Raw genomic sequence first — 362612 nt, 5'->3', positions numbered from 1 at the left:
CACTCTTCGACGGACATAACGGTTGATCGTTCCTGATTGATTTGTTCTTGGATCGATAGGCTTTCTACGTTTATCCCGTCGACACTGAATGACAACAGTATGCTCATTATCAAGTGTTATTGATTCAATACACTGTCCTGGAAGTTGAAAAAGTGTTGAAGAGATAGTTGGCATGACTTGATCATTATTCAATTGGGTGAAAAAATAATATTAAATCAATATGATAGATTAGCCAGAAGATACAATTATTTGCATCAAAGCGGAGAAGAGCCTATTTTCTAATGAGTCATTCCTCTGATGTTACTGAGACGTCTTAGTAACACACCTCAACCAGTATGGTGTTTATATAACTACTTGAAATTATTTTAATTATTATATTTTTACGTTAGCTTATTACTGCGACGTCTTAGTAACATCCAGCTACTTATAAAAAAGTTACTGTTTACGGTTTCTAATATATTGATATTATGGGATATTAATATAAATTATTTAATCTTTATGGTGCGGACATTACTGAGACGTATCCATAATAAACTGTTAGGCTTTAATTGGAGAATGCATGTTTTCATTAATTGATTGGTTTCCTTCCATCGCAATAACTTCAGTAGTTGGAGTACTGGGATATTTATGCAGGAATTTGATCTCGACTAGACTCACAAATGCAGTAAGACATGAATAGGATCAAAAATTAGAAAAAATTAAGGCTGATATTCAAATAAAGCAACAAGAGTTTGATGCTTTAAAAAGCTCTGGTATTAATGGTTTAAACCATCGCCAAAGCATATTGTTTGAAAAACGAATTATAGCTTCAGAAATGCTTTGGAAAGCTACGATACTAGTTTCTGGTGGAAGACGTGTATCAGAAATGATGTTTCGAGTAAAAGCAGAGATCGTAGATAAAAATGTAGATAAAGATGAAAAACTGCAATTATTTTTTAAGTTTATTGCAGGGCAAGCAGACACTGAAAAAATGTCAGAAGTAAATGCTGAGTTAATTAGGCCTTTCGTAACTAAATCTGCTTGGTCTTATTATGAGGCATATCAAACAATCATTTGGCACTTCATAGCCCAAGCAACTTTATATGAGAAAGGCTTAGGTAATAAATTTTTGAATACCGAACAAATGATTCAGGTTGTAAAAAACAGTACTCCCGCATCAGGCAGATTATATTAACGAATACGGTGCTAGTGTAGCTGCACTATTGCTAGATGAATTAAAAGATAAAATATTAGTTGAGATAGACAATATGTTGTCAGGTGTAACTGAAGACTCTGAGTCCGTTATTAAGGCTGCTAAAATATTGGAAAATGTTCACAAACTTAAAGCCTAACAAGGCACTTAAACGGAACTAAAATAGTTGGTTAGGTTCCGCTTCGCTCCACAATATAGCCAACAATCTTTGTCCGCTTAATGTGGGCGTTATATTTTAAGGAGGTTACCTTGAACCTTGTCTTTAGATTAAGTCCCAAAGGAGGTTTTTCTTCTTTTAACGATGTGACTAAATATTTTTCAGATACACTCATAAATGAAAATGAATTTTGCTTTTTTGATACCGGCGAAAGAAGAGAATTAAATGCAGGGGATAGCATTTACTATTTATTTAAAAGCGTTCTAATTGCTAAAGCTATATTTAATGGAGACATTAAACATGACAAGAAAAGGAATAAAAAATTTACTGTAGGTCATAAGTTAAGTGAAATTAAAACTTACCAGTCATCAGAAAAAATAGATCATTTTATCTTCAGTAATAGAACTTGCTATGTTAGAACCCAAAAAATGCAAAGCGAGATTGATCGCCTATTAAATCTTTCAAAGTTAAAAGGCAATGTTAGTGATAAAAAGGATGGGGATTTATACCCTGAAGGTAAAGAAAAATATAAAATACATAAAAGTAAAGAGCGTAATGGTTCTGCTCCTATAGATGCAAAAAAAGAACGACTAGCTAAAACAGGTAAATTAGAGTGTGAAGTATGCTCTACTGATTTTAAGGCGGTTTACGGCGATTTGGGTTTTGGTTTTATCGAGGCTCACCATACGATACCTGTTTCTAAAATGCCGCCTAACCATAAAACAAAGATTTCTGAACTTGCTCTTGTTTGTTCAAATTGCCACAAAATGTTGCATCGAGGAGAAAGTCTGCTGTCTATAGATGCACTTAAAGATATCATAAAAATATAAGTCGTTTAAAAGGACAAAATACAGTTGGCTTTTGCTCATTCGTCGCTTATTTTAGCCAACTTTATTTTGCCGCTTAAGGTGGCGTTGACAGACTCGGAGAATAGATGAATAAGTCGGTGGCAAAAATAATTGGTGTAATAGCCTCTTTAAGTTGTTTTATCGTGATTCCTGAGATTGTAAGTGCAAGAGCTAATGCGGATGGCGATACTCAGCTTTTTATTTCTATGTTAATCACTTCATTAATAGCAATGTGTTTAGGTCTTTATATAGAGTCTAAAAGAGAAAAACCTAACATTCAGGTTATCGGGATTTTAGCTTTTCTAAGTTTTATTGGTGTCGGAATGGCAGTTTATAGTCTGTTGATAGATGACCCCGAATAGAGTCCGCTGTATAACAAGAAAATAAACAGGGACACGTAACGCTTGCTCGGTTCCACTCCGTTTCACATTTTAGCAACCATTACTTAGCCTATTATTTAGGCGTTAGCTCTCAAGATGGATCGATGATGACTACAATATTTTTTCCTGAACGATTTGATAGAGATACTCTTGCACCATTTTTTGATCAATTAGAACTTCACCAAGATACACCAGATGTCTGTATTGATTGCTCGACATTAAGGTACTCATTTCCTACGGCTATGCTTGTTGCTGGTTCTAAACTAAGGAAGTGGATAATTAATCGTCAAAAAAAAAGACTAAATACAACAAAGTCAGGTCACAATAGCTCGAATAATGTGCATTCGTATCTTATGCATTTAGGCTTTTTTGATTTCATAATGATGGGTGGAGGAAATCAAGTAGGTCAAGCTAGAGGTTCCTCTGCTTATTTACCTATCACTAGAATCGTAAAGCCAGCGTATGATGCTAATTCACAAGAACTCCAAATTTGGTACGACAAAATAATGTCTAGTGTAAGAGGTCTCGCTAGAGTTGTTTCAGGTACAGTGGAAGATACTGAAGAAAATAGACTTTATAATTATGCACTTCGTGAAATTATTCGTAATGTATTTGAACACTCTGAAGCAACAGAATGTTATGTCTGTGGTCAACGTTGGTGGAATGGTAAAGTTGAAATTGCAGTTATAGATGAAGGTGTCGGTATAGCTAATTCTTTAAAAAGATCTCACCGTATACCTAGCGATAATGAAGCACTATCTATGGCTATAAAACAGGGTGTTTCAAGTACGAGTAATATAGATCAGGCTCAAAACATTTACGATAATTCAGGATTTGGGTTATATGTATTAAGTCAACTAGCTTCTAGCTTTGGCTGGTATGTTTTAGGAAGTGGCACCGCTAGATTAGTCGGACATGGTAAGAATGTTAGTCAAGCAACTCTAAATTTTAGTGGTACTTATTTTGGAATGCAATTACAGCGACCACCTCAACAGTTTAGCCAGCTTCTAGATGACATTATAAGTTCAGGTGAGGAAGAAGCAGAAGCAAGTGGAATTTCTAAAAAAGCCTCAGGTATGTCAAAGTTGTACTAAATTAGAGCTAACAATGCAATAAAGCAGGACAAAATCTAATCCGAAGCATTGATTAGCGCTTATTAGCTAATGTCTTCAATGTGGTATTAAGTGACAGCTAATCATTCTTGAAATGATATTTTTAACCGTTTAATTTTCAAAGGTCTATTCTGTTATGTAGTGCGGGGGGGGAATCTACTTATGCCTTGTGTGACATATCGGCACTGTTTACTACATTGGTTACTACATAACACCTGAGCTAGAGAAATATCTAATCGTCATTAAGTGGTATGTATAGCGGGTGACCATCAGTGTATTAACGTGAGTTATTCGTCAGTTGATATGATTTACTGCTGATACTAATCACCGAGGGTATTCGCGGTTTAATTACAGTTACGACCGTCTCTTTAAGTCATAAAGTACAACCACCTAATTTCCTTTAGGTAATAAAAAACCCACTGATTAAGTGGGCTTAATATGTTAAAGGTTTGCTGTGCTTAGTGAATGAAGGTTAATTCATTACTTGTAAAACTGAATGTGGTCTTGCATTGCATCTATCGCGTCAACTCTAAGCTGTAACATGTGGTCATTAGCTTCAATGTTACGAGGGTCAGTCATATCAATATCATGATACATAGTAGTTTTGCCGTTTACGTATGCTGCAATATAGCTTGGTGACCCATCCTTGAGAAAGTACCAATTGTAGGTATCCCAACCAATTATGTCAGTACGGTCATTACGCTCTGAATATTTATATATATCACGTGAATCACTGAACGCTGCATAGCTCTGCTTGTTGCCAACAGCCTCTGTATGTACTGATAAAATGATGTTGTTATTAGTGCCAATCTCATCCACTTCATTACAAAGGTTGGTAGCTAGTGTGTGCACCTCTAGGTCAGGGTGAACAGTAACTGTGTAATCCGTGTGGTATGAGCAGTGTAGTTCTGCCTCTTCTGAACTACTGCCACAACCAACTAAACCAAATGCTAATACTAAACTTACTATTACTGCTCTCATAATTATCTCTGCACTATTTGAATATTGTTATCTACTAAGTAATTCATATAACAAATGTCATACTGCTCAGCTGCTACATATTTAGGTTCACGGTCTACATCTATGATACCTTGCGACTTACCATCTTCATCCACAAATAAGTTTGCCCATCCGTCTTTTTCAGTTACCTTGTATGCTTGCCATTCAGTAGAACAAGCATCATGTTTAATTTTATGCTCAAGTACAGATAACTCTTTTGAACCATAGATAATGTATTCTGGCTCACCACATGCTGTTAAAGTTAAAGCTAATAATATTACTGCTAACGCTTTCATTATTTACACCCCATTTGACTTACTTTAAGTTTAACTTCGGCAAGGTGTGCTGCTGCTTTACTACTTTCAGGAATCAACTCTAATAAATCTTTAGCAGTTTTCAGTGTTATTTTTGCACCAATACAGCGTGCTTTGTTAGCATGTTCTGTGTGCATTACTTGGGTCTTCATATCCAAGAGTAGCTGTTTCTTTTGTTGGTAATTAGTGTGTAACTGCATACCACCAAATACACCGACAGCAATAACTAAACCTAATCCTATAACTTTTAATGCTTTCATTACTTTTCCTATAGCCATGTAGGGCTTGGTGTTAAATTAAATTACAGGTACAACTCAGCTTTTATGTATGACCATACAATGAATGCGAAATCGTCTTTTATATTGGCTGGTTCGGGTATTGCATCGAACTGCTCTACTGTTAACCAATGGCGCTGATTACCAACGTCACAATATGCAGAAGTCCTACTTGATAATATACATTCCGTATATGTGGATGTTGTTTGGTATGTCACCATCTTCGCACTACCGTTCTTTATTACATACGCCACGGAGTAGTCATCATTATCAGTCCACAATGTACTCTTAAAAGTATAAAAATTGCTTTGCATTACGTTATTCATACGCTGCTTAAGAGCATAACCATCTACCGCGTCTTCCCCATATATGAACGCATTCATATGAGATTGGGTCGATGATGATAGTTCAGCGTTAAATGCTGTTGCCATAGACCAATCAAATGCAGCTCCTAACTCAAGCGAAACAGGAACCACCCAAAAGTCATTAGTGCATGAGTTGATTAGGTCTACAGCTAAATCATGTGCGACCAGCGTAACTACTTTAGCCACAGGCATACATTCTTCCGGTAGTGGCTCAACTACCACGTCACATATCCCTAAATCATCACAATAGTCTATTGGTGTGCCATCTATAGGCTCTACAATAACTTCAATTGGGTTTACGTACACATCACAATCAGTTGTACAGTCAACAGGTGGCTCCACCATAATAGGTTCAATGATTGGTGCTGACTATTCAGATGAACCACCACATGCAGTTAGAGTCAATGCTATGACTATGGATAACAGATATTTCATTATTTATTCCTTATTTAATTTCACGCTTATCTATGACGGGGATTTTACAGAGAGGTAATAATTAATACTGTGCATATAGCGTCTATTTAGTGTGCAATTTACGCCAAGTTTACTTTTGTTTTTATTTGATTTATGAAAAGGAAATTAGATAGTGAGGTGGTGTAGAAGCCAAGAGCTATATAAAGAAATAAAGACTAAGAAAATCATGACCTACTAGCAAGTGACAGCTCTAAAAGTTACTGGAAAGCTATTCTAGGCACTAAAAAGCGCACTAAAAAGCGCACTAGAATTAGACGATATTTGTTTAGGTGTTTGCCTGACTAACGCATAACTACGGGTAAGGTACACCTACTAGTTGTTGCTTTCTTCTGCTTTAAACCTGTCGTTAATCCAGTACGCTATTGGTTCAAATAGCCTCACATCTGTAGTGTTAGTTTCTCCAATGAACTCGAAAAAGTAATCCTTACCTGCTTGTGTGTTTGATACAAGTTACTATGCCAAGCTTTTGTATTTTAGTTATATTTATTCTTCACTGTATTATGGGGTCGATTTGACGATGTTTTTCTGTGTTGTTTTCTTGTGATTTCAATTTGCTCGAAAAGTTTTCAAAGTGACTCTAGTGCAGGCGAAAGTGATATTTTAAGAGGGCTGTCGAGAGGAGACTATTACTTGCTGTTGGACAAATCGTAGATATCTATCTATTACAAGGTTTTTTAAAGTATATGTTGATTTTTTACGATAATTTGTTGGCAAAGCAAGTGGTCAAATAATTTTTAAACAGACTTACCCATAGCGACACTATTTGACGATTAAGGTGCTATAGTGATTTTTTGTTAGGTGAAGGAACATCATGAATAAGAGTACTATTTTAAGACAAATCACCATGCTTAAAATTATCCCTAAGCATCCCGCTTTTGTTCTGACTAAGGATTTATATCAGCGGTTAATAGATGATGGTTTTAAAACATCTACTCGCACTGTCGAGCGAGATTTACATAAGCTTGCTGATGTTATGGGGTTAATTAATTATGATAGTCCTGAGGGGTATAAGTGGTCTTATATAAACCATGCCCGCGAGTTGTTGCCTGCACTTTCCCCAAGCGAATCTTTATTACTACTGCAAGCTAAAGAGCATTTGAAAAATATTATGCCATTTAAAGCCTTGCAGTCCTTAGAGCCACGATTTGATAAAGCTGAGGCTACTTTGTCACAGAATACGGTTATGGCAAACTGGCAAGATAAAATAAAGGTTGTTCAAGGTATGGTGCCCTTGATTGTTGCTGAGGTTAATGAACAGATTAGGGAAGATGTTTATGAGGCAGTTGCACAAGCTCAGCAAATAAAGATCAATTACCGAAAAAACAATGGCGATGTTGCCGATTATGCATTAAGTGCTCATGGTTTGATTATAAAAGACTATGTTCAGTATTTAGTGGCGAGCAAGCTTAGCTCACCAGATACCTTTCAATTATTCAAATTATCACAAATACAATCAGTAGAGCGCCAATTTTTAGATAATTTGCCGAGTGCTGATGATGTTTCAGTATTTATACGCTCGGATGTAACTGGCTTCATGATAAGTGAAGAACCAATATTGCTAAAAATGAACATTTCTGGCCCAGCCTTAAATCTACTAGAAAATTCAAAACTTAGTGATGATCAACATCTTAAATTTTTTACGGGCAGTACTGGACGACAGTGCGCGTTGTTAACAGCGACGGTAGATTTTACCTATACTCTTGTTCACTTTTTATTAGGTTACGGTAAATTGGTGCAGGTATTGGAGCCAGAAAATTTAGTTGATGCTCTAGAAGAGCGTAAAACAGGTGAAGTGTTTTGAATAATTGAATGTTTATGGGAATAAAATGGAAAGTAAAGTTAGAGCTATTAGCAAAGTTATAGTTGAATCAATAAAAAACACTCTGATTATGCAGAACAAGAACAGTTAAGAGCCTAAATGTTTAACCTGAATTTTTTGTCAGTATTAACGCCTAAACGCTAAGGGAAATATTGATGATAATAAATCAAAGCCCCTTAGGTGTAAATCAATAAAATTAGCCAGTAGGATAGAGCATGAATCCAAAAGAAATGAATAAAAAAATGTACGGAGAACTTGGCGATTTATTTGAATCCTATTGGGACCCGGGACATCAACTTTATAAAAAACACTTTAAATTACGAAGTACAGTTTTAACTAAAATTTACCAAGATCATCTTGACGATAATACAGTTGAAGTTAAATTTTGGATCAACACTGATAGCAAACCAGACAAGTTAGATTTCGAGCTAAGAAGCAAGTCTTCTCAAAAATAATTATTCTAAAAATAAAATTGTTAAATTTCTTCGTAAACATTTTGTAGGTGGAGAGCAACCTCGTTTAGAAGTCTCATCTGGTGAAAACTCAAAAATCGTTCATATGATTTTACCACCTGATTTTACTGATAGAGTGGATACTTTTAGGTCTTTGCTCAAATATTTCAATCGGAAAATTAACGAAATTAGTAAAGACTTCCAAGATGGAAGTTTCCCTGACGCTTATGTGGGTCCTACAGATGAAAGTGATAGTGATGATTCGGGCAACTCAAATAAAGAAGAGGTATCAGGGGATGGGTTAGGCCTTGAAGAACGAATTATGAAGGGAGGGAAGATCTATGCAAATAAGAATGAAAAAAAATTGACTCAAAACTTTGTTAAGTGGATTAAAACCAAATCTGAATATTCACTTGAAAGTCTTGAGCAAAGAGCTAATGCTCGTGATCGTATAGATGTTGTTTTGTCAAAAAACAAAGAATTGTTAAAAGAGAAAGAAACGATTTACGCTGAACTAAAAAGTGTTTCAAGCTACTCAGGGATGTCTAAAAGAGCTATAAGGGCAGCTTTTAGATTATCAATATTATGATGGAGACCCTAAAGCAAAAGAGCTTTGGATTGTCTTGGATTCTTGCGAAATAATAGATTCAGAAATGTTATTTATTAATACACTTAATGAAGTTCTTCCCAAGATCAACCTAAAACTTGTTGTTGAAGATGAAAAATTAGGTTTTGAAATCCTTGACTCTAGGAGGTAAATAACCACAGACGCCGACACCAGCTGTCGGTGGCACAAATACAATAGTCATAGTTCCTTTATTTAAGTACTAAAAGAGACAACTATGGCTATTAGAAAAAAAACTCCCGCATTAGAAATAGAAGCTAAACCTTATGCATTAACTATTCATGAGCAACCACTAGTGCTTTGTTGCATTTATAAATTACTTCAGCAAATTCAAACTCATTGTTTAACCTTAGATGATTTGATTGATGAGTCTCTCATAGTTCGTAGCTTGGCAGCGTTAGGTATGCCAAGACGTTTTGTAAGTGGCCTACAAAAAATTGATATCCCAAAATTCTTACGTAAAACAAAAAATACTAAACAAGATCATCAACTGAAATGGCTGAGCAATATCATTGATGAAACGTCATTGTCCACATTGAAAGCTGCAAAGTTTTACCAAAACATTCGCACATTAACGAAAAAGACAAAACATCCTCGCTTATATTTCAGGTTGTATCTATTTTGTTACCTTAAACAGGTTTCAGATCCTTTTCGTCAATTGGTTGATGAGCTTAATTCTGACTACGGTAATAATGAAGATTCTAAATTTCTACTGTTAAATATTATTGGTATCAGTGAAAGTGATATTAATAAGGCACTTATAGGGCATGAACTACTCGAACAAGGCTGTGATAGTTTATTAGTGAATCAAGATGAAGAAAGTATTCACCTTCAAAGCTATTCATGTATTGATATAAGGATAATGCTGGCGAATATCGAGCTTCCTCAGAAGTTTATTCCTGTTATCAGTAGCCATCCAGAACTGACTTCTGTAGAGCACTTAATTAGACAGTGTTATCAATTAAACTATAAAGCCTCATTGACACCATTAGACTTTTCCTCCGATCAGTTTATACCCATGTACCAATATTTAGAGACCGCAATAGCACTTAAACAAAGAGGAGTGAATATTTTATTGCATGGTGAGCCAGGTGTGGGTAAAACCGAATTAGTTAAAACGATTGCCAATGCTCTTGGCTGTGATTTATTTGATATTAGTAAAAACTCAAATAATGATGGGCGCGGTAATCTTTCCGAAAATATGGCAAGTGAGTTATTACGGACTCAAGTACTATGTGAACAGCTAGGCAATATTATTTTGTTAGTCGATGAATGTGATGATTTCTTTTATGAGAGTACTTCAAGTGGTAGGAATATAAGAAAACATCAGGTAAACAAAATTTTAGAATGTTCTATTAAGCCAACAATTTGGATAACTAATACCCCATCAAGCCTTGATGATGCTTATGTACGTCGTTTTGATATGGTGATGGAGATCACATCACCAGAGCCAGAAAATTATGAAAATAAAATTAGGAAATTAAGTAAGGGATTACGCTTATCAAGCGATTTCATTGAACATATTTGCCATCACAAAAACCTTTCAATTGCGCATATAGAAAAAACGATTAACGTAACAAAAACGTTTGGCCTGACGGCAACTAAAGCAGAAGAGCAAATGACTATGTTGTTAAATGGGTATCTCGTTGCAGGTAGTTACCCAAAATTAAAAGATATACAAAAGTCTTCACATTTAGACTATGACTTATCACTGACCAATTGTATTGGGCATGACTTGAAAGTTGTGCAAAAAGGTATCAGCCGTTTAGGTGAGTCTCGCATACTTCTTTATGGGCCTCCAGGGACAGGGAAATCGGCTTATGCTAAGTATTTAGCAGAAGAGGTTGATATGCCATTAATCACTAAAAGCGCTTCTGATCTACTAGGTGCATATGTTGGGGAAACTGAAAAAAATATAGCTGCAGCCTTCGATGAGGCAAAAGAAAGAGGGGCGATATTATTGTTGGATGAAGTCGACAGTTTCTTAAACTCTCGTGAGGGTAGCAGTCAGAACTGGGAATCAACTATGGTGAATGAAATGCTGACTCAAATGGAAAACTTTGATGGTGTCTTTATAGCAACAACAAACTTTAATAAAAAGCTAGATCATGCTGTTGCTAGGCGTTTTGATTTTAAAATAAAGTTGGATTATTTAAAACATGAGCAATCGATAAAAATGTTTAAACAATTAACGCCTCAAATAACCCAAAAAACGAAAGGTAAACTTGAAAAACTAGTTAATTTAACTCCAGGTGATTTCTTAGTAGTAGCCAGAAAATGTACATTACTAGGTAAGTTAGATGAACACTTCGTTTTGAATTACTTACAGCAAGAGTCTACTTATAAAAGTCCTAATACAAGCTCTATTGGTTTCTTATGATATTTAAAAAAAAACACTGGTTTAGAACAATAAATAAGCTTTATTCAACGATTTATATAAATTAAAAAACTATATACGTTTAAAACATGTACATTATAACTACATCAAATAAAGGGAATTATATGAGATTTGTACTAGTTACCGACTCACTATCTGCATCAGTAGTGAGAAAAAAGTTGGCTTCGACAGGCGCTGTTAATACAAAAGTAGGAACGTTTACTTCTCTAATTGAGCTTTTGTCTGAACTTTGGTTAATTCCCAATATTGAAGATGACTTTAAGCAAAACCTATCAGATAAAGCATTAGAAGCAAATGATGCTTTCTGGTCTGAAAGTATCATGGTTGATCGAATTGCTAGCTTGGCTTCTGTCGAGTCAAGTCTGAGATTAATCCTATCTGCATTACCTCTCAATGAACCTCTAGAGTTATTGAAAGATAGCTCAACTAGAATGGCTCGATATTATAATGATTTAGTCATACTCTTTGATTCTTTGGAACATTGCAGGCCGCGTATTCAATTGTTATCAGCAGCTTGGTTAAAGGTGGCAGATTTACAGTCAATCGAGTCATTAGAATTAATATGTTCCCCTGAGCTTCTAGATTTAGAACTCTGGCAAACACAGGTAGTTGATAAACTCTTGAGTTTAAGAACAGAGCAAGAAGACTCTGCTTTGATTACTTCTGCATTAACTGAAGTATATCAAGCACACCCTGATATAAGTGGGGAACTTTGCTTCTTAAGTAAACAACTTTTTAATGCATCTGATTTACATCACTCATCAGCACCTAACAATATTCATTGGTTATCCTGTCGAGACAGCTTACAAGAGTCGGAAGTAACTGTTGGTATGTTAAAAAGTGCAATAGATTCAGGTACAAATCCAAATGAGATTGCAGTAATTGTCCCTAGTCATTCAGAAATGGAGTCAACACTACCAGATTTGATGAATTATGCTGGTATTTTAAGCTCCAATAAACAAGCCGTTAGCAGTGCTTATCAATGGGAGTTACAGTTAATAAAGGATTGTTTGATATATTTCCAAGAGCTGACAGATTATAGGGATGCATATGCACCAATGAGTTTGGCTGCAATTATAACTAATCCATTAATGCCTTGGTCAAAGTATACTAGTCAAAAGTACGCTGATCTGTGTTTTAAGGGCAGCTTCAGAAACACTCGAGCTAACATAGAGTTTCCTGAACCAGATAACGCTCTATTAGAGGTACTATGTTGTGACTCTGTTTCTAATTGGGCTGTTTGGTTAGAGCAAATAATAGAGCATTTGAGATTTCCTAAAGACGCTAGATATGCTTCTAAAAAAGTGTGTTTGGAGGTTATTGATGAATTAAAAATTTATCAAACACAGATGCAGCAAGTCGATCTGAAGCAACAGCTAAACCTGCTAATTAATCAAATTCAACCCAAAAATTTCTCTAATGATAATACTTCTCCTGGTGAGCTTCAAAATGGGATCTTGGTTCTGGAGGAGTCAGAAGTTTTATTATCGCATGTAAAACACCTTTTTATTCTTGGTTTTAACCAAGGCTCTTATGAGGCTACACCGGCGATTAAAGGTGTTTTTACTAAAAATAATTTGAAATATTTATCCATGCAGACGGGGCTAGAATTTGATCGTACATCAGCTAAACAGAATTACCTTCAAGCACTTTTAAGAAATAACCTATCTAAAGCTAGTCATTCGATTACATTACTCTTGTCAGAGCAAAGCTATGATGGCTCTACAATTCAACCCAGCGCAACATTACTAGATATGGCTCTTTGCTTTCAACCTATGGAAGGAGTTAAGCCTGAGTTATTAATCGAAAGAGTTCATAGCAGTGAGATTAAATTACCATTTATTTCGCATGAAATGGAAACAGCCAAAGTTAAGCCTAAAACTGTTATCGAGTTGAGTGATATTGAGCTGGGAATAGATTTGATTGAAATTAATCAGGATATAAATGGAAACCAACGAACGGAATCACCAAGTAGCCTTAATGATATGTTGGTTTCACCTTTAGCATGGTTTCTGAACCGCCAAGGCTTGACCAGTAAAGGTTGGGATGTTCAAGAGCTTAGTATATCCCTACAAGGAACTATTGCTCATAAAGTGTTTGAATTGCAATTTGATACGGAAAGTAAGTTAAGTATTGAAGAGTATGTCACTTTATTTAATGAAGCTATTTCCATAGAAGCTCCATTCTTACTTACCCCTTTTTGGCGTATAGAGCGCTTACAATTACAAAACGAAATTCAGAAGTCGCTTATCCCCTTTGTTGAGTGGTGCCAAAAGCAAAAGTGGAACATTAAGGAAACTGAACTAGAAATGTTTGGCTCTTTATGGGGGCTCCCACTACGGGGTTTTGCTGATTCAATTTTTGAACAGGATAATGAAACATTAATTCTCGACTATAAGAAATCTAAGTCAGATAAACGATTAAAGATGTTAAATGAAGGTTTCGATCTTCAGACATATATTTACAGAGAGTTATATCAACAAATGACAAAAGTTAGTGTGAGTAATGTTAATAGTGGCTATTACACACTGAATGATAAAAAACTGTTAGTTGATGGAATTCCACATTCGAATAATGCTGATATTGAACAGGTAAGGCCCAGAGTAAGTCTAGAGGAACAATCATCATTAGCTATTGAAAAAGTAGAAGAAAGAATTAGTGAGTTACGAAAAGGACAGATTAAATTAAATAGCGATGAGGACAATCAAAAATGGAACGAGCTTGGCATAGCTGCTGAATATATATTTGAAAGACACCCATTAGTTAAACTATTTATGAAACCTGAAGGAGAACAATAACATGGCATTAAATGAACTTATAACTCCTTATCAGCCTTTAAATTTAATTAAAGCAGGAGCTGGAGCCGGTAAAACATATCATATTCAAAAAACGTTAACTGACTGGATTTGTCAGGGCAATGTTAAAGCGGATCGTATATTGGCAGTTACCTTCACAAATGCAGCAGCAAATGAAATGCAAGAACGTATTAGGTTAGCTTTAATACAAAAAGGCTTGCACGAGGAATCTAAATTACTTCAACAGTCATCTATATCAACAATTCATGGTTTTGGATTGTCTTTAATTGAGCGTTTTGCATTTGAAAAAGGAAGCTCTCCTGAGCCTAAACAACTAACAGAAGCAGAGCAACGCATTCTAATTAGTCGAGCACTGAGCGATGTTGAAGATATTGACCCTATCCTCAGTCGATTGCCTTACTGGGATTATAAGCTGAAAAAAGGTAAGGACTTTATAAGTGCCTCTGAACAACTTAAAAATGATTTACTAGCTACAATATCGTCGTTATTAAATTTGGGAGGGAAAATTCATAGTAATAACTTTAACGGCTTAGTTGAACAGGCTTTAGAGTCTGTTCGTATTACTTATGGTAAGGGCTTATCAAAAGAAAGCACACTAAATGACTCCTTAATGAAAGCAGTACAAGTTATCCAGAACAAATACACCTTCGAAGAGCTTATTGATGAGTGGGGAAGTAATACCGCTACACGAAGTTTCGTTACAACAATTTTTGATGTTACTCCGGATAACATAAAAGATGACTGGAAGTTATGGACAAAATTACAAAGTATAGAAACAGCCCCCAAAATTTTTAATAAAAAAACAGGTGATTCAAAACATGAAGATTCATCACTAGCATTTGCTTTATGGGCAGCAGCCGATAAGTTAAAAGTTCACCCTGGGCCATTGAACAAATCTTTAGCTAAAATAGCTATGCTTTTAAATAGTGCCAAACTTGCTCTTGGAGAATATCAAGCAGGTAAAAACTCATCAGGTTTAATAGATTTCAACGACATGGTTACTCTTTCAGAGAAGTTAATGAAAGAAGAGCAATACTTGTCTGAAATGAAATATCAGTATGACTGTTTAATCATTGATGAATTTCAAGATACTAACCCGTTACAATTTGCTTTACTTTGGGCTTTTCAAAAAGTAGGGATTCCTACATTGATTGTGGGAGATGTTAAGCAGTCAATTATGGGTTTTCAAGGAGCTGATAAGCGTTTGTTTGAAAGCTTGCTTAAGCAAAACCCAGACTGCTCTCGTGAGTTAACTAGTAACTGGCGTAGTACAAATGAAGTTATGGAATTTGTAAATAAGCTAGGCCCAAAACTATTTAAGGAGCAATATCAGAAGTTAACACCACGAGCACAGATTGCTAGTGAGCTAGATCCTGTTGTAGTTATTAATTTTTCCCCTGAGCTATGGGGAAGTAAAGCAAGTAAAAACAAGCGAGGTTACAGCAGCGAAGGAGCTTTTGCTATTGTGCCTGAAATAAAAGTATTGCTTGATTCAGATAAGGAAATAACGGATAAAGTAACTGGTTTAAAAAGAAAAATCAGACCGAATGATATTGCTGTTTTAGGAAAAACTCATAACGATTTAAATCGTTTTGCCTTTGCATTACGTCAGGCAGGTATTCAACCACAAATTAAAAGAAGCGGGTGGTTTGAGTCAGACTCAATAAAGGAATTGTTTTATGCATTAAGCTACATTGCTGACCCAAGAGATCAACATGCATTACTTTATTTGAAAGTGCTCCGTGACCCGAGTGTTCATCTGCAAGATGTTTTTAGTGAGTATTTAAAACAAGATAAACCTAGAAGGTTTGAATTCATAGAGGTTGAAGTTCTAAATGAATTATCAAGACAATCAAAATTCAGCTCTATAAAACACTTAGTGCAGCGGTGTATTGATGATTTAGGTTTGTGGGATAAATTTGCAGCTATAAACGAATCTCAGAGTAATCAACAACAACGTACTAACTTACTAAAACTAATTCACCTCGTAGGTGTATTTGAAAAGTCAGAATATTCTTCACTTAAAGCCCAAGGTATTTACGGAAAAGGTTTATCAAGTTTTTTGATATGGCTAAAGGTGAATCGAGATGATTTTGGTAAACAACCTGATGTAAATGGTGACAATCAAAATGCCGTAGTGCTAAGTACTTGGTATGCTTCTAAAGGACTAGAATGGCCGATTGTTATTGTCTTAGGGTTAGAGAAGGAAGTTAATGTAAGACTTCCGCATATTTCTGTTCAGTACAATTCAGATAATGATGTTGATGAAATGTTAGAGAATGCATTTACTCAAATCGTTACTAGTTTTGATGACTCTGAAACAAAACAAAAGTTTATTGATATGTTGATGCCATTTGAGCAAGAGACATTGAAAAATTTAACATATGTTGTCATGACAAGAGCAAGAGAGCAGTTAATACTTCCTTGGTTTGAAACCGATAAGCCAAATACAATGCAGAGTTATGTCAATCGTATAAACCTTGATAAATACTCCCACAAAGCAGCACACTATTCAGATGAATTAAATAAAAAAATTGCCAATAAAGAGCCAACTAAGCAATTAGGTAGAATAAATTTAACTGCACAAAAAACACCTGAGTGTGTTCAGGCTAATATTTCCCCTACAAGTTTAGCAAATAATATTATTCAAAATGGTTTAGTAGATAATATTAGTGAATTGGTCTCATTAGAGTATGGATTACCAGTTAACTTAGGATGTCTTGATAATTATCAAGCTAATGACGTTGGCACCTGGATACATCAATGCTACCAAGTACTCATAACCAGACCCGAAATTAGAGAACGCTTATTTGTTAAGTTACCTGTGATCAACGGAAATCAAGAGCTTAAAGAGCAGCTTATTGTGCAAGTTGATAACCTTAAAACTTGGCTCAATAAAAACTGGAGCGCATCTTCGTATAGAACAGAGTTACCAATGTTATCGATAGTAGAAAATGGAGCAACGCTGAGCGGAATACTTGATTTACTGGTTGAAACAAATGATGGCTATTGGATAGTTGATCACAAAACGGACTGTAAAACCGATGACAAACAGTTTAAACATCATCTACCCCAATTGCTTACTTATGCAAAACATATAACGTTGAACAAGCCGATTATTGGGGTTGCCATAAACTGGGTGAGAGAGGGACGGTTAACAACAGCAAGAGTGGTATAGCAATGTGATGGATAATAGCATTAAAGTTTTGGGTTAACAGGAAGTATTACTAACAGGAAAATCTAAGTTAATAGCACTATTAAACAACTATGGGCCTGCTTTTTTATTTGGTCTTTTAAGCATACATTTAGAGGTTAAGTTATGAATGAAAACCCTTTTTTCAGTGATAAAGATAGTGATCTGCTAAAGCAGGGAAGTGTGCGAGACTATTTAGGGCTTGTGCCTGTTTGGAGTAAAATAGCCAGGAAACTGGAACCTAATCTATCTGGTGCCATCCAGTCTTACCTAGGATTAGAGGCCGTCCTATTTATATATTACCTTGAACAGGAACATGTACCGGAGTCATTGAAACAGAACAATAATTTCAGAGAGCTCTTTCGATATATGGAAGGGCTTATTGAGTATCATTTATATCATAACCTAAATGTAGAACCATGCTATGGCTCACGTCTATTAAAAGGGAATGGTCCTGATGTCGAGGTTAAGTTTTCAAGTGTAACGGCAGTTAACGGGCTCTATCAGTTTTATCGAGGTACTTGTCGTCGAGCTGGAATGTTATCTAAAAATTGGGTGTTAGATGAAAAAGCATTATCAACGATTAAAACATTATGTGCACCTCACTCAGGGGCTGTTAACAAGCTAATACAATTGATTGAAAAAATGACATTAAGCGGGGTGAAGGTAATTAAACCGTCAGAAGTCTTCGCAAATGAGCAGATAGTTGTTTTATTTAATGTCCTGTTTAAATCAAAAAAGTTGAAGGAATATATAAGAAACTGTCTCTATATTGATAAGGAACTTGAATATTATGCAAGTGCCTGTTCCTCTGTTAAATCGCAACCAAAAGTGCTGGGGGTCGGTTCTGAACTAAACCCAGTACAACACTTGAAAGCATATATTGATTCTAATAATAAGCAATGGAGTCACTTTTCTGAGCTCGAGCTCATACAAGATTGTGAACCATTTTTGGCGTTATTAGATGATTGCTTTCAATTTTTACATCTACATGACGGTCGAAAATTATCTGTTCTGGAATCATTGTTGACTGAGCCTGATGTGAAACAGGCAATGAGAGATAAATCTGTTTCTTTCATACGATCATTATCAATTAACAGTGGTATTGAATCTGATCGAATTAAATTGCTACTAGAGATCGCTGGTTTGCTAGTTAAAGAGGATGTGAAAGCGTTTTTATTGGGCTTATTAGAATACCATCGAAAAATAATGAAGTCGCGAGGAGCTGGCAGCATGATTCATCTTGATGGTTGTGAACTACGTGTATCCTCTGAAATACATAATGCTGACCAAAATCAATTACTAAAATCAATTTGCAATGAAAGCCCTTGGAAAAATGGATATTACATAAATACCACAGCTCGTATTTACAACCAACTACATGGTGAAAGATGAAAAATAACTCATTAATACGCAATACTTATCAACAGCTATTAGACACTTTTGATGGGGGAAAGATAGAATCTCTTTTGTTTACTAGTTTCAATTTCTCAGCCTGTTTCTTTGAAAATAATATCCTTCCATTAACTGCTGGTTGTTCTATAAAAGAAGTCGGAAGTCTACAAGCCGCGCAAGTTAATAAGGTATTAGCAAAGACGAAAATAACAGTTGTATGTGATCGCTCAACTTCACCTGAACCAAAAAACAATTACCGTTATGGTCAGTTGGCTGTTGGTTTAAAGGATGCCTTTTTTCATCCCAAAATTATATTAGCAACAGGAACTTTGGAAAATGGGATGCCAGTAGCTGAGTTAATAGTGGGTAGTTGTAATTTGACACTCAGTGGATGGGGCTTGAACCGTGAGGTTGCTGGGATCTGTAAGGTGGGTAAACAGCAAGCTGATAATCTATTGCCTCTGATTCACTGGATATCAAATATTGCAAAAAAGCAGATAGATAGTATTAAAAAAGATGATGGTGAGGTTGAAGAGGAAGGTAACGTTAGGAAAAACCTCGTGGCAATAGAAAGTTTTTTAACCAATAATTGCAAAGAGGAAATTAGTGCAAGCCCCAATTTTATACTGCGCTTACCTAATAAAAATAGGGATGAAAACTACCTGGATTTATTAACATCCGGTATAAGCCAGCCTATTAATAGCTGTAGAATAGTTTCCCCTTTCTGGTCAAATAGCGAACACCTCAGTCCTTTACTTGAGCAACTAAACAGTAAACATATAGATTTTGTACCCTCAATTAATCATGCGGGAATGCATTGTTTCCCATCAACTATGCGTGATTATGTTAAAGACTCCAGCTTTTCTGCTGCTTATCAGGGATTTAAGAATAACGATCGTTATACTCATGCCAAATCTGTCAGTTTGAATACTAAAGATGCTACACACTGGTTTATTGGATCTGCAAATTTTACTAAAGCGGCAATGGGAAATATGAAGAGGGGGAATATTGAAGCGATGCTACATTACTCTCTTGAAAATAAAGCGACGCTTAATGCCGACTTTGAAGACCTCGATGAACTAAAAATCAATTGGGCTGAAGACTCAGAAGTTGAAGATGGAGCACCAGAAGTCTCTTCTTACATAACCCATGCGGCATATAATTGGAAAACACAATCTTTTGTCTGTGTCCTTGAGTGTAGTGACGTAGCATTTAAAAAAATTAACAACTCTCATTTTAATCAACAGTCTTTAACCTTTAACAAGCAGGATGATGGGACTTATTTAGCTAAGTTAAACTATGGTGTTAAAAAGCCCATTTACACCATTGAACTATTATACTTAGATAATGATGAAACCATGGTTTATCAAGGGTTGGTTTCACAGTGGAATGCTCAAGATGATGAGCTCACTTACAATCCTAAACCTAAATTATCAAATATAATGAATGACCTAAGGGCCCTAGATCCTGTAAAGGGACCAAAAGGTGGCGGTGGCAGCAAAGGTTCGTCTACTGAAACAGGTGAAGAGGAAGATGAAGAAAATAGGGTGTTCGATTTCTTCTCTATATATCAGGCTTTTTATAAACAGCGGAAGTATTTTTCTGAACATCAGGACAAAGACCCATTTAATAGCGGTGAAGTATTTTCCCTGTCACTGATGTTTCGGGCTATCAGTCTTGAAGTTGACGATAGAAAGTCTAGTTCTGGTGATATGAATAAAGAAGACGTGATTTATTATTTTATTTTCCTTAGTGAATTTGCCTCGACAGCTAAAATATTGGCGGCTAATTTTACTCCTGAGAAGAGTAATGATTTGATCGACAAAATTGACATAGCTTTAGCGGAGTTAGAGACTCCATTTAAAAAATTGGTTGGTGAATCCCAAGTATTGAAACAGTTCCTACATACGGACTCTGTTGATCAAAAAACTGTTGAGTCAATGTTGGGATGGTTTAAGGAACAAGTGGATTTCACACATGAATAATATTATTAAAGACAAGTTAGAATCTGAAGCATCCTATATTCGCCAAGATATAATAGCATTCGATGGGAAAGGTGGAAACGACCAAAGTGATCAAGCTAAACTACAAAGTTTGGGTGTAGCAGCGTTGTGGCACCGGATTCAGGAAGATAATTTTGCATACTTAGCTGATGAAGTCGGTATGGGGAAAACTCGTCAAGCAATGGGGGTTATTGCCACCCAATTTTTAAAAAAACCGGATTCACGTATTGTCATTATTTGTCCTGGTAGACCTTTACAAGAGCAATGGAAATCAGAATGGGATACATTTGTATCGGGTTGTTTATTGATTAATGACGGTATATTGAAATCTGCTTTAGATAATAGCGTTAATCAGCCATTAGCTTTACATAACCGGTTATCAGAGTTTGCTAGTTCCCTTTTGTTGGATGAAGACCGTCTACACCTTTTACGTTATTCTTCGTTTAGTCGCCCGATTGGTTTCAATGGAAAGGACACAAAAGAAGAAATCAAGACACTGTACAAGAGTAAACTTAAGGATATTGGCATTGCAGCTCTCAATAAAGAAGAGGAAGACAAGATTGAATCCTGTACTGCTACAGATGATAACTGGAAAAAGGAATTAACGCGTTATTTAAATACCCAATATGCAGAACGAATTAAGATCTTATTTCATGAAGATAGACGACCGATTGATCTTATTATTTGTGATGAGGCGCAATATCTACGTCATACAGGTAATTCTAGAAATGAACATATTAATTTATCATTAGCATCTAGACCAAATAAATGGTTATTTTTAAGTGCTACCCCATTACATAGCGGACAGAGTGATATTAAATGTCTTGACCATTATATTTGTACTCATCTTCGAGATGAAGAAACTGACGAGTGTGCAAACGAATCATGCGTTAATATTAGTGCGAAGATGAAAGGACTCTTCAAAGGTGAAAAGAAGGCAGATGTTATTGATATTTTGGATGACTTCTTAGTCAGGCGACCTAGGCACTATAGCGATGCTAACAAAGAAGATTATAACAAGGTCAGTTATCGTAATTATACAACGGATGCAGCGGTTGCAACCAATGACGCATTTTCAAGCATGGTTACAGCATTGGTTCAAAAACGCTTGGTGAAGTCTTTAAGTGGTAATAATAACAGATTCAGGCAGGGGGAGTGTTCGTCTTTTGAGTCTCTGGCTAGTTCAGTAAAGAGTATTGTTCGTAAAAATGTTGATGGAATCCCGTATACAAAACCTGAAATTGAGCCTTCAGGAGGTAATCCTGAATCAGACGTACCGCCTGACCGTGGTGATATAGATCAGTTGAATAAATCACTAAGGCAAGTACTGGTTGATAACAAACTTACTACTGAATCTGATGCAGAGTTAAAGAATATTCCACATCCAAAACTGTACCATGTTGTAGATCAGTTGGTGGAAAACTGTCTTAAAAATGCACCAAACCATAAAACTCTTGTGTTTGTAAGGCGTCTGGCAACAGTGGAAGAGTTAATTGATTTATTGAAAAAACGCTTCCAAAAGTTAATTGATAAGCGAATAGATGATTGGCCAGCCAGTATTGATAAAATGCAGATAATTGGTGGCAATAAGCAGACCTTTTCAGGATTTAGTGATTTCTGGAACATTAACGATTCGGATGAGGATACTGATTATAACCAAGTAGGTCTGGAAGACGATGACTCTAATTTTACAGAGCCAGATCTGTCCTACTATAAAGCAATAAGCCAGAAAAGTGATAAGCAAGAACGGAATGGTATGCTGTTTTCATTTTTAACGCGTTTATTACAGCCGACAAGTAGTGATGGTAAAGGAAAAAGTCCTTTAGCATTTCTGGTTCCCAACGAGGGAGAACAAGTTAATCACTGGCAATCACCTCTATGGAACAACCTATTGGATGTCATCTTTGATGAAGGTGAAAAACAGCCTGCTTGGCTGACTCAACAAAAATATACTGAGGATATATTGAAGCTTAAGCGCTGTATTTTGCAGACTATGCGTCGTTCTGACTTCCTCGTAGATTTATATATTATTAATAAGTTCACCAAAATTAAAGGAGCTGACAATTTAAGTGAAAAACTTATCTGGATTCTGAGAAAGAGCAAAGAAGGCCAACTTAAATCTATATCCATTGATCTAAATGAATATTTAAATAATTGGCGAAAGCGACTTAAAAATTGGTGTATGCATTTTAATCTAATCAAAGAAAAATGCTTCAATCGTGATGATCATGATATTAATGCTGAATTTAGTCGAATGGGACCTGTTGTAGGCCGATCTGGAAACATTCAAAATAAGTATGCTGTAACTCAGTTCAAAATGCCTTGTTATCCAAATATCCTGATATGTACTGATGTGCTTAAAGAAGGCGTGGATATGCACCTTTTTTGCGATGAGGTTATTCATTACGGTGTAGCTTGGACATCTGGTGATCTAGAACAGCGTATCGGTCGTGTAGACAGAGTTAATAGCTTAATAAATCGTCGAATTAACAAGCATGCAGACGGCAGAGATTCTGCTCCCAAACTAAAGGTTGGCTTTCCTTACCTAGCAGGAACCTTGGATCAATATCAGGTGACACGGGTTGTGAATGAAAAAATGTTAAGTGATCTTCGTATGGATTTTGGTAAACGCGAAGATGAGATTAAAGATATATCAGTTGATGATGTTTTTAATAACACGGGCTCAAAAGAAGTGTTACCACTAGCACTTAAAACACGAACATTTATCCCCAAGTCACTATTACTAGAAAACGGGTTGCTTAAAGATAATGATTTTCCTTATAGTGATTGCAATGTACATGAGCAGATGAGGCAGCATGTACCTAAACAACAAACCAATATCAATATAAAAGATATTTATCCGCTGCCAGTATTGGTTGTTGAGCATGAATGCTCAAAAATCCAATCCTCATACAGTAAGACTCTGGGTGACAACCTCAAAACAAAATGGGAATACACGAAAATAAATAGAAAGATGCAGTGGACAGAAAACTATGAGGTAATTGTCCCTCTATCTGTGTCCGAGCAAGAAATGGAAGCTGTAATCTTAGGTCTTAGAAGTTCAAACAAAATGTTGGAACCTACACCAGTATTTTCATTACCTGAGGCAAAAAACTTTGAATTTGATAAAGCGTTAAATACTCTTGCTATGACTGTTACGCATGAAGCGCCTTATAAGCAGACAACAGATAGAAAGCAAATGGTTATGCTTGAGCGCATCGGAAGCTTGTTGTTAGTCCGTTCACCTATTGTGTCTATTGAAGATCTGGATCTTGATGGTAAAGATTTAGCTATATGGATAGGTAAGCAAAATAATAAACGTAAGTGGGGTTATATAAATGACCATGAAAATGTTATTTGGTATTGCTGTTTAATCGCTTATCCAGAAAAGTTGGGTGCTACTTTTGATAAGTTGACACATCGTATTTCTGAAACAGCTGATCGCCTTCAGCAACTGTATACCGCACAAGATAAAGAAAGTTGGACCTATAAGGCAAAAAGTTCCTTTAATGTTATAACTGGGGCTGCTGTTACTAATGACAAAATCATTCAGAAAGTCAGAGAGGATAATAGCTTCCGTTCAGGTATTAGTCGCTGGCATAAAGGGGTTTTTGAACAGGTTGTTACCCGGCTTGCTGATGAAAAACCTGTTTATGAAGTCCTGAATAATACTCTCAAAAGTGAGAAGTTATTACGGGAAAGAACAATTAATTTATCCATGCCAACAAAATCATCACTGCGATTCCGTTTACAGTCGTTTCTTGATATGAGTGAAAAGCCTGTAAATGGAATCAACTCAGCTGAACCAATAATGATTTGGGAGTTGGGCATTAGTACTGCAACAAAAGGAAGGCCCTCAAAATTAATTATGGATGATTACCAAGAACTTCCCCATTTGAAAGAAGATAGTTATTGGTCAGAGGTTGAAACTTTTAACAGTGTTAAAGTCTACACTTGTCAGAATGATGAAAAGCAGATGCGTTGGTTTGTCATATACCACCCAGCGTCAATGTTGGATGGAAGGAATGAGACGTTTCTAAATTCTTGGGCTAATGTTATTAACCGTATGAGGAACAATACTTCTAAGTTCATGAAGCAAGCCTGTGCTAATGATTTTAAAAGTTTTTCAATAACGAATTGATTATTTTTAAATGAATACGCATTAATGAATATTGAAATATATTATAAATCAGTTGGTTAATCGGTCTAGGTGTTACGCAATAGCTGCTTAATATCTAGTCCAACTCAGTTTTTGAAAATGATAAAACAAAGTGGCGTCTTATTTACCCATAATCGTACCATTACATAGGGTGTTTTATACCCTATCACTGCCCATTATGACATTAAAAAGACACCTAATCATTAGAATGAATCATGCAAAAATCCACTGGTCTGACTTGCACGCGTGTTGCACGCGGAAAACAAGAAGTTAGCTATAATAGGGGTTGTAGGGTAAAAGAATGAGAGTTCGAATCTCTCGCTCACCGCCATATAAAGCAAAACGGGTGCCCATCAGAGGTGCCCGTTTTCGTATCTGCAGTAAAATTTTGTTAAAGCAAGCGGTTGACGTTATTACTATCGATTACTTCCCTTCTACTAGCCCTTGTTTTCCAAGTTATAGCTCAACTTTTTCCTTATTAAATATCGACCCGCAGCCTTCTTTTCGTGTTTCCTTTACTCCTAAATGTTCACTTTCAGCAAGAGCTAATATTCTTATAGAAGATTAGCTCTTGCTGTTTTCATTTTATCCTTCTACTGAGGGGAATACCCTTGCTTTTTTGTCTCGCTATCACCGAATACTATTGCTATAAGCTTTTACAGTTTAATATTACTTATAATACAGGTGAGACAGCGTTGTTACGTGGTGAAAAAGACGGTGAAATGGTTAGCTTTTATATGAACGATGAATTCGTCACTAAAGTATCTATGGCTGACTTAAATGCTTACGTAGAAAATAAGGCTTAATTAGTTTTAACTATTTAAGACCAATAAAAAGCCGCTAACGTTTGTTAGCGGCTTTTTTGTTTAATCAAAGCGTGTTGTAGGTACACAACAAAGAGTCAAAGGCGTTACTTTATCTCGTTGGGGATCTGATGAACATGAACATCGCGCTGTGGAAATGGAATTGATACGCCTTGCTTATCAAACGCTTCTTTAACTTGGCGAGTAATATCCCAATAAACATCTAAATAATTTTCTGTTTTCACCCAAGGGCGACAAACAAAGTTAACTGAAGAGTCCGCTAATTCATTCACTTTAATAACCGGGGCAGGATTCTTTAACACCAACTCATGGTTGCTGACCACCTCATGCATTATTTGTTCTGCTTTAGCCATATCATCGCCATAACCGATACCAAAGACAAGATCGACTCGGCGAGTTTTACTGCCAGTTACGTTAACAATAGTGGTACCCCAAATATTATTATTAGGCACAACTAAGTGTTGATTATCGAATGTTTTAATCGATGTCGATAATAAGGTCATTGAATGAACTGTGCCGGTGACGCCGTCTATTTTAATAATATCGCCGACATCAAAAGGGCGGTAAATTAAAATCAACATGCCACTAGCAAAGTTACTTAAGGTACTTTGCAGCGCTAAACCAACCACTAAACCAGCAGCACCAATGAGCGCTAATACGGGGCCGACATTTATTTCTATGAGGGTAAGTGAAACAATAAAGCCGATGACTAAAATTACGCGACGCACCGATACTTGAATGAAAAGTTTTAATAGGGTCGATAAGTTACGGTTGCGGCTAAGTGCTGCATCGGTGATCTTGCCCGCGGTTCTAGAGACCAGATAAACAAACATTAATGCCACAAAAAACTTAATAATATTAGCTAACCAGCGTAAGCCACCATCTTGTGATAATAACCAACCTTTAATCGTTAACCAAGCTGCGTTACTGTCAGTTAGATCTACGGTTGTTCCCGATAACGCATTGGCATAAAGGTGTAGTTCAGCACCGTCACCGCCTTTACTTTCCCAGTTACTAAGCACTAGACGAAAACGCGCTAAAGCGTCGTTTTTATCGGCACGTAATTCGGTTAGACTGTTGATTAAATGCTCACGCCGTTCTTGTAACTTATCACTGTATTGCTCTGCTTTTACTGAGAGTTCGTTCAGGGACTCAGCTGTTTTACTCATTGTCTTTAATGCTGTCTCGGCCTTTTTATACTGCAAGTCTTTTGCAAGCAGGTTAATCTCATCAAGTTCTTCTTTTAACTCAGTGGCGGCAACTTTATCCTCTTTTCCCTTGCTTACTAACTCTGCACTGTCAGCACTAAGGCTAGATATTTCTTGAGCAGCTAATATTTTTTTTTGCTTTTGGCTAACAAGTATTTCGGCTTCACTGACTATGGTGGCTCTTTCTTTAAGAACAACTAACCAGGCATCAACCTCTACCGTTAATTCGTTTTTTGTTAACGGAGTCAGGGCGAACTCTAACTCGCCAAGATCAATGTTGATATTTTCAGCGGTGGTGGCTTGATAGGGTTTTTCACTGTTACTCGCCAAGGCACTAGATACATTGACGCTAAATGAAAAAAGGATAATGCTAGATAAGACAAAAACAACCGAGCTTAATGTTTTTGAGTAGGTGAGTAATGTCATGATATAAACCTGATTATATTCTTAAGTGTTAAGCGGTGAGGCTAATTTACTGTGAGTGCAATAAGAAGCTGAATATAACAATAAATAACAGTTTTGTTAAGGTTAGTTGCTGTGCTTCTTCTCAAAGGGGTTGTTTTGCTTGTCTAGTCGATTGCTTAGTTGATTACTTAGCCCATTATTTAGTCAATTGATGATTGAGTAAGTTCTTAATGACTTTCCGGCAAAACTCGCCTTGTTTGCCAGTAATGTTTACGCCAATAAATATTGTTAAGTTCAGATATGATCACGCCTTTACTGGTTGATGCATGCAAAAACTGATTATTGTTTATATATATGCCGACATGACGAGTTCTGGCGTTTGTTCTAAAAAAGATTAAGTCGCCAATAACGCCATGCTGTTTAACCGCTTGGCCGAATGAAGATTGAGATTTTGTCGTTCTTGGTAGCTTTATGTCAAAACCCGCTAGATAGACTTGTTGAACGAACGCCGAGCAATCAATGCCTTTAGTTGAGTTGCCCCCTAAGCGATATGGCGTGCCTTGCCACTGCTTGTACAATACCAATAACTTAGCATTCCTAGCTTGCAGGTTAGAGTTTAATACGGGTTGTGGGTGGTTAGTGACTGGCTTATGTGTCACTTTTGGGGTGGCACAGCCCTGAAGAAGACTTAAAACAATAAGCACTAACAGGGAAGGTACTATGGTGATAATTCTAAAATTATACCATTGATATTTCGGTAAAAGCTGGGTGTGGCAGCTGTGCATGTGTCTGTTTAACCCGGTAATAAATAGACTGTAGAGATTATCATTAGTTTTTTATTGCTGTCACTTGGTTTTTAGCTTAGCGAAAATAAAATGGAATTTATTATCATAATCAACGTTCTCTACAGCCTAATTTTAGTCCTTCAATTCATTATCAAACCAAGCGACTATAGTTTGGGTTAATTGTTTATCACTATCCAATAATGGGTAGCCATGCATATCACCTTTATAAGAGAGCATCTTACTCTTTGGGTGCTTGGTGGTGCTAAATAGCTGTTGAGCACTAGTAAACGTTCTGCCATCATCTTCTGATGCAATGATTAAGCTCGGCTTATCTGCTAATACTTTTTCGTAGCGGCTAATATTTTTATCAGACTGTGATGAAGAGAAAAAGCTGATAGCGCTAATGCTTTCTTTCTCAGCTAAGGTGATGGCTTGGCTGCCACCACAACTTGCCCCAATGATACCTATATTACTTTTTTTACCCGCTTTTTCTTTTAAATAATCAAATGCTAACTGAACATCAGTTGGCCAATGGGCTGACATTTTAGTCCATGCTTTTCTTCGTTCTGCTTGTGGTAGTTTACCAAAAGTTTCGACATTAAATTTGTTACTAATACTTTCACCAAAACCTCTAAAATCTAGACTTAAAGCATGGATGCCGTGTTCGGCTAATTGCTCACCAATATTGTTATACATGCTGCGGTTGTAATTACACTGATGTAACATCAACACCGCTCGGTTGTTTGAGTTTTCTATTGTTGTTTTCGCGGGGTAATAATCAGCTTTTAAAGCGAATTTATCTGAAGAAGTTAAGGTTAATTCTGTGGCAAGGCTGCTAAGAGAAATGAACAAGCTGCCTAGTGAGAGTGTCGTTAATATCAGGGGTAGTATACGTGGCATAATAATTCCTATTGTTTTTTTATATTTTAGTTCTTCAACCTAGCTAGATTATGTTGATTTTAGCTAGGTTGAATGTGCGTCATTGTTAGGCGAGTTAATGATAAGCTTAATCAGACTCAGAATCAGACTTTAGGGCAGGGCTTGGCTCTGTTGCTAAATTACTGTAGAAATTCATCACCTGTATGCCTTGCTCATTTTTATCAATGGTAAAATATGACAAGCTGCCTTCGTAGTAGAAGCTGTTATCAGACATAGGTCTAATTACCCATTTACGTCCATCGTCACGTTGTGAGTAAACTTCACCATTTTCAAAACTTAAGGTACGTTGTGAATCAGGGGTTACTTGATAAATACCCATCATAGCGTTGATTTTTTTATCGGTCAGCGCTACTTCGGTAAACTCTGGCACATCGATATTTAATGCTCTTGCGGTAAGCAGCAGGGCAATATCTCGTGGCGAGCTTTCAGAGTCACTGTTTATTAATACGGCAACATATAAGTCTTCTTCTGGTAGATAAAAGGCTTGCGTAGAAAAACCATTAATGCCACCGCCGTGACCAATAGCATCATACTTACTCACTTCGAATGTGCCTAAGCCATAACCATAATCAGAAGTGCTGTTGTCATTTAATGTAAAGGGTGAAATCATCTTTTTGTAGCTAGCTTTTGAGATCAAGCCACCATCACGAAGTGCTTGGTACCAAATGTTTAAATCATCAACGGTGGATAACAAAGAGCCTGCGGCATGTGGCCACATCATATTAATAGGGTCTGCATTAACAACGCCTTGCTCGGTTCTAGAATATCCATAAGCTCGATTAGCAATAAGTTGAGTACCGCCAAAGTAACTATGGTTCATGGCTAATTTTGCAAAAATATCCTGCTCAATAAAGTCCGCGTAAGACTTCTTACTGGCCACTTCAATAATTTTTCCCAATAAGACATAACCGGTATTAGAGTAACGCATTGCTTCACCGGTTTTTAATGGCATGGGGTGCTTAGCAAACTCGCTTAACATGTCATCTAACGTTGTTTGTGTTGGGGTAAGCTTCTCCATAACAACTTTATCTTCGGTATAGTTTGCTATGCCTGAGGTATGACTTAATAGGTTTGCAATAGTGACTACTTGGCCTTCGGTAGGGAAATCAGGCACATATTTATGAATATCATCATCAACGGATAATTTACCTTGCTCTGCAAGCATCATAATGGCGGCGGCAGTAAATTGCTTAGTTATTGATCCTAGGCGAAAGACACTCTCTGTATTTAAGGGGACTTTCAGTTCGATATTTGCCATACCCAAAGCACCTTTATACAGGACTTTGCCATGCTGACTAATAATAGCCGTTGCGCCAGGGCCATTGGCATCAACAAATAAAGCTAAAACTTTGTCATAGTCTGCTTTATTAATCGATCTTTCCTGCTGAGTTGCAGAGGCGGTATTTATACAGAGTAGGAGTACAGTACACAGTGTTATTATTTTTTTCATATAGCCTGCCATGTTGTCATATTGAAGTTATTTCAAAACGATCTAATACCAATCGGACTAATTTATTGATCACTTAGCGAGAATTAAAAGGCTTAGAGGCAAGGCAATGATTGCAGAGAATGGTTATTCCCTTGTCAAAATCAATAACGCTGCATATAAGCCTTTTAAACTCGCCCTTTGGGAGCTCAATATCAATCTAATAACGGCGCAAAATGTACCAAATATAGAATAACTATGTTTACTACATTTTGCTTGTTCTAAGCTCGTTATTGAAACTCTAAGTTGGTCAATACAATAATCCGTTTGGTATAACATGTCACAACTTGATACATTTGTTCAATATGAGTTTTGTCGCTAAATGTTTCAGGCAGTTGCTGTTTTAACTTATCAGAGGCACCCCTCAATAAGCCGGCTGAGTTATTTTCAGCAAGTCATCATTGACTAGGATGAAACTGCTTAGGGGCAACTGAGTTAAATGGGTAATGTTATGGTGACAATTAAACCACTAGGATTTCTGTTTTGTGCTGTGATTTCACCCTGGTGTAAATGAACGGCCTGTTGAGCAATAGCTAATCCTAAGCCAGTACCACCACTGCTTCTTTCTCGACCATCGGCAACACGAAAAAAAGGCGTAAATAGTTTTTCTGTCATTTCATCGGGTACCCCAGGGCCTCTATCAATTACGTTTAGCACAATTTTATGATCTAACTCGCTTAACTCGACGCTAACTTCTTGATTGTTTGGCGAGTACTTGACCGCATTATTAATAACGTTACTAAAAGCACTGGTAAGCATTTTAGTATCGGCAAAAATAGTTTGCTTAATCTCACCCTGTAAGACGATGGCAACATTTTTACTATTGGCAAAATATTGACAGTCATTTATAACTTGTAAAACCAAATGGTCTAATTTTACCTCAACACTCGCGAGCGAGTTTTGGCTATGCTCTAGTCTTGAAAGAGTCAGTACATCGGCAATCATTTCATCTAAGCGGTCTACTTCTGTTTCACAGCGGGTCAAATGCTTTTGTTGTTCAGCGTCATTGCCAATATTCTTTTCTGCTAAGGCGACAGCGAGCTGTAGACGGGTTAGTGGTGATCTTAATTCATGGGATACATCACCGAGTAAGCGTTGATGCGCGCTAATGTTGTTTTCTAACTCACTTGCCATTTGGTTAAAGCTACGCGCTAGATCGCCAAACTCATCGGAGCGTTGGTCAAATATTGTTATACGGGTTGCCAACTTACCTTCACCTAACTCTTTACTGGCTTTTTGAATCGCTATTAAAGGCTTAGTAAAGCTTTTAGCCAAAAACCAGCAACATAAAACGCTGATGGTGAGCAGCATTAAAATACGTAAGGCTAAAGGCCATTGATTTACCAAGCCGACCAAGTGCTTATGCTCAATTTTACTAGCGATAAATAATTGCAATTGCTCGCCATTTATTATTATTGGTTGAGACGTTGTGACTTGGGTAAAGGCAAAATCAATGGTAACCGGATTATTTAATGGATGTCTTCTTAAATAGTATTTTATTTCCCCCCAAATGCGCTTTCTTGGCGCATAAACTTGCTTCGTGGTGAGATTCTTTATTAATAAATGTTGGTGATGTTTTTGGTAAAATTGTTGCTGAATAGCCTTAAGCTTTACTTTTTTTTTATCTGCAAGCCTTTGTATGTACTTACTTAATAGTTCTAACTGTTGTGGATCAACTTGTTCCTGACTTGGCGTATGTCTAAATTGCATAGTAACTAGGTAGCTGATCAGCACGGAGGTGAGAATCACTAACCAAAAAGCCAGAAACAGCTTTAAGCTAATGCCTAAAGAGAATTTTTTTAGCCCCGCAGGACCTTGCTTAGCCATAATTACTGCTCACCTTGTAAAAAGACATAACCCGCACCACGTACTGTTTTAAATTTATCTATAGGGTCAATGGCAAGCAGCTTTCGGCGAACATTTCCGATATGGACATCCACGGTTCTATCAAAAGGGCTTAGTTTTCTTTGTAATACTTGCTCAGATATTTCAGCTTTGCTGATGATTTTACTGTGATGCTCTAGCATGTAAGCCAATACTAAATATTCAGTGCCGGTTAATATCAGTAAGGTATTTTGACAATAAATTTCACGGGTAGCCTGGTTAATTCTTACTTGATTAATAACAAGTTGTTCAGTAGCTTCATTTGCAACAACAGGATTTTGACTTTTTACAATGGCTATCCGTCTAAAGATGGCATTAATGCGGGCTAACAACTCGCGATGTTTAAATGGTTTAGCCAAGTAGTCATCAGCGCCTAATTCAAGGCCCAAAATCCTATCATTATCATCACCCCTTGCTGTTAGCATTAATATGGGGGTTTTATGATTGCCGCCTAATGCTTTAAGTACTTCAAAACCATTAAGTACAGGCATCATGACATCCAGTAAAATTAAATCAAAAGTATCATCAAACGCCCTCGCCAAGCCACTGGCACCATCTAAACACGAAGTTACCTTAATATTTTCACTGGCGAGGTACTCGGTCAGTAATTCGGCAAATTCATCATCATCGTCAATTAATAAAATATGTTTCTGATTTAGGGGCATTTTTTTGGCTGCTTAATTAAAGGTTGTGGGCGAGTTGCCGACGCTAAAAATTGTATTTTGGAGCTATCTACTCTTAGTTTACGTGATCTAAGTCAAGCAGAAAATAACTTTACATAGCTTTACACTGCCTTGCACTGCTTTGCAATTAAGCTAGATATACTGAGGTTGGATTTAATTAACGCACTTAACGCACTTATCGCTTTATCAATAGACAAGAGCAGCGACATTAGCTAACAGGGAATATTTATATGAATAATACACTTAAACAAATTGCACTGGCGACATCACTTTGTTCGGTACTGGTTTTATCAACAACTAGCTTTGCTAGTGAAGATAACAATAAACACCACGCTAGCCATGAAATAAACCACCAACACATGAGTGAGAAAAAATTTGCCAAGCTAAGCCGTAAATTAGGTTTGTCTGAAAGCCAACAAGCAGATATAAAAGCACTAAAGAGTGAAGCTAAGCTGGAGATGGCAGCATTTATGCCGGCGATGGAAGCATTTCGACAACAAGTAAAAGTCTTAATGTCGGCAGAGAGTTTCGACGAACAAGCCTTTAATGCCTTATATCAGAGTAATCAAGATGTTTTCACGGCAATGGCGCTAGTTAAAGCTAAAAGTAAGTTTGCCATGAAGAGTGTGTTAACCGAAGAGCAGCAAGAAAAATTCAGTACCATGAAGCATAAACGTTCACATCGTTAAGGTTATATAGCCATTATCAATCAAGATGCAGTTTTGCTTATAAAAATCCGGCCTGAGGTCGGATTTTTATTAAACACTTTTTATTTAATATGTTTTATTAAATATATTGGTAATTTTTATTTATTCAGTTGGAATAACTTTACCAATATAAGGTAGGTGACGATATTTTTGTGCGTAATCAATGCCGACACCAACAACAAACTCATCAGGAATTTCGAAACCTATCCATTTTACTTCGACATTTTTTTCGCGGCGACTTGGTTTGTCTAATAAAGTACAAATTTCAATTGAATTAGGCGCACGTAAACTTAAAATCTCGACAACTTTACTTAAAGTATTACCGGTATCAATAATATCTTCTACCAGCAAAACATCTTTGCCTTCAATATTATCATCAAGATCTTTCAGTATATGAACATCACGAGAGCTTTCCATGCTATTGCCATAACTTGATGCAGTCATAAAATCAACGCTATGATTAACGGTGATTTTTCTTGCTAAATCGGCCATAAAAACAAAAGAGCCACGAAGTAAACCGACCATGACCAAGTTATCACTGTCTTGATAATGCTCACTGATTTTCTGTCCCAGTATGGCAACACGTTTTCTGATTTCTTCTTCTGAGATCATAACCTCAATAGTATGTTTCATCATATTTTATTTCTTGTTAATTAATACGTACAGTGGTTAGCTGTTTTGTCGGCTATCGAATATATTTGAATAAAAGGCAATAGGTGTCGATTTTATTTAACTATAGTTCATGCAATAAAAAGCCTTTACGAACAAAGGCTTTTTTATGTTAGGGAAATACTGGCTTTAGTTTAAGAAGATAAACTTAGCAATAAATAAAACAGTTAACGCCCAAACACCGTTAGATACTTGGTCTGATTTACCCGTACCTACTTTTAATACTGTGTAGGTGATAAAACCAAAAGCGATACCATTAGCAATTGAGAAGGTAAACGCCATCATAATCGTAGTACACACAGCTGGTGCGTATTCCGTTAAGTCATCCCAATCTAAACCTTTTAGTGAACTCATCATCAGCATAGCTACATAGATAAGCGCGCCATCTACGGCAAAGGCAGGTAGCATTTTTGCCAGTGGCAAGAAGAACATACCAACAGCAAATAATAAGCCGATAGTTACCGCGGTGAGACCAGTACGGCCACCAGCAGCAACACCTGCAGCAGATTCAACATAAGAAGTTACCGGAGGACAACCAAAACCTGTACCGATAACAGAAGCGATTGAGTCAGCTTTTAAAGACTTGCTTAAGCCTTCAATCTTGCCATTTTTGTCTTGCAAACCAGCACGCTCAGCAACCCCCATTAAGGTGCCTGCGGTATCGAAAATGTTAACGAATAAGAAAGTTACAATAACAGGAATTAACGCGACTTGAAAAGCGCCAGCAATATCGGCTTTCCATAAAATAGGTTCAAGAGCAGAAAACTCAGGAATAGCGAGTATGCCACTATAAGAAACAAAACCAGATGCAGGAGCAAAAGATTTAGCGGCTTCAGAAATAACGAAGAAATCAGCAGGTAACACCCAAGTCATAACAAAAGCAAGTAAGGTTACTGTGGCAATACCAATGATTACCGCACCAAATACTTTACGATAGCTAAGCACAGCAATAAGTAAGAAACTTAAGAAACCTAGTGCCGGTGCTTCTGGACCAAATTGACCAAAGCCAAAGTGAGTCATGTCGCCAAGAGCAACTACGTTATCAGGACTAGCAACAATAATGCCGGTGAAGCGTAAGCCGATGAAACCTAAGAAAAGGCCAACACCTGCGGTCATGGCAAGTCGTAAGCTCATCGGAATACTATCAAGCATCCATTCCCTTAGTCGGGTAACACTCATGATTACAAAGAGAACACCAGAAAGGAATACCGCACCTAGGGCTATTTCCCAACTGTAACCCATGCCGCCGACGACGGAGAAGGTGAAAAAGGCATTTAAGCCCATGCCTGGGGCAAGACCAACAGGCCAGTTAGCGTACATACCCATTATGATAGTGGCAATAGCAGCACCTAAACAGGTGGCTAAGAATAAGCCATCAAATGGCATGCCGGTATTTGACATAATAACCGGGTTTAAAAACATAATATATGACATGGTCACGAAGGTGGTAAGACCGGCCATGAGCTCAGTTTTTATCGAAGTATTATGCTTTGATAGTTTAAAAAAACGTTCTAACAGACTGACGTCATTAGTTTTATCTTTTTTATCTTCTTGGTTTTCGTAAGATTTACTAACCTGTTCCATAACTACAGTTCTCTCATTGGTTGAAATTTAAGGTCGTTTATTTGTATTTTTTATTTTGACCTGCTGGTAATAATTTTTAAAATTTGACCTTTTTGTCGCGGTGCTACCGGTAAAGCAAGTAATGCCAGCGTTTGCTATTATACCAATTCCAATAAGTTTCTTCCCACTCAGCGAGAGTTAAAAGCCTTAGAGGCAAGGCATTGATTGTAGATAATGGTTATTCAGGAGAATAAGCTCCTGCATTCTCAAATAAGCTACATCCATGTAGCGTCCTTCTCAAAATCAATAACGCTGCTTGTAAGCCTTTTAAATTCGCCCTACGGGAGCTTTCCAGTGATTCGATAACCGCACAGAATTTCTTTCATATAGAGTGACTATATGCAAAAAAATTCTATTTGTTCTCAAACCACTGGCAAGCTCTGAGTGGGAACTAACTTAATGGACTTGGTATTATTAGAAAGAGGCTGTGTTGGACCCGATTTCCGTTTAGCTGTCTCATTAGTACACAAATAAAAGTTAAAGTTAATAAGTATAACAGTTTGTTAATTCCATATGGTGAAACCCATCAAAACTACAGGGTGTTCGCTATAATTTATAAAATTAAAGCGGACTAGAGCGTACAATAGAAGTTAAAGCTTAAAATTTCACCTAGTAAAATCGAGTCGAATTTAATTCTATAGTTTCAAGGTTTCAGCATAGCTCCCAGAATTTTATTATTGCTAATATCGTTATTAGACTTTGACTTTTTATCTGATAATGAACACTTCATCCTATCCTTAATATAGAAAACTTGTCAATAGTGTCAAGAAATGCTTTTTTAGTGTACAATTTGCCTTAGGGTCTAATTCGGTCTATAGCAATAATGTTGTAGATCATTTAGTAACCGTGTTTTTTATGGCATTACGCAAGAAAAAAGTACGTGATATCAGATTTGTGATAATACGTTCAAGATAAATAAATGCCACTAACCAAAAAATTAAATTAGGTAGCCATGCTTTCTCTAGCACATTTTAATCGACGAACCATTAAAGGTGATATTTTTGGTGCATTAACATCAACTATCGTCGCTTTGCCTTTTGCTTTAGCTTTCGGCGTTACCTCGGGGGCGGGTGCTAGTGCCGGTATTTATTGTGCGATTATAACCGGTTTATTTGCCTCTTTATTTGGTGGCACCAATCAACAGATCTCTGGTCCCAATACGGGTTTAACTGTGGCTATGGTTGCCATATTAACTAGCTTTGTCGCGCAATCACCCGAGAATGGTATTGCCGCTGCATTTACTGTGGTAACACTGGCAGGCTTGTTTCAAATGTTATTTGGTTTTTTTAAGCTAGGTAAGTACTTTATTTTAGTTTCATATCCGGTTATTTCAGGTTTTACCTCGGGTATTGGCGTATTGATCATACTCTCGCAAATTGAGCCCTTGTTTGGCCACTCATTACCGGAATTAGAGCTGTCGTTAACTACTTTAACTAGCACTAATACCTTATTAGGACTAGCTTTTTTATCAATACTCTTTATCTGGCCGCAAAAATTTAGCCGGGTAGTACCTGCCAGTATTATCGCGGTCGCGGGTGCAACATGTTTTTATATTTTTTCTGGCGCTGAAATGCCCGTTGTTGGCGCTATTGCTAGCGAATTACCAGATTTTAATATGCCAGTGTGGGAGAGCTCTTTAGCCAGTGAAATGATTAAATCGGCACTATTAATTGCCACCTTAAGTACTTTAGACTCGTTAATGACTTCATTAACAGTGGATAGTATTACCAACGAATTACATGACTCGGACCAAGAGCTGGTCGGCCAAGGCATAGGTAATATGGTTGCCGGATTATTTGGCGCATTACCGGGTGGTGGCGCAACTATGCGTACCGTAACCAATTTAAGGGCTGGTGGTACCACACCTTTGTCGGGCATTCTTCATGCGCTGTTTATTTTAGCCATAGTTTTATGGGCAGGGGAATACACAGCCTATATTCCAGTGGCAGTGTTAGCCGCAATTTTAACCCACGTTGGCATTAGCATCATTGATTGGAACTTCCTTAAACGTATCCATCAAGTACCTTTATTCAGTGTTGCTTTAATGATCTCTACCATGGTGATGTCGGTAGCCTTTGATTTAGTCACTGCGGTACTAGTGGGTGTATTTATAGCAAATCTAGTGACCATTCGCCGCTTATCAGTAATCCAACTTGATAATATAAAGCTATGTACTGCCAAAGAGGCCGAGCATCTATCAAACCCAGAGAGACAATTATTAGAATCTATGGACGATAGCGTGTTATTACTTAATATTTCAGGGCCAATTGGCTTTGGCGTGGCGCGCGGCTTAAAGCAAAGTGTTTCAGAGACAGATCAAAATAAAACCTTATTAATTGATTTAACTGATGCCCGCTTTGTTGGCATTACCAGTACTATTGCCATTGAGGAGATTATTGTCAGTTATCGAAATCAAGGCAGAGATATTTTACTATCCAATGTCTGTGAGCGAGTACGAGAAGATTTTAATAAATTAAAGTTACTTGAAAAAATACCCGCAGAGCATGTTTTTGCCACACGATTAGATGCACTGACATACCTTAAGGAAAGAGCTTAAAGAAAGGACTTAAAGAAAAGGATTAAGCATAGAGCTTAAATAAGGAACCTAAAGAAAACGTTTCGTTACCATAAGTTGTTTAGTAAAGTCTGGTAATGAAACGCTAGTTACGTTTACTGAGAGAGTTTTGACTGAGTGAATTTTAAACAAGTGGGTGTTACCTGCGAACACTTGCTATTAAAGCCCTTTGGTAAAAGAGCACAGTGCCCCGCTTCAAGGTGATTCAGAGACGAAAATCTTACCGGCCATTTTTGTCGCTGCTGCTTTCGTTATAGATTGTTAAGTAAGCTTCTGTAGTTGATGGAGTGCTTTGATTGTCTAGATTTACTTGGCTGCGTCGTAATAGCGCTTCTGTTCTGACAACGAGCACATGCGGGCGTAAAGGTATTACCAAATAATCATCGGCGCCCATTTTTAGTAAATTGACTTCACTAATGTCGTCATCACAGGCAGTGAGAATTAAAATAGGCTGTTGGTAAAATTCTCTGGCAAGTTTGCATCTTTCAATGCCGCTCATGCTGGGTAACATCAAATCAAGAATAATCATCTCGGGCTGGGCATCCTTTATCGCCTCTAAGGCCAGTGCGCCATCGTCAATAACGGTAACTTGTTAACCTTCAACTTCTAAATACATGGCGGTTAAGCGTGATGTTTCAGCGTCATCTTCAATAAGTAATATTCTAGTTTTACTCATTAATTTTCTCGGTATTATTCAGTCACCATGAAAATTTAACGTAAAAACCCCGGTTATAAAAGTCTTGCTTACATACATTAGTTATTACTTACACCGGCTTACTTTGTAAGGGGGAAGAACAACCGTGCTGCTCAGCCATAGTGCCCAAGAATTTATTTAGCCTTAAGCCTTACCTTTTAGCTAGGCGGGTAACTAAAAACTCTTTCTATCTGCTGACTTAGCAATCCTTTCTTATGCTAACATTACTACCATTAATTGATGCATGGCCTTATGGAGAAGATTCTTTGCATAATCAAATTTATCAGCAACTAATTGATAGCTGGAATAAAACCCTTGCGGTAGTCGCTAAACTTGCCGAGGTACCCGTTGCCTTAGTGATGCGAGTTGAACAGGATAAAATTAGCGTTTTTAGCAAAAATGACCATAGTGAAAATCCCTATAATATTGGCGATTCTGACATCCTCAATAGCTCAGGGCTTTATTGTGAACACGTTATTAAGTCTCAGCAGCAACTCCATATTCCAAATGCCCTCATTGATGAAAAGTGGCAGAATAATCCGGATATAAAACTTAACATGGTGGCCTATTTAGGCTTACCCATAGTTGATGGTGACGGTTGTCCCTTTGGTACTATCTGTATTTTAGATAACAAAGAGCATGTTTTTTCAGAAACAATCATGGAGTTATTGGCAGCTATCAAGCACAGTTTTGAGCTGCAATTACGGCAATTACATTTTCAACGTATTGAAGATGAAAAGCAGCAGCTTGAAGATCTTGCTATGTTGATCCGAGGCATTTCTCATGAAATTAATACGCCATTAGGAGTCGGAATTACTACCACGAGTGTTATCGAGTCAAACATAGAAAAAATTCAGCAAAAATTAAAGGAAAAATCACTCAGTCAAAAAAACTTAACTAACTGTCTCAATACCATGCAAGAAGGTGTCAAAATCCTCAGTAAGAGTCTAGAAACTTCTGCCGAGAAAGTGACTATCTTACGGGAGTTATTAGCCAATGATTTTGAAACTACTAGTCAGTCAATAGCCTTATATCCGTTAGTAATAGCGGCGCAGGATAAATATAAAAAGGAGCTGAATAGTCTTCAGGTAAAGTATAACATTGAGCATAATGAACACCTTGATACCCAGGCATTTATTTCAGCTGAATTATTCCTGCAAGTTTTACTGATTCTCTGTAAAAACTCCCTTGAACATGGTTTAGTTGGTATTGATAACCCGGAAATAGAAGTTAAATTTAAAAATTACCCTAATGTTATCAAGCTACATTATTTAGATAATGGCAAAGGTATTGATAAGTCAGACCATAAGAAGATTTTTTCCCCCTTCTATAGCACAAATCGAATTTCAGGCTGTAGTGGTCTAGGGCTTAGTATTGCCAAAAGCATCATCACACAGCAGTTACATGGCGAAATATCAATAGAGGAGTCAGCTATAGGGGTACACTTTGTTATTAGCCTACCCAAAGCGGCTGCTCCAACAGCAAGTTAACCATGTTACGACAGTTGTTATCAGCAAAGTAGCCATAGAAAAGCATCATGCCAAGGCGGGTATCAACTGTGATTGTATCGATGAAGTAATATCAATGAGTTTGGTATTAAAGCAATTTCATTAAATAATTGCTCACTTGTGCTGGTTAAAATACGCCATCTCAGCGTTGCTCTCAAACACGCACAATACCTTAAAGATGACACTTTGACAGGTAACAAAGATAGCAATGTGGTGGCGAACCAGTTTGATAACAATATTAACGGCAATACAGGTTTTAATACGGTGATCTTTGCTGGTCAAGCTGCGCAATATCAAATTACCAATGAAAATGGTGCAGTTAAGGTGCAAGACTTACAAGATGATCGCGATGGCATGAATACCTTAGTAGATATTGAAAAGCTACAGTTTTCAGATAGTACTATTGAGGTAGCTTCTCTTTAGTAAAGGTCTCTTTAAAAACTTAGCCTAAATAAGTCTGAGGAAGTAAGCGCTATTTCATCGAGAAATAGCGCTTTATGCATTTTATTTCATTATTGCTTAATTAATCCAAGACTAATGGCGCAAAAAATCCGATAATTAGCGCCATTAGAACCAATCTATTGATTGGCTGCATACAACTTCGGAAATATATCAATGGAAATCAAAGTTAACTTTCTCGACAACCTTAGACTTGAAGCCAAGTTTGACGATTTTAGTGTCATCGCTGATCAACCTATTCGTTATAAAGGTGACGGCTCAGCACCAGGTCCTTTTGATTATTTCTTAGCATCTTCGGCTATGTGTGCAGCGTACTTTGTTAAGGTCTATTGTAATTCTCGTGATATTCCAACGGATAATATTCGTTTATCACAAAATAATATTGTTGACCCGGAAGACAGATATAACCAAATTTTTCAAATTCAGGTCGAACTACCTGACAGTATTTCTGAAAAAGACAAAAAAGGTATTTTAAGGTCAATAGACCGCTGTACCGTGAAAAAAGTCGTGCAGAAAGGGCCAGAATTTAAAGTTGAAGCCGTTACTAGCCTTGAAGAAGATGCTCAAGCTATGTTGATGTTACAACCTGAAGATGGCGCTAGCACTTTTATTTTAGGTAAAGATTTACCTTTAGAAGAAACCATTGCCAATATGTCAGGCCTGTTAGCCGACCTTGGCATGAAAATCGAAATCTCTTCGTGGCGCAATATAGTACCTAATGTATGGTCACTGCATATTCGTGATGCCGCATCTCCTATGTGTTTCACTAACGGTAAAGGCGCAACAAAAGAAAGTGCACTTGCCTCTGCCTTAGGTGAGTTTATTGAACGCCTTAACTGTAATTTCTTTTATAACGATCAATTTTTCGGTACTGATATTGCCACCAGTGATTTTGTTCATTATCCCAATGAAAAGTGGTTTAAACCAGGCGTAGATGATGCACTGCCAAGCGATATTTTAGATGACTATTGTTTAGCTATATACAACCCTGAAGACGAGTTGCGTGGTTCAAACCTGATTGATACTAACTCAGGTATGGCGGAACGTGGTATTTGTTCAATTCCTTATGTACGCCAGTCTGATGGTGAAACGGTTTATTTTCCATCAAACTTAATTGAAAATTTATTTTTAAGTAATGGTATGAGTGCAGGTAACAACTTAGCTGAAGCGAAAGTACAATGCTTGTCTGAGATTTTTGAACGCGCGGTTAAAAAGCAAATTATTGCCGAAGAAATTGTTTTACCTGATGTACCTAAAGACGTTATTGCTAAATACCCCGCTATATTAGCGGGCATTGAAGGCTTAGAAAAACAGGGTTTTCCTGTGGTAGTAAAAGATGCCTCATTAGGCGGTAAGTTCCCCGTAATGTGTGTCACTTTGATGAACCCTAAAAATGGTGGTGTATTTGCCTCATTTGGTGCTCATCCAAGCTTTGAAGTGGCGTTAGAGCGTAGCTTAACTGAATTATTACAAGGTCGTAGTTTTGAAGGTTTAAATGACGTACCTAAGCCTACTTTTAATAGCATGGCGGTGACTGAGCCGGAAAACTTTGTTGATCACTTTATTGATTCAACCGGTGTTATCTCATGGCGCTTCTTTAGTGCCAAGCACGATTATGATTTTGTTGAATGGGATTTCTCTGGCAGCAATGAAGAAGAAAATACCGGCTTAATGGACATTTTAAAAGACCTAGGTAAAGAAGTGTATATTGCTGAGTTTAATCAACTTGGTGCTACGGCTTGTCGTATTCTAGTACCTGATTATTCAGAAATTTATCCAGTAGAAGACTTGATTTGGGATAATACTAATAAGTCACTTGCTTATCGCGAAGATATCTTAAATCTGCATAGTTTAGATGAAGAGCAATTAACCAGTTTGTTTGACCGTTTAGAAGAAAGCCAACAAGATAATTACATTGATATCAAAACCTTAATTGGTATTGAGTTTGATGAAAATACCGTTTGGGGCCAATTAACTATCCTTGAGTTGAAAATTCTTATCTGTCTAGCGTTAGGTGCGCTTGAAGATGCCATTGAGTTAGTGGGAGAATTTTTACAATACAATGATAATACCGTAGAGCGCGGTTTATTCTATCAAGCCGTTCATGCTGTGCTTGAAGTTACTATCGATGAAGAAATGGAACTGGAAGACTTTATCGGTAACTTCAATAGAATGTTCGGCGAAGAAAACATGACCAATGTTGTTGGTTCAGTGTTTGGCGAAGTAAGGTTCTTTGGTTTAACGCCAACCAGTATGAAGCTTGAAGGATTAGATAAACATCAACGATTGATTGAAAGCTACAAGAAATTGCATCAAGCGCGCAAGCTAGCTGCAGCAAAATAGCAAAAATTAGCTAGTTGTTGAAATGATATATAAAAGACAGTGTTTGCTGACAAACACTGTCTTTTTTTTGATTTATCAAAGTGTTATGCCGATCAAAGATACACGATTTTTCCTAAATATTGATTTCACTTTTCTGTGATTGCAATTATGCCATGCGCAAGCACACCCCTCGAACCTTCTATCAAGGTAAAACTCGCTAATATTCCTTGTTGATATGCTCGGTAGATTTTCTCGGTAGATTTTCTCGGTAGATAATACGGGCGGATATGGATCTAGCTAAGCACTTGTTATTGTTTCATCAATAATATCGCTGCTTACATTTAAAGACGAATAAACGACCAATAATACAATTTACCCCCTATTTGTTTACAATTTAACGCAAAGATTTCATTGGATATTTTTTATACTCCGCGCATATGAATTTTAGGGTTTTGATGTGGAAAATAATATTAGAAAGTTATTCGGTTTGAATGTTCTAGTTGTTGAGGATGATAGTTTTCAACGACATGCTTTAACTCAAATTTTAAAGCGTGTTGGCGTGATAACTATTATGTCAGCAACAGACGGTGAAGAAGCACTTGAATTAATAAAAAGTCATGCTTTTGATGTCGTAATTTGTGATCTTTCTATGCCAAATATGGATGGCCTCGCTTTAATTAGACGCCTCAGCGAGTGTGACTATAAGGGCAGTATTTTGTTGTTAAGCGCGATGGAAGAAAGCTTACTGCGTAGCGCAGCCAAAATGGTAGACATTTTTAACCTTAATATGTTGGCCGCACTATCAAAGCCAGTAAAACCTGCAGAGTTAACCAAGGCCTTATTAAAGCACTTTGAGCAAAGCCAACATAGTCAAAATACCAAACCTACTATTGAATTAAGTGCACAAGAGCTGGATATCGCTTTGGCTCAACAGAAAATCATGCCTTATTTTCAACCGCAAGTAAGTCTTCACGATGGTACTTTACTGGGCTTTGAATCGTTGGCTCGTTGGCAACACCCAAGTTACGGACTTGTTGCACCTGATTATTTTATTGAGTTAGCGGAAAAAACAGATCAAATACACCAATTAACCGAATTAATGTTCAGAGAAAGTATTTGTCAATTAAATACCCTCTCAGATATGCCTTCGCCAGTAAAGCTAGCCATTAATGTCTCCCACAAAAATTTAGAAAGTAATGCGATTCAAACCTTGTTAATTAACTTGGATAAAAACCTCAATAATAAAAATCATAAGATAACAATCGAAATAACAGAGCAAACTACCACTAAAAATCCTGCTATGGCTTTAGAAGTGATCTCACGTTTTAGAATGCATGGCTTTAACATGTCTATTGATGATTTTGGTACCGGTTATTCAAGTATGGAGCAATTGAGCGAGCTGCCTTTTAACGAACTGAAAATTGATAGGCAATTTGTTGGTAAAATGGACACAGATAAGAATGCCTTGATCATTGTTGAGTCATGTATCAGGTTAGCGAAAAGGCTGAAACTTAAAACTATTGCTGAAGGTGTCGAAAATGCTACGCAGTGGCGACTATTAAAGCGTTTAGGCTGTGACTATTGTCAAGGCTATCTTATAAGTAAGCCAGTACCGGTAGAGCAAATATCTGAAAAAATGAATGCTTGGTATAAAACATATACAACTATTACGGATGAAGCCTTTGCTAAAGCTCAATTGTAGCTATAACAATCCTCGGTAAAAACCCGCGTTTAAACGATAAAGATAGTAATTTCAGCACAACAGTTTTGAGTATCTCAGCATGACCACAATAAGTAAGATGAACTTTTTCAAAGCCAAAACGGTGTTACTCATCGATGATTGTCAGATGATCCTCAATGCCACGCGTTCTATGCTGATAACAAATGGCTGTGCTAACGACAATATTTACTTGGCCAAGGATGCAAAAATAGCCCTGTCTGCTTGTGCAACCAGGGCATACGACTTCATTATTTGTGATTATAACTTAGGTCACGGCAGTGATGGTTTGCAGTTAATCGAGCAAATGCATAGCAAGCATCTTATCCCCGAACAAACGGTGATTTTTGTCGTCACAGGAGAGATGAGTAAAAGCGTATTTTATGGCTTTGCAGAGTATGAGCCCGATGGTTACTTAATTAAACCTATTAATATTGGCGCTATAACCAGCCGTTTGATCAGCTGCTATAGACAAAAAAGCATCATCCACAACATCAAAAAATCCTACCGTGTTAGCGGTGCAAAAGCGGCTTTAGATCTATGTGATAAATATGATGAGGTAACCACTATTTCCTTTGCAAGAGCTGATATTTATCTTAGTGAGGACCGGAGTGACTTAGCCCAAAAAATATATGTAAAGCTTATAAAAAACCAAGTGAATAAAGCAAGGATTAAACTTGGTCACTTACTTATCGAGCAGAAAAAATTTGAACTGGCTGCCAAGTTAGTTAATGCGGTCATTAATGATAAAAAATTAAGATTTAATGCCTTACAGATTCAAGCGTTATGTTATCTGCAACAAGGTCAGGTGAGAAAAGCGGTAGAGTCTTTTAAAGAAATTTCAGCAATATCTCCTAATAACGTCGGTCGCTTACTGACCCAATATAATTTAAGTTTACATCTTAATGACATCGACGCTTCATTGAGTTTTGCCAATAAAATAAAGGCCAGAATTAAAAACTCTATTTGGCATAGTGTTGATCACTGTTTGATTAGCGCACGTTGCCTATTATTAAAAGCGGAAAGAGAACGGGAAATACCCAATAAAAGCTCTATATTAATTGAGTTTAAAAATCAGTTAAAAACCATTGAAAAGAAGTTTCGCCTACCACAATATCAGTGGCACAGAGAACTTATTATTTGCCGTTACTTATTGTTAACTGGAGATATAAAGGCAGCAAAAACAATATGGCTAGCTTATAAAACAGCGGAGCCGATAGCAGACTTTTATCTGCAACTAGATGCGCTATTTATCGCTTCTTTATTAGGTGAAAACCATGCTGTTAATACGCTAGCACTTGCTCAAACTCCGTTGCAATTATCGCAACAGTTGCTAATTAGCACTCTCCAAAAAAATGATATGAAAAAGAAAGCTAACATAGCGGACCTTAAAAAATTAGCCTTGCAATCAAGTTTACAAAAGGATCCTATGCAGAGTATCAATCAGTGGCTTGACGTTTGGCAGGCACAACCGTTTGAGTTTGACACTGCTTTAGCGGTAATTAAAGGTTTCTCTGTAGCGATACCAATGAATATCTCAATGAGTCAGTTAAAAATCACTTACCAGCAAGCTGTTGAGACTATTGATGATAATGAACTAAATAGCCAAGTTCCCTCATGGTTTAAAGCAAAAAACACCGAAGTGAAAGTCGCTTTTCAAGCGCTGGAGCAACACGCATGATGACACCTTTTAAAACGGCTATTTTTATCACGCTTATCTTGGTAAATATTATGGCAAGTCAGTTCGTTTTTGCGAACACTGCAACGGCCAAAAAGCTAACTGATAATGAGAAACAATGGCTAGCTGACAAAGTCACCTTAAATATAGGTACGCCAAGTTTTGAGTTTCCACCCTATATCATTCATACCAACGACGGAAAAGTACTGGGTATTTATAACGATTATATTGAATTAGTCGCAGCTGAGCTTGGTTTAAAGATCAATGTTAATGTGTTTAAAGATATTGCTGAATTAGAAGCTGCCTTTAAACGCGGTGAAATAGATCTTATCGTTGGCTTTATGGCAACATCTAAGCGTAAAAAATTTATGGCATTTAGTGATATTTTTATGACAGTGCCACGTTCTATTCTGGTTAAAAAATCCAATGAATGGCAAGAACAACATAATATCAATGATTTTGAAGGTTTAACTTTTGCCATTGAAAAAGGTTTTGCTAGCCGAAACGAGCTAAGTTCATATTTACCCGAGGTTAAGTTTTTCGATGTTGATGGCACCAATGAAGCCATTTCGGCGATAAAATTTAACCTAGCGCAAGCTTATTATGGCGACTGGATTACCAATAATTATATACTCGATAAAAATACCAATAAACAATTACAAATCATTGCGTTATCCGATGTGAAAGCTGATAGCTCTAGAATAGGTTTACAACCGACTGATCCTTTATTGTTATCAGCGATTAATAAAACACTCGCTACCATTGATAATGCAACACACGCTTATATAGCGGCAAGATGGAATAGTTCAAATCTGAGCGAACAACGGGGGAGAACGCCTTTTGTTTTATCTACCGCTGAACACGAGTGGCTTGCATTGCATCCAGAGATTAAGTTTGCTAGTAGTAAATATTGGTACCCTTATTCATTTGTTAATAGTGAGGGGGTAACGCAAGGCTTATCAGCAGAGGTTCTTTTTTTGATTGCTCAAAGGTTAGGCATCAAAGCAACAGCTGTTATTGTTGATACCTTGTCTGAGTCACTTAATAAATTAGCCAACAATGAAATAGATCTGCTACCTTGGATATCTACCTTGCGTAGTGATTCAGCGGAGTTAAATTACTCTAGTCATTATCATTCCTCGCCTTGGGTAGCCATAATCAAGTCGAATAGACAGTTGACTATGTCTCAGATTCGTACGGAACACATTAAAGTGACTAACGCCAAGGGCGCGGGCTCTGGGTCATTTGTAAGTAAGTTCTTACCTAACGCTACTGTTATCCAAACACAAAACCTTAAGCAAAGCTTTGATTTAATAGCAGAAGGAAAAGCAGATGTTGTTTTTTGTTTGTTATCTTCAGCGACACCTTGGCTACAAGGTAATATGTTAGGGAAATATAAAATAGTCAGTGATATCAGTGCTGAAAAAAACGTTAATCTCCACTTTGCTGCCAGTAAAGATGAGGTGATGCTAATCACCCTCATTAATAAAGCACTCAACGATATTGGTGATCAAAAATTACAACAGCTGGGTACTAAATGGTCCCGAATTGATATTAAGCAAGGTATTGATACCAAAGAATTACTGATCACGGTACTGATAGTTACGGCTATTGTCTTATTAATTTTGAGTGCTATTTTACGTTGGAATCGAAAACTCAAAAGAGAAGTCCAGTACCGAACTGATGCAGAAAAACGAGCCAAAGACGCTGAATTTGAGCTAAATTCACTCGCTGATGCCATTCCCGGCGCAGTAATACAGTTTCATATTAATGAGCATGGGAAATTTGTCTTCAGTTATATCAGTCAAGGCATTGAAGGATTAGCCCCTTATAAACAAAGTGAAATTATCGCAGAGCCTGAATTGTTTTTTGGCGCCATTCCACAAGGTGATTTAAAACAGCTTATAACCGCTAAAAAGCAATCAGCTAAAAATAGTCGTGCCTTTGAGGCTGAATTTCGCATTAGTTTTGAGCAGGACAAGTTTACCTGGTTGCAGATTACCGCTTTTCCACAGCAAATGCTGAAGCAAAAAGTGTGGAATGGTGTTTTACTGGATATCAATGAGCGCAAAGAGCAGGAATTTGCACTTTCTGCGGCTAAGTTAGCAGCAGAGCAGGCGGCTAAAAGTAAGTCACAATTTTTAGCGATGATGAGTCATGAGATTCGAACGCCCATTAGCGGCATTATTGGTTTGCTTGAACTGCACAGCCACACTTCTTTGAATAAATCTCAATTGACTGATGTTAAAACCATAGGCAATTCGGCGAATAATTTATTGCATATACTCAATGATGTACTCGACCATTCAAAAATGGAAGCTGGACAGTTATCGGTTGAAAATATTGAAACAGATCTACTGCAGTTAGTTGAAGCGGCAATGCAAAACCATGCTAATGTGGCGCAAAATAAAATGATTACCCTAAATCTTGATTTTGATTGTAATTTACGCCATCAAGTCACTACTGATCCGGTGCGTTTACAGCAAGTATTATCAAACTTGATCAGTAATGCCATTAAGTTTACCTCAAAAGGTGAAGTTTTGGTCAAGGTTAGTCAAGAAAAATCCTATAAAGATCAGCAGGAAATCAAGTTTTTGGTCAAAGATACCGGTATCGGTATATCACCAAGTAACCAGTCCAAATTATTCACGCCTTTTACCCAAGCCGAAAGCTCCACATCACGTAAATATGGCGGTACAGGTTTAGGTTTAACCATTTGTAAAATGCTGGTTGAAAGGTTAGGAGGCGAGATAGAGCTAAGCAGTGAAGTGGGTGAAGGCACTAGCTTTAGTTTTGTTTTAACGCTTGATTCAGACAGAACACTATTCAGTCCTGATTTAATCAACACTAAACCGGTAATTTTAATTGATGACGGCGAGTTTTATTGTAAAAAGATTAAAGAGTATTTGCTGCATTGGCACTACCCGTTAATCGTTTTACCTTGTCTCCACAAAAAAATTGAAAAAATTATGGCCTCTCTTCCTCGGGGCGAGTGTGTGTTTATTTGTCATGAGCAGTTGATTAGTAAATATAAGTTGAGTGAGGAGTTTCCAAGCTCAATCTGGATTGAGTTAAGTGAACGTAACTTTTCTCCAGCGCCTCAACACCTGTTCCTTTCAAGTGCGCCATTATTAATCACCCAATTACTGGAAGTAGTCGTGCAGACTCAAACGCCAGAAGACAGCGACTTACTTGATATTATTGCTAATGATAGCTTGCAGGATACTTTCGTTACTAAAGAGCAAGCCGCTGAAAATGGTCAACTGATCCTGGTGGCAGAAGATCACCCTACCAATCAGATGGTGATTAAACGACAATTAGAACGGTTGCACTTTCATGCCGATTTTGTTGATGATGGAGAACAAGCATTATCAGCGATTATGCAGCAAAACTATGGTTTACTGTTAACAGATTGCCATATGCCAAACATGGATGGTTATCAATTAACGCGAACGCTGCGTGAGCAAGGTAATATTATCCCGATTATTGCGTTGACCGCGAATGCTTTAACGGGTGAGGCTGAGCGTTGTCATAACTTAGGTATGAATGATTATTTAACCAAACCTATTTCTCTGGACATGTTAAAGCAAACCATTGATAAACATTTACAACCCGACCATGACCATTCTTTATCAAGTATCGAGTATCAACAAGCTCAACAAGCTCAACAAAGTCAGCAAGTCAACTTGCTTGAGCAGTTACTTGATGACACAGAGGAAAGTGTTCAAAACGAGCTAGTTACCGAAATGGCTACTCTACAAGAAGGGGCATCCGCGACACCAACGGATTCTTTGTTAAATAATGATTTCTTAGATTTTGAACAGTTGATTGATATGTTCGGTGATATGGCAATAGTTAAAGAGTTATTAGCAGAATTCATTAGCACCACTGACAGCACTATTGAACAATTACGACTTTGTGTATTGAGTGATGACTTTGCTGAGGTTGGTTTACTGACTCACAAGATTAAAGGCTCTGCTGCCATGATTTCAGCAGAATCACTGAAAAATACCTGCATCAAGTTAGAAGAAAGTGCCAAAGAGTTACAGCGCGATGAAACCCAACAGAAATTCGAGCAATTAACCGTTGAATTTAGTTTGTTTCGTCAATTCAGTGATGAAAATGTTTTCATTGAAGCCATGTGATTTTAGTGAATGCGCTTTCTGCAAACTAATGTATTTATCTATTAAAAATAAAGAAATGTCAGCTGATTTTTTACTGTTCAGCTGAATGAATTATAATGTTCTCATCAGATATAAAATTGAATTTATCAACATGTTCTGCCGCTTTTATTGCCGTATTGATAGCGGTTATGTGCTTGAACTAAAACTCGGTTAATTATCAGTAACTTTACATTTATAGTTTTTTTTTTATTAATTCTAAGCTAAGTATTGAATATATAGTCATATAAAACAGGTGACTATAGGATTTTAAAGTGATAGATATTTATAGGTCTAGCTGATAACCTAGCACTAATCATTTTAAATATTTTACGCTATGTCTAATACTCAACTAACTTTTCGAGCTATTGCCCCTATATATTCTCCGTTAAGTTTACGCCTTGGCGTAGACCAATTTAATTCACCCTTTATAAAATCACTCAAAGCGGTAAACCTGCAATTCTCTACCGATCAAGATGGTAAGCAAAGCAAATTTCATTGGCTAGGTAAACTTATTCACTTGGGTGGGCAACAAGATGAAAATCGCCAATATCAATCTACTGAATCAAACTCAAAAGATATTCGCTTAATGTGTTGGACACCCGCAGCTAATGACAGTAGCAAGGTGATGTTTCATGTATTTACTAATCATATTGCCATTGCTGAGGTTGAATTAACGATAGACATTACCGAGTTGGCTGCAACAACCGACTCAACAGATGGGTTGGTTAAATTACTTGAGGAAAAAGTTCAGAGCTTAGCGCAGCAGCAAGTTAATCTTCACTTTAACGACTTCTGTCAAGATATGAATCAGCTCAAAGTAAATCTCTCATCAGACTTTGTTTTTTCTGCCACCAGCTCAGTGCCAAGTGGTACTTGGGTATCTCGAACCTTGCTCACTAACAGCGAGCAACTAGCTCAAAATGACTGCCAGCGTATATTGACCTGCTGGTTGAAAAGTACAAGTAGACCTGAAGATGCGGCAGACATTATTGCCGGTCTAAAAAACTATTCCATGACCTGGCTAAATTATGTGGTTAAAGACGCTAGAGCTGTAGGTGAAGACCCTTACATACAGATCATGGTGTTAGCACAGTACTATTACCGCTCCCAAGAAAACTATAATAGTGCTTTACGTGGTGCTATTGAAGTAGCCTATGCAGGTAATAAAAAGCAACGCATAGATAAAGTGCTTGCAAATACTCGAACGGGTTGCCGCCTTAATCAAATCGCATTTTTTGAAAATATTAAGTTTTTAAATCGGCCTAATCGCGCTTTATTAGAAAACATTCTTAATGGCTGGAACTTTGATCAGCTTGTTGAAAACTCAGAGCGAATGATTGAAATATGTAATGCTCGGCTGCAAGAAGAAGATAATAAGAAACGTGAACGCAGTACGGTAATGACAGATTTTCTACTGGTAACCTTGAGTTTCTTTGCTGTTTTCGAATTATCCCTCTACTTAACAGAATTCAGTCGAGAGATGATGAGTCGGCCAGCACTCGATTATAACGATAACAAGAGATCATTTTTCTTAAGTATAATCGCTGAAATTGATGCAGATATTATGTTTTCTTTTGGTTTTGGCTTAACCCTGTTACTCGTTATTGTCTACCGTTACCTAAAACGAAATTAATCATGAAAAATATAATAGCTTTATCTTTACTCTTAACGTCAGTGCTTATGCCGGTAGTTTCTTGGGCTAAACAACTTTCAGTGGCAACCAATCAATGGTCGCCGTATATCAATACTGAGCAGCAAGCCTTAGGCACCGCTGCCGATCTACTCAGGCAAGTATTGGCGCAAGAGCAACAAACTATAGCGTGGCGTTATCAAAATTATGACTTAGCGTTTGAGTTGGTCGCTAAAGCCAAGCAACAAGCGGCGTTCCCATACTTTAAAACCGCCGAGCGGGAAAAGAGAGTATTGTATTCTAAAGCAGTTTTTAGTGTCACTAGTCGTCTTTATTACAACCGACAGCGCGAGACTACACTCGAATTTTCGCAACTCAATAGCCATAAATTTGGCCGAGTTGCGGGCTATAGTTATGGTCAAGTTATTGATAGTTATCTTAGCAATGCCGTGATCTACTCAACAGAAAAATCTGCTTTGGAAAGCTTGTTTAACAATGACATTGATTTTCTACCGATGACAGAAAGTGTGATGAATTATATGTTAAATAAAATCTACCAGGATCAAGCTTTACTGATTAAGCAAATTGATAAGATAGTGGGTCATGATTCTCTTCACCTCATCGCGCCCAACACCGATGAAGGTAAGGTGTTAATTGCTAAAGTTAATCAATTGCTACAACAAGTTAAGGGCATTGAAAGCTTGCAGCTAAAGCCTGTAGAGCGCTTCAAGCCGAAAGATATTGCCAAGTTAATAACCGCGGAAGGTTATCCTGCCATTGTGGGCCAAGTAGCCATTGATAAGGTGACCGATTACTACACGCTTCCTCAAGGCACCCGGGTACTTATCTTAAACTGGAGCAATAAAATCATTAAAGCTTCGAGCACAGATCGCATTTACAAAAGCATGATCGACCTTAGTCATGTGGTAGTCCTAAACGGTCCTCATGTAGGTAAAGAGCTTTATATTAAAAACATGCATTTAGAGATTCAATGATGACGGTCATTTTAGGTTGGCTTGGCTCTGTTTTATATCTGATGAATCATGGTTATATTTCAGTAGTTAAAAACTGGCGCCCTAAAGTTTACTATGGTGTTAATCTCCTTGCCGCATTGTCTTTGGTGGCAAGCTCACTGATGATTTATTCATATCAGGCTGTTGTTATTAACAGCTTTTGGGCAATTATTTCTATATTGCTGCTGATAAAGTTTGATGTGGCAAAGGTCCCTTTATCGAGAAGATTTTTTTATCTCGGTTTTGTACTAATCATTGCTTGGTTAATTTTTTCTGGTCTTAAATACAGTTGGAATTCTTCGACTTTTCACGGCTACTTAGGTTGGTCGTCAAGTTACGTGTTTTGCTTATCTTACTTGCTGTTTTGCAGTAAAAAACTCAGCCATATAAATTATTTGGTGTTCAACATCTATGCTGGCAGTGCGCTGTTACCGATATTATGGGCTCAACAGAATTGGCCTGTATTTACCCTGCAAATTTGCTGGGCTTTAATTTCGGCTTATGGCGTATATACACGGTCTGAACAGGCTCATTTAATTGATTAAGCCATTCAAATTAATTGAGCATTATTACTAGCGAGATTACCTCTTAAGCCACAACTGTCATTTTATTCAGGGGTTTTATACAGTAAAGCTGTTCCTGCTGAGGAAATAGTGCCGAATATTGAATTGCAAGCCATTGAAATAATATCGCATAGTGAAACTATACCTCTGCATGAACGTCAAATTCTATAGCCATAGTTCTAGGTGAAATTTTAGTGCTGACGGTTATTATAAATCATTTCTTCTATAACTTTACATAAATAGCCATACTGTATACTTGTGGCTATATTAGCGTTAATTATGGATCGTGTAAAATAGTCTATAATACTTTCACCTTAGGCCATTAAATATTCGATATGAAGCTCAACCTGTTTACCCATCTAATCCGTGAAGTCCCTAAATTAACCAACAATCAGAAGCATTTACTTCAGCATCGCTTAAATGATGAGATCAATCGTGGCGGAACTAGCCTTCAGATAGATAAATGTAAAGGCGATGACATCCAGTGCCCTCATTGTGATTGCGACCAAGTACAACGATATGGCAGCGCTTCTGGGCTACAGCGATACAAGTGTAAGGCGTGTAGTAAAACATTCAATGCTCTCACCAAAACCCCACTAGCAAGATTAAGAAAGAGAAGCCTATGGGAAAAAAACCTAGAATGCATGTTCGATGCACTACCATTGTGGCGAGTAGCTGAAAGGCTTAATGTGGCTGTTAGTACCGCATTTAGGTGGCGGCATCGATTTTTAGCAGGGCCAACACACGACAAAACAAGCGAAGTGGCGGGGATCGTTGAGTGTGATGAGACTTTTTTCCTTGAATCGTTCAAGGGTAATCAAACAATTAATGACAGGCCAGCCAGAAAGCGTGGAGGTATTGGGAATAAAAAACTTAAGGGCGATCAAGTCCCTGTTTTAATTGTGCGTGATAGAAACGGAGGGCTTACTGACTTTGTACTTGATGCTCCAAACAATAAAGAAATTCACGGGGCTTTAGAGCCGATTATCACTGACCAATCCATATTATGCACAGACGGCAGCCAGGTATATAAATCATTCGCTAAAGGCCATGGGATCAAGCATTACCGTAATATAACCTCACAAGGAACTCGCGTCATTAAGCGGGTTTACCACATTCAAAATGTGAACAACTATATGAGTCGATTAAAGACATGGATGGCAAGATTTCATGGAGTAGGCACTGCTTACCTGCACCAATATTTAGGATGGATGCGAGCACTTGAACATGCTCCAGCATGCAGTGATTTCACACTTGAAATGCTATTCAATTCCGCATTCAAGCATGAGTACGTGCCAATAAACAATAAGAAGAGCGCGGATGATGTTGACTTAGAAATGCCATTCTAAAGGGGTCTATGTCTCTTTTGTGCCAACTGCGGTCATTCGCGGATAAATTATTTAGTGCTTGGTGAGACAATATATTTCATCACAAAGTGAGGATTTAGCACTATTCATCTTATCGGTGTATTCATTAAGTTTATCTCTATCATTCAAATATGAACGATTATACAAATATCGTATTTCTCGATAGACATCAGTAAAATCTTTCGATGCTGCTTTTCTAAAATACTGAAGCGATAAGTCATATTGCTTTTCTTCTTTGTAATTTATAGCCAATAACAAACAAGGCTCAACATATTCGTGACACATTAAGCTTAATGTCTTTATTGAATTCTCTGTTTCTTTAGGCAAGTTATCGCCTTTCAAACTTTCTGAGGCTTTAGCAAATAGGGCTTCATTGCTTCCATCATCAATCAAACTATTCATTAATTTAACTGCTTCATCAGGCTTTCCCCTTTTGAAGTTATATAGAATTGCCGACACAGATGTAGGTGATTCAGCAATCAAGCCATCATAAAATTTGTTCCTTGAAATTTCAGATGCTAGAACAGATTCAGAATGTTCATCAATACTATTATACGAATAAAGCATGTAGTAGCCAGTCATAGTAGAGCTAATTAAAAAAAAGATGCTACCAATAACCGTTAATAATGCTGGTGCTATCGCTTTATTTCCATAATTAACTTCAGTATCAAAACAGGATTTATACCCTTCTGGTGGGTAACTCTTTTCAATGAATGCTTGCTTGCTTGTAATTAATGCACAGTAAGTAAAATATACTGCGACCAAAAAGATCAAAGCGCAAAAGAGCATAGAGTAAATGAGTCCTTGTTTAATGGCTTCATTAGACTGAATTATATCCATACCTGTAGTATCGATACTAAATAAGCTAGAGACATAATCTGTTTGAAAAAGTATAGCTAGTACAGCCATTACAAAAAAAAGTATATAGGCGTTTTTACGCTTTTTAGGGTCGGCTTTTATTACTTTCGTCATGAATAATCTTATATCAAGGGGTCAAGGTTTAACTTATATTAAGTGGCTGCTTATCGCTCTTTGCCGCCAGTGAGTATTCTCACCTAGCAACAACCTTACTTAGATAATAATGATTGACATCTAAATGTCAAACGTCAATATAGATATATTTGCATTTATTTATCAGATACTTAAGTCGGTGGGGTTTTTACTGTGGCGAATGCCACTAATTAACGCTAATATAGCCATACTTGTACAGTACCTCTTGGTGTTTTATGAAAGTGCTACCCATTTATGTTGAAGCAGGGATATCAGGGTTTGAATCGCCTGCTGCTGAATATAAAGAACTAAACTTATCTTTAGAAGAGTTATTACTTCAACATCCTAATGCCACGTTTTTTGGTTTAGCGAATGGACGCTCAATGTAAGGGCGAGGAATATTTAATGGTGATGTTCTGGTTGTTGATAGAGTTGAAAAGGTTATTAATGGCTCGATAATTGTTGCCAATTTTAACGGCTGTTTTGTCTGTAAGATTATTGATACTGACAAGGCGATATTGTTATCTGCTTCTGATAAACATAAAGCTATCCCTATAACCGAAGCCGACAGCTTTCAAATTGAAGGGGTAGTAAACGTGTCTTTTAGATTACATAAAAACCTACCAAAATTATTATCATGTTTGGTTTAATTGATGCTGTTGAAGGGGTGGTCAATGTCTCCTTTAGATTACATAAAAACCTATCAATATTATTATTGTCATGTTTGCTTTAATTGATGCGGTTTCTTTTTATGCACGTGTTGAAAAGGTTTTTGACCCCTCGATACGAAATAAACCAGTGGTTGTTTTAACCAACAATGACGGTTGTATCTGTGCGGTATGCCCCATGGCTCGTGAACTGGGTGTACCTAAGTTCATTCCTTATTTTAAGATAAAATCTTTTCTAGCAAAGCACAATGTCGTTGTTCGCTCTTCTAATTATGAATTGTACGCTGACCTAAGTGAAAGAATGATGAATGTTATCACGCGGTATTCAGATAGGCATTACGTTTACTCTATAGATGAATCCTTTTTACATTTTAGAAACTTTGCTTGTATTGATGATTGGCATGAATATGGCCATGTCATAAGAAAAGCGGTTTGACGTGAAACACGGTTACCGGTGGGAGTTGGCTTTGGTGCTACCTTAACGCTAGCAAAAGCGGCTAATCACGCTGCTAAAAAGTTATCTGGCTTTGATGGGGTTGCCGTAATCAGTGACAACAATTCTCGTCAAGAAATACTGTCTCGCATGTTACTTACCGATGTCTGGGGAATTGGCACTAAGCTTGGTAAACGCTTAAGTATACTCGGTCTTAAAAACGCTTGGGATTTAGCCAATCAGTCACCTAAATCGATGAAAAGTCAGTTTTGGGTTGTTGTTGAGCGTACGGTTAACGAACTTAATGGCATACCGTGTTTAAACTGGGATGATATAGGGCAAGATAAAAAAGAGCTATTTTCTACACGTAGTTTTGGACAACGTGTAACAGATAAACATAGCCTCCAAGCTGCCTTATCAAGTCATGCCAGTATTGTTGCTAAAAATGCCAGACGACAAGGCTCTTTAATTAAACGTTTAGTTATTTTTGCATCAAGCTCTCCCCATGATGACAATTATTATAAACAATCGCTTATCTATGAATTCCCCGTCGCAACAGATAACACCTTAAAGGTCGTTGCCGCGGTTAGTTATGTTTTTGAAAAAATTTACACTGCTGGCGTTATGTTCTATCGTTGTGGCGTTGGTGCGGTTGAATTAAAAAACAGTACTTTTGTACAACAAGAACTGTTTAATGTCAGTGTAAACAACCCACAACTAATGCAATGTTATGATTATGTAAATCATCGCTATGGCTCCGGCACTATTGAAGTGGCGGCTGCTGAAAAAAATGAAAAGTGGGCAATGAAACGGAATTTCTTATCACCAAGTTATACCAGTAAATGGTCAGAGATCCCTAAGATTCTTTGTTAAAGGAATTTTTTAAAGGAATAGTTGAGGTAAATATGTGCGGTCGATTTAGTATCAATAAAGCCATTACACCGATAGTAAGTGAGTTATTTAATACCCATTTTAGCGTGGATAGCAATAATAACCTAAGCCCTAGCCAATCAGTTGCTACCTTAGTTAAAGGCAACTCAAGCTACTCTCAAGTTAATGCATTGTGGGGGATAAAACCGAATTGGTCTAAGAAACTGATTATTAACGCGCAAGCTGAAACGGTAGCGATGAAGCCGACCTTTAGACAAGCGTTCCAAAGCCAAAGGTGCTTAGTGCCATGTAATGGCTGGTTTGAATGGAGAACTGAAGACGGTAAAAAAGTTAAGTATTTATTTGAACATGCCAATAAAATGCCTTTGTATATGGCGGGCATATTATTTCAACATGAACATACCGAGCTGGTAACCTTAACCACCCAACCTAATAACAAGTGCGGTCAATACCATAAACGCATGCCCGCTTTAGTCTTAGCAAAAGATAAGGACTATTGGTTTGACTCTTCACCTCAAGCGCTTGAGCCATTACTGCAAGCTGTGGAAGATAGAGTTATTCATGTAAAGCGTGCCGATTGAGTTGTGAGTTAACAACTGGTGGGGCAGGCCTATTAAATGCAGCAAAGGGAATGATTTTTCAATATCACCGGGGCCTTAAATGATTTATTTAGTCTGAGCCCTTTAGTTTATCCTTTCAAGTTTAGCGGAATAAGTGTAAAGTTTTTATGAGTCTCTTAGACTGTCGATGACCTTTTGTGATTCCAAGGAACGGGTATGTCAAATACGATACAAGTTAAAAACAATTATTTGAAAATTAATTTAGCAGGAAGTATTCAGTTAGCGGAGCGATTATCTCAATTAAGTAAAATAATTTCTGTGGTTTCAAAAACAAGAAGTAAATATTTGTTGATAAAAATATTGCCCGAATCCAGTTTAAATTCGAAGGAAGACATCGATAAACTGCTCAGTAAAGTGCATCAAGAAGACTGGGCGCTTAGAAATAAAAACATATTCATTAAGATAGCCATATACTCTCCCACGCTTGATAATTTTAATCTACATAAGAAAATTCTGCAGGCGAAAGACCTCACCAATATACAGTTTTTTGATGATTTAAAGGCTGCTATTACTTGGCTTGATGTGCAAAGTTCTCTTGAAGATATTACCGCTTATTTCCAACCTATTATTCGTCTTAATGATAGTAAAGTAATAGGATATGAAGCACTGGCCAGAAAAGTATTAAAAAATAAAATTATCCCCATTCCTCAATGGTTACCTCAGTTATTCAATGAAAGGCAGGGAAGTTATCGTCTTGCCGAAAAAATGCTCTTATTGGCAGAGAAAAAATCAAAGCAACTTTCAGAGAAGCAATATATCTCAGTAAACTTTGAAGTAGATGAAATTAACTCTAATAAAATAGAGCAACTTTTAGCACCATTTAAGAAAACAAAATTCCTTGAAAAGCTTGTGATCGAAGTGTGCGAACGTGGTGATGTTAACATTAATCACATTGAACTGATTGAAAATATTAAAAAACTGAATACCCGTATTGCACTAGATGATATTGGTTCCGGTAATGATAGGCTTCTACAGCTACTTGATTTTTCACCTGAAATTTTAAAATTAGATAAAAAAGTCACCGATAGAATGCTTGAAATTAAGGTAGCTTCATTTATTTCCTTTTTTAGTTCTTGGTGCGAGAGTAATAAAATATCTTTACTCGCCGAGGGGATAGAAACACGGGAGATTGCCATAGCTTGTAAACGAGCGGGCATTAAATTTGGCCAAGGTTATTTATTTGGTAAACCACAAGCAGAACTGTTGACTATAAATACCAAGACAGTAACTGAAACGGCCTGACAAATGAAACGACAACCTCGACTATTACAAAAAGGGGAGGTTTAATTGAAGGGTTTCGACTTTTCTATAGAGAGAAAATCATAAACGATGAGTAAAACCCTGCTAGTAAAAATAAATAAAAAGTAAACAGCTCTTAAAACCGAAGAGAAAAATAAACCCTCTATTTCTCGCTCTTAGCGAGCAGTTTTGATAATACTGAAAAGTCTATTACCACATTACGGAAGCTAGAATAAGCAAATATTTTGGATGATTACTGTTCGTTTTTTAGCAACCAAAGACATAAATAATAATATTTCATCTAAATACCTGCAAAATTAATTGTTTAGTGAGCAGGGGTATTAAGGTTGATATTAAGGGTGATTAGCTGCAAAAATTTTTAAAAGATACCGTTATGCATAGAGATAATATTTAAACTACACTCATGGAGAATTGGTTTTTAGAACATGAAGGTAATGATATATTTTCTCCATGAGTATAAAAATTTAAAAATAAATGGAATTTATGAATGGTAAAAAATATAACTATCGATGATATTGCTTGGCCGTGTGAACTAAGTTTAACGTTAAAAAAAAGCTTACTTTCTATAGCCAGTTTTAAAGATGGAATTACATCTTTAGGCGGGTCACCTAAACACCCCTTTAGTAGCGGTATTTGTTATCTTTTTGAGGGCATTGTAATACTTAGTACCTCTACACTTGATACTTCGGCGACTGTAGGTGGTGTTATAGGACCTCAAGACTGGATTGGTGCTGGTGTAATGGATGAATCATATCGTCCCATTTATACTTCCGAGGAGGTTGTTCCTGTCGTGTTAATGGCATTCCCTAAAAAATTATTATTAAAGCTAGCTGAACAAGACAGTGAAGTGTTTAAGTTTTTATTTTACATTGCTCAAAAATCATTAAAAAAATGGACGCAAGCAGCAGCAACAGTGATACACGATAAAGAAATGCGTATTGTTTTTTCTCTACTGGAACTGCTTGTGCTACACCCTAAAAAAGATGATGAAATACCCCCCATCAAAATTTCTCAACAACAACTAGCTTTCTTGTCAGGCATTTCTCGACCTCGGGTTAATGAAGTACTAAAAGCGTTGGAAATTGCCGAAGAAATTGAAATAACGCGTGGGAGCTTACGCATTATTAACTTGCCTAAGCTAGCTGCTCGCTTAAACAATCTCAATGTTAGTTTACGGGATCCTCGACAATTCATTAGTGAATATCAATCATGCTAATATTTTTAATATCAATTTATTCAAAGGCTTCAACTATTTTTTGCTCTAATTGATTGATGGTGAATGGCTTTCTTAAATAATTTACAAAACCTACTTCTAGACATTTTTCTTTTATGCCACTTACTGAATCAGCGGTAATTGCAATAATTAATGGTTTTTCTTTCATGTTACTATTCATTATTTTTGTAACAAATTCAAAGCCATCCATGTTAGGCATATGACAATCCGACAGGACAATATCATAGCTTTTTTGCTGACATTTTTCATAAGCAATCAGTCCGTCACTGGCCACATCGGCGGTAATACCTAGTTGTTTCAATTGTCCAACAATAACTTTTTGGTTTACCGGGTGATCTTCTGCTACTAATACTTTTAAGGCTAAGCCATTAAGTGAAGTCAATTTCTTTTCTTTTAGTTCACTACTTTTTAAGGGGTCAGAAAAAACAGTGCTGGTCGGCTTTGTTAAGGGTAAAGTTAACGTCATAACAAATGTTGAACCTAAGCCTAACTCTGACTGCACTGATATTTTTCCTGACATCAAATTTACTAATTCGTAACAAATACTCAATCCTAAGCCTGAACCATCGTATGACCTTGTACTGTTATTTTCTGCTTGAATGAAAGGTTGAAATAACCCTGCCTTTTTCTCTTTGCTAATACCGAGTCCGGTATCACTTACACGAATTTCAATTTTTTGGACATTGTTTTGAACATTGTTTTTAGTACTAGTATGACTATCGTTTGAAATTTCATTATGCTGATTAATAAGTGCTTTTATTGTGAAGGTAATTTTCCCTTGTGAGGTGAATTTTACCGCATTTGTCATTAAATTCCCTATTGCTTGAGTTAACCTTGAAGAGTCTGCCAACACATAAGGGGCAATAGACTTGTCGTAGTAAGTAGAAAAAAAGATGTTTTTGTCTGTTATTTGTTGTTGATATTCTTTGACTATATCGTCAAAAATATCGTGCAGTTGTGTTGGCGTTTCTTTTAGCGTTAACTGTTGTTTGTCTAGTTGAGAAAAATCAAGTAGGTCATTAAATAACCTCAATAAGTGTTTGGAAGATGAATTGAGTGTTGCTAATAAATCTTTTTGTTCTTCACTTGTTTGGGTAAATCCTAACGCTTCTATCATACCTAATATACCATTGAACGGTGTTCGGATTTCATGACTCATTTTTGCAAGGAAATCGCCTTTAGCTATTACGGCCACTTTTGCTGCTTTGGTACGCTCGACGACTTTATCTTCTAAATTAACATTAGAATCTTTAAGTTTATCATTCAACGCATTTACTTTGCGCTTATGATTAATTAAGCGATTACCATACACGGCGATTAAACTATAAATGTAGATGAGTAGGCAGATAAAAACAGCCGAAAATAGTCGGATAAAATTGACTCCATCTTCACTACTCGATATTGCCTCACTTAAATCAATTTCGGTTACTAAACCAAACTCTAGTTCGGATAACCAAAGCCAACTCCCGATAACCTCTATGCCACGATAATCTAGATAAGCCTCTAACTGTTGCCCTAAATTGTTCGCATTCAGCTGTGAAGCGATCAAAGCGTAATTATTATTTGACGAGGCGCCCTTGTCGAATTTACTACTTATAAAACGACTTGGATTGAGCATCTCACCCGATTTGTTAATAAGGTAAGTTTCACCTGAAGTCCCTGTTTGTGCTTGCTTTAGCAAAGGCATCAAGGTAGATGAAGGATCGTAAGTTAACACCATAGCGGCAACAATATTATTATCGTCATCATAAATAGGGGAGCTTACTAACAAAGTGGTGTTTTTTGTAACTTGGTCGTTTTGGTTTATAAGGCCGTTATATTTGTAGGGAGGAAAGTGAAACTGCGGTTGACCTTTAAAGGTCAAAGAAAGCAGGTTTACTTTTTTTTCTAGGTCAATAGTCCAATGGTTTTTCTTGTTATAGTTTGATGATAATATTTTCATTTGAGGTGAAATAATAGAAAACCCGACGTATTCTCTATGTGCTATGGCATTAGAAAACAGTTCTTTTAAATTGTTTTGCGCAGTTAAAAACTGTTGTTGCTCTTTATCTTTATCGGCTTTAATTAATTGTAGTGTTTGCTGACGAACGCTCGTATCATTTGCAGCAAGAAATACATCAGTTTTTACCATTTTACTCCAGGAAATAAGTGCTTGCTCTGTTGTTTTTAATAAAGAGTATATGTCTCGACCTGTGGATATTTTTGCCTGAAGTTCCATTTTATATTGAAAATAAAATTGCAGCGCAATAATGAGCACCAGTGGTATAGCCATCATCAATGCTACTTTAGGTTTAAATATCGAAGCCATTACTTTATTGCCTCTTTGTGTCTTATTTCATCACACCAATGATTTACTTCTTCCGTTAAGCGTTCTAATCCTTTTCCTAACGTCTCAATGAGTTCATTTAACTGATTGGACTTTTCATTCGCTGAATATTCTTCAATTGTTTCAGCTATATTGGCTAATTCATTAGCGCCAAGGTATCTAATAGCACTTTTTATTTTATGGCCGATATCTTTAACCTTGGATAATTGAGATTGCTGATGTGCATCAATTAAGTCATTGAAATCATCGTTGTTAGTTAAATAGGCCTCTAGAATGTCTAGCGTTAATTCAATATCTTCACCAGTAAGCTCTAAAGTAGTTTCACGGTTAAGGTGTTGTGTGGTCGGTATAGCGGTGTTTGTTTTTGTTGAGTTAGCTTTTAGTATTACTGAAGCACTCGTTAAATCGTTTTCTTGCAGGATAGTCTCTTCCTTAAAGCCTTTTGGTTGCTCTAATAACAATGCCGAAGTTGCTATTTCAAGTTTTGCTTTTAAACTACTTATCGGGCAAGGTTTAGCTAAATAATCATCAAAGCCTGAATCCATACAACTTTGTACTGCGCCTTCAAGGGCATCAGCGGTAATGGCAATTAACCAGGGTTTATTGTTTTTACGCTCTGTTGATACCATGCTTGCTAAGGTAAAACCATCCATTTCAGGCATATGACAGTCAGACAAAATAATATCGTAGTCACTCTTCTGATACATTTGGTAAGCGATTAAGCCGTTTTCGGCAATATCACACTGAATATCTAACTGCTTTAACTGGCCGGCTATAACTTTACGGTTAACCGGGTTGTCTTCCGCTAACAAAACCTTTAATGGCGGTAATGTATTGTTTCTAATTTCACTTAATGATGCAGGTCTGAACATATTAAGCGCCGTTTTTGGTTGCTCTAGGCAAGGAGCTAATGGCACATTTATGGTAAATAAACTACCCACATTGATAATTGACGAGACAGATATAGTGCCTGCCATTGTGTCAATTATCTCTTTGCAAATACTCAAACCTAGGCCAGTGCCGCCGAACTTGCGGGTAGTATCTTGTTCTGCTTGTACAAAAGGGGTAAATAAAGAGCCGGTTTTTTCTTGGGCAATACCTATGCCGCTGTCTTTTATTTCAAAAACAATATCGTGCCATTTATCATTATTTGGCAACGATTGAGGTAATTGTCGTATAGAAAGTTGTATGAAGCCATGCTCAGTGAACTTGATTGAATTGGAAATTAAATTATTCAGCACTTGCAATAGCCGAGTAGGATCACTTAAATAATTGTATTTAATGGTATCGTCAATGTTGATGTTAAGCTGTAAACCACGAGATTCAGCTTTATATCGGAAATTGTTCATTGCTGCATTTGCTAGCTCTTCTAGATTTATTGGTGTCGACTCTAAGGTTAGTTTACCGGCATCCATTTTTGAGAAATCAAGGATGTCGTTGAGTAAAGTCATTAGACTTTTTGCAGAACTATTTAAGGTGTCAAGTAATTCACTTTGATCCGGCTTGAGTCGCGTAAAGCTCATTGCTTCAGCCATACCAAGTACGCCATTCATCGGGGTGCGGATTTCATGGCTCATACGCGCTAAAAAATCTGTTTTAGCGCTCGCCGACTGTTCCGCTTCATCTCTCGCCTTTCTTGCTTCTTCTAATGCTCGCTCGATATGTTGCTTGTATTTAACATCAATTAATTTCTGTCGGTAGCGATAGAGCATATAAAGTACCAGGGTAATGATAATTAATGCTGTAATCATTAGTATTATATCAATCAGCTCTTGATAACGATGATCATCAGCTTGTACCACTAGCGTAGTATTTATCCATTTATTCTTGATTTCTCTAGCCTCTACATCATTGATTAAACTCAAACCTAAATTCAAAATATCTTTTAAAATGGCATTTGAATGTGTGGTTGCCATTCTAAAAAAGGAAATTGTATTGAAGTCTTCACTCATGTGAAAATATAAAGCATTTAGTTTTAGGTTGTTAGCTAAATATATAGCGTTCGATAGCTCACCAATATACGCATCTGCTTGATTATTATTGATTGCTAATAAAGCGTCTTCTGGTCTATCAAAATAAATAAACTGGCCGCTAGGTACTTTATTCTCCATTATTTTTGAGTGTAAATGGCCTTTTATTACCGCTATTCTTGTATTAGCGAGTGCGTTCAATGAATTTATTTTGTCATCATGCCTGCTTATTATCGCTAGCTGTGATTCGCCAATGGCCGTGGTAAAGGAGTAATATTTTCTGCGCTGCTCAGTTTTATAAACAAGGGGTAAAAAATCAATTTTTTGCTCTTTAATAGCTGTTTGGGCTTGGTCAAATGAAGTGAAAAATACTGGCTCAAAAGTGATGCCAATTCGTTTACTAATCAATACTTGTTTATCCCCTGTTAATCCAGTTAATACGCCATCTTCAAAAACTTGATAAGGTGGATAACCAATGCCAACAATACCGTAAGTAACTACCGGGTTATCAATAAGGAATTCTTGTTGTTCAATCGATATCTGAGATAAATAGTGACCTAATAGCATTTCAAAAGAGGCTTCTTTCCCTTCGCTATATAAATTTAATCTTCCCTGTGCAAAGGAACGATCAAATTTCCTGATGCCTTCATTATAAGCGAGGGCTTGTTGGCGTTTATTCTTAGCAAACACGGCTCGTATCAATGTAGGATTAAAATGTTTTTTAACACGTTGGTAGTCTTGATATCTTTTGGTTTTTTCGAATTCATTAGGGTGAGTAGAATAAATATAATCATAGGTTGTTTGTTGAGCAAGAATGTAACTAAGGTCAGTATTAAAGGTTACTTGCATACTTTTTTGGTCAGTAAAAATATCATTTATATAAAAAGGACCATGTATGGCTAAAGAGGTAGGTTGTGTGGCTTTTACTTTACTTTGAGTGCTCTTAAGCTGATAGAGAACCCCTTGTTCCTTAATTAGGGGTAAAGAAAAGTAGTATTTGTTTTTATATTGTTTTTCATACTGACCGATAGCTATGACATCTATATCGCCATTATCTAATGCTAAAAGTGCTTCTTCATAGTTAAGTTCAATAAAGTGTGGCTGAATGTTGAGTTGCATTGCCCATTCTTGCCATAACTTAACCAAAGCACTGTGAATGCGTTTGTTTTTTGTTGATAACATTTTTGGCAGAGCAATATTTAATGACTCTAACTCATGTGTTATAGCTGGCTTTATATCTGCTTTTATTTCGTTCGCGATAATTTGAGCTGAAAAGCTCAATACGCTAACCAAAAAAAATATAAAGGTAGCACTTGTTTTGATTTTAAATTTACCCTTTTTTAAACACTTAATTAAATTCAATTATTTTAACCCCGCTTTGAAATTGGAAATATATTACGGTTAAAAAATAATCACGTCTGTTCTTTAGGGAACAGACAGTTTTAGAGTAACTGGTTAAAATACACGCTATTAAATCTATAACACTTTATTTAGATGGTAAAAATAGGAGGTGTTGTTTGTGATGGAGGATAAATAGTATGAATGACGTTTCTAGTATGTTTGACCGCTCAAGGCCTATTTTAATTATTGATGATTGTACAATGTACCGTACTGCGACGAGAGGTATGTTATTAAAGTTAGGTTTTAGTCCAGAGCAAATTTTATTAGCGAAAGATGCGGTTGCTGCGCTAGAAATTGTAAAGCATAAAGCAGTGCAGTTAATTTTGTGTGATTACAATTTAGGTGAGAGAAAAAATGGTCATCAGCTTTTAGATGAAATGGTCAATTGCCAAATGTTATCAGCAGACTGCGTAATTATCATTATTACCGGTGATTCATCAGCAAGCGTAGTACGTGGGTTTTATGAACTAAGGTCAGATGGATATCTTGTTAAACCACTTAATTATGTGACCTTTAAAGAGCGTTTGCCTAAGTTTTCTAGAAAAAAACGTGTCTTAGCAGATATGCTAACAACTTTCTCCAATGGAGATTTTACTGACACGATAGCAAAAGCTGAAGAGAGTATTTTTAATGCTGAACAGCATTCATATGGTGCTCAATTTTTAAAAGCTAAGGCGTTAATACAGCTCAATAAATGTGATGAAGCAAAAAACATTTTAATTCATCTTCAAGGAAAACCAATACGTGCTGAGGTACAAATTGAATTTGCTCGTTTAGAATTGAAACAAAAGCAATATAAATCATGCTTGGCGACATTGTCACCCTTTGAAAAAGATCCTATTCATTGCACTAAAGTATTGTTGCTTTCTGCCCAGTGTTACTTAGCACAGCAGCAGCTTTCCTTAGCGCTCGAGAAAATGACTGAAAGTGTGAAACATTCTCCCAGAAATATAGAAAACACTATATTTTGTTCACATATTGCGATGGCGATGTTTGATGTTAAGCCTGCTTATGACACCTTAGATATGGCATTAAGTCAATCTCGTCACTCTTATCGAGAAACCTTGCTGTTACACCAAATGGTTGCTCAATTAAATTTAAATGTCATTCAATTTACTCAGGATGTAAATAAAGGTGAATTGTTTGCACGATTTATTGAGCGATATAAACATTGGCGCAGTTATTATTCCAGAAAAGATTACAAACCATTCGAACTACTACTTAAAGCGAGAGCGCATGGTTTACAAGGTAACATTAGCCAATGTAAAACGTTGTTGAATGAATACTTGCAATGGCAAGACGATGAATATATTTCTTCTGTATATGAATTGATAGAACTTGCTAACGTTTATTCGATACTGCATGACACGGAAAAATACCAAGAAAGTATCAGTAGAGTAAAGGTTTGTTTAGCGCAAGTAGATATATACAAACAACAAACATTAACGCTCTATTTAAACCGTTGGCAAAGTAAGTTAGCGCAGGTAAAGGCTGAAGTGAGCCGAGCAAAGAAACGTTGTCTTTCATATATTAAAATTAAAGAATTTGAAAAAGCGGTTAAATTAATTATTACTGCTTTAGACCTTGATAGCACAGACACAGACCTAGGCCAATTGACTATTATTTGCTTGTCTAGAGCATGGCCTATGGGCTGGAGTAAAAAATCGGTCATTAAGTTGGTGATGCGTTGCCGTGAGTTATTGAAAAACACGCCGGTCGTGTTAACACCTGAATATCGGGTTGCTAGCAAGTTACTTGCCAAGCAATTACAAGTAAAAGAAGTCTCTTACGAATTAGATAATGTGATTTAGCAATGATCTATTTGTTATGCACTGCAAATTTAAAAGATACTAAGGACAGTTTACATGCTGAATAATATACTTATTGTTGAAGATGATCTTTTTCAACAGAAACTGATTGCAAAAATGTTGTCAACATTAACATTAGCCAAAATCACGACAGCCTCTAATGGTCAAGAAGCCCTGAGTAAACTAGATAAAATAGATGAACCTGAGCTTATTTTATGCGATTTAAATATGCCCGGTATGGACGGTATTGAGTTTTTGAGAATTATTGCCAAGCGTAATTTAGATGCTAATGTAGTACTGACAAGTTCTGTGTCTAAGGATGTGATTTCATCGGTTAAAGAAATGGTACTAGCTTGTGGTATGCCGGACATTTTAAGCCTAACTAAGCCAATTAGTAAAAAGCAACTAGAACTGGTTTTATTGCAGTTAATTGAAAAAAAACAGGTAAGAAAACCAACAGAAAACTCTCAATCTCAACTTGTAGATGATGAAATCATTACTGGATTTAACCTGGAACAGTTCAATGTGCTTTTTCAGCCACATATTGACGTGGAAACGGACACTGTTTCCGGCGCTGAAGCGCTTGTTCGATGGAATCATCCGACAAGAGGCGTGTTAACACCTTATTTCTTTTTAGAACAAATATATAAACTAGGTTTGTCTCATTTATTAACCTTACAAGTCTTAGACTATTCAATTGCTGCGTGCTCTCGTTGGCATCAACAAGGCATGAACTTTAATATTTCTGTGAATATTTCGCCTTTAGATCTAGTCGAATCAGACTTTTTAGAGAGTGTTATGGATATATTAGCGCAACATCAATTACCAGCGAAATTCTTAACACTTGAAATAACAGAAAGTGCTATAAGTCCCAATATGGCCAAAGAACTTGAAGTTATGTGTAGATTACGTCTTCATGGTATTAATCTTTCTATTGATGATTTTGGCACCGGTTTTTCTTCGTTGTCACAACTTATTTCTAGCCCTTTTACCGAGCTAAAAGTTGACATGTCATTTGTTCAAAAAATGCTGACAGACAGTAAAAACTATGCGGCGGTTAAAGCATCACTGCAACTAGCTAGAGATTTAAAATTAAAAACTGTTGTTGAAGGTGTTGAAACTCAGGCAGAAGCAAATGCAATAAAAGCGCTAGGTTGTGATGTTTTTCAAGGTTGGCTTTATGCTCCTGCTTTAGTGGAAAGTGAATTTTTAAGTTGGAGTCAAAACCATAATAAAAAATCTATTGATGAAATAGCAAAACGATGTTCATAAGTTAATATCGGCAATCATTGGTAGTGCCATGGTTAATTTTCCACTTAATTAGAAATGTAAGCATACATCTCTTCAAAAACCGGTTGAGTGGTCGGTTTGAGCAATCTACAAATACTGTTACAAATTGATAACAGACTTCTTGGTTACACTTGATTACAATGCGCGGCGTGTTTTTGATGGTAAGTATTAACGAAAATTAATAAGCGAAAAACGACCAGCCCCAAATACTTGAGTAGGTCAAATGCTAGTGCTTTAACTGTGACAGTAGCAACGGCCTCATACGGCATTATCTACTGTTGCTTATTAAACATGGTAATAAACAAATAAGGTTAAAAGTAAATGTTAAAACGTAAATGCAGCATTAATGGACCCGTATTTAAGCGGCTCTTGAGAGTAAACCATATTCAACCATCAGTTTTTGCATTTCAAACTAAAATCGAACTTACCAAAGTTCAACAAACATTTGAGTCAAAAAATCCAGTTCCTAAAGTTTACATTGATAAACTAGAAGTAATTTTTAATGTCACCGCACTTAAAAAAGGCCCTAAAAACTAACTATTCAACACTCTTAACATTAGCTATATAATGCTGGCCATAAATGCTCGGTAAAATGACTAAGATTCTTAAAAAATACACTATGTCCGCAGAACAATAGGGCCTGTTGGATTAACAAATCATATTCCGGCCACTCTCTTTAGCTTTATACAGAGCTGTATCGGCACGACTAATCCATGACTCTGGTGTGTCATGTGCTTTGTATTCAGCAACGCCTATTGAGAGTGTTAGTTTGATGTTATTCGTGAACTCGTGTAGCTCAATGATGCTTCGTATCTTTTCAGCAAGTATTTTAGCGGTTTTAATATTCATGTTTAATGGCATAATGATAAATTCATCGCCTCCGTATCTATAAAGCGAATCTAAAACGCGGGTATGTTTAGTTATCAACTCACATATCCTCACCAGTATTTGGTCACCAACAGCATGGCCATGGTCATCATTCACTTCTTTAAAATAATCTAAGTCAACGAGTATCAGACACATGGAGTATTCTTCTCTGTGCTGGCTTGCTATGACCTCTGCGAGCTTTAAGTCTAGAGCTCTTCGGTTGCCTGAGGATGTTAGCGAGTCAATTAACGCGAGTAATGATAATTCATTTTGTTTATCGGTATATGAGCGGAATATTACAAATGACAAGGATGCAGTTAAACCTGTGGTTGCGATAAAGGTAAACAAATACGTTAAATCAACCCGCGGGTATATAATCATTAGTATTGCTAACGCGAGTGTTACACTTGTTATTCTGGCGAGATTTAACGGCATCAAATAATGAATAGCAATGATAGTTGGTGCAAGCCATAAAATCTGAGGTTCACCTTTGATGAATACAGTAACCAGTACAGCAAACGCTAAGAATATTGCCAATAATGTATTTGCGGCACTAATTTTTCGCGTGATAAATATAAACAAAAAAAACATAAATGCAGTGAGTGATATTATTGCATCAATGATAGCTAAAGTGGTTTCTCCATCAAACCATCGAAGAAACGCAAAGGGGGATATTGTGATTGTAGCTAGCAAACTAAGTGAGAGTAATACCTTTTCTGATGTCGTTCTATTTGTCATGTCGTTTTATTTGTCATGTAGGCTTTGCACTTATGTGCTCTAAGATAATTAATATGACAATTTTTCAAAGATGAATCAAGTAGTCGTTCTAATTACTTTGATTCATTTTATGCTAGTGCTCAAAGCAACAAATAAATTCAAGCCGACCATGCCTTTAAAGAACAAATAAAATCTATTTATTTTTATTATCTCGCCACAATACTTCCTAAATTACATAGTAAACACCAGTCTAAGCAACGACCCTATCAAGGGTTCTGCCCCCTTGATTCTAGGGGGCGATGTGATGAGTTTAGCTAAAAAAAACTAGCGTATACCCCCTTTATCTCTGGGTCTATTACTAAAATATGATGAAGCAATACTCGGGTCTGTTGAACTTTCGAGATTACTTTTACAGCAACATGTTTGATATTTAGGCAAGGCAGAGCATGTGAAGTGGTGTGGCTACATGAACTTGCGATAACGCCGTATAAATTTCAAACAAGTGCTGCCCTTTGGGTTCATTTAAAACGAACTTACTCCTTGTTGCTCGCTTATTTAATAGAATAACTATGATACAAAGCTCGCGCCGCGATTAAGCCCGTTTTAAATTGAATGAATTTTAACCCTGAAAGATCAACAGACCCTAGTTAACCGCTTGTAATAAAACCAGTTGTGATGTTTTTGATTCTAGGTGGTCATAAATAACGAAATCACTTTCATGTCTTCCTAAGTCAGTGACATAATCATTGGCTGATAGGCTAAAGAGCTCTTTGGGACTCTCGTTGACCGCATTGCTAAGTAGGGTGGACATCACTTTTATACGGGGTGCATCTTGTTGAACATAATAAAGAACATCGTTGTTATTATTTAGCTTAATACTGTGAGGTCTAAATAGTAAAGCAAGCCCTTTGAAGTTTTTGATAATGGTTGTAGCACCATCCACTTTTTTTAGCATTAATTGTTGGCTGTTAATATCACCGAAAATAAAACTACCATCCGCTTTCTCCTTTAAGATGAGCCCCGCAGCAAGTAATACTATTTTGGATTGTTGACTAATCATATCAAACTGCCAAATATCGTAGATATTATCACTGGCAATACTCATATAAATAGAATCACCTCCACTTGACCAAGATAATAAGTGCGCTTCTTTCGCTAAATTTTGACTTACAATGAGCTGTTGTTTCTTTATGTCATATACCATTAGTTTGAGTTGATTATTTTGAGAAGCAACAAAAGCAATCTGGCTTTGCTTTTCGTTTAAAATAGGTCGCCTGATGTTATCCGCTTGAATATTGGTAAGCTTATTATTCTTATTGTCTTTGTGATTCCAAACTTCATAACTACCGGTGCGTTGTGATACAAAATAGAGTGTTTTTGTTGGCACTGACCACGTGCCATAAAAGTCATTTGCATGGCTATTGACTTGATTTAGATTGATATACTTAGTTAAACCTTGTGCGGAAATATCATAGTTTGAACTTGTTTTAAGATAAAATAATTGTTTTTCCGCTTTGTTCGACACTAATTCATAGGCATAACTTCCTGCTGAGATAGGCAGGGCTTGTGAGATTTCTTTGCTTTTAATATTGAAGCGCCAAACTGAATACAGGCTGTTAACTTGACCGGCAATAAGTAAATTCCCGTCATCTTCTAACTGTAAGCTAGTGACTTTTGAAAATTTAGTCGAGATCTCTTTACTGACTTTATTGGCAAAGTTGTAGTCATTAATAGTTGCTTGCGAGCTACTTTGTTGAACATAAAAGATACCTGAACCACTGTTCTTGAATGTTGCAGCATAGTTGCTTGTTTTTTTGTTAATGCTTAAGGGGGATTCTTGTTGAGATTCTAGCGATAAAAGTGAAATGGAAAGTCGGCCATTATTCATCGTTGTTAAGGCTAATTGTTTGCCATTTGGAGAAAGCTTGATGCTTTTTAATTTTGACTTTGTGCTATATATCTCTTGTATGGTGCCATTATCAGTAAAAAGCTTATTTACTTTGCATTCTGTACTCTCGCATTGAATAAAGAAGCTGGCATTATTGTGCTTAGCCCAAATAACAGAGCGGAGTAAATCACTACTTCTTAGTAAGATTGAATATTGGTGGCTGGTGACATCTTTTAATATCAATACCGACTCTTTAGCATTGGCATCAGTTTGTATATACAGTATTTTTGACCAATCAGAAGAAGGCGAAGCCGACTGGATTTCACCTATACCATCAGATAAAATAGTCGATTGGTAATTCGAGGGCTTTACCGTGCTCTCTGGTGAATCTTTAACAGATCTGATGGGAGCATTGACTAGAAATAAAATAATAATAGAAATCAGCAAAGCAGTAATAATTACAGCTTTATAGCTGACTTTGGCCAGAAAAGAATCAGGTAATAAGCGTTGACTCTTAATCTCTTCAATGGGCTCTATCTTGCCAATAAAGCAGTAACCTTTTCGAGCGATGGTCTCTATATATTTCGGTTGCTTTGCATCATCCTTTAGCACCTTTCTTAATTCGAAAATTGCCCGTGTTATCACTTCTAAACCGACAATACTACCAGGCCAAAGGTTATCTGCAATTTGTTGTCTACTGAGCACTTCACCTTGGTGCTCAACCATAAAACAAAGTACTTGCATGATTTTCGGTTCAAGAATTATCGCCTTATTTCCAGTGGTAATTTTATTATGCTTGGGGTAAACCGTATTGTGTTCTAGGTAAAAGTTAACATCCATGAAGTTATAAGCTTTTGATTTTATGGGTGAATAAAAAAATAATAACAACATTATAACACCCTAATTTCACTTGTTTATAAAATAGATTAGAAATTAACTTCCTTATTTAAAAGACACTGAAAATATGAAAATAATAAGAGTAAAAGTGATAACTTTAATTTGCCTTGCCACTACTCATTTCACCGCTCTGGCGTTTAACATAGATTTAACCATTGAAGGTCAAGGCCAAGTTGAAGCAACGAGTAAAACTTGTACCAGTAGCTGTGATATTGCAACGGCTGAATCATCTCAAACCTTAGTGACTAAGGCATCTCCTGGTTGGTACTTTACCGGTTGGCAAGGTCAGAAATGTGATATGGGTAATGGCGTGATAATCCCAACAGAAAATCAGGATGTTCGCGAGATTGGCAGCGCAGCAGGAGGGGCTAAATCATTAGAGACAATAGACATTAATAATGATGGTATCGATGATTTGATTGGCATCAGCTTATTTAATGGCAAAGTGAACAGTTATGAAAATTTAGGAGACGGCACTTTTATTAGTAAGACCATTATATCTGATCTCGCTTACCCATCCTCCTTAGATAGTTATGATTGGAATAATGACGGTTATAAAGACTTGTTTGTTACTCAATTTAATTCAGATGGTCGAGGCATTAAAATGTACTTAAACGATGGTAATGGTGGTTTTGTTTATGAAAAAACCTTCACCTTTGAAAATACCCGTCCTTACTCTTTTTCTGTTATTGATTATGATTTAGATAGTCGTCCTGACTTTGTTATTTCTTCATTTGATGCAAATACTAATGGTGATCTCTTTACACTAGTGGAGAGTATTGAAAATGAAAAAATCTCTTGGTTTAAAAATACTGACCAAGGGTTTAAAGAGCAGCAAATTATTGCTGAAAAAGCAGCTATAACACTCGATACTTATCAAGCGCATGAAAATGCTATACCACAGATTTTAACCGCAGAAATACAATTAGGAGAGATTGCTGTTTACTCAAATGAAAATGGTAAGGACCGAAAGCTTGTTTCATCTAAGTGGGCAAGTTACGGCGCCGCCTTTGGAGATATTGATGAAAATGGCCATGTTGATATTTTAACGGCTCATTATAAACCCTCAATACTGAGTTTGTTTTATGGGCTAGGAGAGGGAGAATATTCCAAATCTGTCAATGTGGCTAGACCGGAAGAAGGAGTAACTGCCACCGCTTTTGGTGATTTTAATAATGATTCTTATATTGATGTCGCAACAGGGGAATTTAATAACAAGAAATTCTACTATTATGCAACTGCAGGTTTCGACCAGTGCATTGTAATAAAATCATCTAGTTTAGCGCTAACTGCTATTTTCAAAAAAGATGAAAGTGCATCGAGTGATAGTGAAAAAAAATCGGGCGGCAGTCTAACCTGGCTTTTATTTGTCTTAGTTCCTTTGCTGTTTAGACAAGGCTTGGGTAAGGGGGCCCTCTCTAAAAAAAATAACTAAGAAAATGTCGCTACAGCAAAAGATACTGTGCTGTAGCGAGCAAGAAACCAAGGGGGCAGTTCACTTGATTTAAACTTATTTATCCACCCCTTGATAAAAGTCACTTGATAAAAATAATTACATAATGCCAAGAGCAGCAAGGTTGAATATTCCCCATATACCCCAACATGTCATTCAATGAGGTAACAACAGGCAAGCCTGTTTGCTCGGGAAAAAGACCGTTATTGCTATTTGGATAAACTAAAAAAATACAGTAATAAATATTTAGCCCGTATTCATTGGTATGCTTTGATGACTAATCATGTTCCTTTATTAGTTTGTTCTGAATGACCGAATAGGATAAGTTTGATGTTAAAATGACAGTTTATAGGCGTGTTAATAATAATTAAATACAACAAGTTGAGAGCAGTATGAAATCAAAAGTAGCCTTGTTAGCAGGTGCTAGTGGCTTAATAGGGCAGGAGTTGCTGACCTTATTACTTGCATCACCTATTTATTCTAAGGTTGTAGTGCTTGTTAGGCGACCTCTTGATATAAACCATGAAAAATTAGAGCAAAAAGTCGTTGATTTTGAAAAAATCGATCTAGATGACTTATTGATTGACCATGTCTTTTGTACCTTAGGTACCACGATAAAACGTGCGGGTTCCAAAGCAGCCTTTCGTCAAGTAGATCAACAATATGTCATTAATGTCGCTAAAATAGCGAAGCAGAGAGGTGCTGAGCTATTTACTATTGTCACAGCGATGGGGGCAAATAGTGACTCATTATTATTCTATAACCAAGTGAAAGGGGATGTAGAGGCTGAGTTACGACAAATGGCTTATAAATACCTTGGTATTTTTCGGCCATCAATGTTAGTTGGCGATAGAGTGGAAAAACGCTTTGCTGAGCAATTAGGCACATTTTTCATGAAAGCATTCAATTCATTAATCCCACAAAACTATAAAATTATCCAAGTAACAAAAGTGGCTACAGCCATGTTTCATTATGCTACAAATCCTACCAAGGGTGTTTTTGTTTGTTCCTCAGCAGCAATGCTTAAAGATAAAGTCACTTTAAAAAGCTAGGAGCAAACGGGGTCGATGACAAATCAGACTTCTTCTTATTTGAATTTTTAAATTGAAGCTAGAATCAAGGGTTCTGACCTAAAGCCAAAGGTCAAACCAACCGGTAGACTTTACACCGAAGGCACCTCTAAGATTGGAATACTCAATTTATCTTCTAAAATTATCTATAATGCTTTTAACTATAAAGAGCTTTATATCCCAATATCCAACTACTTTCTCAGAATTTAGAGCCTTAGAAAATAACATTCTTGTATTACAACGATTCTTTGCCGATAATTAATATTGACATTTAAAAGTTTTACAGGGGCTGTTAAATAGAATATATACCTGATCAGCACCGTTCATAATATAATTAACAACGGAGATAAAATCTCATTTACTTACCAATAACTAAAAGCAGTTTCTAGATGTATCAACCTAATACTCTTGTCGACCATATAGCAAATTTCACCTCTCAGCGTGATGCTGAATTATTGGCTTTCAGTCTGTTAAAAAGCGTTAATGGGATGATGAGTTGCTCGAAAACAAAAATAATTTCAATTAATAAGACGGGAGATATTATATTTCACATATCTTTTGAAAAAAATCATTGTGTTGTTAATGACAACACTGTTTTGATAGATGATGCATTAAAAAATTCGTTTGAGTACATGAATGAATCTTCTCTGGAAGAGTACAACCTAAAAACTAAATTAGGTTATTCATTAATTCGCTTACTTCATCACGATAGAAAAAGTGAACAGTTCTTAGTGATTAATTTACCAGAAAAAATAGAGAAAGTTCAGTCTTATGTTCTTTCTGGTATTCTTAGTATATATAACAATTTTATTACATTGTTATATGAATCACAAACCGATGAATTAACCGGACTTTCCAACAGAAAAACATTTGATTCTGCTATTTCATCAGTCTTTAACGCTTTTCCTCAGGAGTACGAAAAAGTAGGAAATGAAAGAAGGACAAAGAGTCAACAAATAGCTAAAAGAAAAAAAACTTTTTGGCTAGCGATTATCGATATTGATAACTTTAAACTCGTAAACGATGAGTTTGGACACCTTTATGGAGATGAAATATTAATCCATTTAGCGCAAATTATTCGTTCCAGCTTCAGATCCGAAGATTTGCAATTCCGCTTTGGAGGAGAAGAATTTGTTATTCTATTGAGTGCTGATATCCAAACAGAGTGTATTCAAATACTGGAGCGTTTCAGGCGTAGGGTGGAGGACTATAGTTTTCCAAGCGTAGATAAGGTAACTGTTAGTATTGGCGTAGTTGAATTTAGGCGAGAAACATTCCATATAACTTCTATAGATTATGCAGACCAAGCCTTATATGAAAGTAAAAAGCAGGGTAAAAATAAAATTACTTTTTTTGAAGATATGTTGAGCCAAGGAGTAGCTAAAAAACCTGTGATTAAAGGTGGAGATGTAGATTTGTTTTAACTTAATATTTGAACATGAAGAAAATACGGTTTTAACTTAACCAGATACGCCTCTACAACATACAATACAACCTTAGAAAAGTAGGTTTGTTTAATTATAGAACTCAGTAAGTATTAGTAAAAAACGTAAGAGAATAAAATGGCTTAATTATGAAATGGTAGCAATCTTCTTAATTGGACACCGAGTCTTAAATGTTCATCCCCAATTGAAACATCTTTCCTGTATAATGCTGTCCATTAAACAACAGCCTTAGCAAATACCCTAGGTTTGCAATAAAGACAGTTAAACAACCACTTATGACGCTGTAACCATCCAGTGCAAACACTAAAGACATCTCCGTCAGTTTCCTGTATAATCTGCGCACTAAAATTCACCTGAATCATTTACATTAGTAAAGGCGCCCTATGACAGTTACTCAATTTGACCCGAAACAAACTACCACACTAGAAACACCTAAAAAGGTCATTGAAGAGCAGTCAGTTATTTTCACATCTAAAGCTACACAAGGTGAAAAAAGTCCAGAACGTCCGGCAAAGATAGGTTTCGTCTCTCTCGGCTGTCCAAAGAATTTAGTTGATAGTGAGCGCATCCTTACTCAGTTACGTACTGAAGGTTACGATGTCACTAATTCTTACGATGATGCAGAATTAGTTATTGTAAATACCTGTGGTTTTATTGATTCGGCAGTACAAGAATCCCTTGATACTATCGGTGAAGCATTAGCCGCCAATGGCAAGGTTTTGGTTACCGGTTGTTTAGGTGTTAAGAAAGACGAAATTATCGAACTTCATCCTAATGTTCTAGGTGTTACAGGCCCCCATGCTTATGATGAAGTTTTAAAGCAAGTGCATGAACATGTCGCCAAACCTGAGCATAATCCGTTTATTGATTTGGTGCCAGAGCAGGGCGTTAAGCTTACGCCTAAGCATTATGCTTATTTAAAAATATCTGAAGGTTGTGATCATCGTTGTACTTTCTGCATTATCCCGTCAATGCGTGGTGATTTAGACTCCCGCCCAATTGGTGATGTCTTAGGTGAAGCGCAGCGATTAAAAAATGCTGGCGTGAAAGAGTTATTAGTTATTTCTCAAGATACCTCGGCTTATGGTGTAGATGTTAGGAATAAAACTGATTTCTGGGATGGTATGCCGGTAAAAACAAGCATGCTAGCTTTGTGTGAACAACTGGGTAAACTGGGGATTTGGGTGCGTTTGCATTATGTTTATCCCTACCCAAGTGTTGATAAAGTTATTCCGTTAATGGCTGAGGGTAAAATCCTTCCTTATCTAGATATTCCATTGCAACATGCTAGTAAACGTATTTTGAAGTTGATGAAACGCCCTGGTAGTTCAGATAGAACGTTAGAGCGGATAAAAAAATGGCGTGAAATTTGCCCAGAATTAGTCATTCGTTCTACCTTTATTGTTGGCTTTCCAGGTGAAACTGAAGACGAATTTCAAGAGTTATTAGATTTTCTAGAAGAAGCACAGTTAGACCGCGTTGGTTGTTTTGCTTACTCTGATGTTGACGGCGCTACCGCCAATAATTTACCTGATCATGTAGATGAAGACGTTAAGCAAGAACGTCTACAAAAATTCATGGAAGTTCAGGCTAAAATTAGTGCAGATAAATTACAAGCACGCATTGGCCAAGAGTATTTAATTCTCATTGATGAAGTCAACTCTCTTGGCGCAGTAGGGCGCTCTTATATGGATGCACCGGAAGTTGATGGTAAAGTTTATTTGTCGGATGACTTTGATGCTAAACCCGGCGATATGTTTTGGGTCAAAATTATTCATGCGGATGAGCATGATGTGTGGGGTGTGCGCGTAGAAGATTAATAACCAAGTAGTTAGGCTTAACTATTCAGCTTAAGTCTAACTATTGAACTTATTAAGGCTATAAATTTAATTGTTGTGCCAATGTAATTTACTAACAATTTCATTAAGGAAGATGACGGATGATTAGGGTAAAGTTAAGTTTGTATTTACATAGAGACTCACTTTAATGATTTACTGATGCCTACGTGGCATAGTTAATTAAAAACATTCACAGAAAATAAATTTAAGTAGCAAGGTATTGATAAGGCTAGTATATGAAAGTTATTGCATTTATTAGAGAAAAAAGAAGAAATTTACAACACCAAAATGATCAGTTTATTGCCAAATTAGAGCCTAAGTTTAAAAATTTGTCTGATTTGTTCAATAATAAAATCACCATGCCTTTTAGAAATACGCTAAATAACCCTTGGTTTTCTCAGTTTAGTCCTGTCGATGCAGAAGAGACTAAGACCGAAGAGGTATTGATACAGGTACCTAAGGCCGAAAAAACCTATAAGAGCCTGCTTGAAAAAATAGATACCGTCACCTTTATCGGTGAATGGCACTCGGTAGAGCAAGAGTGTATTGATCAATTTGCAGAGGTCACCGGTGATAAACAGTGGATTCACACAGACCCTGTCCGTGCGGCGAAAGAGTCGCCCTTTAAAGCGACAATAGCACACGGGTTTTTAACCTTATCATTAATCCCCAAATTAACTAATTCAGTTGATTTGGATAATAACCCTTATCCTGAAGCCAAGATGGTTATTAACTTTGGCTTGAACCAAGTACGCTTTCCTTACCCTGTTAAAGCGGGTACTCGTGTTAGGGCCAGCATTAAACTAATCAAATTAGTGCCAATGAAGCGTAGTATCGAAGTGGTTAATGAAGTCAGTATCGAAGTTGAAAACAGTAAACGTTTGGCTTGTGTGGCTGAAACGGTATTACGTATATATTTTTAGTTTTATTCGCTAAATAAAAGTAATAAAGCTGTTAATCGAGTCAGTTAGTTTACATGCCAAGCATATGGCCAAATTTAAAGACAAATTATTTGTGCTGAAAATACGAATTTTTGGGCGTTTGCTATATTGTTTAAATCTTACTTTCACATAATAAGCAATAGTATTTCAGTTACTGTTGAATCATTCAAAGCTTTGTGGTTTTAACTTAACTGGTATTATAAATATTGAAGTAGAGTATTATCTATAAATAGGTAACCACTACAGCAAGGATGAAGATGCTAATTTGTATTTTAAGTTTACGTACTTGAAGTATATAAATGTTACAAGGTAACAAAGGTATTGAATAACATCACATTTCATTACAATTGCTTGATTGTTAATAAAGTGTAGAGTAAGATCATCTCGGAAAGATTAACGTAATACCATTCAATGTACACCAACTTGATGTTGTTCTTAAATCAAGCTGAATGTTTAACGTTATTATTTAACAAAAGATTTATGGATGATCTGATGAACTATAAAAAACAGTGGAAAGTTAACTTTTTTTTCCTATCTGCAACTTTTCTTGTTGCATGTGCTTCCCCAAAATATTTGCCGAAACAAAAGGTAGAAGCAAACTATGAAGTTGGGATTTCTTACATCTACCAGACACTTTCACAGGCTTATCATAGTCGTGGTTTCAAATTCGAAGGGTCGGAGTTGACCTTGATAGAAACAGTGAATCATTCACCGTTGTCCATTGATGAACTTCAAACTTTATTAAAAGATAAAAAACTTTCCACAATTGAACTGATACTGGCTCTTCCTAATAATGCAGACTTTTCTAATTTAACAAAACAAAAAAAACTATGGACGACAGGGTTATATTTAACTGAAAAGGGTAAAAAGCAACAGGTTAAGTTTGATGAGTATAAACAAAAACCATGCAAGTCCTGTCTTAATACCGACCCCGAGGTTAGGACAAAAAAGAAACTGACGATAGAATCAAAAAAAGTAGTTATCAATACCTAAATAAACAAGGAAGTCATACTCAGTGGTTAATCAAAATGAAGAAACAGGAAGTCTTCCTGTTGATCTTCCAATAAAACCTGTGGTGAAGAAAAATAAACTAGCTCTCATCACTTCGTTACTGGTGGCAGTGATTTACCTGATCCTTGAAATAAACCTCAATCTTGCTTTGGTTGAAACTTATAGCCAGTCCTCACAGACTCTGCTAACTAGTAACGAATGGCTTGAGCAGGGCAAACGTCTGGAATTGATTGGGCGGATTATTACCGGGTTTGGTTTAAGTTTTGTATTTTGTGGTTTTGTTTACAATGTACTTTGTCATTTTTTTCACAAATTATTCTTTTTAGAAGTTAAATCACGTTTTCTCAAGGGTTTGCTCAAAGCTGTAGTGTTTTTGTTCTTATGGGCTTTGATCGCAATCTCGTTGCGAGTTTTGGTTGATGTGATTGCCTATTCAGCTGATCCCGAGACTAAATTTAGTTCGGTGCGAGCGATAATGTTTAAAGAATTGTATATCGCTGACATGCTTGAAGTGAGCAATCTAGGAATTCTTAACCAAGCGAAAAAAGATGAGCAACATTTTAAAATCGTATCGGCTTTGATCCCTTCATTGGCACTTGTTTCGAAATCTATCAACCAGAAAATTGCCGAACAGTCCGACACTATCGCTGCAACCTTGATTGATACAAAAGAAAAAAAAGATTATCAGCGTATAACTGAGCCTATGTTTTTAAGCTCGAAGTCATTTGCTGATGGTGAGTTTGATTTTTTTGCCATAGCTCACAAAACTTACCAAGAGAAAAAGCAACAACTTGATGACCCGCTTGCAGTTAAAAAACTGGTTAATGCTGAGATAAGAGAAGTTGAAAATATCACTGAAGATTTATGGACTTCTTATTACAACGATATATCAGGAATTGATGAATACAGTCTGTACTTTTGGAGCAATCAAAAGAAAATCCTTGGTGCACATAAATCTTATTACAGTAAAAAAAAATGTATAAAGCAAAAGGGTTGTAGGGAGAATGTCTACCAACAACTTTTACCTATTCTGGCAAAAAATAAAATGGCCCCGATGGATGAGGATTTCTGGTTAGGTACAAGCTTTTATAAGTTAGCTAAAGCTCTTATATTATTTGGCCCTGCACTTATTGAAGGGCTGGCCTGTGATATTGCAACAGACCAAAATCATGAAGAATGTTCTCGGCTTTATAAGGAAGCATTTTTAATTGATGATGATGATATAAAAGATGCACATGTAGCTTATCTTGAGTCCAAATATCCTTTTAGCTTGGAGCTGACAAGGAAGCAGTTTACCAGATTGGCTAAGGTACAAAAAACAAGGGTGAAGCATCTTAGAAACAAGGGTTTTCAAGTTCCTGATGACTGGACTCTGCATGATCGGACCATCATAGAAAACTACTTTCGCAATAACATTCGTAAGTTGCTGGCAAAGGCTGAAAAATCTTATTTCAATGCCAGTAAAGTTGATGTATCTCTTGCGGATACCCAAGTGACAAATCGTAAAGAATTCTATCAATTATCGAAGATCCAACAATATTTTAAAAAGCGTTTAGGGGAATATTACTATGTTGGTTATATGCCAACAGATAGTGAAGAACATTCTTATTTACAGTGGAAGAATGCCCAACCAAGAGATGGCTTGGACTTTGTTCAAATCTTAAATTCTCGTGCAGAAGAAGGATTTAAAAAAGGTGGGCTTTTTTATGAACTTGGAAATGACGCAATAAAGTTTACCCTTGTACCGACAATTGCTATCGGCCTTAGCGTGCTTTCTGTAATGATGATGCTCGCAAAGATTATTATTATTCCTTTGTATCATCGGTATCATGGCAAGGAACATCAACTTGCAGGCTTCATCCCAATATGGATCGTTGTAATTCCCATTTTTTCCATTCCTATTTTTGCATCACCCTTGTTCAATGGTCTGTTTACAAAGGCCATGCATGACTTTGTCAATCAAACCGAAGCTAAGGAGACTCAGCTAGAGTTAGCTGGCTCGTATTCTTTGGGTTATATACTTGATTCCGAGGTGTTATTAACTTCAATCGCTGGTTCTATCCAAGTTGACATTAACAGGTTGTTGCCGCCTGCCTTGCTTCCTAAACTTACTACTGCGGATGATGAAGTCTATCAATTTGTTAAGTCGATTCCAGGCCTCTACGATAGTAATTTAATGGTAGAGAGCGATGACGTTAATATCGTTTTATATAGAAAACAGTATGATGTACTTTTTGCTATGGGCATTAAGTTTAATGATGGAAAAGTGTCTAAGGTCACTGTTCCTAATATTATGGGACACAAGGACTTTGACCTACTTCTGGATTCAAAAATATTTTTTAATCCTAACTATAAAGAGATGTTTAAAATATCATTGCTCGATGATCTCCGCTCAACAGATTTTCTTGTCGCTCTTCCCACTTCTGACTCTCTTAAGCAGTCCATGAGGCAGCGTCTTGAAGATAAGTTGACCAAAATGTTAAATAACAATATGGGTAATCGTTACGCAGTTACTAACTTATTACCTAAGGGGGTAACTAAGGGCAATGTCATTATGTTTAAGGATAAAAAAGACCGGTATTATACCTGTTACTATCTTGAGGGCTTGGATTTTAAATTTATTCCCAAGATGCTTAGTGGCGATAACAAAGGGGTGCAATCTTATCCATGTCGGTGGGTCATATAATGGCTATAGGAGCATCAGAAGTGTCAACGCCTTCGAACAATAGAATGAGTGGGATAAAAGGCTTCTTTAAAAAAATTATATTCGAAGTCTTTTTAATTACCTGTGTCATTGCAAATATGTTTCTCATCGAACAAAGTTTTGCAGACTCATATACGGACTTGTATAAGTCAATTGATAGAGTTAAAACTAAAATTATATTAATCACAAAATAGCTTAGGTTACCAATATGTCCACTGAAAAAAGTAATAGTTCAATTTTGGAAAAAACGCTGCAAGTCGGAGGGTTTCTTGTCATATTAGGCTCTACTTGGATGTTGCATGCCGATAATAAAAAACAAATCGAAAAGATGTCCACACTTGTTAAAAAATATGAAACCCAACTTGATGTGGCTATTGCTCAAGACCCGGATGTCCATAAACGTTACGCTAAAAACCTACGTAAGGCATTAAATGACCTCACTCCACAAGAACGACAGGTCTTATTGGCTATCTATCAGATTGATAAGGAGTAATGTAAGAATTTGAATTAATGAAGATTAAGTTCAAATGTCAAGTGTAAAACTGTTCTGTTTATTAAGCCTATGTTTTCACTTGTAGGTTAAAATTTCACTAAAATAAAGGAATTATAATATGAAATTTGAAATGTTTGTAGATACAGGAATGCTGTTATCAAACGATAAACACGCCGAAACACATATACACTCGTCAGGCGGAGGAAGTAACAACAGAGGAAGAGTAGAGGCATAGGTAATACATTCTGAAGTCTTGACTAATCAAGAGTTCTGGCTCAAAAAAAACGATAATACTGAAAAGTTAATTTCACTTCGAGAACAGTCAGTTGAGGCTAGGGTCAGCCATAATATATCAATAGTCTCAATATCATTAACAAAGTATTTAAGAGTAAAACGCCTCTGTGGTATTGGTGTAAACATGGACTACCGGGAAAAACAACTCAAATATGAGCGTGTTCTTACGTAATTACTCACTGAAAATTACGATGTAACTAACTCGTATAAAGGTGCAGAAATGGTGATTTAGATTCTCGTCCAATTTGCGATGTTTTAAGTGAAGCACAGTTAGACCGTGTAGGGTGTTTTAAATATTCACTGGTTGGAGATGCTAACAGTGTGAGATGCGCTAACTATGAAGTGAGCATGCTATTTGGCGGTTAAAGTAAAGGCGAGCAGTAGAGTAACTTAACTGCTCGCCTTTATAATCATATCGGTCATCACTAGTTCCCTCTGTATTTATAAGGGACTATGTTTGACTTGATTAGCCGTTATTAACAGCGTCTTTTAATGCTTTACCTGCTTTAAAAGCGGGTACTTTAGCAGCAGCGATTTGAATTTCCGCACCTGTTTGAGGATTACGACCAATACGAGCAGCACGGTCATTGACTTTGTAAGTTCCAAAACCCACTAATGCCACATCACCGCCATTTGCCAGTTCAGTGGTTATCGAGCTAATCAAACTATCCAATGCACGACCTGCAGCCGCTTTTGTGATGTCTGCGCCTTCAGCAATTTTTGCTACCAATTCACTTTTATTCATTATTATTATTCCTTGTTTATTGTTGTCAGTAACATACTAAGAAATAACAGTGAATTGAGCAATAGAAATAATCATCTAAGTGCGAAAAGATGCTATTAAGTCAAGAGAATAAGCTTGCAGACCATTCATTTATCGATTTAGCACCACAGTAGCGGGGTAAATCCCCCTAAACACCAAGCTTATTTGAAAACAACTGAAAGTTTTCAACACCCTGGCACCCTCGGTATTATCCCATCGAAAAGTAAATTAACCCGGCCAACACAGCTCAGCAACACGCAATTATTTTACTGCTGTCTTAAGAAACCTAGCGTTCTTGCATATAATATAACTTGTAGGTTTTAATGCTTATAGGAGTATCCCGACTAAAATAGTCACTTATTAGCTATTTTTTACCTTTTGCTAGCCTTTTTGAAGGAGAGTTAAGTTATGAAAAAATTCATCCAGTCATTACCCAAGGTTGAACTTCACCTACATATTGAAGGTAGCCTTGAACCCGAGCTAATGTTCGAGTTAGCGAAGAGAAATAAAATTGCCATCCCTTTTAATTCTCATGAAGAGGTCCGCGCGGCTTATAATTTCCACAACTTACAATCATTCCTCGATATTTATTATCAAGGCGCGAATGTGCTTATTCATGAACAAGACTTCTTTGATTTAACCTGGGCCTATTTATTACGCTGTAAAGCAGATCATGTCATGCATACTGAAATATTCTTTGACCCGCAAACGCATACCGCGAGAGGAATTGCGTTTGACACGGTCGTCAAGGGTATTGACCGTGCATTAACGAGGGGTCACGAAGAGTTAGCTATCAGCAGTAAACTGATCATGTGCTTTTTACGTCATCTAGATGAGGAGTCGGCATTTATCACCTTAAATCAAGCTCTGGCTCATAAAGATAAAATTATAGCGGTTGGCCTAGATTCTTCGGAGATCGGCAATCCGGTGCAGAAATTTGAGCGAGTTTTTAAAAAAGCCATTGACCATGGTTTTAAATCAGTTGCTCATGCGGGGGAAGAGGGGCCTGCTAGTAATATTCGTGATGCACTTGAGTTATTGAAAGTTGACCGAGTTGACCATGGCGTACGTTGCACAGAGGATCCTGCTTTATTAGCGCAACTGATAGCACAAAAAATACCACTTACCGTTTGTCCATTATCGAATACTAAATTGAAAGTATATAAGAACATGACCGAGCACAATATTGTCGAGTTACTGCGCCATGGTGTGTGTGTGACAATAAACTCAGATGATCCTGCCTATTTTGGTGGTTACATGACTGACAACTTTATCGCTGTAGCAGATGCACACCCCTTGAGCAAAGCGGAATTGGCGCAATTTACCGTTAATGCTATTCATGCCAGTTTTATTAGCGAGCAAGAGAAACAGCCACTTTTACAGCGAACATTGGATTATTTAGAGCAGAACTAGCAAGGTTACCTTTAACTATGACAGCCAGGTATTTGAGTTATATCAAACTCATCAAGCTGACTTTTTTCTAGATATTCTTCAGCAAACTTAAGGTACACCTGCTTTTTGATAAAAACATCAAATAAATCAGGGTCGAGGTGGTCGCCTAACTTCATTCTCCCCATTATGGTCAGCGTTTCAGATAATGTTTTCGGGTCTTTATACGGACGATCATTTGCTGTTAACGCTTCAAATACATCGGCAATTCCCATTATTCGGGCGGGAATTGACATTTCATCGCGTTTTAAGCCTTTAGGATAGCCAGTACCATCCATTTTTTCATGGTGGCCACAGGCATACTCGGGTACACGTTTTAAGTGCTTGGGAAAAGGCATAGACTCAAGCATCTCAACGGTTACATCCATGTGGCCATTAATTATTCGTCTCTCTTCAGGATTTAAAGTGCCACGTTTGGTAATTAAATTGTACACTTCATCTGCAGTTAATATGTCTTGTTTTACTCCTTTTATCGTTACCTGATAATTTTTAGCTATTTTATAAACCCTATCTATTTTAGCGTCATCAAAAAACTCGCCGCCAGTATTAGCAAGACAGATGAAATCACGATCAGACTCAAGGGCTTGTAGTAACAAAGCCTTTTGATTTTGATCATATTTATCAGACGAATAAATGTCTCTAGCCGCTATTTCAAAGCGAGCACTCACTAACTCAATACGATCAAATACTGTTTCAAGCTTTTTTGCTTTGTCCATCACATATTCAGGCGTAGCGACCTTGCCACAATCATGTAGCCAAGCCGCAACACCTAATTCATGAAAGTCTTCCTTACTCATAGAAAAGCTATCGAGAGGGCCATCACTAATTTCGTCACAAGCCTCAGCTAACATCATGGTGATTAACGGTACGCGGCGGCAATGACCACCAGTATAAGGAGATTTTTTATCAATGGCTGAAGCAATAAGCTTAGAGAATGATGAAAACAAATTTTCCATTTCATCAATGAGCTGTTTATTGGTAATAATTACACCGGCTAAAGAGGATAGCGCGAGAGTCATTTTTTCAGCCTCTTTACTAAAAGCAATGATATGCCCTTGCTCATTGCTGGCATTGATGAGTTGAATAACGCCGTTAAGATCACCCTGGTGGTTTTTCATTGGCAAGGTCAAGACAGACTGGGTCCTATAACCTGTCTTTTTATCCATTGCTTGAGCTGCACTTAAGTCGTAATTTTTGCAGTGATAAGCATCCTCAATATTAATTACTTGCCCCGTCCTCGCGGCAATAGCGACAAGTGCAGTGTCATTTACTTCACCATATTTTGATATGGGGATAGCAGGGAAATTGATTTCATTCTCGGTGGTGCCACCTAAATGAAGTGATAAGGTATTATTAATGATGGTTTCAAAAATCAATTCATTGTTGTTAGAAATAGAATATATAGTCCCGCCGTCTGCATTGGCTAGTACCATAGCACTCTTAATTATTTTCTCTAATAGTATCCGATGATCTTTCTCGGACGATAAAGCTATGCCTATTTCAATAAAATGTTCAATGCGGTTCATCTTATCCCCTCTGCAAAATTAACGACAATGAGTTATTTAAAAGTATAGGCTCGCGCGAAAGAAATTGTAAAAGTTATCAATAAAAACATAGCAACACTGAATAATGTGGTTGTTCAGGACAATGTGCTCCTGAATTGTCTAATAGGCAACATCCATGTAGCCTCACAAAAAAAGTTGATACGGCGTAAAAAGCACTAAAAGCAATGGCAGAACAAAAGTTAACCGCGAAAGTTCAACACACCCCAAAATTTGATGGGTGTACTTATGAACAATTTACTTACCGCTGTTTCTACATGCTTACTAATATCAGCGCCAGTTTCTGCTGACACAGGTGAGTAGGTTGAATGGCTAGCGGATGCACAAATAACTTATACCGACATTGAAAACCTTAACCTCTCTGCTTTTGAAGATTCCCATCATGATCAACGCTTAGCCATCGATACAATCTTTGGCCGCTTCTATCAGCTTGATGGTTTTACCCGCATGCATATCGCAGTTGAGTTTGACGCGAAAAAACATCAAGACTTCGACAAAATGGACAATATTTACTTAGGGACAAACCTTGGTGTCCGGCATAAATTTTGTCTAGGTTTTTATCAACCCTGTGTGCGAGTCAATGCCAGTTACGGCCATAAAGAAGTGGACTAAAACATTAATTCAAGGGACATTTTTCACCAGTATTGAGCTAGGGCAACATATAAATAATAAATTTTCCCTAGCGGCAAGTCTCGATTTCACCTCTTATGATGGTGAAGCAGGACCGAATGTGGTGTAGGAATTATCAAGTGATGTCTTTACTCAATCGTTTTTCAAAGCCTCCATTTTTGCTGATTACATAATGGCTCAAGATTGGTTGCTATCGGCGAATTATACCCGCAGGGATGGCGAATTTCATCTTGCTTGTGCTAAGGAAAATGTTGCGAAAGTATTAGCGGTTGAAGAAGTGAAATCCATCACCCAGGACAAAATATTTGTGAATTGTGTCTATAAATTTGACGGTAGCAGTAATATCTATTCAGCAGCTCTAAGCTATAGCCTGACTAAACATTTAGCTATCAATTTATTCATCGAACGTTATCAAGATCAGGTAGATGTATTGGAGTGTCAAAATACATCTTACTCACTAAGTTACAACTATCGTTATTGGGAGGATAAGATGAAATTAGTTCAATGTGCTATTTTTGCTCTTGGTAGTTTTTTACTGCCATGTTGTTGGCAAGGCTATACTCAAAACCTACAAGTGACTGTACTTGATAGCAAGAAAAACCCAATAGAATACGCCGTTGTTTATATTAATGAAGTGTTGTCACAAGTTATTTCAAGAAATAGATACGGAGAGAATCAAAGGAAAGCAGCAGGGCTTAACCATATATCAACAGTTGGGATTATTAAGCGATTTTAGTCAAGCAGAGCTGGCACAAGTTCAACAATTTGAGCAAGTATTACAGCATTATAAGCAGCAAAATTGGTAAACGGCCTTGGCACTGCTAACTTCATTAATGGCGCATTCTCCAGTTACTGTTTATCAACAAATTTATCTTGATCGACTAAGTGCTCAACAAGGGGACGTTTTTGATGAAGACTGGGATGGTATATTTACCCACAGTCAAAAATAAATTAGATAATCTTATTTTATTTTAGCAATTAGCAATGAACGATAAAGCTAGCTGTCCTTAATCTTAAGATTATGACTTTAACTCAGGTACAGAGCTTATGATATTATCCAGGGTAAAAATATCATCATTACTTATCGTTGTTTTCTTAATCATCTCCTACCTTGTTGCTCAGCAAAGTAAGCTTTTTAAAACTGCAGATTTTGCTGTTTTTGATCGCCAATCACGATATTTGGCTGCTCAGTTGGAAGTTGATGACGATATCGTCGTTATTGCTATTGATGATCACAGTTTAAAGCAAATGAATACTGTGGCAGGGCGCTGGGTATGGCCTAGAACAGTACATGGACAAGTTATTGAAGCGCTACAGCCATTTGCTTTATCTGCCATAGTGTTTGATATTTTATTCGCTGAGCAGGATATTTATCGACCTGATGCGGATACCTATTTTAATGAAGTGTTGGCAAACTCAACGGGAATATATTTTGCGACCTTAGAGCAAAATCTTGTTGCTGGCGGTGGTATCTTACTTAAAGATCTGCCCAAGGAATTGGGCTTAATTAAAACACCTTTAGCGAATGAAATAGCGAAAGGAAATTTCATCTTACCCTTGGCTATAAATCGACAATATTGGCAGCTAGGTAGTATAAATTTTAATGCTAGTTTTGACGGCGTTGGCCGCAGCTATGATGTATATAGAAATCTCTCGGGTTGGCATTTACCTTCTTTACCGGCAAAGTTAATTAGTGCACTGGCATTGCCATTGCCAGAGCGTCCGAGAATTTTATTACAATGGCGCGGCGCTGCTGAGCAACCTTACCCGACATTAAGCTATGTTGATGTTTATCGGGCTGTTATTAACAATGAACAAGCCTTTTTACAGCAACTATCAGGCAAGATTGTTTTAATTGGTGCTACCGCATCAGGCTTATATGATGTCAGGTCGACCCCGTTAAGCGACAATCTCCCCGGCGTTTATATATTAGCAACTGCGATAGACAACCTTAAAAATGAACAATATTTAATACCCCTAAGTGATTTAAGCCAAGCCGTTATCGGTGTCATTGTGATTACCCTTACTTGCGCTGTTTTTATTTTAGTCAGTGGCTATGTAAGGCAAGTCGGTTATACCTTGTTATTGATGGCCACAATAAGCTTAATACTCACTAAGATTAGTACTGAGTTATTAATGCAGCAACAACTATTGTTTGTTGGTGCAATCTTGCTGGTTATGCTAATTAGCTTCCTCACTTTTTCTTTTTTTTATGGCTACTTAGAATACCGACGCCGCCAACAAGCGTTAGCCATGTTTGGCCGGTTCTTAGACCCGCAAGTGGTTTATAAACTGCTTGAGGAGGGGGCTTTATCACCTGAAAAGCTAAATAAAAAACAAACACTGACAGTATTGTTTTCTGATATTCGAAATTTCACTCAATTGGCCGAAAATAGTGATGCCGAAGATGTGGTTAAGCTACTCAATCAATATTTTAATCAACAGGTGGCTATTATTTTTCAACATGAAGGCACCCTAGATAAGTTTATTGGTGATTGTGTAATGGCCTTCTGGGGCGCACCTAGGCAAAGTGAAGTTGCACAAGATGCCGTGGCGGCTATTAATGCCGCACTAGCTATGGAACAAGAGTTATTACGCTTTCGCCAAAGCCTACCTGCAGGCTTAAAAAGTTTTGATATTGGTATAGGGATTCATACCGGTGAATGTATTGTTGGCATGATCGGCGCTGACTTAAGGCTCGACTATACTGTTATTGGCGACACGGTAAACTTGGCAAGTCGAATAGAAGGACTGACTAAAAATAACGCCCGAATATTAGTTTCCGAGCAAACTAAAAAGTTAACCAGTCATGCTTTTGATTTTAGTTATCAAGGTGAGCACCAAGTCAAAGGCAGGCAGAGCAAGGTTCAATTGTATCAACCCCGAAGGAGAGATAAATAATGTCCAAATTTTTGTGTGCTTACCTTGCAATAATGGTTACTAGCCTATTCACGCCGACAACTGTATTTTTTGTCCTGACAAGTTTAAATACGAGTTTTGCCCTTGCAGGAAACCTAGCTCCACAACAGCCTAACAATGTTCGTGCTGGCCAGGTAATAAAAAAGGTTAATTTGTTAAAGTTGCCTCATTATTATAGTGATATTACTGGCTCTGTTGCTGCCAAAGAACATATTAATATTCAAACAAGAAAAAGTGCTTGGTACTTTATTTCAACAGCAAGCCTCCCACCAGCCGGTCAGCTTTCTGGCTGGGTCAATATGTTAAATGTCAGGTTTATCTCTGCGGTTAAACGACAAGGAGAATTGGGCGTTAAGTCGCTTTTTTCAAGTGTTAACAATGATAGTTTACCGACAGTCTCAACCGGTGTACGTGGTTTTGATGTTGATGATTTACAAAAAGCAAAAGCAGATTTAAAGCAGGTCGCTTTACTTAATTCTTATACTGTTTCAGCCGGCGCAGCAGCGAGGTTTGCCAAGCAGGGTAAACTTAAAGCAAGTCATATCAAAGTAAAAGAGGACTAGAGAAATGAAATATTTAGCTCATTTAACTTGTTCAAGCCCGACCAGTCACACAACAAGTTATGCCACTTACCTAGCCCTAGTTCTTGTCTTTAGCTGTTCACTCCTTGCTTGTAAAAGTACCGGCTTGAAAATTGGTAACTTTGAACTCGGCCAGTTAATAGACCAAGGCGTAAATGTTTTTAATGCCCATAATATTGATCAAGTTCAAGAAATTCAATTTGGTGAGAATATGTCGGCAGTCTTACTGGGCACTCGACCTTTGTATGAAAATAAAACCATTAATCTTTATGTTAATAAGGTTGGTATGTGGTTAGCCGCTAATAGCTCAAGACCCGAATTACCTTGGCAATTTGGCGTGATTAATAGCACTGCAATTAATGCTTTTGCCGCACCTGGCGGTTTTGTTTTCATTACTTCAGGCATGTTAATGCAGCTGGAAAATGAAGCGCAATTAGCGGCTGTGTTAGCCCATGAAATTGTCCATATAACGCAAAAACATCATTTAAACGCGATTAAAGATGATGCCAATAGAAGTGCCGTTACCGAGACCCTATTTATTTCAGCACAAGCGTATCAAGACAATACCGCAGCAAGTAATGAAGATAACGATTATCGAGTTTGGGCAAAAAAAGTGACGGGTATGGCGCAACACCTATATACCAAGGGGCTTGACCGAGATGATGAGTTTCAGGCTGATCAATATGGTATACGTCTTTTGGCTAAATCTGGCTATGATGCTTTTGCTTATATAGATAATTTACAAGTATTAGCATCATTTTCCGCCGATGATAGTGCTTTAGCCTTGTTATATAAAACCCATCCAACCCCTTCACAACGACTAGAGGCCTTAGCTGATCAGCTAGATAAACTGGCGGTGAATGAAGGGCTGTTACTTACTAAGCGTTTTGCTCAAGCAATGAACTAAGCAATTAAACAGGTAGAAATAGGTGTATTACCTTTGTGCTTTAAAGTCATTAGTTAAAACATTTAGTTAAAGTAAGTTGGTTAACGCAATGCCTATACCAAAGCGATTTTGATTAACATTATAATCAATTAAACTTTCGCCATAACCGCTACTCATTTGCGCATAGCCCTTTAGTTTTCCCCATAAAGGAAAGGTTAGCCCAAACTCAACAAAGCCTTTATGGGTAGCAAAATTATTGCGACCTTTAAAGGATAGCTCATAGTCTGAATCATATTTATATAACAAACCTAATTCAAAGTGACCCATGTAGTCGATAATATCGGGGTTGTCATCACCTTGACTGTCTGATGGTGTTTCTTTTTCACTTTCAGGAATCCGATACCAAGGTCGCAATGATAAGGCAAAGTTACGCTTTTCATAAAGGTAATTGACGTAAATACGATTCCAACTTCTTGATAGTAATTGTGAACGACCGTTCGATTGATGCTCAGCACCAACAACTAGGGCTGAATTTCCGCCAAAAGGGTGAATGTTGATGGGGGTAAAATAGAAAAATTCGGGTTGGTAATTCGTTTCCCTAAAAGGTTTAGATATTTCCTCCGAGTAAATTTGCCACCAAGACTTTAGGGTAAAGCCAAAGAATAGTTGATCGCCCGCCCTAAGTAAGCTGTTGGTGAGTAAGGGTACTTTTAAGCTAATTTGAAATTTGGCCTCGGTATCTTTTAAGTCATCAGCCCAATCTTCGAAACCAGCATAAGCGCCGTGGTTAATTTCATCAACAACCGACAGCGGTAAAATATAATTCATTTTGTGTGGCGTCAGCACATAAGGGTCAGCCGCTGTTCTTTTCTCTCGGATCACTCGGTTAGCTAAAACACCCAATTCAAGGTGTTCACCATTATTTTTGTTGAGAATGCTTCGCGCAATTTGTTGTTCACAAAAGTTTTCTATTTCAGCAAGGGTCGCTTGTTTATCAGCAGCCTTAATCGCTTTAAATAGGCAGGTTTCAAAGGCAGTTTTATAAGGTTTTGCAGGCGTTTGCTTCTTCTCATTGTTCAGGCCATTGTTCTGGGCATCGTCCTGGGTATTGTCCTGAGCATTGGCGGGTAACATTAGTGCAGACCAAAGTACCAGCAGGAAAAGCTGCTTTGAAAGTATTGATATCATAAAGATAAATCTATCTGTTGAAATTTTCCGCGATTATAGCCTATCGCCTTCTTAATCCATAGTCAGATCATGTTTGCGTCAGTGGTTATTTAGCTTTGGATACTTATTACAAAATTATGGCCAGATTGTGACTAAGTTATACCCAAACAACCTCAAGATGCAGGATTCAGCTGGAATTAGAAACGTCTTTAGGCAAGGCATTGATTGAAGAGAATGGTTACTCCCTTGTCGAAATCAATAACGATGGATAAAACGTTTCTAAACCAGCCCTACAGGGACAATGAGCAAATCATATTCATCGTTGCGTAGATAATTAAGGAGGCAGCATGGATGCAGCTTAATAGAGAATGCAGGAGCATATTTTCCTGAATAACCATTAATAAAATACGCGCCTTGATTATGAATCGCTCAGCCGTCCTGAAACGAGCACCTTGAAGTAGCTTGGGTATATAAGTAAATATGTCGAATTATGTCAGGTAATTTCAAAGCATTTCTCAATGGTGATTGGTCGTGTTTTTATCCCGATTAACCGCAAGTTCACTTACTTTATTATTTAAGCCTTGTATCTTAATTGTTAATTAATGTAATCAATGTAATTGATATTTGGAATCGACATGAAACTTACCCAGAGCGCTTTAACTAGTCCCGCAGCTGTCGCTGTCGTTGTTGCCCTAACTTTACTCGTCGGCATGCTCAGCTTATTTAAACTTCCGGTACAACTTTTCCCTGACATAGAACGTCCTCAAATTGGTATACAAACCACTTGGCGAGCAGCATCTCCAAAAGAGGTTGAGTCTGAAATTATCGAACCACAAGAACAAGTATTGCGTGGTATTCCCGGTTTAAAGTCAATGAGGGCCTTTGCCAACCGTGGTGGAGCTTATATTAATTTATCTTTTGGTGTTGGTACTAATATGGACCAAACCTTAATTGAAGTCATTAGCCGCATGACACGAGTCGCTAATTTACCCCAAGATGCACGGCCGCCACGGGTTATGCTTGGTGGTGGTAGAGGCAATACCCCAGCACTGACGTTTTTCTTCTTGCAAGCTTTACCAGGCAATGGCCAAGATATTAGTCAATACATGGACTTTACCAATGATGTTATCAGGCCGCGCCTTGAGGCTATCGAAGGTGTCGCGAGTGTTGAAACTTTTTCGGAGCGTAACCGAGAAGAATTACAGATTCGCTACGATCCCGTTAAAGCGGCTGAGTACGGAATTGAAATACCACGGTTAATCTCTTTAGTTTCGGCCAGTGATGATGTTTCAGGCGGTTTTATCGATGTGGGGAGACGTCAATACACCTTACGTTATAGCGGTAAATACAGTGTTGATGAGCTAGCTGATTTAATGCTGGAATCTCGCGGCGGGCGAAATATTCGTTTAAGTGACATTGCTACAGTGAAAGTGGGCAATACCGATAGACAAGGTATGGCGGTGCAAAATGGTAACCCGGCATTTTCAATGCGTATTAATCGAGCCAATGGCGCCAATGTTTTAGAAACCTTAAACAGGGTAAAAGCCGAAGTCGCCTTACTTAATACTGAGTTACTCGCTGACAAGAAGTTAGTGATGGTGCAATCATTTGATGCTTCGGTCTTTATTTACCGCGCTATCAATCTAGTGACCAGTAACTTATTTGCCGGTATTGTTTTATCACTTTCAGTTTTATGGTTTTTTATACGCCGTGTCCGCGCTACGTTAATTATTGCAACGGCGATTCCGGTCAGTTTGTTAAGTACCTTTATTGTCCTAGAAATAACTGGCCGTTCACTCAATGTTATCTCGCTGGCAGGCTTAGCGTTCGCTGTGGGCATGGTGCTTGATGCCGCTATTGTAGTATTAGAAAATATTTTACGCATGCGTGACAAAGGGCTTAATGAACATGACAGCGCAGAGCAAGGGGCAGACCAAGTGTGGGGCGCTTTACTGGCATCAACAGCAACAACCGTTGCTATCTTTTTACCGGTGTTTTTCTTAAAAGATATTGAAGGACAACTTTTTGGCGATTTAGCCTTAACCATCGCGATTGCGGTGTCGGTATCGCTTATTGTTGCGGTAGCGCTGTTACCTGTTTTAGCGAAATACTTTTTGAAGCAACAAGAAGTTAAAGATCCTAATCAAAAGCTTTGGCTAAAAATTACTGCCTTTGTTATGACCATTACTAATAGCCGTTTAAAGCGCCTTTCTTTAGCAAGCTGTTTATTAATATTACCGGTTATCATAACCATTGTCGCTATGCCTAAGCTTGATTACTTACCGCCAGTGAAGCGTGATGCTATTGATGCCAACTTACAATTCCCACCGGGCTCAAATATTAACACCATCGAAAAAGAAATTTTCCAACCTATTATTGAACGCTTAAAGCCATATATGGACGGCACTAAAGAGCCGGCGTTGAAAAACTATTATATTTTTGGTGGTCCATGGGGTGGCAATTTAGGTGTTCGAGTAAAAGACCAAGACCGAGTTGATGAGTTACTTAAAATTGTGCGCGAGGAAATACTGATAGATTTACCCGATACCCGTGTCTTTGCTAGGCAGGGCAACTTATTTGGTGGCTTTGGTGGCGGTAGACAAGTACAAATACATTTACAATCTAAAGATACTCAAGCATTACAGACCGTAGCACGCCAAGGTATGGATTGGATAAAGGAGGCTATAGAAGGTGCAAACGTTAATGCCAGTCCTGGCCTTTCGATGTCTGAGCCAGAAATTAATCTCACTCCAAATGATCGCAATATTTTAGAGCAAGGCTGGAATCGCCGTGACGTTGGTCGAGTGGTAAGAACCTTAGGCGATGGGCTTTATGTCGGTGAGTATTTTAATGGCAGCAAACGTTTGAATATGATTTTACGTGCTGATGGTTGGGATGATCCGGATAACCTTGGCGATGTGCCAATTGTAACGGGCAATGGCAATGTTACGCAATTATCAAACCTGGTCGATATCAAGCGCACCGTTGGCCCAAGTCGCTTAATCCGTATCGACGGACAGCGTACAATTACTTTAAATATAAACCCACCTAAAGGTTGGTCATTGGAAGAAACTATTGCGGTTTTAAAGGCTCAAGTTGAACCTAAGTTACGCGATATCATGCCTGAAGGCGGTAATATTCAATATGGCGGTAGTGCTGACCAATTAGAAAAAGCCATCGGTGTGATGGCCGAAAACTTTGCTTTTGCTTTAGTGATTTTATTTTTATTAATGGCGGCTTTATTTAAATCGATTAAAGACAGTCTATTAGTGGTTATCACCATACCGTTAGCAACGGTTGGCGGCATCTTGGCATTGCAGTTACTTAACCTCACTGTATTCCAACCACTTGATTTATTGACCATGATTGGTTTTATTATTTTACTGGGCTTAGTGGTTAATAACGCTATTTTACTTGTTCATCAAACTCGATTAGGTCAAGAAGACGGCCTTGAACGTTCACAAGCGATTGAACAAGCACTGAAGTTACGTTTAAGACCAATATTTATGAGTACAGCAACGAGCTTCTTTGGCATGTTACCACTACTCCTTATGCCTGGCGCTGGCAGTGTTATCTACCGCGGCTTAGCCGCAGTTATTGTCGGCGGTTTAGCCTTTAGTACCCTATTCACTATCGTGTTATTACCTTGTTTATTGAGGTTATCTAAAGTCGATTTTCGCGTCGGCAAGAAGAGGCAAGATGCAGTGCCTGAATTACCAATAAAAGAACAATCTATAAAAGAACTACCAAGCGCTTAACTTAAAGTTAACCAGATAAAATTAACTAAATTAAAGCGCCTAAATTTAATAAAAGTGACAAATTTGATTAAGGAAAAAATCATGAATAACTTAATGCTAATAACAGTAACGCCACCCAAAATGACAACTTCAAAGAAGACCTCCGATAATTTAGGGACTTACAGCGCCGCAGTGGTAACTCTTGCTTTTATTTCTGCCATAGGTTTACTGGGTTTTAGCCAAGAGGCCAAGGCGGAAACGCCAGAAAAACCAGCACACCTAGTTAGTGTTGAAATGGTAAAGAAAGAACAAGTTAGCCCAAGTATTTGGCTACCAGGTAATGTGATTAGCTTAAAAAACGCACCAATATCTGCCGAGCAAACCGGGCAGTTATTGTGGATTGAAGAGGTAGGTAGCCAAGTTAACAAAGGCCAGGTTTTAGCTAAAATCGATGACCGTCATCTGAAATTTCAATTAGCTCGTCAACAAAGCCAAGTAAAACAATCTCAAGCCAATGTTGATTACCTCACCGGACAAAAAGCGCGATTTTTAAAGTTACGTGAACAAAATAATTCAGCGCTGAGTGAATTTGATCGGGTCAATAAAGACCTAACCATCGCGATTAATGAAGTGGCGGCTTTGAATATTTCGGTAGAGCAAACACTACTGGCATTAGACAAAACCACGATCATTGCGCCGTTTTCGGGCAATATTAGCAAACGATTTGCCCATGTCGGTGAATTAATCACCATTGGTCGCTCGTTAGTACAGCTAGTTGATACCAAAAATCTTGATATTAAAATCGCTGCGCCTTTATCCATAGCGCCATTTTTAAAGCGTGGCAGTAAAGTGATGGTTAAATGGAATGAAACCTTACTTGAATTACCTATTCGTACCTGGAGTCAGGCGGGCGAACAAGCTTCACGTACCTTTGATGTCAGGATTGCGGCTGATGGCTTAGCTTTGTTCGCTGGGACTGCGGTGACAGTTTCTTTACCAAAACAAGCACCCACAGAAGCTATTTTAGTACCGCGCGATGCCTTAATTCTTAGAGAAAAAGAAACCTATGTACTGACGATTGATGATGAGAACACAGCGAAAAAAGTATCGGTACTTGTTGGTCAAGGTGTTGATAGTTGGATTTCAGTAACCGGCGCTTTATCGGTAAACGATAGTGTTGTTGTTCGTGGTGGTGAGCGCTTACAAAGCGGCGAAAAAGTTCGTTTTATTGATGATACCAAAGAAGCGCTAATTGCCCAGGTAAAATCATTATAAGCTTCTTTTGGAAGCAGCTTAGCAGTTTTGATTATTAGTGACTGTCAACGTTGTTAGTCACTAATAATCTCAGCCGACTCGTGTGGCCACTTGTCGGCTTTTTTATAACTTGATATGCGCTTTGACTGGTAGGTTTAGCTAGTCATTTTCCCTTTGAGTTTATTCTTTACCAAGTAAAGTAAATATCTTTTTAGCAATATCGGTATTATCTATTTTACCGTGAAACATCTCACTACGTTTGCCAAAAGCAAATACCGGCACATCAATGGCAGTATGACCACCTGAGGTCCAACCGCTATTGGTACGTTGATCAATAAGCTTTTTAACCGCAAGGTAAATGATAGTGTCAACGTTAGGTTTAGTTTGCTTTTGTTGCTGTGCTTTTTCTAAATCATTAAATTTAACTAGCGATTTACTGGCATTACTTTTTGCCTGAGTTAATGAATCGACCTCTGCTTGAGTCACTTCAAAGTTAAGTAATTCACTCGCCGTGCTTATGGAGATGTCTTTTTTAGCCAACTGCTTAGCAATGGCTTGTGGTGACTGTTGCATTGTTCTTAGCACTTCAGGGTTCCATTCATATTTACCGTTTGCGGCAATGGTAAAGCCACCGGTACTGTGATCGGCGGTGAGGACAACTAAGGTGTCAGGGTTGTTTTTTACATATTGCTCGAGGTATAACATTGTTTTGGCAAGATCTGTCATCTCTGCCATTGCTGAGGCAATATCGTTACTATGACCAGCCCAATCAACTTGGCTAGCCTCTACCAACAGAAAATAGCCATTACTGTTTTCCAATTGTTTAGTGGCAGCTTTGGTCATGGTTAAAAGACGAAGCTTGTCAGTGTCATCAAGCGCCCAGGGTAGGGCAACATCGCCGAACAAACCTAATACCGGAGTATTAGCGGGGAGTTTGCTTAATCCTTGAAAATCATCAAGGTAATGAAAGCCTGCTGACTTGAACTCATCCACTATGTTTCGATCATCTCGAATATAATATTGCCAACCGCCACCAAAATATAAGTCGGCTTTAATACCATCATCTATGTAGCTATCAGCAATGGCGTTATAGTTTCTTCTACTTTCATTATGTGCAAGGTAAGAAGCAGGTGTTGCATGGTTAATTTGAGAGGTCACTACCACACCGGTTTTCTTTCCTTGCTTCTTAGCCCACTCAAGCACGGTTTCAACGGGGTTTTTATCAACATCTACCCCAATAGCGCCATTATAACTTTTAACGCCTGTAGCTAAGGCTGTTGCTGCGGCTGCCGAGTCCGTGACATAACCTGATACCCTCGCCGGATAGGTACTTGCCATACCAACAAGGTGGCGGTCAAAGACAGTTTCTTCAATGATTTTTGTTTCAGGGTTGTCATTAAAGTAGCGGTAAGCTGTAGTGTAAGCGGGTCCCATACCATCGCCAACAACCATGATAATATTTTTAGGACTGTTACTTGAGGGGGTTGTTAAGGAGGCGTCTGCTGTAATAGCCGCGGTATTTTCATAGCTAGTACAAGCACCTAGCGCTAAACTGATTAAAACGGTAGAAAGTAATTTTTTCATGAGGTAAGCTTTTTTTAAATGTTAAATGTTGGTTTCTTTGGTGCAATTGTTTCGGTAGTTCTTCTTTGGTATCAAGCCATTGACATTAGTACTAATGTCAATGCGACAAGTTACTACTTAGTGGTTAGCTCTAGCCAAACCAAACGGTGATCGGATGAAGCACTTCTATCTTTTATTAACCGGTAGCTTTCATCGTCTTTTAAAGGCCAAAAAATACCTGAATCATTGACCGTAAAGCCAAAAGAAGAGGGGAGTACATAATCAACTCTCATACCCCAATTCGAAGTATGGTGCTTTGCATTGATATTATCAGGCTTATGTAATTTACCCGCTTGACTCTGTGGCATCACATCTTGAATTTTATCATTGTTTAATAGTGAAGCAATGCCAGCTTTAATCGCATTGCCATCAACAGTAGTGGCATTAAAGTCACCTAACATAACAAAAGCTTGTTCGGCTTTAATACCACCTTTCTGGCCATTATCATCATAAATGTAGCCCGCTAACTCAGGGGTAATATAGTCATGCCAAAATCGAATTTCATCGTGATTACGTTTACCGTTTCTATCTTCAGGGCCATCAAAAACCGGTGGAGTTGGGTGGCTTGCTAGTACATGAATAGCTTTACCGTCGACTATAACAGGGATATCCCAATGAGACTTTGATGATAACCTCAACGCTTGCCATGCTTCTTTACTGAACCAAGGTTTGTTTGTCACGGGATCTATTGGCTTAAGTGCATTTGGCATATCTCGCCATTTGAAGTATTGAAAACTGCGAATGTTGTCAAAGTCTATTGGGTATTTCGATAATAACGCCATACCAAAATGACCAGGGAAATGGCCATAACCAAAACCATCGCCAGGCAATTTACCTTTTTCACCATTACCATCAAGATCGAAACCTGAATTGACACCGGTGTTAACAGGCCCTTGGTAAAAATAAGGGTACTCAACCGCCTTTTGATCCTGTTGGCCTTTATTTAGATAGTCAGTAATAAAGCTTTTTAACGCATGATTGTTATCGTTGAGGTAATCAAATTCATTGAGCAGAATAATATCAGGATTCACTCTTTGTATTATTTCGGCAATATTTTTTATCTGTTGATGATCACTCGACAAAGCGTTGGCCAACGTATTGGTCGAAACATTGGCGGTTTCACCCCGTTTATGTTCACTGTAATTTAATGCTTCCATACTAACATTGAAAGTGGCAATTTTTAATGTTGTTGCTTGTACGTTAGTCATACCGAGAAGCCCGTAAAATAGTAAGGCAAAAGTTGAGTGTTTTATCATCATTATTTCTTAAGATTGTTTTTTGAGTTGATTAAATTAAGCCGCAGCCTCGTAGAATAATATCGCTGAGAAAAGCGATAACTTTCTCTACATCTTCCTCTTCGAAGTCGGCACGATTCATTATCGTTAGAATTTGTGTTTCAAAATCAGCATAGTGTTGCGTGGCAGACCAAATAAGAAAAATAAGATGCACAGGGTCAACATTGGCCATTTCACCATTATCTATCCAATGTTGAAATAATTTCGCTTTTTCTCTTACCCATTGACGTTGATAAGTACGCGCATAATCTTTTAAATGTTGTGCGCCTTGGATTATCTCCATAGCGTAAATCTTTGAGGCTTCAGGGTGTCTAAATGACATCCTTACTTTTGCTTCAATAATTTTCTCTATGGCGACCTTTGGCCCTTGATTTGGGTCAATATCACCAATGCCTTCATCCCACATCTCAAGGGTATGCTCAAGCACCGCTTGATAAATGTTATCTTTGTTTTTGAAGTAATAAAGAATATTAGCTTTTGGCAGCTCAGCGCGGTCGGCTATAGATTGCACTGTCGCACCTCTATATCCCTGTAAAACAAACTCGGTTCTAGCGGCTATTAAGATCTTCATTTGGCTTTTAGCTCGAATATTGCCGGTTTTCTTAACTTGATTTGCGCTGGTCATATTCTCTACTCAGTGTTGTTATTGTCTTTATTATTTTTTTTGGTGGCATTTTGCATTGGACGTTTTACCAGTCGAATAAACATATGTCACACATTTTCTCAATTAATTGTTAACCAGTTAGTCAGAAACTTAATAATTAAGCTTCATATATCCGTTAATTATATTGGTTATAAATGTAAGTTATTAAAAAGGAAAAGTACATCATATCCTCGTTTGATTGCATTTTTGTTACGAGCATTCTAAAACCGGTAGTTTCAGCTGAACCAGTAATTATTTTTACCGAAAAATTTAAAATACCATCCTCAGAGTCAAGGTTTTACAGTGATGCATAAGCTTTCATTATCAGCTTTAAAGGTAAATTAGGTTAAATTGTTGACCGTTTGGAAGGTTTCTTATATTAAAAAGTGATTAAAACGATACCTTTCGATAACTATATTTTATATATAAATTTTTACAGTGAAAAATCGTAAGGTAAAAATAAAATATTTTATTTTAAGTGGTTGATATTTAAAGTTAAATACTGACTTTGTTGCTTTTCATTTCAACTGGTCTGATGTTTTTGTTTTTGCTGTTTGTACCAAGTTGTGAATAAATGTAATGAAACTGCAATAAAATTCTGTTTTAATTTCAATCGAAATGTAAAAGGAGCAATCGATTAACTTTTATTTTGCTCATAAATAATAATAAAAATGTCATTTTAAACAAAAAAAACAAATCAAAACATAGGAATAACTGATGAAAACTTATCGTCTATCACAAATAACCAGTGCGTTAGTGCTTGCGCTTGGACTTTCAACTTCAGCTTTGGCAAATACTACTACATCGGCTATTAAAGGTAATATTAGTGGCCCTAATGGTAATGCCGCAGTTGGCACTCAAATTACTATTATTCATGTACCGTCAGGAACAACTAAAACCGCCACAGTGAATGCTTCAGGTCTTTTCACTGCCAAAGGACTTAGGGTAGGCGGTCCTTATAAGATTATTGTTGATTCAGACCGTTTTCAGGACACTGAATTAAATAACGTTTTCCTCACCTTAGGTCAAACATTTCCAATAACGGTAGCACTAGAAAGTAAAGATCATACAGAAGTCATCGAAGTTACTGGCAGTAGGATAAGTAAATTTGCAGCAGGCTCTAGCCCAGGAGCTCACTTTAATGCTGAAGATTTAGCGAATTTACCGGCAATTAATCGTGATCTTAAAGATATTGTTCGTGTTGACCCACGTATCTATATTGATGAAAGTCGCGATGATGCCATTCAATGTGGTGGTGGTAGCCCGCGCTTTAATAGCTTAACGCTAGATGGCGCTCGCATGAATGATAATTTTGGTTTGAATGGCAATGGTTACCCAACGGTACGTGTTCCTTTCTCTTATGATTCAATTGATCAAGTCTCCGTTGAATTAGCACCTTTTGATGTAAAATACGGTAGTTTCTCAGCCTGTAATATCAACGCGGTAACCAAATCAGGTGGCAATGAAGTGCACGGTGGTGTGTTCTTTGATTACACTAATGATTCAATGCAGGGTGATACTATTGATGGTGAGCCAGCACCTTCAGGTGACTTCAGTGAAAAACGTTATGGCTTCAATGTAGGTTTCCCGATTCTTAAAGACAAACTATTTGCTTTTGTTGCTTATGAAAAACTAGATGGTGCAGAGATTTTTGAATACCCGGGTTTTGTTGCGCAACCTGCCGGTGATGATATCGGTAACGTAGTCTCTCAAGCCGATATCGATCGCATTACACAGATTGCTGCAGATAAATATAAATATGATGTTGGCAGTATGCCGGGAAGTATGCCGGTAGAAGATGAAAAATTATTAATAAAGCTTGATTGGAACATCAATGATGATCACCGTGCTAGTTTGGTTTATAACTACAATGATGGTTTTAAATTATCTCAGTCTGATGACTGGGCAGTAACGCTTGATAGCCATTTTTATGAACGAGGAGCTAAACTCCAATCGTTTGTTGGTGCTTTGCATTCTGATTGGTCGGATAATTTTTCAACCAGCATCACGGTTGGTAAAATGGATTTAGATAATCGTGCTAACTCACTCGATGCTGCCAGTAGTTTTGGTGAAGTTCAAATTAGGCATAATGGTAAAACTATTTTCCTAGGTCCAGATGATTCTCGTCAATCAAATGAGATGTACTGGGACAACATGACCTTCAAATTTGGTGCCAACTACTACCTTGATGATCACACGCTTACCTTTGGTTATGAGTATGAATCGCTGACTGCCTTTAACTTATTTATGCAGCACACCGATGGCGAATATCGCTTTGACTCTATTGATGATTTTGAAGCAGGTGATATTTACAAGGCTTATTACAACAACTCAGCCGGTACCAATATCCCCGAGGATGCCAGCCAAGAGTTTACTTATGATGTACATACGTTCTACTTACAGGATGAGTACACTTTCACCGATATTGATGCGAGTTTAACCTTTGGTTTCCGCTACGATATGTATACGAGTTCAGATAAGCCGCGTTATAATGCCCAATTTGAAGAGCGTTATGGCTTTGCTAACAATCACACATTTGATGGCGTAAGCTTATTTCAACCACGAGTTGGCTTCCAATGGACTGTTGATGATAACTTATCTGTTAGAGCCGGTTTTGGCCTTTATTCAGGTGGTAACCCGAACGTATGGTTATCAAACTCATATTCTAATGATGGTTTAGTGCAAATTGCTACTTCACAAAAAGGCGTAAACTTATTTGATGAAGATTTGACCGGTGATGGTCGACCTGGCTATGACAATTTACAAAGTTTGTATGATAAAGTTGGCGGTTACGCACCAGAAGGTGGTGATGGTAAAGTCAATGCGGTAGACCCTGATTTTGAAATGCCGTCTGAGTGGAAATACTCAATTGGTGCTACTTATATGACCGATAATGGCTATAACTTTACGGCTGACTTATTGCTTAATAAGAAGGTTAATTCAGCGACTATTAAAGACGTAGGTATCCAGTACTCTGAGAAAACTGCACCTGATGGTCGCCCAATGTATGAAGAGAAGGATGGTCGCAGTGGCGAGTACTTATTGACCAACAGTGGTAAGGATGGTCAATCAACCGTATTCTCAATTGGTATGAATAAGTCATTTGATTTTGGTTTAGATGTAACCTTTGGTTATGCTTTTACCGCTTCAGAAGATGCTAACGCAATGACTAGTTCAGTGGCGGGCTCAAACTACGGTAACGTAGCAGCAACAGATGCAATTAACCCTGGCATGGCTACTTCTGATTATGAGATCCCACATCGCTTCACTTTAGTACTTAACTATAATATTGAGTTAATTGAAAACTTAAATACTCGTGTAAGCTTATTTGGTCAAGCAAGTACAGGCCGTCCATATTCTTACACCTTCGATAGCTCAGATAGTGTTGCTAACTGGCCTAATTATGAAGAGGAAAGTTTTGGTGATTCAAACTGGAACGGTTCACGTCAATTATTGTACGTACCTGCTGAAAATGATCCAAATGTTATATACGCAGAGGGCTTTGATACAGAAGCATTTAATTCTTTTATCGCTAATGAAGGTTTAACCCGCGGTAAAATTCAAGAGCGTAATGAACACAATGCAGATTGGTGGACTACTTTTGACGTGAAACTTACTCAAGAAATCCCAGGTTTCTCAGCAGATCATAAAGGCAGTGTTTTCCTTGTTATCAAAAACATCGGTAACATGATGAATGATAGCTGGGGTGTCATGAACAAAGGTGGATTCGTTGGTAACCGTATGGTTGAAGCAACCATCAATGATTCAGGTCAATATGTATATCATGAATTTAACCAAGGTAACGAAAAGCAAGAAGTTCAAAATAGAGCGTCGTTATGGCAAGTTCGTGTCGGTGTAAACTACAAGTTCTAAATTGAAAATAAATTAGCTTCTGTATGGAAGTCTAAGGGAAAAAGGCTGCATTTTTGCAGCCTTTTTTATTGGCGAATTTTCATTGATTGTTATTAAAGCTATTTGTTAACGCAACGGTTCAAATAACTTGACCACATGGTCAGCAATGTTATGCTCAAGGTATAAATATAGCTCATCATTTTGGAACATTATGATTGAAATAAAAAAAGAATTACTAGATGAAGTAATCGCAGCGGCTAAGGCCGCTTACCAAGTGGCTTATGCGCCCTATAGTAACTTTCATGTTGGCGCTGCGGCGTTAACCGCCAATGGCAATATAGTCAAAGGTTGTAATGTTGAGAATGCTTCATACGGCTTAACAGTATGTGCTGAGCGTAACTGTATTAGTCAGGCGGTAATTAATGGCGAACAGCAGTTTAAAGTGATTGTTGTTTACACCGAGCAAGATAAATTAACACCACCTTGTGGGGCTTGTAGGCAAGTGATCGCCGAGTTTTTTGAACAATCTGCACCAGTACTTTCCGTTAACCATAAAAATGAACAAAAAATATGGACCGTGCAGGAGTTATTACCCGATGCCTTCACTCCGAAAGATTTATTAGACTTATAAGGATTTAATTGATGTCAGAAACTAATAAGATTATCCCACAAGAAATTATTCGCCTGAAACGAAATGGCCAAGTCTTAAATGAGCAAGCGATAAAAGGCTTCGTTTGTGGCCTTGTTGATGGCACTTTTTCAGATAGCCAAGTCGGCGCGATGGCAATGGCCATTTATCAAAATGGTATGTCGGTCGATGAACGGGTTAACTTTACCAAAGCGATGATGCATTCAGGTGATGTGATTAGTTGGCAAGGCTTTGATGGCCCTATCGTTGATAAACATTCAACCGGCGGTGTCGGTGATAAAGTTAGCTTTATGTTAGCCGCAATTGTTGCAGCTTGTGGCGGTTATGTACCGATGATCTCTGGTCGCGGTTTAGGTCACACCGGTGGCACGGCAGATAAACTAGAAAGCATCGCTGGCTTTAATGTTCAACCCAGTATCAGTGAATTTAAGCGTATCGTTAAAGACGTCGGTGTAGCCATTATTTCTCAAACCGATAACTTAGCCCCTGCGGATAAGCGTTTATATTCAATTAGAGACGTTACCGCAACCGTTGAATCTATCCCTTTGATTACCGCGTCTATTCTATCTAAAAAACTTGCTGCGGGCTTAGATGCCTTAGTGATGGATGTGAAGGTAGGTAATGGCGCAATGATGGATAACTTAACTGACGCTAGGGCTTTAGCTGATAGTATCGTTAATGTTGCCAATGGTGCGGGTGTTAAGACACAGGCTATTATTACCGATATGAATCAAGTGTTAGGTACTAGTGCCGGTAACGCCATTGAAATGGCTGAAACGGTTAAATACTTAACCGGTAAACAACGTGAGCCACGCTTACATAAAGTTGTTCAAGCGCTAGCTACCGCAATGCTTGTTAATACTAATTTGGCTAGCGGTGAAAAAGAAGCCCATGAAAAAATAGATAAAGTGTTAAGGTCGGGCTTAGCGGCCGAAGTCTTTGACCGCATGATTGCGGCATTAGGTGGACCGAAAAACTTTATTGAAAAGCCTTGGGACTCTATGGTCAAAGCGAATGTTATTATGGAGGTAAGAGCATCTCAGCATGGTTATCTCGCGCAAATGGACACTCGCGCTGTTGGTATGTCGGTCGTTGGCTTAGGTGGCGGTAGAACAGCGCCGACACAACAGGTAGACCATACCGTTGGTTTTGACAGAATATTACCATTGGGTGTACAAGTGAATCGTGGTGAAGTGATTGCCCGTGTTCATGCCAGAGATGAAGACTCAGCCAACAGAGCCATTGAGCAATTTAATAATGCCCTTAGTTATTCAGAAGAGTACCCTGAGTTGCCACCAGTGATATATAAATAGTTAAAGCCAATTACACCTCACCATGCCATATCAGTAAGGTGGCTGAGAGGAGAAATGTGTCGAAGGATACGAACGGACCTTAATGGAAATTTTATTTTGGTACTTTATTTTTCTGATGGCATGAATAATTAGATGCAACGAGGAGTGGTTTTCTGATCATAGAGCAGACCTAAATTTTATATTCCTATGGCGCAATGGCGCACAAACCGCCATAGGTTTAATGGCAACTTGGTGTGCTTTGCGGAAGTTAGAGCCTGCCTCACTAACGGCAGGTCCAAGACTTAAAGCGGTCGTTAGCATCAATGATTCTCTTATGACTTCTGATTAGTCTTACCCTCCCGCATGCACGCCTCGACGGACAGCACCATTTCGGTGCAAAGAAGACCCCTTCAACCCAGTAACCGCTATACATTACCAGACAGTGGTTATTCTTTTTTGTTGTATAAAAATATAACTATCTGTAATTAAACAGTTAATTTTAATATGAAATAAATGGCACGGCTGTTGCTTTCTATCATTCGACAACAAATAACAAATAACAAATAACAATCAACAATACCCAAACGAGCGACCCATCGCTTCAGGAGCCTAACATGCAGACCATCACCGCTGAAACCATCATGGACAGTTCACCGTTATCATTTCGCCCCGATAGCGGAGTGATCGTCGCCCTGCGCCAACTGCTAACCGCCAGTATGTCAGGTGCACCTGTGGTTGATGCCGATAACAATCTAATCGGCTTTCTGTCCGAAGCTGACTGTATGCGCGGCGCACTGATGGGAGGCTACTTCTCGACCATCGGCGAGTTAGTTCGCGATCGGATGACAACCGAAGTCGAATCGATCGGTGCCAATACCAACCTGGTCGATGTCGCGGAGAAATTCCTGCACAACAATCGCCGGGTACTGCCGGTGGTTGAGGAAGGCAAAGTGGTCGGGCTGGTGCAGCGCCGATGCGTACTGGAGAAACTACTGGAGCAAATCGACAACAAGTGTAGTGGCTAAGTAATTATAGCCTAAAATTTATAGTTTTTAACTCGCAATGGGGGCGTTAGCGCCATAGAGTATATATGCTAATGTCAGCTATCTTTGCCGATAGCTGACATTAGCAATAGTGTAGTTCTTGCAAGAAAAAGTTAACAATTAAAATCACACATCAATGTGTTCTTTTAGCGAGAATCAGACTTAAAGAGCGAGCAATATATAATATTTTAATGTACTCAGAGCTTGAATTACTAGCAATAATAAATTACAGGAGTAACTACTTTGCCCTATTGCCAGACAAGTTGCTTAAAGTGGGCACGACACAGGGGCTCATAGCGCTCATTACCGCCTACTTCTACTTGCTTACCTGCTTGCACAGCTTTACCGTTTTCGTCATGTCTGATAACAAAGTTAGCTTTTCGACCACAGTGACAGATAGTTTTTAATTCAACTAATTTGTCAGCCCAAGCGAGTAGAGCTGCACTACCAGAGAAGGTCTCTCCTAAAAAGTCAGTGCGTATGCCATAAGCCAAGACAGGAATATGCAGTAAGTCGACAATATCGGTTAGCTGTTTAACTTGCTCGGTAGACAAAAATTGCGCTTCATCTATGAGTACGCAATCAAGCTTTTCAACTTGATTTTTATGCTCGACATCTTTGAATAGGTTGATTTCATCATCAAATAAAAAAGCGTCTGCATCAATGCCAAGTCGTGATGTTACTTTGCCTTTGGCAAATCTATCATCAATTTTTGCGGTATAGATAGCCGTGGCTAAACCACGTTCTTGGTAGTTATAAGAAGACTGTAACAGGTGGGTAGATTTCCCTGCATTCATCGATGAATAATAAAAATAAAGTTGCGCCATTTATCTGATTTCTTTATAAAAGTTTTATTATTGAATGTATTGCTATAGCTTCACTGATCTATCAGCGACTTTCAATTACTAGTCGCTATATTAATAGTGAGTTAATAGCTACTTGAACTATCAGTGTTACTTTGATGACCTAGGGTTTTTAATAAGCTGGTAAGTAAGCTGCTAGCACCAAAGCGAAAGTGATTTTCATCTGCCCATTCACTACCCAAAATACTATCGGCTAAATCAAGATATACCGCGGCATCTTCGGCGTTTCTAACGCCACCTGCAGGTTTAAAACCAACCGCAGTGTTCTTTTGCTTGATTACTTCCAACATTATTTTTGCGGCTGTTGGCGTCGCATTTACCGCTACTTTACCTGTTGATGTCTTAATAAAGTCAGCGCCGGCGCTAATGGCTATTTCACTGGCTTTTTGTATTAATGCTGCGGACTTAAGTTCACCCGTTTCTATAATGACTTTCAGCTTTGCTGAATTTTCGCAGGCCTGCTTACACACTTTAACCATATCAAAGCCAATGGTTTCGTTACCTTGCATTAATGCGCGGTAAGGGAAGACTAAATCCACCTCATCTGCGCCATACGCTACCGCCGCTTTAGTTTCTGCGAGCGCAATGTCTATATCATCATTACCGTGCGGGAAGTTAGTCACCGTAGCTATTTTTACCTGGGGTGTTTGCTGCGCTTTAAGGGCCTTTTTAGCGATGGGTATAAAGCGTGGAAAAATACAAATAGCCGCCGTTTCACCCGCAGGGGATTTTGCTTGTTGGCACAAAGCAATAATTTCCTGCTCAGTTTCCGTGTTGGTAAGGCTAGTTAAGTCCATTAGTGACAGCGCACGTAGGGCAACTTTTTTAATGTCAGGCATGATTTATATTCCTGTTAATTGTGCTTGTTGATTCTTATTTCTATAAAGAAATAAAGATACCGGCAATTGCCGCACTCATTAAGTTTGCTAACGTGGCGGCAAGCATTGCTCGTACACCTAGTTGGGCAATATCATGGCGGCGACCCGGGGCCATAGAGCCAATACCACCTAATAAAATAGCAATGGATGATAAATTGGCAAAGCCACATAAAGCAAAGGTAACAATTGCTTGCGTTGCCGGGCTTAAGGTATCTTTGATTTCCATGAAGTTAACATAAGCAAAGAATTCATTAACGACGATTTTCTGGCCGATAAAACTACCGGCTTGCAACATTTCATTAGCCGGAACGCCGATAATATAAGCGAAAGGGGCAAAGATGTAGCCTAAGAAAAATTCAATGGTGATATCTTCATAACCAAACAAACCAAAGAAGCCACCAACAATAGTATTTAACAATGCTATTAGGGCAATGAACGCAAGTAACATTGCGCCGACGTTAACGGCAAGTTTAAGGCCTGATGCCGCGCCAGAGGCAGCAGCGTCAATAACATTGGTCGGTTTTTCGTTATCATCATCATAACCGATAGGCTCTTTCACTATTTTGTCATGTTCAGTTTCAGGGCAAATGATTTTGGCCATTAAGAGACCACCAGGAGCCGCCATAAAAGAAGCGGCGATAAGGTACTTCAATTCGATACCAAGCCCGGCATAACCTGCAAGAATAGAGCCGGCAACAGAGGCTAAACCACCCACCATGATGGCAAATAGTTCTGATTTCGTCATCTTGGCGATATAAGGCCGTATTATAAGAGGGGCTTCGGTTTGACCAACAAAAATATTAGCCGTTGCTGATAGTGCTTCTGGTTTACTGGTTTGTAACAGTTTTTGTAAGCCACCACCAATGATCTTAATAACCCATTGCATTACGCCAAGGTAATACAGCACGGCTATTAACGATGAAAAGAAAATTATATTCGGTAATACTCGGATTGCGAAGACAAAACCTACCCCATTTTCATACATAGCATCGGTGCCTAAACCACCAAAAAGAAAATTAATACCTACTTTGGCACTGTCTATAACGCTTTGTACACCGTTGGTCATTGACAGTAAAAAATCTTTACCAAAAGGCACATACAGTACAAATGCACCAAGCAGTATTTGCAGGGTAAACGCTAAGCCTACGGTACGTAAGTTAATGGATTTTTTTCCACTTGATAAGGCGTAAGCAATTCCTAGCAATACGACTATGCCTATAACACCTCTTAGTGCACCTAATTCCATGAATACCTCTTTTTATTATTATATTACGATGGTTATTGTGGGGATAATTGTGAAAGTTGACGAATTTTTGCTTTGAGTACTTCAATGGCCATTCTGTTTTTACCACCTCGGGTGATAACAATATCAGCCCAGGCTTTTGAAGGCTCAATAAACTGGTGATACATAGGTCTAACCGTTGCTAAATATTGGTTAGTAACCGACTCAATGCTGCGACTTCTTTCAACTAAATCTCGTTGTATTCTTCTGATCAAGCAAATATCTAACGGCGTATCCATGTAGACTTTAATATCAAAACGCTCTCTTAGTTCACTATTAGACAGCAGTAATATACCTTCAACGAGAATGATTTTTGTCGGGGAGAAGGTTTTTGTCTCATCGATACGGGTATGGGTTTTGTAACAGTAAACCGGGCTATGGATGGTTTTATTTTCAGTGAGCTCTTTTAAGTGCTGTGACAACAACTCATGTTCAAAGGCATTGGGGTGATCATAATTGGTTTGCTCTCGTTCGGTCATCGATAAATGAGATTGATCACGGTAATAAGCATCTTCATAAATAATTGAAATGCCATTTTCACCAAGCTCTGTGACAAGTTCATCATGAATTGTTTGGGCAAAAAGCGTTTTACCTGACGCGGATGGGCCAGCGATAGCGATAATAGTTGGTTTCAATGTTAAGCCTATTGTCAAAGTATATATTAATAATAAATACGACTATTCTATCTTGAGCTAATGCCTATAACTAGCAGGTATTAGCTATTATTAAGTTGTAGTATCGTAAAGTTAATAAATTATACTTGTGGGCGAATAATTAGCGAGAAGAAAATGCTTTATTTACCCTTATTTAGAAAAGTGATAAATTAACACAACTTGACCAGTTGGTCATATTTTTTATCAGATTTCTTCAGTTTTTGTTATCATTTGTAATTTAAATATTTAAAAAGGAAAGGTTATGGCTCGTGCAATCATTTTAGTTATTGATAGTTTTGGTATTGGTTACTCCCCTGATGCAGTAGATTTTGGCGATGTTGGGGCAAATACCTTTGCCAATTTATCTCGTGCCTATTTTGAAGAAACAGGTAAAAAAATTGCCTTGCCAAATTTATCTGCAATGGGATTAATAAAAGCTTGTCAAGAGGCGTCAGGTCAAGATTTTCCTTATCAAGGGCAAGAGCCAAGTAAAGGCGCTTATGGCTTTGCACAAGAAATTAGTACCGGTAAAGATACCCCCAGTGGTCACTGGGAAATGGCGGGTGTGCCCGTACTTTTTGATTGGGGCTATTTTACCGATAAAGAAAATAGCTTTCCAACTTCATTAACCGACAGTATTAATCAAGCAACGGGTTTTGCCGGCATGTTAGGTAATTGTCATGCCTCGGGCACAGAAATTCTTAAGCGTTTAGGGCAAGAGCATATTAAAACGGGCTTACCTATTTGTTATACCTCTGCAGATAGTGTTTTTCAAATTGCTGCCCATGAAGAGCACTTTGGTCTAGATAACCTTTATCAGTATTGTGAAACGGTACGTGAATTACTCGGTGATTTAAATATTGGTCGCGTTATAGCCAGACCTTTTGTCGGTGATAGTGCAGATAATTTTGCCAGAACCGGCAACCGCAGAGATTATTCAGTATTACCACCAGCACCGACCGTGCTTGATAAAATATCGACAGCAGGTACTCATGTTATCAGTGTTGGTAAAATTGCCGATATTTTTGCCCATCAAGGCATTGATGAAAAAACCAAAGCAACGGGCTTAGATGCGCTTTTTGATGCCACACTTAGCCATATCAAGAGCGCTCAAGACAATTCTCTTATTTTTACTAACTTGGTTAATTTCGACCAAGATTTTGGTCACAGGCGTGATGCGGTCGGTTATGCACGAGAGCTTGAGGCGCTAGATTTACGTATGCCAGAGCTGCTTGAAGCACTGTCAGAAGATGATGTACTTTTCATAACGGCCGATCATGGCTGTGATCCAACTTGGCCAGGAACTGAACATACCCGAGAATATGTTCCTATTTTAGCTTACCATCAGCAGATCGGATCTGTTAATATAGGTAACCGTAAAACCTTTGCTGATTTAGGGCAAACCATCGCTGAACTATTTAAGGTTGAGGCAATGGATTACGGTACTAGCTTTTTATCAGATTTAAATTTTAAATTTTAAATTTAAATCATTAATTTATAAAGGAAATTATTAATTAACAAGGAAGGTTTAAAAATTTAAACTACACTGGAATAGTTCATCAATCGCCATTTAGAGCGAGTTAGAACTAATTTGATTAATATCTGGGGAATAACAACTATGCACACTTTTAAAAAGAAATCGCTATCGCTATGCATTAGCGCAGGAATCCTCGCCACTGGTGGCGGAATGACTTCAATGGCGCAAGCTGAAGAAGCGGGTAAAAATAAACTTGAAGTAATTGAAGTTACTGCACGTAAACGTGTAGAAAATGTTCAGGAAGTACCGGTTGCCGTATCTTCTTTACAAGGCGAGAACCTTGATGCTTATAGTTCTGCGGGTATGGATATTCGTTTTATGAGCGGTCGTATCCCAAGTCTTGCTGTTGAATCTTCATATGGTCGAAGTTTTCCTCGCTTTTATATCCGTGGCTTAGGCAATACCGATTTTGATTTAAATGCCTCGCAACCTGTTTCTTATATTGTTGATGATGTTGTACAAGAAAACCCAATTCTAAAGGGCTTCCCTGTTTTTGATGTTGAACGTGTCGAAGTACTTCGAGGCCCTCAGGGCACCTTGTTTGGTCGTAATACACCGGCGGGTTTAGTGAAATTTGACTCAATGAAACCATCTCAGTCTTTTGATGGTTTTGCGGCAATTTCTTACGGTACACGTGGTGCTATCAATACATCTGCAGCGGTTGGTGGTGGTTTGACTGATAATTTATCGGTTCGTATTTCAGGCCTACATCAATCAAAGGATGACTATATTGATAATAAAGCGGTTGGTTTTGAACAAACTAATCAGTTAGGTGGTTATGAGGATAATGCAGCCCGTATTCAATTTTTATATGAAGGCAATTCTTTTAGTGCCTTATTTAATTATCACTTTAGAGATCTCGATGGCTCACCAATAGTTTTTAATCCAAATATTGCTACGCCAGGCACTAATAATATTCGCCCTGATTTTAAAGCAGATGTCGTTTATCAAGATGCGGGTCAGTTTGCTACTCAACAAGTTAGTACCCAAGGTAGTAGTTTAAAACTTGAATGGGAAGTTGAAGATTACACGCTTACCTCGATAACGGCTTGGGAAAGTGCTGAAATATACTCTAGAGCCGATGTTGATGGCGGTTATAATGGTTTTCCTCCTGCCGGTGATGCTAATGCCGTATGGTGGGGTGCCCAAACAGCGGATGAAATCCCTGATCATCACCAATACACTCAAGAGCTGAGATTAGCTTCAAATTTTGTTGGTCAGTTAAACTATCAAGTGGGTCTTTTCTACTTTTACGAAGACTTAACGATTAATACTTTTGATTTTTATACTCGTGATGCTAACTCAACACCATCGGACCCTGAACATGGTGCGCAGAACGGTGAGTCAACGCAATACCAAGAAACAACCGCATGGGCTGTTTTTGGCTCTGTTGATTATGATTTTACCGATGACTTCTCATTAACGGTAGGTCTTCGCTACTCTGACGATGAAAAAGACTTTACGGCTGAACTATTAGACCATCCATTCATTCCTGGTGCTGATGGTGGTAATTATTCTAAGTCGGTAAACCCAAGTGATAGTCACGTCAGTTGGGATATTAGTGGTACTTATAAAATTAACCCAGACGTTAATTGGTATGCCCGAGTAGCAAATAGTTTTAGAGCACCGAGTATTCAAGGTCGCGTGCTTTACGATCAAAATGTCAGTGTTGCCGATTCAGAAACGATTACCTCGTATGAAACCGGTATAAAATCTGATGTTTTAGACGGGCAAGGTCGAATTAATGTCTCAGTTTATTATTTTGATATGGATAATCAGCAGCTAACTGCAGTGGGTGGTACTTCAAATTCAAATACACTATTAAATGCAGACGGCACTACGGGTTATGGTATCGAGCTTGATTCTGAGTGGATTTTAACTGATAACATTATTGCTACTTTTAATCTCAGTTACAACAAAACTGAAATTGATGATAAAGGTCTTGCTGTTGCAGCTTGTGGCTCTGGTACATGTACAGTAACCGATCCTACCTTCCAAGTTCCAGGCGGTTTTGGCCCGATTACCATGGCGTATATTGATGGTAATAGTTTACCTAACGCGCCAGAGTGGATATCTAACTTAACCTTAAGTTATGTAAAAGAAATTGGTGATGGTGAGTTCTTTGCTCATACTGATTTAACTTACCGTGGTGAAGTTGACTTCTTTTTATATAGAGCAAAAGAATTTAAAGGTGACGCCCTAGTAGAGATAGGCGCTCGTACTGGTTATAACTGGATATCGGGAGATAATGAATATGAAGTTTCAGCTTTTGTTCGTAATCTGACCGATGAGCAAGTAATTATTGGCGGTGTTGATTTTAATAACAACTCTGGCATGGTTAACGAAGAGCGGTTTATTGGCGCAGCGTTTAAAGTGTCTTTCTTTTAAAACAAGTCGTTATCAATAAAATTGATAGATGAACAATAAAAAGGGTTAGCAATATGCTAACCCTTTTCTTTTGCTTTCTATTGCAATATAAGCCGTTAAAAAGCCTTTAAAGTATGCTTTCTAACGTTATCTCCATCATATCTTTGAACGTTGTTTGTCGCTCTTCTGCGGTCGTTTGCTCGCCGGTTTTAATATGATCACTTACCGTTAATACCGTCAGGGCTTTTTTACCATATTCAGCAGCAACACCATAAAGACCAGCGGCTTCCATTTCTACCGCTAAAACACCGTATTTTTCTAGGGTGGCAAATATTTCTGGTTGCGGAGTATAAAATAAGTCAGCAGTAAAGATATTGCCTACATGTACAGCTTTACCCAACCTCTCTGCGGTATCTACGACACTTTTTAATAGCGAAAAATCAGCACAAGCAGCAAAATCTATATTATTGATTCTTTGCCTATTGACGTTTGAGTCTGTGCTAGCGGCCATACCAATAACAATGTCACGAATTTTGATGTCATCACGAATGGCCCCACAAGAGCCAATGCGGATGATTTTTTCAACGCCATATTCTTTATAAAGTTCTGTCGCATAAATAGATATGCTTGGTATACCCATGCCTGAGCCCATAACAGAGATGCGTTTACCTTTATAAGTACCGGTGTAACCAAACATGTTACGTACTTGAGTGACACACTTGGCATTATCGAGAAAATTATCGGCAATAAACTTGGCTCTAAGTGGGTCGCCAGGCATTAATACTGTTTCTGCGAAATCGCCTGGTTGAGCTTCAATATGAGGGGTTGGCATAAGAGTTATCCTTTTAATGTTTAAGTTTAATACCCATTCCAATAAGTTCTTGTTCACTTGTACTGGTTAAAATTTATCAAAGCGGCGTTGCTCTCAATCTCAATAGCCAGCTATTGCTCAATCGAACGCCTTGCCTTGATTTATTTTCCCTTCGTACAACCTGCTCATAAACTAAATGAAATTGGTATAACTCAGTAAGTTTCTAGCCAGAACAGAATCATTCATGCTGCTATCAAGGATTTTTTACTGATAAAGTTGATATTGATTTACTTTTTAAATACTTTGTTAAGTACTTTTTTACTGATTGAACACTAGCTAAAGTGCTTATTTATCAATAAACAAGGTGCCGATTAATAATGCTAAGTTAACAATCGTTCAAGTAGACAATATTATTTTAGTCTGATTTTACTCTGACTTCAGTACTACTTTAGTGAGTTTTGCTTAATATTAAGCAACGTTTTCTTTTCTGCAACAGACAAGAAGCTCATTTGTACTGCATTGCGTTGCAGTTTACTTATTTGTTCGCTATTAAGCCCAAGTACTGTACGGGCTAGGTCAAATTCACCGGCAAGTTCAATATTTTCGACCGCAGGATCATCTGTATTTAAGCAAACCATCAGCTCATTTTCTAAAAAGGTTTTCACTGGGTGTGTCGCTAAGTCTTTGATTGTACCGGTTTGATAATTTGAAGTAAGACAAGACTCAAGGCTAATTTGATGATCGCGCATATAATCCATTAACTTTTGATCGTTAGCACAAGCAACGCCATGGCCAATACGTGTCGCGCCTAATTTTTTAATGGCATGCCATACACTTTCAGGACCGGCTGCTTCACCCGCATGTACACTAACATTCAAGCCGGCATCTCTTACTTGCTTGAAGTGGTTTTCAAAAAGGCTGCCGGGGAAGTTGTACTCATCTCCGGCTAAATCTACTGCAACTAAGCTGTCTTTATAGGTAAGTAGGGCATTAAGTTCATTTTGACAGTGCTCGATACCAAAGGTACGGCTTAAAATGCCTATTAAATTTATTTTAGTAGGGAATTTATCTCTGCCCTGGTTAACCCCTTCAATGATCGCTTCAACCACTCCCTCTATCGGCAGGTTGTGCGTCATGGCAATGTAATAAGGAGAAAATCTTAATTCTGCATAATCAATATTAGCGTTGTAAGCATCTTCGACATTCTCAAAACCAATGCGAACCACATCATCAAGAGAGGTTAACACACCAACGCCCCAATCAAGCTTTTTCAAAAAGGCAAGCAGGTCGGCTTCACTGTCGGTAATTTGTACGTGCGGGATAAACGATGCAAAGTTATCAGTCGGTAATTTTATATTGTTTTTTTGTGCGAGTTGCCAAATGGTTTCTGGGCGAATATTACCATCTAAATGACGATGTAAATCCACGAGGGGAAGTTGCTTATTAAACATGATGAAAAGATCCTAGTAATGAAACGTAGTTAGCCAAATTATTCACCTTACTGATAAGTATTAGTGATAAATATTACCAACTTGTAATGCTTTTTTATTATAGACTCCATTGGAGCAAGATAAAACTTAGTGCTTATCTTTATAAGCTAAGCACTTAGAGCTTAAGCTTTACTGAAATAGGGCAGTGGTCACTTAAGTTTTGAGATAGCTTTTTAGTGTACTTAGGTTTGAAAACCAGTTGTTCGAATGACGATTCAATATATGACTGCTTCGCTTTTGGGCTCATAAGGATATGATCTATATAGTCTTTGTAATAACCACCCCAACAGTCTGAGTTTATAGTCGTGGTTGGTGTCCAAAGCGCAGCTTGGCCTTCATCATCTAATGCTTGCCATAAGCCCTTACTCTCAGAATATTTTAAGGCAATATCTTGGCTGAAACGGCGGTTAAAATCACCTAATACGATATAGGCAGCCCCTTGTTCAGCATGTAAATCAATCCATTGCTCTAACGGTTTTATTTGTTTATTGAGCTTGTCACACGCTTCTTTACGCCTTACTTCTTTATCGGTTGAACTTGGCATGGCAGCAATACTGTTATTATCTAAGGGGTCAGTAAAGCAGCCCGATTTTAAATGTACGGCTAACAAGTGTAAGGTTTTATTGTTTCTTGTTAAGGTGATATCCATACCATGGCGTACTCTGCCAATATCTAAGGCTTTATATTCTTTGGCCTTTACAGTAAAACCTTGAGATTTTTTAACCGCAACACCAACACGTTGTACCCAGTCTTTGGTTGAAAAGTAATAATCATAGTCATCACCAAAAACTTTACGTGCCCAATATTCACTTTCAACTTCTTGCAAAGCGATAACATCAGCATTTAATTGCTTGGCGTACAAGGCTAGTTGTTGATAATCAGCCTCGCTGCGCTGGTTATATTCATGAGAGCCTAACCAGGCGATGTTCCATGAGGCAAGTTTTAGCTCATTGGCTTGAGCCATAAAGCTGCTAAATAGCAATACTGTTAGGGTAAACATTGAATTTTTCATGAAGGTTTTCATTAACATATCTCTTTTTAACTGGATTTTTTTATTTTATTACTTAGCTTGAACATAAACTGGCGGTAACAGAGTGAGTGATAATGCTCTGTTTATTCTTAACCATTCGGTCAGGAACTGTGTTGATTTGCCACATTACACTAGTTTCATGTTAACAACATCTAAATAGCATTGAAATCAGGATTAATTATTACAACCAATGTGAGGTAAGTTAGGGTAGATCAGACCGTTAATAATAAATGGTTTTTCAGCTGAGTCTTTATTGAAGGTGACTTTAGTTGCATCAAGGTAACGAAAATCACCGGCAGCATTTAAATGCCATAGATTTTTGTCTAGTTGCTCAAAACAGAAATCCCCGGTATCGCCATGGCTAACCAGTACAGGCTTATTAATGCGTTTAGCTAAGTCTTGAAATGCTTGTCGATAAGTAGCAAAGGCATCACATGTTTTTAGGGATAAGTCACCACAAGCGCTACTTTGTAATACGCGTTGCTGATAAATATCCGCTTGAAAGCCGATAATTAGGGCATCAAAATGTTGGACATTTTCTTCAATATTTTTTAACCAAGCAATATTTAGTTTATCTCTATTATCAGCCGCCTTGATGGCATCGTCGGTATTAGATTTATCAATGTTTACCCGACCATTACTGGTGCCAACGATGTGTAGCGTACTGATAGCTAATCGTTCATTAATCCATAACTTATTTTCTACTTGGGCTTGCTGTGATCTGATTGAGGCTAGGTCTTTGCTTAATAGCGGTGGTGTTTGGTACATTAATTTAATTAAAAACTCGAGTCGCTCTAATTCATCAAAGCTAGAACTTAGCGAGCTTCTATCACAATCAGTCCAATCGTTGTCTCCAGGGGTGTAGATCATTTTACCCGGATAGATTTGCGCTAGTAATTTTTTGTGCTCATTCAATAAGTCGTTAGTACATGACTTACCGCCACTTTTAAAATCACCAAGGTGCATCACGGCGCTAGGATTCACGGCATTGATTAAGCGATATAAGCTGCCATTAGGTCCCTGCAACATCTTTTTCTCGTTATCACTGTAAGGGGTATCAGCTAAGACAACAACGGTTTGCGCCCAGAGAGTTGAGCTAAAGGCGCTAAGCAATAAAAATACTACTTGCTGGCAAGGCTTTTGCCATGAATTGATGCTGGAAATCATAACGAGTCATTTTATCTATACTAAAGAAAGCTAAATTAACGAATGACATGCCATTATGCAAGTTAGTTCTACCTTGGTTTTAGTTAAATTTGATACTTTTAAAGTGAAACACCATAAAAGTAGACCGTTTGGTCAGGTTATTAATTTGAATTGTTGAACAAAATCGATAAAAGAGTAAAATCTACTCATTGTCGTTAAAGAAAAATTAAAGAGAAATAAATTATGCAAGTACAAGTTGTCGATTACACTGCAGAAGATGCGGCAGAAAAGTTTGTTAACAGTCTACGTGAAACAGGTTTCGGTGTACTGATTAATCATCCAATCCAACAAAGCTTAGTGGAGTCAATTTATAAGAATTGGCAGGAGTTTTTCTTAAACGAAGACAAGCATAATTTTGCTTTTGATGTCGAGAAACAAGATGGCTATTTCTCTGCTGAGATATCTGAAACGGCGAAAGGTCATAGTAAGAAAGATATTAAAGAGTATTATCATGTTTATCCTTGGGGGCGTATACCGGCACAACTGGAAGCTGAAATTCTTGAGTATTATCGCTTAACATCACAACTTGCCGCTGAGTTACTTGACTGGGTAGAAGCCCACAGTCCGAGTGACGTTGCCGAGAAGTATTCTGAAGCACTATCTAATATGATTAAAGACACGCCAAATACCTTATTGCGCATTTTACATTACCCGCCGCTGACCGGTGATGAAGAAGCCGGCGCCGTGAGAGCTGCAGCCCATGAAGATATTAACTTATTGACTATTTTGCCCGCAGCCAATGAGCCCGGTTTACAAGTGCAAGGTCAAGATGGCGAATGGATGGATGTACCGTCTGATTTTGGTAACCTTATTATTAATATCGGTGACATGTTACAAGAAGCGTCAGGTGGTTACTTCCCTTCGACTAGTCATCGAGTTATCAACCCAACAGGTAAGGGCAGTGATAAATCTCGTATATCGCTGCCGTTGTTTTTACATCCTCGTAGTGAAGTAGTGTTATCTGAAAAACATACCCAAGCCAGTTACTTACTCGAACGCCTTCGTGAGTTAGGGGTAAAAGTTTAACCCTATAGTGTTTTGACAGGTATATATATTTAGCCGATAAGTAGAAATACTTATCGGCTTTTTTATTCTTTAATTAATAGCCCAAATAAGTTACTGTTTTAACAACTAACTTTGGGTATATAATCGACCATAGTAACGGGTATAACCATCGTTTTGATTGATTAATCCATGAGTCGAAAGACTCTGTTAGGCGAGAATAAAAATGAAATTAAACTGCGATTTAGGGGAAAGTTTCGGCGCTTGGAACATGGGATGTGATAGTGAAGTTATGCCTCATATTGATCAAGCAAGTATTGCTTGTGGCTTTCATGGCGGTGATCCGCTAGTGATGCAAAAAACACTCGCACTTGCTAAGCAACATCAAGTAGCGGTTGGTGCTCATCCAAGTTATCCTGATCTAGTGGGTTTTGGACGTCGTTCAATGACTTGCTCTGCAGCAGAGATTATCGCGCTTATCCACTATCAAGTGTCAGCGCTAATAGGCATGGCAAGTGTTCAAGGCGTTTCGGTAGGTTATGTTAAACCGCACGGTGCTCTGTATAACGATATGATGTCAAAACCAGAAGTTTATAGCGCTATTTTAACCGCACTTGCTCAATATCCCCAAAAGCTCACCCTGATGATACAAGCAACAGCTGACTTGGTTGGCTTTAAAGAACAAGCTAAAAAAATGGCTGTTTCCCTCTACGCAGAAGCCTTTGCTGATCGCTGCTATGGTGATGATGGTCAGTTATTAGCGCGTAGCCAAGCCGGCGCAGTACTGACTAAAGAGGCTATGTTGGCGCAAGTTAAACAATTAGTTGAGCATGGCACTGTCACCACGATTTCAGGTAAGATACTTAAGCTTGAGGTAGATAGTTTATGCGTGCACGGTGATAATATTGCCAGCGTACAGGCGATTGGTGAAATCAAAGATTTACTGAGCTAATGTCAACGATTATAAATGAGAGTATTCGCCTTGAAATTGCCGGTGAAAATGCTTTAATGCTTTATTTCTCTGATAAAACCCAAGCAAGTATTACCTTAGAATCAGTGATCAGCGCGGAGATTAATAGCAACGTTCACCAAGCCGTTCAACTCATACGTACTCACCTGTCAGTGGAAGTCATCGACCTTATTCCCTCCTATGCGTCTATTTTAGTGGTGTTTAATTTACTTGAAATCGACCATCAGCATTTAAGTAACCGACTAAAATATTTATTAAAAACATGTGGTAGCGGGGGTAACAAACCAGGGAAGTTAATTGAACTGCCGGTTTATTATTCTCTTGCCTCAGGCATTGATTTGACACGTATAGCCAAGCAGGCAAAAATCAGTGTCGAGCAAGTAATTGCTTTGCATCAAAAGCCGGAGTATCGCGTGTATGCGATTGGCTTTGCCCCAGGCTTTGCCTATTTAGGGGAAGTTGATCAGCGAATTGCCATGCCAAGGCTTACCAGCCCAAGATTAAAAGTACCTAAGGGCGCTGTTGCTATTGCCGATAGACAAACTGCGGTTTACCCCGCTGAATCTCCAGGCGGTTGGAATATCATTGGTTTGTGTCCAGTTGATATGTTTAACGCCCAAACAGACCCGGTTATGCGGCTTTCAGTAGGAGATAGGGTGACTTTTGTTGCCATTGAAAAGTCTGAATTCTTAACGTTGGGCGGTGTTTTACCTTGTCTGTAAGGCTAAGAGGAAAAATTTAAAATGGTAAGTAAACAGGTAAATACGATGGTTATATGGAAAAATTAGTCGCCAATAACAGTGCTACTACCCTAGGCCTTGTCGTTAACAGTGCTGGTGTTTTAAGTCTTATTCAAGATGCAGGCCGTTTTGGTGCTTTTAACTTAGGGCTGACCAATGGCGGTCCGGCTGACTCGTTAGCTTTTTATTGGGCGAATAAGTTATGTGGCAATGACTTAAATGCTACAGCCATTGAAATTTGTCTAGGTGGTTTACAGTTAACGGCCCAACTTGATTGCGTTGTTGCGGTGACAGGCGCCCCAATGCCGCTGACCATTAACGGTAAAGCAAAATCGCTTTGGCGCAGTTATCTGCTTAAAGCCGGCGATACTATTAGTTTAGGGTTTGCCCCCGTTGGTGTTAGATGTTATTTAGCTGTGGTCGGTGGCTTTGCCATTAAGCCAAGCTTTGGTAGTACAGCGACAGTCTGTCGAGAATCTATAGGCGGGTTAACGGGTGATAAACTCGTGCTTAATGATGTATTACCCTGCATAGCCATATTAAAGTCAGCGCTGAAGCAAGAGCTGCGCATGCTAGCTACGCATCAACAGCCGCAATATTCGAATGAAGTAGTATTACATACCGTGCTAAGTTATCAGCAACAACATTTTTCAGCGATAGTTAAAAAGTTGTTTTTTTCAAGTGAATACCGGGTGAGTAAACATTGGGATCGAATGGGCTACCGATTACAAGGACCCGCGATACAGTCCGATCTAGGGGGGATTTTATCGGAAGGTATTTGTTATGGCGCGGTGCAATTGCCTGCGGATGGCCAGCCTATTGTATTATTAAATGATAGGCAAACTATCGGTGGTTACTCTAAAATTGGCGCGGTTATTTCTCAAGATTGTGCCAAGCTTGCGCAATTACGCCAAGGCGATAAAGTACGTTTTGAGCCTATTTCGATGTCTCAAGCCGGTAATTTGTTTCACCTTAATTTGAGTCGTTTGCAGCAAACTAAGCTTATTGACTGTGACGGATAAAAGGTAAACTGATGAAGTTACTAGAAGGTGTCGTTAAAAGGTGGTCGCTAAAAGGTGGCGACAAAAAGCAAAACGGCGAGTTTTGCTTTTTATTTTAAGCCAGACTATTAGCGAACTATTCTTGGGCTAATAGCCCTTCAGCCAGTGGTGATATAAATCCATCAGGTTTTAAGGCTAAAACATCACAGTTCAATTGGTCAATAACATGTTCTGCAGTATTGCCAATAAGGGCCGCTGAAATACCCGTTCGACCAACGGTGCCTAAAATCACCAATTCAGCATCAATTTTCAATGCGGTTTGTTCAATCACCGTTTCCGGTAAGCCTTCCTCAACAAAAGTATGACTTAATTCAATGCCAAAATTAGTGGCATGCTTGTTCATCGCTTCTTTGTGATGAGCTTGCATAGCATTATTGTATTCGCTGGCGTCAAACTCTGGGATTTCTATGGCAATATTTACTGGTGTTCCTGGGTAGGAATTCACTAAGTGTAGGTTTGCGGTGATTAATTGCGCGATATTCTTTGCCTGCTTAGTAATGGTGTTGTTCAAGGATAAATGCTCCTCCTCATCACTACCAACATGCAGTGCAGCAAGGATATTACCTTGCTCAGGCCATTCATGATCTTTAACGAGCAATACCGGACAAGGACATTTTCTCAAAATATGCCAATCAGTAGGGGTAAATATTACCGATTTAAATTTATCATGCTGATGAGTGCCTTTGATGACTAAATCATGATTTTTTTCTATAACTTGTCTAATAATGGCTTCAAAAGGACGGTTATGCCAAACCACTTTACTGTGAATATTTACCTGGCTGTTAGTCGCTGAAATAATATCATCTAACCATGATTCATTTTCATTGATGACCATTTTGCGCATGCTGCCACGCTCGCCACTCGATAAAAAAGTGGTCATTTCATAAGAGAAATCAAAAACACTAAAAAAGGCGGTGATATTTACTTGTTGCTCAGGTCGAGCCGTATTAATTTTTTCGGCGAGCTCAATGGCTCGTTTAAGTGCTTTTTGATCTTCTGTGGTGGGGTCAATCACAACGAGGATATTTTGATACATGTCCATGGCAACCTCTAGCAAACTAAAAATAACGATACATTATTTATAGCAAAGTTGATAAATTAAAGCTTGTTTTAAATCAAGATTATTTCGTTATGACTTGATGTTTTTTTTTAATCATGCAATAACGAATTGGGCTATAGTGCGGCCGTATCACAGAGTTTATCGATATCTAAGATAGCAATTAATTTACCCTCAACTTTAATTAAGCCACTCTTGTGGAAGCGATTTAATAATCGACTAATAGTTTCAACGGTTAAGCCAATATAATTACCAATTTCACTTCGCGTCATGGTTAAGCGAAATTCGCTCGATGATAAACCACGGGCATGGTAACGCTCACTTAAGCTGACAATGAAAGTCGCCACACGCTGTTCGGCATTCTTCCTATTAAGTAGCGTTAACATTGCTTGATCGCTTTTAATTTCGTTACTCATTAGCCGTAATATCTGCTTTTTGAGCTTCGGCATAGTATTTGAGAGTTCATCTAAATTTTTATAAGGGATTTCGCAAACCATCGACGTTTCAAGTGCTTGGGCGAAACTAGGATGAGAGTCTTCAGCAATAGCATCAAAACCAAGTAAATCTCCTGCTAAATGAAAGCCGGTAATTTGTTCTTCGCCTTGCTCATTAACGGTAAAGGTTTTAAAGGTACCAGAGCGAATGGCGAATAATGCCTGTAAGTCTTGACCGTCATGGAATATTTTGTCGCCCTTATGGATAGGGCGTTTCCGGTCAATGATTTCATCAAGAGAATCAAGTTCTTTATCATTTAAAGAGAAAGGTAAACATAACTCACTGATACTACAGTTCTGACAATTGATATGTTGCTTCGTAGGACAACTTTTATTTTGCATGATATTACTCTAAGACATAGTGTTACATATAGGAAGGCAAGTACATGTTATTAGAACGTTTGCTGATATGCAACTATAAAGGTATATATGCCATAGCCAATAAGGGAGATAGCCATCGCTTTGCGAAAGACTTGGTTAACGAGTAGCTTTTTTATGCTGCTTATACCCAGTGATAAGGTGATTAATGCCGGTAAAGTACCCAGTCCGAAAAAGAGCATAATAGTGGCTCCCGTTAAGCTACTGCCGCTAGCAAGTGCCCAAGTGAGCGTTGAATACACTAAGCCGCAGGGCAACCAGCCCCATAAACCGCCTAAACCAAGGGCTTTTCTTCGATTATCTACAGGGATGACATGCTTAGCCAGAGGTGATAAATATGCCCATAAGCCTTTCCCTAACGCTTCTATTTTATTTAACCATAACAGCCATTGACCTATATATAAGCCTAATAAAATAAGAAAAATAGCAGCAACTAAACGCAATCCTGTAAGGGGTAAACCAATGTTTCTAGCGGCGATAGAGCCGGTAAAACCGACGATTGCTCCGATTAAGCAATAACTACCAATACGACCTAGATGGTAAAAAAGTACCAAGTTTAAACGTGATGTTTGTGGTGCACAGCGCTGTGGTGATGAGATATCTTTAACCGGTATTTCGCCGAGTGAATTATTGTTATTCTTTGGTAGGTTAGCAGGCTTATCGATGGCTGAAGTGAGCATAGTCGTAATACCTCCGCACATAGCTAAGCAATGACCAGAGCCTAGTAAGCCGATAATAAATGCAGAAAATATATCTAAGCTCATTAGTTTTTAGGCGCTTGCTCGGTGTTCTGTGTTTCGCCTGTTTGTTGAACTGCCTTTGGTGGTGTTACTTGCTCTGATTTATCGGCAGAGTGATTTTGTTCATCATCAAAAAGAATACTCATGCCTTGCTTTTCAAGGTCGTCAAACTGCTCTGTTCTCACGGCCCAAAAGAACAGGTAAATGCCCAGAGAAGTTAACAAAACGGCGACAGGGATTAAAATATAAATGATGCTCATAATTCACCTCTTTGGTTGGCTCTTTGATTTGCTAATTTGCTTACGGCTTAAGTAAACGTAATGAGTTTGTAATAACTAATATCGAGCTGGCCGACATACCAATAACAGCCATGTAAGGTGTTATATAACCAGCCACGGCTAATGGTAATACAATAGCATTATAACCAAAAGCCCATAAGTAATTTTGTAAAATTATTCGGCGGGTTCGATGTGACACTTTTATTAAGGTGTTGATGCTGCTTAATTTATTATTAAGCAAAATAACATCAGCGCCACTTTTGGTAATGTCAGCACCACAACCCATAGCGATAGATATATGCGCAGCGCCAAACACGGGTGAGTCGTTAACGCCGTCGCCGGTCATTGCTACTTTATAACCTTGCGCTTGCAGCTCTTTTATCCGCTGCATTTTGTCTTGGGCACTGAGTCCGCCAAATGCGTTATTCACCGGTAGTATTTGTGTTAGTGTTTCACAAGCTAGTTGACTATCACCGGATAACAATAAGGTTTTGTATTCTTTATTGAGAGTAGCTATCGTCGCAAAGGCCTCATCGCGAATTTTATCTTCCAGGTAAAATGCTGCAATAATTTGTTTATTGGCCATTAACAGGCAGCTTGCACCCTTAAGTAACTGTTGTTGAGCATTATCAAGCTCAGCGTCACTGTCTAGCCAAGAGTACTTACCGATAGCATATTTCATCGAGTTTATTGTGCCAGTAATGCCTTGACCCGAAAATACTTTAACGTGCTCGGCAGTAATGCTGTGATCTCTGTGCTCGGCAAATGGTTTAGCAATCGGGTGTTCAGAGTGCGCTTCTAATGTCGCCGCAATGGCGAGTACCTGTTCTTGGCTGTATTTTTCGGCGCTATTGCTTGTTCCGGTGATATTGGAGTCATTGTTGAAAAGCTCTACCTTGTTAATGGCAAATTCACCGGTGGTTAATGTGCCCGTTTTGTCAAAAGCAAAACAGCTGATTTGTGGCAATGTTTCCATAACATGACCACCTTTGATCATGATACCCGCCTTATTCAATCGGGTGGTTGCACAGGTTAAGCCCGTTGGCGTTGCTAATGAAAGTGCACAAGGGCAGGTCGCGACTAAAACAGAAAGGGTGATCCAAAAAGCTTCTTCTGGCATATGTTGGTGCCAATATATTGCCGTGGCAATGGATGTTAAGAGAATAACCGCAACAAAATACTGAGCTATTTTATCTGATAACTGCGCTATTTTAGGTTTGTGCGCTTGAGATTGCTCGCTTAAGCGAATCAATTGGCTTAAGAACGACTGACTACTGGCTTTTTTTACCTGCACAGTAAGATTGCCATCACCATTAATGGTGCCAGCAAAGACATTGTCATTGACTATTTTATTGATAGGTAATTGTTCACCCGAAAGCATTGCTTCATTTAATTGGCTATTACCGCTGATAATAACACCATCAGCAGGTACAACTTCGCCGGGTTTGATCAGTACGGTATCACCTTTGATGAGTTGTTTAGCCGCAACGAGTATTTCTTTGCTTGAACCGGAGTTGTCACTGCACGAAACTACTTTAGTTGCTGTCATAGGCATCAACTTTAATAAGTTAGCTGAAACCTGAGCAGCACGAGATCGTGCCCTAAACTCTAGAAACTTACCAATAAGCAGTAAAAAGGTGAACATGGAGACTGATTCAAAATAGACCTCTCCTTGCTGGGTAATGGTTGCCCATGCACTCGCGGTAAATGCTAATAATATGGCAATAGACACGGGAACGTCCATGGATAAACGCTTTGCTTTAAGGGCTGTTATCGCTCCGGTATAGAAGGGCAAGGCACCATAACAAATAATAGGGGTGGCCAGAATAAAGCTAACCCAACGCAGGTATACTTTATTGTGCTCAGACATATCAGTAAAGGCGCCAAAATAAAGGCCAACCGCTATCATCATAATTTGCATCATTAAGATACCGCTAATACCAAGGCGTTTGATAAAAGCTTTGCTTTGTTCTTTATTTCTTAATTCAGCTTCATTGGCTTTAAAGGGCAGCGCTTGATAACCAATGTTTTCGATAGCGAGTAAAATATCACTCAACTTTATCGCATCATCTAGCCACTTCACTGTTGCTCGTTGGCTAGTGGCATTTACGTTGATATTAACTAAACCTTCGAGCTTCTCTAATTGCATTTCGATAAGCCAAGCACAAGCTGCGCAACTTATGCCATCAATGGTTAATATCGCCTCTATACAGTGACCGTCTTCACTATCACTTTTAAATACAAATTCGCTTTGTAACACCGCTTCATCAAGCAGTTTGTTTTTTTGTAATTGTTCGGGGACTAGGGCTTGTCCTTTATAAGCGGGCTCAGTTCTTACGGTATAATATTGTGTTAAACCATTATCAACGATGGTTTTCGCGACCGCTTGACAGCCAATACAGCACATAACTTGGCTAGAATTATTGATGGTTACAAAGAGGTTAATACCGACAGGTACAACTTCACTACAATGAAAACAATTACTGGTCATGGCTTACTTGCTAATAAAAGCAGACGTTAGCTTAGCGTCTGCTTATAGGGTTGAGAGGAAAGGGGATATTTGCCTGAGAAGCTTAGGCATCCATGGTCGTTATTGAGCTCTAGTTGGGTCGGGCAAGATATCAATAAAATCAGTTTGCGGTAAGTAAATGGTATTTTGAATCTTCCACTTGCCTTCAAAAGAGCTTATCGTTAGCTTCCATTTACCCGCAACTGAGTGATCGAATTGGTGTCTGAAATGTCCGTTACCATCAGCGGTTAACGCTAATGAAAAATCTCTGCCTTCCAAAGTTGGATGGAAAAAATTCACATTGAGTACCGGGAATATTTTATCAATGCCCGTTGGTTTGATAATCAACTCGTTGCCAGTCATTTTAAGGGCGAACTTCATGCCTAACTTTTGCGCCAATTTAACCTTAGAGACTTCTAAGTTAATATATTTACCCTTTTTGTAGTAATCGCCAATGACGAGGGGATCTGGATTGGTATTGGCAATTATATAATAAGGTATACCGACGACAATCGCCTTTAAAGGTAAAAGGAATACTACCCAAGCCCAAGGTTCACGATACCAATAAGAGATTTGCTCAGGTTCAGATGTTTTCATAAGGTTAGATGAAGCCATAATAAATAATAGTAGGTTTGATGTATGGTAATAAAAGTGATGAGATTATAACTTTATTCTTAGCCAGCAGCTAGTTTTCAGTGCAGTATTAGCCAGAAAAAAAACCCTTGATTACAAAGTGTAACAAGGGCTTTTGTAGGCGGGGTTTCAACCGCGCAGTACTCGTGGTAGAAACAGCCCAGTACTATAAGTTAATCTTGAGAAAGACTATAAACATAAGCACTGATCAAGTGAACTTTCTCTTCACCAAGTATGTCTTTCCATGGCGGCATAACACCAGCACGACCGTAACGAATTGACTCTTCAATTGCACGTTTTGAACCACCATACAACCAGATGTTATCGGTTAAGTTTGGTGCGCCCATTGGTAAACCTAAGGCTAAGCTGCCTTGACCTTCAGAGCCATGACAACCAGCACATAAGGCAAATTTACCTTTACCTGCTTTCGCTAAATCAGGGTCAACAGAGCGACCACTTAGGCTGATAACGTAAGCAGCAACTTCTTTAACACCTTGTTCGCCGCCTAATGCGCCTTCCCAAGCCATCATGCCAGATGCTTTACGACCATTCATAATAGTCTCTTTAATGGTTTCAGGACTGCCGCCATATAACCAGTCTTTATCAGCTAGGTTAGGGAAGCCGGTAGTACCGTGCGCATCAGAGCCATGACATTGAGAACAATTTTGAATAAACAAACGTTGACCAACTTTAAGCGCTTCGCCATCAGTGGCTAAATCTTCAATGCTACGCGCAGCGTAAGCATCGAAAATCGGACCATATTTAGCATCGGCAGCAGCAACTTCTCGGTCATATTGTACCAATACGCCAGAGTCTTTGTTTAAATACTCTAATGTTTTAGCCCTTGATTCGGCGAGATTTAATATGCCTTGGTTTGAGCTTTTCCAGCCTAAAAGACCAGTCCAACTACCTAAACCATAAAGTGCGATATAACCAAATGCCCAAACGATAGTGAGTAAGAAAAACGTACTCCACCATTTAGGTAAGGGGTTGTTTAACTCTTCAATGCCGTCAAACGAATGACCCATTGATTCGCCTTCTTTAACGCCTGCAAAGTTCTTTGAGCACCAACGCAGTAGTAAAAAACAACCTATCAGTGTGCCCAGGGAAAGAACCCAAATCCATATGTTCCAGAAGCTAGACATTATTATTCGTCTCCTGTTTGTTATCTTTATCAGTAGGGCGCTTTTTATTTACAGTATTTACTTCATCATCGTCAAAAATAGAGTTTGCGACATCATCAAATGAGTCTTTACGCTTTTTTGAATATGACCATACAACAATGATAATAAACAACGCCAATATAAGGAGGGCAACAAGCCCTCTAAGTGTTCCGTAATCCATGATTACTCCAAAGTGTGGCTACTTCAACGCATGGCCAAGTGATTGCAAGTAAGCAATCAAGGCACTCATTTCAGTTTTACCTTTAACCGCATCTTTAGCGCCATCAATTTCTGCTTGAGTATAAAGCGGAATTGCCTTGCCATTTTCGTCTTTATGAGTACGGTTACGGGTTAAAAAGTTAAATGTATCAAGCTTTTTACCCGTTAACTCACCATCAAGAGTATTGGTGTTTAACCAATTATAAGCGGGCATGTTTGACTCAGGTACCACTGAACGAGGATCCGTTAAATGGGCAATGTGCCAATCATCACTGTAACGTCCGCCAACACGGGCTAAATCAGGGCCAGTACGTTTTGAACCCCATAAAAATGGATGTTCCCAAACGTGCTCACCAGCAACACTATAGTGACCATAACGTTCTGTTTCCGCTCTAAAAGGGCGGATCATTTGGCTATGACAGTTATTACAACCTTCACGGATATAAATATCACGACCTTCCATTTGCAGGGCAGTATAAGGTTTTAAATTATCAACCGGTGTTGACAATTCCTTTTGGAAAAACAGCGGCGTAATCTCTACTAAACCACCGATGCTGATTGCAAAGACTGTAAAGAGAAAGAACAGGCCAACATTTTTTTCGACTATTTCATGTGAATTTTTCATGTCTATTCTCCTTATTCTGCTTCAATAGGCTTAAGACTTCCGTCTTTAGCATAAATAGTTTTAAACATGTTGTAGGCCATTAATAAGAAGCCAGAAACCACTAATATACCGCCGACGAAACGCATAAAATAGAAGGGGTAAGATGCAGTTAAACTTTCAACAAAACTGTACGTTAACGTACCGTCACTGTTTACAGCTCTCCACATTAACCCTTGCATGACACCTGAAATCCACATCGCGACGATATACAGTACTACGCCTGAAGTGTGTAACCAGAAATGTACGTTAATCAGACGAATACTGAACATACGACCCTGATTGAATAATACGGGGATTAAATGGTACATAGCACCAATTGAAATCATCGCAACCCAACCTAGCGCGCCTGAGTGTACGTGACCAATAGTCCAGTCAGTGTAATGAGATAAAGCATTTACCGATTTAATTGCCATCATTGGGCCTTCGAAGGTAGACATACCATAGAAAGATAATGAAACAATTAAGAAGCGTAAAATAGGATCAGTGCGAAGTTTATGCCAGGCACCTGATAAAGTCATAATACCATTGATCATACCACCCCATGAAGGCAGGAATAATACGATAGACATTACCATACCAACAGACTGTGCCCAATCAGGCAGTGCTGTGTAATGTAAGTGATGAGGGCCAGCCCAGATATAAAGAGAAACTAATGCCCAGAAATGAACAATAGATAAACGGTAAGAGTAAACTGGACGTTCCGCTTGTTTAGGTACGAAGTAATACATCATACCTAAGAAACCAGCAGTTAATAAGAAACCAACGGCGTTATGACCATACCACCACTGCATCATGGCATCGATAGCACCAGAGTAAATTGAGTATGACTTCATCGCCGAAATAGGGATTACCATTGAGTTACCAATGTGTAACACCATAACGGTAATAATAAAACCACCAAAGAACCAGTTAGCAACGTAAATATGTGAAGTTTTACGTTTAATTAGGGTACCAAAGAAAACAATGGCGTAGGAAATCCATACCACGGCAATGAGAATGTCAATAGGCCATTCTAGCTCTGCATACTCTTTTGATGAGGTATAACCTAAAGGTAAAGTAATCACCGCGGCTACGATAACTGCTTGCCAACCCCAAAAGGTGAAGGCAGCTAATTTACCGCCAAATAGTCGGGTTTGACAGGTACGTTGCACAACGTAATAAGATGTAGCAAATAAAGCACTTGTACCAAAAGCAAAAATTACAGCATTAGTATGAAGTGGACGAAGACGGGAGTAGGTTAACCAAGGTGTATCAAAGTTTAACGCAGGCCAAATTAATTGTCCCGCGATAAGTACACCTACTAGTGTACCAACGATTCCCCAGATTACAGTCATTACAGTAAACTGACGTACAACATCGAAGTTGTAGTCTACTGCTGACGTATTACTTGTGGTCATGTTAAAAATTCCGCAGTGTTATTATTAATCAGAAAGTATTTCTTGCTGTAATACCTAAACGTGAAAAGCCTTAGATATAGGACACAATTTATACTAATTCTATGTATTTGCTCATTGAGCCATGAGATATGTCACATCGCTGTAAGCAGATATGTCAAAATCCTCGCAATTTTACCCTTTGGGGAGGTTATAAATCAACAACTATGCGCGTTTAAATTTGATGTGGATCAACAAAAGATAATTGCCCTTTAACGCTTATGGATATTAATTGTTCAATAAAAAGACAAAAGTAACTCAATGAGTTAGCAAATATTCCATGCGAATTACTTTTTATCAATTAACAAACATTTCCATGCAAAGCAGTAATCTTATTTATAGACGTATTTTTTAAAAATAAAAAGGCCACAAGTACTATTGATCGTTAAGGGGGTGTCATTCACTCTCGTACAATCGCTAAGGTTAGGTGGGCTATAGTGTAGATAACTAATGGTAGCTAGTTTATTGACCTTGATAGATAATAACGACTTCATATAAGAAACTAGGTAGAACAGTGTTAAAACATCTTTCATGGCTAGCGTTACTCTTCAGTATCAGCGCCTGTACCCCTGCAAACGAGCAGAGCTCTGCAGCTGAGGCCGTAAAGCTAGTTCCGCAATGTATTGGCAGTCAAAGCCAATGTGAAATTAACACGGTACTCGCTAATTTTAGCGTGAAGTTTTCTCAAGTTCAGTTATCAGATAAAATTAAAACAGAGCTACCTTTCGTTATTCAGTTGTCTACCTTGCCTCACCAAGGCGGTAAAAATAAGATAACCAAGATATCGGCTCACTTGGAAGGCAAAGACATGTTTATGGGCAAGGTGCCGGTATTTTTCAATAAAAAAGAGGGCTCGGATGTTTATTCCGCTCAAAGCTTATTAGCAAGCTGTCATGAGGAGTTGATGGATTGGCGTTTATGGGTAACCGCAAATATTGATGGCAAAAGCCAAAGCTTTTTTGTCGACTTTACCAGTCAGCGCTTATAAATCACGGTTTACTTATATTGCTGACATTTCACAGCAATATAAGTAAAAAAGCGAGCCGGTTAGCTTAATGCTAGTCAGCTCGCTTTTTTATATAAATTAATCAGTTCTAAATAAAGTTGAAACTTACGGCTAGATGTTATTAGTTACATCAACAGAAAGCTTTAATCGTTGACCTGGTTGTAAGTATTTCTTCCTATCGAGATTGTTCCACCGCTCAATATCACTTATGCGAACATTAAACTTATCAGCAATACGGGCAAAAGAGTCACCACTGCGAACTTTATAAGTAATATTACGTATTATGGCATTTTCTATATTGTTACCCATGACAGTATTGGCATAACGTGATTTTTTAGCTCTATTGGCATCCTTTTGCCAAACCACTAATTTTTGACCAACTTTTAAGGAGTCTCTCGGGGCAAAGCCATTCCATTTAGCAATACTCTTGCCCGTAACTTTATATTTACGGCCTAGATCCCATAAATTATCGCCTGATTTGACGGTATGAATTAGCTTATGACCATTTTGTTTTCTGTTTTGTTTTTTAGCAATACGTTGCTCTTGTGAAAAAACATAACTGTCGAGCGATTTGGCGGCAACAGGAATGAGTAAATGTTTGCCGGCACGAATTTGATTGCCTTGAATATTGTTCGCTTGCTGTATTAAGTCAACACGGGTATTAAATTTATTGGCGATAACACCCAAATTGTCGCCATCTTTAATTTTATAACGTTGCCAAGCAAGACGATCCTTTTTACTTAACTTGTTCAGTCCTAGCTCAAATTTTTCTACGCTATGAGAGGGTAATAATAAACGATGAGGACCGTCAGGATCGGTGGCCCAACGATTAAAACCGGGATTTAAACGCTGTAATTCAGCTAAAGATAAACCCGCTAATGTCGCCGCTTTTGCTAGGTCAAGCTGAGATTTAATATCAACCTGACTCAAAACACTTTTATTTTCGATAGGATAAAGCGTTAAACCGAAATGTTCAGGACGTTTTATAATATCAGCCAAGGCAAGTAGTTTTGGTACATAAGCACGGGTTTCTTTGGGTAGGTCAAGGGACCAAAAATCGGTAGGTTTACCTAAGCGTTTATTTTTTCGAACCGCTCGTCTAACTCGGCCTTCACCTGAGTTATAAGCCGCTAGCGCTAACATCCAGTCGCCATCGAAAAATCGATGTAAGTACTTAAGGTATTTAATCGCACCTTCAGTGGAGGCGACAATATCTCGTCTGCCGTCATACCACCAGTTTTGCTTCATGCCAAAACGTTCGCCGGTAGCCGGAACAAATTGCCACATACCAGAAGCGCGACCGTGTGAATAGGCAAAAGGGTCAAAGGCACTTTCTACTACCGGTAAAAGGGCTAGTTCAATAGGCATGTCATTTTTTTCTAATTCTTCAACAATATAAAAAAGAAATGGCTCAGCACGTTTGGCAACACGCTTTAGGTAATTTGGATGTTTTACATACCAATTTCGCTGTGAAATCAGACGCTTTTGCTCGGGGATATCAAAGGTTATTTGGCTACGAATACGCGGCCAAATACCATTTTTTTCAACGAGTTTCGGATCTTTTAAAGTATTATTTAATGAAAAGTCAACATCAGCAACCGGGTGGATAACATCGATACTTTCATCGGCTAACAAAGCTTGATTGATTTCAGTTGGCTCGGCAATGTCAGCATTAGGCTTAGCAATGTGGCTATCGGTAATGGCATCACCATCACTGCTTGGGAGGCTTTGACAGCCGGCTAAAAGAACAATAACAGGTAATAATAAATACTTCATGAACAACCAGTAAGCTTAGCGGGAATAAAAATGATTGGGGAGATTAGCATATTAAACCATTACTTTAAAATAAAACCCGCGATAACCCCTTGGTTAACTTAGCCACTAGAAGTTATCTTTCCACGCTCTAATCACGGTAAAAACATCACTATCAGTCTGTTGGTTTTTATTGGTATAAGCTTGCGCTGCTTGCTTAATGCTTGGCTCGTGACAGCGAAGAAAAGGATTTATTTTTAGCTCAAGGGCAATGTTGCTTGGAATGGTGGCTTGGTTTTTTTTGCGCTTTACCTTTACCAGCTCTGAATAATTATTCAGGTCGCAGTTCTCAGGTTCAACCGCTAGGGCAAAGGCTAAATTGGCTTGAGTATATTCATGGGCGCAATACACTAATGTTTGTGCCGGTAAGTTAGCTAACTTTGTTAGGGACTGATGCATCTGCTCAGGAGAACCTTCAAATAAGCGCCCACAGCCTCCGGAAAATAGGGTGTCACCACAGAAAAGCATCACTGCATTATAATAGGCAATATGACCATTGGTGTGCCCTGGAAGATCGACCACACTGAATTGGCAATTGAGTGTGGTTAAGTTGACAGTATCATTCTCAACCAGTGTCACATCGAGCTGAGCAATTCCTTCAGACGCGGGGCCATATACCGTCACTGGCCAATCGTTAGCTTTAGCATACTCAAGTAGCTTATTGATGCCGCCAACATGATCTGGATGATGATGAGTAATTAAAATAGCCGATAAAGTCAACTCATTGGCTTGTAAATATTCGATACACACAGCAGCATCGCCAGGGTCAACGAGCGCTGTGTTCTTGTTGCTTGGATTCGTCAGCGCCCAAATATAATTATCGTTAAAAGCCTTTATAGCGGTCACTTGCGGATGAGAGTTAGACATATAAGATTTTACCTTTAGTTCGTTATATACTTAGTTTTGATATCGTTAATTTACGGGTGGTGAATGAGTTATAAGTCGAATCGTTAGACTATAACCATCTCCCCCATTATACGCCTAAAAGAAGACTCTATGAAACCTGCGTTAGCTTTTCGACAACCACATTATCCAAATTCCTGGCAGGCTTTACCTAATGGTGATGTGATTAAAAAGGCCATCGAAGAGGAACTAGCTCCTTGGTGGCAAAAATTCTTTGGTTATCATCTTATTAAGCTAGGCGCGTTAAGCTGTGAAATAGAAATAACGGGTTGCACAATCAAACATCAAATTAATGTCAGTGGCAAAAATTCTTTAACGGATGTCGTTGGTGATATTGATGATTTACCGATGCAGGAGCACAGTGTTGATGTTTGCTTATTAAGTCATGCCTTAGAATTTTCACTTGACCCTCATCATGTTGTGCGCGAAGCAAATAGAGTATTGATCCCCAATGGCTACCTTGTAATCACCGGGTTTAACCCGTTAAGCCTGGCGGGTTTAAACCGATTATTACCTTACCGGCGTAGTAACCACCCTTGGAGTGAACATTTTTTTTCACCAATGCGTGTTAAAGATTGGCTACATTTAATGGGTTTTGAGATCCTGGCCGATCAGCGTTGTTTACACACCGGTTTAACCGGTAAAATAACGGCTGAAAGCTTGCAGAGCCCATGGCATAACTTTGCTAAAAACTACTTACCGGCATTGGGATCTATTTACGTCATTGTAGCGAAAAAGCGTGTCTTGCCGCTAACGCCTATTAAGCCTAAATGGCACTTAAGACCAGAGTTTCAATCCGTAAAGGTTACTAGCCTACGCTCACATCAACCTAAAGCCAGTAAATAGCGCTTGGCAATAACGGCTATCAGCAATGACAGTAGTGTCAAAAAATCAGTTAATAACGTATGATAATTAAAACTTATTCTTGAGCTAATCCCCTATGCACAGAGCTGATCTAGAACACTATTTAACTGGGCTTTTAAAACCAGAAAAAATCAAAGACTTCACCGTAAATGGCCTACAAGTTCAAGGCAGTGAACAAATTAATAAAGTGATCACAGGGGTCACTGCGTCTAAAGCATTGATTGACCGTGCAATCAGTGAAAAGGCCGATGCCATATTGGTGCACCATGGCTACTTTTGGAAAAATGAATCCTATGCGATTCGAGGCATGAAACACGACCGTATTAAAGCGCTATTGGTTAATGACATTAACTTATTTGCTTATCACCTGCCTTTAGATATCCATCCAAAGCTTGGTAATAACGCCCAACTTGCTAAGTTATTTAACATTGAAAATGTCGAGCCGCTAGAAGTGGGTAATCCATTAAGTGTTGCTATGCAAGGCTGCTTTGCTACGCCTTGGAGCGCTGACGAGTTAGCGAAATTAATTGATAGTACGCTTGAAAGGCAATGTTTGCATATTGCCGCGCCAAGTAATAAACCGATAAAAACCATTGCATGGTGCACTGGTGGCGGTCAAGGGTATATCGAGCTTGCTGCAGAGCAAGGTATTGATGCGTTTTTAACAGGAGAGGTTTCCGAGCAGACCACGCATATTGCCCATGAAATGGATATTCACTTCTTTGCCGCAGGCCATCACGCTACTGAGCGTTACGGTATAAAGGCTTTAGGTGAGCATTTAGCGAAAGAGCATGGACTTGAGGTAGTATTTGTTGATATTGATAACCCGGTGTAGTTACCCTGGTAACTATCCAAAGTAACTATCCAAAGTAACTACATAAAGAAACTACCGAGTTACTCTTAAATATCACCGACGTAAAACACTAACTAACTAACGACTTAAACCATTGCACTATCAGTCCTAAACTTTCATACCAGGCAATAGTGCTTTGTTGTAATTTCTTACTATCGGGCAGATAGTATGCCCAGCTTTTATTACCGGCTAGATCTTTTACCCAATAGCCAGTTGGCGCGGCAATAGGGTAAATTCCTTGGGCTTGGAAATAATTTATAGCCCTACGCATATGATCGGCATTAGTCACCAGTACCATATGGGTACCTTGTACCCTTGGCGCAATAAGCTCAGCTTCCTCTTCGGTATCCTGAGGGAAATTCTCGGTAATGATTTTTTGCGCAGGCACACCCAAAAGTATCAACGATTGTTTGACCGTTTCAGCATTTGATATTGGATTATGGCCGCCATAACCTGAGGTAATTATTCTTGCTTCAGGGTGTAGCTGGTATATACGAAGTGCTTCAATCATGCGTTGTAAAGAGCAGGTTGCTAATTGACTGGTGACGGGCAATGCGTCATTAGTATTATGATCGCAACCTAACACCACAATATAATCAACAGCTTCATCGGTTTGAACATAGGGTGGATAATCATTTTCAATGGCTGTCATCACGGTATCAGAAAAAGGCGGGAAGGCACTAATAAAAAGAATGACGATAGCGGTAACTAAGCATTTAAAACTCTGCTTTGGTTTTTTACTATGCACAATGAGGGCAAAAATAAGCAATAACAGCACTATATTAATAGGCATGATCAATACTGTGATAATTTTCTTAAGGAGGAATAAATCCATAGCTTTTCTTAAGTTACCGATAATATTACGAGTTATCCACTATACCAAGTATTTCTATAAAGTGCTTGCTCGAAATAAAATGTCTATTGACGGCCATAAATGCTATTGCATTACCGGCTGAGATCGGGTCTAATAATTCCGCATTATGGTTTAGGGCGAATACTCTAAATCAAATGTACCAGAAGAGGCGCGAAACTGAGGTATAAAACGAGAGGAACCACATTCCTATAACCGTTTTTGAGGGGAGTTATCGCCGAGAGTATTTAAGAGTGGGCTTAAATACTCGGTTATTAAGGTTGAATCCTTATAGCTGTCACCTGACGTATTTGTGAAAAGGTGCTTACTTTAATAAGCACCTTTAGCATTCAAAAAAAGGTGGAGAGCTTCTGGCTGAAAAAGTTTCGTTTTTTTTGCTCTTCACTTGCGCTTTGCTCTTAAGGGTAAAATACTCCATTCGCTAACTACTCAGTCATGCTCTTCCAATAGCGCAGTTACCTAGTGAACAATAACTCAGTAACTCGCTAGTGTTTTTATGGGAGAAATTTGTGAAATCAGTACAATCTACAGCCTCATTAACCGTAGCTAAATTTGGTGGCACCAGTGTTGCCGACTTTCAAGCCATGTTACGGTGTGCAAATATTATTAAAAGCAATGCTAGCAACCGCTTAATTGTTGTTTCTGCGAGTGCAGGCGTCACTAATTATTTAGTACGATTAAGTCATAAAAATGTTCTCGTTACAGAGCAAAAGCTTATTGTTGATAACATTCGCGCCATTCAGCTCAATATCACTCAGCATTTATCAATAGATGTTGAAGTAGAACTAAATAAAGAAATAAATAGCTTACTTGATGAACTTCTTCAGCATGCGTTAACACAATCACTGCAATATAGTACTAAAACCACGGATGCAATTCTTGCCTTTGGTGAGCAATTAAGTTCACGTATTTTTGCTGAAGTTTTGCAGTCCATTGATGTTGCTGGTGAATACTTTAACGTTAAACAAGTAATGAAAACGAATAGTTTACACGGTAAAGCCGTGGTCGATATTAAACAGCTAAGTAAGCAATGCGAGCACCTGTTAGTGCCTAAGTTAAAAGATAAGGTGATTGTCACTCAAGGGTTTATTGGTCAAGATAGCCTAGGTAACACGACAACGCTTGGACGAGGCGGTTCAGATTATTCAGCAGCGTTGCTTGCTGAAGCGGTACATGGCGATAATTTATCTATTTGGACCGATGTCGTCGGCATTTTTACTACCGATCCAAGAATTACTGAGCAAGCTCGCGCCATTAAAGAAATTAGTTTTGGTGAAGCGGCTGAGATGGCAACGTTTGGCGCCAAAATATTACATCCAGCAACGCTTATTCCGGCAATGCGTTGTAATATTCCCGTGTTTGTTGGCTCAAGTAAAGAGCCTGAGATGGGCGGTACACAAATCAAACAAAAAGTTGCTTCAAATCCAACGTATCGCTCAATCGCTTTAAGACGTGAGCAAACGTTAGTGACGGTAAAAAGCCCAGCGATGCTTCATGCCAGCGGCTTTTTAGCGAAAGTATTTTCAATCCTGGCTAAACATGAACTGAGTGTCGATTTGATCACCACCAGTGAAATAAGTGTCGCGTTAACGTTTGATAACCCAAGCGGCTCCACTCAGTCATTAATTACTAATACGGTGGTCGCTGAACTAGAACAATTATGTGATGTCAGTGTTGAACATGGCTTATCGTTAGTCGCTGTTATTGGTAATGGCTTAACCTGTACGAAGGGCATAGGTCAGAGCATATTTGAAACCATTAATGATGTTAATATCCGCTTGATTTGTCATGGCGCTAGTGCCAATAACATATGTTTTTTAGTTAATGAAAGTGATGCAAATCTTGTTGTTGAAAAGTTACATAATAGCCTTTTTTCATAACTTTTAGATTTCTGATTAATTTTGCATTCACCTCAGAGAACAGATGCTCTCTGAGGTGAATATATCACTTATGTCCAACAAAACTCATAAACCACTTTCGCTGGCCAGAGCGACTAGCCACTCCCGAAATTTCTAGTTGGACGAGGCATGAATGCAACTTATAGACAATACAGACGGTACAGGACGTACCTGATTAGAGAATGCAGGATGCACATTCTCCTGAGCCTATTGTCAGGAAGCCATCCTGTTTAGCTGATTTTTTTTATCTTTCGATCAAAATCATGCCGCTAATCACTAATATTTTCTATAAGTCGGTCAAGCTCAACATTCAAACTTTGTAATTTTTCTGGTGAAAAGCCAGTTACCGCAAACATTTTCGCAGGGATATGCTCAGCAGCTTGCCTTAAATCAATTCCCTTTTGAGTTAACTTAATGATCACCACCCGTTCATCTTTCTTTTGGCGCTCACGTTTGAGTAACTGTTGCGTCTCCATACGCTTTAGTAACGGTGATAATGTGCCTGAGTCTAAATCAAGCTTGATACCTAAGTTTTTCACCGATATTCCGGCTTTATATTGCCATAACACCATCATGACTAAATACTGCGGGTAAGTTAAGGCTAACTCCTTTAATACTGGCGCATAAAGGCGGCACATGAGTTTATTCAAGCTATAAAGGCGAAAGCACAATTGCTTATCAAGTAGTAAATTATCACTCATCAGCTAGACTAATAATTTTTCTATATCAGCCGTTATAGCTTCTGGTTTCGTTGTTGGCGCGTAGCGTTTGATTACTTCACCTTGGCGATTAATTAAAAACTTGGTGAAGTTCCACTTGATCGATTTAGAGCCAAGTATTCCAGGCGCTTGTTGTTTTAAAAAGGAAAACAATGGCTCAGCATTATCGCCGTTGACATCAATTTTATTGAACAAAGGAAATTTTATATTGAATTGTAGATCGCAGAATTGCTGTATCTCTTCATTACTGCCACTTTCTTGCTGCTTGAACTGGTTACATGGAAAAGCTAATACTTCAAAGCCTTTTGCTTGGAAAGTATCATGTAAGGTTTGCAGACCTTGATATTGAGGGGTAAAACCACACTTACTGGCAGTATTAACCACAAGTAATACCTTATCTGAAAACTGAGTTAGCTCAACGCTTTCTTGCTTATTGTTTAAAACGGTAAATTGATAAATATTAGTCATGTAAATTATTCCTCGGGGTTAAATGGTCACCAAATTAAGTGGCAAGGCTTTTTAGTCTAGGCTTTAAAATTACGGACGTTTAGTTACTTAAAGGTAAATAGCTTAAAGTTTGGTTGTGCGCAATCTAATTTACATTGTAGTGCTAATTTAAGTTGTGTGCAACCTAGTTTGTATCATAATCCAAAATTGATACATTACAAAGTTGCTAGAGCAAAATAAAAAACTCAAGTAAACTAAGCGTATTGAATATAAGTTAAAGGGTAAAATATGAAAGTTGCATTTATTGGTCTAGGCGTTATGGGATATCCGATGGCAGGGCACTTGAAAACAGCCGGTCATCAAGTTTGTGTGTATAACCGCAATAACGAAAAGGCCTTAGCTTGGCAAAAAGAATTTAACGGTGATGTTGCTACCACACCAGCCCTTGCTGCATCGGGCTGTGACATTGTTTTTGCTTGTGTGGGTAATGATGATGATGTCCGTCAAATAGCGTTAGGTGATAATGGTATTTTTGCCGGACTTGCTAAAGGCAGTATTTTTGTTGACCACACCACAGCATCGTCGGAACTTGCTATCGAGCTAGGGGCCATTGCCGATAAAAACGGACAATACTTCTTAGATGCACCCGTTTCAGGTGGTCAAGCAGGCGCGGAAAATGGTGTGCTGACGGTTATGGTGGGCGGTGATGAAGCCGTTTTTGAAAAAACTGAACCGGTGATGGCTGCCTTCGCTCGCTTTAGTCAACTCATGGGTAAAGTGGGCTCAGGGCAATTGGCTAAAATGGTTAATCAAATTTGTTTTGTTAATACCGTACAAGGTTTGGCTGAAGGATTAAACTTCGCACAAAAAGCAGGGCTAGATACCGATAAATTATTAGATACCATAGGTAAGGGCGCCGCAGGCTCTTGGCAAATGGACAACCGTGGTAAAACCATGTGTGCTCAAGAGTTTGATTTTGGTTTTGCCGTTGATTGGGTTAGAAAAGATCTTGCTATTGCTTTTGCAGAAGCGGAAAAGTTAGGTGCTGATTTAACGATAACTAAACAGCTTGATGGTTATTATCAAGAGATCCAAGAAAATGGTGGCAGTCGTTGGGATACTTCTAGTTTGATTTCGCGGTTGAAAAAGCAGAGCTAAAATATATTCAAGGTAATACTCCTTCGATAATCTAAAGTTTATGGCAATTAAATCTGTTCTTAAATGTTCATTGTTTACATGGTGTTAACTTGATGTTAAGTTTGTGTGGTTAATTTTAATCTCAGTGAAGAACAGCTTCATTGTGTATAACCAATCAAGGAGTGAGCTATGAAGTTATTACCTATGGTAATGGTATCTACTTGTCTAATGTTATTGTCGGCCTGTTCGACACAGTCAGCATCAGAGGGAAGTAATGTAGCCAGTACAGTTAAAGAAGAAAAAATTTGTACTAAGGAAAAGGTAAGAACAGGTTCAAGTATTCGCCGCAAAACATGTAAACCATCAAAGACTTCAGCTAAAACCGAATAATGATGTAAATAGATATAACTTCAAATATAAGTGTATATCTAGACACTGAAATTATGTTTGATTACAAAAACTTCTTCATCATTGATGAAAAAGTTTTTTTGTTTATTTTATCCTGAAATGTATTTTTATGAATACTCAAGAAGCTGATGACATACATGTAACCATAGTAAAGATGAATTTTAGTTGTGTTGCCTCCGTAGGACTGAGTTGGGCAACAAGCTTCCCAGACTAAAGCGTAAAATATAGCCGTAATTTTGCTCCGGAATTCACGATTATGTTTTACTAAACTGCTCTAACTGTTTACTAATGGCTGCGACACCGTGATTAATCTCTTCAGCCATGGCAAGTAGTTCTTGGCTGCTTTCACTTGCCGTTGCAGAAACGCCTTTTATGGTCTCAATGTTATGATTGATCTCATTGCTTACCGCTGCTTGTTGCTCTGCCGCGGCCGCTAACTGTAAATTTTGTGCTTGGATATTATTAATGATTTCACTCATTTCGTTAATAATATCATTGGTTTCTTTCGCTTTAGCATTGCTTTCAATAATACTGCCATCGCCTTGTTTTATCGTCTCAACTGCTGATTTTGCACCTGTTTGCAGTTGCATGATCATTTTATTAATTTCTTCTGTTGATTGTTGAGTTCTACTCGCTAGTGTCCGCACTTCATCAGCTACTACCGCGAATCCTCGACCTTGTTCACCCGCTCGGGCAGCTTCAATGGCAGCATTAAGCGCTAACAGGTTGGTTTGGTCAGCAATGCCTCGAATAACATCAAGTACACCACCAATATTTTGGCTGTCTGACTCAAGTTGGCCAACAACCTGAGAAGCTTGCTGCATCATAGATGATAGCTCTTCAACAGAGTGCATACTCTGCTTAATGATGGTCTGGCTTTGCTCTGACTGTTGTTGAGCTTGTTGTGAATTTTCCGCAGTGCTGGTCGCTATTTCAGCCATCTCTTGGGTAGAAGCTTTCATATCATTCATGGCACTGGCAACTTGATCGGCGAGGGTTTGCTGGTTTAATGACCCTTGCTGGGTATTATGAGTAATGCTTTGCATTGCTTGGGTATTTTCACTTAACTGATGAATTTGCTTATTAATACCTGTGATGGTCTGCTCTAACTTGTAAATAAAACGATTAAATGCCGAAGCAATAAGACCTATTTCATCTACAGGTGTTTCTTCTAAGCGCTGACTTAAATCACCATCCCCTGTGGCAATATCATCGAGTGCGCTATAAACATCACGTAAACGGTTAGAGATGAGCTGCCTAAACATGAAAAAGAGCAAAGCGACGGTGGCAATTAATGCCACGCAAAAAATGCTGGCGATAATAAAATTAAGCCGGTTCGCATTGGCAAGATCTTTTTCTATCGGCACTTGAACTTCCAGTACGCCACGAACATCATTAAGTAGCCAATCATTTTTAGGGGTATCGGGGTGAGAATTATGGCAATCAACACAGCCTTGCTGACTCATAGTGTCTGCTAGAGCAACACGCACTACCTGGATATTGTTTATCGTTTCGGTGACCGAGAAGCTTTTGTTAGGGTTAGCATTTAAGGCTTGCCAAGCTTTTTTAGCGAAGTCATCTAGTTGACGTGATTGTCGGTTAGGAAAAGGAAATGGACTGTACAGCTTTAACGTCATTATGCCTTTTTTAGTAAATTCTTCACTTAAATCATGGATAAAGGTAGCAGGTAAAGGGATAACACCAGCCTTACCTTTATGTTGGTAGTGGGGTCTAATATTTTCAATAGGAAGAATTTTTTTGATTATATTTTTGGTGTAATAACCGCGAATAGTTTTATACTGTTTTACGGTGGCTTCAGCTGAGTCGATGGCTGATATAATGGCATTGTTTTTGGTGATGTTTGGCACATAAAAAGCGAGCAAGGCAAAGATAATTATAAAAATTATCACCAAGGGTGTAAATAAACGAGTGCTAAGCTTGTTCTTATACGCAATAGCCATGACCCACCTCAAAATGTAGTTAGACTAATTTCAAGTATAGGTCGTCTAGGTTATTCTTTCCTGCTTTTAGACACAGTTAACTTTGTTGATATTAACCTTGAACATATTCATACAAGGCTTTGAGTACCGACATTTTAGCTTTATCTTTTTCATGCTCGTGCGCTAAGTTTTCAATCTTCATCATAAACTCATCTAAAGACAATATTCCCTTACCACCATATTGTAATTTATTTTGACTGTATTGCTGCCACTTCTGCTGTTCTTCGGTTGATAAGGTGTATGGGTAATTCCTGGCACGATAGCGAAATAACAAAACGCTTAAACGCTCATCTTGAAATTGAAAGGGATGATTAGCTAATTGCTCTGGCGATAAGCCGCGTAAAATTTCCATCTGCGCTTTGTCGCTATGACTGAAGAAGTTACCACCATATAACGCTTGTTCAGCATCAACGTTTTCATTATCAAAATCGGAGCTGGCAAAAACATCACTGAGTTTATCTCTAAGCTCGGCATGCTTTTTCAGTAAGGCTAAGTTTTCAAGACAAAAATCACGTGGAATGGCTAAACGTTCAGCGTTTTCAGGTAATAGGGTTTTAGCAGGCGCGATCATCGGACATTTATTGACATGTATAAGCTTGACCGGTATTGGCAACTCATCAGGTGCTAAGTCGTCATGACGGGTATATAAACGTGCTTTAATCTCTTCGCTCGTTAATGTTAATAACGGCGTGATATCACGCGCTAAATCGACACAGATAACCGCGTTTTTATTGACTGGATGATAAATTATCGGTGCAAACCAACTAGTACAGCCATGTGCGGATGATACCTTGCTGGTGGTATGGACAATGGGCGTCATATCAGCAGTATTGATCAACTCTTTAACTTGATTCTTATTCTTTAAATTGAAAATAAAATCATAGAGTTTTGGCTGCTTTTCTTTGATTAACTTAGCCATCGCTATGGTGGCATAAACATCACTCATGGCATCGTGTGCGGCTTCATGCTTGATACCATTGGCAGCGGTTAATAATTCTAATCGAAAACTAACCACCTCTTCGCCATCGCGATCAACGGTTGGCCAATTTATGCCTTCAGGCCGAAGGGCATAAGTGGCACGTACCATATCAATAATATCCCAGCGGCTATTACCATTTTGCCATTCACGTGCATAAGGGTCGTAAAAGTTACGATAAAACAAATAGCGGCTTACTTCGTCATCAAAGCGAATACTGTTATAGCCAGCAACACAGGTATTTGGTACCGAAAATAACGCATGTACGCGCGCGGCAAAATCGGCTTCAGTTAATCCTTCTCTCTGCGCCTTTTGTGGCGTGATACCGGTTACTAAACAAGCTTCTGGATGAGGTAAATAATCAATAGGCGGCTGGCAATAAAACATTTCCGGCTCGCCAATAATATTTAACTCGAGATCGGTTCGTATACCTGCAAATTGAGATGGCTTATCGAATTTTGGGGATATACCCCAAGTTTCATAATCGTGCCAGTAAATTGTTTGTGTGTTTGAATTCAAGTTTTTCCCACTTTATTTTTGGTTTTCTATTTTTATCTTCAATAATTAATACTAACAAATCGAGTTACATAAATCAGTGTTAGCTTCCTGTTAGCACATTTAAGTTTAAACCATTCCTTCACTATTCTTCCTTAAATCATCACCGTGCGAACAACACGCAGACAGTTAATGTCTTGCCGATCCTTATAATTATTTTTATCAGTCAGCTTATAAATGGATTACCCACCTATGGCATATCGGATTATGGAGATGACAGAGTAAGCAGGAGCGTTTACTTCGTTTTATTTTTAAAATTAGTTTATTAAAGAAAGGTGAACAGTATGAAAATTTCACATGATGTAGCCAGAACAGAAATGCTTCAATATTTTAATGTTAGGGCTGAAGATAAAAAAATTAACAATGCCGAAGATTATGAGAAACATTTATACAAAGTCATTGTTCAGCATCTCAATCTATTTACTGGGGGCAACTGGGGCGAATTTGAATACCTTACATGGATGGCAGCAATTGAATACTATGAAATTAAAAATTATTTACCAAGAAAGCTAAGTCAATTGAGATTTGAACTAGGTGGGGAAAAAGATAAAACTGTAAATAGGATTGACTCTAATAAAGACATCATTGTACTTAAATATAAGCTACCGACTGAATATAAAGTCCTTAGCTCTTATTGTGAATATGAGTTTCATTTATATAAAGTTATGTATGAGAGGTTCTCACGTAATAAAGAAGTAGATATAGAATACGATAATCTTTATTGGGGAGGTTTAGTAAAACTGTATGAATTAGAAAATAACTTACCATTAATATTCGCAGAGATAATTGAACTAGAAAGATATAGAGGTATTAGAAGACTAAGGCAAGTAGTGTCTTAGTCTTACGTATAATGATTTTAAATTAATTTAAACATTGAATAAGGTATATATGAACACAGTTATTAATAGCAAATTACCTGAAGATTACATGTTACATCGCATAACGCCTGAATATCAACAAGAAGCTAATGTGTTGCTGGCTACCACTGGTGTGCTTAATAGTGTATCTGGCAAGTACACACTAGTAATTGTCAACTGTACAATTGAGCCTGTAGCACTATCGTCAATGAACACTCAAAAGTGCCATTATCAAGCATCAGTGGTAAATCAAGATGATGTTCTCGTTGAAACTTTTAGGTGTCAAGGTTCGCCAAATCAATGCTTTGAATTCCTAGTGCATTGTTTTAAACAATTGCTAGCCGAGAAGGAAGATCAAATTTACTTAAAACAACATGCAGAATTAACACTGGAAGATATTTTGCATTCTGAAGAGAAAGAGTCGTTAGCTATTTCAAATAGGAAGCAAGATTGTTTAGCACTGATACAACAAGAAGTTGATACATGGATTAATGGGATAGGTGTTCGTTACTTTAGTGAGTTGACTAATTTATCTAACTTAATTGAAGAAGTGGGTGAGGTAGCTCGGTTAATTGGTCGTGAATATGGGGAACAAAGTTTTAAGAAAGGGGAAAAACCAGAGTGTATAAAAACCGCCATTGCTGACGAATTATCGGATGTATTGTTTATTGTTATTTGTTTGGCTAATCAACTTGGCATTAACTTAGATGAAGCCTTTGCTAAAAACATGGATAAAAAGACCAAGCGTGATACTACCCGCCATAAAAACAACAGTAAATTGAACTAGGGGGACGTTTATATGAAAAGTGCTATGACTAATTATATAGGGATTGAAAATGTCATTAACATGTTAAGACTTTGGGTTACTCCTGATATGTGGCAAGACAAAACTCTCTTTGCTGAAATAAAAGCAGTGATTAATAAATTGTCTGAGTCATCCTATCAATTATCTGAGCGTGAACTGTTCCTCACCCAAGAGCTTACTGATGGGCTTTTAGAAGGGACAATATCGTCATTTGATAAAGCAGATGATGCGCTAAAAAAAGAGCTCGCCTTGTCAATAAAAGAGATATTGGAATTTCAATCCTTTCTTCTAACAGGTGCTGAACCTCATTAAATCACCCGTGATACTTGGTGAGACAACTAATGTCTTTGTTGGTGTTTACAATGAACATATAAATCATTATTGTTGAGGTAGAGATGGAATATATTACGGTATTTTTTGGTGCGTTATTAACGGTTTACATGCTTGGTATTAACTCCCAATTGGTTAGAGATAAGAACTGTATTGGGGCATTTTCTTTAGCATGGTTCATTTCTTTGTCTAATATGCTTTATATCAAAGTGTTTGTGATGAGTGATGAATTTTTGCTGACTTACCTGTGTTCAGCATTGGGTAGTTGTATAGGAATTGTTTTATCCATTGTTACTTATTCAAGAGTACATAAATTGCTAAGTAAAAAGACTAATGAAAATCGAGTTATCAGTACTTTGTTTATAAAGGGAAATGAAAATGGCTAGGAAATATTATTGTTATCATGATGCGATAAAAAAAATCATTAAAGTTGGAGCATCTAATAAAGTTGCATTGTCTCATATTATTAAACATCCAGATTTTGGTTTGAAAACTGAGCACATAGCGTTGCCTGAGTTTAATAAATTCATTAGGCGAGAAATTCGGCACTTGATAAAATCGTTAGGTAAAGCTGAAAATTCAGAAGAAAACAAATTAGTTGAAATGAAGTCGAAAGCAGGAATAGAGCATTTTTATTACTGGCTTTCAAATGAAAGTAGAAATGAAGCTATAACGGGTGAAGGTATATCAAACGAACGACTTTTAGCTAGAGCAATTGTTTTTAGTTTCATAGATGAAAAGTTTAGAGACTTCTTTCCACCTGAAATCATGAGTAATTTAAAAAGTGATTTACATGAAGCTGTTACTGAACATGATATAGACGGTGGCATTGCTGGAAAGATGCAATTTATTCCTTCCGGCATAGAGATTTGGCCGTCTTATGATATTACTGAAAGAAATCCGAGTGATTGGAAATTAGCGTATGAAGCTCTCAAAAATGAGTTTGTTATACAAGTTGACTACGATTCATTACATGAACCTGAGATACAACGTGTTCATTTATCACCACAACGTGTTCAATATGCTAACCATAAAGTTGTGCTTCTTTGTTATATCCATGAAACAGCGAAAGTTAAGTCATTTGAAGTTTCCCGATTATTAAATGTTAGTGAAGAAAAAAAACATAAATTCAAGACCGTAAACTTTAATGACTATGAAAAAGAACATGTTTTCGAAGCGTTAGTTAATGTTGGCGTTAAAAAATACTTTGAAAGTGTAGTATTTGGTAAAGAATTCACATCAAAAGAATCAATTAATGGAACATGGATTATAAAAGCAAAGGTGAAAATTCCAAGTCATTTCTCCAAAGATAAAGAAGGGCAAGCAGACCCTTTTGCTATCGCTAATTTCCTTAGTGGCTTTGCTGATTCAATGGAAGTGCTGAAGCCCGACTTTCTTAAAGATGAAATGAAACGACGAGCAGATAACTTGTCAAAACTGTATTCGGACAAGTATGACAGTATCCCTATAATTAACAAAAGCCCTCATGAACAAACAGGTAACGTAGTAAAAATTAAGGAAATAGACAAAGCTTCTAATTAATCCAACAGGGACAATCTGCGTCTGTCCTCATCATTATAATGATGCTTGAACTGTTAACTACAAATGGATGTACAAATGACTAAACCTCGTTACTTAACAAAATCTCGTTTCAAAATGGCAACCGAATGCCCAACCAAGCTTTTTTATACAGGTAAAAAAGAATACCCCAATACCATGCTTGATGACCCATTCTTGGCAGCCCTTGCTGATGGCGGTCATCAAGTGGGTGAATTAGCGAAGCAGTATTACCCCAAGGGTTTTGATGTTACTACGCTTGATTATGATGAAGCGGAAAAACAAACATTAGAGCTTCTAGCACTCGATGAAGTGGTAATATTTGAACCCGCTATTCGTTTTAATAACTTGTTTATTCGTGTTGATGTATTAGTTAAAAAAGGCAATCTCTTTGAGTTAATTGAAGTGAAAGCAAAGTCATACTCAAGCCAAAAAGATAAAGATTTTCTCAATACAAAAGGAAATGTCTCATCTAAATGGCGACCGTATATCTTTGATGTAGCTTTTCAAAAGCATGTGTTAAAAAGTGCTTTTCCACAATCTACTGTTAGCAGTTACCTAATGTTGGTAGATAAGTCAGCAACCTGTGCCACTGATGGCCTTAATCAAAAATTTGTGTTGGCAAAAGATGAGCATAACCGAAAAGGTGTCACAGTATCATCAAGCCTTAATGCTGAAGATTTAACCAATAAATTACTCACTAAAATTAATGTCGATAAGGTTGTTGAACTTGTTTACCGCACAGAATTACAAACGGGAATGCCAGCCTATTCTTTTAAAGACAATATCACAGCGCTTGCCAAGTATTATCAAGACGACCATAAAACAGCTCCCGTTATCGGTAAAAAATGTAAAACCTGTGAGTTTCAATGCTCTACGGGTGATGAGCAAAAGGGTAAGCTAAGTGGCTTTAAGTCTTGTTGGAAAGAACAACTTCATTGGTCTGATGCTGATTTCAACGATAAGACCGTGCTAGATATTTGGAACTTTAGATGTGCAGATAAACTGATTGAACAAGGGATAATCAAGCTTGTTGATGTCGAACCTGAACATATTGGTGAAGTAGAAAATAAAAATACCGCTTTAGCTCCCAAAGAACGTCAGTGGCTACAAGTTGAGAAAGAACAGAACAAAGATACCAGTATCTATTTTGATACCGACAGTATGCGTAACGTGATGGCTAGCTGGATTTATCCATTGCACTTTATTGATTTTGAAACCAGTGCGGTAGCTATACCATTTTACAAAGGTATGAGTCCATACGAGGGCATAGCATTTCAATTTTCGCATCATATAGCTCATGAGGATGGCCGAGTTGAACATGCAGGTGAATTTTTAAATACGGCAAAAGGGGAGTTCCCTAATTTTGAGTTTGTTCGTGCTTTAAGGGCACAGCTTGAAAACGATCAGGGCACTATATTCATGTATTCACCTCATGAGAACTCATACTTGAATATGATTTATAGGCAGTTGAGTAATTCAAATGAGTTAGACAAAAACGAGCTTTGTGAATTTATCAAAACCATTACACGTTCAACAAAGAGTAGTAAAGAAAGCTGGCATGGCGAGCGTTGTATGGTAGATATGCTTGACCTTGTTAAAAAATACTATTACGACCCAGCAACGAATGGCTCAAATTCTATTAAATATGTACTACCTGCCATTTTAAATAGCTCTCAATATTTGCAAGAGAAATACAGCAAGCCAATTTATGGAAGTAAAGATGATGTTGATGGTTGTGCAAATGGCACTGATTCAATTAACAGTTTCAACTTTAAAGAAAAAGTTTGGATTGAATTTGATGAGCAAGGAAAAGTAAAAGACCCATATAAACATTTACCTAAAATGTTTACTGATATTTCAGACCATGATGTTGATTTGTTATCAGAAGGTGATGAATTAAATAACGGTGGTTTGGCGTTAACTGCTTACGCAAGATTACAGTTCACTCACATGAGTGACTATGAACGTGAAGAATTGAAAAAAGCGTTGTTGTGTTATTGCGAAACAGACACGTGGGCAATGGTTGCAATATATGAAGCTTGGAAAGAAATGATTTAAGAAACCTAAATATTTAATATAAGGAATAGATATGATTGACCAAATAATTAATGAAATAATAAAAGAGTATTCAGAATCAAAAAAATCTAAAGCTGATGTAGTCCGTAAATTAGCACAAAATCATCCTGATTTAAGTAGACAAGAATCTCTAAATATATATGCTCAAGCATTGGGCATGAGCCCTGCTCAAGCTAATACATATTATTATAATTATGGCAGAATTATAGATAATACAGTTGTTTTGGGAGATGTGGGTGAAGTTGATGAATTAGAAGGTTTAAATTCCAATTATTTTTCTACGGATATTGTTAGGAATTCACTTAAGATTGCCTCTGATTCAGCAAAGTATTGGTATGAGAATAGAACTTTCGCAATATCAAAGGATACTTTCAAGCAGAGAGGGGGCTTAAGTGATAGCGGCAAAGGATCCGTCTACGTATATTATAAGGGGAAAGAAGCCTTGTATGTTGGACTTACTGCTAGGAATGTTAAATCTAGAATGCATACAAAAACCAGTCCACACAAGGATAAAGAGTGGTGGAGTAAATGGGATTCAATGCGTTTTTTACAACTAGAAGATGAAGTAGATCGCCAATTATTGGAATATCTTTTAATTGTTGCTTACACCCCTGAATGGAATACGAAACCAAGAGGCAAAGATTTATCTTTTTTCTTGCCTGATTGATGTGTTCTTACTACCAAATGAAGACCCATTTGTATAAAAGTATTTCTAGTTGATCACCCATGCCAATCTAGCGACCTGTTCTTGCACAGGTCGTCTTATCACTAGAAGCGTCATACCAACCAAGTAAAACACCTTTGCTATCTCGAATTTTTTCCACCTCTATAAATAGTTTTAATTCAGTAAATTGAGTTATTTAATGATAGACAAACTTTGTCCTACTCGCTTGGTATATTCATTCCTCTTAAATCAACAAGGATAAATTTATGAGTTATATTGATAACCTAATAGCAAACTGTGAAGAAGCTAAAGTTGCAAAACCAATGAGAGAGTTTGTTTTGGATGAGCTTTCACAGTTAGATAAAATAAAAACTGCCATTTATATTATTGAACAAGTATCAGGCGATATTAGTGAAACCTTTAATTTGCTTTCAAAATATAAGGCGACTAAGGAAAGAGCTTGTCCGGCATTAAATTCACCATCAAAAGTTATGTACGTTGGTTCTTCTACCACAGGTGTAAAAAGCCGAATAAAACAGCATATTGGTGATGGTCATAAAGGGACATATTCTTTGCACTTAAAACATTGGTTTAATGGAGATTATAAAATTACTATCATGGAGTTTGCTCAACCAAGGGATGTTCTTCAAATCATTGAAGATGATATTTCTGAACGATTAGCCCCCGCATTTGGAAAGAAAGGCGGTAACAATAGGTGAAATTATTTAAGGCTAATTGTTATGAAAGCGAAATTAACGACTAACCTATAAATTCAGCACCCCCCCCATGATTTACGGAATTAATTATTAAAAATACGAAAAAGGAAAATTTGTATGTTCTCAATTAAAAATAAACTTATTATTTGCGCTGCTATGGTCACTATTCTTGTGGGATGCGGTGGTGGAAGTTCATCATCCGAAAAACCAGAACCGGTAACACCTGCTCCTATAGTAGCCAACACTATATCGCTTACAGGTAAAGTTATTGATGGTTACGTCTCGGGTGCAACTGTCTGGTTAGATTTAGATGGTGATGGTAAATTTGATCAGCAAACTGAGCCATCCGTGGTTTCTACTGAGTCAGGCAACTATAGTTTTGAATTTACTGAAGAACAAGCGTCTTGCGTACCATACTCTACGATGTACGTTGATGTGCCTGTTGGCGCTATTGATGAAGATTCAGGTGATGTAAAAGAGGCATACCAGATGTCTTTCCCGCCTTCGATAGAGCCTTTGTTAGATGATGATATTCGTAATGTATCTCCCTTAACTTCAGTGATATGGGGTCAATTAAGGCGTCAATTACAAAGTAGTGGCAAGGGAAACTTAACTTGTGATGAGCTTAAGGCTGATACTGATTTACGCCTTGAGCTTAAGCATGAAATAGAAGACGTAATGCTAAATCTCGTTGCTCATTATAATTTGTCGGCTGATCAAATCTATTCAGATTTTATTGCTAATAATGACAGTGCTGCTTATGACAAAGCCCAATCTATTGTTACGGGATTAAAAGCGGCTTACAAACATAAGAAAGTGTTGGAAAGTGAATATCCAACCGCGGCTGAAATTCGAGTTGTCATCTATCAAGACAAAGTTAAAGATGAAGAGTACAACTTCACTGATGCTTGGTATCGTGATGAACTTATCTATATGGGCACAGAAGATTTTATTGAGTTTGTGAAACTTAAAGATACAGGCTCATTAAATAAAGTTGATGTTGTTTTAGCTAAGTTTCATGAGTTGGGTGAAGCATGGGGTGAGCAATCACTAAATGGATGGTTAAGCATTCGAGAAGATGTATACATCAATGAAGATCAAACCTATCGCTGCGGCAATATTGAGCGTGTTAGTTTTGAAAAAGACGGTATTCATTATGAGCTTGGCAATACTATACCCACAGTGAACTTTCCAACGCTTAATGAATGTATTAACACAAGTTTAGAGAACCCTTATGAGCGAAATTTCAGCCTTCGTTATTCTGAAACGGACTATGAATATGGTGCTGAGTTTTACTTTAGGGATATGAATGCAGATTTTCAAACGATATCAAATTGGATAAATGTTAAAGATAAAGTTGCAGACTTAGATCCTGAAGAATTATTTACTGCTTTTGAGGTAATGCCTTATCGATTTGATGATGAAGTAGCTCTTGATGTAAGTTACTGGCGTAAAAGCAAAGCGACAGTCAATGTAGTGATTCACAAAAATGATGAAGGTGAATGGCGCAAAGAAACGAAGCAAGATGACGGTACAACTGTTTATGAATGTAGTGTTGATGGCGTTAACTGGGCTGCGTGTCCTTAATCGTTTATTCATTTAAACGGCTTTAATCAAATACCAGCTATATGCTGGTATTTTTAATTTTGGGTAGATGGGTTTCCTAACTAGATTGACGAATAATAAGGTTTTATAAAATGAAAGTTAACAGGAGAAACAGACTAATCGACTATAAGTCCATTGTTTTTATGGACTATCAAAAGATAGCTCATGAATACTTTACAGCAAATGAAATTGCAGAACTAAAATATAAAATGACTCTGATTTTTCGTGACTTCCTAAAATACAAAATGTGGAAGTATGAGCTACATCAAAATTTAGATAATAGCTGTATGGCACTTGGTGAACGGGTTTGTTTAAATCTTTCTTTTGTAATTGCTATACAGAAAATTGAAACTGTTAAGTTATCGCTACCCGAAGAAAATATTTTAGATTATCTTGATGCTGAATTAAGGCAAGGTGTATCTGAATCACTCTTTTACAGAGAGTTAATTTCAGCAACTATTGCCAATAAACAATAGTTGCTAGAACGGGACAATAGTCACTTTATAATAATGAAGTCAGTTGCTCACCCATTCCGATCCATCGACCTGTTCTCGCACAGGTCGTTTTATCACTTGCAGCGTCATACCAACCGAGCAAAGTGCCTCTGCTGTCCCTAATTTGTTTTCTACCTCCATGTACGGTTTCAATCCAGCCAGTTAAGTTGCCTTTGTTGTCACGTAATTGAATTCTATTCATTGCTAAATCCTCACGTTTTAAAGCATGTGTACTTCGTTCTGATGCGGTGTCATATATTCAATTGATGACATCGTCTTAATTATAAAATCTAATATAATGTTGAACTGCATTAAACCAATACATAATAGTAAGTAGTTGCTATCTATTGTTTTTTATCATCAAAGACCGCAGTAAATAGAGCAAAGATGAAAATTGCAAGCGCAACAAAAAGACAAAACCTTATGACTATCCAAATAATATTAGATTTTTTATTGACGATATCTTCGCGGTATCGCGTTTTTAAATTAACCGAAATAGCCTGTTGGTTTATCCACTGCTTTTGTCGCTCTAAATCGTATTTCTCATCTGTTTTATATATAAATATGTGAAGAATTAACATCGTTAAGAAAATTGCGGAACCTAAGATGTCTATTGGCATAGATTGATTAAAAAACATAACACCAATCAATATCATGCCTAGGGTTAAAAGGGCAAAATTTAGTGTATCCAAAAAATCTTCACGTTCGCTACATAGATGTTCAGGTCGTTTGTCTAATAATGAAGTGAGCGAAGGTTTATTTGCTAACATATGTTCAACAGTGGGTAGTTTTGATGGCATAACTGACTCTTTAATTTTAATTTTTTGTCTGCTACTAGGGACTGTTTCAACCCAAGTTAAGTTGCCTTGGTTATCACGTACTTGCATTATATTCATAGCTATATCTCCACGTTTTAAAGCATGAGTTTAGCTGGAGACTAAGACGTATAAGGTCTTAGTCTTTAGGTAAGATAAATTCAAATATTCGGCTAGCGTTAATAAAACAAAGGAAGAAATTATGATGAGGTTTGCTATCACTTTATTCTTAATTATTGGCTCAGGATGTCAGTCAGTACCTAGTTACTGTGGCGTAAGTTTAACTCAAGCTACATCATTGATATCTAATTATCCTAATAGAGGGTCAGTCAACGGAGGATATGATGAAAATGGTGATGGCATAGTTGATAAAATTGAAGCATTTGCTTCTTGGGACTTTTAACAAATTAACCGTGTGCTTCAATCAGGTGATTGATAATCAGCAATATAGATGGGTTAATATTGATACTTGCTATCAGATAACCGCAAGTGACTTCTATGATGATGATGGTATGCCTATTCTGTATCAGATATGTAGAAAATTTAGCGCTTCTGTGATATCACCAGATAATTCAAAGTTGGGAAAAATAGCCGCTAAAACTTGTCATAATTTTGCCAATCAAAAATGGGAAATATTGTAGTTCAGATATTTAATTTACTAATGGTTTTTATGTGTGCTGATACTGGTGGTAATTAGCTTATATCGCGGTATATTATTAGGGAAATAGTAGTAAATTATCAATGTGACTCCATGTGTGAGCCCATGAGCGAAATGGTTGTTCTATCCCTTTAGAAATTAGGGGTGTTCATAATCGTACCAGTAAATTGTTTGTGTGTTTGAATTCAATTAATTCTACTCTATTTTTATTCGATTATATTTTCAGTAATTAATACTAACAAATCGAACCAGATAAATCAGTTTACCTGCGCTAGTTAGGATAAAAGTAGTTTAGTATCAATGTTCATGCATGATTAGTTTTTAAAGGCTGTAATCGATAGGTTAAGAATGGTGGTACCTGACTAGATTTTAATAACTATCACTCAAATGATAACTTATAGGAAGTCTAGTTTGAAACATCGGCTAACGATTTAAAAACAATATTTTTTAATAATTTATGTATACTTCTTCTATAGATTCTTGAATTAAAGCTTTCAAATATTATCCTCATAGCCGTTTTTTAGTCAGTACAAGTGAGCATTAATTTAATTACATTGGTATTATTTCGCATTTAACGAGGTTCTTCTTTTTGAATACTATTCTTAGTGAATTTAGATTAATTCAGACTTTTATCTTTACAGTGATGACCTTTTCGGGTGTTTGCTTGGCAGGGGAGAAAGTGAATAAGTCTTTATCGGTTGAACCTACCGGTAGCGTTTTTGTTGAAATACCTCGCGGACTTGTCAACATACAAGGGTGGGATAAGCCTGAAGTTATGATTCGAGGTGAATTAGACGATACCGCTAAACGGTTAATTTTCGAGACTAATAAAAACAAAACTCTGATTAAAGTTGAAACTCAAGGGCAACAACATTGGGGCGATTCCAGTGTATTAGATATATTTATACCGCAGAAATTACAACTAATTTTCAAAGGTATTGATACTTCCTTTACTGTCACCAAAGTAAATAACCATATTAGTGGCAAGTCTATTAGTGGTGATTTAATCGTGAGTAAATCTCATGGGAAAATTAAGTTATCGGTAGTTAGTGGGGATGTGCAACTGATAGAGTCGTCAGGTTTTACTAAAGTTGAATCGGTTAGCGGTATGATTACTTTTTCAGGGGATTTTCAACAGGCATACCTGAAGTCTATCTCAGGGGACATCAATGCAAATATTGATGGTACAAGTAATTTAACCATTAAAAATGTATCTGGTAATACTCAAATTAGCGGCCAAGTTAAAAGTAAAGCGCAAGTGAAACTTTCTAGTGTTAGTGGTGATATATTGTATAAAGTTGCCGGGACACTAAATGCAGAGTGTAATATCGTAAGCCAATTTGGTGGTGACATTAATAATCTACTAACCGATGATTTACCCACAGGTGGCAATTTAAATAAGAAAACATTGAGTTTTATTTCTGGTGACGGCTCTGGGAAATTAAGTTTAAATACTATTAATGGCACTGTTTCAATCGAGAAAACGTCTGAAGAAAGAATAAGCAATGAATAAATTCATAGTTAACGTGGTCTTGGAGAAATTAATTGGATAGTTTCTTAACGCAATTAAAGCATCGACAGGTTTTTAAGGTTGCGACCATCTATGCGGTATCCGCTTGGCCATTAATTCAAATAGCTGACCTCGCTGTGCCTGCATTAGGGCTACCAGATTCTGTGATGACAACAATATTGCAAGTGTTTTTGGTCGGTTTTCCCGTCTCTTTAATTTTTGCTTGGCTGTATAACTTTACTGCAAAAGGTATTGTAAGAGTAAAAAATGATGGACCGCATGACAGCTCGCTACAAATCAACTTCCAAACAACTTTGGCTGTTGCCGGCTCACTGGCATTGGCAGTAGTTGTTACCTTAGCTGCTCAGTTATGGTTAGAAGGAAAGTCACCTCAAGTATTATCAAAAACAACAGTGCAATCTGGTGAACCACAAACTAAAATAGATAATTTATTATCTTCTGGCAATAAAAAATCAATCGCAATCCTACCTTTTGTTGCGTTTAGCAGTGATGCTGAAGATCAATTTTTTGCTGATGGTATGGTGGAAGAGTTATTAAACCTACTGGCTAAAATTCCAGACTTACAAGTTGCCGCCAGAACGTCTTCTTTTGCTTATAAAGGTGTTTCAAATAAAACTATTGTCGAAATTGGTAGAGAGTTAGGGGTAGAGACTATTCTTGAGGGCAGCATTCGAAAGAACGACACGACCAATAAAATTCGAATAACCGCGCAGTTAATTAAGGTTAGTACGGGTGAACACCTTTGGTCAGAAACCTATGATCGAGAATACCGTGATGTATTTAAAATACAAGACGATATCGCTAGAGCCGTCGTTGATAAAATGAAAGTCACCTTGCTTGGTAAAACAACGCCATTTTCCACTGTTGCAGAAACCCATAATGTTGATGCCATGGTTGCTTTTGGTAAAGGTCAGCAAGAGCTAGCGCATCGTACTGCGCCATCTATTCATAAAGCTTTACAGCATTTTAAAGATGCGGTGAAGTTTGATGCTGAATATGCTAGGGCATTTGTCGGCATTGCTAATGCCAATATTCTACTTGTTCTATATGGTGATTTCCCTGAAAAACAAGCCGGTATTGCAGCACAAGAAGCCCTTGATACTGCTTTTCAATTGTACCCTGATTTAGCAGCTGCACATGCAACTCAAGGGCTCATTTTAACAGAAAATGATGCGGTAAAAGCTGAGCAGTCATTTAAAAAAGCCATAGCGATTAATCCTAACTATGCGATGACATATATGTGGTATGGCTCTTTGTTACAAAGCAATGGTGATGTTGTCGGCGCACATAAGCTGTTTGAACAAGCCTATGTTTTAGACCCCAAGTCGCCAGTAGCAGCGTACAACGTAGCTTGGTGTTATTACCAAGAGGGCGATGAAAAAAAAGCGATGGACATATTTTCTCAAATAATTAGCAACGATCCTTATTATCCTGGAGCCTATAATTTAGTTGGCGATATTTTATCAACACGGGGCAGACTGGATGAGTCAATTAACATGTATAAAAGAGCACTTGATGTTGACCCAATAAATAAGCAAGCAATAAAGGGGTTATTGATTGCTAACATGGATATGGGGAAAGTTGAGAAAACACAACATTGGTTTGATTATGCGAGCAAACAATCGTCACAATTTTCACCCGCGGACCTTAACTTTATGCAAGCGCGATTTTACGCGACACAAGGTAAGGTTAATGAAGCACTTCTCTCCTTAAAAGATATTGACTTTACTGGCAAGAAGTCGGGAATGAATCATTATATTGAAGGTGAAATTGCCTTCTATCAAGGTAAGTACTCTCAGGCTATCACTGCTTTTGAACGCCTTCTAAGTTTAAATTCAATTAACCGTGATTATTTTTATTATTTGTCTGATGGCCAGTCGGCACTTCATTTAGCTTATGCCTATATACAAATAGAAGAACTTGCACAGGCAAAAGTAATTATTGATGGCTTTACCCAATTTTTAGACAAAGGTAAAACCAAAAAGTCTAATGAACCCTCTTATTATTATAATATGGCCTTGATTAGTGCACTCCAAAATAATAAAAGTGGAACTTATCAATACCTTCAAGCGGCTATTGACGCAGGTTGGATAAGAGCATGGCAAGGTGATTTAGAGCCTATTCTCGCGCAAATGAAGACCGAGCAGCAATTCAGTCAAATGATGGGGGGCATAAAAGCTCGACTTGCTACCATGCGAGCGAGATCTGATGGAGAAAACACTTTTCTACTGGCCGATAGTGATACCTTTTAATAGCAACGTATGACTAATATCTGTTTTTCCGCGACAACAACTTTAACTGTGCGGTATATACATAGAAATATTGAGCATACATTCATTATTTCACTTTAAGCATTATTGCTATTTTTATTTTTTCCAATCGATAATAAAAATCAGATTAAAAGTTGAATCTAGGCCGCTTAGCCCTTTTACTTTACGACGATAATTCGTATAATACGGAAAATTTTATTGTTGTTAGTCAAGCCTTAACGAGCAACATATGCCAATCGGATATGGTGAATAGTGTCAAAGTCAGTAGAAAGCTCAAACGAAAGCTCTGTAGTAAATAAGCAAGCATTGCCTAATGATGTTAATACACAATTGTTGCAACAACAGTTACTTCAGCAACAACTACTATTGCAAAATACTCAAAATCAAGATGATGAAATTGAATTAGCTGAGCTTTGGCATGCTATTTGGGCCGGTAAGTTTACCATTATCATTATCAGTATGATTTTTGCTGTAGCTTCTGTTTTCTTTGCACTATCCCAGCCAAATATCTATAAAGCTTCAGCTATATTAGCTCCAGCCTCAAGTGATGGTGGAGCAGGAGGCCTTGCCGCAATGGCAGGCCAACTTGGCGGCTTAGCCAGTATGGCAGGCATTAACCTCGGTGGCGGTGGCGGGGTTGATAAAACAGCACTAGCACTAGAAATTTTAAAATCTCGCTCCTTTATTGAAAAGTTTATTACTAAACATGATTTGTTAGTGCCATTGATGGCAGCCAAAAATTGGGATATGGCAACGAATACTTTAATTTTAGATGAGGATTTATATAATCAAGCTAATAACAAGTGGATACGGGAAGTAAAGGCACCAAAGCGAGCTGAACCTTCTAGTTGGGAAGCTTATCAAGATTTTTCAAAATTAGTTACTGTTAATCAAGACAAAACAACATCAATGGTTAATATTGACATTGCATTTTATTCACCCACGATCGCCAAGCAGTGGTTAACTTGGCTAGTTAAAGATATTAACGAATTTATGCGAGTTCAGGACCAAGAAGAGGCACAAGCTTCAATAGATTATTTAACAAACCAGTTAGCTAATATCAAAATAGCCACTATGGAAACTGTATTTTATCAGCTTATTGAAGAGCAAACGAAGAACATGATGTTAACTATGGTGAAAAAAGAATATGTCCTTAAAACCATAGACCCAGCACAAGTGCCCGATGAAAAATCAGGGCCTAAACGAGCTTTGATTGTGGTGTTAGGAACTATGCTTGGTGGCATACTATCAGTACTAATCGTATTGTTTCGTTACTTTGCTAAGAAGTAATAAGGTACGTTAACTAAAAGTGCTTAATATAATACGGATTTGACACTATAAGTATTGCATTAGTCATTTCTCTATTAATATTTTACTGAAGGTAAATATCAAAAATAACAAACTATTACAGTAGTAAGTATGAATGTTACTGCAATTTAGGGAGAAATCTATTATACTTTCCGCGCTTTAAACTAAGCGATTTATATTGATAATAGGTAAAGGGAATTTACTAAAGAACCTAAAATAATATTTTTTCATTTTTCATTTTTCACTTTTTACTTTTCACATTTCGTTTTTATTTTTTACATTGCCTTTTAGACTATTGAGCATTTTAGGAACCTTATTATGTATATTTTCGCTACAGCCTTTACCGCATTTATATTTGCTTTCCTAGCTATTAAATTTTTTAACCCGGTAGCAATCGAAATCGGCTTAGTTGATAAACCATGTGAGCGTAAGCAGCACGCGGGACATATTCCCCTCATTGGTGGTATTTCAATATTCTTAGCTGTACTTGCTGCCAGCCTAATATGGTTACCTAATACTCTAGAACTTCGTATGTACCTTATTGCTTCAGCAATGATGGTATTTATTGGTGCCCTAGATGACAAATTCGATCTGAGAGTACGAGTACGTATTGTTGGTCAAATTATTATTGCTAGTTTGATGATATACGGAGTAGGTGGCTACATTTCAAACTTAGGTAACTTATTCGGCTTTGGTGATGTAACGTTAGGCCCATTAGGAATTGTATTCACTTATGTAGGTATTATCGTAGTAATAAATGCTTACAACATGATTGACGGTATCGATGGCCTTATTGGTAGCCTAAGTATTAACACTTTCACTTCAATTGCCATTTTATTTATTATCAGTGGTCAGACAGATTACTTAAGTTACCCTCTAATACTAGCGACGGCCACAGTACCTTATTTAATGTATAACCTAGGCTTCTTTGAAAAGTTCTTTAAAAAAGAATCTCAAAAAATATTTATGGGTGATGCGGGTAGTATGTTTGTAGGTTTAAGTGTTATTTGGTTATTAACCATGGGTACCCAAGGCGAACAGGCATCTTTTCGTCCGGTGACAGCACTATGGATTTGCGCTATTCCTCTTATGGACATGCTGGCAATTGTTGTTCGAAGGTATAAGAATGGTAAATCACCATTTAAACCGGACAGAGATCACCTACATCACATATTACAGAGAAAAGGACTGTCTTCAAAACAAACACTTATAGTGATTAGTATCGTTTCGGTTCTAATGTCATCTATTGGAGTGTATGGAGAATATTACCAAATATCTGAAATTGTATTATTTGTTTTATTCATACTCTCTTTTATTTTGTACAACTTTATAGTTAAAAGAATCATAAATTAAAACATCACGATAGTTATTAAATTTTCCACTTGAAGGAATAGTTCATTTATTATTCTTATTTTCAATTTTTAAGTAGCAGTAAATATTTTTTTATCGTGTGATCAGATTCTTTTTTGAATTAAAGGGATTTATCCTTCGTACTATTATATTAAGCTCATGAATATTGCATTAGTTCCAAATACATTTTAAGGCTTCTAAATATAATGAAAAGTAATAGGCTACTTGAAAATAGTGCAGCTTTAGTTTTTTTGCAATTTTTGAATTATTTGTCTCCTTTCATTATATTACCTTACTTAACAAGATCTCTTGGGCTAGAAGGGTTTGGTATACTTTCATTTTCTTTGGCTTTTTGTATGTTGTTATTTATAGTGACAGATTATGGCTTTGGGGTTTCGTCTCCTGAATATATAGCTAAGAATAAGTTAAACTACCAAAAAATATCCTCTTATATAAGTGGGGTTATATTTATAAAGTTTTTATTTATAATAGCTATTGGGGCATTTGGATGTGTGTTTTTTCTTTTAGTTGATTTTCGCTTTTTCGAAGAAAAAGGGATAACAGCTAGTTTGATATTATCAATGTATGCTTTGATTATCACTCAAGGTTTTCAGATTAATTGGTTTTTTCAAGGTATTGAAAAATTCAAACTTATTGTACTGTACTCTGTTCTTTCAAAAATAATATATGTTTTATTGGTTTTGCTTTTTGTTCATAGTATTGCTGATTTAGCTTATGTATTTATTTCTTTAGCTATAGGGAATTGTATTTCCTTAATTTTTTCTTATAAACAAATTAACCGTGAGAAATACAAATTTAAAAAAGTTAGTTTTCTTTATATAAAAAAATTGATTTTAGATAATTTTGGGTACTTTTTATCTCGATTATCAGTAAGTTCATATTCAACATTTAATTCAATTATCTTAGGCAGCATTTCAAATATAAATAATGTTGCACTGTATTCTAGTGCTGAAAAAATTTACCAGGCATGTCAAAACCTAACATATGCAGTGAGCCAGGCTTTTTTTCCCTACCTATCGAGAACCAATAATGTAAAAGTGTTACACCAGTATGTACTTGCTACTTTTATTTTGCTGTTACCTATTGTTTCTGTGATTATTATATATGATTTTACATCATATATAGTTGTGTGGTTTTTTGGGCCGGTATTTGAGAGTTCATCCAATATATTAGATGTTTTTTTAATTTGTGCATTAGTTAATTTCTTATCTGTTAATTACGGATACCCATTGTTTGCATCGATTAATAAAACCAAGTTAGTAAATTATACAGTATATTTAGCATCAACAATTCAAGTTTTGATGTTAATTACCCTCTATTACTTAGAAGGTATTACCCCAATAAACCTCGTCTATTGTGTACTCATTAGTGAATTAGTGGTGCTTTTTTCCAGGTTGAGTTTGTATTTTAGGTTTAAGTGAAATTATAATGATTGAAACAAGTAGTGATGGTTATGTGCAAGGTGGCGAGTTATTGAATTTAGTTGATAACTTCTATATTAAGAAACAGACAAAATTTAGAGTTTTGGAACTAGATGCAACTGATTTAAATTTAGTAAATCGATTAGATATTTTTATAAAATTACAAGCAATACCTAGTGTTCAGGCAGGAATAAAAAATGATTATTCTACCAGCTTGTATGAAAAGCATATAGTCGCCATTACTGACGGTACGTGTAAAGAGAATGGTAATAAAAATAAAGATGGAATTCAATCTTACTTTAAGTATTTTAAAAGCATAATATCTTCTATTCAACTTAGAGGTTTTGATTCTGATGTTAGTTTGATACCTGTTAATAATAGTTTAGAGCCACTCAATGGAGCACATCGTATAGCAGCAGCATTATATTTCAATAAGAAAATAAAATGCATTGTTTGTGACGAGGGAATGGTGGATTATGGATTTAAGTATTTTTCAAAATTAAATTTTGAAAAATACTCCTTATATCAAGCTGTTTCAATAATGCAAAAATATCAAAAAGATGTTTTGACTGGTGTTGTTTGGCCGAGTAGTAAAGTTGATGTAAATAAATTGTTTGATAATGTGGTTTTGGAGCAAGAGCTTAACCTTAATACCTTTGGTATTAAGAACTTTGTGATTAATACTTATTTGAATGAGGGATGGCTAGGAATTCCTGAAGATAACTTTTTAGGAGCAGAAGGGAAATCTAAACCTTGTACGGGGTTAAATCAATTGAAGGTATTTATTTTTAAGGTAAATAATCAAAATAAGGTTATAGATCTTAAAGATAAAGTTAGATCTGGCTTAGGTCTTGGGAAGCACTCTGTGCATATTTGTGATGACCAGAATGACTCTTATGCATTAACAAAATTTGCATTAAACCCTAATATCGAAAATATTTTAAATACAATAGAAAACTACAAGTTTCCCGAATACCTTAAGCAAATTATCTATATCTCTAAAAATAAATTACAAATTAAGTCTAAATTTATTCTGAGTGGAAGTTCATTACTAGGCTTGTTGAGCTTAAGAGAGCCTAACGATATAGATTACTTAGCTGTTAATGATCTCCATTACGATAACATGGATTATCATGGTGATAATAATGGTCACAATTCATTTTCTAATATATACCAAAATCCATATTCACACTTTTATTATTTTGATATTACATTTTACTCAGCTCAAGAGTTAGTTCTATTTAAGAGGCATCGAGGTGAAGTTAAAGACTTTAAAGATATTGATTTAATTGATGGTATAATCGATGATCGCCGGTCAAAAAAGGCAAAGTTAGCTTCAAAAATAAAGATGAACGCGACTCTATTTAAGCTGGTGATCATTAATAAATTAAAATTAATGTTACTAAGGTTTGGCATATTTAACTCTGTTAAAACTGTGTATTATTTTTTTAAAAATAAACTTGGTTAATTGTATAGTTCTCCTGTTTTTATAAATTTATCCGTAATTAAAGTATTTAATTAGAAGTAGAGGTTAAAATTGAATCCATTAGTAAGTGTACTTATGCCCGTCTATAATGGGGAAATGTATCTTAAAGAAGCAATAGATAGTATTTTATCGCAAACATTTAATAATTTTGAATTTATTATTATTAATGATGGGTCTACTGATTCAAGTGAAAAAATGATACTTGAGTATGATGACTCTAGAATTATTTACATTAAGAATGAGAAGAACCTTAAACTTATTCATACATTGAATAAAGGTTTAGAGCATTGTAATGGAAAATATATTGCTAGGATGGATTGTGATGATGTGGCGATAAGTTGTCGTCTTAAAACTCAAGTCGACTTCTTAGAAGGTAATTCTGACTATGTACTTTGTGGATCACAAATCTCTTTTATAAGCTCAGGTAAAAATAGGCTCTTTAATTTTGTTTCAAAAGAAACAGATAAAGAGATTCGCTCTCAGTTTTTAGTAAACTCGCCATTGGCACATCCGACAGTGATGATAAGAAATAAAATTATAGTTGATAATGCTTTACGCTATGATATTAATTATTTACATGTTGAAGATTATAAATTGTGGATTGAGCTGTCAAAATTTGGAAGCGTATATAATATACAGCAAGTATTATTACGTTATCGATTAACAACAACACAAATAACTCAAAAAACTAATTTTGAACAACTGATAAATGCTGAAAAATTAAAATTTGAATATTTTCTTTCTATATTAGGAGAAAATAGCAAGGACTTTGATAAAGAGAGTGAGCTCACTTTAAATATGATAAAAATCTTATTATCTAAAAAAGATTACCCTGAAATATTATTTTATTATAGTCGAATAAATACAGATATTGGCATTTTGAAGATATTATTGATCTTAATTGCAATGACAAAAACCTCAATGGTTAATAGTATGGTTATGTTAAAGTCTTATTTTAGTTTGGTGTTGAAAAAATCAGGGCTAATACCTAAGAATAGCCATTAAATTTTATGTCTCAATATTTTATTTTTACCAATTTTACACCAAAAGTTAAATTATTAGATAAAGTACTAGGAGTAGTAGTTGTATTCTGTTTTATTTTCTCATTTAATATACCTATTATAAAAAATAGCATTGTACTATCCTGTTTACTAAGTTTTTTAGGTCTAGCTTTAAAAAAGCGGGTCTCTATAAAAAATTCTCTTTTTGTATATAAGAACCGTTATACGATATTTTGTTTATCTTATTTATTACTACTTGGTTTTTGCACATACCTAGCAATAATTTTTTCACAAAACCATGCTCAGGCAGGATTTTCTTTGCCTAGGATAGTTCAATGTATCTATTTATTCCTTGTGTTAATTCCGCTAGTTTATTTAAATAACAGTAATATAAGCTTAAAAACATTTTTAGAATTTATATTGTATGCATTTGCTATTCAATCATTAATCCAGTTAATAGCATTTATTTCGCCTTCTTTCTTGAATATTGTACAATTTTTTCAACCTGACAATATCACAGAAAAATCTGAGAACTATGGGGGAATTAGAGGGCTTGCTTTAGCTGGAAATGTCTTTTTTGCTTTAGCTTCGATATATGGTTTAGCAATGATGGTATTTGTTTATTATATTTCTACATTTAAGGGGACGCTGTGGAAGTCAAATGTATTATTTTTCTTACTACTTTGTCTAGGAGGAATGTTTACAGGTAGGACATTTTTTATTGGTTTAGGCTTTGCTTTAATGTTATATTTTCTTTTAAATTATAACAAACCATCCTCTTATTATATTGCTCTGAAATCCTTGATGATTATCATTTTATCTGCCACTTGCTTTGCATTTTTATTCATTCCTATTGAGTTACTTGATAAAATAATAAATGAACTTTTACCTTTTGTATTTGAATTTATTTATAGTTATTTGGAAACTGGCAGTTTTTCAACTCGATCTACTGATCATTTAACATCTATGTTAAGTGTCCCATTGACAATCAATGATTTCGCACACGGACAAGCAAGATATATTAATATAGATGGTTCGTATTTTATGCATACTGATTCTGGTTATTTTCGTCAGATACTATTTTGGGGTTTACCAGGCCTATTGTTAGTTATTATATTTCATCTGGGATTGTTCTTTATACCATTTTTACAAAATAGAAAACCAATTTATCCAAATTACAAAGTATTTATATCAACATTGTTTATTTATACAGTTATTTTGCAAATAAAAGGTGAAGTCTTTGCTCATATGCATTTCATGTCAATTATAATATTCACAATTTCACTTATTTACATTAGAGATAGTAAAAGATTTCATGACCAATATAGAAGCAATTGATATAGTTATTCCTTGGGTTGATGGCAGTGATAAGGCTTGGTATAAAAAATACCAAGAATATAAACCATCAAGCTCAAATTCTGAAGTGGCATCATCTAGGAACCGTTATAATGACTGGGGAACGTTGATGTACTTATTTCGAGGGATTGAAAAGTTTTTACCTTGGATCCGAAAAGTTCATTTCATCACTGAGGGACATTTACCTGATTGGTTAAATGTCGACTGTGAAAGATTAAATATAGTTAAACATTCTGATTATTTTAAAGATGATAACGTTCTTCCAACCTTTAATGCTAATCCTATTTTATTAAATCTGGCATGGTTGGATGATCTATCAGAGAATTTTATTCTATTTAATGATGATACATTTGTACTGGACTTTTGTGAACCTACAAGATTTTTCAATGATAATTTACCAGTAGATTTTTTTTCCCAGTCTATTAGGCGAGATAATTTTATTTATAATACTTTAAGGCCAAAGAATAAATTAAATGCTCAAATGCTACAAAATAATATTGATAACTTAAATTCAATCATTGATAAAAGTAGATTAGATTTTTTTTCAGAAATGTTTATGTCAAAAAATTATAGTATTAAGGCTAGGGGTAAAAATTTATTTTTTAACCTAATCTCTCCTCGCCGTTTTACGTGGATTGATATATACCATCAACCACAAGCCCATTTAAAGTCGACCTATCGTGAGTTGTGGTCTATTTTACCAAAGGTTATGGAAGAAACTGTTTCTTCTAAGTTTAGGTGCAGTACCGATATTACAGAGTACTTATGCAGATTCTATAATTTGGTAAGGAATAAATTCACCCCTAAAATGCATTATGATCACCTATCTATCGCCGTTTTTACATATCAAGATATGCAAAATATTGATTTACACAATATTAAATTTCTATGTGTATCAGATGGAGATGGTATATCCGAATCTGATTTTAATAAATGTAAGTTAGAGATGACTCAAAAGTTAGATGCATTATTACCCGAAATATCTAGTTTTGAAAAAGAGAGATAATATGTTTAAAAATAAAGTACTACTAATTACTGGAGGTACCGGCTCCTTCGGTAATGCAGTATTAAAAAGATTTCTTGATAGTGATATAAAAGAAATTCGTATTTTCTCACGTGATGAGAAAAAACAAGATGATATGCGGAAAGCTTTTAACTCAAACAAATTAAAGTTTTACATTGGTGACGTTCGTGATTACCAGAGTGTTTCAAATTGCATGCGAGGCGTTGATTTTATCTTTCATGCAGCAGCATTAAAGCAAGTACCATCTTGTGAGTTTTATCCCTTAGAAGCGGTTAAAACGAATGTTATAGGCACTGAAAATGTTCTTGAAGCTGCAATAAACCATAATGTTAAAAATGTTGTTTGTTTGAGTACTGATAAAGCTGTTTATCCAATTAATGCGATGGGTATATCTAAAGCGATGATGGAAAAAGTGATTGTTGCTAAGTCGCGTAATGTTCCAAAAGGTATGACAATTTGTACCACTCGTTACGGTAATGTGATGGCATCTCGAGGTAGTGTTATTCCGTTGTTTTGTCGTCAAATTATTGAGGGAACTGCGCTTACTGTAACGGATCCTAATATGACCCGTTTTATGATGACTTTAGATGATGCTGTAGATCTAGTTATTCATGCATTCACCAATGGAGTTAATGGTGATATTTTTGTACAAAAAGCCCCAGGTGCGACAATTGATGTGTTAACTCAAGCAATTTTTAGTTTAATGAAAAAACCTGAACATAAAGTAAACATAATTGGTACACGCCATGGTGAAAAACTTTTTGAAGCTTTATGTAGTAGAGAGGAAATGTTTGTTGCTCAGGACCAAGGTGAATATTACCGTATACCAGCTGATAACCGTGATTTAAATTATTCTAAGTATTTTGAAGAGGGTGAAAAAGATCTCTCTCAAGTAGAAGACTATAATTCACACAACACACAACGTTTAGATGTTGATGGCATGAAAACGCTATTAAGAAAGTTAGATTTTATGCGAGACATTGAAGCTGGTAATTTAATAATACCTGAAGGCGTTTAAATGAAAGTTTTAATAATTGGTGCGACAGGGATGTTAGGCTATAGCTTATTCAGTAATTTAAGTGAGTATTCTGGGTTAGATGTATATGGGACTGTACGTAATATCGATGGAAAAGAACGTTTTTTTATAGACTTTCGGGATCAAATAATTGAAGGTATTGACGTTGATAATATTAATAATATTGAAGCTGTAATTGCCAATTTAAAGCCGGACGTCGTTATCAACTGTATTGGGTTAATTAAACAGCTCGATATTGCTAAACAACATACTGATGCTATTGTAATTAACTCGTTATTGCCTCATCAACTGGCCCGTATTTGTACTCGCCTTGAAGCTAAATTTATACATTTTTCAACTGACTGTATTTTTGCTGGGACAAAAGGAGGATATCTAGAAAATGATATTCCAGATGCTATTGACTTGTATGGTAAAAGTAAAAGTCTAGGAGAAGTTGATTATGCACCGCATTTAACGCTTAGAACGTCAATTATTGGCCATGAGTTATCTTCAAGTTTCAGTTTAATTGATTGGTTCTTATCTCAGGAAAATAAAACGAAAGGTTTTTCAAAGGCAATATTTTCTGGCTTACCTACGTGTGTGATAGCTAAACTACTTGCAGAACATATACTACCTAGGTCTGAGATAATAGGGCTATACCACTTAAGTGTAGATCCTATTGATAAGTTTTCTTTGCTGAAATTAGTTTCCACAATTTATAATAAAGAAATTGAAATTGAAGAATCAACAGAATTAACTATTGATCGTTCTTTAAATTCAAACAGCTTACGGCAATTAATCAGTTTTAAGATTCCTACTTGGGAAGCAATGATCACCGATATGAATACTGATTATAAAAAAAGATATCAAGGAAAATCATGAAAAAATTGAAAGTAGTCACCATTGTTGGTACTCGTCCTGAGATAATACGCTTATCTAGAACTATTGATAAATTAGATAAATATTGTGATCACATTTTAGTTCATACCGGTCAAAATTATGATTATGAACTTAACCAAATTTTCTTTGATGACCTAGGTATTCGTGCACCAGATGTTTTCCTTGAGTGTGCAGGAAAAAGTCCGGCAGACACTATGGCGCAAGTTATAGCTAAATCGGATGAAATGTTTGCAGAAACAGCACCCGATGCTTTATTGATTTTAGGCGATACTAATAGCGCACTTTCCGCCATTTCAGCTAAGCGGAGAAAAATTCCTATTTTTCATATGGAAGCGGGTAATCGTTGTTTTGATATGCGTGTACCTGAAGAGATTAATCGCAAGATTGTAGATCATATCTCCGACATTAATATGCCGTACACCGATATAGCAAGAGAATACCTTTTAAATGAAGGTTTAAAGCCTGAATTTATTATTAAAACAGGTAGCCCAATGGATGAGGTTTTGTCTTATTATAAAAATAAGATTATGGCATCAGATGTAGTTTCTCGTTTAGATCTAAAAGTAAAAGAATACTTTGTTGTTAGTGTTCATAGAGAAGAAAATGTAGATTCAGAGAGTAATATTCATAAATATGTAACCGTTTTAAATACATTGGCGGAAAAGTATCAATACCCAATTATTGTATCTACACACCCTCGAACCCGGAAAAAGATAGATGCTTTAAATTTAAAGTTTCATTCATTAGTAAAATTAATGAAACCACTAGGGTTTTCTGATTATGTTCGTCTTCAATGTGATTCTAAATTGGTATTAAGTGACAGTGGAACAATTACTGAAGAATCTTCAATAATGAATTTTGCTGCATTAAATATTCGTGAAGCTCATGAAAGACCTGAAGGTTTTGAAGAAGGGGCTGTAATGTTCACAGGAATGGAAATGGATCGCATTTTACAAGCAATCGAAATTCTTGAAGATCAAAAAACAGGCTCTGAACGCTCACTAAACCTTGTGAAAGATTACATCGCGCCGAATGTTTCAGATAAAGTCGTAAGAATAATTACAAGTTACACTGATTACGTTAACAAGTTCGTTTGGAAGAAGAGTTAATGCATTTTGCTTTTGTTATTGATGATTACTTGCCAGACAGTACCCGAGTTGGTTCAAAAATGTTACATGAACTTGCCTTGGAGTTTATTAATTTAGGGCATAAAGTTACCGTTATAACTCCAAATGTTAATTCTAAGGCTGCTAAGTTGGAGGTTAGTGAGCTTGATGGCGTTAATATTTGGCGTTTTGCTAATGGACCTGTAAAAGATGTAGCTAAAATTAAACGTGCAATTAACGAAACACTTATGTCATTCAATGCTTGGAGAACTATTTCATCAAAAGTTGAAAAAAATACATTTGATGGTGTTGTATATTATTCTCCTTCTATTTTTTTTGGTTCGTTTGTAAATAAAATTAAAAAAAAGTGCCAATGTAAATCATACTTAATTCTTAGGGATCTTTTTCCTCAATGGGCCATTGATGCAAAAATGATCACTGAAAAGTCGTTAATAACTCGTTACTTTCGTTTCTTTGAGTCATTAAGCTATAACGCTGCTGATAGTATTGGTTTAATGTCTAAAAAGAATCATCAGTTATTTAATACACTACATCCCCAATTAAAAAATACGCATGTACTATTTAATTGGGCCGCTGCGACACCTTTTGGTGATCAATTTGTATATGAGAGTATTCGTGCTCGATTAAACCTAAATGATAAAGTTATTTTCTTCTACGGCGGGAATATTGGACATGCCCAAGACATGAAAAACTTATTGAATTTGGCTAGAGGACTTAAAGGATTTCCTAAAGCTCATTTTCTGTTTATTGGCCAAGGTGATGAAGTTGAGTTGATTGAAAATTTATCAAAGGATTGGTCATTAGAAAATGTAACCATCTTGCCATCTATTTCTCAATCTGAATTTAAACAGGTACTTTCAGAAGTAGATGTGGGTTTGTTTTCACTAGCTAAACACCATACAGCCCATAATTTTCCAGGAAAGATACTTGGGTATATGGTCGAATCTTTACCTATATTAGGTAGTGTAAATCCTAATAATGATTTACAAGAAATTATTAATGCAGCTGAGGCAGGAAGTGTATTTATTAATGGTGAAGATGAAAAGTTACTATGTGAGGCGAAAAAATTATTAGATGATGCGCAACACCGCAAGCAACAGGGGAAGGCTGCTTATAATTTACTAAAAAACGTGTTTTCTGTTGAAGCTGCGACTAAGTTAATTTTGAAAAATTTAACTTGAGGAAGGCTCTAACAATATGGATTTAATTTAAGTAAATCCATATTGTTAAACTATGAAGAAAAAATACAACACCTATTGTTAAATTTAAGATGCAATATTATTCGGACTTTTAGTACTTTTTGAGGATTGCCTTTCTCATGGTCGCAATTGATAAAAGTATCTTTAGCATATGTTCTATACATATATATTAAGGACAAAAATGACAAAAAAAATAACAAAAGCAGTAATCCCTGTAGCAGGCTTAGGCACTCGTATGCTTCCAGCTACAAAAGCTATACCCAAAGAAATGTTACCGATTGTCGATAAGCCTATGATTCAATACATAGTTGATGAATGTGTTGCAGCAGGTATTAAAGAAATAGTATTGGTCACCCATTCTTCAAAAAATGCCATCGAGAACCACTTTGATAAATCATTTGAGCTGGAAACGACATTAGAAAAACGTGTAAAGCGCCAATTATTGGAAGAAATTCAAGCCATTTGCCCTAAAGGCGTGACTATTATGCATGTGCGTCAAGGTGAAGCGAAAGGTTTGGGGCATGCAGTCTTAAAAGCGCGCCCAATTATTGGCGACTCACCTTTTGTAGTAGTTTTGCCTGACGTGATTTTAGATGAAGCCTCTGCAGATTTGAAAACTGAAAATTTAGCGGCAATGTTAGCGCGTTATAACGAAGTAGGGCATAGCCAAATAATGGTTGAGCCTGTTCCTATGGCAATGGTCAGTAATTATGGTGTTGCAGATTGTGCAGGGCACAAACTTGCTGCTGGTGAATCTAAAGCTATGACGGCAGTTGTTGAAAAGCCTCCTATTGATGAAGCGCCTTCGAATTTGGCTGTGGTTGGTCGTTATGTATTATCAGAGAAAATTTGGGACATGCTTGAGTTTACCCCTCCTGGTGCCGGTGATGAAATTCAACTCACTGATGCTATTGCTAGTTTGATGAAGATTGAAACTGTTGAAGCGTTTCATATGACCGGTAAGTCACACGATTGTGGCTCTAAGTTGGGTTATTTGAAAGCTAATGTTGAGTATGGCTTACGTCATAAAGAGTTGGCTGATGACTTTAGAGCATATTTGCAAGATATAATTAAAAGCCCTATCTAAACACGCTCAATAATACAGGTTTTTACTGATCTTCTTTTTGACTTAGTTCATTGCTTGAATATCTTTTTCTAGTGTTTCAGTAGTTTTTATCCAGAGGATACGAAATAAGGTCATTTAGCTAAAGAGAAAAGCCATTAAAAATACTGTTGAATTATCCCTATGAATTTTAGGTTGTTTCCTTTTCTAATCATGATAAGAATACAAGAGTAAAATGATCTTTGAATATAATTATGAACTGCTAAATGAGTTGTTTAATGACTTAAAATTTATTAGCAGTTTAATCAAGTACAATAAGGTCTCTACATAAAACAATAGCAGTCCATTATAGATATAGAATACTAGGTAGCTATCTAGTAGCAACGACCTATAATTTAGATTATATCCAAACAAAAATTTAGTGATATAAATATCGAATATTCAGCCAGTTCCTTCATAAATAGCAAATATGTAATTAAAAAATAACGTGTGCAATATTATTATTAAGAATGGACTTAAAACAGCTCAGAATAGGGTTTTATTACCGTTTCAACAAGATGTCTGAAAGGTTAAGACAACAAATTATAGATAAAAGGTTTCTGCATGTATTTATTATTTGAATTGTTTAAGTTTAAATTTAGGTTTCCTTTCGAAGTCTTGTTAGTAACATTATTAATCGCGTGTGGGAATTCAGAAATCCCTGATACTAGTCCTCCATTAATATCTTTGAATGGGGAAAGTAGCATTACTTTGTTTTTCAATGGTGTATATAAGGAACTAGGGGCAAATGCAATTGATGAAAGAGATGGTATTGTAGAGGTTGTTCTTGAAGGTAATATCGATACCAGTACCGTAGGCAATTACATTATAACTTATTCAGCAATTGACAAGGCTGGAAATCAAGAAAGTCTTACACGAATCGTTGAAGTAGTCCTTCCGGTAAACGCAAAAAATGTTATTTTGTTTATTGGCGATGGGATGGGTGCAGAGCATAGAAAAGCAGCTCGTTGGCTATCGAAGGGGGTAGACGGGAAACTTTCAATGGATGATATGCCTATTAGAGGCACATTAAAAACGTACTCTGCAGATAATGCAATTACAGATTCCGCAGCCGCCGCGACAGCAATGGCAACAGGTATCAAAACAAATAACGGTGTTATTTCATTAGATGAAAATTTAAATCATATATCAACAATACTTGAAGAGGCTAAAAACCATAAAAAAGTTGTTGGGGTCGTTACTACAACACATGTAACCCATGCGACACCCGCTGCATTTACTTCGCACGTTAAGAGTCGGAAATTAATGCTAGATATTGCTCAACAAATTATAGATGATAATATTATCGATGTGTTGCTTGGAGGGGGGGAAGATGAGTTTAAACCTACAAATGATGAAGGCTGTTTCCCTGGGGCTGGAGAGCGAATTGACGGTCGTGATTTAATATACGAGGCAGTTTCTATAGGCTATAAATTTGTATGTGATTCAACTTCATTTGATGTCATAGATACTAGTTCATCTGAAAGAATTTTGGGTCTGTTTGCGGGTGAAGGGATGATTCGTCCTTACTCACCTACTTTAGCGACTATGACCTCAAAGGCTATAGAAATTCTTTCAAAAAACCCCGAAGGTTTTGTTTTAATGATTGAAGGAGGACAAATAGATTGGGCTAGCCATAGTCATGATGCTGAAAATGCGATTACAGACACAATAGCATTAGATGATGCTGTAGATATAGCCAAAGAATTTGCTTTAGTAAAAAGAGATACACTTATTATCGTAACAGCAGACCATGAAACTGGAGGGATGTGGGTTTCAAAAGATCCAAGTGGTCTAGAAAACGAAGATGGTCCATACAATATTAAAGGTGGCGGTTCATTTTATATTAATTGGTCTACAACAGGGCATACGAGTGTAAATGTCCCAGTAACTGCAATGGGACCTCAATCAGAGAAGTTGATTGGCGTTAATGAAAATACAGTTATATATGATATTATATTTAATACTTTTTAAAACTACAGTCGTTAAAAGTAGATCGCTTTTACCATGTCGAATATGGATATAGGGGAAAGTCATTATAAAGTGTAAAAAATAAATTTATAGTCACAGGTTTTCTTTCAGGGTCTAGCCCTATAGCTGTCACTTGAGCTATTTCATACAATAAAAAGAATTAAAAATCATATATGGATATTCAAAAATTAACCTCGCTAGCCCATTGCGCTAAATCACGTTCAATTACTTCATTGTTCTATGAAAATCATAATCAAAAAGATAGAGCAAGCAAGTTTTCTTTATCTACAGCTCATTTATACCTCGATTACTCTAAACAAAATATTAATGAAGCTGAATTTGAACAATTAATTGCCACAGCTCAAGAGGCAAACTTAGCTGAAGAGATAAAAAAGCAATTTAACGGCGATCGAATTAATAATACTGAAAATAGATCGGTATTACACACCGTACTCAGAGCACCTAAAGCGATACAGCATGAAGTACTCGGTGAAGCACTAGCGAATGAAGTTGCAGCTGCGGAGCAGCAGATGCAGAAGATAGTGAGTGATGTTCAAAGTGGTGCTCTAACGAGTGCTACAGGCAAGCGCTTTACCGATGTATTAGCACTTGGTATTGGTGGCTCATATTATGGTGTCAAAGTAAGCTTATCTTCTTTAGAGCATTACCGAGACTTAAGTTTAGCTGTGCATGTTATAGCTAACGTTGATGGCGGGGCACTTGAAGAAAAGCTCAAAAAATTAAACTATGAAACAACGCTTGTAGTGGTTATTTCTAAAACCTTTACTACACAAGAAACCCTGCTCAATGCAAAAGCGGTCAAGCAGTGGATGTTATCTTGTGCGTTAGTAGAGGAGCCAAAGAATAGCAATATCCCCTCTATCATTGAGAAACAGTGGTTTGCAGTCAGCAGTAATATTGACGCGGCACAAGACTTTGGTATTAATGTAAATAATATCCTACCGATGTGGGGTTGGGTAGGTGGCCGTTTTTCTCTTTGGTCAACGGTAGGGCTGCCGCTAGCGCTTGCTATTGGTAATGATAACTTTAGTAAGTTAAAACAAGGTGCCTATGAGATGGATATGCACTTTAAATCAGCCGATTTTAACAATAACATGCCCGTTATTATGGCATTGCTTGGTATTTGGAATCGAAATGCACTGCAATACCCAACGTTAGCCATTTTACCTTATGCTCATTCGTTAAGAGCATTGCCAGGTTATTTACAGCAAACAGATATGGAAAGTAACGGTAAGTCAGTATCAAAGTCAGGTGACAAACTATCTTGGTTAACGGCTCCGGTTGTTTTTGGGCAAGAGGGCACAAACGGACAGCATGCTTTTATGCAGTTAATGCATCAAAGTGATGACATCATCCCAACAGACTTTATTGTTGCCTTAAAAGGTCGTAGCCAATATACAGAGAACCATAAAGTACTCGTTGCTAATTGTTTTGCGCAAAGTGAAGCCTTGATGCAAGGAAAAACATTAGCACAAGTTAAAACTGAACTTGTAGATAGCGGCTGTTCTTTGAATGAAGTTGAGCGACTTGCTCCACATAAAACCATGAAAGGTAATACACCAAGTAATACGGTCGTTATTGATCAGCTGACCCCCGAATCAATGGGCGCTTTGCTCGCCTTATATGAACATAAAATATTTGTTCAAGGCGTGATATGGCAAGTTAACTCTTTTGATCAATGGGGCGTGGAATTAGGCAAGCAATTAGGGAACCGGGTGCTATCGGTTATGGATGGTGCTGAAGATGAAACGTTATCTGCTTCAACTCAGGGTTTAATCGCTCTATTTAAAGCTAGTTTGAAGTCATAACTTTGATTGTTTTTCAGGGGGATTAGCATGCATCAACTTGTGTGCTAACCAGGCAAGCGTTTTCTACAATATCAACGTTATGGTTATTCGCTTGAAAACGCACTATCATCAGCGAGTAAAAACTGTGGATGCCCGAAATAGACTTCGGACATGACGACATTAGGTTAGGGATTTACTTAATTGATAGATATAGGCTGCTCAGCCGTTATTCCCGTGTTGTCTTGGCGGGAATCCAGTGTTCTCACAGAGTAACTGTATTGATAATGAACAATAGTGATGTGGCTGCTCGACAAGTGACTTTGGGCATGACAGCTTGTGATGAGAGCATAAAATATATTAACTCGTCATCTTCGGATTTTCTTGTCGAAGACCCACAGTCAAACACTGGAATTCCGATCAGACATTTCTGAAATGACGACTTTTAGTCTAAGCCAATATAGCTGAGACACTATTGCTAAGGTTGAAACGCTCGTATCTTCGCTATATCTTGCTTAGCGACAAATTCATGAAAGCACTCCGCTAACTTATCGGTTTCCGCTAATACTTTCTGCCAATAGTGAATTCGAGTGGTTGTATCAAGTTTGGTAAAGTCGGTTCTATCGGGGATCTTGTTAAAAGGTAGTGATTGGATAAATCTTTCAGAAGGGGCGAGTAATACCGTATCTTCATAGCTATGGGCTAAAACCTTTCTATTTGAATTCTTATCAAACCAACCCGCTTTAGGGACAGAGCTAAAGTGCGGGTACAGTGTTAAACCCTTACCCTTACCATTTGTGTTACGGTATATTTCGTTGCTATCTGCACGGCTTTGCCTTGAGTCATGCCGCTGATTTTTATAATCATTACTTAATGAAAAATCAAAATGATAATCAATAATTCCGCCATCTCGATAGGTACCGTTTGTACAGCCATTAATGTCTTTAATTCCCGACATAACCATGGGTATTGAACCCGAAGCGAGTAAGGCACTTTTAATATTGTTAGGGGTTAAATCGTGGTAAACATTGTTGAAATTATAGGGGTCGTTAATCACTAGATTACTGCTTGGCTGCTTAAATATATAACGTTGGTATTGTCTGCTAAGCAGCCTTCTACCCAGTTTGTTCAGTAACATGCTATTAATTAAACCGGCACCTTGCATGAATTTATTATCAAAAGCGGTCAAACCCTTACATTTAGCAACCAGAAAGTGTGCTTTAAACACGTGATTATTGATCACCTCATCGGCGCCATTTTCAGCAAATAATTGATCAACAATAGTTACGGCCTGGTCTGATATTTCTTGGGCGGTCGGTTTTGCTGAATAAACGGTATTAGCATAGGTATAAGCCAAGCGATTAATCGCTTCTATTGGATTATTTTGTGCCAACGCTGCGGCGCGAAAGGCACCCGCACTAGAGCCAACTAAATTTAGTTCAGTGTTTCTACCTTTAAAGAAATTGCCAAAAAGGTATTTATCTAAACCAAATAAGATAAACCATTTAGGGCCACCACTGGCGCCAAGAAAGTTAGTGAATAATTCCTGTTTGAAGCCATTTTCTTGAATTATTCTTAAGGCATTTTTTCCGGCATATATCTCTAGCATTAGTGCAATATTCTCATGTTCATAAATTATTTTAGCTTGTATGTTTAACTTAACTTAACTTAACACAGCTGAAATCAAAATTAATTTAGTTGATAATCTGACGCGCCATGGGCATTAAACAGTGATTGATAAAGCCGAGTAGCGTAATCATCGGTCATTCCCGCAATGTAATCGGCTATTATCCGTTGAGGGTTGTGCTTATTCTCTACGGCAACTTGCCAGCGTTTAGCGCTATTAGTTGGTAGTAAACGCATAGGATCTGATGATAGCGCTTCAAAAAGCTCCATGACGATTTGTTGGCCTCGGTATTCAAGGCGCTGCAAGCTCGTTAATTTGATGACGTAATAATAAACGAATTCTTTAAATATCTGCAATGCTTGTGCTGTCGTGGCTGATAATACTGCGTTATAACGCAGTAGCGGCTCAGAAAATTTAATATTTTCTTGTTCGTTTAAATCAGTTAACTTAATTGCCGTGATTAAGTAATTAACCAAACCGCCAATCGCGTCTTTTTGTAAGTGGTGTTGATCACTGAATAATTTTTCAGTGAGGGTCTTACTGTATTCTTGTAACCATGCATCGTCGATTTTCTGGAGTTTTTTAATTACTTCACGTTCAAAATCTTCACGGTTAACCACTTTTGTAACAATGGCATCTTCAAGATCATGAATGCCATAAGCAATATCGTCGGCTAGCTCCATGATAGAGCAATCAAGGGACTTGAAACGGGTTTTATGGTGCTTGTTTATTTCTGGTGACGTTTCGCTTTGTAAGCTGATATTTTGACACACCATGGTTTGAAATAAGTTTCTATCCGCCGTTGAAAGCGGTTCAAGCACCCAATCGATAATATCTTGATCGTCACTATATAACCCTTTGGGCGGGTGCCAGTCATCAGCTTTAAGTTGTCTAAAGTTACTGACACTACCCCTTGTGCTATCTTTAGCAAGCGTCTCTATTAATTGTGGATACTTCATCAAACCAAGCAGTGTACGTCTAGTTAAATTCATACCAAAGTGTTCGCTAAATGTTTCTAAGCGCGCCACTATGCGCAGTGTTTGACCGTTACCTTCAAAACCACCATGGTCACGCATCATATAATTTAGTGCTATTTCACCACCATGACCGAAAGGCGGATGGCCAATATCATGGGCTAAACAAATGGTTTCGATTAAGCTATCGCTTGTCGGGAAGAGTGCTGCGCATAGTTCAGGGGATTTAAAGCGCAGTTGTGTAGTGATGCCTGAGCCTATTTGTGCGGCTTCTAATGAATGCGTTAAACGAGTACGATAAAAATCACTTTGTCCGCTACCCATGACTTGGGTTTTCGACTGCAGACGACGAAACGAGGCGGAATGTAATATTCTTGCCCGGTCTCGTTGAAAAGGGTCGCGATGGTCTTGCTGTCTGTTAGTTACCTTTTTAAGTCGCCTTGCTAACCAAACATCATTCATAGTTGTCCTCAATAGAATATTACCTAACTCGCTGAAGTTACTATAACTTACATCATTTCCTTTGGCATTATCTACTTTGCTAAAGCGCTATTTTAGCTTTTAAGCATTGGCAATAAATATGGCACGTTTAGGGGCAGGGTAGCCTTCAATGGTTTTACTGCTATCATTTGGATCAAGAAAGTCTTGTAGAGACTCAGTATCAATCCACTCGGTTTTTCTTTGTTCATCTAATGCAGTGATATCTGTATTTACCACCCGGACATTACTAAAACCGCAACGCTCTAACCAAGCACACATAGCTTTTTCGCTCGGTAAAAACCACACATTGCGCATTTTTGCATAGCGTTCACCGGGTACCAATACGGTGTTTTCATCACCATCAACAATAAGGGTTTCTAATACTAACTCACCACCTTTAACGAGTTGCGCTTTTAATTGATAAAGGAAATCGATTGGTGAGCGTCGGTGATAAAGCACGCCCATGGCAAAAACGGTATCAAAAGCCTTTAACTCTGGTAGTTGCTCAACGCCTAAGGGCAGTAAATGCACTTGGTTATCTTTAATAAAATGTTTTACCGCATTAAATTGCATTAAAAATAACTGCGTTGGGTCAATACCCACCACAAACTCAGCACCCGCGCCACGCATTCGCCATAAGTGATAACCGCTACCACAACCGATATCAAGCACATACTTGCCTGATAAGTCGCTAATGTGTTCGCAAAGGCGGTCCCATTTAAAATCACTGCGCCACTCCGTATCAATATGCAAGCCATGGATATGATAAGGACCTTTACGCCAAGGCTTAAATTTCTTCATTAAGTTTTCAAGGCGCTTGAATTGGCCCGGATCTAAATCACCTAATTCGCCCACTTTAACCGTATTGGTTATATCCACTGTCGAAGCAGTTTTTACCACAGGTAAGGCTTCGAGCGTCTTTTGCCAATGCTTATATTCACCGTGCAAGTTATTTTCATGCCAGTGGCTTAACTGTGCAGGTAGGGTATTTAACCAATGGCTTAAACGGTTAGTGGCGATTTGTTGGTAAAATTGATTGAACTGGGTCATAAAGTTTATTTAGTCGGTTGAGTAGTTAGATAATTAAGGCTATTTAATAGCGAGAATCGAAGTGAAATTAAAACATTGAAACCACAAGGAGCTGTGGCTAAACCCTGCTTGAGATAAACGTTCTTTATGGAGTTCAAGTGAGTCAGTTAACATCACTTTTTCAAGGGCGGTGCGTTTTTGCGCCACTTCTAGTTCACTATAACCATTATCGCGTTTGAAACTGTGGTGTAAATCAACTAACACTTGATCAATGGTTAGATCATCACTGGTTATTTTTTCTGATAACACCAGTAAACCGCCGGGTTTTAAGCCTTGTGCTATTTTATTTAGCAAAACTTGGCGCTGTGATTTTTCAATAAATTGTAAGGTAAAGTTCAATACCACCATGGAAGCGTTTTCTATGACGATATCCTGAATATTACCTTCAATGATGGTTACCGGGGTATTGCCTTTAAAAGCCTCAATATGCATTTTACAGCGCTTGACCATATCGCTAGAGTTATCAACCCCAATAATTTGGCAGTTTTGAGCGGTTATACCCTTACGCATTGCCAGAGTCGCGGCCCCTAAAGAACAGCCAAGATCATAGATATTGCTATTATCTTGGACAAAATCTTGGCTAAGTCGGCCAATAGTGTCAATAATAGTGTTATAGCCCGGTACAGAGCGAGAGATCATGTCCGGAAAAACTTCAACAACTTGCGCATCAAAGGTAAAGTTTTTCACTTGTTTATGGGCTTGTGAGTATATTAAGTCGGTATCTGAGTTATGCATTATCTTTGCTTTGTATTTATTTATGGTAAATTGGTAACCGTATCCGCTTATTTTAACCGATCTCATTGGCAACGCTATATTTATAAGGTGTTTTTTTGAAAATATTTAACCATCAGGCGCTTTTTATTGCTTTTACCACCTTGTTATTTAATTTCTATTGCACTGATACGTTAGCCGCTCAAACAGTTTTTCAACAAGAAAACCGTCAAGTGGCTAGTACTACCCAGCCTCATCGACTCTTAGCTGATGACATTAATCAACCGTTAACTATCGCCATAAATAAAACGTCCTTTCCCTATCACTCTATTGATAAACAAGGCCGAGCTATAGGGGTAATGCCAGACATGTGGCGTTTATGGGCGAAAAAACAGCAAGTTGAAGTGCAGTTTGTTGCACTTCCTTGGCTAGAGACCTTAAAGCAAGTAGGCAACGGCACTATCGATATTCATGCGGGGTTATCCATTATCGATTCAAGGAAAGCGTTACTTCGCTTTTCGAAACCGCTTTTTCATGTATTTACCCACATTTACGTCCATCAAAAACTTACTCAAGTTAATAACCTTTCGGATCTAAAACCCTATAGTATCGGCGTTGTTAAAGGCTCTGCTCACATTGAAAGAATAAACAATCATTTTCCAGACTTAGCATTGAAAACTTATGATAACCGCCATGATTTATATCGTGCGGCGTTAAATAATGAACTGTTGGTTTTTACCGGTTTAGAGAAGTTAGCCGATGATTTTTCTGACTATGAGCAACTAAGACAACGCTTTCCCGTACACAAGGTACTACGTTTCCAGCAAGGGGCCTATGGTATTGCCGTTGCCAAAAATAATACTGCATTAATGACTTTTATTGAACAAGGTTTAGCTAAAATATCAAGACAAGAGCGGGTCGCAATTGAACGGCAATGGCTAGGTTTAGATAAGCAAAAAGATAGCTTACTTATCGCTTTTTCCTCTCATTACCCCCCTTATATGGGCGTTAGTCCCTCTGGAGAGCCACAAGGGTTACTTATTGATGTCTGGCGTTTATGGTCTAAGCAGGTAGGTATTAATGTTGAGTTCGTGGCTCGCGATATAGAAGAGGGTTTTGACCTTATTGCTGAGCACAAAGCCGATGTGTTACTCGCTTACCCGGACCATGTTAAACCCGTTAAAAACACCTTGTTTGCCCAACCTATTTACCGTGCCAATCTGCAAGTTTATTTGAGTGAAAAAGTTAAAAATAGTGATGGCAATAGGATTAACTCTCTTAAAGAGTTAATGCAGCAGTCGAGTGCTCACATTATTGGCCTTTGGGACAAATCCACTTATAAAGAACAATTGTTACATGAAAATCCACAGTTGAATGTGCGTTACTTCGGTAGTATCGACACGATGTTACAGGCGGCAGAACAAGGGGGTATTTCGGGTGTTTTCGGCTTAGTGGATATAATTAATGCGAAATTGGTACAAAGTAATTTACAAACTCTTTTCTATCGCATAGCCAGTCCTATGATTTCCTTGAAACTGTCACCTGTTGTTCATAAGGATAATAATAAATTAACAGAGATTATCAATAAAGGCTTTAGTGAGCTTGATATTAAAGCTCTGGTTAACATTGAAGAGCGGTGGTTAAACGGTATAACCAGTGAATATTACTTTAAAAAACAATCACAGAAAGTAAAGTTAAATGCAGAAGAAATAATTTTTTTAGCCAATCAGAAACGATTTAGACTTGGTTTTGTTAAGAATATTTCACCGGTTGAATTCACCGATGAACAGGGAAGAGCAGCCGGCATTACTCGTGATATCGGTGATATTGTCAGTACCAGAACAGGTATCGAATTTGACTATGTCGCTTTTGATACTTGGCAACAATTATATGAAGCCTTATTAGCCAATAAAATCGATATTCTGGGTAATATTACGCCAACCCCTGAGCGTAAAAAACATTTTCAATTTAGCCGAAGTTATTGGCAAATGCCCTGGGTAATGGTTCATGCGCAATACATGGGGCGCCAAACAAAGCTAACCGATTTTTATGGTAAACAAGTCGCTATTGTTAAAGGTTATTACATTATTGCTAAATTAAGAAAGCAGCACCCACTGATTACTTTTAAGTTAGTGGATGCCAGGGAGCAAGGTCTAATGGCGATACAGCAAGAGCGTGTTGATGGTTTTATCACTACCATTGCCTCGGCCACTGAATTATTAAACCAAGAGAACCTAGTTACCTTAAGGATCTCTATGATGGAGGATGTTAGTGTCGACCAAAGCCACTTTGCCATCAATAAAGCCTTACCCATTTTAAAAGATATCATCAATAAAGGCTTATCATCGATTACCGAAAAAGAAAAACAACGCATTTATGACAACTGGTTTACCGTATCGATAAAAACCGGCCTTGATAAAAGTGTAGTACTAAAAGTCGGGGTGCAAATTGGTGTCATTATTTTATTGATTCTTGGTGTTATTGTTATGTGGAATAGGCGCTTACAAGTTGAGATCAAACGCCGAGAGCAGCTTGAGAAAATCATGAAACATATGGCAACTCACGATGAGTTAACCGGTCTTGCTAACCGGGTATTATTAAAAGATAGGTTGAATACCGCTATTAGGTTTCATCAACGTCAATCCCTTAAAATGGCAGTGTTATTTATTGATTTAGACGGCTTTAAAAATATTAATGATACTCATGGGCATGATGTTGGCGATGAGTTACTGCAACAAGTTGCTCAACGCTTGCAAGGATGTGTGCGTAGTTCAGATACTGTAGTCCGCTTTGGCGGAGATGAATTTGTGTTATTACTAACAGGTTTACATAACGCTAATGAAGCCGCTTATGTTGCGGAAAAGGTATTAAAGTTGGTGCAAAAAGAATTTGAACTCTCAAAAGGAAAGTCAAAAACCAACGCCTCTATTGGTTGTAGTATTGGTATAGCCATGTACCCAGATGATGGTGATAACGATCTCGACTTACTTAAAATTGCGGATACTATGATGTATGAGGTTAAAGCCGCCGGTAAAAATCACTATTTATTTAATTAGTGCCTGTAGCTTTATCTTATTGGCGTAGCTAGGCTTGGCTATACTTTTTGCTGAATAAATCAAGATAGCCGCAACTGCTGAAGTTTCTGATTGAGAATCCATTTTTTGACGGTAGATCTTCGATAAGACGATTACCAGATGATGAGTTCAGCTTTTAAATAGGCCAAATTCACTATGTTAACCCCCCTTGCTCTCGCTTTAATTACCCCTTCCGTTTGTTCTAGGGTGACATTATTAACCAATGCTTTATAATATGGCCAAAATTATCCTGACAAACGCTATTTCGCGTTTGTTAATAAATTTAATCGAATTGGTATAGGGCAAAATACATGCGCAGTCTTTATTGTGGTGAGGTAAATGAATCTCACATCGGACAAGAAATAACTTTATGTGGTTGGGTTAACAAACGTCGTGATTTAGGCGCTGTGATCTTTTTAGATTTACGTGACCGTGAAGGCCTTGTACAAGTTGTTTATGATCCGGATTTACCCGACGTAATCAAAAAAGCCAATACTTTACGCAATGAGTTTTGTGTACAAATTCGAGGTAAAGTTCGCGCTCGCCCTGAAGGTCAAATTAATAAAGACATGAAAACCGGTGCTATTGAAATACTTGGTTTAGAGCTGACTATCTTGAATAAGTCGGCGCCATTGCCATTAGACTCAAATCAAACTAACTCAGAAGAGTTAAGGTTAAAGTATCGCTACCTTGATTTACGTCGTGTTGAAATGACCGAACGCTTACGTTTTCGCGCGAAAGTTACTTCAGCAGTACGCAGCTCACTAGAAGCTCAAGGCTTTTTAGATATTGAAACGCCTATTTTAACTGCGGCAACACCTGAAGGTGCACGTGATTATTTAGTACCAAGCCGTACTCATAAAGGTCAGTTTTTTGCTTTACCACAATCACCACAGTTATTTAAACAATTGTTGATGATGTCAGGTATGGAACGTTACTATCAAATCGTTAAATGTTTCCGTGATGAAGATTTACGTGCCGATAGACAGCCAGAGTTCACTCAAATAGATATTGAAACCTCGTTTATGAGTAGTGATCAGGTTATGAACATTACTGAAACCATGATCCGTGATTTGTTTAAAACCATGTTAGATGTTGACTTAGGTGACTTTCCACGTATGTCTTACCACGAGGCAATGACTCGCTTTGGTAGTGATAAACCTGATTTACGTAACCCCTTAGAGTTAGTTGATGTTGCTGATATTGTAAAAGATGTAGAATTTAAAGTATTCTCAGGACCGGCTAACGATGAAAAAGGTCGTGTAGCGGTAATTTGTGTACCACAAGGTGCAGCTAAGTTCTCACGTAAAGGTCTTGACGATTTAACTAAGTTTGTTGGCATTTACGGCGCCAAAGGCATGCCTTGGTTAAAAGTGAAAGACATTGATGCCGCATTGGCAACGGGTCTTGACGGTTTACAGTCGCCAATATTAAAATTCTTATCAAGTGACGAAGCGATAGCCTTACTAAAACGTGTTAACGCGAAAACAGGCGATATTATCTTCTTTGGTGCTGACCAATATAATGTTGTTACTGAATCTCTTGGTGCCCTTCGTCTTAAACTGGGTGAAGAACTTGATTTACTGCAAGGTGAGTGGAAACCATTATGGGTTGTTGACTTCCCGATGTTTGAAGAAGTTGATGGCGGAATGCACGCTATTCATCACCCATTTACCGCACCGATGAACTTAACTCCTGAAGAGTTAGCAGCAAATCCTGTTGGCGCATTATCAGATGCCTATGACATGGTATTGAATGGCTGTGAACTTGGTGGTGGCTCGGTACGTATCCACAAGCAAGATATGCAAGCAACGGTCTTTAGAATTTTAGGCATCAGTGATGAAGAAGCACAAGAAAAATTCGGCTTCTTACTCGAAGCGCTACAATATGGTGCGCCGCCACATGCTGGTTTAGCGTTTGGTTTAGACCGTCTTGTGATGTTAATGACAGGTGCAAGTTCAATTCGTGAGGTAATGGCTTTCCCTAAAACCACTACCGCGGCTTGTCCACTAACTAATGCACCGGGTAAAGCTAATCCTGAGCAATTAAAAGAGTTAGGTATAGCAACAATCGTTGAAGAAAAGAAAGAAGAAGCTTCACAAGAGTAATAGTTAACTTTTATGCTTTTGCATTATGACGTCTTTCTAAATGTTTAGAGCTGAGTTCATTGCAACAGGCGTCATTCTCGAGGTTTCTGATCGGACGTGGCATGGATGCTACTTATTAGAGAATGCAGACGGTACAGGAAGTACCTTATTAGATAATGCAGGAGCATATTATCCTGAGCACATTCTCCTGAATCCATTGTATAAAGTATTGTTTCAGAGAAGAACTAAGACATTGTTTAAAAACTGGATCCTCGATTAATACACCACGAGGATGACGATTAAATGGTTAGTAGTTACGAAGAAAAGCGTATTGAGGGTTTTCCATCAATACGCTTTTTTTATACACTCAGTTTGTTTGCACACTTTATTTCCAAACAGAGCAATAAATTAGTCTGTTGGGTATAACTGATTTTAAGGTATTGAATGACAATTATATTAGGTATTGACCCAGGTTCCCGTTTTACTGGCTATGGGGTTATCAAACAAGAAAATAGACAGCTTACGTATCTTGGCAGTGGTTGTATTAAGGCGATGAGCCAGGGCGAGGATTTAGCGTCACGATTACAAACTATCTTTGCCGGTGTTTCTGAGATAATTATTCAATTTAAGCCGGATATGTTTGCCATTGAGCAAGTTTTTATGGGGGTAAATCCTGGCGGCGCGTTGAAACTTGGCCAAGCACGCGGTGCGGCCATCGTGGCGGCCACCAATACCGGTTTAACCATTAGCGAATATTCAGCACGGCAAATAAAACAAGCGGTTGTTGGCACCGGCGCAGCCGATAAAAGCCAGGTACAACACATGGTGAAAACTCTGTTGAAATTGCCAGGTACGCCACAAGCTGATGCAGCTGATGCCTTAGCGGTGGCACTATGTCATGCACATAGTCATACTACTATTGCTAGATTAGCCGGACAAGCCAGTAAGACGGTGCGCGGCCGTTTACGTTAATTCAGCTTTTATCTATCGGTAAAATTTAGTTAGCTCGGTTTCTCGCTTACCCGACACTTTACTGTATAAATATATAGTGGTAGTATCGTGGCATAAATAATAGCGTTTGGAATTTATTGTGATTGGTCGTTTACGTGGCACTCTTGTCGAAAAAAACTCTCCTGAAATATTAATTGAATGTGCTGGCGTTGGCTACGAAGTTACCATGCCAATGACAAGCATTTTTGCCTTACCTGAGCTAGAACAACAAGCCATTATCTACACCCATTTTGTTGTCCGTGAAGATGCCCAATTACTTTACGGTTTTGCCAATAAAGTTGAGCGTAAATTATTCCGTTTATTGATCAAAGTCAATGGCGTTGGCCCTAAGTTGGCACTGGCGGTTTTATCACATATGTCCGCTGATCAATTCGTCAATTGTGTTCGTCACGATGATATTGCCGCCATTGTAAAAATACCCGGTGTTGGTAAAAAAACTGCAGAGCGTTTATTGATTGAAATGCGCGATCGCTTAAAAGATTGGCAAGCGCAACAAGTACACTTAGTCAATCATGATGGTGTCATGCCAGAGCAACTTTCTGCTGATTTGAGTCAAGACACTACTTTTATCAGTGATAATAAATGCGATGCTATTGATGCCTTGCTATCCCTTGGTTATAAACAAGTACAAGCGGATAAAGCCGTTAAATCGGTATATAATCGCGGCATGTCTAGCGAAGATATTATTCGTGATGCGTTGAAGTCAATGGTGTAACATCATTCCCATGACGTCTTAACCACATTTTAGAATTTAGGTAACCTATGATAGAAGCAGATCGCTTAATTGAACCCGTAGCTAGCGTTGAAGATGAAGGGGTAGATCGCGCCATTCGTCCTAAAATGCTACAAGATTATACCGGTCAAGAGCATGTGAAAGCGCAAATGAACATTTTTATTCCTGCCGCTAAAAATCGTGGTGAGCCTTTAGATCACTTACTTATTTTCGGCCCGCCGGGTTTAGGTAAAACCACCTTAGCCAATATCGTTGCTAATGAAATGGGTGTTAATATACGTACCACCTCTGGACCCGTATTAGAAAAAGCCGGTGACTTAGCCGCGCTACTGACCAATTTAGAAGAAAACGACATTCTTTTTATTGATGAAATTCATCGTTTAAGTCCGGTAGTTGAAGAAATTCTTTATCCGGCTATGGAAGATTACCAATTAGATATTATGATTGGTGAAGGGCCAGCTGCCCGCTCGATCAAATTAGACTTGCCAGCCTTTACCCTTATTGGCGCGACTACACGGGCAGGGGCGTTAACATCACCACTGCGTGATCGTTTTGGTATCGTGCAGCGACTTGAGTTCTATAATGTTGCTGACTTATCTACCATTGTGAGTCGCTCGGCACATTTTTTGAATTTAACCATAGATAAAGAGGGCGCCTTTGAAGTTGCACGTCGCTCACGTGGTACGCCACGTATTGCTAACCGGTTATTACGACGAGTACGCGACTATGCCGATGTGAAATCTCATGGCGTAGTTGACCAAGCAACGGCTGCTGCCGCATTAGATATGTTAGAAGTTGATAGTGAAGGCTTCGACCTTATGGATAGAAAACTGTTACACGCAATTATTGATAAGTTTATGGGTGGGCCAGTAGGCTTAGATAATGTTGCCGCGGCTATTGGTGAAGAGCGTGAAACGATTGAAGATGTGTTGGAGCCTTTTTTAATTCAACAAGGTTTTTTACAGCGTACGCCGCGTGGACGTATTGTCACTGATAGAGCCTATCAGCATTTTGGCATAATCAAACCGACAACTGAGTAATCTTGCTCTTTTACCTGACTTATTTAAAAAATTTTTGAAGTAATAGCTTTGAAATAACAGCTTTCACATAGTAATTTGAAATAAAAATGCCAGCAACTTGCTGGCATTTTTATTGGTGTTTTGCTGGTATTGTTAATTCTTCAGCTATTGTTAGCACTATTAAGTTACGCTGACCGCGTAATTAACGATGCGGTCTACTTCTCCATGCCTTAATCGCTTGATAACGCCATAACGCATGTATACCGAAATAACCCAATATAGAAAATGCTAAGGCGAGTACGCCACAGCCGATTAGGAATGCAGGACCTATGGTCGATAAACTGTCCAATACCCATTGCCAGCTTGCCTCAAAAGCAAAGTCCTGTTCGGGGACCGCTAATACCCATGTACCAACCAAATAACAGACATAAAAAATAAATGGCATGGTTAATGGATTCGTAATCCAAACCAATGCGATGGCGAGGGGGAGATTCGCATGTACCATAATGGCGGTACCTGCTGCTAATACCATTTGAAACGGTACCGGAATGAAGGCAAAAAACAACCCGATAGCAAAAGCTTTAGCAACAGAATGTCGGTTCATGTGCCAAAGGTTGGCATTATGTAATAAGTTACCAAATATTTTCAGGTATTTATTCTCTTTTATCGTTTGATGATCTGGCATCATACGCTTAATAATTTTTTTGGGCATATACTTCTAGAGGTCCCTTGATAAAAAGTTAGTTTGATTCATTATTTATGTACGCTCGCTAAAGTGCATACTTACTACACTCAATAACTTGATAGGTATAGCAATCGGTTTTGTCAGTCATGTTTACTTGAGTACTTAACCGCAAAACATAAAAGGATTTATATCACTATGGATTGGTGGTTACTGACATTTTTTCTTGGTGCTATATTGTCCTTGTTTTTGCCGGAAGTACCAGCAATTTTTCAGCTATTTTTACTTCTTTTCCTTGCCACCGGATTTTATTGCCATAAAAATTTACGGCTCAGCTCAGGAATAGGGTTTGGCGCCCTGTGGTTATTAACTCATGCCTACCTTTATCATAACCAATTACCGCATCAATTTGTTGAGCAGATGCAAAATAAACAATCCTTTGTGGTTGAAGGCCAGGTACTTAGTTTACAGGTTAAAGAAAGTGACAGTTTTACTGAAAATCACGCGATAAAATCAGTAACCAAGCGTTTTAACTTGCGGGTGAGTCAAGTTAATAAAGTGCAACTTAGCACACCCATCATTATCAGATTAAGTTGGAAAAACGCTAACCTAGACGTTTCCCAAGGTCAAATACTCGCCCTTAAAGTAAAACTTAAACCCGCCCACGGTTTAGCAAATGTTGGCGGGTTTAATTACTTAACTTGGCTTAAGGCGAATAACATTAGCGCTACCGGTTATGTGATTAATCAGAAAAAAAAGAACAAGCATAAAAATCAAGGCCAGTACTCTTCTGAAGGTGAATTCCTAAATCCGGCTGAGCCGGCGCAAGAAAATAAATTACTTGCCCCTGAACGAACCATCAGGCAGGTGCTATTTAGCCAATATCAACGCTTATTACCTGAGCATCAACTAACGCCAATTTTGTTGGCCTTAGCTTTTGGCGAGCGTAGTTTACTTACCCCGGAACACTGGCAAGTATTACAAGCCACAGGTACTAGCCATCTTATTGCTATTTCGGGTTTACATGTTGGTTTGCTTGCCGGTAGTGCCTTTTTTATTGTGATGTTGATTGTCCAACATTTACCCTTACAAAGTGATCGTTGGCAACCGCTTAATATTCGATATGTTGCTATAGTCGTTAGCTTGTTAATGGCAACACTGTATGCTTATTTGGCCGGGTTTTCTTTACCAACACAGCGCGCGTTAGTGATGTTAAACCTGTATTGGTTTACTCGACTACTGAGCATAAAAATGTCACCTAAAAGGCTAATATTAGTGACACTATTTATTTTGTTATTATTGAGTCCCTTTAGCTTATTCACCGCCAGTTTTTGGTTATCTTTTTATGCGGTGGCGATTATCTTCGTCTCACTGTGGCGCTTTCAATACTGGTTAACGAAAGGGCCTGCATTTTGGCGGTTTATTAAAGGACTTTTTATTATTCAAATAGCCCTAACCGTGATGTTAATGCCCATCAGTGCCATATTTTTTCAGCAAATATCCTTGGTAAGTTTGTTCGCCAATATCATAGCTGTACCTTGGATGAGTATGGTGAGTATACCGAGCGCCTTACTCTCGGTTTTAGTGATGCCACTGAGTGAAACGTTAGCCCATTGGCTTGCTGTGATTTCGCTAACATCGTTAGCTTGGCTCTGGCATTACTTGTTGATACTTGCCGATCTGCCTTTTGCTGTTATGCCACTTTCATGGCGGCAACAACTTATTCTACTCATTGTCGGGGCACTTGCCTTTACGCTGCTTTATCTATCGCCATTTCATTGGGCGAGGCGAGGTAAGCACGTTGCTTTTTTATTGGTGGTTGCAGCGCTAATTTTTTCTGCAGGTGAATGGCCACACTCTAAAGATGATGAGCGTAAAACTAGTGTTATCCAGCATTATGCTACGCCATGGCAAGTGCTATTCTTTGATGTTGGCCAAGGGTTATCTGTGCTTATTAGGCGTAATAACCAAGCCATTCTCTATGATACCGGCGCGGCTTACCCTAGCGGTTTTACCCTAAGTGAAGCGGTTATTCTGCCCTATTTACAATACTCAGCCATTGCAAAACTTGATAAAGTGATATTGAGCCATAGTGATAATGATCATGCGGGCGGCATTGAAAGCTTGTTAAAAAATATAAAGATTGATGAAATTGTCAGTAATGATGGCGCCATTGCGCTTTTAGGGCTAAATAATACGAAAATCACGAGCTGCCAGCCAAGTCAGAGCTTTTCTTGGCAAGGTCTAACGTTTGCTATCTTATGGCCAATAGCTCACAGTCTTTCAGCCGAAAAATATTCAGCCGAAAAATATTTAGCTAAGAAAAATTCAGCTAATAAATATTCCTCAGATAAATATAGCTCAGAGAAACCTAAACGGGGCAAACAAAAAAACGATGATTCTTGTGTTATTTTAATTACCGACGCTATGGGAAAAACGGTGTTACTTACCGGTGATATCTCTTCTAAAGTCGAGCGGCAATTATTAGCACTTTATCCAAACCTTCGCACTGATATATTGCAAGTGCCACACCATGGCTCTAAAACATCATCCAGTCAGATATTTCTCCAGCAATTATCACCTAAGTTAGCGGTAGTCAGTGCCGGTTATTTAAATCGTTGGTATATGCCTGTCGCCAAAGTTAGGCAGCGCTATTTAGATAGTGAGATTATCTTATTAAATAATGCCCAAGTGGGCCAAGTTATCATTACCTTTGATAAAAACGATATCAGTGCACAAACCTATGTTGATGAATTGCGCCCGTTTTGGTTTAGCCACTCGCGCTATTAAACTCGCCCTATGGGAGCTTACTCAATGACCACTAATATCGTTAAATTTATGTGGCTTAGAGTAACTAGACCTAAACAAATTTGCCTTGTTATTGAACATTGAGTACAGCTCTGAGTTGGGAATAAATTTAATCAAATTGGTATAATGTAGTTTTTGTTGGTTGTCGTGCCAATTCACGGTAAAATACTTTATTCATTAATAAAAACATAGTAAAAGTATGTATTGTTAATGTTTTATCCACTTTCCCTTTAGCATGTAAAATACGCGAGTAATCATAACAAATGGCATCATCTTCAGAAAAGTTAGCCGTAACGTCTTTCCCAGATTCAAGTCAAGCAACATCATGGCAAAACTTTAAGCGCCTGGTTAGCTACGCAAAGCCCTATAAGTTAGGTTTTGTTGCCGCGATTATAGGTATGCTTGGTTATGCTGCCATTGATGTGTATTTCTTATCAAAATTACAGCCCCTCGTTGATGAAGGCCTCGCTGGCGCCAATGCTAGCTTTATGAAATGGGCACCATTGTTCATTATTGCTGCCTTTATTATTCGTGGCATAGCGCATTTTATTGCTAATTATTGCCTCGCTTGGGTAGGTAATAATGTTGTTGCCGACTTACGACAGCAGCTTTTTGAGCATATTATGTCGATGCCGGTGGCTTTTCATGATCAGCAATCAACCGGCTCACTGATATCCAAAATTACCTTCGATACCGAACAAGTGTTGAACTCTGTCAGCAAGTCCATTCTTGTGATGGTTCAACAGAGCGCTTTTGTTATTGGCTTATTGGTTTTAATGTTTTATATGAGTTGGCAATTATCAGTGATTTTTCTGCTGATAACCCCGGTAATTGCCGTGATTGTCAGTGTAGTATCAAAACGGTTTCGTAAAGTCAGTAAAAGCATTCAAGGCGCAATGGGGGAAGTGACCACGGCCGCAGAGCAAACCTTTAATGGCCATAAAGTGGTATTAACCTTTGGCGGTCAACCACGAGAATTTTCCCGTTTTGCCAAGATTAACAAACATAATCGTCAGCAAAGGATGAAGATGCAGGCCACACGTTCAGCCAGTGTGCCTATTATCCAAGTGATAGCCTCATTTGCCTTAGCTTTTGTGTTTTATGCCATCAGCTCAGATACCTTAAGTGAAGAAATATCACCAGGTACTTTTGTCAGTGTTATCACCTATATGACGATGCTTCTTAGACCGTTAAAAATGCTGACTAATGTAAATAGCGAATTTCAACAAGGTATGGCCGCTTGTGTCAGTATCTTTTCGATACTCGACCATGAAAAAGAAAAAGATAATGGCGTTAAAACATTAACTAAAGCTTCTGGTGCTTTGTCTTTTAAGCATGTTGATTTTTCTTACGGCACCAACAATAAAGCGACCAATGCCAAGCAAGAAAAAAAATTGGCGTTAAGCGATGTGACATTTGACTTATCGCCGGGTGAAACCTTAGCGTTAGTAGGGCGATCCGGCAGTGGTAAATCAACCGCTAGCTCGCTTTTATTACGTTTCTACGATGCAACGAGCGGCGAGATATTAATTGATGACACTAATATAGAGCAATTTAAATTAAAAGACTTACGCAAGCAATTTTCTTATGTATCTCAACAGGTGGTCTTGTTTAATGATACCTTGGCAAATAACATTGCTTACGGTAAACCTGAAGCCACGGTCGCTGAAATTACCGCGGCAGCAAAAGGTGCCCATGTGATGGAATTTGCTGAGCAGATGGAGCATGGCCTCGACACCAATATCGGTGAAAATGGTGCTCTACTTTCTGGCGGTCAGCGTCAACGTGTCGCTATAGCTCGTGCTTTATTATGCGATGCACCTTTTTTAATTCTAGATGAAGCGACCAGTGCCTTAGATACTGAATCTGAACGCCATATTCAAGATGCTTTGCAAGCATTGCAGAAAAATAGAACCTCAATCGTTATTGCCCATCGTTTATCGACTATCGAAAATGCCGATAAAATTATTGTTATGGACCAAGGCAAGATTGTTGAACAGGGAACTCATCAAAGTTTACTTGCCAAACAAGGTGCCTATGCTCAGTTACATAGCTTCCAGTTTGAATAGGCCATAATAAATATGCGCTTAATTGAAAAGGTTTGGTTTAATAACCACCCGGCAAAGTGGTTGTTAGTACCATTATTATTACCAGTGTCTGCTCTTTTTGGGCTGCTCAGTTCTTTAAGGCGGCTCAGTTTTAAACTAGGCTTAAGCAAGTCAGTGAAGTTAAGTAAACCGGTTATAGTGGTTGGCAATATCGGCGTCGGCGGTAATGGTAAAACGCCTATGGTTATTTACCTGGTTGAGCTGAGCCGTTCATTAGGCTTAACACCTGGAGTGATTTCCCGCGGTTATGGCGGCCAGGCAGAACACTACCCTTATTTGCTTGACTCAAGTTCAACTGCCGCTGAGGCGGGTGATGAGCCAATACTTATTCAACAACGCTGTCAGGTGGCTGTGGCTGTGGGCAGTGATCGCATTGCTAGCGCAGAGTTACTCATTGCCAAAGGCTGTGACATCATAATAAGTGATGATGGCCTACAACACTATCGGTTACAGCGCGATATAGAGCTGATCATCGTCGATGGAAAGCGACTGTTTGGTAATGGACTATTATTACCGGCAGGCCCATTACGAGAAGGCCAGTGGCGTTTGCCTTATAGTGATTTAGTTATTTATAATGGCGAAGTAGCAGCGGATTATCAAAGGAGTAGTCGAGGTAATAATTACCCGTGTGCGCAAATGTCACTGTCTGCAGTAGAGCTGTGTAACATACAAACCGGTGCGTGTATTAGCATTGATGACTTTATTGTCTTACATGGTTCGGTTAATGCTATTGCCGGTATTGGCGCGCCACAACGATTTTTCGATACCTTAAAAGTTAATAAAATTAATATTGTTGAGCAACAAAGCTTTGTTGATCATCACCGCTTTATCCTTAATGATTTTAAGGGATTTGATGGAAATATACCGCTATTAATGACCGAAAAAGATGCAGTTAAATGTCGCGATTTTTGCCAAGGTAATTGGTGGTATTTGCCCGTCAATGCAACCTTTAATGACGCAGAGCTGCAGTTATTACTCGATAAAGTAAAAGCGGTAACGAACATCACTTAAAGAATCAGCTAAAGTACTATTTAAAGCACTATTTAAGCACTAGCTAATGAACGATTTAAAGTACTAAACAAATAATTATTTAAAGAACTAACTAAAGAGAAGTTAACATGGCTTTTGATACAAAATTAATGGAAATCCTTGCCTGTCCAGTATGTAAAGGTAAGTTAGATTATGACAAAGCAGCACAAGAGCTGATTTGTCATTTTGATCGCCTTGCTTATAGCATCGAGAAAGATATTCCCGTTTTACTTGAAGGTGAAGCACGTGAAATTACCTCGAGCCAGTCTACTGAGCAAGGTAGCTAACGATGTCTTTTCGTGAAGGCTCGGTTAGTGATGCCCCATCAGCTTGTGCAGATTTTGTTGTCGTTATTCCTGCTCGATATCAATCATCACGCCTACCCGGTAAAGTATTAGCGGATATCCATGGCAAACCGATGATCCAATGGGTTGTTGAAAAAGCATTGTTAAGTGGTGCCCGCCAAGTGATTGTCGCGACGGATAATGATGAGGTCGCTGCCGTGGTCAGTGGCTTTGGCGCAGAGGTGTGCAAAACGCGTGCTGATCATCAGTCGGGCACTGAACGGCTAGCAGAAGTGATGGCAATATATCAATTTAGTGATGATGAAATCATTGTTAACGTGCAAGGGGATGAGCCATTTATTCCGCCAGAAAATATCGCTCAAGTAGCAAATAATTTAGCTAACCAGCAACAAATCAGCAATAAAGCCCGCATGTCAACATTGGCAATTAAGATTAACAGTGTTGAAGAAGCGTTTAACCCGAATGCCGTTAAAGTGATACTGGATAAAGACGGTTATGCTTTGTATTTTTCTCGCGCAACTATCCCTTATGATAGAGAGCGTTTTTTAACGTCTGATGCTAATACCCAAACAGATATTCGCGCCATAGGTGATTTTTACTTACGACATGTCGGCATTTATGCTTACCGTGCTGGTTTTATTAAAGATTATGTTAATTGGCCAACAAGTGAATTAGAACAAGTCGAAGCCCTTGAGCAGTTAAGAGTTTTATATCAAGGTGAACGAATTCATGTTGCCGTGGCCAATAGCCATGTACCGGTAGAAGGCGTAGATACGCCAGAAGATTTAGCCAAAGCTAGAGCCTATGCTGCCAGCTTAACCTAACTAACCTGCACTCTGGTTAATGAATATTTCTTATCCAGAGCTCAGGTTAACTAACCATAGCCACCGATAATACTCAGGCATGCCACTAGCTTAATGTTCACGAAAACTACAGCAGCCTAAGTCGATAAAGTAATTAAAAGAGACCAATGAGAACACTATGTATACCTTAAACTTAAAAGAAATGACTCAGCAAGAATTCTTAGATGAATATTGGCAAAAAAAACCGGTCGTTATTCGCCAGGGCTTTAAAGAATTTGTTGATCCCATAGCGGCTGATGAGTTGGCCGGCATTGCGATGGAAGAAGAAATAGAGTCGCGCTTGGTCCACAAAAAAGACGGACAATGGCAAGCGTCATTTGGTCCCTTTGAAAGTTATGAGCATTTAGGTAATGAAAACTGGTCTCTAGTGATTCAAGCGCTTGATAACTACTCTGAAGAAGCAGCTGAAATCATCGAAGCATTCCGCTTTCTGCCTCATTGGCGTTTAGATGATCTAATGGCAAGTTTTGCCATGCCTGGAGGCAGTGTTGGGCCACATATGGATAACTATGATACTTTCATATGCCAAGGCTCAGGTAAGCGTCATTGGCGCGTGGGCGACCGCGGCGAGCATGTGGAATTTGCTGCACATGAAGCGTTATTACATGTTGAGCCATTCGACGCTATCATTGATGAAGTATTAGAAGCGGGCGATATCTTATATATTCCGCCAGGTTTCCCCCATGAAGGCATATCACTTGATACATCAATGAGCTTTTCTGTTGGTTTTCGCGCGAATTCAGCGGTAAGTGTGCTGAGTGCATTTGCTGATCATCTCATTGATAGCGAACAAGGCAGTCAGCTACTTGAAGACCCGAATAGGCAAGTTGTCAGTCAAAGTGGAGAAGTGAGCAATAATGATTACGCCAGCATTAAGTCGCAATTGCAAAGCTTACTTGATGATGATAAAAGCTTCAAACGCTTCACCGGTCAGTTTCTAACAACGGCCAAACATGAATTAGATACTTTATTACCAGATGAGCCGTTTGCACTCACCGAAGTCAGTAACTTACTTCACAGCCATGCGATTAAACGCTTAGGCGGCTTACGTGCATTCTACTTTGAAGATACCATTGACCAAGGTCTGTGTTATATCAATGGCAGCGAATTAGAATTTTCAGCTGAGATAGCTAACGGGGTAAAATTACTATGCAATCAGGTCCTGTTATTACCCGATGAACTTAGTGATTGGAGCCATAATGCGGCGTTTATTGAGCTAGTAACCGAGTTACTTAACCAAGGTTATTGGTATTTATCTGAGGCCGAATAGGCAATAAAAATCAGAACACACTTAGTTTTTTACTTAGTTTAATAACTGTTTAAATCCCGCATTTCCTAGCCGTTGAATGGCTCAGGGAGTGCGGGTTTTTTTATAGGGCTAGGTACCATTTTGAACACCTTTTTGATTATTTACGCAGGTATTGACTGATATCCACCTGGTGAATTTGTTCAGTTTTCATATATTTCTTCGCATAAGCTAAATAAGTCCCCGAGGTTAAAAATAGCTCGAATAAGTCGATGTCAATATGCTGGTCTACGGCGAATTTATGTAAAATATTAATCGCGACACTTAATGGTTTAGCCTTTTTATAGGGCCTATCTGCAGCGGTCAGCGCTTCAAAAATATCAGCAATCACTAATACTCTTTCAGGGATGGTTAAGTCGTCAGCCGTTAGTCGCCTAGGGTAACCGGTACCTATCAAGGTTTCATGGTGAGTTGAAGCGTATTTAGGCACATTGGCTAGCTCAGGCGGGAAGGGCAATTGGTCCAACATCTTTATCGTACCGATAATGTGTTCATTAATGATATAGCGGTCTTCTGTCGTTAAGGTGCCCCGTGAGATAGATAAGTTATATAACTCACCTAAATTTGCCTGATGCTCCGGCACGGACACTTTAATGGCGAATTTTTCATCAAAGGCTATTTGTTTAGTTCTCGGTATAATATGTTCTGCTTTATCGGTTAATAATTGCTCGGTTACTGGCAGCGTCGGGGCCGCGATATTACCTTGGCGCTCGTTATGTTGCGCTAAATGTAACTCTTCCACGGGAGATAAGCCTAAGTTATCATCAAAATTTCGTTGCCAAGTTTGCTGCGCGATAAGGTGTAACCGCTCAACCTTCTCTTCAGCCATAAACTCGCCACCAACATTGGTATTGGCAACAAAAGCAAAGTCTGCTGATAATTGTGCTTGTTGCTCAGCTAACTTTTGCTGCAATAATTGTTGTTGCTCTGGGCTGGTAATAAGTGCTTGGTAATAATGAATTTCGGCATCACGCCATAATACTTCAAAACGCATTCTTACTTCGTGGATACGGTTATAAATAGTTTCGAGCTTACTGCCTTTATCCACAATATGTTCGGGGGTAATAATTTTACCGCAATCATGTAGCCAAGCCGAAATTTTAAACTCTCGGTATTCGTCATCTGACTTGAATGAAAAGTGTTTAAAAGTATCAGTATCTTTAACAACTTCATCAATTAGCATTAAGCCAAGCTCAGGCACTCGGTTACAGTGACCACCTGTATAAGCAGACTTATCATCTATGGTCTGGGCAATTAACTGGATAAAAGAGTCCATAAGCTCTTGTTGTTTTAATTCATGATCTTTGATGGCAACGGACATGTCCACTAAGGAAGTGGCTAATTCGTCAATCTCTTTAATATTCGTTGGGATACGTTTCACGGCATCGTATTGACGATTTTTAATTTTATCATTCTCAATCGCCAGTAACTTTATCGGTTTGACTATAGGGCTGGAAAAAAGCCAACTGACCGGAAGAATAAGTAATAAACAAATAGCGGTGATGATGATTGATAATTTAACTTTTGCAGTACTGGTGGCGAAAATAGTATCGCTGGGTACTACAATGGCCAAAAACTCAGTTTCACTTTGATTGGTCGGTGTTAAATAAATGAAGTGTTCAGCATCATTGACCACTAATGGCACAAGTTGCCGGTAAAGGCCGGCATTATTTGTAAGTTCAATTAACGCTTCATAAGGCACAACCCCTTTTTTCACCTCGATTTTTTGCTTATTGCTGGCGGTAAACCATTTCTGTTTTAGCCTGTTTTTTTGTTTGGTTGATATCGTATCAATGGCCAAATTGATAATAGTCATTAAATCGCTTTGTGAGCCATGTAACATAAAATGTAATGAACTAGTCAAGTTCGCGGGTGCAAAGTCAGCAGCCAAATGGTATTGAATAGAGTCAATGAAAAACTGCTTTTGGGTGTAGCGAAAAATCACTTCATTATCAAGGCCTGCAAATACTTCCCCCGAGGATATTGCCAGTAATACCGCCTTACTCGATGGGTATTCAATAATAGTTATACTCGGGAAATTTTGCTTTATGGTATGAATAATTGACCAGCCTTGCGGAATAGCTAAGTTTTTACCCTGCAATTGATTAATATGACTAATTACTGGGGTATTAGGTTGAGTGATAATCGCGAAAGGTAAATCAACAAAGCTTTTAGAGAAAATGCCTCTTTTGTCATTGTCATCCGTTTTAAAAACGGGCTGAAGCATATCTATGTTACCGTTCTCGAAGCCGCTGACTAATTCTGGCCAAGTAAAGCCGTTAGTATATTCAAACGTTAATCCGGTCATTTTTGAGATAAGTGCAAGCACCTCAATGCTATAACCTTTAGGTTGCCCGGATATGGAAAAGTCGATGGGGGCCCAATCAGTTTCATTAGATACTTTTAATATCCCGGTATTTTCTATCAGTTGTCTTTGTGCGTCGTTAAGGGCGAGTTTATCCACTTTAATGGCATTGTTACTGGTCGACTTGGCCTGATTAGTTGAAATTATTTCTCCCGATTTTTGAAACAAATAAATTTCTTTATCTATATGCCCGTCGTTCGCTAACCCTTGTTTAGTAAGATATTGGTCAATAGAAGACAAGGCAATATCTACCGCGAGTACAGCATCAGAGTTGGGTATTTTAGCTGAATAGGTTTGTCCAGGGGCTTGTAAATGCTGGAACATATAAGGCTTGGTTTTATAAACCTCACCAAGTTTAGCGTTTACATACCAGGGCCGAACACTGGCATTATAATTACTGTTTTCTTCACGGCTTAAACGAATGGTCAAGTCATCATTGAGGTAACTAAATACTCGCTTTCGATTAGCATTTTTGCCGCTAATTGCCACGGTAACCCATCTATCAGTAAATGAGGCATCAATTTGTGCGCGAATTTCTGGACTAGCATCCAAATTGATAAGTTCATAAAAATCACCATTGCCAAAACCAATATATACCGCATAAAAGTCGCTATTGTTCTTTAGCATTTCAGCAAATACAGGTCCGACAGTATCATTTACTTCATTGTCTTCAACTAGATCGGCAAATTTAGCAAACATGCCTGTAATATTTTTAGCCCTTTGATCAAGTGCCTGTAAATGCTCTTGGGTTTTTTGACTGGATAATGAGAAGAGTTGGCTGGCCGCTTCGGTCGCCATATTTTTGCTAAAGTGGTATTGCAAACTAATGGCAATAGTGGCGGTTATGACAGTCGCTAAAATGAAAATACTGACCACAGTAAAGCGAATGGTCTTCTGTGATAGCTTTGGCATAAACTTAAACATGTAAAGCCCCTTTTAACAAAGTATGATTGATGATAACAGTTTTTCTTATCACCATGCCTTTGTTTTTTCTGTTATTAATAAGCATTTGGTTTGCCAAAAAGATAAGTTATTACTAATTGCTATTGCTTGTTGATTAACAATGGGGATAATGGCGCTGTATTTCATTGACTGTAAGGCTTTGCTAGCTAATATGCGCCTAGATAAATTCATTTGTAAAAGTACAGAACTGACCCGAACCGAAGCCAAGAAAGTGCTTAAAAACGGAGAGGTCCGGGTTAATGGGGACGTTGCCAAAAATGCTGCTATGCAGGTACATGAAAATAATACCATTACTATTGGCGGCCAAGCGCTAACTGCACGTGGCTCACGCTATTATATTTTGCATAAAGTCGTCGATAGTATCTGCTCAAATGTTGATGAAGTTTATCCCTCAGTGCTTAATTTCCTTGAGGTCGACAAAGCCTTTGACTTACATATAGCGGGGCGTTTAGATGCCGATACCACAGGTTTAGTGTTAATCACTGATGACGGTCGTTGGTCGCATAATGTTATCTCACCGAAAAAACAGTGCCAAAAGACCTACCGGGTATGGTTACGTCATGAGATTCCTGATGAAAATCTAGTGGATTTGATCGCTAAATTTGAGCAAGGTCTACAACTGCAAGGTGAGGACTCTTTAACCCGACCGGCACATTTAAAACGGGTTGCCACAGCTGAATTGGTTGATGACGAGTGTTATAAGAGTGAAGTGTTACTGACCATTACGGAAGGTAAATACCATCAAGTAAAACGTATGTTTGCTGCGGTGGGTAATAGGGTAGTGGGCTTACATAGAGAGCAGATAGGGGAAATCATGTTGGGTGATTTAGCCCCAGGCGAGTGGCGCGAATTAACTGTAGAAGAAATAGCGCTGTTTTTATAACTGTATAATGTTCCAACATACTGGTGAGTTCATCTTATGCCGAGCCTATTTCTATTTGCATTTTCTTCAGCAGATAGGCTGCAGCTTAAGTGAGTCATCATTCTTACTTTTTAGGGTTAAGTTCATTAAACTTAGCCATTTGCTCTTCGGTTGCTGGCAATTGATGTTTCTCTTTCCACTCACGGTAAGGCATACCATAAACTTGTTCGCGGGCGGTATCTATATCCACAGCAACACCTAACTTCTCGGCTTCATTTACCGTCCACTTGCTAAAACAGTTTCGGCAAAAACCGGCTAAGTTCATCAACTCAATGTTTTGTACATCTTTACGTGAGTCTAAGTGTGCTAGTAAACGACGAAATACCGCTGCTTGAATTTCTATTTCTTTATCCATGAACTTTACCTTTTTAAATAATAACTTACTGTTATTTATTGACGGTGAAACGCTATTTTTTAGATTGACTAACCGCTTCATCAGCAGGCTTGGTCGGATCAAAGCGACGTATTTGCACTATCATGCCGATATGCGGGTGATCAAAGTAATGTATTTCACCGGAGATCACACGGCGATCTTGTTTGAAAGATATAACCTTACTTTGTTTAGCAAGCGCGTTTTGTGCGGAACTTGATGTTTTATTTACTGAGGCACTTTCCGGCTCGATCATATTAATTTCACTATCAATATAAAGATAATGCTCTAAGTGTACTTTGAACAAACCATCGATTGACCAGGGTTGTAGCGGCGCTGTGACTGATACATCGGCCGTATTGCCGCCAGTATTGTCTTCTGTAGGGTTGGTAGTTAATTGTTTCATTGGTGCGGAGATATCAGCGGACAGCTCAGCAACAATGCGTTGAACGCTATAGTGCACTTCACTATCACCGCTTTCATTGGTATCGGTAAGGTCACTGTCAGTACTATTAAATAACTGATACTGCGCCAAGATATTATCGAGCTGTTGCTGTTTAGCCTGTAGGCGTAGCTGCTCAGCTATCGATAGTTCAGTATTCGCTTGGCTACTTTCACTCGCTATTCCTACTGGCGCATCCTGAGCAGTGCCTTCGGTACTAATGCCTTCGATATCTGTACCTTCAATACCTTTACCTTCGATACCAGTGCTTTGTGCGGTATCACTGGCTACTGAAGCTAACTGGTTAGCTATCAACGCTTGCGCTTGTTGTCTTTGCTCTAGTATTGCTTGTATCTCAAGTGCCTGCTGCTCAGCATTTTGTTTAGCAAGCGCTTCTTGGTAGCTTAACTCAAGATTATCTCCAGCAAATAACTTTATCGCTTGTGCCTTGCTTTTGATTTCACCAATTTGTCGCCAACCAAGGTGTAGGATAGCTTGATAATTACGGCTGCGTTTAATGCGATTTGCAATCGATTTTAATTGTAAGGAGTTTTGGCTGATCAAATAGGGCTTTTCACTCGCCCACGTAATCTCACCGTTTTCATCATCAGCCCATTGCTCAATACCATCAACGGTTGTTATTAACTTTTCGACAGGAAAGGCATCGATATTAAAATCTGCTAGCTGCTCGGGGCTTAAATGTTGTTGGAAAAATTCAGCGGGGATTACACATACTGGTGTTTGTTTATCACTCGGATATTGGTTGTAAACAGGGACTTCAACGTTAGCATATTGGGCTTGGTAATCGTTTTCACTATCACTATCACTTTCACTATCACTATCACTATCACTTTCACTATTGCTAGAGCTAAATCTAGAGTCAACAGCGTCTTTAGCAAACTCCTTTTGTCCGCTTGATACTTCAGTCACAGACATATTTCCTGAAGAGCTTATAACTTGATTCTTTCCTACTGTAACCGAGGGACTATTTGTTAAATTGGCGTTTGTCTCAGCATCAACAGCAGAGAAAAGGTAATGTGGCTCGATGCTCAGGTTATAGGGTAACGTTACTTCTTGTTGCTGACAGCTTGGCAATAATGCCTTTAATGAGGTTATGTCTGGTTGCAAGTAAGGCGTTAATAAATCAAAGGCACGGCTTTTTTTATAACGTAAATCCCTTGCAGTAAACTGCTCGGCATTTTCTGATTCTTTTGTTAATTGTTTAAAAAGAATCACTTCAATTTCAAACCAACGTGCTTGTTCCTCAACGGCTACGTCAGTGGTGTCAGCAGCAAGGCTGTTGTGACTGGTTAATAGCCATATTGAAGTTAATGCAGAGGTAATAAGAAAAGGGTATTTCATTAAAAGTCCATGTTTTCAAGAAAAGTCATATTTTGCCAATCGGAGTCAATATCTAAAGGTAAGGCGGCAAAGGAAGTTAATGCATTAACTTCCTTTGCCGCAGTTTACCATTATAAGTAATTATTTGGCTAAGTCATTTAAGATATTAGTAATTAAGGTAAAGCGCTGCTGGGTGTCCTCATTGGCTTTGACAAATTTCAGCTTACTGGCACCAACCATACGGAACACATTGGGTTGCTTTTGAATTAAAGCAATAATTAACATAGGATCAACGCTAGTCTTATTACTAAACTCAATCGAGCCGCCAATAGCACTGGCTTCAATACGTGAGATACCAATGGTTTGTGCTTTAAGACGAAGTTTTGCTATCTGAACTAAGTTTTTACTCGGTTGCGGCAGCAAACCAAAGCGGTCGATTAATTCCACTTGAATATCATCAAGTTCACGCTTGCTTTTACAACTAGCAATGCGTTTATACAGGCTTAATCGTAAGCTGACGTCGTAAATGTAATCTTCAGGCAGTAAGGCAGGTATCCTTAGCTCAATTTCGGTTTGTGCTGACATAACTTGATCCAGGGATAATTCTTTCCCTTCTTTTAGCGCGGCAACGGCTTGGTCGAGCATTTCCATATATAAACTGAAACCCACTTGGCTCATTGAGCCACTTTGGTCTTCACCTAATAATTCACCCGCGCCACGAATTTCTAAATCATGGGTTGCCAAGGTGAAACCTGCGCCTAAATCTTCTAATGCGGCAATGGCATCAAGGCGTTTTTTCGCGTCTTTGGTTATCCGCTTTTCAGGAGGCGTTAACAAATAGGCATAGGCTTGGTGATGGGAGCGACCGACACGGCCACGCAATTGATGTAATTGCGCTAACCCAAGGTGATCAGCTCTGTCCATGATAATTGTGTTGGCAGTGGGTACATCAATACCCGTTTCGATAATGGTGGTACAGACCAGTACGTTAAAACGTTGATGGTAAAAGTCACTCATCACGCGCTCTAATTCACGTTCGCGCATTTGTCCATGAGCTGTCACTACACGGGCTTCTGGTACTAATTTTTGAATATCGGCGGCGGTTTTATCTATGCTATCAACATTATTGTGTAAAAAGTATACCTGACCACCACGCAATGTTTCACGTAATATGGCCTCGCGGATAAGCGCTTCATCCCGCTCTCTAACAAAGGTTTTTACCGCTAAACGCTTTGCTGGTGGTGTGGCGATTATTGATAAGTCTCGCATGCCGCCCATGGCCATATTTAAGGTACGTGGGATAGGGGTTGCTGTGAGTGTTAAAATATCAACATTGCTGCGTAATTGTTTGATTTTTTCTTTTTGTTTAACGCCAAATCGATGCTCTTCATCAACCACAAGTAAGCCTAAGTCTTTATATTTTATGCTGTTCTGTAGTAATTTATGGGTACCGATGAGAATGTCAATTTTCCCTGACTCTACCCTTGCGATAACTTCTCTTTGCTCTTTAGGTGTTTTAAAGCGTGATAAAACTTCCGTCACGACCGGCCAGTTGGCAAATCTATCCTTAAAGGTTTCGTAATGTTGTTGCGCTAATAGCGTGGTAGGCACCAAAATAGCCACTTGTTTACCATCGTTTACCGCCACAAAAGCAGCGCGCATCGCCACTTCGGTTTTACCAAAGCCGACATCACCACACACAAGTCTGTCCATGGTTTTGTGCGATAACATATCGCTAATTACCGCGTTGATGGCTTGTTTTTGATCAAAGGTTTCTTCAAAACCAAAACTGTCACTAAAGGCTTGGTAATCTTGTTTATCACGTTTGAAAGTATGACCATGGTTACTGGCGCGTTTGGCATAAATATCCAGTAATTCAACGGCGACATCACGAACTTTCTCTGCGGCTTTTTGTTTGGCTTTACTCCAGGTATCGTTACCTAATTTGTGTAATGGTGCATGGTCGCTGCCTGCGCCAGAATAACGGCCAATGAGATGTAATGAGGCGACTGGCACGTATAATTTGGCTTCAGCGGCATAACTTAAGACTAAAAACTCTGTGGTAATGCCGCCATTTTCTATGGTTTGCAGACCCTGATAACGACCAATGCCATGTTCTATATGTACAACGGCCTGGCCAATACTTAATTCGGCCAGGTTTTTAAAGATGGCATCCGCTTGTAAGTCTTGTGCTTTAGTGCGACGACGCGCTTGCGAGACGTGATCGCCTAGTAATTCGGCTTCAGTAACTAAGGCTATAGCATTTTTTTGGCTTACGCCTTTAGCTTGAAAAGAAAATCCCTGGGATAAACTATTAACGGTAATGCCTATGGTGTCACTGGCATTAATAAAATCATCGATACAGGAAAATTGCGCCGGTTTGATTTTGTCTCTTTCAAGTAACTCGAGCACGCTTTCACGGCGGCCTTGGCTTTGGGCAATAAAAAGCACTTTATTAGGGGTGTCTTTACTGTTTATAAATTGGTTTATTAATTCAAAAGGCTGCTTTAATTTATGATTAATGGTTAAGTCAGGTAAGGGCTGCACATCAAAAATTATTTCACTACTTTTACTCTTAACGGCACTGTTGTCCACAGTCGGCAGCTGGTCAGCGTTTACTTCAGTAGCTAGATTATGCTGTTCCTCTGGCGTCATCACTTGCTTAATTGTTTGTTTGGCAATGGTGATTCGGTCAAAGGGTTTTAGTGCGCTGTACAATTCAGCTAACGTTAAAAAAAGTTGTTCTGGTGGCAATAAAGGACGCGTTGGATCGTAACGTCTATTTTCATAGCGATATTCTATATCTAGCCAATATTGCGTAAGGGAGTGTTCGATATCGCCGCTAATCACTACCAGAGTATTATCGGTCAAATAGTCACAGAGGGTATTGGTTAGCGGTGCAGCGGCTTTGTCACTGTTTTGTTTGTTGTCTTTATTATCAAAGAAAAGTGGTAAATAATATTCAATACCTGGTGGTAAAATACCATTACTGACGTGATGATAGACAGACTCTTTATGAATATTGCCGGTAAATTGTTCACGGAATTGGCTACGAAATAAGTTAATTCCGGCTTCATCAATGGGAAATTCATGGGCAGGTAGCAGGTTTATTTCCTCAATCTTTTCTTTTGAGCGTTGACTTTCGGGGTCGAAAAGTCTGATTTCATCAATTTCATCATCAAAGAAGTCCAAACGAAAAGGTTTTTTACTGCCCATCGGGTAAATGTCTAAAATAGCGCCACGTGCCGAGAATTCGCCATGCTCTAGTACCTGGTCGACATTACGATAACCACTGGCCTCTAATGCTTGTCGCATTTGATGTAAGTCTTTTTTATCACCTGTTTTTATAATTAAGCTATTCGCTTCAATGTACCGTTTTGGCGCTAGCTTTTGTACGAGTGTCGTGACGGGCACAATGATAATGCCTGACTCCATCCTTGATAACTGATACAAGGTAGAAAGACGCTGAGAAATAATATCTTGATGAGGCGAGAAATTATCATAGGGCAGGGTTTCCCAGTCAGGAAATAAACAGATACTGGCCTTGTTTTGGCTATCACTTTTAGCCAAACTGAGTAACTCTTGCTCTATTTTAAGTGCTTGTGGGGTATTGTTAGTGATGAGTAATATCGGCGTTTGTGCTGTTTTCGCTGCTTGGTATAAAGCAAAACTACTGCTGCTGCCGTATAAATTATGCCAGCTTTTCTTATCAGGGTTTTTGCCACGGCGCTTAGCCAATACCGGGGTTAACAGACTGCTTGCTTTACTCATGATTTCCTTACTCAAATTATCAGGCGATATTCATTACCGCAAACTCAATGACCGCTATTCTAATTAAGCTATCGGCAAAGCGCTAGTAGAACGTTATTTTTCGGTTTTTTTTTAACTTTTTTAACTTTTTTTATTTTCTTTTAGTCTAGTTTTAGTGTCGCTTGTTGGCATACAGCCATAATTAAGGTTAAATACTGCATAAATCACAAAAAATAACAATTAACCCTATTTATGGCAGGTAAACGTTTATAGCGGTAATTAATGAGATTAATAAGGAATAACTTGATGAGAAAAAATAGCACTAAGCTCTTAAAGCAAATATTTTTTTCAGTAACACTAGCGTTGACATTATCCGGGTGTCAGGTCTTACCGCTAAATCAAAATGCAGCGGTGGTTCATGATGAATATATTAATACCGGTGATATATTGCCGATTGATAGCATCACCACCATTGATGGGCAAGAGTTAAATCTACATCAATTAGGTCGGCGTAAATTGGTTATTTTATTTGCCACTTGGTGTCACGACTCTAATCGTTTGCTTAAGGCCCTTAATAGCTCAGCTTTGCTTGATAGTGATGATATAGACATCATTGCCATTGCTCGAGAAGAAGACCTTGAAACGGTGACAGCTTGGCGAGATAAGCGTGGCATTAAAGTCGCGATAGCAGTCGATGAGAATCGTGCTATCTATAAACGTTTTGCTTCAGGCGGTATTCCGCGTCTGATTATGGTGGGTGAAAATAATAAAATTATCAAAATGAATTTGGCGGAAGGTGAGCAACAATTAGATCAAATTGTTTGGCAATAAACTAAGCATGTTCGCTTAAAATCTACTCATTTGACCCGAGATAGATTTGTCACAATGTTTTTTGACAAACGTAAGTTCTGTGCCTAAACCTAGTAATGACTGTTGAGTTGTTACTGGGTTTTTTATTAGCAGCTAATCAGTTGACTTTTAAATGGACAATCTTACAAGGAATGGAAGATGATTAATAAATCGAAATACCTCAAGAAAAGCATTTCTACTTTAAGTCTAGGCGTTATTCTACTAGTGAACTCTTCTTTAGCTTTAGCTTTAGCAAATGAGACGAGTGATACAAAGGCAGAGCAAAGCCAGAGTGTACAAGTGACAAAGCAGGCAGTGGTGAACTTAAATAAATCATCCGTTGACCAGTTAGTTACCTTAAAGGGCATAGGAGAAACTAAAGCTCAGGCCATTATTGCTTATCGCCAACAATTCGGTGGTTTCAAGTCAATTAATGAGCTGAGTAAAGTCAGAGGTATTGGTGAAAAAATTATCAAGGAAAACCAGGCAAGGTTAAGTATTTAACACTACAAAGGGAGTGAAATGTAAAAAAGTCAGCGTAAGCTGACTTTTTTGTTTTAGCTTGATTGTGTGGTTACAGAGGCTAAATAGGAAGGTTCCAAGCGTATTAAGTTATAAAAAACCAATCCACTTATTACTTTTGGTTATATCGAATGCGTTTCTTATATGGAAATTTAATCTCGTTATGGCATTATAAGCTTATTAATTTTTCATAAAGTTTGTATTCGCAATGAATTTAACCCATTTAAAAAAGCTTGAAGCTGAGTCTATCCATATTTTTCGTGAGGTAGCGGCTGAATTTGATAATCCGGTAATGTTGTATTCTGTCGGCAAAGACTCGGCAGTGTTATTACATTTGGCGCGCAAAGCCTTTGCCCCAGGTAAAATTCCTTTCCCGTTATTACATGTTGATACCAACTGGAAATTTAAAGAAATGATTGCCTTTCGCGATAAAATAGCGAAAGAGTATGGCTTTGAATTGCTTGTCCATCAAAACCCTGAAGGCATGGCCATGGGCATGGGACCCTTTACTCACGGTAGTGCTACCCATACCGATGTTATGAAAACACAGGGCTTGAAACAAGCACTTAATAAATACGGCTTTGATGCTGCTTTTGGTGGTGCTCGTCGCGATGAAGAAAAATCTCGTGCCAAAGAGCGTGTTTATTCTTTCCGTGATGAAAACCATCGTTGGGATCCAAAAAATCAGCGTCCAGAATTGTGGAATATCTACAATGGTAAAGTGCATAAAGGCGAAAGCATCCGTGTTTTCCCGTTATCTAACTGGACAGAGCTTGATATATGGCAGTACATCTATTTAGAAAGTATCCCTATTGTGCCACTTTACTTAGCGAAAAAACGCCCAGTAGTAGAGCGTGATGGCACCTTGATCATGGTTGATGATGATCGTATGCCTATTGGTGAAGATGAAGAAATTCAAATGAAGAGTGTGCGTTTTAGAACGCTAGGTTGTTACCCGTTAACGGGTGCTGTTGAGTCAACGGCGGATACATTACCGGCAATTATTCAAGAAATGTTATTAACCAAAACCTCAGAACGTCAGGGACGAGTGATAGATCACGATAGCTCTGGCTCGATGGAGAAGAAGAAAATGGAAGGCTACTTCTAAACATTAATAGTTAAAGCCACATTTACTTTATTGCACCATTTTTTGATGCGAATTGATAAAATTTCCCAAGGAAAAAGTTATGAGTCACCAATCAGACTTAATTGAAGAAGATATTCAAGCTTATTTAAAGCAACATGAAAACAAAGAATTAGTACGTTTTTTAACCTGTGGCAGTGTCGATGATGGCAAAAGTACCTTAATTGGTCGTTTATTGCATGATTCAAAGCTGATCTTTGAAGATCAACTTGCTGCCATTGAAAAAGATTCAAAAAAATCAGGCACAACCGGTGATACCATCGATTTAGCGTTATTGGTTGATGGTTTGCAATCTGAGCGTGAGCAGGGCATTACCATTGATGTCGCTTATCGTTACTTTTCAACGGATAAACGCAAATTTATTATTGCCGATACCCCAGGTCATGAGCAATATACCCGTAATATGGCGACTGGTGCCTCAACCTGTGATATTGCCATTATCTTGATTGATGCCCGTTATGGTGTACAGGTACAAACGCGTCGTCATTCGTTTATTTGTTCATTGTTAGGTATTAAGCACATTATTGTTGCCGTCAATAAAATGGATTTGGTTGAATACTCGCAAGAGCGCTACCAAGCAATTAAAAAAGAGTATCGTGAATTTACCGAGTCCCTTGAGTTCACTGATGTACGCTTTATCCCTATGTCAGCGTTAAATGGCGATAATGTTGTTGACGAAAGCAAAAATATGCCTTGGTATCCGGGCGCTACTTTAATGAAGTTGCTTAATACCATCGATGTAAAAACCCAAGAAGAGTTCACTCAATTTCGTTTCCAAGTGCAACTTGTTAGCCGTCCTAATCTTGATTTTCGTGGTTTTGCCGGCACGGTTGCTTCAGGTCATGTACTTGTTGGTGATACCATCGTTGCTTTACCATCAGGTAAAGAAAGTGTGATAAAAGAAATAGTTACTTTTGATGGTAATTTAGAACGTGCGGATAAAGGCATGGCGGTAACGCTAACGCTTGAAGATGAAATTGATATCAGTCGTGGCGAAACCATTGTTAAAAAAGGCTGTTTACCTATTTCAGCAAAAGAGTTTAGTGCCACCGTGGTATGGATGCATGACAATGAACTTGAGCCTGGTCGTGAATACTATATCAAACACGGCAGTAAAATGACTACCGGTCATGCGCAAAGTATTGCTAGTAAATATGACGTTAATACCATGGAAAAGTTGCCTAGTACTCAATTAGCGATTAATGATATCGGCATTGTTAATTTTGTTACCAGCGAAACCTTACATTTTGATGCTTATGAAGACAATCAAAGTACGGGTGCCTTTATCATTATCGACAGATTAAGCAATGTCACCGTTGGCGCGGGTATGATTAATCATGCTATTGATGAGAAAGCCCAAGAGTATTCAGCCTTTGAATTAGAGTTGAATGCACTAGTTCGTAAGCAGTTCCCGCATTGGGGTGCACGCGACATCACTAAATAGCCCAAAGCGCGATTAAAATCCCGCCTACAAGTTAATTGATTCGTAGGCGGGAACTTGTTCGCGCTACTTTGTTATTTTATGAGGTTTAACAATGACAATTGAACAATGGTTGATGATAGGGGTTTTTGTTGCCACCTTTATCAGCTTAGTAAAATACAATAAAGTACCTGAGCGAGTTTTCTCGGTAACGGTATTATTGTGTTTAGCACTGTCTCTTGTCAGCGTAGAGGACATCCTTAGTAATGCGGTAAACCCAGGTTTAGTGACGCTGGTTTTACTGGTGTTATGTTCTTTTGCTTTTGAACGCACAAGTATTCTCAGACGCTTATCTGCCAGTGTATTTAACGGCTCTAAAACGAAATCTACCATTCGTTTATTACTCGGTACCGCTTTGGCGTCTGCCATTATGAGCAACACGGCTGTGGTGGCAACACTTATCAACACCGTGAAAAAAAACAAACTCATTAATGCCGGCAAGTTGTTATTACCGCTTTCTTATGCCGCTATTTTAGGCGGCACGCTGACCTTAGTAGGTACATCGACCAACCTTATTGTTAATAGTTTATTGATTAAACAAGGCCATCAAGGTTTCGGTTTCTTTGATTTTACCTTAATTGGTTTAGCCGCTTTTGTTTTATGTCTGTTTGTTATTTTACTGCGTAGCCGGACATTACCGGACTTAGTTGACGATGATTTAGTGACCAATGACTATCTGCTCGAAGCCGAAGTCGCGCTATCTTCAAGTTTGATTGGTAAAAGCATTGAAGAGAATGGTCTGAGAAATTTGGATGCTTTATTTCTTGTTGAAATCGTACGTCAAGGACGATTAATTTCCCCAGTCTGCCCGGAAGAACGTGTACAAGCGAGCGATAAACTTATTTTTAGTGGTGATATCTCAAAAGTGCTGACTTTACAGCAGTTCAATGGCTTGAATTTATATGCCGAGCAAGGTAATTTACTACGAGATAACTTATTGCGTGACAACTTAACTGAGGTTTTAGTTAAAGCGGATTCTACCATTGCCGGTAAAACCTTAAAGAAAGCCGGCTTTCGAGCCCGGTTTGATGCCGCTGTTGTTGCTGTGCGCCGAGAAGGCAGTGCCTTATCAGGAAAACTAGGCGATATAATACTGCAACCTGGCGATTTTCTGGTGTTAGCCGTAGGGCAAGATTTTGCCACCAGAGCGAATCTATCAAAAAACTTTTATATACTCTCAGGGCATCAGGCAGATAATATGCTCAGCGGTTGGCGTGATTACACCACCGTTTGGGGCTTTATCGCTAGCATATTGGTATCTGTTTTTACCCCTTTACCATTATTGAGTTGCCTATTTATCTATTTAGCTTTTTTAATTTTCAGTGGCTCCTTGTCGGTTAATGAAATCAAACGCCGCTTTCCCTTAGAAATCTGGATGATAGTCTTAGGTGCACTTACCTTAGCGTCAGCATTTGAAAATACCGGTATAGCCGGGATGTTTGCACAAAATATTGAGGGCTTGTTATTTGGTCATAGTATTTACTTAGCCTTTGTTGTTATCTTTTTGTTAACGCTTGTTATGACCGAGCTCATCACAAATAGTGCGGCAGCAGCTTTGGCTTTCCCTATTGCTTATAATATTGCTTTAGGACTTGGCGTCGATCCAACCCCGTTTGTGATGGCGGTTGCTTTTGCTGCTAGTGGTAGCTTTATCAGCCCTTATGGTTATCAAACCAATGTCATGGTGTATAACGCCGGTAACTATCAGTTAAGTGATTTTGTTAAGTTTGGTTTGCCTATTTCAATTATTTATTCAATTACCGTGATCTTTATGATCCCGTTAGTTTTTCCTTTTTAATATCGAATTTACGACCTAGTATGAGTATTACAATGAAATCAGCCACTATGAAAACAGAGAACACCGTTTGGCATAACCAGCTTATCAGCAAAGCGCAACGTGCTAATTTAAAACAGCAAAAGCCTGCGTTACTCTGGTATACCGGTTTAAGCGGCTCAGGTAAATCTACCGTGGCTAATGCGGTTGATGCCTTATTGTATAAACTTGGCTGCCATAGTTATTTACTTGATGGCGATAATGTTCGTCATGGACTTAATGGCGATTTAGGTTTTAGTGATGAAGCACGTATTGAAAATATTCGTCGTATTTCAGAAGTGGCCAAATTATTCCTGGATGCCGGCCTTATTGTTTCTACCGCCTTTATTTCTCCTTTTGCCAGTGACAGAGCTCTTGCTAAAGCTAAACTTGAAGCGGGTGAATTTATTGAGGTATATATTGATACGCCAATAAGCATTTGTGAGCAGCGCGATCCGAAAGGTTTATATAAAAAAGCGCGAGCAGGCGAGATCAAAGACTTTACCGGCATAGATTCAACTTATGATGTACCAGTAACACCGCAAATTCATGTTAAAACGGCAGAGCAGTCGGTTGAGCAATGTGCAGAGAAAATTGTCGGCTATTTACTGGAACATGCTTTTATTAACGTGCATAGTGCGAGCTAAATGTAGCGTTAGTGATAACCAAGCAAACTCTGAAAATAATTACATCAAGGCTAGACTTTCTCTATGCATTATAACGTTTTTAATGGTGATGCCGATGGTATTATCGCGCTATTACAGTTAACACTTGCTCAAATTCACATTCAGACTCAAACAGAGCAAGTACCTTATCAACTAATCACTGGGGTTAAGCGTGATATCAGTTTACTGCAGCAAGTTGATGTGAGTAAGGCCAGCTCGGTAACGGTATTAGATATTTCTTTAGAGAAAAATAATCAGGCTTTAACGGCATTACTTGCGGCACAAGTCCCCGTTTTTTATGTTGACCATCATCGCACTGGCGAAGTACCTCAATCGCCGTTGTTAACTAGTTTACTCGATACCGATGCTAATACTTGTACTAGTTTACTGATAAACGAACACCTTGGTGGCGCTTATGTACACTGGGCCATTGCCGCAGCTTATGGTGATAACATGCTAGCCAGTGCTGATGTTTTAGCCCAGCAAGTAGGTTTATCTCAAGAGCAACGAGAGCAGCTAAACGAATTAGGTACCTACATTAATTATAACGGTTATGGGCAGGCGCTTGCTGATTTACACTTCCATCCGGCAGAGTTATATCAAGTACTGTTAGCATACCCAGATCCCTTTGTATTAATTGGCCAAAAAAACTCGATTTTTAGTCAGTTAAAGTTGGCTTATTTAGCCGATATGAAAAAAGCACAAGCAGCCAAGGTATTAACCGATAATGCGGTAGTCAAAACTATCATACTCGAGGATGGAGCTTGGTCTCGTCGAGTCAGTGGCGTTTTTGGTAATGACTTAGCCAATCAAGCACCCAATAAAGCACATATTGTCGTGACATTAAACCCAGTACAAGCTGATGATAAGGCGACTAACGAGGCAAGTTATACTGTAAGTTTGCGCGCACCGTTAAATAATAAGCAGGGTGCGGGCGATATTTGCGCCCAGTATCCAAGTGGCGGTGGTCGAGCGGCTGCTGCGGGGGTTAACGCTTTACCGTTAAATGCCTTAGACCAATTCATTGCTCATGTGGCCCGTTATTACCAAGGCTAGTTATGGCTAGCAAGGCTATATATTACTATCAAAAATCATGGCGTAAGGGTAAAATAACGGGATAAATTGATATGTTTAATGCCAATAGATGCATTAATTGACAGGATAAGGAAAACCATGAGTTTATTAATCACCGGTGGTACCGGATATATAGGTAGCCATACCGTAGTTGAATTACTGCAAAGCACTAATGAGCAAGAAATTGTTATTGTTGATAATTTATCAAACTCATCAACCAAAGTGTTGGAGCGTATTGAACAAATCACCGATAAAACAGTGACTTTTATTAAAGCTGATATCTGTGATGCGAACGCTCTAGAGCAAGTTTTTAGTGATCACAATATTGAAGCCGTTATCCACTTTGCTGGCTTTAAAGCGGTCGGTGAATCTAATGAAATTCCCTTAGCTTACTATCAAAATAATGTCTCTGGCACGCTAACCTTATTACAAGTGATGGCTCAGCACCAAGTGAAAAACCTTGTTTTTAGTTCATCAGCAACGGTTTATGGTAATAATATTTCACCGTTAAATGAAACCATGGCAACTTCAGCGACTAACCCTTATGGTCAAACTAAGTTAATGGTGGAAAATATCCTCTTTGACTTAGCAAAAAGTGACTCCGCTTGGTCGATTGCTTGTTTACGTTATTTTAATCCTATTGGTGCCCATCAATCGGGCTTGATTGGTGAAAATCCCAATGGCATTCCTAATAATTTATTGCCGTATGTCGCGCAAGTGGCCGTAGGGCGGTTAGCTCAATTGCAAGTTTTTGGTGACGATTATGATACCGAAGATGGTACTGGCGTACGCGACTATATTCATGTGGTTGATTTAGCACAAGGGCATGTAAAAGCCTTGGAAAGTTTAGCGCATGATAAAGGCACGCTTAAGGGGTGTCAGGCAATTAACTTAGGTACCGGTAATGGTACTTCGGTATTACAAATCGTCAACACTTTTAAAGACATTAGCCAACAACCTATTCCCTATCAGGTTGTACCACGTAGAGCTGGTGATTTAGCAACTGTTTATGCTGATGCTTCTTTAGCGCATGAATTGTTAGGTTGGCAAGCTAAGTTAGACTTAACCGCTATGATTACTGATACTTGGCGTTGGCAGTCAGAGAACCCTAACGGTTTTTAAAGATAATCGACCAACGCCTAGGTAGTATTCAAGGCGGTAACAGACATAAATAAGACCAAATGCTTATGCACTTGGTCTTTTTTTTTATCGATTAGTTGAAGCCGTTGGCGATTAATGCGCGTTGGCGCTTGTTTCGGCTTTTTCATCTTTAATCAAAACGATATAACCAACACTAAAAATTAATCCGGCGATCGCGCCCCATAAATGGGCGTCGATGGCGACATTGGCATTAATTAAGGCCGAAAGGTCTTCACTGGGACCATAAAACTGCTCGTGAGCAATTTTTAGCCATACCCCAATAAGTAACAGGTAACCTGTTTTATCATGATGACGGATATCCATGATGGCGCCAAAGATAAAAATACCGTGTAATATACCTGATAAACCAACATATTGATGAATGTCAGGAGAGAAGTAATAGAGGCCAGTACTGCATATTACCGCTGAGGTAATAAATAGCACACTGTAATTTTTAAGGCTATAAAAGTGCCCGTGTAGAGCCCATAAAAACAGCAAAGCTAATAAGTTTAGTAGTAAATGTACCCCATTGGTGTGCAAGAAATGGCCGGTAAAAAAGCGCCATATCTGACCGTGGCTGATTAATTCTCGTTGATAAACTAAACTGTTTGCCACTTGTTCATCGAGCGCATAAGCAAGTAGGGCGAGAACAGCGATAAGACAAACTACCAGGCTGTGTTGTTTAGTTAAGGGGAGACTTTTTAAGGTTGGTATCATGTTATTGTCGGTAGTCGGTAAAAGTTATCATCTATTTTTCAGTTATTTATTAGATAAAGAATCAATAAAGTATACAATGGCAGCTTAACTTTTTTCGCTTTATTTTATTTCTCTATGTCTCGAACACTTTGTCAGGGCTGTCAGCGGCCTGAAATAGCCTGTATTTGCGCCTTTACTACCGAGATAGCTAATGACATTCATGTCGTTGTCTTGCAACATCCCAGTGAAGTATCACAAAGTAAAGGTACGGTTGCTTTACTCGCTAAATCCTTACTATCTTGCCAAGTCATAGTGGCTGAAAATGTCGATGAACAACAAGCTTTTTTAGATATCATTGCCCAACAACAAGCTGTTTTACTTTATCCTGGCGAACGAGCACAAATCCTCACCAGTAATTTATGCGTGCAAGTGGCTAACAGTAAGCAACCTCAACCAGATAACGCGAAGCCGCTATGTTTAGTTATTCTCGATGGTACCTGGAAAAAAGCTTATCGCATGTTTATGTTGTCAAATACATTGCAACAATTACCGCAAGTGTGTTTACCTGATTATTTGGCTGATGCTGGCCAATATCTTATCCGTAAAGTGGCGAGAGAAAAGGCTTTATCAAGTCTAGAAGCGTGCTGTTATGCGTTGGCGATTTTAGAAAACAATGATTTAACTAAAGACGGTGCTGAGCCACGAAAGGTTAGCCCTGAAAACTTGGGGAAATATCAACCACTACTGGAAAAATTTAAAGACTTTAATCAGTTCCAATTATCTTTTAGACCTGAGCATAAAACATCCTAAGGAAACTTGATGACTCATCATTCACTATTATTACGCATTATCTCAGTCACATTGATAGTCGCTCAGCTTTTACTCAGCCAAGCAGCACAAGCGACACGGGAGATTCGAGAGCCAGAAGCGGCTACCGGTTTTAATCAAAAACAAGCGGTTACCGCTAAGCAATATATGGTGGTAGCGGCAAATCCTTATGCAAGTAGGGCCGGATTATTAATGCTTGATAAAGGTGGCAGTGCTGTTGATGCGGCTATCGCTGCTCAACTAGTGCTTAGCTTAGTAGAGCCGCAATCCTCTGGTATTGGTGGCGGTGGTTTTATGCTGCATTGGCATAATAAAACGCAAAAATTAACCACCTTTGATGGCCGAGAAACTGCACCACAAAAAGCAACTAGCGCTTTATTTCTAGATGAACAAGGTCAACCATTAAACTGGGCTGAAGCAGTTGTTGGAGGTAAGTCTGTCGGCGTACCTGGTTTACTTGCCGCGCTCAGTGATGCCCATAAAAAATTTGGTGTACTGCCTTGGCAGGCGTTATTTCAGCCAGCGATTGAATTAGCCCAAAGTGGCTTTATTGTCTCGAACCGTTTAGAAAAATTATTGGCAATGAATTTCAATCCAGGTCTTCATACCTTACCGGAAATAAAAAATTACTTTTCGCCTAATGGCGTGCGCGTTAAAGCAGGAGACACCTTAAAGAATCCAAAACTAGCCAAGGCATTAGTTAGTATCTCGATTGAAGGGGTTGATGTTTTTTATCAGGGTTGGATCGCTAAAAAAATTGTTAATAAAGTACAATACGCTATCCTCTCTCCAGGCTTATTAAGTCTCGAAGATATGAGAGGTTATCAAGCCATAGAACGACCTTCAGTCTGTGGTCCTTATCATCAATATAAAGTCTGTGGTATGGCGCCGCCAAGCTCTGGAGGCATCACCGTTATTCAAATACTGGCACAATTACAAAAATTTGACTTGGCTCAATACCCGCCAAACTCACTGCACGCTATTCATTTATTGACCCAAAGCTCAAGGTTAGCTTTTGCCGATAGAAACAAATATATAGCGGATAGCGATTTTGTTAGCGTACCGGTTGAAGGTTTATTGGCTGCAGATTATTTGGCAAAACGCGCCGCTTTAATTGATGAAGAAAAAGATATGGGGCAAGCAATAGCGGGTCAGCCTGATAACGCTTTGGTACTGGCTAATGATAATGCCATTGAGAGACCATCAACCACTCATTTAGCTATTGTCGATAAACAAGGCAACGCTATTTCTATGACCAGTAGTATTGAAAACGGTTTTGGCTCAGCGCTTATGGTACAAGGCTTTATATTAAATAATCAATTAACTGATTTTTCACTCGCGCCTAAACGCCATGGTGAATTAGTTGCTAACCGTGTTCAGCCATTAAAAAGGCCACGCAGTTCAATGGCACCTATGATGGTTTTTAATGCCGATAATTCATTACGATTAGTTGTCGGCTCACCGGGTGGTAGTCGCATCATTAATTATGTCGCACAAACCATTGTGGCTGTTCTAGATTGGCAACTTAACGTGCAACAGGCGATTAACTTACCGAAAGTAACTAATAGAAATGTGGTTACCACACTGGAGGTTGATACGGATATTGCCAAATTAAAACCGGCTCTTGAAGCCAGAGGGCATAGAGTAAAAGTTAAACCGTTAAACAGTGGTTTACATGCCATAGAACTAACCAGTGATGGTTTAGTGGGCGGAGCCGATCCGCGAAGAGAAGGATTAGCCTTAGGTCGTTAAATGACTTTAACAATGAATGTTAGTGCTCTAGTTGAGTAAAATACTATCTTCGGGCATTCCAACAGTACCAAGTAAGGCCGGATATTAATTCGGAAAATTAATATCCGTAATTAATACCAAAAATCAATACCAAAAGTTAACACCAAAAGTTAACACCGAAAATATTAACGGCAAACTGCAACCCAACACTCCGCGGGCAAACATCAACGGCAAATAAGTGTTCCTAAGGGCAGCTATTTGCCGTTTCGTTCTCTGCGCTTCAGTACATCTCCACTCAATTAAAGTTTATTATTCACTCTATGTGAGTGGATTGTAGCCGCTTGTTATTGATGCCTTTATAAATTCATCAGTAAGTAAGTCTATATCTCTTTGGTGTGATTATTGCTTAACTTTACTCATTGGTAGTTCCCCCTTACGACCGACAATAAAATGACTACCTATCGAAGGCTTGTTGGCAGGAGTAAAAGTAGTGATGGTAAAAAAAATTAATCCTATAGCGCAAATGTTTTGTATTTTTATGGCTATGTTGCATAGCAATGCCGATGCGCTTGAAAGTTCAATACAACTTCATAAAGTGGATCAAGATTCAAGTTTTGGTTATAGCCTTGTTATTGGTGATGAATTTTTTAAGCAAAAAGCCTTTATTTGGCAGGTAAGTTACAACCGTTTAGAAAATGTTGCCATAAGCGACTTGGATAAAACCAGTGACGCTTGGGATAAAGCGGACTTTGATTTTGCTTTGCAAACCGTCGAGCTGTCATTGGGTTATCGTTATTATCCGAAGTCATACGATAAATTTATCAGTAGTTTCATGGTTGAATTTCAAGTGGGCGCGGCGGTTAACTTAAGTGAACACAAACTTGTTTTTAGACCGGACTTTGACCGAGATGATATTTACTTTGCCGAGCAAGGGGATATCAACCCGGTATTATCAGTGATCCTACAAAAAAGCTTCACAAAAAATTCCGCTATGCATATAGGCGTCAAACATTATCCCAATTATTCTGACTTTGGCAGTATCAGTACTTTATTTATTGGTTTTAATTATCGTTTTGGTCGTCAAGTCGGTTACTAGTATTATTGTTTTTACCCGAATATTTAAGTTATCAATAGATTTGCCGATATGAAGGTAGATCTGTAAACGGACTATTGCAGCTACACTTATAACTACCGTCTTTATAAATGACTAAAGTAGTTACCCTGTATATCTGGCGTTAGTCGCAGATTACCCCTCTCTATGGAGAAACGTGTGTTGAAGTATAAAATACGTTGCTTTAAATTTTTAAGCATACTTAGCCTTGTTATCAGTAGTAGTGTTTTTGCTATTGATACCGACGGTGATGGTTATGATGATTCTGTTGATCTATTCCCAAATGATCCTCTCGAATGGATTGATACTGACCTTGATGGTATTGGTAATAATAGCGATCCTGATATTGATGGAGATGGCCTGCTTAATGGTTACAGTTTTCCTTTTGGCAGCGATAATAACGATGATGGCGATCTTGCTATTAATCTTTATGATCCCCTGCCTGGTGACCCGAGTGAATGGCTTGATACCGATAATGACGGTTTAGGTAATAACACCGATACTGATGATGATAATGACGGCGTCCCCGATTTACTGGATGTTTTCCCGCTAAATCCGCAAGAAAGTTTAGATACTGACCTTGATGGTATCGGTAACAATGCCGATAGTGATGATGATGGCGATGGCGTACTTGATGTTTACGACCAATTTCCCCTCGACCCCTTTGAAAGCACAGATACCGATTTTGATGGTATAGGGAATAATGCCGATATAGATGATGATGGTGATGGCGTTAATGATGTCGATGATGCCTTTCCATTAAATTTTAATGTCAATGCTGACCTTGATGGTGATGGCATAGGTAATGCGCAAGATCCGGATATTGATAATGACGGTATTGTAAATACCCTTGATGTATTTCCTTATGATAATACCGAGTGGTATGACACCGATGGTGATGGTGTCGGTAACAATACCGATACTGATGATGATGGTGATGGTGTATTAGATACCCTTGATGATATGCCCCTTGATCCATTAGAAACACTAGATACCGATAATGATGGCATAGGTAATAACGCCGATGATGACGATGATGGCGATGGCGTTTCAGATTTGTTAGATGCATGTCCATTAGACCCATTAGAGCGTTTAGATACAGATAATGATGGTATTTGTGATGGCCCAGATACCGACGCTGATGGTGATGGTACCTTAGATATTAATGACGCTTTTCCATTAGACAGTACCGAGCAAATTGATACAGATAATGACGGTCTAGGCGATAATAGCGATAACGATATTGATGGTGATGGCGTTGATAATGCCGCTGATTTTGCACCGTTTGATGCAACCGAATACATTGATACAGACGGTGATGGCATAGGTGATAATACCGATCTTGATGATGATGGCGATGGTGTTGATGATACAAGTGATATATACCCATTAGATAGCAGTGAAGATACTGATACCGATGGTGATGGTATTGGTAATAATGCTGATCCTGATATTGATGGTGATGGTATTGCTAATACTTCTGATTTTGCGCCATTAGATGCCGGTGAATATATAGATACTGATGGTGATGGCATAGGTAATAATGCCGACAATGATGATGACGGTGATGGTGTTGATGACAGCCTAGATATTTTTCCACTTGATGGTACTGAAAGTGCAGATTTAGATGGCGATGGAATTGGTGATAATGCCGATGCCGATCGTGATGGCGACGGTATTCTTAACGGACAAGATGCGTTACCTGATGACTTCTCTGAGACGATTGATACCGATAATGATGGCATTGGGAATAACTTGGATGATGATGATGATGGTGATGGTGTTTTAGATGGCGCAGATGCATTTCAATTTAATCCTGCCGAATGGTTAGACACAGATGGTGATGGCATAGGCAACAACAGTGATGCTGATGATGACAATGATGGCATTATTGATGACGATGATGCTTTTCCGCTAGATGTTAGTGAATATTTGAATACCGATGCTAATCATCCAACGAATAGTGATCTAATTGGTGATAATGCAGATACAGATGATGATGGTGATGGGGTTTTAGACGTTGATGATGCCTTTAGACTAGATCCTCTAGAATGGCTAGATACCGATGGTGATGGTGTTGGCAATAATACAGACAGTGATGACGACAATGATGGCATTATTGATGACGATGATGCTTTTCCGCTAGATGTAAGTGAATATTTGAATACGGATGCTAATCATCCAACGAATAGTGATCTAATTGGTGATAATGCAGATACAGATGATGATGGAGATGGTGTAGAAGATACTGAAGATGCCTTTAGACTTGATGTGACCGAGTGGCTTGATACCGATGGTGATGGTATCGGCAACAATGCAGACAGTGATGATGATAACGATGGTTTCACCGATATAGTTGATGCTTTTGATAACGACCCACTAGAGTGGTTTGACACGGATAATGACGGCATAGGAAATAATACAGATACCGATGATGATGGTGATGGTCACCTAGATAGCGTCGATTTATTTCCCCTTGATGCGACCGAGTGGCTTGATGCCGATAATGATGGCATAGGTGACAATGCTGATAGTGATGATGATAATGACGGCATTAGAGATGTCGATGATCCATTCCCTAATAATCCGGTTGAAAGTCTTGATACTGATGGTGATGGTCTAGGTAATATTTTTGACAATGATGATGATAATGATGGCTATTTAGATTTTGAAGACCAACTGCCCTTAGATGCTAGTGAACATATTGATACCGATGGTGATTTAATCGGTAATAATGCTGATCTAGATGATGATGGCGATGGTATGAGTGATGCATTTGAAACGCTGCATAACTTTAACCCGCTTGATGCTAATGATGCACTGCTTGATACAGATTTTGACGGTGTTACTAACGTAGCAGAAGCGTTAGCGGGCAGTCATCCATTATTGGATGATTATGCGCCAATTATTACTCCGCCCCAGGCCGTACATATTAATGCTGAGCATACTTTTACCCAGTTAAATTTACAGCGGCTAATCGAGTTGACCCATATCTCGGTGCACGATGGACTCGACGGCAGCAACTGCTGTGGTTTAACGGCGCTAGGGTTTGAAACGGGGGCGAAAAATATTAGCTCAGGTTTACAGGTTATTCTTTGGCGAGCGGTAGATAATGCCGGTAATATTGCTACCGTAGAGCAAGTATTAAATATTCACCCCTTAGTGAACTTTTCATCCGCGCAAGTTGTCGCTGAAGGTGGTGTCGCTCGCGTGGCTGTGATCTTATCGGGTCCAGCTCCCGCTTATCCAGTAACGTTGCCGATAACAATAACCGGCAGTGTCGATAATGCCGATTATAATTTGCCTGATAATAAAATAGTGATAACGCAGGGTACATCAGGATTTATTGATATTCAGCTCAATGATGACTTTCAACTGGAAAGCGATGAAGAGTTAATCGTTAGTTTTGATCAAGGGGTTAATGCTGGCGTGCATGCAAAACATATCATCACCGTGACCGAAGGCAATGTTGCACCTAATATCAATGTCGCTGTCTGGCAAAAAGGTATACCAGTAGCAAGTATTGCTAAAAACGATGGTGACGTTACCGTGGTACTGTCCATTAAAGACTCGAATAGCCAAGATAGCCATCAAATTGATTGGCAAATAGCGGATTATTTAAGTGCAGTGCTGTCAACGGATAAATTACAGCTAGTATTCCCTGCAGGTAGCGTAGTCTTACCAGAGGAGAGTAAAGGTCTGATCACTCTTGGTATCACGGTAACCGATAGTGGTACTGCCACTAACAGTGGCAGTGAGCCGCTTTCGCAAACGAAGCAAATATTTCTGCCTCTTTTAGCGAGTCAACAAACATTGCGTACTCTAGATAGTGATAGAGATGGGCTAAGTGATATTGACGAGGGTTTTAGCGACGATGATGCAGATGGCTTACCGGCCTATATGGATAATTCAACCATACCTTACTTACAGCCTTTACATATTAATGCCGCGATCGTTAAATTGGCGGAAACAGAGCCCGGTTTACAGTTAAGGTTAGGCAAGTTTGCCTTATTGCAAAGCTCTGACGGTATTCAACTCTCTGAACAGGAAATATTAAACACCGGACTGGTAGAGCAAGATAGCTTGGAGCATAGTCAGGGGTATTTTGATTTTGAAATACACAATATTATGCCTTTTGGCCGCTCTGTCGCCATTGTCTTGCCTTTGTCTGATGCCATCAAAGCTTACTCTGTTTATCGTAAAATAAATGGTGAGCACCAGTGGGCCGATTTTGTCGAGGACAGTAACAATGTCCTTGCCACAAGCGCAGCCGTTAACGGTGTTTGTCCACCGCCTCATAGTGAACTTTACCAAGTAGGTTTAAATGTCGGTGATATTTGTTTAAAGCTATTGATTGAAGACGGGGGGGCAAATGATACTGATGGTATTGCCAATGGCGTGATTGATGACCCAGGTGGTATCGCGGTGGTTGATAATAATACTATTTCACTTGACGTTACTCCTGAAAAATCGAGCAGCGGCAGTTTGTCTTTCTTTACCTTGCTCTCGCTAATGTTATTACTTTATTTGCGTACCTTGACCGTTAAAAAAGAAGCGAAAACTTGATCTTTAACAAATGTATAAAGGCTCTTATTACCAGAGCCTTTTTCTTAATAACTAACCTGAACTCTGGTTAATGAATGTTATAACACTATGAAATTTAGATAGTAAATTATACGTTATACACAATGATGTTAGTTTAGTCGTTATCAAGGCATTTTTACGTACCCAATAGCTGGTTATTGGTAGGAGAAATAATGCTGATAGCGGTTAAAATAGCTTTGTTGTGTAATATTTCTTATCCAGAGCTCAGGTTAACTACTAAATGGGTTGACCAGAAGAGCGACTCACACCAGGTAATCATCACGGAAAATTGAGCAAGATGTTGTTTAATTTAGCGTAGATTATCGATAAATCATATTTTTGGTTGAATCCTTGCCATATTCTTGCTCAAATGGCGCCCCATAGACATAAATAATTAACATAGGTTAATTATCTTACATGTGCAGCGCAGTTTAGCGAATAAACTGACAAGAGATGTAAGAATTAACCGAGAAAATAAGCAACAGCCATCTAAATGAAATATTCCCGCGTTTTTATTAATAGCTTAGCGTATGAGCTGGCCCCTGAAGTGGTAACCAGTGCAGAGCTTGAATCTCGTTTGACACCATTATATAAAAAGTTTCATATTCCTATGGGGCAGCTCGCTGCTTTAACGGGCATTGAAGAGCGCCGTTGGTGGCCAAAAAATCATGTACTTTCCGATGGTGCCATTGTTGCCGCGCAAAGAGCAATGAATGAAACCGGCATTGCGGCAGCTGATTTAGGCGCGGTAGTTTATACTGGCGTTTGTCGCGATCAGCATGAGCCAGCCACAGCTTGTCGTATTGCAGCAAAACTTGGCGTATTGAAAAATACGGCAATTTACGATATCAGTAATGCTTGTTTAGGGGTGCTTTCGGGTATTTTAGATATTGCTAACCGTATTGAGCTTGGACAAATTAAAGCAGGTCTTGTCGTTTCATGTGAATCAGCACGTCATATTGTTGATGTGACAATTGAAGACATGCTCGCCGAGCCCACTATGCAAAATTATGCCCGCTCTTTAGCGACCTTAACAGGGGGCTCAGGTGCGGTAGCTGTACTGCTTACCGATGGTAGTTTTAATTTAAATACCGACCGTAATCATCAATTATTAGGGGCGAGTCACTTATCGGCACCCGAGCATAACAATTTATGTCAATGGGGCTTAAAAGAAGTGGGTCCGCAACTATTCCGTGAATTTATGCGTACCGATGCGGTAAGTTTACTTAAAGAAGGCGTCTCTTTAGCAAAAGATACTTGGCTACATTTTTTAGAGCAACGTCATTGGGTTGAAGAGCAAGTAGATAAAGTGATTTGTCACCAAGTTGGCGCAGCCAATCAAAAGAAAGTCTTAACCGCCTTAAACATTCCGGTAGAAAAAGAATTCCCAACCTTTAAGCTTTTAGGCAATATGGGCACTGTTTCATTACCCGTTACCGCTGCTATGGCCCACGACCAAGGTTTCCTACAAAAAGGTGATAATGTTAGCTTTTTAGGTATAGGTAGTGGTTTGAATTGTATGATGTTGGGACTTAAGTGGTAGGTATGTCAGAAAACATGTCAGATAGTATGTTAGAAAATAAGTTAACAAAACTTTTTCCGTTTAAACGTAACTTTATTAATCGTAATGGCCATCAATATCATTATGTTAATGAAGGGCAGGGCTCGCCTGTTGTTATGGTGCATGGTAATCCTAGCTGGTCCTTCTATTACCGTAATCTTGTTAGCGAATTAAGTAAAAATCACCAATGCATAGTACCTGATCACATCGGTTGTGGTTTATCTGATAAGCCAGGCGATGAGGGTTATGATTACACGCTTACTAGCCGCATAGATGACCTTGAAGCATTGCTAGAACATTTAGAAGTAAAAGACAATATTACCCTCGTTGTTCATGATTGGGGCGGTATGATTGGTATGGGCTATGCAGCCCGATACCCCGAACGTATTAAACGTCTGGTTATTCTAAATACCGGTGCTTTTCATTTACCGAAAGCAAAAAAGCTACCTCCTGCTTTATGGTTAGGCCGTAATACTTTTGTCGGTACGCTGCTAGTCCGAGGTTTTAATGCCTTTTCAAGTATCGCTTCCTATGTTGGCGTTAAACGTAAAGCAATGGACAAAGAGATCCGTCAAGCTTACGTGGCACCTTTTAACTCTTGGAATAATCGAATTTCAACGTTACGTTTTATTCAAGATATCCCACTAAAACCAGGTGACAGAAACTATCAACTGGTTACTGATATTAGCGACAGTTTAGCGCAGTTTAAACAGTTACCTATGTTGGTTTGTTGGGGGTTAAAAGACTTTGTTTTTGATAAACACTTTCTAAACGAGTGGCAGAAACGTTTTCCCGATGCCCAAGTACATGCTTTTGATGATTGTGGTCACTATATTTTAGAAGATGCTAGTGATGAGGTTGTACCTTTAATAACTGATTTTTTAAAATCAAGTGAAGCCCACGTTTCTCGATAAGAGCTAACTGAATAAGCGCTAACTCAGTTAATACTCACCAAGTAATAGCTAACTCAATAGGCTGATCCAATAGGAAAAAGAAAATGGCAGAGACATTGGACAAGTCAAAAGAACAGCCCAAACAAGCAAACTTATGTCGCCACCTTGCTCATGCCGCAATAGCAACGCCCAATGCGTTAGCTGTCGCGGTACAAAAAAGCCAGCGTGGCAAGCTTACTTATAGTGAAATAGACTTTGCCGATTTACATCAGCGCAGCGATCAAATCGCCTATGCATTAAATGCCTATGGCTTTAAAAAAGGTATGAAAGCGGTACTGATGGTTACGCCGAGCCTTGATTTTTTCGCCTTAACGTTTGCTTTATTTAAAGCCGGTATTGTTCCTATTCTCGTTGACCCAGGTATGGGGATTAAAAACCTTAAACAGTGTTTTGCGGAAGCAAAGCCGGATGCTTTTATTGGTATTCCTAAAGCCCACATTGCCAGGGCTTTATTTGGTTGGGGAAAATCCAGTGTTAAAAAATTATTAACGGTAACCGAAGCAGGCTCTGGTTTTGGCAGCAACCTTTTTTCTGCGGTTATTGGCGGCGTGAGTTTAACTAAACTGTTAACGCGCTATCCGATACCTAAAGAAAATTTCTCGTTTGAAATGGTAAAACTTAGCGATGATGAGATGTCAGCGATATTATTTACCAGTGGCAGTACCGGTACACCTAAAGGTGTGGTTTACAGCCATAAAATGTTTGAAGCACAAATTACCGCACTAAAAGAAGACTATGCCATTGAGCCAGGTGAGCGTGACTTAGCTACTTTTCCACTATTTTCATTATTTGGCCCTGCCTTAGGCATGGCATCGATTGTCCCTGATATGGACGCAAGTAAGCCTATTACCGCCAATCCTGCGTTCATCTTCGCGGCTATTGAAAAATATCAGTGTACTAACTTATTTGCTAACCCCGCACTTATTGAAGTGTTAGGGCAGGCGGGAGCAGCCGATATTTCAGCTAATAAACCTGCTATCAAACCCCTTATTAAGCTTAATAGTTTAAAGCGGGTCATTTCAGCGGGCGCGCCAGCAACTTTACCGTCAATAGAGCGTTTTACTCAATTACTGAGCGATAATGTGCCGGTGTTAACTTCATATGGTGCCACTGAATCACTACCGCTGACGAAAATTAGCAGTGCCGATTTATTGGCCACTAGCCATATAACCGACAATGGTGGTGGTATTTGTGTCGGTAGTCCTGTTAAGGGCGTTGAACTAAGCATTATCACTATTAGTGAAGAGGTTATTGAAACTTGGTCTGAGGAGCTAGTTTTACCGGCCAACACTATTGGTGAAATCGTGGTGAAAGGCGATATGGTTAGTCAGCAATATTATCATCGAGATTTAGCGACTGCGCAGGCTAAAATTTTTGAAGATCAGGTCATTCGTCACCGCATGGGCGATTTAGGCTACCTTGATGAATCTGGCCGATTATGGATGTGCGGACGAAAAGCCCATCGCGTTGAAACCGAAACGAATGTTCACTTTTCGATTCCTTGTGAGCGAATATTTAATACCCATAGCGCAGTGAAACGTACCGCGTTAGTGGCGGTTACTATTTATCAGAAAAGTGTGCCATTACTTTGTGTTGAATTGACCGATGAAGCCAAAAGATCTGAAGATTTTGATGAGACTATGCTGTTTTCTGCATTAAAAGTACTAGCACTTGCTCATAAACAAACTTCCGCTATTTCACACTTTTTAATCCATGATGACTTTCCGGTAGATATACGCCATAACGCCAAAATATTTAGAGAAAAATTGGCTGTTTGGGCACAAGCGCAACTCGATTAACTTAGTTTTATATGAACTTTACTAGATGGTAAGCATGATTGATAAAAAGCACGATAGGGTTAAAACTACATCATCAATAGAAGCCTTTAACCAAGCTTTACAAGCACCGCTAAGTGATCTTGCCGAGCAAACAAAGCACGTTTTTGTTACCGGTGCCGGCGGCTTTTTAGGTAAAGCCATCTGTCGGTTACTGCGTTTAGCCAATATCAAGGTCACCGGTTTTGCCCGCGGCAGTTATCCAGAGCTGAGCCAAATGGGCGTGACTATGGTTCAAGGTGATATAACTGATTTTTCTCAAGTAAAAGCAGCGATGCAATCATGCGACCTTGTCTTTCATGTTGCCGCAAAAGCGGGGGTTTGGGGAAGTAAAGAAGATTACTTTAAGCCGAATGTGCAAGGTGCGAAAAATATTATTCAAGCCTGTCAAGAGCTTGCCATAACACGATTGGTTTATACTAGTACGCCCAGTGTCACTTTTGACGGTATCGATGAAGCAGGTATTGATGAGTCACAGCCCTATGCGAAAAATTTTTTAAATTATTATGCCGAGTCAAAGGCCTTCGCCGAGCAACTCGTGTTGGCAGCATCGCAAGAAAGCCCATTATTAAAATCAGTGGCGTTACGGCCACATTTAATTTGGGGGCCCAATGATCCACATCTGGTACCGCGGGTAATAGATCGTGCTCGAGCCGGTAAACTAAAGCTTGTTGGCAAAGAAGATAAGCTTGTTGATACTATCTATGTGGATAATGCCGCCTATGCCCATATTTTAGCGGCTGTTGCCTTAGGTAAAGCGAACCCTGCATGTAGCGGTAAGGCTTATTTTATCAGCAATGATCAACCCATAACGATGGCAGCCATGCTCAATCATATTCTTGGCTGTGTCGATTTACCGCCAGTCACTAAAAGGGTGCCAAGCGTTGTTGCCTATGCTGTTGGTGCAACGTTAGAGTGGCTCTATAAGCTGTTGAATAAAAAACAAGAGCCAATCATGACTCGCTTTGTTGCCAAGCAATTATCGACTAGTCATTATTTTGATATTAGCGCGGCTAAAAGAGATTTTGGTTATAGACCGCTGATTTCATTAGAGGCAGGTATGGCACAACTTAAAGCATCATTGAATAGTTAAGTCATCAAGTGAAAAATATTCACAATATAATACAATACAATACATAACATTAAGTTAAAAAAGTCATATTAAGTTAAGTGAGTACAATGAGTAAAATTTATCATCACCCCGTGCAAATATATTATGAAGATACCGATCATTCCGGTGTCGTTTATCACCCAAATTTCCTCAAGTACTTTGAGCGTGCCCGTGAGCATGTCATCGATAGTGATAAGCTTGCCAAGCTGTGGGCAGAGAAGGGCCTAGGTTTTGCCGTTTATAAAGCAAATTTAATTTTTCAAGACGGTGTCGAGTTTGCTGAAGTTTGCGATGTCCGTACTAGTTATCAATTTGATGGCAAATATAAAACCTTATGGCGACAAGAGTTATGGCGTCCGAATGCCAGCAAAGCGGCAGTGATTGCTGATATTGAGATGGTTTGCTTAGATAAACAGAAACGTCTGCAACCAATCCCACAAGAAATACTTACGCCCCTTAGTGCAGGTTAAGAACCCTACTACTTGCTACTTTATGCAAGTTCCATCAATGTTAAAGCTAATTAATGCTAACTCCATTCATGTAGCCAACAATAAACCTTAATAGAGCTTAACCCAGACAACTTGTATTAGTTTAAGCATTAACCCCAAAAAACTTAGTCTTAGTTTAAATAACAATTGAAGTTATATTGGGGCACATAGTGAGATAGGACGTTTTTTTGTTACGGTAAACTTGTAATTGAATTGAGCTGCCTATGTTTTATACAGTATTATAAATTGCCTAATTGGATTAATTATTAGCAAGCAATGTATAACAATGCCATCAAAAGAACCCAGATAATTCGTGAATAGTATACGATAAAAACGTGTTTCTTATGAAGGGCTTTAAACAAGTATGACAATGATTGAAATTAAACGTCCACAAGAATGGGCTCGATTACGCCGCCTTGCTCTAGCTGCACAAGGTTTGCTGCATTCGCAGCCCTATGGGTCTGGTTTGGCAGGGGCACGCAGGGCAATTAACCACATTGGTTATGTGCAGATCGACACCATCTCTGTGGTGGAACGAGCACACCATCATGTTTTTCACTCTAGAGTACCTAAGTTCAAGTCAGACATGACAAATCAAATGTTGCTTGATGGAGATATTTTTGAGTATTGGACACACGCAGCAGCTTTGCTACCCATTGCTGATTTTCGATTCTCCTTACCTTACAAGCATGCCATTAAAAGCGGTCAAACACATTGGTACAAAAACCCTGATACGAAGCTCATGGGGGAGCTCTTGGCACGCATAAGTATCGATGGCCCACTACGTTCTCGAGATATAGAAACGAGCAGTACAAAACGTGCTGGTTGGTGGGACTGGAAGCCAGCCAAAAAAGCACTCGAACAGTTGTATATGCAAGGCGACCTTATGATCTGCGACCGCGCAGGCTTTCAAAAAACATATGATCTAACAGAGCGGGTACTGCCATCTCAGGTAAGCTTAAAAATGCCAAGCATGGAAGAATTTGCGGCGCACATTGTCGATCAACAGCTGCGCTGTCATGGATTTTCTTCACTTAAAGGTCTGACTTACCAACGGAAAAATACGGAACTACGCAAAGCTGTAAAGGCCTTGGTAACCGAAAGGTTGGCGCAGGGTACCTTAGAACAAGTACAAGTGAGCAGTGGCGAAGTCTTTCTATTGGAAACAGGTGCACTCGAACGTTCCCTTCCACGGTTGAATAGTCGTATGTTGATTCTTTCGCCATTCGATAACAGTGTAATTCAGCGTGAGAGGCTCAAAGCACTTTTTCAATACGACTATAAGATAGAATGTTATCTACCAGAAGCAAAGCGTCAATATGGCTACTTTTGCCTACCGCTACTTTTTCGCGATGATTTTATTGGGCGAATGGATTGTAAAGCTCATCGTAAAACCAGCCATTTAGAGATCAAATTACTACATTTCGAACCACATAATTTTGATGAAGACCTAGTCATTACTGCATTTTTAGCTGCAATCACCCAATTTTGTCATTTTCAACAATGTGACTCATTGTCTTTATTCAAAGCTCACCCGCAGCATCTAAAGAAACGATTGTGCAGTGCACTAAATATCTAAAATATAGGCGCTACGAAGTGGTAGTTTGAAGAGGCGCTGTTGACAGTTACCCCCTAACTAGCAATGGGGCACTTAGCGGGATAGGCTATATGGCAACTTGGTGCGCATTGTTGACGTTAGAGTTTGCTTTACTAGCGGCAGCTCCAAGACTTAAAGCGGTCGTTAGCATCAATGATTCTCTTATGACTTCTGATCCGACAAAGCTGCCCTATATTAGATAATTATGTTTTTCTAAATTCCACCTTGAAACTTAAAAAGTCAAAACTTAAATTTGATTGAAAATACCGAAAGCTGACATTCGATTAATTACGTTTTAAATGATTTTTGTGCATTGAAAATTTAATGGTCTATGGCGCAATGGAGCATTTTATTAGATCCAAAATTGAATCCAACCAAGGGGCATTTTTCAGACTTCAACCTGCGGTTATGGTGTATGAAGTTCATCAATAGCATCAAATAATTCATAAAAAAAAACTTTCAAAAACATCTATACAGGGATCGGCTGCTATAATTATTTACTACATTATAGATAATTAGTCGTATATGAAATTTGATTATTTGGAGGTTAAATGCTCTTTCCGAAAACCCAAATGTATGCAGTTCTTTATGTTGCTTTATTTCTAGCTTTTCCTACAGATGCATTTGAAATCAACCTTTACGGCTCACTTCGACTTCAAGCTGAATATGTTGAGCCTGATAACAAGCCTGATAATTTTGATAATTATGCAGCCTTGCGAGATGCCTATTCTCGAGTGGGTTTTAAAGTATCACATTCTTTCACTACTGATTGGTCAGCGTTGTTTCAATTTGAGATTCCGATTGACCTAGTTAATAAGAAGATTCAACATTCATGGGGACAAGATGAAGATATACGAATTTTCAAGCTTGAATTTTCTGGCCCTTTAGGTTCACTGTCATTAGGAAGAGATTGGACGCCTTTTTATAATCAAATTGCTTATCCAGTTGATTACTTCCCTAGCTTTTATACTGGTTTCACCTCTTTCACATCATTTCGTTTAGATGACAGCTTAAATTACACTTCCCCCACATTCAACGGAATAAAATTTTCTGCCTTTACATCAAAAGACAATGGAACACGTGACGGAAATAGAGAACAATATACGGTTTCATACACCAATAATATGCTGACATTGGCGGCCGGTATTGATGACCTTGGCGGTGATGACAATATAACGATACTTGGATTAGCAGCATCATTGGAAAAAGGCCCATGGTATTTAGCTGCGACATACGAACAGTTTGACAGTGATATTTCAGGCCATGGATGGGCTGCTGATGGGACAGATACTTTTAGTACTTTCGCGCAGTATACGTTCGGTGACAATAAGCTAATGATATTATTGGCAAACGTGGATAATTATGGAGAATTTATTTTTCACGCCGGTTGGGAGGTGCTATATGATGACAATATTCATTTATTCTTTGAGTATTACCAAGAACAAGAAACAGCAGTCATTTCAGATGCCAAACAAACAACCTCATCGGCACGAAACTTTGATCCCGCAGATAGTGGCGGTCGAGTTTTATTGGTAGGAATTAGGTATGACTTCTAATGATTCAGAGAGAAAATAATGTACTTACTTTTAGCTTAACTATGATTAATTTTGGTTTTCTTGCTCAATTATAAAAATCAAAATTTTTTGAAAGGCATTTTACATGAAGGTAATAAGTTTTCATTTCATTTTTGGGGGGATATTGTTTCTGCTCGCTAGTAATGCGGTCACGGGGCAACAACGTACCTCTATTGTTTTAGGCACTGAGGACTGGCCTCCTTTCAGTTATGAAGATAAAGAAACTAACTTAATCTCAGGTCTGAGCACTGAAATAATCAATGCTACTTTCAGTCGTATGGGAATTTCCATTGAGGAAAATAATATTTATCCCTGGGCTAGAGCACAGAAAGATATGTATCTGGGTAAATTAGATGCTGTTTATACGGCCTCTATTAATGATGAAAGAAAGAAATACAGCCTATTTCCCTCGGAACCAATTATCACAAGTCAGTGGGTTTTGTTTATTAAAAAGTCTGAAAAAGAGGTCTTGCGTTTTGAAAAATTGAGTGACCTAAAGAATAAAAGTATAGGATTAATCTTCGGGTATAATTATCCCTCTAATTTCAAGAAATATATCGTTGAGAACTCCTTCATCCAAGAGGTATCTTTTGAAACGCAGAACATAGCCAAATTAATCTACGGACGCTATGACTATATGCCTGCGGTAATGGAGACGACCCTCTACTTAGCAAAAAACAGACTTGAGCTAAAAAAGATAGACGCTTATAACAATCTTTATTATTTCCCAATGCCTCTGGCAACTACTGATTTTTATCTTATGTTTTCCAAAAAAACGGTGAAAAAAGAGTTTGTCGAACAATTTTCCAAAGCGCTAATCGAATTCAAGAAAACCGATGAATACAAAAAAATCATCAACAAATATCTATAATCGTAATATTCAAGTTGGACCTAGTATTCTCAAACCTTGCTAAAATTATTCTAATGTCTGCTTTTGAGATTAGTTAAATAATTTCACGCAAAGTATTGAGTAAATTTTCGGGTGTAAATAAGTAAAAACTTTAAATTAGAATGACTATATTAGGCTCATTGTGACTGCTACATATACTGATTCGGCTCTCAATTTATGACCGCTTACTGTCCTAAAGCTGTCGGTATGGTACTAAAACCTTATGTCTTCAAAGTGGTAAAAATGAGCCTTAGAACTCAGCTAACGAACATCAAAAAAAACAGGTCATTATTAAGGACTTCTTGGTGGAAAATAATGTCGTAACATGGTTAATTTTCCCACTAAGTTAGAAGCTTTAAGTGGTAGTGTTAGTAATTAACTATGTTATTAAAAGGATTTTATATTATGCCGCAGACACTAAGAATATGAACATCAGAACCAGAGCTGCTCAAATTCGATCTAGATGCCTAAGAACTGGTTTGCAGTGTGAGTTGTCACTCGATGAGTTAGAGCCATTATTTTCAGTTTATGCTGAGAGTCCAAGAGGTAAGCTTGTGATTATTGATAAAGCGCAGGCAATCACATTGAGTAACCTCCTAAGCTTCTCTGCGAATGAATATAATAAGTATAAAAGAAAGATCCTGACACAGGGGGATTACAGAATATTACGATAATGAGAAATTGGTGATTGGGTAGGGGTAGTTACGTTCGAAATTCATCATAAACAACTGAAAAATACACCATATAATCTGAATCCGATAAGTTGGTAATGCAACCCTAACTGTAAAAGCCGTAATTGTTCTTACCTCGCTTCTTGATAATGTACATAGATTCATCAGCACAGCGTAGCAATTCGTCGGCATTAGTACCATCTGCGGGAGAAATTGCGATACCGATACTCGCACCAATACGTGCTTGAGTATCATCGATTATGAAAGGCTCTGAAATTTTTCCGATGATCTTTTTCGCAACCTTGGCAATACCGTATTTATCTCCAGTCTCCGGTAATACCACAAGAAACTCGTCGCCGCCAATCCTTGCTGCGGTATCTACTTCACGGATTGAAGATTTGAGTCGTTCGGCAACACCCTTGAGGACTTGGTCGCCTGCCTCGTGCCCCATAGAATCGTTCACCGCCTTGAAACCATCCAAATCAATGAACAACACGGCTGTTTGACAATTCTTACGTCGGCCAATTGTTAAGGCGCTTTCTAATCGGTCATTGCACAGGCGTAAACTTGGTAAACCTGTCAAAGCATCATGATTGGCCAAGTGCTCCATTTTTTCTTTGGCCTCTTTCAAACCCTCAGAAAGTGCAGCCATCTCAACCGCCTGCGCCTCTAGTCGATCTTCTCTATCTCGGAGTTCCACGACTTGATACTTAAGGGTTTCCTCGCTTAATAGTAGATTTTTTTCGTCCTGAATACGTTTAACATCATTTTCCTGAAACACCTGCATAGCACTCGCCATATCACCCAACTCATCACGCCAGTGCAATGAGGGAATTTTGACCTTTATCTCCCGTCTTGCCAACTTGACCATGGCCTTGGTCATGTTTACAAGGGGACGTGACAAGGACATAGCCAGGAAATATCCGATTATTGTGATCAAAACAGCGATAACCGCTACACTTATCACCATGGCATCACGCGTCTTAAAAACCGGTGCCAGTATTTCACTCTCATCGACCTCTGCCATTATCGCCCAGCGAACACCCAAGAAATCCTGCGGTGCGTAAGCAGACATAACAGTCACTCCACGGTAGTCCAGTGAAACTTCCACTCCAGTCTCGCCATTGAGTGCTTTGTGCACAGTGACCGTATCTACATGTGTCTTGAGGATCGTGGAGCTCTCTGAGAATCTAGAATCGCTACGCATCAGCAGGTCCTTACCTACCACATAAGTCTCTCCTGTTTCACCCATGCCAGCGGTGACATTCATGATCGCGTTGAGTCGCCCACTAGGCATCTGATAGGCGAGTACGCCAATGAATACACTTTTCTCGTCGAAGACTGGTGTGGAAATAAAACTGGCAGGCTTACCGTAACTTGGCTCATATGATCGAAAATCGAAGAATGCCAGAAAACCTGGTTCAGGATTGTCTCGAGCTGTACGAAATGCTTTAGCAAGATCTGTATCCTTCCACTGACCACTCATCATATTGGTGGCATAGTCTAATTCCTTGGTTACCGTGTAGACAAGGTTACCATCGTTGTCGAACAAAAATATATCATGGTATCCCCGTTCATGGAGAATACGTCTGAAGATAGGGTGGTACTTTTCATGTGTCATGCTGTAGTCAGACCCGTCGTTTGCAGCATCCAGTTTTTCTTTTTTGCCAATGGGGTGGGGATTGTTGGTAATATAGAGGCGTTGGAGGCGGTCCTTCGGTATTTCGCCCTGGTCATTCCAGGTCCCTTTGAACTTACGCAGAGCATCAATGACCAGTGGACTCGAAGCCAGGATCCGGAGATCTTCGCTAATCATAGTGAAGTAAATATCCAACGTGCCCTTGCGGGATTCCAGCAAAGCCAACAGCTTGCTCGCCGCTGCGGCGCGCATTCCTCTATCGGAATGTGTGTTAGCCACTATACCCGTCGTGATAGCAGCAAGAAGCGCAAGCGCAACGATAACAATCGGGTACTTTGTTGGAATTTTTAGGTCTCTAAACAACATGTGCAACATCATCCTCTAAGTTAAAAACTAAAAACTAAGGAATTATCGATAAATCAGACGAGTAGCCTGTGGTTTATCTATCGTATCGAAGAGAAAAACTTTTGCAGCCCTTTTGTTCCATTTCCAATTTTGAATTATTACTCGAGTACAGTGTCATGATATAATTAATTAAGGAATGATACTCTCGAAAGGCTCTTTCCCACCTGAGCTTAATGGCTGCTTGCTGACATTTAGTAATAGAAATTCTGCAAATAAAAAACTAGCTTAGGTTAAAGCACTCTTTTTACCGTGACTTCAAGCTTGGCAGGATCAAAAGGCTTAACTATCCAACCTGTTACTCCTGCTTCTTTCCCTTGCTTCTTCGCTGTAGCGCAACTCTCTATTGAGGTGGCTAATATTGGAATATATTGATGTTTTTTTTCAACTCTAAGACATTTAATCAGTTCATAGCCATTCATGTTTGGCATGTTTATATCAGTAATAATTAAGTCAAATTTATTAATTCTTGCTTTAGATAGCCCATCTAAGCCATCTTCAGCTTCTACAACATTGTATCCAAAGGACTCTAAATTGACCGTTAGTATGTAGCGCATTGCTCTAGAATCGTCGACCACTAGAATCAGTTTACCCATGATACTTAGCCCTTTGTTATTTTCGATAAATGTAATGTGAACTAAGATATCTATATTAAAAAAAATAAAGATCTTCATCTTCTGCCAATCATAGTATATGAAATGAAATGAAAAGGTGTTACCGCTGTTTCATAAATTAGATTTGTTTGAATGATTTAAGCAAATAAATTTAGTCTGTTTTGTGGTGAAAGTGAGCCTTAAAGGGTAACTTTAAACATTTTGCGTAGTCACACTTAACTCTGTAGTAAGCCAGTCAATGGCTTGAGCTCGATCAAATTCTAAACCCGAAAATATTTTCATATTAAGCTTGTCTAACTCTCGTAATCGTTCAATATTTTTCGTATCAGACGCTCCCGCTGTGTAGTAATTTAAAATAGCTATAGCTTGAATTAGTGGTGAGGAGCCAAGCACCAACTTAGCTTCAAAGCTGTATTTATAGTCATTAATTTTATTAATTAATATACCAATACTATGCTGAAAGTTTTGTTCGATATAGTCATCAAATTCTTCCACCATTTCAATGCTAACCAAGATGTTTTTATCAATTATTAATTCTAACATATCCTTTGAAAGAGAATTAATTACAGCAAAACTTAAACGATGAAGCATCATACATTCCTTTGTTTTTAAGTCTATTAAAAGGTGTGGAGCGAAATAGTCACACAAGTTAGTGATGGTAGTGTTAGATAACTTGAAAAGAAATGGTCATTTTGCGCCATCTGGTTAACTCAAATACTAATATCTTTCGATAAGCCTTCGCGATAGTCACAAGGTGTAGTGTTAGTCCAACGACGAAAAGCACGATTAAAATTTGAAACATCGTTGTAACCTAAGAATTCACTAATTTCTTTTATATAAATATTTGGTATTGCTAACATCTCCAAAGACTTTTTTAAACGCCACTTATCGATAATACTCGACATGGATTCCCCCTCTTCGGCTAGGTTTCGCTGTAAAGTGCGTGTGGATAAACTTGTCATGTCCGTAATCAAGCCCGCATTCATATGTAAATAATCATGTTTTGAATCTAACAATCTCTCAATTCTCGATGACAACGAACCTGTTCCGGGGAAATTATTTGACAGATGAGAAGATAGGCCCGCTCCTGACATAGGCTTTGTCAGCAAAGACGTTGGAAATTTTATTGCCGTTGCGGGTTGTCCTAAGACAATTTTTGCATTCCAGCCCGAAGGAAATAACGACTCTATATTAGGCATGGTACTGCTTTGAAAATGTATCTCTAATGGAGCCCAATTACCCCCTGTAGCTAACTGGACACTTCTTATCAACAATGAAAAAGCAAGGTGTTCAGTTTGATCTCTACCAAAGCTTGAGCTATCAGTAAAACGTTGTTGGAAGGTTGTAATGGCTCCATTAATTTCTAAATCCAATTGCTGGTTACTTAAAATTACACCATTATTTTTAACGCCAAATTGAAAAGCAGATAAAAGATCAGGTGCAAGAGCAACTAATTCTCCCCATTGCGATAAGGTAGCTAATTCAATACTTTCTGAAAATTGCACTGCCAATTCATCAATACCTTGTTGACGGTGGACTTGATCAAAGAACTTGTACATAAACTCAACAGGTACATAGAAGTTAGGATCATTTAACTTAAACCTATCTAAGCCAGATGTTATTAACAGACGTTCAACATTTACTCCTGAATCCATCAAATCAGATATTACAGGCATTAAAAACCCAACTTGAGCGATATGTGATTTAGACATTTTTAAATCTTACTTTGTTGTTGATTTATGCTGTTGACAAGTTAACTCCGGAGAATTCAAATGTCCAATCTTTGTGAAGCCTCAAACTGCCACTACACTTTCCCAAGATGTAAAGGCACGATCTCTGAACATTTTATAATTATTGGCAGGCAGAAATGACGTCCAAGATTGACTAAGCTGTTTACCTCAGTATGTGCGCTTAGGAATCGTTGAGCTTCTTAAATTGACTAGAACTTACGCATACCTTTTTCTCTAACTCGCTCGCGTCGGCTGATGAAATAGCTCAGCCTTGTTCGCACAACCATCTCCAACGAGCCAATATGGGTATCTTATATGGAGAACAACATCCATAATCTAAAAGGAATACCCCATGACAAACACAACCAAGTCTAACGACTTCAATTCAAACTCCAAAACAACAAACTCAACCCCAACAATAACCATCCTAAAGAAATCCCTGTGCAGCAAAGTATCTGTGCCAGCCCCACCTGACTTACAACATCGGCCACGATGCTAATGATGATACATGCTAATTCCGCATAACTGACAACGTTCGCCTATGTTTGCTAGCGGATCTAACACCGGACTATGATAAGTGATAGAGTTTTCGATTTATAACTTCTGTTATGTTGCACTTTTAAGTCATTCCAATGCGACTGACTTCTTTGGTGGTGAAGCGGACTATTTACTGTAATAAATACGAGTCTAAATTAGGTCGGCTTTGTGGCTTGAGTTCAATTGGTGAATGCAACGCTATCCTTAATACAAAGGAGCGTAGTTATGAAAAGGCATATTGTAAAATACGTCGAGTCCATACACGCTCTGGAGCATACAGCGACTTAGAATACTTTACTGATATCTCTATAAACATAGCCAGAGTTACTATTCTATTATTGCCATATACAAAAAGGCCACCATTAGGTAGCCTTCAAATAATTCGTTTAACTTGTTTACGTTAAATATATTACTCGTAATCAGAAGCGTAAGTTTCTTCATAAGAGTGCGAGTAAAGCTCAAATAAATTGCCAAACGGGTCTTCTAAGTAAACCATTTTTGCTTGCTTACTGTCGTCTTCTGGGTGGTAGCGCATAATGTCCATACGCACTTTACCACCATATTGTTCAGTACGTGCAATAGCACCTTCGAAGTGAAGTGGTCATCTGTTTGAAGACAGAAGTGGAATATACCAAGGCGTGTGAAATCAACTTCTTGACGTTCTTGACGTTCTTGACGCTCTTTCATTTCAAACATTTCAACACCAATGCCATCAGTCGTTACTAGGTGTGCAATGTTAAAGCCTTTAAAGCCTTCACCAAAAACAGCCACACACATTCTGCCAATGGCAGTCTCACGCTCTTCTTTTACCTTAGTGTTTCCCATTACAACTTTAAGACCAAGTACTGTACAAGCCAGACCTGCAAGAGAGCAAAGGTTGGGAAGAACCTTTACATAAGAGAGTATGGTTGGCTGCTGAGTTTCTGTTGTAATTCTGGTTCCTTGTAATTATTCAGTTATACTTAATTTGAAGTGTGCTATCTTGGCTGCGAAATTATTACTATCATAGGATTATAAGAGAATGGTTGTTTATACAGTCGGTACATTTGATTTATTGCATGTTGGTCACCTTGCCTTGTTGGAATACTGCGCGAGCTTAGGTGATACAGTTGCCGTTGGTGTTGCCTCTGACGAAGTTGTTAAATTGTATAAGCCTAATGTTCCGGTTATTCCTCTTGAGCAACGTATACAAATGCTTCTTGCTCTAGACTGTGTGGATATAGCACTTCCCTACCATGAACTTGATTATATCGCTGTTTGTAAGGAAGTTAAGGCTGATATCTTTGTGATTGGCGAAGACTGGGGGAGAAAACCTCATAATAAGGGTGTAGAAGAATATTTAAAAAATCATGGTAAGAAAATTGTTCAGGTTAACTATCATCCGCATAATTCATCGACTAAAATCAAGGCACAAATTATCGCTCAATATCAAATTGATGCACATACATATAAAAAATGATAAAATACACTTGTGTAATGTCTTATATAAATAACAAAAGCATCCAAGGGACTTTGATCTTACCCCGCCCCCTGATGCAAGGCGTTGGTACAAAATCTAATCCAAACCCTGTTTTTACAGTTTAAGCCTAATGACCGCAGTGTGGTAGCTACTGCCCTTAACAATTCGCTTTAATAAATTAGTGAATTCCAAATGAAGTAGCTATTTTGTTAACGACTTCTTGGTGCGCAAAGGGGAAGTTAGCTATCGGTTGTTCGTTAGGTCAACTGATAGCCATAAGCGGTCATTGAGCTTGTGTGAAACCACGATTATATTTGGGCAATACTTACTGAAATTCCTTGCATATTTATCGGGCAAGTTTTCGCTCAAAGCCGCCTGTAAAGATTCTTCTTGGAAGGCTCACTGTTAACTATTTTCCGATAAAAACTTACGAGTGAAAATCATCCCGCCAAACGTTCACTTAGATACGAATATAGTTTGTGGTAGTCATCTAAGATGTAATGGTTTCAAACATTAGTTTATAAAATATTAAATTATTCCAGTGAGCAACGCTTTTTGATGGCGATGGTCACAGATGTGCCAAGATAAATCTATAAGTAAAATTATTTGACAGGTATACAAGTCCACTTATATGAATAACCTGCTGCCTTAACATTACAAAGATAGACCATGCCCTCTTTTTGAAGCACTATTGTTGGGGTGCCATCCTTCATTGAAAAAGAAGTTTTAACTTCAAAGCCTTCAGAAGTTAATTTTGACATTAGTTCTCAAGCATTAGCGGATAATGTGAATGTTGATGCTGCAAGTAACGTGAAAGGGATTAATTTTTTCATTGTTTTTCATAGATAAAGTTAAAAAATATTTTTTACATGTTTCGTGATTGTTTTTTATAACATATTTCAATAACTAATAGCCTGTTTATGAATTAAAATATAATGTATTGTGATGGTAGTTAGCTTTTGTAATGCATTCAAAACGCCTGCTTTTAGCGATAACCTGACCTAAACAATCGGTTAACGTAATCCAATTTTATGTTCACTTAGATACGAAATCGGACGTTCCACATAGATATAAATATGTATTATTTGACTATAAATATTGCCAATTAATCGGATAGCATGACTGGCAAAAATGCCACCATTGCCGCCAGTCACGAAATCGCATTGAGATGACTTCAAGGTGCATTGAAGACGGTAGCAATCGGTTATTCTTTAGGTCAACTGATCGCTAAATAGTAGACAATCTCAGGTACTGAAAAGTACTATTGAAAGGCTTACCCAGTATCAAAACTGGTTGTTAGTAATTAAGCTTGTGATTATAGTGGTAAGCCATTGATTTTGAAGGTAAATATATTCACCTGATGAATGTAGGATTCCATTCGATACTTTCATATTAGTTAAAACTATGTGATATTAAATTTAAATATTTTAAATACTATCAAGTTAATTATATGTCGAAGTTTAATTTTAAAAATTTGAATTGTCCAAATTGTGGAAAACACGTAGTTTTAAGAAAATTTATGTTTATAACTCCCGATAGAATATTCGATTGTATGCATTGCTCAACGAAAATAACTATTGAATATCAAATTAGTGAGAGGGTCTTAATGTACAGTTCGTTAATTTTTATAGTGCCTACTTTCTTTTATGCAATACTAACTAAAAATCACATTGCTTTCATAATTTTGGTATTTGAATTTATAGCTTTTGGGAGTTATGGTTTCAAAAATCAACATGTTGTTTTAGCTAGCGAAAGTCATATTTCAAAAAAATAAACAAACCTTAGACCTGTAAGCTCTTGATTTTCACTAAAGGGTATAGTGAGTAAAGGTGTGTCTACAAAGAAATAGGTGTAAAACACTTCATGGATAGGTTATTTAAGAACTGCTGAAACTATAAATAGCTTGATTTCGACCATTATCCTTAGCTCGATACAGCATAGTATCTGCTTCACCAATATCCTTTAGATTGTCAACGCCAGCACATTTTGAAACTCCAATGCTTAGAGTTATAGGAATGGATATTTCATCATGAATCAAAGGTGATTTCTCCATTTGATAACGTATACGCTCTACTATTATTTTTACCTCTTCTTCGCTAGTATTTGCAATAGCAATTATGAATTCTTCACCACCATACCTAGCAAAGAGATCACCTTCATGAATATTAACTTGAATAGTTTTAGCGATATGCTTCAGTGCTTCATCACCTACTAAATGCCCATAGTTATCATTGATTTTTTTAAAATAATCTGCATCAATCATAATAAAGTAACACTGCTCTTGATTAGCTATATTAGATACGTTCTCAAAAAATGCTTTACGATTATATATCCCTGTCAAATAATCAGTTTCCCCCACTTTTTTTAACTCAATTTCTTTAAACCTAAAGACAAGGATTAAAAATGTTACGAGGAGAGAAATATGACAAAAAAGAATCCAAAATAAACTTGCTGTTTTAATCTGTTCATTTAATGAGTCGGGTATAAATTGCATTAGAGCGAAAGAATTTGGTATTAATTCCGGCAACATAATTGTGCTTAGATAAATGAAATGGCCAAGTAAAATGAATTGTAGGCTGTTCGATAAAAATGTAAGTTCCTCGGTAATTCCAGAATATCTAACTTTATAGGATATTAGGTAACTCAAGTAGGAAAATGGAATTATTCCTATAAAAAACTCATTGTAAGCTACCAGAATAATTGGTTTTACTTCTAAAGCTGATAATCCAGCATGAGTCAGAATAGTAAAAATAAACCAATATTTTTCAAACTTTATAAAAGAGCGAATATTCAACAATTCAATAAATGACCTACAGATTAAATAATAAGATAAAGCAAAGAAAACGTTATTTAAAATATAGTAAACTGCATTAAATAACACCGAGGAAAATATTAAAATCACGAATGTAAAAAATAGAAACAATGAAGATAATGTAAAAGATTTAATACCTTTGATATGGCGATTTTTTTCATAAAAAAATACGCTGGTAAATAAAAATTGTAATGTTATCAAAATAAAAATTATTTTAACTGTTGTTCCATCAATCATTTTTAACTCTTTGTTAATATTTTATAAGTGCTAGCATTCAAAGCTTAATAATTTTTATAATCAATTGCTTATTATTTATATTAACTCTCAAACCCTTAAACAAGCAAACGAAACGATTGTTTTATAAATCGTCTTCAGAAATACACTCGCTTTCAATACAAATTTATTCGAATCAAAGTCACTTAATTTATGAATGTATTATGATTAGAATTCGCTTATAAAAAAGTAGAACTAAATATCCGTTGAGAGCATAACCTTGGAAGTACCAAGATCAACTAAGCTCACAGGAAAGTCATAAAACTAATTAGTTATATGTCAGCAATAGTATCTAAACTGCCCCTTAGTTGGAGGGAATGGGATAGTAAAAACCGACAGCAATATGGAATCAATTAGCATTTTAAGCTGAAATACCACTGTCTGGTATGAGCTTAAACCAGCCCCACAAGTGAGCAGGTTTTTTTGGCTAATATTGCCCTAAATATGCTCATGAATTTGCAAAGGCTTAATGACCGCTTTTGGCTATCAGTTGTCGTAAGGCTTAACTAATATCCTATGATCGCTTTGGTGGCGAAGCTGACTATTTTTGGTGATAAATTCAAGCCGAAATTTAGACCGCTGTGTGGTAGAAGTGATCATAAACCGAATACCTCAATCGGTTGCACTTTTTTGGCACTAAAATTGGTTAGTGCCAATGTGTTGCTGCGATCCATTGAATTCACCGCTCACTGAGGACATTAGATTTTCCATAAAGTTCTTGGTGCTCTTTTACGTGAGTTAAACGCATAAGTCTGTCAATATTTAGGAAACTTGTTACAATGCTATTTTTTGATTTTAGGTAGACTATGAATAAAAGTAATGATCCGCTACACGGCGTGAAATTGGAACAGATTCTAACCGAACTGGAGAAGAAAATTGGTTGGGAGAAGATGGGGGAGTTACTTAATATTCGTTGTTTCACTAATAAACCGCGTCTTAAATCAAGTTTGAAATTTCTGCGTACAACCCCTTGGGCACGCAGTAGAGTTGAAATTTTATACCTAAAAACATTTTGTAGTAAGCATAAAGAAACGGGAAAATTAATCAGGGGGATACTCGCTCAGAATACAGCAGTAGCAGAAACGACTGCCACCAAGCCCGCTGCCTTTGTTTGGCCAACATCGAAAAAAAAATAGACTTATGCCACTCTGAAGACATTCGTATTTGAAAATTTATACTGAAAATTTTAGTGTTTTTTGATCTACAGCGGACATGGCTTAACAATCAAATTCCTCTAGCAGTTTCCCGATAGCTGACGTTCCCCATAGATAAAAACTTTAAGCTTTTGATGATGACTTTTTGCCAATAAGTCGTTCAGCCTCTATGTGAACTAAGCCACCATTACAGTCAGTCGCGAAGTTGCATTGGGATGACTTCAAAAGTGCGCTTGATAGTCCTTTTAGTCTGAACAAGAGGGGCCAAAATTTGTTACAGGTTCTGTAGTATGATTCTAGTCAAACTTAATTTATGCATATCTAATGTAGCAAATACTAATAAATAAAAAAGCCAACAATTAATTGCTCAATAAGTTTTGATTAAATTTATTCAATCATTAATATACAGGCTAAATATTACCATAAAGAAATAATGATGAAATTAAATGACATATAAGATAAAGCGGAAGTTGTTGCCGAGTTATTGAAAACAACGGTTCATCCAGAAAGATTATTCGTGCTTTGTCAGTAGATGGAAGGAAAAATGGACGCGGGTGCATTACAAGCAACCTCCGCATTTTTACAGCACCTTTCGGTATTAAGAAAAAAGAACCTAGTCTCAATAAAAAGAGTCTCAAGCGTTTTATATACTCTTGCCGATCCACGTATTGCGGCATTAATTACTAGTTTACACACGATTTTTGTTGAAAACTAACCAATAAAATATACATATACAGTAAGTTAAAAGTGAGAATATGATGGGATTTACTATACCTTGGCAATCACTCTTTGGTGGCATGTTGTTAGGGCTATCCGCCGCGTTATTAATGTTATTTAGCGGTAAAGTCGCTGGAATTAGTGGCATTATTGGTGGTTTACTATCACGCCAAAAGCATGAAACAAGCTGGCGAGTGGCTTTTGTTATTGGCATGATATTAAGTGTTTATGTGGTAAGCCCTTTAGGATTTGAATTACCTGAGATCATTAATAATAATATCTTTTTAGTTGCACTAGCTGGCTTATTAGTTGGCTTAGGTACGCGTTTAGGCAACGGTTGTACAAGTGGTCATGGCATTGTTGGTATGGGTAGATTTTCAAAGCGCTCAATCATTGCAACCTGTATTTTCATGACAACCGCTATTATTGTTGTGCTGATCCGTAATTTATTAGGTGGTTTGTAATGATTACAGTTAAATTACTTCGAGTTTTTATCGGCTTGCTTTCAGGTACTTTTTTTGGAGCAGGTATGGTGATCTCTGGCATGGTTGATCCAGTTAAAGTTATTGGCTTTTTAAATATTACTGGCAATTGGGATCCTAGCTTAGCCTTTGTTATGGGTGGTGCTTTAATGGTATTTACACCTTTTTATCATCTTGTCATTAAAAAACGTAATCATGCTATTAGTGGTGATAAGCTTAATTTGACTACCGATACGACGATAGACGGACCATTAATTTCTGGAGCTATACTTTTTGGTATAGGTTGGGGCTTAGCTGGTTTTTGTCCTGGTCCCGTGATTACCAGTGTCGGGGGAGGCAGTTATATAGTATTAACTTTTATTGTATTTATGCTTGTTGGCATAAGTTACGGCACTCAATATTTGGCAGGTCGGTTTCCTCTGCCTATTGTTGGCTACCGTAAAAATGTCGGTTTGGTAACTAAACAGAATAAGTAATAAAGGAAAAATGAAGGTCCTCCACCCTTTAGTGGCCAGCATCCATCGTTTGTTCGAGAAAAATTTATAATTTCCATCTCGGTTTGGGGGCAAAAGCGAGATAGAACTAATGCGTGTTCACAAATAAAGAAAAGTGGCCACTTAATGTTATTCATTATTAACGTTATAGGCATACAGGAAGGTTGGCAGGAAGCCTTAAAGGCCACCAGCCAAGTCTAAGAAGTTACCGGTAGAAAAAGACGACTTATCACTGGCAAGCCAATAAATTGCTTCAGCCACCTCTTCGGGCTGTCCACCTCTTTGCATTGGAATAATATTTTTTAAGCGTTCAATACGCAGGGGCTCACCACCATCGGCGTGCATATCGGTATGAATTAAACCAGGGCGAACACAGTTCACTCGAATACCTTCAGCGGCCACTTCTAACGACAAACCTTTGGTTAACGTATCGATTGCCCCTTTTGAAGCAGCATAATCTATATATTCATTTGGCGATCCTGAGCGTGCGGCGCCAGAGGAAACATTGACGATAACGCCACCTAAACCGCCATGGTTTGTCGACATGCGTTTAACTGCTTCACGACAACACAAAAAATAGCTAGTAACATTATTCACCAAGACCGCATTAATACGCTCAGCGCTCATATCTTCCAAACGCGACTGTTTTTTTAATATGCCGGCATTATTTATCAATACGCTAAGTGAGCCTAATTCTTTATCAACGGTATGAAATAGGCGCATCACATCATCTTCATTGGAAACGTCGGCTCGAACGGTTATGCATTCACCTCCGTTTTCAGTAATTGACAGAGCAACTTTTTTGGCAGATTTCTCGTCTGATTTGTAGTTAATACAAACCGCATAACCTGCTTTGGCAAAAAGTTTTGCTGTTGCCGCGCCTATACCTCGTCCCGCACCGGTGATTATTGCTATTTTTTTTGACACATTATTATTCCTTTAAAGTGGTCTGCACCATTAGAAAAAACGTTAACTTATATTTCCTGATAACCAAGTAAGGGCAGGGTATTGAAGCACCGTATTTGGTAATCAGTTTTCTGGTTTGCTGTTGTTGATCTCAACGATAAAGCAATTCTGTGCTGCTGTTTTTCATCTATTTCAATACTTGGGTACATTAACCAGCTACGCCAAATTTGGGGTTCATCAACTCTGTGCTCAGCAAAACTTAAACTAATATCCTGCTTGATAGTAAATGAATTTTGATGGCGTTGTGTCGTATCGTTAATGTTGAAGCTAAAGTCGGTAAGTGGTATCGCTAACCCTAAACCCCAGGCTTTAATATAAGACTCTTTTAAGGTCCAGTAATCAAAAAAGCGATTACGTTGTTGTACTTCTGGTAGGGCGAAAAGCTCAGTCGTTTCTTTTGGTGAAAAATAACGTTCAGCAATGGCTAATACATCATTACTTCGGCCGGTATTTTCAACATCACAGCCAATATCATCTTCAAGGGTTACTGCGCAAATAATGAGGTTCTTAGTATGGCTGATGTTAAATCGTAGCGGCAGCGGACAATTAACGATTTCTGGTTTATCTTTTTCGCCTTTTTCAAACTGCCAATCCTGCGGCGCTATATCCGCATAATAACTTAACAAATCACGGATAAAAGCGCGAGTAATCAAAGCATCGTGCCTGTCCTTAGCAAACTTATAGCGTTGCTGCTTGGCTGTTTCTTTATGGGTCAGTAATGTTGCGTAAGTTGCTAACAACTCATGCTTACCGAGTAATTGCTCTGGTTTGGTCATCCATAAATGAATTTCATTGTTAGTTAGGGTGAGCTTTTGTTTTGAGCGTGTTGCCAGTTCAGCTTGAGAAAAAGAGGTCATAAAGTATCGGTAGCTTGTGTTGTTTATTTAACGTGTGGTTAATGTTTCCAAAAAGATGATTTTATCATAAAGCGTTCAGAGGTAATTTGTTTTTATCCGTTTATTTAAACTTTCAGAATGTACAGCAAAATGGCTGTCTGTCTATAGTGCTAGCCACTGAAAGAAATTATCCATTAAGAGTAAAGGTATATTGCCGACTAGTCGAACAGAGGGGCTAATACCTTAGTCTATTTTGGTGGTAATATTGTCTCGGGTGATTGTGTTGGGTTTGAAACCTGTGTATATTAGCCGCGTTAAGTTATAAATTTGTCTATTTATCGATGAAAACACCCGATAAAAACACCCGATAAGAGTCTACAGATAAAAATGAGTAAGCAAACTATACCGTCTAACACTGCCGTTGAATATGAGCTGCAACCTTTTAATTATGCAAGTTTTGCCTTAAGCGATATCGGAATAATAAATGACTAAGCAACATGCCAATGCGACAACCACACCAGAGATGAGGGCGTTTATTCATGAGTCAGCATTACCGACTGCGGTGCTTGCCCGTTTACTGAAAATTTCAGAATCAACGGTGCGAAAATGGCGAAAACGAGAATCCCTTGCTGATGCCTCTCATGTGCCTAAGCAGTTAAATACCACATTAAGCGAAGCACAAGAATATGTGGTGGTTGAGCTTCGCACTCGTTTATTACTTTCTCTGGATGAATTATTAGCGGTCTGTAAACAATTTATTAATGTAAATGTTTCCCGGGCTGGTTTGCAGCGTTGCTTGAAGCGCCACGGCGTTTCACGCTTAGCTGATATGGAAGATAGTGGTGAATTTGTCGATGCCGACTCAGATGTCAATAATCCACTTACCGCTCCCGTGCAAGTCACCTTAGAAGATACCCTTGATCATCAAGTATTACTGTCAGATATTTCCCCTAAAGCGATGCGTGAAGTATTAAATCGCACCAATAATTTATCGGTAGAAGAAGTTGTACAAGTGAAAGTAACTCAACTGCCTGACTTTTTTGATAAAGAATCTACTAACGACTCAGGTCAAAAACAACAAAAAAAACGACGTTTGTTAGTGGCCAATGACCCCGCATCAGGTTGGGTCTATGTTGATATTTATGACGGTAATGAAGCCGATGCGGCTAGCCGTTACATGAGTTATGTGCTCACCAAAGCCCCATTCCATATCCGCCGAATTTTGGCGGGTAATTATACTGAATTTTTAAGTCGTTTTCGTTTATTGAACAATGCCACTAACAATACGATTGATGAAGCAAATCATCAAAGTGATGTTGGCCATTGTCATAGCGAAAATGCAAATGAATCCTCAACTGGAGAATAATCTACCATGGCTAAAACAACTAAACTGGCAAAAAAGCAAACGCCAGTAACTAAAGCAGTCAATGCTGAAAAATCACCTAACAAAGAGTCTAATTTAGGACTTAATGACGAACAACAATTTAATTCGCGTTTGCAAGAATGTCCTATTGCTATTGTTGGCATGGCCTCAATTTTTGCTGATGCAAAAAATCTAGAAGATTATTGGGACAATATTTTTGAGTCAGTCGATGGCATTAAAGATGTGCCGAGTGACCGCTGGGCGATTGATGACTATTATAATAGCGACCCAAAAGCGGCAGATAAAACCTATTGTAAACGTGGTGGTTTTTTACCAGAAATTGATTTTGACCCCATGGAGTTTGGTCTACCGCCAAATATCTTAGAATTAACCGATATAGCACAACTCTTATCACTCGTAGTTGCTCGTGATGTTTTAAATGATGCTGGCATTGGTGATGGCTCAGGTTATGACCGCGATAAAATAGGTATTACGCTAGGTGTCGGTGGTGGTCAGAAACAAATTTCACCACTAACGTCTCGTTTGCAAGGGCCAGTATTAGAAAAAGTTTTAAAAGCATCGGGTGTTGACGCCGAAGATCGCGCCATGATTATCGAAAAATTCAAGAAAGCTTATATCGGCTGGGAAGAAAATTCATTCCCAGGCATGTTAGGTAACGTTATTGCCGGTCGTATTGCTAACCGTTTTGACTTTGGTGGTACTAACTGTGTGGTTGATGCGGCGTGTGCTGGTTCATTAGCGGCGATTAAATTAGCGGTTTCTGACTTATTAGAGTACCGCTCTGAAGTGATGATCTCTGGTGGTGTCTGTTGTGATAACTCACCATTTATGTATATGTCGTTCTCAAAAACACCGGCCTTTACTACAGGTGAAGATATACGTCCGTTTGATAATGATTCAAAAGGCATGATGATCGGTGAAGGTATCGGCATGATGGCCTTTAAACGCTTAGAAGATGCTGAGCGTGATGGCGATAAAATTTATGCGGTACTTAAAGGTATTGGTACTTCTTCGGATGGTCGTTTTAAATCTATATACGCACCACGTCCAGACGGACAAGCTAAAGCATTAAAACGTGCCTATGATGATGCAGGTTTTGATCCAAGAAGCTGTGGTTTAATAGAAGCGCACGGTACAGGCACTAAAGCTGGAGATGCCGCTGAATTTGGTGGTTTAATTAAGCATTTCGGTTTAGATAATGAGCAAAAACAGCATATTGCTTTAGGCTCAGTAAAATCACAAATTGGCCATACCAAAGCCGCTGCTGGCTCTGCTGGTATGATTAAAGCCGTGTTAGCACTACATCATAAAGTATTGCCGGCAACCATTCATATCGATCAACCAAATACTTCGCTAGACATAGAAAATAGCCCAATGTATTTGAACAATGAAACCCGTCCGTGGATGGCGCGCGAAGACGGTTTACCACGTCGTGCTGGTGTTAGTTCCTTCGGTTTTGGTGGTACTAACTACCATATGGTATTAGAAGAGCATACACCAATAGCACAAGGGCAATACCGTTTAAATGCCGTAGCACAAACTATTTTAGTGACTGCCAGCAATGAGCAAGCCTTAGTTAGCACCTTAACCGAGTGGAAAAGCAAGTTAACGGTTGCTAGTGATGATCAGTCTTATGTTTTTAATGCTTTAGTAACGACAAATAGCTTATCAACACCGGCAAGTGATTTAGCCCGTTGTGGTTTTGTTGCTAAAAATGCTGATGAAGCTATTAAGATGATTGATGGTGCACTAAAACAGTTTTCGAGCAAAGTTGGCAGTGAAGAATGGTCGGTACCGACCGGAATTTATTTCCGTAAATCAGCGATAACAACTCAAGGCAAAGTGGTTGCACTTTTCTCAGGTCAAGGTTCACAATACGTCAATATGGGTCGCGAGTTAGCCTGTAACTTCCCAAGTGTTATGCAAGCCGCGCAAGATATGGATACTGAATTTGCTAATGCAGGTTTAGGGCAATTAACGCCGACCACTTATCCTATTCCAGTATTTAGTGATGATGCCCGTAAAGCACAAGATGAAGCTTTACGTTTAACGCAACATGCGCAACCAGCCATTGGCACCTTAAGTGTTGGTCTTTATAAAACCTTCACTAATGCTGGTTTTAAAGCTGACTTTACCGCAGGTCATAGTTTTGGTGAACTAACGGCACTTTGGGCCGCTGGTGTATTGAACGATAGTGATTATATGATGCTAGCGCGCAGTCGTGGTCAAGCCATGGCAGCACCAGAAGATAGTAGCGTAGATACCGGCACTATGATTGCCGTTGTCGGTGCACCGGACAAAGTAGCCGCTGACATAAAAGACATTAAAGATATTTCAATTGCTAATTACAATTCGAATAACCAAGTAGTGGTTGCCGGTGTAACTAGTCAAATAGCCATTGCTATTGAAGAGCTAAAAGCTAAAGGTTACAAGGTTGTGCCTTTACCGGTATCGGCAGCTTTCCATACGCCATTGGTTGGTCATGCACAAAAACCCTTTAGCGATGCTATCGATAACGCCAAGTTTAATAAGCCTGTTGTACCTGTCTATTCAAATGGCACGGCAAAAGCCCATTCAAACAAAGCCGCGGATATTAAAAAGAGTCTGAAAAAGCATATTTTAGAATCGGTTCATTTTAATGAAGAAATTGATAATATTTACGCGGATGGCGGTCGAGTATTTGTTGAGTTTGGTCCGAAAAATGTTTTAACCAAATTAGTTGAAAACATCTTAAAAGATAAAGACGATGTCGTTGCTATTGCCGTTAATGCTAATCCTAAAAAATCAGCTGATATGCAAATGCGCTTAGCCGCAGTGCAAATGGCGGTATTAGGTTTAGAGCTTAATGACATTGACCCATACAGCGCGGTAAAACGTCCATTAACTGCAGTTAAAATGTCACCATTGGCAATGAAACTGACAGGGGCATCTTATGTTAGCCCGAAAACCAAAAAAGCGTTTGATGATGCTTTAAATGATGGTTGGACTATTAAACAAGCGCATACTACACCGGTTGCTGTGCCAGAGGCGCAAGTTAAAATCGTAGAAAAAATTGTTGAAGTAGAGCGCATTGTTGAAGTAGAGAAAATTGTTTACGTCACTATGGATGGAAAAGTCGTCGATAGTACTGTTGTTGAAGGCAACGTTGCCGTTGGTACGCAAGTAGCTACACCAGTGCCAAGCCATAATGGCGATTTAGGCGCGAGTATTGAACGCAGTGTTAGCCAGTTTGTTGAACATCAACAGCAGTTGTTAAACGTACATGAACAATACATGCAAGGTCCAAAAGAATACGCTAAAACGTTTGATGCGGTTCTTTCTTCTCAAGAAGCCGGTGAGTTACCTGAAAGTCTCGACCGTACTTTAGGCATGTACCATGAGTTCCAATCAGAAACCTTACGTGTTCATGAGCAATATCTAAATAATCAAACCGATAATATGGCTGCTATGTTGTCTTCTGCTGAAACAAATGCACCAGCAGCACAAACTCCTGTTGCAATTAAAGCCGCTGAAGTTAAAGCGCCAGTATCTGCACCAACAACGCCAAAAGTAGCGCAAGTTACACAACCAGCGCCAGTAACTCCTGTTGCTGCTCCGGTTCAAAGCGTGGCAACCGCTGCTGCTCTTGCACCAGTGGCTGAAATCTCAGTAGCGGTTTCCGCTCCAGCAGCATCAATTGACCTTGAAGCTCTTGATTTACCGGCTATTGATTTACAAAAGATTCAAACAGTGATGCTGGAAGTAGTAGCTGAGAAAACCGGCTACCCAACTGAAATGCTTGAACTTGAAATGGACATGGAAGCAGACTTAGGTATTGACTCAATTAAACGTGTTGAAATCTTAGGCTCAGTACAAGAAATCATTAGCGATTTACCTGAACTTAATCCTGAAGATCTAGCCGAGTTACGTACCTTAGGTGAAATTGTTAACTACATGAAGTCAAAGGCTGAATCAGTTGCGCCAAGCGCGCCAGCACTTCACTTAGTTGAAACAACAGTTGCTGCAAGTGCACCAGCCATTGATTTAAAACACATTCAAAGCGTGATGATGGAAGTGGTTGCTGAAAAAACCGGTTACCCAACGGAAATGCTTGAACTTGAAATGGACATGGAAGCGGATTTAGGTATCGACTCAATCAAACGTGTTGAAATCTTAGGTGCTGTGCAAGAGACTATTCCAGACCTTCCTGAGCTTAATCCTGAAGATTTAGCAGAATTAAGAACGTTAGGTGAAATCGTTTCTTACATGCAAAGTAAAGTATCAGCCGATCCTGTAGCTGTTGTTAGCGCGCCAGCGAATGAAAGTGCAGCTGCACCAGCCATTGATTTAAAACACATCCAAAGCGTGATGATGGAAGTGGTTGCCGAAAAAACCGGTTACCCAACTGAAATGCTTGAGCTTGAAATGGATATGGAAGCAGACTTAGGTATCGACTCAATTAAACGTGTTGAAATCTTAGGTGCTGTGCAAGAGACTATTCCTGATTTGCCAGAGCTTAATCCTGAAGATTTAGCAGAATTAAGAACCTTAGGTGAAATTGTTTCCTACATGCAATCTAAAGTAGCTAGCACAAGTAATGCCCCTGCTTCAACAACAGCGAGTGTGCAAACTAATGAAAGCGCGCCAGCAATCGATTTAGCGCATATCCAAAGCGTGATGATGACAGTAGTAGCCGAAAAAACCGGTTACCCAACTGAAATGTTAGAGCTTGAAATGGATATGGAAGCAGATTTGGGTATTGACTCAATTAAGCGTGTTGAAATCTTAGGTGCTGTACAAGAAACCATCCCAGATTTGCCCGAGCTTAACCCTGAAGATTTAGCTGAGTTACGTACTTTAGGTGAAATCGTAAGTTACATGCAATCTAAAGTAGCAGCGACGCCTGTAGCTAGTTCGCCAGTTAGCGAGAGCAGCGCACCAGTTGCTACTACACCCGCCATTGACCTTGATTACATTCAAAGCGTAATGATGACAGTAGTAGCCGAGAAAACTGGTTACCCAACTGAAATGTTAGAGCTTGAAATGGATATGGAAGCAGACTTAGGTATTGACTCAATTAAACGTGTTGAAATCTTAGGTGCTGTACAAGAGACTATTCCAGATTTACCAGAGCTTAATCCAGAAGATTTAGCAGAGCTACGCACCTTAGGTGAAATTGTAAGTTATATGCAATCTAAAGTAGCTCCTACTGAACAAACTTCCGTTGAAAATAGTGTGGTAGAGAGTACTGAAGACTCAAGCACTCCGGCGATTGATGCTGATTATATTCAAAAAGTAATGATGACAGTAGTAGCCGAGAAAACTGGTTACCCAACTGAAATGTTAGAGCTTGAAATGGATATGGAAGCTGATTTGGGTATCGATTCAATCAAACGTGTTGAGATCTTAGGTGCAGTGCAAGAAACTATCCCAGACCTTCCTGAATTAAACCCAGAAGATTTAGCAGAGCTACGCACGTTAGGCGAAATCGTAAGTTATATGCAATCTAAAGTGTCACCAACAGAGCCAACACCACCTGGAACTAAAGCCGTGGTGCCTGTAGCTGAAAACGTTAGTGAAGTTAGCGCAAGCTTTCAAGGTGCGCCCAGTGCAACAGTGGCATTAACCGCATTATCTTCAATTAATAAAATCGTTCAAACCTTCGCTAGTAAAGAGCAAGGAGCTAATGCGCTAATCGTCGATGACGGTACTGGCGCAGCTGTTGCCTTAAGCGCTAAGCTTATTAAACAAGGTTGGCAGGTCACTGCATTAAAACCTAACTGGGTAGTTAGTAGCTCGAAAAAAGCCTTTAGCAAAGCTGTTAATGTTATTGAAATTGGCACAAGTGATAAAACACTTGATGAAGCACAAATTAAAGACATCATCGAGAGCAACGACCAACTTGATGCGGTTATTTACCTGCAAAGCCCTGGTCTTAAAGGAACTGCCCCTAAAGGTGAAAATTCCATTAATGTTATTGAATATCCTGAAGCGGCAAAACAAGGCTTAATGTTAGCTTTTGTTTTAGCTAAATTGTCTAAAGTAAAAGCAGCAACGAAAGCACGTGCTTCATTTGTTGTAGTAACACGTCAAGGTGGCGCGTTAGGTTTTGCTAATGCCGAGGGTGCGAATCAAGTTAAGGCCGATGTTAAAGCTGATTTAGTACAAGCCGGTTTAGCCGGTTTGGTTAAAACCATCAATCACGAGTGGAACGCAGGAAATGATAGTGTTTTCTGTCGAATCGTTGATTTATCAACTAAGTTAGCCGCAGATAAAGCGGCAACTATCATTAGTGATGAATTACTTGATATTGATACAACAACCATAGAAGTTGCTCACGATACTGACAACCTTAGCAACAACACGGGAACACGTTTAACGCTGACCGGTGTTGCTACCGACAGTTATGCACTTGCAACTGGCTCAAGTATTGATAACAACTCAGTATTTTTAGTTAGCGGCGGCGCAAAAGGCGTAACCGCTCATTGTGTTATCGAAATTGCCAAGCAATATCAGTCTAACTTTATCCTACTAGGTCGTAGTGTCTTTGACGAAAACGAGCCAAGCTGGGCACAAGGTATTACTGAAGAAGTTGCTTTGAAAAAAGCGGCGATGCAAGCCTTAATTGCTGCAGGTGATAAACCTACGCCAGTTAAAGTGACGCAATTTGTTCGTCCAGTATTGGCAAATCGTGAAATTGCCCAAACCTTAAAGGCAATTAAAGCCGCAGGTGGTCAAGCACAATATGCTGCCGCTGATGTCACTAACAGTGACAGTGTTACTGCTGCTGTTACGGAAATTAGCAAAAACTTTGGCGCTGACTATGGAAAAATTACCGGCATCATCCATGGTGCTGGCGTATTAGCTGATAAATTTATCGAGCAAAAAACCTTAGAAGAATTTAATGCGGTGTACAGCACAAAAATTGATGGTTTGTTATCGCTACTAGCGGCTACCGAGAATGAGAATATTAAACACCTAGTTTTATTCTCATCAGCTGCTGGTTTCTATGGCAACCCTGGTCAGTCTGATTACTCTATCGCTAACGATATTTTAAATAAAACCGCTTATCGCTTTAAAGCGTTAAACCCAAGTGCGCAAGTGCTTAGCTTTAACTGGGGGCCTTGGGATGGTGGCATGGTAACACCTGAGCTTAAACGTATGTTTAACGACCGTGGTGTTTACATCATTCCGCTTGATGCCGGCGCAAAATTGTTGGTCAGTGAATTAGCGGCGGACAATAACCGTTGTGCACAAATTCTTGTTGGTAATGACCTTTCTAAAGACCAAGCTAAGGATAAAAGTAAAGATCAAGCAGAAGGTGGCTCTGTAAAAAAGCCACAAGTTAGTCGCTTAACAATAAGTGTTAATAAAACACTTTTAGCGACTAACAATGCCTTTTTAGCTGACCACACTATTGGTGATGACCAAGTATTACCTACCGTGTGTGCTATTGCTTGGATGAGTGAGGCGGCGACAGCTGCCTACACTGGTTTTCATTATCAAGGTTTAGATAATTACAAGTTGTTCAAAGGCATCATCTTTGATGGCAATGAAGCGAGTGATTATCAAATTGATATGAACGCAGAGCTTATTAACGACAGTTTGATTGTTGATAGTAAAATTTCAAGCGTCAACGCTGATGGTAAATTGGTATTTCATTATGGCGCTCAGTTGACGTTAGTAAATGAGCTAGCCGTTAGTCCAACGGTTGAATTAACAATACCAGCTACAGGTGAAACGGCAGCAGAGTTGTACAGTAACGGTACTTTATTCCATGGGCCAAGCTTACAAGGTATTAGTGAAATACTTGAGTGTAACGAGCAAGGTTTATTACTCAGTTGCCAAGTACCTGAAGTTGCCAGTGCTAAGCAAGGTGAATTCGCTGTGCCATGTTTAGGCAATATCATGGGTAAAAACCAAAGTAACATTTTCGCCAATGACATTGCTTACCAAGCAATGTTGGTCTGGGTGAAGAAACAGCTTGGCTTAGGTAGTTTACCGTCAAGTACACAAAGCTGGACGGTATATCGTGAAGTGGCGCTAGGTGAACGTTTTTACCTGCAGTTAAAAGTCGTTAAAAGCTCAGCAAAAGGTAAGCAACGTGGTTCGTTAGTGGCTGATATACAATTTATTGCTGAAAATAAGCAAGTATTGTCTGAGTTAAAATCAGCTAAAGTTACTGCTAGTGCCAACTTAAACGACTTATTTCTTCCTAAAGTAGCGCCTAAAAGTGAGAAAACAAGTTAATGGCAATAAGTAATTATAACAGTGCCATTATTGGTTTAGATGCGCAATTTGGAAATCAATTCGCTGTTCAAGATAATATTGACTGTGTGGAGCGAGCTCTTTACTTGGGTAAAGGGTTAGGTAATAGCTTGGCTAAAGAGCAGGCTATTCCTTTAGAAAACAGCCTTGAACTTAGCTGTTTAGCTGCCGTAGAGCGAATGGCGCTTGCTAACCAAGTTCCTTGCGCTGATATCAAGGTTATCGTGCTTGTTCAAAACGAAGCAAGCCAAAAAGTCGATATTGAGAATGCTGTTGTGGTTAGCTCATTAGCCAAGGCCATGTTACAAATTGAAAAGCTTATTTCGCAAAATGCCTTAGTGGCATTAGTTGGCGTTAACCTAGCCAAAAGTAACCTATCTAAAAGCGTTACTGAAACAGATTTAGCCGCAGAACCATTAGCTACTAACAGTTTTGATGAGACTTTTGCAGGTTATCAGAACTGTCATGGTTTGGCCGCCTTGTTATTTTCATCGGTAAGTTTTGCGCAAAGTAATAACAGTTATGTTTACTCATGGCTAAAAGGCTTTGCCGTTGGTGATGAGGTCACTAATTCTACTGAGGTGAAAAAGGTTACTGCATCAGCACTAGATAATGCTCAAGTTAGCGCTAATGATATTGGTTTATTAGAAGTCTCAGCTTTGGCGGATAGTAAGCTTGCCACAGCAGAGTCTAATGGTTTAATTGCCAGTTATGCTGATGAAGAAAAACTAAGCACTGCAGTTTCTTGTGCTCGTAGCGTTACGGGTGAGGGCGAAGGCTTTTCACAAGTATTTGGTTTACTGCGCAGCGTTATTGCCTTGCAGCAACGTTATATTCCGGCAATAAGTGATTGGCAGCAGCCTATAGCAAGTGAATTACAAAACTGGCAAGACTCAAGTTTTTACCTGGCTACCGAGGCTCGACCTTGGTATCCACATCCAGAGGGTAATGCTCATCTGGCCGCTTATAGTTGTTTAGCTGCTAATAATAATGATTACTGTCATTTAATCCTTGCAGAAAATAAGCTTACTAGTAGCAGTGAAAAGCATCCTAGCGAAGATATTCGCCATAATGGCTTTATTGCTAGCAGTGCTTTGAAAATGGTACTGGTGGCAGCAGATAATCAGCAAAGCTTATTATCAAAGCTCACTGAGCTTGAAAGTTCCCTCCAAAAGCATGCGCAATCAATTCAAGCTATTGCGCTCAGTTATTACCAGCAAGCTAAATCTATAAAAAATACATACAGCATTGTCTTGTTATGTGAATCAAAAATCGAGTTATTAAAAGAAGTAGATTCGGCTAAGTCAGGCATTGTTACTGCATTTGAAACAGATAAAGAATGGCGAACGCCAAAAGGCAGTTATTTTACTCCCAAGCCGGTAAATAGCGATTTAACTGTAAGTGAAGGCTCCAACAATGTTTCGTTTTTATATCCGGGCATTGGCGCAACTTATGTGGGTTTGGGTCGTGATTTGTTTCACTTATTCCCAGAAATCCACCAAGATGTAGCTGATTTAGCCGAAGATATTGGCGCCAGTTTAAAGGATCAATTATTAAACCCACGCACTATTGTTCGTCCTAGCTTTAAAGAATTAAAACAGCTTGATTTAAACTTGCGTGGCAACTTGGCCGATATCGCCGAAGCAGGCGTTGGTTTTGCTTGTGTTTTCACTAAGGTATTTGAGAACGTTTTTAAGGTAAAAGCAGATTATGCGACTGGCTATAGCATGGGTGAAGTTAGCATGTACGCCGCGCTTGGCGCTTGGCAACAACCGGGTTTAATGAGCGCGCGACTGGCTAACTCAAGTACATTTAATGAACGTTTATGTGGTGATTTACTTACCCTACGTGAGCATTGGCACTTGCCTGAGCTGACGGGTGAAGGTTCTTTAAAAGCTAAGGAACTGATTTGGGAAACGTATACCATCAAGGCAACACTTGATGACGTTATAACAGCCAGTGAAGGTGAAGACCGTGTTTATTGCACCATCATTAATACCCCCGACAGTTTATTATTAGCGGGTTATCCCGCAGCCTGTCTTCGCGTCATTAAAAAACTCGGCGTGCGTGCCATGGCATTAAACATGGCCAATGCTATTCATAGTGCACCGGCCAAAAAAGAATACCAAGACATGGTTGAGCTATACACCATGGCGGTAAATCCACGCTTGCCAACCAAGATGTATTCAAGTTCGTGTTATTTACCTGTACCACAGCTTAGTAAGGCTATCGCCCACAGTGTCGCTAAATGTTTGTGTGACCGAGTAGATTTCCCTCGTTTGATCAATACCATGCATGACCAAGGTGCACGGGTATTTATTGAAATGGGACCAGGTCGCTCATTGTGTAGTTGGACCGATAAAATTTTAGACTTTCAAGGTGCTGTTGAAGGTGACACAGAAAGTAAAGTTACCAATAAACCACGCGTTGCTGTGCCGGTAAATGCTAAAGGCACCAGTGATGAGTTAACCTATTTTAGAGCGTTGGCAAAGTTAATCAGCCATGGCGTGACACTTGATATCAACACCTTATTTAAAGGCTCGATAATCGTGCAGAAGAATTAAGAATAAATAAAACTGGATACCCGACAATAGACCTCGGGTATGACGTGAAACGGATAGGCACTAGGTTATGACGTAAACCGGTAGGCACTTGTCTCACAGCCGTCAATAACGAATGTGAAGTATGGTGAGGTGACTTGCCTATCGCCGTCATCCCCGAAGTGTCTAGTCGGGGATCCATGTTTTTGATGTTTAAGTAGTAGAATTGTAAATAAAATTGGATACAGGACAATAGGCTCCATGCATTGTCTATTAATTACGTCCACGCCATGTCCGACAATAAATCTCGGCTATGGCGTAAAAACGTTAAAAAGAATTATACCAGTTTGATTAAGTTTGTGATCTTGTTGTGCATAGGGAAAATAAATCAGGGCAAGGCGCTCGATTGAGCAATAGCTGGCTATTGGGATTGAGAGCAACGCTGACATGGAGTATTTTAACCAGCACAAGTGAGCAATAATTTAATCAAATTGGTATTACAAAAGTTTTCGAGGAAAGTATGGAAAATATTGCTGTAGTAGGTATTGCTAATTTATTCCCCGGCTCAAGTGCGCCGGAAGAATTTTGGCAGCAACTACTTAAAAAACAAGATTGTCGAAGCCAAGCCACTAAAGAGCAAATGGGTGTCGATCCGGCCAAGTACACCGGCAAGAAAGGTGATACAGATAAGTTTTACTGTGTGCAGGGCGGTTATATCCGTGGTTTCGATTTTGATGCCAGTGCTTTCGTTAACACAAATGGTAAAATAGAGGGTAAAGAGAGCGGTAAAAACAATGCTCAAAGCCAAAATGGCTTAACGGCAGATTATCTTAATCAATTAGATGATTTAAATCAGTGGGCCTTATATGTCACCCAACAAGCATTAACCGATGCCGGTTATTGGGGCAGTGATAAACTTGAACACTGTGGCGTGATTTTAGGGAATTTATCCTTTCCAACCAAGTCATCTAATCACTTGTTTATGCCGCTTTATCACCAGGTTGTTGATGGCGCATTAAAGCAGATACTCAATAAAGATTTTCAGCTAAGTCACTTTTCCGATAGCGACATTGCCGATAATAATATTCATGCCGACAATGCTTTAGTTGCCGGCTACCCTTCGGCTTTACTTGCTAAAGCAGCGGGTTTAGGTGGCACACACTTTTCGCTTGATGCCGCTTGTGCATCAAGTTGTTATTCAGTGAAATTAGCCTGTGATTACCTGCATACTGGCAAGGCTGACATGATGTTAGCTGGCGCGGTTTCTGGCGCTGATCCTATGTTTGTCAATATGGGTTTCTCAATTTTCCAAGCCTATCCGGCCAACAATATTCACGCCCCGTTTGATAAAAACTCTCAAGGTTTATTTGCCGGCGAAGGCGCTGGCATGATGGTGCTTAAGCGCCATAGTGATGCGGTACGAGATGGCGATACAATTCACGCTATTATCAAAGGCGGCGCATTATCGAATGATGGTAAAGGCGAGTTCGTCTTAAGCCCAAATACCAAAGGGCAAGTTTTAGTTTACGAACGTGCCTATGATAATGCCGGTGTTGATCCACGTGATGTTGATTACATTGAATGTCATGCAACGGGCACGCCCAAGGGTGATAACGTTGAGCTTGGCTCAATGGATACATTTTTTAGTCGTTTCCCTCGAGAAAATGGCAATAAACCCTTGCTTGGCTCGGTAAAGTCTAACTTAGGTCACTTGCTTACCGCCGCAGGTATGCCGGGCATGACCAAGGCGATTTGGGCGCTTAAAGAAGCTAAAATTCCAGCAACGATCAACCTAAATGAGCCACTAAGCTCGAAAAAAGGTTATTTAAGTGGCGCTCAAATGCCAACAGATACCATCGATTGGCCACGGTCTTCAAGCAGTAAAGCCAACGGTAAAGCAAACAGTAAGCCAAGAACGGCTGGGGTTAGTGTTTTTGGCTTTGGTGGCTCTAATGCTCATTTGGTATTGCAAGAGCCAACACAAACCCTAACACCGGTAACTAGCACAGTGAAAGCCCGTGAGCCGTTAGCGATTATTGGTATGGACGCGCACTTTGGTGGCGCTAAAGATTTGGCCAGTTTTAAAACGCTGATTCAAAGTAATGGTAATACCTTTAGAGAATTACCAACTAAACGTTGGAAAGGCATTGAGAAAAACACTGAAGTGATGAATGCCTTATCTTTAACGAAAGCGCCAGTAGGCGGCTACGTTGAAGATTTCGATATCGACTTCTTACGCTTTAAAGTGCCGCCTAATGAGCAAGACTGTTTAATTCCACAGCAACTTATGATGATGAAAGTTGCTGATAATGCCGCTAAAGATGCTGGCCTTAAAGAAGGCAGCAATGTTGCGGTATTAGTCGCTATGGGCATTGAATTAGAGCTACATCAATACCGTGGTCGCGTTAATTTAAGTACACAAATTGAAGAAAGTTTGCAACAACAAGGTGTTAGTTTAAGTGATGAGCAACGCGAAACTTTAACCAATATCGCCAAAGATGGAGTCGCTTTTGCTGCTCAGCTAAATCAATATACCAGCTTTATTGGTAATATTATGGCGTCACGTATCTCGGCATTATGGGATTTTTCTGGCCCCGCTATTACCTTGTCGGCAGAAGAAAACTCTGTTTATCGTTGTGTTGAATTAGCCGAAAACTTATTCCAAACCTCAGATATTGATGCGGTGATTATTGCCTCAGTTGATTTAGCCGGCTCGATAGAAAATATCACCTTAAGACAGCACTATGGCAAGGTAGCCGTTGACCAACAAAATTCAAACAATGTTCTTAATCAAGAGCAATGGTCAGTAGGCGAGGGCGCGGCTGCTTTTGTAGTTAAACCAGCATCCCAAGTAAATGAAAAGCAAATATACGCCACTATCGACAGCATTAGCTTTGCTAACGGCTGCGATGAACAGGCGATTGTTAAAGCGGCCAATAAGTCGTTAGCCATTGCAGGACTTAGCGCCGCAGACATCAGCAGTGTTGAAGCTCACGCTAGTGGTTTTATTAGCGAGAATGCCGCAGAAAAGCAAGCACTACCAAAACTCTATTCAGGTAAAATTATCAGTTCGGTTAAAAGCAATATTGGCCATACCTTTAATGCCTCAGGTGTTGCAAGTATCGTTAAATCTGCGCTGCTTTTAAATGACAAAGTATTAGATGAGCGTTCAGCTAAAACGAATACAGCGACTCACATTGCCCGTTCCCATATAGCAATTAACGGTTTAGGTAAAGATGAAAGCTGTGCCCACCTTATTTTATCGTCAAGTAAGCATGCCCATCAGTCAGCACCTGCAACGGTAACAGGCAAGATAAGACCTAAGTTAATTAAAACCATTTCCTTAGGCGGTAATTCAATTTTCGATGCTATTGTCGCTAAAGGGCAATTAGCAGAAATGGCGAGTATTAAACAAACGTTTGCAGGCAAAGTTTTAGCACCGGTAAAACACAGCATTAACTTAACTAATTTACCGCCTAAGCTGCTTGTCCAACAACAAAGACAAATACAAAACAAAGCTCAAGCACAAGCACAAGCACAAGCACAAACTCAAACACAAATTCAAGACACTAGTCAAAGTAAAACACGATCAAAAATCGTAACTGGAGCACAAGTGAAAAGTACCTCTCAAGCGACTATTAAAAGCAATGTAAAACATAAGGCCAGTAAAGAAATTTATCAAGAATCTGCCACCCATCAGGCGTTTTTAACCACTCGCCAAGTGGCTGGTCAGCAAATTTCTAAGCTGTTAGCAATGCAAGCCAATGTTAGTTCAGGCTTACCTGCGTATGCTGCCACCCCTCAGTCAGTAACATCTCAGTCAGTAATGCCAACGGCTCATACACCGGAGCTTTCGGTTGTTAGTTCAAATGAACAAACGGTTGATTTAGTTGAGGCAAATAAATACTGGGCTGAACAGTCTGGTTTTAACGGTTCCTTTAAAGTGAAAGGACCTAAAGGGTATAGTTATCCTCCACTGCAACTAGAAGAACGCTTTAACCAACCTGAAAATATTATTTGGGATACCGCAGACTTAGTTGAATTTGCTGAAGGTGATATCGCCAAAGTATTTGGTGATGAATATAAAATCATTGATAGCTACTCACGTCGAGTTCGTTTGCCAACCACGGATTATTTATTGGTATCGCGTGTTACTGAGCTTGAAGCAACGGTAAACGAATATAAAAAATCATACATGTGCACCGAGTATGATATCCCTGTTGATGCGCCATTTTTAATTGACGGTCAAATTCCGTGGTCAGTATCGGTAGAGTCAGGACAATGTGATTTATTGTTGATTTCTTATATTGGCATTGATTTTCAAGCCAAAGGCGAGCGAGTTTATCGACTGCTTGATTGTGAATTAACCTTTTTAGAAGAAATGGCTTTTGGCGGCGAAACGCTGCGTTACGAAATTCACATTGATTCTTATGCGAGAAATGGTGAGCAGTTATTATTCTTCTTCCACTACGACTGTTATGTTGGTGATAAAAAAGTATTAATCATGCGTAAGGGTTGTGCCGGCTTCTTTACTGACGATGAATTAAAAGACGGCAAAGGTGTTATTCATAACGATAAAGACAAAGCAGAGTTCGCTAATGCGGTTAAAACATCATTTACACCATTGTTAACTCGTCCACGTGATCAATATGATTACAATGACATGATGAAGTTAGTCAATGGTGATGTGGCAGGCTGTTTTGGCAGTGATTATGATCAACAAGGTCGTAACCCATCAATCAAGTTTTCATCAGAAAAATTCTTAATGATTGAACGTATTATCAGTGTTGACGCTAGCGGCGGACATTGGGGTTTAGGTGTTGTTGAAGGGCAAAAAGATTTAGCACCGGATCATTGGTACTTCCCATGTCACTTTAAGGGTGATGAAGTAATGGCCGGCTCATTAATGAGTGAAGGTTGTGGTCAAATGGCGATGTTCTTTATGTTGTCACTAGGCATGCACGCCAATATGAACAATGCTCGCTTCCAGCCTATGCCAGGTGAGTCGCAAACGGTTCGTTGTCGTGGTCAAGTTCAGCCGCAGCATAATACGTTGACTTACCGTATGGAAGTCACTGAAATGGGCATGCAGCCATATCCATACCTTAAAGCAAATATAGATATTCTTTTAGATGGCAAAGTGGTGGTTGATTTTAAAAACTTGGCGATGATGATCACCGAGCAAGATGAAAATTCTCCTTACCCAGTCACCTTGCCTGACAATGTAATTTTAGTGAGTAAAAATACTGTTGAAAGCACAGTTGAAAGCAACGTTGCAAGCGCAGTCGAGAATACGATTAATAGTACGGTTGATAGTAGCGAGTTAGATGAACGTGGCATTAACCCATTTAAGCACATTGAACGCCCGTTAATGAAAGTGATGTCTGACTTTGACGCGCCAAAAGAAAAGGGCGTAACCCCGATTCAACATTTTGAAGCGCCTATGCTAGCCGGACAAAATCGCGTGCCTAATACTGCGCCGTTTACCCCGTGGCATATGTTTGAATTTGCTACCGGTAATATCTCAAAATGTTTTGGCCCCGATTTTGACGTTTATAAAGGCCGTATACCGCCGCGCACGCCATGTGGTGATTTACAAGTAGTGACGCAAGTGGTTGAAGTACAAGGCACACGTTTAGATTTGAAAAAACCATCAAGCTGTATCGCCGAATATTTTGTACCGGATGACGCTTGGTATTTTACTAAAAACAGCGTTAATAACTGGATGCCATATTCGTTAATCATGGAAATTGCCTTACAACCGAACGGCTTTATTTCTGGTTACATGGGCACCACCTTAGTTTACCCAGAAAAAGATTTATTCTTCCGTAACCTTGACGGCAGTGGTGATTTGCTTAAACAAGTTGATTTACGCAACAAAACCATTGTTAATAAATCAGCCTTGTTAAGCACTACCATGGCGGGTGGTATGATCATTCAAAGTTTCACCTTTGAGCTTTATGTAAAAGATGACAGTAAAGCGGCACAAGATCTTGCCAGTCATGACTTGTTCTATAAAGGCACGGCAGTATTTGGTTACTTCGGCAGCGATGCCTTAACCAATCAACTGGGCATAGATAACGGTAAAGTCACCTATCCATGGTTTGTTGATAACAATACGCCGAAAAATGATATTGAAGTGTTTGACTTAACCGATAAAGGGTTAGCTTTATATCAAGCACCAGCGAGCAAACCGCATTACAAACTTGCCGGCGGTCAAATGAACTTTATCGATACCGTTTCAATTGTTGAAGGTGGTGGTAAAGCAGGGGTTGCTTATGTTCATGGTGAACGTACCATTGATGCCACTGATTGGTTCTTCCGTTACCACTTCCATCAAGATCCGGTCATGCCAGGCTCATTAGGTGTAGAAGCCATTATTGAATTAATGCAAACCTACGCTTTGAAAAATGATTTAGGTAAAGCTTTTACTAACCCAAGATTTATCGCACCAGCAACCTTAGTGAAATGGAAATACCGCGGTCAGATCACACCACTAAATAAACAAATGTCACTTGATGTGCATATCACCGATATCGTTAAATCGAATGGTGAAGTACGTTTAATCGGTGATGCTAATTTATCGAAAGATGGTTTAAGAATATACGAAGTGAAAGATATTGTGCTGAGTATTGTAGAGGCTTAAGTCAAAGCTCAATAGCGAGAAAAAGGATACAGGATAATATGCTCCATGCATTATCTAATAAGTGGCATCCGTGCCTCGTCCGTCAATAGAACTCGGATAAGACATGAACGAGATTAGTGAGTTAACACATGGATACCCGACAAGATACTTCGGGTATGACGTAATAAGCAGAGAATTTGTTTAATCGCTAGCCTCTCAGCCGTCATTCCCGCGTTGTCTTGGCGGGAATCCATTGTTTTGAATATATAACAGTAAAGAATAATAACTAGCGATATGGATACAGGGCAATATGCTCAATGCATTGCCTAAATAAGTGGTATCCATACCACGTCCGATAAATTAATTCGGGTATGACCGTAATAAAGAACACACAGGAAAGAACATGTCGAACTTAAGTTTTACCAATGCTAATGCCATCGATTGGGCATGGAAAGTTAACGCGAATGACGTTAGCAGTAACAATACGCAGATTAAGTCAGCGTTAATGGATTTATCAAAACCAGTATATGTAGCAAAATCAAGCACTGGTACCGGTAATGATTTTGGTGTCGCTAATGTAACTTCAACATCAGGCGTTAGTGATGTTTTAGCCTTTGCGCAAAAGCTAAACCCTGAAGATTTAGGTGATAATGCTTATAAAAAACAACATGGTGTTAAATACGCCTACCATGGCGGCGCTATGGCCAACGGTATTGCCTCGGTTGAGTTAGTGGTAGCCTTAGGTAAAGCCGGATTTTTATGTTCATTTGGCGCTGCTGGTCTAGTACCTGATGCCGTTGAAGATGCGATTAGACGTATTCAAGCTGAACTGCCTAACGGTCCTTACGCAGTCAACCTTATCCATGCACCAGCGGAAGAAGCATTAGAGCGTGGCGCGGTTGAGCGTTTTTTAAAGCTTGGTGTTACAACCGTTGAAGCCTCAGCATATTTGGGTTTGACCGAGCATATTGTTTGGTATCGCCTTGCGGGTTTAAGTAAAAATGCTGATGGCAGTGTTCATATTGGTAACAAGGTCATTGCTAAAGTATCACGTACCGAAGTAGGGCGCCGCTTTATGGAGCCGGCACCACAAAAGCTAATTGATAAATTATTGGCTCAAGGCAAAGTGACTCCAGAGCAAGCCGAGCTTTCAAAACTTGTGCCTATGGCTGATGATATTACTGCCGAGGCAGACTCTGGCGGTCATACTGATAACCGTCCATTCTTAACCTTATTACCAACCATTATTGCCTTGCGTGATGAAGTGCAAGCGCAATACAACTTCTCACCAGCATTACGCATTGGTGCAGGTGGTGGTATCGGAACGCCTGAAGCCGCATTGGCGGCCTTTAACATGGGCGCAGCTTACATAGTGCTTGGCTCAGTAAACCAAGCCTGTGTTGAAGCTGGCGCGTCAGAATATACCCGTGAATTATTATCAAAAGTAGAAATGGCCGACGTTACTATGGCACCTGCGGCTGATATGTTTGAAATGGGCGTTAAATTACAAGTGGTTAAACGTGGTTCAATGTTTGCCATGCGTGCGAAAAAGTTATACGAGTTATATGTAACTTATGATTCGATTGAAGCGATCCCGGCAACAGAGCGCTTAAAAATTGAGAAACAAATCTTCCGTTCTAACCTTGATGAAGTTTGGGCTGGCACGGAATCATTTTTTCAAGAGCGTGATCCAGATATGTTAGCGCGTGCACAATCTAGTCCTAAACGTAAAATGGCGCTTATTTTTCGTTGGTATTTAGGTTTAAGCTCTCGTTGGTCTAATACCGGCGAAAAAGGCCGTGAAATGGATTATCAAATTTGGGCCGGTCCAAGTTTAGGTGCTTTTAATAGCTGGGTAAAAGGCACTTATTTAGAAGATTATACTCGTCGTGGTGCAGTTGATGTCGCTCTACATATGTTAAAAGGTGCAGCCTACTTACAACGGGTAAACCAGTTAAAGTTACAAGGCGTGACCTTAACGACTGACTTGGCCAGTTATCGTACGGATGATTAATATGCCAACCTGTATTGAAATTGCCGTCTTTGAAGTTGAAAAATCTAACCTTAAGCGTGTGCTCGCGGTAAGTGAAGTCTTATTTTCTGAGATAAATGCAGAGAATAAAAATATTATTGCTCATGAGATATTAGTGAAAACAGCACTTGCAAAAGATAACTTAAAAGATAGCTCAGCAGATAGTTCAGCAGAGGGTCTACAAGAAGTTTGTTGGCACCTCACTTGGGCAAATGCAGAAGCGGTACAGGCAAGTAAGAGTAGGTGGTCAAGCTACCCAAGTTCAGCAGAAATAGAGCGTTTAGTGGGTAGGAAACTCTATTACGGCCACTTTGTTGGGGTTATAGCTAACCAATAATATTGGTGAAAATTACTGCTTCAGCGTCAAACCATAAAACCTCTTAGTTACTTTATTTAGATACAGTAGCTAAGAGGTTTTTTTATATTAAATTTAATCTGCTTAACTTAACCGTTTCTATTTAAGGTATAACTTAAGATCTTTTATTTATGAGACAATCTTCGAGTAACTCGCCCTATCTATATCAACCACTTCAACCGAGGTTGAACAGCTTTTTAAAGCAAGTGTTGCTAGACTTTTCAGTACTAATTTTGACAGCATAAGTTTTTGTTCAGTACTACGCCCTGAAAGTATTTTTAAGGTGACGTGGATAAAATCTACTTGCGTGGCAGCGCTTGACAACATACCCGTTTGATAATGTACGAAAGGCAATACGCGTACTTTAATGTCACTGCCATCTTGCTCAAATAGTGAAGATTCAAGGCTAGCGTTAAAAACTAAAGGGATTAAGGTATTACTATCAATGTTTATAGAATGCTCAATTATACAATGAGGCATGTTTTTCTCCGTTAGCTTATGTTGTGAATTAAGGTCGTTACTTAATATTGTCGTGTAGTGAGCTTTTCGATCTTAAGGTGATTTTATTTAAATAACTGGTCACAAAAGTAAAAAATACAATACCAACAAAGTCCGCTGATAAATCCATTAAATCAAAGCTTCTATTGGCAATGAAGTACTGACTGAACTCTTCAATGATGACAAAAATAGACACCAATATCGTGCCTAAAAATAGTTTCATTGAATATAGTTTAATTGAAAAGATCGTCAATGATTTAAACTTAAAGGCCAGGTTTGTTGCCAGCGTTAAGAGACCAAATAAACAAAAGTGTCCCAACTTATCGCCGTAGGGAATACTGGCGACGAATTGAAAAAAGACACTGTTTTGTCCGGTATTTGCTAAGTAAATAACCCAAAGAATAAAGCAGAAGAAAGCAACTGCGCCAACGGGGATAAGTGTTTTTAAAGCCTGGTTCATATAACTTGTTTCCTAGTTAAAGATGCAGCCAATTACGCTAGCTTTAAGCGTAATTCACACGGTATTTAATTTGAATAAAATCATTAGGGAAGGTAACAGACTCAGCATTTTCTAGTTTAATGTTATGGTCAAGATTTCCAAACAAAGCAATGCCGGCGCCAAGCAGTACTGGCGCTCGGGTAATGGTCATTTCAGTAATAAGTTTTAAATTAATAAAAGAGGTGATAGTTGCGCCGCCATCAATATAGGCATGCTTTAACCCTTGCTCAGACAGTCGCTTTACTAAGGTTTGAATATCACCGGCGTACATTTCAACTTTACCCGCTAAATTAGCCGGTGGCTCGGTCAGTGAATTGCTCAAGGCATAAATCTTAATATCACCATAGGGCCATTCCTCAGTCGGGATATCAAAACTCGAAATGACTTCCATACACTTACGGCCCATAATCATGCAATCCACTGAGTTAATGAACTTCGCAAAGCCCATATCAGGATTTTTACTCATGTCGGCATCAGATTTACCGGCCGTATGTAACCAATCAACACCGCCTGTAGGCGTCGCTATATAACCATCAGCGCTTGTTGCGATATATACAGAACACTTCATAGCTTTGTCTCGTGCGTTAATAATTAAGGGGCAAGGGTTAAGGTAGAAAATTAAGTTAATCCGCTGAACAAAGCCTCCCCCTTATACTTCTATGGCTTGCCTTTGTTCAGATCAGGTTAGTATTAACAAAGGCTTATGGCAAAATTTCTCTTTGCAGTAAAGCGACCATTTTTCCTGTTTTGGCGGACCAAACACCTTGGCCTAAATCAGGGGTAAGAATTTGTACAACAAGCCAACCTTCTTTTCCTTGCTCATTAAAAATACCGGCTAAGTCAGGTAGTTTTTGTTTCTTAATACCCGTTAAAAAGCCTTCTTTGTTTTCAATTTCAACTGTTTTATATTCGTATTGTTTCATGATTATTAATTCCTTAAATTCCAGATCTAAGGTATCTATGTCTAATGCTGAAGCTAAAGCCTTTTTAGACTGCAACGAAGCAGAGGCCTCTTTCTCTATTCGTTGTATAGTCCTGAGGTTAAGACCGGCGGCTATTGCTAACTCGTCTTGAGACCATGACTTTTTCTTTCTTAATTCGAGAATTAATTCTGCATTAACTTTCATAGTAACCTTTGTTTACCCATATTTGGGTTTGTGTGGAGACAACTAGATTCTCCATCATTTAATTGGAATAGTTTACGAATGTATTACGGTGCTAATACGGCTATCTTACGACAGTTATACGACAGTAGCCCATTTTATGGATCTAGCGCCTAGTCTTTGTTACTTATTAGGGCTGATTAGGGCTGATTAGGGTACTAACTTTATTGATGGTATTGAGATTTCGACCTGTTGCCGCTTGACCTAAACAAGTTTCGATATTGGCTACTAGCTTAGAACGACCAATACCATTAGGTGCATGTAAATAAAAAACATTACCTTCTACATGGAATTCTTCAGAGTCAGCAATAAATTTAATTAATTTTTCTTGATTTAAGCTGATGGCATTCTGGCAAAAATAAAAATGGACAAACTTGCCTTCAAATTCAGAGTAGGGGTTATTCGCTTTAGCAAAGCTAAATTCAGTTTCGTTTAAAGTAAATATTTCAGCAGAGAAACCATAATTCTCAGCAACAAGGGCATTAACATGCTCACTAGGGTTACTTTCACTTGTTAACATGATATTGCCAGTTTGAATATATGAAGATACAGCTTGGTAGGCATTATCTTCAAGCAGAGACACAAACGCTTTCATCGGTAATAAGTTTTTACCACCAACATTAACCCCTCTAAATAATAGGATAAATTTTTGCACAATCTTTCCTTAAATATGCAGTGGTTAGTTGTTTTCTAGGGCATTGAATTGCTCGAGCCATTCGCTAAAAGAATCGGCGGCTTTTTCAATGGTGCATAAGCCATGATTATAAAACCATACGGGAACATCTTTTTGTTTATTTTCACAATCGCTAAGCTTGAAACAAAACATATTGCCCTTACAATCAGAGGCAAATAAAATATGGCCCTTGGGCATACCACCCATTTCATAGAGTTTTGACAATGAAAAAACATCTTCGAGACTTAAAAAGTCTTGAACTTCAGAGATATCGACACCCAGATCGCAGATTCGAGTTAATACGTTAGGGGTATGCACCAGACCATAGGTAGTAATTAAATATTTATAGGATTCAGGTAAATCGGTATTTAGTTTTGTTTCAAGTTCGACAATATCTTGGTTATCTATTGGGCTCATAGTATGTTTACTGCCCCAGTTATTTACAAAGAGATCAATACTTTTCATTTAGGAATACTCCACAACAGGGAATGCCTGCATATAGGCTGAATTTATCTGGCTATAATAGCGAAGAATAAACAAAAATCCAGTTGATTTTTATCGCTATTTAAAGGCTCACGAAAACCCGCATTATTTAATTCGCCTGGTTTTAGATATTATTCTCTTCGGTCCAATCTTTAAGTTTCTCTAATATATCGAGTGCAGTTCGTCCAAAAGCGGTGATTTCATAAGTGACCGCAATGGGTCGAGTACAAATCACTTCTCTGTTAACCAGTCCTTGGCTCTCTAATTCTTTAAGGCGTTGGTCGACCATTTTTTTACTGGCACCACCAAGCATGCGCGACAGCTCATTAAAACGCACCGGCCCATCTTTCACGTGCCATAGAATTGAAGCCTTCCACTTGCCTCCTAAAATTCGCATTCCCCGCTCAATTAAACAAGGCTCTTCGCAGCTATTTATATTTATTTTTTTATCTTTACTCTTTGTTTTTAAAGTGTTCTTCATGTTTATTTCAATCAAGTTAACGTGGTTACTAAAAGTATACTGGTTGCTTTAATTCTCCACGCTATCATAATGTAGCACAAGAACCAATGATAACTTGTTATGCATTAACGAAAGCTAATGCAGCTTTAAGGAAAAAATCGATGTCCATGCTCGTCTCTTACGATCCAATTAATCAAGAAGCACTGGGTGAAGTGCCAATAACAACCGCTGAAAAAATGCCCGCCGTTGTTCAACGAGCGAAGAACGCACAAAAGTCTTGGGCTGCGTTGTCCCTTAACGAGCGTCACCAGAAAGTGATATTGGCATATCAACAGCTTGTGAAAGTACAAGAGCCACTGACACTGTTGATTAGTAAAGAAATGGGTAAGGACTATCGCAGAGCCGGTTATGAAGTGGCTGGTACCATACAAAATACTGATTATTTTTGCCAAGAAATTGTCCAGGCTTTTACCCCCGAGTCTCTGGGCCATGGCATTGAACTGCAATATCGTCCCTTAGGCGTAGTAGCCGTTATTTCTCCTTGGAATTATCCTCTGGCCATGGCAAATAATTTGTTGCTGCCGGCATTAATGGCAGGTAATAGCGTGGTATTAAAACCGTCTGAAGAAACACCCTTAGTGGCGGAACTTTTTGTCAATACTCTTAATGAAATATTGCCTGCAGGGGTCTTACAAATTGCTCATGGCGACGCCGAAACGGGAAAGTCACTGGTCAAAGCCGATATCAATATGGTGGCATTTACCGGCTCGTTAGCGGCGGGAAAACACATAATGGCCAGCGCCGCATCATCGCTTAAACGTTTGGTTATGGAGCTAGGTGGCAATGATCCTATGATTGTGATGGCCAGTGCTGATATTGATAAAGCGGTGCAGTTTGCCGTAGCAAGCTCCTTTGAAAATGCTGGGCAAATGTGCACTTCCACGGAGCGAGTCTATGTTGATGAACGTATTGCCGATGAATTTGAACAAAAGGTAGTCGCACTTGCTAGTCGTTACCAAGTAGGCCCCTGGGATCAAAAAAATGTCAATATTGGCCCCATTGTTAATCACAAACAGCATCAAAGTGTTGTTGAACAGCTTAAAGATGCCCAGGAAAAGGGTGCTAGATTTCTGCTAGGTAAAGCACACTATGAGCCGCCTTTTATTCAACCTACAGTCGTTGCCGATATCACGGGTGATATGCGCTTAGAGCATGATGAAACCTTTGGTCCTATCGTTGCTATTAGCCGTTTTAATCATATTAGTGAAGCGGTTGAGCGGGCCAATGCTAGCCCTTATGGCTTAGGTGCCTCGGTATTTGGTGGTGCAGGTGCTGCAGCCGTTGCCGAACAAATGGAAGCCGGCATGGTGGGCGTTAACCAAGGTGCAGGTGGGGCAGGGCCATGGGTAGGAGCTAAGCAAAGTGGCTTTGGCTATCACGGCACTGCGGCTGGTCATCGACAATTTACTCAGGTACGTATTATCAGCAAATAAGGCTGATAAACAATGTAAATGGACTGTCTAGATGAAGTCTGTTGAGCAAAAGAAATAATGATAAGAGATTATTAAAAGAGATAACTAAAAGAGATAACTAAAAGAGATAACTAAAAGAGATAAGTATGAAGCTAGATAAAGACACCAAGGCGAATTTTTTTGTGGTAGCGTTAGAACAGGGCGCTGAAAACCCATCATTACCAGCCTGGGGTAACACCGAGAATAACCCGGCAAAATTGAGTAATAATCACCATAGTGGTCAAGTTGAGCGTCATGAATTAGCGGACGTTCCGGGAGCATTTCAACTGTTTAACGTCTTGTCTAAAGCCGAATGTGACAGTCTTATAGGTATCAGTGAGCAACTTGGCTTCTTGCCCGATGCGCCCGTCTCTTTACCGCGAAGTGTCCGTCATAACGACAGTTTAACGTGGATCGTCGATGAAGAAACTGATGGCACTATTTGGCAGCGTATTGCGCACTTAATGGATGATAGACAGGGAATTTTTGGTGGCGACAAAGCGGTCGGCATTAACGCCCGTTTTCGATTTTATCGTTATGGCCAAGATGATTTTTTTAAACCGCATTCTGATGGGGCTTGGCCGGGTAGCCGCATCATAGATAATGAGCTTATTGCAAATGCTTTTCCTGACCGATATAGTCAAATGACCTTGTTAATCTTTCTCAGTGAAGACTTTCAAGGCGGAGCTACGCGCTTCTTAGTTAACGCTAACGAACCAACTAAGCCAGCAAAAGCGGGTGATGCTGTGGTAAACGTCGATGTTCGAACGCCAGCGGGTAGCGTATTATGTTTTCCTCATGGTATGCATCCATTGCACTGTATACATAGCTCAGTGCCAATTACTCAAGGCGTTAAATATATTATTCGCAGTGATGTATTGTTTAGCTTGTAAGCCTATATAGCTACCAGTAAATAAGAAAAATAAAGTGATTAATCTGATGAGTTAGCTATTGCAGCAAGTGCAAGTTTGCTTGCTGATACGGATGTTGCCGATAAATAGTGTCTACTTTTTATCGGCAACATCAACCAAATTAGAAGGCAGTTTTCCATTGTTCAGTGTCTATGAACCAACGTTCTTCATAGATTTTACTGTCTTCGAACTTAAACAAAACTGATAACTGTGAAGCTACAATCTTGTCTGATTTCCATTCAATAATAGAGACGACTTCATTTTTTCCTTCAAGCTGCCGAAGTTCTGTAATTTCGAAACCTGGAGGAAGAATTGTCCCAAGACCATTTAAGGCGGAACGAAACTCCTGCCGCCCGACTAAAATGTCACTTTGTCCGGGCATGATGAAGGTCATCTCTTCTTTGTAGTCAGTCACTAAGGCATCGAAATCTTGAGCGCCAACGGCATCCCAACCACGCTGTACTATATCTGCTAAGCTCATTGTTTTTCCTCCTATATTATACCAATTTCATTAAATCATTGCTCACTTGTGCTGGTTAAAATAAGCCATGTCAGCGTTGCTCTCAATCCCAATAGGGAGTATTGCTTAATCGAGCGTCTTGCCCTGAATTATTTTTCCTATGCACAACAAGATCACAAACTTAATGAAACGGGTATTATTTTGTAAAAGCTAACTATAGAAGATCTCCACTACTTGTGAGGCAAGCTGAAACTTAACCAACCAAATAACTGGGATTTTGTCGAGTCTAGCCTAACAAAAAACCTAGGTTAGTTTGCATAGTAATTTTAGCGCCTTTTATTAAGCTTTTAATGCCATGGCTGCCATTTTCATCGTGCTTTCAAATGATTCTGCACCAGCAATAAATAAACCATTATGACAAAACATTGCATCATCAATGCCAGTCACTTCTTTAAGTGCTTTATCGGATAAGCCAGCCCAAGGCGCTGGCAGGGGCTTTCTGTCTTCAAATGAGCCTGGTTCAACGGGTACTGTTTGAATGCGCCATGGGCCAGATCCAGAGGGGTACACCATATATAAAGCTTCGGTCGATAAGGCATGAACTGTTCTTTTCCACGGAGTATATTTTTCTAAGACAATCACTCGGGGATCTGCAGCATTTTCAATCGCTTTGGCGACAATAGCTTTTGCACTAATGCCACCGTTAGCAGAGGCAATGAAACGTGTTAATAACCGCGAGGCGAATTCAACCGCTTCATCAAAGCAGGTATCAAAGTGACTATCTTCTTGCCATGTTGGGTTAAACATAGAAATGGTTTGGCTAAGGCTAATACCTTGAACAACACCTTCAACATGACCACAATCGATGGCATCAATGGTTGATACCAAGTCTGCATCAATCGAGTTAGCTAGTTCCTGGTTACCTTGGCATATTTCTACACCATATTTTTGCCAAATTAAACCAAAAGAGGAGAAGGGAATACCATTGTCACGTTTACCCGCACCACCGCGTTGATGATGATCAAAACGACCGGTATCGGCATCGTATACACCACCAACATCAAGCACAATATCGGCTTTAGCGATAATATCTAAATCACGGGTGCGTATGAGGTTAAAAGTAGGAAAGATGCTTTTAAGTGCAGCGATACTGAAAACATCATCTGCATGAAAATTACCGTTGTGCGTTACTATCGTTTTATCAGTCATTATATTTGTGTCATGTTTGAAAAGAAATAAGAAGGTGTTGTTAATTAAACGTTACTGCTTTGGCATTACTTATTTGAGTTTTGCCAGTTCTGTAAAGCCTAATAAATAATTTTATAGTGTGGATTCTACCCGAAGACAGCAAACAAAAATAGCGGATTATTGATAACTTAATTACCCCAAGAGCTTTTAAATGAAGGTAATAACTACGGCGTGAACTAAGGTATGAACTAAGGTATGAACTAAGGCCGGGTACGCCCTAGCGAAAAATGTGCAGAATTGTGCAGAGTTGTGCATAGTAAAGAGGCACACTACCTTGTGTCCCCCTTATATTTGCGTTTCGGGCTAAATATTACTAAGCTCTCATCTAACTGAGCTATGCCTGTTCAATGAATTAAAACGGCTATCTAGCCAAAAGATATATGCCAGCGGCTAAACCGAAATACATCATCAATGAAAACACCGAACCGACAATGTTTAACCGTGTTGAAAGTCCTAAAAACTTAAAACTAAGTACATAAGAAAGTGCTTTAGGTCGTGATTGAAAAGAATGAAAGAATTTACATTCGGTTAGGGTAGAGGCCAATGTTTGATTGGCTTTAATCTCACTATCAATGGTTTTGTCATAGGCAAAAGCAACTAAGTAAAATAACACTAAAAAGCCGAGAATGGGTTCCATAACGATTATTCCTAATACGCCCTTGTCAGAGGGCCAAAAATGACAGACGACTTACGTGTTTAACGGGCAGGTAAGTTATATGAACTAGTTTACTAAAATAGTGGCTTAAAGTGTCTAGTTGCAACAAATCAATTAAAAAAAAATTAAAATAAATTAACCAATGAAATTTTCTTCCATCATCTCAACTATTTGATTAATGCTAAGTTCTTTTAATACCAGCTCAGTTGAAGAATGAATGACGCCAGCTTTATCACCGAAGGCAATGTCGACCAGCTCAGGTTTACTGTCATGCAGTACCAACACTATTTTCTTATTCATGGAAATACAGTCAATGGTTATCGCATCAGCACTCATACCTTGCTTACGTAATGTTTTATCCATAATGCCCATTAGGGTATCGACGTTTTTATTGCGCTCAAAAAATAAATCATTGGCTTTGGCGACTATTTCAGAGAGGTTACTTAAGGATTCTTTCATTTTATGTTTATTGTTTTTTATGGTAAATAATGTGGGTGCTAGCTGAGGCTGGCAGTAATTTGGCTACTGTAAACTAGCAGGCAGATAAAATCTATCTGCAAGTTCATCAATCATTTTTAAGCGAGTGGCAAGTGAGCCTGACACTAGGCTTACTTGCAGTAACCTTGTTTAACAGTGCGGCGCTGGTTAGTTATGATAAGAACATTTATACTGCCGGCATCTTTTTCACAGTCTAAGTATAATTATTATGATAAAAAAAATAGCATTATCACTACTTTCCACCGCCGTATTGGTAGGTTGTATGGCAACAACGTCAGATGACCTTTCACAAGCCTATTCTTCTCAAGGAAATAGCGCTAAAGAGTTTAGCGCCAGTTATGACAGCATCAATACCGCGCAATTAATAGAACATGTAAAAGTGCTATCTTCGGATGAATTTGGTGGTCGTGCTCCTTCAAGTAAGGGTGAAGAGCTTACGCTTGCCTACTTAACTGAGCAGTTTAAAGCCATAGGTTTTAAACCGGGCAATGGCGATAGCTTCTTACAAGAAGTGCCGTTAGTGTCTATTGAAGCATCTTCTGACATGACGTTGTCTATTGGTGGTAAAGATTACCAACATGGTACTGACATGGTGATGGGCAGCGGTCGAATTAGCGAATTAGAGCAACTTAAAAATTCTGAGCTTGTTTTTGTTGGTTACGGTGTTAATGCCCCAGAATATAATTGGAATGATTATAAAGACCTTGATGTTAAGGGTAAAACGGTTGTTATTTTAGTAAATGACCCAGGTTTTGCCACGCAAGATCCGGAATTATTTACCGGTAATGCTATGACTTATTACGGTCGTTGGACTTATAAGTACGAAGAAGCGAGTCGTCAAGGCGCTGAAGGTGCAATTATCATTCATGAAACAGCGCCAGCATCTTACGGTTGGTCGGTGGTGAAAAACTCTTGGACAGGTCCACAGTTTAGCTTCCAACGCGAAGATATGAACAAAGACCGTGTTGCAGTTGAAGGTTGGATTAACAGTGATGTTGCTACGGAAATTTTTGCTAAAGCGGGTCTTGATTTTACCGAAATGAAAGCGCGTGCAGCGCAAGGTAGCTTCAACATTGATATGGGTGACTTAGATGCTTCTATCACGGTTAAAAATACCATCAAAAACTCAATCTCATATAACTTTATCGCGACTTTACCGGGTCAGAAAAATGCCGATGAGCATATCTTGTATTCTGCTCATTGGGATCACTTAGGTACAGATTTAACTAAAAAAGGCGACCAAATTTATAACGGTGCTCGTGATAACGCTACCGGTACTGCAGCCTTAATTGAAGTAGCTGAAGCCTTTGCTAAATTACCCCAACGACTTGACCGCTCTGTTACTTTCTTAGCGGTAACGGCAGAAGAGCAGGGCTTACTTGGCTCTAAGTTCTATGCGGCTAACCCTATAATTCCTGCGGCAAAAACTGTTGCCAACATTAATATGGATGCACTTAACGTCAATGGTAAAAGTGCTGATGTTGCCGTTTATGGTTTAGGTCAATCAGAGCTTGATAACTTTTTAACCACAGCAGCAAAAAAACAAAATCGTGTGATCTCAGGTGACCCTAGACCTGCTGCAGGTATTTATTACCGCTCTGATCACTTTGCTTTTGCTAACGTTGGTATTCCTGCGTTATACGCAAAAGGTGGCGCTGTACCGGCTGACCAAGCAACGGCTGATTTAAGAGCTAAACTAGATCCAATCTTGGCCAAGTGTTATCACGGTCTTTGTGATGAATACAGCGAAGAATGGGACTTAACTGGCGCGGTTGAAGACATGCAGTTGTTCTTTGAAATTGGCTTTGAATTATCTGCTGCAGACGTGTGGCCACAATGGAGTAAAACGTCTGAGTTTAAAAGATAACAGTCTTAATAAAATACAGTTAGAAATAGCTATAAAACGAGTTGAAAAATAGTTGAAAGCCCTGAATACAGGGCTTTTTTTAACCCTAAATTCCCTTCAATAATTGAGTTTGGGGTTAAACAGCAACTGGTTTTAAATCACTCTAAAAAGCCTTTGTTGATCAAAGGCTTTTTTCTATTTTTTTGACTCATAAATTTAATTTAATGAAGATAAGAAAACCCTGTCCCGTTTAGACCTGAAAAACATTAAAATAATCGCCTTGAAAGTTCCACCCACTATCGACTGATTAATTCGCTATGTACTTTTGTGCAGCTCTGCATATCATTTCTCTAAACCATTTATGGCTTGGGTCATTGGTGCGTGATGAATGCCAGTAGATGGCGACCTTTATTGGCTCTTGCAAGAAGTTCACCTCAAGTTGTTTGAGTTTGTGCTCATTAATATATTGGTCAACTAATTTTTTCGGCAACAGTGCCAGGTAATCATTGCGTTCAATGACAGGTAACATCTCCATGATACTACTGGCTTTCCACGCAACGTCCCGTTTAGTCAGTAAACGTTCCTCTTTAAGTCCCCGGCCCTGTAAGAAACCTGCTTTGTTATCAAGTTGTGAGAGGGTCACATGGCGTTCATGTAAAAATTCTTCCGTTGAAAGTGTATCGCCAGTGATCCTTGGATGATCTTTTCGGCACATAACACATAACGTATCTTGCATGATGATTTTGCAATTTAACTGTGGTGTTAGAGCAGAATACACCTCTATAACCAAATCGTAATGCTGAGAACGAAGCATGTTTGTTTGATCTTCATTATTCAGCGGTTCAACTTTAACACTCGCTAACGGGGCTTCACGGCTCATAAAGGCCGACAACTCGGGTAATATTGAGTAGCCAAAGACACTGAGTGTAGAAATAACAAACTCTTTTTTACATCTTAACGGCTCAAATTTTTTAAATTCAGGTAGCATATAAGCGATATTTTCCACCGAATTTGACAAAGTAGGGTAAATATCTAGCGCGAATTGCGTCGGTTCAACCCCGTGACTACCACGAATAAATAACGCATCTTTAAAGATCTCTCTAAGTCTAGTAACCCCTTGGCTCACTGCTGACTGACTGATCCCTAGACGTTTTGCCGCTTTGGTGTAGTTTTTTTCTTCAACTACTGCGACAAAGGTGGGAATTAAACTGTAATCTGAATGCTTCATTACTTCTAACTTTAGGGTTAAGTATCTAGTGATATAACATTACTTATAACAGATATCAGCTAACTTCTGTATTTTTTAATTAACATAGCGCTTTTAAAAATTGAATATACCCGCAGAGGCTATTATAAAAAGATCTAATATAACTTTATCAATATTGATGATTACTCCGCCTATGGACACTACATCGGCAGAGAAAACAACATGAATTTTTTAAAAGGGTTTTTTCGCGTAATTTGGATTATATGTAAAATATTATTGAAATTTATCAGTTTTATGTTGGTGATGTGTGGCGGTGCCTATTTATTTGCCCCAATGGGTGTCATTAACTCTAAAGATATTGACATAAGTGGCTTCAGTAGCCCCCCTAATGACACTCTGATGTTGCTGTTAAATTCAGAATATTTTAGTGGTTATTTATTTTCAGTAACTATCGCACTGGTTCTTTTTATTGCTTATATATTATGGGGCCTACATGAAGTAGCCGTGCATAAAGCGCAAGAGAAAAAGAGCTCTCACATTCAATTAGTCTTTGCATTATCACTTTGTGGTCTGTTTTTACACAAAGCCTGGTGGGTCTTGGCGATAATAATTGCTTTTACTAATTGGGAACAACTCGGTGCCTCATTAAGTAATATCCTCCGTAATAGCCGTTCAAATATAAAGCCAAAAGATACAGCTGACACACAATCAAACCTTGGAATAAATGACGGCAATAGTGCCAGTATCACGGAGGTCAAGTCATGAAAGAAGTGATGATTCCTTATATTCTGTTGATGTGGATTTTAGTATCAACGGGAGCAATCAAATGGTCGATGAAAAGTGCTTTTTGGATGATCTCAACGGGTTTGTTTATTTTACTCTTTTTAGGGGTGTTATCGCGTTTATGGGCTCCGGTTGATTTGACTTACTCATCAACTATTAAAGCACCACACTCGGTATTATCGCCTTTATTTGGTGAAGAAATTGACCAAATATACGTTGAGCATAATCAAATCGTTACTAAAGGTGATGTTATCTATACTTTGGTCGATACCAATTCGATTGCTGATTTAGAAAATATCCGTGCCTCAATTGTCACGCAAGAAGAGTCTATTTCGCAGATGTTACGCGATATTAAACGCGCTGAGATCTCTCCTGATATATTTACCGATCGTGATATCGAAAATTATCATTCCCAACTACGAATTGCACAATCTAACTTAACTTCGCTACATGCTGATTTTAAAAGAGTGGAGTTTGAACAAGAAAGAAAAACAATTCGAGCCCCTTTTAATGGCCAAATATCCGTAGTGAATATTGCAAATGGTAGCCGGATAGGAAACATGCATATTTATGATACCTCGCGAAAATTTTTAGAGATGCGCATTGCCGATCAAACATATCGTTATGTAAAACCAGGTCAATTTGCCGAGTTTTATGTTGATGCTTATCCAGGGGAGATATTTCGCGCTAAAGTACATAGTTTTACCGCCGGTACAGGGGAAGCGTCAATTTCGCCATTGCAAGGGCCGCAAAGTGTTAGACAGCATGTCGGTGCTAATGCCAGTAGCCATGGGCGAACGGTAATACTTGAAATTGTCGAGCCAGAAGGAAAAACTATTCCAATTGGCGCCACAGGCTCAGCGTGGATTTCGGCGAAAAAACCGCACGCATTTTTTGGCTTTATTGATATCATTGGTGCAGCTACCGTACGACTTCATTCATACAAGTCCTATTTAAATGCGCTTTAACAGTACGATAAGTGAAATGTTAGTGTTTGCCTTGGCTAGGGGGTAAACGAGAGCTACTGACAAATGTCAGCTAGCTTGGCTTGAGTGAGTTTCGTTAAATCTTGTGGGCTTAACTCAAGCTCTAATCCTCTTTTTCCAGCACTGACAAAAATCGTTGTAAATTGTTGTGCTGAAGAATCAATAACTGTTTTTAACGGTTTCTTTTGACCGAGAGGACTCACCCCGCCAAGCACATAACCGGTTGAGCGCTCAACAGCAGTTTTGTCGGCCATGGTGGCTTTTTTAGCCGCGAAAACTTTAGCGACTAACTTCATACTTAACATTGCAGATACAGGAATGACAGCTACTACCAGTGCTTTATTATCAATGCTCACCACGAGGGTTTTAAAAACTCGATTGCTTGTTACGTTGAGTTTCTCTGCTGCTTCTTCCCCATAAGACTCGCTTGTTGCATCATGGCTATACTCATGAAGATGATAAGTCACTTTGTTTTGTTTAACTGCATTAATTGCTGGCGTCATTGCTATCTCACATTTATATTCGCACCATGCTATTTTAGCACCATAAGCTAGCGGGAGTAATTGAGGTGGTGGCGTTTAGCATAATAATACTTTTGAAAGAGATTCTCTAATCGTCTGATGTATTTCACTTATTGCTGAGTACTTTCAAACTCAGGTTAAATAATTTGACTTAAAGTTGTTCTATAGGTAAATAATATGTTTTCTTTAGCCTTAGAGTTGCTAGTCTATAATGTAATATTCCCCAAGAATTCCCCAAAGGTATTTCAAGGCGTTCCTTTAACTCCTTGAAAATAAAATTTGACAGTCTTGGTCTGTTTTTATGAAAAAGGTGAGTTAAGTGTCTAATATTTTTGATGTAAAAGGAATTAAATCTATACTCTTCGTCTGTATGGGCAATATTTGCCGCTCGCCTAGTGCTGAGGCGGTGTTTAGACATAAGATGCAAGCAAAAGGTTTAGCACTGAAAATCGACTCGGCTGGTACGCTAGGGGCACATGCTAAAGAAAAACCAGATCATCGCTCACAAAAAGCCGGTATTGCCCGTGGTTATTCGTTTGAAGGTATTAAATCGCGGAAAGTAACCCTGCAAGATTTTACTGATTTTGACCTTATCTTAGCGATGGATCATGACAATATTGAAGAGTTAAAAAAAGTCGCACCGCTTGCTAGCCAAGATAAAATTCATTTAATGTTAGATTTTGCTAGCGGTCATGAAGAAGAGCAGGTGCCAGATCCCTATTATGGTGGTGCTAAAGGCTTTGATTATGTCCTTGATTTGGTTGAAGCGGCGAGTGATGGTTTATTAGCGAAAATATAAACCCGCCGTTTAACCGTGGTATTGATTCGTCCGAGTCATTTATTGTCAACCTTATTCAGCAAGGGTCACCGCAGCAAAAAAAAACCTTAGTTTTTAACCAAGGTTTTTTATTTGCGTAGTTATACCAACTTCATTAAATTATTGCTCACTTGTGCTGGCTAAAATACTCCAAGGTTGCGTTACTCTCAATCCCAATAGCCAGCTATTACTCAATCGAGTGCCTTACCTTTGCTTATTTTTCCTTCGCACAACAAGATCACAAACTTAATGAAATTGGTATTATACGTATTTTCTAAGTGAGTGTTTAAGCGAAACGATGTTTCACTGAATTGGCCAGTATTGTCAAAATATCTTCACTGGCAGGTAAATCAACACAGGCATCGGTAATACTTTGGCCATACGTTAGTGGTCTGTCGGTTTGTACCGCTTGATTACCGGCTACTAAAAAGCTTTCAATCATCACGCCAAAAATACTTTCTTCACCATGGTTTATCTGCTCAGCTACATCGCGGGCAACATCAATTTGTTTCGTGTGATTTTTATAACTATTACCGTGGCTACAATCAATCATAATACTTTGCGCTAACGAAGCTTTTTCAAGTTCAAAGCAGGTTTTTTTAATATCAGCAGAGTGATAGTTAGGGACTTTACCACCACGTAAGATTACGTGAGCAAAAGGGTTACCATGGGTTTGGTAAATACACATCTGGCCACTTTTATCCGGCGAATATAATACATGCGGTACCCTGGATGCTTGAATCGCATCTAAGGCTATTTTAACGTTGCCATCAGTACCATTCTTAAATCCTACCGGGCAGGATAGCGCAGAGGCCAATTCACGGTGAACTTGGCTTTCAGTGGTACGCGCGCCAATAGCGCCCCAACTGATCAAGTCAGAAATATACTGACCGGTAACCATATCTAAAAACTCAGTACCCGCAGGTAAACCTAAATCATTAATTTCCACTAATAACCGGCGAGCTAATTTTAAGCCTTTGGCTACGTGAAATGATTTGTCTAAATCAGGGTCACTAATTAAACCTTTCCAGCCGACAGTAGTACGTGGTTTTTCAAAGTAAACGCGCATAACAATGAGTAATTCATTTTTATGCTTGTCACGCAATACCGTCAGTTTTTTTGCGTAATCAATGGCTGCATCGGTGTCATGAATAGAGCAAGGTCCAATTATTACCAGTAAACGCTTATCTTTACCGGTAATTATCGCTTCAATTTCTTTGCGACTTTGCAAAATGAAGTCGGCTGTGGCAGCACTTAAGGGAATTTGTTCAGCCAGCTGTGCCGGTGAAGTTAAGTTTTCAATCAGTGTGGTGCGTAGTTCATCAGTTTTAATAGTCATGAAAATATAATACTTGTTTTGTGTTAATTGGTTTTTAGCTCTGCTTACTTTATAAGCGAAGAATTCGCTACGCATAAACTAATTTATGCGCGCTAACATAGCTAAATTAGCCGCTAATGTGAACCGTTTACTTATAATAAAATAGGAATAAATCAATAAAACTGAATAAATCCCTTATAAATTGAGATTAGGCGCTTATTGGTCATTTATTTTAATATTTGTACCGTTGTAAGCCTGTTTCAGTGAGTATTTTAGCCGTAATTTCTTCAACCGAAAGCTTAGTAGTATTAATGAATGGGATCTTCTCATTTTTATAAAGCTTTTCTACCTCTCTTACTTCCATTCGACACTGCCTGGCGGATGAATATTTACTATTTGCCATGCGGCCATTTCTGATGTCAATTAATCGTTGGGCATCTATGGTTAAACCAAACAGTTTCTTTTTAAACGGCTGTAAAAACCTGGGGATATTCAACTCTTCCATATCATCGTCAGTAAACGGGTAATTGGCGGCTTTAATACCATATTGCAGTGCTAAATACAGTGCACTAGGGGTTTTACCTGAACGCGATACACCAACAAGAATAACATCAGCTTGTTCATAATTAGTGATATTCGAACCATCATCATTCGCTAAAGCATAGTTCACCGCTTCAATGCGGTAATCGTAAGTTTTCTCATGAATACTATGCGTTCTATGGGTTTTAGGTTTCGCTTTAATGGCTAACTCTTTTTCAAGTGGCGCCACGAAAGGTTCTAAAAAGTTATACATAACCGCGTCGCAACTATCAATGACTTCACGGACGTCATTATTTACAAAGGTATGGAACACTAAAGCTGGCTCGCCGGCGCGGCTGGTCGCTTTGTTAATTCGTGCTTTTGCTTCCTGCGCTTTTTCGATAGTTTCGACAAAGGAGATGGTATGGTGTTCAAATTCGGTTGGGAAAAGTGATAGTAGTGCATGGCCAAAAACTTCTGAAGTAATAGCGGTACCATCAGAGATATAAAAAGCTGAACGCATAATTGAATCTTCTTCTTTTAATAGTGAGTCGAATAGTGAATTGAATAGTTAGTTATTGGTAGTAAATTTATTATGAAAGTTAGTATGAAAACTTTTAAGTTATATTTTATTATGTCTTTAATTTTATATCACTGGCAGTGTAGAATGTATAAATATCAAGTCTATTAAGTTATTTCCCACTCAGCAAGGATTAAAGGACTTAGCAGTAAAGCTTTGTTTGTAGATAATGGCTATTCAGGAGAACATGCTCCTGATTCTTTTATAACACCATCCGTGTAGCGTCTTCATCAAAAAGTAACGCAGGAGAGAGGCCTTTTTTATTGGCCTATGGGATTGTCAGCGCCCTAGTAACTGCACTTACGAAATTTGATTTAGAATGATGAAACTTGAGTGAACTTAGTAGCATTGGTATATAGCTACAACTAAATAGATAAACAAATAAATAAATTTATTTTTTAATTGGAGAAGTGTCGTGCAAGAAAATGTTCTTTGGTATCAAAATTTAGGCATGAATGATGTAGACCGCGTCGGCGGTAAAAATGCATCACTTGGTGAAATGATTTCTAACTTGGCTAATGTTGGTGTGCAAGTCCCTACGGGTTTTGCTACAACGTCATTTGCCTTTAATGAATTTTTAGAGCAAAGCGGTATTAATGAAAAAATTTATCAACTACTTGATGGCTTAGATGTTGACGATGTTAATGCGTTAGCCAAATGTGGTGCAACTATTCGCCAATGGGTTATCGACACGCCATTTCTTCCGCAAATGCAGCAAGATATTGAAGCTGCTTATGCAAAACTTTCCGGTGACTTCTCTGACGATGCTTCTTTTGCTGTTCGTTCTTCTGCAACCGCAGAAGATATGCCAGATGCTTCTTTTGCAGGCCAACAAGAAACCTTCTTAAATGTACGTGGTTTTGATGCGGTAATGATTGCCATCAAACATGTATTTGCTTCGCTTTTTAATGACCGAGCTATTTCCTACCGTGTTCACCAAGGTTATGACCATCGTGGTGTTGCCTTATCTGCTGGTATTCAGCAAATGGTACGTAGTGATATTTCATCTTCGGGTGTTATGTTCTCTATTGATACCGAGTCTGGTTTTGACCAAGTTGTTTTCATCACCTCAAGCTTCGGTTTAGGTGAAATGGTAGTACAAGGCGCGGTAAACCCGGATGAGTTTTATGTTCACAAACCAACACTTGCTAAAGGTAAGCCTGCGGTAATACGTCGTAATATTGGTAGCAAAGCGATTAAAATGGTCTATGCGGACAGCCAAGAACATTCAAAGCAAGTTGAAATTGTTGATATTGATGCTGCTGATTCTAACCGTTTTTCATTAACTGATAGCGAAGTTGAAGAACTGGCTAAACAAGCGGTAATTATTGAAAAACATTATGGCCGTGCCATGGACATTGAATGGGCTAAAGATGGCTTAGACGGTAAGCTTTATATTGTTCAAGCGCGTCCAGAAACGGTTAAGAGCCGTGAAAACGCCAATATTATGGAACAATTTCACTTACAAACTGATGATAACGTAGAAGTAGTTTGTGAAGGGCGCTCTATTGGTCATAAAATTGGTAGTGGTGAAGCGAAAGTATTATCGTCACTGGCTGAAATGGATAAAATCCTACCAGGTGATGTCTTAGTTACTGATATGACCGACCCTGATTGGGAACCTATCATGAAACGCGCCTCAGCGATTGTTACTAATCGCGGCGGCCGAACATGTCATGCCGCTATTATTGCCCGTGAAATGGGTATCCCTGCTGTTGTCGGTTGTGGTAATGCCACTGAGTTGATTAAAACGGGTGATAAATTAACAGTATCGTGCGCCGAAGGTGATACTGGTTTTATTTATCGTGGCGAATTAGATTATCAGGTGAAGACTTCTGAAATTAATGATATGCCAGAATTACCTCTTAAGATAATGATGAATGTCGGCAACCCTGATCGAGCGTTTTCTTTTGCTCGTTTACCCCATGCAGGTATAGGTTTAGCGCGTTTAGAATTTATCATCAATAAAATGATTGGTATTCATCCTAAAGCCTTACTTAATTTCGATAAGCAGCCAGCTGAGTTACAAGATGAAATTAATGACATTATCGCCGGTTACGATAGTCCGATAGAGTTTTATATTGCAAAACTCACTGAAGGTATTTCAACGTTAGCGGCGGCATTCTCACCTGAAAAAGTGATTGTGCGCATGTCTGATTTCAAATCAAACGAATATGCCAACCTTGTTGGCGGTGCAGCGTATGAGCCGCACGAAGAAAATCCTATGATTGGCTATCGTGGCGCAGCGCGTTATATCTCTAAAGATTTTAGAGATTGTTTTGCCCTTGAATGTGAAGCAATAAAACGTGTGCGTAACGACATGGATTTAACCAATGTTGAAGTAATGATTCCGTTTGTGCGTACTGTAGAAGAAGCGGCAGCCGTTATTGATATTTTAGCTGAACATGGCTTAAAACGTGGCGAAAATGGTTTACGTATTATTATGATGTGTGAATTACCATCCAATGCTTTGTTAGCGGATCAATTCCTTGATTATTTTGATGGATTTTCTATCGGTTCAAATGATTTAACTCAGTTAACTCTTGGTCTTGATAGAGACTCAGGTTTAATCGCACATTTATTTGATGAGCGTGATCCAGCAATAAAAATGTTATTGTCTATGGCAATTAAAGCCTGTAAAAAGCGCGGTAAATATGTCGGTATTTGTGGTCAAGGACCTTCAGATCATGAAGACTTTGCTGCTTGGTTAGTAGAGCAGGGCATTGATAGTGTTTCACTCAACCCTGATACTGTCTTACCAACTTGGTTATACCTTGCTGAGCATTTAAAATCTAAAAAGTAGTAATAGCTTAGTTAAATAAGCGTCAACTAAGCGGCTTACTCGGTGTACTGGGTAAGCCGCTTTTTTATATCTCTAAAATTGGCTAACATTCGTTTCGCCATGCAAAGGACATCAAGGTTCTTTAAACAAACGCTTAAACTAATCTCTTAAACTAAACGCTTTGAACTAAGCTATTTAATTAAAGCCTTCGCATAAGGTATACCAAAAGTATTCAGTTAATTGCCATAATATTGAATATAGGACCATTGTTTGCGTAAAAATGCATTTCTTCCATGATATACTCGAGCCACTGTCCTGTTTAAAATAATAAATAAGTTAAGCCGTTATGCTTCCTCATATTAGTCATCAAAATCACCTTCCTCCTTTATATGACGATTTTATTTTTTCGTTAAAAAACAAAAACTTTACTGGTGATATTAATGCCAGTTATAGCGCTAGATTAGCTGTAGCTACCGATAACAGTATTTATCAGCAGCTACCGCAATTAGTCATTCACCCGCGTACTAAAGCCGATATTGTTCTCTTAGCCAAAACGGCGAGTGATGAACAATACCAGAGTATTAAATTTAGCGCACGTGGCGGTGGTACGGGTACTAACGGACAAAGTTTAACGCCGGGTGTGGTGGTTGATTTATCTAAATACATGAATAATATATTAGAGATCAATGTCGCGGAAAAATGGGTACGTGTTGAAGCGGGTGTGATTAAAGACCAGCTAAATGATTATTTACGACCGCACGGTTTCTTTTTTGCCCCTGATTTATCGACCTCAAATCGCGCCACTGTTGGCGGTATGATCAGCACTGATGCGTCAGGACAAGGTTCATTAGTTTATGGCAAAACATCTAACCATGTCTTAGCACTTGAGTCGGTATTGGCTAATGGCGAGGTATTTGATACTGAGCCGATGGCTTTAGCGCAAGCACAGGACTTGGCTAAGCAGGAAAATACTTATGGCCGGATCATGGCACAAGTGCTTGATTCTTGTATTAACAATCGCGCTTTGGTTTTAAAGAAGTTTCCCCGCTTAAATCGATTTTTAACCGGTTATGATTTAGAGAATGTGTTAACGGCAAACGAAAATGGCGATATCATTGGCGTTGATTTATCACGTTTGATCACCGGCTCTGAAGGCTCATTGGCTTTTGTTTGTGAAGCCAAATTAAATATTAATGCTATCCGTGTTGCTAAAACAGTCATTAATATCAAATACGATAGTTTTGACTCTGCGCTGCGTCACTCACCTGCTTTAGTTGCAGCAAAGGCTACCTCAGTAGAAACCATTGATTCACGGGTATTGAACTTAGCCAAACAAGATATTGTTTGGCATAGCGTCAGTGATTTAATTACTGATGTGCCAGGAAAAGTCATGGATGGCATTAACATTGTTGAATATAACGGTGATAGCATTGCCGATTTAGCCGATCAGGTTAGCGAGCTTACCTCGGTACTTGAGGACTTGATTTCTAAAGGTGAAGGGGCTGACAGCTCTGTATTAGGAAGTTGTGGCGTCATTGGTTATCAAGTGACTTCTGATCTTGGCAGTATTAATAAAATTTATGCTATGCGTAAAAAAGCGGTTGGCTTGTTGGGGAAAACCGCAGGCAGCCAGAAACCCTTAGCGTTTGCCGAAGATACCGCGGTGCCACCAGAAAACCTTGCCGATTATATTGTTGAATTTCGCGCGTTACTTGATGGTTATCAATTAAATTATGGTATGTTTGGCCATGTTGATGCTGGGGTATTACATGTACGTCCGGCACTTGATATGTGTGATCCTGAGCAAGAAAAATTATTGCGCATCTTATCTGATGAGGTGGTCAAACTCACCGCCAAATACGGTGGTTTGATGTGGGGCGAACATGGTAAAGGTTATCGTTCTGAATATAGTCCAGCTTTTTTCGGTGAACAATTATTTAACGAGCTAAGAAAAATTAAAGCCGTTTTTGATCCGCTTAATAAAATGAATCCCGGTAAAATTTGTACGCCATTTGAATCAGATGAGCAATTGGTAAGTGTTGATGATACCAAACGTGGTTTCTATGATAGACAAATACCGATCACGGTGAAAGAGTCGTTTACCGCTGCCATGGACTGTAACGGCAATGGTTTATGTTTTAACTACGATGCTGATAGCACAATGTGTCCGTCGAGTAAAATTACTGGCGACAGACGCCACTCTCCTAAGGGGCGTGCGGGTTTAATGCGTGAATGGCTACGCTTATTAGAAAAACAGGGTGTAGATATCCTTGCTCTAGAAGGTAAGATTAATTCCTCTAAAAGTATTTGGTCAATAAAAGAAATCCTCAGCAACGCCGCTGAAAAATTACGACTTAATTTTATTAGCAAACCACAGCAAGATGACAATGGTAATGGCGATTTTTCCCATGAAGTAATGGACGCGATGCAAGGCTGTTTAGCCTGTAAAGCCTGTGCCAGTCAATGTCCGGTAAAAGTTGATGTACCTGACTTTAGGTCGCGTTTTATCAATATATATTATTCACGTTACGCCAGACCATTAAAAGACCACTTGGTTGCTAACGTGGAAATACTTGCGCCGCTAATGGCGAAAGCACCAAAAATTGTTAATGCGGTACTTAATACTAAGCTCTATGACAAGCTTTCAGCCAAAACCATCGGTTATGTCAATACACCCTTGTTGTCGGTACCCACTTTGAAAAATCAAGTGCATAAAGCGGGTTTTTCAGGTTTTGATTTAAGTAAATTACAGGCGTTAACTGTTGAGCAACGTAAGGGGTATGTGCTGATAGTACAAGACCCATTTACCTCATTTTATGACGCCAATACCGTACAAAGCATGATGGAGCTGATTAAAAAACTCGGTTTAGAGCCTATTTTATTGCCCTTTAAGCCCAATGGTAAAGCGCAACATGTTAAAGGTTTTTTAGCGAGGTTTGCTAAAACGGCTAAATCAAGCAGTGAGTTTTTAAATCAACTTAGCAAGCTTGATATGCCTATGCTGGGCATGGATGCGTCTATGGTGTTATGTTATCGTGATGAATACGCTAAAACCCTACTGGAAAAACGTGGCGACTTTTCGGTATTGCTTGCTCATGAATGGTTATTAAGCTTTATTAAAGCAGACGCTGAGCAGGGTAACGCTTTTAAAGTAAAGGCTGTTGCAGCAGAGCTCTCAAAAGGTAAACCCTTCAAACTTTTTTCCCATTGCACTGAGAAAACGGCGTTGGTCAACAGTGAAAATGAATGGCAAACCATATTCGAACACTTTGGCTTAGCCTTAGAAAAGGTCAGTGTCGGTTGCTGTGGCATGGCAGGCACCTATGGTCATGAAAAAGTGAACTTAGCTAACTCTAAAGGTTTGTTTGAGTTAAGTTGGCAGCCTAAAGTAGCCGCTTTAGCAAGTGAACAAATATTAGTGACCGGTTTTTCTTGTCGCTCGCAAGTCAAACGTTTTAGCGATTTAAAAGCTAGACACCCAGTAGCAGCGCTATTGGAGTCGTTAAACTAGTATCGTTGCGCTAATCATTTTCTAGGCTAAGCTAAAGATAATAAAATCATGTAGCTATGTTATATGCAATAAAGAACTGAGTAACTAAAAAAACAAAAACAACTAAAATGAGCTAATGAAATTAGCCCATTGAATAAATAAAACTACGCATGAAGGGAAATCACGATGAAAAAATTGCTATCAATTAGCACCGCGGGGTTATTAAGCTGTTACTTACCCGTAGTACAAGGCGTCGAAATTTATAATAAAGACGCAACCAGCTTTGATTTTAACGGCAACTTGTCCGTTTATTATCTAAAGAGTGGTGACACCGCGGAAATAAATGATGGCTTTTCTCGTTATACATTCGATGTAAAACATCAAATGAAAGATGATTGGCAAGCACTCGCGTTATTAGAGTGGGGCATACAAATATCTAAAACGGGCGACCAACTTTATATTGGTAATAACAACTTAACCAGTACCGGACCATCGGAAGATACCACTTGGTTGAGGTTAGGTTATGTTGGCGTGACCCATGAAACTTACGGCCGCTTTACCATGGGTAAGCAGTGGGGCGTAAGTTATGATGTTGCCGGTGTTACTGATTATTTTGAAGTGTTTGGCGCTGAGGCTCAAGGGACTTATAACTACGGTACCGATGGTGGTTTTTCAGGAACCGGTCGAGCAGAGCAAGCGTTACAGTATAAGGTTAATTACCAAAACTTTAGTTTTGGCGCGCAATACTTGGTATCTGATGATCTCATTCACACCGATATAGCACCAGAAAACCCAGATAAAAAAGCAAATTTTGGTGTTAAATTTAATGATTCATTTGGAATGTCTTTTATCTATCAAGCACCTTATGATATTGGCCTAGGTATCGCTTATAACAAAGCTAAAATTAGCTTAGTTGTAGATATTGATGATGCAAAAGATGCTATCCAATCGCCTAAAATAGACGATGAAATTATTACCGCCCATATAACGTATCGTCCATACGGTAGTTTAGGCTTACATGCGGCACTCGTTGTTACCGATATGAGTAATCATGAAATAAATGATTCCGGTAAAGTGATGAAAGAAGCACGCGGTATCGAGCTCTTTAGTGCTTATCGTTTTGATAATGATATTTCTTTGATCCTCGGTTATAACTCGCTAAAAGATAATTCAACTACCTTAGTCGCTTCAGCAAGTAATTATCACTTAAAATATTTTATTTTAAGCGCTAAATATCATTGGGATGATGACTTCTATGTTTATATTGAAAGCAAGATAGATGACTCAACCCTGGTTGCTCAAGGAAGCACCGTAGCAGAAAATGCCACGGGTATTGGCATGATGTTTGTTTTTTAAATACTTGTCAGCTAATTTTTGATCACTGTTGACTAAAAGATAATCACTTTGTCTGATCGGCACTTAATGTTATTACTAAAAATCTCTATCGGTATTGGGCTTTGCCTATTACTGCTAGGGATTTATTTACATTTGTTCAGTGACTATATGGCATCACTGGGTATCACCGGTATTATCATTAGCGCTATGTGTTTCGCCTTTGGTATGATTTTTTCATTACCGACAAAAATGTATTTAACTTTTGTATTAATGCAACGAGAAGCGGACAAAAGAGCTAATAAAACTAAGCCTCAATAGGCAGCTTGATAAATCCTAGCCATTTAGGACTAATTTAGTCTCAGAATCCTGAATTTTAATGATTTATTTCGCCAATAGAGCAGAAAAAAACCTTATATAAACAATTTCATTAAAAAGCCACTATTACTGCTACCTAAAGCTTATTTTTCGTGTAAAATCATTCCCATTTTTATTATTTGACTTAGTCTATTCATAAACGACGCATTACGCTGAACTTATTTCGATAGCTAACGCTAATTAAAGTCGTTTATTTACCCCGTTTTAGAGGAAATCATGAGCTTAGACACCACCACTATAGATAGCATTGTAGCGCAGGCTGAAATTGCTATTGCTGCAGCATCAGACCCAACAGCACTTGATCAAGTGCGTGTTAACTTTTTAGGGAAAAAAGGTTTATTCACTGAACAGATGAAAGGTTTGAGTAAATTACCGAAAGAAGAAAAACCTAAAATGGGACAAGTAATTAATATTGCGAAACAAGCAGTACAAAAATTACTGAACGATCGTGGTGAATTATTACGTGCCCAAGAGATTAAAGAAAAGTTAGCGGCAGAGTCTATAGACGTTACTTTACCAGGCCGCGGCACTAAAATTGGTGGTTTGCATCCGGTAACTCGCACTATTGCCCGCATTGAAAGTTTTTTTGGTGATTTAGGCTTTGAAGTTAAAGTCGGTCCAGAAGTTGAAGATGATTATCACAACTTCGATGCCTTAAATATTCCAGAGCATCATCCAGCACGTCAAGATCACGATACTTTCTATTTCAATCCGAAATTAGTATTACGTACGCAAACCTCTGGTGTGCAAATTCGTACTATGGAAGTTGAAAAACCGCCACTACGTATTATCTCTCCAGGTAAAGTGTACCGCAATGATTATGATCAAACGCATACGCCAATGTTTCACCAAGTTGAAGGTTTGATGGTCGATAAGGACGTTAGCTTTACTCACCTTAAAGGTATTTTGCATGACTTCTTGCATCATTTCTTTGAAGAAGAGGTAGAAATTCGTTTCCGCCCTTCATATTTCCCATTTACTGAACCTTCGGCTGAAGTAGATATCATGGGTAAAAATGGTAAATGGTTAGAAGTATTAGGTTGTGGCATGGTGCATCCAAATGTTTTACGTAGTGTCGGTATTGACCCAGAAGTTTATACCGGTTTTGCTTTTGGTATGGGCGTTGAACGCTTAACTATGCTTCGCTATGGCGTAAATGATTTACGTGCATTCTTTGAAAACGATCTTCGCTTCTTAAAACAGTTCAAGTAGGAAAACTCATAATGAAATTTAGTGAATCTTGGTTACGTGAGTGGGTTAATCCTGCACTTTCTTCTGATGAATTAGCACATCAAATTACTATGGCCGGTCTAGAGGTTGACAGTGTTGACCCAGTAGCTGGCGAGTTTAGTGGTGTTGTTATTGGTGAAGTGGTTGAATGTGGCCCGCACCCAGATGCGGATAAGTTACAAATAACAAAAATTAGTTTAGGCGATTATAGCTCTGCTACCGTAGAAAAAGGCGAGTTGGTTGATATCGTTTGTGGCGCAAAAAACTGTCGCAAGGGCCTAAAAGTTGCAGTAGCAACTGTCGGTGCAGTATTACCCGGCGATTTTAAAATTAAAAAAGCAAAATTACGTGGTATTGCCTCTTTTGGTATGTTGTGTAGTGAGTCTGAAATTGGTTTAGCCGATGACTCTGCTGGCATTATGGAATTAGCCAACGATGCACCGGTAGGCAAATGTGTTCGTGAATATCTCGATTTAAATGACGTTACCATTGATGTTGATTTAACCGCTAACCGTGGTGATTGTCTAGGTATCAAAGGTTTAGCTCGTGAAGTAGGCGTGTTGAATTCTTTAGCCGTTACCGAACCGACCATTACTGCGATAGCGCCAACGATTGATGATGTGCTTACTATCAATATTGAAGCGAATGAAGCATGTCCTCGTTACTTAGGTCGTGTGATTAAAGGCATTAATCCAAGTGCAACTACGCCACTTTGGATGGTGGAAAAACTTCGCCGTTGTGGTACTCGGTCAATCGACCCTGTTGTTGATGTCACCAACTATATATTGCTTGAATTGGGTCATCCAATGCATGCTTTTGATTTAGCTAAACTAGACGGCGGCGTTAACGCAAAAATTACCGTACGTTTCGCTAATAAAGAAGAAAAGTTAACTTTATTAGATGAAAAGGAAGTAACCCTAAAAGAAGGCACTTTGGTTATTGCTGATGAGAAAAAAGCATTAGCTATGGCCGGTATCTTTGGCGGTCTTGAGTCAGGGGTTACTCGTAACACCACAGATATCTTTTTAGAAAGTGCTTTTTTTGCACCGCTAGCTATCTTAGGTAAAGCTCGCCAGTACGGTTTGCATACCGATTCATCACACCGTTATGAACGTGGTATCGACCCAACGTTACAGTTTGACGCCATTGAGCGTGCAACTGAACTTCTTTTAACTATTGTTGGTGGTCAAGCAGGCCCAGTTGTTGAAGCTAAATCTGATGCTGATATCCCACAAACAAAAGAAGTAAGCTTACGACGTAAAATGTTAGATAGCCGTATTGGTCATCACATTGGCGATGAACAAGTAAGTGAAATTCTTACTCGTCTTGGTTTTACCGTGACTAGTACAGGTGAAGACGTAGCGAAAGTTTGGCAGGTTATTGTGCCAGCTTACCGTTTTGATATTAAAATCGAAGTCGATTTAATTGAAGAAGTTGCCCGTATTTTTGGTTATAACAATATTCCAAATATTGCGCCAAAAGCCGCCTTGAAAATGTGTGAGAAAAAAGAAGCTAAGCTTTCTTTGATAAACTTAAAACAAGTTTTAGTAAATCGTGACTATCAAGAAGCGATTACCTATAGTTTTGTTGACCCGAAAGTACAAAGCTTATTGCATCCAGATAAAGCAGTGATGACCCTTCCGCACCCCATTTCTTCTGAAATGTCGGTAATGCGCTTAAGTTTATGGACGGGTTTGTTACAGTCGATGGTTTATAATCAAAACCGTCAGCAAGGTCGAATTCGTTTATTTGAAGCAGGTTTACGTTTTGTGCCTGATGAAAATGCTGAAAACGGTGTGCGTCAACAAAACATGCTGGCTGGTGTTATCGGTGGTCAACGTGTTGATGAGCATTGGAGCATGGAAAAAGCAGCGACAGACTTTTATGACATTAAAGGTGATGTTGAAGCAATATTAGCACTGACTTGTGATGCCAATGGTTATGAGTTTTCAAAAGCCGAAGTCGATGCTTTACATCCAGGCCAAACGGCACAAATTACTAAAGATGGTGTTTATGTCGGTTGTGTTGGAACCTTACACCCTGAATTAGAAAGGAAATTAGGCTTAAATGGCCGAACATTAATTTTCGAACTATTATTGTCTGAAGTGTTAGTGCAAAAAATCCCTGAAGCCTGTGATATCTCTCGCTTCCCGGCCAATCGCCGCGACATAGCAATCGTAGTAAAAGAAGAAGTTGATGCAAAAAAAGTGTTACAACTTATTGAAAAGGTTGGCGGAAATTATTTAATTGATCTAAACTTATTCGATGTATACCAAGGTCAAGGCATAAATGACGGTTTTAAAAGTCTAGCCATCGCCTTAGTATTACAAGATAACAGTAAAACTCTAGAAGAAAAAGACATCACTGATGTTATCGATAGAGTTGTTGAAACCTTAAAAACAGAGTTAAATGCATCACTGAGGGACTAAGCCATGGCGCTTACCAAAGCAGAAGTAGCAGAACATTTATTTGAAAAAGTTGGGCTGAGCAAGCGCGACGCAAAAGACATGGTTGAAATCTTTTTTGAAGAGATTCGCGAGACCTTAGAAAGTGGCGATCAAGTTAAACTTTCAGGTTTTGGTAATTTCGACCTGCGTCAAAAAAGCGAACGTCCTGGCCGTAATCCTAAAACTGGTGAAGATATTCCAATTTCTGCCCGTAAGGTTGTTACCTTTAGACCAGGACAGAAACTGAAGAGCCGAGTAGAAGCCGGAAATAGCGACTAATATAGAATCTATATTAAATTTGCTAGGTTAAGCTGAACAACTTTTGTTGTTCTGTTTATCGTGCTATTAAATAATAAAACCCGCATTAGTCAAAGCTGATGCGGGTTTTTTATGTCAAAAAATACCTTAATTGACTTAATATATATTCTTTACTTTATTCATTGTTAAGCTTAATGCGCTCATTAGGCATGAAATTAGCTGATTTTTCATTTTTACCTGCTCTGGTATCAATTTTCTTTATTAATGCTTTAGCTTGATTTACAGAGAAGGTCAGCCCTGCTTTTTTAGCAATACTGTCATTGAACGCTAATTGATTCAATGTGACAGTAAGTGAGCAGTCATCTGTGATGGTTCGATTATTTGATAGTAAGGTATATTGATAGAGGTAATGCGTGGCACCGAGATAGTTTTGCTTCGCGATAGCGTTTACAAAATTATTACGTAGCATTCTCTGCTCTCGTTTGGTGACTTTATTATAGTAGCTAGATAATTGATGACGCTTGATAAAGCCAAAATAGCCCAGCATCACGAGTAATAAAACCATTAATAGAGTGATGATTGTTTCAATATTTAAGCTGTAATTGTTGAAAAGGTAGTGTTGACCTTGTTGACTTAAGCCGCCGCCTGATACAGTCCAAACGGAGGATGGAATTAATAAAGACTCAAGGGTATTTGATTGGCTATTCCACCAGTAAATCACTTGTTCATCGATTTTATAACGGCCCGGTTTTTCAAAAATGTAGGTAAAGGACTCTACGCGCGTGCCTATTAACGAGCCCCTATTTGATTTATCAAAGATTTGTGCGGGTTTGTGATAAATACTCAAGCCTGATATGCCCGCTAAATTGGGCTTACCCTCAGGAGAATGAACTTCAGGAACATTGCCTTCAGGTAAACTACCTTCAGTAAATTTACCGGCAACTCGGTTAATGGGCATAATCATCATGGCCGGTGTGTCGATCGCGGTAATGGTAATAGTTTGCGTGATAGCTTCACCGACGGCATAGTCTTTTTCTTCATCAAATTGACCCTCAATTTCGAGCGTTACCTCGGGGGAGACAATGAAATTTTCAATACCTGAAAGTGCTGAAGGTAAATCAATGGTAAAACTACTTTCCTGGGTACTGGCTACGCCCGTTATTATGCCATCATTTTCAGTATTGACCGATATATCTACCTTGATTGATGGCACTTGGTAAATCCCTGAACCAGTTGGGTATAAGGTAATCTCATGAGTTTGTGTAGCCCATGTTTGGCCAGAAATCCGCTTAGTGCCATTAATCGTATTGATGTTATTAGCCTGCATGACACTCTTTGGTAGTGTAAAAGCTTGAATTTGGCTACCGGTGGCAAACCATCTATCCGTGGCAACTTCGACAGTGAGTATGAGTGCCTGACCGACTATTTGTTGTTCTTTTTGATTGATCTGCAAGCTAACTGATAATTTATCTTTTTTGATTAAATCGTCGATGGTTTGTGCTGCAGATGCCTTTTGTATTGAGGTTAACTGACAAAAAAGAACGATAAATATAAATAAGGAGATTAGCTTTTTATTCATCATCAACTCCTTCAGTACCTGTGGTGGTTTTCTCAACGTCATTTTCGCTACTTTCATTTTTTATTTGTCTATTGATAGCGATTTGTTGCATATAAAACTTTTGCGATAAAAAATGCGCAGGGTTTTTCTGTACTTGTCTTAGCCACATTTCATTTAAGTTTGGGTCGAGCAGTAGTTGCTCAGCGGTAAGTTGTGCTATTTCTTGCTGCTTTGGTGCTTCTTCACGTTCAGCGCCATCGCCGGTTTGTGGCTCGTCGCCTAACTCTTTTATCGACTCTCCTTCTTCCGGTTTTTGACTGGCAGATAAACGGTTTACTTCATCAATAATCGCTTGCACGATTTTGATATTGGTCTGAGCGGCAAGGTTCTCTGGCGCTGTCGTTAATATCTGTTGGTATAAATTACGGGCATTGATATATTCACGGCCGTGGGCGAGGGCATTTGCCTTAGCCATTTGACTATCAACATCATTAAATTGGCTATAAAGGGTGACGGCATTTTTATATTGTTCGGCGCCATAACTGCTATAAGCCTGCCACTGTGTACTTTTAAAGGTATTGCTAGCTTGTTGATAATGATCCAAATTAAACAGGATTTGACCTTGTTGATCACGCGTTAGCCATAAGTCGGTAAACTGCTGTGGTTTACTAAAGGCAAAGAGGCAACTTGCTAATAGTAAGGAGATAAGTAAATTTTTTTTATTGAAGTACTTTGATGGTATATTTTTTGTAGCGAAGCTAAACCAAGGTGTTGACTTTAATTTTACCATTGCAGTGTCCACCCTTTTCTAAACCAAAACAAAAATATACCAGCGACCACAAACAACAGCGGGTAACCAGAGTCATGCCATGGTCTAGAGTTATCATCAACTATCACTAGGTTATGCTTTATATAGTTATTAACGCGCTTAACATCACTATTGTCATCACTCATTAAGATAAGCCGGCCATTACTGTGTTCACTTAATGCTTTTAATTGTTCTAGTTGTAAAGGAATGATGAGATTATTAAGCTCAGTATTTAACTGTTCGTTTTTATCTTTAGACAAGCCTGACTTACCTATGCCCCAAATAATGAGCTGGGCGGATTTTGTTGCAAAATAATTTTTAAAGGCACTTACCGTATTACTGGTTGCGCCATCACCGACTAAAAGCACCGTACCCGGTACGTTAGTTATCGACAGTAAATTATCAAGCAAAGGAATAATGGTTTCAGGTAATTTACCGGATACCGGCATAACCTTGGCGTCTAACGCATCAAGAAAATGGCGAATCATTTCTCTGTCATTGGTAATGGGCATCACCACATGGGCACTACCAGAAAAAGCAATCAGCGCCGTTTTACTGTCGCCCCTGAGTTCAAGTAATTCGATGATTTTTTGTTTAGCGCGCAATAACCGTGATGGTTGCACATCTGCTTGCTCCATGGTTTTAGATACATCGAGTGCAATGATAAGCGGGGCATTATTCTCACTAAACGGTGATTCTTGTTGCTGCCAAGTAGGCCCCATTAAAACGATACACAGTGGCACCGCTAAAATTAGCGACATTTTTTGTGGTGATAACCAGTGATTATTATTACCAGACACAGTTAAATGCGCTAACACCTCTGGGGACATTAATGAGCGCCATTGCGCTAAACTATCATCGCGTAATGAGAAGGCTCGAATGATGTAAAAAATCATCAGGAACGCCAGCAACCAATAAGGACGCAAAAAATGAAAGTGTTGCATGCTAGTAAAAAATAGCGTGAACTCATCAATCATGACTAACCCCTTCACTTGCTGGTTTTTGTTGTGCCTTTTGTTGAGCCTTTTGTTCGGTAAGTTGCATGCGGATGCGAATATTAACGATAAACAAGGCCAGTAGGTAAATACTGACAAAGAGCATAATAGGGTAGTGATGAATACTCACCCTTGGCCTAAAAGAAAGTGAGTCAAACTGTTGGGGTTCTAGTTTATCAATTTCAGCGTAAACGGTTAATAACTCATCACTGTTAAGTGCTTGAAAGCTTTTACCCTTGGTGACCACGGCAATTTCATTTAATACCTCAAAATCTACTTTTTCTTCGCCTACCGCGCTGGGATCGCCAATCGCTATGGTATATATTTTAATATCATGGGCGGCAGCGACTTTGGCCGCTTCGACCGGTGGCACTTTTGAAGCAGTATCATTGCCATCAGTTAATACTATTAATACCCGATTTTGGGTGTCGGATTGCTCAAAAACACTGATTGCTAAACCAATAGCATCACCAAAGGCAGTACTTTGACCCGCCATACCAATAGCACTTTCATTAAGCAGCGCTTGCCATGTGGTTATGTCATCGGTGAAAGGTGCTTGTAAATAAGGGGCATCACCAAACAGAATAAGACCTAATCTGTCGTGTTCGCGACCTTTAACAAAATCATTAAGTACATGTTTAACCGCGACCAAGCGATTAACTCGTTCACCTTCATCTGTTGAGCTATTTTTAATAACGTTAGGTAAGGTAAAGTCTTCAACTGACATTGAACCTGATAAATCTACCGCTATCATTAAATCTCGCGCGGATTTTTCTTGGTTAATCGGTGCGCCAATCATTTCAGGTTTAGCGATAGCAGTGACAATACACAGCCAGGAAAAAGCAATAAGCAGCCGTTGCAGATTATTACGGTTAAGTAATACCGCGCCACTTTGTGGTTTTTCACCGGTGACATCAACAAGACGGGCAAAGTAGGGCACTTTAATGGATGATTTCCGCTCTTTGTAAGCCGGAGCAAAGAGCGTTACAGCAAAGGGAACTACAATGAGCATAAATGCCCAGGGATAAACAAATTCGATCATGCGCTTACTCCCAATGACTCACTCTGGGCTGAAATAGTCAGATGATGATGTTTAATCCAACATTCAATTTGTTGGTGCAATTGTATTAAGCTTTTATTAACATGAGCATCGTTTAGATCTATCGTGGCCATATAGGAAAGTTGAGACAATAGCTTTTCACTGCAGTGGGTAGTTGATGAAGGCTCAACTGTTTTTTCATGGAAATGACATTTACTGCAATTCTGATCTAGCCACTTTGCCCAAGCTTGCCCCCTTAATTCGATAACTTCTTGTTGGACTTTTAGCGCTAAAGTCTTGCTCTTAACACTATCACTCTCTTTTATATGCCTATTACTGGCAAGAATAGCCGTTTTTCTCAGTAATGCCGGTAGTTGTCTAATATCCTCTTCTTTAGAGAGAGAGCATTGAGAAAGCCAAAAGAGGGCTTCACGACGATAAGCATTAGCCTGATAATTTTGCCATTTTTGATGACACTTTCTGAGAATAATAATTATTAGTACGGTAAAAATCAGCTGCCAAGCAATGGTTTGTGGCAAAAAGCTAATGGTCTCAGGCGCTTTGGTTTCGACAATGGCTTCGAGTAAATAATTACCCCAAGGTTTTTCAAAACTCATCTGTTTTCTCCAGATACAGGTCCTAGTTTAGTCTCGCTTTTAGTTGCGCTTTTACTACTGGTTTTATGCCCAAGGGCTTTGCGCAATTGCTGCTCAACCGGAGTTATAGTATCGATTTCAATTAATGGGATACGGTATTTTTTGGCTGCTTTGACATAGCTGTCTAACTGTTTAGCTATCTCTACTTGATAGTTTTTTTGAAATGTTTTGTTATTTGAGGAGAATTGAATTTGTTGTACGCCGTCACTGACAATCATTTGAGACATTTTAGGTAACGTCTGCTCTAAGGGATCAAAGATATGGCAAGCAATAACTTCATTATGTTGTCTTAATTGTTTAATGAAATCAGTACTCTTATCGTTAAAGCCATGACCATCGCCAATTAAAATGATCAAGCCGTTATGACTGGACACTTTGTTTAATGTTGCCAACATCTTGTTAAATGACTCACTATCATTGGCATTTACCTGAGCGCTTTTATCAATTGATAATTCATGGTTTTTCTTTAATACTTCACTGAGCAAATTAACGACATGCTGCCTACCGCGTTTGGCTGGAATTATCTTTGTTTGCTGATCATTATAAATAACCGCACCAATGCGATCGCCACTATCACTTATTTGCCAGGCAATTAAGGCGGCAAGTTCCGCGGCAATAACTGATTTCATTTTATTTGAGCTACCAAAGAACATGGTCATTCGTTGATCAATAGCTAGATAAACATTACGCTCTCGTTCTTCGGTAAACACCTTGATATGAGGCTTGCCGGTTCTTTGCGTTACTTTCCAATCCATTGCACGAATATCATCACCAGGGCGATAATGCCTCAGCTCTTCAAAATTGAGTCCGCGACCACGAAGTTTCGAGACATTTTTGCCACTCAATGCACTATTGGCTGGCTGATTAGGGGTAAAGGAAAATCCTTTGGCCGCATATTTTAACCGACGTAATTCATTTAAATTAGCGTAAATCGCTGATTCATTTTTACTGTTAACCTTGGCCTTGTCGCTCGCATTGCCTTTTTTTGCCGCAGTATTGGTATTCACGAGATACCTCCTAGGCTACAGCCACCTGTTTAAGTATTTCATCGATGACAGCATCAGCGGTAATGCCGTCAGCTAAAGCGTCATAACTCAGTACTAAACGATGGCGCAGTACAGAATGGGCAACAGAGCGGACATCATCCGGGTCAACGAAGTCTTTACCCTTGAGCCAAGCTTGTGCACGGGCACATTTATCAATGGCGATACTTGCTCTTGGACTAGAACCAACCGTTAACCATTGCTGTAAAGGTGAGTCGGGATAACGTTCGGGCTTTCTTGTTGCCATAACAATAGCAACAATGTAATCAATGATGGCTTGGCTACAGTGGATATTATGGATTTCATCACGAGCGGTAAAGATATGCTCAGGACTGATATTTTCAACTTCTTGTATGTGCTTTTCTTCGCTACGCACTAACTTGATAATTTCAGCTTCAGCGGCATCATCAGGGTATTCAAGATTGATTTTCATGATAAATCGATCCATTTGCGCTTCTGGTAACGGGTAGGTACCTTCTTGCTCGATAGGGTTCTGCGTCGCTAATACCATAAACAGTTCAGGTAATTTGTAGGTTTTCCCGGCAACGGTGATTTGCCTCTCTTCCATGGCTTCTAATAGCGCTGCTTGTACTTTAGCAGGCGAGCGGTTTATTTCATCGGCCAGTAACAGGTTATTAAAAATAGGGCCTTTTTGGAAAGTGAGTACCGGTTTGCCATTCACTTCTTGGTAAACTTCTGTACCCGTGACATCAGAGGGTAGTAAATCAGGGGTGAATTGCACGCGACCTAAGTCAACGTTAAGTGAGCGCGCTAAGGTTTTAATTGAACGGGTTTTTGCTGTGCCGGGCAAGCCTTCGAGTAAAATATTACCATTAGTCAATAAGGCAATAAGCAAGGAATCAACCACATGAGACTGACCAATAACCGATTGTTCGATTTGTGCTTTTAATAACTGTAACTGCGCTAGGGCAGTAGACTTACCATTCGATAAGCTACTTACTTGGTCATTAACTTGGTCATTAACTTGGTCATTAATATGCTCATTCATAAAATAATCCTTTAATTTTTAATTTTATATTCTTTTGTTAACTCATCTTGGTCGTTAATTACTTAGCTGTTGCCTAAGTCCTTGAATCACATTGCTCGGCACTAACGGAGCAAGTTTATCTAAACATTGTTTTGCTACCGCACTTTTATGACGTACTTGCATGTCACACAAGGCAAATAAATGTTGTGGATTATTACTCAGTAAAAATGCCTGATACAAGGCCTTATAGGCTGCGCTTTGTTGCTCTTGCTCTAAACTTAATCCGTAAACATAAAAGTAATGACTATTTTGTGGTGCAAGTTTGGTGGCTATTGCTAACGCCTTCGCTGCTTTCACTTTATCTTTAATCCTAATATAAGCTAGGCCCAAATTATAGGGTAGGCTAGCATCATCAGGATTGGCGTTTGTACCTTGTTGTAAGCTGGCAATACTTTGCAGGTTCTCACCGCGTTGGTAATATACTTGGCTTAAGTTCAAGTATGTTTGCGCAAAGTTTGCTTCTATGGCGATGCCTTGCTTGAACGCTTTAATGGCTTGCTCATAATCCCCTTGATAGGCGGAAATAATACCTATATTTGAATGAGCAAAACTGCGGTCATTATTAAAGCGCTGGCTTGCTAAATATTCATCAAGCGCAGGGGTAAGTTGCTCATGTTGAGCGAGTGATAAATTTTGCCATAAACTGGTTAAAGCAAAAGCGGCACCAGTTCTTACCGTTAGCACTTTATCTGTTAATAATGGTGATAATATTCGCCATTTTTCATCACTGGCCATACTCTGTGCACCTTCAATTGCCCCTAAACGAATATTTTCATCAGCATTTTTTACCGCTCTGGCGATGGCGATAATAGTATTGGTGTTGGAAACGCTCGCCATTTTCGTTAGTGCTGAAGCGCGAATAATACCCGCATAAGAAATTGTTTGAGATATACGAGATAACTCAGCGGCTACACCTTGCAGTTGTTGTTCATTAAGTGCCAAGTTAATAGCAGAAAATACCGCGACAAAATCTTTTTCTTCTTTGATGGTCGAGTCAGGATACCAAGCAGCAACTTTACTGGCGCTCCATTGACTATTTTTGTCTTTATGACAACTTAAGCAAGTATCGGGAGTGCCCAACTGCTTGGCTAAGTTAGGTGTCGGGATATGAAAACCATGATCGCGCCGGGCATCAATTTCCATATAGGTTGTTTCGGGCATATGACAATTAACACATAACGCGCCTGTTGAGTTTGTTTCATGTTTATGGTGCTTGGTTGAAGCATAGTTTTCGCTCTGATGGCATTGCAAACAAAGTGTTTCTACCGGTAGTTTTAACTCCGCAGTATGTGGGTTATGACAATCACTGCACACCACACCATTTTTGTACATTTTCGATTGTAAAAATGAGCCGTAAACAAAGTTCTCATTATACACTTGGCCATCGGGGTGATAATTGCTGCTGGAAATTAAATCCAGTAAGTAGCGCTCGCCAAAGGCATTCCCGTCAACATGACTGTTATTACTTATTTGCGTACGTCTGCTATGACATTGGGCACACACTAATACTTGTTGACTGTGTTCAAGTGTTTTTGGCGTTAAGGTGTTGCTTGCTGGAATTGATTGCCATTGTTTGACCGATTTTGATAAATCACGCTGAAAACCAAAACGTTTACTTGCTAATTTGTCTGTACTGGTTGTCGGGGATTTCCCTACTTGTTTGGCCCAGGTTAAATGTTCACTTGCTGCGCCATGACAGCTTTCACAAGCGACATTAATTTCACTAAAAGTAGTGTTATAGCTATTAGTTTTTAAATCAAAGTTCTTCTCTACATTGGTTGAGTGACAATCAGCGCACATGTAGTTCCAGTTTTGGCCAGTATTGGTCCAAAAAAACTCTTGATGATTTTTATTCATCTCAGGATAAAGGGTATACCAACGTTGGCCGCCGTTTGCTTTAGTACGAGAGTCCCAAGCAAAAGGAATTAGTTGCACTCTACCATCGTCAAATTCAACCATGTACTGCTGCAGCGGTGTATAACCAAAGGTATATTTAATTTGATAATCATGGAACTTACCGTCAGGGCCTTTGATATTAACCCAGAATTGCTTCCCCTTTTTGAAGAAGGTACTTAATACTTCAGGCTTTGTACTTGGGGAAGTTAACGTTTTTTGGTTAAAGTCACCCAAAACACTTTTACTGTCGGCATGTTTCATTGACATATCATGATGTGAACCTTGCCAATCTTGATAGGCTTTTTCATGGCAGCCAATACAGGCTTTTGAGCCAACAAATTCAACGGCATTACTTTGCGCTGAGCTTATAAAGTTAACAGCAAAAAATAGCAGTAGGAAACAAGTATATTTTTGTGATTTTATCATCAGGCGATAACACTCCCGGACAAGAATGTGTGGCATTTAATTTTTGCTCATTATTAATCTAAAACCGATATCAGCCATACGGACATTATTGGTGGCGCCGTCACGCATAAAAACCAAGTTTTCAGTGGCTGAAAACTCATAACCGCCACCGCGAATTACCTTCATCGCTTTGCGTGTAAGGTTGTCTTTATCACCCCAAAAAGGGTTGTGGTTTTCTGCTAGGCTATAGGCTTTTCGACTCATATCATCAAGACAAAACTCCCACAAGTTGCCCGTCATATCGAATAAGCCCAGTTCGTTAGGTTTCTTTAGTCCTACTGGGTGGCTTTTGTTCTTGGCATTGCCGGCAAACCAAGCCACCTCATTGATGTCATTTGAGCCACTGTATTGATAACCTTTAGATTTATTACCACCTTTGGCGGCATAAGCCCATTGTGCTTCAGTTGGAAGGCTGAATGTTTTACCGGTGGCAGTATTTAAGCGCTTAATAAATAGTTGCATGTTAAACCAACTAACATTATTAACGGCACATTTATCACAAGTAAAATAGCTATAGTTCCAGCCCATAATTTGTTCAAAAATATCTTGGGTTAACTCATATTTACCAATGTAAAAACTATCAAGGGTGACTTGGTGAGCAGGTTGTTCACGCTTTCTTGCTAAAGGGGAGTCAGAGCCCATGGTAAAACTGCCCGCTTCGACCAAGACCATGTTTGCCATTAAGTCACTTAACATCGGTTTTGTCAGTAAAAACTGTCTTTGTTGTTTTGTTGTAGCTTCAACTTTACCTGCTGGTGATTTTGTTAATGCTTTTATGTTCTCTGCCTTAGCACTAATGCTTATTGATAAAAAACTAGTGACTAAAGATAATGTAAATATTGAGCGTAGTAAAAATACTGAAGAGAGAGACGATTGATAAGGTTTATACATAAATTGTCGATTCTTAATTATAGCGTTCATGAAAAGGTAGAGATAATTTGATTACCTTATGACTATTACAAAATAGCGATAAGGTAATCAGAAATAGTGTGAGTACTCACGAGTTAAAGTATAAATGAGCGCTATAAAAAATCTGATAGCGCTCATACATCGTTAAGGGTTTCTATTTTACTTAGAAAACTCTTAGCTTAAAGACCGTTAACTTATGGAACGAAGCTACCTGGTTTTTGACGTTGTGGGAACTCTTTAAAGGTTTGTTTAAACACGCCAACTTTATACATTGAAGGTGCAATCAAAAATGCATGTTCAAAATACCATTTATAGTAGTTCTCTGCTTCATGATCCATACGCTCAAATGGGTCCATTCTTAAGTTAAACATTCTTGGTGCTCGCAACTCTTGCCATGGGCATATCCAAGTTTCCATTCCATGACATTTTTGTTCTCTAAAGACGAACTTATAATCACCATCACGAATAGCGACAACATCGCCGGTATCTGAAGCATAAATAAATTCTTTACGTGGTCCAGCTTTGGAGGTATTTAAAAAGTGTGGTAAGAAATTAAAACCATCTAAGTGTACTTTAAATTTAGTACCTGCAACCATTTTACCTTTTTTAAGATCTGCTTTGATATTTTTATCACCAGCAATGGCTAACATGGTAGGCATCCAATCTTGTAATGAAATTATTTCATTCGATACTTGGTTAGGCTTAATTTTACCCGGCCATTTCACCATCATAGGTATACGGTAACCGCCTTCCCAGTTTGAGTTTTTCTCGCCTCTAAATTGGGTATAACCACCATCGGGCCACATCGCAAGTTCGGCACCGTTATCAGTGGTGTACATCACAATAGTATTTTCAGCGATACCTAAATCATCAATTTTATCAAGTAATTGGCCTACATGGCCATCATGTTCAACCATGCCGTCGGCATATAAACCTTGACCGGTAACTCCTTGAGATGCAGGTTTTAACCGTGTCCAAACATGCATACGGGTAGTATTAAACCAGACAAAAAACGGTTTTTTAGCGGCATGAGCTTTGTCGATAAATTTTAATGTTTTTGCTAATACTTCTTCATCAATGGTTTCCATGCGTTTTTTCGTTAATGGACCGGTATCTTGAATTTTTCCATCGGCAAAAGAGTGGATAACACCACGAGGGCCAAAACGTTTTTTAAAGGCAGCATCTTTAGGGTAATCTGGATGCTCAGGCTCATCTTCAGCGTTTAAGTGATAAAGGTTACCAAAAAACTCATCAAAACCATGATTGGTTGGTAAGTGTTCGTCTTGGTCGCCTAAATGGTTTTTACCAAATTGCCCTGTGGCATAACCTCTAGCTTTCAATAATTCAGCAATGGTCGGGTCTTTTTTACTTAAACCTTCTTTAGCGCCGGGCAAACCTACTTTGGTTAAACCCGTACGTATAGGATGTTGACCAGTAATAAAACTTGAACGACCTGCGGTACAACTTTGATCACCATAAGAGTCGGTAAATAAAATACCGTCATTGGCTATGCGGTCAATATTAGGGGTTTTATAACCCATAATACCGCGGTTATAAGCGCTAATATTAAATGGACCAATATCATCGCCCCAGATGGCGAGAATATTAGGTTTTGAGGTGTCGGTTGTTGCCATTACAGCAGCTGATGCTGCGATTAATCCCAAACCTAAAACCAGTTTCTTCAACTTGTTTTTAGTAACCATGTTCTTTCCTTATCACGGTGGAGGTACATATTGTTCCTTATATGCATGGTAACAATATGAGAATTATTATCATTAATGATATTACACCATTCAATTGATAAATCTAGCTTTCTACATAGTTTAGAATGCATAAACAAAATGATTTTTTTACGATTTAAATAAATATGCTGCGAGGATATACGTTTATACTAATAGCTATTAGTCGTTGCTAGGATTTGATTCTTATACTCGATAATACTTTTAATGGCTTGAAAGTATTGCAATTTGAAGGTACATTTTTTTGCTTAGAAAAAGGAACAGAATTATTATGTCAGTGCAAAATAGAACAAAGTTATGCTTATTAAGTAGTGCGGTTGCTTTATTGCTTCCATCAGTAACTGTACAAGCAGCAGATAAACCTAAACTCATTTTGCAAATTACCGTCGATCAATTACGTGGCGATATGCCTGCCGTTTATTTAGATAAAATGGGTGAGGGCGGCTTTAAATATCTACTCAATGAAGGTGTGATCTATAAAGACGCTCATCATAATCACGCGAATACCGAAACCATTGTGGGCCATGCAACATTAGCTACAGGTGCGTTGCCGGCTGTGCACGGTATGATAGGTAATGTTTGGTTTGACGATAAACTACAGCGCCTTGTTTATAACGTTGAAGACTCAAGCTATCCATTATTATCAGCTAATGCTGGTGTTGATCAAAAAACAGAACTTGATCCCACGCAACGTACAGCAAAATCTTCAGGTCGTTCACCAAGCAACATGTTAGTTTCAACCTTTAGTGATGAATTAATGATTGCCTCGAATGGTAAAGCAAAAGTATTCGGTGTATCAGTTAAAGACCGTGGCGCTATTTCTATGGCGGGGCACATGGGCAAAGCTTTTTGGTTTTCAAAAAAGTCAGGTGAATTTGTTACCAGTAGTTATTATTATGATAAATACCCACAGTGGGTTTCTCAGTGGAATGCTGCACAGCCGACTAAAAAATACCATCAAGCAAGTTGGCAGTTAAGTCAGCCGCAAAAGAACTATGTCTTTGCCGCACAAGATGAGCAAGCCTGGGAAACTAATTTCCCAGGCTTTGGCCGTACTTTTCCACACCAATATGGTGATATAAATCATGACTATTTCAATACATTTTTAACCTTGAGCCCTGCAGGGGATGAGTTAACCCTCGACTTTGCCAAAGCGGTAGTAAATAACGAACAACTTGGCCAAGACGATATCACTGACTATTTATCGGTAAGTTTTTCCTCAACCGATTATGTCGGTCATATGTTTGGCCCCTCAAGTTTAGAAGCAGAAGATAATATGCTTCGCTTAGACCGAACGATAGCTAATTTACTGACATTTATTGATAAAAAAGTCGGCTTGAATAATACCCTGATCGTGTTATCTGCGGATCATGGTGCAGCGGAGGCACCCGCTTATTTATCAACACTGGGGATGAAAACTCAGGTGGTGGCTCCTAAAACCTGGGACAAAAAACCGGCTATGCAAGCACTGAAAAGACAATTTGGTTTTGATAGCGCACTAATCAAAAGCTATTTTCATCCCTATATTTATCTTGATAGGGATTTAATCGCCAGACGTAAGTTATCACTAGCACAAGTGCAAAAGGCTGTCGCCAATGAGGTCGCTAAATTTGATGGTGTTGCGATTGCAGTCACCAGTACTGATTTAGAGTCGGGTCAAATTCCACAAGATTATTTGCATACCTTAGTGGCAAATAACCACAATAGTATTCGCTCTGGCGATATCTATATTGTGCTTGAAGCCCATCGTTTTGTCGCTGATATGGAAGGACTTACCGTCGCGGCAACTCATGGCTCTCCCTGGGGTTATGATACTTTTGTACCATTAATATTTGCCGGTTTTAATATAGTCAACGATACGGTTTATGACCGAGTCAGTACCACCGATATTGCCGTCACGTTATCGGCAACCTTAGGTATCAAAGCACCATCAGGTGCGCAGGGAAAAATACTTAACAAAGTGCTCAATCAGACCATGTAGTTCCGCCATTTTAGTAGACACCTCGTTATCACCTTGATGAGGGGTCTATTAAAATTAGGCACTTTTTGTAATTCGTTAGCTGAAAGCTGACTTCACTTACTTAGACGAGAATAATTTAAGAAAAAATATATGGGGGAGGGCTTGTGTTCTCTGCCGTTTAACCGCTTTACCACACTGCGTACAACTGCAAATCATTCTATTGGTTTTGAAATCTCTCATCCAATCGTTATCAGGAATATGTTGACCAAAAAAACATTTAATCGTGTTCATTATTTACTGTATTTCTCTTGTGGTATTTTGGCGGGATTATGCAATATTCAACAAGGGATAGCTGTTGTTTTCATGTAATAAATTGTCAATTTTTGAGGTTAAAAGTTACCTTTAACTCAAAGCCGGAGACGTTAATTTAAAAGGCAAAGTAAATTTAACCAAACTTAACTAAACTTAACCAAAGCAATGTTGATTAACTCTTAACCTTCAAGGTTGAAACGAGCTTTATTGGTAGATAGCCAATACCGTATAAACACAATAAATAAGCAGTAATAACGAAGCCGTAATCCTGCTTATTTTCTCTTTTGGTACTAACCAAAATGTTATGGCGAGTAAAGCCGCAGCCAAGACATTAAATAACACCGCTTGGTTAAGGGACGCATCTAATGGTAACGGCTGAATGGTTGCTGTGATACCTAAAGTAAAGAAGACATTAAATATGTTTGAACCAATGATGTTCCCTAAAATAAGTGCCGTACTTCTTGAGCGTAGCGCGACTAAACTGGCAATGAGTTCTGGCATTGAAGTACCGGGTCCAACAATCAATAAGCCAATTAAGCGGTTAGATAAGCCTAGGGTCAGAGCAATATTTTCCGCTGAGCTGACAATGAGTTCTCCCCCTAATACCAGTCCAACTAATCCAGCTATGACTAAGCCGAACGATTTTAACGTGGTCGAGTCTATATCGGCGTGCATCGCTTGATGATGATGTTTATGCAGTGGTTGTTTGTGCGGAGCACCTTGTTTAACTTCGAGTAGGGTGTAATAAACATAAATAATAAAAAAGCATAAGAAAATTAATGCATGGCTCATCATAATTTGATGATAGTTGATATGGTCTAAATAGAGTTGGTTTCCACATACCGCTATCATTAGCGCAGCAATTAAATTATACGGTGCATCTTTAATTCTGACATCGCTATTAATGACTAACTGGCCAGATAACCCAAGTAAGCCTAAAGTTATACAAGTATTAAATAAATTACTGCCTAAAATGTTAGCGATAGCTAGCTCGGTATTCCCCTCAAGGGCCGCTTGAATATTAACGGCAAACTCTGGCAGGGAGGTACCAAAGCCAATAATAAAAGCACCGATGATAAATTCAGGAATAGCAAAACGTTTGGCAATACTAATTGCACCGGTGACAAGAATTTTTGCGGAGAAAACAGCTAATAAAATGGCTACAATTAATATGCCTGCTTGCAATAACATTTCTATTCCTTAGAAAATTAGGATGGGAGTTTTTCACCTTAGCGGCAACTTATTGGTCGTTTATAGGTAAGGTATTCTTAATAGTTTGAATTCTAAGGAAGAAAGACCTTGGAATGCAATATATATTACGCAATTGTTAGATTATATTGCCTTAGTATTTTATCATAGTCTTTTCTTTTATAAGCTTTCTTTCATAAGGTAGTCTATGCGCCCCTCTAGTTATCCCGACCAAGAAGTTAACTCTATCAACTGGCAAGCTTTTAAACTTATTCTGCCCTATTTATTTGAGTATAAAAAACGTATCGCGCTCGCTATGTTGTGTTTAATACTCACTAAAATTGCCAGTGTCTATTTACCCTTTATCCTCAAAGACATCGTTGATACTTTAGATAGTAATAGCACAGATAAACAAAGTACGGCGCTAATCATTGTTCCATTGGGCTTGGTCGCTGCTTATGGCTTAGCACGCTTCTCTATCGTGGTTTTTGCTGAAATTAGAGATACCCTTTTTGGCCGTGTTACTGAGCGAGCTATTCGCCGCATAGGTCTGAAAGTTTTTCGTCACCTACATTCATTGGATTTAGATTTTCATCTCAATAGGCAAACGGGTGGTTTATCTCGTGATATTGACCGAGGTACATCAGGCATTAATTTTTTAATGCGCTTTATGGTCTTTAATATTGTGCCGACCTTACTTGAAATAGTAATGGTAGTGACCATTTTATTTGTAAATTACGGTATCTGGTTTGCAGTAATAACACTGACATCAATTGTGACTTATATTGCCTATTCTATCTTTGCTACTGAGTTACGTACCCGTCATGTCCGCGCAGCTAATCAAGCAGATTCATCGAGTAATACCCGCGCTATTGATAGCTTATTAAACTATGAAACAGTGAAGTACTTCACCAATGAAGAATTTGAGGCACAGGCTTATGACAAGCAGCTCAGTATTTGGGAACAAGCGAAAATTAAAAACCGCTTATCATTATTTGCTTTAAACGGCGGGCAAGCACTTATTATTGCTATAGCGATGACCGCGATGCTCGCACTTGCAGCGACAGAAGTGGCCAAAGGTAATTTGACCTTGGGTGATTTTGTACTGATAAATGCTTTTATGATGCAATTGTTTATGCCACTTAATTTTTTAGGCTTTATTTATCGAGAGATTAAGGGCTCGTTAGCAAATATTGAGAATTTATTTGGCTTGTTAGCTAAGGCACCTAAGGTACAAGATGTACCCAATGCCGCTATATTAGACTTGGCTGAGCCGGGTGCTCATGCCAACAGCCACACAAAGAATCAAGCGAGTATTACTTTTAATAACATTACTTTTGCCTACAACAAGAAGCGGCCAATAATCAAAGGCATTTCTTTTCAGATCAAAGCGGGTGAGAAAGTTGCCGTAGTTGGCCAAAGCGGCTCAGGTAAATCAACTTTAGTTAAATTATTATTTCGTTTTTATGATGTCGACTCAGGTGATATCAAAATTAACGGACAAAATATTAGCCAAGTGAGTCAACTATCTCTACGTACTCATATTGGTATTGTGCCGCAAGATACCGTGCTTTTTAATGATACGTTATTTAATAATGTACAATATGGTTGTCCAATGGCTACTAAAGTGGAAGTATTAAAAGCGATTGAATTGGCCCATTTAGCGGAGTTTATTGCCAGTTTACCTGATGGTTTAGAGACGGTAGTTGGTGAGCGAGGCTTAAAATTATCGGGCGGGGAAAAGCAGCGAGTTGCCATTGCTCGTACTATTTTAAAAAACCCTCAAATATTGATTTTTGATGAGGCGACATCCTCTCTAGATAGCGAATCCGAACAAGCTATTTTAACTGCCATCAATGAAGTCGCTAAAAATAGGACCAGCTTGGTGATTGCCCACCGCCTATCTACCATTGTGGATAGCGATAATATTATTGTTATGAGTCATGGTGAAATAGTGGAGCAGGGTAACCATCAACAATTACTCGCACTGCAAGGCCAATACAGTAAAATGTGGCAGTTACAGCAGCACTAAAAACAGCACTAAAAATACAGCTAAAATCTAGAGTTCCCATTATGACTAAAGAAGTTAAACAAAGCGCAGCACAGCAAAAAACAGCGCCAAAAACACTAGCTGAGCAAGACTCAGCAGAAGTATGTGCCACAAAACAGTGGTTAGATGAAATAATTATAGGTTTAAATTTTTGTCCCTTTGCGAAAAAAGAGTTTGTTAATAATACCATTCGCTACCATCAGTCAGTACTTGAGCAAGTTAAGCCTGCGCTGAAAGAGTTACTAGAGCAATGTCATTACCTACAACAACATGATGAAATTGAAACGACCTTAATCATCTTTAGCGACGGCTTCCGCAGTTTTTCACGTTACCTGGATCTTGTCGATTATGCCAATGAACTACTGATTGACCAAGGTTTTGAAGGCGTATTTCAACTAGCGACTATGCACCCTGAATATTGTTTTGCCGATGATGATTTCGATGATGCGAGTAACTTTACTAACCGCTCTCCTTATCCGATGCTTCATATTATTAGAGAGGCGAGTATGGCCAGAGTACTTAAGGTATATAAGGAGCCTGAAAAAATCCCTGAAAATAATATTTCCGTGGCTGAGCAAAAGGGCAGTAATTATTTTAAAAGTGTCTTGACTCGTATTCATAATAATCATCCGCAAGGGTAATTATTCTCAGTATTTAATGACAGTACGAGCATATTGTGGATAAGGTACTACTGTATAAATAACTAATCAATACGCAAAATTACATTTTGTTAACGCTAATTATTGTGTAAAGTTCATACAATGCTTGTTCGTTATTATACAAGTATTAGGTGGGCACATGAGAACCAGTTATCATGGTAAAGAATACAACTTTAAGTGTTTTGAAGAGCTTTGGGCCTTTTATCGAACTATTTTAATACAAGAGTCTAAACGTTAAATAAACATGACTGTCGTTATTTTCTTACACCTAAGATTGAATATTTAGCATCGGTTAGGTCGCTTTATTTTATTTCTTAGGTAAAATAACGCACTTTTCATTAATGACCGTGCTTTTTATGCCTGCATTAGAACAATTTTTACTTATCGCTATGGTACACTTTTTTGCCGTAGCCAGTCCCGGCCCAGATTTCGCTCTTATTTTAAAGCAAAGCATTCGCTATAATCGACGTATTGCCATCTATACAAGCTTTGGTATTGCTACTGGCATCATTGTCCATGTTACCTACTCTTTAGTTGGTATAGGTGTTCTAATCGCGAGTGATGAGCGTTTATTTACCGCATTAAAATACATTGCAGCAAGTTACTTTTGTTATATTGCATGGCATTGCCTGAGAGCGAAAAAGCCAGAGCCTGCCGCGACTACACCAGTACAAATCAGTGCAAATGAAAATACAATAGCCAATGAAACTGTGGACAAACCTGATACCGCTCCGTCTTTACCCTCGGCTAAAAAAGCTTTTCTTAATGGTTTTCTAATTAATGCTTTAAATGTTAAAGCGACATTATTCTTTGTTAGCTTATTTTCGGTTGTTATTGCCCCAGAAACACTGTTAAGCATTAAGATTGCTTATGGCGCCTATCTTGTTGCCGCTACAGCCGCATGGTTTTGTTTTTTATCTTGTATGCTGACCCAAGAAAGAGTCCGCTTCGTTTTACAGCGCAAAGGCTATATTTTGGATCGGGTCATGGGAGTGATTTTGCTATTATTAGCCATTCAATTAGTACTGAGTGATCTTAACTAAAATCACTTTAAGTTACGGGACTTTAATTTCCCCCTCTAGTTGCCGTTAAATTGAGCGGTGAGCAATCTGTTTTAATTTCCAGTATAATATGTGGAAAATATAGTATTCATTTATGAAAAAGGGTTAACTTTGCCAGAAGAAAAAAGAACTGTCTCCATTGGTGGAAGTGTTGAACAAGCGGTAAAAGGCGAATATTCAATTGATGTTAAAGCTGTCTTATCCGAAGCGTGGCAACACACACTTAAGTCGAGAATGTCGATTAACTTAGCGATATTATTTGTCTTGTTTTTTGGCATGATAGTGTCATTTATTGCCAGTAGCTTTTTTGGTGGTATCGAAGAAGTTATCAACGATGCTCAAACAAATAGCTCACACGCACTGCAAATGATTAATGTTATTGTCACTATTGCGGTATGGCCATTTATTGCTGGCATTGAAATGATGGGTGTTTATCACGCGATTAACAAGCCGACGCAAAGTAAAATGATGTTTTCTTTTTTACATCGCGGTAGTTGGGTCGCCCTATGTGCGCTGTTAACTTCATTGCTGATTAATATTGGCTTTCAGTTATTGATTATTCCAGGCATGTTTTTAGCTGTTTTATTATCACTTACTATTCCTTTAGTGGTTGAGAAGAAGCTAACTCCTGTACAAGCGATTATCCTGTCTGTAAAAGCATTACGATTCAAAATCATGTCCTTGATGGCTATTTATGCAGTACTGTTGATAGCATTGATATCATTGTTGCTTCCTATTGCTTTATTAATGACATCTAGCCTAGCTCCAATTGCCATTATGGTGTTTTTGTTTGGTTTAACATATTTAGCGCCATGGTATTACAATGTAAAAGGTGTGTTGTATCGAGAAATATTTGGTATTTATACGGAAGAACAAAGCAATGATGTTGGCGTAAATAGCCCAACGAACAAAGATTCTGACCATAATGGTTCAGATGATACTTTTTCCGCTTAATTTTCATCATAAATAAGGAGTTTTTATGAAGATCATACTTTTAGTTCGCGTAGTGCTTTTCTTGGCGCTCGTTACTGGCATAGTAGCGCCGTTCACCTTTTTAGTGCCTAAATCTGGATTGGCAGTAAATTCGGGTGAGTCATTAGCTTCTAACTCGGCTGTTGGCGATCAGAAAACGGCTGAACCCGTTGAAAACATTGCACCAGTTCAAATTATTGAAGATCCGCTTCATCAAGTAGAACTACCTGATTTTGCTGCTATTTATGATATACCAACTAAAAAACGACAATTCTTTGCCTTCATTCGACCCGCTATTGAAGCTAAAAATGATGAGTTAGCACAAGATAGAACAAAACTTGAATATTGGCATGAGCAAATATCACTTGGCTTAGGGTTAACAGATGAAGAGCAAGCTTCATTACAAACCCTTATCAAGGCTTACCGTGTTAATAAGGAAGCTTCGACTTTACAGCAAATCAATGACTTGTTGTTACGTGTTGATATTATTCCTACTTCACTTGTCTTGGTACAAGCGGCCAATGAATCCGCGTGGGGAACTTCTCGTTTTGCGCGTATTGGTTTAAATTTCTTTGGCATTTGGTGTTATAGAACAGGATGCGGCATGGTACCAGGAGGTCGCAATACCGGCGCTAAACATGAGGTGGCGGCATTTCAAAGTGTTGATGCAGCGGTTTCAGGGTACTTTAATAATATAAACAAGCATAATGCTTATCATCTTTTTAGAACAATTCGTGCTGAATTACGGGCAAAAGATCAGCCGCTAGATGCTGAAATTTTGGCAGCGGGTTTACTTCCCTATTCGGAGCGAGGCGCTGCTTATGTGTTAGACATTACCGATATGTTACGTCAGAACCAACGGTATTTTGTTAAACCTAATGATCAACAAACCGCTTCAGCGGACTAACGTTACTTATTAAAGTGATTGTTTAACACGCTTTGCTAAACCAATGCGTAAAAAAAACGGCCAATGTTATCAACATTGGCCGTTTTTTTATTGCACTCTTTTACTTATACCAAGTTGATTAAGTTCTTTCCCACTAGCGTAGTTCTAAGTTGGTCAGTTATTTAATCCGTTTGGTATTACTTAACCTCAACGACGTTAAGTTGTTGCGCGTTGTTAAGGTAGTCTTTCTTTTCTTTTTCTGAGTCTTCACCGGTTGGCGCTACTATAGCGACTTCATCAAAAGCAGTATCACCACCATTGATAATACCGGAGTCACTATCGATGTTGGCAAAGTCAAACAAGTTACTGTCACATAGGTGAGAAGGCACTACGTTTTGCATTGCAGTAAACATAGATTCGATTCTGCCCGGGAACTGTTCATGCCAGTCATTTAACATACGCTTAATGTTTTGTCTTTGCATATTGGGCTGAGAGCCACATAAATTACACGGGATAATGGGGAATTGTTTTAATTCACTGTATTGAATAAGCTCACTTTCTTTACAAAAAGCCAAGGGGCGAATAACCACATGCTCACCATTGTCAGAGACAAGCTTGGCCGGCATTGCTTTCATTTTACCGCCATAAAACATATTCAACATCAATGTTTCAATCATGTCGTCTCGATGGTGACCTAGTGCTATTTTAGTTGCGCCAAGGGCTTTAGCTGTTTTATATAAAATAGCGCGACGTAATCGAGAGCATAAGCTACACGTCGTTTTACCCTCAGGTACCTTATCCATAACAATACTGTAGGTGTTTTCTTCAACAATATGATACTCAATACCAAGTTCATCTAAGTACTGCGGCAAAATATGTTCAGGAAATCCCGGTTGTTTTTGGTCTAGGTTAACGGCAATGATGTCAAAGTGAATGGGCGCTGACTTTTTTAATAACATCAAAATACTCAACATCGCATAACTGTCTTTGCCGCCAGATAAGCAGACCATCACCTTGTCGCCATCTTCAATCATATTGTATTGGGCAATAGCTTTACCGACATTATGCCTGAGTTTTTTCTCTAACTTTATGAATTGAGTTTTTTGGCTTGGCGTGAGTTTATGTGCGGGTAAGGTTAGGGATGCTACAGTCATGTGTCTTACTTTATTGATGAAAATTAACGGCGCGAATTATAGCAGTTTGAATAAGAATACCCAATGCATTAGTTATTTAAGCGTGTTCAGACCCAAAAAAAGCCGCTTTACTAAAAAAGTAAAACGGCTTTTTTATATGCCCATAATCTTCGCTCTTTATTGGCCTGCAAGCAAAAGTTGCATGTCACTCAATATACACATTACCGGATGTAAACTAGTTATCCCTAGAAACTATGGTGAATAAAAAATAACTTGTGATTTAAATGACCCTATTGTACCATCAGTGCAAGTGGTTCAACTGGGTCAACCCAAAAAATCACCACAACCTAACCTAAAGTAGGAGGCAGTAGTGGAAATTGTTATCGATATTGAGGGGGCGACCCCGCTATTTACGCAATTGATGGAACAAATTAAACAGGCTGTGCTCAGTGAGCAAATTGCACCGGGTGCACCTTTACCGTCTATTCGGCAGCTGGCTAATGATCTGGATTTGAACAACAAAACCGTGGCCAAGGCCTACCGGTTGCTCGAACGGGATTCGGTCATTCAAACCAAGGGATATAGGGGCACTTTTGTTCATCCGGACGCTAAGGCGAATTGTTCATTTGATTTGAACGAATGGGTATTGACCAAACTGAGCAAATTGATTACTGAATTTAAAACATCGGGTGTGACCGATTCAGAAATTCGAATTGGTTTTACTCGTGTGATGAATAACAAAAACCTTTAAGGAGATAGACATGCAGGACAACATTTTATTTTACCTGGTGTTTTTAAGCCAACTGATTTTGATTTCGTACTATTTGCCCAGCAAGGTTTTGGCTCGAATGCGTCATGTGATCAGCCGCTATCCGCCATCGGAGTATCCAAAATTGTATCCCCAAGACGTTGGCTGTTATAAAAAGAGCCATCGACGATTTCAACTGTTCAATCACTTTTGGTTGCTGATTGGTGTGCTCATTATTGCTGCTGATGCCTGGTGGAGTCATACTTATGGCGGTGGGGTGGGTAAGGCTTTTCCGGTGTTCTTTGGCATGTTTCAGTTTATGCCAATGTTGTGGCTGGAGTTATCTGAATTCGGGCAGTTTAAATTGATGCGCAAGAGCAATACTAACACTAAGCGTACCGCCGAATTGAGCCGCAGACGCTTGTTTGACCATGTATCGCCCGCCCTTGTTTTTTCGGTTGTTGGTTTGTTTTTTGCGACTATTGTATTAGATCTTTACTGGCATGATTTCACATGGGGTGGCGATACCTTGGTCAGGGCCGTTACGCTGAGCTTGGTCAACATGTTATACATGTTGATTGTCAGGTTTAACCTGCACGGCAAAAAACTCAACCCGCATCAGTCTTATGAAGACCGTTCACGACAAGTTGAGACAGTCAGTCGCACGCTAGCTTATCTGAGTATCGTCATAAGTCTGTTTTTTATCTATACGGCGGCAGGTGATGCGTATGATTTGAAAGCATATGAGCATGTGATTTTCAGTGCTTATTTTCAACTTATTGCATTGATATCGATTGGCAATATCATTTGGGGTCAACCCCTAGAAAGTCTGAATTTTGATGTTTACAAAGCCGATGCCTCGGCGAACTAATTATTAGTGAACAAGCATAGGAGAAACAAGATGGAAGCAATGGGAATATTTGGACTTTTTGCATTTGTTCTGGTCCTTAAATTAAAGAAAGATGTTGATGATTTGAAGAAACAACTGTTAGAGGCGGGGGTTGTGAAAGAATAAGCGAAGGCGGTTAATTTGGGGTGAAAAAATTAACAAGGACAGTCGCTCAACGTTTTAATTTATACCGACACATCAAGCCTGATGTGTCGGTTAGTCTAAAAAACACTAATCCTGGTATTTGTTAAGAACTTTAGTACAGGTGAATATTCATTAGGAAAGTTTGAGGGAATTTTGAGTGAGATAGATAGCAGGTGTTATTGTTTTCTTTTGGGTTGTTTTATAAGCGAGTGTCCTAGATGCTTTCGTTATCATGGGTGGCATAGTTAAAATCTTTAGGTATTCCTGCATCACGTATTTACCGTATATGCTAGCTCAGCATTATAAAGTATCCTTAATATTAGTTTTATTCAATAACCGTTATATATGTTAGAATTCAACAATATTATTATTTAGAATCATTAGGCGTATTTCATGTCTGAACACTCAATTATCGACATTTGTGTTGAACCGATAGAACTTTATAAATTACTTAAAATATCCAATATGGTTGGCGGTGGCGGCGAAGCTAAAATCATGATCAGTGAAGGTAAAGTTTTAGTGAATAATGAAGTTGCCGTTCAAAAGCGTAAAAAAATTCGTAACGGCGATATTATCGGCTATAACGGTGAAACTTTTAAGGTTGCTTATAATCCCAGCAAAAAATCAGCAGAGTTTATTAGTACAGTAGTTTCAGCGACTAAAAAATCAAAAAAGAAAAAAAGGGTTAAAAGTAAAGCACCAGTGATTTCATCAAAAGCGGTTACTGAACCATCGAACGAAAAACCGAACGAAAATTCGAAAAGTAAGCCAGCTTCACTTTAATTAATCGTTAAATTTTCCAATAATTTAACCAGGACAGTCACTCAAAGTTTTAATTTATACAAACACATCAAGCTTGATGTGTTTGTCATGTCTAAAAAACACTAATCCTGGTATTTGTTCAGACGTTTAGTACTGATTAATATTCATTAGAAAAGTTTGAGGCTATTCTGAGTGAATAGTTAGCATTGCTTTATAAGCGAGTGTCCTAGTTTTTTACTTGTTGTTTAAGATAAAATGTAGTCGTATTGTTATAGATATACTTGTCGTCTACCTCAGTTATTCTTAGAGTATATACATAAACAATGCGTAAAGTAGACTGGGAATAATGAAAAAGCTTCGATTAAATTTACTGACACATATCATCGTTATCAAAACTCCAAATGGCAATAAAGTTATTATTATCAAAGAGAAATTTAAGCAATAATACATGGCTACACTAGATAATAATGCTATAAACATTGCGGGTAGAATATCCAAGCAATACCGTGTTCTAAATTGGTTTAGTAAACCGCTTAAGTAATGGGGGTAATGTTGATAAAACTCTTCATTATCAAATTGATAAGAGCCTATAATTATGGCCAAAACCCAGCAACTTAATATTTGTACATAGCCATTAGCAACCTGCCCAATTTTATATTGTACATAGGCAACCAAGCCAATAAACAAACCACAACAAAAAATACGTATAAGTGCATTTGCAGGGTCTTTCTTTATTGCAATCCAGCGTATTTGAAAGTAGTACGTAACTCGCAAAACTTTATTAGAAATAAACAAGACTGGCTCATAGTAAGCTTCTACCACCAATAACAACAGCAATGAAGTATTAAAGCCAACCGCACTCAGTGAATTTCCTTTAAAACCTAATAAAAATACTAATGGAGCAAACAGGAGGCTTAACCAGGGCAATGATTGATTTTTTAGGCACAGCCAAGCAACTATCAACGTAGATAAAGCAAATATCGGAAAATGTATTTGGCTAATGAAAGTAGCCCAGTCAGGTATAAACGTTAATAAAAATAAAGGAGCTAATAACAATAAATTACCTGCAACGATTGTTAACAGTACTGTATTTATATGTTTTAGTTTTACAGGGATAGGTAAAGTCGCTAAATAATGTTGATAATTTAGACCTAAAATGGCATTTTTTTGTATACGAATTAAAAAATATAACAGGAATAAATAAACCGATTGGTAAATAATTCTTTGCTCTATAGGGGTGTTTATATCTGCAATAACACTTAATGAAATTAATGCGGTAAGTATTGATGCCGAAATAGCCAAGTATAGTATTGACAGTAAAAATGCAATCAATTGTCCAACCGCAGGCAACATTTGCCTTAACTCATGATAATAAATTTTTACTCTAAGTTGCAAATATCCCTTCATAAAATGAAAGTACTGCATTGATTCATTTCCGCCAGTACAATTTGTTGAAAATTCGGGTTTTCAGTGAAACATTTTTCATGGCTAGTAACCAATATTTGCCCTGGATAGTTTTGGATATAATCAAGCAACCATACGCGGCTATTATGATCTAACCCTGTGGTTGGTTCATCGAGCATCAAACATTTTGGTTGGTGGGCTAATGCCAATAGTAATGATATTTTCTTCAAACTACCTAACGATAGCGCAGATACTTGTGTTGTTAACTGAACAGTGAACTCTAGGTGTTCAATTAAAGTAGTAGGGTATGAGCATTTATGTTGCGAACAATGATATTCCAATAATTGCTGTGCGGTTAAAAAATCGGGTAACACTATTTTGTCAGACGAAATGCCCAAGTGTCGTTTAGTATTGGCTAAATGAACAAGTTGCCCATCAAAAGTTATCTCTCCGGCACTAACTGTTTCTAATCCAGCAGTTAACATTAAAAGGGTTGTTTTACCACAGCCATTAGGGCCAACAATACAATATTTTTGACCATCAAATTGGTAAGTTAGATCTTGAAGTACTGCATTTTTTTGATAGAATTTTGATACATTACTTAATATAAGCAAATGATTTCCTAACGATAAAATATAATAGAAGCACTATGCAAAATATAGCTAGGGTTTGCAACTTTTAAGTGTGAGATTAAAAGTTGCAAACAAATTGAATACAAAGGGATGTGATATCAAAGTCAGCTGCCATACTTCAAAGTGATCATAATTTTTGTTGGTTCGAATATAGCTTAGGTCTTCAATGTGGTAACAGTGAGCCTTAGGTTGTAATAAAATGACCAAGTAAAAACAGGTCACCACTCAGGGCTTTTTGGTGCGTAAGCGGAAGTTAAACCACCGTGATTCATAACGTCCGCTTGAAGCTCAAAGCCGCCTATTAAGGTTCGAATAAAAATACAGCGTCGCATTGGTTTTTGTATCGAACTTCAAAACCTTATATGTTTTTTATTACTCTAACTTATTAAAAAACCTACAAAAAAGGCTGCATAAGATTAGCCAAATGACCATGATCGCCTGTTAAGTCGCCACCGTTTCCAAGAATGATCAGTCTAAGGTTTTTATCTCTATTAATTAATAGCCAAGTTCTAAAACCATCATGACCACCAGTATGAGAAAACGCATCACTACCCTCAGGCGCAAGTATCCAACCATAGCCATAATCTGCTTCACCTAATAAAGAAGAGGTATGATGTTTTAACATCAATTCTAGCGTTTCAGGTTTAACTATTTGGTCATTAAGTAGCGAAGAGATAAAAAGATTTAAATCATTTATTGAACTCACAATACCATTAGCTCCGTTGGTAAAATTATTCTTACCATTGAACCTAGTGTATTGTGCAAAATTTAAAGCATCATTAGCTTTAGGGGAAGTTGTTTCATCAGTGACATAGCTATTTGTCATAATTAATGGCTTAAAGAAATACTCATCCATATAATCCTCATAATAAATGCCAGTAGCTCTGAAAATAATTTCCGCGAGTAAGTGATAACCCGAGTTACTGTACTCACCTGTTGAGCCTGGTTCAAAAGACAGTTCTGGGTGAGAAACATAGAAATTTAAAACGTCATCATTTGTCTGCCCATCAGCCCATATTGCAGCATCCGGATGAACTTCATATTGAGGAATACCCGATTGATGTGATAACAAGTGATGAATAGTAATATGCTGCCATGAAGAAGGAAGTTCAGGAAGGTAAATCAAAATAGAATCGTTAAGTTGAATTTGCTCTTGCTCATAAAGCTTCATAATAGCTAACGCGGTAAAGACTTTGCTTATAGAGGCGATTCGAAACCCTGTATCAGCATCTATGGAGGTATTCGTCAGCTTATTTGCTAATCCTTTAAACCCTCTATATTGAACCGTATCATTTTTATGAACGAAAATTGCAATGCCTGCACCTGAATCGGGGATAGTTGTTTCCAGATAATTGTCTAATGTCTCAGTAAGTGTGGATTTAATCTGTGGAATAGTTTGTTTATCCTCTGTTCCACTACTGCCGCAACCGCTAATAAATAACAAGCTCAGTACACAACCTATATTCAAAATATTCACCAACGAAATTCCTTTTATACGGTTAAAAACAATTGAGTATAATAAGACCTTAACAACTGATTAATCTTTCAATATATTTACACTATAAAGGTGTAAATATATTATGAATATGTCTGAGAAGCGTCCACAAGCCTAACAAAATAAAGGGTGTCATAATTTTAATTAGTAACATGGCAACATATAGAAAATATATGGAAAATCGTTTTTGGCTAATGTCTCCAATGTATACTTTGAATTACCACGCCAATGCTACTTATTAACTGGCGGCTGTGGTGTCATCAATGAACTTAAAATCGAGTGCGTTATTAAAATCAATTAAAACATCGTATTATTGTTTTTTGATTTCTCTGGGACAGCTTGTCCAAGGTTCCAATGTTCTGCAAATTTTCCGTCTTTCATTCGAAAAATGTTAATAACCGAACGACCAAGATCTTCTGGCGTTCGTTTGACATGTTGGTGAATCCAAACTAGATCACCTTCTGAGGCTGTTCGCTTAACAGAAGTTGTAATGTTCGGACTATTTTTAAACCTTTTTGCAAACAAGCTTAATACCGCATCTCGCCCATCCGCTACATGGGGTGAATGCTGAATATAGGTTTCAGAAAAGCATTCATTGCGCAAAATATCTATCCGGTGCGATGGTTCAAGATCTGGTCGGTTTTCTAGAATATCCATACAATACAGTGCTTTCTTCAAGTTTGATTGCTCAAGCGTATTTTGCGGGTGCTCACTCGCTTGGCACAACCCAGCAGCTAATATTGCCAAAAATCCAGCTAAACTGTATTTTAAAGTTTTGTATCGAACATTCATGTATTTTCACCTGTTTGAGAATATTGCTGTATGCAAGGAATAATCACTCAATAACAAAATATTTGAAACCGTAAAAGGTTAACTATTTTGTAAATAGTTGTGTTTTATCGATAAGTATCAGTAAACTGAAATGAATGATTCATTAGAAAAAATAGGCAAATATTTTGTGGCTAATGTCTCGAATGCGCACTTTGAAATCACGCCAATGCGACTTCATGACTGGCGGTTATAGTGGCGAAGCGGACTATTTATTGTGATAAATACGAGTATAAATTAGGTCGGCTTTGAATTTTAACCAGGACAGTCACTCAAAGTTTTAATTTAGACAAACACATTAAGCCTGATTTGTTTGTAATGTCTAAAAAACACTAATCCTAGTATTTGTTCAGACGTTTAGTACTGATTAATATTCATTAGAAAAGTTTGAGGCTATTCTGAGTGAATAGTTAGCATGTATTAATGTTTTCTTTAGCATTGCTTTATAAGCGAGTGCCCTAGATGTTTACCATTTTAGTACCGCTTGAATTTACACGCGGTTGCTAAAATACTTTCTTATCAAAGCTGGCGTAAAATGCAAGATATTTAAAGTGTACCTGACCCCATTTATATAAGATTACCTTTAGTTGAATTAGTTGAATTAGTTAATTGAAAGGTTACTCCCAACAACTATCAGAGGTGATTGTCCCATAATAGCTTTATCCTGAATGAATATTTATCCATGAAGAACAACATCGTCTAGTTTTTTAAATTCCACTTTTTTTTAAGCTTTTCAATCTGGCCATTATTAATAAGTAGCGTCATTCGTTGATCAAATTGCTCAGCTAATTTTCTTCCTTTATCAGTATTTGAAAAGCCCATGAATAACTTTTTAGAATAAAGGTGCTCAACACGATAAAGAGTCATATCAACCCGTAACTCTTGCTGGAGTAGAGTCATTTCTTCAAGATTAGTAATAAAATAAGAAGCGCGACCTCGCATTAGCATTAAAATACCTGTCTTACTGTCGGACACTTCTATATGGGTAAAACTAATTGGAATTTCAGGTATGAAATTGTAACCTTGTGGGTAAAGAATATCCTTTTGATATAAAGAAGAGATTCCTTTCCATTCTAAATCTCGGCTAAACATGATTACAACTTCACCAGAAGTCAACGAATGCTTTGGTGTGATATATTTTTCATTTGAGCTACTCATATATAAACTGAATGCTGCATCCGCCTCTTTTAGTTCAACCATTTTTTTAGCTCGAGAGAAATGAGCAATATCGAAAAGTATTTTATACCCTAAAGGTTTATAGATAAGTTTAACAAGATCGAAATAATATCCAGTACCATCAGAATTTGTCCAATTTTTCCAGGCGGGCGTAACAATATATAGCGTTTTATCGTCCGCTTTTAGTGGCGCAAGGAAAAGCAATAAACCAATAAGGATGAAAATATTAAAAGCATATTGATACTTTCTATTTAAGAGATAAGTTGTCTGAAACATAATTTACCTCTTTTAATTGAATACGCTTAATTTCCTCATCAATAAAAATATAGCATTTTATAACTAAATAACATATTCCCTATATGTTCAGTTTAGTTAATCGGGACAGTAATAGTTAGTCGGGACAGTCACTCATAGTTTTAATTTATACCGATACATCAAGGCCGATTTTTTTGTCATGTCTAAAAAACACTAATCCTCGTATTTGTTTAGACGTTTAGTACATATTAATATTCATTCGAAAAGCTGGAAGCTATTTGGAGTGAATAGTTAGCATGTGTTATTGGTTTCTTTTGAGTTGCTTTATAAGCGAGTGTCCTAGTTGTTTAATGGACCTGTTTTCTTCAAGTCAAATGAGTTAAATACATAAACGGTATCGGTATTTGCTGTTAAGAACAATGGATTAGAGTCCATTAATTTATCCGTTACGATGATGTGATTAGCTTCAGTTGCGCCAATGCTGGCAAACCCTTTAGTTAAGCCATGTATTGATGCCATTGGCACACCATTTAGAAAAGCTTCTACACCACGAAGAAAGTTTAAATTTTCTAATAAGGTTGCAGAAGTTTCTTTTGTTGGCACACCATCGAAAAAGTTGAGTGTACCAAGACGTGACTCAACCTTATCTGGAGTCGTAATATAGCCAGGAATAGGTGTGTTGTAACCTTCAGGTATCTCAGTCGCATTTACTGCTGATAGAGAAAAAACAGTTGTCGCGGCAATCGCGATTTGACTTAAGCACTTTTTAGTTAGGTGCATTAGGTTTTCCTTTTCAATTGTTGATAGATAGCTGTTTAGTTAGTTAGTTAGCTAAAGCTGATATGAGTTTATATTAACTAAATGAAAATCAATGTGTTCAAACTACCAAGAGAAGTGTTATTAATATATAAAATCAAAGGTATCCGAGTGACATGGTTTTAGCTAAGGATATTCGATTACCGATATGTTTTTAGTACTTTAAAGTCATGCCAATAAAATTGTGTGAACGAGCGTTTAGGTGGTAAAGCGGACTATTCATTGTGATAAATTCGAGTCTAAATTAGGTCGGCTTTGTGGCTTGAGTTCAATTGGTGAATGCTTGACCTTTTTCTACGGTGTTTTTCTTTGGAAGGCCAATAGGAATGCGCATTCAGTTTTTTGCTAAAATTAGCAAGCTTGCGACACCCACTAATATATAATTTTCAATTAATACTTCATAAATAAAACGTCCGTAGTAAATTGGAGTTTCTTTGAGAGAATTTTCTTAAGTATTCAGTTATAGGTCATTAGCTGTTTAACTATTTGAGAACAGGGGATTAGTAAATAACACCTTGATTTTTAGACACAAAAAAGCCGCTTAAATAAAGCGGCAGCTACGGGACTCGACTCTATGATTTATCTATTTGTTAATTAATGGTTTTATTGTATGGTGGTTTTGTCAGTACTACTTCTGGTACTACTAAAAAGTAAAGTTACCTTGTTTTTTGATGAGTTTAAGCTGTTTTGTAATGTTTACAAAATAAAGTTTTAGGCTGAAAAGTGAACATAAATATTAATGCTTTTCTCATCACTATAATATAACAGTCTATTCTGATGTCATTTTTGGATTTAGGAAATAGTCTTCAAAGTGCGCATTGAGGACATTAGTATTTAATGCTTTGCCATAGCTTTCTAATGATTATCATTGCTGATTTAAACCATCGGACTTTTATCAATTATCTATATTGTCTCGCTTAATATTGGATGATTTTATTAAACAAAGGTTTAACAATATAGCTATAGTTAAACAATTTCTAATTGGCTACACTGTTTGTTATTCGTTTCAGAGGAGGAGGGAAATGACAATGGAAAAGTTTCGCTGGGGGCTTATCGGACCTGGGCGTATCGCCGAAAATTTTGCTCAGGCATTGACAGTAATTGACGATGCGGAACTCTATGCAGTTGTTAGCCGAAATAAACAAAGAGCAATAAGCTTTGCCGATAAATATAGCGCCAAAACAACTTACCAGCAATATTCTGAGTTAGTGGTCGATGATAAAATAGATGCAGTCTATATTGCCACACCACATCGCTTTCATTATGAACAAATTAAATTGTGTTTAGAAGCGGGCAAAGCTGTTCTTTGTGAAAAGCCGTTAACGGTAAACGCTGCGCAGTCACAAGAATTAATGAATTTGGCAAAAGCGCAGGGCGTTTTTTTAATGGAGGCGGTCTGGACACGATTTTTACCCATTTATGGTCGTGTTAAAACGTGGTTAGATTCAGGTATTATTGGTGAAGTAAAGTCGCTTGATTCTAATTTTGGTTTTTGTGTGCCACGTGACTTAGATGATCGCATGTATAATCACGATTTAGCTGGTGGCGTTTTGCTCGATATGGGTATTTACAATGTTACTATTTCACAATGGGTTTATGGCGAAAATCCACAGTCTATTCAAGCAAGTGCTTTGTTAACTGAAACAGACGTTGATGAACATACCGCGGTAAACATGAGTTACAGTAATGGGCGACACTCTCAGTTTACTTGTAGTTTTTTAGTTAAACACAGAAACGATTTTTGTATATATGGCACTAAGGGTCATATTAAAATTCATGATATGTTTTGGTGCACTAGTGACGCTACCTTAGTTACCGAAACTGAAAAATTAACTATCAGCGAACCATTTCGTGCCACAGGGTTTGAGTATGAAATTGAAGAGGCGATGTCTTGTATTCGTGCGGGATTACTAGAAAGTTCAATCATTTCACATGCGGATACGTTAGCAACCATGACGGTAATGGATACTATTCGAAGTCAAATTGGGCAAAAATATAGTTTTGAATGATATTGTTAGCGAACAAGAGACTATGGTGACTTTTTAATACAAATTCTAATCCACTCACACCATTTAATAATCTGGTCTAATGCCTCTTTTATGGTATGAGTTAACCTAATTAATCGACCCCAACCGGTTCAATTTTTGGTTTCTAAATTAATAAAATGCTAACGACTTCTTGGTGCGCACAGCGGAAGCTAGCAACTCGTTAACCCTAATGTCCGCTATCAAGCTCATTGCTGCCTGTGGGACTTCATACTAAGCGGCAACTTGGAACGTTCTTTGGATGGTCATAAAGGCTATCCTCAAAACTTAATTCACAATGCTAGGAACAAATCCCTTATCCGTTATAAAGGTATTCCTGCCAGAAGCTTTTGCGGTATATAAATGTACGTCAGCTCTTTTTAGAGCTGCTTTAAAGTTTTCATCATTACTGATTTTGGTATAACCAATACTTACGGTGATATTTTTGTCTTCTGGTAGAAATGGAAAATTAAGTAACGCGATAGACTGTTGTAATCGTGAAGCTAGTTTATGCATTCCCCCCTTATCAGCACCGGGCGTAATAATGGCAAACTCTTCACCACCTATTCGGCCTAAGGTGTCTTCTTTTCGTAAGCAATTACTCATTGCTTTGGATACTTGTTTAAGCACTTCATCTCCAGCATCATGGCCATAGGTATCGTTGATTGCTTTAAAATGGTCTAAATCTAACATCATCACGCCAATATCATATGATAACCGTCGTGAACGGCTTAATTCTTCATTTGATGCTTGGAGAAAAGCGCCTCTATTAGCAACACCCGTTAGGCTGTCAGTATATGCGAGTTTTTCTAATTCAGCAGTGCGCTCAGCTACAGCTTTCTCTAACCCTATAGTATGCTTATGCACCTGCTGTCCCATTTCACTAATGGCTGATTTGAGTTTAACCATCTCGCTATCACTGCCTTTATCAGTCTCCAATGCAAGCGGACTGAATGATGATTCTGGCTTAAAGTTATTTAGCCAGTTAGATATTTCATCCAAATGACGGATTACCAAGTTATGAATAATAAAGAGGATAAAAATGGAAACAAAAAAGGTCTTAATAAACTGAGAAATAAGAATGATGATGAACTCATCCATGATTTTTTGTTTTATTGGGTCGATATCAATTTGAAATTCAATAGCTCCTACTTTTGAAAAACGTCCTTTATATTCAAATATTAGTGGGTGCCGCCACCCTTGAGTTTGAATGTTTTTTTCACCTAAAGAAATTATTGTAGACTCAGGTATACCTTTGTAAGTACCTTTGACAATTAGAGATTTAAAAAGGCCTGATCTAAACAAACCTTCAGTAATAAGAATGACTTGTCTATCATTGAGTTCAAAGGTTGCTAAAACCAAAGGACCTTCGCTTGAGTGAACCAGTTGTTTAGATTTTTTTTGTAATTCTTCTATCTCATTTTGATAATTTAATGACAATTGGACAGCGGTAATTATTACGGTAAATAACCCGCTAAATAACAATATTCGAATCAATAAGACTCTTGATAATCGACTGGTATTTATTAACTTTGAGAGAAATGCCACACTACGTCCCTATAATTGCAAGCGGTACAAATTGGTAACATTCTAATAGAATGCAGATAATGTCAATTAGCTGTACAAACAATTAAATTTTGATGGTTAGTTTACTGTCTACAGGGTAGTGCGATAAAAGACAGCTCATGGCATAAAGTTAACGTTCAATTAATTAAGTACCAATGACCGCGATGGTGGCGAAGCGGACTATTATAGATGATAAATTCAAGCCAAAATTTAGACCGCTTTGTGGTACTTACCGCCCTTAACATCTAAATATAAAAAATTAGTGAATTCCAAATGCAGTAGCTCTTTTGTTAAGGGCTTCTTGGTGCGCAAAGCGGAATAAGACCAATCAAAATATCAAACGTCAACTTTTCGATCATATAGCAGACCAATATTTTATATTCTTATGTCGCAATGGGACACAAAGAGGTAATTTGAATGATGGTCATTTAGACTGTGCTTAAAATATACATTAGTTCATTGCAATGTTTCGAGTATGCACATTGTTAACATAACGAGTTGAAAAATCGATTCCTTATTAGAGCGAACTAAGGGCATACTCAAAGTCATTAATCTTTTACGAGTTAACGTAGATATTCTAAATTAGTGACTTAATTTATTATTCCACAATAAGGTCTATTATCTCCTTAATCATGATTAACCTGTAGTTTACCTTTACTATTAAACCAAGGGTCATCCCAAAATCTACCATTAAGAGTTACTCCACCCATTTTTTATGTGGTACATTGATATATATATCAAAATCATATCTTTGATTTATGTCAAAAAGTAACCTTTATAAAAAGGTGTTTCTCACCAAGTCGGGTGCACGCTTCTTTGGAAATGGAAATGGAAATGGAAATGGAAATGGAAATCCAGCCCAGAACACATCAAGCCCCTAATATTAGTAAAACAATATTGGAGGGTTTTGTATGATTCTTCTTTTTCAAAAGAACAGATTTTCTCTATTTTATAAAAGCCTATGTTGCAGTGTGATTATCTTTTGTACTTTCTATGTCACGGCAACATTGGCGGATGAATACCGTCCAGCTTACCTTGAACTTAAGCAAAAATCAGCCGAAAAATATACAGTTTTGTGGAAAGTGCCAATCAAAGGCAATGGTCGAAAATCCAATGTGCATGTTGAGCTTTCCAAAGATGTAAAACAAATAAGTAAAACCCGAAAGTCCGTTATAGCAGGGGCCGTTATCAAGCGTTGGTCAATTCAAAGAACAGGCGGTTTAACCGGCAGCAACATTCATATTCAAGGGTTAGATAAGACGTCAACCGATGTATTAGTGCGCATTGAACGTTTAGATGGAACCACCGAGACCGCAAGACTCAATGCATCACACACCTCTTTCACAATTAAAGGCACACCGCAGTTTTGGCAGGTAGCCAAAACCTATCTGGTGTTTGGCGTTGAACATATTTTGGAAGGGTTTGATCATCTCTTATTTGTTGCTTGCTTGATTTTTATCGCTGGGTCCTGGCGACGTATTTTGATAACCATCACCGGTTTCACTGTAGCCCATTCAATCACTTTAACCCTCGCCGCATTAGAGTTTATCCAAATAGCCATACCACCTATCGAAGCGGTGATCGCTTTATCGATTGTTTTTCTCGCCAGAGAAATCGCCCTTGACCGCAGAGACACATTAACTTGGAAGTATCCCATTGCGATATCCGCAAGTTTTGGTTTATTACACGGCTTTGGTTTTGCTTCTGCTTTAAGTGAGATAGGTTTACCGCAAACTGAAATACCAGCTGCGTTACTCGCATTTAACATAGGTGTAGAAATAGGCCAGTTACTCTTTGTGGCAACCGTGATGATTTTTGCGCGTTTTATTATGTTGGTTTTCAAAAATAACAAAAGCGATTTATTGGTTCGAGTGCAAACGCCTGCCGCCTATTTTGTTGGATGTATCACCATGTATTGGACCATACAAAGAGTTACCGGGTTTTGGATTTAGCGACCTTAATATTCGATTTGCTTCGACGGCCTTGGTTATCCCTCCGTCTCCATTTTTTGTTTAACAATACATTTTATTTACACACGAGGAAAACATGAAAACTACAATCAAACCAAAATTATCAAACAAAGCGTTAGCATCCACTTTGTTGCTGACTACTATGCTAAGTGCCTGTGTTACCACGCAGTCTCCCGACCCTCAAGAACCTTCAGGTGGTTTTGAAATACTCAATACTCGAATTGGCGATCTTACATTTGAAAATAGTTTCGAGCACGGCATTCCCACCGCTGAGACGTCCAAGCTGCTGTTCAATGAAATTGATTTCCAGCGTGCCTCTCAAGCCTATATCTGGGCCATCCCGTTAATGGGTTTTTATGCCTGGCTTGAGGTCATGGACGCGCAAGGGGTAGAGCGAGGACAAATAGCTTTCTATGAGACCTACGATTCTAAACAAGGTGGCTTGACCTTTAATACCTCAACACCCTATGTACTGTCATTCAACGACCTGCGTGATGGCCCTGTGATAATTGAAATACCCGCCGCTCCGGTTCGAGGCGCAATGCACACCATGTGGCAGGTCGGCATCACACAGCTAACAGAGCCTGGCAAATATCTGTTTGTAGGACCTGGCCAGAAGACCCCTGCCAACCTGGCCCAGGATGTAAAAGTCTTTCATTCTGACACCAATCACATCCTGTTCGGTATTCGTTTGATGAACGACACCCGGGACAAACGCATGGCGGATATGGCGAGCATCAAGATCACCGATATTAACGGCAAATTGATTTCTGACAAACCACCACTACACATAGAGCATGGCATGGACACTAAACAACCGCGCGGTATGGCCTATTGGGAAATACTGCATCGGGCGATAACTATAGAGCCGGTACAGGAACGTGATCGCATGATGATGGATATGCTCGCTCCGTTGGGTATCGAAAAAGGCAAGCCCTTTAATCCTACCGCGGCACAACAAGCAATACTTGAAGAGGCTGTTATCGTCGGTGAAGCGATGACCAAGAACATTGACTTCAACAAAACTGGGCGACTTGAGCAGTCTGAATATGGGCCAGAAGGGAACTTCTGGGAAATAGCCACCGCGTCTACACCTGATCAAGACCGTGGTTACGGCATCGATCTCGATGGCAGAGCCGCCTGGTTCTATGAGGCTGTTTCCAACGATATAGCCATGCACGGTATGAAAAATGGTGGTTGGGGACAGGTTTACCTTGATAACTACCGCTCAGCTAACGGCAACGGACTAGACGGCGGTAAACACTACACCCTAAACATTCCCGCTGGCGCTGACTACGCGAAGACATTCTGGACGGTTACGGTGTATAACGTTGAAGACCGTGGCCCCATCACCAACACACAGGGACGTGCTGATGTTGGTTCAAACATCAAAGGAACGGTGACAAATGGTGAAGGCGGTTATACTTTCCACTTCTCTCCGGAAAAACCAAAGGACGTCGCAGATGCCAATTGGGTGCAAACCAATACTGGCGAAAACTGGTTTGTCTACTTCCGAGCATACTCTCCATCGAAGGCCTTTGTTGCTGAAGAGGAAAACTCGATCGTCCCTAACTTCGAGTTGGTGAAATAGTCGTGTAACCCAATAAAAGTGGGGTTCAATAGCAGAGTTTCTCAAGTTGTAAGAGAAACTGGATACCCCGCTACTATCCAAGAGCGCGCTTATACTTTACCAATTTGGTATACACCTAATAAATAAAAAAAGGACTATTATGATGAATAAATTATTGTTATCGGCTGTTTGCTTAGCGATAAGTACTGGTTATGTAAATGCATCAGAAACCAACTTATATTGGGGTGATACGCATTTGCATACTAAGCTTTCAGCTGATGCTTTTCTGATGCAAGAGCGTACCCTTGGACCCGACGATGCCTATCGTTATGCTAAAGGTTTACCCGTTGTGAATGCTCTAAGCAAACATAGAATTAAAATAGGTACACCATTAGATTTTTTGATGGTTACCGACCATGCAGAATATGTAGGTGTAGTTGAACAACTTTTTGATAGTAAATCTCAAATTAGCCAAACACCGTTTGGTAAAAAGTTAAGCGGCTTAATTGAACAAGGCAAAGAAAGAGCCGCATTTTTTGAGCTATTAGCAACCGTTAATAGTAATTCTCCGAATAAAGATTTTATTACCGAAGCGATACGAAAACCTATTTGGCACGACATTGTAGATGCGGCTGAACGTCATAATGACCCCGGTAAATTCACTAGCTTTATCGGTTGGGAGTGGTCGTCATTACCTAACGGCTCAAACCTGCATCGCATCATCTTTATGAAAGAAGGCGGCGAAATAGGCAAGAAATTTTTGCCTTACTCATCTTTTGAAAGTAACAAACCTGAAGATCTTTGGAAGTTCTTGGATAAAACCGAAAAAGAAACAGGTGCTAGTTTTGTCGCTATTCCTCATAACGGTAATATTAGTAAAGGTAAAATGTTTGCTGAAATTGATAGTGAAGGTCGACCATTGTCCGTGCAATATGCAAAAACTCGTATGCGTTGGGAGCCTATCTATGAGGTAACCCAAATAAAAGGAGATAGTGAAACATTAAGTGCATTGTCACCCAATGATGAGTTTGCCGAATTTGAAACCTATAACCATGCACTCGATGGAAAAGCTGGCGGTAACTCACATGGGCTTCCAGCGGATAAAGGCGATTATGCGAGAACGGCGCTTATGCGCGGTCTGGAGTTTGATAAAAAGCTAGGGGTAAACCCGTTTAAAATTGGCCTAATAGGCGCATCTGATTCTCACTCAGGGGTTCCTGCTGTTGAGGAAGATAATTTTGGTGGTAAGTTTCCCATTGATTCACGTCCTATGGGTAAAAAAGCTGATTTAACTCCAGGTACCATAGGTGCAGATATGTCGGCCTCGGGTTTAGCCGGTGTTTGGGCAAAAGAAAATACGCGTGAATCGTTAATGGCTGCTTTTAAACGTCGTGAAGTCTACGGTACGACCGGTCCGCGTATTGCTGTTCGAATGTTTGCTGGTTGGGATTTTAATAACCAAGATTCGTCTGCGAAAGATCTTGCCGCTGTTGGCTACCAAAAAGGTGTGCCAATGGGCGGAGATTTAACCGCAGCACCAAAAGGTAAAGCCATTTCACTCTTAATACGAGCCGTTAAAGATCCCGTTGACGGAAACTTGGATCGCATTCAAGTGGTTAAAGGCTGGTTAGATGATAAAGGGAACTCTCATGAAAAAGTCTTTAATGTGGCGGTTTCTGACGGTCGTAAAATATCCAATAATAAGGTAAAAGCAGTGGGTAATACCGTTGATATTAAAACGGCCAGTTATACCAACTCTATTGGTGATGTAGAGCTTGCAACCACTTGGACTGATCCTGAATTCGACCCAATGGTACGTGCTTTTTATTATGTGCGTGTACTTCAAATTCCAACACCTCGACATACACTTTACGCGTCCGTTGCTTTAAATGAAGCCCCTCAAAAAGGTTACCCAACAAGTATTCAAGAACGCGCTTATAGTTCGCCAATTTGGTATACACCAAAATAGGTAGTTAAAAATAAAACTCAACCACAATCATGAGCCAACTGGAAACAGTTGGCTCAGCGTTTAATTTATCAGGACTTAAGATTTGAAAATAACAGTGAAACGATTTTTAAAAGAGCCACTCATTTATTTTTTGTTAATCGGCGGAGGTTTCTTTATCGCCTTTGATTATTATGGTCCTTCTTTTGTTGATGAGCAGCAAACGATCGTTGTGGATCGAACGTCATTGCTCCGATTTATGCAACAAAAAACTAAGGCGGTTGATCAAGCTAAGTTGATTCGGTCATTCGATGGTTTGTCTATCGACAAACGACAAACATTAATCGATGCTTATGTTCGTGAACAGGCCCTTTATCGTGAGTCAAAAGCCTTGGGCTTGGATAAAGGTGATCCGATCATAAAAGCCCGCGCCATTCAAAATTTAGAATTTATCACTCAGGATTATAGTGAGGCTGTAACAAGGGTCACGGACAAACAACTTGAAAGCTATTTTGCCGAAAATAAAGAAAGTTATTATGTCGAGCCCTTCGTTACTTTTACTCATGTATTTTTTGATAGGGGATCTAACGGAAATGATAGCGCTAAGAATTTAGCGGAAAAAAAACTGACTGAGCTAAATAACAACAAAGTTTCTTTTTCAGAAGGGATCGGTCATGGTAATCGATTTCCTTATCATGTGAACTATGTAGAGCGTACTCCTGACTTTGTCGCTTCGCATTTTGGCAAATCAATGGCGGACAAGGTGTTTGCACTTCCATTTAGCAATACTTCAACGGACACTCAGACATGGCAGGGACCATTTGAATCACCCTATGGTTATCACCTTGTGATGCTAAGTCGGCGTGAAGAAGGACGAACTCCTGCTTTAGTCGATGTTGCGGGACAAGTGTTTCAAGATGCACAGCGCGAACAGATTCGTGAGAATTTAGAAAAAACGTATCAAGGGATTATCGATACTTACTCAGTAATAATAGAGGATATAAACGGGTAATTGGCATTTTATAATGCGTATTTTAATTGCTATAAACAATGATTTTAGTTAATGGTTAGCATTAGATCAGTACTAAAAATACTAACTAAAAAAATCTACTAAGAGTCAATCAATAATGAAGGACAATATAAATGTTTTGTATAAATAAATTTTCAATTAATTTTAGTTTCAAAAAATCCACATTAGTTATTTTGACTACACTCGTGGGAGTTTTTGGCTTAACTGCTTGCGCAACGATACCTGGTGAAACTAAGACGGAGCAAATTCAAACCATTGATCAATTGGTTGAGAATACCCTAGCAGATCTTTATCAGCAAAATCCTGAAGCTCAAGCACAAATAGAAAACTCTATTGGTTATGCAATTATGAATAACAAAATCACCAAGATACCAGTAGTGGGCGCTGGTGCAGGTTACGGTGTTGCTATTCACAATAAAAGCCAAAAAAGACATTATATCCAAATGGTTCGCTTTGACGTCGGTGGAGGTTGGGGCGCAAGAAGCGTGAGACCTGTTATTATTTTTACGGATGAACAAGTATTCAATGATTTCATTGATGGTATGTGGTCAGCAAATGCAGGAGCAGAAGCGGCTGCAAAAGTTGGTGATGTGGGTACTTCAGCAGGTGCAGCTACGGGGAATGAAGGAAATGATAAAGGCTATATCACCCATATGATTACCGACAAAGGGGTTTCAGCAACCGTTACCGTTGGTCTTATTAGAGTAAAACCTATCTCTTTGAAAAAGTAGTTATTAATATATAAATGTTTTTATGGCTCTATGGGAGTAAGCGAGATAGAAAAATACTGCTAATGTCAGCTATCCTTGAAGATAGCGGACATAAATGTGGAGGTGATTATTCTAATAATTTAGTCTTCTTTGTGGTAAAAGTGAGCCTTAGCTTTTAACCAATGAATAGCGAAAATAGTTCACGGCTAATGACTTCTTGGTGCGCAAAGAGGAAGTTAGAGCCTGCCTCACTAACGGCAGCTCCAAGACTTAAAGCGGTCGTTAGCATTAATGATTCTCTTATGACTTCTGATCCGACAAAGCTACCCTACATTAGATTAAAGTTGTTCTGAACTTTATATTGAAACTTAAAGAATCAAAGTTTAAATTTTATTGGAAATACCGAAAGTTGACATTCGATCAACGTGAGTTTATGTGTATTAACAATTTAATTTTCTAAGGCGTTAAGAGGCACAAAGTGAGATAGCTTTTATAGGAACTTGTTCCGCAGAGGGTAAAAATCATCATAGATTTTACTCTAACCCAGGTCGTTTTGTGCTTAAGCGGAGGCTGATTACACACAAATTTTATTTTCTGTTTTAATATCCGCCACTCTAGTGGCTTTCTTGACTCGGCGTCAACTCGTCTGTCAGCCAATTAACTAGATCATTTCCTCTTGAGGGCAGCAATACTAATTCACCTGACTGAATTAGTATTGCTTCCCTATAAATACCTTGAGTCACTATTAAGGGTAACTTAACAAGCTGTTAAATATTAACTACTTACACTATAGCCTTTTGCGTCAAGACAAACACCTAGGGCTTTATTGTAGTTTGCGGTTTGTGCGTTAGATTGTTGTTGTGCTTGCTCAGTCTGTTGCTGTTGAGCTTGCTGCTGTTGTGTCACTTGAGCATTTGCTTGACGATTATGTCTTCTATTTGAAACTATACCAACAGCAGCACCTTTGGCAGCGCCATTACTGACATCATTACCACCTATTTCTGCTATTAACGCGCCAGCTGCGGCACCACCTAATGCGCTACGCATACCGCCACCTCTTCTTGATTTATTTTGCTCTGGTACTGGTGTTGCTGCAGTTGAATTTTGTGTCTGAGTGGCTGTTGGATCAAAGCCTGTTTCACCTACCGCCCAACTATGGCATGTATATTCATCTTGTTGTTGCTGTTCTTTACTTTGTCCATTTTCAGGGAAAATATATTGTTGGGCTTGGGTCGTTGAAATAAGAAGTAATGAAGCTGCAAGTACTAGCGTTTTAACTGTGATGTTTTTAAGTAAAATATGGGTCATATCTGCCTCTTAAATTGTTGTAATTGGGTAATTGCTAGCTAGTATAAGAGAGAAGCATTATGCTTTGTAGTTACATATAGTCATAATGAGTATGATTCTCATACATACCAATGTTTGTTGATGTTATGCGAATTGGTCATAATTAAAATGTAAAAAACTCATTATTGTAAATATCTATTTGGGGTTATATTTACCTCATCTACAGTTTGATTAATGGAAGAAAGAAGAAATATATGATGTTAATCTGTGTGTTGAGAACAAATAGAATTTTTTTGTAATTGATATAAGTTGAGTTGCTCAGTTAGGTGTCTGATCTCATATCAGCACAGCATAGCGATGTAGCACTTACATGGTGGTTAGGCTAATGAACTTTTAGCAATTAACTAATATTTGTAAGTTAAGTCACTGCTTAAGGGTAATAATGACAGTTCCTTCTATCTCGCTAAGGGGCGAAAGCGCCTTAGATTTAATGCTCTACTTTATGTGGACCTTAGATGATTATAATGTCCGATTTTGAGATTGGGCACATAATCGTACGTTCAATATTGAGTAAAGGTTTGGGTAAAAATAAATAAAAGTATTTTAATTAGAAGGGCAGATTTAGGCTCATTGTGACTGCTAGAGATATTGATTCGGCTATTAATTTATGACCGCTTACTGTCCCAAAGCTGTCGGTATGATACTAAAACCTTAGGTCTTCAATGTGGTAAAAGTGAGCCTTAGCTTTTTAACCAGTGAATAGTAAAAAATAGTTCACTGCTAATGACTTCTTGGTGCGCTAAGCTGAAGTTGTATTTCGGATTAGGTTTGGTACCTGTAGCATCCTTTAAGCGGGAAATAATTGCTGGCTTTAATGAGAAATGATATAGAACTCAGCCAACAATTATGAGTTAGACCTTAACTTTGATGTTAGTCCAGTCTTATCGTCTATTTAATCTTTCCATAAATAAGTTCTAAAGTATCTTCGATTGAGGCACTCAGAATATTATTATGGTGAACCATGTACCATTCATGATGGATATTTAAACCGGGGATAGCGAATTGTTCCAAGTTTTCTATAAAATCCATAACCACCAAATGATTGCCTAATGGAAATGCAGAGGCTAAATAAAGGTTAGAGTTAATACGATTCTCTATTTGTAACCGTTTTTCAATTAAGTCTTGCATTAATTTCGGTTTGTCCCAGTATGGAGCATCGTAAGCTATGTAGTTTTTAAATAGTGGCTGTTGATGATCATCTAAGAATAATAAGGCGGTAGCAATAATGCCCGAAAAAGAAACACCGTTAAAGCTTCGATTATTCGCATCAATACGATAAGTCGATTCGATCAATGGCAAAAACTCTTGTCTGAAAAATTCTAAATAATTCATTGCTCCGGGCAAACGATAATCAATGGTTCGGCGGTCACTTCCTTCAGGACCTTCTTCAATTGCAACTACGATAACACCTCTATTTTTACCATCAATATTATTCACAAAGGTTTTAAAATTCCACTGACCATCTAGTACGTAGATAATAGGGTAGTTCTTATCAATATTTAGCTGATAAGAAGCAGGTAGATAAATATGATAAGGATAAGTAATCCCCGTTATTTTAGATTTTAATATGGATTTCCCTACATATTCCCCCTTAAGCGAATTCCCCCATACAGCCTCGTCCACTTCATTTTTATTCTGAAGATGACCACATCCAAGTAGTGAAATCACAAATAACATTAACATAATTACTTTCAATTCATTGCCTTATACTTTATTTGTTAGTGATTCACTCAGACAGAAGATGAGACGAAAAGTTCATGTCACTGTTCAACAAAACGTTTAATAATTATATATCGTTCATTTATCGAAGCAATTAGCACGAAGTTATTTAGTAACATGGCTAAATTATATGGGGCAAGATCAATGGTGGTAATGCGGACTATTTATTAAGGATAAGTTTAGCCATTTGAGCATATCGGATGCTATTGCTTAGCTGATGCAGGCTTACAAGTAAGCTAGGCCATTAACATGAAAAATTTAACCAGGACAGTCACTCAAAGTTTTAATTTATACCGACACAACAAGCCTGATGTGTTTGTCATGTCTAAAAACACTAATCCTTGTATCTGTTTAGAGCAGATTAATATTCATTCGAAAAGTTTGAGGCTATTTTGAGTGAATAGTTAGCATGTGTTATTGGTTTCTTTATGATTGCTTTATAAGCGAGTGTCCTAGATGTTTACTAGATGTTTTTGGTCATTCACTCATGGATATGAAACGATCACAATTCCCACAAATTGGTCGTTTTTTTGTGAACAAAATTCATCCCAACTAAGGGGGAGTTTAAATATGAAAGTTGACGTTTAATAAATCCGTTTTTTAATCGAAGTTCGCTTGTGTCTAACTAAAAAACAGGCAAATAAAACTCCAATTACATGTTTATATAATGTTTGACAACCCAATTGGAAGCGCTTACATTTATCGGTGGTATGATTTCACTTAAATTATTTGATAGTGAATTATCAAAACAAAACATAGTAACGCAAGTCAAATGGTAACGTATATAAAATACTTTATCTCTATCTTCCTTCTCGTTGGTTAAGGATAGAATGCAGCATACGCTTTATCAGCGGTAATAAACGACTTAAAATGGGAAAGGACAATATGAGATTTAAGTACCTTAATTTATGTGCAGTAATACTGTTTTTGTTGACTGCATGTGGTGGGTCTGATCAAAAAGCAGATCCACAAGTAGAATTGATTGGCAGTACGGAATTAACTCAGTTTGCATTTTTAAAATTGAACAACCCTGATTTACACGAGGATGTTATTTTATCCATTAATTCAAGTGTATTTTCGGCGGAGTTAGCATTCGATGTAGCTCTCAATAGTTTAGTCGCAACGTTTGAACATGGAGGTTCTACGGTAAGTGTAAACGGTGTACTGCAAACCAACAATGTTACTACCAACGACTTTCGTCAGATTGTAACTTACCAAGTGGCTACTGATGATGGTCGAATAGCTGAATATCAGATCGATATATCTCAATCAGAACCTGTTGAAAACACAGAATTAACCCTATTTTCATTTTTAAAATCAAACAACCCTGACTTGCACGAGGATGTTATTTTATCATTTAATTCAGGTGTCGCTTCGGCGCGGTTAACGACCAATGCCGCTATCAATAATTTGGTAGCCACCTTTGAACATGGAGGAACTACTGTCACTATAGACGGAGTGACGCAAACCAGCAGTGTTACAACCAACAACTTTAGTCAACTGCAAATATACCAAGTGGCCACTAGTGATGGTCAAATGGCGGAATATCAGATCAACCTCATTCAATTTACTGGATTGCCGATTATTTATATCACTACCGAACAATGGGCGGAAATTGACTCTAAAGATGATTATGTGAATGGTACTGTATCGGTTCAGGGCGGGCGAGAATTCACTGACTTGACAGAAACTTCGATGAAAATTCGTGGACGAGGTAATTCAACTTGGGATCACCCTAAAAAACCTTACCAAATGAAACTAAGCGACAAAGCTGAATTCTTAGGCATGCCAGCGAAAAAAAAATGGTTATTCCTAGCGGAATACTCGGATAAAACGTTACTGAGAAATACCATTACCTTTGAAATGGGCTACATTAGCCAATTGGATTGGACACCCAGAAGCACGTTTGCTGAAGTATATATAAATGATACTTACAACGGTACCTACAACATTACTGAAAAAGTAGAAGAAGGTGATAGCCGTGTAGCGATAGGTGATACAGGCTATTTGTTAGAAATTGACCAAGATTTTCGTTTAGATCCAGATGACATCTTTTTTCATACGGATAATTTTCTGCTAAACATCAAATCCCCTGATGTTGAGCAAGACAGTAGTGAATATAATTATGTTAAAGGTTACGTAAATACATTTGAAGATGTATTAATGGGGCCACAATATACAGACCCTATTAATGGATATCAAAAATATATCAACGTCGACAGTTTTATCGATTGGTATTTGATTAATGAGATCAACAAAAATGTAGATGCTAAAAATTTTTCTAGTATCTATTTAACTCTGATCCCAGGTAATAAAATTAAAATGGGTCCATTGTGGGATTTTGACTTGTCGTTTGGCAATGTTGATTACGCCGACAGTCAATATGCTGAAGGATTCTGGGTTAAAAACCATGCGTGGTATACTAGGTTATTTCAAGATCCGGCTTTTGTCGATAAAGTTAAAGTACGTTTCTCATATTTCAAGCAGAATCAACAGTATATTCTAGATAAGATTGATAGCCACGCTCAAAAGTTACAGTGGGCGCAACAAGAAAACGATAATAAATGGCATACATTAGGCATGTATGTTTGGCCCAATCCAGTAGTTTTTGATACCTATGAAGAAGAAGTTGAACATTTAAAATCTTGGTACATTGAACGGATGAATTGGCTGGACACTGCTTTTAATAAAATGTAGTGCCTTGTTGTAATGCAGACAGGTTAAATTGGTTTTCGCTGTAATTATAATAGCTTCAAACTCTGATATTTCTCCAACATTATTTTTTCTAACCAATAAATTTAAAGGTTAATGTCTTCGGCTGGGCTAAGTCTCCTTACATGTTATTTATTGATGTTCTGCTTTTAGCATCCCGTTTTCGTTAAGAACCGCCACTAGAGCATGTTAACTAAGCGCACTAAGTGAGCCTTATTTATCAACGTTTGAACGGCTGTTGATCGCTCACAACAGCCCGTGAGCTTTTGATTACATTACGTTATATCACTGAGTGGTGCAAATCTGCCAACAGCGGTTATTCAGCTTAGATTTTATATCGAAAATATAGCACTACAGAGTAAAATATTATTATTAATCGTCATCATTTTGTGACTTCCAATTTAAAAGATTGTTCCAATATGGATGATACTTCCGCCCATGAATCATTGAATCGACAACATTTGCGAAATCTTCATCGAAAGAATTCCTCCCAAGGGTATTCCACCAACTTCTAGTACGTTTTGTTCCCAATAGTAAAGCGATTATTTCGGCTTCATGTTTCCAAGTGCTTTCATCTAAAACTCCTGCTTGATATTGGCGAAATGCGAATTCACGTCTTGATAAAGTCAGTATTAAGAGACTGTCTAGTTGAACCTTTTGCTCAAAAGTCATTTCAATCGAATTATCAACAACAAACTATAAGGATATTGCATCCATATAGTTTGTTCAAACAGTCCTCTTTCGGCTAGGCTTTGCCTAGATTGACTGTTAATAGCATCCGTATTTTGTTCTGTTTGAATGGCTATGTATAAGAGAGTCACTAAAATAGCAACTGAACTAATTATCTTTGATATTGAAGCCCATTTTGCCAGTTCATACCTTTCATATCTAATTTTAGTCTCGTCGGTTGCTTATATTCTGAGTTACAAACTATTTGGTGAAACCTAGGAAATACAAAGGCTTTACTATATAGAAACCTTAGTTATTTTTATTTACTTGATTACAATCTAGCCTAAAATAATTAAATTGACATTTTTTATTTTTTACTTTTTACTTTTTACTTTTTCTACTTGTTTCTAGCAACAAGGTGATTATTGAAAGAGGTTCATTAGAAAATTTATAGTGAAATCTTCTAAGTTTTATTCCGCTACGGGACTCTGTTGTAGGTGTTATCTTGTTGTTAAATAAGTTATATTCTTGTTTTTTTTTGTGTACTACTAAAGGTTATAGTCACGATAGTTATTCAAATAAACACCAGCTATGTACTTGAAGGAGGCATCGAGCCCCAATCCTGATAATTACCCCTTCGACTGGCGAGTTAGCCACCACAGCGGTCGTTCACTTTTGAATTATTAACGATCACTTTGCGCTTACGGAAGTAAATATCGTTCAAATCCAAACTTCTACTGTTGAGTACAAAGCAATCATACCAATATAATATGCAAACCTAATTTTTGCCGTATCAATAACATTTCCAAACGGATAATATTCCATTGAAGGGCAAAATTATCAAAGCGAGTGACTTGAATTTTCACCAATCACAACCAATATAAAAACTATAAATAAACAACAAACAGGTGGAAGTATGTTGAAAAGGGTAATGGCAAAACTACAAAGGTCTCCGATTGAACACGACCTTAAACCGTTTAAAAAAACGCTGGCACAAATAGACTCATTTGCCGCGTCATTAAAATCGCTTTGCGACGATGAACTCAGAGCGCAGCTGCAATCTCTATTTTCGGTCATTTCACCGCCAATGAATTCAGACACCAAAGCCAAAATCTTTGCTTTTGTGGCTGAGGCATCAAATAGACTGTTGGGCATGAGACCCTTCGACAGCCAAATGCTGGCAGGTCTGGCATTACATGATGGCTTTATAGTCGATATGCAAACCGGCGAAGGCAAAACCCTCGCCGCGGCTGCACCTGTTATTGCCAATGCGTTGGCCGGTCACAAAGTTCATGTGCTGACCTTTAATGATTACCTGGCTAAACGAGACAGTCACTTTTTACAGCCCCTCTATCAATTTTTTGGTTTGAGCGTTGGTATGATCCAAGCAGGCATGTCGGGTGAACAACGAAAAAAAGCTCATGCCTGCGACATTGTTTATACCACCGCAAGAGAAGTTGGGTTTGATTATTTACGTGACCAGTTGGTGCACTATACACAGCAAAAAGTATTGTCGGGATTGGATGTTGCCATCGTCGATGAAGCCGATTCGATTCTGATTGACGAAGCCCGTATTCCTCTGGTTATTTCAGGTGATATCCACCAAAGCAATGATCAACTGACGCACATTGCAACGGTGATTAAACAACTAGACAAAACAAACGATTATGCGACCGACGAATTAAGCACCTCTGTTCATTTAACGGAAAGCGGCAGTCGTAAAATAGAGCAACAATTTGGCTGTAAAAACCTTTTTGACATCGACAACTTGCCGTTGTTGACCAGCGTCAACCTGGCGCTGCACGTCGAGGTTTTGCTGGTCAAAGACATCGATTACATAGTCAAAGACAACAGCATCAAACTGATTGATGAATTTACCGGCCGAATTGCCGAAAAACGTCGTTGGCCCGACGGTATGCAATCGGCATTGGAATCCAAAGAAGGTCTGCCAGTCAAAAGGGAAGGTCAAACGCTAGGCTCAATCACCTTGCAACATTTGATGTGCCTGTTTAATAAAGTTAGCGGCATGACCGGCACCGCAGTGCTGGCAGCGCAAGAGTTTGACCAGTTATACCAATTGAAAACCTGTATTATTCCACCACGCAAACCCTGCATTCGAATAGACAAGCCAGATCGGGTGTTCAGTACAAAAGCTGAAAAAACCATTGCCATTTGCAATGAAATAGCCTCCATTCAACGTACCGGGCAACCTGTTTTGGTGGGCACGTCCAATGTCCGCGAGTCTGAAAATTTATACGCTTTGTTAGTCGAAAAAGGGATTGAGTGTTGTCTGCTCAATGCCAAAAATGATGAGCAGGAAGCCCAAATAGTTGCTCAGGCAGGTGCTTTGGGGGCCGTAACCATCTGTACCAACCTGGCCGGACGCGGCACAGATATTTTACTGGGGGCAAAAGACACAGCACGCAATTTACAAGTAAAAAAAGCAGGTGGCCTGCATATTATCGGCACCAGCCGATTTGAGTCGAGACGGATTGATGACCAGTTGCGGGGCCGGGCGGCAAGGCAAGGCGACCCAGGGTCGTCGCAATATTTTGTCAGCCTTGAAGACAAATTGTTTAATCACTTGGGGGGTGATGGCTTGTTGTCTGGCAAAAGCGACACCGGGGAGTTGGTATCCAGTGCCCGTATAAGCAAAAAAATTGCCCACGGCCAGCGGGTGCTAGAAGGCGCGAATCTTGATAGACGCAAAGCGTTATACAAATACAGTGATTTGGTTGAACAACAAAGGCAAGTGATCCACCAATTGCGGGATGAAATTTTACTGGGTGATGGGGCTCATCAGTTTAAAAGCAAAGTAACACGGCGTTGGCAAAGTCTCAGTACGGTGGTGAGCGATGACAAGCTCAATGAAGCCCTGAACATTGTAGTTATGCACGCCATCGACAAAATATGGGTCCAGCATTTGTCTGAGATTGACTATATCAAAGAAGGTATTAATCTAGTGGAGGCGGTGGGCACCAGTTTTATGAGGGGTGGTAACGAGCCTTACCATGTGTTTGTCCAGCAGGCACAGCAAGTTTTTGAACAATTATTGGCGGAATTAAAAGCGGCGGTGGTTGATTTGTTCAATAACGTTGCTATAGACGAAAACGGGATTGATCCCAACAGTGAATTATTTGCAATGACAAAATCGACCTCCTCTTATGTGCTCGCCGATAATCCGTTTGACGCTGTAGACAAACGGTTTATAGCCAGTATATGGAAGAAATTGAGGCTAAGGTAGCAGTGCAGACAATTCGCTCGGTGATTCAAAAAAGACCATTTTCCCGCTGGCCTTATATTCACTTTTTGTGGAAATCAATCGTTTGTACAGGGTAAGCTATCTAGAACTGTAGATGGTATCGTAAAACGAACGATTTATTCACCGAAAAGCGTTTCCTTCGATATCACTGCCTTATTATACAAATTCTAACTCGAATCACAGTTTCAACTCAATTAATTAATATTACGAATATGGCACAAGTGAAGATCGAATTAAAAGAGCTTACTGTCCGCTTAGTTGATTGGTTGGTGTTGCTAATGCTGGAGTCATTATGAAGTGGTCAAGTAAAATTTAGGGTAAATATTACAGTAGCACTGTTTGCTATTACTTTATCTATAATGGGGCTAGCTGCATAACAAGCGATTAAATCAGGACAAAACACAGTTGGCTGTTTTTTGTTCTCAAACATTATGCCAACAATAAATTTCCGTTTATGTAAGCGTTAGGCTTATCTATAGGGGAGGTGTCATGTTCAATAATAAATTAAGAAAAGAGCACCTGTTGCTAATTGCCGAATGTAAACAAATGGCAGGACAAGCTTTAAGGTTATCCGCTGGATATGTAGAGGTCTTCGAAGATAAAGAATCAGCTGAAAAAGCTGATTCTTTAAAGGACGTTATTGAAGAGTTAAACGCATATGAAATATATCTTGATCAAAACGATTACCTTCCAACTGATATAGGGGGAAGTTATATCAGGCTTCACGGCGTATTATCTAGCGAAGTATCAGAAATAGACGCTGGTAAGTCAGCATTTAAAAAGCATTTTGATCACAATGAAGCTGCTAGTAATAACTCTCAAGGAGTAAAAGCATACACGGCTAAAGAAAGAAAAGAGTTACTTTTAAAGGTATGTTTCATTGTTGCTTTTGCGCTGTGCATGTACTTCTTTTTCTATAGCAAATTATAAGCCTAACAAGCCGTTTATGAGGGGAGTTATCGATACAAAATCGGCTCTTCTCCGCTTTGATGCAAATAATTGTATCTTCTGGCTAATCTATCATATTGATTTAATATTATTTTTTCACCCAATTGAATAATGATCAAGTCATGCCAACTATCTCTTCAACACTTTTTCAACTTCCAGGACAGTGTATTGAATCAATAACACTTGATAATGAGCATACTGTTGTCATTCAGTGTCGACGGGATAAACGTAGAAAGCCTATCGATCCAAGAACAAATCAATCAGGAACGATCAACCGTTATG

The 362612-nt window shown here is 38.4% G+C and carries 273 protein-coding genes, 3 pseudogenes and 1 riboswitch; of the genes and pseudogenes, 170 read left to right on the top strand and 106 right to left on the bottom strand.

Annotated features, from left to right (window positions below; genetic code table 11):
• Positions 1-784 precede the first annotated feature (784 nt).
• From F580_RS0110370 to F580_RS0110350, 4 genes are all read left to right on the top strand, one after another.
• Positions 785-1174 (top strand): hypothetical protein, encoded by a 390-nt coding sequence (locus F580_RS0110370; RefSeq protein WP_157443071.1) that lies wholly within the window; start codon positions 785-787, stop codon positions 1172-1174.
• Positions 1175-1441: 267 nt separating this feature from the next.
• On the top strand, positions 1442-2179 hold the full coding sequence (locus F580_RS25505; protein ID WP_169338306.1) for an HNH endonuclease: 738 nt from the start codon (positions 1442-1444) through the stop codon (positions 2177-2179).
• 104 nt (positions 2180-2283) lie between these two features.
• Complete coding sequence (locus F580_RS0110355) at positions 2284-2559, top strand: hypothetical protein (RefSeq protein WP_019027658.1); 276 nt, start codon at positions 2284-2286, stop codon at positions 2557-2559.
• 122 nt (positions 2560-2681) lie between these two features.
• Positions 2682-3671 (top strand): sensor histidine kinase, encoded by a 990-nt coding sequence (locus tag F580_RS0110350; protein WP_019027657.1) that lies wholly within the window; start codon positions 2682-2684, stop codon positions 3669-3671.
• Positions 3672-4169: 498 nt separating this feature from the next.
• Here the strand turns inward: F580_RS0110350 and F580_RS0110345 are convergent, their stop codons facing one another.
• The 4 genes from F580_RS0110345 to F580_RS0110330 are packed head-to-tail and all read right to left on the bottom strand — an operon-like array spanning position 4170 to position 5987.
• A complete protein-coding gene (locus tag F580_RS0110345) occupies positions 4170-4670 on the bottom strand; it encodes a hypothetical protein (protein ID WP_019027656.1) in 501 nt (166 codons plus the stop codon).
• A 2-nt stretch (positions 4671-4672) separates the two neighbouring features.
• A complete protein-coding gene (locus F580_RS0110340; protein ID WP_019027655.1) occupies positions 4673-4984 on the bottom strand; it encodes a hypothetical protein in 312 nt (103 codons plus the stop codon).
• The gene (locus F580_RS0110335) at positions 4984-5262 is read right to left on the bottom strand and encodes a hypothetical protein (RefSeq protein ID WP_019027654.1); all 279 of its coding nucleotides are present in this window, start codon (positions 5260-5262) and stop codon (positions 4984-4986) included. The genes F580_RS0110340 and F580_RS0110335 overlap by 1 nt, the downstream gene beginning before the upstream one ends.
• Positions 5263-5303: 41 nt before the next feature.
• Positions 5304-5987: a hypothetical protein gene (locus F580_RS0110330; protein ID WP_019027653.1), complete on the bottom strand. Its 684-nt coding sequence runs from the start codon at positions 5985-5987 to the stop codon at positions 5304-5306.
• A 940-nt stretch (positions 5988-6927) separates the two neighbouring features.
• Between F580_RS0110330 and F580_RS0110325 the strand changes: the two genes are divergently transcribed.
• The 11 genes from F580_RS0110325 to F580_RS0110275 all read left to right on the top strand — a co-directional run bounded on the left by F580_RS0110325 (position 6928) and on the right by F580_RS0110275 (position 25782).
• Positions 6928-7917, top strand: coding sequence for a helix-turn-helix transcriptional regulator (locus F580_RS0110325; protein WP_019027652.1), 990 nt, complete (start codon positions 6928-6930; stop codon positions 7915-7917).
• 233 nt (positions 7918-8150) lie between these two features.
• Positions 8151-8390, top strand: a complete 240-nt coding sequence (locus tag F580_RS0110320; protein ID WP_019027651.1) for a hypothetical protein — start codon at positions 8151-8153, stop codon at positions 8388-8390.
• Between the two features lie 103 nt (positions 8391-8493).
• Positions 8494-8976: a hypothetical protein gene (locus tag F580_RS0110315; protein WP_019027650.1), complete on the top strand. Its 483-nt coding sequence runs from the start codon at positions 8494-8496 to the stop codon at positions 8974-8976.
• A 253-nt stretch (positions 8977-9229) separates the two neighbouring features.
• Positions 9230-11392: an AAA family ATPase gene (locus F580_RS0110310; protein ID WP_019027649.1), complete on the top strand. Its 2163-nt coding sequence runs from the start codon at positions 9230-9232 to the stop codon at positions 11390-11392.
• Positions 11393-11514: 122 nt separating this feature from the next.
• Complete coding sequence (locus F580_RS0110305; RefSeq protein WP_019027648.1) at positions 11515-14208, top strand: PD-(D/E)XK nuclease family protein; 2694 nt, start codon at positions 11515-11517, stop codon at positions 14206-14208.
• Position 14209: 1 nt separating this feature from the next.
• A complete protein-coding gene (locus tag F580_RS0110300; protein WP_019027647.1) occupies positions 14210-17404 on the top strand; it encodes a UvrD-helicase domain-containing protein in 3195 nt (1064 codons plus the stop codon).
• A 141-nt stretch (positions 17405-17545) separates the two neighbouring features.
• Entirely contained in the window at positions 17546-18814 is a 1269-nt protein-coding gene (locus tag F580_RS0110295; RefSeq protein WP_019027646.1) for a hypothetical protein, read from the top strand.
• Complete coding sequence (locus F580_RS0110290; RefSeq protein ID WP_019027645.1) at positions 18811-20799, top strand: phospholipase D-like domain-containing protein; 1989 nt, start codon at positions 18811-18813, stop codon at positions 20797-20799. The genes F580_RS0110295 and F580_RS0110290 overlap by 4 nt, the downstream gene beginning before the upstream one ends.
• Positions 20792-24958: a helicase-related protein gene (locus tag F580_RS0110285; protein WP_019027644.1), complete on the top strand. Its 4167-nt coding sequence runs from the start codon at positions 20792-20794 to the stop codon at positions 24956-24958. Before F580_RS0110290 ends, F580_RS0110285 begins: the two co-directional genes overlap by 8 nt.
• 319 nt (positions 24959-25277) lie before the next feature.
• Positions 25278-25544, top strand: coding sequence for a hypothetical protein (locus tag F580_RS0110280; protein WP_019027643.1), 267 nt, complete (start codon positions 25278-25280; stop codon positions 25542-25544).
• 43 nt (positions 25545-25587) lie between these two features.
• Positions 25588-25782: a hypothetical protein gene (locus F580_RS0110275; RefSeq protein WP_019027642.1), complete on the top strand. Its 195-nt coding sequence runs from the start codon at positions 25588-25590 to the stop codon at positions 25780-25782.
• A gap of 104 nt (positions 25783-25886) precedes the next feature.
• Here F580_RS0110275 and F580_RS0110270 read toward each other — a convergent pair whose 3' ends face one another.
• From F580_RS0110270 to F580_RS0110255, 4 genes are all read right to left on the bottom strand, one after another.
• Positions 25887-27434, bottom strand: a complete 1548-nt coding sequence (locus F580_RS0110270; RefSeq protein WP_019027641.1) for a mechanosensitive ion channel family protein — start codon at positions 27432-27434, stop codon at positions 25887-25889.
• A 206-nt stretch (positions 27435-27640) separates the two neighbouring features.
• On the bottom strand, positions 27641-28072 hold the full coding sequence (locus F580_RS0110265; protein ID WP_245560611.1) for an NlpC/P60 family protein: 432 nt from the start codon (positions 28070-28072) through the stop codon (positions 27641-27643).
• Positions 28073-28330: 258 nt separating this feature from the next.
• Positions 28331-29098 carry an alpha/beta hydrolase family protein gene (locus tag F580_RS0110260; protein ID WP_019027639.1) on the bottom strand — a complete coding sequence of 256 codons (768 nt, stop codon included), beginning with the start codon at positions 29096-29098 and terminating at the stop codon, positions 28331-28333.
• Positions 29099-29204: 106 nt separating this feature from the next.
• Positions 29205-30587: a serine hydrolase domain-containing protein gene (locus F580_RS0110255; protein ID WP_026301375.1), complete on the bottom strand. Its 1383-nt coding sequence runs from the start codon at positions 30585-30587 to the stop codon at positions 29205-29207.
• A 106-nt stretch (positions 30588-30693) separates the two neighbouring features.
• On the opposite strand from F580_RS0110255, the gene F580_RS27110 reads away from it, so the two are divergent.
• A complete protein-coding gene (locus F580_RS27110; protein WP_019027637.1) occupies positions 30694-30819 on the top strand; it encodes a hypothetical protein in 126 nt (41 codons plus the stop codon).
• Between the two features lie 239 nt (positions 30820-31058).
• Here F580_RS27110 and F580_RS0110245 read toward each other — a convergent pair whose 3' ends face one another.
• Together F580_RS0110245 and F580_RS0110240 are read right to left on the bottom strand one after the other, a co-directional pair.
• The gene (locus F580_RS0110245; RefSeq protein WP_019027636.1) at positions 31059-32450 is read right to left on the bottom strand and encodes an ATP-binding protein; all 1392 of its coding nucleotides are present in this window, start codon (positions 32448-32450) and stop codon (positions 31059-31061) included.
• 2 nt (positions 32451-32452) lie between these two features.
• Positions 32453-33172, bottom strand: coding sequence for a response regulator transcription factor (locus tag F580_RS0110240; RefSeq protein WP_019027635.1), 720 nt, complete (start codon positions 33170-33172; stop codon positions 32453-32455).
• A 248-nt stretch (positions 33173-33420) separates the two neighbouring features.
• Here F580_RS0110240 and F580_RS0110235 point away from each other — a divergent pair, with 248 nt between their 5' ends.
• Positions 33421-33879 (top strand): Spy/CpxP family protein refolding chaperone, encoded by a 459-nt coding sequence (locus F580_RS0110235; protein WP_019027634.1) that lies wholly within the window; start codon positions 33421-33423, stop codon positions 33877-33879.
• A 120-nt stretch (positions 33880-33999) separates the two neighbouring features.
• Here the strand turns inward: F580_RS0110235 and hpt are convergent, their stop codons facing one another.
• Together hpt and F580_RS0110225 are read right to left on the bottom strand one after the other, a co-directional pair.
• The gene (hpt, locus tag F580_RS0110230) at positions 34000-34530 is read right to left on the bottom strand and encodes a hypoxanthine phosphoribosyltransferase (protein ID WP_026301374.1); all 531 of its coding nucleotides are present in this window, start codon (positions 34528-34530) and stop codon (positions 34000-34002) included.
• Positions 34531-34695: 165 nt separating this feature from the next.
• The gene (locus F580_RS0110225) at positions 34696-36150 is read right to left on the bottom strand and encodes an NCS2 family permease (protein ID WP_019027632.1); all 1455 of its coding nucleotides are present in this window, start codon (positions 36148-36150) and stop codon (positions 34696-34698) included.
• Positions 36151-37141: 991 nt separating this feature from the next.
• On the opposite strand from F580_RS0110225, the gene F580_RS0110220 reads away from it, so the two are divergent.
• Positions 37142-38746: a SulP family inorganic anion transporter gene (locus F580_RS0110220; protein WP_019027631.1), complete on the top strand. Its 1605-nt coding sequence runs from the start codon at positions 37142-37144 to the stop codon at positions 38744-38746.
• Positions 38747-38984: 238 nt separating this feature from the next.
• Here F580_RS0110220 and F580_RS25500 read toward each other — a convergent pair whose 3' ends face one another.
• Positions 38985-39344, bottom strand: coding sequence for a response regulator (locus tag F580_RS25500; protein WP_281167217.1), 360 nt, complete (start codon positions 39342-39344; stop codon positions 38985-38987).
• Positions 39345-39673: 329 nt separating this feature from the next.
• Here F580_RS25500 and F580_RS0110210 point away from each other — a divergent pair, with 329 nt between their 5' ends.
• The 10 genes from F580_RS0110210 (at position 39674) to F580_RS0110165 (ending at position 55860) form a co-directional block, all read left to right on the top strand.
• Entirely contained in the window at positions 39674-40948 is a 1275-nt protein-coding gene (locus tag F580_RS0110210) for a GAF domain-containing sensor histidine kinase (protein ID WP_019027629.1), read from the top strand.
• Positions 40949-41152: 204 nt separating this feature from the next.
• Complete coding sequence (locus F580_RS0110205; protein WP_157443070.1) at positions 41153-41389, top strand: hypothetical protein; 237 nt, start codon at positions 41153-41155, stop codon at positions 41387-41389.
• 192 nt (positions 41390-41581) lie between these two features.
• Positions 41582-43768: an OsmC domain/YcaO domain-containing protein gene (locus F580_RS0110200; RefSeq protein ID WP_019027627.1), complete on the top strand. Its 2187-nt coding sequence runs from the start codon at positions 41582-41584 to the stop codon at positions 43766-43768.
• 436 nt (positions 43769-44204) lie between these two features.
• On the top strand, positions 44205-45449 hold the full coding sequence (locus F580_RS24335; RefSeq protein ID WP_019027626.1) for an EAL domain-containing response regulator: 1245 nt from the start codon (positions 44205-44207) through the stop codon (positions 45447-45449).
• Positions 45450-45528: 79 nt separating this feature from the next.
• Positions 45529-47145, top strand: coding sequence for a response regulator (locus F580_RS0110190; protein ID WP_083926968.1), 1617 nt, complete (start codon positions 45529-45531; stop codon positions 47143-47145).
• On the top strand, positions 47142-51287 hold the full coding sequence (locus F580_RS0110185) for an ATP-binding protein (RefSeq protein WP_019027624.1): 4146 nt from the start codon (positions 47142-47144) through the stop codon (positions 51285-51287). Before F580_RS0110190 ends, F580_RS0110185 begins: the two co-directional genes overlap by 4 nt.
• A 352-nt stretch (positions 51288-51639) precedes the next feature.
• Complete coding sequence (locus F580_RS0110180) at positions 51640-52938, top strand: hypothetical protein (protein WP_019027623.1); 1299 nt, start codon at positions 51640-51642, stop codon at positions 52936-52938.
• Positions 52939-52940: 2 nt separating this feature from the next.
• Positions 52941-53930 (top strand): substrate-binding periplasmic protein, encoded by a 990-nt coding sequence (locus F580_RS24330; RefSeq protein ID WP_019027622.1) that lies wholly within the window; start codon positions 52941-52943, stop codon positions 53928-53930.
• A complete protein-coding gene (locus tag F580_RS0110170) occupies positions 53927-54493 on the top strand; it encodes a CBU_0592 family membrane protein (RefSeq protein WP_019027621.1) in 567 nt (188 codons plus the stop codon). The genes F580_RS24330 and F580_RS0110170 overlap by 4 nt, the downstream gene beginning before the upstream one ends.
• Positions 54494-54846: 353 nt before the next feature.
• On the top strand, positions 54847-55860 hold the full coding sequence (locus tag F580_RS0110165; RefSeq protein WP_019027620.1) for an IS1595 family transposase: 1014 nt from the start codon (positions 54847-54849) through the stop codon (positions 55858-55860).
• A 51-nt stretch (positions 55861-55911) separates the two neighbouring features.
• Here the strand turns inward: F580_RS0110165 and F580_RS0110160 are convergent, their stop codons facing one another.
• Complete coding sequence (locus F580_RS0110160; RefSeq protein ID WP_019027619.1) at positions 55912-56850, bottom strand: tetratricopeptide repeat protein; 939 nt, start codon at positions 56848-56850, stop codon at positions 55912-55914.
• Between the two features lie 254 nt (positions 56851-57104).
• Between F580_RS0110160 and F580_RS24325 the strand changes: the two are divergent.
• From F580_RS24325 to F580_RS0110135, 5 genes and pseudogenes are all read left to right on the top strand, one after another.
• A pseudogene (locus F580_RS24325) lies at positions 57105-57518 on the top strand (LexA family protein).
• Positions 57519-57588: 70 nt separating this feature from the next.
• Positions 57589-58842: pseudogene (locus tag F580_RS24320) on the top strand (Y-family DNA polymerase).
• Between the two features lie 32 nt (positions 58843-58874).
• A complete protein-coding gene (locus tag F580_RS0110145; RefSeq protein WP_019027615.1) occupies positions 58875-59441 on the top strand; it encodes an SOS response-associated peptidase in 567 nt (188 codons plus the stop codon).
• 228 nt (positions 59442-59669) lie between these two features.
• On the top strand, positions 59670-60722 hold the full coding sequence (locus F580_RS0110140; protein ID WP_169338305.1) for an EAL domain-containing protein: 1053 nt from the start codon (positions 59670-59672) through the stop codon (positions 60720-60722).
• A 505-nt stretch (positions 60723-61227) separates the two neighbouring features.
• Complete coding sequence (locus tag F580_RS0110135) at positions 61228-61956, top strand: Crp/Fnr family transcriptional regulator (RefSeq protein ID WP_019027613.1); 729 nt, start codon at positions 61228-61230, stop codon at positions 61954-61956.
• Positions 61957-61972: 16 nt separating this feature from the next.
• Here the strand turns inward: F580_RS0110135 and F580_RS0110130 are convergent, their stop codons facing one another.
• Both F580_RS0110130 and F580_RS25495 read right to left on the bottom strand, forming a co-directional pair.
• Positions 61973-64282: a hybrid sensor histidine kinase/response regulator gene (locus tag F580_RS0110130; protein ID WP_019027612.1), complete on the bottom strand. Its 2310-nt coding sequence runs from the start codon at positions 64280-64282 to the stop codon at positions 61973-61975.
• Positions 64282-67551: an ATP-binding protein gene (locus tag F580_RS25495; protein ID WP_157443069.1), complete on the bottom strand. Its 3270-nt coding sequence runs from the start codon at positions 67549-67551 to the stop codon at positions 64282-64284. Before F580_RS25495 ends, F580_RS0110130 begins: the two co-directional genes overlap by 1 nt.
• A gap of 257 nt (positions 67552-67808) precedes the next feature.
• Between F580_RS25495 and F580_RS0110120 the strand changes: the two genes are divergently transcribed.
• From F580_RS0110120 to F580_RS0110110, 3 genes are all read left to right on the top strand, one after another.
• Positions 67809-69482 (top strand): response regulator, encoded by a 1674-nt coding sequence (locus F580_RS0110120; RefSeq protein WP_019027610.1) that lies wholly within the window; start codon positions 67809-67811, stop codon positions 69480-69482.
• A gap of 54 nt (positions 69483-69536) precedes the next feature.
• Entirely contained in the window at positions 69537-70751 is a 1215-nt protein-coding gene (locus tag F580_RS0110115) for an EAL domain-containing response regulator (protein ID WP_019027609.1), read from the top strand.
• A gap of 339 nt (positions 70752-71090) precedes the next feature.
• Positions 71091-71306 (top strand): hypothetical protein, encoded by a 216-nt coding sequence (locus F580_RS0110110; RefSeq protein ID WP_019027608.1) that lies wholly within the window; start codon positions 71091-71093, stop codon positions 71304-71306.
• A 111-nt stretch (positions 71307-71417) separates the two neighbouring features.
• Here the strand turns inward: F580_RS0110110 and F580_RS0110105 are convergent, their stop codons facing one another.
• Positions 71418-72374 (bottom strand): GGDEF domain-containing protein, encoded by a 957-nt coding sequence (locus F580_RS0110105; RefSeq protein ID WP_019027607.1) that lies wholly within the window; start codon positions 72372-72374, stop codon positions 71418-71420.
• Between the two features lie 622 nt (positions 72375-72996).
• Positions 72997-75132, bottom strand: coding sequence for a winged helix-turn-helix domain-containing protein (locus tag F580_RS25490; RefSeq protein ID WP_019027606.1), 2136 nt, complete (start codon positions 75130-75132; stop codon positions 72997-72999).
• A gap of 73 nt (positions 75133-75205) precedes the next feature.
• Here F580_RS25490 and F580_RS24305 point away from each other — a divergent pair, with 73 nt between their 5' ends.
• From F580_RS24305 to F580_RS0110055, 8 genes are all read left to right on the top strand, one after another.
• Positions 75206-76573, top strand: coding sequence for an FG-GAP repeat domain-containing protein (locus F580_RS24305; RefSeq protein ID WP_083926967.1), 1368 nt, complete (start codon positions 75206-75208; stop codon positions 76571-76573).
• 410 nt (positions 76574-76983) lie between these two features.
• Positions 76984-77643: an NAD(P)H-binding protein gene (locus tag F580_RS0110090; protein ID WP_019027604.1), complete on the top strand. Its 660-nt coding sequence runs from the start codon at positions 76984-76986 to the stop codon at positions 77641-77643.
• 407 nt (positions 77644-78050) lie between these two features.
• Positions 78051-79085 (top strand): GGDEF domain-containing protein, encoded by a 1035-nt coding sequence (locus tag F580_RS25485; protein WP_019027603.1) that lies wholly within the window; start codon positions 78051-78053, stop codon positions 79083-79085.
• 404 nt (positions 79086-79489) lie between these two features.
• The gene (gene rimO / locus F580_RS0110080; RefSeq protein ID WP_019027602.1) at positions 79490-80926 is read left to right on the top strand and encodes a 30S ribosomal protein S12 methylthiotransferase RimO; all 1437 of its coding nucleotides are present in this window, start codon (positions 79490-79492) and stop codon (positions 80924-80926) included.
• Between the two features lie 254 nt (positions 80927-81180).
• Complete coding sequence (locus F580_RS0110075) at positions 81181-81867, top strand: MaoC family dehydratase (RefSeq protein ID WP_019027601.1); 687 nt, start codon at positions 81181-81183, stop codon at positions 81865-81867.
• A gap of 510 nt (positions 81868-82377) precedes the next feature.
• A complete protein-coding gene (locus F580_RS0110070) occupies positions 82378-82878 on the top strand; it encodes a hypothetical protein (RefSeq protein ID WP_157443068.1) in 501 nt (166 codons plus the stop codon).
• Positions 82879-82900: 22 nt separating this feature from the next.
• The gene (locus F580_RS0110065) at positions 82901-85582 is read left to right on the top strand and encodes a hypothetical protein (RefSeq protein ID WP_019027599.1); all 2682 of its coding nucleotides are present in this window, start codon (positions 82901-82903) and stop codon (positions 85580-85582) included.
• Positions 85583-85808: 226 nt separating this feature from the next.
• Positions 85809-86093 (top strand): hypothetical protein, encoded by a 285-nt coding sequence (locus F580_RS0110055; RefSeq protein ID WP_019027597.1) that lies wholly within the window; start codon positions 85809-85811, stop codon positions 86091-86093.
• A 760-nt stretch (positions 86094-86853) separates the two neighbouring features.
• Here F580_RS0110055 and F580_RS0110045 read toward each other — a convergent pair.
• On the bottom strand, positions 86854-87132 hold the full coding sequence (locus F580_RS0110045; RefSeq protein WP_019027595.1) for an HU family DNA-binding protein: 279 nt from the start codon (positions 87130-87132) through the stop codon (positions 86854-86856).
• 426 nt (positions 87133-87558) lie between these two features.
• Between F580_RS0110045 and F580_RS0110040 the strand changes: the two genes are divergently transcribed.
• The gene (locus F580_RS0110040) at positions 87559-88563 is read left to right on the top strand and encodes an adenosine deaminase (RefSeq protein WP_019027594.1); all 1005 of its coding nucleotides are present in this window, start codon (positions 87559-87561) and stop codon (positions 88561-88563) included.
• Between the two features lie 11 nt (positions 88564-88574).
• Here the strand turns inward: F580_RS0110040 and F580_RS0110035 are convergent, their stop codons facing one another.
• Entirely contained in the window at positions 88575-90125 is a 1551-nt protein-coding gene (locus F580_RS0110035) for an HD family phosphohydrolase (protein WP_019027593.1), read from the bottom strand.
• 616 nt (positions 90126-90741) lie between these two features.
• On the opposite strand from F580_RS0110035, the gene F580_RS26335 reads away from it, so the two are divergent.
• The 6 genes from F580_RS26335 (at position 90742) to F580_RS24290 (ending at position 95198) form a co-directional block, all read left to right on the top strand.
• Positions 90742-90900, top strand: a complete 159-nt coding sequence (locus F580_RS26335) for a hypothetical protein (RefSeq protein ID WP_019027592.1) — start codon at positions 90742-90744, stop codon at positions 90898-90900.
• Positions 90901-90963: 63 nt separating this feature from the next.
• On the top strand, positions 90964-91527 hold the full coding sequence (locus tag F580_RS0110025; protein WP_019027591.1) for a hypothetical protein: 564 nt from the start codon (positions 90964-90966) through the stop codon (positions 91525-91527).
• Positions 91528-91603: 76 nt separating this feature from the next.
• Positions 91604-91741 carry a hypothetical protein gene (locus F580_RS26330; RefSeq protein ID WP_157443066.1) on the top strand — a complete coding sequence of 46 codons (138 nt, stop codon included), beginning with the start codon at positions 91604-91606 and terminating at the stop codon, positions 91739-91741.
• Positions 91742-91838: 97 nt separating this feature from the next.
• Entirely contained in the window at positions 91839-93692 is a 1854-nt protein-coding gene (locus F580_RS24295) for a CHASE2 domain-containing protein (protein ID WP_019027589.1), read from the top strand.
• Positions 93692-94273 (top strand): hypothetical protein, encoded by a 582-nt coding sequence (locus F580_RS0110010; RefSeq protein WP_019027588.1) that lies wholly within the window; start codon positions 93692-93694, stop codon positions 94271-94273. Before F580_RS24295 ends, F580_RS0110010 begins: the two co-directional genes overlap by 1 nt.
• A gap of 4 nt (positions 94274-94277) precedes the next feature.
• Positions 94278-95198: a M48 family metalloprotease gene (locus tag F580_RS24290; RefSeq protein ID WP_019027587.1), complete on the top strand. Its 921-nt coding sequence runs from the start codon at positions 94278-94280 to the stop codon at positions 95196-95198.
• 66 nt (positions 95199-95264) lie between these two features.
• On the opposite strand, the gene F580_RS0110000 is transcribed toward F580_RS24290, so the two are convergent.
• Positions 95265-96365 carry a phospholipase A gene (locus F580_RS0110000; RefSeq protein WP_245560610.1) on the bottom strand — a complete coding sequence of 367 codons (1101 nt, stop codon included), beginning with the start codon at positions 96363-96365 and terminating at the stop codon, positions 95265-95267.
• A 614-nt stretch (positions 96366-96979) separates the two neighbouring features.
• Between F580_RS0110000 and F580_RS0109995 the strand changes: the two genes are divergently transcribed.
• Both F580_RS0109995 and F580_RS0109990 read left to right on the top strand, forming a co-directional pair.
• Entirely contained in the window at positions 96980-100102 is a 3123-nt protein-coding gene (locus tag F580_RS0109995; RefSeq protein ID WP_019027585.1) for an efflux RND transporter permease subunit, read from the top strand.
• An 81-nt stretch (positions 100103-100183) separates the two neighbouring features.
• On the top strand, positions 100184-101356 hold the full coding sequence (locus tag F580_RS0109990) for an efflux RND transporter periplasmic adaptor subunit (protein WP_019027584.1): 1173 nt from the start codon (positions 100184-100186) through the stop codon (positions 101354-101356).
• A 159-nt stretch (positions 101357-101515) separates the two neighbouring features.
• Here F580_RS0109990 and F580_RS0109985 read toward each other — a convergent pair whose 3' ends face one another.
• From F580_RS0109985 to F580_RS0109975, 3 genes are all read right to left on the bottom strand, one after another.
• Positions 101516-102919 carry an alkaline phosphatase gene (locus tag F580_RS0109985; protein WP_019027583.1) on the bottom strand — a complete coding sequence of 468 codons (1404 nt, stop codon included), beginning with the start codon at positions 102917-102919 and terminating at the stop codon, positions 101516-101518.
• Between the two features lie 113 nt (positions 102920-103032).
• The gene (locus F580_RS0109980) at positions 103033-104214 is read right to left on the bottom strand and encodes an endonuclease/exonuclease/phosphatase family protein (protein ID WP_019027582.1); all 1182 of its coding nucleotides are present in this window, start codon (positions 104212-104214) and stop codon (positions 103033-103035) included.
• A 31-nt stretch (positions 104215-104245) separates the two neighbouring features.
• The gene (locus F580_RS0109975; RefSeq protein ID WP_019027581.1) at positions 104246-104878 is read right to left on the bottom strand and encodes a TetR/AcrR family transcriptional regulator; all 633 of its coding nucleotides are present in this window, start codon (positions 104876-104878) and stop codon (positions 104246-104248) included.
• 735 nt (positions 104879-105613) lie between these two features.
• Here F580_RS0109975 and F580_RS0109970 point away from each other — a divergent pair.
• The 4 genes from F580_RS0109970 (at position 105614) to F580_RS0109950 (ending at position 111714) form a co-directional block, all read left to right on the top strand.
• The gene (locus F580_RS0109970) at positions 105614-108769 is read left to right on the top strand and encodes a TonB-dependent receptor (RefSeq protein WP_019027580.1); all 3156 of its coding nucleotides are present in this window, start codon (positions 105614-105616) and stop codon (positions 108767-108769) included.
• A 190-nt stretch (positions 108770-108959) separates the two neighbouring features.
• The gene (cdd, locus tag F580_RS0109965) at positions 108960-109379 is read left to right on the top strand and encodes a cytidine deaminase (RefSeq protein ID WP_019027579.1); all 420 of its coding nucleotides are present in this window, start codon (positions 108960-108962) and stop codon (positions 109377-109379) included.
• An 11-nt stretch (positions 109380-109390) separates the two neighbouring features.
• Positions 109391-110710, top strand: coding sequence for a thymidine phosphorylase (gene deoA / locus F580_RS0109960; protein WP_019027578.1), 1320 nt, complete (start codon positions 109391-109393; stop codon positions 110708-110710).
• Between the two features lie 593 nt (positions 110711-111303).
• Positions 111304-111714, top strand: a complete 411-nt coding sequence (locus F580_RS0109950; RefSeq protein ID WP_019027576.1) for a CBS domain-containing protein — start codon at positions 111304-111306, stop codon at positions 111712-111714.
• A 266-nt stretch (positions 111715-111980) separates the two neighbouring features.
• Here F580_RS0109950 and F580_RS0109945 read toward each other — a convergent pair whose 3' ends face one another.
• The 4 genes from F580_RS0109945 to udk all read right to left on the bottom strand — a co-directional run bounded on the left by F580_RS0109945 (position 111981) and on the right by udk (position 115390).
• On the bottom strand, positions 111981-112559 hold the full coding sequence (locus tag F580_RS0109945; protein WP_019027575.1) for a thymidine kinase: 579 nt from the start codon (positions 112557-112559) through the stop codon (positions 111981-111983).
• Between the two features lie 101 nt (positions 112560-112660).
• Positions 112661-113434, bottom strand: a complete 774-nt coding sequence (deoC, locus tag F580_RS0109940) for a deoxyribose-phosphate aldolase (protein WP_019027574.1) — start codon at positions 113432-113434, stop codon at positions 112661-112663.
• A 40-nt stretch (positions 113435-113474) separates the two neighbouring features.
• A complete protein-coding gene (locus tag F580_RS0109935) occupies positions 113475-114719 on the bottom strand; it encodes a NupC/NupG family nucleoside CNT transporter (RefSeq protein WP_019027573.1) in 1245 nt (414 codons plus the stop codon).
• A 32-nt stretch (positions 114720-114751) separates the two neighbouring features.
• Positions 114752-115390 (bottom strand): uridine kinase, encoded by a 639-nt coding sequence (gene udk, locus F580_RS0109930; protein ID WP_019027572.1) that lies wholly within the window; start codon positions 115388-115390, stop codon positions 114752-114754.
• A gap of 280 nt (positions 115391-115670) precedes the next feature.
• On the opposite strand from udk, the gene F580_RS0109925 reads away from it, so the two are divergent.
• Both F580_RS0109925 and F580_RS0109920 read left to right on the top strand, forming a co-directional pair.
• Positions 115671-116888: a phosphopentomutase gene (locus F580_RS0109925; protein ID WP_019027571.1), complete on the top strand. Its 1218-nt coding sequence runs from the start codon at positions 115671-115673 to the stop codon at positions 116886-116888.
• 138 nt (positions 116889-117026) lie between these two features.
• Complete coding sequence (locus tag F580_RS0109920) at positions 117027-119333, top strand: TonB-dependent receptor (RefSeq protein ID WP_026301372.1); 2307 nt, start codon at positions 117027-117029, stop codon at positions 119331-119333.
• Positions 119334-119439: 106 nt separating this feature from the next.
• Here the strand turns inward: F580_RS0109920 and deoD are convergent, their stop codons facing one another.
• From deoD to F580_RS0109900, 4 genes are all read right to left on the bottom strand, one after another.
• The gene (gene deoD / locus F580_RS0109915) at positions 119440-120144 is read right to left on the bottom strand and encodes a purine-nucleoside phosphorylase (RefSeq protein ID WP_019027569.1); all 705 of its coding nucleotides are present in this window, start codon (positions 120142-120144) and stop codon (positions 119440-119442) included.
• 422 nt (positions 120145-120566) lie between these two features.
• Positions 120567-121574, bottom strand: a complete 1008-nt coding sequence (gene add / locus F580_RS0109910) for an adenosine deaminase (RefSeq protein ID WP_019027568.1) — start codon at positions 121572-121574, stop codon at positions 120567-120569.
• A 154-nt stretch (positions 121575-121728) separates the two neighbouring features.
• Positions 121729-122625 carry an endonuclease/exonuclease/phosphatase family protein gene (locus F580_RS0109905; RefSeq protein WP_157443065.1) on the bottom strand — a complete coding sequence of 299 codons (897 nt, stop codon included), beginning with the start codon at positions 122623-122625 and terminating at the stop codon, positions 121729-121731.
• Between the two features lie 192 nt (positions 122626-122817).
• Positions 122818-123810: a hypothetical protein gene (locus F580_RS0109900; RefSeq protein WP_019027566.1), complete on the bottom strand. Its 993-nt coding sequence runs from the start codon at positions 123808-123810 to the stop codon at positions 122818-122820.
• 222 nt (positions 123811-124032) lie between these two features.
• Between F580_RS0109900 and F580_RS0109895 the strand changes: the two genes are divergently transcribed.
• The 4 genes from F580_RS0109895 (at position 124033) to F580_RS0109880 (ending at position 127583) form a co-directional block, all read left to right on the top strand.
• Positions 124033-124875 carry an isopenicillin N synthase family dioxygenase gene (locus F580_RS0109895; RefSeq protein ID WP_019027565.1) on the top strand — a complete coding sequence of 281 codons (843 nt, stop codon included), beginning with the start codon at positions 124033-124035 and terminating at the stop codon, positions 124873-124875.
• 202 nt (positions 124876-125077) lie between these two features.
• Complete coding sequence (locus F580_RS0109890) at positions 125078-125803, top strand: 5-oxoprolinase subunit PxpA (RefSeq protein ID WP_019027564.1); 726 nt, start codon at positions 125078-125080, stop codon at positions 125801-125803.
• On the top strand, positions 125803-126543 hold the full coding sequence (pxpB, locus tag F580_RS0109885; RefSeq protein WP_019027563.1) for a 5-oxoprolinase subunit PxpB: 741 nt from the start codon (positions 125803-125805) through the stop codon (positions 126541-126543). Before F580_RS0109890 ends, pxpB begins: the two co-directional genes overlap by 1 nt.
• A gap of 53 nt (positions 126544-126596) precedes the next feature.
• Complete coding sequence (locus F580_RS0109880; RefSeq protein WP_019027562.1) at positions 126597-127583, top strand: 5-oxoprolinase subunit C family protein; 987 nt, start codon at positions 126597-126599, stop codon at positions 127581-127583.
• A gap of 115 nt (positions 127584-127698) precedes the next feature.
• Here F580_RS0109880 and uspE read toward each other — a convergent pair whose 3' ends face one another.
• The 10 genes from uspE to ccoN all read right to left on the bottom strand — a co-directional run bounded on the left by uspE (position 127699) and on the right by ccoN (position 137154).
• Complete coding sequence (uspE, locus tag F580_RS0109870) at positions 127699-128664, bottom strand: universal stress protein UspE (RefSeq protein ID WP_026301370.1); 966 nt, start codon at positions 128662-128664, stop codon at positions 127699-127701.
• A 131-nt stretch (positions 128665-128795) separates the two neighbouring features.
• A complete protein-coding gene (fnr, locus tag F580_RS0109865) occupies positions 128796-129515 on the bottom strand; it encodes a fumarate/nitrate reduction transcriptional regulator Fnr (protein WP_019027560.1) in 720 nt (239 codons plus the stop codon).
• Between the two features lie 50 nt (positions 129516-129565).
• Positions 129566-130315: a sulfite exporter TauE/SafE family protein gene (locus F580_RS0109860; RefSeq protein ID WP_019027559.1), complete on the bottom strand. Its 750-nt coding sequence runs from the start codon at positions 130313-130315 to the stop codon at positions 129566-129568.
• A complete protein-coding gene (gene ccoS, locus F580_RS0109855; RefSeq protein WP_019027558.1) occupies positions 130315-130551 on the bottom strand; it encodes a cbb3-type cytochrome oxidase assembly protein CcoS in 237 nt (78 codons plus the stop codon). The genes F580_RS0109860 and ccoS overlap by 1 nt, the downstream gene beginning before the upstream one ends.
• A gap of 40 nt (positions 130552-130591) precedes the next feature.
• Positions 130592-133060 carry a heavy metal translocating P-type ATPase gene (locus F580_RS0109850; RefSeq protein WP_019027557.1) on the bottom strand — a complete coding sequence of 823 codons (2469 nt, stop codon included), beginning with the start codon at positions 133058-133060 and terminating at the stop codon, positions 130592-130594.
• Between the two features lie 99 nt (positions 133061-133159).
• Positions 133160-133675 carry a FixH family protein gene (locus tag F580_RS0109845; RefSeq protein WP_157443064.1) on the bottom strand — a complete coding sequence of 172 codons (516 nt, stop codon included), beginning with the start codon at positions 133673-133675 and terminating at the stop codon, positions 133160-133162.
• 209 nt (positions 133676-133884) lie between these two features.
• Entirely contained in the window at positions 133885-134856 is a 972-nt protein-coding gene (ccoP, locus tag F580_RS0109840) for a cytochrome-c oxidase, cbb3-type subunit III (RefSeq protein WP_019027555.1), read from the bottom strand.
• A complete protein-coding gene (locus tag F580_RS0109835) occupies positions 134849-135055 on the bottom strand; it encodes a cbb3-type cytochrome oxidase subunit 3 (protein ID WP_019027554.1) in 207 nt (68 codons plus the stop codon). The genes ccoP and F580_RS0109835 overlap by 8 nt, the downstream gene beginning before the upstream one ends.
• A gap of 18 nt (positions 135056-135073) precedes the next feature.
• The gene (ccoO, locus tag F580_RS0109830; protein ID WP_019027553.1) at positions 135074-135718 is read right to left on the bottom strand and encodes a cytochrome-c oxidase, cbb3-type subunit II; all 645 of its coding nucleotides are present in this window, start codon (positions 135716-135718) and stop codon (positions 135074-135076) included.
• 11 nt (positions 135719-135729) lie between these two features.
• A complete protein-coding gene (gene ccoN, locus F580_RS0109825; protein WP_019027552.1) occupies positions 135730-137154 on the bottom strand; it encodes a cytochrome-c oxidase, cbb3-type subunit I in 1425 nt (474 codons plus the stop codon).
• Positions 137155-137704: 550 nt separating this feature from the next.
• Here ccoN and F580_RS0109820 point away from each other — a divergent pair.
• The gene (locus F580_RS0109820) at positions 137705-138178 is read left to right on the top strand and encodes a hypothetical protein (protein ID WP_019027551.1); all 474 of its coding nucleotides are present in this window, start codon (positions 137705-137707) and stop codon (positions 138176-138178) included.
• Between the two features lie 129 nt (positions 138179-138307).
• Here F580_RS0109820 and F580_RS0109815 read toward each other — a convergent pair whose 3' ends face one another.
• Both F580_RS0109815 and gloB read right to left on the bottom strand, forming a co-directional pair.
• The gene (locus F580_RS0109815; RefSeq protein ID WP_019027550.1) at positions 138308-139972 is read right to left on the bottom strand and encodes a lytic transglycosylase; all 1665 of its coding nucleotides are present in this window, start codon (positions 139970-139972) and stop codon (positions 138308-138310) included.
• A 105-nt stretch (positions 139973-140077) separates the two neighbouring features.
• Complete coding sequence (gene gloB, locus F580_RS0109810; protein ID WP_019027549.1) at positions 140078-140875, bottom strand: hydroxyacylglutathione hydrolase; 798 nt, start codon at positions 140873-140875, stop codon at positions 140078-140080.
• Positions 140876-141004: 129 nt separating this feature from the next.
• On the opposite strand from gloB, the gene F580_RS0109805 reads away from it, so the two are divergent.
• Both F580_RS0109805 and F580_RS0109800 read left to right on the top strand, forming a co-directional pair.
• Entirely contained in the window at positions 141005-141757 is a 753-nt protein-coding gene (locus tag F580_RS0109805) for a class I SAM-dependent methyltransferase (RefSeq protein ID WP_019027548.1), read from the top strand.
• A 94-nt stretch (positions 141758-141851) separates the two neighbouring features.
• Entirely contained in the window at positions 141852-142610 is a 759-nt protein-coding gene (locus F580_RS0109800) for a Nif3-like dinuclear metal center hexameric protein (protein WP_019027547.1), read from the top strand.
• Between the two features lie 88 nt (positions 142611-142698).
• Here the strand turns inward: F580_RS0109800 and F580_RS0109795 are convergent, their stop codons facing one another.
• The gene (locus F580_RS0109795; protein ID WP_019027546.1) at positions 142699-143463 is read right to left on the bottom strand and encodes an ElyC/SanA/YdcF family protein; all 765 of its coding nucleotides are present in this window, start codon (positions 143461-143463) and stop codon (positions 142699-142701) included.
• A 174-nt stretch (positions 143464-143637) separates the two neighbouring features.
• A riboswitch (Lysine riboswitch) is annotated at positions 143638-143857 on the top strand.
• Between the two features lie 151 nt (positions 143858-144008).
• On the opposite strand from F580_RS0109795, the gene lysC reads away from it, so the two are divergent.
• Positions 144009-145379, top strand: coding sequence for a lysine-sensitive aspartokinase 3 (gene lysC / locus F580_RS0109790; protein ID WP_019027545.1), 1371 nt, complete (start codon positions 144009-144011; stop codon positions 145377-145379).
• Positions 145380-145666: 287 nt separating this feature from the next.
• Here the strand turns inward: lysC and F580_RS0109785 are convergent, their stop codons facing one another.
• Together F580_RS0109785 and F580_RS0109780 are read right to left on the bottom strand one after the other, a co-directional pair.
• Complete coding sequence (locus F580_RS0109785) at positions 145667-146098, bottom strand: MarR family winged helix-turn-helix transcriptional regulator (protein WP_019027544.1); 432 nt, start codon at positions 146096-146098, stop codon at positions 145667-145669.
• Positions 146099-146101: 3 nt separating this feature from the next.
• On the bottom strand, positions 146102-146584 hold the full coding sequence (locus F580_RS0109780) for a glutathione peroxidase (RefSeq protein ID WP_019027543.1): 483 nt from the start codon (positions 146582-146584) through the stop codon (positions 146102-146104).
• Positions 146585-146851: 267 nt separating this feature from the next.
• On the opposite strand from F580_RS0109780, the gene F580_RS0109775 reads away from it, so the two are divergent.
• Complete coding sequence (locus F580_RS0109775) at positions 146852-147721, top strand: NAD(P)-dependent oxidoreductase (protein WP_019027542.1); 870 nt, start codon at positions 146852-146854, stop codon at positions 147719-147721.
• Positions 147722-147889: 168 nt separating this feature from the next.
• On the top strand, positions 147890-148090 hold the full coding sequence (locus tag F580_RS0109770; protein ID WP_019027541.1) for a hypothetical protein: 201 nt from the start codon (positions 147890-147892) through the stop codon (positions 148088-148090).
• A 272-nt stretch (positions 148091-148362) separates the two neighbouring features.
• Here F580_RS0109770 and F580_RS24285 read toward each other — a convergent pair whose 3' ends face one another.
• Together F580_RS24285 and sbcB are read right to left on the bottom strand one after the other, a co-directional pair.
• On the bottom strand, positions 148363-150069 hold the full coding sequence (locus tag F580_RS24285; RefSeq protein WP_019027540.1) for a methyl-accepting chemotaxis protein: 1707 nt from the start codon (positions 150067-150069) through the stop codon (positions 148363-148365).
• A gap of 91 nt (positions 150070-150160) precedes the next feature.
• Positions 150161-151603 carry an exodeoxyribonuclease I gene (gene sbcB / locus F580_RS0109760; protein WP_019027539.1) on the bottom strand — a complete coding sequence of 481 codons (1443 nt, stop codon included), beginning with the start codon at positions 151601-151603 and terminating at the stop codon, positions 150161-150163.
• Positions 151604-151923: 320 nt separating this feature from the next.
• Here sbcB and F580_RS0109755 point away from each other — a divergent pair, with 320 nt between their 5' ends.
• From F580_RS0109755 to F580_RS0109710, 10 genes are all read left to right on the top strand, one after another.
• Positions 151924-152478 (top strand): hypothetical protein, encoded by a 555-nt coding sequence (locus F580_RS0109755; RefSeq protein WP_019027538.1) that lies wholly within the window; start codon positions 151924-151926, stop codon positions 152476-152478.
• A gap of 49 nt (positions 152479-152527) precedes the next feature.
• Positions 152528-153283, top strand: a complete 756-nt coding sequence (locus F580_RS25945) for a nucleotide pyrophosphohydrolase (protein WP_019027537.1) — start codon at positions 152528-152530, stop codon at positions 153281-153283.
• Positions 153284-153295: 12 nt separating this feature from the next.
• On the top strand, positions 153296-153613 hold the full coding sequence (locus F580_RS0109745; protein ID WP_019027536.1) for a hypothetical protein: 318 nt from the start codon (positions 153296-153298) through the stop codon (positions 153611-153613).
• Positions 153614-153696: 83 nt separating this feature from the next.
• A complete protein-coding gene (locus F580_RS0109740; protein ID WP_019027535.1) occupies positions 153697-154017 on the top strand; it encodes a hypothetical protein in 321 nt (106 codons plus the stop codon).
• Positions 154010-155173, top strand: coding sequence for a WYL domain-containing protein (locus tag F580_RS0109735; RefSeq protein WP_019027534.1), 1164 nt, complete (start codon positions 154010-154012; stop codon positions 155171-155173). The genes F580_RS0109740 and F580_RS0109735 overlap by 8 nt, the downstream gene beginning before the upstream one ends.
• 75 nt (positions 155174-155248) lie before the next feature.
• Entirely contained in the window at positions 155249-157249 is a 2001-nt protein-coding gene (locus F580_RS0109730) for a DUF2779 domain-containing protein (protein ID WP_019027533.1), read from the top strand.
• Between the two features lie 31 nt (positions 157250-157280).
• The gene (locus F580_RS0109725; protein WP_019027532.1) at positions 157281-157934 is read left to right on the top strand and encodes a hypothetical protein; all 654 of its coding nucleotides are present in this window, start codon (positions 157281-157283) and stop codon (positions 157932-157934) included.
• Between the two features lie 263 nt (positions 157935-158197).
• Positions 158198-158650: a hypothetical protein gene (locus tag F580_RS0109720; RefSeq protein WP_019027531.1), complete on the top strand. Its 453-nt coding sequence runs from the start codon at positions 158198-158200 to the stop codon at positions 158648-158650.
• Positions 158651-158764: 114 nt separating this feature from the next.
• Positions 158765-160234, top strand: coding sequence for a hypothetical protein (locus F580_RS0109715; protein ID WP_019027530.1), 1470 nt, complete (start codon positions 158765-158767; stop codon positions 160232-160234).
• Positions 160235-160344: 110 nt separating this feature from the next.
• Positions 160345-160728 (top strand): hypothetical protein, encoded by a 384-nt coding sequence (locus tag F580_RS0109710; protein WP_157443063.1) that lies wholly within the window; start codon positions 160345-160347, stop codon positions 160726-160728.
• A gap of 25 nt (positions 160729-160753) precedes the next feature.
• Here F580_RS0109710 and F580_RS0109705 read toward each other — a convergent pair whose 3' ends face one another.
• Both F580_RS0109705 and F580_RS0109700 read right to left on the bottom strand, forming a co-directional pair.
• Positions 160754-160948: a hypothetical protein gene (locus F580_RS0109705; protein WP_019027528.1), complete on the bottom strand. Its 195-nt coding sequence runs from the start codon at positions 160946-160948 to the stop codon at positions 160754-160756.
• A gap of 142 nt (positions 160949-161090) precedes the next feature.
• The gene (locus tag F580_RS0109700; RefSeq protein WP_019027527.1) at positions 161091-161642 is read right to left on the bottom strand and encodes a hypothetical protein; all 552 of its coding nucleotides are present in this window, start codon (positions 161640-161642) and stop codon (positions 161091-161093) included.
• Between the two features lie 121 nt (positions 161643-161763).
• On the opposite strand from F580_RS0109700, the gene F580_RS0109695 reads away from it, so the two are divergent.
• The 17 genes from F580_RS0109695 (at position 161764) to pgi (ending at position 184130) form a co-directional block, all read left to right on the top strand.
• Positions 161764-161964, top strand: coding sequence for a hypothetical protein (locus F580_RS0109695; protein ID WP_019027526.1), 201 nt, complete (start codon positions 161764-161766; stop codon positions 161962-161964).
• An 844-nt stretch (positions 161965-162808) separates the two neighbouring features.
• Positions 162809-163732 (top strand): DUF4097 family beta strand repeat-containing protein, encoded by a 924-nt coding sequence (locus tag F580_RS0109685; RefSeq protein WP_157443062.1) that lies wholly within the window; start codon positions 162809-162811, stop codon positions 163730-163732.
• 32 nt (positions 163733-163764) lie between these two features.
• Positions 163765-166002: a tetratricopeptide repeat protein gene (locus F580_RS0109680; RefSeq protein WP_019027523.1), complete on the top strand. Its 2238-nt coding sequence runs from the start codon at positions 163765-163767 to the stop codon at positions 166000-166002.
• 270 nt (positions 166003-166272) lie between these two features.
• The gene (locus tag F580_RS0109675; protein ID WP_019027522.1) at positions 166273-167310 is read left to right on the top strand and encodes a Wzz/FepE/Etk N-terminal domain-containing protein; all 1038 of its coding nucleotides are present in this window, start codon (positions 166273-166275) and stop codon (positions 167308-167310) included.
• 336 nt (positions 167311-167646) lie between these two features.
• Complete coding sequence (gene wecA / locus F580_RS0109670) at positions 167647-168681, top strand: UDP-N-acetylglucosamine--undecaprenyl-phosphate N-acetylglucosaminephosphotransferase (RefSeq protein WP_019027521.1); 1035 nt, start codon at positions 167647-167649, stop codon at positions 168679-168681.
• Between the two features lie 203 nt (positions 168682-168884).
• Positions 168885-170120: an oligosaccharide flippase family protein gene (locus F580_RS0109665; protein ID WP_019027520.1), complete on the top strand. Its 1236-nt coding sequence runs from the start codon at positions 168885-168887 to the stop codon at positions 170118-170120.
• Positions 170121-170127: 7 nt separating this feature from the next.
• Positions 170128-171588 (top strand): hypothetical protein, encoded by a 1461-nt coding sequence (locus tag F580_RS0109660; protein ID WP_019027519.1) that lies wholly within the window; start codon positions 170128-170130, stop codon positions 171586-171588.
• A gap of 69 nt (positions 171589-171657) precedes the next feature.
• Positions 171658-172611: a glycosyltransferase family 2 protein gene (locus F580_RS24280; RefSeq protein ID WP_157443061.1), complete on the top strand. Its 954-nt coding sequence runs from the start codon at positions 171658-171660 to the stop codon at positions 172609-172611.
• Positions 172612-172616: 5 nt separating this feature from the next.
• Positions 172617-173945: a hypothetical protein gene (locus tag F580_RS0109650; RefSeq protein ID WP_019027517.1), complete on the top strand. Its 1329-nt coding sequence runs from the start codon at positions 172617-172619 to the stop codon at positions 173943-173945.
• Positions 173923-174969: a Stealth CR1 domain-containing protein gene (locus F580_RS0109645; protein WP_019027516.1), complete on the top strand. Its 1047-nt coding sequence runs from the start codon at positions 173923-173925 to the stop codon at positions 174967-174969. Before F580_RS0109650 ends, F580_RS0109645 begins: the two co-directional genes overlap by 23 nt.
• Before the next feature lies 1 nt (position 174970).
• Positions 174971-176005, top strand: a complete 1035-nt coding sequence (locus F580_RS0109640) for a polysaccharide biosynthesis protein (RefSeq protein WP_019027515.1) — start codon at positions 174971-174973, stop codon at positions 176003-176005.
• Positions 176006-176884 (top strand): dTDP-4-dehydrorhamnose reductase family protein, encoded by an 879-nt coding sequence (locus tag F580_RS0109635; protein ID WP_019027514.1) that lies wholly within the window; start codon positions 176006-176008, stop codon positions 176882-176884.
• A complete protein-coding gene (gene wecB / locus F580_RS0109630) occupies positions 176881-178011 on the top strand; it encodes a non-hydrolyzing UDP-N-acetylglucosamine 2-epimerase (protein WP_019027513.1) in 1131 nt (376 codons plus the stop codon). Before F580_RS0109635 ends, wecB begins: the two co-directional genes overlap by 4 nt.
• A complete protein-coding gene (locus F580_RS0109625) occupies positions 177996-179210 on the top strand; it encodes a glycosyltransferase family 4 protein (RefSeq protein WP_245560608.1) in 1215 nt (404 codons plus the stop codon). The genes wecB and F580_RS0109625 overlap by 16 nt, the downstream gene beginning before the upstream one ends.
• 199 nt (positions 179211-179409) lie before the next feature.
• Positions 179410-180315 (top strand): UTP--glucose-1-phosphate uridylyltransferase GalU, encoded by a 906-nt coding sequence (gene galU, locus F580_RS0109620; RefSeq protein ID WP_019027511.1) that lies wholly within the window; start codon positions 179410-179412, stop codon positions 180313-180315.
• 579 nt (positions 180316-180894) lie between these two features.
• On the top strand, positions 180895-182304 hold the full coding sequence (locus F580_RS24275; protein ID WP_019027510.1) for an alkaline phosphatase: 1410 nt from the start codon (positions 180895-180897) through the stop codon (positions 182302-182304).
• Between the two features lie 170 nt (positions 182305-182474).
• Positions 182475-184130: a glucose-6-phosphate isomerase gene (gene pgi / locus F580_RS0109610; RefSeq protein ID WP_019027509.1), complete on the top strand. Its 1656-nt coding sequence runs from the start codon at positions 182475-182477 to the stop codon at positions 184128-184130.
• Positions 184131-184584: 454 nt separating this feature from the next.
• Here the strand turns inward: pgi and F580_RS0109605 are convergent, their stop codons facing one another.
• The 4 genes from F580_RS0109605 to cmoA form a co-directional block, all read right to left on the bottom strand.
• Positions 184585-185715 carry a patatin-like phospholipase family protein gene (locus F580_RS0109605; protein ID WP_019027508.1) on the bottom strand — a complete coding sequence of 377 codons (1131 nt, stop codon included), beginning with the start codon at positions 185713-185715 and terminating at the stop codon, positions 184585-184587.
• Positions 185716-185795: 80 nt separating this feature from the next.
• Entirely contained in the window at positions 185796-187169 is a 1374-nt protein-coding gene (locus tag F580_RS0109600; protein ID WP_019027507.1) for an anti-phage deoxyguanosine triphosphatase, read from the bottom strand.
• A 99-nt stretch (positions 187170-187268) separates the two neighbouring features.
• Positions 187269-188237, bottom strand: coding sequence for a tRNA 5-methoxyuridine(34)/uridine 5-oxyacetic acid(34) synthase CmoB (gene cmoB, locus F580_RS0109595; RefSeq protein ID WP_019027506.1), 969 nt, complete (start codon positions 188235-188237; stop codon positions 187269-187271).
• A gap of 39 nt (positions 188238-188276) precedes the next feature.
• Entirely contained in the window at positions 188277-189011 is a 735-nt protein-coding gene (gene cmoA, locus F580_RS0109590) for a carboxy-S-adenosyl-L-methionine synthase CmoA (protein ID WP_019027505.1), read from the bottom strand.
• A 95-nt stretch (positions 189012-189106) separates the two neighbouring features.
• Here cmoA and F580_RS0109585 point away from each other — a divergent pair, with 95 nt between their 5' ends.
• From F580_RS0109585 to ruvB, 5 genes are all read left to right on the top strand, one after another.
• Positions 189107-192043 (top strand): transporter substrate-binding domain-containing protein, encoded by a 2937-nt coding sequence (locus F580_RS0109585; protein ID WP_019027504.1) that lies wholly within the window; start codon positions 189107-189109, stop codon positions 192041-192043.
• A 329-nt stretch (positions 192044-192372) separates the two neighbouring features.
• Positions 192373-194169 carry an aspartate--tRNA ligase gene (aspS, locus tag F580_RS0109575; protein WP_019027502.1) on the top strand — a complete coding sequence of 599 codons (1797 nt, stop codon included), beginning with the start codon at positions 192373-192375 and terminating at the stop codon, positions 194167-194169.
• A 423-nt stretch (positions 194170-194592) separates the two neighbouring features.
• Positions 194593-195120 (top strand): crossover junction endodeoxyribonuclease RuvC, encoded by a 528-nt coding sequence (gene ruvC, locus F580_RS0109570; protein ID WP_019027501.1) that lies wholly within the window; start codon positions 194593-194595, stop codon positions 195118-195120.
• A gap of 118 nt (positions 195121-195238) precedes the next feature.
• Complete coding sequence (gene ruvA / locus F580_RS0109565) at positions 195239-195874, top strand: Holliday junction branch migration protein RuvA (RefSeq protein ID WP_019027500.1); 636 nt, start codon at positions 195239-195241, stop codon at positions 195872-195874.
• A gap of 47 nt (positions 195875-195921) precedes the next feature.
• Positions 195922-196932 carry a Holliday junction branch migration DNA helicase RuvB gene (gene ruvB, locus F580_RS0109560; RefSeq protein ID WP_019027499.1) on the top strand — a complete coding sequence of 337 codons (1011 nt, stop codon included), beginning with the start codon at positions 195922-195924 and terminating at the stop codon, positions 196930-196932.
• Positions 196933-197113: 181 nt separating this feature from the next.
• Here ruvB and F580_RS0109555 read toward each other — a convergent pair whose 3' ends face one another.
• Positions 197114-197623 (bottom strand): DUF2062 domain-containing protein, encoded by a 510-nt coding sequence (locus F580_RS0109555; RefSeq protein WP_019027498.1) that lies wholly within the window; start codon positions 197621-197623, stop codon positions 197114-197116.
• 168 nt (positions 197624-197791) lie between these two features.
• Between F580_RS0109555 and F580_RS0109550 the strand changes: the two genes are divergently transcribed.
• The 6 genes from F580_RS0109550 to F580_RS0109525 all read left to right on the top strand — a co-directional run bounded on the left by F580_RS0109550 (position 197792) and on the right by F580_RS0109525 (position 205976).
• Complete coding sequence (locus tag F580_RS0109550; RefSeq protein WP_019027497.1) at positions 197792-200383, top strand: DNA internalization-related competence protein ComEC/Rec2; 2592 nt, start codon at positions 197792-197794, stop codon at positions 200381-200383.
• Between the two features lie 281 nt (positions 200384-200664).
• Positions 200665-202470, top strand: coding sequence for a lipid A export permease/ATP-binding protein MsbA (gene msbA, locus F580_RS0109545; RefSeq protein WP_019027496.1), 1806 nt, complete (start codon positions 200665-200667; stop codon positions 202468-202470).
• A 12-nt stretch (positions 202471-202482) separates the two neighbouring features.
• On the top strand, positions 202483-203520 hold the full coding sequence (lpxK, locus tag F580_RS0109540; protein ID WP_019027495.1) for a tetraacyldisaccharide 4'-kinase: 1038 nt from the start codon (positions 202483-202485) through the stop codon (positions 203518-203520).
• Positions 203521-203627: 107 nt separating this feature from the next.
• Positions 203628-203825: a Trm112 family protein gene (locus tag F580_RS0109535; protein WP_019027494.1), complete on the top strand. Its 198-nt coding sequence runs from the start codon at positions 203628-203630 to the stop codon at positions 203823-203825.
• A gap of 2 nt (positions 203826-203827) precedes the next feature.
• A complete protein-coding gene (gene kdsB / locus F580_RS0109530; RefSeq protein WP_019027493.1) occupies positions 203828-204667 on the top strand; it encodes a 3-deoxy-manno-octulosonate cytidylyltransferase in 840 nt (279 codons plus the stop codon).
• Between the two features lie 157 nt (positions 204668-204824).
• Positions 204825-205976, top strand: coding sequence for a ribosomal protein uL16 3-hydroxylase (locus F580_RS0109525; protein ID WP_019027492.1), 1152 nt, complete (start codon positions 204825-204827; stop codon positions 205974-205976).
• Positions 205977-206112: 136 nt separating this feature from the next.
• On the opposite strand, the gene F580_RS0109520 is transcribed toward F580_RS0109525, so the two are convergent.
• Positions 206113-209301 (bottom strand): HD domain-containing phosphohydrolase, encoded by a 3189-nt coding sequence (locus F580_RS0109520; RefSeq protein ID WP_019027491.1) that lies wholly within the window; start codon positions 209299-209301, stop codon positions 206113-206115.
• A gap of 190 nt (positions 209302-209491) precedes the next feature.
• Between F580_RS0109520 and F580_RS0109510 the strand changes: the two genes are divergently transcribed.
• Positions 209492-210223 (top strand): pseudouridine synthase, encoded by a 732-nt coding sequence (locus F580_RS0109510; RefSeq protein ID WP_026301366.1) that lies wholly within the window; start codon positions 209492-209494, stop codon positions 210221-210223.
• 103 nt (positions 210224-210326) lie between these two features.
• Here the strand turns inward: F580_RS0109510 and F580_RS0109505 are convergent, their stop codons facing one another.
• The 3 genes from F580_RS0109505 to mfd form a co-directional block, all read right to left on the bottom strand.
• Entirely contained in the window at positions 210327-210617 is a 291-nt protein-coding gene (locus F580_RS0109505) for a DUF1244 domain-containing protein (RefSeq protein ID WP_019027488.1), read from the bottom strand.
• 52 nt (positions 210618-210669) lie between these two features.
• Entirely contained in the window at positions 210670-212436 is a 1767-nt protein-coding gene (locus F580_RS0109500) for a CsiV family protein (RefSeq protein ID WP_019027487.1), read from the bottom strand.
• A 120-nt stretch (positions 212437-212556) separates the two neighbouring features.
• Positions 212557-216186 carry a transcription-repair coupling factor gene (mfd, locus tag F580_RS0109495; protein WP_019027486.1) on the bottom strand — a complete coding sequence of 1210 codons (3630 nt, stop codon included), beginning with the start codon at positions 216184-216186 and terminating at the stop codon, positions 212557-212559.
• Positions 216187-216471: 285 nt separating this feature from the next.
• Between mfd and F580_RS0109490 the strand changes: the two genes are divergently transcribed.
• From F580_RS0109490 to galE, 8 genes are all read left to right on the top strand, one after another.
• Complete coding sequence (locus F580_RS0109490) at positions 216472-216996, top strand: TlpA family protein disulfide reductase (RefSeq protein WP_019027485.1); 525 nt, start codon at positions 216472-216474, stop codon at positions 216994-216996.
• A 177-nt stretch (positions 216997-217173) separates the two neighbouring features.
• Positions 217174-217518, top strand: a complete 345-nt coding sequence (locus F580_RS0109480) for a ComEA family DNA-binding protein (RefSeq protein ID WP_019027483.1) — start codon at positions 217174-217176, stop codon at positions 217516-217518.
• A 226-nt stretch (positions 217519-217744) separates the two neighbouring features.
• Positions 217745-218644: a sulfate adenylyltransferase subunit CysD gene (gene cysD, locus F580_RS0109475; RefSeq protein ID WP_019027482.1), complete on the top strand. Its 900-nt coding sequence runs from the start codon at positions 217745-217747 to the stop codon at positions 218642-218644.
• A gap of 79 nt (positions 218645-218723) precedes the next feature.
• On the top strand, positions 218724-220124 hold the full coding sequence (gene cysN / locus F580_RS0109470) for a sulfate adenylyltransferase subunit CysN (RefSeq protein WP_019027481.1): 1401 nt from the start codon (positions 218724-218726) through the stop codon (positions 220122-220124).
• 91 nt (positions 220125-220215) lie between these two features.
• A complete protein-coding gene (locus F580_RS0109465; protein WP_019027480.1) occupies positions 220216-221958 on the top strand; it encodes an SLC13 family permease in 1743 nt (580 codons plus the stop codon).
• Positions 221959-221990: 32 nt separating this feature from the next.
• Positions 221991-222620, top strand: a complete 630-nt coding sequence (gene cysC, locus F580_RS0109460) for an adenylyl-sulfate kinase (protein WP_019027479.1) — start codon at positions 221991-221993, stop codon at positions 222618-222620.
• A gap of 63 nt (positions 222621-222683) precedes the next feature.
• Positions 222684-223694, top strand: a complete 1011-nt coding sequence (locus F580_RS0109455; RefSeq protein WP_019027478.1) for a hypothetical protein — start codon at positions 222684-222686, stop codon at positions 223692-223694.
• A 117-nt stretch (positions 223695-223811) separates the two neighbouring features.
• Entirely contained in the window at positions 223812-224834 is a 1023-nt protein-coding gene (gene galE, locus F580_RS0109450; protein WP_019027477.1) for a UDP-glucose 4-epimerase GalE, read from the top strand.
• Positions 224835-224945: 111 nt separating this feature from the next.
• Here the strand turns inward: galE and rrtA are convergent, their stop codons facing one another.
• Positions 224946-225569, bottom strand: a complete 624-nt coding sequence (gene rrtA / locus F580_RS0109445; RefSeq protein WP_019027476.1) for a rhombosortase — start codon at positions 225567-225569, stop codon at positions 224946-224948.
• Positions 225570-225683: 114 nt separating this feature from the next.
• Here rrtA and F580_RS0109440 point away from each other — a divergent pair, with 114 nt between their 5' ends.
• The 12 genes from F580_RS0109440 to F580_RS0109375 all read left to right on the top strand — a co-directional run bounded on the left by F580_RS0109440 (position 225684) and on the right by F580_RS0109375 (position 243792).
• Positions 225684-226358 (top strand): tRNA-uridine aminocarboxypropyltransferase, encoded by a 675-nt coding sequence (locus F580_RS0109440; protein ID WP_019027475.1) that lies wholly within the window; start codon positions 225684-225686, stop codon positions 226356-226358.
• Between the two features lie 9 nt (positions 226359-226367).
• Positions 226368-228128 (top strand): gamma-glutamyltransferase, encoded by a 1761-nt coding sequence (ggt, locus tag F580_RS0109435; protein WP_019027474.1) that lies wholly within the window; start codon positions 226368-226370, stop codon positions 228126-228128.
• A 472-nt stretch (positions 228129-228600) separates the two neighbouring features.
• Positions 228601-229203 carry a hypothetical protein gene (locus tag F580_RS0109430; protein WP_019027473.1) on the top strand — a complete coding sequence of 201 codons (603 nt, stop codon included), beginning with the start codon at positions 228601-228603 and terminating at the stop codon, positions 229201-229203.
• 174 nt (positions 229204-229377) lie between these two features.
• Positions 229378-233784: a thrombospondin type 3 repeat-containing protein gene (locus F580_RS0109425; RefSeq protein ID WP_019027472.1), complete on the top strand. Its 4407-nt coding sequence runs from the start codon at positions 229378-229380 to the stop codon at positions 233782-233784.
• 511 nt (positions 233785-234295) lie between these two features.
• Complete coding sequence (locus F580_RS0109415) at positions 234296-235345, top strand: 3-oxoacyl-ACP synthase III (RefSeq protein ID WP_019027470.1); 1050 nt, start codon at positions 234296-234298, stop codon at positions 235343-235345.
• Between the two features lie 2 nt (positions 235346-235347).
• The gene (locus tag F580_RS0109410; RefSeq protein ID WP_019027469.1) at positions 235348-236277 is read left to right on the top strand and encodes an alpha/beta fold hydrolase; all 930 of its coding nucleotides are present in this window, start codon (positions 235348-235350) and stop codon (positions 236275-236277) included.
• 83 nt (positions 236278-236360) lie between these two features.
• Complete coding sequence (gene oleC / locus F580_RS0109405) at positions 236361-238115, top strand: olefin beta-lactone synthetase (RefSeq protein WP_019027468.1); 1755 nt, start codon at positions 236361-236363, stop codon at positions 238113-238115.
• A 34-nt stretch (positions 238116-238149) separates the two neighbouring features.
• Positions 238150-239244, top strand: a complete 1095-nt coding sequence (oleD, locus tag F580_RS0109400) for a 2-alkyl-3-oxoalkanoate reductase (protein ID WP_019027467.1) — start codon at positions 238150-238152, stop codon at positions 239242-239244.
• Positions 239245-239330: 86 nt separating this feature from the next.
• Positions 239331-239732 (top strand): acyl-CoA thioesterase, encoded by a 402-nt coding sequence (locus tag F580_RS0109395; protein ID WP_019027466.1) that lies wholly within the window; start codon positions 239331-239333, stop codon positions 239730-239732.
• A gap of 382 nt (positions 239733-240114) precedes the next feature.
• Entirely contained in the window at positions 240115-241329 is a 1215-nt protein-coding gene (locus tag F580_RS0109390) for a winged helix-turn-helix domain-containing protein (RefSeq protein ID WP_245560606.1), read from the top strand.
• A gap of 569 nt (positions 241330-241898) precedes the next feature.
• Complete coding sequence (locus F580_RS0109380) at positions 241899-242903, top strand: porin (RefSeq protein ID WP_019027464.1); 1005 nt, start codon at positions 241899-241901, stop codon at positions 242901-242903.
• A gap of 103 nt (positions 242904-243006) precedes the next feature.
• Positions 243007-243792: a substrate-binding periplasmic protein gene (locus F580_RS0109375; protein ID WP_019027463.1), complete on the top strand. Its 786-nt coding sequence runs from the start codon at positions 243007-243009 to the stop codon at positions 243790-243792.
• Between the two features lie 795 nt (positions 243793-244587).
• Here F580_RS0109375 and F580_RS0109365 read toward each other — a convergent pair.
• From F580_RS0109365 to F580_RS24270, 5 genes and pseudogenes are all read right to left on the bottom strand, one after another.
• Entirely contained in the window at positions 244588-246486 is a 1899-nt protein-coding gene (locus tag F580_RS0109365) for a diguanylate cyclase domain-containing protein (protein ID WP_019027461.1), read from the bottom strand.
• Between the two features lie 269 nt (positions 246487-246755).
• The gene (locus tag F580_RS0109360) at positions 246756-247118 is read right to left on the bottom strand and encodes a response regulator (protein ID WP_026301363.1); all 363 of its coding nucleotides are present in this window, start codon (positions 247116-247118) and stop codon (positions 246756-246758) included.
• A 210-nt stretch (positions 247119-247328) separates the two neighbouring features.
• Positions 247329-247730: a hypothetical protein gene (locus F580_RS0109355; RefSeq protein WP_026301362.1), complete on the bottom strand. Its 402-nt coding sequence runs from the start codon at positions 247728-247730 to the stop codon at positions 247329-247331.
• A 116-nt stretch (positions 247731-247846) separates the two neighbouring features.
• Positions 247847-248848, bottom strand: a complete 1002-nt coding sequence (locus tag F580_RS0109350) for an AraC family transcriptional regulator (RefSeq protein WP_019027458.1) — start codon at positions 248846-248848, stop codon at positions 247847-247849.
• A gap of 964 nt (positions 248849-249812) precedes the next feature.
• Positions 249813-250246 (bottom strand): annotated as a pseudogene (locus tag F580_RS24270) (VOC family protein); the annotation flags it as partial.
• Between the two features lie 178 nt (positions 250247-250424).
• Here F580_RS24270 and F580_RS0109340 point away from each other — a divergent pair.
• On the top strand, positions 250425-250862 hold the full coding sequence (locus tag F580_RS0109340; RefSeq protein ID WP_019027457.1) for an FAD synthase family protein: 438 nt from the start codon (positions 250425-250427) through the stop codon (positions 250860-250862).
• Between the two features lie 1876 nt (positions 250863-252738).
• Here the strand turns inward: F580_RS0109340 and F580_RS25480 are convergent.
• Positions 252739-253911 carry a GGDEF domain-containing protein gene (locus F580_RS25480; RefSeq protein ID WP_019027454.1) on the bottom strand — a complete coding sequence of 391 codons (1173 nt, stop codon included), beginning with the start codon at positions 253909-253911 and terminating at the stop codon, positions 252739-252741.
• Positions 253912-254753: 842 nt separating this feature from the next.
• Here F580_RS25480 and F580_RS0109320 point away from each other — a divergent pair.
• The 4 genes from F580_RS0109320 (at position 254754) to F580_RS0109305 (ending at position 256776) form a co-directional block, all read left to right on the top strand.
• Positions 254754-255083 carry a VF530 family protein gene (locus F580_RS0109320; protein ID WP_019027453.1) on the top strand — a complete coding sequence of 110 codons (330 nt, stop codon included), beginning with the start codon at positions 254754-254756 and terminating at the stop codon, positions 255081-255083.
• 562 nt (positions 255084-255645) lie between these two features.
• Positions 255646-255816 (top strand): hypothetical protein, encoded by a 171-nt coding sequence (locus F580_RS26855; protein ID WP_019027452.1) that lies wholly within the window; start codon positions 255646-255648, stop codon positions 255814-255816.
• Between the two features lie 40 nt (positions 255817-255856).
• Positions 255857-256282 carry a YeeE/YedE family protein gene (locus tag F580_RS0109310; RefSeq protein WP_019027451.1) on the top strand — a complete coding sequence of 142 codons (426 nt, stop codon included), beginning with the start codon at positions 255857-255859 and terminating at the stop codon, positions 256280-256282.
• The gene (locus F580_RS0109305; protein WP_019027450.1) at positions 256282-256776 is read left to right on the top strand and encodes a YeeE/YedE family protein; all 495 of its coding nucleotides are present in this window, start codon (positions 256282-256284) and stop codon (positions 256774-256776) included. Before F580_RS0109310 ends, F580_RS0109305 begins: the two co-directional genes overlap by 1 nt.
• 195 nt (positions 256777-256971) lie before the next feature.
• On the opposite strand, the gene F580_RS0109300 is transcribed toward F580_RS0109305, so the two are convergent.
• Both F580_RS0109300 and F580_RS0109295 read right to left on the bottom strand, forming a co-directional pair.
• Positions 256972-257721 carry an SDR family oxidoreductase gene (locus F580_RS0109300; protein ID WP_019027449.1) on the bottom strand — a complete coding sequence of 250 codons (750 nt, stop codon included), beginning with the start codon at positions 257719-257721 and terminating at the stop codon, positions 256972-256974.
• Between the two features lie 47 nt (positions 257722-257768).
• On the bottom strand, positions 257769-258617 hold the full coding sequence (locus tag F580_RS0109295; RefSeq protein WP_019027448.1) for a 4'-phosphopantetheinyl transferase family protein: 849 nt from the start codon (positions 258615-258617) through the stop codon (positions 257769-257771).
• A gap of 463 nt (positions 258618-259080) precedes the next feature.
• On the opposite strand from F580_RS0109295, the gene F580_RS0109285 reads away from it, so the two are divergent.
• From F580_RS0109285 to F580_RS0109260, 6 genes are all read left to right on the top strand, one after another.
• On the top strand, positions 259081-259962 hold the full coding sequence (locus F580_RS0109285) for a helix-turn-helix domain-containing protein (RefSeq protein ID WP_019027446.1): 882 nt from the start codon (positions 259081-259083) through the stop codon (positions 259960-259962).
• Between the two features lie 6 nt (positions 259963-259968).
• Positions 259969-268209, top strand: coding sequence for a type I polyketide synthase (locus F580_RS0109280; protein ID WP_019027445.1), 8241 nt, complete (start codon positions 259969-259971; stop codon positions 268207-268209).
• The gene (locus F580_RS0109275) at positions 268209-270791 is read left to right on the top strand and encodes a PfaB family protein (protein ID WP_019027444.1); all 2583 of its coding nucleotides are present in this window, start codon (positions 268209-268211) and stop codon (positions 270789-270791) included. The genes F580_RS0109280 and F580_RS0109275 overlap by 1 nt, the downstream gene beginning before the upstream one ends.
• Positions 270792-271287: 496 nt before the next feature.
• Positions 271288-277413 carry a hotdog fold thioesterase gene (locus F580_RS0109270; RefSeq protein ID WP_019027443.1) on the top strand — a complete coding sequence of 2042 codons (6126 nt, stop codon included), beginning with the start codon at positions 271288-271290 and terminating at the stop codon, positions 277411-277413.
• A 382-nt stretch (positions 277414-277795) separates the two neighbouring features.
• Positions 277796-279406 (top strand): PfaD family polyunsaturated fatty acid/polyketide biosynthesis protein, encoded by a 1611-nt coding sequence (locus tag F580_RS0109265; protein ID WP_019027442.1) that lies wholly within the window; start codon positions 277796-277798, stop codon positions 279404-279406.
• A 1-nt stretch (position 279407) separates the two neighbouring features.
• Entirely contained in the window at positions 279408-279761 is a 354-nt protein-coding gene (locus F580_RS0109260) for a hypothetical protein (RefSeq protein ID WP_040357117.1), read from the top strand.
• A gap of 147 nt (positions 279762-279908) precedes the next feature.
• Here the strand turns inward: F580_RS0109260 and F580_RS0109255 are convergent, their stop codons facing one another.
• The 7 genes from F580_RS0109255 to F580_RS0109225 all read right to left on the bottom strand — a co-directional run bounded on the left by F580_RS0109255 (position 279909) and on the right by F580_RS0109225 (position 283576).
• Entirely contained in the window at positions 279909-280259 is a 351-nt protein-coding gene (locus F580_RS0109255) for a 5-carboxymethyl-2-hydroxymuconate Delta-isomerase (protein ID WP_019027440.1), read from the bottom strand.
• A 37-nt stretch (positions 280260-280296) separates the two neighbouring features.
• The gene (locus tag F580_RS0109250) at positions 280297-280737 is read right to left on the bottom strand and encodes a VanZ family protein (RefSeq protein ID WP_019027439.1); all 441 of its coding nucleotides are present in this window, start codon (positions 280735-280737) and stop codon (positions 280297-280299) included.
• Between the two features lie 43 nt (positions 280738-280780).
• Positions 280781-281344, bottom strand: coding sequence for a dihydrofolate reductase family protein (locus F580_RS0109245; RefSeq protein ID WP_019027438.1), 564 nt, complete (start codon positions 281342-281344; stop codon positions 280781-280783).
• Between the two features lie 133 nt (positions 281345-281477).
• Positions 281478-281903 carry a DUF4177 domain-containing protein gene (locus tag F580_RS24255; protein ID WP_019027437.1) on the bottom strand — a complete coding sequence of 142 codons (426 nt, stop codon included), beginning with the start codon at positions 281901-281903 and terminating at the stop codon, positions 281478-281480.
• A 166-nt stretch (positions 281904-282069) separates the two neighbouring features.
• Positions 282070-282594 (bottom strand): DUF1697 domain-containing protein, encoded by a 525-nt coding sequence (locus F580_RS0109235; protein ID WP_019027436.1) that lies wholly within the window; start codon positions 282592-282594, stop codon positions 282070-282072.
• A 24-nt stretch (positions 282595-282618) separates the two neighbouring features.
• Positions 282619-283077, bottom strand: a complete 459-nt coding sequence (locus F580_RS0109230) for an SMI1/KNR4 family protein (RefSeq protein ID WP_019027435.1) — start codon at positions 283075-283077, stop codon at positions 282619-282621.
• A 142-nt stretch (positions 283078-283219) separates the two neighbouring features.
• The gene (locus F580_RS0109225) at positions 283220-283576 is read right to left on the bottom strand and encodes a winged helix-turn-helix transcriptional regulator (protein ID WP_019027434.1); all 357 of its coding nucleotides are present in this window, start codon (positions 283574-283576) and stop codon (positions 283220-283222) included.
• Between the two features lie 140 nt (positions 283577-283716).
• Here F580_RS0109225 and F580_RS0109220 point away from each other — a divergent pair, with 140 nt between their 5' ends.
• A complete protein-coding gene (locus tag F580_RS0109220) occupies positions 283717-285048 on the top strand; it encodes an aldehyde dehydrogenase family protein (RefSeq protein ID WP_019027433.1) in 1332 nt (443 codons plus the stop codon).
• Between the two features lie 125 nt (positions 285049-285173).
• Positions 285174-285959, top strand: coding sequence for a prolyl hydroxylase family protein (locus F580_RS0109215; protein ID WP_019027432.1), 786 nt, complete (start codon positions 285174-285176; stop codon positions 285957-285959).
• A gap of 139 nt (positions 285960-286098) precedes the next feature.
• Here F580_RS0109215 and F580_RS0109210 read toward each other — a convergent pair whose 3' ends face one another.
• The 4 genes from F580_RS0109210 to F580_RS0109195 all read right to left on the bottom strand — a co-directional run bounded on the left by F580_RS0109210 (position 286099) and on the right by F580_RS0109195 (position 288799).
• Complete coding sequence (locus F580_RS0109210; RefSeq protein WP_019027431.1) at positions 286099-286458, bottom strand: nuclear transport factor 2 family protein; 360 nt, start codon at positions 286456-286458, stop codon at positions 286099-286101.
• A gap of 318 nt (positions 286459-286776) precedes the next feature.
• Complete coding sequence (locus F580_RS0109205) at positions 286777-287646, bottom strand: MYG1 family protein (RefSeq protein ID WP_019027430.1); 870 nt, start codon at positions 287644-287646, stop codon at positions 286777-286779.
• A 400-nt stretch (positions 287647-288046) separates the two neighbouring features.
• Complete coding sequence (locus F580_RS0109200; RefSeq protein WP_019027429.1) at positions 288047-288322, bottom strand: hypothetical protein; 276 nt, start codon at positions 288320-288322, stop codon at positions 288047-288049.
• A gap of 153 nt (positions 288323-288475) precedes the next feature.
• A complete protein-coding gene (locus F580_RS0109195; protein ID WP_019027428.1) occupies positions 288476-288799 on the bottom strand; it encodes a hypothetical protein in 324 nt (107 codons plus the stop codon).
• Between the two features lie 247 nt (positions 288800-289046).
• Between F580_RS0109195 and F580_RS0109190 the strand changes: the two genes are divergently transcribed.
• Entirely contained in the window at positions 289047-290705 is a 1659-nt protein-coding gene (locus tag F580_RS0109190) for a M28 family metallopeptidase (protein ID WP_019027427.1), read from the top strand.
• 286 nt (positions 290706-290991) lie between these two features.
• Here the strand turns inward: F580_RS0109190 and F580_RS0109185 are convergent, their stop codons facing one another.
• Entirely contained in the window at positions 290992-291912 is a 921-nt protein-coding gene (locus F580_RS0109185) for a LysR family transcriptional regulator (RefSeq protein WP_019027426.1), read from the bottom strand.
• A 201-nt stretch (positions 291913-292113) separates the two neighbouring features.
• Here F580_RS0109185 and F580_RS24250 point away from each other — a divergent pair, with 201 nt between their 5' ends.
• Positions 292114-292656, top strand: a complete 543-nt coding sequence (locus F580_RS24250) for a hypothetical protein (RefSeq protein ID WP_019027425.1) — start codon at positions 292114-292116, stop codon at positions 292654-292656.
• A complete protein-coding gene (locus tag F580_RS0109175) occupies positions 292653-293642 on the top strand; it encodes an efflux RND transporter periplasmic adaptor subunit (RefSeq protein WP_019027424.1) in 990 nt (329 codons plus the stop codon). Before F580_RS24250 ends, F580_RS0109175 begins: the two co-directional genes overlap by 4 nt.
• A gap of 53 nt (positions 293643-293695) precedes the next feature.
• On the opposite strand, the gene ybaK is transcribed toward F580_RS0109175, so the two are convergent.
• A complete protein-coding gene (gene ybaK / locus F580_RS0109170) occupies positions 293696-294163 on the bottom strand; it encodes a Cys-tRNA(Pro) deacylase (RefSeq protein WP_019027423.1) in 468 nt (155 codons plus the stop codon).
• A gap of 346 nt (positions 294164-294509) precedes the next feature.
• Here ybaK and F580_RS0109165 point away from each other — a divergent pair, with 346 nt between their 5' ends.
• Positions 294510-294980 carry a low molecular weight protein-tyrosine-phosphatase gene (locus tag F580_RS0109165; RefSeq protein ID WP_026301360.1) on the top strand — a complete coding sequence of 157 codons (471 nt, stop codon included), beginning with the start codon at positions 294510-294512 and terminating at the stop codon, positions 294978-294980.
• A gap of 304 nt (positions 294981-295284) precedes the next feature.
• Here the strand turns inward: F580_RS0109165 and F580_RS0109160 are convergent, their stop codons facing one another.
• Positions 295285-296337: a 3-deoxy-7-phosphoheptulonate synthase gene (locus tag F580_RS0109160; RefSeq protein ID WP_026301359.1), complete on the bottom strand. Its 1053-nt coding sequence runs from the start codon at positions 296335-296337 to the stop codon at positions 295285-295287.
• A gap of 211 nt (positions 296338-296548) precedes the next feature.
• Positions 296549-297358 (bottom strand): posphoenolpyruvate synthetase regulatory kinase/phosphorylase PpsR, encoded by an 810-nt coding sequence (gene ppsR / locus F580_RS0109155; protein WP_019027420.1) that lies wholly within the window; start codon positions 297356-297358, stop codon positions 296549-296551.
• Positions 297359-297830: 472 nt separating this feature from the next.
• Here ppsR and ppsA point away from each other — a divergent pair, with 472 nt between their 5' ends.
• From ppsA to F580_RS0109120, 7 genes are all read left to right on the top strand, one after another.
• Complete coding sequence (gene ppsA, locus F580_RS0109150; RefSeq protein WP_019027419.1) at positions 297831-300218, top strand: phosphoenolpyruvate synthase; 2388 nt, start codon at positions 297831-297833, stop codon at positions 300216-300218.
• Positions 300219-300543: 325 nt separating this feature from the next.
• Complete coding sequence (gene ydiJ, locus F580_RS0109145) at positions 300544-303708, top strand: D-2-hydroxyglutarate dehydrogenase YdiJ (RefSeq protein WP_019027418.1); 3165 nt, start codon at positions 300544-300546, stop codon at positions 303706-303708.
• 165 nt (positions 303709-303873) lie between these two features.
• A complete protein-coding gene (locus F580_RS0109140) occupies positions 303874-305043 on the top strand; it encodes a porin (RefSeq protein WP_019027417.1) in 1170 nt (389 codons plus the stop codon).
• Between the two features lie 66 nt (positions 305044-305109).
• Entirely contained in the window at positions 305110-305340 is a 231-nt protein-coding gene (locus tag F580_RS0109135) for a hypothetical protein (RefSeq protein ID WP_019027416.1), read from the top strand.
• A gap of 273 nt (positions 305341-305613) precedes the next feature.
• Positions 305614-306609: a phenylalanine--tRNA ligase subunit alpha gene (gene pheS, locus F580_RS0109130; protein WP_019027415.1), complete on the top strand. Its 996-nt coding sequence runs from the start codon at positions 305614-305616 to the stop codon at positions 306607-306609.
• Positions 306610-306620: 11 nt separating this feature from the next.
• Positions 306621-309056, top strand: a complete 2436-nt coding sequence (pheT, locus tag F580_RS0109125; protein WP_019027414.1) for a phenylalanine--tRNA ligase subunit beta — start codon at positions 306621-306623, stop codon at positions 309054-309056.
• 3 nt (positions 309057-309059) lie between these two features.
• Positions 309060-309353 (top strand): integration host factor subunit alpha, encoded by a 294-nt coding sequence (locus F580_RS0109120; protein WP_019027413.1) that lies wholly within the window; start codon positions 309060-309062, stop codon positions 309351-309353.
• 154 nt (positions 309354-309507) lie between these two features.
• Here the strand turns inward: F580_RS0109120 and F580_RS0109115 are convergent, their stop codons facing one another.
• The 10 genes from F580_RS0109115 to F580_RS0109070 all read right to left on the bottom strand — a co-directional run bounded on the left by F580_RS0109115 (position 309508) and on the right by F580_RS0109070 (position 321452).
• Positions 309508-310911, bottom strand: coding sequence for a BatD family protein (locus F580_RS0109115; protein ID WP_019027412.1), 1404 nt, complete (start codon positions 310909-310911; stop codon positions 309508-309510).
• Positions 310904-311680, bottom strand: a complete 777-nt coding sequence (locus tag F580_RS24245) for a hypothetical protein (protein WP_019027411.1) — start codon at positions 311678-311680, stop codon at positions 310904-310906. Before F580_RS24245 ends, F580_RS0109115 begins: the two co-directional genes overlap by 8 nt.
• Positions 311674-312675: a VWA domain-containing protein gene (locus F580_RS0109105; protein WP_019027410.1), complete on the bottom strand. Its 1002-nt coding sequence runs from the start codon at positions 312673-312675 to the stop codon at positions 311674-311676. Before F580_RS0109105 ends, F580_RS24245 begins: the two co-directional genes overlap by 7 nt.
• On the bottom strand, positions 312668-313735 hold the full coding sequence (locus tag F580_RS0109100; RefSeq protein ID WP_019027409.1) for a vWA domain-containing protein: 1068 nt from the start codon (positions 313733-313735) through the stop codon (positions 312668-312670). The genes F580_RS0109105 and F580_RS0109100 overlap by 8 nt, the downstream gene beginning before the upstream one ends.
• Positions 313732-314349: a DUF4381 domain-containing protein gene (locus F580_RS0109095; RefSeq protein WP_019027408.1), complete on the bottom strand. Its 618-nt coding sequence runs from the start codon at positions 314347-314349 to the stop codon at positions 313732-313734. The genes F580_RS0109100 and F580_RS0109095 overlap by 4 nt, the downstream gene beginning before the upstream one ends.
• Complete coding sequence (locus F580_RS0109090) at positions 314346-315395, bottom strand: DUF58 domain-containing protein (RefSeq protein ID WP_019027407.1); 1050 nt, start codon at positions 315393-315395, stop codon at positions 314346-314348. The genes F580_RS0109095 and F580_RS0109090 overlap by 4 nt, the downstream gene beginning before the upstream one ends.
• A gap of 10 nt (positions 315396-315405) precedes the next feature.
• Complete coding sequence (locus F580_RS0109085) at positions 315406-316440, bottom strand: AAA family ATPase (protein WP_019027406.1); 1035 nt, start codon at positions 316438-316440, stop codon at positions 315406-315408.
• Between the two features lie 54 nt (positions 316441-316494).
• On the bottom strand, positions 316495-318801 hold the full coding sequence (locus F580_RS0109080; protein WP_026301357.1) for an ammonia-forming cytochrome c nitrite reductase subunit c552: 2307 nt from the start codon (positions 318799-318801) through the stop codon (positions 316495-316497).
• Positions 318802-318837: 36 nt separating this feature from the next.
• Positions 318838-319731 (bottom strand): formylglycine-generating enzyme family protein, encoded by an 894-nt coding sequence (locus F580_RS0109075; RefSeq protein WP_026301356.1) that lies wholly within the window; start codon positions 319729-319731, stop codon positions 318838-318840.
• Positions 319732-319943: 212 nt separating this feature from the next.
• The gene (locus F580_RS0109070; RefSeq protein ID WP_019027402.1) at positions 319944-321452 is read right to left on the bottom strand and encodes an arylsulfatase; all 1509 of its coding nucleotides are present in this window, start codon (positions 321450-321452) and stop codon (positions 319944-319946) included.
• 307 nt (positions 321453-321759) lie between these two features.
• Between F580_RS0109070 and F580_RS0109065 the strand changes: the two genes are divergently transcribed.
• The gene (locus tag F580_RS0109065) at positions 321760-323469 is read left to right on the top strand and encodes an alkaline phosphatase family protein (RefSeq protein WP_019027401.1); all 1710 of its coding nucleotides are present in this window, start codon (positions 321760-321762) and stop codon (positions 323467-323469) included.
• A gap of 495 nt (positions 323470-323964) precedes the next feature.
• Here the strand turns inward: F580_RS0109065 and F580_RS0109060 are convergent, their stop codons facing one another.
• Positions 323965-324951 (bottom strand): sodium:calcium antiporter, encoded by a 987-nt coding sequence (locus F580_RS0109060; protein WP_019027400.1) that lies wholly within the window; start codon positions 324949-324951, stop codon positions 323965-323967.
• A gap of 205 nt (positions 324952-325156) precedes the next feature.
• Between F580_RS0109060 and F580_RS0109055 the strand changes: the two genes are divergently transcribed.
• The 5 genes from F580_RS0109055 (at position 325157) to F580_RS0109030 (ending at position 330597) form a co-directional block, all read left to right on the top strand.
• Entirely contained in the window at positions 325157-326980 is a 1824-nt protein-coding gene (locus tag F580_RS0109055) for an ABCB family ABC transporter ATP-binding protein/permease (RefSeq protein WP_019027399.1), read from the top strand.
• Positions 326981-327021: 41 nt separating this feature from the next.
• Positions 327022-327639: a DUF1415 domain-containing protein gene (locus F580_RS0109050; protein ID WP_019027398.1), complete on the top strand. Its 618-nt coding sequence runs from the start codon at positions 327022-327024 to the stop codon at positions 327637-327639.
• A 374-nt stretch (positions 327640-328013) separates the two neighbouring features.
• Complete coding sequence (locus F580_RS0109040) at positions 328014-328700, top strand: LysE family translocator (protein ID WP_026301355.1); 687 nt, start codon at positions 328014-328016, stop codon at positions 328698-328700.
• Between the two features lie 129 nt (positions 328701-328829).
• The gene (locus tag F580_RS0109035) at positions 328830-329672 is read left to right on the top strand and encodes a YciC family protein (RefSeq protein WP_157443058.1); all 843 of its coding nucleotides are present in this window, start codon (positions 328830-328832) and stop codon (positions 329670-329672) included.
• 25 nt (positions 329673-329697) lie between these two features.
• Complete coding sequence (locus F580_RS0109030; protein ID WP_019027394.1) at positions 329698-330597, top strand: glucosaminidase domain-containing protein; 900 nt, start codon at positions 329698-329700, stop codon at positions 330595-330597.
• 176 nt (positions 330598-330773) lie between these two features.
• On the opposite strand, the gene ttcA is transcribed toward F580_RS0109030, so the two are convergent.
• On the bottom strand, positions 330774-331730 hold the full coding sequence (ttcA, locus tag F580_RS0109025) for a tRNA 2-thiocytidine(32) synthetase TtcA (RefSeq protein WP_019027393.1): 957 nt from the start codon (positions 331728-331730) through the stop codon (positions 330774-330776).
• A gap of 349 nt (positions 331731-332079) precedes the next feature.
• On the opposite strand from ttcA, the gene F580_RS0109020 reads away from it, so the two are divergent.
• From F580_RS0109020 to F580_RS0109005, 3 genes are all read left to right on the top strand, one after another.
• Complete coding sequence (locus tag F580_RS0109020; RefSeq protein ID WP_019027392.1) at positions 332080-332460, top strand: GntR family transcriptional regulator; 381 nt, start codon at positions 332080-332082, stop codon at positions 332458-332460.
• A gap of 10 nt (positions 332461-332470) precedes the next feature.
• A complete protein-coding gene (locus tag F580_RS0109015) occupies positions 332471-333328 on the top strand; it encodes a hypothetical protein (protein ID WP_019027391.1) in 858 nt (285 codons plus the stop codon).
• A 555-nt stretch (positions 333329-333883) separates the two neighbouring features.
• Entirely contained in the window at positions 333884-334273 is a 390-nt protein-coding gene (locus F580_RS0109005) for an RNA-binding S4 domain-containing protein (RefSeq protein ID WP_019027389.1), read from the top strand.
• A 282-nt stretch (positions 334274-334555) separates the two neighbouring features.
• On the opposite strand, the gene F580_RS0109000 is transcribed toward F580_RS0109005, so the two are convergent.
• The 6 genes from F580_RS0109000 to F580_RS0108970 all read right to left on the bottom strand — a co-directional run bounded on the left by F580_RS0109000 (position 334556) and on the right by F580_RS0108970 (position 340822).
• Complete coding sequence (locus F580_RS0109000; protein WP_281167216.1) at positions 334556-335659, bottom strand: DUF6136 family protein; 1104 nt, start codon at positions 335657-335659, stop codon at positions 334556-334558.
• Positions 335656-336270 (bottom strand): ATP-binding cassette domain-containing protein, encoded by a 615-nt coding sequence (locus tag F580_RS24240; RefSeq protein ID WP_019027387.1) that lies wholly within the window; start codon positions 336268-336270, stop codon positions 335656-335658. Before F580_RS24240 ends, F580_RS0109000 begins: the two co-directional genes overlap by 4 nt.
• Positions 336271-336682: 412 nt before the next feature.
• The gene (locus F580_RS0108985) at positions 336683-337765 is read right to left on the bottom strand and encodes a serine hydrolase domain-containing protein (RefSeq protein WP_019027385.1); all 1083 of its coding nucleotides are present in this window, start codon (positions 337763-337765) and stop codon (positions 336683-336685) included.
• A 315-nt stretch (positions 337766-338080) separates the two neighbouring features.
• The gene (locus F580_RS0108980) at positions 338081-338575 is read right to left on the bottom strand and encodes a nuclear transport factor 2 family protein (protein ID WP_019027384.1); all 495 of its coding nucleotides are present in this window, start codon (positions 338573-338575) and stop codon (positions 338081-338083) included.
• 735 nt (positions 338576-339310) lie between these two features.
• Entirely contained in the window at positions 339311-340063 is a 753-nt protein-coding gene (locus tag F580_RS0108975) for a transporter substrate-binding domain-containing protein (protein WP_019027383.1), read from the bottom strand.
• 318 nt (positions 340064-340381) lie between these two features.
• Entirely contained in the window at positions 340382-340822 is a 441-nt protein-coding gene (locus tag F580_RS0108970; protein ID WP_019027382.1) for a hypothetical protein, read from the bottom strand.
• A gap of 1064 nt (positions 340823-341886) precedes the next feature.
• On the opposite strand from F580_RS0108970, the gene F580_RS0108965 reads away from it, so the two are divergent.
• Positions 341887-342867, top strand: a complete 981-nt coding sequence (locus F580_RS0108965; RefSeq protein WP_019027381.1) for a Gfo/Idh/MocA family protein — start codon at positions 341887-341889, stop codon at positions 342865-342867.
• Between the two features lie 303 nt (positions 342868-343170).
• Here F580_RS0108965 and F580_RS0108960 read toward each other — a convergent pair whose 3' ends face one another.
• Positions 343171-344430: a GGDEF domain-containing protein gene (locus F580_RS0108960; protein ID WP_245560605.1), complete on the bottom strand. Its 1260-nt coding sequence runs from the start codon at positions 344428-344430 to the stop codon at positions 343171-343173.
• A 929-nt stretch (positions 344431-345359) separates the two neighbouring features.
• On the opposite strand from F580_RS0108960, the gene F580_RS0108950 reads away from it, so the two are divergent.
• The 5 genes from F580_RS0108950 (at position 345360) to F580_RS0108930 (ending at position 351694) form a co-directional block, all read left to right on the top strand.
• Entirely contained in the window at positions 345360-346400 is a 1041-nt protein-coding gene (locus F580_RS0108950; RefSeq protein WP_019027378.1) for a HupE/UreJ family protein, read from the top strand.
• Between the two features lie 94 nt (positions 346401-346494).
• Positions 346495-348009 carry a DUF1214 domain-containing protein gene (locus F580_RS0108945; RefSeq protein ID WP_019027377.1) on the top strand — a complete coding sequence of 505 codons (1515 nt, stop codon included), beginning with the start codon at positions 346495-346497 and terminating at the stop codon, positions 348007-348009.
• Between the two features lie 139 nt (positions 348010-348148).
• Positions 348149-349957 carry a DUF3604 domain-containing protein gene (locus F580_RS0108940; RefSeq protein ID WP_040357103.1) on the top strand — a complete coding sequence of 603 codons (1809 nt, stop codon included), beginning with the start codon at positions 348149-348151 and terminating at the stop codon, positions 349955-349957.
• An 82-nt stretch (positions 349958-350039) separates the two neighbouring features.
• A complete protein-coding gene (locus F580_RS0108935; protein ID WP_019027375.1) occupies positions 350040-350945 on the top strand; it encodes a peptidyl-prolyl cis-trans isomerase in 906 nt (301 codons plus the stop codon).
• A 131-nt stretch (positions 350946-351076) separates the two neighbouring features.
• Positions 351077-351694: a lipid-binding SYLF domain-containing protein gene (locus tag F580_RS0108930; protein ID WP_019027374.1), complete on the top strand. Its 618-nt coding sequence runs from the start codon at positions 351077-351079 to the stop codon at positions 351692-351694.
• Positions 351695-352447: 753 nt separating this feature from the next.
• Here F580_RS0108930 and F580_RS24235 read toward each other — a convergent pair.
• Together F580_RS24235 and F580_RS0108915 are read right to left on the bottom strand one after the other, a co-directional pair.
• Positions 352448-352981 carry a hypothetical protein gene (locus F580_RS24235; RefSeq protein ID WP_019027372.1) on the bottom strand — a complete coding sequence of 178 codons (534 nt, stop codon included), beginning with the start codon at positions 352979-352981 and terminating at the stop codon, positions 352448-352450.
• Positions 352982-353908: 927 nt separating this feature from the next.
• Positions 353909-354715: an alpha/beta hydrolase gene (locus F580_RS0108915; protein WP_157443056.1), complete on the bottom strand. Its 807-nt coding sequence runs from the start codon at positions 354713-354715 to the stop codon at positions 353909-353911.
• A gap of 909 nt (positions 354716-355624) precedes the next feature.
• Here F580_RS0108915 and F580_RS25475 point away from each other — a divergent pair.
• Positions 355625-357436: a CotH kinase family protein gene (locus F580_RS25475; protein ID WP_019027370.1), complete on the top strand. Its 1812-nt coding sequence runs from the start codon at positions 355625-355627 to the stop codon at positions 357434-357436.
• Positions 357437-357823: 387 nt separating this feature from the next.
• Here the strand turns inward: F580_RS25475 and F580_RS26600 are convergent, their stop codons facing one another.
• A complete protein-coding gene (locus F580_RS26600) occupies positions 357824-358123 on the bottom strand; it encodes a hypothetical protein (RefSeq protein WP_019027369.1) in 300 nt (99 codons plus the stop codon).
• A gap of 928 nt (positions 358124-359051) precedes the next feature.
• Here F580_RS26600 and secA2 point away from each other — a divergent pair.
• Both secA2 and F580_RS0108895 read left to right on the top strand, forming a co-directional pair.
• Positions 359052-361364 (top strand): accessory Sec system translocase SecA2, encoded by a 2313-nt coding sequence (gene secA2 / locus F580_RS24225; RefSeq protein WP_040357106.1) that lies wholly within the window; start codon positions 359052-359054, stop codon positions 361362-361364.
• A gap of 507 nt (positions 361365-361871) precedes the next feature.
• Positions 361872-362312, top strand: coding sequence for a hypothetical protein (locus F580_RS0108895; RefSeq protein WP_019027367.1), 441 nt, complete (start codon positions 361872-361874; stop codon positions 362310-362312).
• Positions 362313-362612: the final 300 nt, after the last annotated feature.

It is taken from the genome of Colwellia piezophila ATCC BAA-637 (assembly GCF_000378625.1).
In the GTDB taxonomy this organism is placed as follows: Bacteria; Pseudomonadota; Gammaproteobacteria; order Enterobacterales; family Alteromonadaceae; genus Colwellia; species Colwellia piezophila.
Note: the sequence above shows the minus strand (reverse complement) of the source record. Positions and strands in the feature narration are given on the sequence as shown.

Excerpts from the sequence above, each read along its gene's own strand:
- F580_RS0110355 (WP_019027658.1), top strand. The coding sequence starts at position 2,284 with ATGAATAAGTCGGTGGCAAAAATAATTGGTGTAATAGCCTCTTTAAGT.
- F580_RS0110350 (WP_019027657.1), top strand. The coding sequence starts at position 2,682 with ATGATGACTACAATATTTTTTCCTGAACGATTTGATAGAGATACTCTT.
- F580_RS0110345 (WP_019027656.1), bottom strand. The coding sequence starts at position 4,670 with ATGAGAGCAGTAATAGTAAGTTTAGTATTAGCATTTGGTTTAGTTGGT.
- F580_RS0110340 (WP_019027655.1), bottom strand. The coding sequence starts at position 4,984 with ATGAAAGCGTTAGCAGTAATATTATTAGCTTTAACTTTAACAGCATGT.
- F580_RS0110335 (WP_019027654.1), bottom strand. The coding sequence starts at position 5,262 with ATGAAAGCATTAAAAGTTATAGGATTAGGTTTAGTTATTGCTGTCGGT.
- F580_RS0110330 (WP_019027653.1), bottom strand. The coding sequence starts at position 5,987 with ATGGTGGAGCCACCTGTTGACTGTACAACTGATTGTGATGTGTACGTA.
- F580_RS0110325 (WP_019027652.1), top strand. The coding sequence starts at position 6,928 with ATGAATAAGAGTACTATTTTAAGACAAATCACCATGCTTAAAATTATC.
- F580_RS0110320 (WP_019027651.1), top strand. The coding sequence starts at position 8,151 with ATGAATCCAAAAGAAATGAATAAAAAAATGTACGGAGAACTTGGCGAT.
- F580_RS0110315 (WP_019027650.1), top strand. The coding sequence starts at position 8,494 with ATGATTTTACCACCTGATTTTACTGATAGAGTGGATACTTTTAGGTCT.
- F580_RS0110310 (WP_019027649.1), top strand. The coding sequence starts at position 9,230 with ATGGCTATTAGAAAAAAAACTCCCGCATTAGAAATAGAAGCTAAACCT.
- F580_RS0110305 (WP_019027648.1), top strand. The coding sequence starts at position 11,515 with ATGAGATTTGTACTAGTTACCGACTCACTATCTGCATCAGTAGTGAGA.
- F580_RS0110300 (WP_019027647.1), top strand. The coding sequence starts at position 14,210 with ATGGCATTAAATGAACTTATAACTCCTTATCAGCCTTTAAATTTAATT.
- F580_RS0110295 (WP_019027646.1), top strand. The coding sequence starts at position 17,546 with ATGAATGAAAACCCTTTTTTCAGTGATAAAGATAGTGATCTGCTAAAG.
- F580_RS0110290 (WP_019027645.1), top strand. The coding sequence starts at position 18,811 with ATGAAAAATAACTCATTAATACGCAATACTTATCAACAGCTATTAGAC.
- F580_RS0110285 (WP_019027644.1), top strand. The coding sequence starts at position 20,792 with ATGAATAATATTATTAAAGACAAGTTAGAATCTGAAGCATCCTATATT.
- F580_RS0110280 (WP_019027643.1), top strand. The coding sequence starts at position 25,278 with ATGAGAGTTCGAATCTCTCGCTCACCGCCATATAAAGCAAAACGGGTG.
- F580_RS0110270 (WP_019027641.1), bottom strand. The coding sequence starts at position 27,434 with ATGACATTACTCACCTACTCAAAAACATTAAGCTCGGTTGTTTTTGTC.
- F580_RS0110260 (WP_019027639.1), bottom strand. The coding sequence starts at position 29,098 with ATGCCACGTATACTACCCCTGATATTAACGACACTCTCACTAGGCAGC.
- F580_RS0110255 (WP_026301375.1), bottom strand. The coding sequence starts at position 30,587 with ATGAAAAAAATAATAACACTGTGTACTGTACTCCTACTCTGTATAAAT.
- F580_RS27110 (WP_019027637.1), top strand. The coding sequence starts at position 30,694 with ATGATTGCAGAGAATGGTTATTCCCTTGTCAAAATCAATAACGCTGCA.
- F580_RS0110245 (WP_019027636.1), bottom strand. The coding sequence starts at position 32,450 with ATGGCTAAGCAAGGTCCTGCGGGGCTAAAAAAATTCTCTTTAGGCATT.
- F580_RS0110240 (WP_019027635.1), bottom strand. The coding sequence starts at position 33,172 with ATGCCCCTAAATCAGAAACATATTTTATTAATTGACGATGATGATGAA.
- F580_RS0110235 (WP_019027634.1), top strand. The coding sequence starts at position 33,421 with ATGAATAATACACTTAAACAAATTGCACTGGCGACATCACTTTGTTCG.
- hpt (WP_026301374.1), bottom strand. The coding sequence starts at position 34,530 with ATGAAACATACTATTGAGGTTATGATCTCAGAAGAAGAAATCAGAAAA.
- F580_RS0110225 (WP_019027632.1), bottom strand. The coding sequence starts at position 36,150 with ATGGAACAGGTTAGTAAATCTTACGAAAACCAAGAAGATAAAAAAGAT.
- F580_RS0110220 (WP_019027631.1), top strand. The coding sequence starts at position 37,142 with ATGCTTTCTCTAGCACATTTTAATCGACGAACCATTAAAGGTGATATT.
- F580_RS0110210 (WP_019027629.1), top strand. The coding sequence starts at position 39,674 with ATGCTAACATTACTACCATTAATTGATGCATGGCCTTATGGAGAAGAT.
- F580_RS0110200 (WP_019027627.1), top strand. The coding sequence starts at position 41,582 with ATGGAAATCAAAGTTAACTTTCTCGACAACCTTAGACTTGAAGCCAAG.
- F580_RS0110190 (WP_083926968.1), top strand. The coding sequence starts at position 45,529 with ATGACCACAATAAGTAAGATGAACTTTTTCAAAGCCAAAACGGTGTTA.
- F580_RS0110185 (WP_019027624.1), top strand. The coding sequence starts at position 47,142 with ATGATGACACCTTTTAAAACGGCTATTTTTATCACGCTTATCTTGGTA.
- F580_RS0110180 (WP_019027623.1), top strand. The coding sequence starts at position 51,640 with ATGTCTAATACTCAACTAACTTTTCGAGCTATTGCCCCTATATATTCT.
- F580_RS24330 (WP_019027622.1), top strand. The coding sequence starts at position 52,941 with ATGAAAAATATAATAGCTTTATCTTTACTCTTAACGTCAGTGCTTATG.
- F580_RS0110170 (WP_019027621.1), top strand. The coding sequence starts at position 53,927 with ATGATGACGGTCATTTTAGGTTGGCTTGGCTCTGTTTTATATCTGATG.
- F580_RS0110165 (WP_019027620.1), top strand. The coding sequence starts at position 54,847 with ATGAAGCTCAACCTGTTTACCCATCTAATCCGTGAAGTCCCTAAATTA.
- F580_RS0110160 (WP_019027619.1), bottom strand. The coding sequence starts at position 56,850 with ATGACGAAAGTAATAAAAGCCGACCCTAAAAAGCGTAAAAACGCCTAT.
- F580_RS0110145 (WP_019027615.1), top strand. The coding sequence starts at position 58,875 with ATGTGCGGTCGATTTAGTATCAATAAAGCCATTACACCGATAGTAAGT.
- F580_RS0110135 (WP_019027613.1), top strand. The coding sequence starts at position 61,228 with ATGGTAAAAAATATAACTATCGATGATATTGCTTGGCCGTGTGAACTA.
- F580_RS0110130 (WP_019027612.1), bottom strand. The coding sequence starts at position 64,282 with ATGGCTTCGATATTTAAACCTAAAGTAGCATTGATGATGGCTATACCA.
- F580_RS0110120 (WP_019027610.1), top strand. The coding sequence starts at position 67,809 with ATGAATGACGTTTCTAGTATGTTTGACCGCTCAAGGCCTATTTTAATT.
- F580_RS0110115 (WP_019027609.1), top strand. The coding sequence starts at position 69,537 with ATGCTGAATAATATACTTATTGTTGAAGATGATCTTTTTCAACAGAAA.
- F580_RS0110110 (WP_019027608.1), top strand. The coding sequence starts at position 71,091 with ATGTTAAAACGTAAATGCAGCATTAATGGACCCGTATTTAAGCGGCTC.
- F580_RS0110105 (WP_019027607.1), bottom strand. The coding sequence starts at position 72,374 with ATGACAAATAGAACGACATCAGAAAAGGTATTACTCTCACTTAGTTTG.
- F580_RS25490 (WP_019027606.1), bottom strand. The coding sequence starts at position 75,132 with ATGTTGTTATTATTTTTTTATTCACCCATAAAATCAAAAGCTTATAAC.
- F580_RS24305 (WP_083926967.1), top strand. The coding sequence starts at position 75,206 with ATGAAAATAATAAGAGTAAAAGTGATAACTTTAATTTGCCTTGCCACT.
- F580_RS0110090 (WP_019027604.1), top strand. The coding sequence starts at position 76,984 with ATGAAATCAAAAGTAGCCTTGTTAGCAGGTGCTAGTGGCTTAATAGGG.
- F580_RS25485 (WP_019027603.1), top strand. The coding sequence starts at position 78,051 with ATGTATCAACCTAATACTCTTGTCGACCATATAGCAAATTTCACCTCT.
- rimO (WP_019027602.1), top strand. The coding sequence starts at position 79,490 with ATGACAGTTACTCAATTTGACCCGAAACAAACTACCACACTAGAAACA.
- F580_RS0110075 (WP_019027601.1), top strand. The coding sequence starts at position 81,181 with ATGAAAGTTATTGCATTTATTAGAGAAAAAAGAAGAAATTTACAACAC.
- F580_RS0110070 (WP_157443068.1), top strand. The coding sequence starts at position 82,378 with ATGAACTATAAAAAACAGTGGAAAGTTAACTTTTTTTTCCTATCTGCA.
- F580_RS0110055 (WP_019027597.1), top strand. The coding sequence starts at position 85,809 with ATGTCCACTGAAAAAAGTAATAGTTCAATTTTGGAAAAAACGCTGCAA.
- F580_RS0110045 (WP_019027595.1), bottom strand. The coding sequence starts at position 87,132 with ATGAATAAAAGTGAATTGGTAGCAAAAATTGCTGAAGGCGCAGACATC.
- F580_RS0110040 (WP_019027594.1), top strand. The coding sequence starts at position 87,559 with ATGAAAAAATTCATCCAGTCATTACCCAAGGTTGAACTTCACCTACAT.
- F580_RS0110035 (WP_019027593.1), bottom strand. The coding sequence starts at position 90,125 with ATGAACCGCATTGAACATTTTATTGAAATAGGCATAGCTTTATCGTCC.
- F580_RS26335 (WP_019027592.1), top strand. The coding sequence starts at position 90,742 with ATGCCAGTTACGGCCATAAAGAAGTGGACTAAAACATTAATTCAAGGG.
- F580_RS0110025 (WP_019027591.1), top strand. The coding sequence starts at position 90,964 with ATGGCTCAAGATTGGTTGCTATCGGCGAATTATACCCGCAGGGATGGC.
- F580_RS24295 (WP_019027589.1), top strand. The coding sequence starts at position 91,839 with ATGATATTATCCAGGGTAAAAATATCATCATTACTTATCGTTGTTTTC.
- F580_RS0110010 (WP_019027588.1), top strand. The coding sequence starts at position 93,692 with ATGTCCAAATTTTTGTGTGCTTACCTTGCAATAATGGTTACTAGCCTA.
- F580_RS24290 (WP_019027587.1), top strand. The coding sequence starts at position 94,278 with ATGAAATATTTAGCTCATTTAACTTGTTCAAGCCCGACCAGTCACACA.
- F580_RS0110000 (WP_245560610.1), bottom strand. The coding sequence starts at position 96,365 with ATGATATCAATACTTTCAAAGCAGCTTTTCCTGCTGGTACTTTGGTCT.
- F580_RS0109995 (WP_019027585.1), top strand. The coding sequence starts at position 96,980 with ATGAAACTTACCCAGAGCGCTTTAACTAGTCCCGCAGCTGTCGCTGTC.
- F580_RS0109990 (WP_019027584.1), top strand. The coding sequence starts at position 100,184 with ATGAATAACTTAATGCTAATAACAGTAACGCCACCCAAAATGACAACT.
- F580_RS0109985 (WP_019027583.1), bottom strand. The coding sequence starts at position 102,919 with ATGAAAAAATTACTTTCTACCGTTTTAATCAGTTTAGCGCTAGGTGCT.
- F580_RS0109980 (WP_019027582.1), bottom strand. The coding sequence starts at position 104,214 with ATGATAAAACACTCAACTTTTGCCTTACTATTTTACGGGCTTCTCGGT.
- F580_RS0109975 (WP_019027581.1), bottom strand. The coding sequence starts at position 104,878 with ATGACCAGCGCAAATCAAGTTAAGAAAACCGGCAATATTCGAGCTAAA.
- F580_RS0109970 (WP_019027580.1), top strand. The coding sequence starts at position 105,614 with ATGAAAACTTATCGTCTATCACAAATAACCAGTGCGTTAGTGCTTGCG.
- cdd (WP_019027579.1), top strand. The coding sequence starts at position 108,960 with ATGATTGAAATAAAAAAAGAATTACTAGATGAAGTAATCGCAGCGGCT.
- deoA (WP_019027578.1), top strand. The coding sequence starts at position 109,391 with ATGTCAGAAACTAATAAGATTATCCCACAAGAAATTATTCGCCTGAAA.
- F580_RS0109950 (WP_019027576.1), top strand. The coding sequence starts at position 111,304 with ATGCAGACCATCACCGCTGAAACCATCATGGACAGTTCACCGTTATCA.
- F580_RS0109945 (WP_019027575.1), bottom strand. The coding sequence starts at position 112,559 with ATGGCGCAACTTTATTTTTATTATTCATCGATGAATGCAGGGAAATCT.
- deoC (WP_019027574.1), bottom strand. The coding sequence starts at position 113,434 with ATGCCTGACATTAAAAAAGTTGCCCTACGTGCGCTGTCACTAATGGAC.
- F580_RS0109935 (WP_019027573.1), bottom strand. The coding sequence starts at position 114,719 with ATGGAATTAGGTGCACTAAGAGGTGTTATAGGCATAGTCGTATTGCTA.
- F580_RS0109925 (WP_019027571.1), top strand. The coding sequence starts at position 115,671 with ATGGCTCGTGCAATCATTTTAGTTATTGATAGTTTTGGTATTGGTTAC.
- F580_RS0109920 (WP_026301372.1), top strand. The coding sequence starts at position 117,027 with ATGCACACTTTTAAAAAGAAATCGCTATCGCTATGCATTAGCGCAGGA.
- deoD (WP_019027569.1), bottom strand. The coding sequence starts at position 120,144 with ATGCCAACCCCTCATATTGAAGCTCAACCAGGCGATTTCGCAGAAACA.
- add (WP_019027568.1), bottom strand. The coding sequence starts at position 121,574 with ATGTTTAATAAGCAACTTCCCCTCGTGGATTTACATCGTCATTTAGAT.
- F580_RS0109905 (WP_157443065.1), bottom strand. The coding sequence starts at position 122,625 with ATGAAAAATTCAATGTTTACCCTAACAGTATTGCTATTTAGCAGCTTT.
- F580_RS0109900 (WP_019027566.1), bottom strand. The coding sequence starts at position 123,810 with ATGATTTCCAGCATCAATTCATGGCAAAAGCCTTGCCAGCAAGTAGTA.
- F580_RS0109895 (WP_019027565.1), top strand. The coding sequence starts at position 124,033 with ATGCAAGTACAAGTTGTCGATTACACTGCAGAAGATGCGGCAGAAAAG.
- F580_RS0109890 (WP_019027564.1), top strand. The coding sequence starts at position 125,078 with ATGAAATTAAACTGCGATTTAGGGGAAAGTTTCGGCGCTTGGAACATG.
- pxpB (WP_019027563.1), top strand. The coding sequence starts at position 125,803 with ATGTCAACGATTATAAATGAGAGTATTCGCCTTGAAATTGCCGGTGAA.
- F580_RS0109880 (WP_019027562.1), top strand. The coding sequence starts at position 126,597 with ATGGAAAAATTAGTCGCCAATAACAGTGCTACTACCCTAGGCCTTGTC.
- uspE (WP_026301370.1), bottom strand. The coding sequence starts at position 128,664 with ATGGACATGTATCAAAATATCCTCGTTGTGATTGACCCCACCACAGAA.
- fnr (WP_019027560.1), bottom strand. The coding sequence starts at position 129,515 with ATGCAAAATAAAAGTTGTCCTACGAAGCAACATATCAATTGTCAGAAC.
- F580_RS0109860 (WP_019027559.1), bottom strand. The coding sequence starts at position 130,315 with ATGAGCTTAGATATATTTTCTGCATTTATTATCGGCTTACTAGGCTCT.
- ccoS (WP_019027558.1), bottom strand. The coding sequence starts at position 130,551 with ATGAGCATCATTTATATTTTAATCCCTGTCGCCGTTTTGTTAACTTCT.
- F580_RS0109850 (WP_019027557.1), bottom strand. The coding sequence starts at position 133,060 with ATGACCAGTAATTGTTTTCATTGTAGTGAAGTTGTACCTGTCGGTATT.
- F580_RS0109845 (WP_157443064.1), bottom strand. The coding sequence starts at position 133,675 with ATGAAAACATCTGAACCTGAGCAAATCTCTTATTGGTATCGTGAACCT.
- ccoP (WP_019027555.1), bottom strand. The coding sequence starts at position 134,856 with ATGTCTAGCTTCTGGAACATATGGATTTGGGTTCTTTCCCTGGGCACA.
- F580_RS0109835 (WP_019027554.1), bottom strand. The coding sequence starts at position 135,055 with ATGGATTACGGAACACTTAGAGGGCTTGTTGCCCTCCTTATATTGGCG.
- ccoO (WP_019027553.1), bottom strand. The coding sequence starts at position 135,718 with ATGAAAAATTCACATGAAATAGTCGAAAAAAATGTTGGCCTGTTCTTT.
- ccoN (WP_019027552.1), bottom strand. The coding sequence starts at position 137,154 with ATGACCACAAGTAATACGTCAGCAGTAGACTACAACTTCGATGTTGTA.
- F580_RS0109815 (WP_019027550.1), bottom strand. The coding sequence starts at position 139,972 with ATGAAGTATTTATTATTACCTGTTATTGTTCTTTTAGCCGGCTGTCAA.
- gloB (WP_019027549.1), bottom strand. The coding sequence starts at position 140,875 with ATGTCTAACTCTCATCCGCAAGTGACCGCTATAAAGGCTTTTAACGAT.
- F580_RS0109805 (WP_019027548.1), top strand. The coding sequence starts at position 141,005 with ATGAAACCTGCGTTAGCTTTTCGACAACCACATTATCCAAATTCCTGG.
- F580_RS0109800 (WP_019027547.1), top strand. The coding sequence starts at position 141,852 with ATGCACAGAGCTGATCTAGAACACTATTTAACTGGGCTTTTAAAACCA.
- F580_RS0109795 (WP_019027546.1), bottom strand. The coding sequence starts at position 143,463 with ATGGATTTATTCCTCCTTAAGAAAATTATCACAGTATTGATCATGCCT.
- F580_RS0109785 (WP_019027544.1), bottom strand. The coding sequence starts at position 146,098 with ATGAGTGATAATTTACTACTTGATAAGCAATTGTGCTTTCGCCTTTAT.
- F580_RS0109780 (WP_019027543.1), bottom strand. The coding sequence starts at position 146,584 with ATGACTAATATTTATCAATTTACCGTTTTAAACAATAAGCAAGAAAGC.
- F580_RS0109775 (WP_019027542.1), top strand. The coding sequence starts at position 146,852 with ATGAAAGTTGCATTTATTGGTCTAGGCGTTATGGGATATCCGATGGCA.
- F580_RS0109770 (WP_019027541.1), top strand. The coding sequence starts at position 147,890 with ATGAAGTTATTACCTATGGTAATGGTATCTACTTGTCTAATGTTATTG.
- F580_RS24285 (WP_019027540.1), bottom strand. The coding sequence starts at position 150,069 with ATGGCTATTGCGTATAAGAACAAGCTTAGCACTCGTTTATTTACACCC.
- F580_RS0109755 (WP_019027538.1), top strand. The coding sequence starts at position 151,924 with ATGAAAATTTCACATGATGTAGCCAGAACAGAAATGCTTCAATATTTT.
- F580_RS25945 (WP_019027537.1), top strand. The coding sequence starts at position 152,528 with ATGAACACAGTTATTAATAGCAAATTACCTGAAGATTACATGTTACAT.
- F580_RS0109745 (WP_019027536.1), top strand. The coding sequence starts at position 153,296 with ATGAAAAGTGCTATGACTAATTATATAGGGATTGAAAATGTCATTAAC.
- F580_RS0109740 (WP_019027535.1), top strand. The coding sequence starts at position 153,697 with ATGGAATATATTACGGTATTTTTTGGTGCGTTATTAACGGTTTACATG.
- F580_RS0109735 (WP_019027534.1), top strand. The coding sequence starts at position 154,010 with ATGGCTAGGAAATATTATTGTTATCATGATGCGATAAAAAAAATCATT.
- F580_RS0109730 (WP_019027533.1), top strand. The coding sequence starts at position 155,249 with ATGACTAAACCTCGTTACTTAACAAAATCTCGTTTCAAAATGGCAACC.
- F580_RS0109725 (WP_019027532.1), top strand. The coding sequence starts at position 157,281 with ATGATTGACCAAATAATTAATGAAATAATAAAAGAGTATTCAGAATCA.
- F580_RS0109720 (WP_019027531.1), top strand. The coding sequence starts at position 158,198 with ATGAGTTATATTGATAACCTAATAGCAAACTGTGAAGAAGCTAAAGTT.
- F580_RS0109715 (WP_019027530.1), top strand. The coding sequence starts at position 158,765 with ATGTTCTCAATTAAAAATAAACTTATTATTTGCGCTGCTATGGTCACT.
- F580_RS0109710 (WP_157443063.1), top strand. The coding sequence starts at position 160,345 with ATGAAAGTTAACAGGAGAAACAGACTAATCGACTATAAGTCCATTGTT.
- F580_RS0109705 (WP_019027528.1), bottom strand. The coding sequence starts at position 160,948 with ATGAATAGAATTCAATTACGTGACAACAAAGGCAACTTAACTGGCTGG.
- F580_RS0109700 (WP_019027527.1), bottom strand. The coding sequence starts at position 161,642 with ATGAATATAATGCAAGTACGTGATAACCAAGGCAACTTAACTTGGGTT.
- F580_RS0109695 (WP_019027526.1), top strand. The coding sequence starts at position 161,764 with ATGATGAGGTTTGCTATCACTTTATTCTTAATTATTGGCTCAGGATGT.
- wecA (WP_019027521.1), top strand. The coding sequence starts at position 167,647 with ATGTATATTTTCGCTACAGCCTTTACCGCATTTATATTTGCTTTCCTA.
- F580_RS0109665 (WP_019027520.1), top strand. The coding sequence starts at position 168,885 with ATGAAAAGTAATAGGCTACTTGAAAATAGTGCAGCTTTAGTTTTTTTG.
- F580_RS0109660 (WP_019027519.1), top strand. The coding sequence starts at position 170,128 with ATGATTGAAACAAGTAGTGATGGTTATGTGCAAGGTGGCGAGTTATTG.
- F580_RS0109650 (WP_019027517.1), top strand. The coding sequence starts at position 172,617 with ATGTCTCAATATTTTATTTTTACCAATTTTACACCAAAAGTTAAATTA.
- F580_RS0109645 (WP_019027516.1), top strand. The coding sequence starts at position 173,923 with ATGACCAATATAGAAGCAATTGATATAGTTATTCCTTGGGTTGATGGC.
- F580_RS0109640 (WP_019027515.1), top strand. The coding sequence starts at position 174,971 with ATGTTTAAAAATAAAGTACTACTAATTACTGGAGGTACCGGCTCCTTC.
- F580_RS0109635 (WP_019027514.1), top strand. The coding sequence starts at position 176,006 with ATGAAAGTTTTAATAATTGGTGCGACAGGGATGTTAGGCTATAGCTTA.
- wecB (WP_019027513.1), top strand. The coding sequence starts at position 176,881 with ATGAAAAAATTGAAAGTAGTCACCATTGTTGGTACTCGTCCTGAGATA.
- galU (WP_019027511.1), top strand. The coding sequence starts at position 179,410 with ATGACAAAAAAAATAACAAAAGCAGTAATCCCTGTAGCAGGCTTAGGC.
- F580_RS24275 (WP_019027510.1), top strand. The coding sequence starts at position 180,895 with ATGTATTTATTATTTGAATTGTTTAAGTTTAAATTTAGGTTTCCTTTC.
- pgi (WP_019027509.1), top strand. The coding sequence starts at position 182,475 with ATGGATATTCAAAAATTAACCTCGCTAGCCCATTGCGCTAAATCACGT.
- F580_RS0109605 (WP_019027508.1), bottom strand. The coding sequence starts at position 185,715 with ATGCTAGAGATATATGCCGGAAAAAATGCCTTAAGAATAATTCAAGAA.
- F580_RS0109600 (WP_019027507.1), bottom strand. The coding sequence starts at position 187,169 with ATGAATGATGTTTGGTTAGCAAGGCGACTTAAAAAGGTAACTAACAGA.
- cmoB (WP_019027506.1), bottom strand. The coding sequence starts at position 188,237 with ATGACCCAGTTCAATCAATTTTACCAACAAATCGCCACTAACCGTTTA.
- cmoA (WP_019027505.1), bottom strand. The coding sequence starts at position 189,011 with ATGCATAACTCAGATACCGACTTAATATACTCACAAGCCCATAAACAA.
- aspS (WP_019027502.1), top strand. The coding sequence starts at position 192,373 with ATGCGCAGTCTTTATTGTGGTGAGGTAAATGAATCTCACATCGGACAA.
- ruvC (WP_019027501.1), top strand. The coding sequence starts at position 194,593 with ATGACAATTATATTAGGTATTGACCCAGGTTCCCGTTTTACTGGCTAT.
- ruvB (WP_019027499.1), top strand. The coding sequence starts at position 195,922 with ATGATAGAAGCAGATCGCTTAATTGAACCCGTAGCTAGCGTTGAAGAT.
- F580_RS0109555 (WP_019027498.1), bottom strand. The coding sequence starts at position 197,623 with ATGCCCAAAAAAATTATTAAGCGTATGATGCCAGATCATCAAACGATA.
- F580_RS0109550 (WP_019027497.1), top strand. The coding sequence starts at position 197,792 with ATGGATTGGTGGTTACTGACATTTTTTCTTGGTGCTATATTGTCCTTG.
- msbA (WP_019027496.1), top strand. The coding sequence starts at position 200,665 with ATGGCATCATCTTCAGAAAAGTTAGCCGTAACGTCTTTCCCAGATTCA.
- lpxK (WP_019027495.1), top strand. The coding sequence starts at position 202,483 with ATGCGCTTAATTGAAAAGGTTTGGTTTAATAACCACCCGGCAAAGTGG.
- F580_RS0109535 (WP_019027494.1), top strand. The coding sequence starts at position 203,628 with ATGGCTTTTGATACAAAATTAATGGAAATCCTTGCCTGTCCAGTATGT.
- kdsB (WP_019027493.1), top strand. The coding sequence starts at position 203,828 with ATGTCTTTTCGTGAAGGCTCGGTTAGTGATGCCCCATCAGCTTGTGCA.
- F580_RS0109525 (WP_019027492.1), top strand. The coding sequence starts at position 204,825 with ATGTATACCTTAAACTTAAAAGAAATGACTCAGCAAGAATTCTTAGAT.
- F580_RS0109520 (WP_019027491.1), bottom strand. The coding sequence starts at position 209,301 with ATGTTTAAGTTTATGCCAAAGCTATCACAGAAGACCATTCGCTTTACT.
- F580_RS0109510 (WP_026301366.1), top strand. The coding sequence starts at position 209,492 with ATGCGCCTAGATAAATTCATTTGTAAAAGTACAGAACTGACCCGAACC.
- F580_RS0109505 (WP_019027488.1), bottom strand. The coding sequence starts at position 210,617 with ATGGATAAAGAAATAGAAATTCAAGCAGCGGTATTTCGTCGTTTACTA.
- F580_RS0109500 (WP_019027487.1), bottom strand. The coding sequence starts at position 212,436 with ATGAAATACCCTTTTCTTATTACCTCTGCATTAACTTCAATATGGCTA.
- mfd (WP_019027486.1), bottom strand. The coding sequence starts at position 216,186 with ATGAGTAAAGCAAGCAGTCTGTTAACCCCGGTATTGGCTAAGCGCCGT.
- F580_RS0109490 (WP_019027485.1), top strand. The coding sequence starts at position 216,472 with ATGAGAAAAAATAGCACTAAGCTCTTAAAGCAAATATTTTTTTCAGTA.
- F580_RS0109480 (WP_019027483.1), top strand. The coding sequence starts at position 217,174 with ATGATTAATAAATCGAAATACCTCAAGAAAAGCATTTCTACTTTAAGT.
- cysD (WP_019027482.1), top strand. The coding sequence starts at position 217,745 with ATGAATTTAACCCATTTAAAAAAGCTTGAAGCTGAGTCTATCCATATT.
- cysN (WP_019027481.1), top strand. The coding sequence starts at position 218,724 with ATGAGTCACCAATCAGACTTAATTGAAGAAGATATTCAAGCTTATTTA.
- F580_RS0109465 (WP_019027480.1), top strand. The coding sequence starts at position 220,216 with ATGACAATTGAACAATGGTTGATGATAGGGGTTTTTGTTGCCACCTTT.
- cysC (WP_019027479.1), top strand. The coding sequence starts at position 221,991 with ATGAAATCAGCCACTATGAAAACAGAGAACACCGTTTGGCATAACCAG.
- F580_RS0109455 (WP_019027478.1), top strand. The coding sequence starts at position 222,684 with ATGCATTATAACGTTTTTAATGGTGATGCCGATGGTATTATCGCGCTA.
- galE (WP_019027477.1), top strand. The coding sequence starts at position 223,812 with ATGAGTTTATTAATCACCGGTGGTACCGGATATATAGGTAGCCATACC.
- rrtA (WP_019027476.1), bottom strand. The coding sequence starts at position 225,569 with ATGATACCAACCTTAAAAAGTCTCCCCTTAACTAAACAACACAGCCTG.
- F580_RS0109440 (WP_019027475.1), top strand. The coding sequence starts at position 225,684 with ATGTCTCGAACACTTTGTCAGGGCTGTCAGCGGCCTGAAATAGCCTGT.
- ggt (WP_019027474.1), top strand. The coding sequence starts at position 226,368 with ATGACTCATCATTCACTATTATTACGCATTATCTCAGTCACATTGATA.
- F580_RS0109430 (WP_019027473.1), top strand. The coding sequence starts at position 228,601 with ATGGTAAAAAAAATTAATCCTATAGCGCAAATGTTTTGTATTTTTATG.
- F580_RS0109415 (WP_019027470.1), top strand. The coding sequence starts at position 234,296 with ATGAAATATTCCCGCGTTTTTATTAATAGCTTAGCGTATGAGCTGGCC.
- F580_RS0109410 (WP_019027469.1), top strand. The coding sequence starts at position 235,348 with ATGTCAGAAAACATGTCAGATAGTATGTTAGAAAATAAGTTAACAAAA.
- oleC (WP_019027468.1), top strand. The coding sequence starts at position 236,361 with ATGGCAGAGACATTGGACAAGTCAAAAGAACAGCCCAAACAAGCAAAC.
- oleD (WP_019027467.1), top strand. The coding sequence starts at position 238,150 with ATGATTGATAAAAAGCACGATAGGGTTAAAACTACATCATCAATAGAA.
- F580_RS0109395 (WP_019027466.1), top strand. The coding sequence starts at position 239,331 with ATGAGTAAAATTTATCATCACCCCGTGCAAATATATTATGAAGATACC.
- F580_RS0109390 (WP_245560606.1), top strand. The coding sequence starts at position 240,115 with ATGACAATGATTGAAATTAAACGTCCACAAGAATGGGCTCGATTACGC.
- F580_RS0109380 (WP_019027464.1), top strand. The coding sequence starts at position 241,899 with ATGCTCTTTCCGAAAACCCAAATGTATGCAGTTCTTTATGTTGCTTTA.
- F580_RS0109375 (WP_019027463.1), top strand. The coding sequence starts at position 243,007 with ATGAAGGTAATAAGTTTTCATTTCATTTTTGGGGGGATATTGTTTCTG.
- F580_RS0109365 (WP_019027461.1), bottom strand. The coding sequence starts at position 246,486 with ATGTTGTTTAGAGACCTAAAAATTCCAACAAAGTACCCGATTGTTATC.
- F580_RS0109360 (WP_026301363.1), bottom strand. The coding sequence starts at position 247,118 with ATGGGTAAACTGATTCTAGTGGTCGACGATTCTAGAGCAATGCGCTAC.
- F580_RS0109355 (WP_026301362.1), bottom strand. The coding sequence starts at position 247,730 with ATGATGCTTCATCGTTTAAGTTTTGCTGTAATTAATTCTCTTTCAAAG.
- F580_RS0109350 (WP_019027458.1), bottom strand. The coding sequence starts at position 248,848 with ATGTCTAAATCACATATCGCTCAAGTTGGGTTTTTAATGCCTGTAATA.
- F580_RS0109340 (WP_019027457.1), top strand. The coding sequence starts at position 250,425 with ATGGTTGTTTATACAGTCGGTACATTTGATTTATTGCATGTTGGTCAC.
- F580_RS25480 (WP_019027454.1), bottom strand. The coding sequence starts at position 253,911 with ATGATTGATGGAACAACAGTTAAAATAATTTTTATTTTGATAACATTA.
- F580_RS0109320 (WP_019027453.1), top strand. The coding sequence starts at position 254,754 with ATGAATAAAAGTAATGATCCGCTACACGGCGTGAAATTGGAACAGATT.
- F580_RS26855 (WP_019027452.1), top strand. The coding sequence starts at position 255,646 with ATGGACGCGGGTGCATTACAAGCAACCTCCGCATTTTTACAGCACCTT.
- F580_RS0109310 (WP_019027451.1), top strand. The coding sequence starts at position 255,857 with ATGATGGGATTTACTATACCTTGGCAATCACTCTTTGGTGGCATGTTG.
- F580_RS0109305 (WP_019027450.1), top strand. The coding sequence starts at position 256,282 with ATGATTACAGTTAAATTACTTCGAGTTTTTATCGGCTTGCTTTCAGGT.
- F580_RS0109295 (WP_019027448.1), bottom strand. The coding sequence starts at position 258,617 with ATGACCTCTTTTTCTCAAGCTGAACTGGCAACACGCTCAAAACAAAAG.
- F580_RS0109285 (WP_019027446.1), top strand. The coding sequence starts at position 259,081 with ATGACTAAGCAACATGCCAATGCGACAACCACACCAGAGATGAGGGCG.
- F580_RS0109280 (WP_019027445.1), top strand. The coding sequence starts at position 259,969 with ATGGCTAAAACAACTAAACTGGCAAAAAAGCAAACGCCAGTAACTAAA.
- F580_RS0109275 (WP_019027444.1), top strand. The coding sequence starts at position 268,209 with ATGGCAATAAGTAATTATAACAGTGCCATTATTGGTTTAGATGCGCAA.
- F580_RS0109270 (WP_019027443.1), top strand. The coding sequence starts at position 271,288 with ATGGAAAATATTGCTGTAGTAGGTATTGCTAATTTATTCCCCGGCTCA.
- F580_RS0109265 (WP_019027442.1), top strand. The coding sequence starts at position 277,796 with ATGTCGAACTTAAGTTTTACCAATGCTAATGCCATCGATTGGGCATGG.
- F580_RS0109260 (WP_040357117.1), top strand. The coding sequence starts at position 279,408 with ATGCCAACCTGTATTGAAATTGCCGTCTTTGAAGTTGAAAAATCTAAC.
- F580_RS0109255 (WP_019027440.1), bottom strand. The coding sequence starts at position 280,259 with ATGCCTCATTGTATAATTGAGCATTCTATAAACATTGATAGTAATACC.
- F580_RS0109250 (WP_019027439.1), bottom strand. The coding sequence starts at position 280,737 with ATGAACCAGGCTTTAAAAACACTTATCCCCGTTGGCGCAGTTGCTTTC.
- F580_RS0109245 (WP_019027438.1), bottom strand. The coding sequence starts at position 281,344 with ATGAAGTGTTCTGTATATATCGCAACAAGCGCTGATGGTTATATAGCG.
- F580_RS24255 (WP_019027437.1), bottom strand. The coding sequence starts at position 281,903 with ATGAAAGTTAATGCAGAATTAATTCTCGAATTAAGAAAGAAAAAGTCA.
- F580_RS0109230 (WP_019027435.1), bottom strand. The coding sequence starts at position 283,077 with ATGAAAAGTATTGATCTCTTTGTAAATAACTGGGGCAGTAAACATACT.
- F580_RS0109225 (WP_019027434.1), bottom strand. The coding sequence starts at position 283,576 with ATGAAGAACACTTTAAAAACAAAGAGTAAAGATAAAAAAATAAATATA.
- F580_RS0109220 (WP_019027433.1), top strand. The coding sequence starts at position 283,717 with ATGTCCATGCTCGTCTCTTACGATCCAATTAATCAAGAAGCACTGGGT.
- F580_RS0109215 (WP_019027432.1), top strand. The coding sequence starts at position 285,174 with ATGAAGCTAGATAAAGACACCAAGGCGAATTTTTTTGTGGTAGCGTTA.
- F580_RS0109210 (WP_019027431.1), bottom strand. The coding sequence starts at position 286,458 with ATGAGCTTAGCAGATATAGTACAGCGTGGTTGGGATGCCGTTGGCGCT.
- F580_RS0109205 (WP_019027430.1), bottom strand. The coding sequence starts at position 287,646 with ATGACTGATAAAACGATAGTAACGCACAACGGTAATTTTCATGCAGAT.
- F580_RS0109200 (WP_019027429.1), bottom strand. The coding sequence starts at position 288,322 with ATGGAACCCATTCTCGGCTTTTTAGTGTTATTTTACTTAGTTGCTTTT.
- F580_RS0109195 (WP_019027428.1), bottom strand. The coding sequence starts at position 288,799 with ATGAAAGAATCCTTAAGTAACCTCTCTGAAATAGTCGCCAAAGCCAAT.
- F580_RS0109190 (WP_019027427.1), top strand. The coding sequence starts at position 289,047 with ATGATAAAAAAAATAGCATTATCACTACTTTCCACCGCCGTATTGGTA.
- F580_RS0109185 (WP_019027426.1), bottom strand. The coding sequence starts at position 291,912 with ATGAAGCATTCAGATTACAGTTTAATTCCCACCTTTGTCGCAGTAGTT.
- F580_RS24250 (WP_019027425.1), top strand. The coding sequence starts at position 292,114 with ATGAATTTTTTAAAAGGGTTTTTTCGCGTAATTTGGATTATATGTAAA.
- F580_RS0109175 (WP_019027424.1), top strand. The coding sequence starts at position 292,653 with ATGAAAGAAGTGATGATTCCTTATATTCTGTTGATGTGGATTTTAGTA.
- ybaK (WP_019027423.1), bottom strand. The coding sequence starts at position 294,163 with ATGACGCCAGCAATTAATGCAGTTAAACAAAACAAAGTGACTTATCAT.
- F580_RS0109160 (WP_026301359.1), bottom strand. The coding sequence starts at position 296,337 with ATGACTATTAAAACTGATGAACTACGCACCACACTGATTGAAAACTTA.
- ppsR (WP_019027420.1), bottom strand. The coding sequence starts at position 297,358 with ATGCGTTCAGCTTTTTATATCTCTGATGGTACCGCTATTACTTCAGAA.
- ydiJ (WP_019027418.1), top strand. The coding sequence starts at position 300,544 with ATGCTTCCTCATATTAGTCATCAAAATCACCTTCCTCCTTTATATGAC.
- F580_RS0109140 (WP_019027417.1), top strand. The coding sequence starts at position 303,874 with ATGAAAAAATTGCTATCAATTAGCACCGCGGGGTTATTAAGCTGTTAC.
- F580_RS0109135 (WP_019027416.1), top strand. The coding sequence starts at position 305,110 with ATGTTATTACTAAAAATCTCTATCGGTATTGGGCTTTGCCTATTACTG.
- pheS (WP_019027415.1), top strand. The coding sequence starts at position 305,614 with ATGAGCTTAGACACCACCACTATAGATAGCATTGTAGCGCAGGCTGAA.
- pheT (WP_019027414.1), top strand. The coding sequence starts at position 306,621 with ATGAAATTTAGTGAATCTTGGTTACGTGAGTGGGTTAATCCTGCACTT.
- F580_RS0109120 (WP_019027413.1), top strand. The coding sequence starts at position 309,060 with ATGGCGCTTACCAAAGCAGAAGTAGCAGAACATTTATTTGAAAAAGTT.
- F580_RS0109115 (WP_019027412.1), bottom strand. The coding sequence starts at position 310,911 with ATGAATAAAAAGCTAATCTCCTTATTTATATTTATCGTTCTTTTTTGT.
- F580_RS24245 (WP_019027411.1), bottom strand. The coding sequence starts at position 311,680 with ATGGTAAAATTAAAGTCAACACCTTGGTTTAGCTTCGCTACAAAAAAT.
- F580_RS0109105 (WP_019027410.1), bottom strand. The coding sequence starts at position 312,675 with ATGATTGATGAGTTCACGCTATTTTTTACTAGCATGCAACACTTTCAT.
- F580_RS0109100 (WP_019027409.1), bottom strand. The coding sequence starts at position 313,735 with ATGATCGAATTTGTTTATCCCTGGGCATTTATGCTCATTGTAGTTCCC.
- F580_RS0109095 (WP_019027408.1), bottom strand. The coding sequence starts at position 314,349 with ATGAGTTTTGAAAAACCTTGGGGTAATTATTTACTCGAAGCCATTGTC.
- F580_RS0109085 (WP_019027406.1), bottom strand. The coding sequence starts at position 316,440 with ATGAATGAGCATATTAATGACCAAGTTAATGACCAAGTTAATGACCAA.
- F580_RS0109080 (WP_026301357.1), bottom strand. The coding sequence starts at position 318,801 with ATGATAAAATCACAAAAATATACTTGTTTCCTACTGCTATTTTTTGCT.
- F580_RS0109075 (WP_026301356.1), bottom strand. The coding sequence starts at position 319,731 with ATGTATAAACCTTATCAATCGTCTCTCTCTTCAGTATTTTTACTACGC.
- F580_RS0109070 (WP_019027402.1), bottom strand. The coding sequence starts at position 321,452 with ATGGTTACTAAAAACAAGTTGAAGAAACTGGTTTTAGGTTTGGGATTA.
- F580_RS0109065 (WP_019027401.1), top strand. The coding sequence starts at position 321,760 with ATGTCAGTGCAAAATAGAACAAAGTTATGCTTATTAAGTAGTGCGGTT.
- F580_RS0109060 (WP_019027400.1), bottom strand. The coding sequence starts at position 324,951 with ATGTTATTGCAAGCAGGCATATTAATTGTAGCCATTTTATTAGCTGTT.
- F580_RS0109055 (WP_019027399.1), top strand. The coding sequence starts at position 325,157 with ATGCGCCCCTCTAGTTATCCCGACCAAGAAGTTAACTCTATCAACTGG.
- F580_RS0109050 (WP_019027398.1), top strand. The coding sequence starts at position 327,022 with ATGACTAAAGAAGTTAAACAAAGCGCAGCACAGCAAAAAACAGCGCCA.
- F580_RS0109040 (WP_026301355.1), top strand. The coding sequence starts at position 328,014 with ATGCCTGCATTAGAACAATTTTTACTTATCGCTATGGTACACTTTTTT.
- F580_RS0109030 (WP_019027394.1), top strand. The coding sequence starts at position 329,698 with ATGAAGATCATACTTTTAGTTCGCGTAGTGCTTTTCTTGGCGCTCGTT.
- ttcA (WP_019027393.1), bottom strand. The coding sequence starts at position 331,730 with ATGACTGTAGCATCCCTAACCTTACCCGCACATAAACTCACGCCAAGC.
- F580_RS0109015 (WP_019027391.1), top strand. The coding sequence starts at position 332,471 with ATGCAGGACAACATTTTATTTTACCTGGTGTTTTTAAGCCAACTGATT.
- F580_RS0109005 (WP_019027389.1), top strand. The coding sequence starts at position 333,884 with ATGTCTGAACACTCAATTATCGACATTTGTGTTGAACCGATAGAACTT.
- F580_RS0109000 (WP_281167216.1), bottom strand. The coding sequence starts at position 335,659 with ATGAAGGGATATTTGCAACTTAGAGTAAAAATTTATTATCATGAGTTA.
- F580_RS0108980 (WP_019027384.1), bottom strand. The coding sequence starts at position 338,575 with ATGAATGTTCGATACAAAACTTTAAAATACAGTTTAGCTGGATTTTTG.
- F580_RS0108975 (WP_019027383.1), bottom strand. The coding sequence starts at position 340,063 with ATGTTTCAGACAACTTATCTCTTAAATAGAAAGTATCAATATGCTTTT.
- F580_RS0108970 (WP_019027382.1), bottom strand. The coding sequence starts at position 340,822 with ATGCACCTAACTAAAAAGTGCTTAAGTCAAATCGCGATTGCCGCGACA.
- F580_RS0108965 (WP_019027381.1), top strand. The coding sequence starts at position 341,887 with ATGGAAAAGTTTCGCTGGGGGCTTATCGGACCTGGGCGTATCGCCGAA.
- F580_RS0108950 (WP_019027378.1), top strand. The coding sequence starts at position 345,360 with ATGATTCTTCTTTTTCAAAAGAACAGATTTTCTCTATTTTATAAAAGC.
- F580_RS0108945 (WP_019027377.1), top strand. The coding sequence starts at position 346,495 with ATGAAAACTACAATCAAACCAAAATTATCAAACAAAGCGTTAGCATCC.
- F580_RS0108940 (WP_040357103.1), top strand. The coding sequence starts at position 348,149 with ATGATGAATAAATTATTGTTATCGGCTGTTTGCTTAGCGATAAGTACT.
- F580_RS0108930 (WP_019027374.1), top strand. The coding sequence starts at position 351,077 with ATGTTTTGTATAAATAAATTTTCAATTAATTTTAGTTTCAAAAAATCC.
- F580_RS24235 (WP_019027372.1), bottom strand. The coding sequence starts at position 352,981 with ATGACCCATATTTTACTTAAAAACATCACAGTTAAAACGCTAGTACTT.
- F580_RS25475 (WP_019027370.1), top strand. The coding sequence starts at position 355,625 with ATGAGATTTAAGTACCTTAATTTATGTGCAGTAATACTGTTTTTGTTG.
- F580_RS26600 (WP_019027369.1), bottom strand. The coding sequence starts at position 358,123 with ATGACTTTTGAGCAAAAGGTTCAACTAGACAGTCTCTTAATACTGACT.
- secA2 (WP_040357106.1), top strand. The coding sequence starts at position 359,052 with ATGGCAAAACTACAAAGGTCTCCGATTGAACACGACCTTAAACCGTTT.
- F580_RS0108895 (WP_019027367.1), top strand. The coding sequence starts at position 361,872 with ATGTTCAATAATAAATTAAGAAAAGAGCACCTGTTGCTAATTGCCGAA.